Source organism: Microbispora sp. H10836 (genome assembly GCF_012999525.1).
Taxonomy (GTDB): domain Bacteria; phylum Actinomycetota; class Actinomycetes; order Streptosporangiales; family Streptosporangiaceae; genus Microbispora.
In genome coordinates this window covers 1-434,091 of sequence record NZ_JABBWU010000003.1, presented here as the reverse complement: position 1 = coordinate 434,091, position 434,091 = coordinate 1, and the positions used below count along the sequence as shown (strand labels likewise).

Annotated in this window: 439 protein-coding genes, 4 tRNA genes, 3 pseudogenes and 1 riboswitch; of the genes and pseudogenes, 185 read left to right on the top strand and 261 right to left on the bottom strand. The window is 70.7% G+C overall.

All coding sequences use genetic code 11. From position 1 onward, the window contains the following. The first annotated feature begins 233 nt into the window (after window positions 1–233). Window positions 234–1,067 carry an SAM-dependent methyltransferase gene (locus HHX30_RS09540; protein ID WP_169981478.1) on the top strand — a complete coding sequence of 278 codons (834 nt, stop codon included), beginning with the start codon at window positions 234–236 and terminating at the stop codon, window positions 1,065–1,067. Window positions 1,068–1,083: 16 nt separating this feature from the next. Here HHX30_RS09540 and HHX30_RS09535 read toward each other — a convergent pair whose 3' ends face one another. The 4 genes and pseudogenes from HHX30_RS09535 to HHX30_RS09525 all read right to left on the bottom strand — a co-directional run bounded on the left by HHX30_RS09535 (window position 1,084) and on the right by HHX30_RS09525 (window position 3,387). Beyond that, window positions 1,084–1,674, bottom strand: coding sequence for a dihydrofolate reductase family protein (locus HHX30_RS09535; protein WP_169981477.1), 591 nt, complete (start codon window positions 1,672–1,674; stop codon window positions 1,084–1,086). 65 nt (window positions 1,675–1,739) lie between these two features. Continuing rightward, window positions 1,740–1,988 (bottom strand): hypothetical protein, encoded by a 249-nt coding sequence (locus tag HHX30_RS41465; protein WP_249349821.1) that lies wholly within the window; start codon window positions 1,986–1,988, stop codon window positions 1,740–1,742. Between the two features lie 62 nt (window positions 1,989–2,050). Beyond that, a pseudogene (locus HHX30_RS43685) lies at window positions 2,051–2,323 on the bottom strand (NAD(P)H-binding protein); the annotation flags it as partial. Beyond that, window positions 2,320–3,387 carry a patatin-like phospholipase family protein gene (locus HHX30_RS09525; protein ID WP_169981476.1) on the bottom strand — a complete coding sequence of 356 codons (1,068 nt, stop codon included), beginning with the start codon at window positions 3,385–3,387 and terminating at the stop codon, window positions 2,320–2,322. The gene HHX30_RS09525 and the pseudogene HHX30_RS43685, both read right to left, overlap by 4 nt. Before the next feature lie 63 nt (window positions 3,388–3,450). Between HHX30_RS09525 and HHX30_RS09520 the strand changes: the two genes are divergently transcribed. Then, a complete protein-coding gene (locus HHX30_RS09520; protein WP_169981475.1) occupies window positions 3,451–4,197 on the top strand; it encodes an aminoglycoside 3'-phosphotransferase in 747 nt (248 codons plus the stop codon). 4 nt (window positions 4,198–4,201) lie between these two features. Here the strand turns inward: HHX30_RS09520 and HHX30_RS09515 are convergent, their stop codons facing one another. After that, window positions 4,202–4,603: a VOC family protein gene (locus HHX30_RS09515; RefSeq protein WP_249349820.1), complete on the bottom strand. Its 402-nt coding sequence runs from the start codon at window positions 4,601–4,603 to the stop codon at window positions 4,202–4,204. Window positions 4,604–4,738: 135 nt separating this feature from the next. Between HHX30_RS09515 and HHX30_RS09510 the strand changes: the two genes are divergently transcribed. Continuing rightward, entirely contained in the window at window positions 4,739–5,395 is a 657-nt protein-coding gene (locus HHX30_RS09510) for a hypothetical protein (RefSeq protein WP_169981474.1), read from the top strand. 66 nt (window positions 5,396–5,461) lie between these two features. On the opposite strand, the gene HHX30_RS09505 is transcribed toward HHX30_RS09510, so the two are convergent. From HHX30_RS09505 to HHX30_RS42580, 4 genes are all read right to left on the bottom strand, one after another. Beyond that, entirely contained in the window at window positions 5,462–6,055 is a 594-nt protein-coding gene (locus HHX30_RS09505; protein ID WP_169981473.1) for a hypothetical protein, read from the bottom strand. Between the two features lie 119 nt (window positions 6,056–6,174). After that, window positions 6,175–8,715, bottom strand: coding sequence for an FtsX-like permease family protein (locus HHX30_RS09500; protein WP_249349879.1), 2,541 nt, complete (start codon window positions 8,713–8,715; stop codon window positions 6,175–6,177). A gap of 5 nt (window positions 8,716–8,720) precedes the next feature. Next, window positions 8,721–9,506: an ABC transporter ATP-binding protein gene (locus HHX30_RS09495; protein ID WP_169981533.1), complete on the bottom strand. Its 786-nt coding sequence runs from the start codon at window positions 9,504–9,506 to the stop codon at window positions 8,721–8,723. Then, window positions 9,499–9,621: a hypothetical protein gene (locus tag HHX30_RS42580; RefSeq protein ID WP_259401674.1), complete on the bottom strand. Its 123-nt coding sequence runs from the start codon at window positions 9,619–9,621 to the stop codon at window positions 9,499–9,501. Before HHX30_RS42580 ends, HHX30_RS09495 begins: the two co-directional genes overlap by 8 nt. 128 nt (window positions 9,622–9,749) lie before the next feature. On the opposite strand from HHX30_RS42580, the gene HHX30_RS09490 reads away from it, so the two are divergent. Beyond that, window positions 9,750–9,995: a heavy-metal-associated domain-containing protein gene (locus HHX30_RS09490; RefSeq protein ID WP_169981470.1), complete on the top strand. Its 246-nt coding sequence runs from the start codon at window positions 9,750–9,752 to the stop codon at window positions 9,993–9,995. Window positions 9,996–10,023: 28 nt separating this feature from the next. On the opposite strand, the gene HHX30_RS09485 is transcribed toward HHX30_RS09490, so the two are convergent. The 3 genes from HHX30_RS09485 to HHX30_RS09475 are packed head-to-tail and all read right to left on the bottom strand — an operon-like array spanning window position 10,024 to window position 14,249. Further along, the gene (locus tag HHX30_RS09485; RefSeq protein ID WP_169981469.1) at window positions 10,024–12,933 is read right to left on the bottom strand and encodes a BTAD domain-containing putative transcriptional regulator; all 2,910 of its coding nucleotides are present in this window, start codon (window positions 12,931–12,933) and stop codon (window positions 10,024–10,026) included. Window positions 12,934–12,975: 42 nt separating this feature from the next. After that, window positions 12,976–14,052, bottom strand: coding sequence for an NAD(P)/FAD-dependent oxidoreductase (locus tag HHX30_RS09480; RefSeq protein WP_169981468.1), 1,077 nt, complete (start codon window positions 14,050–14,052; stop codon window positions 12,976–12,978). Continuing rightward, window positions 14,049–14,249: a heavy-metal-associated domain-containing protein gene (locus tag HHX30_RS09475; protein ID WP_169981467.1), complete on the bottom strand. Its 201-nt coding sequence runs from the start codon at window positions 14,247–14,249 to the stop codon at window positions 14,049–14,051. The genes HHX30_RS09480 and HHX30_RS09475 overlap by 4 nt, the downstream gene beginning before the upstream one ends. A gap of 173 nt (window positions 14,250–14,422) precedes the next feature. On the opposite strand from HHX30_RS09475, the gene HHX30_RS09470 reads away from it, so the two are divergent. After that, a complete protein-coding gene (locus tag HHX30_RS09470; protein ID WP_169981466.1) occupies window positions 14,423–17,626 on the top strand; it encodes a cation-translocating P-type ATPase in 3,204 nt (1,067 codons plus the stop codon). A 160-nt stretch (window positions 17,627–17,786) separates the two neighbouring features. Here the strand turns inward: HHX30_RS09470 and HHX30_RS09465 are convergent, their stop codons facing one another. The 5 genes from HHX30_RS09465 to HHX30_RS09445 all read right to left on the bottom strand — a co-directional run bounded on the left by HHX30_RS09465 (window position 17,787) and on the right by HHX30_RS09445 (window position 23,605). Then, window positions 17,787–19,577 (bottom strand): HNH endonuclease signature motif containing protein, encoded by a 1,791-nt coding sequence (locus tag HHX30_RS09465; protein ID WP_283246725.1) that lies wholly within the window; start codon window positions 19,575–19,577, stop codon window positions 17,787–17,789. A 297-nt stretch (window positions 19,578–19,874) separates the two neighbouring features. Further along, window positions 19,875–20,549 carry a hypothetical protein gene (locus HHX30_RS09460; protein WP_169981464.1) on the bottom strand — a complete coding sequence of 225 codons (675 nt, stop codon included), beginning with the start codon at window positions 20,547–20,549 and terminating at the stop codon, window positions 19,875–19,877. A gap of 38 nt (window positions 20,550–20,587) precedes the next feature. After that, window positions 20,588–21,802 (bottom strand): AI-2E family transporter, encoded by a 1,215-nt coding sequence (locus tag HHX30_RS09455; RefSeq protein WP_310742098.1) that lies wholly within the window; start codon window positions 21,800–21,802, stop codon window positions 20,588–20,590. A gap of 57 nt (window positions 21,803–21,859) precedes the next feature. Next, window positions 21,860–23,173, bottom strand: coding sequence for an acyltransferase (locus HHX30_RS09450; protein ID WP_169981463.1), 1,314 nt, complete (start codon window positions 23,171–23,173; stop codon window positions 21,860–21,862). Then, on the bottom strand, window positions 23,174–23,605 hold the full coding sequence (locus tag HHX30_RS09445; RefSeq protein ID WP_169981462.1) for a CBS domain-containing protein: 432 nt from the start codon (window positions 23,603–23,605) through the stop codon (window positions 23,174–23,176). A gap of 100 nt (window positions 23,606–23,705) precedes the next feature. On the opposite strand from HHX30_RS09445, the gene fbp reads away from it, so the two are divergent. Together fbp and HHX30_RS09435 are read left to right on the top strand one after the other, a co-directional pair. Continuing rightward, window positions 23,706–24,827 carry a fructose-1,6-bisphosphate aldolase/phosphatase gene (fbp, locus tag HHX30_RS09440; RefSeq protein ID WP_169981461.1) on the top strand — a complete coding sequence of 374 codons (1,122 nt, stop codon included), beginning with the start codon at window positions 23,706–23,708 and terminating at the stop codon, window positions 24,825–24,827. Beyond that, window positions 24,827–25,054 (top strand): DUF1918 domain-containing protein, encoded by a 228-nt coding sequence (locus HHX30_RS09435; protein ID WP_249349818.1) that lies wholly within the window; start codon window positions 24,827–24,829, stop codon window positions 25,052–25,054. The genes fbp and HHX30_RS09435 overlap by 1 nt, the downstream gene beginning before the upstream one ends. Here the strand turns inward: HHX30_RS09435 and HHX30_RS09430 are convergent, their stop codons facing one another. Beyond that, window positions 25,055–25,690 (bottom strand): phosphoribosyltransferase, encoded by a 636-nt coding sequence (locus HHX30_RS09430; RefSeq protein ID WP_182907266.1) that lies wholly within the window; start codon window positions 25,688–25,690, stop codon window positions 25,055–25,057. Window positions 25,691–25,795: 105 nt separating this feature from the next. On the opposite strand from HHX30_RS09430, the gene HHX30_RS09425 reads away from it, so the two are divergent. From HHX30_RS09425 to HHX30_RS09345, 18 genes are all read left to right on the top strand, one after another. Then, window positions 25,796–26,830: a LacI family DNA-binding transcriptional regulator gene (locus tag HHX30_RS09425; RefSeq protein WP_169981457.1), complete on the top strand. Its 1,035-nt coding sequence runs from the start codon at window positions 25,796–25,798 to the stop codon at window positions 26,828–26,830. An 84-nt stretch (window positions 26,831–26,914) separates the two neighbouring features. Continuing rightward, complete coding sequence (locus HHX30_RS09420; protein ID WP_169981455.1) at window positions 26,915–27,187, top strand: GlsB/YeaQ/YmgE family stress response membrane protein; 273 nt, start codon at window positions 26,915–26,917, stop codon at window positions 27,185–27,187. Window positions 27,188–27,359: 172 nt separating this feature from the next. Next, complete coding sequence (locus HHX30_RS09415) at window positions 27,360–27,977, top strand: SIS domain-containing protein (RefSeq protein WP_169981453.1); 618 nt, start codon at window positions 27,360–27,362, stop codon at window positions 27,975–27,977. After that, a complete protein-coding gene (locus HHX30_RS09410) occupies window positions 27,974–28,186 on the top strand; it encodes a HypC/HybG/HupF family hydrogenase formation chaperone (RefSeq protein WP_169981451.1) in 213 nt (70 codons plus the stop codon). Before HHX30_RS09415 ends, HHX30_RS09410 begins: the two co-directional genes overlap by 4 nt. After that, a complete protein-coding gene (locus HHX30_RS09405; RefSeq protein ID WP_311922227.1) occupies window positions 28,183–28,860 on the top strand; it encodes an SIS domain-containing protein in 678 nt (225 codons plus the stop codon). The genes HHX30_RS09410 and HHX30_RS09405 overlap by 4 nt, the downstream gene beginning before the upstream one ends. Further along, a complete protein-coding gene (locus HHX30_RS09400; protein WP_169981449.1) occupies window positions 28,847–29,911 on the top strand; it encodes a hydrogenase expression protein HypE in 1,065 nt (354 codons plus the stop codon). Before HHX30_RS09405 ends, HHX30_RS09400 begins: the two co-directional genes overlap by 14 nt. Before the next feature lie 2 nt (window positions 29,912–29,913). Then, entirely contained in the window at window positions 29,914–31,689 is a 1,776-nt protein-coding gene (locus tag HHX30_RS09395; RefSeq protein WP_169981447.1) for a nickel-dependent hydrogenase large subunit, read from the top strand. Continuing rightward, a complete protein-coding gene (locus HHX30_RS09390; protein WP_169981445.1) occupies window positions 31,686–32,171 on the top strand; it encodes a NifU family protein in 486 nt (161 codons plus the stop codon). The genes HHX30_RS09395 and HHX30_RS09390 overlap by 4 nt, the downstream gene beginning before the upstream one ends. Then, the gene (locus HHX30_RS09385; protein WP_169981443.1) at window positions 32,168–32,800 is read left to right on the top strand and encodes a DUF5947 family protein; all 633 of its coding nucleotides are present in this window, start codon (window positions 32,168–32,170) and stop codon (window positions 32,798–32,800) included. Before HHX30_RS09390 ends, HHX30_RS09385 begins: the two co-directional genes overlap by 4 nt. 2 nt (window positions 32,801–32,802) lie before the next feature. Next, the gene (locus HHX30_RS09380; RefSeq protein WP_169981441.1) at window positions 32,803–33,453 is read left to right on the top strand and encodes a DUF6084 family protein; all 651 of its coding nucleotides are present in this window, start codon (window positions 32,803–32,805) and stop codon (window positions 33,451–33,453) included. Then, on the top strand, window positions 33,450–34,727 hold the full coding sequence (locus tag HHX30_RS09375; RefSeq protein ID WP_311922226.1) for a hypothetical protein: 1,278 nt from the start codon (window positions 33,450–33,452) through the stop codon (window positions 34,725–34,727). The genes HHX30_RS09380 and HHX30_RS09375 overlap by 4 nt, the downstream gene beginning before the upstream one ends. Further along, window positions 34,724–35,209 (top strand): hydrogenase maturation protease, encoded by a 486-nt coding sequence (locus tag HHX30_RS09370; protein ID WP_169981439.1) that lies wholly within the window; start codon window positions 34,724–34,726, stop codon window positions 35,207–35,209. The genes HHX30_RS09375 and HHX30_RS09370 overlap by 4 nt, the downstream gene beginning before the upstream one ends. Next, complete coding sequence (locus HHX30_RS43680; RefSeq protein WP_396703585.1) at window positions 35,203–35,307, top strand: DUF6893 family small protein; 105 nt, start codon at window positions 35,203–35,205, stop codon at window positions 35,305–35,307. The genes HHX30_RS09370 and HHX30_RS43680 overlap by 7 nt, the downstream gene beginning before the upstream one ends. A gap of 5 nt (window positions 35,308–35,312) precedes the next feature. After that, a complete protein-coding gene (locus HHX30_RS09365; protein WP_169981437.1) occupies window positions 35,313–35,720 on the top strand; it encodes a hydrogenase maturation nickel metallochaperone HypA in 408 nt (135 codons plus the stop codon). Continuing rightward, complete coding sequence (locus HHX30_RS09360) at window positions 35,668–35,973, top strand: HypC/HybG/HupF family hydrogenase formation chaperone (RefSeq protein ID WP_169981435.1); 306 nt, start codon at window positions 35,668–35,670, stop codon at window positions 35,971–35,973. Before HHX30_RS09365 ends, HHX30_RS09360 begins: the two co-directional genes overlap by 53 nt. A 7-nt stretch (window positions 35,974–35,980) precedes the next feature. Further along, a complete protein-coding gene (hypD, locus tag HHX30_RS09355) occupies window positions 35,981–37,105 on the top strand; it encodes a hydrogenase formation protein HypD (RefSeq protein ID WP_169981433.1) in 1,125 nt (374 codons plus the stop codon). Further along, on the top strand, window positions 37,102–38,184 hold the full coding sequence (hypE, locus tag HHX30_RS09350) for a hydrogenase expression/formation protein HypE (RefSeq protein ID WP_311922225.1): 1,083 nt from the start codon (window positions 37,102–37,104) through the stop codon (window positions 38,182–38,184). The genes hypD and hypE overlap by 4 nt, the downstream gene beginning before the upstream one ends. Window positions 38,185–38,203: 19 nt before the next feature. After that, window positions 38,204–38,539 carry a hypothetical protein gene (locus HHX30_RS09345; RefSeq protein WP_169981431.1) on the top strand — a complete coding sequence of 112 codons (336 nt, stop codon included), beginning with the start codon at window positions 38,204–38,206 and terminating at the stop codon, window positions 38,537–38,539. A gap of 2 nt (window positions 38,540–38,541) precedes the next feature. Here the strand turns inward: HHX30_RS09345 and hypF are convergent, their stop codons facing one another. From hypF to HHX30_RS09320, 5 genes are all read right to left on the bottom strand, one after another. After that, the gene (gene hypF, locus HHX30_RS09340; RefSeq protein WP_311922224.1) at window positions 38,542–40,824 is read right to left on the bottom strand and encodes a carbamoyltransferase HypF; all 2,283 of its coding nucleotides are present in this window, start codon (window positions 40,822–40,824) and stop codon (window positions 38,542–38,544) included. Between the two features lie 14 nt (window positions 40,825–40,838). Continuing rightward, window positions 40,839–42,008: a patatin-like phospholipase family protein gene (locus HHX30_RS09335; RefSeq protein ID WP_169981427.1), complete on the bottom strand. Its 1,170-nt coding sequence runs from the start codon at window positions 42,006–42,008 to the stop codon at window positions 40,839–40,841. Then, window positions 42,001–43,200, bottom strand: coding sequence for a hypothetical protein (locus tag HHX30_RS09330; RefSeq protein ID WP_169981425.1), 1,200 nt, complete (start codon window positions 43,198–43,200; stop codon window positions 42,001–42,003). Before HHX30_RS09330 ends, HHX30_RS09335 begins: the two co-directional genes overlap by 8 nt. Window positions 43,201–43,203: 3 nt before the next feature. Then, window positions 43,204–44,184, bottom strand: a complete 981-nt coding sequence (locus HHX30_RS09325; RefSeq protein ID WP_169981423.1) for a hypothetical protein — start codon at window positions 44,182–44,184, stop codon at window positions 43,204–43,206. Window positions 44,185–44,253: 69 nt separating this feature from the next. Then, the gene (locus HHX30_RS09320; RefSeq protein WP_169981422.1) at window positions 44,254–45,939 is read right to left on the bottom strand and encodes an Hsp70 family protein; all 1,686 of its coding nucleotides are present in this window, start codon (window positions 45,937–45,939) and stop codon (window positions 44,254–44,256) included. A gap of 365 nt (window positions 45,940–46,304) precedes the next feature. On the opposite strand from HHX30_RS09320, the gene HHX30_RS09315 reads away from it, so the two are divergent. Together HHX30_RS09315 and HHX30_RS09310 are read left to right on the top strand one after the other, a co-directional pair. After that, the gene (locus HHX30_RS09315) at window positions 46,305–47,519 is read left to right on the top strand and encodes a helix-turn-helix transcriptional regulator (protein WP_169981420.1); all 1,215 of its coding nucleotides are present in this window, start codon (window positions 46,305–46,307) and stop codon (window positions 47,517–47,519) included. Further along, window positions 47,516–48,814, top strand: a complete 1,299-nt coding sequence (locus tag HHX30_RS09310) for a hypothetical protein (RefSeq protein ID WP_169981418.1) — start codon at window positions 47,516–47,518, stop codon at window positions 48,812–48,814. Before HHX30_RS09315 ends, HHX30_RS09310 begins: the two co-directional genes overlap by 4 nt. Before the next feature lie 8 nt (window positions 48,815–48,822). Here the strand turns inward: HHX30_RS09310 and HHX30_RS09305 are convergent, their stop codons facing one another. From HHX30_RS09305 to HHX30_RS09290, 4 genes are all read right to left on the bottom strand, one after another. Further along, complete coding sequence (locus HHX30_RS09305; protein WP_169981416.1) at window positions 48,823–49,149, bottom strand: STAS domain-containing protein; 327 nt, start codon at window positions 49,147–49,149, stop codon at window positions 48,823–48,825. Then, window positions 49,149–50,198 carry a B12-binding domain-containing protein gene (locus HHX30_RS09300; RefSeq protein ID WP_169981414.1) on the bottom strand — a complete coding sequence of 350 codons (1,050 nt, stop codon included), beginning with the start codon at window positions 50,196–50,198 and terminating at the stop codon, window positions 49,149–49,151. Before HHX30_RS09300 ends, HHX30_RS09305 begins: the two co-directional genes overlap by 1 nt. Beyond that, window positions 50,195–51,796 carry a SpoIIE family protein phosphatase gene (locus HHX30_RS43190; protein ID WP_169981412.1) on the bottom strand — a complete coding sequence of 534 codons (1,602 nt, stop codon included), beginning with the start codon at window positions 51,794–51,796 and terminating at the stop codon, window positions 50,195–50,197. The genes HHX30_RS09300 and HHX30_RS43190 overlap by 4 nt, the downstream gene beginning before the upstream one ends. Before the next feature lie 161 nt (window positions 51,797–51,957). Further along, window positions 51,958–52,878 (bottom strand): ROK family protein, encoded by a 921-nt coding sequence (locus HHX30_RS09290; RefSeq protein WP_169981410.1) that lies wholly within the window; start codon window positions 52,876–52,878, stop codon window positions 51,958–51,960. A 166-nt stretch (window positions 52,879–53,044) separates the two neighbouring features. Here HHX30_RS09290 and HHX30_RS09285 point away from each other — a divergent pair, with 166 nt between their 5' ends. After that, window positions 53,045–53,986 carry a sulfite exporter TauE/SafE family protein gene (locus tag HHX30_RS09285; protein WP_169981527.1) on the top strand — a complete coding sequence of 314 codons (942 nt, stop codon included), beginning with the start codon at window positions 53,045–53,047 and terminating at the stop codon, window positions 53,984–53,986. Here HHX30_RS09285 and HHX30_RS09280 read toward each other — a convergent pair. Genes HHX30_RS09280 through HHX30_RS09260 form a run of 5 tightly spaced genes read right to left on the bottom strand, consistent with a single transcriptional unit; the run spans window position 53,968 to window position 58,264 of the window. Next, complete coding sequence (locus HHX30_RS09280) at window positions 53,968–54,681, bottom strand: dienelactone hydrolase family protein (protein ID WP_169981408.1); 714 nt, start codon at window positions 54,679–54,681, stop codon at window positions 53,968–53,970. The genes HHX30_RS09285 and HHX30_RS09280 overlap by 19 nt on opposite strands. Window positions 54,682–54,718: 37 nt before the next feature. Continuing rightward, window positions 54,719–55,318 (bottom strand): TetR/AcrR family transcriptional regulator, encoded by a 600-nt coding sequence (locus HHX30_RS09275; protein ID WP_169981406.1) that lies wholly within the window; start codon window positions 55,316–55,318, stop codon window positions 54,719–54,721. Then, window positions 55,315–56,124 carry an SDR family NAD(P)-dependent oxidoreductase gene (locus HHX30_RS09270; RefSeq protein WP_169981404.1) on the bottom strand — a complete coding sequence of 270 codons (810 nt, stop codon included), beginning with the start codon at window positions 56,122–56,124 and terminating at the stop codon, window positions 55,315–55,317. The genes HHX30_RS09275 and HHX30_RS09270 overlap by 4 nt, the downstream gene beginning before the upstream one ends. A gap of 39 nt (window positions 56,125–56,163) precedes the next feature. Next, window positions 56,164–57,138: an LLM class F420-dependent oxidoreductase gene (locus HHX30_RS09265; protein WP_169981403.1), complete on the bottom strand. Its 975-nt coding sequence runs from the start codon at window positions 57,136–57,138 to the stop codon at window positions 56,164–56,166. Window positions 57,139–57,166: 28 nt separating this feature from the next. Next, on the bottom strand, window positions 57,167–58,264 hold the full coding sequence (locus HHX30_RS09260; protein ID WP_169981401.1) for an NADH:flavin oxidoreductase/NADH oxidase: 1,098 nt from the start codon (window positions 58,262–58,264) through the stop codon (window positions 57,167–57,169). 93 nt (window positions 58,265–58,357) lie between these two features. Here HHX30_RS09260 and HHX30_RS09255 point away from each other — a divergent pair, with 93 nt between their 5' ends. The 3 genes from HHX30_RS09255 to HHX30_RS09245 all read left to right on the top strand — a co-directional run bounded on the left by HHX30_RS09255 (window position 58,358) and on the right by HHX30_RS09245 (window position 60,043). Beyond that, window positions 58,358–58,687 (top strand): helix-turn-helix transcriptional regulator, encoded by a 330-nt coding sequence (locus tag HHX30_RS09255; protein ID WP_169981399.1) that lies wholly within the window; start codon window positions 58,358–58,360, stop codon window positions 58,685–58,687. A 94-nt stretch (window positions 58,688–58,781) separates the two neighbouring features. Then, window positions 58,782–58,946: a hypothetical protein gene (locus HHX30_RS09250; protein ID WP_169981397.1), complete on the top strand. Its 165-nt coding sequence runs from the start codon at window positions 58,782–58,784 to the stop codon at window positions 58,944–58,946. A gap of 38 nt (window positions 58,947–58,984) precedes the next feature. Continuing rightward, entirely contained in the window at window positions 58,985–60,043 is a 1,059-nt protein-coding gene (locus tag HHX30_RS09245) for a sulfite oxidase (RefSeq protein ID WP_169981395.1), read from the top strand. Window positions 60,044–60,047: 4 nt separating this feature from the next. Here the strand turns inward: HHX30_RS09245 and HHX30_RS09240 are convergent, their stop codons facing one another. Beyond that, window positions 60,048–61,037, bottom strand: a complete 990-nt coding sequence (locus HHX30_RS09240) for a zinc-binding dehydrogenase (RefSeq protein WP_169981393.1) — start codon at window positions 61,035–61,037, stop codon at window positions 60,048–60,050. Between the two features lie 359 nt (window positions 61,038–61,396). Between HHX30_RS09240 and HHX30_RS09235 the strand changes: the two genes are divergently transcribed. The 3 genes from HHX30_RS09235 to HHX30_RS09225 all read left to right on the top strand — a co-directional run bounded on the left by HHX30_RS09235 (window position 61,397) and on the right by HHX30_RS09225 (window position 63,835). Next, entirely contained in the window at window positions 61,397–62,218 is an 822-nt protein-coding gene (locus tag HHX30_RS09235; RefSeq protein WP_310742090.1) for an SAM-dependent methyltransferase, read from the top strand. A 76-nt stretch (window positions 62,219–62,294) separates the two neighbouring features. Continuing rightward, window positions 62,295–62,570, top strand: a complete 276-nt coding sequence (locus HHX30_RS09230) for an isoamylase early set domain-containing protein (RefSeq protein WP_169981391.1) — start codon at window positions 62,295–62,297, stop codon at window positions 62,568–62,570. An 83-nt stretch (window positions 62,571–62,653) separates the two neighbouring features. After that, window positions 62,654–63,835 carry a zinc-dependent alcohol dehydrogenase gene (locus tag HHX30_RS09225; RefSeq protein WP_169981389.1) on the top strand — a complete coding sequence of 394 codons (1,182 nt, stop codon included), beginning with the start codon at window positions 62,654–62,656 and terminating at the stop codon, window positions 63,833–63,835. Here the strand turns inward: HHX30_RS09225 and HHX30_RS09220 are convergent. The 6 genes from HHX30_RS09220 to glnII all read right to left on the bottom strand — a co-directional run bounded on the left by HHX30_RS09220 (window position 63,825) and on the right by glnII (window position 69,476). Beyond that, window positions 63,825–64,652, bottom strand: coding sequence for a metal ABC transporter permease (locus HHX30_RS09220; protein ID WP_169981387.1), 828 nt, complete (start codon window positions 64,650–64,652; stop codon window positions 63,825–63,827). The genes HHX30_RS09225 and HHX30_RS09220 overlap by 11 nt on opposite strands. Then, the gene (locus tag HHX30_RS09215; RefSeq protein ID WP_169981385.1) at window positions 64,649–65,530 is read right to left on the bottom strand and encodes a metal ABC transporter permease; all 882 of its coding nucleotides are present in this window, start codon (window positions 65,528–65,530) and stop codon (window positions 64,649–64,651) included. Before HHX30_RS09215 ends, HHX30_RS09220 begins: the two co-directional genes overlap by 4 nt. Beyond that, window positions 65,527–66,288 carry a metal ABC transporter ATP-binding protein gene (locus tag HHX30_RS09210; protein ID WP_169981383.1) on the bottom strand — a complete coding sequence of 254 codons (762 nt, stop codon included), beginning with the start codon at window positions 66,286–66,288 and terminating at the stop codon, window positions 65,527–65,529. The genes HHX30_RS09215 and HHX30_RS09210 overlap by 4 nt, the downstream gene beginning before the upstream one ends. Further along, window positions 66,285–67,271, bottom strand: coding sequence for a metal ABC transporter substrate-binding protein (locus HHX30_RS09205; protein WP_169981381.1), 987 nt, complete (start codon window positions 67,269–67,271; stop codon window positions 66,285–66,287). Before HHX30_RS09205 ends, HHX30_RS09210 begins: the two co-directional genes overlap by 4 nt. A gap of 69 nt (window positions 67,272–67,340) precedes the next feature. After that, a complete protein-coding gene (locus tag HHX30_RS09200) occupies window positions 67,341–68,333 on the bottom strand; it encodes a glycerophosphodiester phosphodiesterase (RefSeq protein WP_311922223.1) in 993 nt (330 codons plus the stop codon). 87 nt (window positions 68,334–68,420) lie between these two features. Next, entirely contained in the window at window positions 68,421–69,476 is a 1,056-nt protein-coding gene (gene glnII, locus HHX30_RS09195; RefSeq protein ID WP_311922222.1) for a glutamine synthetase, read from the bottom strand. A gap of 167 nt (window positions 69,477–69,643) precedes the next feature. Here glnII and HHX30_RS09190 point away from each other — a divergent pair, with 167 nt between their 5' ends. Further along, a complete protein-coding gene (locus tag HHX30_RS09190; RefSeq protein ID WP_169981377.1) occupies window positions 69,644–70,189 on the top strand; it encodes a hypothetical protein in 546 nt (181 codons plus the stop codon). A 34-nt stretch (window positions 70,190–70,223) separates the two neighbouring features. Here HHX30_RS09190 and HHX30_RS09185 read toward each other — a convergent pair whose 3' ends face one another. After that, window positions 70,224–70,994 carry a DUF72 domain-containing protein gene (locus HHX30_RS09185; RefSeq protein WP_169981375.1) on the bottom strand — a complete coding sequence of 257 codons (771 nt, stop codon included), beginning with the start codon at window positions 70,992–70,994 and terminating at the stop codon, window positions 70,224–70,226. An 83-nt stretch (window positions 70,995–71,077) separates the two neighbouring features. Between HHX30_RS09185 and HHX30_RS09180 the strand changes: the two genes are divergently transcribed. The 4 genes from HHX30_RS09180 (at window position 71,078) to HHX30_RS09165 (ending at window position 76,579) form a co-directional block, all read left to right on the top strand. Then, window positions 71,078–71,623 (top strand): type 1 glutamine amidotransferase domain-containing protein, encoded by a 546-nt coding sequence (locus tag HHX30_RS09180; RefSeq protein WP_169981373.1) that lies wholly within the window; start codon window positions 71,078–71,080, stop codon window positions 71,621–71,623. Window positions 71,624–71,690: 67 nt separating this feature from the next. Then, window positions 71,691–72,569 (top strand): sugar kinase, encoded by an 879-nt coding sequence (locus tag HHX30_RS09175; RefSeq protein ID WP_169981371.1) that lies wholly within the window; start codon window positions 71,691–71,693, stop codon window positions 72,567–72,569. 197 nt (window positions 72,570–72,766) lie between these two features. Beyond that, window positions 72,767–74,842: a DUF222 domain-containing protein gene (locus tag HHX30_RS09170; RefSeq protein WP_311922221.1), complete on the top strand. Its 2,076-nt coding sequence runs from the start codon at window positions 72,767–72,769 to the stop codon at window positions 74,840–74,842. Between the two features lie 177 nt (window positions 74,843–75,019). Continuing rightward, window positions 75,020–76,579, top strand: a complete 1,560-nt coding sequence (locus HHX30_RS09165; RefSeq protein WP_169981367.1) for an amino acid permease — start codon at window positions 75,020–75,022, stop codon at window positions 76,577–76,579. A gap of 183 nt (window positions 76,580–76,762) precedes the next feature. Here HHX30_RS09165 and lipB read toward each other — a convergent pair whose 3' ends face one another. From lipB to HHX30_RS09135, 6 genes are all read right to left on the bottom strand, one after another. Further along, the gene (gene lipB / locus HHX30_RS09160) at window positions 76,763–77,401 is read right to left on the bottom strand and encodes a lipoyl(octanoyl) transferase LipB (protein WP_169981366.1); all 639 of its coding nucleotides are present in this window, start codon (window positions 77,399–77,401) and stop codon (window positions 76,763–76,765) included. Window positions 77,402–77,456: 55 nt separating this feature from the next. Beyond that, window positions 77,457–77,672, bottom strand: a complete 216-nt coding sequence (locus tag HHX30_RS09155) for a PspC domain-containing protein (RefSeq protein WP_169981364.1) — start codon at window positions 77,670–77,672, stop codon at window positions 77,457–77,459. Window positions 77,673–77,777: 105 nt separating this feature from the next. Beyond that, complete coding sequence (locus HHX30_RS09150; protein ID WP_169981362.1) at window positions 77,778–78,575, bottom strand: ABC transporter ATP-binding protein; 798 nt, start codon at window positions 78,573–78,575, stop codon at window positions 77,778–77,780. Continuing rightward, window positions 78,572–79,621 (bottom strand): iron chelate uptake ABC transporter family permease subunit, encoded by a 1,050-nt coding sequence (locus HHX30_RS09145; RefSeq protein ID WP_169981360.1) that lies wholly within the window; start codon window positions 79,619–79,621, stop codon window positions 78,572–78,574. Before HHX30_RS09145 ends, HHX30_RS09150 begins: the two co-directional genes overlap by 4 nt. Next, on the bottom strand, window positions 79,618–80,640 hold the full coding sequence (locus HHX30_RS09140) for an iron ABC transporter permease (protein ID WP_169981358.1): 1,023 nt from the start codon (window positions 80,638–80,640) through the stop codon (window positions 79,618–79,620). The genes HHX30_RS09145 and HHX30_RS09140 overlap by 4 nt, the downstream gene beginning before the upstream one ends. A gap of 40 nt (window positions 80,641–80,680) precedes the next feature. After that, on the bottom strand, window positions 80,681–81,736 hold the full coding sequence (locus HHX30_RS09135; protein ID WP_169981356.1) for an ABC transporter substrate-binding protein: 1,056 nt from the start codon (window positions 81,734–81,736) through the stop codon (window positions 80,681–80,683). Window positions 81,737–81,922: 186 nt separating this feature from the next. Between HHX30_RS09135 and HHX30_RS09130 the strand changes: the two genes are divergently transcribed. Further along, window positions 81,923–82,501 (top strand): hypothetical protein, encoded by a 579-nt coding sequence (locus tag HHX30_RS09130; RefSeq protein ID WP_169981354.1) that lies wholly within the window; start codon window positions 81,923–81,925, stop codon window positions 82,499–82,501. 268 nt (window positions 82,502–82,769) lie between these two features. Further along, window positions 82,770–83,912, top strand: coding sequence for a transcription termination factor Rho (rho, locus tag HHX30_RS09125; protein WP_169981352.1), 1,143 nt, complete (start codon window positions 82,770–82,772; stop codon window positions 83,910–83,912). On the opposite strand, the gene HHX30_RS09120 is transcribed toward rho, so the two are convergent. From HHX30_RS09120 to deoC, 3 genes are all read right to left on the bottom strand, one after another. Then, window positions 83,909–84,775 (bottom strand): aldehyde dehydrogenase family protein, encoded by an 867-nt coding sequence (locus tag HHX30_RS09120; RefSeq protein WP_169981350.1) that lies wholly within the window; start codon window positions 84,773–84,775, stop codon window positions 83,909–83,911. The genes rho and HHX30_RS09120 overlap by 4 nt on opposite strands. Window positions 84,776–84,987: 212 nt before the next feature. Beyond that, window positions 84,988–86,415 (bottom strand): aldehyde dehydrogenase family protein, encoded by a 1,428-nt coding sequence (locus HHX30_RS09115; RefSeq protein ID WP_169981348.1) that lies wholly within the window; start codon window positions 86,413–86,415, stop codon window positions 84,988–84,990. A gap of 15 nt (window positions 86,416–86,430) precedes the next feature. Beyond that, window positions 86,431–87,369 carry a deoxyribose-phosphate aldolase gene (gene deoC, locus HHX30_RS09110; protein WP_169981346.1) on the bottom strand — a complete coding sequence of 313 codons (939 nt, stop codon included), beginning with the start codon at window positions 87,367–87,369 and terminating at the stop codon, window positions 86,431–86,433. A 206-nt stretch (window positions 87,370–87,575) separates the two neighbouring features. Here deoC and HHX30_RS09105 point away from each other — a divergent pair, with 206 nt between their 5' ends. Together HHX30_RS09105 and HHX30_RS42575 are read left to right on the top strand one after the other, a co-directional pair. Next, window positions 87,576–87,743, top strand: coding sequence for a hypothetical protein (locus tag HHX30_RS09105; protein WP_169980796.1), 168 nt, complete (start codon window positions 87,576–87,578; stop codon window positions 87,741–87,743). 132 nt (window positions 87,744–87,875) lie between these two features. Beyond that, window positions 87,876–90,755, top strand: coding sequence for a helix-turn-helix transcriptional regulator (locus HHX30_RS42575; RefSeq protein WP_283246711.1), 2,880 nt, complete (start codon window positions 87,876–87,878; stop codon window positions 90,753–90,755). Here HHX30_RS42575 and HHX30_RS09095 read toward each other — a convergent pair. From HHX30_RS09095 to HHX30_RS09050, 10 genes are all read right to left on the bottom strand, one after another. Beyond that, a complete protein-coding gene (locus HHX30_RS09095; protein ID WP_310742084.1) occupies window positions 90,752–91,321 on the bottom strand; it encodes a TMEM165/GDT1 family protein in 570 nt (189 codons plus the stop codon). The two genes, HHX30_RS42575 and HHX30_RS09095, sit on opposite strands and share 4 nt — an antisense overlap. A 219-nt stretch (window positions 91,322–91,540) precedes the next feature. Next, a complete protein-coding gene (locus HHX30_RS09090; protein ID WP_169981340.1) occupies window positions 91,541–92,590 on the bottom strand; it encodes a UDP-N-acetylmuramate dehydrogenase in 1,050 nt (349 codons plus the stop codon). A gap of 40 nt (window positions 92,591–92,630) precedes the next feature. Continuing rightward, window positions 92,631–92,957, bottom strand: coding sequence for a hypothetical protein (locus HHX30_RS09085; RefSeq protein ID WP_169981338.1), 327 nt, complete (start codon window positions 92,955–92,957; stop codon window positions 92,631–92,633). Between the two features lie 56 nt (window positions 92,958–93,013). After that, window positions 93,014–93,442, bottom strand: coding sequence for a MaoC family dehydratase (locus tag HHX30_RS09080; RefSeq protein ID WP_169981336.1), 429 nt, complete (start codon window positions 93,440–93,442; stop codon window positions 93,014–93,016). Window position 93,443: 1 nt separating this feature from the next. Beyond that, the gene (locus HHX30_RS09075; RefSeq protein ID WP_169981334.1) at window positions 93,444–93,893 is read right to left on the bottom strand and encodes a MaoC family dehydratase N-terminal domain-containing protein; all 450 of its coding nucleotides are present in this window, start codon (window positions 93,891–93,893) and stop codon (window positions 93,444–93,446) included. 149 nt (window positions 93,894–94,042) lie between these two features. Further along, window positions 94,043–94,207 carry a 50S ribosomal protein L33 gene (gene rpmG, locus HHX30_RS09070; protein ID WP_036325591.1) on the bottom strand — a complete coding sequence of 55 codons (165 nt, stop codon included), beginning with the start codon at window positions 94,205–94,207 and terminating at the stop codon, window positions 94,043–94,045. A 78-nt stretch (window positions 94,208–94,285) separates the two neighbouring features. Further along, window positions 94,286–94,359, bottom strand: a tRNA-Met gene (locus HHX30_RS09065). A 177-nt stretch (window positions 94,360–94,536) separates the two neighbouring features. Then, window positions 94,537–94,609, bottom strand: a tRNA-Thr gene (locus tag HHX30_RS09060). Between the two features lie 93 nt (window positions 94,610–94,702). Further along, the gene (locus HHX30_RS09055; protein WP_169981333.1) at window positions 94,703–95,143 is read right to left on the bottom strand and encodes a hypothetical protein; all 441 of its coding nucleotides are present in this window, start codon (window positions 95,141–95,143) and stop codon (window positions 94,703–94,705) included. A 59-nt stretch (window positions 95,144–95,202) separates the two neighbouring features. Next, window positions 95,203–95,412, bottom strand: a complete 210-nt coding sequence (locus tag HHX30_RS09050; RefSeq protein ID WP_169981331.1) for a transposase — start codon at window positions 95,410–95,412, stop codon at window positions 95,203–95,205. A 145-nt stretch (window positions 95,413–95,557) separates the two neighbouring features. Between HHX30_RS09050 and HHX30_RS09045 the strand changes: the two genes are divergently transcribed. Beyond that, on the top strand, window positions 95,558–96,178 hold the full coding sequence (locus HHX30_RS09045) for a hemerythrin domain-containing protein (protein ID WP_169981330.1): 621 nt from the start codon (window positions 95,558–95,560) through the stop codon (window positions 96,176–96,178). Here the strand turns inward: HHX30_RS09045 and HHX30_RS09040 are convergent. Then, window positions 96,159–99,485: a BTAD domain-containing putative transcriptional regulator gene (locus HHX30_RS09040; protein WP_169981328.1), complete on the bottom strand. Its 3,327-nt coding sequence runs from the start codon at window positions 99,483–99,485 to the stop codon at window positions 96,159–96,161. The two genes, HHX30_RS09045 and HHX30_RS09040, sit on opposite strands and share 20 nt — an antisense overlap. A gap of 19 nt (window positions 99,486–99,504) precedes the next feature. Continuing rightward, on the bottom strand, window positions 99,505–100,029 hold the full coding sequence (locus HHX30_RS09035) for a C40 family peptidase (protein ID WP_169981326.1): 525 nt from the start codon (window positions 100,027–100,029) through the stop codon (window positions 99,505–99,507). 208 nt (window positions 100,030–100,237) lie between these two features. On the opposite strand from HHX30_RS09035, the gene HHX30_RS09030 reads away from it, so the two are divergent. Continuing rightward, the gene (locus HHX30_RS09030; protein ID WP_169981325.1) at window positions 100,238–100,573 is read left to right on the top strand and encodes an STAS domain-containing protein; all 336 of its coding nucleotides are present in this window, start codon (window positions 100,238–100,240) and stop codon (window positions 100,571–100,573) included. Here HHX30_RS09030 and HHX30_RS09025 read toward each other — a convergent pair whose 3' ends face one another. From HHX30_RS09025 to HHX30_RS09000, 6 genes are all read right to left on the bottom strand, one after another. Further along, the gene (locus HHX30_RS09025; protein ID WP_311922220.1) at window positions 100,574–102,739 is read right to left on the bottom strand and encodes a transglycosylase domain-containing protein; all 2,166 of its coding nucleotides are present in this window, start codon (window positions 102,737–102,739) and stop codon (window positions 100,574–100,576) included. Between the two features lie 71 nt (window positions 102,740–102,810). After that, window positions 102,811–103,692, bottom strand: a complete 882-nt coding sequence (gene bla, locus HHX30_RS09020; RefSeq protein ID WP_169981323.1) for a class A beta-lactamase — start codon at window positions 103,690–103,692, stop codon at window positions 102,811–102,813. 121 nt (window positions 103,693–103,813) lie between these two features. After that, window positions 103,814–104,926 carry an AAA family ATPase gene (locus HHX30_RS43185; protein WP_169981322.1) on the bottom strand — a complete coding sequence of 371 codons (1,113 nt, stop codon included), beginning with the start codon at window positions 104,924–104,926 and terminating at the stop codon, window positions 103,814–103,816. Further along, window positions 104,923–105,597 (bottom strand): nicotinamide riboside transporter PnuC, encoded by a 675-nt coding sequence (gene pnuC, locus HHX30_RS09010; RefSeq protein ID WP_169981320.1) that lies wholly within the window; start codon window positions 105,595–105,597, stop codon window positions 104,923–104,925. Before pnuC ends, HHX30_RS43185 begins: the two co-directional genes overlap by 4 nt. A 10-nt stretch (window positions 105,598–105,607) precedes the next feature. Beyond that, entirely contained in the window at window positions 105,608–106,000 is a 393-nt protein-coding gene (locus tag HHX30_RS09005) for a DUF2809 domain-containing protein (RefSeq protein ID WP_169981318.1), read from the bottom strand. A 25-nt stretch (window positions 106,001–106,025) separates the two neighbouring features. Continuing rightward, window positions 106,026–106,601 carry a DUF1707 domain-containing protein gene (locus tag HHX30_RS09000; protein ID WP_169981316.1) on the bottom strand — a complete coding sequence of 192 codons (576 nt, stop codon included), beginning with the start codon at window positions 106,599–106,601 and terminating at the stop codon, window positions 106,026–106,028. Window positions 106,602–107,287: 686 nt separating this feature from the next. Between HHX30_RS09000 and HHX30_RS42570 the strand changes: the two genes are divergently transcribed. Continuing rightward, window positions 107,288–110,617, top strand: a complete 3,330-nt coding sequence (locus HHX30_RS42570; RefSeq protein ID WP_169981314.1) for a S8 family serine peptidase — start codon at window positions 107,288–107,290, stop codon at window positions 110,615–110,617. A 53-nt stretch (window positions 110,618–110,670) separates the two neighbouring features. Here HHX30_RS42570 and HHX30_RS08990 read toward each other — a convergent pair whose 3' ends face one another. Further along, a complete protein-coding gene (locus tag HHX30_RS08990; protein WP_169981312.1) occupies window positions 110,671–112,089 on the bottom strand; it encodes a protein kinase domain-containing protein in 1,419 nt (472 codons plus the stop codon). After that, window positions 112,079–113,467 (bottom strand): DUF4407 domain-containing protein, encoded by a 1,389-nt coding sequence (locus HHX30_RS08985; RefSeq protein WP_169981310.1) that lies wholly within the window; start codon window positions 113,465–113,467, stop codon window positions 112,079–112,081. Before HHX30_RS08985 ends, HHX30_RS08990 begins: the two co-directional genes overlap by 11 nt. Window positions 113,468–113,694: 227 nt before the next feature. On the opposite strand from HHX30_RS08985, the gene HHX30_RS08980 reads away from it, so the two are divergent. The 5 genes from HHX30_RS08980 to HHX30_RS08960 all read left to right on the top strand — a co-directional run bounded on the left by HHX30_RS08980 (window position 113,695) and on the right by HHX30_RS08960 (window position 120,225). After that, entirely contained in the window at window positions 113,695–115,119 is a 1,425-nt protein-coding gene (locus HHX30_RS08980; protein ID WP_169981308.1) for a hypothetical protein, read from the top strand. Window positions 115,120–115,127: 8 nt separating this feature from the next. After that, window positions 115,128–116,114, top strand: a complete 987-nt coding sequence (locus HHX30_RS08975; protein WP_169981306.1) for a hypothetical protein — start codon at window positions 115,128–115,130, stop codon at window positions 116,112–116,114. Further along, window positions 116,111–118,396: a hypothetical protein gene (locus tag HHX30_RS08970; protein ID WP_169981304.1), complete on the top strand. Its 2,286-nt coding sequence runs from the start codon at window positions 116,111–116,113 to the stop codon at window positions 118,394–118,396. The genes HHX30_RS08975 and HHX30_RS08970 overlap by 4 nt, the downstream gene beginning before the upstream one ends. Window positions 118,397–118,483: 87 nt before the next feature. Beyond that, the gene (locus HHX30_RS08965) at window positions 118,484–119,722 is read left to right on the top strand and encodes an erythromycin esterase family protein (protein WP_211591763.1); all 1,239 of its coding nucleotides are present in this window, start codon (window positions 118,484–118,486) and stop codon (window positions 119,720–119,722) included. An 8-nt stretch (window positions 119,723–119,730) separates the two neighbouring features. Continuing rightward, on the top strand, window positions 119,731–120,225 hold the full coding sequence (locus tag HHX30_RS08960) for an AAA family ATPase (protein WP_169981302.1): 495 nt from the start codon (window positions 119,731–119,733) through the stop codon (window positions 120,223–120,225). Window positions 120,226–120,230: 5 nt separating this feature from the next. Here HHX30_RS08960 and HHX30_RS08955 read toward each other — a convergent pair whose 3' ends face one another. Next, a complete protein-coding gene (locus HHX30_RS08955) occupies window positions 120,231–120,599 on the bottom strand; it encodes a VOC family protein (RefSeq protein WP_169981300.1) in 369 nt (122 codons plus the stop codon). Window positions 120,600–120,965: 366 nt separating this feature from the next. Between HHX30_RS08955 and HHX30_RS08950 the strand changes: the two genes are divergently transcribed. After that, window positions 120,966–121,361, top strand: a complete 396-nt coding sequence (locus HHX30_RS08950; protein WP_169981298.1) for an SCO4402 family protein — start codon at window positions 120,966–120,968, stop codon at window positions 121,359–121,361. 231 nt (window positions 121,362–121,592) lie between these two features. Here the strand turns inward: HHX30_RS08950 and HHX30_RS08945 are convergent. Further along, window positions 121,593–121,677: transfer RNA gene (locus HHX30_RS08945), tRNA-Tyr, on the bottom strand. Window positions 121,678–121,834: 157 nt separating this feature from the next. Here HHX30_RS08945 and HHX30_RS08940 point away from each other — a divergent pair. The 9 genes from HHX30_RS08940 (at window position 121,835) to HHX30_RS08900 (ending at window position 130,086) form a co-directional block, all read left to right on the top strand. Then, window positions 121,835–122,314: a GNAT family N-acetyltransferase gene (locus tag HHX30_RS08940; RefSeq protein ID WP_311922219.1), complete on the top strand. Its 480-nt coding sequence runs from the start codon at window positions 121,835–121,837 to the stop codon at window positions 122,312–122,314. A 54-nt stretch (window positions 122,315–122,368) separates the two neighbouring features. Then, on the top strand, window positions 122,369–122,860 hold the full coding sequence (locus tag HHX30_RS08935; protein ID WP_169981296.1) for a YajQ family cyclic di-GMP-binding protein: 492 nt from the start codon (window positions 122,369–122,371) through the stop codon (window positions 122,858–122,860). A gap of 153 nt (window positions 122,861–123,013) precedes the next feature. Continuing rightward, window positions 123,014–125,563: an MFS transporter gene (locus tag HHX30_RS08930; RefSeq protein ID WP_211591762.1), complete on the top strand. Its 2,550-nt coding sequence runs from the start codon at window positions 123,014–123,016 to the stop codon at window positions 125,561–125,563. Continuing rightward, on the top strand, window positions 125,560–126,381 hold the full coding sequence (locus HHX30_RS08925; protein ID WP_169981294.1) for a YceI family protein: 822 nt from the start codon (window positions 125,560–125,562) through the stop codon (window positions 126,379–126,381). The genes HHX30_RS08930 and HHX30_RS08925 overlap by 4 nt, the downstream gene beginning before the upstream one ends. 35 nt (window positions 126,382–126,416) lie before the next feature. Next, window positions 126,417–126,899: a MarR family winged helix-turn-helix transcriptional regulator gene (locus HHX30_RS08920; protein ID WP_169981292.1), complete on the top strand. Its 483-nt coding sequence runs from the start codon at window positions 126,417–126,419 to the stop codon at window positions 126,897–126,899. 111 nt (window positions 126,900–127,010) lie between these two features. Continuing rightward, on the top strand, window positions 127,011–127,916 hold the full coding sequence (locus HHX30_RS08915; RefSeq protein ID WP_169981290.1) for an ABC transporter substrate-binding protein: 906 nt from the start codon (window positions 127,011–127,013) through the stop codon (window positions 127,914–127,916). After that, the gene (locus tag HHX30_RS08910; protein WP_169981288.1) at window positions 127,913–128,752 is read left to right on the top strand and encodes an amino acid ABC transporter permease; all 840 of its coding nucleotides are present in this window, start codon (window positions 127,913–127,915) and stop codon (window positions 128,750–128,752) included. Before HHX30_RS08915 ends, HHX30_RS08910 begins: the two co-directional genes overlap by 4 nt. Then, window positions 128,749–129,489 (top strand): amino acid ABC transporter ATP-binding protein, encoded by a 741-nt coding sequence (locus HHX30_RS08905; RefSeq protein ID WP_169981286.1) that lies wholly within the window; start codon window positions 128,749–128,751, stop codon window positions 129,487–129,489. Before HHX30_RS08910 ends, HHX30_RS08905 begins: the two co-directional genes overlap by 4 nt. Window positions 129,490–129,516: 27 nt before the next feature. Further along, window positions 129,517–130,086 (top strand): helix-turn-helix domain-containing protein, encoded by a 570-nt coding sequence (locus HHX30_RS08900; RefSeq protein ID WP_169981284.1) that lies wholly within the window; start codon window positions 129,517–129,519, stop codon window positions 130,084–130,086. Between the two features lie 4 nt (window positions 130,087–130,090). Here the strand turns inward: HHX30_RS08900 and HHX30_RS08895 are convergent, their stop codons facing one another. From HHX30_RS08895 to HHX30_RS08875, 5 genes are read right to left on the bottom strand one after another with little or no spacing between them, the layout of a single operon-like run. Beyond that, entirely contained in the window at window positions 130,091–131,149 is a 1,059-nt protein-coding gene (locus HHX30_RS08895; RefSeq protein ID WP_169981282.1) for a peptidase C39 family protein, read from the bottom strand. Between the two features lie 8 nt (window positions 131,150–131,157). Further along, window positions 131,158–132,891 (bottom strand): ABC transporter ATP-binding protein, encoded by a 1,734-nt coding sequence (locus HHX30_RS08890; RefSeq protein WP_169981280.1) that lies wholly within the window; start codon window positions 132,889–132,891, stop codon window positions 131,158–131,160. Beyond that, window positions 132,888–133,718, bottom strand: coding sequence for an ABC transporter permease (locus tag HHX30_RS08885; RefSeq protein ID WP_211591761.1), 831 nt, complete (start codon window positions 133,716–133,718; stop codon window positions 132,888–132,890). The genes HHX30_RS08890 and HHX30_RS08885 overlap by 4 nt, the downstream gene beginning before the upstream one ends. A 5-nt stretch (window positions 133,719–133,723) precedes the next feature. Further along, window positions 133,724–134,683 (bottom strand): ABC transporter permease, encoded by a 960-nt coding sequence (locus HHX30_RS08880; RefSeq protein ID WP_169981276.1) that lies wholly within the window; start codon window positions 134,681–134,683, stop codon window positions 133,724–133,726. 10 nt (window positions 134,684–134,693) lie between these two features. Then, entirely contained in the window at window positions 134,694–136,346 is a 1,653-nt protein-coding gene (locus HHX30_RS08875; protein WP_169981274.1) for an ABC transporter substrate-binding protein, read from the bottom strand. Window positions 136,347–136,552: 206 nt separating this feature from the next. Here HHX30_RS08875 and HHX30_RS08870 point away from each other — a divergent pair, with 206 nt between their 5' ends. Next, window positions 136,553–137,581, top strand: a complete 1,029-nt coding sequence (locus HHX30_RS08870) for a hypothetical protein (protein ID WP_169981272.1) — start codon at window positions 136,553–136,555, stop codon at window positions 137,579–137,581. Between the two features lie 19 nt (window positions 137,582–137,600). Then, entirely contained in the window at window positions 137,601–138,176 is a 576-nt protein-coding gene (locus HHX30_RS08865) for a pyridoxamine 5'-phosphate oxidase family protein (RefSeq protein ID WP_169981270.1), read from the top strand. Window positions 138,177–138,191: 15 nt separating this feature from the next. On the opposite strand, the gene HHX30_RS08860 is transcribed toward HHX30_RS08865, so the two are convergent. The 7 genes from HHX30_RS08860 to HHX30_RS08830 form a co-directional block, all read right to left on the bottom strand. Next, window positions 138,192–139,040: a M48 family metalloprotease gene (locus HHX30_RS08860; RefSeq protein WP_169981268.1), complete on the bottom strand. Its 849-nt coding sequence runs from the start codon at window positions 139,038–139,040 to the stop codon at window positions 138,192–138,194. A gap of 75 nt (window positions 139,041–139,115) precedes the next feature. Then, entirely contained in the window at window positions 139,116–140,660 is a 1,545-nt protein-coding gene (locus tag HHX30_RS08855; protein ID WP_211591760.1) for an NADH-quinone oxidoreductase subunit N, read from the bottom strand. Continuing rightward, window positions 140,657–142,372: a NuoM family protein gene (locus HHX30_RS08850; RefSeq protein ID WP_169981267.1), complete on the bottom strand. Its 1,716-nt coding sequence runs from the start codon at window positions 142,370–142,372 to the stop codon at window positions 140,657–140,659. The genes HHX30_RS08855 and HHX30_RS08850 overlap by 4 nt, the downstream gene beginning before the upstream one ends. Window positions 142,373–142,424: 52 nt before the next feature. Next, window positions 142,425–144,341: an NADH-quinone oxidoreductase subunit L gene (locus HHX30_RS08845; RefSeq protein ID WP_169981266.1), complete on the bottom strand. Its 1,917-nt coding sequence runs from the start codon at window positions 144,339–144,341 to the stop codon at window positions 142,425–142,427. After that, window positions 144,338–144,691: an NADH-quinone oxidoreductase subunit NuoK gene (gene nuoK, locus HHX30_RS08840; protein ID WP_169981519.1), complete on the bottom strand. Its 354-nt coding sequence runs from the start codon at window positions 144,689–144,691 to the stop codon at window positions 144,338–144,340. The genes HHX30_RS08845 and nuoK (HHX30_RS08840) overlap by 4 nt, the downstream gene beginning before the upstream one ends. 43 nt (window positions 144,692–144,734) lie before the next feature. Then, entirely contained in the window at window positions 144,735–145,274 is a 540-nt protein-coding gene (locus tag HHX30_RS08835) for an NADH-quinone oxidoreductase subunit J (RefSeq protein ID WP_169981265.1), read from the bottom strand. Beyond that, window positions 145,271–146,077 (bottom strand): 4Fe-4S binding protein, encoded by an 807-nt coding sequence (locus HHX30_RS08830; protein WP_311922218.1) that lies wholly within the window; start codon window positions 146,075–146,077, stop codon window positions 145,271–145,273. Before HHX30_RS08830 ends, HHX30_RS08835 begins: the two co-directional genes overlap by 4 nt. A gap of 441 nt (window positions 146,078–146,518) precedes the next feature. Between HHX30_RS08830 and HHX30_RS08825 the strand changes: the two genes are divergently transcribed. The 3 genes from HHX30_RS08825 (at window position 146,519) to HHX30_RS08815 (ending at window position 149,552) form a co-directional block, all read left to right on the top strand. Continuing rightward, a complete protein-coding gene (locus tag HHX30_RS08825) occupies window positions 146,519–147,172 on the top strand; it encodes a helix-hairpin-helix domain-containing protein (RefSeq protein WP_311922217.1) in 654 nt (217 codons plus the stop codon). Window positions 147,173–147,272: 100 nt separating this feature from the next. Beyond that, a complete protein-coding gene (locus HHX30_RS08820) occupies window positions 147,273–147,533 on the top strand; it encodes a hypothetical protein (protein WP_169981263.1) in 261 nt (86 codons plus the stop codon). A 24-nt stretch (window positions 147,534–147,557) separates the two neighbouring features. Continuing rightward, entirely contained in the window at window positions 147,558–149,552 is a 1,995-nt protein-coding gene (locus tag HHX30_RS08815; protein ID WP_169981262.1) for a hypothetical protein, read from the top strand. Window positions 149,553–150,039: 487 nt separating this feature from the next. Here HHX30_RS08815 and nuoH (HHX30_RS08810) read toward each other — a convergent pair whose 3' ends face one another. From nuoH (HHX30_RS08810) to HHX30_RS08795, 4 genes are all read right to left on the bottom strand, one after another. Next, entirely contained in the window at window positions 150,040–150,993 is a 954-nt protein-coding gene (gene nuoH / locus HHX30_RS08810; protein ID WP_169981261.1) for an NADH-quinone oxidoreductase subunit NuoH, read from the bottom strand. Between the two features lie 10 nt (window positions 150,994–151,003). Further along, on the bottom strand, window positions 151,004–151,537 hold the full coding sequence (locus HHX30_RS08805) for an NADH-quinone oxidoreductase subunit C (RefSeq protein WP_311922216.1): 534 nt from the start codon (window positions 151,535–151,537) through the stop codon (window positions 151,004–151,006). Beyond that, the gene (locus HHX30_RS08800) at window positions 151,534–152,031 is read right to left on the bottom strand and encodes an NADH-quinone oxidoreductase subunit B family protein (protein WP_211591810.1); all 498 of its coding nucleotides are present in this window, start codon (window positions 152,029–152,031) and stop codon (window positions 151,534–151,536) included. The genes HHX30_RS08805 and HHX30_RS08800 overlap by 4 nt, the downstream gene beginning before the upstream one ends. 67 nt (window positions 152,032–152,098) lie before the next feature. Continuing rightward, a complete protein-coding gene (locus tag HHX30_RS08795; RefSeq protein WP_169981257.1) occupies window positions 152,099–152,470 on the bottom strand; it encodes an NADH-quinone oxidoreductase subunit A in 372 nt (123 codons plus the stop codon). Between the two features lie 369 nt (window positions 152,471–152,839). On the opposite strand from HHX30_RS08795, the gene HHX30_RS08790 reads away from it, so the two are divergent. The 5 genes from HHX30_RS08790 (at window position 152,840) to HHX30_RS08770 (ending at window position 158,516) form a co-directional block, all read left to right on the top strand. Then, entirely contained in the window at window positions 152,840–154,699 is a 1,860-nt protein-coding gene (locus HHX30_RS08790; RefSeq protein WP_169981255.1) for a 2-oxoacid:acceptor oxidoreductase subunit alpha, read from the top strand. Further along, the gene (locus tag HHX30_RS08785) at window positions 154,692–155,762 is read left to right on the top strand and encodes a 2-oxoacid:ferredoxin oxidoreductase subunit beta (RefSeq protein WP_311922215.1); all 1,071 of its coding nucleotides are present in this window, start codon (window positions 154,692–154,694) and stop codon (window positions 155,760–155,762) included. The genes HHX30_RS08790 and HHX30_RS08785 overlap by 8 nt, the downstream gene beginning before the upstream one ends. A 205-nt stretch (window positions 155,763–155,967) precedes the next feature. Beyond that, window positions 155,968–156,876 (top strand): NAD(P)-dependent oxidoreductase, encoded by a 909-nt coding sequence (locus tag HHX30_RS08780; protein WP_169981253.1) that lies wholly within the window; start codon window positions 155,968–155,970, stop codon window positions 156,874–156,876. Window positions 156,877–156,907: 31 nt separating this feature from the next. Beyond that, window positions 156,908–157,789: a phytanoyl-CoA dioxygenase family protein gene (locus tag HHX30_RS08775; RefSeq protein ID WP_310742078.1), complete on the top strand. Its 882-nt coding sequence runs from the start codon at window positions 156,908–156,910 to the stop codon at window positions 157,787–157,789. Window positions 157,790–157,856: 67 nt separating this feature from the next. After that, complete coding sequence (locus HHX30_RS08770) at window positions 157,857–158,516, top strand: class I SAM-dependent methyltransferase (protein WP_169981249.1); 660 nt, start codon at window positions 157,857–157,859, stop codon at window positions 158,514–158,516. Window positions 158,517–158,565: 49 nt separating this feature from the next. Here the strand turns inward: HHX30_RS08770 and HHX30_RS08765 are convergent, their stop codons facing one another. Next, a complete protein-coding gene (locus HHX30_RS08765; protein WP_169981247.1) occupies window positions 158,566–159,462 on the bottom strand; it encodes a hypothetical protein in 897 nt (298 codons plus the stop codon). Between HHX30_RS08765 and HHX30_RS08760 the strand changes: the two genes are divergently transcribed. Then, window positions 159,431–160,078 (top strand): hypothetical protein, encoded by a 648-nt coding sequence (locus HHX30_RS08760; protein WP_169981245.1) that lies wholly within the window; start codon window positions 159,431–159,433, stop codon window positions 160,076–160,078. The two genes, HHX30_RS08765 and HHX30_RS08760, sit on opposite strands and share 32 nt — an antisense overlap. Window positions 160,079–160,356: 278 nt before the next feature. On the opposite strand, the gene HHX30_RS08755 is transcribed toward HHX30_RS08760, so the two are convergent. Further along, window positions 160,357–160,980 (bottom strand): right-handed parallel beta-helix repeat-containing protein, encoded by a 624-nt coding sequence (locus HHX30_RS08755; protein ID WP_169981243.1) that lies wholly within the window; start codon window positions 160,978–160,980, stop codon window positions 160,357–160,359. A 46-nt stretch (window positions 160,981–161,026) separates the two neighbouring features. Between HHX30_RS08755 and HHX30_RS08750 the strand changes: the two genes are divergently transcribed. Then, window positions 161,027–161,338 (top strand): hypothetical protein, encoded by a 312-nt coding sequence (locus HHX30_RS08750; protein ID WP_211591758.1) that lies wholly within the window; start codon window positions 161,027–161,029, stop codon window positions 161,336–161,338. A gap of 148 nt (window positions 161,339–161,486) precedes the next feature. Here the strand turns inward: HHX30_RS08750 and HHX30_RS08745 are convergent, their stop codons facing one another. After that, the gene (locus tag HHX30_RS08745) at window positions 161,487–162,296 is read right to left on the bottom strand and encodes a 2OG-Fe(II) oxygenase (RefSeq protein ID WP_169981241.1); all 810 of its coding nucleotides are present in this window, start codon (window positions 162,294–162,296) and stop codon (window positions 161,487–161,489) included. Between the two features lie 223 nt (window positions 162,297–162,519). Here HHX30_RS08745 and HHX30_RS08740 point away from each other — a divergent pair, with 223 nt between their 5' ends. The 4 genes from HHX30_RS08740 (at window position 162,520) to HHX30_RS08725 (ending at window position 165,644) form a co-directional block, all read left to right on the top strand. Further along, window positions 162,520–163,389: a metalloregulator ArsR/SmtB family transcription factor gene (locus tag HHX30_RS08740; protein ID WP_169981240.1), complete on the top strand. Its 870-nt coding sequence runs from the start codon at window positions 162,520–162,522 to the stop codon at window positions 163,387–163,389. Then, window positions 163,386–163,985: a dihydrofolate reductase family protein gene (locus tag HHX30_RS08735; RefSeq protein WP_169981239.1), complete on the top strand. Its 600-nt coding sequence runs from the start codon at window positions 163,386–163,388 to the stop codon at window positions 163,983–163,985. Before HHX30_RS08740 ends, HHX30_RS08735 begins: the two co-directional genes overlap by 4 nt. Window positions 163,986–164,111: 126 nt before the next feature. After that, a complete protein-coding gene (locus HHX30_RS08730; protein ID WP_169981238.1) occupies window positions 164,112–165,035 on the top strand; it encodes a glycosyltransferase family 2 protein in 924 nt (307 codons plus the stop codon). A gap of 69 nt (window positions 165,036–165,104) precedes the next feature. After that, the gene (locus HHX30_RS08725; RefSeq protein WP_310742076.1) at window positions 165,105–165,644 is read left to right on the top strand and encodes a dTDP-4-dehydrorhamnose 3,5-epimerase family protein; all 540 of its coding nucleotides are present in this window, start codon (window positions 165,105–165,107) and stop codon (window positions 165,642–165,644) included. Here HHX30_RS08725 and HHX30_RS08720 read toward each other — a convergent pair. The 3 genes from HHX30_RS08720 to HHX30_RS08710 are packed head-to-tail and all read right to left on the bottom strand — an operon-like array spanning window position 165,600 to window position 168,712. Then, window positions 165,600–167,030, bottom strand: coding sequence for an O-antigen ligase family protein (locus HHX30_RS08720; protein WP_311922214.1), 1,431 nt, complete (start codon window positions 167,028–167,030; stop codon window positions 165,600–165,602). The genes HHX30_RS08725 and HHX30_RS08720 overlap by 45 nt on opposite strands. A 23-nt stretch (window positions 167,031–167,053) precedes the next feature. Next, window positions 167,054–167,797 (bottom strand): hypothetical protein, encoded by a 744-nt coding sequence (locus tag HHX30_RS08715; RefSeq protein ID WP_169981236.1) that lies wholly within the window; start codon window positions 167,795–167,797, stop codon window positions 167,054–167,056. Window positions 167,798–167,800: 3 nt separating this feature from the next. Further along, the gene (locus HHX30_RS08710) at window positions 167,801–168,712 is read right to left on the bottom strand and encodes a hypothetical protein (RefSeq protein ID WP_169981234.1); all 912 of its coding nucleotides are present in this window, start codon (window positions 168,710–168,712) and stop codon (window positions 167,801–167,803) included. A 186-nt stretch (window positions 168,713–168,898) separates the two neighbouring features. Here HHX30_RS08710 and HHX30_RS08705 point away from each other — a divergent pair, with 186 nt between their 5' ends. After that, a complete protein-coding gene (locus HHX30_RS08705) occupies window positions 168,899–170,095 on the top strand; it encodes an acyltransferase (protein WP_169981233.1) in 1,197 nt (398 codons plus the stop codon). 46 nt (window positions 170,096–170,141) lie between these two features. On the opposite strand, the gene HHX30_RS08700 is transcribed toward HHX30_RS08705, so the two are convergent. After that, complete coding sequence (locus HHX30_RS08700) at window positions 170,142–171,191, bottom strand: transposase (RefSeq protein WP_249349815.1); 1,050 nt, start codon at window positions 171,189–171,191, stop codon at window positions 170,142–170,144. Between HHX30_RS08700 and tnpA the strand changes: the two genes are divergently transcribed. After that, window positions 171,166–171,588 (top strand): IS200/IS605 family transposase, encoded by a 423-nt coding sequence (tnpA, locus tag HHX30_RS08695; protein ID WP_169981231.1) that lies wholly within the window; start codon window positions 171,166–171,168, stop codon window positions 171,586–171,588. The two genes, HHX30_RS08700 and tnpA, sit on opposite strands and share 26 nt — an antisense overlap. A 135-nt stretch (window positions 171,589–171,723) precedes the next feature. Here tnpA and HHX30_RS08690 read toward each other — a convergent pair whose 3' ends face one another. From HHX30_RS08690 to HHX30_RS08650, 9 genes are all read right to left on the bottom strand, one after another. Continuing rightward, window positions 171,724–172,542, bottom strand: a complete 819-nt coding sequence (locus HHX30_RS08690) for a hypothetical protein (RefSeq protein ID WP_182907172.1) — start codon at window positions 172,540–172,542, stop codon at window positions 171,724–171,726. A gap of 92 nt (window positions 172,543–172,634) precedes the next feature. Beyond that, window positions 172,635–173,522 (bottom strand): glycosyltransferase family 2 protein, encoded by an 888-nt coding sequence (locus HHX30_RS08685; protein ID WP_169981227.1) that lies wholly within the window; start codon window positions 173,520–173,522, stop codon window positions 172,635–172,637. A 1-nt stretch (window position 173,523) separates the two neighbouring features. Then, window positions 173,524–175,086: an oligosaccharide flippase family protein gene (locus HHX30_RS08680; RefSeq protein WP_169981225.1), complete on the bottom strand. Its 1,563-nt coding sequence runs from the start codon at window positions 175,084–175,086 to the stop codon at window positions 173,524–173,526. Window positions 175,087–175,102: 16 nt separating this feature from the next. Further along, window positions 175,103–176,110: a hypothetical protein gene (locus HHX30_RS08675; protein ID WP_169981223.1), complete on the bottom strand. Its 1,008-nt coding sequence runs from the start codon at window positions 176,108–176,110 to the stop codon at window positions 175,103–175,105. 4 nt (window positions 176,111–176,114) lie between these two features. Continuing rightward, complete coding sequence (locus HHX30_RS08670) at window positions 176,115–177,371, bottom strand: DUF4910 domain-containing protein (protein WP_211591757.1); 1,257 nt, start codon at window positions 177,369–177,371, stop codon at window positions 176,115–176,117. Then, a complete protein-coding gene (locus tag HHX30_RS08665) occupies window positions 177,368–178,387 on the bottom strand; it encodes an NAD(P)-dependent oxidoreductase (protein ID WP_169981221.1) in 1,020 nt (339 codons plus the stop codon). Before HHX30_RS08665 ends, HHX30_RS08670 begins: the two co-directional genes overlap by 4 nt. Further along, window positions 178,387–179,034, bottom strand: coding sequence for a PIG-L deacetylase family protein (locus HHX30_RS08660; RefSeq protein WP_169981219.1), 648 nt, complete (start codon window positions 179,032–179,034; stop codon window positions 178,387–178,389). The genes HHX30_RS08665 and HHX30_RS08660 overlap by 1 nt, the downstream gene beginning before the upstream one ends. Then, a complete protein-coding gene (locus HHX30_RS08655) occupies window positions 179,031–179,810 on the bottom strand; it encodes a glucose-1-phosphate cytidylyltransferase (protein WP_169981217.1) in 780 nt (259 codons plus the stop codon). The genes HHX30_RS08660 and HHX30_RS08655 overlap by 4 nt, the downstream gene beginning before the upstream one ends. Beyond that, window positions 179,807–181,021: a class I SAM-dependent methyltransferase gene (locus HHX30_RS08650; RefSeq protein ID WP_169981215.1), complete on the bottom strand. Its 1,215-nt coding sequence runs from the start codon at window positions 181,019–181,021 to the stop codon at window positions 179,807–179,809. Before HHX30_RS08650 ends, HHX30_RS08655 begins: the two co-directional genes overlap by 4 nt. 177 nt (window positions 181,022–181,198) lie before the next feature. Between HHX30_RS08650 and rfbC the strand changes: the two genes are divergently transcribed. Together rfbC and HHX30_RS08640 are read left to right on the top strand one after the other, a co-directional pair. Next, a complete protein-coding gene (gene rfbC / locus HHX30_RS08645) occupies window positions 181,199–181,765 on the top strand; it encodes a dTDP-4-dehydrorhamnose 3,5-epimerase (protein ID WP_169981213.1) in 567 nt (188 codons plus the stop codon). Window positions 181,766–181,790: 25 nt separating this feature from the next. After that, window positions 181,791–182,636: a glycosyltransferase gene (locus tag HHX30_RS08640; protein ID WP_169981211.1), complete on the top strand. Its 846-nt coding sequence runs from the start codon at window positions 181,791–181,793 to the stop codon at window positions 182,634–182,636. Here HHX30_RS08640 and HHX30_RS08635 read toward each other — a convergent pair. From HHX30_RS08635 to HHX30_RS08595, 9 genes are all read right to left on the bottom strand, one after another. Continuing rightward, window positions 182,631–183,800, bottom strand: coding sequence for a hypothetical protein (locus HHX30_RS08635; protein WP_211591756.1), 1,170 nt, complete (start codon window positions 183,798–183,800; stop codon window positions 182,631–182,633). The genes HHX30_RS08640 and HHX30_RS08635 overlap by 6 nt on opposite strands. A gap of 4 nt (window positions 183,801–183,804) precedes the next feature. After that, window positions 183,805–184,560 carry a WecB/TagA/CpsF family glycosyltransferase gene (locus HHX30_RS08630; RefSeq protein ID WP_211591755.1) on the bottom strand — a complete coding sequence of 252 codons (756 nt, stop codon included), beginning with the start codon at window positions 184,558–184,560 and terminating at the stop codon, window positions 183,805–183,807. A 147-nt stretch (window positions 184,561–184,707) separates the two neighbouring features. After that, window positions 184,708–185,565 carry a dTDP-4-dehydrorhamnose reductase gene (rfbD, locus tag HHX30_RS08625; RefSeq protein WP_169981207.1) on the bottom strand — a complete coding sequence of 286 codons (858 nt, stop codon included), beginning with the start codon at window positions 185,563–185,565 and terminating at the stop codon, window positions 184,708–184,710. 10 nt (window positions 185,566–185,575) lie between these two features. Continuing rightward, entirely contained in the window at window positions 185,576–186,547 is a 972-nt protein-coding gene (gene rfbB, locus HHX30_RS08620) for a dTDP-glucose 4,6-dehydratase (protein ID WP_169981205.1), read from the bottom strand. Window positions 186,548–186,663: 116 nt separating this feature from the next. Then, window positions 186,664–187,728: a glucose-1-phosphate thymidylyltransferase gene (locus HHX30_RS08615; RefSeq protein WP_169981204.1), complete on the bottom strand. Its 1,065-nt coding sequence runs from the start codon at window positions 187,726–187,728 to the stop codon at window positions 186,664–186,666. Window position 187,729: 1 nt separating this feature from the next. Beyond that, window positions 187,730–189,199 (bottom strand): sugar transferase, encoded by a 1,470-nt coding sequence (locus HHX30_RS08610; RefSeq protein ID WP_169981202.1) that lies wholly within the window; start codon window positions 189,197–189,199, stop codon window positions 187,730–187,732. Between the two features lie 518 nt (window positions 189,200–189,717). Then, entirely contained in the window at window positions 189,718–190,089 is a 372-nt protein-coding gene (locus tag HHX30_RS08605; RefSeq protein WP_169981200.1) for a hypothetical protein, read from the bottom strand. 75 nt (window positions 190,090–190,164) lie between these two features. Further along, complete coding sequence (locus HHX30_RS08600) at window positions 190,165–190,779, bottom strand: GntR family transcriptional regulator (protein WP_169981198.1); 615 nt, start codon at window positions 190,777–190,779, stop codon at window positions 190,165–190,167. Between the two features lie 13 nt (window positions 190,780–190,792). Beyond that, window positions 190,793–191,752 carry an EamA family transporter gene (locus tag HHX30_RS08595; RefSeq protein WP_169981196.1) on the bottom strand — a complete coding sequence of 320 codons (960 nt, stop codon included), beginning with the start codon at window positions 191,750–191,752 and terminating at the stop codon, window positions 190,793–190,795. A 225-nt stretch (window positions 191,753–191,977) separates the two neighbouring features. Between HHX30_RS08595 and HHX30_RS08590 the strand changes: the two genes are divergently transcribed. Then, window positions 191,978–194,026 (top strand): nitrate- and nitrite sensing domain-containing protein, encoded by a 2,049-nt coding sequence (locus HHX30_RS08590; protein ID WP_169981194.1) that lies wholly within the window; start codon window positions 191,978–191,980, stop codon window positions 194,024–194,026. Continuing rightward, window positions 194,023–194,376, top strand: coding sequence for a DUF742 domain-containing protein (locus tag HHX30_RS08585; protein WP_169981192.1), 354 nt, complete (start codon window positions 194,023–194,025; stop codon window positions 194,374–194,376). Before HHX30_RS08590 ends, HHX30_RS08585 begins: the two co-directional genes overlap by 4 nt. 87 nt (window positions 194,377–194,463) lie before the next feature. Here HHX30_RS08585 and HHX30_RS08580 read toward each other — a convergent pair whose 3' ends face one another. The 5 genes from HHX30_RS08580 to HHX30_RS08560 all read right to left on the bottom strand — a co-directional run bounded on the left by HHX30_RS08580 (window position 194,464) and on the right by HHX30_RS08560 (window position 198,920). After that, on the bottom strand, window positions 194,464–194,871 hold the full coding sequence (locus HHX30_RS08580) for a hypothetical protein (RefSeq protein WP_169981191.1): 408 nt from the start codon (window positions 194,869–194,871) through the stop codon (window positions 194,464–194,466). 80 nt (window positions 194,872–194,951) lie between these two features. Next, on the bottom strand, window positions 194,952–195,383 hold the full coding sequence (locus HHX30_RS08575; protein ID WP_211591754.1) for a hypothetical protein: 432 nt from the start codon (window positions 195,381–195,383) through the stop codon (window positions 194,952–194,954). Between the two features lie 280 nt (window positions 195,384–195,663). Further along, entirely contained in the window at window positions 195,664–197,295 is a 1,632-nt protein-coding gene (locus HHX30_RS08570; RefSeq protein ID WP_169981189.1) for a hypothetical protein, read from the bottom strand. A 102-nt stretch (window positions 197,296–197,397) separates the two neighbouring features. Then, window positions 197,398–198,210 (bottom strand): Sua5/YciO/YrdC/YwlC family protein, encoded by an 813-nt coding sequence (locus HHX30_RS08565; RefSeq protein WP_169981187.1) that lies wholly within the window; start codon window positions 198,208–198,210, stop codon window positions 197,398–197,400. 62 nt (window positions 198,211–198,272) lie between these two features. After that, window positions 198,273–198,920 carry an NAD(P)H-binding protein gene (locus HHX30_RS08560; RefSeq protein ID WP_169981178.1) on the bottom strand — a complete coding sequence of 216 codons (648 nt, stop codon included), beginning with the start codon at window positions 198,918–198,920 and terminating at the stop codon, window positions 198,273–198,275. 100 nt (window positions 198,921–199,020) lie between these two features. On the opposite strand from HHX30_RS08560, the gene HHX30_RS08555 reads away from it, so the two are divergent. Next, window positions 199,021–199,374 (top strand): helix-turn-helix domain-containing protein, encoded by a 354-nt coding sequence (locus HHX30_RS08555; protein ID WP_169981176.1) that lies wholly within the window; start codon window positions 199,021–199,023, stop codon window positions 199,372–199,374. Window positions 199,375–199,388: 14 nt separating this feature from the next. On the opposite strand, the gene HHX30_RS08550 is transcribed toward HHX30_RS08555, so the two are convergent. Beyond that, window positions 199,389–199,943 carry a TetR/AcrR family transcriptional regulator gene (locus HHX30_RS08550; protein WP_169981174.1) on the bottom strand — a complete coding sequence of 185 codons (555 nt, stop codon included), beginning with the start codon at window positions 199,941–199,943 and terminating at the stop codon, window positions 199,389–199,391. A gap of 87 nt (window positions 199,944–200,030) precedes the next feature. On the opposite strand from HHX30_RS08550, the gene HHX30_RS08545 reads away from it, so the two are divergent. The 3 genes from HHX30_RS08545 to HHX30_RS08535 all read left to right on the top strand — a co-directional run bounded on the left by HHX30_RS08545 (window position 200,031) and on the right by HHX30_RS08535 (window position 202,027). Beyond that, window positions 200,031–200,474, top strand: coding sequence for a nuclear transport factor 2 family protein (locus tag HHX30_RS08545; protein WP_169981171.1), 444 nt, complete (start codon window positions 200,031–200,033; stop codon window positions 200,472–200,474). Window positions 200,475–200,497: 23 nt separating this feature from the next. Then, window positions 200,498–201,013: a GNAT family N-acetyltransferase gene (locus tag HHX30_RS08540; protein WP_211591752.1), complete on the top strand. Its 516-nt coding sequence runs from the start codon at window positions 200,498–200,500 to the stop codon at window positions 201,011–201,013. Window positions 201,014–201,133: 120 nt separating this feature from the next. Beyond that, the gene (locus tag HHX30_RS08535; protein ID WP_169981169.1) at window positions 201,134–202,027 is read left to right on the top strand and encodes an IS982 family transposase; all 894 of its coding nucleotides are present in this window, start codon (window positions 201,134–201,136) and stop codon (window positions 202,025–202,027) included. Between the two features lie 21 nt (window positions 202,028–202,048). On the opposite strand, the gene HHX30_RS08530 is transcribed toward HHX30_RS08535, so the two are convergent. Next, a complete protein-coding gene (locus tag HHX30_RS08530; protein ID WP_169981167.1) occupies window positions 202,049–202,930 on the bottom strand; it encodes a GNAT family N-acetyltransferase in 882 nt (293 codons plus the stop codon). Window positions 202,931–203,303: 373 nt separating this feature from the next. Between HHX30_RS08530 and HHX30_RS08525 the strand changes: the two genes are divergently transcribed. From HHX30_RS08525 to HHX30_RS08510, 4 genes are all read left to right on the top strand, one after another. Further along, window positions 203,304–203,738, top strand: coding sequence for a nuclear transport factor 2 family protein (locus tag HHX30_RS08525; protein WP_169981165.1), 435 nt, complete (start codon window positions 203,304–203,306; stop codon window positions 203,736–203,738). A 92-nt stretch (window positions 203,739–203,830) separates the two neighbouring features. Continuing rightward, window positions 203,831–204,430 carry an RNA polymerase sigma factor gene (locus tag HHX30_RS08520; protein ID WP_311922212.1) on the top strand — a complete coding sequence of 200 codons (600 nt, stop codon included), beginning with the start codon at window positions 203,831–203,833 and terminating at the stop codon, window positions 204,428–204,430. Next, complete coding sequence (locus tag HHX30_RS08515; RefSeq protein WP_169981163.1) at window positions 204,423–205,388, top strand: CU044_5270 family protein; 966 nt, start codon at window positions 204,423–204,425, stop codon at window positions 205,386–205,388. Before HHX30_RS08520 ends, HHX30_RS08515 begins: the two co-directional genes overlap by 8 nt. Window positions 205,389–205,613: 225 nt before the next feature. After that, a complete protein-coding gene (locus tag HHX30_RS08510; RefSeq protein WP_169981150.1) occupies window positions 205,614–207,743 on the top strand; it encodes a glycoside hydrolase family 6 protein in 2,130 nt (709 codons plus the stop codon). Between the two features lie 93 nt (window positions 207,744–207,836). Here the strand turns inward: HHX30_RS08510 and HHX30_RS08505 are convergent, their stop codons facing one another. From HHX30_RS08505 to HHX30_RS08495, 3 genes are all read right to left on the bottom strand, one after another. After that, window positions 207,837–210,389: a DUF6185 family protein gene (locus HHX30_RS08505; protein WP_169981148.1), complete on the bottom strand. Its 2,553-nt coding sequence runs from the start codon at window positions 210,387–210,389 to the stop codon at window positions 207,837–207,839. Window positions 210,390–210,541: 152 nt separating this feature from the next. After that, entirely contained in the window at window positions 210,542–211,507 is a 966-nt protein-coding gene (locus HHX30_RS08500) for a lytic murein transglycosylase (RefSeq protein ID WP_169981146.1), read from the bottom strand. A 251-nt stretch (window positions 211,508–211,758) separates the two neighbouring features. Further along, window positions 211,759–212,772: an RNA polymerase subunit sigma-70 gene (locus HHX30_RS08495; RefSeq protein WP_169981144.1), complete on the bottom strand. Its 1,014-nt coding sequence runs from the start codon at window positions 212,770–212,772 to the stop codon at window positions 211,759–211,761. Between the two features lie 238 nt (window positions 212,773–213,010). On the opposite strand from HHX30_RS08495, the gene HHX30_RS08490 reads away from it, so the two are divergent. The 4 genes from HHX30_RS08490 to HHX30_RS08480 all read left to right on the top strand — a co-directional run bounded on the left by HHX30_RS08490 (window position 213,011) and on the right by HHX30_RS08480 (window position 216,338). Continuing rightward, on the top strand, window positions 213,011–214,144 hold the full coding sequence (locus tag HHX30_RS08490) for a ThiF family adenylyltransferase (RefSeq protein ID WP_211591751.1): 1,134 nt from the start codon (window positions 213,011–213,013) through the stop codon (window positions 214,142–214,144). Between the two features lie 95 nt (window positions 214,145–214,239). Next, entirely contained in the window at window positions 214,240–214,365 is a 126-nt protein-coding gene (locus tag HHX30_RS42565; RefSeq protein WP_259401129.1) for a hypothetical protein, read from the top strand. Window positions 214,366–214,460: 95 nt separating this feature from the next. Continuing rightward, window positions 214,461–215,132 carry a DUF6879 family protein gene (locus HHX30_RS08485; protein ID WP_169981142.1) on the top strand — a complete coding sequence of 224 codons (672 nt, stop codon included), beginning with the start codon at window positions 214,461–214,463 and terminating at the stop codon, window positions 215,130–215,132. Window positions 215,133–215,153: 21 nt separating this feature from the next. Next, window positions 215,154–216,338 (top strand): hypothetical protein, encoded by a 1,185-nt coding sequence (locus HHX30_RS08480; RefSeq protein WP_169981140.1) that lies wholly within the window; start codon window positions 215,154–215,156, stop codon window positions 216,336–216,338. Here HHX30_RS08480 and HHX30_RS08475 read toward each other — a convergent pair whose 3' ends face one another. Further along, window positions 216,339–217,223: an NAD-dependent epimerase/dehydratase family protein gene (locus tag HHX30_RS08475; protein ID WP_169981138.1), complete on the bottom strand. Its 885-nt coding sequence runs from the start codon at window positions 217,221–217,223 to the stop codon at window positions 216,339–216,341. A gap of 161 nt (window positions 217,224–217,384) precedes the next feature. On the opposite strand from HHX30_RS08475, the gene HHX30_RS08470 reads away from it, so the two are divergent. From HHX30_RS08470 to HHX30_RS08440, 7 genes are all read left to right on the top strand, one after another. Then, window positions 217,385–218,239 (top strand): helix-turn-helix transcriptional regulator, encoded by an 855-nt coding sequence (locus HHX30_RS08470; RefSeq protein ID WP_169981136.1) that lies wholly within the window; start codon window positions 217,385–217,387, stop codon window positions 218,237–218,239. A gap of 143 nt (window positions 218,240–218,382) precedes the next feature. Then, entirely contained in the window at window positions 218,383–218,811 is a 429-nt protein-coding gene (locus HHX30_RS08465; protein WP_169981134.1) for a hypothetical protein, read from the top strand. Continuing rightward, on the top strand, window positions 218,805–219,038 hold the full coding sequence (locus HHX30_RS08460; protein ID WP_169981132.1) for a helix-turn-helix transcriptional regulator: 234 nt from the start codon (window positions 218,805–218,807) through the stop codon (window positions 219,036–219,038). Before HHX30_RS08465 ends, HHX30_RS08460 begins: the two co-directional genes overlap by 7 nt. Next, the gene (locus HHX30_RS08455) at window positions 219,035–220,036 is read left to right on the top strand and encodes an NAD(P)-dependent alcohol dehydrogenase (RefSeq protein ID WP_169981130.1); all 1,002 of its coding nucleotides are present in this window, start codon (window positions 219,035–219,037) and stop codon (window positions 220,034–220,036) included. Before HHX30_RS08460 ends, HHX30_RS08455 begins: the two co-directional genes overlap by 4 nt. Window positions 220,037–220,117: 81 nt before the next feature. Next, a complete protein-coding gene (locus HHX30_RS08450) occupies window positions 220,118–221,044 on the top strand; it encodes an SPFH domain-containing protein (RefSeq protein ID WP_169981128.1) in 927 nt (308 codons plus the stop codon). 3 nt (window positions 221,045–221,047) lie between these two features. Further along, window positions 221,048–221,290: a hypothetical protein gene (locus HHX30_RS08445; RefSeq protein WP_169981126.1), complete on the top strand. Its 243-nt coding sequence runs from the start codon at window positions 221,048–221,050 to the stop codon at window positions 221,288–221,290. A gap of 15 nt (window positions 221,291–221,305) precedes the next feature. Continuing rightward, window positions 221,306–221,932 carry a GPP34 family phosphoprotein gene (locus HHX30_RS08440; RefSeq protein WP_169981124.1) on the top strand — a complete coding sequence of 209 codons (627 nt, stop codon included), beginning with the start codon at window positions 221,306–221,308 and terminating at the stop codon, window positions 221,930–221,932. Between the two features lie 27 nt (window positions 221,933–221,959). Here HHX30_RS08440 and HHX30_RS08435 read toward each other — a convergent pair whose 3' ends face one another. The 3 genes from HHX30_RS08435 to HHX30_RS08425 all read right to left on the bottom strand — a co-directional run bounded on the left by HHX30_RS08435 (window position 221,960) and on the right by HHX30_RS08425 (window position 225,528). Next, complete coding sequence (locus HHX30_RS08435) at window positions 221,960–222,595, bottom strand: HNH endonuclease family protein (protein WP_169981122.1); 636 nt, start codon at window positions 222,593–222,595, stop codon at window positions 221,960–221,962. A gap of 55 nt (window positions 222,596–222,650) precedes the next feature. Next, window positions 222,651–224,774: a sensor histidine kinase gene (locus HHX30_RS41430; RefSeq protein WP_169981120.1), complete on the bottom strand. Its 2,124-nt coding sequence runs from the start codon at window positions 224,772–224,774 to the stop codon at window positions 222,651–222,653. Between the two features lie 172 nt (window positions 224,775–224,946). Continuing rightward, entirely contained in the window at window positions 224,947–225,528 is a 582-nt protein-coding gene (locus tag HHX30_RS08425) for a TetR/AcrR family transcriptional regulator (RefSeq protein WP_169981118.1), read from the bottom strand. 84 nt (window positions 225,529–225,612) lie between these two features. Between HHX30_RS08425 and HHX30_RS08420 the strand changes: the two genes are divergently transcribed. From HHX30_RS08420 to HHX30_RS08405, 4 genes are all read left to right on the top strand, one after another. Then, the gene (locus HHX30_RS08420; RefSeq protein WP_169981116.1) at window positions 225,613–226,821 is read left to right on the top strand and encodes an FAD-dependent monooxygenase; all 1,209 of its coding nucleotides are present in this window, start codon (window positions 225,613–225,615) and stop codon (window positions 226,819–226,821) included. A 54-nt stretch (window positions 226,822–226,875) separates the two neighbouring features. Further along, the gene (locus tag HHX30_RS08415; RefSeq protein WP_169981114.1) at window positions 226,876–227,817 is read left to right on the top strand and encodes a hypothetical protein; all 942 of its coding nucleotides are present in this window, start codon (window positions 226,876–226,878) and stop codon (window positions 227,815–227,817) included. Between the two features lie 57 nt (window positions 227,818–227,874). Further along, window positions 227,875–228,963: a hypothetical protein gene (locus tag HHX30_RS08410; RefSeq protein WP_169981112.1), complete on the top strand. Its 1,089-nt coding sequence runs from the start codon at window positions 227,875–227,877 to the stop codon at window positions 228,961–228,963. 401 nt (window positions 228,964–229,364) lie between these two features. After that, window positions 229,365–229,524, top strand: a riboswitch (cyclic di-AMP (ydaO/yuaA leader). Between the two features lie 324 nt (window positions 229,525–229,848). After that, complete coding sequence (locus tag HHX30_RS08405; protein WP_211591750.1) at window positions 229,849–230,184, top strand: C40 family peptidase; 336 nt, start codon at window positions 229,849–229,851, stop codon at window positions 230,182–230,184. Window positions 230,185–230,321: 137 nt separating this feature from the next. Here the strand turns inward: HHX30_RS08405 and HHX30_RS08400 are convergent, their stop codons facing one another. The 3 genes from HHX30_RS08400 to HHX30_RS43180 form a co-directional block, all read right to left on the bottom strand. Then, window positions 230,322–231,797 (bottom strand): non-reducing end alpha-L-arabinofuranosidase family hydrolase, encoded by a 1,476-nt coding sequence (locus tag HHX30_RS08400; RefSeq protein WP_169981110.1) that lies wholly within the window; start codon window positions 231,795–231,797, stop codon window positions 230,322–230,324. Between the two features lie 554 nt (window positions 231,798–232,351). Then, window positions 232,352–233,089, bottom strand: coding sequence for a histidine phosphatase family protein (locus tag HHX30_RS08395; RefSeq protein ID WP_249349813.1), 738 nt, complete (start codon window positions 233,087–233,089; stop codon window positions 232,352–232,354). Window positions 233,090–233,210: 121 nt separating this feature from the next. Beyond that, entirely contained in the window at window positions 233,211–234,461 is a 1,251-nt protein-coding gene (locus HHX30_RS43180; RefSeq protein ID WP_169981108.1) for a PEP/pyruvate-binding domain-containing protein, read from the bottom strand. A gap of 59 nt (window positions 234,462–234,520) precedes the next feature. On the opposite strand from HHX30_RS43180, the gene HHX30_RS08385 reads away from it, so the two are divergent. The 3 genes from HHX30_RS08385 (at window position 234,521) to HHX30_RS08375 (ending at window position 237,641) form a co-directional block, all read left to right on the top strand. Further along, window positions 234,521–234,916: a DNA-binding protein gene (locus tag HHX30_RS08385; RefSeq protein ID WP_169981106.1), complete on the top strand. Its 396-nt coding sequence runs from the start codon at window positions 234,521–234,523 to the stop codon at window positions 234,914–234,916. Next, on the top strand, window positions 234,916–235,548 hold the full coding sequence (locus tag HHX30_RS08380) for a transcriptional regulator (RefSeq protein ID WP_169981104.1): 633 nt from the start codon (window positions 234,916–234,918) through the stop codon (window positions 235,546–235,548). Before HHX30_RS08385 ends, HHX30_RS08380 begins: the two co-directional genes overlap by 1 nt. A 734-nt stretch (window positions 235,549–236,282) precedes the next feature. After that, on the top strand, window positions 236,283–237,641 hold the full coding sequence (locus HHX30_RS08375) for a cellulose binding domain-containing protein (RefSeq protein WP_249349812.1): 1,359 nt from the start codon (window positions 236,283–236,285) through the stop codon (window positions 237,639–237,641). Between the two features lie 116 nt (window positions 237,642–237,757). On the opposite strand, the gene HHX30_RS08370 is transcribed toward HHX30_RS08375, so the two are convergent. The 6 genes from HHX30_RS08370 to HHX30_RS08345 all read right to left on the bottom strand — a co-directional run bounded on the left by HHX30_RS08370 (window position 237,758) and on the right by HHX30_RS08345 (window position 244,205). Next, complete coding sequence (locus HHX30_RS08370) at window positions 237,758–238,789, bottom strand: alpha/beta hydrolase (protein ID WP_169981102.1); 1,032 nt, start codon at window positions 238,787–238,789, stop codon at window positions 237,758–237,760. Then, window positions 238,786–239,946 carry a glycoside hydrolase family 68 protein gene (locus HHX30_RS08365; RefSeq protein WP_169981100.1) on the bottom strand — a complete coding sequence of 387 codons (1,161 nt, stop codon included), beginning with the start codon at window positions 239,944–239,946 and terminating at the stop codon, window positions 238,786–238,788. The genes HHX30_RS08370 and HHX30_RS08365 overlap by 4 nt, the downstream gene beginning before the upstream one ends. A 160-nt stretch (window positions 239,947–240,106) precedes the next feature. Then, on the bottom strand, window positions 240,107–241,036 hold the full coding sequence (locus HHX30_RS08360) for an ROK family protein (protein WP_169981098.1): 930 nt from the start codon (window positions 241,034–241,036) through the stop codon (window positions 240,107–240,109). Window positions 241,037–241,041: 5 nt separating this feature from the next. Continuing rightward, complete coding sequence (locus HHX30_RS08355) at window positions 241,042–241,866, bottom strand: carbohydrate ABC transporter permease (RefSeq protein WP_169981097.1); 825 nt, start codon at window positions 241,864–241,866, stop codon at window positions 241,042–241,044. Then, on the bottom strand, window positions 241,863–242,768 hold the full coding sequence (locus HHX30_RS08350) for a sugar ABC transporter permease (RefSeq protein ID WP_311922211.1): 906 nt from the start codon (window positions 242,766–242,768) through the stop codon (window positions 241,863–241,865). Before HHX30_RS08350 ends, HHX30_RS08355 begins: the two co-directional genes overlap by 4 nt. An 84-nt stretch (window positions 242,769–242,852) precedes the next feature. Further along, the gene (locus HHX30_RS08345) at window positions 242,853–244,205 is read right to left on the bottom strand and encodes an ABC transporter substrate-binding protein (protein ID WP_169981095.1); all 1,353 of its coding nucleotides are present in this window, start codon (window positions 244,203–244,205) and stop codon (window positions 242,853–242,855) included. A 142-nt stretch (window positions 244,206–244,347) separates the two neighbouring features. Between HHX30_RS08345 and HHX30_RS08340 the strand changes: the two genes are divergently transcribed. Then, window positions 244,348–245,409: a LacI family DNA-binding transcriptional regulator gene (locus HHX30_RS08340; RefSeq protein WP_169981094.1), complete on the top strand. Its 1,062-nt coding sequence runs from the start codon at window positions 244,348–244,350 to the stop codon at window positions 245,407–245,409. 75 nt (window positions 245,410–245,484) lie between these two features. Here HHX30_RS08340 and HHX30_RS08335 read toward each other — a convergent pair whose 3' ends face one another. The 4 genes from HHX30_RS08335 to HHX30_RS08320 all read right to left on the bottom strand — a co-directional run bounded on the left by HHX30_RS08335 (window position 245,485) and on the right by HHX30_RS08320 (window position 248,772). Further along, window positions 245,485–246,603, bottom strand: a complete 1,119-nt coding sequence (locus tag HHX30_RS08335) for a hypothetical protein (RefSeq protein ID WP_169981093.1) — start codon at window positions 246,601–246,603, stop codon at window positions 245,485–245,487. Between the two features lie 50 nt (window positions 246,604–246,653). Further along, a complete protein-coding gene (locus HHX30_RS08330; RefSeq protein ID WP_169981092.1) occupies window positions 246,654–247,133 on the bottom strand; it encodes a SigE family RNA polymerase sigma factor in 480 nt (159 codons plus the stop codon). Between the two features lie 173 nt (window positions 247,134–247,306). Then, window positions 247,307–248,119, bottom strand: coding sequence for a GNAT family N-acetyltransferase (locus tag HHX30_RS08325; RefSeq protein WP_211591749.1), 813 nt, complete (start codon window positions 248,117–248,119; stop codon window positions 247,307–247,309). Window positions 248,120–248,208: 89 nt separating this feature from the next. Further along, entirely contained in the window at window positions 248,209–248,772 is a 564-nt protein-coding gene (locus HHX30_RS08320) for a TetR/AcrR family transcriptional regulator (RefSeq protein WP_169981091.1), read from the bottom strand. Window positions 248,773–248,853: 81 nt separating this feature from the next. Here HHX30_RS08320 and HHX30_RS08315 point away from each other — a divergent pair, with 81 nt between their 5' ends. Continuing rightward, window positions 248,854–249,390 (top strand): NAD(P)H-binding protein, encoded by a 537-nt coding sequence (locus HHX30_RS08315; RefSeq protein WP_169981090.1) that lies wholly within the window; start codon window positions 248,854–248,856, stop codon window positions 249,388–249,390. 152 nt (window positions 249,391–249,542) lie between these two features. Here HHX30_RS08315 and HHX30_RS08310 read toward each other — a convergent pair whose 3' ends face one another. Beyond that, a complete protein-coding gene (locus tag HHX30_RS08310) occupies window positions 249,543–250,274 on the bottom strand; it encodes a LysR family substrate-binding domain-containing protein (protein ID WP_311922210.1) in 732 nt (243 codons plus the stop codon). A 55-nt stretch (window positions 250,275–250,329) separates the two neighbouring features. Between HHX30_RS08310 and HHX30_RS08305 the strand changes: the two genes are divergently transcribed. Further along, window positions 250,330–250,701 (top strand): DUF5997 family protein, encoded by a 372-nt coding sequence (locus tag HHX30_RS08305; RefSeq protein ID WP_169981088.1) that lies wholly within the window; start codon window positions 250,330–250,332, stop codon window positions 250,699–250,701. Between the two features lie 570 nt (window positions 250,702–251,271). Here the strand turns inward: HHX30_RS08305 and HHX30_RS08300 are convergent. The 4 genes from HHX30_RS08300 to HHX30_RS08285 form a co-directional block, all read right to left on the bottom strand. After that, window positions 251,272–251,688 (bottom strand): PIN domain-containing protein, encoded by a 417-nt coding sequence (locus HHX30_RS08300; RefSeq protein ID WP_169981086.1) that lies wholly within the window; start codon window positions 251,686–251,688, stop codon window positions 251,272–251,274. Next, a complete protein-coding gene (locus tag HHX30_RS08295) occupies window positions 251,664–251,975 on the bottom strand; it encodes a hypothetical protein (protein WP_169981085.1) in 312 nt (103 codons plus the stop codon). The genes HHX30_RS08300 and HHX30_RS08295 overlap by 25 nt, the downstream gene beginning before the upstream one ends. 281 nt (window positions 251,976–252,256) lie before the next feature. Further along, window positions 252,257–253,228 (bottom strand): NAD(P)-dependent alcohol dehydrogenase, encoded by a 972-nt coding sequence (locus tag HHX30_RS08290; protein ID WP_169981084.1) that lies wholly within the window; start codon window positions 253,226–253,228, stop codon window positions 252,257–252,259. A 308-nt stretch (window positions 253,229–253,536) separates the two neighbouring features. After that, window positions 253,537–254,556: a YafY family protein gene (locus HHX30_RS08285; protein ID WP_311922209.1), complete on the bottom strand. Its 1,020-nt coding sequence runs from the start codon at window positions 254,554–254,556 to the stop codon at window positions 253,537–253,539. A 113-nt stretch (window positions 254,557–254,669) separates the two neighbouring features. Here HHX30_RS08285 and HHX30_RS08280 point away from each other — a divergent pair, with 113 nt between their 5' ends. Then, entirely contained in the window at window positions 254,670–255,068 is a 399-nt protein-coding gene (locus HHX30_RS08280; protein WP_169981082.1) for a VOC family protein, read from the top strand. Window positions 255,069–255,424: 356 nt separating this feature from the next. Here HHX30_RS08280 and HHX30_RS08275 read toward each other — a convergent pair whose 3' ends face one another. Further along, the gene (locus HHX30_RS08275; RefSeq protein ID WP_169981081.1) at window positions 255,425–256,144 is read right to left on the bottom strand and encodes a DUF2306 domain-containing protein; all 720 of its coding nucleotides are present in this window, start codon (window positions 256,142–256,144) and stop codon (window positions 255,425–255,427) included. A 100-nt stretch (window positions 256,145–256,244) separates the two neighbouring features. Here HHX30_RS08275 and HHX30_RS08270 point away from each other — a divergent pair, with 100 nt between their 5' ends. Further along, entirely contained in the window at window positions 256,245–256,985 is a 741-nt protein-coding gene (locus tag HHX30_RS08270; protein ID WP_169981080.1) for a TetR/AcrR family transcriptional regulator, read from the top strand. A gap of 108 nt (window positions 256,986–257,093) precedes the next feature. Here the strand turns inward: HHX30_RS08270 and HHX30_RS08265 are convergent, their stop codons facing one another. Continuing rightward, window positions 257,094–258,071, bottom strand: coding sequence for an SDR family NAD(P)-dependent oxidoreductase (locus HHX30_RS08265; protein ID WP_169981079.1), 978 nt, complete (start codon window positions 258,069–258,071; stop codon window positions 257,094–257,096). Window positions 258,072–258,176: 105 nt separating this feature from the next. On the opposite strand from HHX30_RS08265, the gene HHX30_RS08260 reads away from it, so the two are divergent. Next, window positions 258,177–258,842 carry a TetR/AcrR family transcriptional regulator gene (locus tag HHX30_RS08260; protein ID WP_169981078.1) on the top strand — a complete coding sequence of 222 codons (666 nt, stop codon included), beginning with the start codon at window positions 258,177–258,179 and terminating at the stop codon, window positions 258,840–258,842. 164 nt (window positions 258,843–259,006) lie between these two features. Here the strand turns inward: HHX30_RS08260 and HHX30_RS08255 are convergent, their stop codons facing one another. After that, the gene (locus tag HHX30_RS08255) at window positions 259,007–260,863 is read right to left on the bottom strand and encodes a serine hydrolase (RefSeq protein WP_169981077.1); all 1,857 of its coding nucleotides are present in this window, start codon (window positions 260,861–260,863) and stop codon (window positions 259,007–259,009) included. Window positions 260,864–261,030: 167 nt separating this feature from the next. Between HHX30_RS08255 and HHX30_RS08250 the strand changes: the two genes are divergently transcribed. The 8 genes from HHX30_RS08250 (at window position 261,031) to HHX30_RS08220 (ending at window position 267,883) form a co-directional block, all read left to right on the top strand. Continuing rightward, on the top strand, window positions 261,031–262,182 hold the full coding sequence (locus HHX30_RS08250; protein WP_169981075.1) for a sensor histidine kinase: 1,152 nt from the start codon (window positions 261,031–261,033) through the stop codon (window positions 262,180–262,182). Beyond that, a complete protein-coding gene (locus HHX30_RS08245; RefSeq protein ID WP_169981074.1) occupies window positions 262,160–262,813 on the top strand; it encodes a response regulator transcription factor in 654 nt (217 codons plus the stop codon). Before HHX30_RS08250 ends, HHX30_RS08245 begins: the two co-directional genes overlap by 23 nt. A gap of 201 nt (window positions 262,814–263,014) precedes the next feature. Then, window positions 263,015–263,626 carry a DUF4240 domain-containing protein gene (locus HHX30_RS08240; protein ID WP_169981072.1) on the top strand — a complete coding sequence of 204 codons (612 nt, stop codon included), beginning with the start codon at window positions 263,015–263,017 and terminating at the stop codon, window positions 263,624–263,626. A 554-nt stretch (window positions 263,627–264,180) separates the two neighbouring features. Further along, complete coding sequence (locus HHX30_RS08235; RefSeq protein ID WP_169981071.1) at window positions 264,181–264,486, top strand: hypothetical protein; 306 nt, start codon at window positions 264,181–264,183, stop codon at window positions 264,484–264,486. Window positions 264,487–265,015: 529 nt separating this feature from the next. Next, on the top strand, window positions 265,016–265,168 hold the full coding sequence (locus HHX30_RS40545; RefSeq protein ID WP_211591748.1) for a hypothetical protein: 153 nt from the start codon (window positions 265,016–265,018) through the stop codon (window positions 265,166–265,168). Next, a complete protein-coding gene (locus HHX30_RS08230) occupies window positions 265,165–265,851 on the top strand; it encodes a siderophore-interacting protein (protein ID WP_211591747.1) in 687 nt (228 codons plus the stop codon). Before HHX30_RS40545 ends, HHX30_RS08230 begins: the two co-directional genes overlap by 4 nt. A 234-nt stretch (window positions 265,852–266,085) precedes the next feature. Continuing rightward, entirely contained in the window at window positions 266,086–267,435 is a 1,350-nt protein-coding gene (locus tag HHX30_RS08225; RefSeq protein ID WP_169981062.1) for an NAD(P)/FAD-dependent oxidoreductase, read from the top strand. 43 nt (window positions 267,436–267,478) lie between these two features. Further along, window positions 267,479–267,883 (top strand): hypothetical protein, encoded by a 405-nt coding sequence (locus HHX30_RS08220; RefSeq protein ID WP_211591746.1) that lies wholly within the window; start codon window positions 267,479–267,481, stop codon window positions 267,881–267,883. 73 nt (window positions 267,884–267,956) lie between these two features. Here the strand turns inward: HHX30_RS08220 and HHX30_RS08215 are convergent, their stop codons facing one another. Then, window positions 267,957–268,367, bottom strand: a complete 411-nt coding sequence (locus HHX30_RS08215) for a DoxX family protein (protein ID WP_169981060.1) — start codon at window positions 268,365–268,367, stop codon at window positions 267,957–267,959. A 444-nt stretch (window positions 268,368–268,811) separates the two neighbouring features. Between HHX30_RS08215 and HHX30_RS08210 the strand changes: the two genes are divergently transcribed. Next, window positions 268,812–270,269, top strand: coding sequence for an MFS transporter (locus HHX30_RS08210; protein WP_311922208.1), 1,458 nt, complete (start codon window positions 268,812–268,814; stop codon window positions 270,267–270,269). A gap of 469 nt (window positions 270,270–270,738) precedes the next feature. Here the strand turns inward: HHX30_RS08210 and HHX30_RS08205 are convergent, their stop codons facing one another. The 3 genes from HHX30_RS08205 to HHX30_RS08195 form a co-directional block, all read right to left on the bottom strand. Beyond that, on the bottom strand, window positions 270,739–271,155 hold the full coding sequence (locus HHX30_RS08205; protein ID WP_169981058.1) for a PIN domain-containing protein: 417 nt from the start codon (window positions 271,153–271,155) through the stop codon (window positions 270,739–270,741). Next, the gene (locus HHX30_RS08200; protein WP_211591745.1) at window positions 271,131–271,304 is read right to left on the bottom strand and encodes a hypothetical protein; all 174 of its coding nucleotides are present in this window, start codon (window positions 271,302–271,304) and stop codon (window positions 271,131–271,133) included. Before HHX30_RS08200 ends, HHX30_RS08205 begins: the two co-directional genes overlap by 25 nt. A 257-nt stretch (window positions 271,305–271,561) precedes the next feature. Next, window positions 271,562–271,981 (bottom strand): hypothetical protein, encoded by a 420-nt coding sequence (locus HHX30_RS08195; RefSeq protein WP_169981056.1) that lies wholly within the window; start codon window positions 271,979–271,981, stop codon window positions 271,562–271,564. A 190-nt stretch (window positions 271,982–272,171) separates the two neighbouring features. Between HHX30_RS08195 and HHX30_RS08190 the strand changes: the two genes are divergently transcribed. Then, window positions 272,172–274,859 carry an AAA family ATPase gene (locus tag HHX30_RS08190; protein ID WP_169981055.1) on the top strand — a complete coding sequence of 896 codons (2,688 nt, stop codon included), beginning with the start codon at window positions 272,172–272,174 and terminating at the stop codon, window positions 274,857–274,859. Here HHX30_RS08190 and HHX30_RS08185 read toward each other — a convergent pair. From HHX30_RS08185 to HHX30_RS08170, 4 genes are all read right to left on the bottom strand, one after another. Continuing rightward, window positions 274,852–275,868, bottom strand: coding sequence for a nuclear transport factor 2 family protein (locus tag HHX30_RS08185; protein WP_169981053.1), 1,017 nt, complete (start codon window positions 275,866–275,868; stop codon window positions 274,852–274,854). The genes HHX30_RS08190 and HHX30_RS08185 overlap by 8 nt on opposite strands. Window positions 275,869–276,268: 400 nt before the next feature. Continuing rightward, window positions 276,269–277,063 (bottom strand): ABC transporter permease, encoded by a 795-nt coding sequence (locus HHX30_RS08180; protein WP_169981051.1) that lies wholly within the window; start codon window positions 277,061–277,063, stop codon window positions 276,269–276,271. Continuing rightward, complete coding sequence (locus tag HHX30_RS08175) at window positions 277,060–277,998, bottom strand: ABC transporter ATP-binding protein (protein WP_169981049.1); 939 nt, start codon at window positions 277,996–277,998, stop codon at window positions 277,060–277,062. The genes HHX30_RS08180 and HHX30_RS08175 overlap by 4 nt, the downstream gene beginning before the upstream one ends. Next, window positions 277,995–278,351, bottom strand: a complete 357-nt coding sequence (locus HHX30_RS08170; protein ID WP_169981047.1) for a hypothetical protein — start codon at window positions 278,349–278,351, stop codon at window positions 277,995–277,997. The genes HHX30_RS08175 and HHX30_RS08170 overlap by 4 nt, the downstream gene beginning before the upstream one ends. Window positions 278,352–278,418: 67 nt before the next feature. On the opposite strand from HHX30_RS08170, the gene HHX30_RS08165 reads away from it, so the two are divergent. Beyond that, the gene (locus tag HHX30_RS08165; RefSeq protein ID WP_169981045.1) at window positions 278,419–278,808 is read left to right on the top strand and encodes a GntR family transcriptional regulator; all 390 of its coding nucleotides are present in this window, start codon (window positions 278,419–278,421) and stop codon (window positions 278,806–278,808) included. Beyond that, window positions 278,808–279,941, top strand: a complete 1,134-nt coding sequence (locus HHX30_RS08160; protein ID WP_169981043.1) for a DUF1648 domain-containing protein — start codon at window positions 278,808–278,810, stop codon at window positions 279,939–279,941. The genes HHX30_RS08165 and HHX30_RS08160 overlap by 1 nt, the downstream gene beginning before the upstream one ends. Window positions 279,942–280,201: 260 nt before the next feature. Here the strand turns inward: HHX30_RS08160 and HHX30_RS08155 are convergent, their stop codons facing one another. Beyond that, window positions 280,202–280,591, bottom strand: coding sequence for a hypothetical protein (locus HHX30_RS08155; RefSeq protein ID WP_169981041.1), 390 nt, complete (start codon window positions 280,589–280,591; stop codon window positions 280,202–280,204). Between the two features lie 144 nt (window positions 280,592–280,735). Here HHX30_RS08155 and HHX30_RS08150 point away from each other — a divergent pair, with 144 nt between their 5' ends. The 3 genes from HHX30_RS08150 to HHX30_RS08140 all read left to right on the top strand — a co-directional run bounded on the left by HHX30_RS08150 (window position 280,736) and on the right by HHX30_RS08140 (window position 284,075). Continuing rightward, on the top strand, window positions 280,736–281,884 hold the full coding sequence (locus HHX30_RS08150; protein ID WP_169981039.1) for a sensor histidine kinase: 1,149 nt from the start codon (window positions 280,736–280,738) through the stop codon (window positions 281,882–281,884). Continuing rightward, the gene (locus HHX30_RS08145) at window positions 281,881–282,552 is read left to right on the top strand and encodes a response regulator transcription factor (RefSeq protein WP_169981037.1); all 672 of its coding nucleotides are present in this window, start codon (window positions 281,881–281,883) and stop codon (window positions 282,550–282,552) included. Before HHX30_RS08150 ends, HHX30_RS08145 begins: the two co-directional genes overlap by 4 nt. A 572-nt stretch (window positions 282,553–283,124) precedes the next feature. After that, window positions 283,125–284,075 carry a MerR family transcriptional regulator gene (locus HHX30_RS08140; protein WP_169981035.1) on the top strand — a complete coding sequence of 317 codons (951 nt, stop codon included), beginning with the start codon at window positions 283,125–283,127 and terminating at the stop codon, window positions 284,073–284,075. Here HHX30_RS08140 and HHX30_RS08135 read toward each other — a convergent pair. From HHX30_RS08135 to HHX30_RS08105, 8 genes and pseudogenes are all read right to left on the bottom strand, one after another. Next, window positions 284,072–284,653, bottom strand: a complete 582-nt coding sequence (locus tag HHX30_RS08135; RefSeq protein WP_169981033.1) for a hypothetical protein — start codon at window positions 284,651–284,653, stop codon at window positions 284,072–284,074. The two genes, HHX30_RS08140 and HHX30_RS08135, sit on opposite strands and share 4 nt — an antisense overlap. Before the next feature lie 341 nt (window positions 284,654–284,994). Then, window positions 284,995–285,411: a PIN domain-containing protein gene (locus HHX30_RS08130; protein WP_169981031.1), complete on the bottom strand. Its 417-nt coding sequence runs from the start codon at window positions 285,409–285,411 to the stop codon at window positions 284,995–284,997. After that, window positions 285,408–285,614, bottom strand: coding sequence for a hypothetical protein (locus tag HHX30_RS08125; RefSeq protein WP_139579074.1), 207 nt, complete (start codon window positions 285,612–285,614; stop codon window positions 285,408–285,410). The genes HHX30_RS08130 and HHX30_RS08125 overlap by 4 nt, the downstream gene beginning before the upstream one ends. Window positions 285,615–285,740: 126 nt before the next feature. Then, window positions 285,741–285,839, bottom strand: a pseudogene (locus HHX30_RS41425) (peptide-methionine (S)-S-oxide reductase); the annotation flags it as partial. Between the two features lie 87 nt (window positions 285,840–285,926). Continuing rightward, complete coding sequence (locus HHX30_RS08120; protein WP_169981022.1) at window positions 285,927–286,361, bottom strand: type II toxin-antitoxin system VapC family toxin; 435 nt, start codon at window positions 286,359–286,361, stop codon at window positions 285,927–285,929. Further along, complete coding sequence (locus tag HHX30_RS08115) at window positions 286,358–286,564, bottom strand: CopG family transcriptional regulator (RefSeq protein WP_249349810.1); 207 nt, start codon at window positions 286,562–286,564, stop codon at window positions 286,358–286,360. Before HHX30_RS08115 ends, HHX30_RS08120 begins: the two co-directional genes overlap by 4 nt. Window positions 286,565–286,823: 259 nt before the next feature. After that, complete coding sequence (locus HHX30_RS08110; RefSeq protein ID WP_169981018.1) at window positions 286,824–287,213, bottom strand: hypothetical protein; 390 nt, start codon at window positions 287,211–287,213, stop codon at window positions 286,824–286,826. 569 nt (window positions 287,214–287,782) lie between these two features. Further along, window positions 287,783–288,943, bottom strand: coding sequence for a hypothetical protein (locus HHX30_RS08105; protein ID WP_169981016.1), 1,161 nt, complete (start codon window positions 288,941–288,943; stop codon window positions 287,783–287,785). A gap of 131 nt (window positions 288,944–289,074) precedes the next feature. On the opposite strand from HHX30_RS08105, the gene HHX30_RS08100 reads away from it, so the two are divergent. Together HHX30_RS08100 and HHX30_RS08095 are read left to right on the top strand one after the other, a co-directional pair. Then, a complete protein-coding gene (locus HHX30_RS08100; protein WP_211591743.1) occupies window positions 289,075–290,652 on the top strand; it encodes a recombinase family protein in 1,578 nt (525 codons plus the stop codon). A gap of 740 nt (window positions 290,653–291,392) precedes the next feature. Continuing rightward, a complete protein-coding gene (locus tag HHX30_RS08095) occupies window positions 291,393–292,733 on the top strand; it encodes a replication initiator (protein ID WP_169981012.1) in 1,341 nt (446 codons plus the stop codon). Between the two features lie 306 nt (window positions 292,734–293,039). On the opposite strand, the gene HHX30_RS08090 is transcribed toward HHX30_RS08095, so the two are convergent. The 3 genes from HHX30_RS08090 to HHX30_RS08085 are packed head-to-tail and all read right to left on the bottom strand — an operon-like array spanning window position 293,040 to window position 294,781. Further along, a complete protein-coding gene (locus HHX30_RS08090) occupies window positions 293,040–293,516 on the bottom strand; it encodes a hypothetical protein (RefSeq protein WP_169981010.1) in 477 nt (158 codons plus the stop codon). 11 nt (window positions 293,517–293,527) lie between these two features. Further along, complete coding sequence (locus HHX30_RS41420; protein WP_249349809.1) at window positions 293,528–293,824, bottom strand: hypothetical protein; 297 nt, start codon at window positions 293,822–293,824, stop codon at window positions 293,528–293,530. A gap of 24 nt (window positions 293,825–293,848) precedes the next feature. Then, window positions 293,849–294,781 (bottom strand): helix-turn-helix transcriptional regulator, encoded by a 933-nt coding sequence (locus HHX30_RS08085; protein WP_249349808.1) that lies wholly within the window; start codon window positions 294,779–294,781, stop codon window positions 293,849–293,851. A 103-nt stretch (window positions 294,782–294,884) separates the two neighbouring features. Here HHX30_RS08085 and HHX30_RS08080 point away from each other — a divergent pair, with 103 nt between their 5' ends. Both HHX30_RS08080 and HHX30_RS08075 read left to right on the top strand, forming a co-directional pair. After that, window positions 294,885–295,223: a hypothetical protein gene (locus HHX30_RS08080; protein ID WP_169981008.1), complete on the top strand. Its 339-nt coding sequence runs from the start codon at window positions 294,885–294,887 to the stop codon at window positions 295,221–295,223. 575 nt (window positions 295,224–295,798) lie between these two features. Next, window positions 295,799–296,584 carry an SMI1/KNR4 family protein gene (locus HHX30_RS08075; RefSeq protein ID WP_169981006.1) on the top strand — a complete coding sequence of 262 codons (786 nt, stop codon included), beginning with the start codon at window positions 295,799–295,801 and terminating at the stop codon, window positions 296,582–296,584. A 241-nt stretch (window positions 296,585–296,825) separates the two neighbouring features. Here HHX30_RS08075 and msrA read toward each other — a convergent pair whose 3' ends face one another. Beyond that, window positions 296,826–297,488: a peptide-methionine (S)-S-oxide reductase MsrA gene (msrA, locus tag HHX30_RS08070; RefSeq protein WP_169981004.1), complete on the bottom strand. Its 663-nt coding sequence runs from the start codon at window positions 297,486–297,488 to the stop codon at window positions 296,826–296,828. A gap of 135 nt (window positions 297,489–297,623) precedes the next feature. Between msrA and rarD the strand changes: the two genes are divergently transcribed. Then, on the top strand, window positions 297,624–298,529 hold the full coding sequence (rarD, locus tag HHX30_RS08065) for an EamA family transporter RarD (protein WP_169981002.1): 906 nt from the start codon (window positions 297,624–297,626) through the stop codon (window positions 298,527–298,529). A gap of 75 nt (window positions 298,530–298,604) precedes the next feature. Next, a complete protein-coding gene (locus HHX30_RS08060; RefSeq protein ID WP_169981000.1) occupies window positions 298,605–299,432 on the top strand; it encodes an LLM class flavin-dependent oxidoreductase in 828 nt (275 codons plus the stop codon). Between the two features lie 2 nt (window positions 299,433–299,434). On the opposite strand, the gene HHX30_RS08055 is transcribed toward HHX30_RS08060, so the two are convergent. After that, window positions 299,435–299,908: an Rrf2 family transcriptional regulator gene (locus HHX30_RS08055; protein WP_169980998.1), complete on the bottom strand. Its 474-nt coding sequence runs from the start codon at window positions 299,906–299,908 to the stop codon at window positions 299,435–299,437. Between the two features lie 77 nt (window positions 299,909–299,985). On the opposite strand from HHX30_RS08055, the gene HHX30_RS08050 reads away from it, so the two are divergent. Then, window positions 299,986–300,729 (top strand): SDR family oxidoreductase, encoded by a 744-nt coding sequence (locus HHX30_RS08050; protein ID WP_169980996.1) that lies wholly within the window; start codon window positions 299,986–299,988, stop codon window positions 300,727–300,729. A 55-nt stretch (window positions 300,730–300,784) separates the two neighbouring features. On the opposite strand, the gene HHX30_RS08045 is transcribed toward HHX30_RS08050, so the two are convergent. From HHX30_RS08045 to HHX30_RS07960, 18 genes are all read right to left on the bottom strand, one after another. Then, entirely contained in the window at window positions 300,785–301,780 is a 996-nt protein-coding gene (locus HHX30_RS08045) for a polyprenyl synthetase family protein (RefSeq protein WP_169980994.1), read from the bottom strand. 11 nt (window positions 301,781–301,791) lie between these two features. Then, complete coding sequence (gene nuoN, locus HHX30_RS08040) at window positions 301,792–303,345, bottom strand: NADH-quinone oxidoreductase subunit NuoN (protein ID WP_169980992.1); 1,554 nt, start codon at window positions 303,343–303,345, stop codon at window positions 301,792–301,794. Continuing rightward, on the bottom strand, window positions 303,345–304,850 hold the full coding sequence (locus HHX30_RS08035) for an NADH-quinone oxidoreductase subunit M (protein WP_169980990.1): 1,506 nt from the start codon (window positions 304,848–304,850) through the stop codon (window positions 303,345–303,347). The genes nuoN and HHX30_RS08035 overlap by 1 nt, the downstream gene beginning before the upstream one ends. Further along, window positions 304,850–306,691 carry an NADH-quinone oxidoreductase subunit L gene (gene nuoL / locus HHX30_RS08030; protein ID WP_169980988.1) on the bottom strand — a complete coding sequence of 614 codons (1,842 nt, stop codon included), beginning with the start codon at window positions 306,689–306,691 and terminating at the stop codon, window positions 304,850–304,852. Before nuoL ends, HHX30_RS08035 begins: the two co-directional genes overlap by 1 nt. Window positions 306,692–306,757: 66 nt before the next feature. After that, window positions 306,758–307,054, bottom strand: a complete 297-nt coding sequence (gene nuoK, locus HHX30_RS08025) for an NADH-quinone oxidoreductase subunit NuoK (protein ID WP_169980986.1) — start codon at window positions 307,052–307,054, stop codon at window positions 306,758–306,760. Next, a complete protein-coding gene (locus HHX30_RS08020) occupies window positions 307,051–307,968 on the bottom strand; it encodes an NADH-quinone oxidoreductase subunit J (RefSeq protein WP_169980984.1) in 918 nt (305 codons plus the stop codon). The genes nuoK (HHX30_RS08025) and HHX30_RS08020 overlap by 4 nt, the downstream gene beginning before the upstream one ends. Next, window positions 307,961–308,476: an NADH-quinone oxidoreductase subunit NuoI gene (gene nuoI / locus HHX30_RS08015; protein WP_139574090.1), complete on the bottom strand. Its 516-nt coding sequence runs from the start codon at window positions 308,474–308,476 to the stop codon at window positions 307,961–307,963. Before nuoI ends, HHX30_RS08020 begins: the two co-directional genes overlap by 8 nt. Continuing rightward, window positions 308,463–309,824, bottom strand: coding sequence for an NADH-quinone oxidoreductase subunit NuoH (gene nuoH, locus HHX30_RS08010; protein ID WP_169980982.1), 1,362 nt, complete (start codon window positions 309,822–309,824; stop codon window positions 308,463–308,465). Before nuoH (HHX30_RS08010) ends, nuoI begins: the two co-directional genes overlap by 14 nt. Then, entirely contained in the window at window positions 309,821–312,175 is a 2,355-nt protein-coding gene (locus tag HHX30_RS08005) for an NADH-quinone oxidoreductase subunit G (protein ID WP_211591788.1), read from the bottom strand. The genes nuoH (HHX30_RS08010) and HHX30_RS08005 overlap by 4 nt, the downstream gene beginning before the upstream one ends. Before the next feature lie 38 nt (window positions 312,176–312,213). Next, window positions 312,214–313,500, bottom strand: coding sequence for an NADH-quinone oxidoreductase subunit NuoF (gene nuoF / locus HHX30_RS08000; protein ID WP_169980978.1), 1,287 nt, complete (start codon window positions 313,498–313,500; stop codon window positions 312,214–312,216). Window positions 313,501–313,588: 88 nt separating this feature from the next. Beyond that, a complete protein-coding gene (gene nuoE, locus HHX30_RS07995; RefSeq protein WP_169980976.1) occupies window positions 313,589–314,326 on the bottom strand; it encodes an NADH-quinone oxidoreductase subunit NuoE in 738 nt (245 codons plus the stop codon). Continuing rightward, window positions 314,323–315,639: an NADH-quinone oxidoreductase subunit D gene (locus tag HHX30_RS07990; RefSeq protein ID WP_169980974.1), complete on the bottom strand. Its 1,317-nt coding sequence runs from the start codon at window positions 315,637–315,639 to the stop codon at window positions 314,323–314,325. The genes nuoE and HHX30_RS07990 overlap by 4 nt, the downstream gene beginning before the upstream one ends. 43 nt (window positions 315,640–315,682) lie before the next feature. After that, complete coding sequence (locus HHX30_RS07985; protein WP_169980972.1) at window positions 315,683–316,348, bottom strand: NADH-quinone oxidoreductase subunit C; 666 nt, start codon at window positions 316,346–316,348, stop codon at window positions 315,683–315,685. Continuing rightward, window positions 316,345–316,896, bottom strand: a complete 552-nt coding sequence (locus HHX30_RS07980; RefSeq protein ID WP_169980970.1) for an NADH-quinone oxidoreductase subunit B family protein — start codon at window positions 316,894–316,896, stop codon at window positions 316,345–316,347. Before HHX30_RS07980 ends, HHX30_RS07985 begins: the two co-directional genes overlap by 4 nt. Window positions 316,897–316,898: 2 nt before the next feature. Next, window positions 316,899–317,258, bottom strand: a complete 360-nt coding sequence (locus HHX30_RS07975; RefSeq protein WP_079315519.1) for an NADH-quinone oxidoreductase subunit A — start codon at window positions 317,256–317,258, stop codon at window positions 316,899–316,901. Window positions 317,259–317,260: 2 nt separating this feature from the next. Next, window positions 317,261–317,422 (bottom strand): hypothetical protein, encoded by a 162-nt coding sequence (locus tag HHX30_RS07970; protein ID WP_169980968.1) that lies wholly within the window; start codon window positions 317,420–317,422, stop codon window positions 317,261–317,263. Continuing rightward, window positions 317,419–318,672, bottom strand: coding sequence for a geranylgeranyl reductase family protein (locus tag HHX30_RS07965; RefSeq protein ID WP_310742066.1), 1,254 nt, complete (start codon window positions 318,670–318,672; stop codon window positions 317,419–317,421). The genes HHX30_RS07970 and HHX30_RS07965 overlap by 4 nt, the downstream gene beginning before the upstream one ends. Window positions 318,673–318,835: 163 nt before the next feature. After that, window positions 318,836–319,558, bottom strand: a complete 723-nt coding sequence (locus HHX30_RS07960) for a demethylmenaquinone methyltransferase (protein WP_169980966.1) — start codon at window positions 319,556–319,558, stop codon at window positions 318,836–318,838. Window positions 319,559–319,776: 218 nt separating this feature from the next. Here HHX30_RS07960 and HHX30_RS07955 point away from each other — a divergent pair, with 218 nt between their 5' ends. Then, window positions 319,777–320,907: a hypothetical protein gene (locus tag HHX30_RS07955; protein ID WP_311922207.1), complete on the top strand. Its 1,131-nt coding sequence runs from the start codon at window positions 319,777–319,779 to the stop codon at window positions 320,905–320,907. Here HHX30_RS07955 and HHX30_RS07950 read toward each other — a convergent pair. Beyond that, window positions 320,904–321,113, bottom strand: coding sequence for a DUF4229 domain-containing protein (locus tag HHX30_RS07950; protein WP_169980964.1), 210 nt, complete (start codon window positions 321,111–321,113; stop codon window positions 320,904–320,906). The genes HHX30_RS07955 and HHX30_RS07950 overlap by 4 nt on opposite strands. Window positions 321,114–321,372: 259 nt before the next feature. Between HHX30_RS07950 and HHX30_RS07945 the strand changes: the two genes are divergently transcribed. After that, the gene (locus HHX30_RS07945) at window positions 321,373–321,594 is read left to right on the top strand and encodes a BldC family transcriptional regulator (RefSeq protein ID WP_079315524.1); all 222 of its coding nucleotides are present in this window, start codon (window positions 321,373–321,375) and stop codon (window positions 321,592–321,594) included. Window positions 321,595–321,707: 113 nt separating this feature from the next. Here HHX30_RS07945 and HHX30_RS07940 read toward each other — a convergent pair whose 3' ends face one another. Together HHX30_RS07940 and HHX30_RS07935 are read right to left on the bottom strand one after the other, a co-directional pair. Next, complete coding sequence (locus HHX30_RS07940) at window positions 321,708–321,944, bottom strand: hypothetical protein (RefSeq protein ID WP_030506849.1); 237 nt, start codon at window positions 321,942–321,944, stop codon at window positions 321,708–321,710. Window positions 321,945–321,953: 9 nt separating this feature from the next. Continuing rightward, complete coding sequence (locus HHX30_RS07935; protein WP_169980963.1) at window positions 321,954–322,679, bottom strand: hypothetical protein; 726 nt, start codon at window positions 322,677–322,679, stop codon at window positions 321,954–321,956. A 395-nt stretch (window positions 322,680–323,074) separates the two neighbouring features. Here HHX30_RS07935 and HHX30_RS07930 point away from each other — a divergent pair, with 395 nt between their 5' ends. Then, window positions 323,075–323,377 carry a PLD nuclease N-terminal domain-containing protein gene (locus tag HHX30_RS07930; protein ID WP_169980962.1) on the top strand — a complete coding sequence of 101 codons (303 nt, stop codon included), beginning with the start codon at window positions 323,075–323,077 and terminating at the stop codon, window positions 323,375–323,377. 103 nt (window positions 323,378–323,480) lie between these two features. Here the strand turns inward: HHX30_RS07930 and ccsB are convergent, their stop codons facing one another. The 6 genes and pseudogenes from ccsB to HHX30_RS07900 form a co-directional block, all read right to left on the bottom strand. After that, on the bottom strand, window positions 323,481–324,464 hold the full coding sequence (gene ccsB / locus HHX30_RS07925) for a c-type cytochrome biogenesis protein CcsB (RefSeq protein ID WP_169980961.1): 984 nt from the start codon (window positions 324,462–324,464) through the stop codon (window positions 323,481–323,483). A 3-nt stretch (window positions 324,465–324,467) separates the two neighbouring features. Further along, a complete protein-coding gene (locus HHX30_RS07920) occupies window positions 324,468–326,213 on the bottom strand; it encodes a cytochrome c biogenesis protein ResB (RefSeq protein WP_169980959.1) in 1,746 nt (581 codons plus the stop codon). After that, complete coding sequence (locus tag HHX30_RS07915) at window positions 326,213–326,944, bottom strand: cytochrome c biogenesis CcdA family protein (protein ID WP_169980957.1); 732 nt, start codon at window positions 326,942–326,944, stop codon at window positions 326,213–326,215. The genes HHX30_RS07920 and HHX30_RS07915 overlap by 1 nt, the downstream gene beginning before the upstream one ends. Continuing rightward, on the bottom strand, window positions 326,937–327,539 hold the full coding sequence (locus HHX30_RS07910; protein WP_396703499.1) for a TlpA family protein disulfide reductase: 603 nt from the start codon (window positions 327,537–327,539) through the stop codon (window positions 326,937–326,939). The genes HHX30_RS07915 and HHX30_RS07910 overlap by 8 nt, the downstream gene beginning before the upstream one ends. 217 nt (window positions 327,540–327,756) lie before the next feature. After that, window positions 327,757–328,359 (bottom strand): annotated as a pseudogene (locus HHX30_RS07905) (histidine phosphatase family protein); the annotation flags it as partial. Window positions 328,360–328,371: 12 nt separating this feature from the next. Further along, window positions 328,372–329,280: a LysR family transcriptional regulator gene (locus tag HHX30_RS07900; protein WP_169980953.1), complete on the bottom strand. Its 909-nt coding sequence runs from the start codon at window positions 329,278–329,280 to the stop codon at window positions 328,372–328,374. Window positions 329,281–329,484: 204 nt separating this feature from the next. On the opposite strand from HHX30_RS07900, the gene HHX30_RS07895 reads away from it, so the two are divergent. Next, entirely contained in the window at window positions 329,485–330,372 is an 888-nt protein-coding gene (locus HHX30_RS07895; RefSeq protein ID WP_169980951.1) for an EamA family transporter, read from the top strand. A 15-nt stretch (window positions 330,373–330,387) separates the two neighbouring features. Beyond that, the gene (locus HHX30_RS07890) at window positions 330,388–330,984 is read left to right on the top strand and encodes a Uma2 family endonuclease (protein ID WP_169980950.1); all 597 of its coding nucleotides are present in this window, start codon (window positions 330,388–330,390) and stop codon (window positions 330,982–330,984) included. A 29-nt stretch (window positions 330,985–331,013) separates the two neighbouring features. Here the strand turns inward: HHX30_RS07890 and HHX30_RS07885 are convergent, their stop codons facing one another. Then, window positions 331,014–331,253, bottom strand: coding sequence for a LysR substrate-binding domain-containing protein (locus HHX30_RS07885; RefSeq protein ID WP_311922206.1), 240 nt, complete (start codon window positions 331,251–331,253; stop codon window positions 331,014–331,016). A gap of 48 nt (window positions 331,254–331,301) precedes the next feature. Between HHX30_RS07885 and HHX30_RS07880 the strand changes: the two genes are divergently transcribed. After that, window positions 331,302–331,478 (top strand): hypothetical protein, encoded by a 177-nt coding sequence (locus tag HHX30_RS07880; protein WP_249349806.1) that lies wholly within the window; start codon window positions 331,302–331,304, stop codon window positions 331,476–331,478. A gap of 1 nt (window position 331,479) precedes the next feature. Here the strand turns inward: HHX30_RS07880 and hemL are convergent, their stop codons facing one another. The 7 genes from hemL to HHX30_RS07845 form a co-directional block, all read right to left on the bottom strand. Then, complete coding sequence (hemL, locus tag HHX30_RS07875; RefSeq protein ID WP_169980948.1) at window positions 331,480–332,796, bottom strand: glutamate-1-semialdehyde 2,1-aminomutase; 1,317 nt, start codon at window positions 332,794–332,796, stop codon at window positions 331,480–331,482. Window positions 332,797–332,820: 24 nt separating this feature from the next. Further along, window positions 332,821–333,465: a bifunctional DNA primase/polymerase gene (locus tag HHX30_RS07870; protein WP_169980947.1), complete on the bottom strand. Its 645-nt coding sequence runs from the start codon at window positions 333,463–333,465 to the stop codon at window positions 332,821–332,823. A gap of 119 nt (window positions 333,466–333,584) precedes the next feature. Continuing rightward, on the bottom strand, window positions 333,585–334,571 hold the full coding sequence (hemB, locus tag HHX30_RS07865; RefSeq protein WP_311922236.1) for a porphobilinogen synthase: 987 nt from the start codon (window positions 334,569–334,571) through the stop codon (window positions 333,585–333,587). A 68-nt stretch (window positions 334,572–334,639) separates the two neighbouring features. Beyond that, window positions 334,640–336,229, bottom strand: coding sequence for a uroporphyrinogen-III synthase (locus HHX30_RS07860; RefSeq protein ID WP_169980945.1), 1,590 nt, complete (start codon window positions 336,227–336,229; stop codon window positions 334,640–334,642). Further along, window positions 336,226–337,098, bottom strand: coding sequence for a hydroxymethylbilane synthase (hemC, locus tag HHX30_RS07855; RefSeq protein ID WP_211591782.1), 873 nt, complete (start codon window positions 337,096–337,098; stop codon window positions 336,226–336,228). Before hemC ends, HHX30_RS07860 begins: the two co-directional genes overlap by 4 nt. Window positions 337,099–337,133: 35 nt before the next feature. Further along, window positions 337,134–338,429, bottom strand: a complete 1,296-nt coding sequence (locus HHX30_RS07850; protein WP_169980942.1) for a glutamyl-tRNA reductase — start codon at window positions 338,427–338,429, stop codon at window positions 337,134–337,136. 25 nt (window positions 338,430–338,454) lie between these two features. Then, the gene (locus HHX30_RS07845) at window positions 338,455–339,153 is read right to left on the bottom strand and encodes a redox-sensing transcriptional repressor Rex (RefSeq protein ID WP_169980940.1); all 699 of its coding nucleotides are present in this window, start codon (window positions 339,151–339,153) and stop codon (window positions 338,455–338,457) included. Between the two features lie 192 nt (window positions 339,154–339,345). Between HHX30_RS07845 and HHX30_RS07840 the strand changes: the two genes are divergently transcribed. Next, on the top strand, window positions 339,346–339,594 hold the full coding sequence (locus tag HHX30_RS07840) for a glutaredoxin family protein (RefSeq protein ID WP_169980938.1): 249 nt from the start codon (window positions 339,346–339,348) through the stop codon (window positions 339,592–339,594). A gap of 16 nt (window positions 339,595–339,610) precedes the next feature. Here HHX30_RS07840 and HHX30_RS07835 read toward each other — a convergent pair whose 3' ends face one another. Further along, a complete protein-coding gene (locus HHX30_RS07835) occupies window positions 339,611–341,236 on the bottom strand; it encodes a hypothetical protein (protein WP_169980936.1) in 1,626 nt (541 codons plus the stop codon). Between the two features lie 181 nt (window positions 341,237–341,417). Here HHX30_RS07835 and HHX30_RS07830 point away from each other — a divergent pair, with 181 nt between their 5' ends. The 3 genes from HHX30_RS07830 (at window position 341,418) to HHX30_RS07820 (ending at window position 343,908) form a co-directional block, all read left to right on the top strand. Further along, window positions 341,418–342,065, top strand: a complete 648-nt coding sequence (locus HHX30_RS07830; RefSeq protein ID WP_169980934.1) for a sigma-70 family RNA polymerase sigma factor — start codon at window positions 341,418–341,420, stop codon at window positions 342,063–342,065. Window positions 342,066–342,222: 157 nt separating this feature from the next. Further along, window positions 342,223–342,972, top strand: a complete 750-nt coding sequence (locus tag HHX30_RS07825) for a DUF5667 domain-containing protein (RefSeq protein WP_169980932.1) — start codon at window positions 342,223–342,225, stop codon at window positions 342,970–342,972. A gap of 66 nt (window positions 342,973–343,038) precedes the next feature. After that, window positions 343,039–343,908: an HAD family phosphatase gene (locus tag HHX30_RS07820; RefSeq protein WP_169980930.1), complete on the top strand. Its 870-nt coding sequence runs from the start codon at window positions 343,039–343,041 to the stop codon at window positions 343,906–343,908. A 63-nt stretch (window positions 343,909–343,971) separates the two neighbouring features. Here the strand turns inward: HHX30_RS07820 and HHX30_RS07815 are convergent, their stop codons facing one another. From HHX30_RS07815 to HHX30_RS07755, 13 genes are all read right to left on the bottom strand, one after another. After that, window positions 343,972–344,994, bottom strand: coding sequence for an alpha/beta fold hydrolase (locus HHX30_RS07815; protein WP_169980927.1), 1,023 nt, complete (start codon window positions 344,992–344,994; stop codon window positions 343,972–343,974). 115 nt (window positions 344,995–345,109) lie between these two features. Next, window positions 345,110–346,000 carry a lysophospholipid acyltransferase family protein gene (locus tag HHX30_RS07810; RefSeq protein WP_169980925.1) on the bottom strand — a complete coding sequence of 297 codons (891 nt, stop codon included), beginning with the start codon at window positions 345,998–346,000 and terminating at the stop codon, window positions 345,110–345,112. Further along, window positions 346,000–347,043, bottom strand: coding sequence for an NAD-dependent epimerase/dehydratase family protein (locus tag HHX30_RS07805; RefSeq protein ID WP_169980923.1), 1,044 nt, complete (start codon window positions 347,041–347,043; stop codon window positions 346,000–346,002). Before HHX30_RS07805 ends, HHX30_RS07810 begins: the two co-directional genes overlap by 1 nt. A 71-nt stretch (window positions 347,044–347,114) precedes the next feature. Continuing rightward, entirely contained in the window at window positions 347,115–347,213 is a 99-nt protein-coding gene (locus HHX30_RS07800; RefSeq protein ID WP_018654693.1) for a 30S ribosomal protein bS22, read from the bottom strand. Between the two features lie 155 nt (window positions 347,214–347,368). Beyond that, on the bottom strand, window positions 347,369–347,572 hold the full coding sequence (locus tag HHX30_RS07795) for a helix-turn-helix domain-containing protein (RefSeq protein ID WP_030456159.1): 204 nt from the start codon (window positions 347,570–347,572) through the stop codon (window positions 347,369–347,371). A gap of 312 nt (window positions 347,573–347,884) precedes the next feature. Then, window positions 347,885–348,664 carry a phosphatase gene (locus tag HHX30_RS07790; RefSeq protein WP_169980921.1) on the bottom strand — a complete coding sequence of 260 codons (780 nt, stop codon included), beginning with the start codon at window positions 348,662–348,664 and terminating at the stop codon, window positions 347,885–347,887. Between the two features lie 45 nt (window positions 348,665–348,709). Next, window positions 348,710–349,873, bottom strand: a complete 1,164-nt coding sequence (locus HHX30_RS07785) for an acetoin utilization protein AcuC (RefSeq protein WP_169980919.1) — start codon at window positions 349,871–349,873, stop codon at window positions 348,710–348,712. Between the two features lie 113 nt (window positions 349,874–349,986). Continuing rightward, window positions 349,987–351,171 (bottom strand): ABC transporter permease, encoded by a 1,185-nt coding sequence (locus tag HHX30_RS07780; RefSeq protein WP_169980917.1) that lies wholly within the window; start codon window positions 351,169–351,171, stop codon window positions 349,987–349,989. Further along, window positions 351,168–351,911: an ABC transporter ATP-binding protein gene (locus HHX30_RS07775; RefSeq protein WP_169980915.1), complete on the bottom strand. Its 744-nt coding sequence runs from the start codon at window positions 351,909–351,911 to the stop codon at window positions 351,168–351,170. The genes HHX30_RS07780 and HHX30_RS07775 overlap by 4 nt, the downstream gene beginning before the upstream one ends. Then, window positions 351,908–353,302: an efflux RND transporter periplasmic adaptor subunit gene (locus tag HHX30_RS07770; protein WP_249349832.1), complete on the bottom strand. Its 1,395-nt coding sequence runs from the start codon at window positions 353,300–353,302 to the stop codon at window positions 351,908–351,910. Before HHX30_RS07770 ends, HHX30_RS07775 begins: the two co-directional genes overlap by 4 nt. Window positions 353,303–353,372: 70 nt before the next feature. Next, complete coding sequence (gene proC / locus HHX30_RS07765; protein WP_169980911.1) at window positions 353,373–354,167, bottom strand: pyrroline-5-carboxylate reductase; 795 nt, start codon at window positions 354,165–354,167, stop codon at window positions 353,373–353,375. A gap of 98 nt (window positions 354,168–354,265) precedes the next feature. Further along, the gene (locus HHX30_RS07760; RefSeq protein WP_169980909.1) at window positions 354,266–355,000 is read right to left on the bottom strand and encodes an ABC transporter permease; all 735 of its coding nucleotides are present in this window, start codon (window positions 354,998–355,000) and stop codon (window positions 354,266–354,268) included. Then, entirely contained in the window at window positions 354,997–355,725 is a 729-nt protein-coding gene (locus HHX30_RS07755) for an ABC transporter ATP-binding protein (protein WP_249349805.1), read from the bottom strand. Before HHX30_RS07755 ends, HHX30_RS07760 begins: the two co-directional genes overlap by 4 nt. Window positions 355,726–355,845: 120 nt before the next feature. Between HHX30_RS07755 and HHX30_RS07750 the strand changes: the two genes are divergently transcribed. The 8 genes from HHX30_RS07750 to HHX30_RS07715 all read left to right on the top strand — a co-directional run bounded on the left by HHX30_RS07750 (window position 355,846) and on the right by HHX30_RS07715 (window position 365,235). Next, a complete protein-coding gene (locus tag HHX30_RS07750; RefSeq protein ID WP_169980907.1) occupies window positions 355,846–356,355 on the top strand; it encodes a GNAT family N-acetyltransferase in 510 nt (169 codons plus the stop codon). Between the two features lie 71 nt (window positions 356,356–356,426). Then, window positions 356,427–356,894, top strand: coding sequence for a hypothetical protein (locus HHX30_RS07745; RefSeq protein ID WP_169980905.1), 468 nt, complete (start codon window positions 356,427–356,429; stop codon window positions 356,892–356,894). Window positions 356,895–357,087: 193 nt separating this feature from the next. Further along, entirely contained in the window at window positions 357,088–358,959 is a 1,872-nt protein-coding gene (dnaK, locus tag HHX30_RS07740; protein ID WP_169980903.1) for a molecular chaperone DnaK, read from the top strand. Beyond that, window positions 358,956–359,594: a nucleotide exchange factor GrpE gene (gene grpE / locus HHX30_RS07735; protein ID WP_169980901.1), complete on the top strand. Its 639-nt coding sequence runs from the start codon at window positions 358,956–358,958 to the stop codon at window positions 359,592–359,594. Before dnaK ends, grpE begins: the two co-directional genes overlap by 4 nt. Window positions 359,595–359,720: 126 nt before the next feature. Then, window positions 359,721–360,899, top strand: coding sequence for a molecular chaperone DnaJ (gene dnaJ / locus HHX30_RS07730; protein WP_169980900.1), 1,179 nt, complete (start codon window positions 359,721–359,723; stop codon window positions 360,897–360,899). Between the two features lie 4 nt (window positions 360,900–360,903). Further along, a complete protein-coding gene (locus tag HHX30_RS07725; RefSeq protein ID WP_142563365.1) occupies window positions 360,904–361,251 on the top strand; it encodes a heat shock protein transcriptional repressor HspR in 348 nt (115 codons plus the stop codon). A gap of 23 nt (window positions 361,252–361,274) precedes the next feature. Next, complete coding sequence (clpB, locus tag HHX30_RS07720) at window positions 361,275–363,866, top strand: ATP-dependent chaperone ClpB (RefSeq protein WP_169980898.1); 2,592 nt, start codon at window positions 361,275–361,277, stop codon at window positions 363,864–363,866. A gap of 160 nt (window positions 363,867–364,026) precedes the next feature. Continuing rightward, window positions 364,027–365,235, top strand: a complete 1,209-nt coding sequence (locus tag HHX30_RS07715) for a hypothetical protein (protein ID WP_211591740.1) — start codon at window positions 364,027–364,029, stop codon at window positions 365,233–365,235. Between the two features lie 267 nt (window positions 365,236–365,502). On the opposite strand, the gene HHX30_RS07710 is transcribed toward HHX30_RS07715, so the two are convergent. Beyond that, entirely contained in the window at window positions 365,503–366,042 is a 540-nt protein-coding gene (locus HHX30_RS07710; protein WP_311922205.1) for a hypothetical protein, read from the bottom strand. A gap of 163 nt (window positions 366,043–366,205) precedes the next feature. Here HHX30_RS07710 and HHX30_RS07705 point away from each other — a divergent pair, with 163 nt between their 5' ends. Next, window positions 366,206–366,598: a hypothetical protein gene (locus tag HHX30_RS07705; RefSeq protein ID WP_169980895.1), complete on the top strand. Its 393-nt coding sequence runs from the start codon at window positions 366,206–366,208 to the stop codon at window positions 366,596–366,598. A 58-nt stretch (window positions 366,599–366,656) separates the two neighbouring features. Here the strand turns inward: HHX30_RS07705 and HHX30_RS07700 are convergent, their stop codons facing one another. Next, a complete protein-coding gene (locus HHX30_RS07700; protein ID WP_169981498.1) occupies window positions 366,657–367,307 on the bottom strand; it encodes a TetR family transcriptional regulator in 651 nt (216 codons plus the stop codon). Between the two features lie 197 nt (window positions 367,308–367,504). Then, complete coding sequence (locus HHX30_RS07695; RefSeq protein ID WP_311922204.1) at window positions 367,505–368,596, bottom strand: CapA family protein; 1,092 nt, start codon at window positions 368,594–368,596, stop codon at window positions 367,505–367,507. 118 nt (window positions 368,597–368,714) lie between these two features. Here HHX30_RS07695 and HHX30_RS07690 point away from each other — a divergent pair, with 118 nt between their 5' ends. Next, complete coding sequence (locus HHX30_RS07690) at window positions 368,715–369,158, top strand: Fur family transcriptional regulator (protein ID WP_169980891.1); 444 nt, start codon at window positions 368,715–368,717, stop codon at window positions 369,156–369,158. A 110-nt stretch (window positions 369,159–369,268) separates the two neighbouring features. Then, window positions 369,269–370,717: a catalase gene (locus HHX30_RS07685; RefSeq protein WP_169980889.1), complete on the top strand. Its 1,449-nt coding sequence runs from the start codon at window positions 369,269–369,271 to the stop codon at window positions 370,715–370,717. Window positions 370,718–370,872: 155 nt separating this feature from the next. Here HHX30_RS07685 and HHX30_RS07680 read toward each other — a convergent pair whose 3' ends face one another. Together HHX30_RS07680 and HHX30_RS07675 are read right to left on the bottom strand one after the other, a co-directional pair. Next, a complete protein-coding gene (locus HHX30_RS07680) occupies window positions 370,873–371,079 on the bottom strand; it encodes a DUF397 domain-containing protein (RefSeq protein ID WP_030506801.1) in 207 nt (68 codons plus the stop codon). Window positions 371,080–371,142: 63 nt separating this feature from the next. Further along, on the bottom strand, window positions 371,143–372,000 hold the full coding sequence (locus HHX30_RS07675) for a helix-turn-helix transcriptional regulator (protein ID WP_169980887.1): 858 nt from the start codon (window positions 371,998–372,000) through the stop codon (window positions 371,143–371,145). A gap of 539 nt (window positions 372,001–372,539) precedes the next feature. On the opposite strand from HHX30_RS07675, the gene HHX30_RS07670 reads away from it, so the two are divergent. The 3 genes from HHX30_RS07670 (at window position 372,540) to HHX30_RS07660 (ending at window position 374,480) form a co-directional block, all read left to right on the top strand. Continuing rightward, window positions 372,540–372,746, top strand: coding sequence for a hypothetical protein (locus HHX30_RS07670; RefSeq protein ID WP_169980885.1), 207 nt, complete (start codon window positions 372,540–372,542; stop codon window positions 372,744–372,746). 149 nt (window positions 372,747–372,895) lie between these two features. After that, a complete protein-coding gene (locus HHX30_RS07665; RefSeq protein ID WP_169981496.1) occupies window positions 372,896–373,447 on the top strand; it encodes an HD family hydrolase in 552 nt (183 codons plus the stop codon). 124 nt (window positions 373,448–373,571) lie between these two features. Beyond that, window positions 373,572–374,480 (top strand): Rieske (2Fe-2S) protein, encoded by a 909-nt coding sequence (locus tag HHX30_RS07660; protein ID WP_169980883.1) that lies wholly within the window; start codon window positions 373,572–373,574, stop codon window positions 374,478–374,480. An 83-nt stretch (window positions 374,481–374,563) separates the two neighbouring features. Here the strand turns inward: HHX30_RS07660 and HHX30_RS07655 are convergent, their stop codons facing one another. Genes HHX30_RS07655 through HHX30_RS07645 form a run of 3 tightly spaced genes read right to left on the bottom strand, consistent with a single transcriptional unit; the run spans window position 374,564 to window position 376,413 of the window. Further along, window positions 374,564–374,809 (bottom strand): hypothetical protein, encoded by a 246-nt coding sequence (locus HHX30_RS07655; protein ID WP_211591737.1) that lies wholly within the window; start codon window positions 374,807–374,809, stop codon window positions 374,564–374,566. 6 nt (window positions 374,810–374,815) lie between these two features. Next, window positions 374,816–375,565, bottom strand: a complete 750-nt coding sequence (locus HHX30_RS07650) for a sulfite exporter TauE/SafE family protein (RefSeq protein ID WP_169980881.1) — start codon at window positions 375,563–375,565, stop codon at window positions 374,816–374,818. A gap of 59 nt (window positions 375,566–375,624) precedes the next feature. Continuing rightward, window positions 375,625–376,413: an ABC transporter ATP-binding protein gene (locus tag HHX30_RS07645; RefSeq protein ID WP_169980879.1), complete on the bottom strand. Its 789-nt coding sequence runs from the start codon at window positions 376,411–376,413 to the stop codon at window positions 375,625–375,627. A gap of 64 nt (window positions 376,414–376,477) precedes the next feature. Between HHX30_RS07645 and HHX30_RS07640 the strand changes: the two genes are divergently transcribed. Further along, on the top strand, window positions 376,478–377,209 hold the full coding sequence (locus HHX30_RS07640) for a hypothetical protein (RefSeq protein WP_310741822.1): 732 nt from the start codon (window positions 376,478–376,480) through the stop codon (window positions 377,207–377,209). Window positions 377,210–377,331: 122 nt separating this feature from the next. Here HHX30_RS07640 and HHX30_RS07635 read toward each other — a convergent pair whose 3' ends face one another. Next, window positions 377,332–377,802, bottom strand: coding sequence for a MarR family winged helix-turn-helix transcriptional regulator (locus HHX30_RS07635; RefSeq protein ID WP_169980875.1), 471 nt, complete (start codon window positions 377,800–377,802; stop codon window positions 377,332–377,334). A gap of 178 nt (window positions 377,803–377,980) precedes the next feature. On the opposite strand from HHX30_RS07635, the gene HHX30_RS07630 reads away from it, so the two are divergent. Continuing rightward, on the top strand, window positions 377,981–379,246 hold the full coding sequence (locus HHX30_RS07630) for an amidohydrolase family protein (protein ID WP_169980873.1): 1,266 nt from the start codon (window positions 377,981–377,983) through the stop codon (window positions 379,244–379,246). A 21-nt stretch (window positions 379,247–379,267) separates the two neighbouring features. On the opposite strand, the gene HHX30_RS07625 is transcribed toward HHX30_RS07630, so the two are convergent. Continuing rightward, window positions 379,268–379,888, bottom strand: a complete 621-nt coding sequence (locus HHX30_RS07625) for a response regulator transcription factor (RefSeq protein ID WP_310741821.1) — start codon at window positions 379,886–379,888, stop codon at window positions 379,268–379,270. After that, the gene (locus HHX30_RS07620; protein WP_169980871.1) at window positions 379,885–381,036 is read right to left on the bottom strand and encodes a GAF domain-containing sensor histidine kinase; all 1,152 of its coding nucleotides are present in this window, start codon (window positions 381,034–381,036) and stop codon (window positions 379,885–379,887) included. The genes HHX30_RS07625 and HHX30_RS07620 overlap by 4 nt, the downstream gene beginning before the upstream one ends. Before the next feature lie 199 nt (window positions 381,037–381,235). Between HHX30_RS07620 and HHX30_RS07615 the strand changes: the two genes are divergently transcribed. The 3 genes from HHX30_RS07615 to HHX30_RS07605 are packed head-to-tail and all read left to right on the top strand — an operon-like array spanning window position 381,236 to window position 383,774. Next, complete coding sequence (locus HHX30_RS07615; RefSeq protein ID WP_169980869.1) at window positions 381,236–381,898, top strand: SDR family oxidoreductase; 663 nt, start codon at window positions 381,236–381,238, stop codon at window positions 381,896–381,898. Next, window positions 381,895–383,145: an S-adenosylmethionine:tRNA ribosyltransferase-isomerase gene (locus HHX30_RS07610; RefSeq protein ID WP_249349804.1), complete on the top strand. Its 1,251-nt coding sequence runs from the start codon at window positions 381,895–381,897 to the stop codon at window positions 383,143–383,145. The genes HHX30_RS07615 and HHX30_RS07610 overlap by 4 nt, the downstream gene beginning before the upstream one ends. Then, window positions 383,145–383,774, top strand: a complete 630-nt coding sequence (locus HHX30_RS07605) for an alpha-2-macroglobulin family protein (protein WP_169980867.1) — start codon at window positions 383,145–383,147, stop codon at window positions 383,772–383,774. The genes HHX30_RS07610 and HHX30_RS07605 overlap by 1 nt, the downstream gene beginning before the upstream one ends. A 157-nt stretch (window positions 383,775–383,931) precedes the next feature. Here the strand turns inward: HHX30_RS07605 and HHX30_RS07600 are convergent, their stop codons facing one another. Continuing rightward, entirely contained in the window at window positions 383,932–384,858 is a 927-nt protein-coding gene (locus HHX30_RS07600; RefSeq protein WP_211591735.1) for a lysophospholipid acyltransferase family protein, read from the bottom strand. Further along, window positions 384,855–385,589, bottom strand: coding sequence for a GNAT family N-acetyltransferase (locus tag HHX30_RS07595; RefSeq protein WP_169980865.1), 735 nt, complete (start codon window positions 385,587–385,589; stop codon window positions 384,855–384,857). Before HHX30_RS07595 ends, HHX30_RS07600 begins: the two co-directional genes overlap by 4 nt. Before the next feature lie 188 nt (window positions 385,590–385,777). On the opposite strand from HHX30_RS07595, the gene serB reads away from it, so the two are divergent. Then, the gene (serB, locus tag HHX30_RS07590) at window positions 385,778–387,001 is read left to right on the top strand and encodes a phosphoserine phosphatase SerB (RefSeq protein ID WP_310741819.1); all 1,224 of its coding nucleotides are present in this window, start codon (window positions 385,778–385,780) and stop codon (window positions 386,999–387,001) included. Between the two features lie 32 nt (window positions 387,002–387,033). Here serB and HHX30_RS43175 read toward each other — a convergent pair whose 3' ends face one another. The 5 genes from HHX30_RS43175 to HHX30_RS07565 all read right to left on the bottom strand — a co-directional run bounded on the left by HHX30_RS43175 (window position 387,034) and on the right by HHX30_RS07565 (window position 393,428). Continuing rightward, window positions 387,034–389,157, bottom strand: a complete 2,124-nt coding sequence (locus HHX30_RS43175) for an FUSC family protein (protein WP_169980861.1) — start codon at window positions 389,155–389,157, stop codon at window positions 387,034–387,036. A 51-nt stretch (window positions 389,158–389,208) separates the two neighbouring features. Next, window positions 389,209–389,682: a histidine phosphatase family protein gene (locus HHX30_RS07580; RefSeq protein WP_169980859.1), complete on the bottom strand. Its 474-nt coding sequence runs from the start codon at window positions 389,680–389,682 to the stop codon at window positions 389,209–389,211. Between the two features lie 168 nt (window positions 389,683–389,850). Continuing rightward, entirely contained in the window at window positions 389,851–392,190 is a 2,340-nt protein-coding gene (locus tag HHX30_RS07575; protein ID WP_169980857.1) for a sodium-translocating pyrophosphatase, read from the bottom strand. 439 nt (window positions 392,191–392,629) lie between these two features. Continuing rightward, window positions 392,630–393,058 carry an ATP-binding protein gene (locus tag HHX30_RS07570; RefSeq protein WP_169980855.1) on the bottom strand — a complete coding sequence of 143 codons (429 nt, stop codon included), beginning with the start codon at window positions 393,056–393,058 and terminating at the stop codon, window positions 392,630–392,632. Window positions 393,059–393,077: 19 nt separating this feature from the next. Next, window positions 393,078–393,428 (bottom strand): STAS domain-containing protein, encoded by a 351-nt coding sequence (locus HHX30_RS07565; RefSeq protein ID WP_030506779.1) that lies wholly within the window; start codon window positions 393,426–393,428, stop codon window positions 393,078–393,080. 403 nt (window positions 393,429–393,831) lie between these two features. Between HHX30_RS07565 and HHX30_RS07560 the strand changes: the two genes are divergently transcribed. Then, complete coding sequence (locus HHX30_RS07560; protein WP_311922203.1) at window positions 393,832–396,318, top strand: DEAD/DEAH box helicase; 2,487 nt, start codon at window positions 393,832–393,834, stop codon at window positions 396,316–396,318. An 86-nt stretch (window positions 396,319–396,404) separates the two neighbouring features. Here the strand turns inward: HHX30_RS07560 and HHX30_RS07555 are convergent, their stop codons facing one another. From HHX30_RS07555 to HHX30_RS07510, 10 genes are all read right to left on the bottom strand, one after another. Further along, window positions 396,405–398,288, bottom strand: coding sequence for a hypothetical protein (locus tag HHX30_RS07555; protein ID WP_169980851.1), 1,884 nt, complete (start codon window positions 398,286–398,288; stop codon window positions 396,405–396,407). 191 nt (window positions 398,289–398,479) lie between these two features. Next, window positions 398,480–398,737 carry a hypothetical protein gene (locus tag HHX30_RS07550; RefSeq protein ID WP_169980849.1) on the bottom strand — a complete coding sequence of 86 codons (258 nt, stop codon included), beginning with the start codon at window positions 398,735–398,737 and terminating at the stop codon, window positions 398,480–398,482. 72 nt (window positions 398,738–398,809) lie between these two features. Beyond that, a complete protein-coding gene (locus tag HHX30_RS07545; protein ID WP_169980847.1) occupies window positions 398,810–399,199 on the bottom strand; it encodes an Rv3654c family TadE-like protein in 390 nt (129 codons plus the stop codon). Window positions 399,200–399,341: 142 nt separating this feature from the next. Then, complete coding sequence (locus tag HHX30_RS07540; protein ID WP_311922202.1) at window positions 399,342–399,755, bottom strand: TadE family type IV pilus minor pilin; 414 nt, start codon at window positions 399,753–399,755, stop codon at window positions 399,342–399,344. Window positions 399,756–399,835: 80 nt separating this feature from the next. Continuing rightward, a complete protein-coding gene (locus HHX30_RS41410; protein WP_249349803.1) occupies window positions 399,836–400,390 on the bottom strand; it encodes a DUF4244 domain-containing protein in 555 nt (184 codons plus the stop codon). 234 nt (window positions 400,391–400,624) lie between these two features. Next, on the bottom strand, window positions 400,625–401,383 hold the full coding sequence (locus HHX30_RS07530; protein WP_169980843.1) for a type II secretion system F family protein: 759 nt from the start codon (window positions 401,381–401,383) through the stop codon (window positions 400,625–400,627). Window positions 401,384–401,407: 24 nt separating this feature from the next. Then, on the bottom strand, window positions 401,408–402,157 hold the full coding sequence (locus HHX30_RS07525; protein ID WP_249349826.1) for a type II secretion system F family protein: 750 nt from the start codon (window positions 402,155–402,157) through the stop codon (window positions 401,408–401,410). Next, a complete protein-coding gene (locus tag HHX30_RS07520; protein WP_169980841.1) occupies window positions 402,154–403,332 on the bottom strand; it encodes a TadA family conjugal transfer-associated ATPase in 1,179 nt (392 codons plus the stop codon). Before HHX30_RS07520 ends, HHX30_RS07525 begins: the two co-directional genes overlap by 4 nt. Continuing rightward, window positions 403,329–404,414 carry a septum site-determining protein Ssd gene (gene ssd, locus HHX30_RS07515; RefSeq protein ID WP_169980839.1) on the bottom strand — a complete coding sequence of 362 codons (1,086 nt, stop codon included), beginning with the start codon at window positions 404,412–404,414 and terminating at the stop codon, window positions 403,329–403,331. Before ssd ends, HHX30_RS07520 begins: the two co-directional genes overlap by 4 nt. Window positions 404,415–405,338: 924 nt before the next feature. After that, window positions 405,339–406,115 (bottom strand): Fic family protein, encoded by a 777-nt coding sequence (locus HHX30_RS07510; RefSeq protein WP_169980837.1) that lies wholly within the window; start codon window positions 406,113–406,115, stop codon window positions 405,339–405,341. 260 nt (window positions 406,116–406,375) lie between these two features. On the opposite strand from HHX30_RS07510, the gene acs reads away from it, so the two are divergent. The 4 genes from acs to HHX30_RS07490 all read left to right on the top strand — a co-directional run bounded on the left by acs (window position 406,376) and on the right by HHX30_RS07490 (window position 410,722). Beyond that, on the top strand, window positions 406,376–408,352 hold the full coding sequence (acs, locus tag HHX30_RS07505; protein WP_169980835.1) for an acetate--CoA ligase: 1,977 nt from the start codon (window positions 406,376–406,378) through the stop codon (window positions 408,350–408,352). 254 nt (window positions 408,353–408,606) lie between these two features. Beyond that, entirely contained in the window at window positions 408,607–409,104 is a 498-nt protein-coding gene (locus tag HHX30_RS07500; protein WP_169980833.1) for a phage holin family protein, read from the top strand. Further along, on the top strand, window positions 409,094–410,014 hold the full coding sequence (locus HHX30_RS07495; RefSeq protein ID WP_169980831.1) for an alpha/beta fold hydrolase: 921 nt from the start codon (window positions 409,094–409,096) through the stop codon (window positions 410,012–410,014). The genes HHX30_RS07500 and HHX30_RS07495 overlap by 11 nt, the downstream gene beginning before the upstream one ends. Before the next feature lie 225 nt (window positions 410,015–410,239). Then, the gene (locus HHX30_RS07490; protein WP_169980829.1) at window positions 410,240–410,722 is read left to right on the top strand and encodes a DUF309 domain-containing protein; all 483 of its coding nucleotides are present in this window, start codon (window positions 410,240–410,242) and stop codon (window positions 410,720–410,722) included. A gap of 11 nt (window positions 410,723–410,733) precedes the next feature. Here the strand turns inward: HHX30_RS07490 and HHX30_RS07485 are convergent, their stop codons facing one another. The 3 genes from HHX30_RS07485 to nth all read right to left on the bottom strand — a co-directional run bounded on the left by HHX30_RS07485 (window position 410,734) and on the right by nth (window position 413,503). Then, window positions 410,734–411,924, bottom strand: a complete 1,191-nt coding sequence (locus HHX30_RS07485) for a MarP family serine protease (RefSeq protein ID WP_169980827.1) — start codon at window positions 411,922–411,924, stop codon at window positions 410,734–410,736. A gap of 88 nt (window positions 411,925–412,012) precedes the next feature. Then, window positions 412,013–412,687, bottom strand: coding sequence for a CoA pyrophosphatase (locus tag HHX30_RS07480; protein WP_169981489.1), 675 nt, complete (start codon window positions 412,685–412,687; stop codon window positions 412,013–412,015). A 78-nt stretch (window positions 412,688–412,765) separates the two neighbouring features. Beyond that, complete coding sequence (gene nth, locus HHX30_RS07475; RefSeq protein ID WP_169980825.1) at window positions 412,766–413,503, bottom strand: endonuclease III; 738 nt, start codon at window positions 413,501–413,503, stop codon at window positions 412,766–412,768. A gap of 352 nt (window positions 413,504–413,855) precedes the next feature. Here nth and HHX30_RS07470 point away from each other — a divergent pair, with 352 nt between their 5' ends. Next, a complete protein-coding gene (locus HHX30_RS07470; RefSeq protein WP_169980823.1) occupies window positions 413,856–414,536 on the top strand; it encodes a Crp/Fnr family transcriptional regulator in 681 nt (226 codons plus the stop codon). Window positions 414,537–414,564: 28 nt separating this feature from the next. On the opposite strand, the gene HHX30_RS07465 is transcribed toward HHX30_RS07470, so the two are convergent. From HHX30_RS07465 to HHX30_RS07450, 4 genes are all read right to left on the bottom strand, one after another. Beyond that, complete coding sequence (locus HHX30_RS07465; protein WP_311922198.1) at window positions 414,565–415,356, bottom strand: MBL fold metallo-hydrolase; 792 nt, start codon at window positions 415,354–415,356, stop codon at window positions 414,565–414,567. After that, a complete protein-coding gene (locus HHX30_RS07460; protein WP_169980821.1) occupies window positions 415,353–416,177 on the bottom strand; it encodes an NUDIX domain-containing protein in 825 nt (274 codons plus the stop codon). The genes HHX30_RS07465 and HHX30_RS07460 overlap by 4 nt, the downstream gene beginning before the upstream one ends. 94 nt (window positions 416,178–416,271) lie before the next feature. Continuing rightward, on the bottom strand, window positions 416,272–416,733 hold the full coding sequence (locus HHX30_RS07455; RefSeq protein ID WP_169980816.1) for a RidA family protein: 462 nt from the start codon (window positions 416,731–416,733) through the stop codon (window positions 416,272–416,274). Then, window positions 416,733–416,885: a DUF4177 domain-containing protein gene (locus HHX30_RS07450; protein ID WP_143737071.1), complete on the bottom strand. Its 153-nt coding sequence runs from the start codon at window positions 416,883–416,885 to the stop codon at window positions 416,733–416,735. Before HHX30_RS07450 ends, HHX30_RS07455 begins: the two co-directional genes overlap by 1 nt. 187 nt (window positions 416,886–417,072) lie before the next feature. Here HHX30_RS07450 and HHX30_RS07445 point away from each other — a divergent pair, with 187 nt between their 5' ends. Next, window positions 417,073–418,113 carry an ArsA-related P-loop ATPase gene (locus HHX30_RS07445; RefSeq protein ID WP_311922195.1) on the top strand — a complete coding sequence of 347 codons (1,041 nt, stop codon included), beginning with the start codon at window positions 417,073–417,075 and terminating at the stop codon, window positions 418,111–418,113. A gap of 36 nt (window positions 418,114–418,149) precedes the next feature. Next, window positions 418,150–419,289 (top strand): ArsA family ATPase, encoded by a 1,140-nt coding sequence (locus tag HHX30_RS07440; RefSeq protein WP_169980815.1) that lies wholly within the window; start codon window positions 418,150–418,152, stop codon window positions 419,287–419,289. A 47-nt stretch (window positions 419,290–419,336) separates the two neighbouring features. On the opposite strand, the gene HHX30_RS07435 is transcribed toward HHX30_RS07440, so the two are convergent. After that, window positions 419,337–419,633 carry a WhiB family transcriptional regulator gene (locus HHX30_RS07435; protein ID WP_030506755.1) on the bottom strand — a complete coding sequence of 99 codons (297 nt, stop codon included), beginning with the start codon at window positions 419,631–419,633 and terminating at the stop codon, window positions 419,337–419,339. A 258-nt stretch (window positions 419,634–419,891) separates the two neighbouring features. On the opposite strand from HHX30_RS07435, the gene HHX30_RS07430 reads away from it, so the two are divergent. After that, window positions 419,892–422,141, top strand: coding sequence for a transglycosylase domain-containing protein (locus tag HHX30_RS07430; protein ID WP_311922190.1), 2,250 nt, complete (start codon window positions 419,892–419,894; stop codon window positions 422,139–422,141). A gap of 87 nt (window positions 422,142–422,228) precedes the next feature. Here the strand turns inward: HHX30_RS07430 and HHX30_RS07425 are convergent, their stop codons facing one another. Further along, on the bottom strand, window positions 422,229–422,684 hold the full coding sequence (locus tag HHX30_RS07425; RefSeq protein ID WP_169980813.1) for a GatB/YqeY domain-containing protein: 456 nt from the start codon (window positions 422,682–422,684) through the stop codon (window positions 422,229–422,231). An 80-nt stretch (window positions 422,685–422,764) separates the two neighbouring features. On the opposite strand from HHX30_RS07425, the gene HHX30_RS07420 reads away from it, so the two are divergent. Both HHX30_RS07420 and HHX30_RS07415 read left to right on the top strand, forming a co-directional pair. Then, entirely contained in the window at window positions 422,765–423,697 is a 933-nt protein-coding gene (locus tag HHX30_RS07420) for a metallophosphoesterase (RefSeq protein WP_169980811.1), read from the top strand. A 35-nt stretch (window positions 423,698–423,732) separates the two neighbouring features. Beyond that, window positions 423,733–423,809: transfer RNA gene (locus HHX30_RS07415), tRNA-Pro, on the top strand. A gap of 315 nt (window positions 423,810–424,124) precedes the next feature. On the opposite strand, the gene HHX30_RS07410 is transcribed toward HHX30_RS07415, so the two are convergent. Together HHX30_RS07410 and HHX30_RS07405 are read right to left on the bottom strand one after the other, a co-directional pair. Then, window positions 424,125–424,754, bottom strand: a complete 630-nt coding sequence (locus HHX30_RS07410) for a DUF2218 domain-containing protein (RefSeq protein ID WP_169980809.1) — start codon at window positions 424,752–424,754, stop codon at window positions 424,125–424,127. Between the two features lie 56 nt (window positions 424,755–424,810). Next, window positions 424,811–425,455: a bifunctional 2-polyprenyl-6-hydroxyphenol methylase/3-demethylubiquinol 3-O-methyltransferase UbiG gene (locus HHX30_RS07405; protein ID WP_249349802.1), complete on the bottom strand. Its 645-nt coding sequence runs from the start codon at window positions 425,453–425,455 to the stop codon at window positions 424,811–424,813. Between the two features lie 137 nt (window positions 425,456–425,592). Here HHX30_RS07405 and HHX30_RS07400 point away from each other — a divergent pair, with 137 nt between their 5' ends. Beyond that, the gene (locus HHX30_RS07400; protein ID WP_169980808.1) at window positions 425,593–426,180 is read left to right on the top strand and encodes a TetR/AcrR family transcriptional regulator; all 588 of its coding nucleotides are present in this window, start codon (window positions 425,593–425,595) and stop codon (window positions 426,178–426,180) included. A gap of 37 nt (window positions 426,181–426,217) precedes the next feature. Here the strand turns inward: HHX30_RS07400 and HHX30_RS07395 are convergent, their stop codons facing one another. Further along, window positions 426,218–426,745 (bottom strand): class I SAM-dependent methyltransferase, encoded by a 528-nt coding sequence (locus HHX30_RS07395; RefSeq protein ID WP_169980805.1) that lies wholly within the window; start codon window positions 426,743–426,745, stop codon window positions 426,218–426,220. Window positions 426,746–426,782: 37 nt separating this feature from the next. Between HHX30_RS07395 and HHX30_RS07390 the strand changes: the two genes are divergently transcribed. From HHX30_RS07390 to HHX30_RS07370, 5 genes are all read left to right on the top strand, one after another. Then, a complete protein-coding gene (locus HHX30_RS07390; RefSeq protein WP_249349801.1) occupies window positions 426,783–427,355 on the top strand; it encodes a MerR family transcriptional regulator in 573 nt (190 codons plus the stop codon). Between the two features lie 115 nt (window positions 427,356–427,470). Further along, complete coding sequence (locus HHX30_RS07385) at window positions 427,471–427,632, top strand: hypothetical protein (protein WP_169980803.1); 162 nt, start codon at window positions 427,471–427,473, stop codon at window positions 427,630–427,632. 504 nt (window positions 427,633–428,136) lie between these two features. Further along, on the top strand, window positions 428,137–428,448 hold the full coding sequence (locus HHX30_RS07380; RefSeq protein WP_211591733.1) for an SHOCT domain-containing protein: 312 nt from the start codon (window positions 428,137–428,139) through the stop codon (window positions 428,446–428,448). A gap of 904 nt (window positions 428,449–429,352) precedes the next feature. Continuing rightward, window positions 429,353–429,757: a hypothetical protein gene (locus HHX30_RS07375; RefSeq protein ID WP_169980802.1), complete on the top strand. Its 405-nt coding sequence runs from the start codon at window positions 429,353–429,355 to the stop codon at window positions 429,755–429,757. Continuing rightward, window positions 429,757–431,382, top strand: coding sequence for a multicopper oxidase family protein (locus HHX30_RS07370; protein WP_311922182.1), 1,626 nt, complete (start codon window positions 429,757–429,759; stop codon window positions 431,380–431,382). The genes HHX30_RS07375 and HHX30_RS07370 overlap by 1 nt, the downstream gene beginning before the upstream one ends. A 203-nt stretch (window positions 431,383–431,585) precedes the next feature. Here the strand turns inward: HHX30_RS07370 and HHX30_RS07365 are convergent, their stop codons facing one another. The 3 genes from HHX30_RS07365 to HHX30_RS07355 form a co-directional block, all read right to left on the bottom strand. Beyond that, complete coding sequence (locus tag HHX30_RS07365) at window positions 431,586–432,479, bottom strand: F510_1955 family glycosylhydrolase (RefSeq protein WP_169980801.1); 894 nt, start codon at window positions 432,477–432,479, stop codon at window positions 431,586–431,588. Window positions 432,480–432,821: 342 nt separating this feature from the next. Beyond that, window positions 432,822–433,007 (bottom strand): hypothetical protein, encoded by a 186-nt coding sequence (locus HHX30_RS07360; RefSeq protein ID WP_211591732.1) that lies wholly within the window; start codon window positions 433,005–433,007, stop codon window positions 432,822–432,824. Window positions 433,008–433,269: 262 nt separating this feature from the next. Then, entirely contained in the window at window positions 433,270–433,485 is a 216-nt protein-coding gene (locus HHX30_RS07355; protein ID WP_169980798.1) for a DUF2933 domain-containing protein, read from the bottom strand. 171 nt (window positions 433,486–433,656) lie between these two features. On the opposite strand from HHX30_RS07355, the gene HHX30_RS07350 reads away from it, so the two are divergent. After that, the gene (locus HHX30_RS07350) at window positions 433,657–433,962 is read left to right on the top strand and encodes a cation transporter (RefSeq protein ID WP_211591731.1); all 306 of its coding nucleotides are present in this window, start codon (window positions 433,657–433,659) and stop codon (window positions 433,960–433,962) included. Window positions 433,963–434,091: the final 129 nt, after the last annotated feature.

The following is a 434,091-nucleotide window of genomic DNA, read 5'->3' as shown; positions in this document are numbered from 1 at the left end:
GCCCGGCTTCACCATGGGCAACGCCTGGCAGTTCTTCATGGGCTACCGATTCGCCGTCTTCAACTACGCCACCCAGTCCCTGGGCGGCGCGGTCACCGTCAACCGATTCGACCTGACCACCCCCTGATGACGACCCTGTGCCCGTAGTCTGATCAATGAACCCGGTACTCCCGATTTCCCCGGGAGTGCCGGGTCTGATCGCGCCTCCCCGGCAACGAGAAACAGGAGCACCAATGCCCGACGTGACGGGTCCCGAGCATTCCGAGCAGGTCCTGAAGCGAATCAACACCAAGGTCCCGCACCCCGCTCGGATCTACGACTACCTGCTCGGCGGCAAGGACAACTACGCGGCCGACCGCGAGGCGGCCGAGCAACTCGTCAAGGTCTCGCCGGGCACGCGCGAGGGCGTCCGCGCCCACCGCGCCTTCCTCCGCCGGGCGGTGCGCCATCTCGCCGCCGAAGCGGGGATGACGCAGTTCCTCGATCTCGGCACCGGCATCCCCACCCAGGGCAACACCCACGAGATCGCGCAGCAGGCCAACCCCGAGGCCCGGGTGGCGTACGTGGACAACGACCCCATCGTCCTGGTGCACGGCCGCGCCCTGCTGGCCGGCACCGGGGTGACCACCGTGCTCGAGGCCGACATCCGGGAACCGGAGACGATCCTCACCCATCCCGAGGTGCTGTCCGTGATCGACTTCACCCGCCCGGTGGCCGTCATCCTGGCGGGTGTCATGCACTTCATCACCGACCAGGAGGATCCGTACGGCCTGGTCGAGCGGTTCAAGGCCGCCGTGCCCTCGGGCAGCCACCTGCTGCTGTCGCACATCACGTCCGACTTCGCTCCCCAGTCGCGCGAGGAGTTGACCAAGCCGTACGACAAGAGCACGGCGCCCATGGTGCCGCGCAGCCACGCCGAGGTGTCGAAGTTCTTCGAGGGCTGGGAGCCGGTAGCCCCGGGCATCGTCGAGGTGGTGCGGTGGCGCCCGGACGAGACCGAGCGTCAGGAGCACATCCCGGGCGGGGGCCACGCCTGGGCGTACGGCGGCATCGCGGTCAAGCCCTGACCGAGGAGCCCTGCGCTCATCCCTCCGCGACCGGCCGGTACGTGCACACCTGAGCGCCGGTGCCGCCGCTGGTCGCGGAGACCAGTTCGAGTCCGTGCCGCAGGCCGTCGCCGGGGAAGATCGACTTCCCGCCGCCGAGGATGACCGGCATGACGATCAGCCGGAGCTCGTCGACCAGGCCCTCGTGCAGGAGGGTGCGTACGAGGCTCGGGCTCCCCATGACGACCAGGTCGCCCTCGCCGGCCTCACGCAGCTTCCGGATGCGGGCGACGGCCCCGTCCCCGGGGATCCGCGTGGTGTTCCAGGTGAGCTCGTCGCCCAGCGTGTCCGACACCACGTACTTCGGCAACGCGTTCATCCGGTCGGCGAACGGGTCGCCGGCGCGCTCCGGCCACGCCGCCGCCATGTTCTGCCAGGTGCGGCGGCCGTAGAGCAGTCCTTCCGCCTTCTCCACCGTGTCGTCGAATGCGGCGCCGACGGTTTCGGCGTCGAAGAACGGGCCCACCCACCCGCCGTGGGCGAAGCCGCCGTCGGTGTCCTCTTCGGGACCGCCCGGCGCCTGCACGACGCCGTCCAGGCTCATGAACTCGATGACCACGATGCGCATGGCGCTCTCCTCCGCTGGTCTCCTCTATCGTCCAGCCATACGGTAGTCACCGACAAATTTATTTGTCAATGGCGAGAGCCCCGAGCACGTGAGACGACCGTCTCGGCGGGCCGGCCGAGCACCCGTTCGAGGTCGTCGGTCCGCTGCTCCAGCATCCCCGCGCGGATCTGGGCGTTGATCCAGCTCATCGGGCCCGGCCCGGCGTCGGGCACCTCGCGATAGGGCACGCCGAGCGCCTCGGCCACCTCGGGATAGCTCCACAGGGGCCCGGTGAAGTCGTACGCCCGGCCCAGATGTCCCTCACCGGTCGACACGTTGGCCGCCGCCTCGGCGAGATCCGACCGGAATTCAGGAAGCTGGTGAAGACGACCGCCCCGACGCCGGCCTCCTTGGCCGCGGTCACCGCGTTCAGGTGCTGCCCGATCCTGCGGGCCGTGTCGAGCTCCGGAGAGGAGATCAGGAGCAGACGGGCGGCTCCGTCGAACGCCTCGCGCAGACTCGCCGGGTCGTCGTAGTCACCGCGGCGCACCGGCACGCCCTCGGGCGCGCGGCCGGGGTCGCGAACCGCGGCCACCACGTCCGTACGGGTGCGTAGATGCTGGATGACGAGGCGGCCGAGCGCGCCGGAGGCGGCCGATATAACGATCATGAACCAAGTGAACTCCCGGCCATCGCGACCCTGCCACTGCTTTTCGGGCGGTAGCGGGCGCGGTAGTCGTCCCAGTCCCAGGTGGACAGGAAGGCCGCGGCGGCCGTCCGGCCGTTGCGGTAGAGGTGCAGCTTCCGCCGCTCGTCGAGGTCGAAGTCGACCACCCCGACGCCCTCGGTGTCGACCTGGATGGTCCTTGCACTCACCCAGGGCTGGTTCAGATACGTCTGGTCGTGGCCGACGATCGCGGTCCCGACCAGGGACGTCAGCAGTCGCAGGGCGGGCAGATGGGGAGTCCCGACGAACGGCAGCCTGAGCGTGTCCTCCCGGACCGCGGGGAGCAGCTTCACCCCGAACGTGGGCCAGCGCGGCTGCTCCCCGTCGGGCCGGTCGAGCGTGTCGATGGGGAAGTTGGACAGCACTCCGCCGTCCACGAGTGTCGACACCAGGCCGGTCTCCGGATTGGCGATCGTGACGGGCTCGAAGAAGAAGGGGATCGACATCGAGGCGCGGACCGCGTCGGCCACCAGCTGCCTGCCCGGCTCCGCCACGCCGTAGACGCTCCGGTAGTCCCACGGCAGGCGCACCAGCCGGCCCAGCGTGACGTCCGTGGCCGTCACCACCAGGCTGTAGCGCTGGTCCTCGCCCATCCAGGGCGCCGGGTCGTCGAGCGCCAGGTCGTCGAACGTCTCGACGCCGAGGCCGGCCAGCTCGTTCCCCAGCCACTCCCGCAGGTAGTCGCCCTCGAACACGCCCCGTTCGAACAGCAGGGACAGCAGTGAGAACCCCCTGCCGACCAGCGGGAGGCGCTCCGCGGCGGACCCGTCCCTGAACCTGCGGTAGTCGACGCCGAACAGGAGCTCGCGCATGCGCTCCGGCGGCATCCCGGCCGCGGCCAGCGCCCCCACCACCGCCCCCGCGGACGTTCCCGCGACACGGGTGCCGGCGGCCCGCCCGAACCGGTAACCGCCCGCGTGCAGTTCGGCCAGCGCGCCGACCAGGCCCACGCCCTTGACGCCGCCACCCTCCAGCACCAGGTCGGCCCGCATGTCTCCCCCGGCCATCGGCCCCGCCTTTCTTCCATCCGTCCCCGCTGTTCGTGCCCGCGGGCGGGGAAAATGGTGGTCATGAGCCGTCCCGTACTCGCCTCGGTTCCGGCCGGGCCGGTGGAGGTGCCCGGTGTCGTCGCCGAACTCGCCGGGGGCGACGCCCTCACACCGGTCTGGCGCAATGAGCTCGGTGGCCTGACATTCCGGCTGGAGGACGCGAACGGCCGCACGAGGTACGTCAAGTGGGTCGCCGCCGGCACCCCGGAGATCGACCTGCCGGGCGAGGCGGAGCGCCTGGAATGGGCCGGGCGGTGGGCAGCCGTCCCCCGGGCGCTGGCATGGGGCTCGGACGCGGAGGGCGCCTGGCTCGTCACGGCGGCGCTTCCCGGCCGCTCGGCGGTGGACCCGCGCTGGACCGCCGACCCCGCCACCGCCGCGGCGGCGATCGGCCGGGGGCTGCGCCTGCTGCACGAGACCCTGCCCGCACAGCAGTGCCCGTACGACTGGAGCGCCGAACGGCGGCTCCGCGACCGCGACGAGGCCCGGCGGCGCCTCGGCGAGCCGCCCGCCGCCGACCGCCTCGTCGTCTGCCACGGCGACGCCTGCGCGCCCAACACCCTGCTGCACGACGACGGGGCGTTCGCCGGGCACGTCGACCTCGGCTCGCTCGGCGTGGCCGACCCGTGGGCCGACCTCGCGGTCGCCGCGTGGAGCACGGAGTGGAACTACGGCCCGGGGTACGACGCCGTCGTGTACGACGCGTACGGCGTCGCCCCCGACCCGGAACGCATCGCCTACTACCGGCTGCTGTGGGACGCCACGTGAACCTCTAGTCCTCCTGGTCCTGGGGATACCAGCGCAGCTCGATGACGTTGCCGTCGGGGTCCTTGACGTAGACCGAGGTGGCGACCCCGCGCGCCCCGAACCGGCGGCCGGGTCCGTCGATGACGGTGAGGACGCCGGCGTCGATGACCTCCTGCCAGTCCAGCGGGTCGACGACCAGGCAGAAGTGGTCGACGTTCGGCTCTCCGCGGGTGCCGCGCAGCAGATCGATGATCGCGTCCGGCGACACCCGCACCGAGGGGAACGGCGCCTCGCCGGCCCGCCACTCGTCGACGCGCACCGGCTCCAGGCCGAGGACGTCGCAGTAGAACGCCAGCGAGCGCTCGACGTCCTCCACGGTGAGCACCAGATGGTCGAAGCCCTTCACGCGCATGTTCGCTTTGCTCATGGGCTCCACGATGCCAGGACCGGCCGACAATCAGCGGCCCTCCGCGCGTGACCTATTCGGTATGGGCCCTTCTGCAACACGTTGCGATTGCGATAGAAGATCACTCGTACCATTTCTCCTCTTCTCGAGGTACATGTGAGAAAGATCCTGCGAGTTGCCGCGGCCCCGATGTTCGCCGCGGCCTTCCTCCTCGCCGCCCTGTCCGCTCCCGCGAACGCCGACACGACCGCCGCTACGACCGAGAGCGACGCCGAGATCGCCCAGGAGTGGCAGACCGCCTGGGACACCTACAAGTTCTCCGACACCACGCCGCCCGCGCCCGGCTCGGGACGCAGCCGGGCCACCAACAGCATCTCCGTCGACATCGACGCGCCGATGCCGGGCACCTTCTACAAGTACTCGGACTTCAACAACCACCTGGGCAGGAACCCGTTCCTGAAGCGGGTCGTCACCCACAAGCAGTGGGGCGAGCCCCCGGCGCTCTATCGCAACCTCACGGCCATCGAGGAGATCCCGTACGAGGGCATGCTCGTGGTCAGCAAGACGCACGCGCAGCAGCGTCTGCACGCGGACGGGTTCTACTACGAGACCGACAGCTGGTCGGAGCCCAACGTGGTGACGCACCAGAAGATCACCTTCACGCCGCTGCCCGGCGGGAAGACCCGCGTCACGGAGAACCTCACCTTCGAGGCGGACAGCTCGCTGATCGACTTCGTCGCCGCGAACGGCACCGCCGCGCACCAGCAGCTGCAGGGTGCTCTCAAGCAGGCGATCGAGAGCGGCGAGCTCTGATCCCGATCCGGCAGTGAGAAGGGCGTCCTCCCGGTGGGAGGACGCCCTTTTCAGTGCCGCCGGGCTCTACCGCCCGATGCCGCCTCTGCTCTCTGCGGCCCGCAGGTTCTGGTTGATCGAGCAGTTCTTGATCCCGTTCTGGCAGTTGCCGCTGAGGGAGTCGGTGAAGACGCTGACGCTCGACACCTGCTGGGTGCCGGCGAAGTCGACGGCGCTGTTGCCCGCGGGGGCGTTCACGTTGCGCTTGCCGGTGGACAGCTGGAAGGGCGGGCTGCTGATCGTCGGCGCGTTGGCGGTGTTGATTCCGGTCGTGCGCTGGGTGCCGCCACCGTCGTCGCCGTCACCGAAACCACCGCCGAACCCGCCACCGAACCTGCCACCGAAACCGGCCAGACGGGCACCGAGGCGGGCGCCGTGACCACGGCCCTTCTTCCCCTTGCCCTTCTTACCTTTCTTGCCCTTGTTGCCCTGGCCGCCCTGGCTGTGCGCGCCCGGCGCGTGACCTTGCCCGTGCGGGCCGTGGCCGACCGCGGGGGCCGGCGCCGCCAGTGCCGGCGACGCCGCCGCGACGTTCGACATCGCGATGAGGATCGCGGCGACGGCCAGACGCCGGGCGGACGCCGTCACGACGGGGGAAGTGCCTGCTTTGTTGTCGCCCATCCGATCCACACCTGCTCTATCGTTCGCCCTGCCATTCGCCTCCTGCGCGTCCGCTTCGGGACACAAGCGGCGCATCCGGCTCATACCCCTCGCTCCGCCTCTCTTTTCCCCCCGGAAAGTCAGGACGTGGCGATGGCGGTGAGCACGTCGAGCCTGGCCGCGCGGCGGGCGGGCAGCAGCCCGGCCAGCAGGCCGGCGACGGCGGCCACCGCGACGACGAGCAGGAGCTGACCGACCGGCAGCGTGAGCGTGGCCTCGGTGGTGCGGCCCAGCGCGGTGACCGTGCCCGCGGCGAAGGCGACGCCCAGGCCGACCCCCGCGACGATCGCCAGGGCCGCGACGAGGACCGCCTCACCACGGATCATCCAGCGCATCTGGGCGCCGGTCATCCCGACCGCCCGCAGCAGCCCGAGCTCCCGGGTGCGCTCGATGATCGAAAGGGCGAGGGTGTTGGTGATGCCCATCAGCGCGATGAGGACCGTGAGCATCAGCAGCGCGGTCACCAGCCCGAGGACCTGGTCGATCATCGCGTTCCGCCCTGCGACGGCCGCGGCCTGGTCGCGCACCTGCGCGGCCGGGGCGTCGGCGAGGGCCCGTTCGATGGCCCTCTTGGCGTCCGCGCCGCTCACTCCGCCGGCCACCTTGACGAAGACGCTCGCGTCGACGTGCTCGCGGTAGTTCCGTTCGAAGGTGTCCAGCGAGATGACGTAGCCGGTCGACAGCGCCTGGGCGTCGCGGTCACGCAACAGGCCGACCACCGGGAGACGCTGCACGCCGGTGCGGGAGAACGTCATCGCCAGAGTGTCGCCGATCTTGAGGTTCCGCTCCTTGGCGACGTTCGCGGCCAGGACGATCCCGCCGTTCGCGACGGCGTCCAGGCGGCCGGCCACCATGTGGAGCGAGGTGACGCGGGGCAGCGTGACCGGGTCGACCGCGGTGAGCGCCTCGGTCGACTGGCCGTCCTTCCAGTGGCCGTAGCGCAGCCGGGAGGCCACGGCGACCTGCGGCAGCTCGCTGACGTGGTGGTAGGCGTGCGCGGGCAGGCCGCCCAGCATCTCGTTGCGGGCGCTCTCCACCACGTAGTCGGCGGTGATCGCCTCGGTGTACGACCGCGCGGTCGAGTCCTTGATCGAGGTCCCCAGCACGGTCATGAAGCTGATCAGCGCGAGGCCGAAGGCCAGCGCCAGTGCGGTCGCGGAGGTACGCCGGGGCGCCCGCGCGGCGGACTCGCGGGCCAGCCGTCCGGGGACGCCGGCCGCACCGAGCGGCCGTCCGAGCAGCCGGATCAGAGCCGGGGTGACCGCGGGCCCGAGCAGGGCAAGCCCCACGACGGTGCAGACCGCCGCCTCGCCGAGCACGACGACCGACCCCGGCCCGGCCAGGACGATCGACAGCCCGGCCGCGCCGAGCGCGGTGAGAACCGCTCCGACGACGGTACGGCCCCAGCCGGCCCGCCCGGGGACGTCGTCGGCCGACGAACGCCGCATCGCCTCGACCGGCGCCACCGAGGCGGCGCGGCGGGCCGGCCCGAGCGCCGACAGGACCGTGACGCCGACCCCGACCGCGAACGCGACGACCAGGGTCCGGGGCGTGACGACGAGCCCGCCGTCGGGCAGCGTCATCCCGAAGGCCCCGGCGAGGTCGCGCAGCCCCGCCGCGCAGGCGACGCCGAGGCCCGCGCCCGCCGCGGAGGCGGCCAGCCCCACCAGCAGGGCCTCGCCGAGCACCGAGCGCATGATCTGGGCGCCGGTGGCCCCGGCCGCGCGCAGGACGGCCAGCTCACGCGTGCGCTGGGTGACGACGATCGAGAAGGTGTTGGCGATGAGGAACGCGCCGACGAGCAGGGCCGCCGCGGCCAGGGCGAACAGCATCACCTGCAGGTAGGAGATCTGCGTCTTGGCCGCCGCCGCGCTGGACGCCGCGACGTCCCGTCTGGAGGAGACCTCGTACTCGGCGCCGATCGCGGCCGACACCGCGGACCGCAGCCGCTGGACGTCCGCTCCGTCCGCGGCGACGACGGCGACCTCCGAGGCGTTGTCGCCGAGTGCGAGCAGACGTTGCGCCGCGGGGCGCGTGACCAGGGCGACCGTGGTCTCGGGCAGCCCCTCGCCCGACCCGAACCCGGCCAGCCCCACCACGCGCAGCCGCTCCGTGCGCTCGGCCCGTACGGTCACCTCGGAGCCGAGGCCGATGCGGTGCCGCCGGGCGGTCGCCGCGTCGACCACGACCTCGCCCTCGGCGGCCGGGGCGCGCCCGGCGCGCAGAGTGAACGCGCCGACCGGGGCGGGCTCCCACGACAGCAACAACGACGGGCCCGCCGGGACGATGGTCTTCCCGCCGACGCCGATCAGTCCCTGCCCCCGGACGACGGGGGTGGCGGCGGCCACGCCCGGCACCGCGCGGACACGGTCCACGACCTCGGCGGGCAGCGGGTCGCGCTCGACCTCGACGCCCATGGCCGAGTCGAACGCGGCGGCGTCGCGGACGGTCAGGTCGACCCCCGCGGTGGCCGTACGGAACTGGTCGTCGAGCAGCCGCTGGGAGGTGTCGGTGAGCACCAGGCTGCCGGTGACGAAGGTGACACCGAGCAGGACGGCGAGCAGGGTCAGCGCCAGCCTGCCCCGGCGGGCGACGGTGTTGCGGACGATCAGGTGCCACATCGCGATCACTTCTCCCTCGCGCCGAGACCCGCCATGCGGGCCAGGATGTCCGGGACCTCGGGGTTGTACAGCTCGCCGGCCACCCGGCCGTCGGCGAGGAACGCCACCTGGTCGGCGTACGCCGCGGCGTTCGCGTCGTGGGTGACCATGACGATGGTCTGGCCCAGCTCGTGGGCGGCGTGGCGGAGGAAGCCGAGCACCGCCTCCCCCGCCCGGGAGTCGAGGTTGCCGGTCGGCTCGTCCGCGAAGACGATCCGCGGGCGGGCGGCCAGCGCCCGGGCCACGGCGACCCGCTGCTGCTGCCCGCCGGACAGTTCGGCGGGCCGGTGCCGCAGCCGGTCGGCCAGCCCGAGCATCGCGACGATCTCGTCGATCCACGCCTGGTCGGCGCGCCGCCCGGCGAGGGTCAGCGGCAGCACGATGTTCTCGGCGGCGGTCAGCGTCGGGACCAGGTTGAAGCTCTGGAAGACGAAGCCCACGTGCTCGCGGCGCAGCAGCGTGCGCCGCCGCTCGCTCAGCCGGCCGAGGTCGGTGTCCCCGATGAGCACCTGCCCTTCGTCCACGGTGTCGAGGCCGGCCAGGGCGTGCATCAGCGTGGACTTCCCGGACCCGGACGGTCCCATGACGGCGGTGAACCGCCCGGCGGGGATCGACAGGGTCGCGCCGTCGAGGGCCCGGACCGCGGTGTCACCGCGCCCGTAGATCTTCACGACGTCGCGGGCCAGCGCGGCGACGTCGGTACGCGGGAGTGTCCCTGTGGTGGTCGTCCCAGTGGTGGTCGTATCAGTCATGGTCATGGCGGGCTCCTGAAATGTCGCGAATCTGCCGGTGCTGCTCGGCCTGCTGCAGCAACTCGTGATGCCTCAGATGGATCAGCTCGGGGAGGACGGGGAGGATGAGGTGCATGACAGGAGCGTCGCGGTCCGGGCTGTCCGAGGGCTGGCCGCCGGCTTTGCCCGCTCCTGGCGGTCTCCTGCGGGCTCGGACAGCGGACGGACAGCGGGCCGCCAGACCGGGACGGCACGCTGGACGGCATGGCAGACCAGAGCCGTCAGGGGGCGGCGGAGGAGACGACCGTGTGTGTGCCGGCACTGCTGTGCCGCCGGTGCGTCCGCCTCCTGAGCAGGCACGTACGAGACGTAACCGGCGTCACCTCGTTCGAGGTCGACGCCGCCCGGGGCCTGCTGCGCGTACGCGGAGACGTGGACGCCGGGCACCTGCGGGCGGCGCTGGCGTCGGCGGGGTTCGCGGGCGACCGGTGCGAGCACCGGCGCGCCTGAGCTGGGTCTGTGAGCTGGGTCTGTGAGCTCAGTCCGTGAGCGCCGCGGCCGTCTCGCGGGCGCGGGCGGCCTCGTCGGGCAGGCCCGCGTCGGCGGCGCAGTCGGCCAGGAACGACCACAGGCGGGCCCTGGCCCACGGGAACTCGCCCTCCCTCAACAGGGCGACCGCGTCCCGGCACTCTTCGGCGGCGAGGTCGGCCTTCCCGCGCACACGCGCCATGCGGGCGCGGCCCCACGCGGCCCACGCCTGGCAGCGGGGGTTGCGCGCCCGCCGTGCGACCTCGTCCGCCTCGGCGAGCAGCGCCGTGACGTCGTCGCCCTCGTCCAGGTCCAGCCGGGTGTGGGCCATGTGCACGAGGGCGAAGGTCAGCCCGTGGAAAGAGTTGCGGCCGCGCACCTCGTCCACGGACTCCCGCAGGACGGCGAGGGCCTCCTCCCGCCGCCCGGACTCGCGCAGGGCGATGCCGAGATGCGCGAGGATCGCGCTGCCGATGATGCGGTCGCCGACGGCCCGGGCGAGGTCGAGGGCGCGCCGCCACTCGACGGCCGCGGTCGCGAAGTCGCCCAGGCGAAGGGCCAGCAGGGCCTCCAGATACTGGCTCATGCCCAGCCACCAGCCGCCGTCGGAGTCGCCCAGGTCGCGGCGGCTCCGCTCGATCATCGCCCGGTAGCGCCCGGCGTCTCCGCCGTACTGGCCGGCCCAGGCCACGACGAGCCGGGAGATCGCGGCGTTGCGCACGTCGCCGATCTCCTCGAGGATCGCGAGGCTCTCCTCGGCGGCGGCGACGGACTGCGGGGTCGGGTAGTAGACGTGCAGGAACCCGATCCCCTGCAGCGCGCGGGCCCGTGCGACGGTTGAGCCGCCGCCGGTCTCCAGCAGCATGGTCAGCGCCCGCGTGCCCTCGTAGCGGATCCCGTAGTTCCAGAACCACACGAGCGCGCAGGCCAGCCGGAAGCCGTTCTCGACGTCGCCGCCGTTCACCGCGTGGTCCACGGCGGCGCGGAAGTTGTCATGGTCGTCGTTCAGCCGGGCGAAGACGGCGGGGTCGCGGACGCCCAGCCCGTGCTCCTCGGCGAGGCGGACGAAGTGGGCCAGGTGGCGGTCGCGGCACTCCGCGACCTCCCCGGCCTCCTCCAGCCGGGTCCACGCGTAGTCGCGGACGGTGACGAGCAGCCGGAATCGCCCGGTGGCCGGTTCCGGCACCACGAGGGACCGGTCGACCAGCCGGAACAGCAGGTCGAGCACCTCCCCGCGGCTGACGCCGCCGAAGGCGCACACCTCCTCCGCGGCGGCCGGGGTCCAGCCGCCGCGGAACGCCGCGAGGCGGCGCAGCAGCCGCCGCTCGGCCTCCGGCAGCAGATCGTGGCTCCAGTCGAGGGTGGCGCGCAGCGTGCGGTGGCGGGCCTCACCGGTGCGGGGTCCCGCCGTCAGCAGCGAGAACCTGTCCGCGAGCCGGGCCTCGATGTCGGCCGGAGACAGCGCCTTGACCCGGGCGGCGGCGAGTTCGATGGCGAGCGGCATGCCGTCGAGCCTGCGGCAGATGGACGCCACCACGGGAGCGGTCTCGGCGTCGAGCGTGAACGAGGGCCGTACGGCGCGGGCCCGCTCGGCGAAGAGCCGGACGGCGGGATCGTCTCCGAGCGGGCCGACCGCGACCTGCACCTCGCCGGGTATCGCCAGCGCCTCCCTGCTGGTGGCCAGCACGCGCAGACGCGGGCAGGCCGCGGCCAGCCGCTCCACGAGAACGGCCACGTCGTCCACCACGTGCTCGCAGTTGTCGACCACGAGCAGCGTGCGGCCGTCCCGCAGGTGCTCCTCGACCGCGTCGGCCGCTCCGGCGCCCTGCGTCACCACGCCCAGCTCGGCGGCGAAGACGCCGGCGACGTCGGTCCCCGGCTGTAGGGCCGCCAGACGGACCAGCAGCACGCGGTCGACCGGGGTCTCGTCCGGCGTCTCGTTCACGCGGCGGGCGATCTCGAACGCGAGCGTCGTCTTGCCCATCCCGCCCGGGCCGGTGAGCGTCACCACCCGTGCCTCCGCGAGCCGCTCCAGCGCCGTCGTCACGTCGTCCTGGCGGCCGATAACCGACGTCAGCCGCCGCGGCAGCCGGTCGGCGTTCTCCGGTGCCCGTTCCCTGGCGGGTACGGCGGGCGGCCCGCCGGCGGACGGGACCTGCTGACGGAGGATCGCCTCGGCGAGCGCCTGCAGCTCCGGCGACGGGTCGATGCCGAGCTCGTCGGCGAGACCGCGGCGCAGCGCCTGGTAGGCGGCCAGCGCCTCCGCCTGCCGTCCGCCGCGGTACAGCGCGAGCATCAGCAGGCGGTGCAGCCGCTCCCGCAGCGGGTGTCGCGCCACCAGGCGTTCGATGTCGGCGACCGCCTCGTTGTGCCCTCCGGACTCCAGCAGGAGCTCGATCCGGTCCTCGACCGCGCCCAGCCGCAGCTCCTCCAGCCGGGCGCTTTCCGTCGTCGCCCACGTCGTCTGGCCGACGTCCGCCAGTGCGGGCCCCCGCCACAGCCGCAGCGCCTCGTCCAGGCAGCCGATGGCGGCGGTGACGTTGCCGGCGGCCGTCTCCTCGCGGGCGCGGACGAGCAGCCGCTCGAACACGTGCGCGTCGACGGCCTCGGCGGGCGCGGCGAGCCGGTATCCGGGGGCCTGCGTGACCAGGACGTCCGCGCCGAGCCCGGCGGCGGCGAGGGCGCGGCGCAGCTTGGACACCCGGATCTGCAGGGCGTTCGCCGCGTCGGCCGGCAGGTCGTCGCCCTCGTCGCCCCACAACGCGTCCGTCAGGGCGTCCATCGGCACCACGCGGCCGCAGGACAGCGCCAGCCGGGCCAGCAGCGCTCGCACGGACGGCGGCAGCGCCGCCGGAGAGCCGTCGGACCCCCGCACCTCGGTGGGCCCGAGAACCGCGAACGTCACGGCGGTGTTCGGCATGTCACTCCTCGTCATCCCCGGCTACGCCGGGACTGCCCAATATTAAGGGGCAATGAGTGATTTGCCGGGATCATTTGCGGTGGCTGTCAGCCGCTCGGCCAGGGCGTGCGCGTCGCGCCCCACCCACCCCAGCACGGACGAGCCGCGGGCCCGCTGCCAGGGCAGACCGAGGAAGTACAGCCCCGGCCAGGCCGTGACGCCCTCGCGGTGCACCGGCGCCCCCTGCTCGTCCAGCACCGGCACGTGCAGCCAGGGATAGTGCGCGCGGAAACCGGTCGCCCAGACGACGCCGTCCGGGCGCACGCGGCGGCCGTCCGCGAGGACGACGTCCCGCCCCTCGGCGTCCACGGCGCGGTCCACCCGCTCCACCCGCCGCAGCAGCCGCTTCACGTCGGTCCCGATGATCAGCTCCCGGCTTCTGACGCGGCGCCCGATCCGGCTGTCCCCGGGGATGTCCATGAAGCCCAGGTGGGAGAACCACCAGAACAGGTCACGGCCCAGCACGCGCTGGGGCAGCACGCGGCCCATCGACGAGACCGACAGCCGGACCCGCCGTCCGCTGCCGGCGAGCTCCTCGGCGATCTGCACACCGGTGTTGCCCGCGCCGACGACCAGGATCTCGCCCATGGGGAGCTGCTCCGGACGGCGGTACACAGTGCTGTGCAGCTGGGGGACGCCCGGGTCGAGGCCCGACGCGAAGGCGGGCGTCCGCGGCGTGTGGAACGCCCCCGCCGCGACCACGACCCGCGCCGCCGTGTAGGCCCCTGCCGAGGTCTCGACCAGGAACCGCTCCCCCTCGGGCCGTACGGCCGTGACGTGGCGGCCGAGGTGCACGGGGAGGGCGAACCGCTCCGCGTACGTCTCCAGGTAGTCGGCCACCTCGTCCTTGTCCGGGTGGCCGTCCGGGTCTCCCGGGAACGGCAGGCCCGGCAGCCCGTCGTACCGGCGGGGAGTGAACAGCGTGAGCGAGTCCCACCGGTGGCGCCATGCGTCTCCGACCCGTTCGTGCGCGTCGAGGATGGCGAACCGCACACCCGCGCGGCGAAGGAGGTATCCCAACGCCAGCCCGGCCTGCCCGCCACCGACGACCAGCGTGTCGTAGTCGGTGTGGCCGGTCACGCCGCCACCTCGTAGCCGGCCTCGGCGATGGCCGCGCAGACGGCGTCGCGGCCGGCGGAGCCGGTGACCACGACGGTCTTGGCGGTGAAGTCGACGGCCACCGAGCCGACGCCGGGCACCTCGCCGACGGACTCCGCGATCGCCTTGACGCAGTGGCCGCAGCTGATGGCCGGGACGGACAGCACGAGCTGGTTCATCGTTCGTTCCTTCGCGTCGCGGGCCGCTCCGTACGGCCCGGATGAGAAGACCATGCCGGGCGGCGCTGTCCGTCCCCTGTCGCCGGGTCGACAGGGCCGACAGGAGACGGGCAGCGGGGGGAAAGCGCCGGGCGGGACCGTCACCTCGAAGCATTCAACCAGGAGGTGAAGCGATGACGGTCATGACGACCGTGCGCACGCTGGACATCGGCGGCATGACCTGCGCGTCCTGCGTCCGCAGGGTGGAGAAGGCCCTCACCCGTGTCGACGGGGTGGAGACGGCCGAGGTGAACCTCGCCACCGAGGTCGCCACCGTCACCTACGATCCCGCCCGCGTCACCGTCGAGACGCTCGCCGAGTCGGTCGTACGAGCCGGGTACACCGCCGGGATTCCCCAGCCTGAGCCGCAGCCGGGGCCGGCGCAGGAGCCCGGCAGCGAACCGGACGGCGAACCGGACAGGGAGGTCGTCCGGCTGAAGCGCACCTGGCAGGTCACCCTCGCCGCCGGGCTGTCGATGATGGTGCTGATGTATCTGCCGCTGCCCATCGACGCGATGGACTGGCTGATGCCGCTGCTGCTGGTCGTCGCGACGGTCGCGCAGTTCTGGGCGGGCCGTCCCTTCTACCGCGCCGCCTGGGCGGCCGGCCGGCACGGTGCGGTCAACATGCACACGCTCGTCGCCCTGGGCACGACGGTGGCGTACGGCTACAGCGCGTTCGTCACCCTGTGGCCGGCCGCGGCGGAGCGGCTGGGGCTGCCGCTGCACGTCTACTTCGAGATCTCCGTCGTCGTCATCGCGCTCGTCCTCATGGGCCGGTGGATGGAGGCGAGGGCCAAGAAGCGGACGACCTCGGCCATCAGGGAGCTGCTCGGACTGCGGCCGAAGACGGCCCGCGTCCTGCGCGGGGACGCCGAGATCGAGGTCCCGGTCGAGGACGTCGCCGTCGGCGACCTCGTCCGGATCCGCCCGGGCGAGAAGATCCCCGTGGACGGCGTCGTCACCGCCGGCGTCTCCACCGTGGACGAGAGCATGATCACCGGCGAGAGCATGCCGGTGCGCAGGGGCGAGGGCGACCCGCTGATCGGCTCCACGATCAACCGGACCGGCTCGGTCGTGATGCGAGCCACCGCCGTCGGGCAGGACACGACGCTGGCGCAGATCGTACGACTGGTCGAGCGGGCGCAGGGGTCGAAGGCGCCCCTGCAGCGCCTGGCCGACACGGTGTCCGGGTGGTTCGTGCCCGCCGTCATCGGCATCGCCGTGCTCACCTTCGCCGTCTGGGCGATCTTCGGGCCGGACCAGGGACGGCTCACCTTCGGCATCGGCACCGCCATCGCCGTACTGATCATCGCCTGCCCGTGCGCGCTCGGCCTGGCCACCCCCACGGCGATCATGGTCGGCACCGGGAAGGCGGCCGAGCTGGGCATCCTGATCTCCGGTGGCGACGCGCTCGAACAGGCCCGCCGCCTCACCACGGTCGTCCTGGACAAGACCGGCACGATCACCCGGGGCCGCCCCGATGTGACCCACCTCGTCACCGTCGCGGGCGGGGACGCCGACGAGCTCCTCACGTACGCCGCCGCGGCCGAGACGGGCTCCGAGCACCCCCTCGGTGAGGCGATCGTGACACGCGCCCGGGACCGCGGGCTCCGCCTGCCCGGGGTGGAGAATTTCGACGCCGTACCCGGTCACGGCGTCGAGGCCCGGGTGGCCGGCCGCGCCGTGCTCATCGGCAACGCCGCGCTCATGCGCCGCCACGACGTGAGCATCGGCGAACTGGAGCAGGTGTCCGCCGAGGCGGCGGCCGAGGGAGCGACCCCCGTGTACGTCGCCCTCGACGGCCGCCTCGCCGGACTGATCGGGGTGGCCGACACGATCCGGCCCGAGTCGCGTGAGGCCGTCGACCGGCTGCGCGCGCTCGGCCTGGAGGTGTGGATGCTGACCGGCGACAACCGGGTCACCGCCGACGTCGTCGCCCGGCAGGTCGGCATCGACCACGTCATCGCCGACGTACGGCCCGAGGACAAGGCGGCCCGCGTGGCCGCCCTGCGCGAGACCGGCGCGGTCGTCGCCATGGTCGGCGACGGGATCAACGACGCTCCCGCACTGGCGACGGCCGACCTCGGTATCGCCATCGGCACCGGAACCGACGTCGCCATCGCGGCATCCGACATCACCCTCGTGGGCGGCGACCTGCGCGGCATCGTCTCGGCCATCGACCTGTCCCGGCGCACCGTGACCACCATCAAGCAGGGGTTGGCCTGGGCGTTCGCGTACAACGTGCTGCTGATCCCGGTCGCCGCCGGTGTGCTGTATCCCTTCAACGGCGTGCTCCTCGACCCCTCCCTCGCCGCCGCCGCGATGGCGATGAGCTCGGTCAGCGTCGTCACCAACGCGCTGCGCCTGCGCCGCTTCCGGCCCGGCTCCGCCGTTTCCCGGCTCGCCGACTGGGGCTACCTCGCCGGCATCGCCTGCCTCGCGCTGGCCGTGGGCGCCGGATTCACCGCGCTCAGCCGTACGGAGGCGGCGCAGCGCGGGATGAACGGCGTGCTCGCCTGGGCGCAGGACACCGGCATGCCCATGCGGCCCGCCATGAGCGTGATGATGACGGCCGAGACCGAACCCGTTCCCGCCGAGGACGCCGGCGTCCGGATGGACATCCAGGTCCCCCGGGACGTCACCCCCGGTGTCCCCGCCACCGTCCGCATCCAGCTGACCGATCCCGCGACCCGTCGTCCCGTCGACGACGTCGTACGCAGCCACGAGGCGTGGATGCACTTCATCACCACCCGCTCGGACCTGGGCACCTTCGCCCACGCCCACCCCGAGCCCACGGGCCGGCCCGGCGAGTTCTCCGTCCGGCTGACCTTCCCCACCGCCGGCCGCTACCTCGTCAACGCCGAGTTCCGGCGGCGCGGGGAGATGACCGACGTGCTCGACCACCAGGAGATCACGATCGGCCGCCCGGAGGCTTACGTCACCTCCGAAACGACGGCTCCGTCTCCCCGCGAGCAGGTCGTCGGCGGCCTCCGGGTCACCCTCGGCGGCGAGGCCGAAGCAGGCGGCAGGAGCGACCTCACCTTCCGCTTCGCGGACGCCTCGACCGGCAGGCCCGTCTCCGGCCTGCGCCCCTACCTGGCCACCGCCGGGCACGTGGTGATCATGCCGCTCGACGGCGAGGGATTCGCCCACGAGCACGCGGAGGTCGAGGACGACCAGGGCCGCCCCGTCTTCGCCCTCCCGGGTCAGACCTTCGGGCCCGAACTCGGCCTGCACGCCCGATTCCCCCGCCCCGGCCTGTACCGCCTGTGGGGACAGTTCCGCGACGCACAGGGCCGGGTCCTCACCACGACGTTCACCGTCGAGGCCCGCTAGGAACATGCACGGCACGTGCCGGCACGTGCCGGCACGGCCCGCCGGCTCTGCACATCCGTACGGCACCCTCCTCGGAGGAGCGCTCGGATGTGCAGAGCCTCAGCGTGTGCCGGGATCAGCGTGTGCCGGGATCAGCGTCACGCTCACCGCCCACGGGCCGCTATACCCGCAGCCGTCTCGTTCGGGCTGGGTGGTAGGTGAAGGCCCAGCGGTCTTTGCCGGTCTTGTGGCGGGTGTAGCGGTCGGGGTGCTGGTAGCGGTCGCGGTTGTGGAACTGGCAGGCCGGGCCCAGCAGTTTGAGGTCGGTCAGGCCGCCGGTGCTCCAGTTGTCGGCGTGGTCGATCTGGCACCGGGTGGCCGGGAGCGGGCAGCCGTCGATCCAGCAGGTGGCGTAGCGGGCGTAGATCGCCCGCCGCTGGGCGGGGGTGGCCAATCTGACCTTGCGGCCCATGTCCAGGACCTGCCCGTCGGCGTCCATCACCAGGCGCACCAGGGTGGAGGTGCGGGCCAGCCGGTGCACGCCGGAGACGGGCAGCACCTGCCCCGTCGCCAGCAACAACCCCGGCGCCATCCCCAACACCGCCCCCAGCAGCACCCCCGCCAGCCCTCCGGCCGACGCTCCCGGTCGCGACCCCGGCTCTGCTCCCGATGACGCCTCCGGTTCTGGTCCCAGCACGCCCTGCGGAGTCCCCGGCTCTGGTCCCGGTGGCGACCCCGGCTCTGGTCCCCTCGCGCCGGGCGCCTCCCGCGTCTCCGCTCTCGGCCCTCCGGGTCCTCCCGATCTGTCCGGTCCCGTCCTCGGCGCTGCGGACGAGCACCGCGCCCTACTGCCGCACCCGCACGCGCCCTCGCCATGCCGCTGGTGCTCGTGGCCGTCGCCCTCACGCGTGGCCTGCGCATCGCGGCAGTCCCCCGCAGGCAGGTCGGCGCTGTTGATGGCGCTCTCGGCGGTGCTCTCAACGGCGGCCTCTGCGGCTACATCGGCACCGGCGCCTACTCCGGAAACGGCTTCCTCGGCCGCCTCGGCGTCCTGAGTGTTCTCGGGCTCTTCGGTGTCCTCAGGGCCTTCCGGGCCTTCGAAGGTCTCGGGGTGGTCGGGGTGGTCGGGGTCGGGGGTGGGGTCGGCAGGGAGGGATTCGGCGTTGACCAGGACCAGGAGCTCGGCGGCGATCTTCTCCTCCAGCAACGCCATGAACGCATCCGCCTGACGCACCCTCAATGCCCGGTCATCACCCTCCGCCTTCGGCCTGGCATACGCATCCAGCAACGCCTGCAACCGGGCGGCATGCTCACGCGGCAGATAAAACTCCCCCTCCAGCCCGCCGCCCTTACCGGGGCGGACCCGAAGGAACCGCCGACCGTAGTCGGCCCGCTCATCGCGGTCCTCACCGTCGGGGTCGAGCACGGCCCGCAGGTAGCGGCCCGCCTTGGCCACCTCCGCCGCGCCCGCCTTGCCCGCCAGCTCCAGCAGAATCGGCTCAGCCAAGGCGGCCTGCTCATCGGACAGGCCAGAGATCGCCGCGCAGATGGCCTCCACCACCCCCGCCGCCAACCCTCCGGCGGCGAACTTCTCCCGCACCTTCGGCAGGCGGGCCAGCTCGATCCCCAGGGTCAGTAGGCGGCCCGCCCCGGCGATGGTCATCCCTCCGGCGGTGCGCAGCCAACTGCGGGTGGAGGCATGCCCATGCCGCCTGGCCTGCCCCGCCCGATGCACCCGCCCCACCCGATCCGCCAACGCCGAGATGATCCGATCCCGCGCGAACACCAACTCCTCAGCCTCGGCCAGACAGACATCCACATCGTCCGGAACCGGCGCCAACGCCAACGCCCGCGCCGACTCACGAACAGAACCGATCAGCACCCACGACGACCGACCCCGGCGATCACCCGCGCCAGCGGCATCCGCCCCGGCACAACCCGCCCCCGCATCATCGGCGGCCTCACTGCCCATGCTCCCGGTGTCAGCGGCCCCGTCGTTTTCCACACTGCCGTCCCGGGCGAGCGAACCCTCCGTCGACCACAAAGGAGAATCGGCAGTCAGGCGGTCCCACCAGCCGCCGTCGGTATTGTTCGAACGACGAGGGCGATCGGGATCACAGTCGAACAGATCCATCACACCCCCTCAGTGAATTCGAAAACCTGTATGAATTTTCTCCCAGCCGACTCACCTTGAGCAACCTCACCAGGCGATTTGTTGGAACCACAGGCTCGCGTTGTTGGAGCTACAGGCTCGCGCGCCGTCGGAGTCTCATGGAGCAGACGGCAGGAGATCGAGCAGGGCGTGGAACACGTAAGAGAGCCCGACCGCGACAAGGACGGGGATCACCACGCTGAGACAGACAGCCAGAAAGCAGCCGCGACCTCCGCTCATGGGGTTGGGAACCGGTTCCTGCGGCTCCAGTCCGTGCCACAGGGATCGGGGTTCGAGGAGGAGGAACAGCATCGCGCCCACCTCACCGACCGTGAACAGCCAGAACCAGGCCCATGTGTTCCCCAGCCTGGGCCGTCCCGTACCGAGCATGACGAGGAGCGCGGCGATCCAGGCCCCGCCGACCGGCCAGGCCGCACCGGGGACCGGCACATGGAACGGCCAGCCTGAGAAGAACGCCCAGCGAGACTGAGCCGGCACGGCCTCCGGGCGGGGGGCGGTGGGGTCGAGATCGCGGAGGAGGTCACGGCGGGTGTAGGCCTCGGACTGGTCCACGTGGTACCAGAACAGGGGGCCCGTCGACCAGCGCAGGTCCACCGGTTTCCCTCTGTAGATCACGTACGTGACCTGCCCGGCCCGCAGCGCCGCGTGGAAGTCCGCGAGGGCGCGCTCGCGCGGCGTCAGGCTGAGCACGCTCACCAGAGCGCCCCACAGCAGCACGACGAGCAACACGACACGCACCCACAGCCCCGCGATCCGGTACGGCAGCCGCATGATCCGAGCTTCACACAACGACGCTCTCGGGAGAACCGCTACAGCCGGTCCTGGCGGGGCAACACCACCTCGCGGGCCAGGAGGAGCAGGGCCGCCGCCAGCGGGATGCCGAGCAGGGCTCCGACGATGCCGAGCAGCGCCCCGCCGAGAAGCGCCCCGACGATGGTCGCCACGGGCGGTACGTCGACCGACGACTTGAACACCTTCGGGGAGATCCAGTAGTTCTCGACCTGCTGGTAGACGACGAAGAAGACCACGCAGGCGATGCCGACCTGCACCGAGGAGAGGAAGCCCACGCCCGAGGCCACGACCGCGCCGATGACCGCGCCCACCAGCGGGATCAGGTCCGTGACCGCGACGAAGATGGCCAGCGCGAGCGCGTACGGCACCTTCATCATGGACAGGAACAGGAAGGTCACCACTCCGGCGATCAGCGAGATGATCAGGTTGCCCGCGACGTAGCCGCCGATCTGGTTGATGATCTCGTCCCCGAGCAGGCGGACCCGCGTACGGCGTGAGCGGGGCACGAACCGGTAGGCCGTCTCCTTGATGGAGTTGAGCGACCCGAGGAAGTAAAGCGTGAGCACGAGCAGGGTGAAGGCGCTGAACAGCGCGCTGATCACAATGCTGGCCACGCCGAGGAGACCGCCGAACATCTGGGTGGCGAGCCCGCCGCCCGCGACGTACTGCTGGATCTTGTCGAGGACCTGGTAGCGCTCGTCCACCGAGCGGATTACCGGATGGTTCTGGAGCTGCTGCACGTAGTCGGGCAACTGCCGGACGAACCCGGTGGTCTGCTCCGTGAGCGGCGGCACGACCGCGAGCCCGAAGACCACGAAGAACGCGATGACCGACCCGAACACGATCGTGATCGAGAGGCGGCGGGACAGGTTGCGCCGCTGGAGCGCCTCGACCGCGGGGTTGAGGCCGATGGCCAGGAAGAGGGAGACCACGATCAGCACCATCGCCGAGCCCGCGCTGGCGATCGCCTGGACCAGGAGCCAGGCGGTGAGCACGCCCAGGGCGCCGGTCAGGCCGAACATGAACGGGTTGCCGCGCAGCGGGCGTCCCGGCAGGCCGAACGGCCGGTCGGGAGGCATGCCGTGGTCATGGTCCTGCGGGTTCGCGCCGTCCCGGGACCGGTCGGGGGCCGCCGGAGAGCCGGCCGGCTCCGGCGTCGTCTCGCCCTGGCCGGGGAGCGAGGGGAACACGCTGGAGATGCCGCTTCCTGGGGAGAGACCGCTGTCGGACACGCCCCCACTGCTGCCCAACCAAGGTCACTTGACACGGATTTATCCGGACAAGTCGCCCTACCCGGCTGGCGAAGTCGGCCCGTACGGCGATCGCGCGGCCCGCAGCAGCGCGGCTCCGGTGAGGTAGACCGGGAGCATCGGCGCGGGCAGCCCGTCCGAGCCGGTGAGCGCCGCGCCGAGGAGGCCCCCGACGACCAGGCCGGCGCCCACGACAGTGACGGCCGCGGCGCCCACGCCGACAGGCCGGCCGGGCGCCGGGCAGGGACCCGCGCGCCTTTCGAACCGGCCGAACACGGCGACGAGGACCACGAGGGCCGCCGTCAGGAACGCGAGCCAGGGCACGCGCAGGAGCAGCCAGGCGGCCGATCCTGGCGGCGGCTGCGGCAACAGGCCGGTGATGTAGAGGGCGGGCACCGCGATCACGACCGCGGTCATGTGCCAGAGGAACACCGTCATGATCACGGAGTTGGTCGCGACGACGGCCGTCCACGGGCGCGTACGGCGCAGCATGCGCCCGCCGCGCTCGTGCAGCAGCAGGGCGACGCCCGTCTGCGCGACCGCCAGGGCGAGCAGCGCGAGCGTGGGCGGCGAGGTGTTCTGCAGGCGGTCGCCGGGATCGGCCACCATGCTCACCGGGTACGGCCCCGGAACGGTGAGCAGCACGAGCGCCGCCAGGCCGCCCGCGGCCATGGGCGCCGCGACCCGGGGACGGGCGGGCAGCGCCCCCTCCCGCCAGGCGATGCCGAGCTGGTAGACCGCCGCCCAGGCCAGCAGGTAGCCGGCGGCGCCGAGCACGGCCGGGCCGCCGAGCAGCCGGGCCGCGTCTCCGAGCGCCACCGGCACCGCGAACACGACGGGCACCGCGAGCCCCGCCCTGCGGTGCAGCGCGAGCAGGACCGGCGTGAGCAGGACGACCGTGACGTACGCGGCGAGGAACCACAGCGGCAGGCAGGCGAGCCAGACTCCCCGGCCGGCCGTGACGGGGTCCGTCCCCAGGAGGACCGCGAGCAGGGCCGCGCCGCTCAGCGTGAGCACGAACGCCGTCGTCGGGCGGATCAGCCGGTCGGTGCGGCCGAGGAACCACCCGATCGCGCCGCCGCCGCGGCGCCGGTAGGAGTCGAGCGAGGCGGCGTTGGCGAAGCCGCCCACCAGGAAGAACACCGGCATGACCTGGAACAGCCAGGTGAGCGGCCGGGCCCAGGGGGCGAACGCGAGGACCGTGCCGCCGCCGACGCGATCGCCGTACGTCACCACGACGGCCAGCCAGTGCCCGAGCACCACCAGGGCGATCGCGACGGCGCGCAGCAGGTCGACGTGACGGTCACGGCCGGGCGGCGTGCGCTCCGCCGTACGCCGCAGGGTCGTGAACATCTAGTCGCTCTGGTGCTGCGGTTCGCTGATCTCCTTCACCACCGGCGTGAGCAGGTCGGCGGTGAGCTGGTGGATCTGGAGGAGCAGGTCGTCGATCGTCAGCATGCCGACCACACCCGCCTCGTCGGCCACGGGCAGCCTGCGGAACGCGTGGTGGCGGAACACGTCGAAGGCCACCTCGACCTCGTCCTCCGGCCGCACCACCACGGGATCCTCCGACATCACCTGGCCCACCGGCGTGTCCCCGTCCCCGCCCTGGGCGAGCACGCGCACGGCGAGGTCCCGGTCGGTCACGACCCCCGCGACGCCCCGCCCTTCGGAGACGACGACACAACCGACCCCCGAGTAGTCCATGTGCCGCGCGACGTCCCGCACCGGCGTGATCGGCGGCACGACGACCACCGGCGTGGACATCAGATCTTTGACTCTCATGGCGGGCCCTCCCCTCGTACGGAAGTCCGCCCTGCTTTGTGACCTAATGCCCTATTTATCCCCCTAAGTCCGAATAAACGTGGAGATGGAGGTGATCCCTATGATCACGTTGAGCATCATCAAGGCCGACACGGGGGGATTCGTCGGCCACACCGCCGTCCATCCCCGGCTGATGGCCGAGGCCAGGCGGGAGATCGAGCGGGCCAAGTCCTCCGGGCTCCTCATCGACGGCCACGTGGACAGCTGCGGCGACGACATCTCGCTCATCATGACCCACACCTACGGCCAGGAGGCGGGGCTGATCCACTCCTTCGCCTGGGACACCTTCCAGGCGACCACGCACCTCGCCAAGGAGCTCGGCCTGTACGGCGCCGGCCAGGACCTGCTGTCGGACGCCTTCTCCGGCAACCTGCGCGGCATGGGCCCGGGCTACGCCGAGATGGAGTTCGAGGAGCGGCCGTCCGAACCGGTGCTGTGCTTCCTCGCGGACAAGACCGAGCCGGGTGCCTGGAACCTGCCGCTGTACAAGATGTTCGCCGACCCGTCCAACACCGCCGGACTGGTGATCGACGAGAAGATGCACGCCGGGTTCGCCTTCGAGGTGTACGACCTGTACGAGGACCGGCGCATCGTCTTCGACTGCCCGGCGGACCTCTACGACATGCTCATGTACATCGGCGCCCCGGCGCGCTACGTGATCCACAGCGTGCGTTCCAAGACGCTGGGCACGACCGCGGCGGCCACCAGCACCCAGCGGCTGTCGCTGATCGCCGGCAAGTACGTCGGCAAGGACGATCCGGTGCTGATCGTGCGCTGCCAGTCGGGCCTGCCGGCCGTGGGCGAGGCGCTGGAGCCGTTCGCCTTCGCGTACTCGGTGGCGGGGTGCATGCGCGGCTCGCACCACGCGCCGTTCATGCCGGTGTCCGTCGGGCAGGCGCACCCGTCGCGGTTCGACGGCCCGCCGCGGGTGGTCGCGCTCGGCTTCCAGATCAAGGACGGCAAACTGATCGGCCCGCGGGACATGTTCGACGACCCGGCGTTCGACGGAGCCCGGCGGCAGGCCGGCGAGGTGATGGACTACCTGCGCCGACACGGGCCGTTCGAGCCGCACCGGCTGCCGCTGGAGGACCTGGAATACACCACCATGGCCTCCCTCACCAAGCGCCTCGCGCACCGCTGGACGCCGATCACGACCGAGGTCGCGACACCGGTGAGTCTGTGATGAACGGGTCGGTGATGAGGGCGTCGGTCGGCGACCGTCTGATCGTCGAGAGCATCACCCGGGGCAGGGCGGGCCGCGTCGGGATCGTCGTGGCGCTCTACCACACGGACGGCTCGCCCCCATACCTGGTGCGATGGCTCGACGAGGAACAGGAGACGCCGTGCTACTACCCCGGGCCCGACGCCCGGGTCGAGCACAACTGGATGCGGCGGCCCGAGAGTCCCTGATCAGCCTGCGGCCTGCCGCAGGCACTCGATCACGTCCTCGTCGCGCGTCTGGGTGAAGTCGTCGTACCAGGCGCCGATCGCGTAGAAGTGATCGGGCGTGTCGAGGCAGACGACCTCGTCGGCGTCCCCGCGCAGGCTCGCGATCGTCTCGGGGGCTCCGACCGGCACCGCGAGCACCACCCGGGAGGCTCCGTGGGCCCGGGCCACCTGGCATGCGGCGCGGGCCGTCCCGCCCGTCGCGATGCCGTCGTCCACCACGATCACGGTACGGCCGGCCAGGTCCACGGGCGTGCGATCGCCCCGGAAACGTCGCGCCCGGCGCTCCAGTTCGGCCCGCTCACGCCGCTCCACCCCGGCTATCTCGTCGCGGGTGATGTTGGCGAGCCGCAGGACGTCGGGGTTCAGCACCCGCACCCCGCCCTCGCCGATGGCGCCGAAGCCCAGCTCCGGTTGGTACGGCACGCCCAGCTTGCGTACGACGATCACGTCCAGAGGGGCGCCGAGTGCCCTGGCGACCTCGAACGCGACCGGCACACCCCCTCGTGGCAGCCCGACGACGACCGCGTCCTCCGCCCCCGGGAGTCCGCGCAACCGCTCGCCCAGGCGCAGCCCGGCGTCCCGACGATCGACGAACACGACAGTCCCCCTACCTTCGCCCTTGCTTCTCACGGTCCGTCCCCGCCGCCGTCCGCGGTAGGGCCGAAGGGCCCGGGGAAACAGCCCGGGAAATAGACTGTCGCCGTGACCTCGACCGACCCGGCCCTCGACGGGGAGCTTCCGCGTCAGAGGCTGACCGTGGCCGAGATCGCCCACCTGGCCGGAGTCTCCGCGCCGACCGTGTCCCGGGTGCTCAACGGCCATGCGGGAGTCGCCCTGACCACCCGGCAGCGGGTTGAGGCGGTGCTGCGGGAGCACGGCTACCGGCGGCGCGACAGCGAACCCGCGGCGATCCTCGAACTCGTCTTCCACGCCCTGGAGAGCCTGTGGGCACTGGAGATCATCCAGGGCGTCGAGCAGGTCGCGCGGGAGCACGAGCTGGCCGTGGTGCTGACCGAGATGGAGGGCAGGCTGACCCCGGGCAGGGCGTGGACCGAGCAGGTGCTCGCCCGCCGTCCCACCGGGGTCGTCGCGGTCTTCTCCGAGCTCACCGTGCAGCAGCAGTCGCAGCTGGCCACCCGCTCGATCCCCCTGGTCGTGCTCGACCCGACCGGCGAGCCGCTGCACCAGACCCCGTCGGTCGGCGCGACCAACTGGAGCGGCGGGATGGCCGCCACCCGCCATCTGCTCGACCTCGGCCACCGCCGCATCGCGATGCTGAGCGGGCCCACCCAGTGGCCGTGCTGCCGGGCGCGGCTCGACGGCTACCGCGCCGCGATGGACGCGGCCGGCGTGCCGGTGGACCCCGCGCTCGTGCGCGTCAGCACGCTGTACGTGGAAGGCGGCCTGCATGACGGGGCCGAACTGCTGCGCCTGCCCGATCCCCCGACCGCCGTCTTCGCCGCCAACGACCTGCAGGCGCTCGGCGTGTACGAGGCGGCCAGGCGGGCCGGGTTGCGCATTCCGGAGGACCTGAGCGTCGTCGGGTTCGACGACCTGTCGTTCACGCAATGGACCGGGCCGCCCATGACGACCGTGAGGCAGCCGCTCGTGCAGATGGGGGCCGCCGCCGCGCGGATGGTCCTGGCCCTCGCGGACGGCGGGCACCTCGAACAGCACCGGGTCGAGCTCGCGACCACCCTCGTCGTCCGGGACAGCACCGCGCCGCCGCGCTCCTGAGCGGCCCTCTCTACCGATTTGTCGGGTTTTGTCCGGTTTTGGCTGGGCAGAAGGGAGGCACCGAACACTAGGGAGGGTGGCAGCATGGCCGTCAGCGGCATCATCTCCGCCATAATCATCGGACTCATCATCGGCGCTCTCGGCCGGCTCGTCGTCCCCGGACGCCAGGCCATCCCGATCTGGCTGACCATAGTCATCGGTATCATCGCCGCCTTCATCGGCACGGCGATCGCCGGAGCGCTCGGAGTCGCCCCCGCGGGCGGGTTCGGCTGGATCCAGCTGATCATCCAGGTGGTGCTCGCCGCGATCGGCGTCATGGGCGCCGTCGCGTTGTACCGCCGCAAGAGCGTCGGATAGGCCGTGTCCCGCCGACGGCCCCGGCCCGGCCGGGGCCGTCGGCGTGTTCGGACTGTAGTGATCTTTACGAAATCACCGACATCTGTTGATTCCCCCCGTCACGGCTCGGCGTACGGTCGTTAACCAGGGGTTTTCCCTGAGGGATGACGCGATCCGGGGGAAGTGGTCCGGTATGGACCAGGCGGTCCTTGCACGTGTTCCGGAGGTCTTCGCGCGCCGCGTGGGCCCGGCGCTCGGCCTGGCCGACGAGGCCGACGCGGTGGCCAGGGCCTGCCACGCGATGGCGATGCGCTTCCACGGCGGCGGGCGGCTCATCGTCTTCGGCAACGGCGAGGCCGCGACCGACGCCCAGCACATCTCGGTGGAGTTCGTCCATCCGGTGATCGTGGGCAAACGGGCGCTCCCGTCGTTCTCGCTCACCAGCGACGTGGCGACGATCACGGGAGTGGCCGCGACGGCGGGCCTGGAGGAGGTCTTCGCGCACCAGCTTCGCCGTCTCGCCGCACCGCGGGACATCGCCCTCGGCGTCTCGCCCGACGGCGGCTGCGTGAACGTGCTCCGGGGCCTGGAGACGGCACACCGGCTCGGCCTGCTCACGCTGGCGCTGACCGGCGGCGACGACGGCGGGCCGATCGGCCGCAGCCCGGCCGTCGACCACGTCCTGATCGCCCGCTCCGCCGATCCCCGTGTGGTCAAGGAGGTGCACGTCACCACCTACCACATCCTCTGGGAGCTGGTGCACGTGTTCTTCGAGCAGCCGGGTGTGCTCGACCCACGGGTGATCTCGTGAACTGCCCCGGCGAGACGTGCGTCACCTGCTCCGACGAGGCGGTCGCGGTGACCGTCGTACGGCTCCTGGAGCAGGACTTCGCGCTCGTCGACACCGGCCGGGGCCGGGAGGTGGTCAGCGTCGCCCTGGTGGACGCCGGGGCCGGCGACACGGTCCTGGTCCACGCCAAGGAGGCCATCGCGGTCGTGCGGGAGGTGGGGCGGCCGTGACCGACGACATGGAGGCGCTCTACCCCTTCCTCTACTCGGAGTCCACCGACCTCGACGCCGTCATGACCTCCGTACGTCAGTCGACGGTGGAGAAGGTCGACGAGATCGTCACCCTGCGCCGGACGGTGCTGGAGCGCGACGGGGACCGGATCGCCGTCTGCGCGCAGGCCTTGGCGGAGTCGTTCGCGGCGGGAGGCCGGCTGTTCGCCTTCGGCAACGGGGGCAGCTCGACCGACGCCCAGGACGTGGCCACGCTCTTCATGAACCCCGGCGGTCGTGCCCGCCCTCTTCCCGCGTTCGCCCTCACGGCGGACATCGCGGTCGTGACGGCGCTGGCCAACGACATCGGCTTCGAGGTGGTCTTCGCCCGGCAGCTCGCCGCGTCCGCCTTCGCGGGGGACATCGCGCTCGGCCTGTCGACCAGCGGGAACTCCCGCAACCTCATCGCCGCGTTCGAGGAGGCGGGCCGGCGCGGCATGCTCACGGTCGGGCTGGCCGGTTACGGCGGCGGCCAGATGGCCGAGCTCGGCACGATCGACCACCTGTTCGTGGTGCCCTCGGCCTCGGTCCACCGGATCCAGGAGGCCCAGACGACCGTCTACCACGCGCTCTGGGAGCTCACCCAGCAGGCCTTGACCCGTATGAGAGCCGGTGACAGCGATGACGGCGCCTGACGGACAGCCAGACGGACAGAACGAGCCTGTCATCCACATCCTGTGGATAAACGCCGGGCTGAGCTGCGACGGCGACTCGGTCGCGCTCACCGCCGCGACCCAGCCGAGCATCGAGGAGATCGTGCTCGGCGCGCTGCCCGGCCTGCCCAAGGTCGCGGTCCACTGGCCGCTGATCGACTTCGAGTGCGGCCCGATGCAGGGCGCGGACACCTTCATCGAGTGGTACTTCAAGGCCGACCGGGGCGAGCTCGACCCGTTCGTGCTGGTCATCGAGGGCTCGATTCCCAACGAGTCGATCAAGCGTGAGGGCTACTGGTGCGGGTTCGGCAACAACCCCGACACCGGCCAGCCGATGACGACCAGCGAGTGGCTCGACCGGCTCGCGCCGAAGGCGACCGCCGTGCTCGCCGCCGGCACCTGCGCGACGTACGGCGGCATCCACGCGATGGCGGGCAACCCGACCGGGGCGATGGGCGTGGCCGACTACCTGGGCTGGGACTGGCGATCGAAGGCCGGGCTGCCCATCGTCAACGTGCCCGGCTGCCCGATCCACCCGGACAACCTGTCGGAGACGATCCTCTACCTGCTCTACCAGCTCGCCGGGCAGGCGCCGATGATCCCGCTGGACCACGCGCTGCGCCCCACCTGGCTGTTCGGCATGACCGTCCACGAGGGCTGCGACCGGGCCGGCTACTACGAGCAGGGCCAGTTCGCCACCGAGTACGGCTCGCCGAAGTGCCTGGTGAAGATCGGCTGCTGGGGGCCGGTCGTCAAGTGCAACGTGCCCAAGCGCGGCTGGATCAACGGCGTCGGCGGCTGCCCCAACGTGGGCGGCATCTGCATCGCCTGCACGATGCCCGGCTTCCCCGACAAGTTCATGCCGTTCATGGACGAACCGCCTGGCGCCCGCGTCTCGTCGACCGCGAGCGCGGCGTACGGCACGGTGATCCGCACGCTGCGGAGCATCACGTTCAAGACGGTCGACAAGGAGCCGAAGTGGCGCGCGAAGGGCCGCGAACTGCTCACCGGTTACAAGGCCCCCTGGAGCTGACGATGACCCGGGAACGCGAACTCGTCGAGATGGCCTGGGACCCGATCACCAGGATCGTCGGCAGTCTCGGCATCTACGCGAAGGTCGACTTCGCCAACCGCGAGGTCGCGGAGTGCTACAGCACCTCGTCGGTGTTCCGGGGCTACAGCATCTTCATGAAGGGCAAGGACCCGCGCGACGCCCACTTCATCACCAGCCGGATCTGCGGAATCTGCGGCGACAACCACGCCACCTGCTCGGTCTACGCCCAGAACATGGCGTACGGCGTGCGCCCGCCGCACATCGGCGAGTGGATCATCAACCTCGGCGAGGCGGCCGAGTACATGTTCGACCACAACATCTTCCAGGAGAACCTGGTCGGGGTCGACTACTGCGAGAAGATGGTCCGCGAGACGAACCCGGGCGTGCTGGCTCGGGCCGAGCGGACCGAGGCACCGCACGCGGCCGACCACGGCTACCGCACGATCGCCGACATCATGCGCTCGCTGAACCCGCTCGAGGGCGCGTTCTACCGCGAGGCGCTGGCGATGAGCCGCACCACCCGGGAGATGTTCTGCCTGATGGAGGGCAGGCACGTGCACCCCTCCACGCTCTACCCCGGCGGGGTGGGCACGGTCGCGACCGTGCAGGTGTTCACCGACTACCTCACCCGGCTGATGCGGTACGTCGAGTTCATGAAGCGGGTCGTCCCCATGCACGACGACCTGTTCGACTTCGTCTACGACGCGATGCCCGGCTACGAGCAGGTGGGCCGCCGGCGGGTGATGCTCGGCTGCTGGGGCAGCTTCCAGGACCCCGGGCACTGCGACTTCGACTACCGCAACATGAACGACTGGGGCCGGAAGATGTTCGTCAGCCCGGGCATCGTGGTGGACGGGAAACTCGTCACCAACGACCTGGTGGACATCAACCTCGGCATCCGCATCCTGCTCGGCAGTTCCTACTACGACGACTGGGCCGACCAGGAGCCGTTCGTCACCGAGGACCCGCTGGGCAACCCGGTGGACATCCGCCATCCGTGGAACCAGCACACGATCCCGCATCCGCAGAAGCGGGACTTCACCGACAAGTACAGCTGGGTGATGTCGCCCCGCTGGTTCGACGGGCGGGACCTGCTCGCGCTCGACACCGGCGGCGGGCCGCTCGCCCGCCTGTGGGTCACCGCGCTGTCGGGCCTGGTGGACATCGGCTACGTCAGGTCCACCGGGCACAGTGTGGAGATCAACCTGCCGAGGACGGCGAGCCTGCCGGACAAGACGTTCGAGTGGCGGATTCCCCGGCGGAACGGGGAGCTGCTGTCCAACGCCGTCGAGCGCAACCGGGCCAGGACGTACTTCCAGGCGTACGCCGCCGCGTGCGCGCTGCACTTCGTGGAGCAGGCGCTGGGCGAGGTCCGTCAGGGGCACACCCAGACGTGGTCGCCGTTCACCGTGCCCGACGAGGCGATCTCCTGCGGTTTCACCGAGGCCGTGCGGGGCGTCCTGTCCCACCACATGGTGATCAGGAACGGGAAGATCGCCAACTACCACCCGTACCCGCCGACCCCGTGGAACGCCAGCGTGCGCGACTTCAACGGCACGCCGGGGCCGTACGAGGACGCGGTGCAGAACACGCCGATCTTCGAGGAGAACCCGCCGGAGACCTTCAAGGGCATCGACATCATGCGCACGGTGCGCAGCTTCGACCCCTGCCTGCCCTGCGGCGTCCACATGTACCTGGGCCGGGGCAGGCAGCTGCGCGTGGTGCACAGCCCGCACGCCTTCACGGGGACGCCATGACCCACGACGTCGCCGCCACCGGTGAGCGGATCGAGCGGCTCATCGCGGAGCTGACCGGCGAAGGAGCCCGGGCCAGGGCCGAGGAGCTCGTGCGGGAGGTCGTCGGCCTGTACGGCGCCGGCCTCGAACGGGTCATGGCGATCGTCACCGAGGCCGGGGCGGCCGGCGCGCTGCGCGGGCTGGTGGAGGATCCACTGGTCTCGGGCCTGCTCGTGCTGCACGACCTGCACCCGCTGACCACGGCCGAGCGGGTGCGGGCCGCGCTCGACGGCCACCCCAATGGTCACGGGGCCGAGCTGCTGAGCGTGGAGGGCGGCGTCGTGCGGCTGCGCCTGGAGGAAGCCTTCGGCGGCTGCCCCTCGTCGCGGAGCACCGTCACCGAGTCGATCGAGCGGGCCATCGCCCGGGTGGCCCCCGAGGTGACGCGGGTGGACGTCGAGAGTGCCGTGACTCTGCTGCAGATCGGCAGGCGCCCCTCATGAGCACCGGCCTGCGCCGCTTCCGCGAACGCGAACGCGAACCGGCCCCGGTCGAGGGGGCGGAACGGGCGGAACAGTGCGAGATGTGCGCCGAGCCCCTGGACGGGGAGCACGGGCACGTCGTCGACCTGGAGACCCGGGCGCTGATGTGCGCCTGCCGAGGGTGCCGCCTGCTGTTCGTCCGGCCGGGCCAGGGGCGGTACCACGCCGTGCCCGACCGCTTCCTCTACGCGCCGTCCTTCCACATCTCCCCCGCCGACTGGGACGAGCTGGGCATCCCCGTGCGTACGGCGTTCTTCTTCCGCAACTCCTCACTCGGCCGGACCGTGGCCTTCTATCCCAGCCCGGCCGGGGCGACCGAGTCGCTGCTCCCGCTCGCGACCTGGGAGCGCGTGCTCGCGGCCAACCCGGCGCTGGCGGACGCCGAGCCCGACGTCGAGGCGCTGCTGGTGGACCGGGCTCCGGACGGGTCGTTCTCCTGCCATCTCGTGCCGATCGACGCCTGCTACCGGCTCGTCGGCCTCGTACGGCTGCACTGGAAGGGCTTCGACGGCGGACGGGAGGCGTGGGAGGCCATCGACGGCTTCTTCACCGCCCTGCGCCGGCGGGCCCGCGTTCCGAAGGAGGTTTGACCTTGGACGATGGTCTCCGCTTCGAATGCCTGGACGCCCGGCCCGAGCCGTACGCGGCCTCGCCCACGCTCGTCTTCCGCCTGCGCGTCACCGACCCCTCTCCCGAGGGCGTCCACGCCATCGCGCTGCGCTGCCAGATCAGGATCGAGCCGCGCCGCAGGCCGTACGGCCCGGAGGAGGCGGCGCTGCTCGCGGACCTGTTCGGCGAGCCGGCCCGGTGGGGCGACACGTTGCGGCCGGTGCAGTTCGCCATGGCACAGACGATGGTGCCCGGCTTCACCGGGAGCACGGTGATCGACCTGCCCGTGCCATGCGGCTACGACCTGGAGGTGGCCGCGGGCCGCTACTTCGCCTCCCTGGACGACGGCGAGATCCCGTTGCTGCTGCTGTTCAGCGGGAGCGTGCTCGCACGCTCCGGCGGGGGCGTGAGCATGCGGCAGGTCCCCTGGCACTGCGAGACCCGCCACCGCCTGCCTGTCGCGGTGTGGCGGGAGACGATCGACACCGCCTTCCCCGGCTCCGGCTGGCTGCGGCTGCGCCGCGACACCGTACGCGAAATCCTCCGTTTCAAGTCCGAACGGGTGCTCGCCACCGTCGACGAAGCCGTGGAAGCCCTGCTGAAAGAGGCGAGCCTGAAGGAGGGATCGCGGTGACCGTGCCGATGGAGGCGGCCCGCCGCGTTGCGGACGCCGTGCTGTACGAGGGCTACCTGCTCTACCCCTACCGCGCCTCGGCGGCCAAGAACCGCATGCGCTGGCAGTTCGGCGTGCTCGTGCCGCCGAACTACCCCGGCGAGCCGTCCGCCAGCGTGACCGAGTGCCTGCTCGAGGCCCCCGACGAGGCCCGGCTCGACGTGCGCCTGCGGTTCCTGCACGTCAGGGGCAAGACGGTCGAGCGCAGGGAGGATGACGGCTACTGGCCCGTGCCGCGGCTGACCGTCGGCGGGCACGACTACCTCAGCTTCGACGAGGCCGGCGAGCGGGAGGCCCGCGCCACGCTGTCCCTGGCCCAGGTGGTCGGCGGGCGGCGCACCATCGAGGTCCGGGTGCCCGGCGAGCGGGTCATCGAGCCCATCGCCGGTCCCGGCGGCGAGCGGACGGGCCGGGTCGTCTGCGAGCACCAGCCGCTCGACGCGGAGATGCGGATCTCCGCCGAACGGCTGCCCGGGCCGTACGGGCTGGTGCGGCTGCGGGTCGAGGTGGAGAACACCGCCCACTGGGAGCGGGCGGACGCGCCGCGCGAGGAGGCCCTGCGCCGCTCGCTGGTCGCCGCCCACCTGCTGATCGGGGTGAGCGGAGGCGCCTTCGTCTCGCTGCTCGACCCGCCGCTGTGGGCCGAGGCGGCGGCGCGGCAGTGCCACAACGAGAACACCTGGCCGGTCCTGGTGGGCGAGCCCGGCCGCCGCGACGTCGTGCTGTCCTCGCCGATCATCCTGTACGACCACCCGGCCATCGCCCCGGAGAGCCCCGGCGACCTGTTCGACTCGACCGAGATCGACGAGCTGCTCACGCTGCGCACGCAGACGCTGACCGAGGAGGAGAAGCGGGAGGCCAGGGTCACCGACCCGCGTGCCGCCGAGATCCTCGAACGGGCCGCCGACCTGCCGCCGGAGCTGCTCGAACGCCTCCACGGCGCCATCCGTCACCTGGAGGTGCCCGCCAGGACGGCGCCGGAGGACGACGCGGTGACCGTGTCCGGGGTGCGGATCGGCAAGGGGAGCCGGGTGCGGCTGCGCCCCGGCGCCCGGCGCGCCGACGCGCACGACATGTTCCTGACCGGGCGGATCGCCCGGGTCGAGGCGGTGTTCCTCGACGTGGACGGGGTGCACCACCTGGCCGTGACGCTGGAGGACGACGCCGGCTCCGATCTCCAGCGCGAGCAGGGACGCTTCCTCTACTTCGCGCCGGACGAGGTCGAACCCGCATGAGAACCCTGGTGGCCGGTGTGGGCAACGTCTTCCTCGGCGACGACGGTTTCGGCGTGGCGGTGGCCCGCCACCTCGCCGCCACCGGCGTTCCCGACGGCGTGGCGGTCGGCGACTTCGGCATCCGGGGCATCCACCTCGCCTACGAGCTGACCTCGGGATACGACCTCGCGATCCTCGTGGACGCGGTCCCGGCGGGTCGGGCTCCCGGCACGCTGTGCGTCCTGGAACCCACGTCTCCCGAGCCGGCGGATCTCGTGGACGCGCACGCGATGACCCCCGGCGCGGTGCTCACGCTGGCCTCCGGCCTCGATCTCCCCCGGGGAGGCAGAGTCCTGCTGGTCGGCTGCGAACCCGCCGACGTGTCGCCGGGGATGGATCTGAGCCCGCCGGTCGCGGCCGCCGTCCCCGAGGCGGCCGGTCTGGTGCTCGAACTGATCGCGAAGGAGTTCGCGGAGTTCGCGGAAGGGGAGCGGCGATGCTGAAACGCGTGGTCCTCGTGCTGCTGGTGGCCGGGGTGGCCGTCCTGGTCGTCCAGTCGCTGCCCGACATCCGACGTTATCTGCGGATCAGAAGGATGTGACCCCGATGCACGAGTTCGGGATCGCCGAGGCGGTGCTGGAGACCGTCGAGCACCGGGCGGACGGCAGACGGGTGCGCCGGGCCCGGGTGCGGGCCGGCGCCCTGCTGCGCATCGCGCCCGCGGCCCTGAACCAGGCCTTCTGCCTGGCCGCCGCCGGGACGGTCGCCGAAGGAGCGACGCTCGACCTGGTCATCGAGCCCGCCCGGCTCATCTGCCGGGGGTGCGGCCACTCCGCGCTGTGCGCGGACCCGCTCACGATCTGCGGACTGTGCGGGGGGATCGACGTCGACACGGAGGGCGGGGACAGCCTCGTCCTCGAATCCATCCAGCTCGACCCCGACACCACTGCGGAGGTGTCCCATGTGCCTGGGCATTCCCGGCGAGATCGTGGAGATCCCGCCGGACCAGACTGACCTCGCCAAGGTCGACGTGAGCGGGGTGCGGCGGGCCGTCAACATCGGCCTGCTCGACGGCCAGCCCCTGGGGCCCGGCGACTGGGTCCTGATCCACGTCGGTTTCGCGCTGTCGAAGATCGACGAGGCCGAGGCCCGGGCCGCGCTGGAGTTCCTCGAAGGCATCGGCCAGGCGTACGAGGACGAGCTGGCCGCGCTGCGTGACTCGTCCATCGGTGACTCGTCCATCGGCGACTCGTCCACAGAGAGGTGAAGGACCCATGCGCTTCGTCGACGAGTACCGCGACGCGGACAAGGCGCGGGCGCTGTCCGCCAGGATCGCGAGCCTGTGCGAGCCGGGCCGGTCGTACAAGTTCATGGAGGTGTGCGGCGGCCACACCCACACCATCTACAAGCACGGGCTGGAGGACTACCTGCCCGAGACGATCACGCTGGTGCACGGCCCCGGCTGCCCGGTCTGCGTGATCCCGATGGGCCGCGTGGACGACGCCGTCCACATCGCGGAGCAGCCGGACGTGATCATGACGTCGTTCGGCGACATGATGCGGGTGCCCGGCGGGCGCGGGTCGTTCTTCGACTCCACCGCGCAGGGCGCCGACATCCGCATGGTCTACTCGCCGCTGGACGCCCTGAAGATCGCCCGCCGCAACCCGGAGCGCCGGGTGGTCTTCATGGCCATCGGGTTCGAGACCACCGCGCCGTCGACCGCCATGACCGTGCTGCGGGCGGCGGCCGAGGGCGTGCGCAACTTCTCGGTCTTCTGCAACCACGTGACGATCATCCCCGCGATCAAGGCCATCCTGGACTCGCCCGACCTGCGCCTCGACGGCTTCATCGGCCCCGGTCACGTGTCCACGATCATCGGCTGCCGGCCGTACGAGTTCATCGCCCGCGGGTACGGCAAACCGCTGGTGGTGGCGGGCTTCGAGCCGCTGGACATCCTGCAGTCGGTCTACATGCTGCTGCTCCAGCTCGCCGAGGGCCGCTCGGAGGTCGAGAACCAGTACGCCCGGGTCGTGCCGTGGGCGGGCAACGTCAAGGCCCTGCGGGCGATCAACGAGGTGATGGAGCTCCGGCCGTACTTCGAGTGGCGCGGCCTCGGGTTCATCTCCCACTCCGCCCTGCGGATGCGGGAGAAGTACGCGGCGTACGACGCGGAGCGCCTGTTCGCGATCCCCGGCGGCCGGGTGGCCGACCCGAAGGCGTGCCAGTGCGGCGAGGTGCTCAAGGGCGTGCTCAAGCCGTGGGAGTGCAAGGTCTTCGGCACGGCCTGCACGCCGGAGACGCCGATCGGCACCTGCATGGTGTCGTCCGAGGGCGCCTGCGCGGCCTACTACAACTTCGGCCGCTTCTCGCGGCAGCGGGTGAGGGAGGCGACGCGGTGACCGAGACGACCCGTGAGCGGCAGGTCCTCGAACGCATCGACCGCGCGCGGCAGCGGAAGGCCCGTGTGCGCGAGGAGCACATCACGATGGCCCACGGCGCGGGCGGCAAGGCCACCCAGACCCTGATCGAGGCGGTCTTCCTCGACGCCTTCCGCAACCCGCTGCTCGAGCCGCTGGAGGACGGGGCGGTGTTCGGCGCGGGCGGCGCGCGGCTCGCGTTCACCACCGACTCCTACGTGGTCTCCCCGCTGTTCTTCCCCGGCGGCGACATCGGCGACCTCGCCGTCAACGGGACCGTCAACGACCTGTCGGTGTGCGGGGCCCGGCCGCTGTACCTGTCGGCCGGCTTCGTCCTGGAGGAGGGTTTCCCGGTCGAGGACCTGCGGCGGATCGCGGCGTCGATGGCGAGGGCCGCGGCGGCGGCGGAGGTGTCGATCGTCACCGGGGACACCAAGGTGGTGCAGCGCGGCAAGGCCGACGGCTGCTACGTCACCACCGCGGGTGTGGGACTGCTGGAGCGGGACGCGCGTCTCGGCGTCGCGACCGCCCGTCCCGGCGACGCCGTCCTCGTGTCCGGCCCGATCGGCGAGCACGGCGTCACGATCATGCTGGCCCGGGGCGAGCTGGACATCGAGGCCGACGTGACCTCGGACACCGCCCCGCTGAACGGTCTGATCGCCGCCCTCCGGGCCGCCGCCGGCGAGGAAGTGCGGTGCCTGCGGGACGCGACGCGCGGCGGGGTCGCGACGATACTCAACGAGATCGCCCGGGCCTCCGGCGTCGCCGTCGTGGTCGAGGAGGACGCGGTGCCCGTACGACCCGCCGTACGCGGAGCGTGCGAGCTGCTGGGCATCGACCCGCTCTACGTCGCCTGCGAGGGCCGGATGGTCGCGGTCGTGGACGGGGAGGCGGCCGGGGCCGCGCTCGCCGCCCTGCGGGGCCACCCGCTCGGCGAGGGCGCCGCGATCGTCGGCCGTATCGGGGACGATCCCCCGGGCCTGGTGCTGCTCAAGACCGCCTTCGGCGGCACCCGGATCATCGACGTGCTGGTCGGCGACCCGCTGCCGCGGATCTGCTGACCGGGGAGGTGACTTCAAGATGAGCGAGACCGAGCGGGCGGGCGATCTGGCGTTCCGGCCGGAGGCCGCGGGCGAGCCCGGGCCCGGGCGGAAGCCGTCCGCCGAGGAGGAGTCGGGCGTGCCCGCCACGGACACCGAGGCGAAATCCCCTCTCGGCGCGGGCGAGAGCCTCAGCCGGGGAGGCGAGGAGACCGCCCAGCGAGAGCGGGAGCCCGGGCGGGACCAGGAGGGCGTGCGGGGCGAGGCCGACCGGCCGCACGGCCGCTCCACGCTCGAGGACTCCACCGGCATCGAACCGGAGGGGCCCATCGACGAGGAGAGTCCTCCACTGCCCGCGGGCGACCAGGGCGGCTGAGGTCAGGCGCGGTCGAGCGCGGCGGCGACGGCGGCCTGCCCGAGGCTGACGCCGCCGTCGTTCGGAGGGACGCGGTGGTGGGTGAGCACCGTGAAGCCACGCTCCTCCAGCAGGGTGACGGCCCGGCCGAGCAGCAGCAGGTTCTGGAACACGCCGCCGGACAACGCGACCGTGGACAGGCCGCGGGCCTGCCTGATCAGGGCGCAGCCGTCGGCGACGACGCGGGCCACCGCGTTGTGGAAGCGCGCGGCGACGACGTCGCGCGGCACCCGCGCGCGCAGGTCCTCGGCGACCGCGCGGACCAGTGCCACGCCCGGCACGGTGAACCGCGTGCCCGTTCCGGCGAGGTCGCAGGGATAGGCCTCGTCCACCGCGGGGTCGGCCAGCTGCTCGAACTCGACCGCGGCCTGGCCCTCGTAGGTGATCGCGTCGCGCACGCCCGCGACCGCCGCCACCGCGTCGAACAGGCGGCCCATGCTGGAGGTGGGAGGCGCGTTCCCGCCCCGGCGGGCCAGCGCGACGACGGCCGCCCACCGTCCGGCGTTGCGCCGTACGACGTCCAGGTCCTCCGGGACGTCCCCGTCGTAGGCGAGATCGAGATAGGCCGCCGCCATGCGCCAGGGCTGCCGGATCGCGGTCGCGCCCCCGGGCATCGGCACCGGCGCCAGGTGGCCCACCCGTTCGAACCCGGCCAGGTCGGCCACGAGGAACTCGCCGCCCCACAGCGTGCCGTCCGTGCCGTACCCGAGGCCGTCGAAGGCGACCCCCGCGACCGGCCCGGCCGCGCCGTTGTCGGCCAGGCAGGAGGCGATGTGGGCGTGGTGGTGCTGCACGCCGACCAGGTCCGCGTCCTGGTCGAGGGCCCACTTCGTGGACAGGTATTCGGGGTGCAGGTCGTGCGCGACCACCTCGGGCGTGATGTCGAACAGCCGCCGGAAGTGCTCGACGCCCTCGGTGAACGACCGCAGGGTCTCGTAGTTCTCCAGGTCGCCGATGTGATGGGAGACGAACGCGCGGTCGTCCTTGACCAGGCAGAACGTGTGCTTCAGCTCGGCGCCGCAGGCGAGCACGGGCCGGGGGGCCGCCCGGGCGAGCGCCAGCGGATGCGGCACGTATCCCCGCGACCGCCTGATCGGCAGATCGCGGCCCCGGAAGACCCGTACGACCGAGTCGTCCGTGCGGATGTGGATAGGGCGGTCGTGGGTGAGGAAGGCGTCGGCGATGCCGCCGAGCCGTTCCATAGCGTCCTCGTCGCGGTAGGCGATCGGCTCGTCGGACACGTTTCCACTGGTCAACACGGTGGGCCCGCCCAGCGCCCGGAGCAGCAGGTGGTGCAGCGGGGTGTAGGGCAGCAGCACGCCCAGCCACCGGTTCCCCGGTGCCACGGACGGTGCGACGGACAGTGCGGCGGAGGCGTCCGGCAGCCGCCGCAGCAGCACGACGGGGCGGGCGGGCCCGGTCAGCAGGCGCTCCTCGGCCGGGTCCACCACGCACAGCCGCCGTGCCTCGTCCAGGTCGCCCGCCATCACCGCGAACGGCTTGTCCTCGCGGTGCTTGCGCGACCGCAGCGCCGCCACGGCGGGCTCGTCCGCCGCGAGCGCCGCCAGGTGGTAGCCGCCGAGCCCCTTGACCGCCAGCACCCCGCCCGCCCGCAGCAGCCGTACGGCCCGCGCGAGTGGGTCGCCTGCCGGGTCGCCGGCGCTCCCGGAACCGACGAAGCGCAGCCGGGGCCCGCAGGCGGGGCAGCACACGGGCTGGGCGTGGAAGCGCCGGTCGGCGGGGTCGTGGTACTCCCGGGCACAGTCCGCGCACATGCGGAAGCCGGTCATCGTCGTGTTCGCCCGGTCGTAGGGCACGTCGCGGACGATGGTGAAGCGCGGCCCGCAGCCGGTGCAGTTGATGAAGGCGTAGCCGTGCCTGCGGTCGGCGGGGTCGGTCAGCTCGCGCAGGCAGGCGTCGCAAGTCGCCACGTCCGGCGAGACGAGCGCGCGCCGGTCCCCGCAGGCCGTGCTGGGCGCGATCACGAAGGTCCCACGGCCGGTGACCGGCGCCGGGCCCGTGCTGATCCGCTCGATCACCGCCAGCGGCGGCGGATCGCCGGCCAGCGCGGCGAGGAACTCCTCGACCGGCGCGCTGCCGCCCTCGACCTCGATGAAGACCCCGCGCTCGTCGTTGCCGACGACCCCGGCGAGGCCGAGCCGCGTGGCGAGGCCGTACACGAAGGGCCGGAAGCCGACCCCCTGCACGATCCCCTCGACCCGGACGGCGACGGCACGCCTGCTCACCAGCACATTGTCCATCAGGACTCTCGCCGCTCCGGTGCCGGTCCCCGGCGGGCACGATTGTCCAGGACCCGCTGGACCTGGCCGCTCATGAAGCGCTCGGCCTCCCGCAACCGGCGCGCGGACATGACGAGCCGGGTCGTATCAGTCAGCAGCCGTTCCATGTCGTCGTAGCCGCGCCCCCTCAGCCGTTGGCAGGTGCCGGGAGAGAAGTCGAGCAGGCCGCTGACCGAACCGAGCGCCCCGCCGGGCACCAGGCCGTCCCGCGGGCGCACCTGCAGCAACGTGAGTCCCTCGTGCTCGACGTGCTTGACCGGTTCTCCGGGCGAGAGGTGGACGACGATCACTATGTCGCAGTGGTCGAGATCGGCGAGGGCCCGGATCGGCGTGTTGTCCCTGCCCAGCATGCCGTCCCGGTAGTACCTGCCCGCGACCTGCCGGGGCCGGAACAGGAAGGGCAGCGCGGCGCTCGCGAGGACCGCCTCCTTGATCTCGGCGTGGTTCAGCCCGTTGAGGGTGATGATGTGCGAGCGCACTCCGAGCACGCCACCGATCCAGTCCGTGGCGGTCTGCACGAGCTTCAGGTGCCTCAGGTGCCGCAGGTCCGCCGGCGGGAGGATGGGGTACGCGGCGACCCGCATCGTGGTGCCCGTACGCAGGGCCTCCGCGTCGATCGCCTGATCGGCGAGCCTCTCCAGATCGCCCTTCGAGCCGAGCAGACGGGCCACCCTGGGGGCGAGATTGCCGAAGCGCTGCACCAGGGACTCGTGGGCGGGGCCCTTCTCCCCGAACGGCGCGTCGCCGAACGCCTCGCTGAAGGCGGACCACAAGTCCACCAGGCGTGCGGCGCCCTCCTCGGGCGTGGGCGCCCCCGCGAGGACCACGCCGTTCAGTGCGCCGATGCTCGTGCCGGCGATCGCGGTGATCCGTACGCCGGCTCGGGCCAGGCACTCGATCGCGCCCACCTGGTAGGCGCCCTTCGCCGCCCCACCCGCCAGCACCAGCCCGAAGCGGTGCTCGAGCGGGTCGTCCGGCTGCCCGTGCGCGAGCGGCGCCGGAAGAGCCTCGCGCGCAGGGAGGGCCTGACGTGACGGCGGCATCGGGCGCGCGCCGAGCGCGAGCGCACGCTTCCGGGCGGCGGCGAACGGATCGCCCGAGGATCCGCCGGCTTGCTGCCCCTCACCCATCGGCCGAATCCCGTCCCGCCTGGTCCTGCTGCGCCTTCTCCCTGCGCAGCCGTTCCTCGCGCAGGTCGGCCCGCGCCTGGCGGGCGGCTTCGGCCTGCTCGTCGATCGTCCGCCGGACAAACTGCCCGAAAGTGACATCGGACAGGTGCCCGTAGTCACGCCGGGCCTCGTCCACCGCCGTACGGGACGGATCCTCGGGACGGGTGCCGGGATCGCGGGCGCTCAGCTCCAGGGCACGGGCCAGGGCGAACCCCATCGGCCGGTGCGGCGGCCGCAGATTCGCGGGGAGCCCGACGCCGAGCAGCTCCGCAACGAGCCGTCGTTCGTCGGGATCGCGCAGCTCCTCAGTCGCCCGCTCGACGATCCTGCGCATCGTCCTGGTTCCGTCCCAGCCGAGGTCGCGGCGCGCGACGGCTGCGCGCGGATCGGACAGGATGTCGTCGGCCAGCCGCTCCCGCCAGCTCCGCTCTCCCGTGATGAACTCGTGGAGACCCGCTTCGGCCATGGCGACCTCCCGCGCCAGCAGCGTCACCTGTGCAGCCCAGGGCAGACCCGAGTAGGCGTCCTGGTTCCGCCAGCGCCGTACGGCCATGTCCGCTCCCGCCCAGGCCGTCCGCCACAGATCGAGCTCCAGGGCACGACGGTCGAGGTCCAGCAGAGCCCTGGCGTGCGCGTCGAGGACCTCGGTGTGCGCGACGAGTAGTTCGCCGTGCTCCCCCAGGACCTGCTCGTGGAATGCCAGCCGACGGTCGATCTCCGCGATCTTCCGGTCGATCTGAGCGAACCGCAGATCGACCGCGTCGATGAACTCCGCCATGATGCCCGCGAGCTCGCGGACCTCGGCCATGGCCTCGTGGGCGAGCCACTCGGCGTGTGCTACCTCGTGCTGGAGTTCCTCGATTTCCATGGCTAGCAGGCCCACGTTGATGTCCGTGAACCGCAGGTGCTCGCTGAGCTCGCGCGTCCAGGCCACCATGCTGCGCTGAACCGTAGCGGACGCCCGGCCCCGCTCCAGGCCGCGCCTGCGATGCACGCCCGTGAAACGGGAGACGCAGCGGCGCAGGAACCCCTCCTTCTCCCCCGCCGCCACCATGTCGTCCATCGTGTTGAGCGCGTTGACGACCTCCGCGAGCGCCCGGTCGCCGATCAGCGGGAAGCGGGGGGCCAGACGCCACACCTCGAGCGGCTGCACCGATCACTCTCCCCGCTCTCGACGGGTGAACACGGACGGGGGCAGGATCTTCCGCCCCTGCGCGTAGTAGGCGGGCGTGACGACAAAGTCGACCTCCTCACCCGGCGCGCACGCCGTCCAGATCTCGTGCTCCTCCGGGTCGGCGACGGTGCCGAACGGCAGGTCGAAGTCGAACCGTACGCGGTGTCCCGTCCCCGCCAGCCCGCGGCGCACGTCGTCGGCCTCTGCGCACACACGGGCCAGTAACTGCTCCTGCCGCGGCGGCAGCCGCAGCCGCCCGTGGTCGGTCGCCACCGCGGTCAGCCACGACTCCATCCGGTCGCCCGGCTCGGTGAGGGCCCGGCTCATCTCGCGCACCAGCTCGGCCTCCCTGCGCAGCACGTCGGTGGGTTTCTCGTCGTCCACCCGCGTCTCCGTCAGTTCCGGCAGCCGCTGTGTCAGCAGGGCCTTCATCCGCGCGCCGAACCCGAAATGCACGAGGAAGTCGTCTCGGGTGAGGTCGTCGCGTTCCCTCACCCGCCGCTCCCTGACCAGGTCCACCGTCTCGGCCAGCCGGTGCACGGTCTCCTGCAGAGGGACCAGGGCGGCGAGCGTGTCGCGTACGCCGGACAGGTCGCTCTCCTGCGCCTCGACACGCGTGTGCAGCCCGTCGGTCCGCGCGACCACGTTCTCGACCCGTCGGCTGATGTCGTCCGCCCGGTTCGCGGCGTCGCGTGCCAGGCCGTACGCCCAGTCCGCGCGCGACGCGACCGCCGCATGGCGGGCCGCCCCCTGCTCGACCGCGGCGACCCTGGCCCCGAGTTCGTCGACCTGCCTTTCCAGCCGCCGGACGTCCGCCGCGAGGTCCCTGGCGAGCTTGTCGACCTCCTGACGCAGGACCTGCCACTCGGCCTCGGCCCCGGGGTCCGCCGGCCGTCCCTCCGCGTGCCGGCCGGGATTCCGTGCCGGGCCGTCCGGGGACCGCGGTAGGGTCTCGTACCCCATGCCCGTGTCCTTTCTCTCCTTCAGCGGCTCCTTCGGCCGGCGTGAGAACCAGCACACCGTGCGCTCCTCTCAGTTCATGCGCTCGAAGTCGACGGCGGCCTCGGTCTTCTGCATCGTGGCCAGGTTGACCGCCTCAACCTGGATGTTCGAGCGGCCGAAGTACAGCAGCAGGCCGATGGGGCGCTCGTCGACGTCGCGGCCGACCGAGTCGCTGATGTCAACGTCGAACGCGCCGATCTCCTCGCAGCCCTCCTCGTCGACGTAGCGGGGATCGAGCTTGCGGGTGCGGAAAAGGCGCACCTGCGCCGCCGTCTGCTCCCGGCTCGTCGGAGCCACCCCGAAGGGGAACGGCTCGTCCACCGCCACGCTCTCCCCGCGGCGTACCGCGATCTTGAAGCGGCCGACGCAGAGCATCTCGCCCTCGCTACCGCGGATCTTGCGCATGGGGGAGTCGACCCCTCTCTCCCACGGCTCGGCGATCTCGAAGCCGTACGTGTACTTCGAGCGGCGCGACAGCAGCACCCGCGGGTTGTAGGCGTAGTGCAGGGCGCCCTCGAACACGGCCATCGCAGGGTTCGGCGGCACGAGGATGCGGTGGCGGTCCCCGAACCTGCGCCGGATCCGCTCCTTGAGGTAGGTGGACATGGAGAAACCGCCCACCAGCAGCAGCGTCTCGGGCTCGCGGCCCGCTTCGTCCCCTCTGCGGATCTCAGCGAGCTGCTCCTCGATCTTCTCGAGGATCCTGCTGACCACGCCGTCGTCGAACAGCGCCTCCACCTCCTCGGGACCGACTATGACGCGGTACGGCTTTCCGCCGGCCTGCGCGGTCAGCCGTGCCCTGGCCTCGGTGTCGAGGAGGTCCCACACCCCCGCGGGCAGGTCCAGCCGCACGGTGTCGACGAAGTGGACCTCGCCGTCGGCTCCGCACTCGACCTCCGCGGTGGTCTTCCACCGCTCCCACTGCTCCTCCAGGGCGAGGAGTTCCTCGGCGTGCTCGTCCCGCAGGCGCCGCATCACCTCGGAGCCAAGCCGCCGCGGCAGGATTTCGGCCCTGAACGCGTGGTTGACGTACTCGGAACCGAGCTTGCCGCCGGTGGCGACGCCGATCTCCTTCAGCGCGATATTCTCGCCCGACGTGCTCGAGGTCTCGTAAGCGGTGATGTCGACCGTCCCGCCGCCGCAGTCGACCACCATGAAGCGCAGCCCGTCGATCTCCAGGCCGATGCGTTCGCCACGGGAGCCGTCCGCCAGTTCGGCCATCCTCAAGTAGCAGAACAGGGCCGCCGCCTCCGGCTCGATGGACAGCAGCAGCCGGTCCTCGTCGTCGGGAAGCCCCGCGTCGACGGCGGCCTGGCGCATCAACTGCTTGTCCTTCTCCTCCCAGATCGCCGGAACGGTGATGCACCAGCGGATCTCCCGTTCCGTATAGCCCGCCCCGCGGATCTCGACCACAGCCACCGTGTAGATCTCCTTGAGGTAGGCGACCACCAGGCGCCGCACCTGGTCGCGATCGGCGAGGTCGAGGAAGCCGCCAGCCGTGGGCATGCCGCCGTCCTTCGCCTCGGGCTTGAGGGCCATCTTGAAGGCGTAGGCATATCCCAGGTTCTCGGTCTCGCCGCGGTCCATCGCCTGGTTCCACTGCTTACGCGCCTGATGTCCCCATGCAAGCGTTTCGCCGTTTTTATCGACGAGGATGGCGGTCAGGTTCTTTGGATAGTCCACCCGCGCACCCGGGTACTGGGTGTAGTACTGCACCTTCCGGGTTTCCGGATCGTCGTTGAGCGGGGAAACGACCGTCCACGCGAATCCCGTCCCGTGAGTGCCAAAATCAATCGCTGCGACCACTTTGTGCTGATTCATTCCCGGCAAACCCCTCCCGTGGCCGTACGAGCTCTCGCCCTTCCGGATCCTTCTTCCGACAGGGTCATCCGCCCACGGAGGCAACGGAAGGCATCTGGCGTTGCCAACTAAACCGGCAACGAGGCAACATCCCACCGAAACCAGTGCGATCTCCAGCAACGCCCTAATACCGAAATCTCTCCTTACCAGGTAGATTCAGGAACCGCGCTGGCACGTTCCACAGGTGTACGGACAGGTGCCATTGAGAATGGAGAGACCAGATGAACAACAGTCGGTCTTTCGGGGAGGAACTACACCACGCACGCCAGGCCGCCGGCTGGTCATTGCGAATTCTGTCCCAGTACGTCCACTACAGTCCGAGTTACCTCAGCAGAATCGAGAACGGGTTGCGGCCGCCCACCTACGATCTCGCGCTGATCTGCGACGAAGCTCTCGACGCGCACGGCGATCTGGCCGCGCTCGTACCGCGCCCCCTCATCGGCCCCCTCCGCTCGCTCTCCCTCCGGGACGGGGACGGCCGCCCGCCGCGTGTCCCGTCGGCGAACGCCACGACGGACCGCGTGAGCAGCGCGATCCGCGGCGACGACCACCTGGTCGCGACGCTGGAGGCCATCTTCGACCACCTGCGGCACCTCGGTAAACAGACGCATCCGGAGGTCGTGCTCGCGCAACTCGACGTGTTCATGGAGACCGTGCTGAACGCGGCCGCCGGACCCGGCCCGGTGGTCGGCGAGCTGACCGCACTGGCGGCGCGCTGCGCCGAGTTCACCGGATGGATGACCCAGGAGACCGGCGATCTGTCCGGGGCCGCCCGGTGGACCGCGAAGGCCGAGGAACTCGCCGTACGGGCGGGAGACCTCGACCTCGCCGCCTACACCCTGGTACGGCGGGCGGAGCTCGCGCTGTACCAGCGCGATCCGGTGCGCGTGGCCGGACTGATCACGTCGGTCGGCGCGGCGCCCGAAGTCTCGGCCAGGACCAGAGGCCTGGCCGCCCACCGTGAGGCGCAGGGACACGCCCTCCTCGGCGAAGCCGACGCCTGCCAGGCGGCGCTGGACCGGGCGTCGGTGCTGCTGTCGGGAGCCGGGGTGCGGTCGGGCATCCACGGGCCCTCGAGCGTCGCTGATCCGACCACACTGGTGACCGGCTGGTGCTATCACGCCCTCGGGCGCTTCGGCAAGGCCGCCGCGCTCCTGGAGGACGCGGTGCGCGACATTCCCGATCAGGGCCGCCGCGTCAGGGGGCTGTTCGGCGCCCGCCTCGCCCGCGCGCACGTCGCCGCCGGAGACCTGGACCGTGCCTGCGAGACCGGGGACCTGGCGCTCGGCTTGGCCACGCGGACGGGTTCGGCGAGCACGTACGGCGAACTGCGCGCCCTCGCCCAGGCGCTCGGACGGCGGACGGGCCATCCGCCCGCCCGCCTGCTTCACGGTGAGATCGTCAACGCGCTGCACCGAGCCGGCAGGGCGGCATGACGGACGTCCTGACCTTCTTCACACTCCCCACGGAGGCAGGACACGACCTGCTGGACAACTGGGTGGAGCCGATCTGCCGCAAGTACGGCCTGCGCCTGCGCCTCGCTCCCGCCCGCGCGAACCGGGCGACCGCGCTGGTGGCGCAGCGGACGTCCGCGTTCGTCCTGTGGGACGGCTCGGTTGAGGGACCGGAGGACGTCTACCGGGCCTTCTCGATGCACGCCAAGCTGAGGGCGCACAACCTCCTGGTGAGCCGGACACCGCTGCCCCGCAATGTGCTGACCCGCAACCAGAGGGCACCGGTGCACGGCGCGACGATGGACAACGCGGTGCTGGCGGAGTGGCTGGACCGGCACCTCCACACCCACCTGCGCGGAGTGCGGGCGCCGCGACGCCCACCGAGCAGGTCGGCCCACTACTGGATGTTCGAGAATCCGGCGGACTACTTCCTCAGCTTCCGCGGCAGTCACCAGGAGGCCGCGGAGCGCTGGCGGGCGGCCTTCGAGGAGGAGCACGGCGTGCGGGTGCGCATGGTGCCCGCCTGCGAATACTCCTATCCCACGGAGGTGGTGACCCGGCAGCAGATGTGGGAGGGGGCCGCCCGGCTGATGTACGAGATCACCGCCACCGGCCGGGTCCTCGTCCACCTGAGCCCGGACTACTTCGACTCGTTCTGGACCGCGAGCGAGCTGCTCGCGACCCTGTGGCTGCTGCCGCGCGGCTCCACGCCGCCGACGATCCGGTCGGCCCACGTGCTCGACGGGCGCGGGACTCTGGTCGCGTTCGGCTACCGCGGAGCGGGCCGGGCGCTCGACGTGCCGCATCTTACGGCCGCCCTCGCTGACCGGTTCGCGAAGCTGATCAACAACACCGACCCGGTCACCACGGCCCCCGAGACGCGCGTGCCGCCCAGGGGACCGGCGAGGGTCCTCGCCCGCCTCGTGCGGAGCCTCGGCTACTACGACCCCGAGTTCACCGCCTGCGGTTTCTGGGAGGACGTCCGCGTCCCCTGCCCCGCCTGCAAGCCGAGGGGCCGCGCGGCGGACGAGGTGGACTGGGGGCGGCACATGGCACGGGCGGATGAGGACCCGTCGGTGGACTATTACGGATACTTCACCGCCCATCGCGGACACCTGGCGCGGGGCCGCATCCGCTGTCCCGGCTGCGGGGGTGAGCTCACACTCGTGAACGACCGGGGCGTGCGCACGCTGTGGGTGCCGGTCATGACCACTGAGAAGGACCAAGACCGGCCGGTCATACAGAGCCACCCGGTGTGGGAGGTCGTTACCGGCTGAGCGGCCGCCTACCCAGGCAGGTCGAGCACGTCGTCGAGGGCGACGACCTCGATCAGGTGGCGCAGATAGGGGGTGAGCGCGACGATCCGGAAGCCGGCCCCGCACTCCCCCGCCCCCATGTAGGCGTTCATCAGGACGGCCATGCCCGAGGAGTCGATGAACTCCAGCCCGGACAGGTCGAGTTCGAGCAGGCGGAGGTCTTCGGCGAGCGCCTTGTCCACCGCGGCGGACGCCTCGTCCGCCGCGCCGAAATCGAGCTCACCGGTCATCACGAGGCGTACGGCACCGGGCTCGGAGACAAGCGACTCCACCTGGAACGGGGGCGTGTCCTGCATCAACCGCTCGTCTCTGTTCGCCGGACCGCGCAACACGTCCGTGCCGCGGTGACGCCCTCGGTCAGCAGCGCCCGGGCGCGGGGGCAGTCCGTCAGTACATCATGGAAGACGCCCAGGCCGAGCACGACGGACTCCGCCGGCACGTTCCGGGCCACCAGCACCCGGCAGGTCCAGGTGACGAAATCGGTGAACAGCGAAGCGTCGTGGACGTACATCGCGGCGATCAGGAAATCGGCGAGGTGACCGAGGTCCTCGCCGGTGTGCTCCAGTTGCCGCGCGCTGTAGCCGCCCATCGGGGCGTACGACTCCCTGAGCGTGTCCATGACGCGGGACAGCAGTTCGGCGCGGTGCCGGGTCAGGTACGTGTACTCCTCGTCGCCCAGATGGGCCGCGCCGTTATAGGCGGCGGGGAAGGACGGCAGCCCGGCGGCGAGCCGGTCGGCCGCCGCGTCGGCGGTGGGCGCCCACGCGTCCGCGCCGAGCAGCCGGGCGTAGCGGCCGTCGGCGCCGAACCCGGCCCCACCGGCCAGCACGGGGATGCCCACGGCCTGGCAGGCCGCGATGGTGGCGTGGGCCCGGGGCAGCCGGGTCGGCAGCGTGCAGCCGAGCGCGACCACGTCGGGCCCCGTCTGGTGCAGATGGGTGATCAAGTGCGGCCCGGGCACGCTGGCGCCCAGGAAGTCGACGTCCCACCCCCGCAGGCGCAGCACCTCCGCCATGATGCGGGTGGGCAGCGCGTGATACTCGCCGTCGGCGCAGGCCACGGCCACCCGGCCGCGTGTCGGCGCCGGCCGGACGTGCCCGCTGACGGCGGCCACCGCGCGCTCGCTGACCGCGGTCGCGCCGTGCTCGCGCGCCACCGACCACTCGTTCGACGCCCACAGCTCGCCCACCCGGCGCTGCCCCGGTGCGATGACCCTCAGCAGCACGTCCTCGGCGGGGACGCCCCCGTCGATCAGGCCCACGACCAGGTCGACCGCGCCGTACTCGTCGGCCCGGCCGATCAGCTCCAGGTAGCGCTCGGTGGCGGCCTCCAGGTCCGGCGTCATCGCGACGTCCCCCTCCCCGCGCGCACGGCGAGCAGTGCGCGGTCGTCCTGCTGCCCGCCCCGCAACCACTCGGTGCTGAGCTGCTCCAGCCGCTCCACCAGCGCGTCGACCGGCATACCGGCGCAGGTCGCCAGCGCCCGCTTCAGCCGCTCTTCGCCGAACATCTCCCGGCCGCTCGGACCGCCGAACGCCTCGGTGATCCCGTCGCTGTACAGCAGGCACACCTCGCCGGGCGCCAAGTCGAGTGTGACGGGCCACAGGCTGATCTTCTTCAGCGCGCCGAGGAGCGAACCACGGACGGCGACCTCCTCAACCGTGCCGTCCCGGCGCAGGACCAGCGGCGGCGGGTGCCCGGCGACGGCCAGGTCCACCAGCACGTGGTCGCCGGGGGCGCTCCGCAACGCCGCGAGGATCAGCGTGACGTAGGAGTTCGGCGACGGGGACGCGAGCAACGACCGGTTGAGCAGTTCGAGCAGCCGCTCGGGACGGCTTTCCAGCAGCAGCAGCGTACGCAGGCTGTGGCGGACCTGACCGGCCAGGACCGCCGCGCGGGCGCCCTTGCCGCAGACGTCGCCCAGGATGACCAGCGGAGGCCGATGCACGATCCCGCTCTCCGGCGCGGCCTCGGGCAGGTAGACGTCGTAGAAGTCGCCGCCGATGGCGCCCGCCTGCTGCGAGGCCCGCAGCCGGCCGGCCAGCCGCATGCCCTCGATCTCCGGCAGGTCGGGCGGCAGCAGGTCGCCGGTCAGGATGGCGTTGACCGTGCTCTGCTCCCGGAACAGGGAGGCCGCCGAGATCGCGGCGCCGGCCCGGGTCGCGAGGTCGCACGCCATCACCTGGTCGTCCTCGCCGAACGGCGGCCGCCCGGCGCGGCGGGCGAGCACGATCGCACCGGCCGGCACGGCGTTGCCGGGCAGCGGGAGCACCAGCAGGTGGCCGACCGGGCCGAATCCCTCCGGCAGCAGCCAGTCCGGCGTGCCGGCCGGGTCCTGCCGTCCCGCGGCGTCCTCCCGCAGGCCCGCGAGCGCGTCGGTCAGGCCGGGCACCTCGGCCGCGGCGGCGGCCGGCACGACGCCCTCGTCCGGGCCGGAGCTGCCGGAGACGGCGCGCACCCACTCCGTCCGGCGGCGGGCGGTGGGCGGCAGCAGCACGATCGCCGCGTCGCACAGGAAGTCGGTGCCCAGCTCCGTCGCGGCCCGAGCGCACCGGTGCGGGTTGAGCGAGGCGGACAGGCGCCGCGCGGCCTCCAGCAGGAACTTCGTACGCAGCGTCTGCTGCGGTTCTCGGGGCGTTTCCGCGGTCAGATACCAGGCGGTTCGGCCTTCGCCCAACTCCTCCGCGCGGACCCGGATCTCCCGGCCGCCGTACGTCACGGTCCGGCCCTCGGGGGCGGACGGGACGACGTCGAGCAGCGCGGGCAGGGGCAGCCCCGGCTCGAGCCGCGGCACCAGGCGGATCGCCGCCGGGTTGGCCAGCGTCACGACGCCGTCGGCGTCGCACAGCACGACGCCCTCACCGCCGCGTTCGAGCAGCGCCGCCATGAGGTCGGGGGACGCGGCTCTGTGGCGCGGGTCCGCCGAGCCGGTGGCCCATTTCACCTGTGCGTTCCCGTCATGGCCGCGTTCCCCCGATGTCGATTCAGTCCTCCAGCCTACCTTTGCCCCATAAATGGAGATATCGCGCCAATTAGGGTCAATTTGGTGGGATTGAGCGGCCGTGGTGCCCCTCGGCGCTCCTTGTGTCGGGAGGCCCGGACAGGTCAGGTGCCCGGGTTGCCCTGGATCAGGACGAGGGCGGCGGCGCCGAACAGCCCGGCGTCGCGGCCCAGAGAGGTCGGGTCCACCCGCAGGCGCCGCAGGAAGCCGAGCCCGGCGTTCCTCTCGATCGCCTGCTTGAGCGGGTCGAAGAGAATCGGCCCCGCCGCGGCCACGCCTCCTCCGATGACGACGTGGTCGAGGTCGAACAGGGCGGACGCCGTGAGCACGGCGGTGGCCAGCGCGCCGGCGGCGCGCCGGAAGGCGAGTACGGCGGTGGGGTGCCCGGCCCGGGCGTCGGCGGCCAGCGCCCGCGCGTCCGCGCCGGACCAGCCGTTCGCGGCGGCCCACCGGACCATGCCGGGCCCGCTCGCGATGGTCTCCACGCACCCGGCCCCGCCGCAGGGGCACGGCTCGCCATCGGGGTCGACCGTGATGTGCCCGATGTGCCCGGCGTTGCCGGTCGGGCCGACGTACGGCACGCCGTCGAGGACGAAGCCCCCGCCGACGCCGGTGGAGACCACCATGCCGAGCATGGCCCGGCTCCGCGCCGCGAGGTCCTCGCCCAGGCCGCGCCACCACTCTCCGAGCGCCATGCACTGACCGTCGCCCGCGAGCCGTACGGGCCGGCCGGGAAGCACCTCGCCCAGGGCGTCCACCAGCGGGAACTCCCGCCAGGTGGGGATGTTCACCGGGCTGACCGTGCCCCGGCGGGGGTCGAGCGGCCCGGCCGAGCCCACCCCGATCCCGTCCAGGCGGGCGGGCGCGACGCGCTCGGTGATCCGGCCCACGACCTCCGACAGCGTCTCGTCGGCCGAAGCAGGGCCGCGCAGCGGCACCTCGGCGCGGGCCAGCATCTCGCCGTCGGGCGCGACGGCCGCGGCGGCGAACTTCGTGCCGCCGATGTCCACCGCGAGCACGGTCATCGCCGCATCCCCGGCCCTTCGACCACTGGCACTCCCGCCACTTAACCGGATAAGCCCGGGCAACCGTATTCGTTCGACGACCATCACGTCAACGGTCGCCCACCCCAGGGGGTATCCGTATTTCCGATGGGTTTGGTAGGGTAAGCGAGTGGATTTCGACTACACCATGGCGATCGGTTCCTTCCTGGTCGCCGTCGTCGTCGGCCTGACCGGGATGGGCGGCGGCGCCCTGATGACGCCCATGCTCGTGACGTTCTTCGGCGTGCCGCCCCTCGCCGCCGTCTCGAGCGACCTCGTCGCCGCCGCCGTGATGAAACCGGTGGGGAGCTTCGTGCACCTGCGCCGGGGGACGGTCAACCTGCGGCTCGTCGCCTGGTTGTGCGCCGGCTCGGTCCCCGCGGCGTTCTGCGGCGTGCTCCTCGCCCGCGCGCTCGGCGACGGCGAGGGCGTGCAGAACGTGATCCAGAAGGGCCTCGGCATCGCGCTGCTCATCGCGGCGGCGGGCCTGGCCGTACGCGGCTATCTCGCGATGCGCGACCGCGCCGAGGGCCGCACCCCCGAGACCGGCCGCCGTACCGCCGCCCCCGGTGAACCGGCCGCGACCGAGATGCCCGCCGTCACCGTACGACCGCTGCCGACCGCGCTGGTGGGGGCCGTGGGCGGGCTGGTGGTCGGCATCACCTCGGTCGGCTCCGGCTCACTGATCATCGTGGCCCTTCTGGCGCTCTACCCCGCGTTGAAGGCCAACCAGCTCGTCGGGACCGATCTCGTCCAGGCCGTGCCGCTGGTCATGTCGGCCGCGCTCGGTCATCTGATGTTCGGCGAGTTCACGCTGTCGGTCACGGTCGCGCTGCTGGCCGGCTCGATCCCGGGCGTCTACCTCGGCTCGCGGATCTCCTCACGCGCCCCCGGCGGGCTGATCCGCCGCGTCCTCGCGTTCGTGCTGCTCGCCTCGGCGCTGAAGATGTTCGGCGTCGGCAACACCGAGACCGTCTGGATGCTGCTCGCCGTGCTGCTGCTCGCCCCGGCCTTCTGGATGCTCCTGCGCGTGCGGTGCGGCCTGCCCGCGCTCCCCTGGAAGCGGGAGGCTCAGACCGCCGGGAGGTGACGGCGCAGGAAGTCCACGGCCAGCGCCCACGCCGTACGGCCCGCCTCGGGGTTGTGGAACATCGGCGCGTAGAAGTTGTGGAAGGCGTGACCGGCCTCCTCCTGCACGTGGACCTCCACGCCCGGCCGCCCGGCCGCCGCCTCCTCCACGATCGTCACCCGGTCCCGGGGGATGTAGGGGTCCCGCCCGCCGAAGTGGAACTGGATCGGGCAGCGGATGTCGTCCAGCAGCTGCGGCGCGTCCGGAACGGCCGAGCCGTAGAAGGACAGCACCGCCGACAGGCCGCTTTCGTCACTGCGGGCCGCCACCGCGTAGGCCAGCGAGCCGCCGAGGCAGAAGCCGAGCGCGCCGGTCCGGCCCGTCACCTCGGGCCGCGCGGCGAGCGCGCCGAGCGCGGCGGCGCAGTCGTCCGCGGCCTTGCCGGGGTCGAGGTCCGCCACCTGCTCCAGCGAGGCGCGCAGCCCCTCCTCGTCGTGCGCGGCCGCCCAGCCGGGGTTCAGCCGCCAGAACAGGTCCGGGACGCCCACGACGTAGCCGAGCTCGGCGAGGTCGGCGGCGACGGCCCGGATATAGTCGCTCACGCCGAAGATCTCCGGGATCAGCAGCAGCCCCGGGCCGCTCCCCCGCTGTGGAATCCACAGGCGCAGGTCGAACCCGCCGTCCGCGACCGTCACCGTCTGCGTGCGCTCGGACATCCGTTCCTCCCCATCCGCGGTGCCGAGCGCGATCATCTCACGCGCCGTACGGGCCTCCGCTCAGGGACCGCCAGATGGGCTCGGGCAGCAGCCGGGCGGCCTCGTCGAGGTCCACCCCCGGCTCGCCGGCGACCCAGCGGCGGGCGACCTCCGCGACCGGGCCGATCAGCAGCATCTCGATCATCGATACCGGCAGGTCCGCGACCGCTCCGGACGCGATGTGCGGGCGCAGCCACGCCACCAGCGCGTCGAGGCGGGGTTCCTTGGCCACGGCGGCCGTCTTCTGCTCCAGGTGCCCGAGGTACGGCGAGGCGTGGATGAACCGCGCCTTGACCGGGCTCGCCCGCACGAACCCGAGATAGGCCTCGACCAGCGCGTGCACCCCGGAGCGGGGGTCGTCCACGCCCTCCAGCGCCGCGATCAGCACGTCGAGCAGATCGGCCATGCATTCGGAGTAGAGCGCGGTCGCCAGGCCGTCGAAACTGCCGAAGTGATGGTAGAGGCTGCCGACGCTGACCCCGCTGCGTGCCGTGACCGCCCGCATCGTGAAGCCCTGCGGCCCGTCGTCGGTGTAGACGGCGAGCGCGGCGTCGAGCAGCCGCCGCACCGTCTCCTCGCCGCGCCGCTGGCGGGTCACGCCGTCTCTGTCAGCGCAGCGGCCTGCCGCCACAGCGCCTGCGCGATCTCGGGATCGCGCGCGACGGGGGCGAGCGGGGTCTCGTCGCCGATCTCGAAGTAGCGCCCGGTGCCGCCGGAGCCGTCGAGGGCGAGCCGTACGACGGGTTCGGCGCCGTCGTCCGGGGTGCCCCAGGTGCGCTTGACCGCCTTCAGCACGAGCCCGAGCACGCCGCCGCGAGCTCCGAGATCGGTCCGGATCACCCCCGGGTGGACCGCGTCGATCGTCACCCCGGCATCCTGCCATCGCCGGGCGAACAGCGGCACCATCATCAGGTTGCACAGCTTGGTGTCGGCGTACGTCCTGACGGGGTGGAAGTCCAGTCCGGTCACCGTCCGGCCGGGGTCGGGCCGGCCCTTGACGTACAGGCCCGCGCTGACCTGCACCACCCGCGTGCCGCTCGCCCGCAGCCGCTCCTCCAGCAGGTGGTTCAGCAGGAACGGCGCCAGATGGTTGACCGCGAACGCCCGCTCGACGCCGTCCCCGGTGATCTCACGCCGGGCCGGCCAGATTCCCGCGTTGTGCACCAGCACGTCGATCCGCGGACAGGCCTCCAGCAGCGCGGCGGCCGCCGCGCGCACCGACGCCGTCTCGGCCAGATCGGCGGTCACGAGCACCGCGTCGACCGGCAGGGCCGCCCGCGCCGCCTCCCCGCGCACGGGATCGCGGGCCACGATCACCACCCGGAACCCCTCGCGGGCGAGACGGGCCGCGACCGCCTGCCCGATGCCGCGCGAGCCGCCCGTCACCACAGCGGTGGATGTCATGCGCCGACTCTAATTAGAGCAACTCTCTAGATCAAGTCTCTAATTCTTTGCCAGGTCGCGCAGCGCGGGGAGGAGCTCCTTCTCCGACCACTCGAAGAACTCCCGCTGCCGCTCCCGCCCGACCTGCACGAGCGCGAGGTGGGTGAAGCCGGCGTCGGTGTACTGCCGCACGGCCTCGACCACGGCGTCCACGTCGGCGCCGCAGGGCACCTTCTCCGCCACGTCCTGCGGCCGCACGGTCTCGGTCGCGGCGGCGAAGTTGACCGGCGCGGGCAGCTCCGACATGACCTTCCAGCCGGTCACCGCCCAGCGCCACATGCGGTGCGCCCGCTCGATCGCGGCGTCCCTGTCGGGGTCGTAGCAGACGGCGAGCTGGCCGTAGACGGGCTTGCCCTCGCCGCCGGACGCGGCGAACTTCTCCACCAGCGACCCGTCCGGGTCGGTCGCGACGAGGCCGTCGCCGAGCTCGGCCGCGATGTCCACCGACTGCTCGCCGGACGCGGCCACCGCGATGGGCACCGGCCGCTCGGGCAGGTCGAACAGCCGGGCCGAGTCGATGTCGAAGTACTCGCCGCGGTAGTTGCGGTAGCCGCCCTGGAAGAGCTCCTTGATGACCTCGATGGCCTCACGGAACATCTCGTGCCGGGTGTTGACCGGCGGCCAGCCGTGCCCGACCACGTGCTCGTTCAGGTTCTCGCCCGCGCCCACGCCGAGGGTGAACCTGCCGTCGCTGAGCACGCCCACCGTGGCCGCCTTCTGCGCCACCACGGCCGGGTGATACCGCATGATCGGGCAGGTCACGTACGTCATCAGCGGCAGCCGTTCCGTGGCCTGCGCCACCGCGCCCAGCACCGACCAGGCGTACGGAGAGTGGCCCATCTCCTCCAGCCACGGGAAGTAGTGGTCGGAGATGACGGCGTAGTCGAAACCGGTCCGTTCGGCCGCGACCGCGTCCTCCACCAGCTCCTTCGCGGGCGTCTGCTCGCACATAAGAGTGAAACCGATCTCTGCCATACGGCCACCCCTACCCACGTTCGGGCGTTCAGACCGCCCAGTCGTACTGGTCGGGCAGGCGCCCGGCCGCCCCCAGCTCGCGCGCCGCGTTGTGCGGCCAGTAGGGATCGCGCAGCAGCTCACGGCCCAGCATCACCGCGTCGGCCCGCCCGGAGGCGACGATCTCCTCGGCCTGGCGCGGCTCGGTGATGAGGCCGACGGCCGACGTGGGCAGGTCGGTCTCCGCCTTCACCCGCGCCGCGAACGGCACCTGGTATCCCGGCTCCACGGGGATCCGGGCCTTCGGCGCGTTGCCGCCCGTCGAGACGTCGAGCAGGTCCACCCCGTGGGCGAGCAGCTCCTTGGCCAGCCGTACGGTGTCGTCGGCGGTCCAGCCCTCGCGGGGGTCCCCGGGGTTCTCGCTCAGCCACTCGGTGGCCGAAACCCGGAAGAACACCGGCAGCTCGTCCGGCCACTCGGCGCGCACCGCGTCGACCACTTCCAGCGCGAAGCGGGCGCGGTTGGCGAAGGACCCGCCGTACCCGTCGGTGCGCCGGTTGCTGAACGGCGACAGGAACTCGTGGATCAGGTAACCGTGGGCGCCGTGGATCTCCACCACCTTGAAACCGGCCGCGAGCGCGCGGCGCGCGGCCGCCGCGAAGCTCTCCACCAGCCGCCGGATGTCCGCCTCGCTCAGCTCGTCCGGCACCGGGTGGCCCTCGGCGAACGGGATCGGGCTGGGCGCGACCGGCCGCCAGCCGTGCTCCTCGTGGCCGACCGGCGCGCCGCCCCGCCACGGGCGGTCGGCGGACGCCTTGCGCCCCGCGTGCGCGAGCTGGATGCCGGGCACCGTGCCGTGCTCGGCGAGGAACCGGGCGATGCGGCCGAACCGCGCTTCCTGGCGCTCGTTCCACAGGCCGAGATCCGCGGGACTGATCCGGCCCTCGGGGGACACGGCGGTGGCCTCGACCACGATCAGACCGGCCCCGCCCACCGCGCGGGAGCCCAGGTGAGCGAGATGCCAGTCGGTGGGGACGCCCTGCTCCGGCCCCTCCACCGCCGCGCTGTACTGGCACATGGGCGACATCCAGACGCGGTTGGGGATGGTCAGGTTCCGCAGGGTCAGGGGCTCGAACAACGCGCTCACGCCGCGCTCCTCTCGTCGTCGGGACTCTTGTACGATAGCTCTCGTAGTACGCAATCTGTCAAACTACGAAGACCGTCGTACAAAGGAGGCCCGATGACCCCTCGGACGCTCGACCATCCGGACCGGTCCGAGATCCGGCTGGAGGACGTGCTGCACGCGCTGTCCGATCCCGTACGCCTCCAGGTGGTGGGTTATCTCGCCGGCAGCGGCGAGTCGTCGTGTTCGGCGATCGACCTCGCGGTCAGCAAGTCGACGACCACCCACCACTTCCGGGTGCTCCGCGAGGCGGGCGTGATCAGGCAGGTCTACCGGGGCACCGCGAAGATGAGCTCCCTGCGCCGCGAGGACCTCGACGCACTCTTCCCCGGCCTGCTCGACACCGTGATCCGGGCGTATGACACACAGCGAGCAACCACACCGTAACTGTCCAAATTGGCTTGACCAGTTACACTCCTTTGCCGTACCTTTGTAACTGACTAAGGCAATTAGGACAGTTACAACGACCACCGGGACGGCAATGATGTTCTACGACTACTCCGTAGCCACCGAGCGCATCACCGAGTTGCACCGCGAGGCCGACAACGCGCGCGTCGCGAGCCGCCTGGTCGCGGCCCGGCGCTGGTCACGTCTCGCGTCCTGGGCCGAGCGACAGGCCCGGAGAGCGAGCCACGACCTGGGCTGACGGGCCCGTCACCGCGCCGGCCCGGAAGGGGAGGGCCGATGCGTACGACACCCGGCATCCGCACGGCGGTGGTGAAGCCGACGACCGCCGATCTCATGGAGGACGCGGGCACCGGCCTCGACTACGGCACCCGGCCCGACCGTCTGCCCGGCCTGCTCACTCCCACCGACCGGTTCTTCGTCCGCAACCACGCCCCGACCCCCTGTCTCGACGCGCGATCCTGGACGCTGCGCGTCGAGGGCGGCGGCGTACGCCGGACCGTCCGCTACACCTACGACGACCTGTGGCGCCGCTTCCCGCTCGTGTCCGTCGTCCGGACCCTTGAGTGCGCGGGCAACCGGCGCGCCCTCTTCGGCGCCGAGCACGGCCACCGCTTCGGCGGGGTGCAGTGGGGCCGCGGCGCGGTCGGCACCGCCGAGTGGACCGGGATCCCGCTGCGCGACCTGCTCGAACCGGCGGGGCTCACGGACGCCGCCGTCGAGGTCATGCCCGAAGGGCTCGACGGGGCGCGCGCACGCCGCCCGATGCCCCTCGCCAAGGCCCTGGCGTCCGACACCCTGCTCGCGCTCGCCATGAACGGCGAGATCCTGCCGCCCGACCACGGATTCCCCGCCCGCGTGGTCGTCTCCGGCTGGCTCGGCGCGGCGAGCATCAAGTGGGTGGGCCGCATCGAGGTGTCCGACCGGCCGCTGCGCGTGCCGTGGAACACCGACGACTACGTGCTCACCGCGCCGGGCCGACCGACCGTGCCGATCACCTCCACGCCGGTCGCGTGCCTGGTCGAGCTGCCCTGGCCCGCGCGCCTGAGCCCCGTTCCGCAGACGATCCGCGGCCGCGCGTACGCCGGAGAGGACCGCGTCACGGCCGTCGGCTACCGGATCGACGACGGCCCCTGGCGATCGGCCGCCCTCGACGGACCGGACCTCCCCGGCGTCTGGACCCGCTGGCGGTTCCCCTGGAGTCCTGACCCTGGCGCGCACGTGGTGCGGGTCCGGGCCACCGACGAGCACGGCCGCTCCCAGCCGGACGCCACCCCGTGGAACGACCTCGGCTACTGCCACAACTCGGTGCTCCCCCACCCCGTGCTCGTGGCCTGAAGGGTCAGGGCACGAGGACGACCTTGCCCGTGGTCGCGCGGTCCTCCAGCGCGGCGTGCGCGGCGGCGGCGTCCTTGAGCGGGAAACTCTGCACCAGCGGGACCAGTGCGCCCGACCCCGCGGCCGCCAGCGCCCGCTCCTCCAGGCCCCGCAGGCCGCCCGGCCGCTTCAGCACCCGGGGGCCGACCGCCACCGCCGCCGTGATGCCTCGGGCGTACAGGTCCTCGGTGGTCAGCGCGGTCGGGCCGCCCCGCGCGTCCGCCCAGCCGAACAGCACGATCCTGCCGCCGACGCCGAGCAACTCCAGGGTGCTGCGCCCGAGGTCCCCGCCGACGCCGTCGAGCGCCAGCGTGACCTCCCGGTCGCCGAGGAGCGCCCGCACCTGGTCGGGCCAGCCGGGAGCGGTGTAGTCCACGGCGTGGTGCGCGCCCAGCGCGCGGACCCGGCTCGCCTTGGCCGCGCCGCCGGCGAGCCCGACGACCGTGGCGCCGGCCCGCACCGCCGCCTGCACGAGCAGGTTGCCCACGCCTCCGGCCGCCGCCGTCACCAGGGCGACGTCGTCCGCCCGGATCTCCGCGACGTCGAGGATGCCGATCGTGGTCCGGCCCGTGCCGATCATCGCCACCGCCTCGCCGTACCCGAGGCCGTCCGGGATCTCGTGGATCGCCGGCGCGTCCCGTACGGCCAGCTCGGCGTAGCCGCCGGGGGCCATGCCGAGATGGGTCACCACCCGCCTGCCGACCAGGCCGGGATCGACCTCGGGACCGACCGCGTCGACGACCCCGGCGACCTCCCGGCCGGGGATCGTGGGCAGGTCGGGGACGGGGATCGGGCCGCCCGCGTACTTCCCGGCCCGCAACGTGGTGTCGACCAGGTGCACCCCGGCCGCCCGTACGGCGACGCGGACCTGGCCCGGCCCGGGCTCGGGATCCTCGACCTCCTCGTAGACGAGATTCTCGGCGGGACCGAAGGCATGCAATCTGACGGCGTACATATGCCCGTTATAGATCTCCGTGGACCCCGCGCGATATCGGACGATGGTCCTAGGACGTACGGGTGAACCGATCGGGGCGCGCGGGCCGCGCTCGGGGCCTGGGGGACGACTCTCGCCCTGATCGTCGCCTTCCTGCCTCAGGGCTCCCCGCTGCTCACCGGCGATCTGGCGCTGGAGGCCGCCACCTGCGTGCTCACCGGGCTGTCCGGCGCCGCCGTCGCCGTACGGCTGCGGTGGCGAACGGGAATCCCGCGACAAGATGGAGTCACAGAGTTATGGCGTTCTTCGTTGGGTTTCTCCCGGGCGGCCCTTATGCTCGCAGCAAGTCCTCTTTACTGCTGTGAGTGAGGAGATATTACGTGGCCGATGACGCGCCGCCACCACCCGGTATCGATGCGCGCGTCCCCAATCCCGCGCGCATGTACAACTACTTTCTCGGCGGAAAGGACAACTTCGCGGCTGACCGGGAGGCCGCGGAGCGGGTTCTGGAGGTCGCGCCCGAGGCCCGTGCGCTGGCCCGCCGCAACCGGGCCTTTATGCGCCGGGCCGTCCGCCACCTGGTGGCCGAGGCCGGGATCCGGCAGTTCGTGGACATCGGCACCGGGCTGCCGGCCGAGGGCAGCGTCCACGAGGTGGCGCACGAGATGGACCCCGGCGTCCGGGTGGCGTACGTCGACAACGACCCGGTGGTGCTCGCGCACTCCCGGGCCCTGCTGTCGGGCACCGCCGCCGCCACCGTGACCGTGCAGGGGGACCTGCGGCGGCCCGAGGAGATCCTGGACCACCCGGAGCTGCGGTCGCTGATCGATCCCGCCGAGCCGGTCGCGATCCTGCTCGTGGCCGTGCTGCACTTCCTCACCGACGACGACAAGCCGGCCGAGCTCGTGGCCCGGCTCAGGGAGTCCGTGGCCCCCGGCAGCCATCTCGTGCTGTCCCATGTCACCGACGAGGAGCGGTCCGGCGACGCCCACGACGGGGCGGCCGTCTACAGGCAGGCCAGCAGCGGCGTCACCCTGCGCAGCCGCGAGCAGATCCACGAGCTGTTCGACGGCTTCCGCCTCGTCGAACCGGGCCTGGTCCCGCTGGACGACTGGCGGCCCGACGACGAGAACCTGCTCGCCCGGCAGGCCCGGCGGCACCTGCCCACCTGGTTCCTCTGCGGGGTGGGACACGCGCCCTGAAAAGGGCGTGAATATTGTGTTACGTCCTGCGTGTACTGGTTTCTTCCTTTAGATGCCGTACGCCAGGCTATGCGGCATGCTCAAGCGCACCCGGCTGTTCGGGCAGAAGACCCGAGTCACCTTCACCCTGCCCGTTGACGACCCCTCGGGGACGGTCAGCGTGGTCGGCGACTTCAACGACTGGCTGCCCGGCAGCCACGAACTGCTGCGGCGCAGGAACGGCACCCGCACCGTGTCGGTGATCCTTCCGCCCGGCGCGCACCGGTTCCGCTACCTCGCGACGGGCGGCGTCTGGTTCGACGACGACAGCGCCGACCACGTGGACGAGCAGGGCAGCGTACTGCACCTCTGACCCCCGGAAGGGCCGTTTCTCCCACCAGAAGTAGGGCATACGGGAACGATCGCGACACCCCGGCCCTTTTCTGGAGGGGAAACATGAAGGCAGTTACCTGGCACGGCAAGCGCGACGTACGGGTGGACGAGGTCCCGGACCCGGCCATCAAGGAACCCACCGACGCGATCATCCGAGTCACCACGACCGCGATCTGCGGGTCCGACCTGCACCTGTACGAGGTGCTCGGCCCGTTCATCGGCGAGGGCGACATCCTTGGCCACGAGCCGATGGGCATCGTCGAGGAGGTCGGCGCGGAGGTCACCCACATCAAGCCGGGCGACCGTGTGGTGATCCCGTTCAACATCTCGTGCGGCCACTGCTACATGTGCGACCGCGCGTTGTACGCCCAGTGCGAGACCACCCAGGTCCGCGAGTACGACACGGGCGCCGCCCTGTTCGGCTACACCAAGCTGTACGGCGAGGTGCCCGGCGGCCAGGCGGAGTACCTGCGCGTCCCGCAGGCGCAGTTCGGGCCGATCAAGGTACCGGACGGGCCGCCGGACGAGAGGTTCGTCTACCTCTCCGACGTGCTGCCCACCTCCTGGCAGGCCGTCGAATGGGCCGAGGTGCCCGACGGCGGCAGCGTCACCGTCTTCGGTCTCGGCCCGATCGGGCAGATGTCGGCCCGCATCGCGCGCCACCGCGGCTACCGGGTCATCGGCGTGGACATCGTCCACGAGCGCCTGGAGATGGCCCGCAGGCACGGCATCGAGGTGCTCGACGGCAACGAGATCGATGACGTGCCCGAGGCGGTCCGCTCGATGACCGGAGGCCGGGGCACCGACTCGGTCGTCGACGCCGTGGGCATGGAGGCGCACGGCTACACCGTCGGCAAGTTCGCCCAGACGGTCACCGGGATGTTGCCCGACAAGGCCGCCGCCGCCATGATGACCCGCGCCGGCCTCGACCGGCTCGCCGCGCTGCAGGACGCCATCGAGACCGTACGCCGCGGCGGCACGATCTCGATCAGCGGCGTCTACGGCGGGATGACCGACCCCATGCCCATGCTGCGGATGTTCGACAAGGGCATCGCGCTCAGGATGGGCCAGGCCCACGTCAAGCGGTGGGTGGACGACATCATGCCGCTCCTGACCGGCGACGGCGACCCCCTGGGGGTCGGCGACCTGGCGACCCACCGCCTGCCGCTCGACCAGGCCCCGCACGGCTACGAGATCTTCCAGAAGAAGGAGGACGGCGCGATCAAGGTCCTGCTCAAGCCCTGACGGCCGCGGCCCGCCTGACCCGGCCGCGTACGGCGGTCCCGAGGAAGACCGTCCCGAACACCAGGCCCACGAACAGAGCGATGGAGGCCCCGGTCGCGACGTTCCACTGCGTGGAGACCCACACGCCCGCCAGTGCGCAGGCGACCCCGATCGCCGCGGCGGCCGGGAACAGCGCCGCGAGCCTGTCGGTGAGCAGGCGGGCGGTCGCGGCCGGGCCCACGATCAGCGCGACGGCGAGGATCGTCCCCAGCGCGGGCACGGTGGCGACGACGGTCACCTCGACGATCGCGAGCAGGGCGAAGTCCAGCAGCAGGGTGGGCAGTCCGAGCGCCGCCGCCCCCACCGGGTCGAACGCCGCGAGCAGCAGTTCCTTGCCCACCAGGGCCAGCAGGAGCAGCACCCCCACGGTGACGGCGGCGGTCGCCACCAGGTCACCCGTGCCCACGGCCAGGACGTCGCCCACGGTGTACGCCGCCAGGTCCTTGGTGAAGCCGTCCTGCGCCGACACCAGCACCACACCGAGCGCGAACCCGCCCGACAGCGCGATGCCGGTGGCCGTGCCGAAGTCCCGCCCGCGGCCCCGGCCGAACAGGAGCACCGCGGCGACCACCAGCAGCCCGAACAACCCGCCGCCGAGGTAGAGGTTCACCCCGAGCAGGGCGGCGACGACGATGCCGGGGAACGTCGCGTGCGTGAGGGCCATCGTGAAGAACGGCAGCCGCCGCGCGACCACGAACACCCCGACGACCCCGCCGAGCACGCCGACCAGGACGGCCTCGACCAGGGCCCGGTTGACGGTCGAGTCGAGCCAGTTCACGCCGCCTCCAGGACCGAGCGACGGCGGGCGCGGCTCAGGCCCACCTTCCTGCGTACGGCCCCGGCGGCGTGGGCCAAGCCGTACAACGCGACCAGGACGAGCACGACGGTCGCGCCGGAGGCGAGCCGCACCCCGTGCTCCACCGACGCCTCGTAGCTCACGACGAGCCCGAGCCATCCGCCGGCCGCGCCGACGAGGCAGGCCAGCGGCACGATGACCGCGAGCCGGTCGGACAGGCTCCGGGCCGCCGCGGCCGGCACGATGAGCAGCGCGATCACGAGGATCGTGCCGACCGCCTTCACGGCGGCCACGACGACCAGCGCGACCGCGACGTTCAGCACGAGGTCGAGCAGGCCCACGCGGACGCCGGCCGCGCGGGCGCCCTCGGGGTCGAAGGCCCGCAGCAGCAGCGGCCGCCGCAGCACCGCCAGCAACGCCACGACCACGACCGTCACGACGGCGGTCTGGGCGAGTTGCTCCTCGTTGACCGTCAGCACCCGCCCGAACAGGAACGCCGTGAGGTCGGAGGTGAAGCCCGTCTGCCGCGACACCACCACGACGCCGACGGCGAACAACGTGGTCAGCAGCATGGCGAGCGCGGCGTCCTCGCTCACGCGGCGGCGATGCGTCAGCAGCGTGAGCAGGACGGCCGTGAGGACCCCGGCGGCCAGCGCCCCCCAGAAGATGCCGCCGTCCCCGCCCATGAGGTGGCCGATGACCACGCCGGGGAAGACGGTGTGCGTCAGGGTGTCGCTGACGAAGGCGAGCCGGCGCAGCAGCACCAGCACGCCGACCGTGCCCGCGAGCGCACCGAGGATGACCAGTTCGACCAGCGCCCGCGCCATGAAGGGCAACTGGAACGGCTCGAAGAACATCATGTCTGGGTCACGATCACCCGGTCGCCGCGCAGTTCGAGGGCGTGCCCGCCGTACGTCGCGCGCAGCCGCTCGGGCGTCAGCACGTCGCCGGTCGGGCCGAAGCCGAACTGGTGCCGGTTGAGCAGGCACACCTCGTCGCAGGCCAGATGCGCGATGGCGAGGTCATGGGTGCTGACCACGACGGAGGCGCCCTGCTCCTTCAGCGAGCCGATCGCCTCGAGCAGCGCGTGCTGGCTGACCGCGTCCACGCCGTTGAACGGCTCGTCGAGCAGCAGCATCCGGGGCTTGGCGGCGATGGCACGGGCCAGCAGCACCCGCTGGCGCTGCCCGCCCGACAGCGTGCCGAACCGCTCACGCGCGCGGTGGGCCAGCCCGACCCGCTCCAGTGCCTCCGCGGTCTCGGCCCGGTCGGCGGCGGAGGGGCGGCGCAGCCACCCGATCCGCCGGTAGCGGCCCATCATCACCACCTGCTCGACCGACACCGGGAAGTCGGGATCGAGCGTGTCGGCCTGCGGCACGTAGGCGACGTCGCGGCGGGCCTGCGCCGGGGGCCTGCCCAGCACCTCGATCCGGCCGCGCACCACCGGCACCAGGCCGAGCAACGCCTTGATCAGCGTCGACTTGCCCGCGCCGTTCGGGCCGATCAGCGCCACGGCCTCGCCCTCGTGGACGACGCCGTGCAGTTCCTCGAGGACCGGGACGTCGCCGTAGGCCACGCTCGCCCGGTCGAGCACCAGGGTGGGCGTGCGCTCGCTCATGCGGCGGTCCCCCTCAACGCGTTGACGATGGTGTCGGTATTGTGCTCCTCCATTTGGAGGTAGGTCGCACCGGCCGAGCCCTCGGGGCCGAGCGAGTCGCCGTACAGCGCGTCCTCGCCGGCCACGACCGTCACCCCGGCCTCGCGGCCGATCGCCTCGGCCGTCTTGGGCGGCAGCGACGCCTCCGAGAAGATGGCCGCCACCCCGGCCGCCCTGATCTCGGCGACGAGATCGGACACCTGCTTGGCGGACAGCTCGGCGGAGGTGTCGAAGCTCGGGATGATCGATCCGACGAACGTCAGCTTGTATCGGTCGAGGTAGTAGCCGAACGCGTCGTGGTTGGTCACGAGCTTGCGCCGGTCGGCGGGCACGGACTCGATCTTCCTCGCGATGTCGGCGTCGAGCGCGTCCAGCTTCGCGTCGTACGCCACCCGGTTGGCCTGGTAGGCCGCGGCGTCGCGCGGATCGGCGGCGGCGAAGGCCGTCTCGATCGTGGCGGCCATCGCTTTGACGTTGAGCGGGTTGTGCCAGATGTGCGGATCGCCCTCGGACTCGTCGTGATCGTGCCCCTCCTCGCCGTGCCCCTCCTCGTGCCCCTCCTCGGAGCCCATGCGGATCTGGACGCCCTGGGAGGCGTCGACGACAGTCCCGTCGAACCCGGCGGCCGCGATCGTCTCGTCCAGCCACTTCTCCAGGCCCACGCCGTTCTTGACCAGCACGTCGGCCTCACCGATGGCCCGCATGTCGGCCGGAGACGGCTCGTAGTCGTGGGGATCGACGTTCGGCTTCAGCAACTGGTGGACCGTGACCCGGTCGCCGCCGACGTTGCGGGCGAAGTCGGCGACCTGCGTGGTGGTCGCCACCACCTTCAACGGCCGCGCCGGATCGGAGGAATCAGACGGCTTCTGCGCGCCGCCGCACCCGGCTGCGAACAGCACCAGCAGCGCGGCGGACGAGAGCGTACGGGCAAGCGGCGAGAGCACGACGGCTCCTCAAGTCGGCGTTATCAGGGGAAACATCCCTTCCAAATGTCCCGCAAATGAAAATCATTGTCAACTTGCGGCGATCCGCCGGGAACGCCCCGCGAGCACGGCACGAGCCGTGCCGGGGTTGTCGGCGAAGACGCCGTCCACGCCGAGGTCGTAGAGCATCGCCAGCCAGCCCATCACGTCTCCCGTCGCCCGCGCGTACGCCGGACCGGCCGGGTCGCCGCGCCGGAAGTCGACCGGGAGCTGGGCGTTCTCGTCGCGAACGGTCCACACGTGCACGTCGAGCCCCACCCTGTGGGCGTCCCGCACCAGTGTCGTGGGGGCGAGGAGGCGACCGCCGGGACCGGTGGGCACGACCCGCGAGGTCGCCACGCCGATGCCGTCCGCATACGTCGCGATCTCCTCGAGCCCGGCGGGCGTGACCATCCGGTCGTACGCCGCGCCCGAGCCGCCGACCAGCTGGATCAGCGGCAGCCGGGTCTTCCCGCGCAGCTCGCGCAGGTTGGCCGCCTCGAACGACTGGATGAAGACCGGGTCGTGCCGGTCGCGCCGGCCGTGCCGGCCCAGCACGTCGAGCAGCGGCTCCTCCAGCGACAGGCCGATGGAGTCGAAGTAGGAAGGGTGCTTGGTCTCGGGGTAGACGCCCACGCCGTGCCGTACGGCCAGCTCCACGACCTCGTCGAACGTCGGGATCGGAGCCAGGCCGTCGAAGGCGGCGTTGCCCGGGCGCAGGTCCGGGATGCGCTCGGTGGCCCGCAGCGTGCGCAGCTCGGCCAGCGTGAAGTCCTCGGTGAACCAGCCGGTGACCGCCACGCCGTCGATGGTCTTGGTGGTGCGGCGGGCCGCGAACTCGGGGTGGGCCGCCACGTCCGTGGTCCCCGAGATCTCGTTCTCGTGGCGGGCCACCAGGACGTGGTCACGGGTGGAGACCAGGTCGGGCTCGATGTAGTCGGCCCCGAGCGCGATCGCCGTCTCATATGACGGCAGCGTGTGCTCGGGCCGCAGGGCGCTGGCGCCCCGGTGGCCGATGACGAGGGGTTCTGGCTGGTGCGGCACAGCGGCCACCGTACATGCACGACATACGCGTACGGCTCCCGCGCCGGACGCGGGAGCCGTACGAGGACGGGGGAACCGTCAGACCTGTCAGACCTGGCCGGCCTTCTCCAGAGCGGCGCAGCAGGTGTCGACCATCAGGCGGGTGACGACGTAGGGGTCGACGTTGGCGTTGGGGCGCCGGTCCTCGATGTAGCCCTTCTTGTCCACCTCGACCTGCCACGGGATGCGGACGGAGGCGCCGCGGTCGGAGACGCCGTAGCTGAACTTGTCCCACCGGGCGGTCTCGTGGTGGCCGGTGAGGCGGTCCTCGATGCCGTGGCCGTAGTTCTTGACGTGCTCCATGGCGTTGTCGGCCAGTGCCTCGCAGGCGGTGATGATCGGGTCGTAGCCCTCACGCATCGCCTTCGTGGAGAAGTTGGTGTGCGCGCCGGCGCCGTTCCAGTCGCCCTTCACCGGCTTGGGGTCGAGCGTGGCGGCCACGTCGAACTCCTCGGCGGTGCGGTAGAGCAGCCAGCGGGCGACCCACATGTGGTCGGAGACCTCCAGCGGACCGGCGGGACCAATCTGGAACTCCCACTGGCCGGGCATGACCTCGGCGTTGATGCCGGAGACCTTGAGGCCGGCGGCCAGGCAGCGGTCGAGGTGCAGCTCGACGATGTCACGGCCGAACACCTCGTCGGCGCCGACACCGCAGTAGTAGCCGCCCTGCGGAGCGGGGAAGCCGCCCAGCGGGAAGCCGAGCGGACGGCTGTCCTTGAAGAAGGTGTACTCCTGCTCGATGCCGAACCACGACTCCTGGTCGGCGAACCGCTCGGCCACCTCCGCGAGCGGGGAGCGGGTGTTGCTGGCGTGCGGCGTCATGTCGGTGTGCAGGACCTCGCACAGGACCAGCACGTTGTCGCCACCCCGGATCGGGTCGGGGCAGATGAACGCCGGCTTGAGCACCAGGTCGGAGGCGTGACCGGTGGCCTGGTTGGTGCTGGACCCGTCGAAGCCCCACAGCGGCGGCTCGGCGCCGTCGGCAAGGACCTTGGTCTTGGAGCGGAGCTTCGCGGTCGGCTCCGTGCCGTCGATCCAGATGTACTCGGCCTTGTAGGTCACGTCGATCCCTTCGAACGAGGCGGCCTGGCGTTCGTCCGCCACGCCCTACAGTGCCGATTCGGCATTTCGTAGCTTTTGCCCGTTTGTAACCAGAGTGTTAACGCGCATTCTTTGCCTTGGCGGTGCTGTGACCCGCGGCACATGATCTCCGCTCTCCTGGGCAGTCAGAGGGCGTCAACCAATCGCAACCGCACTGGGAGTGAGGACAGATGGTCTTGTTGGGCCTGCTTCTGGTCCTGATCGCGGCGGCGGCTGTGATCGAGGTGTCGGTGAACGACACCGCGAACACCCTGCCGATCACGGTCCTGGACCGCACGTTCAACCTCAGCCCGTTCGAGCTGTTCATCGCCGGTGTCGTGACCACCGCCGTCTTCGTCGCCGGCCTGCTGCTCATCACGGCCGGCATGCGCCGCGCCGCGGTGAAGCGCCGCCGGCTGCGTGAGGCGCGCCTGGCGGAGCGGGACCGCGTGTCCCGCCTGGAGGCGGAGAAGCGCGACCTGGAGCGCCGCCTGGAGACGACCTCGACGACCTCGACGACGGCCTCGACGACGGCCTCGACGACAGCCTCCACGACAGCCTCCACGCCGGCCGAGCGCCCGAAGGTCGACCGGGACCGCGACGGTGTCGACGACCGGGCCGAGCGCGCCGAGCGTCCCACCGCGCCGCACAACCGCGTGTCGGTGCCCGCCCAGCAGTCGTCCCCCGACCAGCTGGTGGCGGGCGGGCGTCACGCGGCCGACGAGCGCCGCGTCTGATCCGTCATGCCGGGGGTGACACTCGCCCGTCCGGTCATGGCCGGACGGGCTCGGGGGACCGCTCGGGAAGCCGCGCCCTGCTCACGTCCCTCCCCTGCGCGCGTGCCAGCTCCGCGAAGGTGATCGCGTTGCGTACGGCCGCGCCGCCGGGATCGTTGTTGAAGTAGACGTAGGCGTCCGGCGCCTCGCCCAGGCGGCCCACCCAGCTGCGCAACGCGTGTGAGCCGTAGCTGGGCCAGGGCTCGGCCCGCCCTTCGTGGAAGCGCAGGTAGACCCAGTCGGCCGTACGCCACAGGGGCCCGGCCGGCCGGCCGAGACGGTCCGCCCAGCACAACGCGGCCCCGAACTCCGTCAGCAGGGCGCGGATCTCGTCGGTCCACCACGAGGCGTGCCGCGGCTCGACCGCGACCCGTACGGCACGCGGGAACCGCGCCAGGCAGGCCCGCAGTCGGCCGGCGTCCACCTGCAGGGTCGGCGGCAATTGCAGCAGGATGGGACCCAGCTTCGGGCCGAGGCCCTCGGCCACGCCCATCAGCCGCTCGACCGGCTCCTCCGGGTCCTTCAGCCGCTTGATGTGCGTGAGGAAGCGGCTGGCCTTGACCGCCATGACGAAGTCGGGCGGCGTACGCTCCCGCCACGACTCGAACGTCTCCCGCTTCGGCAACCGGTAGAAGGCGTTGTTGTTCTCGACGGTGGCGAAGATCTCGCCGTAGCTCTCCAGCCACAGCCTCTGGGGCACGCCCCCGTAGACGAGATCGCGCCAGTCGGCGTACTGCCAGCCGGAGGTCCCCACGCGCACGGGCATGTCCGTCCCCTACCCAGCGGACGGCATAGATCGCATCCTTCCGGGCACGCGACGTCAAGAACGAGCAAAAGAGGGGAGCAACGATGATCCAGGGCAGGACGATCGCATTCCTCGTCGCCCCCGAGGGGGTCGAGCAGGTCGAGCTCACCGAGCCGTGGAAGTCCGTCGAGCAGGCGGGTGGCACACCGAGGCTGGTCTCGGTGGAACGCGGGGAGATCCAGGCGTTCCACCACCTCGACAAGGCCGGCACCTTCCCGGTGGACGCCGTGGCGGGAGAGGTCTCCGCGGCCGACTTCGACGGGCTGGTCCTCCCCGGCGGGGTCGCCAACCCGGACTTCCTGCGGATGCGGCCGGAGGCCGTACGGTTCGTCAAGGGGTTCTTCGACGCGGGCAAGCCGGTCGCGGCGATCTGCCACGCGCCGTGGACCCTCGTGGAGGCCGACGTGGTGCGCGGGCGCACGCTGACCTCGTGGCCCAGCCTGCAGACCGACCTGCGCAACGCGGGAGCGACCTGGGTGGACCAGGAGGTCATGGTCTGCACGGGCGGCCCGAACACGCTGGTGACCAGCCGGAAGCCGGACGACCTGAAGGCCTTCTGCCAGGCCGCCGTGGACGCGTTCGGCGCCTGAGCGAGGGCTTTCCCCGGCGGATCAGGGTCTGTCATGCTTTCCGGGTGCAATTCCGCGGACTCACGGCATGACCGAAGTTTTCACGCTCGGAGAGGCATTGGGCGTCGTCTCCGGCGACCGGCTGCGGCATGACACGACCATCCGCCTCGACGTGGAGGGGCCCGAGCTGACGACGGCGGTCGGCCTGGCCCGGCTCGGCCACACGGTGAGCTGGCTGGGCCGGGTCAGCGCCGACGAACTCGGCATCCGTACGCTGACCGTCCTGCGCGGCGAGGGTGTGGACGTCTCCCACGTACGGGTGGACGACACGGCGGCGACCGGGCTGATCCTCCGCCAGCGGCGCATCGGCCGCTCGTCGCACGCCGTCCACTACCGGGAGGGCTCGGCCGGGTCCCACCTGTCGACCGGCGACGTGCCCGGTGAGGCGGTGCAGTCGGCGCGGATCCTGCACGTCACCGGCGTCACCCTCGGCCTGAGCGGCCTCGCGTGGAGCGCCGTCCACCACGCCGTCAAGCTCGCCAGGGACGCCGGGGTGCTCGTCTCGGTGGACGTCAACCACCGCGCGAACCTCTGGCAGAGCGCGGAGGAGGCCCGCCAGGGGCTCACCGAACTCGCCGCGTCGGCCGACGTGCTGTTCGCGACCCAGGACGAGCTCATGCTCGTGGAGCCCGTGCTCGCGTCCACGCCCGAACTGGTCGTGACCCGGGGCGCCAAGGGAGCCAGCGCCACCGTCGAGGGCCTGCGCTACGACACCCAGGCCGCCCCCGTGACCGCGGTCGACCCCGCCGAGGTCGGCGGCGCGTTCGTCGCGGGCTACCTCAGCGCGATCCTCGACGGGTTGCACCCGGCGGACCGCCTCAAGCGCGGCATCTCGGTGGCCGCCTTCGCGGTCGCCAGCCACAGCTCCTGGCAGGGCCTGCCCACCCGCGGCGAACTGCCTCCGTGACGCCTGGCACTCCAGCATCGGCGATCGTGACGTACCTCCGGCGGCTCGGGCCGTGGAGGTCGGGGATCTGCTCGCGATAGTCGTCGGCTTTCTCAACTCCATCTGTGACCCCAGGAGTTTCTCTCGTCAGCTTGAACAGCCCCTCCGGACCCTGAAGAATTAGTACAGGATTTCGAATCAAGCGACGAGGGGGTGCGATGGATCTGTTCGACCTCGATCCTGAGCGCCGCCGTCGTTCGAACATCCCTGCTGACTGGTGGGATCGCCTGACTGCCGATTCTCCTTTGTGGCCGACGGAGGGTTCGCTCGCCCGGGACGGCAGTGTGGAAAACGACGCGGCCGCTGACACCGGGAGCATGGGCAGTGAGGCCGCCGGTGATGCGGGGGCGGGTTGTGCCGGGGCGGATGCCGCTGGCGCGGGTGATCGCCGGGGTCGGTCGTCGTGGGTGCTGATCGGTTCTGTTCGTGAGTCGGCGCAGGCGTTGGCGTTGGCGCCGGTTCCGGACGATGTGGATATCTGTCTGGCCGAGGCTGAGGAGTTGGTGTTCGCGCGGGATCGGATCACGTGTGCTCTGGCGGATCGGGTGGGGCGGGTACATCGGGCGGGGCAGGCCCGGCGGCATGGGCATGCCTCCACCCGCAGTTGGCTGCGCACCGCCGGAGGAATGAGCGTCGCCGGGGCGGGCCGCCTGCTGACCCTGGGGATCGAGTTGGCCCGCCTGCCGAAGGTGCGGGAGAAGTTCGCCGCCGGAGGGTTGGCGGCGGGGGTGGTGGAGGCCATCTGCGCGGCGATCTCTGGCCTGTCCGATGAGCACGCTGCGGTGGCTGAGCCGATCCTGCTGGAGCTGGCGGGCAAGGCGGGCGCGGCGGAGGTGGCCAGGGCGGGCCGCTACCTGCGGGCGGTGCTGGACCCCGATGGTGAGGACCGCGATGAGCGGGCCGACTACGGTCGGCGGTTCCTGCGGATCCGCCCCGGCAAAGGCGGCGGGCTTGAGGGGGAGTTCTACCTCCCGCGTGAGCATGCCGCCCGGTTGCAGGCGCTGCTGGACGCCTATGCCAGGCCGAAGGCGGAGGGCGATGACCGGCCGCTGGCGGTGCGTCAGGCGGATGCGTTCATGGCGTTGCTGGAGGAGAAGATCGCCGCCGAGCTTCTGGTCCTGGTCAACGCCGAGTCCCTCCCCACCGACCCCACCCCCAACCCCGACCACCCCGAGACCCCCGAGACCTTCGAAGGCCCGGAAGGCCCTGAGGACACCGAAGAGCCCGAGAACACTCAGGACGCCGAGGGGGCTGAGGACAGCCGGGACAGCGAGGACACCAGCGCCCCCGCCGAGGGGGACACGACTGACGTCGCCAGCACCGACCCTGTCGACCTTGCCGAGACCGGTGATGCCGGGGAGGCCGCTTCTGCGGTAGGTGCCGGGGCCGATGAGGCCGCAGAGGCCGACGTCGAGAGCACCGTCGAGAGCACCGGCGGGAGCGCCGTTAACAGCGCCGACCTTGCGACCGGCCCCCATGAAGTGCCGTCCGGCGATGACACGACCGGACGCGCGCAGGCGAAGAGCAGCCGGCAGAGCACGCCGCAGCGGCAGGGGTCGCAATCGGCGGAGTCGCGGTGGGGCGAGTGGCAGTCGCCTGATCCGCCCGGAGACGCCCCTGCTCATCACCCCCACGCCGGGCATCAGCCTGCGGGGGAGGTCCGGCATGGGCCGGGAGGAACGGAGACGCCACCCGGCACGCTGGGACCAGAGCCGGAGGCGTCATCGGGAGCAGAGCCGGGGTCGCCACCGGGAGCAGAGCCCGGAGCAGCGGCCGGAGGGCTGCCGGGGGCACTGGCGGGGGCGCTGGGCACGGCGTTGGGGATGGCGCCGGGGTTGCTGCTGGCGACCGGGCAGGTGCTGCCCGTCTCCAGCGTGCACCGGCTGGCCCGCACCTCCACCCTGGTGCGCCTGGTGATGGACGCCGAGGGGCAGGTCCTGGACATGGGCCGCAAGGTCAGATTGGCCACCCCGGCCCAGCGGCGGGCGATCTACGCCCGCTACGCGACCTGCTGGGTCGACGGCTGCCCGCTGCCGGCCACCAGGTGCCAGATCGACCACGCCGACAACTGGAGCAGCGGCGGCCTGACCGATCTCAAACTGCTGGGCCCGGCCTGCCAGTTCCACAACCGCGACCGCTACCAGCACCCCGACCGCTACACCCGCCGCAAGACCGGCACAGACCGCTGGGCCTTCACCTACCACCCAGCCCGGACCAGGCGGGTGGGGGTATAGCGGCCGCGCGTAGAGCTCCCAGCCGAGCCTGTACCGCCGTGTAACACCCGACCCAGAAAATCGGATCAATGGTCTGAAGGTAGACCAAAGGAGCCGGGCATGCCAGATCCCGTCGCAGACGACGCGATCGGCGGCTGGATACCCCGCACCAGTTAGAGCCGGTTAGAGGAGGCCTCAGTGGCGCAAGCCCTCGACGACGACGCCAAACGACTAGCGGAACTCGGCTACAAGCAGGAACTGGCCCGCACCTGGAGCGGGTTCTCCAACTTCGCCATCTCCTTCTCCATCATCTCGATCCTGGCCGGCTGCTTCACGACCTTCGGCCAGGCATGGAACAACGGCGGACCGCTGGCGATCTCCGTCGGCTGGCCGCTGATCTCGGCGTTCATCCTGATCATCGGCTTCTGCATGGCGGAGCTGGTCTCCGCGTTCCCCACGGCGGGCGGCATCTACTGGTGGGCCGCCAAGCTGGGCCGGCCCGTGCACGGCTGGTTCACAGGCTGGCTGAACCTGATCGGGCTGATCGCCGTCACCGCGTCCGTCGACTACGGCTGCGCGACGTTCCTCAACATCACGATCGGGCGCTTCAGCGACTCCTGGGCGAACGGCAACGCGCTGCACCAGACCTTCCTGCTGTTCGCCGTGGTCCTGGTGCTGCACGCGCTGATCAATATCTTCAGTCACCGGCTGATCTCGCTGTTGCAGAACGTCTCGGTGTGGTGGCACGTGTTCGGCGCGGCGGCCGTCGTGCTGATCCTGATCCTCGGTCCGGCGGAGCACCAGAGCGTGGGTTTCCTGTTCGAGACGTTCAACAACTCCGGTTTCGGCGACGGCGACTCGGGCCCGGCGTTCTGGCTGTACGTGCTGCCGCTGGGCTTCCTGCTCACGCAGTACACGATCACCGGCTTCGACGCCTGCGCGCACGTGTCGGAGGAGACCCACGGCGCGGCCCGCACGGCGGCCAAGGGCCTGTGGCAGTCGATCTTCTACTCCGCGATCGGCGGCTGGATCCTGCTGCTCGCGTTCCTGTTCGCGGCCACGAACGTGGACGCCGTCAACGCCGAGGGCGGCTTCGTCGGGGCCATCTTCACCTCGTCGCTGTCGTCCACGCTCGCCACCGTCGTCTTCGGGATCTCCACGATCGGGCAGTTCTTCTGCGGCATGAGCTGCGTGACCTCGATGTCGCGGATGACGTACGCGTTCTCCCGGGACGGCGCGGTGCCGGGCTGGCGGCTGTGGTCGAAGGTGGACCGCAACCGCACGCCGGTCAACGCGATCATCGCCGGCTGCGGGGTCGCGCTGCTGATCACGCTGCCCGCGCTCTACGCACCTGAGGGCACGACGACCCCCGTCGCGTTCCTCGCCGTGGTGTCCATCGCGGTGATCGGGCTCTACCTCGCGTTCCTCATCCCGATCTGGCTGCGCCTGCGTGCCGGGGACTCCTTCCAGCCGGGGCCGTGGACCCTCGGCCGCAAGTACAAGGCGCTGTCCTGGATCGCCGTGATCGAAATCGCGATCATCTCGGTCTACTTCGTCCTGCCCATCGCCCCGGCGGGCGTCCCGGGCAACGCGGACTTCACCTGGACCTCGGTGAACTACGCCCCCATCGCGGTCGGCGCCGTGCTCATCGGCATCGCCCTGTGGTGGCACCTGTCCGCCAAGCACTGGTTCACCGGTCCCCGCCGAACCGTCGACGACATCGGCGACGACGTCGACGAGCCGGAGCCGGTCGCCTGATTCCCCGCGTACGGCCCGCCTCCCCGGCGGGCCGTACGCTCGTCTGATGATCGACGACACCGGGCGCACGCGCCGCCTGGCCGCAACGCGGCGAGGTCCGCGCCATCGATGTTCCGCGACGACTGGCGGGACCGGGTGACCCGCGGCCTGGAGAACGCGGCCCGGGCCCTGTGACCGCCTGCGTCAGGAGGCCTCGAACGCCTCCGCGACGACCGGGCGGGTCTCCTCCATGGAGGCCCGTCCGAGTTCGTGGGCGATCGAGGTCATCTCCACGTCGGGCATGCCGCACGGGATCGCGAGGTTCCACGGCGTGAGGTCGCCGTCCACGTTGAGCGCGAAGCCGTGGCTGGTGACCGACCGGCTCGACCGCATGCCGATCGAGACGATCTTCCGCCCGGTGTCCCGCGTCCACACGCCGGTCAGCAGCTCCGACCCGGGCGGGGTGTCGCGGCGCTCGGCCGGGACGCCGATCCGGGCCAGCGCCTCGACCAGCCGCAGCTCCACCTCGCGGATGTAGTCGACCACGCCCTCGCCGGCCCGCAGCTTCACGATGAGATAGCCCACCAGCTGCCCGGGGCCGTGATAGGTGAGCTGCCCGCCGCGGCCGGTCGGCACCACGGGGATGCCGGCCGACGGGTCGGGCAGATGGGTCTCCAGCGTCCGCTTGCCGACCGTGAAGACCGGCGGGTGGCTGAGCAGCCACAACGTGTCGGGCCGCGCGTCGTCCTGCCGCTCCTCGACCAGCGCGGCCATCCGCTCCATGGCCTTCTCGTAGTCGACCAGCTCGTCCTGGATCAGCGTCAGGGGCCGTTGCCGCATCATCGCTCACCTCTTCCGATGTGAGCATAGACGCGGCCGCGCCGTGCGACGCAGCCGCCTACCTGCGCCCGTACGAGTAGTCGTAGCCCGCCGACGTGGGGGCCGGGGCCTTGGGGAAGAGCACCCACATGATGAGGTAGGCCACGAACTGCGGACCCGGCAAGATACACGACAGCAGGAACAGCAGACGGACGACCGTCGGCGACATGCCGTACCGGTCCGCGATCCCCCCGCAGACGCCAGCGATGATCTTGTGCTGCCTCGATCGGTACATCGATCGGCTCCTTTCGTCATCCTGTTCAACGGACCGCCCCACAAGTCACGTTCCGCGAGGAACCCTGAGAAAACCCCGACCCCCTGACCCTGAGGTGACAGGGACCTATCCGCGCTGCCAGGGTGCGCCCGGTACGACCAGCGGGCCGCCCGTGACCGGGTCCGGTACGACGACGGAGGTGAGCCCGAAGACCTCGTGAACCAGATCGGCGGTGATGATGTCGCTCGGCGCGCCCTGCGCGACGATTCGTCCCGCCTTCATGGCGATGAGGTGGTCGGCGTAGCGGGCGGCCTGGTTGAGGTCGTGCAGGACGGCGACGACGGTTCGGCCACGCTCCCGGTTGAGCTGTCTCACCAGGTCGAGGACCTCGACCTGGTGTGCGATGTCGAGGTATGTCGTCGGCTCGTCCAGCAGCAGGAGGTCGGTGTCCTGGGCGAGGGCCATCGCGATCCAGGCCCGCTGCCGCTGGCCGCCGGACAGCTCGTCGATCAGCCGCTCGGCGAGGTCGGCGGTCGCGGTGCGGTCCATGGCCTCGCCGACGGCCTTCTCGTCCGCCTCCGTCCACTGCTGCCACCACCTGTGGTGGGGCTGCCGCCCGCGCGTGACCAGTTCCGAGACCGTGATCCCCTCCGGCGGCACCGGGGTCTGCGGCAGCAGCCCGATCTTCTGGGCGACCCGCCTGGTGGGGATGCGGGACAGCTCGGCGCCGTCCAGCAGGACCGCGCCGCGCCGCGGCTTGAGCAGCCGGCCCAGCGCGCGCAGGAGCGTGGACTTGCCGCACGCGTTGGGCCCGATGACGACGGTCACCTGCCCGTCCGGGATCTCCAGGTCGAGGCCGTCGACGACCGTACGGTCCTCGTAGGTGAGCACGAGCCCTTCGGCCCTCAGGCGGTTGCCGGTCATGCGGCGCCTCCGGAACGGCTGCGAGTGCGGACGATGAGCCACATCAAATACGGAGCGCCCACCGCCGCGGTGAACACGCCGACCGGCAGCTCGATCGGAGAGAACAGCTTTCGGGCCAGCAGATCCGCGACGGCCATGATCAGGGCGCCGGTCAGCGCGGAGCCGACCAGCGGGATCTGTGCGGTGCGGGTGAGGCGGCGGGCGATCTGCGGGGCCAGCAGCGCGACGAAGTCGACCGGACCCGTCGCGCCCGTCGCCACCGACGCCAGGACGACGCCGAGGACGATCAGGCACAGACGGACCCGGCCGAGCCGTACGCCGAGAGCGGTCGCCGTGTCGTCGTCGAACGACACGGTGCGCTGCGCCCGGGCCGCCCAGAACAGCGCCGGCATGAGCACGAGCGAAATCACGGCGAGCGGTACGGCGTGGTCGTAGCCGCGGCCGTTGAGGGATCCGGTGAGCCAGACCTTGGCCTGCTGGGCCACCAGGTAGTCGCCCTTGGTGACGAACAGCTGCGTCAGGGAGCCGAGGGCGACCGAGACACCGATGCCGATGAGCACGAAGCGGGCGGCGTGCAGGCCCCTGCGCCAGGCGAAGACGTAGACCAGCGCGGCGGCGGCCGTCCCGCCGAGGATCGCGACGTACGGCAGGGCGGTGTGCGCCGTGACGCCGAAGGTCATCGCGGCGACGGTCGCCGCGCCCGCGCCGTGTGTCACACCGATCACGTCCGGGCTGGCGAGCGGGTTGCGGGCCACGGTCTGGATGAAGGCTCCGGCGAGGCCGAAGGCGGCGCCGGCCAGAAGACCGACCACGAGGCGGGGCATCCGCAGGGTGCCGACCACGAACTCGTCGGGGCTCGGCCGCCCCGCGAGCACACGGACGACCTCCGTGGGACCGACGAAGGACTCGCCGACGCACAGATAGACGACGGCGGTCACCGCGAGCGCCGCGCCGAGCACGGTGGCGACGAGGGCCGCCCTGCGGTGCAGCAGGAAGCTGCCCCGCCCCGCGCGCAGGACGGAGAAGCCGCTGGGGCGGATCGTCACGCCGCCACCGTCCCCTTCCTGCGTACCAGTGCGATCAGGAACGGCACGCCGAGCAGTGCGGTCATGACGGCCACCGGTACCTCCGAGGGCGGGAAGACGACGCGGCCGAGGACGTCCGCGACCAGGATCATCACGGGGCCGAGCAGGGCCGCCGCGGGAAGGACCCAGCGGTGGTCGGTGCCCATGAGCGCTCGCGCGATGTGCGGGACGGCCAGGCCGGTGAAGGCGATCGGACCGGCGGCGGCGACCGCGACGCCGGTCAGGACGGTGGCGCCGAGACCTCCGAGGATCCGCAGCAGGGGGACGTTGTGGCCGAGCCCCCTGGCCACGTCCTCACCGAGCGCGAGCGCGTCGAGTCCCCGGGCCACCGCGGCGACCAGCAGCAGTCCGGCGAGCAGGAACGGCCAGGTCTGACCGGCGATCTCAACGCTCCGGCCGCTGATCGAGCCGACATGCCAGAACCGGAACTCGTCCAGGGCCCTGGCGTCGGTCGTCACGATGCCGGAGACCACGGAGGCGAGCAGGGCGTTCATCGCGGTGCCGGCCAGGGCGAGCTTGACCGGGGTGGCGCCACCGCGCCCGCCGGCGGCGATGACGTGGACCGCGACCGCCGCGATCCCCGCGCCCGCGAAGGCGAACCACACGTAGCCGCTGAGCGAGTGCACTCCGAGAAACGCGATCGCGCACACGACGCCCACCGAGGCGCCCTGGCTGACGCCCAGGATGCCGGGCTCGGCGATGGGGTTACGGGTGATGCCCTGCATGACCGTCCCGGCCACGGCGAGGGCGACGCCGACCATCACGCCGATGAGGGTGCGAGGCGCCCGCAACGACCGTACGACCTGGGCGTCGTCGCCGGCGCCGCCGTGCAGCAGGGCGTCCACCACGTCGCCCGGCGCGATCTGCCGGCTGCCCACCGCGAGGCTGAGCAGCACGGCGAGGACCAGCAGTCCGGCGAGAAGCAGCAGGAGCGCACCCCCAGCCGTCCGGCCGACGCGCCGTCGGGTGGCACGGGACATTCGTTTCGCTTTCTGGGAGCCGGTACGGGACCACGTGCGCCTATCGGGTGAGGTACCGGTCCAGATCCGCGACGACCTCCATGGCGGCGGTGACGCCGAGGCCGAGGTACCAGGTCTCGTCCGGGACCTCGTAGGCGTGGCCGGCCTTGACCGCCTTGAGGTTCTTCCACAGCGGGTTGCCCTGGACCGCCGACTTGTCGGTGGCCTTCGGATCGCCGTAGACACCGGTGAAGATGACGTCCGCGTCCGCCTGGTCGATGTTCTCCGCGCTCACCTCCGCGGCGAGGTCGGGGATGTTCTGGTTGTCCGGGCGCGGGACGCCGGCGTCGTCGAGGATGGTGCCGATGAAGGACGCCTTGGCGTAGAGGCGGATCAGGCCGTCGGGCAGGAAACGCACCATCGAGACGACGGGCTTGTCGTCGCCGAGCTTCGCGCCGAGGTCCTTCACCGCGCGGTCGTAGTCGGCGAGTTTCGCCCTGGCCTCCTCGGTCTTGTCGAGGGCGGCCGCGTTGAGGAGGTAGTTCTCCTTCCAGGTGAAGCCGGGACGGATGGAGAACACGGTCGGGGCGATCTTCGACAGCTCGTCGTACTGGTCGGCGGCGCGCAACTGGCTGCCGAGGATGAGGTCCGGGCGCAGCCCGGCGATCGCCTCCAGGTTGAGGCTGTTGATGGTGCCCACGTGCTTCGGGGTGCCGGCGTCCTGCTTCAGGTAGGACGGCAGTTCGGGCGACCCCTCGCTGGGCGCGAAGCCGACCGGCTGGACGCCCAGGGACACGACGTTGTCGAGCTCTCCGACGTCCAGGACGACGACCCGCTTGGGCGGGGCCTTGATCTCGGTCGTGCCCATGGCGTGGGTGAGGGTGCGCGGCCACTCGCCGGGCTTGGCGCCGGTGCCCATCGCAGCGGTCTTCGCGGCGGCGGTGGTGAAGTCCGCACCACCCTGGGCGACGGCCTTCTTGGCGGCCTCCCCCGCGGGCTTGCCCGCGTCCGCGCTCGTGCCGGAGCTCGTGCCGGAGGAGGTGCCGCAGGCGGCCAGGGAGAGTGCGACTGCGACGGCGCCGATACCGAGCCCGATACCGCGGTGCCGGAGAAACATACAGGGGCCCCCTGCCAGGACAGTAAAGATTAGGTAAGGCTTACCTTATAGGCATTCTCCCGGGTTCCATCAAGGCCGAAAAGTGTGGTTATGGTCACCGGCGCGTCGATTGAGGGGTGTCCGGCTGGTGATCTTCTTCGAGAAGAGGGCATATAGGGAGGCAACAGACCGTTCTTGGAGACTCATATGGATATAGCGACCCTGCAGGCGCAGACCCGCCTGTACCTGCGCCAGAAGATCACCATGATGGTGAACAGGTACGTCGTCCATGTGGCTCTCCCCGACGGTTCCGAGGGCGAGGCCGTGGCGTTCGCCGAGCAGAAGCGGATGGCCCTCAAGGAGCAGGTCACGCTCTACACGGACGAGTCCCGGCAGGCGACACTGGCCGGTTTCAAAGCGCGCAAGGTCCTCGACGTCGCCGGCGAGTACGACGTCGTCGACCACACGGGGGCGCCGATCGGCACGTTCCGCAAGGACTTCGGCCGGTCGCTGCTCCGCTCGACCTGGCATGTCCAGCAGCCGGGGCTGCCGACGCTGACCGGCCAGGAGCGGAACCTGGCGGTCGCCCTGCTGCGCCGGTTCTCCGACTCGCTGGAGTGGCTGCCGTACCACTTCGACTTCAGCATCGGCGCCTCGATCGCGTTCTCCGTCGACCGCAGGTGGGGGCTGCGCGACCGGTACGCCATCGAGATCCGCGACCCGCGGATCGACCGCCGCCTGGTCATCGCCATGGCCGTGGCGCTCGACGCCCTTCAGTCCCGATAGATCTCAAGGAATCACCGCGACAGGTGAGCCTGTTATAGTCGAGGACAGCCGTATGGTTCTGGCTCCATCTCGAGCCCATACGCGCACCGCATGCCTGGTCAGCAATCGTCGTCCATCTGTACGAGACGCTGCGCCGGGAGGAAACTCCGGTTCTCGCGAAGCCCGCTTGCGGGCCTCCGCTGCGGTTCTCGTTCCCTCCCGCTCCGCTCCGGCCGGATGAACCCGCCACGCGAACTCCCCCAGACGTTTTCTCAGCCCTAGGAGTCCCATGACCACCACCACTCTCAGCGTTCCCAGGCCGCGCGGCGTCTCCCGCGCCACGCCGGCCCGTACCAAGAACACCCGAACCACCGAGGTCACCGGCCTGCTCGACCGGTCGGGCCGGAACACGGTCATCCGTACCAACGGCTACCTGCCCGGCCCCAAGGACGTGACCGTCCCGGCCGCCCTCGCGGACGCGCTCGACCTGCGCCGCGGCGACCACGTCCGCGGCATCGCCCAGAACGGCACGCTCACCTCCGTCACGACCGTCAACGGCGGGCCGGCGGATCCGGCGCGGCCGGACTTCGCCGACCTCGTGCCGATCCACCCCGATGAGCGGCTGCGCCTGGAAACGGCGCGGGGCGTCCTGGCCACGCGCGTCATCGACCTGTTCGCCCCGGTCGGCAAGGGCCAGCGCGGCCTCATCGTCGCCCCGCCGAAGGCCGGCAAGACCACGCTGCTCAAGGCCGTCGCGAACGCGATCGCTACCAACCACCCCGAATGCCACCTCATGGTCGTCCTGGTGGACGAACGGCCCGAGGAGGTCACCGACATGCGCGAGTCGGTCCAGGCCGAGGTGATCGCCTCGACCTTCGACCGGGCGCCGCAGGACCACATCACCGCGGCCGAACTGGCCGTCGAGCGGGCCAAGCGGCTGGTGGAGACGGGCCGTGACGTGGTCGTGCTCATGGACTCGATCACCCGCCTCGGCCGGGCGTACAACATGGCCGCGCCGAGCGGCGGACGCGTGCTCACGGGCGGCATGGACGCCCGGGCCCTGCACCTGCCCAAGAAGGTGCTCGGCGCCGCCCGCAACATCTCCGGCGGCGGCTCGCTCACGATCCTCGCCACCGCGCTGGTCGAGACCGGCTCGAAGATGGACGACATCGCCTTCGAGGAGTTCAAGAGCACCGGCAACATGGAGCTGAAGCTGAGCCGGAGCCTGGCCGACCGCCGTGTCTTCCCCGCCGTCGACGTCGTCGCCTCCGGCACCCGCCGCGAGGAACTGCTGCTCCACCCCGCCGAACTGCCGCTGGTGTGGCGGCTGCGCCGGGCGCTGCAGGACCAGGAGGCGTTCGACCGCTTCCTCACCACGCTGAAGAACACGGGCACGAACGCCGAACTCCTCCTGGCCCTGGCGAAGGGCTAAACCCCGATCGGATGCCAGACGGTCTTGGTCTCCAGGAACGTCGTCATCCGCGCGATGCCGGGGTCGGCGAGCCAGTTCACGGGACCGGCCGGCGGCCGGAGCACCCGCTTGAGGTTCTCCGCGGCCAGTTCCTCACATGTGACGGCCAGCTCGGCGTCGGCGCCGGTCAGGTCGATGCCGTTGACGTCCATGTGGCCCGCCAGCCAGGGGGCGATCTCGGCGGCCGAGCCGGTGAGGACGTTCACCACCCCGCCCGGCAGGTCGGAGGTCGCCAGCACCTCGGCCAGCGTGATCGCCGGCAGCGGCGCCCGCTCGGAGGCGACCACCACACAGGTGTTGCCCGTCGCGATCACCGGGGCGATCACACTGACCAGCCCGAGCAGCGGTCCCACCTGCGGGGCGACCACGGCCACCACGCCGGTCGGCTCCGGGCTCGACAGGTTGAAGTACGGCCCGGCCACCGGGTTGGCCGACCCGAGCACCGCCCCGATCTTGTCGGACCAGCCCGCGTACCAGACCAGCCGGTCGACCGCCGCGTCCACCATCTCGCCGGCCTGCTTGACCCCGACGCCGCCGAAGGCGGTGATCTCCGCGACGAACTGCGCGCGGCGGCCCTCCAGCATCTCGGCGATCCGGTACAGGATCTGGCCCCTGTTGTACGCCGTGGCGCCCGACCAGCCGGGGAACGCCTTCCGCGCGGCCGCGACCGCGTCCCTGGCGTCCTTGCGCGAGGCCCTGGCCGCGTTGGCGAGGAAGTCGCCCTTGGAGGAGGTCACCGCATACGACCTTCCGCTCTCCGAACGCGGGAACGCGCCCCCGATGAACAGCTTGTACGTCTTGCGCACGGACAGCCGCTCACTCATCGAAACTTCCAATCTCCAGTGGACGGGCCGGCTGATAGGTCTGGCCGCACCGGCACACGCCGCCGCGGTGGGCGAACCAGCCGTGCCGTACGGCGAAGCGGCCGGAGCGGCGGCCCCGGGAGAAGCCCTCGCCCGCCCCCGCGCGGGCCCGGCGGACGAGACGGCGGCGACGCCCGGAGTCGCACCTGCCGGACGGACGGCCGGAGGAATGATCACACCGCAAGGTAGGCCTCCAGACCGTGCCGCCCGCCCTCGCGGCCGTAGCCCGACTCCTTGTAGCCGCCGAACGGCGACGTGGGGTCGAACCGGTTGAACGTGTTGGACCAGACGACGCCGGCCCGCAGCCGGGACGCCATCCACAGCATGAGCGAGCCCTTCTCGGTCCACACGCCCGCCGACAGCCCGTACGGCGTGTTGTTGGCCTTCTCCACCGCCTCGGCGGGGGTGCGGAAGGTCAGCACCGACAGCACCGGCCCGAAGATCTCCTCCCGGGCGATGCGGTGCGACTGGGCCACGCCGGTGAAGAGCGTGGGCGGGAACCAGTAGCCGCGGTCGGGGATCGGGCAGGCGGGCGACCACCGTTCGGCGCCCTCGGCCTCCCCGGCCTCCGACAACTCGCGGATCTTGGCGAGCTGCTCGGCCGAGTTGATCGCGCCGATGTCGGTGTTCTTGTCCAGCGGGTCGCCGAGCCGCAGCGTGCCGAGGCGCCGCTTGAGCGCCTCCAGCAGGTCGGCCGCGACCGACTCCTGCACCAGCAGCCGGGATCCGGCGCAGCACACGTGACCCTGGTTGAAGAAGATCCCGTTGACGATGCCCTCGACGGCCTGGTCCAGCGGCGCGTCCTCGAACACGATGTTGGCGGCCTTGCCGCCGAGCTCCAGCGTGAGCTTCTTGCGGGTGCCCGCGAGGCCGCGGGCGATGAGGCGGCCGACCTCGGTCGAGCCGGTGAAGGCGACCTTGTCCACGCCGGGGTGGTTCACGAGCGCGGCGCCCGTCTCGCCGGCGCCGGTGACGATGTTGACGACCCCCGGCGGCAGGTCGGCCTGGCGGCAGATGTCGGCGAACGCCAGCGCGGTCAGCGGCGTGGTCTCGGCCGGCTTGAGCACGACCGTGTTGCCGCAGGCCAGCGCGGGGGCGATCTTCCAGGCCAGCATGAGCAGCGGGAAGTTCCACGGGATGACCTGCCCGGCCACGCCCAGCGGACGGGGATCTTGTCCGAACCCCGCGTAGGAGAGCTTGTCGGCCCAGCCGGCGTAGTAGAAGAAGTGGGCGGCGACCAGCGGGAGGTCCACGTCACGGGACTCCCTGATCGGCTTGCCGTTGTCGAGCGTCTCCAGGACGGCCAGCTCACGCGAGCGTTCCTGGATGAGCCGGGCGATCCGGAACAGGTACTTGGCCCGCTCCGCGCCCGGCATGGCCGACCACACGGGGAACGCCTTGGCCGCGGCCTGGACCGCGCGGTCGACGTCGGCCTCCCCCGCCCACGCGACCTCCGCGAGCACCTCCTCGGTGGCCGGGTTGACGGTCTTGTGGCGATCCTCGCCCTGCGGCTCGACCCACTCGCCGTTGATGAACAGGCCGTACGACGGCCGGATGTCGACGATGTCCCGCGACTCGGGCGCGGGTGCGTATTCGAACATGCCTCAGTCCAGCCCTCAGTCCAGCGTGAAGTAGTCGGGACCGGCGTACCGGCCGGTGGCCATCTTCTGCCGCTGCATGAGCAGGTCGTTCAGCAGCGAGGATGCGCCGAGGCGGAACCAGTCGGGGTCCAGCCAGTCCGGCCCGGCCGTCTCGTTGACCAGCACCAGGTATTTGATCGCGTCCTTGGTGGTGCGGATGCCGCCCGCGGGCTTCACGCCCACCTTGTGGCCGGTCGCGGCGAGGAAGTCGCGCACGGCCTCCAGCATGACGAGCGTCACCGGGAGGGTCGCGGCCGGCGACACCTTGCCGGTCGAGGTCTTGATGAAGTCCGCTCCGGCGATCATCGCCAGCCAGGAGGCCCGCCGCACGTTGTCGTACGTCGCGAGCTCGCCGGTCTCCAGGATCACCTTCAGATGGCTGCCGCCGCAGGCCTGTTTGGTGGCGACGATCTCCTCGTACACCTTGAGGTAGTCGCCCGCGAGGAACGCGCCGCGGTCGATGACCATGTCGATCTCGGCGGCTCCGGCGGCCACGGCGAGGCGGGTCTCGGCGACCTTCACCTCCAGCGAGGACCGGCCGCTGGGGAACGACGTGGCGACGGACGCCACCTTCACACCCGACCCGGTCAGCGCCTCGACGGCGGTCGCGACCAGGTCGGGGTACACGCAGACAGCGGCGACGGGCGGCACGGAGGAGTCGGCGGGGTCGGGCCGCACCGCCTTGGCGCACATCGCCCTGACCTTGCCGTGGGTGTCCGCGCCTTCGAGGGTGGTGAGGTCGACCATCCGAATGGCCAAGTCGATGGCCTGCTTCTTGGCGGTCGTCTTGATGGATCGCGTGCCCAGCATCGCGGCCCGGGCGTCCGCACCGACCCGGTCGACCCCGGGAAGGCCGTGCAGGAACGCCCGCAACGTCGAGGGTGAGGAGGCGACCTCCGCGAGCGGAGTAGTCATAGTTGGCACGGAACCAGCATCCCCGACCACTCGGATTGATTCCAAACCCGGGGACTCCGGCGCTCCTAAGGCTTCGCCTTACCCGCCTTAGAAGTCCTACGCCGCCGGCCCATGCCAGAGATAGGGCATCCGCCCGATGTGCCGCACCACGCCTTAGACCGAACCTTGAGGAGTACGGAAAGAGGCCCGAACAAGGAGACGCAGTGATGGGTCCGGAACTGCAGTACCAGGTAATGATCAACCGTGCCGCCGAGCTTCAGGAGGAGGCCGCCGGCCACCGGCGCGCCCGCGAGGCGCAGGCGGCTCTGAAGGGCCGGCAGCGCTCCGGCCAGCGCCGGCTGCGCGCGGCCTTCGGCAAGCTCCGCACCTCATGAGACGCGTACGAAGGCCCGGCCGGACCCTCCCTCCCGGCCGGGCCTTTCAGCCGCCGTGAGCCCCGCCAGTCAGTCAGATCTGACCGTAAAACCAGGCGAACCGACTCAAAGGGTCATGACATGCTTGACGACATGACACGCCGGGCGGTGAGCCCCGTTTTCGTCGGGCGGGGCGCGGAGTTGGAGACCCTGGGCGAGGCCTACGACCAGGCCCGTAAGCAGGCCACCGCGGCGGTGCTCGTCGGCGGCGAGGCGGGCGTGGGGAAGACCCGCCTCGCCCTCCGGTTCGCCGAGCAGGCCGCGCAGGACGGCGCCCACGTGCTCGTCGGGGGCTGCGTGGAGCTGTCGGCCGAGGGCCTGGCGTACGCGCCGTTCACCGCCGCGCTGCGGCAGCTCGTCCGGGAGTCCGGCGCGGCCGAGGTCGCGGGCCTGCTGCCCGACGGCGCCGCCCGCGACCTGGCGAGGCTGCTGCCCGAGTTCGGCGAGCCGAGCGGCGACGGGGAGACCGAGTCGGCCCGCGCCCGGCTGTTCGAGCTGATCCTCGCCCTGCTGGAGCGCCTCGCCGAGCGGCGGCCGGTGGTGCTCGTCATCGAGGACGTCCACTGGGCCGACCGCTCCAGCCGGGACCTCATCGCCTTCCTCAGCCGCAATCTCAAGTCGGCTCCCGTCCTGATGGTCATGACGTACCGCGCGGACGAGCTGCACCGCACCCATCCCCTGCGGCCGGTGCTGGCCGAGCTGGGGCGGGTGGACGGCGTGGTCCGGGTGGACCTGCCCCGCTTCACGCAGGACGAGGTCGCCGCGCAGATGGCGGGGATCCTCGGGGTGACGCCCGAGTTCGCCAGGGTGGACCGGGTCTTCGAGCGCAGCGGCGGCATCCCGCTGTTCGTGGAGGCGCTGCTCGACTGCGGCGACGAGTGCTCGTTCCCCGACTCCCTGCACGACCTGATCATCGGCTCGGTGGAGCGGCTGCCCGAGGAGACCCAGCGGGTGCTCCGGATCGCCGCCGCGGGCGGCGTGCGCGTCGGGCACGACCTGCTGGCGGCGGTCAGCGGGGTGTCCGACGTGGACCTGGAGAACGCGCTGCGGCCGGCCATCGCGGCCAACGTGCTGCAGGTGGCCGACGGCGGGGCGTACGCGTTCCGGCACGCCCTGATCCGCGAGGCGGTCCACGACGAACTGCTGCCCGGCGAGCACGCGCGGATGCACGCGCGGTACGCCGAGGAGATCGACCGCGACCGCACCCTCGTGCCCCCGGGCCGGGCGGCCATCGAGATCGCCCACCACTGGTACTCCGCCCGCGACGACCTGTGGGCCCTGATCTCTGCGTGGGAGGCGGCGGAGAAGGCGGCCAAGTCGTTCGCCTACACCGAGCAGATCCAGCTCCTCGACCGCGTGCTGACGCTGTGGGACAAGGTCCCCGACGCCGCCGAGCGGATCGGACACGACCACTGCACCGTGCTCGAGCGGGCCTCCGAGGCGGCGTACGTCGGCGGCGACATGGAGCAGGGCATCAAGTACGTGCGCGGCGCCCTGGCCGAGCTGGACGAGCGGACCGCCCCGGAGCGGGTGGCCGAGCTGCTGGTCCGCATGGCGAACATCAAGATGCAGAAGGGCAAGCCCGGCGGGCTGGAGGAGCTGCGGCGCGCGGAACGACTGGTCCCGCTGCCCGGCGACATCCGCACGCTCGTGCTGACCCGGCTCGGCACGGTGCTGATCAACTCCGACGAGATCGTCGAGGGCACCGCGCTCACCCAGGAGGCGTTGCGCATAGCCCGCGAGACGGGCGACGAGGTCCAGGAGGCCGACCTCCTGATCAACCTCGCGCTCGGACATTCGATCAACGGCGACCTGGAGACGGCGTTCGCCATGAACGAGCGCGCCCTGGCCATCGGAACCCGGCTCGACTCGCCGCGCATCATCCTGCGCGCCCTGGCGAACAACGTCGACGCCCTCGACAACCTCGGCCGCTCCGCGGAGGCCGTGGCGCTCGCGCTGGAGGGCGAGAAGCTCGCCCGGCGGTACGGCAGGTTCCGCCACCAGGGGGTGTTCATCGCCAACAACCGGGCGGAGGCGCTGGAGTCGCTCGGCCGCTGGGACGAGGCCGTCGAGGTCGTCGAGCGGTCCATGACGATGGGACCGACCCTGCGCAACCGGTGGCACATGCTGCGGGTGCGGGCGGACATCGCGATCGCGCGCGGCGAGGAGGACCTGGCGCAGGACATCCTCGCCGAGGTCGGCGCCTTCTCCCCGCACCGGGACGAGCAGACGCAGGAGTGGACGAACAACACCCGCCTGGTCCTCGCGTGGCACCTGCTGCGCGGCGAGCCGCTGCAGGCCCTGGCCGCCCTGGAGACGGCGCTGGACGACCCGCCGCTGTCGCGCAAGGCGATGCTCGCCGGCCGGCTGCTCGCCTCGGTCCGGTACGTCTGCGACGCCGCGGCGCCGGTCGCTCCCGAGCCGGTGGCGCGTGTGCGGGAGATGGGCGACCGCCTGGCCGTCAACCTGGGCGACGGGCCCGTGAACGAGGCGTTCGGCCTGGTCTACCGGGGTGAGTTCGACGCCGCGGCCGAGGCGTGGCGGCGGCTGGGCCGTCCGTACGTCCGGGCCAAGGCGCTGCTGCACGGAGCGATGGCCGCCGCCGCGAGCGGCGACCGCGACGGGGCCTCGGCGCGTCTGCGCGAGGCCTGCCCGCTCGCGGCCGCGCTGGGCGCCACCCCGCTGGTGGCGCAGATCGAGACGCTGGCCCGCCGCGTCGGCGCCCCCCTCTCCCGTCCCGCACCGTCCGGTCCCACACCGCCGGAACCCGTACGGCAGGCCGAGCTGACCCCCCGCGAGCTGGAGGTGCTGCGCCTGGTGGCGGCCGGGCGCAGCAACCGGGACATCGCGGCCGAGCTGTTCATCTCGGCCAAGACCGTCAGCGTCCACGTGTCGAACATCCTGCCCAAGCTGGGAGTGTCGACCCGGGGCGAGGCCGCCGCCGCGGCCCACCGCCTGTCGCTCCTCGATTAGGCGAACAGGGGCTCGATCAGCAGCAGCACGCCGAAGACGGCGAACGCGGCGGCCGCGCCATACTTGATCCACTTCTCCGGCAGCCGGGTGCCGAGGAACCGGCCGACCAGGATGGCCAGCGCGTCGGCGGCGACCATGCCCACGGTGGAGCCGACCCACGTGCCGAACCAGCCGTGCTGGGTGGCCAGCGTGATCGTGGCGAGCATGGTCTTGTCGCCCAGCTCGCTGAGGAAGAAGGCCACGGCGACGGCGATGAACGCGTTGCGGGTGGTCTTGGCCGCCTTGCCCTTCTCCTCCTCGGTGAGTTCGTCGCCGCGCAGGGTCCAGGCGGCGAAGGCGAGGAACGCGATACCGGCGATGATCGAGATGGCGGTGGTGGGGAGGGCGTCGCCGACGAGCCGGCCGAGGCCGACGCTGAAGAGGTGGACGAGCGCGGTGGCGGCGGTGATGCCGGCCAGCACCGGCCCCGTCTTGAACCGGGTCGCGAAGGTCAGGGCCATGAGCTGGCTCTTGTCACCCAGCTCGGCTACGAAGATGACGACGAGGGAGATCCAGAGGGCTTGCACGGGTCGCCTTTCGTCCCTTTCGGGGGGATTTGCGACCGGGCCGCCGTACGACACCCGGGGAGTTCGGGCACGACTTCGGCCCGGCAGCATGCGGTCATGACTGTCGGGCCGAAGGTCTCGTCCGCCACGAGGGCTCCACGACCGGGCGAACGAACCGCCAGTGTGTCGATCAGTGGATTTCGGACTACTCCCCTTCGGTGTTGCCCCAGTCTAACCGTGCTAAAGACTTACTCCCACCAGCACGGGCTCGTTGACGAGCCACACCCCGAACTTCTCGTGCACGCCGTCGCGCACCTCTCGGGCCAGCGCCAGCAGTTCGTCCGCGCCGGCCTCGCCGGTCGGGTTGGTGAGGGCCAGCGTGTGCTTGGTCGAGATGCGGGCCCGCCCCTTCTCGTAGCCCTTGGGGAAGCCGGCGTTCTCGATCAGCCACGCCGCCGGGACCTTGACCGTGCCGTCGGGCATGTCCCAGCGCGGGTGTCCGGGGGCCCGCAGCGCCAGGGCCGCCGCCTCGTCCGGGCCGAGCACGGGGTTGGTGAAGAATGACCCGGCGCTGCGCGTGTCCGGGTCGCCGGGGTCGAGGACCATGCCCTTGCCCCGGCGCAGCCCCAGCACCGCCTCGCGCGCGTCGGACAGCGGCACCCGCTCGCCGATCTCCGCGCCGAGCCGGACGGCCAGTTCCCGGTACGCCACGGGCCCCGACAGCGGCGAGCGCTCCAGGGCGTAGGTGACGGCCAGCACCACGTGCCGGCCGGGATCCTGCTTGAACGCACTGTGCCGGTAGGCGAAGCCGCACTCGGCCGCCGTGAGGTCCCGCACCTGGCCGGTGGTCCGGTCGTACACGCGGACGCCGGTGACGGTCTGCGAGACGTCCTGGCCGTACGCGCCGACGTTCTGGATCGGGGTGGATCCCACCAGCCCGGGGACGCCCGACAGGCACTCGACCCCCGACCAGCCCTCGGCCGCGCAGCGGGCGGCCAGAGCGTCCCAGTCCTCCCCCGCCTGCACGGTGACCAGCGCGCGCCCGTCCTCGACCGTCACGTGGACGCCCCGCGTGGCGACACGCACCACGAGCCCGTCGAACCCGTCGTCGGACACCACGAGGTTGCTGCCGCCGCCGAGCACCAGCACGGGCTCGTCCGCGCGGTCGGCCTCGGCCACGGTCGCGACCAGCTCGTCCTGCGTCTCCGCCTGTGTGAACGCCCGGGCCGGTCCGCCCGTCCGCAACGTGGTGTACGGGGCGAGCGGCACCCCTGCCAGCCGGTCAGCCATCGGTCTCCTCGCACCCCGGAACGTCCGACGAACAGGATAGCTATCCGCGGTCCTCGCGCTCCGCCTCGGCTATCGACTCGTCGATCCTCGACGTGGCCGAGCTGCCGTCCCACAGGAGCTGGGAGGCGACCACCGACGCCTCACCCGAAGGGGTCAGCGCGGTCTCGATCGTCCCGCCGGGCGCGACGTCCTGCTCCACCTCGTCGATCTCGGGGCCCGTGGCTTCGGCGGCCTGCCTGGCGTTGTCCGCCCGCGGCCGCGGCAGCCCGCCGCCGTGGGCGTCGCCCGCCTTGCCGGGGTCCTGGGTCTGTGCGGCGACGCCTGCGACGTCACCGGTGCGGTCCGCTGCGTTGTCTCGATCGCTCACGATCCGACCGCTACCCAGCACCACCGCGGCCAATCGGCCGGTCAGGAGAGGCACGCTCAGGAGAGCTGGACCACCGCACGGGCCTTGGACAGGACGCGGGAGTCGCCGGACTTCGCGGTCAGCGCGACGACGACACGCTTGTCCTCGCGCTTCTCCTCGACGATCCCGCTGATCGTGATCGTCGCGCCGTTGTCGTCGTCCGGCACCACGACCATGGACGAGAAGCGGACGCCGTACTCCACCACCGCGCCGGGGTCGCCCGCCCAGTCCGTCACGAACCGGCCGCCCTGGGCCATCGTGTACATGCCGTGCGCGATGACGTCGGGCAGGCCGACCGCCTTCGCGTACCGCTCGTTCCAGTGGATGGGGTTGAAGTCGCCGGAGGCGCCGGCGTACCTCACCAGGTCCACCCGGCGGACCCGGTACTCGACGGCCGGGATCTGCTGGCCGGCCTCCACCTCGTCGTACTTGACCGTCGCCGCCATGTCAGGCCGCCCCTCCCCGCTCCACGATGACGTTGTAGGTCCGGCAGACCAGCTCGCCGGAGGTGGTGGAGACGTCGCTGCGCAGGGTCAGGAACTCGTTGCGCCCGACGCTGCGGATCTCCGCGATGGTCGAGGCGCACACCAGCTCGTCGCCCGCGTGGATGGGCCTCTCGTACTCGAACCGCTGCTCGCCGTGCACGACCATCGAGAAGTCGAGCCCGAGCTCGGGGTCGGCGAGCGCGTCACCGGTCCCGAGAAGGCTGAACACGATGGGGAACGTGGGCGGCGCGACGACGTCCGGATGCCCGGCCGCCACGGCGGCCTGCCTGTCGTGGTAGATCGGGTTGGGGTCGCCGATCGCGGTGGCGAACTCGCTGATCTTCACGCGGCTGACCTCGTAGGGCGCGGACGACGCGTACGTCCGCCCGACGAAATCACGGTTCAAAGCCATCGGGCCGGGCTCCTTCTGCTGAGCGGGTAGGCCGTACCGTAACAGAACCCGGACACGACAAACCGGCGTCCCCGCAGGGGAACGCCGGTGTCGGAAGTGCGATGGGGTTCCGAAGTGATGCCTGCGCGGGACCGTGCCGCGTGCCGGAACTAGCGGGTCTCGCGGTGCGCCCGGTGCGTCTTGCAGTTGGGGCAGTACTTCTTCAGCTCAAGCCGATCCGGGTCGTTGCGCCGGTTCTTCCGCGTGATGTAGTTGCGGTGCTTGCACTCCTGGCAGGCCAGCGTGATCTTCGGCCTAACGTCTGTGGCAGCCACGTGGGAGTGCCTTTCTGCGTTCGGGACTACGGACAACCCACGCCGGGGCCGCCTTGTGCAGGTGGCCCGGGAGGGTAGTAGCGGAGGCCGGACTTGAACCGGCGACACAGCGATTATGAGCCGCTTGCTCTGCCTGACTGAGCTACTCCGCCTTGGCCGGAACTGGATCCGGCCACGCAAGGATACCCGACCTGTACGGCTATTCGCGCATCGGGATCAGCCATGATCGAGGTCGGTCTTCCCCTGAGGAAGAGGCATCCCCACCAAGCCGAAAGCCCCACCCGGCAGCATCAGTCAGAGACACTGCTTGGATAGGACTTCTCGACTAGAGCCCCCAAACGGAATCGAACCGTTGACCTTCTCCTTACCATGGAGACGCTCTGCCGACTGAGCTATAGGGGCGGGTCCGCCTGCCACTCTCGCGTTGCGGACAGGTGTAACCATACACGGCCACGGCGACCTACGCGAATTCGGATCACCCGCGTCGCGGGCCGCTCAGGGCGTCGGCAGGACTCCGGACAGGTCGGCCTCGGGACGGTGCCGGACGGGCACATCGGCCGTGACCGCGTAGCGGCTGAAGTAGCCCTTGCCCTTGACCGGGATCACGCTGCTCAACGTCACCGTGGCGTCGTACGGCGCGTCCGCGCACTCGGGCAGGCACCAGGTGCCGCTGAGCTTGCCCGCGCCGGTCGCCCGGGTCGGTCCCCAGGTCCGCCAGGTGACCGCGCTCATCGTGCTGAACTCCGAGAGCACGAGGTTCGCCGGCCGCTGGTCGGGCCTGCCCCGCTCGGAGTCCCGCAGGTTGAGCACGTACACCGGCGTCTCGGGCGGGGGATCCGTGGGCGCCGACCCGCAGCCGCCGATGGCGGCGGCGAGCGCGCTGGCGGTGACGAACAGGCGGACGGGCAGGCGGACGGGCAGGGCAGGCAGGCGCATCGATTCCCCCTCGGCACTGTGAGTGCCCAGGGCCCGCGGCTGTTACGCCTGTGACCTGGCTACTTGACGGCCGTACGGGCCTCGCCGGCCCGGGCGGGCAGCGGGATCACCTCGCACAGGTCGGCGAGGTCGACATACCGGGCGACCTCCTCGACCGACAGGCAGTCGGCGACCACCTGGCCGTGGCGCCGTACCCGCAGCACCTGGCGGTCACGGCGGTACGCGGGAACGATCTCGTAACCGTCCGGTCCCACCCATCGGCTGTCCATGACGGAACAAACTATCGGGTTTTCCCCAGGCCTATCTCCCGTCCCATGGGAATCGGCCTTAAGTGGGGTCTTAACCGACCCCAAGTGCCCGGCCGCACAGTGAGCGTGACATACCGCCGTTCCCCCGCTCACGAAGGGTCCTCCGATGTCCGACACCCCCAACCTGCTGGGCTTCCGCATCACGCACCGGGCGATGCGGGCCGACTCCCGGCGCCTCGCCGACGTCACCGCCGAGATCGCCGCGGGCCGGCAGCCGTGCGGGCCGGACCGCGCCAACGCCATCCGCGAGTACGTCACCAAGCTCTGCCGCGGCATCCACCACCACCACAAGGCGGAGGACGACCGTCTGTGGCCCCTGCTCGTCCGGTCCGCGGGCGCCGAGGTCGACCTGAGCGAGCTGAGCGAGGACCACTCCGAGCTCGACCCGCTGCTGGAGGAGATCCAGTCCGTCGCGGGCGACCCGGCCGAGCTGGCCAAGCCGCTGCGCCGGCTGGCGGACCTGCTCGACGAGCACATCGAGGAGGAGGAGCGCACGATCTTCCCGATCATCATGCGGCACGTGTCCGGCAAGGACTGGGAGGAGCTGGAGCAGTACGTCCGCAAGGGCGGCGACGCGCGCTTCGAGCTGCCGAGGATCGAGCAGCACGCGCGGCCGGAGGAGATGGCGGAGCTGCGCGCGCTGGCCGGGCCCGTCCTGGTCGTCATGCTGGCGGTGCTGCGCCGCGCCCACCGGCGCCGCGAGCGCCTCATCTTCGGCGCCGCGTGAGCGCCCGGCGGGCGGCCTCCTCCCAGTGCGGGGAGCCGACCTGCCGGGCGACCTCGGCGGCCCGCAGGTAGTGGGCCTCGGCGTCGCCGGGACGCCCCAGGAACGCCGCCAGATCGCCGAGCGTGTGCGCCACCGGCCCCAGCGTGACCGAGCCCGAGTGCAGGCCGGCCAGCTCGCCGTCGTACGGCAGGAGCAGCCGGTAACACTCCCCGGCCACCTCCGGGTCGCCCTGCTCGATCGCGTTGTCCGAGCGGAGAGCCATGAACACGAGCCAGTAGTAGTCCCGGCGAGGGGCGCGTACGGGAGCCCAGACCGCGCGGGCCTCCTCCGGGCGGCCGGCGCCGGCGAGCGCCCGCGCGTACAACTCGCCCACGTCCTGCGGCAGGCGTTCCCACAGGGCGGCGAGCTCCTCGACCGAGTCGTGGACCCGTCCCGCCGCCAGCTTGACCACGAAGCGGCCGACCACTCCCACCATCGCGCCGTTGGCGTCACCGGTGCTGGCCAGCTGCTCCCCGAGTTGCGAGTAGACGCTCTCGGCCCGCTCGAACTCCCCCCTGACCAGCAGGTGCAGGGCGTCGAGGAAGCCGAGGATGCCGAGGGCCAGGCCGAGCTGGCCGCTCGTCGACAGCTCCATGGCCTTGTCGGCGTGCCGGCGCGCCGTGGTCCAGTCGTTGCGGCCCAGCGCGGCCATGAGCAGCGAGAAGTGGCCGAGCGTCTGATAGCCGAGGAGCCCGGCGGCGGCCGAGGCGGCCAGCAGATCGTGCCCGAGCCTCTCCAGGTCGTCCCGCCTGTCGGGGGTCAGGCAGACCCAGTAGCGGCCGTTGAGCGCCATGCACCGCAGGCGGGGGTCGCCGAGGGCGTCCGCGATCGCCAGCGCCTCCCCGCTGGCCGCCTCGATGCGCTCCGCGTCGTGTCCTTCGAGGGCGTGGCAGAGGGCGACGAGCATCCGGCAGCGCAGTTCCCCGGCCTCCGCGGGCAGCGACTCCTCGATCGCCCGGACGAGATCGGTGTCGAGCACGCGGTCCGGCTGGATGGTCCAGATGACCGGCGCGTCGAGCGAGGACACCGCCCGCGCCACCGCGTCCCGGCCGCCCATCCGGCGGGCCACCGCCAGCGCCCTCGTGCGGTTCCGCACCGCCGTGATGACGTCGCCCGCGTGCGCCTGCGCGGACACCAGACGGCACAGGAGGTCGAGGCGGACGTCCCGATGCGCGTCGTCCGTCCCCTCGCTCAGCAGGTCGAGCGCGCCCAGCGCGCCCTCCAGCAGCGCGGCCGCATCCCTGTGGGCGTAGAGCGCGGCCGCCTGCCCGGCGGCTCGCGCCGCGTACTCGGCGGCCGTGAGGGCGGTCGCGGTCGTCGCGGCGGCGAGCGCGTGGTGCCCGAGCGCCCCCACGTCGCCGGGGCGCACCCGCTCCAGCGCCGTCAGGACCTTGCCGTGCATCCGCGCCCGGCGCAGCCGCGGGATGTCCTCGTACAACGTCTCGCGGACGAGCACGTGGGCGAACCGGACACGGCCGGGGCGCGGCTCCTCCAGCAGCCCGGACAGCACGCCCGCCTCCAGGCCGTCGAGCACCGTGTCCTCGTCCGCCCCGGGCAGGGCGATCAGCACGTCCGCGTCGGCCTCGCGGCCGAGGACGGCGGCGGTGCGCAGCGTGGTCTGCGCCGTCGCGGGCAGCCGGGCGAGGCGGCGGCGGATGAGGTCGCGCACGCCGGGCGGCAGCGCGTGGGCCGCCGACGGGCCGTCCACCGCCAGCAGCCGGGCCGTCTCGGTCACGAACAGCGGGTTGCCGCCGGTCCGCTCGGTGACCGTGCGCACCGTGTCCTCGTCGACCTCCGTGCCGGAGCGTGCCACGAGCAGGCGGGCCACCTCCGGCTCGCCCAGGCCGCCCAGGGTGATGTGCTCCACCGTCTGCACGGCGAGCGCCGCGGCGGTGGCGGTGAGGTCGTCGCCCGCCTCGGCCGGCCGATGCGTCAGCAGGACGAGGACCGGCGTCCGGGTCAGGCGGCCCGCCAGGTGACGCAGGAGCTGGAGGCTCTCCTCGTCGGCCCGGTGCACGTCCTCCAGCACGATCAGCAGCGGTCCCGGCACGCCCTCCAGGTAGTCGCCGGCCGCCCGCGCCAGCCAGAACTGGCCCACGGGCGCCGCGTCGTCGGTCAGCAGGGGCGCCAGCCGGGCCGCGGTCTCGGGCTCGGGCGGGCAGGTCGCGGACAGCTCCCGCAGCACCTCGCTCCACGCCCAGGCGGGCGGCACGCCGCCGGTCGTCTCGGGGCAGCGGCCCACCACGGTCTGCCAGCCGTCCGCGGCCAGGCGCCGCACGAGCGCGTCGGCCAGGGTGCTCTTGCCCGAGCCCGCCTCACCGCCGAGCCACACGATGCGGAACCCGGCTCCGGCCTGCTCGGCCGCGGCGGCCAGCCGGGACAGCTCCGCCGTACGGCCGACCATGCGGGGGAGGACGGGGTCCGGGGCGGGCGCGGGAGCCGGGATCACGAGCTCCGGAACCACGGGCTCCGAAACCACGAGCTCCGGAACCACGGGGGGCACGTCGAGCGACTCGGCCTGCGCGAGGATGTCCGACTCCAGCGCGCGCAGGGCGGGCCCGGGGTCGACGCCGAGTTGCTCGGCGAGCAGGGCGCGCGTCCGGCGCAGGGCCGCGAGCGCCTCCCCCTGCCGCCCGGCCCGGTAGTAGGCGAGCGCGAGCAGCCGTACGGCGTTCTCACGCAGGGGATGCGCGGTGAGGTGACGCTCCAGCTCCGGGACGACCTCGGCGTGGCGGCCGAGCGCGAGCCCGGCCTCGGCGCGGTACTCCACCGCGACCGCCCGCAGTTCGTCCAGGTGGACCACCTCGGGGATGGCCCACTCCTCCTCGGTGAACTCCGCGTACGCCGGGCCGGTCCACAGCGCCAGGGCCTCGTCCACGATTTCGAGCGCGTTCGCGGGCCGCCCCTCGCCGAGCAGGCCGGCGGCGGCCTCGACCAGCCGGGGGAAGCGCCAGGCGTCCACGTCGCCGGGCTCCAGCGCCAGGCGGTATCCGGGGGGAGCGCTGACCAGCACGCGGGCGGCGGCGCGGGGGGCGCGGTCCGGCTCCAGGGCCCGCCGCAGGTTCGAGACGTAGACCTGGAGCGCGGCCAGCGCGCGCGGCGGCGGCTGCCCCCGCCACAGGTCGTCGACGAACCGGTCGGTCGACACCACGTGGCCCTGGGCACCCACCAGCCGGGCCAGCACGGCGCGCTGGAGCGAGGTCCCGAGGTCCGCGGGACGCCCGCCCACCTCCGCCGCGATTCGGCCCAGAACCCGCAATTTCACCATGACGGAGCAAGCATAGGGATCAGGCCGGATAGTGGTAGTAACCGAGCAGGTCGTCGAGAACGCTCACGTCGTCCATGCGGATCCGCGTCCCGGTGGCGAACGCGTTGATCATCTTTCCTCCGCCCACGTACACCCCGACGTGGTGGGTCCTGCCCGGCCTGCCGTAGAAGACCAGGTCGCCCGGGCGCGGCACGCCGACCCGGCGCAGTCTGCCGAGGTGGTCGTCGGTGTTGCCGGGGCCGAGCACGTCGCCGCCGAAGGCCAGGCCGTACACCCAGCGGGTGAACCCCGAGCAGTCGAAACCACGCGTCCGGCTCGCCGGGCAGGGCTTGATCGAGCCGCTGTAGCCCCGGCACGTCCCCTTCGACGGTCCCGGCCGCGCCGCGTGCCCCCCGCCCCACGAGTACGGAAGGGAGCCCTGCGCGGCGTACGCGACGGCGACGGCCCGGGACAGCTCCTCGTCGAGCGGCGCCGATCCCGCGGCGGCCAGCGCGACGATCCCTCCGATCAGCAGCCGACGCTTCAGCGCCCGCGAAACCCCCATGGATCGGGACAATAGCCACCCGTCTTTTTATTGACCATAGAAGCTTTACCCCACTCGATCGACGCGCCGGAGGGGGATTGTTACTCTGAGTACGGCTCAGCTCGTACGTTCATCGACGTGTCGGTCGAAGCGCTTCGTCGGTCGCCCCGGACCTCCCCGTCCCGCTCCCCGGTGGTCCCCGGCGCCAAGGAGAGCGAAGGGAACCACCGTGGAGACGTGGACGGCACAACCCTCATCCCCCACCCGCTGGTGGGTGCTCGGGCTGCGCGGAGAGCTGGATCTCCACGCGGTGCGGCACCTGCGCGAGCCGCTGCGCACGCAGATCGAGGCCCGCGGCCCGTGGCTGGCCATAGACCTGAGCGAGGTGCGGTTCATCGACACCACGGGCGTGGGGCTGCTCGTGCGCCTGGTGCACAACCTGCGCGAGAGGGACGGCGACCTGGCGCTCATCGCGCCGGGCGGCCAGGTGCTGCGCATCCTGCGCTGGACCAACCTGACCCGGCTGTTCCGCGTCCTCGACACCGCCGACGCGCTGGACGACTGACTAGTCCGGCAGGATCTGCACCGGCGTGTCGCCGCCTCCCGTCGAACCGCCGCCTCCCGTCGGACCGTTGCCCCCCGTCGGCGGCGTCACGGACACCAGGCCCCGGCAGCTCCCGCCGCAGCCGCCGAACCGCTCGGTGTCGATCGGCGTGAACTCCGCAGCGGGCACGCCCCGCAGCGCCCGCAGCATCGTGTCCTTCCAGATCGGGCCGGGGATGCTGGCGCCGAACACCGACCCGTAGTAACGACCGCCGATCGTGACGCCGTTCAGCTTGTACTTCTGGGCGCCGCGCGGATCACCGACGCTGACCGCGCCCGCCAGGTCCGGGGTGAACCCGGCGAACCAGGCGGAGGAGGAGTTGTCGTTGGTTCCGGTCTTGCCCGCCGCGTCGCGGCCGATGCCGCCCACCGCCGACATCGTGCCCTTGGTGAACACGCCCGACAGGATGTGCGCCGCCGCGTCGGCCACCTCGGGCTCGAGGGCCTGACGGCACTTCGGCTTGTAGTCGGTGCTCTTGCCGGTGCTGTCGGTGATCCCAGTGATCGCCATCGGCGCGCAGTACTTGCCGCGCGCGCCGATCGCGGCGTACGCGGTGGCGACGGTCACCGGGTCCATCTCGTTGATGCCGAGCGTGAACGTCTCGTACTCCTGGAGCTTGTCGCCGTCGGCGCGGCGGATGCCCAGCGACTTGGCCGTCTTGACCACCTCGCAGAGCCCGACCCGCCGCTCGAGCTCCATGAAGAAGGTGTTGACCGAGTGCCAGGTGCCGGTCTGCAGGGTCAGCCAGCCGGGCGAGCCCTCGTCGTTGGTGACGGTGTGATTGACGTCGCCGATGCCCTCGCCCGAGCAGGTGGTGAACGTCGACAGGCTCGGGGCGCGGTAGCCGGCGCCCGCGCTGAAGCCGTCGTTGATCTTCATGCCCTGCTTCAACGCGGTGAGCAGGGTGAACGTCTTGAACGTCGAACCGGCCTGGAAGCCCATGCCGCCGCCGTGCGCGACGTCGGCCACAAGGTTGTAGGACACCTGGTTCTTGCTCTTGCGCGTGCCGTACGGGCGGCTCGCGGCCATCGCCTTGATCGCCCCGGTGCCGGGCTGGACCAGCGCCTCGGCGGCGACGGGATTGTCCGACGGGTGAACCCACTTCCCGATCGCCCTGTCGGCGGCGGCCTGCATCGTGGGGTCGATCGTGGTCCTGATGGTGAGCCCGCCGCGGTTGAGGAACGCCAGGCGCTGCTTGGCCGTCTTGCCGAAGTCGGAGTTGTTGAGGATCTCGTTGCGCACGTAGACGCAGAAGTACGGATATTTGCTCGACTCGCAGCCGCCGGGCAGCGGGGTCCCCTTGTAGCCGAGCCTGGCCTTCTTCGCCTCGGCCGCCTGCTCCTTGGTGATCTTGCCGAGCTCGGCCATCCGGTCGAGCACGACGTTGCGCCGCTTGAGCAGCCGGTCGCGGCTGGTCTTGCCCAGGTTGGGGTCGGTGGCGTTGGGGTCCTGCACGGCCCCCGCCAGCGTCGCCGCCTGCGGCAGCGTCAGCTCGCTCGCGCTGATCCCGAAGAACCGCTTGGCCGCCGCCTCGACGCCGTACGCGCCCGCGCCGAAGTAGGCGATGTTGAGGTACTTCTCCAGGATCTGGTCCTTGGTGTACTTCTTCTCCACGCCCATCGCGTAGCGCAGCTCGTTGAGCTTGCGGGCGTAGCTGGCCTCCAGGGCCTTGTTCTTCTCCGCCTCGGTGTCGGCGGCGTTGAGCAGCACCTGCTTGACGTACTGCTGGGTGATCGAGGAGCCGCCCTGGGCCACCCCGCCCGACTGCAGGTTCGTGGCCAGGGCGCGGAGGGTGCCTTCGAGGTCGATCGGGCCGTGCTGGTAGAACCGGTAGTCCTCGATCGAGATGATGGCCGTCTTCATGATGTCGGCGATCCGGTCGGACGGGACGACCTCGCGGTACTGCTCGTAGAACCGCGCGATCTCGCGACCCTTCACGTCCTGGATCACCGAAACCTGCGCCAGCGGGGGCTCGGCGAGGTCCCGGGGCGCGATGCCCACGTCCTCGACGGCCGACACCAGCCCGACGCCCGCGCCTCCCACCGCCGGCAGCGCGATGCCCGCGACCAGCACGCCCGCCGCCGCTCCCATGGCGGCGAGACGCAGCACCTTCCCCGTGGCGTTCACTAGATCCTCCCCCAAATTGCTATAGACAAGGTTATGGGGCCGTAAAGCGCGATCGGCCCCATAAACGGGTGTTACGGCAGCCGGCCGAGGCCGCGCGCGAGCACGGTCGCCGTCTTGGCGACGACCTTGTCGTCACCGGATCCGTCGGCCGCCAGGCGGTTGGTGTAGATCGCCATGATGATCGGGGCGGCGCCCTTCTCCGGCCAGACGACGGCGATGTCGTTGGCGGTGCCGTACGTGCCGCCGGTGCCGGTCTTGTCGCCGACGATCCACGTCTTGGGCAGCCCGGCGCGGATGCGCGCGTCCCCGGTCGTGTTGTCGCGCAGCCACCCGAGCAGCCGTGAGCGGTCCTTCGCGCCGAGCGCGTCGCCGGCGGTGAGCGCGCGCAGGTCGCGGGCGATCGACGCGGGCGTGGTCGTGTCCCGCCTCTCCTTGGGCGACCACTCGTTGAGCTCGGTCTCCCATCGGTCAAGCCGCGAGATCGGGTCCTTCAGCGTACGGAAGTAGCGGGTGAGCCCCTCCGGCCCGCCGATGCGCTTCAGCAGCATGTTGCCGGCGGTGTTGTCGCTGTAGATGATCGCCGCCCGGCACAGCTCGGCGAGCGTCATGCCGTCCTTCACGTGCTTGCCGGTCTCCGGCGAGTACGGCTTCACCTCGTCGGCCGTCCAGTGGACGACCTTCTTCGTCAGCTCCCTGTCGGTGGTGCGGGCCAGCACCGCCGCGGCGGCCACCGCCTTGAAGGTGGACGCCAGCGCGAACCGTTCGCCCGCCCGGTAGCCGATCGTCTTCCCGGTCGCCGTGTCGATGGCGTACGCGCCGATGCGGCCCTTGAAGGACGTCTCCAGCGCGCGCAGCGCGGCGGCCGGGGTCGCTTCCGCGGCCGCCGGCGGGGCGGCGCCGACCAGGACGAATACCGTCATCGCGGCGGCTTTCACCGTCACCGGGTGTCCCATGGCATGTCCTCGCTCTCGTGCGCCGGTGATCTGTCAGACGCAGGAGCAAACCAGAGGGTTCGGAACAAGTCCAATATTCATATGGACATCCGGCCGATATCGGTTCACATATGAGCCGAGCTCAGAGCGGCGGGGCGAAGTGGCGGCCGGCCGCGACGAGATCGTCCACCGCCCGCGCCGCGGCGGCAAGCCGCTCCCCCGGCGGCCCGGAGACGACGACGTGCGGGAGGCCGCGCCCGGCCAGCTCGGCGCGCAGCCGCCGGTCCATCTCGTGCCTCACGTGCTCGCCGTCGCGCCAGCCGTCCTGCTCGAAGGGCACGCCGTCCACGGACGTGTGGATCCACAGGTCGTGCCGGGCCCGCTCGTGGACGCGCAGGACGTCCGCGCTCACCGTGCCGAGGTAGCGCTCGTGCCACAGGGCGGTGGCGAGCGCGTCGGTGTCGCAGAACAGCACGGGCGAGCCGGCCCGCGCCGCCGCCTCCTCCCAGCCGAGCTGCCGGTGCGCGATCAGCGTGAACTCCTCCGGCTCCCACTCCAGGTCGTCGAGCCAGGGCTCGGGCGCTCCCGCCTGTTTGGCGGCCCGGCGGGCCAGGGCGAGTTTCTCCTCGCAGTAGGTCCTGCCGTACTCGGGCACCCACCGGGTCGCGGACCAGACACCGCCGCGTGCGGCGTAGTGGGCGGCCAGGGCGCGGGCGAGCGTGGTGGTGCCGGTGGACTCGGCTCCGACGACGACCACCCGCCAGGCGAGGTGGGCGCGTACGGCGGGGCTCAGCCAGGGCCACGCGGCGACCGGGTCGTCGCGGACCATCGTCCCGCTGACCGGATGGCGGTTCCGGTCCGGGTCGACCGCCACGTGCGCGCCGCCGAACCTGCGGGCCAGCTCCGGCCCGTACGCCTCGGAGGAGAAGACGGCGTCCACGTCGGGCGCGCCGCCGCCGTGGGCGAGCGCCAGCGCGTGCCGGAACGCCTCGACGTGCGCGGCCCAGACGTCCGGGTCGTCGTAGTCGATCTCGACGTCGTCCACCACCGGCGCCACCACCACGTGCGGCTGCGGATGGGCCTCGCGCAGCCACGCCGTACGCAGGGCGAGCGGGATGCTCTCCACGCTCGAGGCGGCCACGACCACCGTGACCAGCGCGCAGTGCTCGGCGGCCGTGTCGACGAGGTGGTGGTGGCCGGCGTGCGGCGGATAGAACTTGCCGATCACAAGTCCGTGCGCGTAGCGGGCGCTCACCGTGCCACCGCCGCGTCGCCGTCGCGTTCATCACCGGGGACGGGAACGGGCCGGGCGGCCAGGTCGCGCCGCCAGGCGACCAGCCCGGCCACGCACAGCGCGAGGAACAGCACGTAGAGGACGCTGGTGAGGTAGAGGTCCTTGTACGCGTAGAGGGGGATGTAGATCAGGTCGGCCGCGATCCACAGCCACCACGACTCCACCCGCTTGCGGCACTGGCCGTAGGTCGCCATGAGCGACAGGGCGGTCGTCAGGGCGTCCCAGAACGGGACGGCCGAGTTGGTCCAGGAGGCGAGCGCGGCGGTGAGCAGCCCGGTGACCCCTGCGCCGGCGAGGGCGAGCCACACCCATTCGGCGCGGCCGGTCCTGGTGACCGTGAGCGTGGTCCGCCCGGCCCCGCCGTAGAGCCACTGCCACCAGCCGTACAGGCCGAGGACCACGTAGACGATCTGCAGGCCCGCGTCGGCGTACAGTCCCACGGCCAGGAAGACGAGGCCCAGGAGGACGACGTTCGCAACGCCGATCGGCCAGTTCCAGATGTTCTGGCGGGCCACCAGCCAGACGGTGAGCGCTCCCGTCACGAAGCCGAGCAGCTCGGCCCAGCTCGTCGACACGCCGCCCAGGGTGATGGCGGGCTCCAGGAGGGGCCCCAGCAGATCGGTCAGTGCCACCACGACCTCCTTAATCGTCAGTGTGACGATAACAAGGGATCGCGATCAGGGAAACATGGACGACGTATCCGGCGGCGGCGCCCACGGCGTACCAGAACAGGTCGGGGGCGTTGAAGGTCGTGCCGAGCACCAACCGGGCCAGCATGCTGTGCGCCGACAGCTCGGCCGGCACGCCGGTGAGCTGGGCGAACTCGACCAGCCAGCTCAGGCAGAGCGCCACGACCGCCACCACGACCGGCCGGGCGCGCGGCACGGCCACGACGACCAGCGCGTACACGAGGAGGGTGTAGAGGAGGTCGCCCGCGTACTTGGCGACCGCGCCCGGCAGCAGCGCCCGGACCGCCAGGCCCGCGGCCACGACCACCACGGCGGCGGCCAGGGCGGCGAGTCGGCGATGCGGCATCCGGGCACCCTATCGGGCCCGGTCGTCAGGGGATCCGGTGGTAGCGCACCCAGATGTCGCCGCCGATGTGCCCGGACAGCCGCAGCACGACGCCGTCGGGGTCGGGCGGCACGGGAGAGGTGTTGTGCACGCGTTTGTGCCTGATCCATCCGCCGGAGGTCACCTCGTCGGCGACGACGCGCCAGCCGATCGGGACCCGGACGACGATGTCTCCGAACATCGAGTCGCAGCGGACGGTCATGTCTATCTCCCGGTGCGGGCAGTCCGCGTACCGGAAGTCGACCACCGCCGTCCGCCAGGTGCAGTCGAGCGTGATGCGCGGCGGCACCCTCCAGCGCCCGGTCCTCCTGACGGCGCGCGTGCCGCGGGTGAACAGCAGCAGGTCGTCGGCCGGCTCCGATCGCACCTCCGGGGCCCGCGTCCCGGGCAGGTCCGCGACCAGGGCCTCCAACTCGCCGTAGGTGCGCGCGGCGTACAGACGGTCGAGCCGATCGGTCATTTCGTCCAGGGTGATGCGGCCCTCGCCGACGGCGGCGCGCAGCCTTTCCGCGGTCCGGTCCCTGTCCCGGTCTCCGGCGCGTAATTCCGCCTGGTCGCCCACGGCCGAGCAGTTTAGTAATCGGCATTCCAGGGCCGCCAGGTGCACATATCCGAAATATCAGTGCTCGTACGCCCGAAAACGGCGCCGGGTGGCCGGCACACGCCCCGGCATGGGGCGGCCCGCGGCATCTTATGCCGACCTGCCATGGACGGCATCCCCGCCATGCTCGGCACCGCCTGTGCGGTCTTCGCGGGTACCAACGTCGACGACATCGTCATCCTGACCGTGCTGTTCCTGTCGGCGCGCGCCCGGGGCCGGCCCCGCCCCTGGCAGATCGTCGCCGGCCAGTACGCCGGCATCGCGGCGCTCGTCCTCGTGTCGGGCGCGGGTCCTGGCTCGGCTCGCACAAGAAGATCATTGAGCTCATCGAGCGGTTCGGGCACTGGCTCGTCCCCGTCGTCTTCATCGCGATCGGCACGGCGATCGTGCTCGAATCCGGCGCCATCGGCCGCCTCTTCTCGCAGTAGGCCGTGTCATCAGCAAAGAGCGCCAAATATCCCTTCATGGAACGATCTAGCCGGAAAAACGATCGCTAGTTAAACTCCGAGTCAGCTTCGGCCGCCCGTCTCGGGTGGCCGTTCGCCCGTCGCCCAACGGGGAGGGCCCGTGCCCTCCCATGCCCGGGGGGCGGCGCGGCTCCTCCACGCCCTGGGCGGCGGGGCCTCACAGGTCTCCATGGAGGTGTCGTGTCGAGGAAGCCCCCACCTGCCTACTTACGGACCACAGCGGTCGTCGCCGGCCTCGGCCTCGTGACGGCGATCATCCCGGCGGCCTCCGCCGCCGCCGACCCCAGCCCCACCCCGTCGCGGTCGTGGAGTGCCACCGCCGTGACGGGCGCCGAGCGCGTCCAGGGCGCCAAGTCCCCCAGCGGCCGGCTCGCCAAGAGCGACCCCGCGCTGCTCGCCTCGCAGTCGCCGGAGCGGACGAGCGTCGTCGTCAAGCTCGACTACGACTCGCTCGCGGCCTACAAGGGCGGCCTGCCGGGCCTGCCCGGCACCAGCCCGTCGGTCACCGGCAGAGCGCTCAACCTGAAGAGCGGTGACGCGGCGAAATACCAGAAGCACATCGAGAGCGTCGAGAACACCTTCCTCAGCGAACTCGGCGACAAGATCCCCGGCGCCAGGGCCGGGCAGAAGCTCCGCACGGTCTACGGCGGCGTCGCCCTGACGCTTCCCGCCAACAAGGCCGCCGACCTGCTGAAGCTGCCCGGTGTGGCCGCCGTGCAGGAGGACAGGCGGGAGCAGCCCCTCACCGACTCCAGCCCGGAGTTCATCGGCGCGACCACCGTCTACAACCGGCTCGGCGGCGCGAAGTCGTCGGGCAAGGGCGTCATCGTCGGCATCCTCGACACCGGCGCGTGGCCGGAGCATCCGTCGTTCGCCGACCCCGGAACGCTTCCGGCTCCCCCGCCGAGGGCGGACGGCACCGCGCGTACGTGCGACTTCGGCGACAACCCGCTGACGCCGGCGGCCGACCCCTTCCGGTGCAACAACAAGCTGATCTCCGGCCAGCCGTTCCTGGAGACGTACAACGCGATCGTGGGCGGGGAGGTGTACGGGGACAGCGCCCGTGACTCCAACGGCCACGGGACGCACACCGCCACCACGTCGGCGGGCGGGCCGGTCGACCACGCCGACCCGCTCGGCATCGACCGCGGCGCGATCCACGGCATCGCGCCCGCGGCGCACGTCGCGGTCTACAAGGTCTGCGGCGCGGAGGGCTGCTACCAGTCCGACTCGGCGGCCGCGGTCGCGCAGGCCATCGCCGACGGCGTGCGGGTCATCAACTTCTCGGTCGGCGGCGGCTCCGACCCCTACAGCGACCCGGTCGAGCTCGCGTTCCTCGACGCGTACGCCGCAGGCGTGTTCGTGTCGGCCTCGGCGGGCAACTCGGGGCCGGGCGCGGCGACGACGGACCACCGCGGACCGTGGGTGACCACCGTGGCGGCCTCGACGCAGAGCCGCACCTTCCAGTCGACGATCACGCTGACCGGCGGGCCGTCGATCAAGGGTGCGTCGATCACAGCGGGCGTCTCCTCGCCGCTGCCCGTGGTGCTCGCGTCGGCCCCGCCGTACAACGACCCGTTGTGCGTCAACCCGGCGCCTCCGGGGCTGTTCGCCGGGAAGATCGTCGCCTGCGAGCGCGGCCCGAACCGGGTGCTCAAGGGATTCGCCGTCAAGCAGGGTGGCGCCGCGGGAATGATCCTGTACAACTCCACCCCGCTCGACGTCATGACCGACAACCACTGGCTGCCGACGGTCCACATCGACAAGCCGGAGACCGACGTGCTGCTGGCCTGGCTGAGCTCGCACCCGGGCGGCACGGCGAGCTTCACCCAGGGTGAGAAGGCCACCTGGCAGGGCGACGCGATGACGACGTTCTCCTCGCGCGGCCCGGGCGGCGACTTCCTCAAGCCCGACGTCACCGCGCCCGGCCTGCACATCCTGGCGGGCACCACCCCGACCCCCGAGTCGCCGCTGGAAGGTCCCCCGGGCAACCTGTACCAGGTGATCGCCGGCACCTCGATGTCGTCGCCGCACGTCGCGGGCGCGGGAGCGCTCGTGTTCGCGCTGCACCCCGACTGGACGCCCGGCCAGGTCAAGTCGGCCCTGGAGACCACCGCGACGACGAAGGTCACCAAGCAGGACCGCAGCACCCCGGCCGACCCGTTCGACTACGGCGGCGGCCGCATCGACCTGAGCAAGGCGGGCGACGCGGGCCTGACCCTCGACGAGACCGCGGCCAACTACGCCGCCTCGGCCGCCGACCCGCTGAACCGCATCGACCTCAACCTGCCGTCGGTCAACGCGCCCGTCATGCCGGGCGTAATCACCGCCAAGCGCACCCTCGTCAACGCCACCGGCAAGACGCTGATCTACACCGCGTCGGGCACCACCGTCAGCGGGGCGAACATCACGGTGCTGCCGCCGCTGTTCACGGTGAAGCCGGGCAAGAGCCAGAAGATCACCGTTGTGATCACCGCGCCCGACCTGCCCGACGGGCAGTACTTCGGCCAGGTGAACCTCAAGCAGGTCGGCGGCAACCGGGAGCAGCACCTGCCGGTGGCCTTCTACCGGCAGGAGGGCGCCGTGCCGATCGACCAGACCTGCACGCCGAGCACCATCGCCAGGAACACCGGCGAGTCCACCTGCACGGTCACGGTCCAGAACAACACCCTGGAGAACACCGACGTCACCGCGCTGAGCACGCTGGACGCGAAGCTGCGGCTCACCGGTGTGACCGGCGCGACCAAGGTCGGCACCCAGATCGTGACGGCCAGGAGCACGCTCGCGGGCAGGCAGCCGGACAAGCCGACCATCGCACCCGGCGTGGGCCCGGCGGGCTACCTGCCGCTGTCGGCCTTCGGCATCGCCCCGACCCCCATCGGCGACGAGGAGGCGCTGAACTTCACCGTCCCGGCGTTCACCTACGCCGGCCGTACGTTCAACAGGATCGGCGTCGTCTCCAACGGCTACACGGTCGCGGGCGGCACGAACGGCGCGGCGGACATCCAGTTCGCACCGCAGACGCTGCCCGACACGGCCCCGCCGAACGGCGTGCTCGCGTCGTACTGGACCGACCTGAACGGCACAGGGGCGCCGGGCGTCTACGTCGCCACCCTGACCGACGGCGTGAACAGGTGGCTCGTCGTCGAATGGCAGGTCAACCTGTACGGCACGAACAGCCGCAAGGTCTTCCAGCAGTGGATCGGGCTGGGCGGCGCCGAGGACATCTCGTACGCCTACGACCCGGCCAACCTACCGGGTGACCCGGGGGCGGACTACGGCCTGACCGTCGGCGCCGAGAACGCGGAAGGCAACGCCGGCAGCCAGATCAGCGGCCCGCCGACGCAGGACTACCGGATCACCAGCACGCCGGGCGCCCCCGGCGGCACGCTCAGCTACTCCTTCACGGTCAAGGGCGTGTCCTCGGGCACCGGCACCGTCACGACCGGCACCTCCACCCCCCAGGTGAAGGGCATCACGGTCGAAGTCGACAAGATCACCGTTCAGTAGGGATTCCCGGGGCCCGGCGGACAGCGAAGTCCGCCGGGCCCTCGTCCGCGGGTTCAGCCGGCGGTGGCGATCTGGGCGCGTACGGCGGGGCTGAGCCCGGCCAGAAGGCGCTCGGCGCGGCCGTCCGTGGTCGCCCGGAGCAGGGCCGCGGTGACAGGCGGGGGCACGTACTCCAGCACCTGCCGGGCCCGCCGGGTCGTCATCGCCTCGACCAGCCGGACCGCGGCGGGCGTGACGCCGAGCGCGTTGAGGATGTCCGCGGCGACCCGATCGGCCACGTCCGCCAGGATGCTCGCGCCCCGGCTCGCCGGCATCTGCCGCAGCAGCGCGGCCGCTCCCGCCGCGGTCATGTGACCGATCACCCGCCCTGCCTGGCCGGGCGGCAGCAGGGCCAGCACCTCGGCCGCCCGGGAGGGATCGTCCGCCATGGCGTCCAACGCCTGTCCGGCCGCACCGGGCGGCATCGCGGCCAGCGCCGCGGCGGCGCTGTGCGGAGAAAAGCTGTGCGGAGAAGAGCTGCGCGGAGAAGAGCTGCGCGGCGGCACGCGCGGTGACGACGGCGGCGGCTGCTGCGGTGTCTGTGGCGATGAGTGTGGCGATGAGTGTGGCGGTGAGTGTGGCGGCCGCCTCGGCGGCGTGGACCGCGGCGGCGCGAGGATCGCCGCCAACCGGCGGTCGAGTTCGGCCGCCCCCATCCGGAGGCCGGGGTCCTTCCTGAGCAGCCCGGCGATCACGTCGTACAACGGCCCGGGGCGGCGAGGCCGCGGAAGTCCTTCGCTGCAGACGGCGTGCACGGTCGCGTAGGGGTTGTCCCGCCGGAAGGGCGAGTAGCCTTCCAGCGCGCAGAAGAACGTGACTCCGAGCGACCACAGATCGGCGGCCGGTCCCACCGCTCGCCCGTCGACCCGCTCCGGCGCCATGAACTCCGTGGTGCCGAGCAGGGTGCTGCGCGAGGTGAGCCCGCTCTCGCCGACGATGTGGGCGATGCCGAAGTCGACCAGAACCGCCCGGCCGTCATGCCCCACGACGATGTTGGCCGGCTTGACGTCGCGGTGCAGCACGTGCGCGGCGTGCGCGGCCGTCAGCCCGGCCAGCACCTCGCGTCCCATGGTGGCGATCTCACCCTCGGACAACCGCCGCCGCCGCATCAAGTCGTCCAGGGAGCCGCCCTCGACGTAGACCATGACGATCCACGGCGAGCCGCCCTCCTCGAAGACGTCGTAGATCCCGGCGATCGCGGGATGCCTGATCCGGGCCAGGGATCGAGCCTCCCGCAGAGCCCTCGCCCGCTGGACCTCGATCCCCTCCCCGTACGGCGTCAGGGCGATTTCCTTGAGCGCGACGAGCCGGCCGAGCATCCTGTCCTTCGCGAGCCAGACCGTGCCCATGCCGCCACGGCCAAGCTGGGACCTCAGCTCGTAACGGTCTCTGATCATCCGCCCGGGGCTCGCCATGGGAGCGTCAGTCGTCATCGGGCAGCAGCTCGACTCCCCCGTGGCGCTCGACGCCGGTCCGCGGCACCCGCATGGTCCTGTCGTCCGGCATCCGTCTCAGCTCCTGGTCCTCCAGCGAGTCGTACACGTCGGTCTCGCCGACGGTCTCCGCGCGGGTGCCGGTCGGGCCCGCCGGGTACGGCGCGCCGCCCTCGGGAATGGTCACGACCGGCTGGGGGCCCGTTTCGCCCGTACGGGACCAGATGCGCCAGACGTCCTGGGAGCGGGCCGAGGGCGGGACGGAGGTCCCCGGACCGGACGTGCCGGACGAGGCGAAAGTGCCCCGCGCGTCCCGGAACTCGTGCTTCTCGGCCAGCGCGAGGACCTTCTCGTAGTTGCCCGGCCGCTGCATCAGCTTGACCGCGATCGGCAGGCACTCGATGAGCAGGAACAACAGGAACAGCAGCAGGCGGGTGACGCTGAGGCTGGCGTCCTTGCCGGTCACCTCGTTGAGCGCCTGGATGCGGATGAGCAGGCCGTTGGTCGCCATGTTCTCCGCGTCGAAGGACGCCTGGAGGTCCGCCTGCCGTTTGATCCCCGCGTCGAGCTGCGCCTTCGCCTTGGGCAGGGCCTCCTGCGCGCTGGCGAGGCGGGCCTGCTTGGCCTCCTCGCTACTCGCGCTCAACTCCCGCTTGCGGTTCTCGATCTGCCGGTTGATCAGGTCGATCCGCCGCTTGTCCTTCTCGTACGCGCGCCGGCTGTCCTGTGCGAGAGGCCCGTCGCCCTTCTTCGGGCACGAGGGCCCTCCGTACAACTGGCACTGCCACTCGTCGTAGTGCTTGTCGGCCAGTTTCTGCTGTCTGGCGCGCTCGACGGTCAACGCCTTGACGCCAGGGTCCTGCTCGGTGTCGATGGGCACGTCGCCACCGGAGGAAATGACCTTCTCCAGATCCGCCACCTCCTTGCGGAGTTGGCCGACGTCCTTGCCGACGTTGCCCTGCTGCTGCTGCGCGACGAACACGTCCGCACGTCGCTGCTTGATTTGCACGATTTGAGCATCTATCTCGGACCGGAAAATCTGCAGCACCAATGGCGTGGAGATGACGAAACCGAGCAGGAGTGCCATGAGAACGCGCGGTACGGCCAGCGGCCAGCGGCGCGGGGCGTCCGCCCGCATCGTGGTGACCAGCCAGCGGTCGAGGCTCAGGATCATCAGGCCCCAGACAAGCGCCGCGATGACCGCCAGGACGACGTTGACGCCCAGGGCGCTGTTCAGGGCGAACGTCATCGAGACGACCGCGAGGACGGCCGTCGTGAGCACGGCGCCACCGATGCCCTCGAACTTCCCGTACTCCGTCGGGCACCGTTCGAGCACCTCCGGCCGCGCTCCGGACAGCGCAATCAGAAACCGTCTCATGTTTCTCCTCGCCTACGCGGCCCCACCTGGAGCGCCATATTGCGACGTGGCATAACGCACGCGACGCGGGCTATCGTAGATCCCGGTCGTGAGATTGCGGGAAACTGACAATGATTCGACGCAACGACACAACAAGAAGCCTAGCGTTATGACAAGTCGTCTCTTCGTAGTTGTGGACTTGACATAAAGGGACGTGGGCGACGAATAGGACGATAACCGGAGGATTCGTGCCAGAGCCCGACAAGGCTCTGCTTCGCAAGGCCGTCGCCCGGGCCGTTGCGGGGCTCACCGCCACCGGCCGCCTCACGATCGTCGAGGTCGCAGCCGACGCGATGACCGTCTTCCGGATCCACCGGGACGACAACGGCAGGCCTCGCTGCCACTACTGGTCGCTGTCGTGGGGCGACCTGACCTCCGAGCACGGGTGGGGGGACGAGTCCCCTCGGCAGGCAGTGCTCCGGGCCGCCGACCTGCCGTCCGCCGACGAGGTCGTCCTCGTCTGCTCGTTTCCGGACGGCGCGGAGGCGAGCCGGGTGCTCGGCTGGCTGAGCGAGGAGCGGCCCGCCGCCGTCCACCCCGTCGACGGGCCGGTCACCGCGATCGTCGAGGACGTCCTGGCCTCCGACCCGCTGTCTCGGTCGTACGACCTGGTCGTGATGCGTGCCGACCACCCGAGCGGGCGACTGCGGCTGGGGAGCAAGCAGCTGTTCCCGATCGGCGCCGTCCCCGGCACCCGGGCCGAGGTGACCGTCCGCTGCGAGCCCGGCGACGAGTACGGCACCGCGTTCGCCGTGGTCACCTGGCAGGGCCGGGAGCCCCGGCTGCTGTCGGTGCACAGCGCCAGGCTCGCCCCCGGGCGTTACCTGCTGACGGCCGAGCTGATGCGGCCGGGAAAGGTGCGGTTCACCGGCCTGGGCGAGCTGACCCGTGACCCGCGCGACTGGAGCGACCTCGTCGCCGCGGCGCCGTCACAGCTGCCGCCCCGGACCGGGCCGGCGCATCTGATCTGCGCGGTGGAGGTGTGCGGGCCCGACGCCAAGGTGGAGGAGCGACTGAGCCGGGTGCGCCAGGTGGTCAGTTTCCTGTCCGCCGAGCTCGCCGGCCTCCTACGGGTCTCCCTCGTGGCGTACGGCGCGCACTCCTACGACGACCGGTCGCAAGGAGAGCATCCGGTGGAGGTCGCCGCCTGGCAGGTCGCGCCCGAGCACGCCCTGGCCGCTCTGGAGCCGCTGGAGGAGCGCGGCGCGATCACCGAGGGCTATCCCTACTACCCGCACGCCGCCCAGCTGGAGGACATGCTGGACGCCGTGGCCCGTCGGCTCTCGACGTCGGAGCACATGCGCACGGTCCTGCTCACAGTCGGCGACCGCCCGCCGCATCCGGTGCGCGCGAACCGGTCGTTGATCCTGCCCTGCCCGCACCCGCATGACTGGCAGTCACTCCTGAGTCGCGTCCAGCGCCGGCCGGACACCCTGCTCGCCGCGATCTGCGACCGCCGGGACGCCTCCGCGCACCCGGCCTGGCGTCAGCTCGGCGCGGACGCCGTCGCGCATCTCGACGCCCTCGACATCCGGGGGCTGGCCACCGATCTGGGGCTGAGTGCGCCCGCCGCCCTCCCCATCCCGTTCCCCCTCCTCGACGAGACGGAGTGAGACCAGGCATGCAGTCCGATCCGGCGCCGGGACCACCGGCACACGACATCGCCATGTGGGGCGCCCCCGGCAGTGGCAAGACCACGCTTCTGGCCGCCCTGAACATCGCGCTGATGCGACGGAGGGACGACTGGAAGATCATCGGCTCCGACGCCGCCTCGTCCGACTACCTCATCGAGAGAACGAACGCGCTGTCGAGCGGGAGAGTCTTTCCCGAGGCGAGCCAGAGCCTGGAGCACTACCGCTGGACGCTGGTCGGGCCGACCGAGCGGCACAAGCGCCGATGGTGGCGCAGGCTCCGGCCCGCCCCGCCGCTGAAGATCGGCATCAGCATGGTCGACGCGCCCGGGGGTCTGTTCAGCGCGGCCCCCCTCCGTACGGGGAACGGCTCGGGGGGCGTCGACGACCCGCGACGACGCCTGATGGACAACCTGGTGAAGAGCCGGGGCCTGGTCTTCCTTTTCGACCCCATCCGGGAGTTCGAGCTCGGTGACGCCTTCAATCACCTGCACCCGCCGCTCACCCGCCTGGCCGAGAAGATGCTGGAGACCGGCGAACTCCGGGACGGGAAGCTTCCCCATCACGTCGCCGTCTGCATCACCAAGTTCGACGACCCCCGCGTGCTCGAGACCGCGGAGAAACTGAACCTGCTCGACCCCGCGCCGGACGACGAGTACGGATTTCCCCGCGTGAGCAGCGAGGACGCCCGGGACCTGTTCCGGGCACTGTGCGAGGTGTCCGCGAGCGGCAACGCGGACATGGTCGTCAACGCCCTGGACCAGTTCTTCGACCGCACCCGCGTCGAATTCTTCGTCACCTCGTCGATCGGCTTCTTCGTACGGCCGCAGACCAAGACGTTCGACTGGCACGACTACCAGAACCTGCTGCCCGAGGCGGGCAAGGACCTGCGCATCCGAGGACAGGTCCATCCCATCAACGTCGTCGAGCCCATGCTGTGGCTCGGGCAGCGCCTCGCCTCCGGCGGCTCCCGGTGATCGGATTCGAGTGGGCGCTGGAGGGCAAGCGACCCGGCAGCTATGACGAATACGGTCTACTGAACTGGAGCGATGGACGACTCGATCACGAGGTGTTCGAGAAGCTCAGGGACCGTTACACCGCGGGCACCGCCGTCGACCTGCCGCAGGTGACGATCGGGACCGCGAAGATCAGCGAGAACGGGGAAATTTCCCACTATGTGGTCCTGGCGATCCGGGAATGGTCCGGTCACCACGACTTCGCCAACCGCAGGATCGCCTACACCCGCTGGTTCTACGTGCCGTACGAGCAGCTCGTCGATCGGCCCGTGTCGTACACGGCGCTCTACACGGCCTTCGCCGCGTTGCCGCTGGAGCCGCGGCCTCCGCTGACCGTCGACGTGCCCCCGTACGACCCGGAGGCGGTCTCTCCCGGGCCGGACGCGCTCTCGGCGGCGGCGCTGCTGCTGAACGGCCGGCCGGTGTGCGTGGTGGGCGCCGACGCCGTCCCCATGATCGACCGGCTGCGGTTCGTGGACACCGTCGCGGCGCTGCTGCCGTACGGGACGCGGACCAGGTTCACCGCCGCCACCTGGACCAGCAGCACGAGCGAGCACACCATCAAGCTGTCGTTCGCGCGGTACGCCCCCGAGGGAGGGCAGACGGTGGTCTGGGGACACGCGGCCGAGAGCCTCCGCGACCAGACGGCCTCGAAACTCTGCTACCAGTTCTACACACGGTCCGACGTCCCCATGGCGACGATGGTCGCACGGCTCGCCCGCGACACCGAGCCGCTGTCGATCGAGAAGGACCGGCCCAAGGTGCTCCAACTGGTCGAACTGTCCGGCAGCGCGGTGCCCGAGATCGAACCCGTGCCGGATCACTCCCCGCCTGGCGCCCTTCCCGCCCTGTCCGCGGGTCCCGCGGACACGACGGTGGCGTACCGAAACGGCGCGGGGAACCCCTTCACCGAGGCGCTGGCCGACGCGCTCATGTACGCCAAGGACGTCCGTGGCGCGGTCGAGGAACTGGCTCGCACGGGCACGAACCCCACGGCGCGGCAGCACCTCCAGCGGGCCCTGCTCCAGCGCAACTGCTTCCGCAGCGTGATCGATGCCCGTAGTGACGCGAGCGTCCTCTACGCACGGCTCGTGGACGCGGCCTTTCCTCCCGAGGACATGGGGAGGCAGTCCACCCAGGACGTCGCCGACGCCCTCGTCTGCTCACCCAGCACACCCGAGATCGTCCGGCGGATGCTCACCTCTCTCATGGGCGAGCCACCGGCCGAGCGCCGGTGGACCTGGCGGACTCTGAACCGGCGAGCGCGTCTGGCGGTGACCCTGGGGGGAACGGCCGTGCTCGTCGTGGTGTCCGTCGTGGCCGTCTTCCTGACTCTGGGCGACGCCGGCGGATCCTCCCCGGAGAAGTCCTCCCCTCCGCCGGTGGCGGTGGTCGTTCAGGCGCCCGCGGACCAGCAGTACGCCGCCGAGGCCTTCGCCGAGATGCTCCGCCGCGACGGCTACGCCCCGGCCGTCGAGACCCTCGATCCCGCGACCTTCACGCCGCGCGCCGACGTGCCGGCCGTGACGATCGCCTACGACCTCGACGTCCTCCGGGCGATCAGCGGCGGCCGGTACTCCGGCGGGGACGTGCGGGGGGAACTGCAGGCGTTGGGCCTCAGCGAACTGGCGGACCTGGGGGTGACCGACCCCGACGTCCTGCTCGTCAGGGACGACATCAAGCCCTCGAGGTTCCTCGACCATCCCGCGAAGGGCGACGAGATCCTCATTCGCGACACCCTCGGCGCGGAGCAGCTGAGTGCGCTGCATGATCACGGCGTCCTGCTGCGCCCCGAGTCTGCCCAGGACATCACGCGTCGGCTCGCGGAGCACTCCGCCGACGCCGCGATCGTTCCCGAGAGCGTGAGCGCTTTCGAGGGCTACCAGCGCCTTGATCCAGGGCAGCTGCCGCTGCCGCGGCGCAGGCTGGTCGTGCTCGTCAACAACGCGGCGGGCGATGGGATGCGGCAGGACCTGCTCCAGGTCACCCAGAGAGCGGACCTCGTGCATGCCCCCCAGGGCGACCTCAGGGCGGCCGCGAAGACCCTCATCGACACGATCGCTCCGGTGGTGGAACCGGCGACCCTCGAAGAGCCGGCGGAAGGCAGCCGGTCCTTCCCGTACGCCCTCTTCTTCGTGGTGGTCGCCATCGCCTTCGTGGGGGTGGTGCTGTGGATGTGGCGCCCCGCCCGGCTCGGCGGCCACCCCCTCAGCTCGAAGCCGTCCAGGAGAGGCAGCAGATGACCGACCGCGATGGGCCCGCAGGCTACGGCATCCGGGGTATGCGGGAGGACGACGCCGCGCAGGTCTCTGACCATCCTCCAACCGACCGTGGGGAGGCTTCAGATCATCGATGACGAGGTGGCGGAGTGGCTCTCGTCGCGAGCGATACCGCTGAACGGCCTGAAACCGGGCGTCGGGACCGCCGACCTGGCGCCGTTCCGCGCCGCACTGGACGGGGTACGGGTGGTGGGAGTCGGCGAGGCCACCCATGGCAGCCGGGAGTTCTTCCTGATCAGGCACCGACTGCTGGAGTTCCTGGTCGAGGAGCTGGGCTTCACGACACTCGCGGTGGAGGCCAGCGCCTCGGCGTCCCGAGCCGTGGACGACTACGTGCGGGGCGGCTCCGGTGATCCCGTTGAAGCGCTCGCAGGCCTGGGCTTCTGGACGTTGCACACCGAGGAGATGCTGGCGGTCGTCCAGTGGCTGCGCGACCACAACCGCACCGCTGCGAAAAAGGTACGGTTCGTGGGGATCGACCCGCAGTATCCGGCGGTCTCGCTGGAGGCCCTGCGTACCCACCTCGGCGACGACGCGCCGGACCTGTTGGACCCCCTCGCTCCCCTCGCCGGCAAGCGCCTGGGTGTCGGCCCACCGCTGGACCGGCGAATCGAAGCCGGCGCCCGCCGTGTGGAGGACTTCCTGACCGGCCGGGCCGCCGGCCCCGAATGGAATGAGGCGCTGGCGCACGCGCGAATCGTGCGGCAGAGTGCCGATCTCGCGAGCCGGCCGTTCCGGCATCCGGACCCCGCCGAGACCGTGAGCGTCGCCCGCGACCGCTACCTCGCCGACAACCTCGACCTGCTCCTGGCCGACCCGAACGCCAAGATCGCTCTCCTGGCGCACAACGGCCACATCATGAAGGGCAGCCACAGCGGCGGGTCGGTGCCCACCATGGGCCGGCACCTCGCGCAGCGCCATGGTGAGGCGTACTACGCACTCGGCGTGCTCTTCAGCGAGGGCGAGTTCCGGGCCCGGCGGCCACGATTCGGAAAGGTGGACCCGGCCAGGCCTCCGGTCACCTTCCGCGTTCCACTCGTCCGCAGACCCATGATCGTGGAGAGCTACCTGGCCACCGCCTCCCCGGGCGAGTACGTGATCGACCTGCGGAGCGGGCCACGGCCCGGGGCTGTGGCGAGGTGGCTCGCTGAGCCCCTCCGCATGCGCAGCTACGGCGGCGCGGTGGCGAGGCGCTTCACCTACAAACTCAGCTACATGCCCACCGTGCTCGCCGAGCACTTCGACAGCATCGCCTTCGTGCCCGAGACCACCGCCTCCACGGCTCTGTAAATCCCGACATGAAGACGGCCAAGATATTGATCACCGGAATGTCGGGGACCGGTAAATCGACCGCTCTACAGATCTTGGGCTCGCGAGGGCACCGGGTCGTGGACACGGACTACGGCCATTGGAGCCACTGGGTCACTCTCCCGGACGGGTCGCCGGACTGGGTGTGGCGCGAGGAGGCGATGACTGATCTGCTCGTCGGCCACACGGAGGGCGCCTTGTTCGTGGCCGGCTGTAAGAGTAACCAGGGCAGGTTCTATCCGCTGTTCGACCACGTCGTGTTGCTGAGCGCACCCGCCGAGGTGCTGTTGGCGCGAGTCATGGAGCGGACCAACAATCCGTACGGCAAGCGGCCGGAGGAACGAGACGCGATCCTGGAGAATCTGCGCGTCGTCGAGCCGCTGCTGCGCGCTACCGCGACCATGGAGATCGACGCCAGCGCTCCGATGGAGCATGTCGTCCGGCAGCTCGAGGAGCTGGCCGCGGTGCGGGGGCCACTCGCGTGATCGAATCACCGCGTGGGCGAGCCGACGCGATGCAGAGTTCCGTCAGGGTCGACGTAGGCGAACTCCCGGAGTCCGTATGGAGTGTCGTGAGGCTCGCCGAGGCGGCCGGCGACGTCCGCCGCGGCCCATTCGGCGTACACGGCATCGGCGTCTGAGACATAGATATACACGGCAGCAGCAGTGCGGGCAGGATCGTGCTCATTCCACTCGGTCAGATGGAGCGAGACCGACCCCCGAGCGACGAAGCCATACCTAGGGTCCTCTTCGGATTTCCGCACCGAAAACCCCAGGTGACGGTAACGCTCGAGTGCAGCAGCCAGATCAAGGACGGGGATCACGGGCGCCACCGTCTCGAAGAGAACCCTGCTGTCCATGGCCACCCCTACGGCTGTCGCTATGAGAAGTCGATGCGAGGCTATGCGGTGGCCCTGACAGTTTCACGGATGCGAGGTAATTCCTGGCGCCGCCGGCCGAGGCGGGAGCCGGCGGATCATCCCGCCCACCACACCCAGGCAAGTCCATTGCGCAGCGGAGCGTTCAGTCGTTGTCTCCCTGATCGGAGAAGAGGTGCCGGTGGTCGTAGCCGACGTTGGCGAAAGCCGCACTTAGCCATTGGCGCTTCGCGGGACCTGCCGTCTTCCAGGTCCACTCCAATGCGTGCGAGATCCGCTCAGGGATGTGTCTTGGCATATTTCTCCAGGCTTTCCCTACCAAGTACCGGCTCTCAGTAGCGTGGCGTCGTGCACGAACACGCCTCCGCGGCACGGCGGGTCCAGTGGCCAGAGCGACGTGGAGACGTCCTGAACGCGTTACAAGCCCTCGCCGACCGCGAATATCAAGAGCAACACTGGCGGTCAGGACACGGGTGGCCAGACCTCACTGCCGCCGTTCACTGGCTGATCGACGACACGTTCATCGACCAAGCCGGCGCACGATCACTGATCCCTCAACTCTTCCGGGACGAGCAAGAAGCCGACCGCGTGCAGCTCGTGGTTGACGCCCTCCTTCGCATTCTCGATGACCTTGGACCCACCGCTCCAGACCACGCCTACCTCGACCACCCCGCATGGATCAGCGTCCCGCACGCGGCCGGCGCCGCTCTCCAGGTTCTGTCGCCAGCGAAGGAGAACCCATAACGGCATCCCCGAACGCACCACAAGCAACGACGAGGTGTCGCCCTACCAAACCCCTTGCACATGGGAGCGTCAGGGGGGCGAGGCGTGCGCGTCCGCGCAGGAGCACCCCCGATCGCGTGCCCCGAGATTGCCCTAAGCCGGAGCCGATCACGGGAATCGGGGGTACTCAGGGATCAAGAAACGAAGAAGCCCCCGACCGGCATCTCTGCTGGTCAGGGGCTCTTTTCCTGCTGGTGGCAGGTCCAGGGTTCGAACCTGGGTAGGCTGAGCCGACGGTTTTACAGACCGCTCCCTTTGGCCACTCGGGCAACCTGCCTTGTCTTCCGCTCGCTGCGGCGACAGGTAGAAGAATAGCGGACTTCCCGGGTGCACGTGACATGGGTTCCGGCACGGCCTCCTCACGTGATCACAGCGAGCAGACGGCTCCAGAAAACCGGGAGCGGGCGCGGCAGGCAGGCGGCCATAGTGGGACGGTGATCAGAGAGACTGAGCCGGCCGATCTCGCGGCCCTGGCGGAGATCGAGGCAGCGGCGGACGGGATGTTCGTGCCGCTCGGCATCGTCTTCCCGCCGGGCACCACGGTCATCGAGAGGTGCGACGACCCCGGGCGTGTCATCGTGGCGGGCCGGCCGCCGGTGGGGTTCGCCCTGGTCGGGATGGTCGACGGGCTGACCCACCTCGAACAGATCGCCGTACATCCCGACCACGGCAACCGGGGGATCGGGACCCGGCTCCTCGACGCCGTCTGCGCGGCGGCCACGCGGGCCGGCACCTCCGCGGTGACGCTGACGACGTTCCGCGACGTGCCGTGGAACGCCCCCTGGTACGCCCGGCGCGGCTTCCATGTCGTACGACCTCACGAGTGGGGGCCGGAACTCACCGGGCTCGTCGAGCACGAACGGTCCCTCGGCATAGAGGTGGCGCCCCGCGTCGTCATGCGGAAGGACCTCTGATCACATCCGCGCCCACTAATCTCGAAGGGCAACGGAGAGAGGACACGGACACCGATGGCCGACAGCAGTTTCGACGTGGTGAGCAAGATCGACCGGCAGGAGGTCGACAACGCCCTGAACCAGACGGTCAAGGAGGTCGGGCACCGCTTCGACTTCAAGGGCACCGGCGCGAGCATCTCCTGGTCGGGGCAGAAGGACATCGAGATCAAGGCGAACAGCGAGGAGCGGGCCAACGCGGTCCTCGACGTCTTCAAGGACAAGGTCGTCAAGCGCAACCTGTCCCTCAAGATCCTGGACGCGGGCGAGCCGAAGCTGTCCGGCAAGGAGTACCGCCTGGTGGTGTCCCTCAAGGAGGGCATCGACCAGGAGAACGCCAAGAAGATCTCCAAGCTCATCCGGGACGAGGGCCCGAAGGGCGTGAAGGCGCAGATCCAGGGCGAGGAGCTCCGGGTCAGCTCCAAGAAGAAGGACGACCTCCAGGAGGTGATCTCCTTGCTCAAGGGCAAGGACCTCGACATCGCCCTTCAGTTCGTCAACTACCGGTGATACGCATCACAGCCTGACACGTCGATCAAGGCCCTGACCTGCGGGTTCAGGGCCTTTGTCAGCTCCACCCCATGACCATTTGGTTGCCCGAAGCAACGATCACTCTATGATTGCTTAGGGAAACTAAGTTTGATCGTACGGGGAAGGACTGCGATGGCGAACGCGATGACCAAGGAGACGCCGCCAGGAACGGCGGCCCCGGGAATGACGCACCGGGAGATCCTGGAGGCGCTCTCGGGGCTGCTGCTCGGAATGTTCGTCGCGATCCTGTCGTCGACCGTCGTGGCGAACGCGCTTCCCACCATCATGGTGGAGCTGAAGGCGGACGAGACGACCTACACCTGGGTGATCACCGCGACCCTGCTCGCGGCGACGGTCTCGACGCCGATCTGGGGCAAGCTGGCCGACCTGACGAGCAAGAAGGCGCTCATCCAGATCGGCCTGACCGTGTACGTGATCGGGTCCGTCATCGCCGGCCTGTCGCAGAACCCCACGATGCTGATCTCGGCGCGGGTGGTGCAGGGCCTGGGGGTCGGCGGCCTCACCGCGCTCTCCCAGGTCATCATGGCGGCGATGATCCCGCCGCGGGAGCGGGGGCGCTACTCGGGCTACCTGGGGGCGGTGTTCGCGGTCGCCACGATCGGCGGCCCGCTGATCGGCGGCCTCATCGTGGACACCGACTGGCTCGGCTGGCGCTGGTGCTTCTACGTCGGCGTGCCGTTCGCGATCATCTCGCTCATCGTGCTGCAGAAGACCCTGCACCTGCCCGTGGTCAAGCGCGAGGTGCGCATCGACTGGGGCGGCGCGGTCCTCATCGCCGCCTCGGTCTCGCTGCTGCTGATCTGGGTGTCCTTCGCGGGCAACAAGTACGACTGGCTGTCGTGGCAGACCGGCGCGATGGTCGGCGGGGCCGTCGTGCTCGCGGCGCTGTTCCTCCTGGTCGAGACGAAGGCCAGTGAGCCCATCGTCCCGCTGCGCCTGTTCCGGATGCGGACGGTCAGCCTCTCCGTGGTCGCCAGCGTGCTGGTCGGCGTGGCCATGTTCGGCGCGACGACCTTCCTCAGCCAGTACTTCCAACTCGCCCGCGGTGAGACGCCCACGGTGGCCGGCCTCATGACGCTGCCGATGATCCTCGGCCTGGCGCTCTCCTCGACCGTCTCCGGGCAGATCATCACCCGCAGCGGCCGCTGGAAGGTCTTCCTGGTCTCCGGCACGTTCTTCCTCACCGCCGGCTTCGCGCTCATGGGCACGCTGCGGTACGACACCGACTACTGGATCGTGGCCGTCTTCATGTTCCTCGTCGGCGTGGGCGTGGGCATGAGCCAGCAGAACCTCGTGCTCGCCGTGCAGAACGAGTTGCGGGCGGAGGACCTCGGCGCGGGCAGCTCCGTGGTCGCGTTCTTCCGTTCCCTCGGTGGCGCGATCGGCGTGTCGGCGCTGGGCGCCGTGATGGTCCACCGCGTCAAGAACTACCTGGAGGAGGGCCTGTCGGCGCTGGGCGTCAGCGGGACCGGCGGCGACAGCGGCGCGATCCCCGACCTCGCCGCGATGCCCGCCCCGATCCGCGCCGTCGTCGAGAGCGCGTACGGCCACGGCGTCGGCGACCTGTTCCTCTACGCCGCGCCGGCCGCCTTCCTGGCGCTGATCGCCGTGCTGTTCATCAAGGAGATCCCGCTGCGGACCAGCGCGATCACCGTCCGCGCCGACGCGCGGGAACCCGACGAGACCCTCACCCCCGAGATCTCCCACCAGCGCAACGGCGCCGCGCCCGGACGTCACGCGCAGCGCGACAGGCAGGGGCCGATCACAGCCGGCGCCGAGGTCGCCTCGCCGAACGGCCACGCCCTCACGCAACCCCTGAACGCGCAGCCCTTGAACGCGCAGGTTCTCACCGCCACGCAGGCCCAGCCGTACGCCGCCGTCGCCATGGACACGCACGGCCCTGCCGGCGTGGAGATCCGCGGGTTCGTCAAGGGCCAGGACGGCGTGCCCGTGGGCCGCGCCACGCTCACGCTGATCGACGTGCGCGGCCACCAGCTCGGCCGTACGGTCACCCGGGACGACGGGGGCTACGCGCTCCAGACGCCGGGCGGCGGGACGTACGTGCTGATCGCGTCGGCGGGCGACCGGGAGCCGCAGGTCGCGACGCTGGTCGTGGGCGACCGGCCGGTGGGCTTCGACATGGTGCTCGCGGCCTCGGGCCGGCTCGTCGGCACCGTGCGCGGGACGGACGGTGCGCCGGTCGCCGAGGCGGTGGTCGTCGTGACCGACGTACGCGGCGAGGTCGTGGCCACGAGCGCGACCGACGCCGAGGGCGGCTTCTCCTTCTCCGGCGTCGTGGCCGGCACCTACACGCTCACGGTCAGCGGCGCGGCGTACCGTCCGGCCGCCGTCCCCGTCGAGGTGCTGGGCACCGGCCAGACCCGGCACGACGTCGTGCTGCTGCCCGGCGCGCGGGTGCGCGGCACGGTCCGCGTCAAGGACGGCGTGCCGCTGGCCGAGGCCAGGGTCACGCTGCTCGACGCCGCGGGCAACGTGGTGGGCGTGGCGACCACCGCCGAGGACGGCGAGTACGCCTTCACCGACCTCACCGGCGGGCAGTACACCATCGTCGCCAGCGGCTACCCGCCCGTGGCGAGCACGCTGAACCTGGGCGGCCAGGGCGACGAGCCGTACGACGTGTGGCTGGGACACGAGCGATGAGCATCTCGGAGACGGTCCCCGGGGGGCTGCACGCCATGGTCCGCAGCAAGGACGGCTGGGCCGTCCAGCACGCGGTCGTCACGGTGACGGACACGACCGGCCGCCAGGTGGCGCGGGCGGAGGCGGACGCCGACGGGCAGGTCGCCACCGCCCCGCTGCGGCCGGGCGTGTACACGGTGGTCGCGACCGCGATCGGGTACGCGCCGGCCGCGTCCACCGCGATCGCGACCGCCTCGGGCGCCGCCGAGGCCGGCACGCTGGTGCTGGCCCGGCAGGGCGGCACCGAGCTCCCGCCGCCCGGCGTGTGGACGATCGACGTGGAACACTCGAAGATCTCGGCCACGGCCCGGCATCTCGGTCTCAGCAGCGTGCAGGGGCGGTTCACCGAGTTCTCCGGCCGGATCGACATGGGCGCCGCCCCGGAGGAGTCGTCGGTGGTCGCCGAGATCGTCGCGGCGTCCATCGACACCGGCAGCCGGATGCGCGATGATCACCTGCGGTCCGCGGACTTCCTCGACGTCCCGGTGCACCCGGTGATCACCTACCGGAGCACCGGGCTGTCGCCGGCGGGCCCGGACCGGTGGACGGTACACGGCGTGCTGACGCTGAGCGGCGTCAGCCGCCCGGTCGATCTCGACATGACGTACCTGGGCGCCGGCCCGGACCTGTGGGGCGGGCTGCGGGCGGCCTTCCACGCGGTCACCGAGTTGCGCCGCGAGGACTTCGCGATGACCTACAACCAGGTCGTCCAGGCCGGGATCTCGCTCATCGGCGCGACACTGAAAGTAGAGCTGGACATCCAGGCGGTGCGCGGCTGAACGCCCTGCCCACCGCAGGCAGAAGGAGGCAGGCCATGACGCAGGCGGAGATCGCTCCCCGACCGCCGACGGCCGGCGAGCGCGAGGCGTACTGCGCGGTCGAGCGGCAGCTCGCCATCCTGCTCCGGCGCGCCAAGGCGTTCTCCGCCGGCATGGGGCGCAAGGTGCATCCCGAGCTCGACCCCGGCGCGTACGGCCTGCTGGTCCGCATCGACCAGAGCTCGCCGATGCGGTCCAGCGACCTGGCCGCCTACCTTCGGGTCGGCCGGGCGACGATCAGCCGCCAGCTCAAGGTGCTGGAGGAGCTGGGGCTGATCAGCCGGAGCCCCGACCCGGAGGACGGCCGGGCCCATCTGCTGGCTCTCACCCCCGAGGGCCGCAGACGGCTCGACGACGCGCGGGCCGCCCGCGAGGGCCAGCTGCGCACGCTGCTGGCCGCCTGGCCGGAGGAGGACGTCCGGCTGCTCGCGCGGATGCTCGAACGGTTCAACATGCTCACGGAAGGCCTGAACCCCTGACACCAGGTTTCACAGACGTTACTGCCTCCGGCCCATGCAGTGGCCAATCCGTCATAAGGGACGCTTAAACTGCGCCTCAGACTGTTTTCGCACCACAACAAGGAGGCCGGTGTGGCTCCCTGGTCCACCTATCGGAAAGCGGCGAGCATCGGCGCGGCGGTGCTGGCGACGGCGCTCGCCGTGTCCGCCTGCGGGAGCGACTCCGCCGATTCGGGCACGGCGACGGCCTCGGCCGCCCCGGGTGGCGTCGCTCTCGTGAACGCCGGAAAGATCACGACCTGTACGAACGTCCCGTACGAGCCGTTCCAGTTCAACCAGGGCGACAAGGTCGTCGGGTTCGACGTGGACATCGTCGACCTGGTCGCGAAGAAGCTGGGCGTGACCCAGGACATCGTGGACATCGACTTTGCGGCGATCAAGAGCGGCGCCGCACTGAACGCCCGCAAGTGCGACGTGGCCGCCGCCGGTATGACGATCACGCCGGAGCGGCAGCAGAACCTGCTCTTCTCCGAGCCGTACTTCGACGCCACCCAGGCGCTGATGGCCAAGAAGGGCAGCGGGATCACCTCGCTGGACGACGTCAAGGCCAAGAACCTCAAGCTCGGCGCGCAGGCGTCCACGACCGGCCTCGACTACGTCAAGAAGCAGGGCTTCGAGCCGATCGAGTTCGCCGACTCGCCCAAGGAGCTGCTCGGCCTGCAGACCGGCCAGGCGGACGTGATCGTGCAGGACCTCCCGGTCGTGCTGACCTGGCTGAAGAAGGGCGACGTCGGCGACAAGTTCGAGCACGTCGCGAGCCTCGACACCGGTGAGCAGTACGGCATCGGCATGAAGAAGGACAACACGGAGCTCAAGAAGGTCGTCGACGAGGTCCTCGCCGCCGCGAAGTCCGACGGCACCTACAACGAGATCTACAAGAAGTGGTTCGGCACCGAGCCCGGCGCCACGGCCGGTGACGGTTCGGGCGCCGAGAGCCCGGCCGAGACCGGAACCGAGTCGCCCGCCGCCGGATCATGAGTGCTGTGAGCGAACAGCAGGACACCTCCCCCGCTGAGCCCCGCAAGGGGCTCAGCCCGCGGAAGAAGCAGCGCATCAGCCGGGGCGTCCAGTACGCCGTGCTGGTGGTGGTCCTCGTCGTCCTGGCCGCCCTGGCCGACTGGGCGGCGATCCGCCAGTCGTTCTTCAACCTGGACGTCGCCCGCCAGGGCCTGCCCGACCTGTTCACGGTGGCGCTTCGCAACACCGTCATCTACACGGTGTCGGGCTTCGTCCTCGGCTTCGTCCTGGGTCTGGTGCTGGCCCTGATGCGCCTGTCCTCGGTCGCGCCGTACCGGTGGGTGTCGGCGATCTACATCGAGATCTTCCGCGGCCTGCCGATGCTGCTCATCTTCCTGCTGATCGGCAGCCTGCCGCTGGCGTTCCCCGGCTTCGAACTGCCCGGCGGAGTGTACGGCAGCGCCGCGCTGGGGCTCGGCGTCGTCTCGGCGGCGTACATGGCCGAGAACTTCCGGGCGGGCATCCAGGCGGTGCCGAAGGGGCAGATGGAGGCGGCGCGTTCGCTCGGCATGCCGCACATGCGGGCGATGGTGTCGATCGTCATCCCGCAGGCCATCCGGATCGTGCTGCCGCCGCTCACCAACCAGCTCGTCACGCTGCTGAAGGACTCGTCGCTCGTGCTGATCCTCGGGGTCACGGCCGCGCAGGTCGAGCTGGCGAAGTTCGGCAACGACCAGTCCTCCACCCACGCCAACCCCACGCCGATCCTCGCGACCGGCCTGACGTACCTGCTGATCACGATCCCCCTCGGGTACGTCGCGAGGCGGCTGGAAGCACGTCAGGGAGCGCACCGATGAGCGCCGTCGAGATCAGGAACCTGCACAAGTCGTTCGGCAGCCTGGAAGTGCTGCGCGGCATCGACTTCACGGTCGAGGGCGGCCAGGTCGTCTGCGTCATCGGGCCGTCCGGCTCGGGCAAGTCCACCCTGCTGCGGTGCGTGAACCTGCTGGAGCAGCCGACCTCCGGCACGGTGGTCGTCGGCGGCGTCGACCTGACCGACCCGGACGTGGACATCGACGCCGCCCGGCGGCGCATCGGCATGGTGTTCCAGCAGTTCAACCTGTTCCCCCACCTGACCGTGCGGCGCAACGTCACGATCGCCCAGGAGCGGGTGCTCAAGCGGCGCAAGGACGAGTGCGAGCGCGTCGCCCGGGAGAACCTGGAGAAGGTCGGCCTCATCGAGAAGATCGACGCCTACCCGCCCCAGCTGTCCGGCGGCCAGCAGCAGCGGGTGGCGATCGCCCGCGCGCTCGCCATGAACCCCTCGCTGATGCTGTTCGACGAGCCGACCTCGGCGCTCGACCCCGAGCTGGTCGGTGACGTGCTGTCGGTCATGCGGCAGCTCGCGGAGGACGGCATGACGATGCTGGTCGTCACCCACGAGATGGGATTCGCCCGCGAGGTCGCCGACCGCGTGGTGTTCATGGACGGCGGTGTCATCGTCGAGGACGGGCCGCCCGAGCAGGTCATCGCGGACCCGCAGCACGAGCGGACCCGCGGATTCCTGAGCCGCGTGCTGCACCCCGGCGTCTGACGCCCAGCGTGCCCCCTTCGTGGAACAATGGCGTACTTCGAGGGGGGTGATGGGCGGGTGGGCGCGCTCTCGGAGCAGGTGCGGGCGGCGATCGCGAGCAACGTGCGGCACGCGCGGCACACGCGGGGTCTCAGCATCCGCGATCTGGCGGACCGCTCCGGCTTCAGCAAGGCGCTGCTGTCGCAGATCGAGCGCGGCCTGGCCAACCCCACGGTCGAGGTGCTGGCGGGGCTGGCCGAGGCGCTCGACCTGTCGTTCGCCGACCTCACCCGGACGCCGCTGTACGAGCCGCAGGTGATGCGCCGCGCCGGCGACGGCGCGGCGCGCACCCTGCTGAGCTCCCTGGACCGGCGCCGCTTCGAGCTGTACGAGACGCCGCTGCCGCCGGAGCACGCCCACGAAAGCGCCCCCCACGGGCGGGGGTCGGAGGAGTTCGCCTACGTCCTGTCCGGCGCGGTGACCCTGGAGGTCGCGACGTACGAGGTGCGTCTCGGGGCGGGGGACGTCGTGCGGTTCTCCGCCGAGACCGAGCACGGCTACCGGACCGGCGCGGAGCCGGCCCGGCTGCTGACACTCGTCTCGATGCCCTCCGACTGAACGGTCAGTTGAGCGCGATCATGCTCCGGTAACTCGGTCGGCCGTACCACGCGAGCCGGTCGAGCGTCGCGGCGGGCAGCGGCAGGTCGAGCGCGTCGAGATAGGTCTCCCCCAGGTGGGTGTCCGTCCACGGGTCGTTGACGTGGAAGACGTCCCCGTCCACCCCGTGAACGGCGATCCAGTGCGGGCAGCTCTCGTCGTGCATGCCGAACTGCTCGATCAGCACGAGCGCCACCCCGCCGCCCTCGACGACCGCGCGGAGCCGGTCGAGGTCGAAGGCGACGGTCTCCACGCCGACGCCCCTGCGGGACAGCTCGGCCCGGAACCCCGTCTGGATGAAGCGCCGCAGCTCGCGCTCCTCGTCCGTACGGCACAGCTCCAGCAGGGTCGGCGCCTCGGTGGACAGCAGCACCTCGGGACTGGCGCCCCGGCCCGCGGCGGCGAGCGCAAGGCCCAGCGGGTCGCAGCCGGCCACGGTGGTCGCCTCGCGCCACAGCCGAAGTTCCTCCTCACGGGAGGGCTCGCCCCCCAGCCCCACCCCGGCCAGGGCCATCTGCAGCGCCACGGGCCCGCAGGTGAAGTCGGTCGTCTGGCGCATGTACGGCAGCGCCCGCGCGGGCGGCCGCCCGCGCCAGCGCACCTGCCCGTGGCCGATCTCCGGGCCGTCCACGACCGGGCCCGCCCAGGTGGGCACCGGCACCTCCCGGTAGCCGCGGCCGAGAGAGCGCTCCCACGCCGCGTCGCGCGCCGCGAACCACCGCTTGACCGCCACCGCGCCCTCCCGCCAGGCGCGCTCCTCGATGGTGCGCACGAGCACGTCGGCGACCGCGTCGTCGGGCGCCCACACGTCCACGATCTTCCGGTACGCGGTGAGCGGCCTGTGCACCTCGAAGGCGGCCCCGGCCAGCCTCCCCTCCGTACGGGCCGTGACAAGCGTGCGCACCTGCACGCCGCCCGCGAGCCGCCAGCGGCGCAGCAGGTCGCCGGGCACGGCGTCGAGTCCGTCGGCGACGCAGGCCACGTCCTGCGTGACGGGCAGCACGTCGACGCGTAGTTCGGTCATCAGGATCTTCACTCCGCTCGGGTCGCCGCCGGCACGGACGCCAGCAGCCGTTGGGTGTACTCGTGCGCCGGGGCGCCCAGCACGCCGCCGACCGGTCCGGTCTCGACGACCCGGCCGCGACGCATCACGTACACGCGGTCGGCGACCTGCCGGGCGACGGCCAGGTCATGGGTGATGAACAGCAGGGTCAGCCCCAGCTCGCGGCGCAGGTCCGACAGCAGGTTGAGCACCTGCGCCTGCACCGAGACGTCGAGCGCGGAGACGGGCTCGTCGCAGACCAGCAGTTCGGCGCCCGGGGCGAGGGCCCGCGCGATCGCCACGCGCTGGCGCTCGCCGCCCGACAGCGCTGCGGGCCTGCGCCGGGCGTACGCCGCGGGCAGGCCGACGAGGTCGAGCAGGCCGGGCACGTCCGACCGCGCCTCCGACCGTGGGCGGCCTGCGGCCTTGAGCGCCTCGGCCAGCGAGGCGCCGACGGTGAGACCGGGGTTCAGCGCGGAGTACGGGTCCTGGAACACGTACTGCACCCGCCTCGGCCCGGTGGCCCCGCCGCCGAACTCGACGCTCCCGCCGTCGGGCCGTTCCAGGCCGACCACGCACCGAGCGAGCGTGGTCTTGCCGGAGCCCGACTCGCCGACCACCGCGACCGCCTCCCCCGCCGCGATCCGCAGGTCGACGGCGTCGAGCGCCTGCGCGGACGCCCCGGGGAACCTCTTGGTCAGTCCGCGTACGGTCAGCAGGGCGGGCGCCGGGCCCGCCTCCGGGGCGACGGCCGCGGCAGGGGGAACAGCGAGAGGGGGAACGGCTACCGGTCGCACGTCCGAGGGGCGCACGCACGCCGCCCGGTGTCCGCGCGCGACCTCGGCGAGGGCGGGCTCGGCCGTACGGCACGCCTCGACCGCGAGTTCGCACCGGTCCGCGAAGGCACAGGCGCCCCCTACCTCGTAGGGCCGGGGCACCGCACCGGGGATCGTCGGAAGCGCCGGCAGGCGGTGGGTGACGGGCGGGTCGCAGGCGGCCAGCCGGGCCGTGTAGGGGTGGGCGGGATGGTCCATCACCTGGGCCGCCGGGCCCTCCTCGACGAGCCGCCCGGCGTACATCACCATGATCCGGTCGGCCCTGGCCCGTGCGAGCCGCAGGTCATGAGTGATCAGGATCAGGCCCATGTGACGCGCCCGCTGCAGCCCGGCGACGAGTTCGAGGACCTCGTGCTGGGTCGTCACGTCCAGCGCCGTGGTCGGCTCGTCCGCGATCAGCAGATCGGGCCCGGCGGCCAGCGCCGCGGCGATCGCCACTCGCTGGCGCATGCCGCCGGAGAGCTGGAAGGGATACCGCCCCGCGACCTCGGCGGGCAGCCCCACCTCGTCCAGCAGCCGGGCGATCCCCGCGGCGCGGCCGGCGCGCGGCAGCGCCCAGCCGATCTGCTCGCCGCAGCGGTGCACCGGCGACAGCGAGGTGAACGGGTCCTGGAGCAGCAGCGCGATCCGCGAACCGCGGATGTGCTGCCAGGGCGTGCGTGCGGCGGCCAGGTCGTACGCCTGCCCGGACAGCTCCAGCCGCCCGGTGGCGCGCACGCCCTCGGGCAGCAGGCCGGTCAGCGCCCTCGCGGTCATCGACTTGCCCGATCCGGACTCGCCGACGACGGCCACGGTCTCCCCCGGCGCGACCGTCAGGCCGGCGCCCGAGACGAGGACGCCGGCCGCCGAGGTCACCCGTACGTCCCGGGCCTGGAGCAAGGGCGTCATCGGGCTGTCACCTTCCGGTCGAGCGTCTCCGACAGCCAGTCGCCGAGCAGGTTCACCACGGTGGCCGTGAGGATGATCAGCACGCCGGGCACGACGGCCGCCAGCGGGTTGTCGCCCAGCAGCGCGCGCCCGTCGGCGAGCTGGCGCCCCCAGTCCGGCGCCCCGGGCGGCACACCGAGCCCGAGGTATGACAGCGAGGACAGCGCGACCAGCGCGAACGCCACGTTGAGCAGGAGGTTGGCGACCACGATCGGGACGATGTTGGGGGCGATGTGCCGGAACATGATCCGCATCGGCCGGATGCCCAGGAGCCGGGCCGACTCGATGTAGGGCCGGGGCGTCTGCTCCATCACCGCCCCCCGCACGAGCCGCACGTCGGACGGCGAGAACAGCACGATCAGCACGGCGACCGTGATCCAGTAACCGCGCCCCACCAGCCCGGCGACCACGATGGCCAGCAGTACGGACGGCAGCGCCAGCAGCAGGTCGGCGTAACGGCCGACCAGCATGTCCACGATCCCGCCCCGGTAGCCCGCGAAGGTCCCGAGCAGGAACCCGATCACCATCGACCCCAGGGCGACCACGATCGGACCGGCCAGCGCGGAGCGGGCGCCCGCGAGCGAGAGCTGCAGGATGTCGCGGCCGAGCTGGTCGGTGCCGAACAGGTGGCCCTCGATGCCCGCACCGACCACGCCCAGGTAGACGTCCTGGTCGAGGGCGTGCGGCGCGACCAGTTCCCGGCCCACCGCGCAGACTCCGACGGCCGCGAGCACGACGGCGGACAGGATCGCGACGACCGGCGGCCGCGTATTCGTCCTCCGCTTCATCGATTTCATCGGCGCACCGCCCTGGTCCGTACGCGCGGGTCGATCGCGAGGTACGACAGGTCCACGGCGAGCGCGGTCACCGACACGACCAGCGCGACGACGAGCGTCAGCGCCTGCACCACCGGGATGTCCTTGAACAGCACCGACTCCTCCACCAGCGACCCGAGCCCGGGCAGCGCGAAGGTGACCTCGATCAGCACGGTCCCGCCGAACAGGTAGGCGACCATCAGGCCGAGGCTGGTCACTATGGGGATCGCCGCGTTGCGCAGCACGAGGCGCAGCACCCGCCGCTCGGACAGGCCGCGGCCCCGGGCGAACGTCACGTAGTCCTGGTCCAGCTCCCGGATGACCGCCGCCCGGGTCAGCTTCACGACGAAGGCGCCGAGCCCGAAGGCGAGCGCCACCGCCGGCAGGACGAGATGCCACAGCGCGTCGAGGAACCCCTCGCCGGTGCCGTAGACGGGAAACCAGCCCAGTCCCAGCGCGAAGACGTACAACAGGATCAGTCCTACCGCGAAGCCGGGCGCGCTGACCCCGGCGACCGAGGCCGCCACGATCGCCCGGTCGAGCGGCCGGCCGCGCCGTACGGCGGTGGCGATCCCGGCCGGGACGCCGGCCAGGACCGACAGCAGGAACGCCAGCCCGGCCGTGGCCGCCGTGACGCCGGTCCGGTCGAGCAGCAGCGGCCCGACCTGCCCTCCGGCGCGGATGGACGTGCCGAAGTCGCCGGTGACCGCGTGGGACAGCCACCACCAGTACTGCGCGAGGAACGGCTCGTCCAGGTGATACAGCTCGCGGATCCGGGCCAGGGCCTCCGGCGTCACGTTGCGGGTGCCCAGCAGGTTGCGGGCGACGTCGCCGGGGGCGAGGTAGAGCAACGCGAAGACGAGCAGCGACAGGGCGAACAACAGCGCGAGCGTGGCGGCGGCCCGGCGCAGCGCGAAGGCGAGGACGGCGCGGCTCACTGTGCCGCCCTCATCGGGCCGCGTAGACCTGACCGGGCCAGTCGGCCAGCAGGGTGTAGGAGGTGTAGTCCCTGACCCCGATCGCGCTGCCGAAGGCGGTCGCCGCCTGGCCCCACCACAGGGGCAGGTACGCGAGGTCGGCGGCCTGCGCCGTCTGGGCCTCGATCAGCAGGCCGGCCCTCTTCGCCGGGTCGGCCTCGGCGGTGGCCTTGGCCATCGTCGCGGTGATGTTCTCGTTCGCGTACTTGGCGGGGTTGCCCTCGCCCAGGAACCAGCTCGCCAGCTCGCCCGGATCGCCGGTGGTGTTGAAGTACCACATGTAGCTCAGCGGCGGGAACTCGTTCAGCTCGGCCAGCCACTGCTCGATCGGCAGCTCCTTCACGTCGAGCGTGATGCCGATCTTCTGCAGGTCGGCGGCGAACGCCTGCGCGGCCGTCCCCAGGTGCGGGCCGGTGTTCGGGTAGGACAGGTTCGCGCTGAACCCGTTCGGCACCTTCGACTGCGCCAGCTCCTGCTTCGCCTTCTCCAGGTCGTACGCGTACTGGGGGACGGCGGCGAGCTTCCGCGTCGCCTCCTGCGGCGTCCACAGGCCGCCGAACTGCTCGGGCGTGGACAGCGCGGTGGCGACCTGGCCCCGGCCGCGCAGGATCTTGTCGACGATCGCCTGGCGGTTCACCGCGTGGGCGACCGCCCTGCGGACGTGCACGTCGTCGAACGGCGCGGCCTTCGTGTTGAAGGTCAGCCCGGCGTAGGAGCGGTCGGGCGCGTACACCACCCGGGTGCCGGAGGCGCCCTCCCACTGGCGCGACTGGGCCAGCGGCACGTTGAGCGCCATGTCGGCCTTCCCGGCCTGCCACGCCAGCAGGCGGGTGTTCTCGTCGGGCACGAACTCGAACCGGATCTTCGCGATCTTCGGCCGGGCGCCGTGCCAGGTGTCCACGCGGGTGAACTCGACGTAGGAGTCGGGGACGAATCCTGTGACCTTGTACGGCCCGGTGCCGACGGGGAGCGACTGCGGAGTGCCGAATCCGCTCTTCGCGCTCTCCCATGCGGCCTTGGGGGCGATCCACAGGGCGTTGACGTTCGACGGAAGCCAGGCGAACGCCACGTCGGCGGTCGTGGCGGTCAGGGTGATCTCGGCGTCCCCGGTCTTCTCGGCCTTCTTCAGATTCGCCCAGTAGGAGGCCGTGGCGGGTGAGACCTTCTCGTCCCTGGCCATCTCGATCGAGTGCAGCACGTCGTCGGCGGTGACCGGGGTGCCGTCGTGGAACCGGGCGTCCGGGCGCAGCCGGTAGACGAATGTGGTCGGCGACGTGCGCTCGACGCTCGACGCAAGGGCGGGGACGATCTTCCCCGTGGTGTCGACGCCGACGAGCCCCTCCATGCAGATCCCGGCGACGTAGTAGTTGAGGATGCCGGACTCCTGCCCGGGGTAGAGGTTCGACAGCGATCCGGGCAGCGACACCCGGAGCACGCCGATCTCCTTGCCGGTGTCCGTGCCGCCGGCGGCGCTTCCGCCCGGCGCCTTCGAACCGGCCGGTGACGACGGCGCCGCGCCGCAGGCCTCCAGCAGCGCCGCGGCCGACAGCACGGTGATCCCGGTGACCGCCGTCCTCAGGAATCCCCGGCGGGTGTGGACGCCGCGCTCGTCCCTGTCTGCCATGCCACACCTTCCCTGTGACCTGGCTTGTCTACCAAGCCACCCCAAATGGATAGGAGCAGTAAACACCATGGAAGGCGGGATCTTCCATCCCTTTCCCCACCAAATGTGTAGAGATCTTGCCGTGGCTGATTCGTGACAGAACCTTCCGTCCTCGCACCGCGTCTATCCAGGCGACATCCGATCCCGGCGGGACGAAAGGAACTCCGATGAGAAAGCCCGCGATCCTCGCCCTCTCGGCGGCGGCCACCATGGCGCTGACCACCCTCGCCGGCGCCGCGCAGGCGGAGGCGCGTACGGGAGCCGCCTCCGCCACGGCATCCTCCGCGTCCCCCGTCCGGTACGCCTGGCTGAAGTCCTGCCACAAGAAGGACAACTACTTCCCCTGCGGCTCGTGGCACCTGCTGCTCCGCAACGGCCGTGACAGCGTGCTCAAGGACGTCCAGGTGAACCCGCGCACAGCCAAGGGGAAGATCGACAAGCAGTCGAGCACGCCCTTGACGGTGAGCGGCGACGGGCGGCACGTGTCGTACTTCCGGAAGAAGGACGGCCTGCTCGTCGTCCGCGACGTGACCACGAACAAGGTCCGCGTGCTTCCCCGCTCGGTGTCGAAGCCGCCCAAGGGCATCGGCACGGGCGACCTCGCCATGACCCTGTCGCGGGACGGCGGCCTGCTCACGATCGACTACTACGACGAGGACGACAAAGCGCCGTCCCTCCTCGTGAACGTGCGTACGGGGAAGGCGCGCAAGATCCCGGCCGGTGCCGCGATCCTGGGCTTCAGTCCCGACGGGAAGCACCTGCTCGTCTCCCGGGGGACAGCCGAGAACACCAGCCGGTTCAGCGTGTACGACCAGGACGGGCGGCAGACGAACACCCAGGTCGTGCCGCAGGTGGTGGCCAACAACAGCCCGACGGCGCTCGCCGACGACGGCTCCTCCGTGGCGGTGCTGATCACCACCACCTCCGGCAGGCAGCGGCTGCGGGTGTACGACCTCGCGAACGACACCGTGGGCGAGGCCGTCGACGTCCGCGTCCCCAAGAACGAGTCGGCCAGGCGCCTGGAGTGGACCCCTGACGGCGGCCTCAAGCTCTGGGAGACCCTGGACTCGGCGAAGACCGGCGAGACGACCGGAGTCGTGGTCCACGGCCTCGACGCCGGCACCGGCGCCACCACCAAGCTGGACTCCTTCCGGGTGAAGTCCAGCCTGTGGACGTGGTGGCTGCCCGGGGAGTGATGCGGGTTATCGTCCCGGTATGGGCAAGATTTACGAGAAGCTCACCGACCGGCTGCGCGAGTTCGTCACCACGCAGCCGGTCTTCTTCGTCGCGACCGCTCCCGAGCGGGGCGGCCACGTCAACGTGTCCCCGAAGGGGTACTCCGACACCTTCGCCGTCATCGACGACACGACGGTGGCCTACCTCGACCTCGACGGCAGCGGCGTGGAGACCATCGCCCACATCCGTGAGAACGGCCGCGTCACGCTGATGTTCTGCGCCTTCAGCGGGCCACCGAAGATCGTCCGTCTCTTCGGCACCGGCCGCGTGGTGACCCCCGGGGACGCCGGCTTCGCGGACCTGCTCACGCTCTTCGGGCCGCATCCGGGGGTGCGCTCGGTCATCGTCGTGAGCTGCGACCGCATCGCCGACTCGTGCGGCTACTCGGTGCCCTTCATGGCGTACGAGCAGGACCGCACGCTGCTCGACGAGTGGGCGGGACGCAAGGACGTCCAGCAGCGGCGGGACTACCGCGCCAAGCACAACCGGGAGAGCATCGACGGGCTGCCCGCCCTCGGCGCCGCGGAGACCGACCCGGTCGCCCAGCACTCCTGAACGGGTCCCTGCGCGTCACCGCCGGTAGCCGGCCATCCGCTCCAGACGGGCGATCCGCGCGGCGACCGGCGGGTGCGTCGCGAACAACCTGCTGATCCGGGTGCCCCGGAAAGGGTTGACGATCATCATGTGGCCGGCCGAGGCGAGCCTGCCGTTCTCCGGGAGCGGCAGCCTGCGGACCTCCATCTCGATCTTGCGCAGCGCGGAGGCGAGGGCCAGCGGGTCGCCCGTCAGCCGTACGCCCGCGTCGTCGGCCGCGAACTCCCGCGAGCGCGCGATCGACACCTGGATCATCGTGGCCGCGACCGGCCCGAGGATCACCACCAGCACGGCGCCGAGGACCCCCGGGCCCTCGTCGTCGTCGGAGCCGAAGAGCACGCCCGCGTACCCGAAGTACGTGATCATCGTGGCGAGCGCGCCCGTGACCGAGGAGATCAAAATGTCCCGGTTGTGGATGTGCGACAGCTCATGGCCGAGCACACCCTTGAGTTCGCGTTCGTCCAGCAGCCCGAGGAGGCCGTGCGTGACGCACACCACCCCGTCACGCGGGTTGCGGCCGGTCGCGAACGCGTTGGGCTGCATGGTCGGGGACACGTACAGACGGGGCATCGGCCCGCGGGCCTCGGTGCACAGCTCCCGGACGACGCGGTAGAGGACCGGCTGCTCCACCTCGGCCACGGGCCGGGCCCGCATGGCGGACAGCGCGATCCTGTCGGCGCAGAAGTAGGCGACGCCGCTGACCACGAGTGCGGCCACGACGGCGATCCGGGCACCCGTGCCACCCCCCAGCCAGGCCCCGGCCACCAGGAGCGACGCGGACAGCGCCCCCAGCAGGGCCGCGGTGCGCAGGCGGTTGTGGTGCACGCCTCCTCCTCACGGCTCGGTGCGTCCAGCCCTACCAACGCGCATGGCCTGGACGAACGTTCCCCGTGACGCGCCTCACCCTGTCATGGACAGCACCACCTGCGGGGCGACGGAGAAGACCACGGTGACGGCGACCGTGACGGCGACGGCGGCCCCGGCCGCCGCTCTCGCCTGGACCGTACGGCTCTCGCCCGCCGCGGGCGGCGCGAACAGCCGGGCGGTCCAGGCGATGTAGTAGTAGAGCCCTGCCACCGTGTTGGCCGCCATGACCACGGCCAGCCAGCCGAGCCCGCCGTCCACGACGGCCCGGAAGACGACGATCTTCGCGAACAGCCCGGCGAGCCCCGGCGGCAGCCCGGCCAGGCAGACGAGGGCGAAGGCGAGGGACAGCCCGGCGGCCGGGCTCCGCGACGCCAGCCCCCGGTACGCCTCCAGGTCGCCGCCCTCGCGCTGCGACACCAGCATGACCACCGCGAAGGCGATCAGGTTCATCGCGGCGTAGAAGACGAGGTAGGCGATCGACGCCCCGACGGCCACGCGGGGTCCGGCGGCATAGGCGGCCAGCGGCGCGAGGATGTAGCCCGACTGCGCGACCGACGACCAGGCCAGGAGCCGTACGGCGGCACGCTGCCGCATGGCGAGGACGTTGCCCGCCGTCATCGTCAGCGCGGCGACGACCGCCACCCCGGGAGCCCACAGCGCCGCCCTCTCCGGCAGCGCGGACGTCAGCAGCAGGATCAGCCCGGCGAAGCCCGACGCCTTGGACACCACCGACAGCAACGCCGCGACCGGGATCGGGGCGCCGTGGTAGACGTCCGCCGCCCAGAAGTGGAACGGCACCGCGGCGATCTTGAACGCGAAGCCCGCCACCACCAGCACGGTGGCCACCGCCGTGACCTGGGCCATGTCCCCGGCCGTGCCGCCCACCGTGCCGCCGACCGTGTCCCCGGTCGTCCGCAGGGCGGCGTCGATCCGGTCGAGGTGGACCGAGCCGGTCACGCCGTAGAGCAGCGACACGCCGAACAACGTGATCGCGGTGGAGACCACGGAGACCAGGAAGAGCTTGAGGGCCGCCTCCGACGCGCGGCCGTCATGACGTCTGAGCGCGGTCAGCGCGAAGACCGGCAGCGACACGAGTTCCAGCGACACGACCAGCATGACGAGATCGCGGGAGGCCGGCAGCAGGACGGCCCCGGCCAGCGTTGCCAGCAGCAGGAAGTACCACTCCCCGGCCGGGATCCGGCCGCGCTCTCCCGGCCCGGTACCGGCGATCTCCGTCATCGACAGCAGCACGACGACCAGCCCGGCGGCCAGCACAATCGCCGCGACGACCAGGGTGAAGCGGTCCGCGACGAACGAGCACGACGCCGCGGCGGACTCTCCTGCCAGGGAGGCGGGGACGCAGAACGTGCGCCGGGTCTCGCCGCTCGCGGCCTGGACGGCCACCACGGCCAGGGCCGCGGCCAGGCCGCCGAGCGTGACGAGGCCGAGCGCCCGCGCGCCGCCGGGCCGGGCGGGCAGGAACGCGTCCAGCAGCAGCACGAGCCCGGCCACCAGCACGAGGACCAGCGGCGCCGCCACGGCGGCGAAGTCGATGGACTGGATCACCCCGCCCGTCATGGCGCCACCCCCGGTCCGAGGAGCGCCTGTACGGCGGGCGTGGTGACGGCGAGCAGGGCCTTCGGCCACAGGCCGAACAGCACGATCAGCGCCACCAGCGGAAGCCAGGCCACCAGCTCGTGGGCGGTGACGTCCCGGAAAGGCCGCTTCCCCTGGCCCGTCTCCGCGGCATCGGCGGCGCCTGCCCCCAGAGCCCTGGCGGCGCCCGTCGCACCAGCCTCTCCGCCGTCCACCACGGCTTCGGGCTCCCGCTCCAGGGCGGCCACCGCGGCTGCTGCCGCGACCGGTTCGACCGGTTCGGCGCCCTCCCCCGCCTCGCTCAGCACCGCGCGTACGCCTTCGGCGGTGGCAAGCGGCGGTCCCGGCGGGATCGTCTCGACCGGCCGGCCGTGCGTCACCCGGGAGAGCATGCGCAGGAAGTAGGCCGCCGTGAGCACCGTGCCGAGCCCGCCGACGGCCATGAACACGAGGAACAGCGGCCGGGAGACGACGGCGGCCGGGCGGAACGCGCCGAGCAGCGCGAGCATCTCCCCCCAGAACCCGGCGAGGCCGGGCAGGCCCAGCGAGGCGACGCAGGCGAAGGTCAGCAGCGACGCGACGTACGGCAGGCGGCGCAGCATGCCGCCGCCCAGCCGCCTCATGTCGGCCGTGCCGTACCGCTCCTTGACGGCTCCGGCGAGGAAGAACAGCAGCCCGGTGATGAGCCCGTGGGCGACGTTGGCGAACAGGGCGCCGTTCAGGCCCACCGGCGTGAGCGAGGCGAACCCGAGCAGCACGAAGCCCATGTGGCCGACGGACGAGTAGGCGATCATCCGTTTGAGGTCGCGCTGGGCGAGGCAGGCGAGCGAGCCGTACACGATGCCCACGACGGCGAGCGCGCCGAGCCAGGGGGCCAGGGCCGCGGCGCCCTCGGGGAGCACCGGGATCGCGATCCTGGCGAAGCCGTACGAGCCCATCTTGAGCAGCACGCCCGCGAGGAGGACCGAGCCGACGGTCGGCGCCTCGGTGTGCGCGTCGGGCAGCCAGGTGTGGAGCGGCCACATGGGCGTCTTCACCGCCAGGCCGAGCCCGATGGCGAGGAACGCGACGATCTGCGCCGACCGGGCGATTCCCGAGCCGTGCCGCCCGGCCAGCGCGACCATGTCGAGCGTGCCGGCCTCCGTCCAGACCACGAGCAGGCCGATGAGGAGGACGGCCGAGCCGAGCAGCGTGTAGAGGATGAACTTCAGAGACGCCGCCCGCCTGCCCGCGCCGCCCCACAGGGCGATCACGAAGTACATCGGCACGAGCACGACCTCGAAGAACACGAAGAACAGCAGCAGGTCGAGGGCGAGGAACGTGCCGATCATGCCGACCTCGAGCACGAGCAGCGTGACGACCAGCGCGCCCGTGCGGCCCCCCGCGGGCGGGTGCCCCGCGAGGTGGACGAAGCACAGGAACGTCAGCAACGCGGTCAGCACGACGAGCGGCAGCGAGACGCCGTCCACCCCCAGGTGGAACCGCAGGCCGAGGCCGGGGATCCACGGCCGGTCGGTCCGCAGCTGCATGGCGGCGGGGCGCGCGTGGTCGAAGACCGCGGCGAGCGTGACGGCGAGGGCCAGCACCACGGCGGAGACCGCGATCCCCCAGGTCACCGCCCTGTCCCGGGTGGCGGGGGCGATGAGCGCTCCCAGCAGCGGCGCGGCGACGAGCGCGATCGGCAGCCAGCTCATGTCGTCACCACCGCCACGCGAAGCCGCGTGCCGCCGCTGTGAGCCCGCCGCGTCATGTGAGCACCACCGCCGCGACCGCGATCAGCACGATCCCGGCCAGCAGGCCGGTGACGTAGAGCTGCGCGTTGCCGTTCTGGGCGCGCCGCACCAGGGCGGACAGGCCGAGCGTCGCCCGGCCCGAACCCCGGACCGCGCCGTCCACCAGCCGCGCGTCCGTGCGGACCACCCCCCGAGCCAGGCGCAGGACGGGCCGGGCGACCAGCGCGGCGTACGCGGCGTCGACGTAGAAGGCCCGCTCGCACGGCACCCGGAACGGGCCGAGCAGCCGGGCGGGGTCCTGCTCGGGCGCCGCCCGCCACAGGGCGTACACGATCCCGGCGCCGAGCAGCGCCACGGCGAGGCTGACGGCCGCCGACCCCCACTCGATCTCCACCCCGGTCATCGGGCCGGCCAGGCCGAGCAGCAGGGCGGGCACGGCCAGCACTCCGGCGGGCCACAGCATCGACGCGGGCGCCTCCCTGCCGTCGAAGACATGGGCGACACCGGGCGGCGGCTCCGCGAGCAGCTCGATCCGGGTGGGACCGAAGAACGTGCGCAGCCAGGCGCGGGCGGCGTACGCCCCGGTCACCCCCACGGTCAGCAGCGCCGACGCCTGCACGAACGGCTGGGCCGGTCCCGTCCCGTGCTCGATCGCCGCGATCACCGCGTCCTTGCTGAAGAAGCCGCTCGCCGGCGGCAGTCCCGCGAGCGCGGCGAAGCCGACGGTCATCGTCCAGAACGTCACGGGAAGGGCGGTGCGCAACCCGCCCATGTGACTGATCAGGTTCGACCCGACGTGGTGGATGACCAGGCCCGCGCAGAGGAACAGCAGCGCCTTGAACGCGCCGTGCGACACCAGGTGGAACATCGCCGCCCGGTCGGACCCGGCCGCCAGCGCGGCGGCCATGTAGGCGAGCTGGCTGATCGTCGAGTAGGCCAGCACGCGTTTGAGGTCGCTTTGCGCCAGGGCGGCCAGCGCGGCGCCCAGCATGCCGACGGCCGCGACCACGCCCAGCACGTCGAGCGTGGGCGGCGCCGCGAGGAAGGCGGGATAGAGCCGGGCGACGACGAAGATCCCCGCGGCCACCATCGTGGCCGCGTGGATGAGCGCGCTGATCGGGGTGGGCCCGGCCATCGCGTCGGGCAGCCAGGTCTGCAGCGGCACCTGCGCGCTCTTGCCCGCGACCCCGGCGAGCAGCAGGAGCGTCGCGGCGATCAGCGTGCCCCTGTTTTCGGCGTGCTGAAGGATGTCGGCGCGCAGCACGTCGTCGATCCGGAAGCTGCCCGCGGCCGTGCCGAGGATGAAGATCCCGAACAGGAAGCCGACGTCGCCGAGCCGGGTGACCAGGAACGCCTTGACCGCCGCCCGGGAGTTGGCCCGGTCCTCCCACCAGTGCCCGATGAGCAGGTAGGAGCACAGGCCCATGATCTCCCAGCCGACGTAGAGGACGATCAGGTCCCCCGCGTAGACCACCAGCAGCATGGCGCTGGTGAACAGGCTGACGAACGCGCTGTAGGACGGGTAGCGGGGCTCGTCCCGCATGTACCCGACCGAGTAGACCTGCACCGCCAGCGCGACCACGACGACCAGGATGCCGGCGAGCACTGACAATCCGTCGGCGCGCAGAGTCAGGGAGATCGGCGCCGCTCCCGTCTCGACCAGCGTCAGCGTGCCCTCGGCCCGTCCGGGGAGCAGCTCCGACCAGAAGCGCCCGCCCGCCGGGGCCGTACCACGCGCGAGGGCCGCGGCGAGCCACACCGTGAGCGCCGCCGACACCGCGCCCGGGACGATCGCGAACCACGCCGCCCGCCGATACGCCGCCGGTCCGCTACGAGCGCCCAGATTCCGGGTGCCCAGGCGGGTCGCGAGCAGCCCGGCCACGGCGGCGGCGAACGGCAACAGGACGATCAGGGCCACCACGGCGATCACGAGGCGTCCTCCCCCTCCGGGCGCCCCGGATCGGGTGTCCGTACGACTTCGGCGAGCGCGCGCAGCCGGTCGACGTCGACGGTCCGCCGAGTGCGGAAGACCGCCAGCACGATCGCCAGCCCCAGGCCGACCTCGGCCGCGGCGATCACGATGACGAACAGCGTCAGCACCTGACCGCCATGCAGACGGTCCCCGAGCCAGACGTCGAAGGCCACCAGGTTGAGGTTGACCGCGTTGAGCATCAACTCGACCGACATCAGCACGAGGATCGCGTTGCGCCGGGCCAGCACGCCGTACACACCGATGGAGAACAGCAGGGCGGAGACCACCACCGGGTAGACGACGTGCATCGCGCTCACCGCCTCCGGGCCGCGGGTCTGGCCGATAACGAGGTCATTCCCGCCCCCTGATGTCGGTGCGGGACAGGACGATCGCGCCGACCAGCGCGGCGAGCAGGAGCACCGACAGCGCCTCGAACGGCAGCACCCAGGTGCGGAAGACGCTCGCCCCCAGGGATCCGGCCGACCCCTGCCCGGGCCGGAGCGGCGCGTACGCCGTGCGGAAGCCGGTGACGACCACGGTGACGAGCACGCCGGCGGTCGCGACGGCGACCAGCGCGGCGGCCCACCGGTTGCCCGAGTCGAGGCCGGCGGAGGGCCCGATGGGCGCGCGGGTCAGCATGATGCCGAACAGCAGCAGCACCACGACCGCGCCCACGTAGATCAGCACCTGCACCCAGGCGACGAACTCGGCCGTCAGCACCAGGTAGCCGCCCGCGAGCGCGCCGAAGCAGACGACCAGCCACAGCGCCGCGTGGACGAGTTGCCTGGTCGTGACGACCAGCAGCGCCGAGCCGACGGCGACGGCGCCGAGCAGCAGGAAGACGACCTCAGGCCCCGAGGGCGGCCACAACCCCGGCGCCTGGGAGGTCATCGCTCCCCCTCGGGCCCGTCCTTCTTCTCCGGCGACGATCCGTTCTTCCTGGGCAGCGAGCCCGGCGGCCGGATGGAGCGGATGTCCCGCATGGCTCTCGGCGGCTCACGCCGCGTTTGGCTCTCCGGGGCCTTCACGGGTTCGGCCGCCGGTCGCGCGGTCTCCCGCGCTGTTTCCCGCGTGGTTTCCCGCGCGGCCTCCTGAGCCGTCTCCTGGGCCGTCTCCTGGGCCGTCTCCTGAGCCGCGGACGCGCCCTCGGCCGGTCCCTTCACCCGCGCCGGCGGCGCCGTACGGCCGGCCGGCGCCGGGCGGGAACCGGCCGACAGTTCCTTCGGCGGTTCGGCGCCGACCTCGTGCGCCGGCGGCGGGGGCACGGTCGCGGCCCACTCGCCCAGCCTGTCCTTCTCGTGCAGGAGGTCACGGATGTCGTACTCGGCGTACTCGAACTCCGGTGACCAGAACAGCGCGTCGAAGGGGCACACCTCGATGCAGATGCCGCAGTACATGCACAGCGAGAAGTCGATCGCGAAGCGGTCGAGTACGTTGCGGGCGCGCGGACGGCCGCCCTCGGGCGCGGGCAGGGTCTCCTTGTGGGAGTCGATGTAGATGCACCAGTCGGGACACTCCCGGGCGCACAGCATGCAGACGGTGCAGTTCTCCTCGACCAGGGCGATGACGCCCCGGCTGCGGGCGGGCAGGTCGGGGTGGACCTCCGGGTACTGCTGCGTCTCCGACTTACGCAGCATGTGCCGCATGGTCACGGCCAGGCCCTTGGCCAGCCCTTCTCCTGGAATGCGCGCCACACGCTCATCATCGCGCACTATCGGCGGCGAGTGAACGTGTGACTCCATCCCGACGGTTTTCCACATCATCCACACGGTCATCCCCAAGGTTGTCCACAGGGGTGTGGGGAGAAGGGGCAGCGCAAACACCGACATATCCGTATCGTCTGGACCATGAACGGCTATGGGGGGCCGGGAGGTTACCCGCCCGGACCGCAACGACCGCAGGGACCACAAGGGCACGGACCGCAGGGACCACAAGGGCCGCGCGGACAGGGACCACAGGGGCACGGGCAGCAGGGACCGCAGGGACCACAGGGGCAGGGACCACAGAATCCGTACCGGCACCGGGGGGGACCGTACGGGCAGCAGTGGCCGGGCCCTTACGGCGCCCATCCGGCTTCGCCCGCACAGCCACCCGTGCCACCGCCCCCTCCCCCGCCGATGCCCCCACCGCCACCCGTGCAGCGGCCTTCCAGCGCGCCCAGCTACCTGTGGGCGCTCGCCCCGCTGTACACCTGCGGCTTCGGGACCCCCCTCACCATGCTGTACGCCGCTCTGCGCAGGCGCAGCGCGTGGTACGGGGCCGCTTCCGCCGGGTACGCCACGGCCATCGGCACGTGGATCTATCTGGCCGAGGCGTACGACGAAGCCGAAGCACCGTTCCTCGTGTCCCTCGCCATGGTCCTCGGCATGCTCGGCCCCTGGCTCGTCGGCACCGTGCACTCGCTCACGGTCAGGAAGCAGGTCTTCGACGACCTCCTGCCGGATTCGTCCGCGAACGAGCAGGCGGTCGCGTTCGTGCAGCACCGCCGCGCCCTGCGGGAACAGGCCAGGGAACTCGCGCAGCGCGATCCCGTGCTGGCACGCGAGCTGCGGATAGGGCGGCCCGACCTGCCGAGGCAGTACGACGACGGCGGTTTGGTCGACGTCAACCGCGCCCCCGCTTCGGTCATCGCCGGCTTGCCGGGACTGACGCCCGCGCTCGCCGAGCAGATCGTGCGCGTACGCGACCAGGTCGGCGGCTTCGTCTCGGCCGAGGACGTCTCGGCCGCCGCGTCCCTGCCTCCGAACCTCACCGCCGATCTCGCCGAATACGGCATTTACCTCCCATAGTCATTCGGTAATCCCGGTTGTCGTCGCACATATCCCTGGCTGAGCGATCGGTGTTTCCTTAGGCTCTACGGTGCGTCAGCCGTGAGAAACGGGAGGGCCAGTGACGTCATCCGAGATCGCCGAATGCAGGGCGGACATGGCCGCGGCCGCCATCGCCGTGCGGGAGATCCTCCAGGCGCTCACCGCCGTCCCCGCCATGTTCGGTGAACACACCTGGCAGGGCCCGGCGGCCGACCGCTGGGCGACCGGCTGGAACGCCAGAAGGACCCAGCTCACCAGGCTGTTCGACGCCGTGCTCGCCGAGCAGCCGCACCTGATCGCCCGTGTGGAGGAGGCGGAGCGCCGCAAAGCCGCCTCGTAGGCCGCCGCACCGGGAAGGATCGCCGTGGGGGAGTTCGTCGGAGTCGATCCCGAAAATCTCAAGGAGCTGACCAAACGACTGGAACAGCTTCATGAGCTGCTGGCCCGGCACAGTCCGCTCATACAGCAGAAAATGCAGAAATGGGGGAGCGAAGTCGCGGTAACCTCGCTGCCCGGCCTCATCGCCGCCGCGCTCGACGACGTCCGCGACATGGACGCCCGCACGACCAGGGCGTACGAACTGGCGAGGCAGCAGGGCTGGAGCGCGCTGGGCCGGGCGCCCGGCGTCCTCGGCCTCACCTCCAATCGACCGCCCAACGTACGGCTGGACTGGGAGGCGACGGGGCAGAGCGGATACCAGGGCGAGCGCGATGCGGAGACGCTGTCCGCCGCCCTCGCGGCCAAGGACCCCGAGAACGCACGCATCGCTCTCTTGGGACTGCCGGAGAGTCTGCGGCGGCACCTCGCCGACAAGGACTACCAGGCGGCCTTCTGGGCGGGGGCGGGCCCGCTCGCGCTACGCGCGGCCCGCGCGCTGTACGAACGAGCGGGTAGCGCGCTGTTCAGCGCGGAGAGCGTGAGCGTACTGCGGGCGCTCGGGGCGTCCCTGGCCGCCGCCAGCCAGATGCGCGTCGGCACGGGCAAGGACCGCCGCCCGTTGCTGCCCGCCGCGACCCGCGCCACCCTCACCGGAAGTTCCGACCCCTGGTCGGTCGGAATGCTCGTGAAGTACGGCCCCGAGGGCAGGTCGTGGGACTCCCGCCTGCTCGCCGACCTGACTCGCGCCATGCTCGACGCCCGCGCCGCCGGCAAGACCATCTGGCCGCCCGCCCGCGGCAAGCTGGAGACCGACGTCGACGCCTCACGTCATCAGCGGCTCATGGCGGAGTACGACGCCGTGGGGGCCGTCCTCCAACGGGCCGCGGAAAACGGGATGGCCGCCCGGCACGTGCTGGGCGATCCGGCCACCGGCCTCAAGTACGCCCGCATGCTCGTCAGCAACTCCTGGCACACCCCCGGCTACGACGCGAGCCTGTACTCCAGCGCCTATCTCGACCCAGTCAGCAGGGATGCAGCCCCCGGCTACCTCGAACCCCCCGGGCAAATCGACACCTCTTCCTCCACGGCCGCCTTCCTCAAGGCCGCCGTCTCGGCGGAGCGGGGCACGTCAACGGACGCCAAGGAGTCGGCCTGGTCCGTCGTTCACATCGTCCAAGCCACCGCCGACTTCTCCAAGCTTCACCCGCAGACGGTGCTGCCCAGAGAGATCCGGCACGCGCTGATCTACACCGCCGACCGCTACCTTCCCGATTTCGCCGCCTCCGTCAACGGTTACGGCAACAAGGCCCGTCCGCACGGCGATCAGCCGGGCGCTCCATGGGTCTCCTACGTCGACAGCGCTGCACTGGCCGAACTCCTCAGGCAAGCCTTGCACGACCCCAAGGACCTCGGCGCCTTCGAAGGGAGGATGGACGCTCGAATCAGCGCAAGCGTGGCCGCGTCCATCCGGGACCCGAATCAGAACTATCTTGCCCAGATGAGTGGGCTCAACGGCATGATCGCCAGGATCAAGAAGGACTTCAAATTCAACGAAGCTCAGCAGTTGGACGAGAAAGCACAGCACTTCCAAACCTTCTTGTCCATCGTATCCGGCGGATGGGGCGCGCTCAGTTTCAGCAGAGCACTGGGCGCAGGCACCGTTTCCCAAGTATTCGTCGCCGTTGCGCAACCCCCTACGAGCGAGCTCATCAACACCGATCACAAGATAGAAGCTTATAAGATCAATGAGGACGAGTTCCGAGCACGCCTGCTCCACGTCAAGATTCCTGTGATCCAAGGACTTCTGATCGCCGATGCGATCGATCTGCCCGCGAACACCTCCTGGTACCAGGATGGAGCGATCAGCCCGAACGCGGATTTCACCGACTGGTACAGCACACATGAAGGAGTCGTATACGGTGGCCGCAGATTGGAGGAATGGGTGAGAAACGCAGAGCACGCCATGGACATGCAACGATGACGGGGCGGTTCGCACTCCGCCTGCCCGCCCTGGCGATTCTCATCGCCCTGGGAGTGACGGCATGCGATGGTGGCGCCGCCTCAGAACAGAAGACCGATCCGGCACGCCAACGGAAGGCGGCGATAGAGAAGGCGGTTCAGTGTCTACTAGATCGCGGCGCCATTCCTGACGAGCAATTGCGGTCCGCGACGTGGCTGAGAGAGGGAAAAGTGCTTCCCAACGCCGACTTCACCGATTGGTACACGACGCACGATAACGTCAAGTACCGGGGACAGACTCTGCTTGAGTGGACCGAGCAGGCCGAGAAGGCCGGGAACACATGGAGATGCCCCCCTTGATGGTCGCTCCCTCTCCGGAGATCGGCATCGCCAAATGAACGCAGGCGAGAAGCCACGCGGAAACCAGCTTCAGTGGGAAGGCACTGCAGGTGTGGGAGGACGAGGCGACGGCGGGGTGGCCGGGGTGGAGGTGCCCGCTGTGAGGCCGCTCAGGCGGTGAGAACCCTGACGACGCCGGTGAGGGCGAGCTGGAGGAGGGCGAGGGGCACCAGGACGGTCCAGGCGAACTTCTGCAACTGGTCCTCGCGCATCCGGGGATAGCTCACCCGGACCCAGATGACGACGAAGGCCAGGGCGAAGACCTTGATGAGCGTCCAGACCGGTCCGGGCAGGAGCGGGCCCTGCCAGCCGCCGAGGAACAGCACGGTCGTCAGGGCGGACAGGACGACGATCCCGGCGTACTCGGCGAGCATGAACAGGGCGAAGCGGAACCCGGTGTACTCGGTCATCGGGCCCATGATGAGCTCGGATTCGGCGATCGGCATGTCGAACGGTGGCCGCCGCAGCTCGGCCAGCCCGGCGACGAAGAAGACGAAGGCGCCGATCGCCTGCCAGGGAAGCCACCACCAGCGCCACTGCTCGGCGATGCCCTGAAGGGACAACGTGCCCGCGGCCATCGCCACGCTGGAGGCCGCGAGCACCAGTGGCAGCTCGTACGACATGAGCTGGGCGGCGGCCCGGATGCCGCCGAGGGCGCTGTACTTGTTGGCCGAGGCCCAGCCGGCCATGATCGCGCCGAGTACGCCGACGCCCATCACCGCCAGCACGAAGAACAGCCCCACGTCGAGGTCCACGGCCGCCAGCCCGGGGCCGACCGGAATCACGACCATCACGACCAGGTACGGCACGAGCGCCACCGCCGGGGCGATCGCGAACACCCGCCGGTCGGCGGCGGCCGGAATCACGTCCTCCTTCTGGGCGAACTTGACGCCGTCCGCGAGGAGCTGGGCCCAGCCGTGGAAACCGCCGGCGTACATCGGCCCGAGGCGGGACTGCATGTGGGCCATGGCCTTGTGCTCCATCTGCCCGACGATCAGCGGCAGCAGCAGGAACGCCGCCACCACGACGACCAGCCGGACCGCGACGTCGAGCACCTCGGCCATGGCACCCCTCTCAGCCGGAGGCCCAGTCGGGCGGCACGCCCGGGGGCGACATCCTTCGGCGGCTCGGCGAGCCGTGGCCGGACTCCCCCGGTTCCTTGGCTCCGGGCCAGGCCTTGGCGACGCGGGCGGCCAGCACGAAGTCCTTGCGCAGCGGGTGGCCTTCGAAACCGTCCGGCAGCAGCAGCGGGCGCAGGTCGGGATGGCCGTCGAAGACCACGCCGAACATCTCGTACGTCTCCCGCTCGTGCCAGTTCGCCCCGCGAAAGACACCGGTGGCGGTCGGCAGGCGGGGGTCGGCGCGCGGGACCCGGGTGCGCACGAGCAGGTGCGCGAACGCGACCGGGTCGAACACGTGGGCCACGACGGCGAACGCCTCGGGCGGTTCGTCCACGGCGGTCAGCCAGTCGAAGAACTCGAATCCGGCCGACCGCGCGAACGCCAGCGCCTCGACCCACTCGCCGGGGTCCACGTCGAGCACGTCCTGGCCGAAGGAGTCGGTGACGCGTGAGCCGTACCGCTCGCGCAGAACCTCGATGGCGCTCACGACTCCGCCTCCGGCAGGTAGCGGTCCTCCAGCGTCTCGGCCGCGATCTTCTCCTGGAGCTTCATGATGCCGTGCAGCAGCGCCTCGGGGCGGGGCGGGCAGCCGGGGACGTACACGTCCACCGGGATGATCTGGTCGACGCCCTTGGTGACGCAGTAGGAGTCCCAGTACGGCCCGCCCGAGTTGGAGCAGGCGCCGAACGAGATGACGTACTTGGGATCGGGCATCTGCTCGTACAGCCGGCGTACGGCCGGGGCCATCTTGTCCGTCACCGTGCCCGACACGATCATGAGGTCGGCCTGCCGGGGGCCGTTGGCGAACGGGATGACCCCGAAGCGGATGAAGTCGTGCCTGCTCATCGACGTGGCGATGAACTCGATGGCGCAGCAGGCCAGCCCGAAGTTGAAGACCCACAGTGAGTAGCGACGGCCCCAGTTCAGCACGAACTTCATCGGTTTGGGCGCCAGCCGGGACACCGGCCCCACCGTGGGCATCGGGAGATCGTTCACGGGCATGCGGTCACCGCCATGCCGTCCATTGTCCTCCCCGTAGCCGGTCGGGTCACGTCCAGCCCAGCACCCTCTTGCGCCAGGCGTACAGGATGCCGAGCGCGATGAACGCGAGGAAGACGAACATCTCCACCAGCGTCGTCATGCCGTATCCGGGCGCGGCGAAGACGGTGGCCCAGGGGAAGAGGAACACGGCGTCGACGGCGAAGACCACGTAGAGATACGTGAAGACGTAGTAGCGGATCTGCGACTGCGCCCAGCCCTCGCCGACCGGGTCGACTCCGCACTCGTACGTCGTGAGCTTCTCGGGGGTCGGCCGGCTCGGTCGTAACATGCGGTTCACGAACAGGCCGCCGGCGAAGATCGCTACGCCGACGAGGAAGAGGGCGACGACCACGGCATATGAGCCGAAATATCCACTCATACCGCCTCCAGACTTCGAGGATAACCCCGGCACGATCTCAAGGGCTGAACACTTGGCGGTCACACGGGAGTCCCGCGCATATAGTTGAGGATCGTGACCCGAATCAAGCTCGTCGCCCGCTTGCACCTAGACCTGTGCCGGCTCGCGTCGGGCCTGTGTCGCCCGGAAGGTTCGCGAGGCTGACGGTGCGCCGCCCCCCCGGCGGCCAGGCACCGAACGGGAACGCGCCACAGGCGTGGAAAGTCCCGGTAGACCGCACCTCAAGTGCGCATCTACGAAAAACCAGCGTGACCCCGATGGATCTAGCATGGATATGACAACGTGCCACAAGCAGGCTGGCCTGGGCGCGTCAAGGAGGACTGAGGAGCTGTGACCAAGCAGGTTCAGCAACTCGACCGTGTGATCATCCGGTTCGCGGGTGACTCGGGCGACGGAATGCAGCTCACCGGTGATCGGTTCACGGCGGAGACGGCCCAGTTCGGCAACGACCTGTCGACGCTCCCCAACTTCCCGGCGGAGATCCGCGCCCCCGCGGGCACCCTGCCCGGGGTGTCGAGTTTCCAGTTGCACTTCGCCGACCACGACATCCTGACCCCCGGCGACGCCCCCAACGTGCTGGTGGCGATGAACCCGGCCGCGTTGAAGGCGAACCTGGGCGACCTGCCCAAGGGCGCCGACATCATCGCCAACACCGACGAGTTCACCAAGCGCAACCTGTCCAAGGTCGGCTACGACGGCAACCCGCTCGAAGACGACTCCCTGGCCGAGTGGCGGCTGCACGCGGTGCCGCTGACCTCGCTGACGGTCAAGGCGCTCGAGGGTTTCGACATCTCCAAGAAGGACGCCGAGCGGGCCAAGAACATGTTCGCGCTCGGGCTGTTGTCGTGGCTGTACCACCGGCCGACAGAGGGCACGATCGCGTTCCTGGAGGCCAAGTTCGCCCGCAAGCCCGAGATCGCCAAGGCGAACATCGCGGCGTTCCAGGCGGGCTGGAACTACGGCGAGACGACCGAGTCGTTCTCGGTCTCCTATGAGATCAAGCCGGCCACCCTGCGGCCGGGGACCTACCGCAACATCTCCGGCAACCAGGCCCTGGCCTACGGGCTGATCGCGGCGGCGGTACAGGCCAAGCTGCCGCTGTTCCTCGGCTCCTACCCGATCACCCCGGCCTCTGACATCCTGCACGAGCTGTCCAAGCACAAGCACTTCGGCATCCGCACCTTCCAGGCCGAAGACGAGATCGCCGGCGTCGGCGCCGCCCTGGGAGCCGCGTTCGGCGGGTCGCTGGGCGTGACCACCACCTCCGGGCCCGGTGTCGCGCTGAAGGCCGAGACCGTCGGTCTGGCCGTGACCACGGAGCTGCCGCTGATCATCGTGGACGTGCAGCGGGCCGGCCCGTCCACCGGCATGCCGACCAAGACCGAGCAGACCGACCTGCTGATGGCGATGTTCGGCCGCAACGGCGAGTCGCCGGTGCCGGTGCTGGCCCCGGCCACCCCCTCCGACTGCTTCACCATGGCCGTCGAGGCGGCGCGGATCGCCCTTGCGTACCGCACGCCGGTCATGCTGCTGTCGGATGGGTACCTGGCCAACGGCTCGGAGCCGTGGCGCATCCCCGAGATCGATGAGCTGCCCGACATCTCGGTGCAGTTCACCACGCAGCCGAACGGCGAGGACGGCACCACCTACCTGCCGTTCAAACGAGACCCGCAGACGCTGGCCCGGCCGTGGGCGGTGCCCGGCACCCCCGGGCTGGAGCACCGGATCGGCGGCATCGAGAAGGCCGACGGCACCGGGAACATCTCCTACGACCCGGACAACCACGACCGGATGGTCCGGCTGCGCCAGGCCAAGATCGACGGCATCGACGTGCCCGACCTGACCGTGGACGACCCCGACGGGGACGCCCGGGTGCTCGTGCTCGGCTGGGGCTCCACCTACGGGCCGATCGCGGCCGCCGCCCGCCGGGTCCGCGCCGCCGGGCACAAGGTGGCCCAGGCGCACCTGCGGCACCTGAACCCGCTGCCGGCCAACACCGGCGAGGTCCTGCGCGCCTATGACAAGGTGCTGCTGCCCGAGATCAACCTCGGCCAGCTGGCCATGCTGCTGCGGGCCCGTTTCCTGGTCGACGTGATCAGCTACAACCGGGTGCGCGGGCTCCCGTTCAAGGCCGCCGAGCTCGCCGCCGTCATCCAGGACGTCATCGGGGACGTGATCGAAAGTGACTGACACCCTCAACGGGAGCCTCAACGGCAAGGGCCTGGCCCTGATCCCCCGCACCGACGCCAAGCAGACCATGAAGGACTTCAAGTCCGACCAGGAGGTGCGCTGGTGCCCCGGCTGCGGTGACTACGCGATCCTGGCCGCGGTGCAGTCCTTCCTGCCCGACCTGGGCCTGCGCCGGGAGAACATCGTGTTCGTCTCCGGCATCGGCTGCTCCTCGCGCTTCCCGTACTACCTCGACACCTACGGCTTCCACTCCATCCACGGGCGGGCCCCGGCCATCGCCACCGGGCTGGCCGCCTCCCGGCCGGACCTGTCGGTGTGGGTCATCACCGGCGACGGGGACGCTTTGTCGATCGGCGGCAACCACCTGATCCACGCGCTGCGCCGCAACGTCAACCTGAACATCCTGCTGTTCAACAACAGGATCTACGGCCTGACCAAGGGGCAGTACTCCCCGACCAGCGAGATCGGGAAGATCACCAAGTCGACGCCGATGGGGTCGCTGGACAAGCCGTTCAACCCGATCAGCCTCGCGATCGGCGCCGAGGCCGGGTTCGTCGCCCGGACCATCGACTCCGACCGCAAGCACCTGCAGGGTGTGCTGCGCCAGGCCGCCGAGCACCGGGGCGCGTCGCTGGTGGAGATCTACCAGAACTGCAACATCTTCAACGACGGCGCCTTCGACACGCTCAAGGACCCGGCCACCCGCGACGAGATCACCGTCAAGCTGGAGCACGGCCGGCCGATCGTCTTCGGCACCGGCGACAACGAGCAGGCCGTACGGCTGTCGCCCACCGGCGGCCTCCAGGTCGTGCCCCGCGCGCAGGTGGCCGACAGCGAGATCCTCGTCCACGACGCCCACAACCCCGACCCGTCGCTGGCGTTCGCGCTGTCCAGGCTCGACGAACCGGCCTTCAAGCACGTCCCGATCGGCGTCTTCCGCTCGGTCGACCGGCCGTCCTACGACCACCTCCTGAACGAGCAGGTCCAGGCGGCCACGGCCGACAAGGGCACCGGCAGCCTCGCCGACCTCCTCCACGGTGGCGACACCTGGACCATCGGCTGACCGAACCACAAGAGAAGGGGCCCGTCTTCGGACGGGTCCCTTTTGTATTAGCGGGCCCGAACATTGTTCTCGCCGTCAACCCGGGTCTCGACCGGACCGTCTCCCTTGCCGAGACGCAGCATGATCCAGCACCTAGGGAGAGCGCATGGCCCGGGCCCCTTCCTCCGGACCGCCGTCACCCGCACGGCCGGAAGAACCACCATGGGTGGGCAGGAAGGTCCTGGTCACGGGAGCGTCGGGATTCATCGGCAGCCGTCTCGCTCTCCGGCTCGCCGGCATGGGCGCCGAGGTGCACACCCTCAGCCGAGGTCCCGTGCACCGGCAGGACCCAGGCCTGGGTGAACAAGCGATCTGGCACGCGGCCGACCTCCGCGACCGGGAGACGACCGGGGCACTGCTCCAGAAGATCAGCCCGGACGTCGTCTTCCATCTGGCCGGTGAGGTCGACGGAGCGAGGGACGCCGACCTCGTGCTGCCCACGCTGGAGAGCAATCTCCTCGCCACGGTGAACCTGCTGCATCACGCCGCGGCCCTCCCCGGGGTCCGGGTGATCCTCTGTGGCTCCAGTGAGGAACCCCGGCCCGCGAACGAGCAGTCGCCGCCCCCGTCGCCGTACGCGATGGCCAAATGGGCGGCCACCGGCTACGCACAGCTGTTCCACCGGTTGTGGGGCGTCCCGGTCACCGTGCTGCGACCGACCATGGTCTACGGTCCCGGCCAGCGGGACGCCCGGAAGCTGGTGCCGTACCTCGCACTGTCTCTTCTGCGCGGCGAGGAGCCACGTCTCACCAGCGGGAGCAAGCGGGCCGACTGGGTGTACGTGGACGACGTGGTCGACGCGTTCGTCCTGGCCGGTGAGACCGACCGGGCCGCCGGGCAGGTGCTGGACGTCGGCACGGGGGTTCTCACCTCCGTCAGGGAGACCGTGGAGTTGCTCTTCCGTGTCTCCGGCACCCCACTGCGGCCGCGGTTCGGCGCGGTCGCCGACCGCCCCCTGGACGTGGCCCAGACCGCCGACGTCGGGCCGGCGGCCGAAATCCTCGGCTGGAAGGCGGCCGTCGGCCTGGAAGAAGGGCTGCGACGGACGCTCGCCTGGTATGCCGAGCGCAGGTAACAGAAGACTCCAGAAAGGCGATAGCCGTACCGTGACCGTTATCTTCTCAGGTCCCCTTCTGACGGACGAAGAGCGCCGCACACGCCTCTACGAGGGGCAGGTCTTCCTGTATCCGGCCCGCCCCGAGTCCCAGGCGCTGATCGAGTTCGCGCGGGAGTTGATCGGTGACGCGTTCGGCGGGTTGGACCCGGAAACGGCCCAGTACGAACTGCCCGTGGAGAAGTTCGCCGCGATCCTCGCCGAGCTCAAGCCGAAGTTCATCCACCACCCGCGCGCGAAGGAACTGCTGCGGGCGCTGCTGCTCTCCTTCGGCTGCGACGCCGACCGGACGTATTTCGACGTGCCGAGGATGCGGTCGTCCACCTCCGACGACTACCTCACCACAGGGATCGCCTACGCGTTCCACCCCCACCGGGACACCTGGTATTCGGCGCCTCTGAGCCAGGTCAACTGGTGGATCCCGATCTACGAGGTCGTCCCCGAGAACGTGATGACGTTCCATCCGCGTTACTGGAGCACCCCGGTCAAGAACGGGTCCGCCCGCTACGACTATTACGAGTGGAACCGGACCAGCCGGTTCAACGCGGCGCAGCACATCGGCACCGACACCCGGGAGCAGCCCAAGCCCGAGGAGCCGATCGAGCTGGAACCCCGGGTGACGCTCGTGCCCGAGCCGGGCGGCGTCATGATCTTCTCCGGCAACCAGTTGCACTCGTCGGTGCCGAACACGTCGGGCAAGACCCGCTTCAGCATCGATTTCCGTACGGTCAACGTGGACGACGTCATCGCGCGGCGTGAGGCGCCCAACGTCGACTGCGCGTGCACCGGCACCACACTCCGCGACTTCCTGCGCGTCTCCGATCTGGAGCGGCTGCCGGAGGATGTCGCGCTCGCCTACGAGGGCAAGGGCTGATGATCGTTTCGACATCGGAAGGTCTCCGCACGCCCCCAGGAGCCCCCGCATCAGAGAGGCCCCGCCCATGAGCCGTCTGAACGCCCTGCGCAGCCGCTTCGTCGACGCGCCCGACTCGCTGGGCGCGAAGGCCCGGGCGCGGCGGTGGAGCTGGTTCGCCGAGTGCTTCCCGGACCTCGACCGGATGAACGTGATCGACCTCGGGGGGACGGCCGGGGCCTGGCTGCGCGCCCCGGTCAGACCGGCCCACGTGCACATCGTCAACCTGGAGCAGCCGCCGCCTGACCTGCCGTCCTGGCTGCGCGCCGACGTCGCGGACGCCTGCGACCTGCCGGCCGCGATCCGGAGCGGCACCTACGATTTGGTCTTCTCCAACGCGGTGATCGAGCACGTGGGTGGTCACCAGCGCCGGCAGATCTTCGCCGACACCGTGAACGCACTGGCCGACCGTCACTGGGTGCAGACGCCCTACCGCTACTTCCCGGTCGAGCCGCATTTCCTGTTCCCGGGCTTCCAGTTCCTCCCGCTGACGGCCCGGACGGAGATCCTCCGCCGCTGGCCGCTCATCCACACGCCGACCTCCGATCGGGAGGCCGCACGGCGCATCGTGATGGACGTCGAACTGCTCAGCGTGACGGAGATGCGACACTACTTCCCCGGCTCGCGGATCCGGTTCGAACGGCTGGCCGGCCTGGTGAAGTCGGTGATCGCCTACAGGCGCGCCTGACGCCGGACGAGCGGCCGGGCCCCGCCGAGGGCCCGGCCGCTCGTCGTCGTCACGACTTGTCGGGGTTCACGGCCCCGCCGTCCTCCCAGGTGTTGCCCTGCCAGACGTTGCCGGAGCCCTCGTGGTCCCAGTAGGCCACCGGGCCGGCGTGCCCGCCCTTGGGCCACACCTGACGGCTGAAGACGTTGCCGATGACCTTGACGTTCGACGAGGTGCCCTTGGTGCCCGCCCCGGCGTACAACGCCCAGCCGCCGCCCGCCAGCAGGTTGCCCTCCACCGTCACGTCGCGGATCACGCCGAAGTCCTGGAACAACGCGATGGCGCCGGTCTGGTCGAGCGTGTTGATGACCGTGTTGCGCCGGATGATCAGCTGCGTGCCCTTGGCCGGCGCGCTGGTGCTCATGATCATGTCCGTGTGGTCGCCCGAGTAGTACTTGGGGTCGTGGAGGTAGGAGTCCTCCACAACGCCCTGCTCGGTGCAGATGCCGTTCGAGATCGTGTGGATGTCCACGCGCCGGATCGTGATCATCCTCCCCTGGTTGAGGATGCCGAACTGGGTGCGCACCTTGCCGTTGCCGAAGACCTCGACGTCCTCGACCGTCAGCCCCGAGTGGCCCTCACGCTGGAGGATCCCCCAGTAGTCCCGCTGCCCGCGGACCCGCGTGTTGCGGATGGTCACGTTGTCCGCGTCCACCGTGATGTCGCCGTAGACGTCCAGGCCGTCGATGACCGTGCCGTCCTTGGTGATGACGAGCGAGTCGGACCTCTTGAGCGTGACACCCGCGGGGACTCCCGTGTTGCCCGGGCCCGGCCAGGCTCCCGTACGCGGCGGCGTCGGCTCGTTCGAAGGTGCCGGGGAAGGGCGGGCGGACGCGGACCTCGACGGCGTCGGCGAGGGCCGGTCCGGGGAGGGGGTGCGCGACGGGCTGTACGCCGGACTGTGCACCGGGCTGTGTGTCGCGCTGGGTGAGGGCGTCAGGTCGGGTGAGGGACGCGCGCTACGCGAAGGGGTCGCGCTACGCGAAGGAACGACGCTGGGAGAGGGGCTGCGCGTGGGGGCGGCGCTGGAAGAAGGGCTGCGCGTGGGGGCGGCGCTGGAAGAAGGGCTGCGCGTGGGGACGGCGCTGGAAGAAGGGCTGCGCGTGGGACGGACTGTCGGCCGGTGGGTCGGCCAGAAGGTCGGGCGAGTCGTCGGGCGGGTGGTCGGCGACGCCTCCGGCGGGGGGCCGGCCGAGATGCCCGGACGCGGAGAGGCCGACGGTCTCGCCGTCCAGGACACCCTCGGAGTGGGCCGCACAGTGGGTCGCTGGGGTCGCGCTGTGGGCCGGTGTCCCCTCCGCGGTGGCAGGGTGGTCCACCAGGTGACCGCCGGATACGGGTTCCGCCGCCCCGTGGGAGCCGGCGTCGCCCCTGCGCGGCCGCGGCGGGAGGATGTCGAGGCCCTGACCGCCTCGGCGCCGGCCGCCTGCGGTTTCGCCCGCGCGTCCTGCTCCGCGCCGTCTCGCGTGCCGTCTCGCGTGCCGGCGCCCGTCAGCGTGACCGTTCCGTCGGACGCGTCCTGACCACTGACGCCGCATCCGCCGCCGGCGAGGACGACGAGGGCGGACAGACCCGCCACGACCAGCAGCCCGCTTTTCCGGGTGTCCTTATATACCCGCACAGTCGACTCCTTCCGGTCCACGGTTATGCCGACTGTCCGCCTCTATAGGGGGAGGCTCCTTCGGGAGGGTAGCCACACCTGACACACAATGTGGGCTGTTTTCGCAAAAGGAACCATTTTTCAGCGCAATCTACATGCGTCCCAATCCGCATATAAATCGCATTCAGGCGCCAAAGGGTGTTATTCGGGCGTTACCTTCCCGCCGCCCTCCCAGACGTTGTCCCGCCAGACGTTCCCACGGCCATGGGCGTCCCAGTACGCCACCGGACCCGCGAATCCGCCCTTGGGCCACACCCTGCGGCTGAAGACGTTGCCGATGACCTTGACGTGCGACGAGGTGCCCTTGACGCCCGCCCCGGCGTACAACGCCCAGCCGCCGCCCGCCAGCAGGTTGCCCTCCACCGTCACGTCGCGGATCACGCCGAAATCCTGGAACAACGCGATGGCGCTGGTCTGGTCGAGCGTATTGACCGCCGTATTGTGGCGAATGATCAATTCGGTTCCCCGGGCGGGCGGTCCGGACGACATGATCATATCGACGTGATCGTCTTTGTAGAGCTTCGGATCATGGACGTAGTTGTCCTCGATCAGGCCCTGCTCGGTGCTGATGCCGTTGGAAATCGTGTGGATATTCGCCCGCCGCACGGTGATCATTACGCCCTGGTTCAGAACGCCGAACTGCGTGCGTTCCCTGCCGTTGCCGAAGATCTCGACGTCCTCGACCGTCAGCCCCGAGTGCCCCTGCCGCTGGAGGATCCCCCACCAGCCCGGCGTACCGCGGACCCTGGTGTTGCGGATGGTCACGTCGTCGGCCTCGACCGTGATCGCGCCGTGTACCTCCAGGCCGTCGATGACCGTGCCGTCCCTGGTCACGATGATCGACCCGGACGGGCGCAGCTTCGTCCCCTTCGGCACTCCGGTGTTGTCCGGTCCCGGCCAGGCCGCCGGCCGCGACGGTGAGGGCGCGGGGCTCGGCGTGGTTCGCGCCGACGGCGTCGCCGAGGGGGTCGGACGCTTCGGGCCGCCGTCCGTGGTCGCCTGGCACGCGGTCTGCGAGGTCACCAGTACGGCTCCCGCGAGCAGGACCGCCGTACGCCTCGTCACCGCCCGGCGCACGCCGGGCCGATTCCGCGGGCGATGCGGACGCACCGGCGTGACGTGATGCGGCTCACCGCGCTCTCCCCCCTGCGCCCGTCGTGCGGGCATGTCGGCGCCGTGCATCCGGGCGGATCTCCGGCCGCCATCACCGTACCGGGCGGGTCCGTCCCACGCGGGGAATACCGGCGGCGAGCCTCCCGCGCCCCGTCCGGCTACGCCTTGCCGTCGCGGCTGAGCAGGTCCACCAGCGCCGGGGGCGTCCAGCGCTTCACCGTCTGACGGAAGCTGCTCTTCCACTGCTCACCGGGCCGCTGCTTGAAGACGGTCGTGTGGTCCGCGCCCGCCTCCTCCTCCGGGCGGCCGTTCGAGTAGTAGTACAGCGCCATCGAACGGCGGGCCCGGTCGTCCGGGCACGTCAGCGGATCGGGGTGCCCGTGGTTCGCGTCGTCGGTCGTGGCGAAGACGACGAAGCGGTTGAAGACCGGCAGGATCTTGTGCTCGCAGTGGGCCATGTCCTTGTCCCAGAGCTGCAGGTGACCGCCGTAGTCCTCTTTCCAGTCCTTGTTCAGGTAGAGCAGCCCGTTGAGCCGGCGGTCGAGGTTGAGCCTGCGGTGCCGGTTGAAGTCGGCGTGCACCTTCAGGAACCCGCCGGGCTTGATCTGGTGCAGGCCGCCGCCCTCCAGGTGCGGATCGGACACGAGCTGCGTGATCCCCGTCAGCCGTTCGAGGAACTCGACGAACACCTGGCCGTTGAACTCGGCGAGCAGGTGGCGGGTGGCGGGGCCCATCCGCTCGGTGTCCGCCAGCGCGAGCTTGATCTCGCGCGAGCTGTCGAACTGCTGCCAGCTCGCGTCCCGCGGCTCCGGGAACTCCTCGAGGATCGGCTCCAGCACGCCGGGCGGCAGGAAATCGTCGATCACCACGTGCCGGAACGGCGAGGCGCCGAGGAAGTCCTCGCGCCGGCTGTCGGCCAGCGGGAACAGGTCCTCCCGACGGAAGGTGAACGCCTGGGTCTCCTGCATCGATCTCTCCCTCGCCGCCGGCTGAAAGGTGTCTGTCTCGATCCGTCGCGCCCGCGCTCGCCACCGCACGATCCGCCGGACGCTTTCCCTGCGGCTCGGAACGGCGAGGCTCCGACATGAATATCGTGCGGCGAATCCGCCCGTGTTACAGCGCCGCGTACGGCCAGGCACTCCTCCATATATTCCTTGACACGAATATTCTCCACGAGGAATACTCGCCTCCATGGAGGCACTCCTCACCGCACTGGCCGACCCGGCCCGCTGGCGGCTTGTGAGCCTGTTGGCCGAGCGGCCCCGGCCGGTCGGCGTCCTCGCCCAGCTCTCCGGGGCGCGCCAGCCGCAGACCACCAAGCACCTGCAGACCCTCGAACGCGCCGGCATCGTCACCTCACAGCGCGCCGGCCAGCGCCGCGTCTACGCGCTGCGGCCCGAACCCCTGCGGGAGCTGGCGGCCGCGCTCGGCCGGCTCGCCGACACCGCGGACCAGGCCGGCGGCGCGCGCGAGACCTACGACCGCTACGGGCTCAGCCTCCACGCGGAGCGACTCGCCGCGGAGGAGCCGGGATGGGCCGACGGCCGCACGTTCAGGTTCCACCGCTCTCTGATGGGGCATCCGGAGCTGGTCTGGCGCCACCTGACCGACACCTCCCTGCTCGCCCGCTGGTGGACGCCCGACGACCTGCGCGTCTCCGAGCTCGTATTCGAGGCACGGCCGGGTGGGCGGATCGTCCAGCAGTATCGTGACGCCGACGACGCCGACGGCTCCGACCTGGTCGCCGGGCACGCGGAGGGAACCGTCGAGGAGGTGCGCCTCCATGAACACCTCGCGTACCGGCTCTCCCCGCTGCTTCCCGACGGCAGCCTCGCCTTCACCGCCCACGTCGACCTCGGCCTCCGGCCCACCGGCACCGGCACCGGCACCGGCACCGACCTCGACGTCCTCTTCCGCGTCAGCGACAGCACCGTCGAATCCGCGGACTTCATCGCGGGTATCGAGATCGGCTTCGGCCAGAGCATCGACAGACTCGCGGCGATTCTCGCCGCCGGCCCCCACGACACCGAGCACCACACGGATACGAGGAGCACGAAATGACCCACTCGACCGGCCGCAGGGTGACCGCGAACCTGAGCCTCACCCTCGACGGGCGTTACCACGGTCCCGGCGGGCCCGGCGATTTCGCCGCGTTCGTTCCCTACGTGACCACCGAGGTCGCACGAGACCACATGAACCGCATCTGGGAGGACGCGACGACGGCGCTGCTCGGCCGGATCAACGCCGAGGGATTCATGGGCTACTGGCCGCCGGTCGCCGAGGACGAGAACGCCGACCCGCGTGATCGCGGATACGCCAAGTGGCTGGTCGACACGGAGAAGGTGGTCCTCTCGACCACCTTGACCGAAGCGCCGTGGGAACGCACCCGCGTGGTGAACGCCCCCGCCGCCGAGGTCGTCACCGGCCTCAAAGCCACCGGCGAGGGCGACATCCTCGTCAACAGCAGTGCCAGTGTCATCAAGCCGCTCCTGTCGGCGGACCTGCTCGACCGGCTGTACCTCATGATCCTCCCTGAGATCGCCGGGGGCGGGTGGCGGCTGTTCGACGACGGCCTGCCGGCGACGAAGTGGACGCTCACGCATCAGCGGACCGGCGAGCTGGGCGAGATCGCCATGGTCTACGACCGAGTCCGCTGAGCGGGGACGCCCGCGTGGCCGCGTTCGACCGGCGACACCAGGGCGAGACCGCGGAATGCGTTGCCTCCCGGGTGCACCGCCTCTAGCATGCGCCTGGCGGGCAGTTCCCGACCCCCGGAGGACCGCATGTCCGAGACCCCGCGGATCGCGGTCGTCGTCGTGACCTACAACAGCGCGCGCGTGCTGGCGGACTGCCTGCAGTCGCTCGCCGCGGGCGCGCGAGGCGCCGACCTCGTGCAGGTGGTCGTCGCCGACAACGCGTCACGGGACGAGTCCGTGCCGCTCGCCGAGCGGGCCGGGGCGACGGTGGTGCCGGTGGGCCGCAACGCCGGCTACGCGGCGGCCATCAACGCGGGCATCGCCGCCCTCGACCGCGAGGGACACCTCGACCGCGTCGACGCGGTCGCCATCCTCAACCCCGACTGCCGCACCCGGGAAGGGGCGCTCACCCGTCTCGCGGCCGCGCTGCGCGCCCCCGGCCGCGGCATCGCCGTACCCCGGCTGGTCAGCCCGGACGGCCACACGCATCCCTCCCTGCGCCGCGCCCCCACGGTGCGCGGCGCGCTGGCCGAGGCGGTGATCGGCGGACGGCTCGCGGACCGCGTCGGGCGGCTCGGCGAGGTGATCACCGATCCCCGCCGGTACCGGACGCCCGGCACCGCCGCGTGGGCCACCGGTGCCGCCCTGCTCGTCTCCGTGGCGGCCGTACGCGACCTCGGGCCGTGGGACGAGTCCTTCCTGCTCTACAGCGAGGAGACCGAGTTCGCACTGCGGGCGGCCGACCGGGGCTGGACGCTCTGGTACGAACCCGAGGCCGTGGTCGAGCACATCGGCGGCGAGGCGAACGTCAACCCCGTGCTGGCCGCGCTGCTCACGACGAACCGGGTGCGGCTGTTCCGGCGGCGGCGCGGGCCCGTCTCCTCCCTCGCCTTCTATCTGGCCGTGGTTCTCGGCGAGGCGCTGCGCGCGCTCACCGGCCGGCGTACGGCGCGGGCCTCGCTGGTGGCCCTGCTGCGGCCCTCCAGGCGCATGCGGGTGCTGCCGCAGTGAGCGGGCAGGGCGGTTCGGCGGAAGCGGCGTAACGGCCGGCCCGTCCGTCGCGACTACAGACATGTGAAAGTGACGCGACTCGCCCTGGAGGGCGTGCTGCTGTTCGTCCCCACGCCCCACCACGACGAGCGCGGCTTCTTCACCCGGACCTTCGACGCCGCCGTCGCCGCCGAGCACGGGCTCGACCCCGCCGTCTTCATCCAGGACAGCCAGTCACGCTCCCGCAAGGGCACCGTCCGCGGCATGCACGGCCGTTCGGGGCGTGGCGAGGCCAAGCTCGTCCGATGCGCCCGCGGCGCCGTCCTGGACGTACTGGTGGACGCCAGGCCCGGTTCGCCGACCTTCGGCCGCCACCTGTCGGTGCTGCTCGACGACGAGACGTTCGCGCATCTGTACGTGCCCCCGGGCCTCCTGCACGGCTACCAGGCGCTGACCGAGGCCGACGTGTGCTACCGCATCGACCGGGAGCACGACCCGTCGGAGGATCTCGCCGTGAGGTACGACGACCCGGATCTCGCGCTTCCGTGGCCGCTGCCGGTCGGCGCGATCAGCGGCCGGGACCTGTCAGCCGGGTCCTGGGCCGAGCTGCGCGACCGCCTCGGGGCGTAGCCCGGCACCCGCCGCCACCGCCGCCGTCGGCGGGGCGGGGGCCGCGGCGGCGTTCTCGGCCTTCAGCGCGCGCAGCAGCGCGCCGGCGGCCCCGATCAGCAGGAACATCAGGCTGGTGACGCCGGGATAGGACAGCAGGTCGAAGGTGGCCGCGCCGACGAGCGGAACCAGCAGGCAGGCGGCGATGGTCAGGGCCAGGTTGCGGACGTTGGGATCGCCGCTGAGCCGCCGCGCGCGCAGCGCGACGACCACCCCGCAGACGATGACGCCGACGAAGGCCACCACGCCGACCACGCCGGTCTCCACCAGCGAGAGCAGGTACTGGTTGTCGAACACCTGGTGCTTGTAGGGATACCAGGTCCCGATGCCCCGGCCGAACAGCGGATGCTTGGTGACCTCGGTCAGCGCGAACGGGTAGTCGTGCGTGCGGTAGAGGATGCTGTCGTCGGAGCCGGCGTTCGCGAACAGGTTGTAGAAGGTGCCGAGCAGTCCGGGGGCCGCCACCTTCATCAGGCCGAGGAACACGGCGAGCGCCCCCAGGCTCACCAGGCAGCGCCTGAGCGGCCAGCCGGTGAACAGCACCGCGCCGACCACGACCATCCCGAGCACGGCCGACCTGGAGACCGAGAACATCAGCCCGGCCGCGATGAGGGCCGCGCACAGCCACCAGCGCCGCCACGGCTCGCCCCGGTCCCGCGCCTGCAGGGCGAAGTGCGCCGCGAACGGCAGGACCATCGAGCAGAAGACGCCGAACTCGATCGGGTGGCCCAGCGTCGCGGCCACCCGGCGCAGGTCCGCCCGCGACATCACGGTCTCGGTGCCCTCGACGGAGGTGTGCCGGAACCCGGGAAGGGACATGTAGGTCGTGGGGTCGAACTCCAGCAGGTACTGGCACGTGGCGACGACCGACACGATCGCCCCGGCCACCACGACCGTCTTGAGCACGAAGTCGAGCCGGTCCCGTCCCCTGACGCCGTCACACATCACGAGCACGAGCCCGACGTACCCGGCGAACAGCACCAGGGAGTGGTCCGCCAGGTTGAGCTCGTCCGAGGGCAGGTATCCGAGGCTGGCGAAGCCGTAGCAGGTCAGGAACGCCATCCCGTACGCGAAGATCGCGGTACGGACGGGGTTGGCGCCCTTGGCGGCTCCGAGGGTGGTGGTGAACTGCGCCAGGAGCCACACGAGGAGGAGCAGGAGGGCGAGGACGTCCGCGAGCGTCAGCGACATCGGCAGCCCGCGCAGGACCAGCCGGGCCGGGATGAGCAGCAGGGCGAGCACGAACAGGCAGACGAGCGTCGCGCCGTCGGCGCGCCGGCGCGGCCCGGGCAGCGGCCCGGGCAGTGGGCTGTGCAGCGGGCTGTGCAGCGGGCTGTCGATCCTCACGGGACTCCCGATGGTCACGGCTGTCAGTGCCGGAGCAGCGGCGCCGACTTCGTCCGCGCGCCGGCCGGATAGGCGGATCCGTTGAGGGACGCCTGCGGCTTCGCGGCACCGGAGCGGCGGGCGCGACGGGACCGCGCCCAGCTCTCGACGGCGAAGGCGGCGGCCATGCTCAGGAACAGGCCCATCGCCAGCGCGACGCACGCCGCCCGCAGCCTGCTCCCCGTCTTCTCCTCGGGGGTGGTCGGCGGCACGACCTCGAACGCCCTGAGGTAGGTGGCCCGTGGCGCGCCGAGCGCCCGCTGCTGCTCGACCAGCTTCTCCTTGGCGATCCGGCCGAGCCGCGCCACCACGTCATGGGCCTCCTGCGCCGTCGGGGCCTCCGCGGAGATGACGACGAACGGCAGCGTGATCATCAGCTCCGGGTTCGTCGTGCCGTTGCTGACCTTGAACGTGGTCCGTCCGCCGGGCGTCACCCCCACCTGCTGCGCGACCTCGCCCGTGGTGAGGCCCTGGATGAGGATCGAGGCGGAAAGGCCCAGCCCGCTGTCGACGTTGACCAGCGGGTTCGTCACCGGGTTGGGGAACTTGGGGTCCGCGGGCAGGCTGCCCCCGTCGCGGGGGACGGTCAGCACGAGGCTCGAGGAGCATACGAAGGTCTTCGGGAACATGACGTAGACGCCGGCCGCCCCCGCGAGCACGAGCACGAAGACGGGGAAGGTGACGTACCACCGCCGGAACAGGACGAGGACCGTCGCCCAGAAGTCCATGCGTCAGTCCTTGTCGTCGTCCGTGCGCGCGTCTCTGATCACACTCGCGAAGCGACGGTCGTCGTCGGCGCGCAGCGCCTCGGCCGCGTCCTGCCCCTTCACCGGCTCCGTCACGACGACGATCTCCTGGGTGTCCCACAGGACCACGTCCACGTCGTCGTCCTCGTACGCGGAGACGACGGGAGCGACGGAAGCGACGGGAATCGCCGGGAGCGCGGCGGCGGCCGGCGGCGCGGAGCCGCGCGGGGGCGGCGGCGCCTTGCGGCGCAGCGGGCGTTCGCCTCTGCGCGTCAGGGCGTAGACCAGGCCGAGCCCCGCGCAGGCGACCAGGAGGCCGGCGCCTGCCGCTACCTGCCACCGCGTGGACAGCATGGCCTCCGGCTTGGAGGGCGGCACGATGTTGGCGACCGTGAGATAGGTCGAGGGCGGGGCGCCGAGCGTCTGCTGCCACCCCGTCAGCTCGTCGCGGACGCGCCGCTGCGCCTTCGTCAGAACGCTGGAGGCGACCGCCGGGGACGGCGCCACGACGCGGATGTAGATGTAGGGCCCGCTGATGTCCAGAACCCTTGGGTTGCTGCGCCCGTCGTCGATCGTGATCGTCGTGGGCCCGTCCTTGGGCGCGCCGAGCTGCGTCCACACGTCCTGCGTGTTCATGGACTGGATGACGATGCTCGCGGCCGTCTTCAGCGCGTCGTTGAACTGCAGGAGCGGGTTGCCCCGGGGCAGCGGGCGGTTCGGGTCCCTGGAGTAGACGCCGCCGTTGACAGGCGTGGCCAGCACCAGCGAGGTGTCCGCCTCGTAACGGGTCGGGGCGACGATGAAGGTGACCGTGCCGGCCAGGATCGAGATCGCCAGCAGGGGGAGTCCGATCGACCATTTCCGCAGGAGACCGGCGATCGTCGTCCAGAACTCCACGTATCCCCCCGGCCTGTCCAGTGCCGTCGGCCTGCCAGCAGGCGTCCGGACCCTGCTTGGATACATCGTCACGCGCGGCTGTCACGTTACAACGTTCCGGTGTCCCGCGCCGGGTGGTTACGTTCGGCGAACTTCCGCCGATATACGTTGCGGCGACCGGTCCGGGCGACGACGGGAGTGCGGCGGATGGAGTCCACTGCGGACCAGGCGACGGCCCCGTCCACCCGGGCGACACGCGCGCCCGCGCGTCTGCCGGGCCTCGACGGGATCCGCGGGATCGCGGCCCTGTTCGTGGTCCTGCACCACTGCTGGCTGCTGTCCTTCCCGGGCTTCCCCGCCGACACGGGCCCCGCGTGGGCCGGTTGGCTCGTCTACGGGCACCTCGCGGTGGTGATGTTCATCGTCCTGTCGGGGTTCTCGCTCGCGGTCTCGCCGGCGAGGTCGGGCTGGCGGCTGAACGGCCTGCGCCGGTTCGCCTACCGGCGGGCCTGGCGCATCCTCCCGCCCTACTGGGCGGCCCTGCTGTTCAGCCTCGTGGTCGCGTGGACGCTGATCCCGCAGCCCGGGCAAGGCAGCCCGACCGTGAAGTCCGTCGTCGTCTACGGCCTGCTGGTCCAGGACCTGTTCGGCTCGCCGAGCCCCAACGGCGCCTTCTGGTCCATCGCGGTGGAGGCGCAGCTCTACGTCGTGTTCCCGCTGATGCTCCTCGTGCTGCGGCGGGCCGGCGCGGCCGTCCTGCTCGCCGTCCTGACCGTCGTCGTGGCCCTCATGGGGCTGCTCGCGCCGAGCGTCCCCGCGGTGGACCTGTTCATGCGGCTGACCCCGCAGTTCGCGGTGCTCTTCGCGATCGGCGCGGTCGCCGCGGGGGTGGCGGCGCGCATGACCGCGGGTATGACGCCGGGCATGACGGCGCCCGGGAACGCGCACGGGCAGGCGTCGCCGTGGCCGTCGCGCCTCCCCTGGCTGGCCCTGGCCGCCGCCGCACCCGTCGTCCTGCTGATCGTCGTGCGTGGTCCCGAGTGGACGGTCGACCACTACTTCTGGGTCGACCTGGCCGTCGGCCCGGCGGTCGGGCTGCTGCTCGCCTCAGTGGCGGCCGGTAAGCCCCGGCCCCTCGTGCGCCTGCTCGACACGCGGGCGCTGCGCCGGCTCGGCTCGTTCTCCTACAGCCTCTACCTCATCCACGCGCCGATCGTGGTGGTGGTGAACCGCATGGTCCTCGCCCCCCGTCTCGCCCCGGGCGTGACGATGTTCCTGGCCACCCTCGTGCTGACCGTGCCGCTCACGCTGCTCGCGGCGTGGCTGTTCGCGTCGGTCTTCGAGCTGCCGTTCCAGCGCCACCGCGGCTGGGGCGCGCTGCGGGCGGCGGTCCTCCGGCGTTGACGCGCTCCCCGGCCTGAAGGCCGGGGATTCAGCCCGTGCCGCGCGGTCACGCGGCACCTCTGAGGCTTCCTGCTTCCTCGCGCTGTGCCAGGCCAGGGCCTGGTCTTACCTGCGCTCCACAGGCGTTTAACCTCTCCGCCCGTCCGGCGGCGAGGATGTTCTTCGCGGCGTTGACGTCCCGGTCGTGGACCGCCCCACATGGGCAAGTCCACTCCCGGACGTTCAGCCGCATCGACTCGGCCACTACCCCGCATTCCGAGCAGAGCTTGGAGGAGGGGAACCACCGGTCGATCCGGTGGAATGTGCGCCCGTACAGGCGAGCTTTGTACTCCAGCATCCCGACGAACGCCGACCAGCCCGCGTCGTGCACGCTCTTGGCCAACCTGGTGCGCGCCAGCCCCTTGACCGCCAGGTCCTCCACGTAGATCGCTTGGTTATCGCGGACTATCCGGGTGGAGAGCTGGTGGTGGAACTCGCGGCGCGCGTCGGCGACCTTCGCGTGCTGGCGGGCAACCGCCAGCCGGGCCTTGGCCCGGTTGTTCGACCCCTTAACTTTGCGGGACAGCGCCCGCTGGAGCCGCTTGAGTTTCCTCTCCGCCCGGCGCAGGAAACGCGGTGCGGTGATCTTCCGGCCGTTGGACACGACCGCGAAGGCCGACAGCCCAAGATCGATCCCGGCCTCGGGCTCGACCGATGGCAGGGGCTGCTCGGCGACCTCGATCACAAAGGATGCCAAGTATCGGCCGGCCGCGTCCTTGACCACCGTCACCGAGGACGGTCCGGCGGGCAGGTCCCGCGACCAGCGAACCGGCACATCGCCGATCTTCGGCAGGCGCAGCTTCCCGCCCGCCGTGACCTGGAACCGGGCGTTGCGGGTGAAGCGGATCGCCTGCCGGTTGTCCTTGCGGGACCGGAACCGGGGCGGGGCGACCTTCGCCCCATGCCGCTTCCCACTCATCGAGTCGAAGAAGTTCCGGTACGCGGTGTTCAGATCGGCAAGCGCCTGCTGTAACACCACGGCTGAGACTTCGCCCAGCCAGGAGCGTTCCGGGGTCTGCTTCGCCTGGGTGATGACCCGCTCCGACCATGGGGACATCAGAACCGGCAGACACTGTGTTTTCGTCCTGCACGCCCACTTGGTTTTCCTCACCAAGTTCCGGCATCGGGTATTCACCGGGGCCCACCTGGAGCGCATGGAACAGATCATGCGGGACGTCTGCGCCGACTTCGAGACCGAACTGGCCGAGTCCAACGGCGAGGCCAGCCACGTTCACCTGCTGGTCCACTTCCCGCCCAAGATCGCCCTGTCCCGGCTCGTCAACAGCCTCAAGGGCGTCTCCTCCCGCCGGATGCGGCAAGAGTTCCCCGAACTGGCCCGCCACTACTACCGGGCGAACAAGCTGTGGTCGGGCTCCTACTTCGCCGGATCGGTGGACGGCGCACCGATCAGCGTCCTGCGCCAATACATCGAACAGCAAAACCGCCCCGTCTGATCTGCTAAGACGCCGATCCGCCTGACGGCGAATCAGCTTTCCCTGCCCCGCTACACGGGCAAGTCCGCTTCACCCCCGGCCTGAAGGCCGGAACACTGCGGACGAATCCGGTAGCCGCCGCCCAAGCTCTCCGATTCAGAGCGGCAGCTCCGTCTGGCTGTCGGGGCGGCCGACGTACCGGCCGTAGTCGGGGTGGTCGAAGCGGTGCAGCGCGACGATGTTGTCGTTCCACGGCGCGGGCACGGCCCGCTTGTGGCGCAGGCCGTTGATCGGGGCGATCTTCAGGGTCTCGTTCGCCTCGTTGAACTCACTGATGGCCCGTAGCTCGCCGACGTAGTCGTTGTGCAGGATCTGGTCGTCGTCGCCGACGGTGTCGTCCAGATAGCAGAAGACGCGGGGCAGGAAATACTTGTGGTCGCCCGTGAAGATCCTCAGCGCGGCGGCCGTGGAGGAGTAGAAGTCCACGTCGACGGAGACGAAGCCGATCGGCGCGGGCCGCCTGTCGTCCAGGAATTCCGCCACGGTGTCCGTGATGTTCCCGAGGACCAGGTGCGCCTCGGGCAGGCGCGCGCGCAGGGCCGCGACGTCCATGCTGAAGTCGCCCTCGCGCCAGATGTAGGGCAGGTCGCGGTAGTCGGTCGGCTTCGGCAGGCCCTCTCCCGTGTCGAAGCCGTACACGTCGATCCGCACGCCGGTGGCGGCGGTGGCCAGCCGCGCCTGGCGGGACATCTCGACCAGGCCCGCGCCGCCCGCGACGCCGAACTCGACCACGCTGATGCGGTCGACGCCGAGCCGCCTGGCCAGCGCGGCCGCCTGCTGGACCCCGTAGGCGTAGTGCGGCCGGGGGTAGAGATCGAGAGCGCAGCGCAGCTCGTACGAGCCGAAGGGCAGGCGGCGCATAACGGCGAGAACCGACCGTCCGGGCTGCATCAGCACCCGGACGAGGCGTATCACGGTCCGGTCGAACCCGCTTCGCGGCGAGGACGTCATAGGGGTCGGCCTTTCTTCTGGTCACGTGGGTGGATTGCGGCCGCCGTGCCCGCGGGTCAGCCTCCCAGGAGGCGGACGGCGAGACCGGTGAGCCTGCGGCCGCGGTGGGCCAGCACCTGGCGCTGGCGGCGCCCGTATATGCGGGCCAGCACGGCCCGGCCCCGGCGGCGCTGCTCGGGGGTGAGGTCCGTGGCGCGCAGCGCCCGGTACATCGCGCGGAACTGGAGCGTGTTGGCGAAGTGCGCGGTCCACACCGGCACGCCGATGGCCCGGGCGATGTGCGGCAGCCGCTTCCAGCGCAGGCTGCGGTGGGCCAGCACCTCGGGGACGTGGCCCCACGGCCCGGTCAGGGCGAGCACGGTGGCGTACACCTCGTCCTCGCGGATCATCACGGGTCTGCGGATGCCCACCACCGCCGCGCGCCGCATCATGCCGTACAACGGGTCGAGGCGCATGTGCTCGGTGGTGACCGCGTCCCACAGCTCCGCCAGCCGGTCGACGGGGTCGGCGGAGAGCATCCCCGTGCCCTGGTAGGCCGGCCGGTGGACCGAGCCGTCCGGGCTGGTGTACGCCGTGTCCGAGGTCACCAGGATGAGCCGCTCGTCGGTCAGGAGCGGCTCGATCGAACGGGACACGCAGTGCGGCTCGAGATGGTCGTCGTCGCCCATCCAGCGGAAGAACTCGCCCCGCGCCAGCCGCTGCACCTCGGTGAAGTTGCCGACAATGCCGATGTTGCGGGGCTGGCGGTGGTAGACGACCCGGGAGTCCTCCCTGGCGAGCCGCCGGCACAGCTCCTCGGTGCCGTCCGTGGACGCGTTGTCCGAGATGACGACCTCGAGCCGTTCGTGGTCCTGGGCGAGGACGGACCGCACGGCCTCCTCCAGCCGGTCGGCGCCGTTGCGGACCGGTATGCCGATGGAGACGAGTCTCCGTGAATCTCCCAACTCAGCGCTCCTTCGCCGTCGCCTCGACCGGCACCGGATGCCGGTGGCCGGCGGGCAGCCGCTCCATCACGTGGCCGCCCACCGTTCTCATCTGGTGCAGCGGCACCACGATCAGCACGTAGACCAGCAGTCCTCCGGCGCCTCCGACGACGAGCTGGAGGAACTGGCTGCCCCCGGTCAGCGCGGCCAGGCCCACGGTGACCGCGAACGACACCGCGGCCCCGGCGAACGGCCGTACCAGCTGGGGCAGGATCGGCCGCAGCCGCACCCCGGTGCGCTGCACGGCGAGCATCGCGAGCGGAAGGGCCACCAGCAGCGCGGCCGCCGCCTGGCCGACGGCCGCGCCCCGGATGCCGTCGAGGTGCGTGCCGACGATCACCGCGGGGATCAGGGCCACGCCGTACCCCAGGTTCATCCAGACGGTCGAGCGGGTGGCGCCCTGCCCGTTGAGGATGTCCAGGGCGAAGGAGGTGAGCATGCGCACCACCATCAGCACCGCGAGGAACCGCAGGACGCCGGCCGCCTGCCCCCACTTGTCGCCGTACAGGAAGTGGATGAGCGGGTGGGCGAGCACCGCCATGGCCACGGCCAGCGGCAGGATCGCGGTGACCAGGATCGGCACCGACTTCTGCACGCCGAGCGACAGCGACTCCTCGTCACGCTCGGCCAGCCGCGAGAAGCCGGCGATGGACACCGAACGGATCGCCGTTCCGATCAGTCCGGGGACCCAGCTCGACACGTTGAAGGCCATCAGGTAGAAGCCGAGCCAGTCGGGCCCCATGATGGCGCCGACGATGATGTAGCCGACGTTGAGCAGCACGACTTCCAGGGCGATGCCCGCCGCGGAGGGGATGCCGAACCACAGCAGCCTCTTGGCGACGCTCCGGTCGAATCCCATCCGCCACGGCAGCCGGGCGTAGACGAGCATGAACACGCCGGTGACCACGGCGCCGGCCACCTGCCCCCAGGCGAAGCTGTACGGCCCGGCGCCGCCGGCGGCGAGCGCGATCGCCACCGGGGCGTTCACCAGGAACCCCGCCAGGATCGCCTTGGCGCTCTTGCCCACGTGGAACCTGCGCAGCAGTGTCGCGCTGCGCACCGCGGTCACGGCCTCGATGAGGATGACCGCGGTGAGGAGCCGGACGACCGGGGTGGCCTCCTCGCTGCCCGCGAGGCTGGAGAAGTACGGCGCGCCCACGTAGAACGCGCCGTACAGGGTGACGGCGGAGATCATCGAGAGGGTGGTGGCGGTCGGCGCGACCTCCTCGAGCCTGCCCCGCCACTGCACGACCGCCGCCATGACGCCGATGTCCTTGACGACCATGACGAACTGGGTCGCGGCCAGCGCGACCGCGTAGATGCCGAAGTCCTCCGGGGACAGCAGACGGGCCAGGACGAGGCCCATGAGGAACGACCCCGCCCGGGTCGCCAGGGTGCCGAGCAGGCTCCAGCCGAGCCCGCGTCCGGCCTTACGGCCGATCTCCCGGAGGTGACCGGCCTCGCCGTCCGGCGGCTCGGCCGGCTCCGCTGACTCCGCTGACTCCGCGTCCTGGCTCTCTCGCATCGGCACTCCCCGACTCCTAGTTCTCCTCGGTGACCCGCTCCAGCCAGATCTCCCGCCAGAACGGCACGAACGCCCGTGGGCAGTTGGCCTTGTACACACCCGCGCAGACGACGCCGTCGAGGATGATGCAGGGATTCTTCATCTGCAGCATGCGCCCGGTCTTCTCGTCGATGCACCGTTCCACGCGCGCGGCGACCCGGGCCACGCGCCCGCAGTACCGCGCCATCTCCTCCTCGAACCCCATCCCGCGGTTGAGCCGCTTCGTGTCGAGCGTGGCGACGATCGCCTCCCGCGACTTGACCCGCACGAGCTCGCCCGGTTGCAGGTCGCTCAGCTCGGTCGGGGTCGTGGTGTTCGGGCCGGGCGGCACGAAGCCCCACGCCATGCCGTCCTTGAACCGCAGCCGTGGGGGCAGCCTGCGGCTCGCCCGTTGTAATCGGTTGAACAGCCCGAAGAAGACCGTGCGGAGGGTGGCCAGGACGCCGGCGTTGCCCACCCGGACGTCCGTGACGTACTGGCCGAGGTCCCTGAAGGGCAGGGGCTCGGGAGCGGCGCGCAGCAGCTCGGTCGCCTGGCAGCGGTACCGCACCTCGCCGTCCGCCGCCGGCTCCCCGCGGGAGTTGATCTCCAGCAGGGGAAGGCCGCGTACGGGCTCGGGTGCGGGCTCGGGCACGGGCGCGCCCGGGTCCACCCGTTTGAGCCAGGCCTCCTTCCAGTACAGCGAGCACGAGGTCTGGCAGCCGCCGTGGGCCGAGCCGTCGCAGCGCGCCCCGGTCAGGTGCACGGCGTCCCGCATCCGCCGCATGCCCGTGCCGCTCAGCGTGTCGCAGAGCTTGTGGGCCACCTTGTGCACCGTCATCCGCCGCCCGCAGAACGACAGCATCTCCGGCATGAAGGGCAGGCCGTCGAGCTCGCCCTTCTCGTCGAGTGTGGTCATGATCTCCTCGACGCTGCGGACCTCCACCACCTCGCCGACCGTGAGGCCGAGGGCCTTCGGTCGTGCGGAGGTCTCGAACTGCGTCATCCGGCTACTCCTTCACGAGTCCCGCGACCGACAGAGCCTGGGCCGCGTCCGCCACCACGTCGAACGGCAGACCAGAACGTTCCGAGATGTCGAGCAGGCTGTGGGCGCCGTCGGACAGGTTCAGCACCCACAACATCGCCATCTGCGCCTGTTTCGTGTCGCTGCGCCCGCCGAGCGACTCGTACAGGCCGCGCCTGCCCAGCTGGGGCTCGCCGTACGGGCTGAGGTTCACGTAGGCGCGGTTGCGCTCCAGCACCCCGAAGGCCCGCACGCAGGCGTCCAGCGTGTCCCGCATCGCCTCCTCGGTGACGAAGTCCGGGTCGTCCGCCGAGGTGTGGTACTCCGGATAGCCGGCGTACGGGGTCCTGGTCAGGCAGCCGACCGGCAGGTCGAACCCGGGCGAGCAGTACTGCCGCTCGTCGTAGCCGTAGGGGGAGAAGTCCACCAAGGTGTGCGGGCGGTCCCGCAGGACGTGGGCGAAGACCCGGTCGATCTCGGCGTCCCCCCGCCGGCTGCGCTTGTAGGTGATCGGTCCCCGGTCCCCCGCGCAGGCCAGCACGATCCCGTGCCTGATCCGGCCGGCCCGGTCCCGGTTGCGCGCCAGCCAGGCGATGGAGCCGATGGTGCCGGGCGCGAACAGGAAGCGGTAGGTGTAGCGCCGCTCCTCCTTCGCCAGCAGCCGCGCCAGCCGGGTCGCCACCGCGACGCCCGCCAGGTTGTCGTTGGCCAGCGAGGGGTGGCAGACGTGGCACGAGACCAGGACCTCCTCCGCGCTGCGGCCCGGGATCACGTGCTCGCCGTACGTCAGGTGCCCGTCGGCGAGCGTCGAGTCGATCCGCACCTCGTACGGCCCCGGCCCCATCCCCGCCAGCGTGTTCTCGCTGAGGCAGAACCCCCACGTCTCGGCGTAGTAACTGGTGCGGTACGGCACCAGGCCGGGCTGGCCGGGAAGCGTGTGCAGGTGGGGGCGGAGCTCCTCCAGGGTCATGGTCGCCGACACCGGCACGCTGTAGCCGACCACGTGCAGGTTGGACGCCGCGAAGTCGACGATCCGGATCCCGGAGGAGTCCTTGATGTAGGCGTCGCGGATGTTCCATTCCTTGGGAATGGTCCAGTCGAGGACCTCGGTGCCCGTGGGCACCTCGCTGATCTCCAGCGGGATCGACTCGCCGATGATCTCCAGGGTGCGCCGCAGGCCGGATCCGGTGATGCTGCGGCACAGCGGGTAGAGCCGCCTGACCAGCGCGTGCATCTCGCTCATGGGCGCAGCGTGGAGTCGACGGCGCCGGCCTCCCGCCGGTCGGACAGGCGGGCCAGCCGGGTGAAGCGGCGCTCGAAGTCCTCCCTGGTCAGCCCGTACTCGCGGTAGGCGTCGACCAGTTCCACCGCGCCGTCCTTGACCGACCAGCGGGCCTCGTACCCGGGGAGGGCGGCCCTGATGCGGGAGAAGTCCACCCGGTAGGAGCGCGGGTCGGCGCCCGCCTCGCCGGTGATCACGAGCGTGGCGCCGGGCACGGCCTCGACGACCTCGGCCGCGATCTCCGCCACGGTCAGGTTGTTGCGCTCGGTGCCCACGTTGAACGCCTTCGCGTGCACCGCCTCCCTGGGCGCGGTCAGCGCGGCGGCGAACGCCTCCGCGATGTCGCGCGCGTGGACCAGCGGGCGCCAGGGCGTGCCGTCCGACAGCACGCGCACCTCCCCCGACAGGCACGCGTGGCCGACCAGGTTGTTGAGCACGATGTCGGCCCGCAACCTCGGCGAGAAGCCGAAGGCCGTCGCGTTGCGCATGAAGACGGGAGTGAAGTCGTCGTCCGCCAGAGCGGTCAGGTCGTCCTCCACCCGGACCTTCGACTCCGCGTACGGGGTCACCGGCCGGAGCGGCGCGTCCTCGTCCAGCAGGTCGTCGCCGCCCGAGGCGCCGTACACCGAGCAGGTGGACGCGTACAGGAACCGGCGCACGCCGGCGTCCCTGGCGAGCCGGGCCAGCCGCGAGGAGGCGTAGTGGTTGATGTCGTAGGTCAGCTCGGGGGCCAGCGAGCCGAGCGGGTCGTTGGACAGCGCGGCGAGGTGGATGACGGCGTCGAACCCCGCCAGGTGCTCGGGCCGGACGTCCCGCAGGTCCACCGCGTACGTCTCGGGGTCGGCGGGCGGAGGGCCGAGCACGCAGTCGGCGAACAGCCCCGAGTCGAGGCCGACCACCTCGTGGCCGGCCTCGGCGAGCACCGGGGCCATGACCGTGCCGAGATAGCCCTGGTGTCCGGTCAGCAGTAGCCGCATCAGTTCTCCAGGTCGAGGGTGAGCTTGTCCACGTAGAAGGCCTCGGCGTACCGCGCGTGGCACTCGATGCCGCGGATGCGGGCGAGGCCGAGGAAGGCTTCCGGGTCGTACCAGGGGCGGTGCCGCTGTGAGGGGTAGTGGCTCTGCAGCAGGGCGACCTTCTCCTTCGCCACGCCGGGGGTGAGCGGCTGGTAGACCGCCGGCCGGCCGAGGTCGCCGTCCCACTTGACGATCTCGTAGCCCAGGACCAGGTGGTCGCGGAACGCGGTCGGCACCAGTTCGGCGAGACCCCGGTGATCCTGGTGCAGGTCGCCCCGGTGGGGGGCGACGACCAGGTCGGGGTCGCCCGCCGCGCGCAGCTCCTCGACGGCGTTCTTCGCCTCGTCCCAGTGGGCGGGCAGCCGCCCGTCGGGCAGTTTCAGCACGGTCAGCCGCAGGTCGGCGCCGGGGCAGAAGGCGGCGAGCGCGGCCCGTTCCTCGTCCTCCCGCCCGGTGCCGCCGCCGGACAGCACCAGGGCGTCCACGCGGACGCCGGGGTGCGCGGCGCAGACGGTCAGCAGCGTGCCGCCCGCCCCGATCGCGATGTCGTCGCAGTGCGCCGCGAGTGCCGCGATCCTGCGCACGCGGCCGGGCCGCAGCCCGATCACACGTGCTCCCACAGCGCCCACGGCCGGTCGCCGCGCGCCCACGCCTGGTCCAGCTCCAGCCGCTGGTTGACGGTGTCGCTCGGCCGCCAGTAGCCGCGGTGGGGGTAGGCGAGCAGCCGGCCGCGTTTGGCGAGCTCGGCGCAGCCGTCGGCCACGAGGTCGCCGTTCTCGGGGATGTGGTCGAAGACCTCCTGGCGGAGCACGAAGAAGCCGCCGTTGACCCACAGCGGCATCTCGCTGACCGGCGTGAGCGAGCCGACCCTGCCGTCCTCGCCCACGTCGACGCAGTGGAAGGTGTTGGACGGCGGGACCACCATCATGGACGCCCCGGCGTCCGCGGCCCGGAACCGCTCGACGATCTCGGACAGCGGCGCGTCGGTGAGCACGTCCGCGTAGTTCGCCAGGAAGATCTCATCGCCCTCAAGATAGGGGCGCACCCGGCGAAGCCGCTCCCCAATGGGCGAATCGACCCCGGTGTCCACAAGAGAGATCGACCAGTCGGAGATGTCGGTGGACAGCAGGTCCACCCGGCCGTTGCGCAGCACGAAATCGTTGGACGCCGTTTCCTGATAGTCCAGGAAGAAATTCTTTATGTGTTGCGCGCCGTATCCGAGACAGAGGACGAAATCCCGATGTCCGAAATACGCGTAATACCGCATCACATGCCAGAGCAGCGGACGGGGGCCGACGAGCTGCATCGGCTTGGGAATGTCCCCACCGGGGAGGTCGCTGCGCATCCTCGTGCCCCGGCCGCCGCAGAAGAGGACGACTTTCACACGATCTCCAGTCTGGGGATCGGGAAGACCAGCCGGCCTCCCCACTCGCGTACGTACGAGAGCTGGGCGGTCAACTCCTCCCGCAGGTTCCACGGGAGCACCAGGACGTAGTCGGGGCGGTCGGCGGCGATCTGTTCCGGCGGGAGGACGGGGATCCGCGCGCCGGGGGTGAACCGTCCGTGCTTGTAGGGGTTGCGGTCGACGGTGTAACGCAGCAGGTCGGGGCGGATGCCGCAGTGGTTGAGCAGGGTGTTGCCCTTGCCCGGGGCGCCGTAGCCCACGACCGTCCTGCCCTGCGCGGCGGCGTCGAGGAGGAAGGTCAGCAGCTCCCGCCGGACCCGCGCCACCCGCTCGGCGAACTGCGCGTAGCCGGACAGCTCGTGCAGTCCGGCGGCCTTCTCCGCCGCCAGCACCTCGGCCACGCGCGGGCTCGGCTCCGCGCCGAGTTCCTCCGGGCGGGCCCACAGCCGGATCGATCCGCCGTGGGTCGGCAGCAGCTCGACGTCCACCAGGGCGAGCCCGCCGCTCGCCAGCGCCCGCTCGGCCGAGGCGACCGTGTAGTACTGGAAGTGCTCGTGGTAGATCGTGTCGTACTGGTTGAGCTCCATGAGGGTGAGCAGGTGCTGCACCTCGATGGAGACCCAGCCCCGGTCGTCCAGGAGCGCGCGCAGCCCCCGGGTGAAGCCGATGACGTCGGGGATGTGCGCGTAGACGTTGTTGGCCACGACGAGGTCGGCGGGCCCGTGCTCGGCCCGTACGGCGGCGCCGGTCTCCGGCCCGAGGAACGCCGTGAGCGTCGGGACCCCGTTGTCCCTGGCCGCCTGGCCGACGTTGACCGACGGTTCGATGCCTAGGCACCGGATGTCGCGTTCCACGACGTGCCGCAGCAAATAGCCGTCGTTGCTCGCCACCTCGACCACGAACCGGGGGCGCAGCCGCTCGGCCGCGTCCGCCACGAACCGCCGCGCGTGATCCACCCACGAGGTGGAGTACGACGAGTAGTAGGCGTACTCGGTGAAGGTGTCCTGCGGCGTGATGAGCGCGGGGATCTGGGCGAGCCAGCAGTCCGTGCACACCCGCAGGTGCAGCGGATAGGTCGTCTCCGGCTCGTCGAGCTGCTCCACGCCGAGGAACCGCTCGCACGGCGGCGTCGCGCCGAGGTCGACCACGCCGACGAGGCTCGCCGACCCGCACAGCCGGCACGTCGTCATCAGGACCTCCTCCGGCCGCGCGGAGAACTTCGCGCCGGCCGTTTTCCGGATGAATTCCGGGCAGGCGTAACCGACAGAAACTGAGTTGGCATTTCCCCCCCAGCACCGGAGTCCGACAGTCATAAGTCGGACGATGGACTGCGAGCGTTACAAGACGCCTGTGTCATGCTTCCGGCCATGGAGCGGATGAGTATCGAGGGGGCGTGGAGCTTCACCCCGCGAATCCACAGCGACACCCGGGGCGACTTCCTCGAATGTTTCAAGGCGGGTGAGTTACGCGAGGCGATCGGGCACGCCATGGAGCTGGCCCAGGCCAACTGCTCGGTTTCCCGTCGCGGTGTGCTCCGCGGCGTCCATTTCGCGGACGTACCGCCCGGCCAGGCCAAATACGTGACCTGCGTCTCCGGGGCCGTGCTCGACGTCGTGGTGGACCTGCGGGTGGGCTCGCCGACCTTCGGCAAGTGGGAGGGGCTCGTGCTCGACGACGTGTCCCGGCGCGCGGTCTACGTGTCGGAGGGCCTCGGCCACGCGTTCGCCGTCCTCAGCGAGCAGGCCACGGTGCTCTACCTGTGCTCCCAGCCGTACGCGCCGGGGCGCGAGCACGGCGTGCACCCGCTCGACCCGGAGATCGGCGTCGACTGGCGGCTCGACGGTGAGCCGATCCTGTCGGACAAGGACGCCGCCGCGCCCACGCTGCGCGAGGCGCTGGATTCCGGGATCCTCCCGAGATATCGGCCCTCCTGACCCGGCGGAGGCCCATACTGCTCGTGTGACGAGCGTCGTGATCCCCGCGCACAACGAGGCTCCGGTCCTCGGCCGTCTGCTGTCCGGGCTGCTGGGCGACGCCCGGCCGGGCGAGTTCGACGTCGTGGTCGTCGCGAACGGGTGCACCGACGAGACCGAGTCGGTCGCGCGGGCACACGGCGTGCGCGTGCTGAGCACGCCGGTGCCCTCCAAACGCGAGGCGCTGCGTCTCGGCGACCGGGCGGCCCGCGGTTTTCCCCGGCTCTACGTGGACGCCGACGTCACCGTGAGCACCGCGGGCGCCCGCGCGCTCGTGGCCCGTCTCGGCGGGCCGGGCACGCCGCTCGCGGCGGCGCCCGAGCGCGATCTGGCGCTCGCCGACCGGCCCTGGAGCGTCCGCGCGTACTACGCGATCTGGACCCGCCTGCCGCACGTGCGCACGGGGCTGTTCGGCCGCGGGGTCATCGCGGTCACCGAGGCGGGCAACGAGCGGATCCGCGCACTCCCGTCGGTCATGGCCGACGACCTGGCCGCCTCCCTGGCGTTCGGCGAGGGCGAGCGGGTGGTCGTGGCGGAGGCGCGGGCCGGGATCCAGACCCCTCGCACGTTCGCCGACCTGCTGCGCCGGCGCGTCCGCGCGGCGACCAGCGTGAGCGAGCTGGAGCGCGAGACCGGTCCGGGCGGTCCGTCCGCGCGCACGAGCCTGGGCGATCTGGTCCGCATCGCCGCCCGGGAGCCGTGGCTGCTCCCGGCGGCGGCCGTCTTCACCTGCGTCACCGTGCTGGCGCGGCGCAGGGCGCGCCACGCCGTACGGGCGGGCGACTACACGACCTGGCTGCGCGACGAGAGCAGCCGGGCGCCGGGGTCATGACGTACGCGGAAGCTCGAACAGCCAGGCGTACAGGAGCCAGCCCAGCTCGTAGGGCCGGCATTCGCGGTCGACGGCGACCGGCGGGTAGAACCGGTCGAGGGTGGCGAGCCGGGCCGCCGGACGGGTGCGGGTGGCCACCGCGCGCAGGCCACGCACCAGCTTCTTCGGGTCCGCCCTGGCCGCCTTCCGCCAGGTGAGGCTCAGCCGTTCGTCGATGAGGGACTCGTCGGACTCGGGCCGCTCGCTCATCCAGCGCACGCCCTCGCCGATCTCGTCGAAGTAGGCCGTGCCCCCGGCGTCGGCGAGGTCGAGCAGGGCCATCGGGGCCATCGCGAGCTGGTGGACGCTGTAGACGGGATACCCCTCGACCACGGCGCCGGTGCGGGCGTCGTAGTGCCACCACCACTGGCCCTCGGCGCCCTGGGCCGCGCAGATCCCCGCGGCCACCTGTTCCGCGGCGGCCAGCGCGTCGGCGTCTCCGACCGCGGCGTGCAGCCGCGCCAGCGCCTGCAGCGGGTACACCTGGTCGGCGAAGCAGCCGACGTGCGCCCGATACCAGGGCACGAGCGACCCGGACGACGGGCCGAGCACGTGCCGGTAGAGGCGGTCGGACGCCAGCCCGCCGAGCAGCCGGGCCCGGGCGCGCTCCAGCCTGCCGTCCAGCTCGGAGCCGGCGCCCATCGTCGTCCTGGCGGCGACGAGCGCGGCGAGCTCCCACGCGGCCTCGACCGTGTACACCTGACCCGAGGATGCGAGCCGGTCGATCCCGGCCAGGTGCCGCAGCGCCTCGTCCAGCCCCGGATGCCCCGTCTCCGCCGCCGCCCAGCAGATCAGGGCCGCGTCGCCGAGCCCGCGCACGCCGGGCAGCCGCTCGACGAGGCGCCCGGCCAGGTCGACGGCGGTGTCGCCGGCGAGCGCGGCGCGCTGCCGCTCCTCCGGGAGCGTGGCCACGCCGAGCGCGACGATCGCCGAATAACGCAGGCTGCGACCCTCCGCGACGGCGTCCCACGTGCCGTCGGGCCGCCGCACGCCCCTGCGGGTGAACACGAACTCCCCGTCCACGTATCCGGGCGGCAGTCCGCGCACCGCCAGGTCCAGCATGGCCGGCAGCAGGACGGCCGGCGCGCCCGGGCCCAGCAGGGCGATTCTGCGGTGCTGCGTCACGTTGTCACTCCAGAGAATCGGCGGAATTCGCGAGACGGCCGCGGTCACGAATCAGTCCCGCGGCCACGAGGAGGAGGAACCTCCCGTTGGTCTTCAGATACCGGGGGCCGAGGCGCGCCGGCTCCTGCAGCAGGCGGTACAACCACTCGAACCCGAGGCGCTGCCAGGCGCGCGGCGCCCGGCGGGTGCGTCCGGACAGCACGTCGAAGGCGCCGCCCACCCCGTGAACGACCTTCGCCCCGGTGGCCTCGCCCCAGTCTCGGACGAAGATCTCCTTCTTCGGCGAGGTCATGCCGAGGAACAGCAGGTCGGCTCCCGACAGCGCGATCTCCTCCGCCACCCGCGCGGACTCCTCGACCGGGAAGTAGCCGTCGCGGTACCCGGCGATCCGCAGGCCCGGGAAGTCGCGCCGCACCCGCTCGACCAGCAGGGCGAGCACCTCCGGCGTGGCCCCCAGGAAGTACGGCCGGTATCCGCGCCGCTCCCCCTCGGCCAGCAGCTCGGTGAACAGGTCGATCCCGGCCACGCGTTCCGGCAGCGGGTGGCCCAGCAGGCGCGCGGCCCACACGACGGACTGCCCGTCGGCGAGGACGAGGTCGCAGTCGAGCACCGACCGCCGCAGCTCGGGGTCCCCGCGCATGGTGACGATCTTCGCGGCGTTCACCACGCCGATGTCGAGCCGGCCGCCGCCGTCCACCGTCTCCACGCAGGCGGCGACGACCTGTCGCATGGTCAGCGCGTCCAGCGTCGTGCCCAGCACCGACCGCCTGTGTGCCCGTCCCCGCGCCGTCATCGGGGGACAGCCCGATCCACGGCGCGCGCCACCGATCCGTCCACGAATCCCCACCGTCCATGAATGCCGCCACGGGATGCCGTCCATGGGTTATCGCGCGGACGCCCGCGAACGTCACAACTCGCCGGAGGCGACGAGCCGGGGCCAGGCGTCGCGCAGTGCCTCGCGCCAGTCCCGCATCGGGGCCAGCCCCGCCCTTCCCCACGCCTCGTGCCCGAGGACGCCGTACGCGGGGCGCCGGGCCGGGCGGGGGAAGTCCCGGCTTCTCGTGGGCCTGACGCGGTCCGGGTCGGCGCCGAGCAGGCGGAAGATCTCCCGGGCGTAGCCGTACCACGTCGTCTGGCCCGCGTTCGTCCCGTGGTAGACGCCGGGGGCCGGGCACGCGCGCACCAGCCGCACGATCTGGGCCGCCAGGTCGGCCGTCCAGGTGGGCTGGCCGTGCTGGTCGTCCACCACGCGCACCGGGTCGCCCCCGGCGGCGAGCCTGATCATCGTCCTGGCGAAGTTCGGCCCGTGCGCGCCGTACAACCAGGCGGTGCGGACGACGTAGCCGCCGTGCCGCAGGGCGGCCCGCTCCCCCGCCGCCTTGGTCCGCCCGTACGCGTTGACCGGGTTGACCGGCTCGTCCTCGGCGTACGGCGTCTGCGCACTGCCGTCGAACACGTAGTCGGTCGACAGGTGGACGAGCGTCACGCCGTGGCCGGCGCACGCGGCGGCGAGCGGGCGCACGGCGTCGCCGTTGACCGCCAGCGCCTCCCGCTCGCGGGTCTCCGCCTCGTCCACGGCCGTCCAGGCCGCGCAGTTCACCACGACGTCCGGTTTCTCCGTACGGACCGCCGCCCGGACGGCCGCCGGGTCGCACAGGTCGAGGTCGCGCCGGGACAGCGCGGCGACGTCCTCGCCCTCGCCGGCCAGCAGCGCGGTGAGATCGGCGCCGAGCATGCCCGCGGCGCCCGTGACCAGCCACCTCATGGCGACGCCGTCACCGGGCCTCCGCCCGCAGCGGTTTCCACCACGACGGGTTGTCGGCGTACCACCGCACGGTCGCCTCCAGGCCGTCGTCGAAGGACACCTGGGGCGCGTAGCCGAGGGCGCGCAGCTTCCGGTCGTCGAGGGAGTAGCGGCGGTCGTGCCCCTTGCGGTCCTCCACCCGTCTGACGAGGTCGGGTGAGGCGCCGAGCAGGTCGAGCAGGCGCCGCGTGAGCTCCAGGTTGGTCAGCTCGGCCGTGCCGGCCACGTGGTAGACCTCCCCCGGCCCGCCCACCTCGGCGACGAGCTGGATGGCCCGGCAGTGGTCGGCCACGTGGATCCAGTCGCGGACGTTGCCGCCGTCGCCGTACAGGGGGACGGGCCTGCCCTCGATCAGGTTCGTGATGAACAGCGGGACGACCTTCTCCGGGTACTGGTACGGCCCGTAGTTGTTGCCGCACCTCGTGATGGAGACCGGCAGCCCGTGGGTGACCGCGTACGCGCGGGCGATCATGTCGCTGCCCGCCTTCGAGGCGGCGTAGGGCGAGCGCGGCGCGAGCGGCGCGTTCTCGTCCCACGACCCCGTCTCGATCGACCCGTACACCTCGTCGGTGGAGACATGGACGACGCGGCCCACCCCGGCGGACAGGCACGCCTCCATGACCGTCTGCGTGCCCAGCACGTTGGTCCGCACGAAGTCCGCCGCGCCGTCGATCGACCGGTCGACGTGGGACTCGGCAGCGAAGTGGATCACCACGTCGTGGCCCGGAACCACCTCGGCGAGCAGGCCCGGGTCGCACACGTCGCCGTGGACGAAGTCGTACCGCCCCTCTACCGGGGTGAGGTTGGCGAGGCTGCCCGCGTACGTGAGCCGGTCGAGCACCGTGACGGACGCCCCGGCGAAGGCCGGGTATCCGCCCGCGAGAACCGTACGGACGTAGTGGGAGCCGATGAACCCGGCGCCGCCGGTGACGAGTAACTTCACGGAAGGTCCACACCTGTCTTCGAGCTCGGACTGGAAAGGGATTGTGCCGGACGGGCCGGGAGAGCGGCAGCGGTCGGAAAACTGTGCGGCAGCGGTCGGAAACTGTGCGGCGGCGGTCAGGAACTGATCTGGACCCTGCTGTGGTCCCCGAGCACCAGCCGGTGGGCCTTCGGCGTGTCCGGGGCCGGCGTGATCTCCACGTCGTGGCCGATCAGCGAGGCCTCGATCCGCCGGACCCCTTCGATGGACGAACGGGCGAGCACGATCGAGTACTCGATCTCGCTGCCGCTCACCACGCAGTCGGCGCCGATCGACGTGAACGGGCCGACGTACGAACGGTCGACGACGGTCCCCGCACCGACGACCACCGGACCGACGATGCGGGAGCGGCGCACCGAGGCCCCGGCTTCGACCACCACCCGCCCGATGAGCTCGCAGTCCTCGGCGTCGCCGTCGACGCGGCGCTCCAGGGATTCCAGCACCAGCCGGTTCACCTCGAGCATGTCGGCGACGTTCCCGGTGTCCTTCCAGTATCCCGAGATGACCGCGGGATCGACCTCGTGGCCGGCGTCGATGAGCCACTGGATGGCGTCGGTGATCTCCAGCTCCCCCCGCCAGGACGGCTTGAGCTCCGCCACGGCGTCGTGGATCGCCCGGGTGAACAGATAGACGCCGACCAGGGCGAGGTCGCTCTTCGGCTCGCGCGGCTTCTCCTCTAGGCCGACGACCCGGCCGTCGCCGGCCAGTTCCGCGACGCCGAACTGGCGGGGATCGGAGACCCGGGTCAGCATGATCTGCGCGCTCGGCCGCCGCTCCCGGAAGCGTCCGACCAGGCTCTCGATGCCGCCCACGATGAAGTTGTCGCCCAGGTACATGACGAAGTCGTCGTCGCCGAGGTAGTCGCGGGCGATCAGGACGGCATGCGCCAGCCCCAGTGGCGCCTCCTGCCTGAGGTAGCTCGCCTGCAGGCCGAACCGGGACCCGTCTCCCACCGCCGCCTCGATCTCGTCCTGGGTGTCGCCCACGACGATGCCGACCTCGCTGATGCCGGCCGCGGCGATCGACTCGAGGCCGTAGAACAGGACGGGCTTGTTGGCCACCGGCACCAGTTGCTTCGCGCGGGTGTGGGTGATGGGCCGCAGCCGGGTGCCGGACCCGCCCGCGAGCACGAGGGCCTTCATGTCAGTAGGCCCCCCTGCCGCCGGTGACCGCGGACCACGTCTTCCACAGGATCTGCAGGTCCAGCAGGAGCGACCAGTTCTCCACGTACCGCAGGTCGAGCCGGACCGACTCCTCCCAGGACAGGTCCGCCCTGCCGCTCACCTGCCACAGCCCGGTCATGCCCGGCCGTACGACCAGGCGCCGGTGCACGTCCGTGCCGTACCGCTCGACCTCCGCGGGCAGCGGCGGGCGCGGCCCGACGAGCGACATCTCACCGCGCAGCACGTTGAGCAGCTGGGGCAACTCGTCCAGGGAGTAACGGCGCAGCAGCATGCCCACGCGGGTGATGCGTGGATCGTTCCGAATCTTGAACAAAACACCGTCCGATTCGTTGGACGCGGCCAGGACCGGCTTGAGCCGCTCGGCGTCCACGACCATGGTCCGGAACTTCAGCATGTGGAACTCGCGGCCGTACCGGCCGATCCTGGTCTGCCGGAACAGGGCGGGGCCGGGGCTGGTGGAGCGCACGACCGCCGCGATGGCCAGCATCGGGAAGAGCAGGATGAGGAGGAACGCGGCCGCCACGATCCTGTCGAAACCGTTCTTGACGAGCCGCCGGGAGCCCTGGAGGTCGGGGTGCTCGACGTGCAGCAGCGGCATCCCCGCGACCGGGCGGACGCTGATGCGCGGTCCCGCGACGTCCATCAGCGCGGGGGCGACGAACAGATCGGTCCCCCGCGACTCGATCCCCCAGGCGAGGCGGCGCAGCGCGGCGCCGTGGAGTTCGGGACACGCGAGGACCGCGACCGCCTCGGCATCGACCTTGTCGACCACGGCGGGCACGTCCCGGAAGTCTCCGAGAACGGGCACGCCGTCGATGTCGGAGCGCTGCCTGCGGTACTGCCCGCTCGGCAGGCAGGCGGCCACCACCCGCATGCCGTGGTACGGCTGCCGCCTTAGTTGCAGCACCAGTTCGTGGATGGACTGCCGGTGCCCCACCGCCACGACCGGCCGCATGTACCGGCCCTTCATGCGCAGCCGGTGCAGCCGCTTGCGCATGCGGTGCCGGATCAGCAGCGTCAGCACCGTGGCGAGCGGCAGCATCGCCATGACGTAGCTACGGGCGACGTTCGTCTGCGTGAGGTACGCCCCGATCGCGACGGCCGCGATGAGGCCCAGGCCCGCCTGGGCGACCGAGCGGAACTCCTCCGTCCCCTCGCCGTGGGTGCGTCTGCGGTAGCCGCCGGCGACGCCCACGACCAGCGGCCAGGAGATCGTCAGGGTCGCGCCGAACGCGAGGTCGTACACCGGGATGAAGGCGCCGAACCACAGCCGCGTGAGCTCGACGCCGGCGAGGGCGACAACAGCGCAGAGCAGGTCTCCCACCAGGAGAATCTTCGAATACGATCTCGTCGACACGCTCACCGGCAGCCGCACATGGACTTTGCGGGGAAACACCCCCGATTCCGCCAACTCCGTTTGCGATTCCATCTCACCGCGCCTAGGTAGCCGGACCGTCCAGGTGGTTGACGCCCCTCGCGTCTCAAAGGTTGACCCACGACTCACCCATTTGAGGGCGTGCCCGCACGAGGATGATGTTAGACAGCGACGGCCCGGTAGGGAACGTAAGCTCCCTGTCCACAATTGGTCGCAATGACCCCAGCTGGAGGACTTGACGGGAACGGTCCAAGATGGCACTACCAGTCCCCAGCACGGCATATACCGCCGATATATGCCGATACACAAAATGCCTATGCGGCCACCTCATACGCCCGCGAAAGGGAGCGGCGGACTCGCGAAATCCAGCGAATACCTGCCCCTCTGCGCCTCGAAAGTACTATCTGGTCGAATCGACTCCGTAATCGAACTCGGCCTTACCCGCCGATTCAAAATGCGATGCCGATTGGACGGCCGGCGCCGCCCGGAACTCACCGAACTGCATCCGGAACAGCGCAGGAGCCCGCCTCGCCGGCGTGAAGCGTTCACGGGGCCGGCAGACGCCGCGGTCTCTAGTCGTATTCGAGGTCGGGCAACGGGGACGGCGGCTCCGGACTGCGCCACACGACGACGTAGTCCGCACGCGCGCTCGCGACCGCGGTGCTCAGCCGGTCGAGGTCGAAGTCCGGCAGGTAGCGCAGCCGGGTCAGGAAGCTCGCGTCGGTCGCCGAGTGGGGGACCACGCAGCCCTCGCCCTCACGGTCCAGCAGGACGATGAAGACGTCCTCCGGATGGCCGGGCGGCTCTCGGTGGCTGTGGCCGCCGACGCGGACCTCGACCACGTCCTCCCAAGCGAGGGCCTCGACGCTGCCGTCGGCGTAGTGACGCGTCACGCCTTCTTCGGTGACGTACACATAGGTGTCCGGCACAGGGTTGCCGTGCATGGGCGCGATTGTGACGACTTGAAGTGGCGCCGTGCAAGGGAATCCGGGTCTCCGGCCGCCTGGAGCCCGCACACCTCAGGGATGCCGCCACCGCAGGTGCTCGCGCACCGCGCGGACCGCCGCGTCCGCGGGCCCCTCGGCGATGACGCGCAGCAGCCCGGCGTGCTCGGCCGCGAGCTCGTGGGGGTCCTCGTACGCGTTCCTGAGCCGGACCAGCCCGAGCCGCGTCTCGGCCGCGAGCGTGGCGTACAGCCGCTCCAGGCGGGGGCTGCCCGCGGCGGCGACGAGCGCCTCGTGCAGGGCCATGTGCTCGGCCACGACGGCCGCCCAGGGCGCGCCGGGCGGCAGTCCGGACAGGCGGTCCAGCGCCTCCTCCGCCGCCGTCACCCGGCGCCCCGCGACGGCCTGCGCCATCAGTTCCTCCAGCGGCCCGCGCACGTACATGAGGTCGTCCAGGTCCGCGGGGGTGATCACCGGGACGTACGCGCTGCGGTTGCGCTCGCGCCGTAGCAGTCCCTCGTGGACGAGCAGCGCCAGCGCCTCCCGCACGGTGGGGCGGGCCACGCCGTAGCGTGCGGACAGCTCCTGCTCGGGCAGCGCGGCCCCCGGCTCGATGTCCCCGGACAGCACCCGCTCGCGCAGCGCGGCGGCGAGCGCCTCGACGGTGGACACGGGTCTCAGGGTGGTCACGGGACCGAGCCTACTAACGAGTCCCGGCCGCCGCCGTGGGCGTTTCCGCCGCGGGGGCGTCCGGCGCGGCCGCCCTGGCGGGCAGCGCCACCACGACCAGTCCCAGGGCGAGCAGCACCAGGCCGGCCCACGAGACGAGGGACAGGTGCTCGCGCAGCGCCACGACGCCCAGCAGGGCCGCGACGGCCGGCTCGGCCAGCGCGAGCGTGGCCGCCGTGGCGACAGGGGTGGTGCGCAGGCCCCGGCCGTACAGGAGATAGGCCAGCGCGGTCGTGGCGCAGCCGAGGTAGAGCGCGGTCAGCAGGCCGGTCGGCCGCGCGAGCCAGGCCGGTCCGGTCAGCACGAGGACCGGCAGCATGAGCACGGCGGCGCCGCCGAACATGACGCCCATCACGGTCCCCGACTCCATGCCCCCGCCGATGGCCCGGGCCGCCACGACCGCGTAGAAGGCGTACAGGAGCCCGCCGAGGAGGGCGAGCGCGATGCCCGCGGCGTCCGCGCCGCCGGCTCCTCCGCCGGCTCCTCCGCCGGTTCCTCCGCCGGTGACGAGCACCGCGCACCCGGCGACGGCGGCGGCCGTGGCGAGCGCCCAGCGCCCGCTCGGCCGCTCCCGTCCGGCCGACCAGGACAGGAGCCCGGTGAAGACGGGGCCGCTGCCGATGGCCACCACCGTGCCGATCGCCACGCCCGTCCTGTCGACCGCGGCGAAGAAGCACAGCTGGTAGGCCGCGACGGCGGCGGCTCCCAGGACCAGTGCCCAGCGCATCGCGTTTCCCGGAGCGTTCCCGTGCGCCGTGCGCCGCGCCCGGCGAGACGCGATCAGCGCCAGGCCGCCCAGCAGGGCCCCCCCGAGCACGAGACGGGCCGCCGCCAGCGAGACGGAGCCGGCGGAGGCGAGGGTTCCCGCGGTGCCCGCGGTCCCCCACAGGACGGCCGCCGCGACCACCGCGAGCGGACCCGATCTGGATTTCATGGGTCGATTGTCTGACAACCAGACATAGTGAGGCAAGAGCTTTCCTCCGGAACGTCGAGACTGTCCCGATATGGGGTGTGGCCCAAGTCGTTAGGAACGATCCCTGGTGGCCCAGCTCACAGATTGCTATGGTTTCGCCACTGTTAACACATGTGTAACCGACGGGCAGGTCTGATGGCTGGTCGGAAACGATCCATCCGATTCAAGATTTTCGCGATCCTGCTGGTGCCTTTGACCGCCCTGGTGGTGATCTGGGGGTTCGCCGCCAAGCTGACCATCGAGCAGGGGCAGCAGCTTCTGCGCATCCAGAAGGTCTACGACAACATCGTCTATCCCGTCAGCGAGGCCATCAACCAGCTGCAGAGCGAGCGGTTCGTGTCGGTGAGCTACCTCGCCTGGCGCACCTCCTCGCTGCGCACCGACCTCCAGGTGCAGCGCCGCAAGACCGACGCCACCGCGGTCCTGCTGACCCGCCTGTCGGCCGAGGCCGAGGACGAGACGCCCCCGGCGATGTGGGACCGCGTCCAGGACCTGCTCCGGCAACTGGACCGGCTCGACGTCCTGCGCGGCCAGATCGACGACCAGCGGCTCACCCGCCTCGACGCGATCGAGGAGTACAGCGCCGCCGTCGAGACCGCCCACCAGGTCTACGACCGGCTGATGATCTCCCCGAACATCGACATCATCGAGCAGACCAAGGCGCTCATCCTCATCACCCGCAGCCGTGAGCTGGTGAGCCAGCAGTCCGCGCTCGTGCTGGGCGCGCAGGCGTCCGGGCGGATGACGCAGGACGAGCGGGACGCCTTCTCCGGCATGGTCGGCAAGCGCCGCCTGCTCTACCAGCTCGGCACGAGCCAGCTCGACGCCGGCCTGATCAAGCAGTACGGCACGCTGAACTCCACCGCCGTCTACACGTCGTTCATCTCGCTGGAGAACGACGTCATCGCCAGGGTGCGGCCGGGCCAGCCGCTCCCGCCGGAGGCGATCGCCTGGCCGACGACGGCCCAGGCCCTGACCCGCCAGCTCACCGAGACGACGGACGCGGCCTCCGACGCCACCGCCGCCCGCGCCGTGCCGCTGGCCGAGGACGTGCTCTGGGACATCGGCGTCGTCGGCGCGCTCGGCCTCGCGGCCGTGCTCGCGACCGCGTTCATCTCCTTCCGGTTCGCCCGTACGGTGACCGGCGAGCTGGGCACCCTGCACCGGGCCGCGTCCGACCTGGCCGGGCGGCGACTGCCCGAGCTCGTACAGCGGCTGCGGCGCGGCGAGGACGTCGACGTGACGGCCGAGACCCCGCCGATGACCCAGGCCAGCGGCACCGTCGAGATCGAGAACCTCGGACGCGCGTTCGCCTCGGCGCAGCACACCGCGATCGAGGCGGCCGTCGGCCAGGCCGAGCTGCACAAGGGCGTCAACAAGGTCTTCCTGAACCTCGCCCGGCGCAGCCAGTCGCTGCTGCAGCGCCAGCTCGGCATGCTGGACGGCCTGGAGAAGGAGATCAGCGACCCCGACCTGCTCGAACGGCTCTTCGGCGTCGACCACCTCACCACCCGCATGCGCCGCCACGCGGAGGGCCTGATCATCCTGTCCGGCGCCGTGCCCGGCCGCGGCTGGCGCAACCCGGTCCCGCTGTACGACGTGGCCCGCGCCGCCACCGAGGAGGTCGAGGACTACCTGCGGGTGGACGTGAACGTGCCGCACGGGTTCTCCCTCGCGGGCGCCGGCGTCACCGACGTCGTCCACCTGCTCGCCGAGCTGATCGAGAACGCCACGGTCTTCTCCCCGCCGCACACCCGCGTACAGGTCAGAGGGGAGATGGTCGCCCGCGGCTTCGCCGTCGAGGTCGAGGATCGCGGGCTCGGCATCCCCCCGGACGAGCTGGCGCACCTCAACGCGCGGCTCGCCGACCCGCCGGAGTTCGACCTGGCCGACAGCGACCGGCTCGGGCTGTTCGTGGTCGGGCTGCTGGCCAGGCGGCACAACATCCGCGTCTCCCTGCGCACCTCGCCGTACGGCGGGACGAGCGCCGTGCTCCTGCTTCCGAAGGAGATCGTGGTGGAGAACGAGACCAGGGAACCGGTGGTCGAACGCCTCGCGCAGCCGGAGGCCGCGCCCCCGGCCCTGGCCCTCACACCGCCGATCGGCGGCGGCGCCGAGGACTCCCTGCCCCGCCGGGTGCGGCAGGCCAACCTCGCTCCGCAACTCAAAGAGGAGCGGGGCGACCTGTTCTCCTCCTTCCAGGCAGGCTGGCAACGCGCTCAGGAGGACTCGTGACCGCGCACGAGGACGGGCCGCTGCTGCGCCCCTACACGATCACCCGTGGCCGTACCCGCCCGACCGGGCCGGAGTTCGACCTGATGAGCATCATCAGGACGTCTCCCTCGGCGTACAGCGGGGTCACCGGGCTGGCCCCCGAGCACTGGCGGATCCTGCAACTGTGCCGGGTTCCCTCCTCCGTGGCCGATCTGGCCTCGGAGCTCGGCCTGTCGCTCAACGTCGTCCGCATCCTGCTGGGCGACCTGCGCGACCAGGGGCTGATCACGGCGCGGCCGCAGGCCACGGTCGCCCAGCTGCCCGAGGAGCGCATCCTCCGCGAGGTGATCCAGGGACTCCAGGCGCTCTGAGCTTCAGGAGTCCCTTCCTCCGTCTCCCCGGAGTCCGCTTCGCAGGACGCGCTTCTCGCTAGGAGTCCGCTTCGCAGGACGCGCTTCTCACTCGGTGTCCGCTTCGCAGGACTCCAGGAGCCGCTGCACGTGCCAGCGGGCCGGTGTCAGCAGTTCGTCGGCGTACCGGTCCAGCAGGTCCGCGCACGCCACCGGATCGGCGATCTCGACGGACGGCAGGACCAGGATCTCCTCCTCGCCGTCGAGCACGAGATCGCCCCGCACACTGAAGGTCCCGTCGCCGACCCCGACCGCGGTCTCGAACACGAGGTCGTGCCCCGGCAGCGCCAGCGCGGCGCCGAGCCGTACGGCGGGCCCGGCCAGATCGGAGACGGGCTCGACGCGGACGTGGGGGAAGAAGTCGCGGGAGACGGAGCGCCCCATCTCGCTGAACCGCGCCGCCGTACGCATCAGCGCCTTCAGGAGTTCGGCGGCACCCTGACTGTTGGCGTCCACCCCCGCAGGGTAGATCACGGAAAGTTGCGTTTTGGCCAAATGATTGGGTTCGGCCGGAAATTCCGCCGAAAAGGGCGGCCTCAGCGGAAGGCGTAGCACTCCACCTCGGCCCGCCGTCGGGTCAGCCCGCCGGCCACGGACTTCTCGACACAGGAGCGCTGCGCGGCGGTGAGTTCGAGCGCGCCGCAGACGCTGACCCCGGAGTACGTACGGCAGTCGAGGTTCGGGTTGAAGGCGCCGACCCTGTACCGTTCGCGCACCTCCACGCGGCAGCGTTTCCGCGCCTCGGAAGTCTTCCGGTAGCGGCACTGGCCGACGAGGACGTCGTACTGGTCCCGGCTCACCTCCTGCCGCTCCACGCCCCCTCTGGGAGCGGGCGCCTGCGGCGCGATCCCCGCCCTCGGACCGGTCCTCGGGTGGCCGCCGGCCCCGGCGTCCACCGAGGCGACCGCGGCGACCGTCCCGAGCATGGTCATCGCAGCGAGCACGGCGACAGCGACGATCTTTGTCATGGCGATCCTCCCGAGCAGGAACGTACCCACACGGGAACCATCACCCCCGGCGCCACGCCACGCCCGCATGGACGGCCGTGACCTCGCGTCACGGCGAAGCCGGTGCTTCCAATACGTCGGGTATGCCCGACATTGCGAAGTGTGCCGGCGGACGACCGAGGGTAGACGCGACCACGTGAACGGCGGGGACGGCGTTCACCCGGACCACCCTCGATCTCTCGGATCGAAATCCGGTCATTCCCGACACGACAGAGCTTTTACGTGCTCTTTGCCCGCTTCCTCATGGTGCGACCGCGGCCTGTTCCCTCCGGCTGCGCGTCCGCTCCCGTACGGCGGCGCGTACGGCGACGACCAGGACCACCGCGCAGAGCAGGACCGCGAGCAGCACCGCGACGCCGTAGTCGTCGGGCAGACCCGCGCTCCAGCCCAGGAACGGCAGGGCGACGGCGGCGAACGCGGCGGGCGCCGCGAGCAGGAGACGGGTCCCCTGCGGCTGCCACCGCAGCCAGACCGTGAGCACACCGGCCACGCCGGCGACGAACATCGGCGCGGCGAGCAGCAGGGACAGGTAGTCCTCAATCCCGTCCGCCGTCACGATCAGCAGGACGCTCGTCCACAGGGCCGCGGCGCAGATCCCGAACCAGACCGGCCACCTGCGTGCCCCCGCCGTCGTGCCGAGGGCCGCCAGCAGCGCCGCGAGAGCCACGAGGACGGCGGCCCCCAGTTCGGGGCCGATCCGCTTCCCGGGGGACGTGAGGGGAGCCGGGGCGCTCTCCGACAGCGGGGCCCCTTCGGGGCTGTGCTCCGGGAAGCCCAGCCGCCGCCACCGTCCCGACACCTCGCGCAGGGCGACCCCGTCGGTCCCGTTCGCCACGGCGACGACGTGGCCGCCGGGCACCTCCTGGACGGCGACGGCCAGGGAGACGGCCGGACCGCTGGGCTCGCCCAGGGAATCGGGATTCTCGTAGACCCGGTCGAGCCAGCCCTGTCTGCCTCTGGAGATCTCCCAGGCGACCGTCCAGGTCGCTCCCCCGTCCGTGGTCTGCTCGACCCTGAGCCGACCCGGTGTGACCCGGTAACACCGCCCCGGGTCGGCGGGCACGCACGCCCGGGTCGCCGGAGACCAGGACGGAGACGGGGACGGAGACGGGGACTGAGCCGGGGACTGAGCCGGGGACTGAGCCGGGGACTGAGCCGGGGACTGAGCCGGGGACTGAGCCGGGGACTGAGCCGGGGACGCGGAAGGAGACGGCGAGCCCTTCCACTCGTGCCACGACCTCCCGCCGTCCCGGCTGGCGATCGTGAACCGGTCCGGCACCACGACCACGATCTCCCCGTCCCGCACCTCGACGGCCCGGGCGGACGGCGAGGCGGGCACCGCGCTGGTCGCCGTCACGGCGAAGACCGCGGCGGGCAGCACCACCAGCACGCGGGCCCGGGCGACGTCCCGGCGCCCGGCACGGGCCGCGCGCCGCCACACCAGCCACGCGACCGCGAGGACAGGAAGCGCGAGCAGGTCCGTGGGGTCGGCCACCACCCGCGAGGACGGCACGAGCATCGCCCACGCCCGGGTCGCCGCCTCCGCGCCGGTCCCGGTCGTCTTCATCCAGGCGAACAGCACCCCGGTCAGCGCGATCGCCCCGGCCGCCGTACGGCCGCCCGGCGGGACGCGGCGCGCGGCCCGGGCCGCGTACGCCACGAGCAGGGCGAGCAGCGGGGGCGCGACGAGCATGCCGGCGAGGTCGCTGAACTTGCCGGTGACCACACCCGGCCACGCGAGTTTCAGCACGCGGTCGTTGACGATCAGCACACCGATCGCCGCCACGGTCACCGGATGGCCGAGCCAGGCCGCCTGCGCCCCAGGCCCGGCTACGCTCGGTCGATTGCGGTCGTGCTGAAGACGATCACGCATCCGTCGATCGTAAACGTGTTTCCACCGGCGCGACAGTGACTCCTCGGACGAGCCGCGCCGCCGTACGGGGAAGGGATCGACCGCCGCGCGGCCCTCCGCGCGCTACGGAGTGCTGATGGGCGACGGCTCCTTGCTGAGGATGACGGGGGAGGCACCGCCCAGCGCCAGGTGGGCGGGCAACCCCGCCATCCGGCTCTGACGTCCCGCACGCGCCAGCCCGCTCACGGTCAGCGTCCCGTCGCACGGCCATTCGTCCGCCCGCTCGCCCGGCCGGTCCCACACGGCCAGTGGGCCGTCCACGTGCGCGGTGAGCAGATACTGCAGCGGAGTGCGCGGCAGGAACAGGTCGACGTCGGGCGTCACGCGCCGTACGGCCCGGGGGAGCACCGGCTCGCGCAGCCGCACCAGCGTGGCGGGCTCGGTCCGCTCGACCAGCGCGCGGATGTCGGTCGGGGACAGGTTCGCCACCTCCCTGGCCGTCGAGACGTTCCGGACCAGCACGCGGACCCGTCCCGACGCGCCGTCCATGCGCGCCAGCGCCTGCTCCGACCTGGCGTCGCAGACGACCTGGTCGGCGAACAGGTCGTGCAGGCCGGCCACTCCCCCGGCTCCGATCGCCGCGACGGCCGCCGCCAGGGCGTCGGGACCCGTGATCCCCTCCCAGCGGAGGCCGGGGCCGCAGGCCGTGCAGCCCGTCGCGGCGGACACGGACCTACGCGCGTCCGGCCCGCGGCACTCCCGTCCGCAGTCCGCGCGCAGGACGGCGGAGGCCACTCCGGCCGGCGGCCGGCAGTCGTCGCAGCAGACGAGCGGGTACATGTACCGGCGGCCGGCCCGGTCGAACAACTCACGGACGCAGGCGGAGCAGAGCCCGTGCTCGCTTCGCCGAGCGCCGGGGGAAGCCGAGATGACCATGGAAGCCGCACTGCCCGCCGCCGGTCGCTCTAATCACACCCGTCACACCGATATCGCGGTGATCAGGCCCGCTCGACGCCGAGGTGGACGCGGTGATGCCGCGGCCGCTCCGCCTCGTCCAGCACGGCGACCGCGAGATCGGGGTAGGAGATCCGGCTCCCGGCGTCGCCCGGCGCGACGCGGTACCCGCCGGTGCGGACCCCGTCGTGGTCGAAGTCGCCGGACGGGCTGATCACCAGCCAGTCCACCGGGGTGACCGCCTCACGCAGGACGGCGTCGCCCGCCTCGTGACCGAGGTAGAACTCGCGGTACTCCTGCGGATAGCCCGGCGTGTCCATGAGCAGCGTGCCCGCGGCGGTCCGCAGCCCGGTGGCCAGGCCGACCGCGATCAGCCGCCGGACGCCGGCCCGCTCCAGCCCGCCGAGCAGCGCACGGGCCGCCGCCGGGAAGAACTCCATCGGCGGGGCGGCCAGATCGGCGGCGGCGTTGACCGCCGCCTGGTGCCCCGCCGCGACCCGGGCGATCGCGTCCGCGTCCGTGACGTCGCCCGCGACGACGTCGTCCGCCTCCAGGCTCGGTCGCCCCTCCCGGTCGGCGTACGCGGCCGGGTCGCGCACGACCGCCGTCACCCGGTGCCCGCGGTCGCGGGCCTCCCGCACCACCGCGCGGCCCGCCCTGCCGCCCGCTCCGAACACCACAATCGCGCTCACGTCCGCCCCTCTCCGCGGGGACCGGCCCCACGGCCGGTCACAGCAGCGGACGGTATCCGGATGGGCGGTTACCTCCGGGTCACCGGTTAGCGTGATCGCCGTGACCGAACCTCTCGACCCGGACATGTTCGATCCGCTCTGCCCGTCCGGCCTGATGCCCATCCGGCTCGGCGACAAGTGGTCGGGCATGATCATTCGCTGCCTGGAGCATGGGCCCCGGCGCTTCTCCGAACTACGCGTCCCCCTGCGCGGCATCTCGGCCAAGGTGCTCACCCAGTCGCTGCGCGCCCTCGAACGCGACGGCTTCGTCCTGCGCACGGCCCACCCCGGGGCCGTCCAGCGGGTCGAGTACGCGCTGACGCCACTCGGCCGGAGCCTGATCGAACCGTTGAACACCATGTGCGCGTGGGCCGAGGAACATTGGGAGGAGCTTCTCGACGCCCGCGAGGCGTAGCCGTACGGGCCTGCTCAGCCGTCGGCGAGGGCGCGCAGGGACGGGCGCAGGGCCTCGGCGATCCGTTCGGGCGACGCGCCGCGCAGAGCGGTGAGGCCGAGCAGCTGGTGGGCGATCGTCACGCCCAGCATCGTGCTGACCATCAGGGCGGCCCGCAGTTCCGCGTCGCCCGTCCCGATCGCGTCCGCGAGATGCGCCACCTGGCCGTCGAGCTTGCCGCGCACCTCCTCGGCGGCGTCGGGGTGGGTGAGCATGGAGCGCATCATCGCCAGCGTCGCCTCGGGCAGCGGCCCCATCTTCATGCCGATCCTGCCCAGCAGTTCCTCGACCGGCTCCAGTTCGCCGTCCAGCGGCGGGATCGACGGGATCCGCACGGCCTGGTCGAACAGGTCCTGCTTCGACCCGAAGTACTGCATGACCAGGGCGGGGTCGACCTCCGCCGCCGCCGCCACGGCCCGGATCGTCGTGCGCTGGAAGCCGCGCTCGGCGAAGATCGCCCGCGCGGCCGACAGGATGCGCTCCTCCGTGCGGCGCCGGCGCTCGGCCCGGCTCGTCGGCGTCCCCTCCACACGACGACTCTACCGGCGTTGACCATGCCGGGCCGTTCGCTCTACAGTCGTTGAGTCAACAGCCGTTGAGTGAATTGGAGTCACCCGATGCCGCTCACCCCACGCGAGGTGCTGGCCCGCTATCACCGGGCGATGGTCGACAGGTCGGCCGACGACCTCGCCGGTCTCTACGCCGCCGACGCCGTCCACACGTTCCCGTTCCGCGTGCCGCTGTTCCCCGCGCGCCTGGAGGGCCGCGAGGAGATCCGCGCCCTCTACCGGGCGACGTGGGGCGCGAGCCCCGTACGGCTCGCCGAGATCCACGACGTCGTCGTGCACGAGGCGGCCGATCCCGAGGTCGTCACCGGGGAGTGGGAGGGCACCGGCAGCGTCGAACCCGACGGCCGGCCCTTCCGTGCCACCGGCCTGCTGACCCTGCGCGTACGGAACGGCGAGATCGTGGAGACGCGCGACTACATGGACGTGTTCGGCACCTACCACGCGATGGGCCGGCTGCGGGACGTCGCGGCCGCCGCGGAAGGCGCCGACTGAGCCACCGGGCCACAATGGGCACCATGACGATCTCGGGGAGGATGGTCCGCCGGGCGGGAACGGCGGACGCCGCGGCCCTCGTCCGCCTGCGCGCCGTGATGCTGGAGGACATGGGCGCGGACACCGGGGACGAGAGCGCGCCCTGGCGGGCGGCGGCCGTGGAGTGGTTCGGGCGGCGGCTGCGCGATCCGGGGGACTTCGCCGCGTTCGTGGTGGACGACCCGGAGCTCGGGGTCGTGAGCTGTGCGGCGGGCACCTGTGACCCCCACGCGCCGGGGCCCACGAACCCGAGCGGCCTGCACGGCCACGTCTTCAACATCTGCACCGACCGGCGCCGCCGCCGCCTCGGCCTCGCGCGGGCCTGCCTCGACGCGCTGCTCGGCTGGTACCGCACCGAGACCGAGGTCCGGACGATCGACCTCAACGCCACGGCGTACGGCATCGAGCTGTACCAGTCCCTCGGCTTCGACGCGCCCCGCTACCCGGCTCTCCAGCTGCGGCTGGGCCCGCCGCTCGGGCACGGCTTCACGAGTGGCTAGTGCCGCGACCGCCGAAGTTTGCCCGGAGCAAAGGTCGGCGGGAGGGGCACTAGACGAGTAAGTCCTAAGTCGCTTTGAGGCGGACTGTGGGGAAGGGCGAAGGGTGTCGATGATCCGTTTGTGACGACAGACATCAACACCCTTCTCACCGCACTGTACGTCAAGATCGATGACTGGCTGGGGCGTCCGGCCCGGACCGGACGCCCACCCAAGCTCACCGACGCCGAGTTGCTCACTCTGGCCATCGCCCAGGCCCTGCTCGGCATCCGCTCCGAAGCCCGATGGCTGCGCTTCCTGCCCAACCACCTGCCCGGAGCCTTCCCTTACCTGCCCGGCCAATCCGGCTACAACAAGCGCCTGCGCGCCGCGCTGCCACTCCTCAAACGCGCCATCCGCGCCCTGGCCCGCGACACCGACCTATGGACCGACACCCTCCTGGTGATCGACTCCACCCCGGTCGAATGCGGCCGCTCCCGGCCCACCGCGCAGCGCTCTGACCTGGCGGGCTGGGCCGGCTACGGCTACTGCCGCTCCCACTCCCGCTACTTCTGGGGCTTGCGCCTGCACCTGATCTGCACCCCGGCCGGCCTGCCGATCACCTGGGCCCTGGCCACCCCCAAGCTCGACGAACGCCAGGTCCTGATGGCCGTACTCGACCACGACCCGCGCCTGCTCGCCGAACGCCCCGGACTGCTCATCGTCGCCGACAAGGGATACGTCTCCGCCGAGCTGGATGCCTACCTGGCCGAACGCGGGGTACGACTGCTGCGCCCGTCCTACCACAACCGAACACCCCGCCCCGGCGAGCAGCACCTCAAACCCATCCGCCAGCTCATCGAGTCGGTCAACGACACCCTCAAAGGCCAACTCGACCTCGAACTGCACGGCGGACGCAGCCCGCTGGGCGTCGCCGCCCGCGTCGCCCAGCGCATCCTCGCGCTGACCGCCGCCATCTGGCACAACCGCGCCACCAACCAGCCCATCACCCGATCACTGATCGCCTACGACCACTGACCGGGCTTAGGACTTACTCGTCTAGAGGTCGAAGCGGTAGTGGACGGTCCGGCGCGTCGGCACGTAGCCGAGTGCGTCGTTGATGCCGCGCATGTAGGTGTTGCCGTCCGCGGTGTCGGCGAGCAGCCCTCCGAGGTCCGGGTGGCGTTCCCGGACCAGCCGGATCGTCTCGGCCTTCATCCAGCGGCCGAGGCCGTGCCCGCGGTGCTCGGGAAGGACGCCGGTGCCGTAGTGCTGCCCGTCACCCCTGCCGTCACCGGGGACCACCAGCTCGGTGAAGCCCGCGATCGTCCCGGCGGCCTCGTCCACGGCCGCGACGGTGTGCAGAAGGTCGCCGCGCCGCGCGATCGCCTCCGCGGCGGCCCGGACCCGGGCGACGTCCCAGGGCGCCGGCCTGTAGTCGAGGCCGTCCATCGGCATGTCGTCCATCGCGCGGCGGGACGCGGCGAAGGTCTCGGCCAGTTCGTCCGGGACCACGCCCTCCCAGGAGACCAGCCGATATCCGGGATGCGGCTCCGCGAGGGCCGCGGCGAGGACGGCGTGGTCGACACCGGCCAGCGCCAGGCGGGTGAACGTCAGGCCCAGCGCCGCGCGGAACCCCCGCGCGGCCAGGAACGCCTCCCCGGGAGCGCCGGCCTCCACCTCCGCGGTGACACACTGCCTGCCCTCCTCGCGCGCCGCCGCCAGGGCCGCGGCGAGCAGGCGCGACCCCACCCCGGCGTGGCGCTCGGCCGGGTGGACGTGCAGGTCGAGCTCGGCGAGATGCTCGTGTCCCGCGGCGGTGGACAGGCGCAGGTACGCCGATCCGGCGGGTACGCCGTCGGACCGGGAGGCCAGCCAGGCCAGCCGCTGACTCGATGCGCCGGGGTGGGGATCGACCAGGTGGGTCAGATGGAAAGACACGGGCGCATACCGTAACCATCGACCTACTCACGGATCAATGGGATTTACCCGCAGTCCTGGGCAGGCGGGGGCCCGCCGCCCGGGCGCCGCTTCACCGGCCGTCACGTCGGCGTACGCCCGTGCCCTGCCCGGCGGCCGATCCTCCGGCGAGCCGCTGCGGATGGTCGTGCCCGGCTGGCCGGACTCCCGCGAACGGGAGCAGCAGACCCCGGTAGAGGGACCACGGAAGGAATCCCTCACCGGCTCACACGGCCCACTAAGAGCCATTTGACCTGAGTTATCGTGAAAATGCCGCCCATGTCCGGACGCTGTCATGCCGGTCACGGTGCGGGCGCATCATACGGCCGCTCTCGTCGGGGGAAGGGAACGTCCGATGTCCGAAGTGCTCCGTGCCGTGGACAGGCTGAGACAGGCCATCAACCGCCATGACCTCGACGCCCTGGCGCAGTGCTTCGACGAGCGGGCCGTTCTCGTGGCCCCGGACGGCATCGCCGAGAGCAGGGAGGAGATCGCCTCCTACTACGGCCAGTGGATGGAGGCGTACCCCAACATGGTGATCACGCCGCAGTCGGTGACCATGTTCGGAGACACCGTGGCGGCGGAGTTCACGATCAGCGGCACGCACAAGGGGCCGCTTCTCGTCCCCGGCGGGGACGTTCTCGAGGGGACCGGGCGGCCCATCCTCGTACGTTCGTGCAGTTTCTCCACGGTGGAGGAAGGGCTGATTCTCAGTCACCGGCTGTTCTACGACCAGTTGGAGATGGCGGCCCAGATCGGCGGCTGCCTCTGTTTCAGCGACCGCCCGTAACCGGCCTTCGCTAGGGAAAGGCTTTCAACCGTCCGCGAACTCTTTTCCCTTCGTCGGGTGAAAGCGGGTAGCCGGATGGATGGAGCCCCCACGTGATCCCCGAAGCACCGCCCGATCGCGTCGACGACGCCGAGCTGATCCAGCGGTCCCGGCGCGACCCCGAGGCCTTCGCGGACCTGTTCGACCGGCACGCCTCCGCTCTGCACCGGTACGTCGCCCGCCGCCTGGGCGCGTCCCTCGCCGACGACGTCGTCTCCGACACGTTCCTGGCCGCTTTCCGCAAGCGCGAGCGCTACGACCCGGCCCAGCCGGACGCGCGCCCGTGGCTGTACGGCATCGCCGCGAACCTCATCGGACGGCACCGCCGTACCGAGATCCGGTTCTACCGGGCACTGGTGAGGACGGGGGTGGACGAGGTCGCCGAGCCGTACGCCGACCGCGTGGACCAGCGGGTGTCCGCGCAGAGCGCGCAGCGCGGCCTGGCGAAGGCGCTGGCCGGGCTGTCGGCGGGCGACCGTGACGTGCTGCTGCTGGTCGCGTGGGCCGACCTCACCTACGAGGAGGTCGCCAGGGCCCTGGACATACCGGTGGGGACCGTGCGATCGCGGTTACACCGGGCGCGGGCGAAGACCCGCGCGGCGCTCGGCGGCGACGACCCCAGCGCGACAAGTGAGGAGCCTCTCCATGGATGACCTGCGACTGCTCCGTGAGATGCGCGCCGAGGTGCCGGACCCGGGCCCCGAATGGCTGGTCCCGGCCAGGGCGCGGCTGCTGCGCCGCGTCCGCGCCTGGCACCTCCCCCGGTTCGGCCGCAGGCTGCTGCTCGCCGGGGCCCTCGGCGGCGCCGCGTCCGTCGTGATCGCGACCCGGCCGCACGAACCCGGCGGCGTCGCACGGCCGGCGACCGTACGGCTCGACTCCGCGACCGTGCTGCGGCAGGCGGCCGAGGTCGCCGAGTCGCGGCCGCGGCGGGCCGTCCCCAGGCCGGACCAGTGGCACTACACCAGGACGCTGGACAGGCAGGCCAACGACGATTCCGGCACGACGCAGGAAGGCTGGATCCGCTACGACGGGAAGCAGACCGCCGGCTACGGAGAGGACGGCCGGATGCACGTCAGCGACGTGCCGCCGGATCCCGGCGACGACGACCTGTCCCCCCAGCAATACGACGCGAAGCTGCGCCGGCTCCCCACGGACCCGGACGACCTGCTGGCCCACGTCAGCGGCGACCGGCACTGGATCGACCTGCCGGTCGAGGAGGGCGTGAAGAAGAACGTCGAGCCCCCGGACGCGCGGGCCTTCCGCGTGATCTTCCTCTACCTCGAACGGCACGTGGTCATGCCGCCGAAGCTGGAGGGCGCGATGTTCCGGGCGCTGATGAGGATCCCCCGTGTCGTGGTCGACAAGGACGTCGCGGACGCGGCCGGACGGCGCGGCCTGGGGATCCGCTTCGACTGGGGTGGTGATCCGGGCACCCTGAGCTACCACATCCTCGATCCCCGCACCTACCGCTACCTCGGCAGCCGCATGGTGTGGGTGCGCGACGAGTACGTCGAGGGTGATTCCACGCCCGCGTTCCGAGCGGGGTCGGTGTGGGCGACCGCCCTGCTCGCCTCCGGCATCGTGGACCGGCCCGGCCGACGGCTCTGAATATTTCACCGCATTCAGGCGCCGCCCCGCGCATCTCGTACGACGTTTCGCGAGGTGCCATACGGTTCCCGCATTTCTGCTATGGAAAGGGACATTTCCACTTCAGCGATTCGTGTACATGAGCCGGGCGATTGCCGAGTCTGGGAGCGTCGGCGCCCCCTGCGTGAACCGGCAACGGGCGCCGGATGCCGGAACCTGTCACCACGCCCCTGGAGACGATCGCCTATGCCCTTCGGCCACCATCGTTTCGTCCGCAGGATCCTGACGGCCGTCGCGGCGGTCGTCCCCGCCGCGGCGCTGGCCGTGGCGGGACCGGTCCTGGGCACGACGTCCGCCGACGCCGCGGTCACGTGCCAGGTGACCTACACGAGCACCCAGTGGGGAACGGGTTCGGGCGGCTTCACGGCCGCCGTCTCCGTGAAGAACAGCGGTGATCCGCTCACGGACTGGACCCTGACCTTCACCTTCCCAGGCTCCCAGCGGGTCACGCAGGGCTGGTCGGCCCAGTGGAGCCAGTCCGGCGCCCGGGTCACGGCCAAGAGCGAGTCGTGGAACCGGCCCGTCGCCTCGGGCGGCTCCTTCCAGATCGGCTTCAACGGCACCTGGACCGGGAGCAACCCGCCGCCCACGGACTTCGCCGTCAACGGCGTGCCCTGCCAGGTGACGGGCACCTCGCCGAGCCCGTCGCCGAGCCCGTCCGCCAGCCCCGATACGAGCCCGTCGCCCGGCCCGCTGCGGATCGTCATCGAGCCCAAGACGGTCACCGTGCCCGAGGGGGGCACGGCGAGCGTCCAGGTGCGGCTCAGCCGCAGGCCCGAGGGAACCGTGCACATCGGCACCGCCAACGTGTCCGGCGACAAGGACCTGACGATCGTCGGCAGCCCGTCCTTCACCCCGGACAACTGGAACGTCCCGCAGCCCCTCACCGTGGCCGCCGCCGAGGACGACGACGCGGTGGACGGCAGCGCCACCTTCGACACGCGCAGCAGCCAGGCCACCGCCCCCAGCGCCGTCCTGTGGACCGCCACCGAGCGGGACAACGACACCGCCGGCCCGTCGCCGAGCCCGAGCCCGGACGTGCCGGTGGACAACCCGTTCGTCGGCGTCAAGGGATACGTCGACCCGGGCTGGGCGGCCGACGTCGAGTCCTCCGCCGTGCGGGTGGACGACGCGACCGCGCAGAGGATTCGCGGCCTGAAGACGACCACCACCGCGGTCTGGCTGGACCGGATCGCGGACGTCACCGGCGGCTCCGGGGTCGCCCGTACGCTGAAGGACCACCTCGACACCGCCGTCGAGCAGGGGGCCGGATACATCACGCTCGTGCTCCACAACCTGCCGGACCGCGACTGCCGGTCGCGGGTCTCCGACGCCGAGCTGCACGAGCAGCAGAACGGCCTCAACCGCTACAAGACCGAGTACGTCGACGCCATCGCCGCCCTCCTGGCCAAGCCCGAGTACCGGAACCTGCGCGTCGCGGCCGTCGTCGAACCGCGGGCCCTGATCGACCTCATCGTGGGTGGCGCGGTGGACACCTACCCGTGCGAGCAGGCGGCGGGGTCGGGCGTCTATGTGATGGGCATCCGGTACGCCCTCGACAAGCTGGCGCCCCTGCCCAACGTCTACACGTATCTGGACGCGGGCAGCGCGGGATGGGCCGGCTGGGACACGAACTTCACGGCGCTCGCGTCCCTCGTCACCGAGACCGTGCGCGACACGGCACGCGGCCTCAACGGCCTCGACGGCATCGCCACGAACGTCGGGGACTACATCCCCCTCGACGAGCCGTTCCTCACCGACCCCTATCAGACCGTGAGCGGCCAGCCGATCATCCAGAGCAGGTTCATCGACTGGAACCCCTACCTGAACGAACGGAGCTACGCCGTCGCGATGCGCGCCGCCCTGATCGCCAAGGGCTTCCCCGGCTCGCTCGGCGTGGTCGTCGACACCTCCCGCAACGGCTGGGGCGGGCCCGCCCGGCCCACGGCCGCGAGCACCTCCGGCGACGTCAACACGTACGTGGACCAGAGCCGCGTCGACCGGCGTCCGTCGCGGGGCGCGGAGTGCAACCAGAACGGCGCGGGGCTGGGGACCCGGCCGGTCGCCGCACCCGTTCCCGGCGTCGACGCCTACCTGTGGATCAAGCGGCCCGGCGAGTCGGACGGCGTCGGCGGACCGCTCCTGCCCGAGGGCTCCGACCGGCTGATCGACTACCGGTGCGACCCCAAGGGCTCCCTCACGCCCTGGTCGGGCGCGCTCCGGCCCACCGGCGCTCTCCCCAACGCGCCGCTGATCGGCGACTGGCACCACGAGCAGTTCGTGATGCTGGTGAACAACGCCTACCCCGCCCTCTGAGTCCGTGCCGCGGCTCCGGCGCCGGGCGCCGGAGCCGCCCTTACTCCGCCCCGGCCTACTCGGCCGGGTGCCGGTACACAACCATGCGGACGGCTAATCGCCCGCACGTCCCTGCAGCAGCTGCGCGTCGGCGGGGAGCGACGCCTGGGTGGAGGTGTCCACCTGTGAGGTGATGTCGATGCCGTTCCTCAGCTGGCTCCACAGGCCGAGGATGGCCGCCGCCTGCGCGACGATGAGCGCGACCCCGCTGCCCGCCGTACCGAGCCGGTAGACGACGGCCACGGGGGTGAGCCGCGACGCGAGACCACCCGGGCGGGTCTGCAGGGTCCGCGCGTCCATGAGGACGGCGACGACGGTGAGCACCAGGAACAGCAGCAGCACCCGCACGAGCGAGCCGCGCACGGGGGCCTGGCCGATGACGTTGTTCAGCACGGCGTGCGCGCCCGTCGCCGCGGCGTACGCGAGGACCGGCACGACGCCCTTGAGGTAGCCGCGTCTGCCGGGCAGGCGACGCCACAGCGCGCCCAGCACGAAGCCCGCCACCGGCCAGATCAGCAGCCCGCCGATCAGGTCGCCGGCCAGGCCGTAGAACCCGTTCGAGTCGCCGAGCCGGTCGAGCCAGCCGTCGCGCCCCCGGCTGTCGGTGCTCCAGGTGGCCCAGATGAGGAACACGGCGGCGGGCGCCCCCACGTAGGACGCGTACCGCGCGGCGAGCCGCGCGTTGGCCCACCACGACACGCCCGGGCCGCGCGACAGCGCCAGGTCGAGCGGGCTGATCCCGTCCTCCCTGTCGGGATCGAGGCCGATCTCCATCCGCAGCCCGCGGATGCGGTCGACGACCGGCCCGTTCTCCCTGTGGTAGGCGTCGTCGTCCATGTCGCCCGCGGCCCAGCGCCGCCGCAGGCCCTTCTCCCGCGCCTCCAGGTCCCGGTACTCCTCGACGATCATCGCCAGCCGTCGCCGCGACACGCCCGGGTCCGCGGCCTCGGCCCGTCGCGTCAGCCGCAGCAGCAGGGGCAGCACCGCCAGGCCGACGAGCGCGGCGAGCGGGACGGGCATCCCCGCGTACGTACCGGGCCACCTGATCGTGCCCACCACGAACAGGAAGACGACGAGCCATGTGGTGAGCGGCCCGACGGTCTCCGTACGCCGCCCGTGCAGGCGCAGCAGCAGGAGAAGCAGGAGCACCACCAGCGGCCACATCAGGTACGCGACGCTTCGCAGCAGGAGGAAGGGCGATTCGACCACGTCCGCCAGGCTTCCCATGCGCGCGACGACCGCATGGGCCTCGAACGCCAGGGTCAGCAGCGCCAGTCCCGGAACACTCCAGCACAGCAGCACGCGGACGGCCCGGGGCGTCCGTCCACCCGGGATCCGGGCGGCCCGGACCGCGACCGCCCACGCCGCCCCGGTGAGCAGCAGCGCCGTCGCGACGGATGACGCGACCCACGCGGGCTCCCCCGGGCCGGGGAAGTACCGCATGGACAGGGGCGCGTAGGCGCAGACGGCGACGAGCACCACTCCCCCGAGCACCACTGCGGCGAACGCGGTGAGCCCCGAACGGGTGGGCGCCGGACGGGTGGGCCCCGAACGGGTGGGCGCTGTGCCGGCGCGCCGGATCCGCGTGCGTGCCGCCCGCCACGCGGCCGCGCAGAGCGGCGCCACCAGGATGGCGACCGCCGCCCCGTCCGTCAGGCCGATCAGGTGGGCCAGGAAGCCCGCCTCGGTGAGCACGAGGACGACCGTGATCGCCTCCACCGTGGTGATCGCCGCCAGGGTGCCGAGGACGAGCCTGACGAGGGCGCGCTCGCCCCGGTCGCCCGAGCCCCGGTCGCCCGAGCCCCGGTCGCCCGAGCCCCGGTCGCTCGATCGCCGGTCGCTCGATCGCCGGTCGCTCGATCGCCGGTGGAGCAGCACGAGCAGCCAGGCCAGCAGCAGGTACGGCAGCGCGAAGCCCAGGTAGGTCGCGACCGTGAGCACGTTCTGCCCCCGCAGGTCCACCCAGCGCTGGAACGTCGCCCGCGCGGACAACGGCACGGCGACCTCGACGCGCGGCGGGGTGGCGGCGTCCCGCCAGACGTAGGTGCCGCCGGGGAGCACCTGCGACGGCAGAGGCGTCACCGTGCGCACCCGGGACTCCGGCATCCTGACGACCACGGTCCGCCAGCGCGCGCCGGCCAGCCCGGGCGGCAGGTCCACGGTCGGCGGCGCGCCCGCGGTCGAGGGCAGCAGCGCGACGAACCAGGTCCCGCCGGACTCGCGGCTCGCCCACAGCCCGGCGGACTCCCCGCTCCAACGGGGGCCGTAGTGCTCCAGGCGGGTCTCCCGCGTGCTCTGGACCACCACCTCGGCGCCGTCGTCCGACGTCGTGACGCTCGGCGTGCCGCCGTCCGGCAGCAGGCAGGCGACCGTGCTCCCGTCGCCGCTGCCGTCGCCGAGCAGAGCGGCGGACCCCGCCCAGTCACGGGGGACGCCGACCCGCGTCGTGCTCGTCAGCACGGGAGTGTCGTGGCCGCGTTCCGCGATGGTCACGGACGTCTCCACCCAGGCCGAGCGGGGAGGCCCGAACCCGCACGCCGCCCCGTCCGCGAGCGCCGGCCCCGAACCCGAAATCAGCAGGCCGAGCGCCGCCACGACGAGCGGCACCACAGCGAGGATCCCGACCGGCTTCGTCCCCGCACCACTCGTCACCCGCCGCACAACCCGCCTCCCGTACGCGATCGATCCCCCAAGGATGAGTCGCGCGGAAAGCGGCATTGGTTACGGACGATTCCCCGAGGACCGTCCCGCCCGCGGCATCACCTGCGGTCAGGGCCGGTCAGGCGGCGCTCCCCCTTCGTGGTGATCACGTAGACCTGCCAGGTGTAGTAGGCGTAGTAGTTCCTGATGTCCTGCTTCATCTGGCGGGCGTGCAGCAGGACGGCGTCCACGTACGCCTGGGAGTGGTTGTAGGCGTACAACGCGCGCCGGTAGTCGCCGGGCGCACCCGAGGCGTGGAGGTAGTTGGCCGCGGCGAACAGGGCGTCGCCGGTGTCGTCGATGTCGCCGCCCATGCCGTACGCCTTCCAGGTGCCCGGCATGAACTGCATCGGCCCCCTGGCGCCCACGTAGCTCGGCGAACGCACCCGGCCGAACTTGGTCTCGACGAGCATCACCGCCGCCAGCACCTCCCACTCGACGCCGAACCGGCGCTCGGCGCGCCGGAAGGCCGCGAGCAGGGCGTCGGCCGGTTCCGCCGGTCTGACCTTGATCTTGATCGGGCCGCTGACGGGGTGGGCGAGGGAGAGCAGGTCGCGGATGGCCGTCACGTTGTCCTTCGTCCGCGCGGCCACCGCCTTGGGCAGTTTCCCGTAGGCGCGGGATGCGACCTGGGGATTGCGGGCGAGGTAGCGGTACACGCGCTGCTCGTACAGGGACAGCAGGACCACGGGCTCGGGCGCCTCCCCCTTCGCGGGGTCGTCCGTACGCCTCCAGTCGTCGATCGCGTCGCGCAGTCGTCCGGCCGTACGGGTGAGGGCCTCGGCCAGCCGCGCGGGGTCCTTCGGCACCGCCTCGTCCGGGGCGGGCAGGTCCCCTACGGACGGCTCCGGCGCCGGGCTCGCGGAGGACGCCGGCGCGGGCGGGGACAGGCGCTCGCGCGGGGCGACCGAGGCGGCCTCCCCCGCCGAGCCGCCGCAGCCCGTCAGCGGGACGACCACGGCGGCGAGCACGGCGGCCAGCACCCGGCGGCGCGGCGGTGAGATCACAGCAGGCTGATCGTTCATCGTCACCAACGTATGCCCAGCGGTGACGATCCATGCCCTCCGGCACGCGTAGGTGCCAGGCCTCAGCCGCGACAGTGCCGTCCACACGAATCGCCCGGCGGGGCGACCGCGGCGGCGAGGGTGGTGGCCGCCATCGCCCCGAGCGTGGCGACAAGACCGGTGCCGCGACACGCGCGCCACCTCGCAGCGCGAGCGTCCGCACCGGGCCTACTCCGCGTCCGCACCGGGCCTACTCCGCGTCCGCACCGGGCCTACTCCGTGCCGTCCGCCGGCAGGCGCTCCGGCAGCCCGAGCCGCGGGAACCGGTCGTCGTGGAACGTGACGATCTCGGTGATCGCCCCGCCGGTGACGCGCAGGACGTCGATCGTCAGCGGCAGGTACGCGCCCTCCCGCTTGCGCCACTGGTAGAAGGCGACGGCGGGCTGCCGGTTCACCGAGGTGGGGACGGCGCGCAGGTGCTTCATGCCCTCGAAGCCGCTCTCGATCCAGTCGTTCACCACCGCGTCGCGGCCGACGCACAGGCCCGGCGTGGGCGGCATCGAGCAGCGGACGTCGTCCCGCAGCAGTGCGGCGAGCCCGCCGACGTCCGTGGCCACGCTGGCGTCGGCGTAGCGGCGCACCAGCTCGCGCGTCCCGGCGTCCTCCTCGCCGCCGGTCCAGTCCTGCCGCTCGGTGGGCAGGTGCTCCCGCATGCCGGCGCGGGCCCGCTGCAGCGCGCTGTTCACGGAGTTGACGGAGTCCCCGAGGAGCTCCGCGACGTCCTTCGCCCGCCAGCCGAGCACGTCCCGCAGGATCAGCACGGCCCGCGGGCGCGGCGCGAGGTGCTGGACCGCGACCAGGTACGCCAGCTCGATCGTCTCCCGCGCGACGGCGACGGTCTCCGGCTCGTCCGCGTCGCCCGCGGGCAGCTCGTCGAGCAGCCGGTCCGGGTAGGGCTGCAGCCACGGCACCTCGCCGCCGGTCGCGGGCTCCGGGCGGCACTTGGCGAGCAGGTCCAGGCAGGCGTTGGTGGCGATCCGGTACAGCCAGGCCCGGAACGTCGACCTCCCCTCGAAGGTCTCCCGCCGCCGCCAGGCACGGAGGAACGTCTCCTGCACGGTGTCCTCGGCGTCCTCGAACGACCCGAGCATCCGGTAGCAGTGCATGTGCAGCTCCCGCCGGTGCCGCTCCGCCAGCCCCGAGAACGCCGGCTCGCCGACCTCGCCCAGACCGCTCACGCCCAGATCGCTCACGCCCAGCTCCTCCAGCCGCGTGTCCGCACTCATCGCGTCATCCTTCCGCCTCGTCGTGTCCCGTCGTAGGTGTGACGGGTGCGGGCGCGACAACTCATCACCACGGTCGGCCGGCATGGCTGATTCAGTGACAGAGTCGGTGACGGATCCGGTGGCGAGCACACGACGATGCGACGCCGGCGATGCGGGAACGTTTTACGGCCGACCCCTTTTTCCGCAACGCGAAAATCGGTGTTGACTCACCTAGTTATCGCCCACTAAACGTCGTCACGTGCGACTGCCCCGCGTGAAATTCGAGCACCGGCCTCACCGGTACGACGACGGCACCATTCGCATCGGCGGTGAGATTTACGGGATCGCCGCCGAAATCGCGGACCCGTACGGCTGGGTGTGGACGGCCCTCACGCTGATGGACGGCACCCGGTCCCGCGACGAGATCGCCGAGCGGCTGCGCCTGTCCCATCCGGAGGTGCCGGACGCCGCGTCGATCGTCGAGCAACTGGTCGCCACCCGATACGTGGAGGACGCCGCGGCCGGGCCGCCCGCCGGGCTGAGCGAGCGCGAGCTCGACCGCTACAGCAGGAACCACGCGTTCTTCCGCGCCGTCGACGTCGCGCCGCGCGGCGACGGCTGGGAGACCCAGCTGCGGCTGAAGTCCGCGCGGGTCGTGGTGCTCGGCCTGGGCGGCACCGGCAGCCACGCGGCGTGGGCGCTCGCCGCCGTCGGCGTCGGCACGATCCACTGTGTGGACCCCGACGTGGTCGAGCTGTCCAACCTCAACCGCCAGGTCCTCTTCGGCGAAGACGACATAGGGCGCCCGAAGGCGGAGGCGGCCGTCGCGCGGCTGCGGACCGTCAACTCCGACATCCGGGTCACGGGCGAGCGCCGCCACATCGGCAGCAGGCGGCAACTGGACGACCTGATCGCGGGCTACGACGCGCTCGCCCTGTGCGCGGACCGGCCCACCGGGCACGGCATCCGGGTGTGGGCCAACCGCGCCTGCGCCGCCGCGAACATCCCCTGGGCCGGCGGCGGATACAACGGGCCACTCGTCACCGTGGGGTGTTTCGCGCCGGGAGCGGGCGCCTGCTACGAGTGCCTGAGCAGCGGCGAGGAGGCGCGGCGCCGCCCCGGCACGCCGGTGAACCTCGGCGGGCCGGGCGTGATCGCCACCTCGGCGGGCGTGTCCGGCCAGCTCGTCGCCCACGCCCTGCTCGGGCTGCTGACCGGGGTGCCCGTGCCGCCGGCCGGCACCATCCAGGGCGTCAACCTGATCGCCGCGGACCACCACGTGTGGGTCAGGCATCCGCCGCGCCCCGGCTGCCCGGTGTGCGGCACGCGGGCCCCGGCCGGCGGGCCGAAGCACAATTCATTCCGGCCGAGGACCGAAATCGATGCCGGTTGAATGAATAGAGAAATCCTTGACTGCCCCCAGTCAAAGGCGAATCATGAACGCGTTCTCGCGAGAACATCCATGTCCCCTCCAGAGAGAGGAACCGGATGAACACGAACGAGCACGAGACCGAACCCGTCGAGGAGACCGCCTCGCCGGCCAAGACGAAGATCACCATCCGGCTGCTCGACAAGATCGAGACCACGACCAGCAGCAACAGCGTCGGCAACTGACGAAGCACCGCCCGAGGCGTGCGGGGGTGCCGCGGGGCCGTCCGCACGCCTCGGCCGACGAGAGCCAGCACCAGGGAGTGCCCAGGGAGGGAAGGGTGGCACACGGCGGGACCATCTTCGACGACGTACGGCAGGCCGAGGCGCGGGTCCTGCCCGCGGACGCGTACCAGGCCGAGTTCACCGAGGAGTTCGAGCGGGCCCCCGACGGGGTGTGGAAGCTCGAACGCGCCCAGGAGTTCTTCGAACCCGACGTGGCGAGCTGGCGGGCGATGATGGCCGGCGACTGGGACGGGTCGCTCGCCATGCTGGAGGAACTGCGGGAGTTCCTCGTCGGCTACTACCGGACCCGGCCCCAGGCCCGCCGGGTCCGCATCGTGGAGACGCCGCTCACCCCCTATCTCCAGTGGGAGCTGCACGTCCTCGCCGTACGGGCGACGGCGGGCGAGCGTCCCCGGGTGCTGCACGCGGACGCCGTGCGGGAGCTGGAGCCCCACGCGCCGCTGCCCGAGATCGTCGTGCTCGGCCCCACGCTGCTCTACGAGGTGCTGTACGACGAGATCGGCGCCCACGTGGGCGCCCGGCGGATCACCGACCCCGGCCTCGTCGGCCCCTGCCTGACCGCGATCAAGGAGCTCTACGGCCGTGGTGAGGACGTGCGGACGTACGTCGAGCGGGAGGTCGCCCCGCTGCCGCCGCCCGTGATCTCCGACAGGACACGCGCCCTCCTGCCCGGCTACTCCCACGACACCGGGACCATCCGCCCCTGACCCCGCGCCTGGAGGCCCGCGTTGGGAGAGGCCACCGTGGTCCGGCTGCGCGAACTGGCGTTCCGGCGGGACGGCTCGCAGTGGATCGTCGGCCGCCCGGACGGGGACGAGTTCGTCGCCGTGCCGTACGAGGGAATGCGGGCCATCGAGCTGCTGTCGGCGGGCGTCACGGTCGAGGAGACGGAACGGCGGCTGCGCGCCGAGACGGGCGTGAATCTCGATGTCGGCGACTTCGTCCGCGCCCTGGGCACGCTGGGCTTCGTGGAGAAGCCGGGCGCCCCGGCCGCCTCCGCCGGGCCGCCGACCTTTCCCCGGTTGCGTCCCCGGCACGTGCGGTGGACGCTGCACCCGCTGCTCCACCTGCTGGTCGCCGGCCTGATCGCCGCCGGGATCGCGACGGCGGTCGTACGGCGGGAGACGCTGCCCGGCTGGCGCGACCTGCTGTGGAGCGAGCGCGGCACGCTCGTGCTCGCGTCGCAGATCGTGGTCGGCTGGGCGCTGATCTTCCTGCACGAGTTGGCCCACCTGTCGGCCGCCAGGGCCGCCGGGGTGCCGGGCAGGATCCGGCTCGGCACCCGGCTGCAGTTCCTGGCCGTCCAGACCGAGGTCTCCGGCGTCTGGCTGGCCGGGCGGCGCGTCCGCCTGACGGTCTACCTCGCCGGGATGGCGACCGACGCCTCGGCCTGTTCGGCCGCGCTCCTCCTGACCGCCGTCGTGGGTCGCCAGCCCGCGCTTTCGCTGGTCGCGCTGACCTCGCTCGGCATGCTGGCCACGCAGTTCCTCGTGTTCATGCGCACCGACGTCTACTTCCTGCTGCAGGACCTGAGCGGGTGCCGCGACATGTACGGCGACGCCTCCGCCTACGTCCGCCATCTGGCGCTGCGGCTGCTCCGCCGTCCCTCCCCCGACCCGCTCGCCGGGCTGCCGCGCCGGGAGCGGCGCGCCCTGCGTACGTACGCGGTGCTGCTGGTCGTGGGCACCGCGGCCTGCCTGGGTGTGGCGTTCGCGGTGACGGCGCCGGCGACGCTGACGCTGCTCGGCCGGGCCGTGGGCGTGCTGGCCGCCCCCGCGGACCCGCTCGCCGGGCTGGACGCCGCGGCGGTGCTGCTGTCCGCGGTCGCGTTCCAGGTGCTCTGGGCGCGGGCCTGGTGGCGCAGGCACGGCCCGCGCGTACGGCGCGCGCTGCGTACGCGGCGGGGGCGTTGATCAGGACCGCGTGTAGGAGCCGGTCGTCAGCTCCTCGATCAGCCCGGGCCGCTCCGGGGCCCATCCGAACAGCCGCCGGGCCCGCGAGGCGTCCATCGGCGACGAACGGGTGAGCGCGGCGGCGGCCGGCCCCATCGCGGCGACCGCCTGCTCCATCGTCAGCGACACGGCCTGGGCGCCGGTCAGGCCGGCGACCGCCTCGGCGATCCGCCGGATCGGGGTCCGCTCGGCCGACGCGGCGTTGACGACGACCCCGGGCTCGCGGCGCTCCAGCGCGGCGACGTACAACTCCGCGAGGTCGTCGACGTGCACCGACGACCACTCGTTGGCGCCGTCGCCGATGTAGGGCACCATCCCGTTCTGCCTGCCGGCGCCGATGAGCCCCTGGAGCAGGCCCGATCCGCCGCGCCCGTAGACCAGCGCCGCCCGGATCACCGTGCCCGCCACGTGGCCGGCCGCCAGGACCCGCCGCTCGCCGAGGACCTTGTACGGCTGCGCCGACGTCTCGGGGGTGACGGGGTGGTCCTCGTCCACGGTCGCGCCCTGCCGGTCCGGGTAGACCAGTCCCGTGCTGGTGTAGACGAACGCGCCGCCGTCGTTGAGGCCGTCCAGCAGCGCCGCGAGGGTGTCGCGCTCGATATCGCCCATGTCCGGATCGGCGTAGTCAACGGCGGTGTGGACCACGGCCTCGGCCGCCGCGGCGGCGCCGCGCAGGACGTCGAGGTCCCGCAGGCTCGCGAGCACCGCCTTGGCGCCCAGCCCTTCGACCCGCTCGCGCGCCTCGTCCGAGCGGGCCAGGGCGACAACTTCGTGGCCGGCCCTGACGAGGTGCTCGGCCACGACTGCGCCGACGTAGCCGCTCGCACCGGTGACGAAGATCCGCATGATCGTGTGCCTTCCATGAGGTCGGGTGACCGCGGCGCGTCCGTGTTCGCCGCCGGTCGGTGCCAACCCCACCGTCGCCCCCGGCGTCCCGCACAGCCAGGGACCAAGAGTCCGTGGCTGAGGGGGTCCGCGCACCCGATGCCCGGCGTACGGTCACAAACATGGACAAGCATGGCCTGGCGCGGTTCCTCCGGAGCAAGCGGGAGAGCATCGACCCCGCCGACGTCGGCCTGCCCCTGGGACGCCGCCGCCGCACCCCCGGACTGCGGCGCGAGGAGGTCGCCCAGCTCGCGTACATCTCGGTGGACCACTACACACGGCTGGAACAGGCGCGGGGCCGTCACCCGTCGCGGCGGGTGCTCGACGGCATCGCCCGCGCCCTGCGCCTGTCGGACCAGGAACGCGCCCACCTGTTCCACCTGGCCGGGGAGCGGGAGGAGAGCCGGTCCACGGAGCCCGCGAGCGAGGTGCGCCCGAGCACGCTGAGCCTGGTCAACCGGCTGACCGACGCCGCCGCGATCGTCGTGGACGACATGTGCCGCGTGCTGGCCTGGAATCCGCTGGCGGCGGCCCTGCTCGAGGGCTTCTCCACCCTGGCCGGCCAGGAGCGCAACGTCATCCGGCACTACTTCCTGCATCCCGACCCGGAGCGGCGGCACTTCGGCATGGGCAGCCCGGAACGGTTCGCCGTCACGGCGGTCGGCTACCTGCGCGTCGCCGTGACCCGCTATCCGGACAGCCGCGAGCTGAAGAGCCTGATCGAGGAACTGCTGGCGGGGAGCGAGGACTTCGCCCGGCTGTGGAACTCCCAGCGGTTCCACATCGACCGTCACCTCCACCAGACCGTGCGGCACCCGCGCGTCGGGCCGATCGAGCTGGACTTCGACGTGCTCACCGTGCCCGACCAGGAGCAGCAGGTGGTCATCTTCACCGCCGAGCCCGGGTCCCCGGCCTACGAGTCCCTGCGGTTCCTCAAGGTCGTCGGCGCCGAGCAGCAGGTGCCCGCCGAAGCCTGACCCTCACCCGCGTACGCCGGTTCTCCCCGCTCGGCAAGCCGGGGCTCCACGAACGGATTCGATGTAAAAATATCTGTACATCAAGTCAAAGACCGGTTACCTTGAGGGTGTCAAAGATTTTGTACACCCGAAGGGAATCGATCATGACCCACGAGGAGAAGCGCGCCTGGATCCGGCTGGTCGTCGCCGTGATCGCCTACGCGGCGTACGTCGTCGCCATCCTCAGGCGGGCGGGCGGAGGCCCGTTACCCGACGTGCCGTACGCCGCCGCCCTGCTCTGGACGATCGGCGGGGCGATCGCCGCGGCGATCCTGGCCGAGATCGGGATGGCGATCGTCAACCCGCGGGCCTCGCGCGTCATCGACGCCCGCGACAGGGAGATCGGGCGGCTCGGCGACTACACCGGTCAGGCGTTCGTGGTCATCGGGGCGATCGCGGCGATGCTCATGGCCCTGGCGGAGTGGGACAGGTTCTGGATCGCCAACGTGATCTACCTCTTCTTCGTCCTGTCGGCGATCCTCGGCGACGTCACCAAGATCGTCCTCTATCGCAGGAGCGTTCCGGAGTGGTGAAGCCCACACGCGTGACGAACCGCATCCGCGTGCTGCGGTTCGCCCACAACGAGATGACCCAGGCCGAACTCGCCGAGCGCATCGGTGTGACCAGACAGACCGTCATCGCCATCGAACAGGGCCGATATTCGCCGTCCCTGGAGATGGCCTTCCGGATCGCCCGGGTGTTCGGCGCCCCGCTCGACGACGTGTTCCAGTATCCCGACCTCCCCGAGGAGACGAAATGAAAGCCATCGTCCAGGACACGTACGGCCCGGCCGACGTGCTCGAACTGCGTGACGTCGACCGCCCCTCGATCGGCGAGGACGAGGTGCTCGTCGAGGTCCGCGCGGCCGCCGTGGATCCCGGGGTGTGGGTCCTGATGACCGGCACGCCGTACCTCGCGCGTGGGGGATTCGGGCTGCGCCGCCCCAAGGTTCCCGTCCGGGGCCGCGACGTCGCCGGGGTGGTGACGGCCGTCGGCGCCAACGTCACCCGCTTCCGGCCCGGGCAGGAGGTGTACGGCACCTGCCCCAACGGCTCGCTCGCCGAGTACGCGAGGGCGCCGCAGGCCCGCCTCGCGCCGAAGCCGGCCAACCTCACGTTCGAACAGGCCGCCGCGGTGCCGGTCTCCGGCATGACGGCGCTGCAGGCCGTGCGCGACGTCGCCGGCGTGCGCCCGGGGCAGCGGGTGCTGGTGATCGGCGCGTCGGGAGGCGTGGGGTCGTTCGCCGTGCAGATCGCCAAGGCGCTCGGCGCGAGCGTCACCGGTGTGTGCGCGGCGGCGAAGGCGGACTTCGTGCGGTCGCTCGGGGCCGACGACGTCATCGACTACACCCGTGAGGAGATCGACCGCGACGGCGCACGCTACGACGTCGTCGTCGACACCGCGGGCAACCGGCCGCTGTCCCTGCTGCGGCGCGCCCTGACCCCGCGCGGCACGCTGGTGATCGTCGGCGGCGGGCACACCGCGTACCGCTTCACCGGTGGCATGGGACGCACGTTCCGGGCGCCGCTGCTGTCGTTGTTCACGGGGTCGATGTTCAGGGGGCAGCGACTGCGCCCGATGTTCTCCCGCGAGCGCGCCGAGCACCTGGAGGAGCTGACCCGGCTCATCGAGTCCGGCGCCATCGTCCCGGCGGTCGACCGTGCCTATCCCCTCGCCGCCGCGCCCGACGCGATCCGGCACCTCATGGAAGGCCACCCCGCCGGCAAGGTCGTCGTCACCGTGGCGGGAACGGCCTGAGCCCCGGGTTCCCGGGCTCCTCGGGTCTGGCGAAAAGTGATATCACTTTGCTAGTGTAATGCTAGACATCGAGGAGAAGACATGACAGACCTGCAGATCGCCGTCGACATGCCGGCCCCCCAGACCCACGAGCGGGCGGCGCGAGCAGCCGCGGGATGGCCCATGCTGATCCTGGCCCTGATGGGCCTGCTGAGCCCGTTCGCGCTGGTCCCGATCGGAGCCGTCCTGGCGGCCGGCGGCAGCGGCGCCGTGGGAGCCGTGCTGATCGCCGCCGGCGTGCTGCTCCTCCTGGCGGCCCTCGTCGTCTTCACCGGGCTCACCGCGGTCGCCCCCGGTGAGGCGCGCGTGATCCAGCTGCTCGGCCGCTACGTGGGCACGGTCCGCACGCCCGGCCTCCGGTTCGTGGCTCCCTTCACCCAGAAGCGCCGCGTGTCCACCCGGATCCGCAACCACGAGACCGACATCGCCAAGGTCAACGACGCCGACGGCAACCCGATCGAGATGGCCGCCGTGGTCGTGTGGCAGGTCGAGGACACGGCGAAGGCCGTCTTCGAGGTCGACGACTTCGTGGAGTTCGTCGCCTTCCAGACCGAGACCGCGGTCCGTCACATCGCCGGCAGCTACCCGTACGACGGGCACGACGACACGCTGTCCCTGCGCCAGAACGCGGACGAGATCACGGGCCGCCTGTCGGTCGAGATCCAGGCGCGGGTGGCCTCGGCCGGAGTCAAGGTCATCGAGTCGCGCATCACCCGACTGGCGTACGCCCCCGAGATCGCGCAGGCGATGCTGCGCCGTCAGCAGGCCGGAGCGGTCGTCGCGGCCCGTCAGCGGATCGTGGAGGGCGCGGTCGGCATGGTCGAGGCAGCCCTGGCCCGCCTCGACGAGCACGACGTGATCGAGCTCGACGAGGAGCGCAAGGCCACCATGGTCAGCAACCTGCTCGTCGTCCTGTGCGGCGACCGCGACGTGCAGCCCGTGGTGAACACCGGCTCCCTGTACCACTAGACCGTGGCGACCGAAAGAAAGAGCATCCTGCTGCGGCTGGACCCCGCGGTGCACGACGCGCTGGCCCGCTGGGCCGGCGACGAACTGCGCAGCACCAACGCCCAGATCGAGTTCCTGCTGCGCCGGGCGCTGTCGGAGGCGGGGCGGCTCCCGGGCGGCGCCGGTCGCATCCCCCGGCGCGGCAGGCCCGCCAAGAAGCAGACGCCGCCTCCGGAAGCCCCCGCCGCCGACCCGTCCGACGACTGAGAGGAGGGCAGTCCCATGAACGTCCCCGGTTCCCTGACGGCCCAGCTCTATCTACTGGCCTACGACCCCCGCAAGGAGCGGGTGGTGACGAACTACCGCTTCCCCTACCTGCTGCGCGCGGCCGCGCTCACCGATCTGCTGCTCATGGGCCGGATCGCCGACGACGACGGCAAGGTGCGCGTGGTGTCGGAGGACCGGCTCGGCGACCCGGTCCTCGACGGCCTGCTCCGCCAGCTCGCGCAGACGGGCCCCCGGCCGTGGCGGCACTGGATCGGTAAGGACGGCCGAGCCACGGTCCGGGCGGTCCGGGACGAACTAGAGGAGGGCCGCTGGGTCAGGGTGGAGCTGCGCCAGCCGTTCCTGATCTTCAACAGGAGTGCCGTCCGCGTACGCGACACGCGGGTGGTGAAGCGCCTCGCGGCACGGTTCGCCGACGCCATCACCGGGCCGGCGTCCCGGGTCGGTGACCGCGAGGCGGCCCTCGTCGGGCTGGCCGCCGCGGCGGAACTCGGCACGGTCCTCCCGCGGGCGAAACGGCGCGCGCACAAGCAGCGCATCGACCAGCTGGCCGAACGCGGCGGCCCGGCGGCGGCGGCCCTCCACAAGGTCATCCAGCAGGCCCGCGGCGCGAGCAGCGGCTGAGCCCGCCCGCCGGCCGCGCGGGCCCGCTCATCGTCCGCAGGTGCGGAGCATGTTGAGCAGGGCCACCTTCTCCTTCCGGGTGACGAAGAGCCGGTAGTGATGCTTCACCGTGATCCACGAGGTCGCGTAGCGGCACCAGTAGCGGCGGCGCGGCGGACGCCAGCTCTGCGGTCCCTGGCCTCCCTTGGCCATGTTGACGGAGTGGCTCACCACGACCAGCTCGGGACGGGTGAGGTCGTTGGCGAACGCGCGCCGTTTCGCCTGGCTCCATCGCTTGGCGCCGGAGCGCCAGGCGTACGCCAGGGGGACGACGTGGTCGACGTCGGTCTGCTTCACGCTCTTCAGCACCTTGCCGTCGTACGGGCTGTGCCAGACGCCCTTCACGGCCTGGCATGCCGCGTTCCTGCGCACGCCCCGCCCGTCGCGGGCGAGAACCGCCTCCCTCGCGTCGCACTCCCCCTTGTGATGCGCCCAGCGCGGCTGGAACCGCCGATGGCTGTACCCGCGGATCGACAGCGGCTTGGCGACCTTCAGCTGGGCCAGCATGCGCCGGGCCGGCGCCCCGGCGTCGGCCGCGGCCTGCGGGGCGAGCGCGACAGCGGTGATGGGGAGGACCAGAAGGGAAAGCGTGGTGACTCGGAGCGTGCGGTGCAAGAAGATCATAGTTACAGCCATACCAAATACTCCCCACTGAGCGTGACGATATGCGCTGCGACGGTCAGCGGATGGTGGAGGCGGTCCGCACGGGGAGGGAGACCTCGATGAGGGCGCCGCCGCCGGGCGGGGAGGAGATCAGGCAGAAGCCGCCCACCTCGGCGGCGCGCTCCCGCATCGAGGCCAGGCCCACCCCGCCGCGCGGCGACTCCGGCAGCCCGACGCCGTCGTCACGCACCCGCAGGGTCAGCGTCCCCGCGCCGTTGTGCAGCGTCACGGACACGGTCGTGGCGTTCGCGTGCCGGAGCACGTTGGTCAGCGCCTCCTGGACGATCCGGTAGACCGCCACCTCCGCGGCGGCGGGAAGATCCGTCAGATCCCCGCTCACCGACACCGTGATCCGCGGGGCATGACCACCGGCCCGGCCCCTCTCGTCCCCGTCCGCCACGGCGACCGCGGTGGCTCGATCGGTTATCGCGCCGTCGCTCCCGCTCACCCGGGCCGCTCGCGGGCCGGGCGGGGTGTCCGGGCCCGCGCCGCCCCCCATCGCCTCGGCGGCGAGCGCACGGACGGCTCCCTCCAGGGCCAGCTGGTCGAGCACGGGCGGACGCAGGCCGTAGACGAGTTCGCGGATCTCGCCGGCCACTCCGTCCATGGCCGTACGCAGGTCGAGCAGGATCCGCTCGGCCTGCTGCGGTGACGTCCGCAGCGTCCGCCGGGCCATGGTGATCGTCATCGCCATGGCGGCGAGCGCCTGGCCGAGACCGTCGTGCAGGTCGCGGCGGAGCCTGCGGCGCTCCTCCTCCCGGGCGCTCAGGATCCGCTCGCGCGAACGCTGCAGATCCGCGGAGAGCCGTACGGCATGGGCGATGTCGGCGACGTACGGCGTCACCGCGTTGATCAACCGGTCGTTGTGGGCGGCGGGGAAGCGGCGCGGGCCGGGTGCGCCGATCAGCAGCCGGCCGACGTCCTCGCCGTGCCACACCAGCGGCACCACGCGCGCGGCGTCGACACAGCCGCTCTCGACGTAGCGCGGCCGCCCGTCGTACACCTCGACGGCCACACCCCGGACGGCCAGGCCCTGACGTACCGCGGCGGCGACGGAGGCGAGCGCGGTGACCGGGTCGGCGGCGTGCACCTCGCGGGTGAGCCGCTGCTTGAGCGCCTCGGGATCCCCGACGGGGCCGTAGAAGACACGGTCGAGCAGCCGCCGCAGCCGGCGCCGCAGCGGCTGGAAGAACGCCCCCGCGAACAGCGCCGCCATCAGTCCCTGGATCTGCCCGTACTCCGAGACGAAGACCCCCCACAACACCCCGACGCCGAAGTAGATCGCGGTGACCGACGCCAGAACTCCGGTGACGACCACGGTCCTGCTGACCAGCGTGTCGATGTCGTACAGCCGGTAGTGCGTGACCGCGACGGCGATCGCGACGGGCACGGCGGCGCTGGTGACGAGCGACAGCGGCGACTGGTGCCACCACACCTCGACGATCAGGTTGGCGGCGGTGGCGTACAGCAGCCAGCCGATCTGCCGCCGCCGCACGGTGTCGCCGGTCAGGAACCTGACGACGAGCGACAGCAGGCACACCGCTTCGATCGGATAGAAGAAGTTGAACGGCAGGTCGCGCAACCATTCGTGCAGTGGAGCGATCCAGGCCACCGCCAGGGGATTAGGCCCGCGCGGTGAGTCCGCGGGGACGACGCGGCAGACGAACGCCACGGACTGGATCAGCGTGACGGCGCTCACCGCGACGGCGACGGGACGCCAGCGCCGCGACGGGAGCCGCCCGTCCGGATACAGCAGCGGCAGCAGTTGGTCCACCGCGAGCATCCCGAGGGCGCCGACGGCGTTGTTGACTATCAGGGGGTAGTACTGGGCCCGCAGGTCGCCGTGGTAGGCGAGCCACTCGTACGCCGCCTGCGAGGGCCCCAGCACGGCGATCGCCAGACCGCCCAGGACCATCAACCACCCGACACGGAGCCTGGGCCGCCGCACGACCAGCAACGCGCCGATGACCGGATAGGCGATGCCCACCACGTCGTCACCCGTCAGCACCGCGGGCCGCACCCGGAACTCGGCGGGTATCGCGTAGCGGCTCGCGGCGGCGGCCACCACCATGACCACGGAAAGGGCGGCCAGTCCCCCGGCGACCAGCCCGGCCGTACGGGCTCCGGTGAGTCGGCGCACCCCGTACTCCTCCTCCGACGCCCACTCGATCAGCGGCGTCGCCGGATCCTAGCGCGGCCGGGACGGCCGCCGTAGCGGCAGAAACCGCCGGACATCGTGACCGGATTTCGTGGAACGCCGCCTGCGGGGACCGTCCGGGCTCTCAGCCGGCCCCGAGCCCGGCGTCCACGTGTCATTCCGTCCCGAGCCCCGCACCGATCGTGCGCAGCGCTTCGAGAAGATCGTCCGCTGACGGGGCCTGATCCGGATCGACGAGCCACTGGGCCGCCATCCCGCCGAGCAGTGCCTGGTAGAAGGAGCCGACAGCCATCGCCTTCCGCTCGTCCGCGCCCGGATCCAGTCGCTCGAAGATCGCCGCGAGTCCCAGCCTCGCCTGCCGGTTGGCGGTCGCGAACGCCTCGCGCAGTTCCGGAAGGCGGTCCATCTGGGCGATGAGCTCGAACTGGATGGCCCAGAGCGGTCTCAGCCTGACGAAGGACTCGATGATCCGTGTCCAGGTCGTCACGAACCGCTGAGCGGGAGTGCCGGACAGTGACGTGTCGGCGGCGAGAGTCCGCTCGATCTCCTTTCCCCACTCCTCCATCGCCTCGATGAGGGCCGCGTTGAGCAGGGCCTTCGTCGACCTGAAGTGATAGCCGATGGCGGCGAGGCTCGTGCCGGCGGCCCCCGCGATGTCCCGCGCGGTGGTGCCGGAATATCCCTTCTCCACCAGGCAGCGCTTGGCTCCCGCGAGCAGATCTTCCCGGTTTCCCATGGCCAGAGCTTAGCCCGCCATCGAGACAAGCGTCTTGTACATTTGTGCTAGACAGATGAGTGAGACATTTGTACAGTTCCTGGCATGAGAAACATCCTGATCTCCGGCGGGAGCGTCGCCGGGCTGACCCTGGCTTTCTGGCTGCGCGGGCACGGGTTCGCGGTGACCGTCGTGGAGCGCTCGCCCTCACTGCGGGACGGCGGCTACAAGATCGACATTCGCGGAGCGGCACTCGACGTCGTCGGCCGCATGGGACTGCTGGACGAGGTGCGACGGCACAGCACGGACATGCGGATCGCGCGCTTCGTCGACGCGCGCGGCAGGCAGGTGGGCACGATGGACGCCCGGTTGTTCGGCGGCCGCGAAGGTGACGACGTCGAGATCATGCGCGGCGACCTCGCCGGGCTGCTGTACGCGGCGGCCGGAGACGACGTCGAGTACGTCTTCGACGACTCCATCACCGCCCTGTGCGAGACCCCTGAAGGGGTGCGCGTCACCTTCGCGAGCGGCCCCCCGCGTACGTTCGACCTGGTGGTGGGTGCCGACGGCCTGCACTCGAACGTGCGCGCGCTGGCCTTCGGCGAGGAGTCCCGGTTCGTCCACGATCTCGGGCACCACATCTCGATCTTCACGGTGCCCAACCACCTCCACCTGGACCGCACCGAGATGATGCACCCCGCTCCGGGCAGGAGCGCGGGGATGTACAGCACCGGGGGCGGCGACGACGCCAAGGCGATGTTCCTCTTCTCCTCGCCGCCGCTCGCCTACGACCGGCGGGACGTCGCCCGGCAGAAGAAGCTGCTCGCCGACGCCTTCTCCGGTCAGGGCTGGGAGGTCCCGCGTCTTCTCGACGCCATGAAGGACGCGCCGGACTTCTACCTGGATTCGATCAGCCAGGTGCGCATGGACCGCTGGTCGTCGGGCCGGGTGGCACTCGTGGGCGATGCCGCCTACGCGGCCTCGCCCGCGTCCGGCCAGGGCACCAGCCTGGCCCTGGTGGGCGCCTACGTTCTCGCCGGCTGCCTCGCCGAGGCGGCGGGAGACCACGCCGCCGGGTTCGCCGCCTACGAGCGCGAGATGCGGCACTTCGTCGAGGAGAACCAGAAGCTCGCCGCGAACAACCTCAAGGGCATGGTGCTGAAGTCGGCGGCGCAGATCCGGTTCCAGATGCTGATGTTGCGGCTGATGCCGCATCTACCCGGGAGAAACCGCGTGATCGAGCGGATCACCGCGCCGATCCGCAGGGCCGCGACCGCGATCACGATCAGGGACTACCGAACACCGGCCTCGTAATAGGCCCACAACATTTCCCGGATTTCCGGCATCTCACAAAGCATGACATTGCGCATGACCCTCGGAGCACTGCTCCTGACCGCCGTACCACTGACCGCCGCGCCCCTGGCCGCCGCACCGGCAGCCGCACGGCCCGCAGCGGCCGCCACGCCGGTCACGATCGCGTACGCGCAGTTAACGCGGACCTGGGAACTGGTGCTCGCCAACGGAGACGTGATGAAGGTGCCGGAAGCGCTCGCCGTGGCACCCGCCGACGCGGTCAACCCCGGCGCGCAGGCACCCTTCCTGATCAGCGGGGACGGCCGGCATTTCTTCTACTTCCGCAAGTCGGATGAGCTGTTCGTCGAACGCACCCTCGACGGCAAGGAAAGAGTGGTGTCGCGGGCGATCCAGGCGTACGCCATCGACGAGGAATGGCCGTTGGTGTCGGACGACGGCAGCTACGTGATCACGACGACCTCGGCGCCCGGGACGGGGGTCTTCGTGGACCTGCGGAAAGGCAAGACCTTGTCCAAGCCCGGCGGGACGGACATGTGGAGCTTCGCGGGATTCAGCCCCGACAGCAAGCGGCTGCTGCTGGAAGGGGACCGGGTGACGGTGTTCGACCGCGGGCTGCGTGCCCGGTCGCGGTTGAAGACGCGGCTGTCGCCGATGGCGCTCGCGAACGACTACCGCACGGCGGCGGTGCCTGTCGGCACCTGGCCGAAGTACCGGAAGATGCGCATGCTCGACCTGCGTACCGGCCGTGCCGGCGGCACAGTGACCGTGCGGCTGCCGCGCGGGCAGTACATCGACGACCTCGACTTCGACCAGGCGGGGCGCGTGGTCGTCCGGTCGAAGACCAAGACCGGCGTGGCGATCTACCGGGTCTCGAAGACGACCGGCAAGGCGACGTTGCTGCGGACGATCACCAGGCCAGACGCGCGGGTCTGGGTGCTCCCGGGAGACAGCACGTACGAGCCGTGGACGGAGAAAACGAGCAAATCGTCCGGGTGACGGAGTGAACTGATCCTCTCCCCCGGACGTCATCCTCATGACGGAAGGGGAGGCGTTGTGCGTACCGTGTTCGTCTCGGGGATGACGGCGCTCGCGCTGGCGTGCGCGCCTGCCGTGGCGGCCTCCGGCGTGACCCACGAGGGCGGCCGGGCCGGGGAGACCGCCGCGTGGCGGCTGGCCAGGGTGAACACCCTGCCCGGTGACGACGTCCTCGACGACGTGGCGGTCCTGGGCGACGGGTCGGTGTGGGCGGCCGGTCACCGGGTCGCGAACGGGAAGCAGCGGGGCCTGGTCCAGTGGTACGACGGCCGGGCGTGGCAGGTGGTCCCCGGCACCCCGTCGTACGAACTGAAGGCCGTGACGGCCACCTCGAACAGGAACGTGTGGGTCTTCGGCCAGGGGAAGGCCGCCCGGTGGAACGGCCGCGCGTGGACCGCTTTCTCGCTGGGCGGCGCGTTCTCGGCAACGGACGCCGACGCGACGGGCGCGAAGGACGTCTGGGCGGTGGCCGGGTCCTCGGCCTCGGCCAGGCACTGGAACGGGTCCTCGTGGAGGAGCGTCCGTCTGCCGGCCCACGCCGCCGCCGTCGACGCGTACAAGGCCCGCGACGTCTGGGCGGCGGGGACCAAGGGCGACCGTCCCGCTGTCATGCGGTGGAACGGGAAGTCCTGGGCGCTGGTGCCCACACCCGCGATCAAGCTGCCCGCTCCCGACGCCGTCGCGTTCCTCGACGACATCGCCGTCGTGAGCCCGGGGAACGTGTGGGCCGTCGGCGGCGTCACCTGGGAGGGCGCGAACGACGAGGGTGACGACGTCACCTACAACCGCACTCTGGTGATGCGCTGGAACGGCACGTCGTGGGCCACCTCGGTCGGCAGCGCCAACGCGCAGCCGTACACGGAGGTGGAGCCCGACGGCAAGGGCGGCGTGTGGGTCGTGCAGGGCAACTGGAACCCCACTCTGTGGCATGTCACGGGCTCGGCGTGGAGGAGCGTCCCCCTCCCGCGGAAGGCGGGCACCGACGCCGTCCTGTTCTCGATCGCGCGCAGGCCGGGGACGGCGGCACTGTGGGGTGCGGGTTTCACCGTGCCGCAGGGCGACCCCGACGACCCCTCGGCCAACGGCACGTTCTGGCGTACGCGCTGACCGGCTCGTCCGCGGACACCGCCGGCTCTCGTTCTCGAGCGCGCCCCGGGCGCCCGGCGTTCTTCCGGGATGCACTCCGGTGGGTCTCCGGAGTCGAACAGCCCGCGCGACGTCGCGGTGATCTTCACGACGCCGAGGGCTTCCCACCGGCCCTCGCGCAGGTGTGACGAGCACCACGTTTCCCCGAGCGCGAGGCCCTGACCTGCAGTTATGCGGGATTGATCCTTTTTATGGGCTTCTTACCCTTTATGTGCCCTTTGCCCCAATATGGGGGAGCTTGGTAGTTTCCTTGCCCTGCGACGGCGGCGTACCCCATGACGCCGCCGTCGCGAACCGGCTCCGCCGTGCTTGAAAACGAAAATCCACAGTCACCGCCGCCATGTCCTCTCCGCCCCCCGATGGCGCCGGTGACGCCGAATCCGTGCAGCAAGGAGGCACGGAGCCGGGGAACCAGTCGACCTTCGTACGAAGGTCCGGGGTGAATCGGCGCGCCGAGCGCCGTAGGGCGACTTCCCTGCCCGAATCCGTCAGCTAACCCGGTAGGCGCAAGCGGAAGACTCTAGGAGAGACCCCCTGTCTACCAACCCCGCCACTCTGTCCCGCATCGCCCGCGTCACGATCGGTGGCGTCGCGCTGACCGCGTCTGTAGCGGCCTTCGGCGCGCTGCCCGCGGCCGCCGCGCCGGGGACGGTCACGGCACCACAGCCCGCCTCGACGCTCATCCCGCCGCAGCCCCCCGCGACGGGAGCCACCCCGGACACCGCCGCGGCGACCACGACGGCGACCACGGCAGCCACCACTGCTGAGGCCACCCCGAACGCCGCCGCGGACAAGAAGCTCAGCAAGTCCGCTCTGCAGCAGGAGAAGGCCAAGCGCGCCATCAAGGTGGCGAAGAAGCAGCTCGGCGATCCCTACGTGTGGGGCGCCACAGGCCCCCGGGCGTTCGACTGCTCCGGGCTGGTCCAGTTCGCCTGGCGCAAGGCCGGGATCAAGCTCCCGCGTACGACGTGGTCGATGCTCAACGCCGTCAAGAAGAAGGTCTCCCTGGCGCACCTCAAGCCTGGCGACCTCGTCTTCACCAGCGGCGGCGGCCACGTGGGCATGTACATCGGGCACAAGAAGGTGATCAACGCCCCGCACAGCGGAGCGGTGGTCCGGGTCGACAGCCTCAAGGGCTACTGGAGGAGCGGCTTCCTCACCGCCGTACGCCCGGGGGTCTGACACCGGGCGCGAGGATGACGATTCCCCGGCGGAGATGTCCCGGCGCGTGCCGTCGCCGCCCGTCTCCGCCGGGGACGCCCGGGAAACCTCCGGTCGGGCGAACCGACCGGAGGTCTCACGAGCCCTTGATCACACCATCAGCGCTGCAGCGTCAGCACGCCCGGCCGGTAGGGCAGGAGGCCGTAGTCGCCGCCGGAGCTGGGGCTGCGACCCTGGTAGAGCAGCTGCAGGTTGCAGGGGTCGACGGTCTTGGTCTGGTCGGGGTTGTTGCGGACCAGGTCGCCGTGACTGATGTCGTTGGTCCAGGTGGCGCCGCTGTTGGCCTTGCCGGCGAACGGGTTGCTCTCGCTCGTGGCCTGCGGGGTCCACGAACCGCCCAGGCTGGTGGCCGTGTAGGAGCGGAAGTAACGGCCCTGCGAGCCGATCGACTCGACGAGCATCAGGTACTTGTTCTGGCCCTGGAGCTTGTAGACCTCGACGCCTTCGAACAGGTTGTTCGTCGTGTCGCTCATGATCGTGGTGTAGTTCGAGCCGAAGTTGCCCGGGAAGTTCCCGATGGGCATGCTCGACCGGTAGATCTTGCCGTTGTCCCCGGCGAAGAACAGGTACATGTTCTGGCCGTCACCGATGAGCGTCTGGTCGATGGGGCCGGTGCCGGAGCCGGTGATGCTCGCGGTGGACAGGGTCTGCTGCGCCGACCAGCCGTTGGGGTTGCTGGGGTCGCTGGAGGTCCGGTAGGAGAAGGCGGTCCCGCCCCACTGGTAGGCCAGCACCCAGATGTTCTTGGGAGCGAAGTAGAACAGCGTGGGCGCGACGGCCGAGAAGTTCATCGTGTTCTGGCTGGCCGAGGCCATGTCGGACCAGTTCGTGAACAGGCCGAAGTTCATCGAACCCCAGCTCGTTCCCGTGTTGTGCGTCGTCGCGTAGACGAGGTGCTTGCCGTTGTAGACGACGTTGGTGAAGTCCTTGAGCGAGACCCAGCCCGACTTCGGGTTCGCCAGCGAGCCCGTCGAGGACCAGCGGTACGACGACGGGAGATCGCACGTGCCGCCGGTCGGCGTCACCGTCGGGGACGGCGTCGAGCTCGGGCCGCCTCCGGAGATGCTCCACTTCTGGTTGGTCTGGCCGTTGCAGGACCACAGCTGGACGGCGGTCCCGTTGGCCGTGCCGACTCCGGTCACGTCCAGGCACAGGCCCGACTGCACTCCCCTGATGGAGCCGTCGGCGTTCTGCTGCCACTTCTGGTTGGTCTGGCCGTTGCAGGACCAGATGACCACCTTGGTGCCGTTCGTGGTGCCCATGTTGTAGGCGTCCACGCACCGGGTGCCGTTGAAGGTCCGCAGCTCACCGGCCGAGGTGAACTCGAAGGCCTGGTTGGCCCCACCGCTGCAGTCCCAGATCTGCAGACCGGTGCCCAGCGCGTCGGTGTTGCCCGCCACGTCGAGGCAGCGGCCCGACCCGGCGCCCACCAGCGGCGCCGGCGCCGCCGACGCCGGCACCGCCCACGTCACAGTGGCCGCCGCCAACGCGGCCAGCACCGCCACGAGGCGTACGCCGACACCGGCCGGCGAACGACGCCGACCGCTCGTCACACGAATGGGGGGTGAATCCATTGTTTCGTTCTCCTCCTTTGGGGGGTGAAAGCGTGGCGAAGCGGGCCACGCCAGGGAAACCGCAGTGGTCTCACGCAGTCGGGCAGGGACGGTCCATCAATCGAGACGAATCCCTGGGCTCTGCCGCCAAGAGGTCGACGGGCCCGCGAATCGTTTCCGTACGGCCCGGTTCGTTGTGGTTCGTGCGTGGAGTTCGAGACCCGCCCCACCCGTCATCAAGGCCTCGCCCCCGGCAGGGCGACGGAAGGGCCGATGGCGACCGCGGGTCTGTTAGCGTTAACATGTTCCGCAATCCGGATTCCTCTCCCTCGGCTACTTGACAGTGGTGGTGCAGCGGGCGAACACGACCGGGCGAGGCGCCGCGTCAAGAACGCGACTCTGGCCCCTGCCGGCCACGCCCGGATTCCGCTGCGGTGGCGCGCAGCCGCGGGCCGTCTCCGATCATGGAGACCCTCCTTTCCGGGGCCGGCGCGTGTTAGCGCTCACATTCCACGACGCGGGGAGCCGCGTCCACAGGTCTCGATGCCGGTGATATTGGCGGAGCAAACTAGGACTCACCGGGGTCCGTCAAGAGGAGACCGAGAGCCCCGGTGGCGTTTCGCGCTTCTGGAGCGCACCCATCTGGCATTACGGGCCCGGCCCGCACCGCGCGCGAAACGGCTCGTGATGAAACTTTCAACCACGCGCGCGCTGACGCAGGCGGCGACCTCGGGGCCTGTCGGGAGCCACCTCACGGTCTGACGCCTTCGGGGAACCCGGTCCAGCGTAGGTCGGGCGGGAGGTGGCTCATGTCGTTGAACATCACGAGCGTGGGCGGCAGGCCACCGCGATGGCGGCGCGTCCAGTGCGTGCCGCACCAGCCACGCGATCTGGTAGGCGTGCGTCACCAACACCTCGCGTGTGTCGGACCGGGTTCCTTTCGTGGTCGTGCCGGGGACCTTCGCGAACCGGGCGACCAGGGCCTCGGCGAGCCTCCGGCCCGAGGCTGCCTCGGTGTCGTCGTAGCCGTCGAAGAAGCCGGCCCAGGACGGGGGCGTTTCGGCCGCGCTGGGGACGTAGGGCACGTGGTCGACGAGTTCGGCGGCCTCGGTCACGGGCACGTTCGGCAGGTGACGGGCGAGTTCGTGCGCGCTCGCGACGGCGCGTGGCAGCGGCGAGTGCCACACGGCGTCGACCGGTACGCCGGCGAGCCGTTCGCCCAGCAGACCTGCCTGCCGACGTCCGATGCCGGTGAGTTCCCCGAACGCGTCGGCCGCGCCGTGACGTGCCAGGTAGAGGCGTCGAGTTGTCATGCGTAGCTGGGGGGAGTCCGTGTGGACCCTTCCCCGCCTCCTTTCGATCGGTACGTGTGAGTGGGGCGGCGGAATGCCGAGCCGGAACCCGTGACACCAAGCCGACCCGGGGCCGCAGAGGTCAGTCGCTCTTTGTCGCCGTGACGGTCCCGGTGGTGCCGTCGATGGTGATGACGGTGCCGTCGCGGAGCCTGCTCGTCGCGTTCGCGAGACCGAGGACGGCGGGAATGGCGTGCTCTCGGGCGACGATCGCGGCGTGGGAGAGCACGCCTCCGGTTTCGGTGACGACGCCGGCGGCGATGCTCAGCAGCGGCGTCCACGCGGGGTCGGTGAAGGGGCAGACGAGGATGTCGCCCGGGCGCACGCGCGCGAAGTCGCCGGGACCACGGACGATCCTCGCGGTGCCGGTCACGGTCCCGTGGCTGCCCGGCGTTGCTTTGAACGCGGCGGCCGGGATGTCCGCGGCGCCGGAAGGCGCTGTCGATGGTGGGGGTGCGGCGGTGACCGGCCGTGCTTGCAGAACCCACGTGCGGCCGCCGGCGATCGCCCATTCGATGTCCTGCGGTCCGCCGAACACGGCAGCAGCCCGTTCGCCCAACTCGGCCAGCCGCACGGCGGTCGCGTCGTCGATCGCCGGCCGGTTCCGGGTGGCGGCGGGCACGTCGCGGATGACGAGCCGCGCGCCGTGCCGGTCGAGGCGCTTCTGTTTGTCCGCGACGGTGCGGGTGACCGACCCGTCCTCGGCGACGCGGTAGGTGTCAGGGGTGACCCTGCCCTCGACGACGCTGGGGCCGAGACCCCAGGACGCCTCGATCCGGGTCGCGTCGTTCCGGTCCGAGGGTGTGAACATGACTCCGGACACCTCGGCGTCCAGATGGCGTTGGACGATGACGGCCATCAGAAGATCGTCGGATGGTCGGTCGTGGCGGCCGGAGACAGCGCGGTAGGCGATGGCACGCGAAGAGAACAGCGACGCCCAGCAGGCACGTACGGCCTTCGCGACCTCACCGGCTCCGCGCACGGCGAGGAAGCTCTCGTGCTGACCGGCCGCCGATGCCTGACCGGTGTCTTCCCCCGCTGCCGATGATCGCACCGCCACGGGCGGATCGCCGAGTCCGCCGAGCGCGCGTCCCAGCGCATCGATGAAGGCGGCGTGGACGGGGCGGGCCTCGATCGCCCGCCGCGTCGCATCGGCGTCGTCCGCCTCGCCGGCGAGCCGCCGGGGGTCCAGGTCGCGGACAGCGGCGAGGTAGGCGGCGAACGGGACGACGAAGCCGTCAGGAACCGGCAGACCGGCGCGGTGCAACGCGCCGAGTGCGCCGGCCTTGCCCCCGCAGGTATCGGCGACAGCCTCCGTGAGGGGTACGATCACCGCTCCACCCCTTCAACAGATGATTGACAACAATTTGTTGATTGTGCATTCTGAGGCACATGGAACGCAAGGACGACATCGGTCGCGGCATGCACGCCGACCACGTCCGGGCCCAGCGTGAGCAGGACGCGCGTGACCGTCTTCTGGACCTGGGCGCGGGCGCGCTCGACGCCCGTCCGTGGCGACCTCCGCCCGTCCCGCCGTCGGCGGTCGACCTCGTGCAGTTCGCCGTCTGGCGCAACGCCGATCTCGGCCCGGACGACATCCTGAGCGCGCTCGCCCTCCTGCCCGCCGCGCGAGCCGAGGTCGAAGGACTCGAGTCCGCCCTGCTGTTCATCGCCCGGAGCGCAGGCCTGACCTGGGCGCAGATGGCGCACGCGATGGGGTTCAACTCCCCGCAGGCGTGCCAGCAGCACTACACCCGCCTGACCGCACGACAGGACGCCGACTCGTGATGTGTGACTCCTCGCCCGGCCTCCTGGTCCTGCACGCCGTGCGCATCACCGGGTTCGCGGACACCCCGGTGATCGCTCGTCGGTACGGGCTCGACCCGGCCGAGACGGAAGAGCTGCTGCTCGACGCCGAGGCCCTCGGCTGGGTCGAGCACACCGCCTTCGCCGGCACCGGAGGCTGGTCGCTGACCGAACCGGGCCGGGCCGAGAACGAGCGCCGACTCGCGGCCGAGCTCACCCGCGTCGGCGGCGCCGGCGAGGTCCGAGACGTCTACCGCGGGTTCCTCCCGCTGAACGCCCTCCTGCTCCAGGCCTGCACCGACTGGCAACTGCGGCCCACCGCCGGCGATCGGCTCGCCGTCAACGACCACTCCGATCCCGCCTGGGACGCCGGAGTCCTCCACGAGCTCGCCTGTGTCGACCGGGCACTCACGCCACTGGCAGACCGGCTTGGCCGCGTCCTCAGACGCTTCCGCGGATATGACACGCGATTCGCCACAGCCCTGGGGCGCGCCCGGGCCGGCGAGGTCGCCTGGGTCGACCGCACCGACGTGGACTCCTGCCATCGTGTCTGGTTCGAGCTGCACGAAGACCTCATCGCCACGCTCGGACTCGACCGGCACGCAGAACCCTGACGCGCCATTCCGGCGCGGAAGGCGTACAACGCCCGACAGCCGCGAGCAGTGGTACCAGTCGTGCGCGTGGGCGCGAAACGGGCGGCGTCGTCGCCGGAGGCGTGAATCCGTCGACGATGAAAATTTCATCTCGGGGTCGACGGCAGGTGCGGTTTCCTCCCTGGTCAAAACCGAAGGAATGAACGGTCACAGGCAAGGGACTCTCGGGGAGCGGGCGTAGTCATTGACACGACTCCTGACTTCATATTTGCTCCCCACCACCACCACCTCCAGTCGACCGGCAGAGAGGAGCACGTGGCCGCCCCCGTCACTGTTAGCGATAACAATTTGTCGTCTCCGCGGCAGACGGAACTGACAGGACCGGCGACACCCGGCAGGCGCATTCATCTGGTATCCGCCAGATGAGAGGTCGCGTCCCGAGATTCCGCCCCGTCCTCCATCAGAACCGCCGGGGAGAGAACACGGCAGGCGCCATGCCGACGCTAACGGGCATCTGACCTCGCCCTGCTCTTCTGCAGCAGGAAAGGGGCGAGCACGCGCAGGCCGACGATGGTCGGTCGCCGCGCAGCTCCGGATCGACTGACGGTGGGCTCACTTAGCGTTCGAATCCGTCCGGGGAGGCCGCTCGGCCGGCATGCACCTGCCGACCGCGGACGCTCCGCCTGGTGAAGGAAACAAGTGACTTCCCTACCGACGCATGTCGATTTTCGAACGACAAAGGGAGTTGTGTGAAGTTGAGACAGAGATCCATCTTCGCCTCTGTCGCGGCCGCCGCGCTTCTCGTCCTGGCTACGGGACGCATGGCACTGAGCGACAGTCTCGGCGCGACCACGCCGTCCTCGGCCGTCGCCGCCGCGGCGGCGACCGCCGGCTGCGGCAAGACCCCGACGCTGAGAAGCGGTTCGCAGACGATCACGACCAGCGGCAAGAGCCGCAGCTGGATCCTGAGGATTCCCGACAACTACGACAACAACCGCCCGTACCGGTTGATCTTCGCGTACCACTGGTTGAACGGCACCGCCCAGATCGTCGACACGGGCGGATCGGACGGATCTGTTTGGGCCTACTACGGGCTCAAGCAACTGTCGAACAACAGCACGATCTTCATCGCACCCCAGGGCATCAACAACGGCTGGGGCAACTCCAACGGTGAAGACCTGACCTTCACCGACGACGTGCTGAGGCTCGTCGAGAGCAACCTGTGTGTCGACACGACGCAGCGCTTCGCCATGGGGTGGAGCTACGGCGGTGCGATGAGCTTCGCGGTCGCGTGCGCCCGTCCGACGATCTTCCGTGCGGTCGCGGTCTACTCCGGCGCGCAACTCAGCGGGTGCAACGGCGGCACTCAGCCGGTCGCGTACATGGGCATTCACGGCACCCATGACTCGGTGCTCAACATCTCCCAGGGACGTTCGCTACGTGACAGGTTCGTCGCGAACAACGGCTGCACTCCCACGACCCCCCGGGAGCCCGCGCAGGGCAGCCTGACGCACATCATCACCGCCTACTCGGGGTGCCGGGCCGGCTACCCGGTCGTGTGGGCGGCGTTCGACGGAGACCACACCCCCTCTCCGAACGACGGATCCACCTCCACCAGCGGTGCCAGGACCTGGACATCGGGAGAGGTCTGGAAGTTCTTCACCCAGTTCCAGTCCGATTCGTCTCCTTCTCCCTCGCCTTCGCCTTCCGCGTCCCCGTCGTCGTCCCCGTCGTCGTCCCCCTCCGCGTCGCCTTCCGCGTCGCCTTCCCCGTCGCCGTCGCCCAGCGGCGGATCGGGCGCCTGTCGCGTCAGCGCCACCGTCAACGCGTGGAACAACGGCCTGACCGAGCAGATCGCCATCACGAACACCGGGTCCTCCGCCCTCAACGGCTGGTCTCTGACCTTCACCCTCCCGAGCGGGCAGACCATCACCAACGGATGGAACGCCACCTACTCGCCCGCCAGCGGACAGGTCACGGCGAAGAACGTCAGCTACAACGGCTCGCTGGCGCCCGGAGGCTCCACCGAGATCGGCTTCCAGGCCACCCACACCGGTAACGCCGGCAAGCCCACCGGGTTCGCCCTCAACGGAAACCCCTGCACCATCGCCTGATCGACGAGAATCACCGGGGGTGGCGCCCGACCGGACGCCGCCCCCGGGCCGTCGGCTCAGCTCCTACACGCGACCTCCGGGCAGCGCGACCGCCGCCCGGAGGTCTCACGATCCGCCTACTCTCCGCCGGGGGTCGTCAGGCCGGCGGGGCAGCGGGCCAGAGCGTCGAGCATGCCCTGGCGGAACGCGCGCATCGACGGCACGGTCGTGTGGTGGTCGAAGTCGGCGCCGTGGTACATGCCGGGCTCGACGGCGAGGTCGACCGGTACGCCGGCCGCCCTGAGCCGTTCGGCGTAGCGCAGGTTCTCCGGGTGGAACAGGTCGAGGTCGCCGACGCCGATCCACGCGGGCGGCAGGCCACGCAGATCCTCCCGGCGGCCCGCCGCGGCGTAGGGGCGGGGTTCGGCGACGCGCGGCCCGCAGCCGAGATAGCAGGTCCAGGCGTACGTGTTGGAGCGCGGCGTCCACCCGATCCTGCCGCGTCCCCGATGGTCGCGCACCAGGGCCGTTCGGTCGTCCAACATGGGATACAGGAGCATCTGGAACGCCACCGGAAGCCCCTGATCGTGCGCCTTCTGCACGACCGAGGCCGCCAGTCCGCCGCCGGCGCTCGCTCCTCCCACGGCGACGCGCGCGCCGTCCACACCGAGCGCGGGTGCGGCGTCGTGCATCCAGCGCAGCGCGGCGAAGCAGTCGTCGAACCCTGCGGGGAAAGGGTGCTCCGGAGCGAGCCGGTATCGTGCGCTCACCACCGTGATCCGCAGGTCACGGGCGATGCGGCTGCACAGTTCGTGGTCGCTCTCGGGGTGGCCGACAATCGTGCCGCCCCCATGGATCCACAGCAGCGCCCCGCCGGGGCGCCGGCGGCCCGGCGACTCGTACACGTAGGCGTCCCGTCCGCCGGGGACGTCGTGCCGCGTGACCGCCACTCCCGTGACCGGCTGCGTCGTGTGGCGCGAGAGCCGCCGGGCGAGGGCCAGGCTCAGCTTGCCGATAATCGGGCGCGGCAGCCACAGCGCCGGTGTCCTCAGGGCCGGCGTCCTCAGGTCCGGCGCGACGGCCGAGAGTGTGTGGTGACGACGCGCCGCGGCGGCAGCGACGGCGGCCGCCGCGAGCACTCCCGCCGCCGCGCCGCGCGACGTGCTCAACGCCCTGCTCCCGTGGACACGGGAACGACCACAGAGGTGGCGTCCTCGTGCAGGGTGAGTTCGAGAACGGGCGCGATCGTCCCGCCGAAGGCGGCCCTCGCCTCGGCGGGCTCGGCCGTCCACGGATCCGGCCCTCCGGTGGAGCGGTAGTTGAGGAAGCTCACGACCTTCAGGTCGGGCAGGACCAGCCAGGCGTACGCCTGGTCGGGCTCCTCCACCGGGTTGCGCAGCACGAGCCCCGAGCCGTTGAGCGGCGTGTACGGCCCGGTGAGGCCGGGTGCGACGAAGCCGTAGAGCCCTGAGGGCGCGCTTCCCGGCGGGTGGAACGAGTGACGATGCGTGCAGAAGAAGAGGTAGTACGACGACCGGTGCACCACGATGTGCGGCCGTTCGATCTCGTGGTTGACTCCGTCGGCCACGAGCAGGGGCGGCCGCAGCGACCAGCCGCCCGGTGTCGCGGCGGCGAGGGCCACCGCGCCCATGAAGGCGTGGTCCGCGTCGGCGGACGCCGTGACGGACGCGGCGACGAGCAGGTACTCACGCCCGTCGGCGGGGTCGCGGAACCAGCCGGGATCGCGGAATGCCTTGATCCGCCCGGGCCCTCCCTCGACCTCGTCGGCCGGCAGGTACGTCACACCGTCCGAGCGGAGCACCTCCCGGTGCTCGGCGGCCTGGTCCAGCTGGATCCGGCCGCCGTCGGTCAGCAGCCGGGCGCGGGCCTCGACGACGGTCTGGGCGAACGTCGGGCGGGCTTCCCCCCGCCGGCCCGCCGCCGTGTAGAACACCGACACCGTGCCGTCCGGTCTGCGGACCGCCGATCCCGACCATTCGCGGCTGCCCGGCGAGGCTCCGTCGGCGAAGGCGTGGCCGAGGTCCGTCCAGCCGTCGGCATCCCTGGCGAGCAGCCGGAGGCGGGCGCGGTCGTGACGCTCCTCGGGGTGGCCGAGGGCGGGCGCGGAGAGCGCGATCCACAACTCGCGGCCCCGCACCACGGACGTCGAGCCGTCCTCCTCCTGGATCGGCCACAGATCCCAGATGTCGTCGTGAGGCAGCACACGCGGCGGTGCAGGAAGGCCGATGACCGGTGCCGTCGTCGCCGCACCGCCGGCCGGTGCCGCGAGGTGCCGCCGCGTCCAGCGCGCGGGCTCGCCGTTCACGCGGTCCCCCCGTCACGTCGCCGTCCGCCGGCGAGGGCCTCGTACGCGCCGGACCGGGTCTCCGGTCCGGGCGTGCCGCCTCGCCGCCCCCATGGAGCCATTCGAAGAACCTCCAACTCGATCGCGCGGGGCGTTTCCCGGCGCGTCACAGAAAGCGTCGTCAGAAACGGGGTGAACTCGGCGCGGGCCCCGCCGCGCGCGCGAGTTCCACGGCTCCGGCCACTCCCGAGCGGTCGCCGAGGGAGGGGCCGACGACGTACTCGTCCATGGCCGCCTGGCCGACGGGCACCGGCGCCCCCGGGTAGCCCGCCGCGAGGGTGAGCAGCCGCGCCCGGACGGCCGGAAGCAGCGCGGGGTGCTTGGCGACGCCCCCGCCCACGACGATCCGCTCGGGCGACAGCGTGTAGGTCAGGTTCACGACGGCGAGGGCGACGTACTCGGCCTCGAGTTCCCAGGCCGAGGGGTCGTCCAGGTGCTCGGCGGGACGCCCCCATCGCCGCCGCATCGCCTCACCCGACGCGAGCCCTTCGAGGCAGTCGCCGTGGAAGGGACAGCTCCCCGTGAACGGGTCCCTGACCGGGTCGCGGGGGATGCGGATGTGGCCGAACTCAGGGTGCAGAAGTCCGTGCAGGAGTCCGTGCACGAGCCCGTCGTTCACCACCGCTCCCACGCCGACACCGGTGCCCACGGTCATGTACGCGAACGTGCCGAGCCCCATGCCCGCTCCCCGCCGCCATTCCCCCAGCGCCGCGGCGTTGACGTCCGTGTCCAGACGGACGGGTACGCCCAGCGCGGCGCGGAAAGGGGAGACGACGTCGGCGTTCGCCCAGCCCTGCTTGGGCGTGGCCAGGATGCGGCCGTACGTCGGCGAGCCCGGCCGCACGTCCACCGGGCCGAAGGTGCCGACGCCGAGCGCGGCGAGCGGCCGATGGCCTTCGAAGAACCGCACCGCCGCGCGGATCGTCGTCTCCGGCGTGGTCGTGGGGATCACCTCGGTCGCCAGAAGGTCACCCCCGGCGTCGGCGACCGCGCACACCCACTTGGTCCCGCCCGCTTCGATCCCCCCGTAGACCCGGGCGGCTCCGTCCATCCGCGTCACCCCTTCAAAGAGCCCTGCAGCAGAGCCGTGACGAAGCGGCGCTGGAAGATGAGGAAGATCACGAGCGTGGGGGCCAGGATCAGCAGCGATCCCGCGCACAGCAGCGGCATGTTCGTCCCCCACTGGCCCTGGAAGGCGCCCAGGGCCCCGGACATCGTCCGTTTCAGCGGGTCGTCGACGAGGACGATCGCCAGGAGGAACTGGTTCCAGGTCCACAGGAACAGCAGGATGGCCAGGGACGACAGCGCCGGCATGGCCAGCGGGACGTGGATGCGCCAGAAGAGCTGCCACACGTTCGCGCCGTCCATCCGCGCGCTCTCCGACAGCTCGTCGGGCATGTTCACGAAGTGCGCCCGCATCCAGAAGACCGCGAACGGCATGTACAACCCGATGAGCGGCAGGATGATGGCCCACCTGGTGTTCAGCAGTCCCATGTCGCGCACCTGGTAGTACAGCGGCGTGATGATGCCCTCGAACGGCAGCGTCAGCCCGAGCACGAACAGCAGGAACACCAGATTCCGCCCCGCCATCCGCAGGTGGCCGATGGCGAAGCCGGCCAGCGTCCCGAGGAGCAGCGCGACGGGAACCACGCCGAGCACGATGAGCGTGCTCGACTTCACCAGCTCGATCATCCGCGCGGCCTCGAACGCCCTGACGAAGTTGCCCCACTGCGGGTCGCGCGGCCACTCCAGGCCCGAGGGGTAGCTGCCGGACGGGTGCAGGGCGGTGACGAACAGGCTGACGAACGGCATGAGCGTGACCGCCATCAGCAGGACGAGCAGCAGCCTTCCGGTCCAGGTCTCCCTACGTCCGACGATCATGAGGACCTGTCCTTGGTGAGCCACTGGATGGGAAGGGCGACGAGGATGACGAGCAGCATGAGCACGACGGCCAGTGCGGACGCCATGCCCACCTGCCGCTCGGAGAACGCCAGGTAGTAGATCTCCAGCCCGGGGACCATGGTCGCGTTCCCCGGTCCGCCCTGAGTGGAGACGTAGACGATGTCGAAGCTCGCGAGAGCCGCGATCACGGTCACCGTGACGCAGACGCCGATCTCCTGCCGCAGGCTGGGCACGGTGATCGAGACGAACTCGCGCAGCGGGCCTGCCCCGTCCATCCGGGCGGCCTCGTACAGCGCCGGATCGATCTTGCTCATGCCGGACAGGAGGAGGATCGTGCACAGGCCGAGCAGCACCCACGCTCCGATCACGCCGACCGCCGGCAGAGCCGTGGAGAAGTCGCCCAGCCACGCGCGGGCCACGTCGCCGAGCCCGGCGTACGTGAGCAGCTGGTTGACCAGGCCGGTCGACGACATCAGCCAGCTCCAGGCGATGCCGGCGGCGACGAGCGGGATGACCTGCGGCAGGAACAGGACGGTCCGCGCCACCAGCGCGAGCCGGCTCGTGGCGATCCGGCGGATCGTCGAAGCGATCGCGAGGCCCAGCACGACCGGGATCGCGCTGAAGAAGACGATCAGCTTGATCGCGTTGAGGATGGAGGCGAACAGGTCGGGGTCGGTGAAGACCCGGACGTAGTTGCCCAGTCCGGCCCAGGTGGAGGGGCCGATGCCGTCCCAGCGGTACATCGAGTACTGGACGGTGAGCGCGATCGGGCGCAGTACGAAGACCGCGTAGACGCCGAGTGCCGGAGCCACGAAGAGCCAGCCCACCCAACTCGGTGTGCGGAGCCCCGCCGCGCGGGCGGGGCCCTGCTTCCTCGACACGGGCTTCCTCGTCACGGCTGCCGGCCCGGGGCGGGTCGCTGGGGACTCGACCGCGCTGTCGGGAGTCGGCCGTGTCATCGGTGCTCAGCTCCCCCCGACCTGGCTCGTGTAGTCGCTCTGCACCGACTTCAGCAGTTCCTCGGGGGTCTGCTGACCGGCGACCAGCTTCTGCAACTGGGGCGTCCAGCTCTTGGCGTAGATCGCGCCGGTGGCGTTGGCGATGAAGTCCATCGCGCCGTTGTCCTCGGCGATCTTCGCGCCTGCCGCCAGGGTGCTCGCGGTGACCGTGTCCTTCGCCACCTCCGGCATGGGGGCGTCCGCCGGGCCCATGGGGTGCGACCCGCCGACCTTCACGCCGATCTCACGCGCCTTCGGGTCGGTGGCCACCCAGTTGAGGAAGAACGCCGCGCAGTCGGCGTTCTTCGCCCTGGAGCTGATCCCGTAGGTGAGGGGCGCCGACATCGCGGCCTGCTTGCCGCCCTGCTGCGCCGGGGGCATCAGGAAGAAGCCCACGTCGCCCGGCATCTGCTTGTCGAGGTTCCCCGACTCCCAGTCGCCGTTGAACATGAACAGGCCCTCGCCCTTGACGAAGCGGCTCATCATCGTCGCGTAGTCGACGGCGTTGACGTCCTTCCAGAAGTACCCGGCCTTGATCCACTTCTCCAGGTGCCGCGTCGCCTCCAGGTTGGAGGGGGTGTCGATCGTGGCGCCCGGCTTCTGGTAGATCCACTCGTTGATCGGTCCCGAGGGACCGTACGAGGCCATGAGGTCCTGCAGCGGGAAGGCGAGACCACCGGTGGCGCCCCCGTTGAACTGGGCGATCGGGGGGATGCCCGCGCTCTTGGCCTTCGCGAGCGCGTCGTCCAGTTCGGCCAGGGTGGCCGGCGGGGACGACATGCCGATCTTGTCGGCGAGCTTCTTGTTGTAGAACACGCCGGTCATGCTGAAGTTCAGCCCCATGGCGTACAGCGACCCATCGCCGCGCGTCTTCCCGCCGGGGCCGAGCCGCATCTGCTCCAGCTGCGACGCCGGCCAGGAGTCCCAGCCGAACGCCTTCGCGTAACCGTCGAGGTTCTTCAGCAGGTTGTTCTTCACCAACTCCGACACCTGCGGGAGGCGCATCAGGTCCGGCGGGTCGTCGGCGAGGACGCGCGGCGCGTTCTGCGTGATCACCGCGAACTGGTCCTCGCGGATGTTCCACTTCACGTTCGGATGCTGCTTGGAGAACTCGGTGCTGAGCTCCTTCGGCAGGGGGAAGCCGGTCTCGATGTAGGCGTTGAGCGTGACCGGCGCCGTGCCGCAGGTCGGCGCGGCCGTCAGGGACGAACTGGTGGCCTCCGGCTGGGGGGCGTCGCCGCCGGGCGCCCCGCAGCCCGCCAGCGTCCCTCCCATCGCGACCGCGAGCGCGGCCCCGCTCCAGCGAATTCGACGCGACATATGCGTCTCCTTGATTGCTCGGGGACTCACCGGCATACACCGGACGCCCCAGGACTCAGGTTTGCTAAATCGGATTAGCAGTGCGATAGTCTCATCACACGTGTCGCGGGGTGTCAACCCCCACATCGCAGGAGGTCACTCGGTGAGCCGACGACGGGTCACGCTGGCCGACGTCGCCAAGATCGCCGGCGTCTCGCCGACCACCGCGTCGCTCGTGTTGTCCGGACGCGGCAGGGAGTTGCGCATCTCGCAGGACGTCGAGCAGCGCGTTCTCAAGGCCGCGGCCGAGTTGCAGTACCGGCCGAACATCGTATCCGTAGGCCTGCGAACTGGGACAACTCGGACTATCGGCTTCATTTCCGACACGGTCGCGACATCGCGGCTCGCCGGCGACATGATCAAAGGAGCACTTGAGGCCGCGCGGGAGCGCGGCTTCATGCTGTTCATCGGTGAGACGGAGGGCGACGCCGAGCTCGAACGCCTCCTGCTGCAGGCCATGCACGACCGTCAGGTGGACGGGATCATCCTGGCCTCGATGTACACGAGAACCATCAGGGTGCCGAAGGGCATGGCGGCCGCCCCCGCCGTCCTGCTCAACGCGCTCCCCAAACAGCCGTCACCGTTGCCCTCGGTCATCCCCGACGAGATCGAGGCCGGACGCGTCGCCGCGAGGGCTCTGCTCGACGCCGGTCATCGCGAGGGCATCCACCTGATCGGCGCCGGCCCCGGACGGCGCAACGTCCCGCCGGGTGGAAGCGTCGCGGCCGTCGAACGGCTCATCGGCATTCGCGAGGTGCTCGCCGAGGCGGGGGTCAAGCCGGCCGGCGGCCACGTCTGCCCTGACTGGCAACCGGAGTACGGCCTCGCCGCGACCCGGGCACTGCTGCAGAAGGAGCGCCCGCGGGCGTTGATCTGCTTCAACGACCGGGTCGCCCTCGGCGCCTACCAGGCGCTCGACGACTGCGGGCTCAAGGTGCCCGCCGACGTCTCCGTCGTGTCCTTCGACGACCACCCGATCGCCGCGTGGATGCGTCCCCAGCTGACGACGGTGGCCCTCCCCCACTACGAGCTCGGCCGCAAGGCCGTCGACGTGCTGTTCACGGAGATCGGCCGTGACCGTGAGGACGACGGCGGGGAGGGCGAGGTGCATCGCGTGCCGATGCCCATCCGCGTGCGGGAGTCGGTCGCATCGCCGGGCGCGTGACCGGCCCGCCGGCCGCTGCCATGCCGCTCGACGCGTCTCTGCACCGCGGCCGGGGCGGACCGCGGGTTTCCTGGGCTAACGGTCCGGGTCGTGAATGACGGCCCACTTGTCACCGCGCTTGAAGTAGAGCATCTCCGTATCGGTGTAGAGGGTGGGGGATGCCTTGCGGTCGTCGCGAATCCACAGCCTGCCGGCCCGTGACGTGGCGAGATCGAAGATCACTGTGGCCTTCCGTCCCTGCTCGTCGACCTGGCTCAGGGTGACGAAGCGATCGGCCACGAGTGACCGTGGGCTGTCGCCCGGCAGGTCCAGAACCTGGCTGCCATCGCGGCGGGTCGCCTGGTCGCCGGTGAGGCACCAGGCCACATCGCACCGCGCCTGCGCTCGATCTTCGAGCCGCTCCCCCGTGCTCAGGTTGAGCAGATTCGTCATGGCCCCCGGACCATCGGCGGGACGCCCCGCCCAGGGCCAGGAGAACAGACGCAGCCCCTTCGTGCCCGGGACGAACGACGGTTCGCCGCCCGCCACCGGAACCTGGTTGACGCCTCCCGACTTGGTCGACGACCAGAAGATCCTGCCGTCGCCGACCGCCAGGTCCACCCCGTAGATGGTGTCCCCGTTCGCCTTGTCCACATCCAGCTCGGCCGGGAACGAGACCACCGTGCGGGGAGTGCCCCCGGTCACCGGAACCGTCATGATGTGAACGTCTCGGTCCACGTACTTGAACCAGACGATCACGCCTTCGCCCACCGCCAGCGAGTCCACCGGCGCGATGGGATAGTCGATGACGGCCAGGCGCTGAAAGGTCTGCGATTCCAGGTGATAAGCCCACAATTGAGGCGCAGGATCGTAGCCCTTCTTCGACACGTACCCGAGCATGGTGCGTGGATCGATGAACAGCTTCGGCGTGAAGGCCTTACCGTTGGGGACCTTCCGGGGGACCTCCGCGATCACCGAAGGCAGTATCTGTTCCAGCGGCGGCGCGATCTCCTCCACGATCCGTGGTTCGTGAATGTGCGGCGCGGGCTTGGCCGTGATGGCGGGTGGCGGCGCGGGAGCCCGCCACGTCACCGCCGACGCCGCCCAGATCACCAGACAGGTGGCCATCGCGGTCGCCACCACCAGGCCACGGCGTCCGCGCCGGGTCTGCCCCACGGTCACCTGACGCAGCAGATCCGGCGGAGTGGCCGGCATCCGCGCCTCCGCGTCGGCGAACGTACGGCGCAGCGCCTCTTCGACGTCGTTCATCGCAGTCTCCTCAGCGGGGTGACGGTGTCGCGCAGTTTGCCGAGAGCGCGGGATGCCTGACTCCGTACGGTTCCGGGAGAAATCCCGAGGATCTCGGCGATCTCGGCATCCGATCGGTCCTCGTAGTAGCGCAGGACCAGTACGGCCCGCTGCCTCTTGGGCAGCTTGACCAGTTCGTCCCAGAGGTCCAGCGGTGGCTCCGCCATCGGTTGCGGCTGTTCGGGCACCTCCCATGCCAGATGTTCGCGCCTGCGCCGTCTCCAGACGGAGATGTGCAGCCGGGTGATCGTGGTTCTCACGTAGCTCTCCGGGTTGTGCTTGTGCCGCACGCGCGGCCATGAGCTGCGCAGCCGTACCATCGCCTCCTGGACGAGGTCGGCGGCGTCGTGCGGGTTGCCGGTGAGCATGTAGGCGTAGCGGAACAACGCATCGATCCGATCGGCGGCGAAGTCCGCGAAATCCGGCACGTCATCCACGGGCGGGAATCCTCTCGTCCATCCCGGCTGAGACGCACCAGAACCCCGAAATGTTGCATCATCGGAAATCCGCTGAGGCGACGCTCAGCGGGGAGTCGCCCCGAGACGGCCGTGCGGGCGCCGACCAGGTGAGGCGGCGTAGATACGGCGACCTTCGTTCCTGAGGAAGCGCCTCATGCGATGGCGTACTCGGTGAACCGGCCGCAGGTTTCGAATCCGAGGCGGCGGTAGACGGGCTCACCGTCCGAAGATGCCTGCAGAACCGCGGTGCGGTAGCCCTCGCGGTACGCGGTGTGCAAGGCGGCCAGGGTGATGGCGCCACCGTAGCCGCGCCGGCGTTCTGTCACGAGGGTCGCGATGTTGTAGATCCCGGCGACTCCCCCGTGGAGGAAGACCTCGGCCGAGCAGACCGGGCGGCCGCTCACGTAGCCGATGAGGTACCGGGCGGGGCAGTCGGGAGCGAGGGCCCACTCGGCGGCGTCGGTGAAGAACCGGCGCACCGTGGCGGCCGGCGGGTCCCAGTTCGCGGCCAGGACCATCGCGTAGTCGGCGAGCCGCTTCGGAGTTGACACCAGGCGGATGTCCAGGTCGTCGGCGTGCGGCTTCGGCAGTGCCGCATGCAGGTCCTTCCACATGCCCGCCTCGGTCTCGGCCGCCTCCAGACCGGCGCCCTTCAGGAGCGAGGCGAGGCCTGGTGGTGTGGAGGCGGGGCCGACCCACCAGGAGAAGGGGCGACCGGTTGCGGCCACTGCACGGACAGTCTCCGCCACCCGCGCGGGGGCGGTGTCCGCGGTGAAACGCGCCGCCGCGACGATATTGAACGTGTCGTCGTCAAGCCCGCTGTCGGCGATCAGGAGGTCGTCCGTCTCCATGACGGTCGAGCGCTCCATGCGGCGGTGCAGGTGGCAGGCATGCTCGGCAAGGTTCTGCTCCATCCTCACCAGCAGGTCGAGATCGCCTGGAACCTGTTGTTCCGTCTCGTTCATGTGGATCATCACACCATGCCTGTTTGTGGCGCGGACGCGATCGGGTGACGCTCGCTCATGTCGTCCCCGTCGCCGGTACGGAGCAGTGATCAGCGTTCGGGGCCGCGAATGCCCTCGAGCACAAGCGTGACGTGCCTGCGCCAGCCACCGGCGCCGGTCATGTTGGCCATGGCGCCACGGGTGACGAGGACGAAGTCATCGGCGCGGAAGTCTTCACGGAGGCGGCCGGCGTCGACGGCGCGCCGCACGATGCGTTCGGTGATCGCCGAGAAATCCGTCTTCTCTGCGGCGATGTCGTTCCAGCTCGGCTCTTCCGGGCCGAGGAGCGCGAAGCGGAACGCGGCGTCGGACTCCGCGGACTCCAGATAGCCGTAGAGCAGCGTCTCGAACGCCACCCAGGGATCCTCGGCCTCGGCGGCGGCGCGGGCGAGGGCGGTCATCGCCTCGAACCGGCGGCCGATGATCGCCGCGAGCAGTGCTCGCTTGTCGGCGAAGTGCCGATAGAGGGTGCCGACACCCAAGCCGGCGCGCTCGGCGATCTCGTCCATCTGTACGGCGTCGCCTCGCTGGGCGAACAGCTCGCCGGCGGCGTCGAGGACGGCCTCGCGGTTGCGCCGGGCGTCGGCGCGCAACAAGCGTTCGGGAGCGGTCATGGTCACTCCACTCTAATTGGCGACGCGCCGGAGCCCGGTATATTCGGAACCGGAGTTCAGGCTCAGGTTAAAGGAGATCTAATGATCGTCGTCACCACACCGACAGGACAGATCGGCAGTCAGCTGGTCCGTCAGTTGCTCGACCAGGACAAGGATGTCCGGGTCGTCGTCCGTGACGCCTCGCGTCTGGATGACACGGTTCGCCGGCGGGTCGAGACCATCGATGGCTCCCACGATGATCCGGCCGTGCTCGACAAGGCACTGCCCGGGGCCGAAGCGCTGTCCTGGCTCGTCCCGCCGAATCCGCGGGCACCGAGCGCCGAGGAGCACTACCTCGGTTTCGCCCGGACCGGCGCCGCTGCCATCGCCCGCCACGACGTCGGTCACGAGGAACTCGGGCGTCCGGTCGCCTACCGTCGCGTGAGCATGGACGACTACGCGTCGCTGCTCCGCGCCCGAGGCGCCGACGACCAGGCGATCAAGGACGTGACCGAGGCGTTCGCCGCACAGGACCACGGCATCTACGACGCGGACTGGGCGACCGCCAAGCCCACGTCGACAGACTTCCGCACCTGGTGCAGGGAAGTGCTCAAGCCCGCCGCGGACGCCCGGGCATGAGGCTTATGGCTTGATGGTCGCGCTCAAGCAATCACATGAGAGTGCCATCGGGCCCGGGAAAGGCGACGAGCCGTTCGCCGCACTGAAGAAGTCGCCGGCCCGGTCGGCATCAAGCCGAAGGGGCGCCTGTGTCGGCAGGTTAAGGGCGCAGGTCACCGAGACCTGTAGCCCCTCCTCTTGCGGCCGGCCGGCACGGCCCGGCGACCGGAGCTGTTCTGCGCGGGTTTCTGCGCCTGCCGCCGTGCTGGTTTCTCCGCCGCGGGGGAGGCAGGGATACGGCCCCGCGAGCTGTTCACCGTCCGGCCGCGGACGATGCCGATGAAATCTTCCACCAGGTCGGTGGTCGCGTCCGTGGGCCAGGTCAGTGCGACCTGAGACTGCGGCGCATCGAGCACCGGCCGATATGTCAGATCCCTACGGTGGTAGAGGCGTGCCAGCGACTGCGGAACCAGGAGAATCCCGGTGCCGGCCGCCACCAGCTCGACCGCGTCCGCCGTTGTGGCCGGGCGGGTGAACGCGGGCCGCCCGGGGCGGACCGTCCACTCGATGGTGTCGTCCAGGGGGTGGAACACCTCGTCGTCGACGAGGTCGGCGATGGTCACCTCGTCAGCGGCGGCCACCGCGTGGTCCTTGGGCACCACGACCACCGTGGTCTCCACGTAGAGAGGAATCACGCTGAGCCCGTCCCGGTCGACCGGCAGCCTGGCGAACCCGGCGTCGGCGCCGCCGTTTCGCAGGAGTCCCACCACCTCGGCGGCGGGAACCGCGACCAGGGTGACCGGCACGTCGGGCATCCTCTCGGTCCAGGTGTTGACCCATTTCGCGGGTGTCACCCCGGGCACGTACGCCAGCCGGAACGCCTTGCCGGTCTCTCCAACAGTCACTTCCTCAGGCTACCGATGTCCTGGGAACCCGTTCCGACTGACTACTCTTGGCGTTATGAGCTCGCCCAAGCCGAAGACCATCCAGACGATGAAGCCCGCGACCGCGGCCAAGAAGCTGGGTGTCCTCCTCTCGGCCACTCCCGCCGAGTTCCAGGCGGGTGTCGTCTCCAGGGACGAGCTGAACGAGTTGCAGTCGACGCCACCCGCCTGGCTCGTCGACCTGCGCCGCAACGGCCCGCACCCCAAGCAGGTCATCGCCGCGAAGCTGAAAATCTCCATTTCCGGCCTGATCAGAGGCGGAATCACCGGACCGCTCACCACCGCTGAGATCGATGCGCTGAAGGCGGAGAACCCGGCGTGGCTGGAGCGCGAGCGGTCCATCCAGGCCGAGGTCCGCAAAGAGGCACTCCGTCTCAAGCAACGCTAGACAGCCGAGATTCCGCACGCCCAGACCCGTCTCCAGGCTGCCGCCACCGCCGGCGACCCTGCTGACCTGGCTGCGCGGGCAGCCGACCGGCGGCTTCACGGCGGCGGTGACCACCGATCGGGGCGGCGAGCAACTCACCCTGCCCGCTCGCGCCGTCTTACGAGCCGTCGTTCCGCCTTCCACAGACGTGGTCCACGCCGGGCAGGACCTGTTCGGCTGGTTACACCGCCACCACTCGACCATCACCGGCCCTACCGTCGAAGAACACCTCGTCGACGCCGACGGCGCCCCCGCCGTCGTCCTTGAAGTATCCGTACACCCACAACGACACACCCCCCTGGCCTGACAGAACCGGGCCGGACAGCCGGACGGCTCACGCCCAGGAGTTGAGAGGATCCGTCCGGCGAGATCTGTGCAGCTGCTCCTCGGTCGAGGCCAGACCCGTCTGGCAGGCGCCCACCTCGATGAGTCACTAGCTTGACGTTGGCGCCGCCGAGGCCGCAGTAGCCTTTGGCCAACTTGAAAGGTATTGCTGGTGGTAGTCCTATCGCTGGGGCAATAATTCAGCACCTACACGCGTACGAGGCGGACTGCCTTGCCGCAGAGTTTGCTCATGTCATCCTCGTCCGAGGTGAGGATGATGACGGGGCGAGTGGAGCGTAGAGCCGTGGCGGCCACGACAGCGTCGATCGCGTGTTTATGGCCGTGAAGACGGCTCTCACGGAGCAGGTCCAGCGCGTGGACGGAAACCTCCTCGGTCACCGGTTCGACACGCATCCGGGACAGGTGCCAGCGCAACCGATCGTCTGTCACCCGGCCGTCGAAGGCCTCGATAGGCGTCAGGGCACTGACGGCAACGCGGAAGTCGTTGTTCTGCGCCTCACGGACGATCGCTGTGACGCGCTGGTCGGCTGCGCACCACTTCGAAAGTCCCTCGGAGTCCAGGATGACCGTCCCCGCACTCAGCTTGCTTCGTGCGCGTGCCATCCACGCTTCTCCTGCAGCTCCGGAGCGGACTTCACGCTACGGAACAACTGCTCGGCCTCGTCCCGAAGGGACTGCGGGATGGGACCGCTCTCGTTCTCGTTCGCCTGCAGGGCCTCCTCCAACAGGTCCCGCTCGATCTGCCGCTCCACAGCGGCATCCACATAGGCGGAGAACCCGCGCGCACCGACACGCTCCTTGATCGCGCGGATGTTGCCGGCCCGCAGGGAAACGCTGACCTTGGCCGCGGGCCCTTCTCCTGGTGGGAAGGCTCCTTCAGGCGCACTCATAGCGGCAGTTTACTACTTCAAGTAGCAAAATCACGCCCCGCAAACACGAAACCTCCGAGCAGCGCGACGCCACCCGGAGGCCTCACGATCCCGCTCCTCTCCGCTAGAGGTCGTCAGGCCGACGGGACAGGAGACGCCGGTGCCCACGAGCGTGTATCTATGTGACCCCTGCGCAGAGCTGCGATCTACTGCCGGATCAGCCAGAGGCTCACGAGGACGCCCGATACTCCTTGCCGCCGCTGGCCGCCTGGTACCAGGGGGACGGTCCCTCCCGGAAAGGTTCAGCTCGAATGCTCGATGGTGATCACGACGTTTCCCGTTTTCTGGCCCGTCTCGACGTACCGGTGGGCTTCGAGGATATCGTCCAATGGGTACCGCCGGTCGATGACCGGCTTAAACCGCCCGGACTCGATCAGTCCCTTGAAATACCGTGCCGTCGCCGAGTCGTGTTTCGGCAGGGGGAACTTGACCTTCTTTCCGCCGAGCAGCGGAGTGGTGAGCGCCAGGATCGGATTCTGGAGCCATGGGCCCAGGTCAGTCGCGAGAAAGACTCCGCGTGGTTTCAGCAGCCGTCTGCATCGCCAGAACGTGCTCTTGCCGACCGCGTCGATGACGACGTCGTATTTCTGCTCGTCCTTCGTGAAGTCCTCGGTCGTGTAGTCGACCACCTTGTCGGCGCCCAGGGTCCTGACGAGTTCCATGTTCTTCGTGCCGCAGACCGCGGTGACGCTGGCGCCGACGCTCTTCAGGAGCTGGACCGCCGCCGAGCCGATGGCCCCGGTCGCGCCGTAGACCAGGACGTCGTGGCCGCGCTCGGTCTTCGCCGCCCTGATCACCGAGAGGGCATAGTGCGATCCCTCCGTGCTGGGGGCGGCCTCCTCGAAGGTCAGGCCCTCCGGCATCGTCGCGAGGGTGCCGTCGTGCGGAACCGTCATATATTCGGCATGGGCCCCGAATCCGCTGTCGTTGTAGCCGAATACCTTATCGCCGGCCTTGAAGGACGTGACACCGGCGCCCACCGCCTCAACTTCTCCCGCGAACTCGTTTCCGAGAATCGTCACTCTCGGCCTGATGAGCCCGGTGAAGAATCGCCAGATGAACGGCTTGGCCGCCCTTAGCGCACAGTCGGTGCGATTAACCGTCGCCGCGTGGACTTTGACGAGAAGTTCACCGTCCTTGGGCGAAGGCTTCTCCACTTCTGTGACTGTAACCACTTCCGGTGGACCGTACCTTGTGCGGAACGCGGCCTTCATGGCTGCATTGTAGCACCGCACGAATATCGGATTATGTTCCATGAACAGCCGCCATCGATCTGAAACATGTACGAGTCGAATTCGCGAGCCGGGCCGTGCCTTGCAGGCAATGTCGCGAGCCGGAGACCTGTGGCCCAAAGAACGAGACCTCCCAGCAGGCCTAATCGCCGCCCGAAGGTTTCAGCGATCCCGGCTACTTCTCCGCAGCCCAGTCGGGCGACTGATTAGGCTTCGCGGCGGTCAGGCCGACGGGACAGGAGACGCCGGTGCCGCCGAGGCCGCAGTAGCCGTTGGGCAACTTGAACAAATCATCGCTGGTGAAAGCCCTCCGCTTCACGCGACAACTGTGCCCGGGCAGGAGGGACCCTGTGGGCGGAGGCCGCGAGCCGGTCAGCCAGCGCGGCGACAAGGCCGCGGAGTTCGTCTGGTCGCTCGATGACGAACGGCCGGTCGAGCGACGCGAGCACCGGAGGCAACCAGTCGAGCCGCTCCGCTCGCAACTCGACGCGGAACCAGCCCTCGGTGTCGCGATCTGTGTCGTGCGCGGATGCGGGCTCCTCCACAGTCGCGACGCTGGCGGGAAGTCGGGCGCGGATCTGCTCGACTGTCCCCTGGATGAGCAGGACCACTTCATGCCGGTACGGAGCCTTGGCGAGGGCGGACAGAACGCGCTGCGCCGGATCAAGCCCGGCGGGCGGCTCAAACGAACCCGGCAGGGTCCTCGCGTCCGCGATGCGATCCAGCCGGAAGGTCCGCTCCTCACCGATCTTGGGATCAGCGCCCGTGACGTACCACCGGCCCGAATGGGCGACGAGCCCGTAGGGATGCAGCGTCCGTTCGCTGCGCCGGCCGTCGGCGGCGGTGTACCTGATCGAGATCGGCCGGTGATGGCGCACCGCATCCGCGATGGAGAGCAGGACCGCGGTCTCCGGGGTGACGGACTCGCCGGGTGGAGCTGTGAAGGCGAGGGATTCGATCACCGTGTCGAGCCTGCGGGCGAGCCGCCCGGGCAGGACCCGCCGAATCTTGGCCGCCGCCGTCTCACTCGCCGCGCCCATCGTCGTCACCAACCCTGACCGGCGACCGGCGACCAGGCCAAGCAGCACGGCGAGCGCCTCGTCGTCGCTCAGCATGAGCGGAGGCAGGCGGTATCCGGGGGCGAGCCGGTACCCGCCGTAGCGGCCGCGCACCGACTCGACGGGCACGTCGAGGTCGACCAGGTGGTCCACGTACCGCCGTACGGTGCGCTCGTCGACGCCGAGCCGGTCGGCGAGTTCGGCCATCGTCCGGGTGCCGCCCGACTGCAGGAGCTCTAACAGCGTGAGCACGCGGTGAGTAGGTCGAGCCACGACATACAAGTTAGTGGAGATACTGGGCGGTTTCTGTCCGGTATTCGTCCTAGCCTGCGGTCGAAAAACAGCCCATAAGCAGGGAGACCACCATGGACTTCGTATCGATCCGCATCATCACGGGCGACGTCGCGCGCCTCGTCGACTTCTACGAGCGAGCCACGGATGTACGCGCCACCCGATACAGCGAGGACTTCGCCGAGCTCAGAACCACCTCCGGGACCCTGGCGATCGGCAGCACCCGGACCGTCTCGCTCATCGCGCCTGGCGCTGCCCGGCCAGCCGACAACCGCACTGTGATCATCGAGTTCCTCGTCGACGACGTGGACGGCGTGCATCGGAATCTGTCCGGCTTCGTCGAGGAGTTCGTCAACGAGCCCACCACGATGCCCTGGGGCAACCGCTCACTCCTGTTGCGTGACCCCGACGGCAACCTCGTCAACTTCTTCACCCCCGTCACCCCAGCCGCCCGCGATAAGTTCGCGCGCTGACGACGCGGCAGGGGCCTGCCGGCGGAGCTCCGCGACTCCAACCATCCCGGAGCTCCTGCTGAACACGATGCCGAGGCCACCCTCGCCCCACAGCGTCCTCCCCTCGCCGCATACGCCGCCTCCCTTCGCACTCCCCTCTACCGATGAACAAGATCAAGGGTGCAGCCAGTAGCAAGGTCAAGGAGACCACCCGATGGGACGTCGTCAGACGTTCTAGAAATGGCGAGACGACGAGCCGTCACAGACAGCGCCGTACACAGTTCAGGTCCTCCGCGGACGCGAACGCCCCGGCACCTGCGGCGGTGGTTCCGGGGCGGGCGGTCGTTCCGGGGTCGGCCTGAGACCGGCCTCCGGGATCAGGTCGCGAGGGCGGTGCGGCGGCCGCGGCGGGCCACCTCTCGCTCCAGGTACCACTCCACGACCAGCAGCGGGATCGTCCAGCCGAGCCAGCCGGACAGGCCGGAGATCGTCCACGCCATCAGGTCGGGATCGCCGCGGAAGACGGTGTCCTGCAGCGGGGGCAGGGCGGTGATCAGGATCCCGGTCCACACCCGGTTGGTGATGATGGAGTAGGTCAGCACGGCGCTGCGCAGCATCCAGCGCCGGTGGTCGGCGTACCGGCGGGCGCGGGCGGCGCGCCAGCCCGCCAGGGTGAAGGCGAGCCACAGCAGGGCGAGGAGCACGTCGCTGACCGCGAGGAACAGCCCGAACGGGGAACGCGCCCCGATGACCAGACCGGTCAGCCCGGCAGGCAGCACCCCGGCGAACACGTAGACCCGCCCGGCACGCCGGTGCCACACCCGGTGCCGCCGCCGAAACCACGGCCACACCTGGAAGAACGCGGTGACCATGGCGACCGAGGCGAACAGTACGTGCGCCACGAGCAGCGGGTAGTGCAGGCCGAACCCCTCTGGCTGCGGCACCCGGGACAGCGACGGGTCCCCGGTCAGGTACGGCGGCAGCGAGAACGCGAGGAACCCGGCCGTGACCAGGCCGAGCGGCACCGTCCAGCGGCGCCGCCACCACGGACGCCGGCGGGCCGATACCGGCGGAGGACTGTCGATCGTCGTGTGCATGACGGCTCCAAGAAGACGGTCGAGGATGCGTATCCCATACGCTCAATGCGTACCATATACGCAAGGCGTAGGCCATACGCAAACTGGTAAGCTCACTGGAATGCCGGACGACATCGGGAACGAGCTGCCGCACGCGCTGAACGTGCTGTGGGGACGGGCCAAGCCGAAGGGGCGGGGACGCACGCCCGCGCTCAGCCTGGAGCGGATCGTGGCGGCGGCCATCGCCCTCGCCGACGAGGAGGGCCTGGCCGCGCTGTCCATGGCCCGGCTCGCCGAACGGCTCGGCTGCGCGCCCATGTCGCTGTACCGGCACGTGGCCGGCAAGGACGACCTGCAACTGTTCATGCTGGCCGCCGCACCCGGCCCGCCGCCGGAGTTCGACACGGCGCCGGCCGACTGGCGCGGCTCACTCACCCGATGGGCCGTCGAACTGTTCGACGTCTACCTGCGGCATCCGTGGATCGCCCAGCTGGCGAACTCCCCGCCGATGGACCCCGGCCAGCTCGCCTGGCTGGACGCCGCGCTGCGCTCCCTCGGCGGCACGCCCCTGGACCCGCGGGCCCGGTTCTCTGTGGTCATGCTGGTGCTGCACTACGTGCGCGGCGCCGCCCAACTCCTGACGTCCATCCCCGCCGAACCAGAGGAAAGGGCCGACGAGACGTACGCCGCCCTGCTCACCGAGCTCGCCGACCCCGCCCGGTTCCCGGCGCTGGCCCACGCCGTCGAGGCCGGGGTGTTCGACCCCCGCGCGGGGGCCGCTCCGGACGACGACTTCCGCTCCGGCCTTGACCACCTGCTCGACGGCGTGGGAGTGGCGATCGAACGCGCCGCCCGGGCCTGAGCCGGGTCAGCGGGCCGGCGCTGCGCCAGCCGTCCCCATGATCGTCGACCGGACGGGCACGCGAGCTCCTTTCGGTCTCCTGATGAGCCGGCACTCGTGGGGACGCTCCTACCTGGCACGGAACTGTGCGCTTGGATTTCCGGACAGGCTGCCGCGCGGCGAGGGAAACGAGTTCTGCTTGGACTGAACGACGGGAAACTTCACGCCGGTGAGGTCTTCGGAGACGGCCCACAGCCGCTGCTGGACGGCTACCTTGTACGACTCCGGGCTGGAGGTGACCAGCCGGGGGTGGCCCATGACCTCGAAGCGTCCGCCGGGACCGTAGTACTGGCCGCCGAGCACGGCGGGGTCGGTGGCGGCGCGCAGGGTCGGCAACGCGCCCATCGCCGGCGTCTGGGTGATCAGCGGCGCGAGCCAGGTGAGCGGAAGCCGGAAGGCCGCGGGGGTGTTGCGGGCGAGTTCGGTGCTGGACATGCCGGGGTGGGCGGCCACCGCGACGGTGGTGCCGTACGTGGCGAGCCGGCGCTGCAGCTCGTACGTGAACATCAGGTTGGCCAGCTTCGACTGACCGTAGGCGGCGACCCGGCTGTACGACCGCTCCCACTGCAGGTCGTCGAAGTGGATCGCGGCCCGGATGCGGTGGCCGGTGCTGCTGACCGTCACCACGCGCGAGCCGGGCACCGGCAGCATCAGGTCCAGCAGCAGCCCGGTGAGCGCGAAGTGGCCGAGGTGGTTGGTGCCGAACTGCATCTCGAAGCCGTCCCGGGTGGTCTGCTTCGGGGTGTACATCACGCCGGCGTTGTTGATCAGCAGGTCGATGCGGTCGAGCCGGGACCGCAGCGCCGCCGCCGCGGCCCGGACGGAGTCGAGCGAGGTCAGGTCCAGCGCCTGCACGGTCACGTCGCCGGTCATGCGGGCCGCGGCCTGCTCGCCCTTCTCGACGTTGCGCACGGCGAGGATCACGGACGCCCCACGCTCGGCGAGCGCCTTGGCGGTCTCGTATCCCAGTCCGGTGTTGGCTCCGGTCACCACGGCCACCCGCCCGCGTTGGTCCGGAATGTTCGCCGTCGTCCACTTCTTGCCCATGCCGGACTCCCACCTAAAGTACCGAAGGTATCTTCTGCCCGTAACGCTAAAGTACCTTCGGTACGCTGTCAACGTACCGGAGGTACTTAAGTTAGGGTGGCGGTCGTGAGCTTCCAGCGGGCGCGAACCGAAGAGCAGCGGGAGATCCGCCGGCGGGCGATCCTCGACATGGCGTCGGCGATGCTCCACGAGATGCCCGTGGCCGCGGTCACCCTGAACGAGCTCAGCCGCCGGGTAGGCCTGGCGAAGCCGAACGTGCTGCGCTACTTCGAGTCTCGCGAGGCGGTGCTGCTAGAACTGCTGGACCGCTTCCTGCAGGAGTGGCTGACGGAACTGGCGGGCGAGTTGGCCGCCGGCATCGACGAAGATCTACCCATGGCCGAGCGAGCGGCAGCGGTGGCAGAGATCCTCAGCCGCTCGCTCTCCAGCCGAATGGTGCTGTGCGACCTCTTCGGCGCACAGGGCAGCGTCCTGGAACACAACGTCTCCGTCGAGGTCGTTGCACGCTACAAGCGCGCCTCCCTGGACCGCCTGACAACCATGACCGCCCTGATTCAGAACTACCTGCCGGAGCTGGGCGAGAACGCAACACTGTTCAGCCTGCAAACCATGGTCATGGCCGGCGCGCTGTCGGCGTACAGCACACCCCCACCCAGCCTGCAGGCGGCCTACCAGGCCGAGCCCGACCTCGCCCGCTTCCACCTGGAGCTGAAGGACTCCTTGAAGCTGGCCCTGACCGCAACCCTCCTGGGCGTGCTACCCCGCCGCTGACCTGCCTTGCACTGGACAGGCCCTGGAGCCTCGATCCTCGGTCGGGACCAGCCCCGTTGGGCAGGCGGCCCACCCGGATGGGCCACCTGGCTTGACGTTGGTGCCGCCGAAGCCGCAGTAGCCGTTGGCTACCTTGAAAGCCAGGCGGTCGAGTGCTCAAGTGATCACAGGTGCCAGCCGAGCAGGTTCCAGTGCTGGCAGAACCAGAGGAGGGCGAGCAGGCCCGCCAGCACGACCACCTGGTGGCCGCGGGCCAGGACGCCCGCGCGCCGCCAGGCCGTCACGGTGGTGGCGATCGCGGCGACGGTGAGTGCGAGGACCAGCAGCGGCAGCACCAGGAGGACCTGGACGTTGGCCGGCACGCCGTACAGGATGCTCGTGTCGCCGGTCAGGACCAGCGTGAACAGCACCACGAACACCAGTCCGACCGCGGCGGCGAGCCCGGTCAGGACACGCCCGGCGCGCCAGACACGCGGGACGGGACGCTTCTTGGCCCGGCGGACCACAGCGGCCACCGGCAGGCCGAGCACGGCGGTCAGGGCGGTGACGGCGAACAGCAGGACGATGACGACATTGACCGGCGGGGTGTCCCACCAGGGGACGCGTTGGTAGGCGGGGCCGTCCGTGGCCACGTACGCGACACCGCTCCCGCCGGTCACCAGCGCCAGCCGCCGCGTGCCCCCGTTCTGCTGATACAGCCCGGGCCCCAGCGGGCTCCACGTCGAGCCCCTGAAGGTGAGCTTCCCGCCCTCCACCCGCAGCCGGGTGGAACTGGTCAGGGCGACCACCTTCTCGATGCTGGACTCGGCGGACCGGGTGAGCTTGTAGAAGCCTTCAACAGGCACGACGGAAGCACCGCCGTCGGGCACGGCGCGCTTTCCGGGCAGGAAGCGGTCGAAGAAGGCAGGAACGATCTTGGTGGCGGCGTCGGCCCCGCCCAGACTGTTCATGGAGACGAACAGGCCGAGGTCGGCGTCGGGCACCAGCAGCAACGCGCTCTGGAAGCCCTCCCAGCCGCCGTCGTGCATGATCACGCGATGCCCGTTGAGCGTCTGCTCCTTGAAGCCGTGGGCGTACCCGTCGATGCGCGGATCGGCCGCGAACGTCCGCCGGTGCATGAGCCGGGCCGTCGGCTCGTCGAGGATGCGCCGGTCGCCGAAGCGTCCGTCCAGCAGGTGGGCGATCATGAAGTGGGCCATGTCGTTCGCGGTGGCGCTGATCGACCCGTCGGGGGCGAGGTTGTCGAAGACGAACGGCTTGCGCCGATACGCCCCGCCCTCGTAGTCGTAGCTGCGCGCCAGATCCGCGGCCAAGGGGGCGGGGACGGGCTCGGCGGCCGTGCTGTGCCGCATCGCGAGCGGGTCGAGGATGTGGTCGCGCACGTACTCGTCATACGGCTGCCCGCTCACCCGCGACACGATGTATCCGGCCAGCGCCGCCCCATAGTTCGAGTACGCCGACACCTCGCCGGGCGGGCGCACCCGCGCGGGCATGTTGCCGGCGAGATAGTCCGCCAGGGGCGGCACGTCGTCCTTGCTCCGCGACCCCACGCCGATGGTGCGGTCCTCGAACCCGGCCGTGTGGTCCATCAGGTCCTGCAGCGTGATCGGCCGGGGGTAGGTCGCGGGGATCCGGAACGCGGTGAGGTAGCCGTTCACGTCCGCCTTCAGGTCCAGCTTGCCCCGCTGAACCTGCTGCATCACCGCGGTCCAGGTGAACAGCTTGGTGATCGAGGCGATCCGGACCATTGAGGTGTCCGGGTCGAAGGGCCTGCGGTTCTCGACGTCGGCCAGTCCGTACCCCTTGCTGAAGAGCAACTTCCCACCGGCCACCACCGAGACGACCGCGCCCGGCACGTGGTTGGCCGCCAACCCGTCCGCCATCGCGGCCTCGAAGAAGTCTGCCAGAGCACGTTCGTCCGGAACATCGGTAGCCGCCGCGGCAGGGGAGGCGACGCAGGGCGGCACGAGGATCATCAACGCCGCGCACACCGCGACGAGCATCGAACGGAAGACATACACGGGACGACTCCTGACCTTGTCGAGGCCATCCACGATGCGGCCGGCGAGGGTGCGGCCGCATCGCCATCGCGGCCATAGGCGTCTGCGACGAAAGTCGGAGACCGCCCGGCGTCCGGCACCGACCCCGGTATGAGGTGGCGCGCCGCCGCCCTGGCTACGCTGAAGCGATGCTGTCGTACCGCGCGGCGCTGCGGCGGGTGGCCGCGCTCGGGCCCCACGCGATCAGCGCGGCCTTCGTGGCGCTCTGCCTGTTCCTCACCGTCCTGGCAGTCAAGACGCCGTGGGCGCCGCTGCCGCGACCCGTCATCGCCGCCGCCGGGCTGGCAGGCACGGGTACGGTGTGGTTCCGGGGCCGGTGGCCGGTCGCGGTGGCCGTCGCCGGGGCGGGCGCGTACGTGCTGTCGGGCAATCCGGGGCCGCTGCTGATCAGCCTGTTCTCCGGCGCGAGCACGCGTTTCCTGGCACTGGCGGCGATCGGCATGGCGGGGTTCCTGGCCCAGCAGTGGGTGGACGGCGGCCGGTTGGGCACGGACGCGCTGATCTCGGCGGTGACCGCCACCGGGGTCACGCTGGCGGCAGGGGCGTACGCCACCACCCGCCGCGAGCTGACCCGATCGCTGCGCGAGCGCGCCGAACGCGCCGAGACCGAGCAGCGTCTGCGCGACGAGCAGGCGAGGTCCGCTGAACGCGGCCGGATCGCCCGGGAGATGCACGACGTGCTCGCGCACAAGGTAACGCTCATCTCGCTGCACGCCGGCGGCCTGGAGGTGAACGCGAGCGCGGGACCGGAGCGCGTCGAGCGGGAGGCGGCGCTGATCAGGGTCAGCGCGCGGGAGGCGCTCGAAGAGCTGCGCAAGATCCTCGGCGTGCTGCGCGCCGGGCCCGACGATGACGACGACGGCTTCCCCGACCTGCGACGGCTGGTGGACTCCTGGGTATCGGCTGGCGGGACCGTCACCCTGCACGGCGATATCGGCACGTGGCCACCGGAAACGGCCAGGGCCGCGCATCGCCTCGTCCAGGAGGGCCTGACCAATGCGCACAAGCACGCCCACGGGGCCCCGGTCACGGTCACGGCGACCGGGAGCAGGGAAGACGGCGTCACGATCGTGGTCGCCAACGGACGATCGTCCCAGCCGAGTCTGGAGACCGGCGCCGGGGTCGGTCTGGTGGGCCTGGCGGAGCGTTTCCGGCTGATCGGCGGAACGGTGCGCGGCGGGCCGGACGATGCGGGAGGCTGGCGTCTTGAGGGCCGGCTGCCGTGGCACGCCGCGGACGCATCCCCAAGGGAATCACATGATCAGGACACTGCTGGTTGACGACGAGCCACTGATCCGTGCGGGGCTGCGGTTCATCATCGAGTCCGCACCCGACGTGGAGGTCGTGGGCGAGGCCGAGGACGGCAACCAGGCCGTCGACGCGGTCCGCCGCCTGGGGCCCGACGTCGTCCTGATGGACGTCAGGATGCCCCGGTACGACGGCCTGACCGCCACCGGGGCCATCCGCCGGCTCGCCCGGGCACCCGCGGTGATCATCCTGACCACGTTCGACAGCGACGAGCACATCTTCACCGCCCTGGAGGCGGGAGCCTGCGGGTTCCTGCTCAAGGACACCTCGCCGCACGACCTGATCCGGGCGATCCGTCTCGCGCACGGCGGCGACTCGATGCTGTCCCCGCGGGTCACTCGGCGGCTGATCCACCGGCTCACCACCGACCAGCCCATTCGGCGCCGCCGTGACGCGCTCGCCCGGTTGGAGGCCCTGACCGGCCGCGAGCGCGAGGTGCTCACCGAGGTCGGGCTCGGCCACTCCAACACCGAGATCGCAGCCCGCCTGAACATGAGCGAGGCCACGGTCAAGAGCCACATCTCCCACCTGTTCGACAAGCTCGCCGTCACGAACCGCGTACAGGTGGCCATCGCCGCCTACCGCGCCGGCCTGGTCGACTGACTCAGCCCAGCCCCGCCCCGATCTCGCGACCGGGACAATGCCCACGTCGTTCGGCGACGGCGATCACGGACACCGAACTGCGCCAGATGGGCGGCTTGCGTACACCCGCAGGTGAACTGCTCAGGATGACTGCCTCCGCCGATCAATCGCGTGAACGCGGCAATAGGATTCATAGTCTTCGGCGTGCCATCATCGCTTCTCATGGATGAGGACCGGTTCTGGGAACTGATCGACCTTTCCGGCAGGGAGACCGTCAGCAGAAAGGAGCGCCTGGCCTGGCTGATGACCCAGCTCTGCCGACTTTCCGCCGCAGAAATCATCGATTACCACATGTGGTGGAAGCTCAATGCGAACCGCGGCTGCACATGTGACATGTACGCGCTGAGCTGTCACCTGTTACGACGCGAATCGACGGACGGATTCGAGTATTTCGTCTACTGGCTCATGAGCTTGGGCCGAGAGGCGTACGACCAAGTCGCCGATTGCCCGGATCGCGTCATGGAACTGCCGCAGGTCGTGCACCTCCTCGACCTGAAGCGACGCTGGTTCGCCGAACGTCGTCGCGGCTTGCCGTGGTCCGACGAGGAGTACCCGGGTTTCGAACTCCTTGCCTACGTGGCGCTGGACGCCTATGAGCAGGTCACCGGCGCGAATGTGGACGCTCTCTACGCCGCCGTCAAAGCTCGAGGAGTCCGCAGTAGGTTCCCGCTTCTGGCTGCCGAATTCGGCGAGCAAGACTGGGATATCGCCGATGACGGGGAGATCGCCCGTAGACTCCCCCGGCTGGCCCGCCACCTGACCATGTCTGACTGACCTCCGTGCTCCCCGCCACTACTGATCGCAGATATGCCCGCCGAACGAGATGGATGCGGGCGCGGCGAGCGATGTGAAGACCCCTCCGGGCGTCACTGGATCCCCACCACATTGCGCCGCCGGTGATGATCGCCTTGACGGGGTCGCTGATCTGCTCGGCGGGGATCCACCGCCGCGAGCCGATCAGCGCGGCTTGTAACCGGGGCTCGACCCTGACGAACTCCGACGCCAGTGCGCTCATCAGTTCCTCGAGGTTCCGCCGCATCCACGCTGCCTCGACGATGAGGGCGGCAGCCGCTCCCAATCTTGTAATTTTCACACACATGATCACGAATGGCCGCTTTCGTTGTGCCGCATTCCCGTCACAAGATCGATCAGAGTGGGGCGCATCGTCCCAGCTCACCCTGCAAATGGCGGCTGCCGTATTAGCCATGTTCTCCGCCAGGAGGACAACGGTCGCCAGATTCTTGTGGCCAATTGGTCAATACCGCGCTGTATCGATCCGGGCTAAATCAATGTTGATCGACACCTGCCCGTCCCGCATAAGGAGAAGCATGCGAAAAGTCACTTGGCCCCGCCGGCTCGGCCTCGTCTCAGCGGTGGTGGCGGTCGGCCTGACCACCGCGCCCGTGGCCGCGCACGCCGACGGCTATGACACTCCCCGCAGCGCCACCGCCGACGGAGCAGGCAACACCCAAGCAGCCGGGATCGCATCCGCCGAACAGCGGGCCCGGCAGGCCGTCCTCGCGGTCGGCCACGACTGCACCCCCGGGAGGTATAACACGTATCCGACCTTTATTTCTCCGGGTGGCGGCACATGGGTCTACCGGTCCACCCATGACGCGATGTGCGTCGACTGATCAAGGTTCAGCAGATCGGCCCCCGCCGGGGTTGCCCGCCATCGTGGAGCCCAGCGCCAGCAGGCCCCCAGATCGAGCCCCAGGCTCAGCGCCATGGTCATTTGCACCCTGCGAGTGATCCCGCCCATGTCACCTCCTCTCGCTGCAGGCCGGCGTACAAGACCCGACGAACGACCTTGCTGACACGGGCACGCGAACAGGCGCGTGCCCATGTGGCGTGGGACCCAGATCGGGCAACCACGCTGGAGTACTCCGCATGCGCTGCGTCGGCCGCATGCTCGAGCAAGCAATCGCCGTTACCCGCGTGGTCAACTCATGTGCTCGAACTGGACGGCCACGCGGTGCTCACCGACCCGTGGTCTCACCGAACGATGGTTCCTGCGCCGCGGCGAGCCACTCGGGCTGCGGGTCGCCGAGTTGCCACCACTCGCCGCGATCGTCGTCACCAATCTGGCCACCAATCACTGGGACCTGCGCGGGTTCCGTCCCCGCCCAGGCCGTGGCCGGGGCGTCCGTACTTGGCGCGAAGGTGCTGATTCCGCTGCACGACGCCCACGGATACGATCCGCTCTCAAAGCTGTTCCGCACCACCGGCACCGCCTCAGACGCGATCGCCCTGGCTGGAACGGATCTGACGGTGGTGGACCTGCCCACGGGCGAGCGCTGGGAGTTGGCACAGTGAGTGTGTTCCTGTACGGAACCGTCCAAGAAATCGAGCCGATCGCCAAGCGCATGCGCCGCGTCCGGATCACCGGCCCTGACCTGTGCAACCTGACCTGGCTGCCAGGCATGCACACCCGTCTACGAGTCGGCGACCCCCGCTCGCCCCGCTCGTGGCTGCGCGGATTCCTCCGCACCTACTCGATCTGGGACTACTCCCCCACCGGCCACCTCGACCTGTGCATACTTGACCATCCGTCCGCCGGGCCCGGAGCGCAGTGGTCGCGGCAGGTGCGCGTCGGTGACCCGGCGGCTCTCACCCCACCGGAAGGCAGGCTCGTCCTCCGCGAGGGTGCGGGGTACCACCTGCTTGTCGGCGACGAAACCGCAACCGTCGCCTTCGGAGCGATGTTGCGCGCGTTGCCGCCGTCCGCGATCGCGCATGGCGCGATTTCGGTAGAGGGCCCCGACGACCGTCTCCCACTGGAACATGCGGATCGCCTGACGTGGAGGTATCGACCGACCGATCTTGCTGACGTGGTCCGCTCCCTGGAACTCCCCCACACGCCGGGCATCGCTTACGTCGCCGGAGAGGCCCGTAGTTGCCAAGCCGTGCGTGCTCACCTCGTCCGGGAACGCGGCTGGCCTCGCAGGGCCGTCATCGTGAAACCGTTCTGGACTCCCGGACGGCGCGGCATGGACTGACCGCCCCCTGAAGCCGCCCTTCGGATGAGGGCCGGCTCGTACTAGGCCGACGGGGCAGGGGACGCCGGTGCCGCTCGAGCATCCGAGTCGACGGGTGTGTCGAGCCTCTGGACCCGGGTATGGCACAGCACGGTCACGGAAAGTCAGCGCGCGAGCACATTCGCGCAGCAGCGTCGGGCAATTGGTGCCGTCAGCGAAAACACCCGATCGAACAGATAGCCAGAGGGATGGATCATGAAGAAGTCCTTTGACGTCGTCGTGATCGGAACGGGGGAAGCCGGTGCAGCGGTGGCCATGCAATGCCGGGCGGCTGACCGGAACGTGGCGATCGTCGATTCCCGGCCCTTTGGCGGTACCTGTGGGCTGCGTGGCTGTGACCCCAAGAAGGTGTTGGTGGGAGCGGCCGAGATCATCGATCGGAAACGTCGCATGGAGGGTCAAGGCGTTGCTGGGGACCTGCGCATCGACTGGCCTGAGCTGATCCGTTTCAAGGCCACGTTCACAGACCCCTTTCCCCGGCAGCGAGAGGACGGCTTCGTCCAGGCAGGGGTGGAACCCTTCCACGGGCGTGCACGCTTTCTTGACCAGCGTTCGATCGAGGTTGGCCAGGATGTGCTCGACGGCGCTCACCTAGTCGTAGCAGTTGGCGCGTGGCCGGCCAGGCTGGGCATCCAGGGCGAGCACCACCTCACCCGCAGCGATCAATTTCTCGACCTGCAGGAGTTGCCTCGGCGGATCGCGTTCATCGGAGGCGGCTACATCGGCTTCGAGTTCGGGCACATCGCGGCCAGAGCCGGGGCAGCAGTCACGATCTTGCACCAAGGCGCCCGGCCGCTCAAACACTTTGACCAAGACCTCGTGGCGCGGCTATTGGAGCGCACCCGCGACGTGGGCATCGACGTTCGGACTGGTACGAAGGTCACGGGCGTCGAGGGAGCACCGGGAAGCTTCAAGGTCACGACCTTGACGGATTCGGGACCTGAGAGGTTCGAGGCGGACATGGTTGTCCATGCGGCTGGTCGCGCACCCGAGGTGGACGATCTCGACCTGTCCGCCGCTGGGATCGAGTTCGATCGCAATGGGATCCGGGTCAACGGCCACCTGCAGAGCGTCTCGAACCCGGCGGTCTACGCGGCGGGTGATGCGGCCAACAGTGGAGGTCTGCCCGAGACGCCCCTCGCTCAGTACGAGGGCGGCCTCGTTGCTGAGAACATCGTGGAGGGCAACCAGCGTACGGCGGACTACCTCGGCATGGCGAGTGTGGTCTATTCGATTCCCGCACTGGGCGCGGTGGGGATGACCGAGGAGGAAGCCCACGCCAAGGGCCTGACGTTTACCGTCAACCAGGCGGATACCTCTGGCTGGTACTCGGCGCGGCGGGTCGCCGAGCCGGCGTCGATGTACAAGATCCTGATTGAGAAGGACAGCGGTAAGATTCTCGGAGCTCACCTCTTAGGCCCGGAGGCTGACGAGTTCGCGAACGTCTTCGCTCTTGCCATCCGAGCGGACATCCGCGCTGACGCGCTGAAGCACGCGCTATTCATCTACCCGACCCAGGCCTCCAACATGGCATGGATGCTGTAGTGCCTGATTCTCAGGCGGGCTGGTACTTCCCGCGATCACCTGCGTGTTCGGCACCCCGCTCGTGGACTCCCTGATCGCCGCCCTCCTTCCCGACGTCGACGCGGAGGCCGTCGTGGACGTGCGTACCACGCCGGGCAGCCGGCGCCTCCGCGACGTGGGCAGTTCTCCGCCTGACGGCGGCCTGTCCAGCGAGGCCGTCTGGTGGCGCTGCCATCGGCGGATCACCGTCGATTACGCCGTACTACACCTGGCCCGTGACGGGCGGCTCACAGAACAGCGGCCGACCGCGGGCACACGCCTACTCGACGACGGACTCCTCGTCCATGACGCCGCCCGAGCCGCTCCGCCGTACGGCGATAACTCCGACCAACAACACCAACTGGATCAGCAGACGGAGGCCACCATGAACCGCGCTCTATGGCCAGTAGCGACGGCAGAACTCGGTTAACTGGCCGGATCGTGGTCGTGCCATCGGCGCAGTTCGGTCGAGGGCGCAACATCCCTCCTCCCGGTGGGGAGTGTCATCGTCGGGCCTCGCGCCCCCGCCGCCACAGGCTGTCCACAGCGAGGGCTCCTCCCCCGCTAAAGGCGATGGCGATGCTGGCAGCCGCGAGCGCCAGAACGAACTCGTAACCGCCTTGGGATACCCAGAAGCCTTTGCTTGCGTGAACGAAGACGATCGCCAACAGCATGTCGAGCACAAGTAGCGTGCCGAACACCGGCAGCAGCAGCCCGAGCACAAGAGCCACGCCTCCGACCAGTTCGAGAGCCGCGGCCGCCAGGGTCGACACCCCAGGCAGGGGTACACCGGCCGACTTGAAGAACGCGGTCGTAGCGTCGATACTCGTGAATTTCTCCCACCCGTGCGCGATGAAGATGATGCCCACGATGACCCGAGTGATCAGCAGCGCGACCGGCTGAACCTTCTCCATAACAAAAGTATCCCCCTTGTTAAACGCTCGTAGCGGTCCAGGGGCAATGGCCCACATGGCTACTTCGCAAGCGGAGGGTCCGCAACGACAACACAACTTCACGTTATGCCCGGCTCAACAGCCGCACAACCAGCCCGGTTAATGATCCATCCAAGATCACAAGCTTGCCTGCGCATGCCGTCCAGCAATCAAGTGGAAATTTTCGCCGATCGCCTATGGGGAGATCCATTGAGCGTCATCACGCCTCATCGCTCGCGGCAACAGCCACGACGGTGGTGCGGGAAGTCCCGTTGATGCCGGGTCACCTAAGGATTTTGGGTTCGCAAGGAAAGGTTTGGCTCGGTGCGGTTTCGTGGGGGCAACTCGGTACGATTTTATGGGTGGCAGTAGTAAGCGGCACTGTACGGTGCCGTCGCGAGATGGGTGTGATGGTGCGTTGCTCCGGTGCCTGATCAGATGAGTGGCGTCGCCCCTGCAGGCGGGGCGCCCGGCGAGCATGGGCAAGATCCTTCGGACCCCCGCCGATGGAAAGCCCTGGCCGTCTGCCTGATCGCCGGTTTCATCACATGGTTGGACATCAGCATCGTTAACGTGGCGCTACCCTCTATCCGCATCGCGTTACACGCCTCGCCGAGTGACCTCCAGTGGGTCGTTTCTGGATACGCGTTCGCCTTCGGGTTGCTGCTGATACCCGCCGGGCGGTTCGGCGACGCACATGGCCGGCACAACGTATTCGTCTTCGGCATGCTCCTTTTCGCATTGGCCAGCGCCGCGGCGGGAGCAGCCTCGGGACCGGCTTGGCTGATCGTGGCACGGGTCGCACAGGGGGCTGCTGCAGGTGTGACTGCTCCGCAGATCACCGGGCTGATCGAGCAGCTTTTCTGGGGCGCGGAACGGGGGCGGGCGTTCGGACTGCTAGGCGCCACGATGAGCTTCTCCACGGCAATCGGCCCACTGCTGGGCGGCCTGCTTATTCAATTTACCGGCCAAGAGGCGGGCTGGCGCCATGTCTTGCACGTCAGTATACCGATCAGCGTCATCGCCATGATCTTGGCGTACCGATACGTGCCCAGGAAGGAGGTTATAAAACGACAACGAGAGAGCATGGATCCTGTTGGCGTTTTAATTCTCGCCGCCGGCATATTGCTGCTGCTAATGCCGCTCGTGGAAGGACGGGAGTGGCAGGGACAGGCCAAGTGGCTCTTTGCGTTGGCCGCGTCCGTCGTACTGGCCGGGTTCGTACGCTGGGAGCGTTGGCACGGTCAGCGACACACTCCGATAGTTGATCTTTCCCTGTTCCGTAGAGGCTCATATGCCATGGGTGTATTGCTCGCGGCACTGTATTTTGGCGGATTCACCGCAATCTTCTACATCGTCACTCAATATCTACAAGAAGGCCTGCATTATTCCGCTCTGCGCGCGGGTTTGTTGAGTGCGGCGTTCGCGCTGGGATCAACATTCAGCGCCGCACTGAGCGGTCGACTCGTCGACCGATCGGGCCGACTGCTCGTCGCATTCGGACTGGTGCTGGTCACAGTTGGATTGGGCGCCACGGAACCCGCCATCCTGCTGGCTTCCGGCGAAAACGTGGCCTGGCTGATCGCAGCACCACTGTTTCTCGCAGGGCTGGGCAACGGCCTGATCGTCTCGCCGAACCAGACACTCACCTTGTCAGCGGTGCCGGCTGCCGAGGCCGGCCTTGCCGCCGGCGTGCTTCAGACAGGACAGCGAATCGGCGCCTCCGTCGGTCTTGCGGCGGTGGGTTCGGCTCAAGGGATCTATGCGACGGCGTTCCAGCACGCCCTACTGGTTAACGTCACGTTCGTGCTGGCCGCGCTAGCTGTGGCTCTTGTTGACGTATTCGTGAAGCGCCGAGCCAACCGACGATCGGGCTATCGCTGAGCGAGGGACCACGTGGGGGCGGAGCCACGCGACTGGTCCTGCCAGTCCAGACGTTTCCGGCTCCGTAGCGCCATGCCCGGGTGGACGGCGATTCCCGGACGGTCCAATTCTGGGGACTCCAGTCGCGGGTCAGCCGACAGCTTCTATGCCTCAACTGGAGCTACTACCTGCAGTTGCCGAATGATCGACTACAGCCCGGCGCGACCCAAGTGGGTGCAGATCTACGAGGTCGTACGCGCACGCATCGAGTCGGGCGAGTAGCCGCCCCGTCACCTCATCTCCAAGGTGCAGGTGGAGGGCGAGTTCGTGGCCCAGGACAAAACGAGACCTCCGAGCAGGCATGCCGCCCCGGAGGTCTCAGCAATCCCGGCTACTCCTCCGAAGAGGTCGTCAGCCCGGTCGGGCACCCGGCCGAAGGGTCACCTGCGATGACACCGGTGCCGCCGAGGCCGCAGTAGCCGTTCGGCACCTACACGCGTACGAGGCGGACTGCCTTGCCGCAGAGTTTGCTCATGTCATCCTCGTCCGAGGTGAGGATGACGACGGGCTTGGTGGAGCGAAGAGCAGTAGCGGCCACGACAGCGTCGATCGCGTGTTTATGGCCGTGAAGACCGCTCTCACGGAGCAGGTCCAGCGCGTGGACGGAAACCACCTCGGTCACCGGTTCGACACGCATCCGGGACAGGTGCCAGCGCAACCGATCGTCTGTCACCCGGCCGTCGAAGGCCTCGATAGGCGTCAGGGCACTGACGGCAACGCGGAAGTCGTTGTTCTGCGCCTCACGCACAATCGCTGTGACGCGCTGGTCGGCTGCGCACCACTTCGAAAGCCCCTCGGAGTCCAGGATGACCGTCCCCGCACTCAGCTTGCTTCGTGCGCGTGCCATCCACGCTCCTCCTGCAGCTCCGGAGCGGACTTCACGCTACGGAACAACTGCTCGGCCTCGTCCCGAAGGGACTGCGGGATGGGACCGCTCTCGTTCTCGTTCGCCTGCAGGGCCTCCTCCAACAGGTCCCGCTCGATCTGCCGCTCCACAGCGGCATCCACATAGGCGGAGAACCCGCGCGCACCGACACGCTCCTTGATCGCGCGGATGTTGCCGGCCCGCAGGGAAACGCTGACCTTGGCCGCGGGCCCTTCTGCGGCAGTTTACTACTTCAAGTAGCAAAATCACGCCCCGCAAACACGAAACCTCCGAGCAGCGCGGTGCTGCCCGGAGGTCTCACAGTCCGGCTACTCCCTGTGGACACATCGCAAGCGCGCGAGCCGGCGTGCCTTGCCACGCAGCTCGCTCAGGCCTTACGGAGCCCGGTGAACTGCAGGCCGGTGAAACCCGCCACCACTGCCGCCTGGACGACCACGAAGGCCGTGCCCAGACCGGACACCGGGAACCATCCGGCGATCAGCATCTCCGCGCTGGCCGCCACCCAGGCCACGTTGACCACCATCACCGCGATCACCGCCCCCCTGTTCACCACCGGACGGGCGGCAAGGTAGAGGAGGGTCGCGGCGTAGGCGACCAGGAACGCGCCGACCGGCATGAGGAAGGCGGCGGGCAGGCCGAACATCGAGCCGAAGATCGCTGCGACGGCCAGGAAGACGAGGCCGTTGGCGCCCGACCCGATGGCGTCCTGCTTGAGCGCGAACCGCAGCAGTTTGGCCTCGGCGTTGGAGTTGGCGGCAGTGGTGGGCGCGGTGGCGATGGCAGCCATGATCAGATCCTTTCGAGCGGGATGCTGTCGTCCCTGTGCCAACGAAATTACGCAGGTCGACGCCGCGCCGAATCCGTCATCATGACGGTAGTGCCGGTCACGGTCACCCGCTCGCACGCTGGGCGGGCACCTGGCCTTCGCCGCCGCTGCCAGCCCGGAGGTAGGATCCGTGTTCCGCTAGATTTCGGCCATGTTGTACGGGCGGGCTGCGGAGCAGGCTCAGGTGGATCGGCTGCTGGCGAACGCGCGGTCCGGGCGCAGTGGTGTGTTGGTGGTACGCGGCCAGCCGGGTATCGGGAAGACCGCGTTGCTCGGCCACCTGACGGAGCGGGCCGCGGGGGTGCGGGTGCTCCACGGGGTCGGCATCGAGTCCGAGGCGGAACTGCCGTATGCCGCCCTGCATCTGCTCCTGCGTTCCGAACTTGACCGGATCGCCGTGCTGCCCGAGGCCCAGGCGGCAGCGCTGCAGGGCGCGCTGGGGCTGGGGGCGGCGGCTCCGGAGAACCGGTTCCTCGTCGGGCTGGCCGTGCTCAGCCTGCTGGCCGAGGTCGCAGGCGACGGGGCGCTGCTCTGCCTGGTCGATGACGCTCAGTGGTTCGATCGGGCGTCCATCGACGCGCTGGTGTTCGTGGCGCGGCGGCTGGACGCGGAAGGCATCGCGCTGGTGTTCGCGGGCAGGGAGGAGTTCCACCCACAGGGGCTGCCCGAGCTGTGGCTGGACGGTGTGGACCGCGACGCCGCCGTCACGCTGCTGGCCGAGTCGGCCAGGGATCTGGCGCCGAAGGTGCGTGACCGTGTCCTGGACGAGGCGGGCGGCAATCCCCTCGCGCTCATCGAGCTGCCGTCCACGCTCACCGCGGAGCAGCAGGCTGGGCAGCTGAACCCGTTCACCACGATTCCGGTCGCCAACCGGGTGCAGCAGGCCTTCCAGCAGCAGATCAGGGCGCTGCCCGACACGGCTCAGGCCCTGCTCGCGGTGCTCGCCGCCGACGACACAGGCGATCTTGGCATCGTGCTGCGCGCCGCGGAGTCCTTCTCCGCCGGGCTGGCGGACCTGGAAGCGGCGGAGCAAACCAAGCTGGTCACGGTGAACGGGGCCGTGGTGGCCTTCAGGCACCCGCTCATCAGGGCCGCCGCCTACCAGAACATGCCGTTGACGTCGCGGCTGGCCGTACGGCGTGCGCTCGCCGAGGTGCTCGACGGCGGCGAGCACGCCGACCGCCGGGCCTGGCATCTGGCCGCGGCGACGACCACGCCTGACGAGGGCGTGGCGCGCGAGCTGGAGCTGGCCGCGGAGCGGGCGCGCACCCGTTCCGGCTATGCGGCCATGGCCGCGGCCTACGAGCGGGCCGCCGAACTCACCCCCGACACCGCCAAGCGGTCGGTACGGCTGGCCGCGGCGGCCGTGGCGGCCAGCGACGCGGGCCAGCCGACCCGCGCGGGCTCGCTGGCCGACCGGGCCAGCGAGGAGATCCAGGACCCGCTGGCCCTCGCTCACCTGATCCAGGTGCGCGCCCATCGGGAGTTTGAGCAGGGCAGCCAGGCCGCGGCCGGCGAGCTCATCATCACCGGCGCGGAGCGGGTCGCCAGGCTGGACGCCGAGCGGGCGGCCTACCTGATCGTGGAGGCGGTGCGCTGCGGATGGTACGCCAGTGACCCGGGCCTGGCGGAGCAGGCGGCAAGGCTGCTCAGGGCCCTGCCCAAGATCGGCTCTCCGCTGGTGAGCGGCGCGCTCGGGCTGGCCGCACTGGTCAACGGCGACCTGAAGGATGCGGTCACGCTCATGCAGGAGCTGGTACTCGCTCCGGATCTGTCCGGGCTCCAGGTGCCAGGCATGCTCTTCATGGCCCAGCTGTGCGCGCCCATCGGGCGATACGGCGAGGGCGAGGCCGCTGCGGCGCGCGTCGAGGCCGAGTGCAGGGCCCACGACATGGGCGGCTGGCTGACCACCGCCGTGGAGACCCGGCTGCAGGCGCAGATGCTGCTCGGCAGGTATCGCGAGGCGGCAACCAAGCTGGAGGAGATCATCCCTGTGATCGGCGACCTGGGGCAGCGGAACGGAGCGGTCGCGCTCACCGCGCTGCTCGCCCTGGCGTGCGGCGAGCTGGGCGACGAGCAGGGTTGCCGGACGGCGGCCGCGGCCGTCTTCGAACAGGCGGGAATGCGCGGGCTCCGCGCGGCCGAGGCGGTCGCGGTGGCCGGGCTCGGGCGGCTGGAGCTCGCGCTGGGCCGCCCAAAGGCCTCGCTAGGGATCCTGGAGAGGATTTCGGCCGCCAACGCGCCGGTGTCCGTCTTCTTCGCCCCTGACCGGATCGAGGCCGCCGTCAAGGCCAGGGAGCCCGAGCGGGCGCGCGAGCCCCTGTCGTACTACCTGAACTGGGCGGCCGGCGTCGGCGTGCCGTCCGCCGACGCGGTCGTACTGCGCTGCCGCGCCCTCGTCGAGAACGACGAGGACCTGTACGAGGAGGCTATGCGGGCGCACGAGCAGGGCGAGCAGCCACACGAGCAGGCCCGCACACGGCTGCTCTACGGCGAGTGGCTACGGCGGGCGCGCAAGCGTGCCGCCGCCCGCGCTCAACTGCGCGCCGCCCTGGAGACCTTCGACCGGCTCGGCATGGCGCTGTGGGCCGAGCGCGCCCGCGCGGAGCTGCGCGCCACCGGCGACGTCCCCGCGGCCCCGCGCCAGGCGGACGATCCGCTCAGCGTCCTCACCGCGCAGGAGAGGCAGGTGGTACGGCTGGCCGCCGCGGGCGCGTCCAACCGCGACATCGCGGCCCAGCTGTACCTCAGCCCACGCACCGTCGGCTACCACCTCTACAAGGCCTTCCCCAAGCTCGGGATCTCCTCACGGGCGGAGCTGGCCGCGATCGCTACCTGAGCCTGCCGTACAGCTCGGTGATCTTGGCTTCGTCGGCGACGAGCGGCAGCTGGTCGAAGGTCAAGGCCCAGTCGCTCGAGATGCCACCGGTGTCGCCGACGCGCTCGATGATGCCGAAGCTGACCGGGTCGGTCTGGCCCTTGGGCAGGAGCGTGCCGTGCCATTCCAAGTACGTCGCGCCGTTGACCTTGACGGCCTGGCCCGGCTGCAGCTGGACATCGCTGACCTGGTCGAAGAACCTCTTCAGGTAGGCGAGCTTGCCCTGTCTGGTGCGCAGCGTGCCGCCGTTCAGGCCAGGGGCGGACAGCGGTGCGCCGGTGAGCCGTTCCACCAGGGCCGCCGCGTCCTCGTCGTTCCATGCCTCGGCACGGGCGACGAGCTCATCGGGGTCGAGGACTGGCTTACGGCCCTGATCGGGGGTGCTGCCGTCGGCGACGTCGGCGAACAGGTCGGGCAACTCGGGGTCGAGCGGCTTGAACCAGGTGTGCCGGTCGTAGTAGCGACGGCCCTGGTCGACCTTGCCACCGTCGGTCAGCTGGACCCGGTAGACCGCAGGGTAGGCGACCTCGTGTCCCTTGAACGTGGCCTCGTTGTACGCTTCGAACATCACGGCGGGACCGTTCACAGCGATGCGCGTGCCACGGAAGCGGAAGTCGGGGACCAGGCTGAGCGATCCGCTGATCGCCTTTCTGATGGCCTCCTCACCCTGGAGCAGTGGCGTGCTCGCCTTCGCCGGCTCCCACAGCGTCGCGTCCTTGGACCACATGTCGACGTAGGCACCCACCCGGTCGGGGGTGGTGACCTTGCCGAACTTGATCTGCCGCTTGATGAAGGTGCAGGCGTTGGGCGACACCCAGCCGCTGATGGAGGTGACCTCCGGCCGCGCCTCCGCGCAGCCCGCCGCTCTGTCCCGGCTTTCCCCGGTCGCCTGCGCCCGCCCCGTGATCGTGCAAAGCGCCAGCACTGCCCCGACTGCGAGGCCCATCCCCGCAACCCGCGTGGCCTTCATGACCTGCCCCTTTCGATGTTCTTTCAGGTGCCACCGAAATTAGGCCGATCCTCTTCGCGGCGAATCTGTCAACGTGGCGGTAGTCAGACGCACCGCACCAGGCAGGTCACGGGAAGCGCCATCGGGTCTGGCTGTATTCGCCCTTGCGAAAGCCTCTCGCGGGAAGGAGAGTCGGCGGCGGGCGATGAGGCCGGGCCGGGGAGATGGCCCTTGCCCTCGGGGTGTTCGAAGCCGCACTCGCCGACTACGAAGCGCCGTCGGCAAGGTGGTGGTCGCGTACTCCTCCGAAGAGGTCGTCAGCCCCGTCGGGCACCAGGCAACTCGCCACGATGTCACCTCCCGGCAGGACCTGATGCAGCGGTTATTGTGGTGTTGCGCTCGCGCCCCCTCGCGGCGCTGGTCAGGCGATGTCTCGCCGTAGTGGGGCCGCGACGGCGACCGCGCCGGCGATCAGGGCGTAGCCGAGCAGTACGGCACCGCCGACCGGCGCGGGAAGCAGTTGGGCGGCCGCCGTGCCGGTCTGGTCGGCGACGGCTTCGGCCAGATAGGTGGATCCGGTCAGCGCGGCGGTGGCACCGCCAGGCAGATAGGGATAGAGCGCCTGGATCCCTGGGATGAGCAGCAGAGCGGTCTCGATCATGTAGAAGTAACCGCCGACCACCACGAGCGCGGTCACCTGGTTACGAAGAAGAGCGCCCACCGCCACCCCCAGCAGGGTGTAGACGGCCATGGTCAGCGCGATGCGGCCGAGCAACGCCAGGACGGTGGTCGCGGGCAGGCCCAGGGTGACCCCCTTGATGGCGGCCGCCGCGAAGAGGGCGGCTGCCGCGGTCGCTGCCGTGAGCAGGCCGTAGACGAGTCCGCCTCCGGCATAGGCCACTAACTTGGCGGCGAGCCAGGTCCAGCGTCTCGGGGCGAACAGCGCCGTGGTGGTGATGGTCCTGTGCCGGTATTCCGAGGCCACGGCGGCGGTCCCGAGCAGGGCGGGGGCGAACGTAGTGAGCCCCAGCAGGCCGATCAGCACGAGGGTGCCCTGCGCGGTGTCCAGGCCCGGAAGCGGCGGGGTGAAGTTCTCCGGGCCGACGATCGCGAGCAGGCCGACGAGCCCTCCGCTGCCGAGCGCGGCCAGCGAGCCCCACAGCCACAGCCTCGTCGTGGTCAGGCGCAGCCACTCCGCCGAGATGAGCGCGGTCATCGGGCCCGTCCTGTGAGGTGCAGGAACGCCCGCTCAAGAGTGGGACGTTCAAGGGTGATCTCATGCAGCGGGATACCGCGGGACGCCGCGACAGCGGCGACCTGGGCGGTGGTCAGGCCGTGGATGCGCAGGGCGCCGGGTTGCGTGGTCTCCACGCGGACCTCGCCTCCGGCCTCTCGCGGGGACTCCCCGCGTCCCGCGCCTCCGGTCTCGTCCCCCAGCAGCCATGCCTTGAGCAGGTCCGCCTGTGGTGAGCGCACCAACACCGCAGCCGTGCCGCACAGCTCGACGATGGGCCCAGCGGTGACCAGCCGCCCGTCGTGGATCACCACGACGTGGTCAGCCATCTGCTCGACCTCTCCGAGTACGTGGCTGGAGACCAGGATGGTGCGCCCCTCGGCGGCCAGGTCACGCAGGAAGTGGCGTAGCCAGGCGATGCCCTCGGGGTCGAGGCCGTTGCTCGGCTCGTCCAGCAGCAGGACCCGCGGATCGCCGAGCAGCGCGGTAGCCAGGTTGAGGCGCTGCCGCATCCCGGTAGACAGGGTGCGCGTCGTACGCCCGGCGAATGCCGACACGCCGGTCAGGTCGGCGACCCGCGCGACGCGAGCTGGGCCGTACCGACCCATGCGGGCGTAGACGCGCAGGTGGTCCAGGGCGGTGTGGCTGGGGTGAAAGCCCGAGCTGTCCAGCACGGCGCCGACGGTCGCCGACGGCCTGGGCAGGTCGGCATAACGCTTGCCGCCGATGGTGGCCGTGCCGGAGGTCGGCGTGATCAGGCCCAGCATCATCCGCATGGTGGTGGTCTTGCCCGCGCCGTTCGAGCCCAGGAAACCGGTCACCGTGCCGGGTTCGGCACCGAAGCTGAGATCGCTGACGGCGGTCACGGGCCCGAAGGTCTTCGTCAGGCCGCGCACCGCGATGTCCCAGTCGCTCATGCCGGCACCGCCCTCAGGTGGCGCCGGATCTCCTCGGCGTTCTCGACGCTCAGTATCAGCTCGTCGTAGCCCGACAGCCTGCCGTTCAGGACGATCCGCAGACCGGCGACGCCCCTGCGAGCGGCGACCAACCGTTTGACGCCGGTCATGGACGTCCAGGTGCCGACCTTGGCGAAGCCGCTGACGAGCAGACCGGAGTGCAGTCCCGTGGCCGCCGCGAGCGGCCGGTCGAGGTTGTGCACCTCACGGATCGCCGCCACGGGCACGCTCACCCCACCCGTCCTGGTGAACAGCCGCGCCCACGGGGCGAAGAACACGGTCAGGGCCCCCTCGCGGATCTCTACCTGGATCACGATGCCGCCCCTTTCCAATGGCGAGCTCTATCTGTTCTATAAGTTGTATAGCAGATACTCTGGTGGTGTGCACTTGACCCTTGACCTCGACAGCGAGGTCCCGATCTACCAGCAGATCAGGGATCGCATCGTGGAGGCGATCGCCCGGGGGGAAGCGCGGGAAGGCGACCCGCTCCCCTCGACCCGGCAGCTGGCCGCTGACTTCGGCATCAATTTCCACACCGTGAACAAGGCCTACGACCTGCTGCGACAGCAGGGAGTCATCCGTATCAACCGCAAGAGCGGCGCGGTTGTGCGACGAGACGCCGCCAGCGGGCCGCCCGAGGCGGGATTCACCGACGACTGGGAGGAACGAATGCGCGTGCTGTTGGCGGAAGCCACCGTCCACGGCCTTGACCGAGGGTCCGTGATACGCCGGTGCGAAGCGATGCTGACCGGGTTCACGGAGGTGCTGTGATGCTGCTCATCGCGGCCGACCTGGCCACCGTCGCGCTGGTCACCTGCCTCATGCTGGCCCTGCCGGTGCTTGCCAGACCGACCCTGCCGTTCGGCGTACGCGTGGCCTCCGAGCGAGTGGCCGATCCCGCCATCGTCGCCCAACGACGGACCTTCGCCCGCCTGGTCGGCCTGGTCGCCGCGATCGCCGTGATCACCTCGATCCCCGCGCTGCTCGCCGCGGATCACCCGGCCGTGCTCGGCGCCGTCGCGACCGCTCTGACCATGGCGGACCTGCTGCTGTACTACCGCGCTCATCGCAAGGTCCGCGCCGCCAAGGACGCTGGAGGGTGGACGGCCGAACGGCGTCAGGGCATCACCGTCGACACCACCTTCCGCACCGACCCTGTCCGGGTGCCGTGCGCCTGGGGTCTGCCCGCCCTGGCAACCCTGCTGCTCACTGCGGGCATCGGGTGGTCACGGTACGGCGGGCCGCCCGACACGGTGCCACTGTTCCTCGGATACGGCGTGGCCCCCGCGCAGCGTGAGCCCGCCACTTTGTTGAACGTCTTCGAGCCGGTGGTGTATCAAACTGCGCTCACCCTGCTCATCCTCCCTGTGGTCCTGATCGTGTTGCGTGCCCGCCCCGACCTCGACGCGGCAAGGCCCAAGGGATCGGCCCGTCGCTATCGCGTCTACCTGCACGGCGTCGCCGCACTCTCGCTGCTGTCGGCCGCCTGCCTGAACCTGGGCCTGCTCGTCTCGGCGCTGCAACTGTGGGAGGTCATCACACCCGCGGTCGTGTGGCAGGTGGCCGCCTGTCTGCCGCTCGTCGCACTGCTCGCCGGATGGATGGTCTGGGAGATGAAGGTGGGTCAGGCAGGGCATCGCCTGACCGCCCTGCCCGGAGAGGAGGCGGAGGACTCCGGGGTCGCGCAACGTGATGACGACAGGCACTGGTTCCTCGCGGGGACGGTTTACGTCAACCGCCGTGACTCCGCGCTCCTCATCCATGCCCGCATAGGCACCAGCTGGACGCTGAACCTCGGCCATCCGATCGCCTGGCTCCTCGTCGCCGTCCTTGCCGGGTTCGGCCTGCTCGCCCTCTTCGGTGTGATCGATCTGCCCGAGAAGCGGAGCCTCTTGATGCCATAGGTCCAAGGCAATGGCCTCCGCCGCGCTACGACTCGTCGGCACTCAAGCCGACGGGGCAACTAAGGCCGGTGCCGCCGAGGCCGCAGCGCCGTTCGGCACCTTGAAAAGGTATTGCATAGTGGTTCATCTGAGGCAAAAAATCTGCCACCCCTCTCCAGAGCCGGCCAGGTAGCCGTCGCTCTTGGCCTGAAGTGCCGGGAGGGCACGGCTCATTTCCGCCTACGTCGATGCCGCTCCCAGCGTATGGTTCGGACTGTGGGCTATCGGCGCTTTCCCAGCGCGAGCAGCACCAGGAGAAGCGCATCGACGGCGATAACGGGCAGGACCATCTCGTCGTACCAGACGATTTTGATCACGCTGAACACCATCTGCGCGATCACGAACACGAAGGCGGCGGTGCGCAGTCCGGGGTTCGCTCCGATGCGGACGGCGACCCACAGGTAGCCGACGCCAATCGTGTACGACCATGCGGCGAGCGCCCAGTCGATCGGAGTCGTTACACCCCCGTCCTCCGGCGCGGCGAAGAACGTGAAATAGGACGTAGCGGCGAGCCCGAACAGCCCGAGCAGCAGGAGCAGGACTCGTCCGGCCCACCAGGCGATCACTGAGGCCTGACTGGGGCGAGGCGGAGTGGTGGTTTCGGGAGACATGCGAAAGCTCCTCAGGGACCGTGAACGACGCCGCAGACGCTACGCCCGAGCTGGACATTTGACATCGCACCGCAGGCGGCTTTTCAATCAGCCCTGGGGCTGATGATCAGGTTTGCCCACTTCTCATCCTGTTAGTCTTGATCCATGTCGCTACGGTCTGCGCCCCGCGCCCTGACCAGAAGCCCTCAGCGCATTGACGCCATCCTCGCGGCCCTGTTTTGCGGCGCCTCCCTCGCGCAGGTGGTCGTCGCACCTATTGCCAGCCTTCCCGTGTCCGTGCTCGTCGCCGTCGGCTCCACGGTGCCGCTGGCATGGCGACGCCGGCATCCGGTCATCGCCGCACTCGCCGGCTCCTTCATATGGCTCGTCCCCACCAATGGCTTCCTGTTCCTGGGTTACGTGATCACCGTTCTGCTCTACTACTCCGTCGGGACACGGGTCGCCGCGCTTGGAGTCACCGTCGCGACAGCCGTGACCGGCTCGATCACGGGCGCCGTGGCGACATTGCTCGGACCGGAGCCCTTCGGTGCGGTCTTCGGCGCGATGCTCGCGGTCGCCGCGCCCACGGCTATCGGGCGCCTGGTCGCCCACCAGCGAGCGCAGACCGCACGCATGAAGGAACTCGCCGAAGACCTGCGACGCGAGAGGGCGGGGGCCGAACGGGTCGCGGTGGCCGAGGAGCGGGCGCGCATCGCCCGGGAGCTGCACGACGTCATAGGACATGACGTCAGCGTCATCGCCCTGCAGGCGGATGCAGCGGAGGCGGCCATCGAAAAGGCACCGCAGCTCGCGAGGGCACCGATCGCCGCCATCCGCGAATCCGCGGGCGAGGCGTTGAGTGAGATGCGGCGGGTGCTCGGCGCGCTCCGCCAGGACGGCGACGAGCATGGGTCGTATCCGCAGCCTGGGGTGCAGGACTTGATTAGGTTGGTCGACCGGGCGCGCGCGTCCGGCATGCAGGTGGACATGGTGGTACGTGGCACCCCCCGCCCCACGCCGCCGAGCGTCCAGCTCGCCGCCTACCGCCTGAGCCAGGAGGCGCTGACCAACGCGCGTAAGCACGCAGCCGGCGCGCCCGTGCTGCTCGAAGTCCTCTGGGGGAAAGAAACCCTGAGGCTGCGGGTGACCGATAGCGGTCCTGGGCCGGTGTCCCAGGCAGGTGCCGGCTACGGCCTGATCGGGATACGCGAGCGGACGCGCCTGCTCGGAGGTCACCTGCGCACAGGACCGGCGCCGGGCGGGGGCTTCGAGGTGATGGCCGAGTTGCCACTCGACCCGCTGTCGGTGACATGACCTCCGTCGTCATCGCCGATGACCAGGCGCTGGTTCGTGATGGGCTACGACTCATTCTCGAGCTGGCGGACATCGAGATCCTGGGTGAGGCGGCCGACGGCGCCGCGGCGGTTGAGCTCGTCCGGCGGACGCGGCCGGACGTCGTTCTGATGGACCTCCGCATGCCGAGCCTCGACGGGATCGAGGCGACCCGGCGCATCGCCTCGATGGACGTCCCGACCCGTGTCCTGGTGCTGACGACCTTCGGCCTCGACCAGTACGTCTACGAGTCGCTACGGGCCGGTGCCGCCGGCTTCCTGCTCAAGGATGCAGGGCGTGAGCGGCTCGTGGAGGCGGTGCGTACGACGGCTGCGGGAGAGACCCCGCTAGCGCCAGAGGTGCTCGAACGGATCGTGAATCACTACGTGCGGCGCCCCCCGCTCGGCCTGGTCAAGCCACCGCGGCTCGAAGCGCTCAGCAACCGCGAGATCCAAGTGCTCAGGCTCGTCGCCGCAGGCCGCTCCAACCCCGAGATCGCACAAGAGCTGTTCATCTCGCTCGCGACGGTCAAAAGCCACGTGCGGCACATCCTGTCAAAGCTTGGACTACGCGACCGTGTACAGGCCGTGGTCACCGCCTACGAAGCCGGACTCACTACGGCAGGGGGCGATGCCGGCTCCACACCGTAAATCCCCCGGATAAGGTTCCGGTCGACGCACTCGGCACGGGCCTCGGGCACGACACGGAACCGCTCCGGCTTCCATGGAAGGCTCCATCAGAGCCGGCCACCCATGCCTTGGAGATTGGGGCAGGAATGAGCGCTGTCCGAGCGAAGCGACAATCATTTCCGGGGCTCTCGCCGCGTCAGGCTTCGTCGGACGTCAGGCCGGCGGGGCAGGAGACGCCGAGGCCGCAGTAGCCGTTGGGCACCTTGAAGAGGTATTACACGAGGACGAGCTACGCATCGGTGTTCTTGGAATGCCGTCGGGATGCATGGACGAGCCACACTGTTCGCGCTTCGTCATCGAATGATGTAGCGGACACGACCTCCACTCGTGATCTCGAACTCCGAGATCGACTCGAAGGCGACGCCGCCGTTCGACATTCGCTCGCGAGCGTGGATCTGCGCGCAGAGCTTCAAGATATCGCCATGTATTCGCCAGGGCGTGCCTGAAGAGCTCCTCCCACCTCTCAACGGCATCACCGGTCGTGCTCCCCCACAGGCCCACCGAAAGGGCGGCTGATAAGCCAGGCTGGACGTGTGAAGGACGACGGGCTCTACACGATCGGCCAGGTGGCGCGGCTCGCCGGGGTGCCGGTGCCGACGGTCCGGTACTACTCCGACGAAGGGCTGGTACCTCCAGCTGGCCGGTCGGCCGGCGGCTACCGGCTCTACGATCACGACGCCCTGGACCGGCTGGAACTCGTCCGTACGCTGCGAGATCTCGGCGTCGAGATCGCGACGATCACACGAGTGCTCGCCGACGCGCAGACTCTGAACGAGATCGCCGACGGGCAGATCGCGGCCATGGAGGACCAGATCCAGACCTTGCGGGTACGCCAGGCGGTGTTGCGCTACGTCACCACCCGCCGTACCGGCACGGCCGGAATCGCCCACGTGAACCGGCTCGCCCGGCTACCGGCGGAGCAGCGCCGGCAGCTGGTGGCCGATCTCGTGGCCGAAGCGACTCGCGGGCTCGATATGGAGCCCGCGTTCGCCGCGCACCTGCGCTCGATGCTGCCCGACCTGCCCGACGACCCATCGGTCGAGCAGCTCGACGCGTGGCTGGAGCTGGCGCACCTGGTCGGCGACCCCCACTTCCGGGAGAGCGTACGCGAGGCGTTCGAGCGGCACGCGACGGACCGCTCCTCCGGCGCCGAGCACGGCGACCACGAGAGCTGGGCGCGAGCCGAGCAGGCCACGCTGGACCTCGTCGGCCGCGCCCTGGCGGACGGGATTCCGCCGGTCTCCGCCCTGGCCCGGCCCATCGTGAACGAGCTGGTCGCCGTCTTCGCCCAGGCCCACCGGCGGTCCGACGACGCCGGGTTCCGGCTCTGGCTCGCCGAGCGGATCCGCATCGGGGCCGACCCTCGGGTCTCCCGATACTGGCAACTGCTGGCCATGATCAACGGTACGCCCCCGAAACCCGATCCGGTCCCTGCGGCCCGCTGGCTCCTCGCCGCACTCGACCCCCACGTACCCGACCTTTAGGGAACGGGATGGTGCCGGAGCGCCTGAGTGAACCAGTCGAACGCCGGCGCCAGGCTCGGCGGCGCCGGCCAGCCGTTGATCGTGGACAGCAGGGCGAAGTACCGCTCCGTACGGGGATCATTGGCGATCTCCAGCCGAGTCAGCAGCTTCCGGCGGTACTCGGCACTGTCGAGATGGCCGAATGTCGCGGTGTATCCGGCGATCAGCTCGACCAGCACCATTCGCGCCTGCTGCGAACCCGGCTCGACCCCGTCCGCCTGCGCCTGCCGCACCCGTTCCCGGACCAGCTCGGTCACCTCGTGGTGCAGGCCGGTCTGATCCCCGGCCGCCCTCTCGGCCGCCTGATGCTCGGCCATCCTGCGGGCCCTGGCCTTGAAGTCGGCATCACGGACCAACTCGGACAGCTCCGTCCAGGCGCCCAACTGCTCAGGGCTGGGAGCGGCGGGCATCTCAGGCACCACCGTACGCAGCATGGCGACGAAGTCCGGGTTGGCGTCCAGATCACCGAAAGTCTCGTCGATGAAGTCGTTGATGAGGCGCTTGCCATCCTCAGCGGACGGCGTCACGTATCGCGGCATGGAATGCGCTCTCCCGGAGTCGGATCGGATGGGTCGCGGACGGCGGAAACGAGCACGTGCCGCCCACGGCATCGATCCTGGAGTCTCCGGTTACTTGAGACTCAAGTGCCGGTCCAAACAAAGGCTCAGCCCACAACGCGATCAGGCGCCGGGAATCTGGCTGTCCGGGCCGCCGTCGACAAGCTCATGGACCACGTGAGCCCGCTCTCAAACTCCAATGGCCCGCAATTACGGACCATCGGTTCGAAGGGTTACGCCTCGCCGGCGGTGAGGCCGACGGGCTCGCGCCCGTGCCGTTCGATCAACAGATCACTGCTCAGGACCGCGGAGCGGGACGGCGCTCAGAGCTGTTCCGGTAGCAGCATGAACGCACCAGTGTGGTGAGGACGGACGACGGTGAAGTGGCGGCGGTCAAGTGTTGCCACTTCCGTGACGCCGAGTCGCTCAGCAATGGCGATCACAGAGGCGTCAACCGCCCCGAGTGGGAGACTTGCGTACGTCTCCACCAGGTCGCTCATACGCTGCAGATCACGTTCTGTGAGATCCACCAAGGTCAGACCTGCTCCAAAGGAGCGCAGAAACGCCGCCTCCGCTTTGCTCCCCTGCCGCTTCTCGACGAGTTGGCATACCTCGGTGACCACGCTCGCGGGGACGAGCAAGGGCCCTGGATGGGTCCGCAGAAGTCGGGCACAGGCCTGATGATGGCGGTCCCGGACGTTCACGGCCGCAACCAACGGACCCGAGTCGATGACGATCACAAAGAGTGATTGTCCTCCGCGCGGAGAATCTCCTCCGAGCGTTCCGCGAAATCCGGCTCCGCTTCGAGCATGCCGATGAACGGCAGGTCGCGTACCACAGGCGGCTCTTCGAGCTGATCGCGGACGAGCCTGAGCAGAGGAGCCACCTTCTCCTCTGGCAGCCGATCAACCAGGTGGTGGAGTTCCTCGCGCATCACGCTCATGTATCGAGTGTAATCAGCGGGACCGCCCCGGACAGCCGCGCGGCGCGGCAGCTGATCGCAACCCGCTGAGAGCGGCTGTGCCGGCCCGGGGCAGCCCGGGCTCCGGGCCGACTGGTTCCTGCGAGATCAAGCGTCACCCGCGGTCAGGCCGACGGGGCAGGAGACGCCGGTGCCGCCGATGCCGCAGTAACCGTTTGGCACTTTAAAAAGGTATTGCTGGTGGTAGCAGTTCACTTAGGGCAATAAATCACCGCGGATGTGACCTGATCAGGTACGCGGGTTCACGCAGGCGGCCTCGACGCGACGGTGCTATCAGCCGATCTTGTCGACATGGACGACCTGTATCCGCTCGTGACCCGCCGTCAGGGCAGTCAGGTGCGGCACGTCGGATGTGACGATCACGACAGGACCCTCTTGAGCCAATGCCGTAGCCGCGACCATGGCGTCGACAGCTTGATCAGTTGACATTCCCGCCGCCCCGATCAGCTTGCCGGCCTGTTCCCCGACCTCGCGAGTGACCGGTTCGACCACCACACCACCGAGTACGCGATGTACCCCCGCGTCACGCGGGGTACCTCTCATCGCTTCGGCCAGAATGGCAGCGGACGTGAGGACACGCCGTCCATCGAGGTGCGCGGCATGGAGCCGGACGTACATCGCTCTGTCGGTCGCCGCCCGCGAAAGCCCTTCGTTGTCGAGAACAAGGGCGCCGTGCTCGCGCGGGCGTATCCGCTTCCGCTGCTTCACACGCTCGGCCACTCTGCCCGTGCCGCCGCCAACTCCTCGTCGGTCACCGGACCATGGATTTCTCGAAGGTCTGCCACCAGATCCCCCAGGCGATCATGCTCCAGCTGACGGACCAGCGCATGGGTGACGTACGCCGAGACGTTGCCCTGTCCGGCCCGGGCCCGCAGTTCAGCGGCAACGTCCGCAGGCACGGTGATGCTCATCTTGTCAGTCCTCAATGGCTCACCCATACGCCAATCCTACCAATGGGAGGATCGCACTGCCCACGAGTCGCCAGGTCTCACTACCCGCGTAAACGAGGTCGGCCAACACGGGCGACCTACTGCGGCAGGCCGGCTGGCGAGGGCTGAGAACCGGTAGGAGAACGTCACCAGGCGCCCCGGCGGATCGCAAGGTGGACCGACAGCGCACCCGACATCAGATCGAAGACGCTGTCGGCCGAGACCGCCCGGCGGCGTAGGCCTACGTTCCTCGCGCCCGCTGATGCGCATCCAGGGGAGTGACGTTCCCCGGCAGTTGATCATCGCCCCCTCGCTTGGCCATCTGCTCAAAGATCACACGGGCATCTCTGCCGACGGAGTCACTCTCTCGCGACTCCAAGGAGAGGATCTTCTCCGCCAGGAGGACGGCACCCCGGAGGTTCTCCTCCACTGCATCTGGCCGCCGCTCGTAGATCTTGCTGATCCAGATGTTGTTCCAACTGCCCCTCTTGTGGCCCTGCTCTACGTAGGAGAGGAGCAGCCGCCCCACCTCTTCCTCCTGGGTCCGTCCTCGTGCGGGGGCACGGTGCTCACGGAGGGTCTCCTCGACCCTCCTCACCGCCCCCTCTATCCGCGCGATCGCCTTCTGCATCTCGGTGACCTGACGCTTGATTTCCTCGGCCGCCCTCCGCGCTTCATGAGAGGCATCTCGGGCCGCCTCTGCGGCATGTCTAGTCCGACCTAGCATCGGGCCCTTCGCACTCCCTTGCTCCGTCATACATCCCTCGCCTGGGTTGATGGAGACATCACCCGGAAGGTACGAAAATAGAGGACCACCAACCAGGCACGATTCCCTGCCCAGCTGGAAAGCGAGCGGTGGCCAACAAGGGCATATCAGCGACTCCCAGCCAGCCGAGGAGGACCAGGTCGGCGATTCGGATCAGGCGCGCAACACAAGTACGCCTTTCCTCTCAGCGCAGATGTGACAGAAGCACCCGCAGATCGCCGGCACGCTCCCTCGCGAGACGGAGTTAATTCGCTCCCAACGCTCCCCGCTGACTTCCTACATAGCTGATCAGAGGGCCTGCACAGGAGTCGAGGTTACCGGGGGCTAGTGGGAGCTCCGCGCGGGGTTGAGCCTGTGCGGAGGTCTCGTTCCGAAGCAAGCACCAAGTCCCTACCTAAGGATGGCGCATCGATGCTCCCAGGGGGAAGGGAGGCTTAGATCCTCATCCTTCTACACGCCCTCTTGTACTCCTTCATGCAAGCTTCAATCGCCGCATCGTCCACAGAAAGCTCCAGGGTCAGATTTATTTCTAGCCTGCCCCTATTTGGCATCTCTAACCACTGCGGTATCCTGCCGTACTCTTCCACTACCCGATCAACAAAATCCCGTATATCTCTAGCCGGCCTATCCGCCACTCGGGCAGCAAGCTCCGCGGCATGGCGCATCTCCTCTGGATATACAGTGCCGCGAATATCACTTGCCCAATCTAGGAGATCTTCATAAGTGGAGATTATCCGCCCGGCAAAGTGGACAATCTTCCCGGGATCCCCAGGCACTCCAGGAGGACCGAAAGCCTCCTCCTGAGCTCTTTCATCGAAGATAGGCTTGATCCCGTTACCGACAACAAGGGCGTCACCAAAGACGCCGCCGAGGCGAGCTACTGCAGACTTATCGTCGAGATATACGCCGTTGCGCCGACCATATCCCATCTGAAAGTCGCGCCATTTTCCCTCGAGTCGCTCTTTCCCCTGCAGGAGTGACCCAGCAAAGAGGAGGTACTCCCAGGCTGGCGGAGCTTGCGAAATCAACAGCTGCTGCTCTTCGGGATTTCGCGGAACCCAAGTAACTACTGGATCCCTTTGATCTACTCTAAGAGATTCTATTTGCTCAGTTATCTCCTCAAGCTTCCACATGATGTCATTCGCAAGAAGATTCGGGAAGAGCTCTCTAACACTCTTGAAGCGCTGCAGCACTCCAGCAAAGTAATCCGGCCCTCGCCAGCTAACTTCAATACCAGCATCACGCCCCGCCTTCAATATGCGGGAAGCGATGGCTTCCGGTATCGGATAGTTCGAAAGAAACGTCCAGTGACGAACCTCCCAATTCCCATCACCTTTGAGGGCGATAGCCTTTTTCAGATCACTGCTCATCTTGGCATATATTTCACTATCTAGACCGCGATTTTGGATCCTTTTAAAACAGTGGGCTGCAAATATCCGTTTCTCAGACTTGAGGTAGCCATCATTTCCTCTATCCGGCCTATCGTCATCAATTGGAAGAAAATCATCTCCGTACTCAGCTCGAAGGACAGCGTTACAGAGACGTGTGAAATCCTGAGGAACCGTTATTAGTTCTATCTGGGCTTGAAGGTTCACTCATCCACACTACATCGGCAGCCATACACTGCGATTCGATTCCACGCATTTCGGACACGGTAACGGCCTGATTTATGCGGTCCCTTATACGTCATACCTGCCCAAAATATCCATAGCGGGATGAATTTCGGATGGAAACCGCTGGAGACAGTCCTGAGACTCGGGCAATAATTGCTGCAGAGGTCGCCTTGGCAACGCACACGCCCCCCATTCCCGTCGTCTCCTACGCTCGTATCTCCGCCGACACCAAGCGTGACGAGCACGGAGTCCAGGACCAGCACAAGCTCAACCGGGAGACCGCAGCCCGGTACGGCTGGACCGTCGTCCACGAGTTCACGGACAACGACAAGTCCGCTGCCAAGGCCGATGTCGTCCGCGACGAGTTCGAGGCCATGTTGAAGGCGCTCCGCTCGGGCGAGCTTCCGGACGGCGCGGAGGTGCGAGGCGTCGTCATCCTGGCTGAAGATCGCCTCGCTCGGCGTCCGGGTGACTACGAACGCTTCGTGGAAGCGATCACTTACCAGGACGGCCGCGTCTTCGCGGATGCACGGGGTCAGAAGGATCTCTACAGCGAAGACACCGAGAGCATGGGCCTGTTCGGCGCGGTCATCTCCAAGATGGAGGTGCGGAAGATGCAGCGCCGCATGCGTCGCTCGCACCGGGCACGGGCCGAGCAGGGACTACCCGTTGGCGGAACGCGTCCCTTCGGCTGGCTGCCCGATCGCTTGACCCTCGACCCGAAGGAGGCGCCTCTCGTACGTCAGGCGATCCTCGACCTCGTCGCCGGCCGATCCCTCAACTCCATCGTGAACCAGTGGCAGCGGGACGGCGTGAAGACCTCCCTGGGCAACCTCTGGACTCCCCGGTCGCTGAAAATCACGGTCACCAACCCTCGGGTCTGTGGCTGGCGCGAGATGAACGGCGAGTTGATCCGGGACTCCGAGGGCAACCCGGTGGTCGGGCAGTGGCAACCGATCGTGACGCCGGAACAGTGGATGGCGGTCAAGTCCATCTTCGACGCGAGCAAGGGTCACTTCGTCTACCGGGACGGCCGACTCGGCCCGATCCTTCCGCGAGACTTCAAAGAGCCCCGCCACCTGCTCACCGGGTTCCTCCGGTGCGGCCGGACCCAACCAGACGGCGCTCTGTGCAACGCGTCCCTCCGGGTCACGCACCAGAAGCACTGCGTGCAGCACATCTACATCTGTCCCGCCAAGACGGTGGGCGGCTGTGGCGGTCTCGGCAGACGTGGGGACATGGTTGACCTCTACGTCTCGGAAGCGGTCCTCGCGAAACTCGAAGAGGTGCAGTTGGCCTCTTCTACAGGTCCTACCGAATGGCCTGGCCAACAGGATTACGAAGACGCGAAGGCCCGGCTCGAAGAGCTACGCGCCCAATGGACGGCAGGGAATATCAGCAATGAGTTGTTCTTCTCGGCGGCTCCCGAATTGGAGAAGCAGATTTCCCGCCTCCGCGCCGACGCGCAGAACTTCGCGGCGACGGCCCAACGACGCCAGGCCCGCTCGACTACCGACGTGGCCGAGATACGGCGGCGGTGGTTCCTGTCGGAGGGCGAGGGCGGTCTACCGCTCTCGTTGAAGCGGGCCTACATCCGAGAGGCGCTTCACGCCGTGATCATCTATCCGAGCGGCAAGGGGCGCAGGCGCTTCGACCCCGATCTTCTTGAGCTGATCTGGCGTGAGGACTGAGAACACGAGGATGTCCAAGACGTCCAGGACGTCTTGCGGTCGGCGGTAGCTCCTCCGGCCTTACTGTCAGGGGACAACTCGCTCACCGACCTCCCGTAGCAGCCGGACGTCTACGGACGCCGCTGGACGCCAGCGGACGCCATGGGACGCCGTCAAGAACGCGACATGAATTCTGGCTTCGGAACTGCCCGGTACGCATACGCGTCCTACTGGGGTAGAACAGAACCGTAAGAAGTCACCGTCTCCCTGACGGAATGACAGAGGCGAGAAGCTACGCGACCCATTTTCCGGCGTGCATGAGATCCGGGCGGCAAACAAAACAACTAACGCCGTACCGCTGGAGGGACCCGGCCCAGCGGCAGGCGTCACGCCCTTTCATTTTCTGGTCGCACACTCCCAGGCTCTCTCGCTGACGTGCCCGTGTTCGGCCGTTCGGCTGCTGGCTCACGGTGCACGGCGTCTGTTCCGCATGCGCGGCGGTGGCTCCACCCACGAGGAAAGGAGCCCACCTGACCACACCGACCCCCATGTCTGCCCAGGAGTGGGGCAGACGCAAAGCCGCCGAGTCTCCTCGTTGGTCTGCCGACAAGTGGCACCGGGTGGCCACCGTTCTCGGTGCCGTGCTGGCCGACGAACCTGGCCGCACCGAGCCCGGCGATGAGGAGAACGGGAGGGATGCCGCGTGAGCGAGCTTCCTCCCCTCTCCCCCCGATGTCCTCGCCGCTGCTCAGCGCGCCGCCATGCCGGACTTCACCCGGTGGCAGGAGATGGTGCGCGCGACGGGTGGTTGTGCCCAGCCGATCCGGCTGCAAGGCCGCCGGATCACCTTCGATGCAGGGTTGGAAGTGCTCGACGTCTACCGGACGGCCGACGAACCGACCGGGTATCTGCTGACGGCGTGCGGCAACCGGCGCGCATCGCGATGCCCGGCCTGCTCGGAGGTCTACCGAGACGACACCTACCACCTGATCTTGTCCGGCCTGCGTGGCGGCAAGGGCGTCCCCGAGGACGTGAGCGCCCATCCCCGCGTGTTCGCCACGTTCACCGCCCCCTCGTTCGGCGCGGTCCACGCTCGCCGACAGAAGGGGGACAAGGTGCTGCCGTGCCGTCCCCGGCGGGACAACCCGGTGTGCGAGCACGGCAGGCCGGAAGGCTGCGGGGTCCGCCATGCCGACGATGACCCCCAGGTCGGGCAGCCGATCTGCGTGGACTGCTACGACTACCAGGGCGCGGCGCTGTGGAACGCGCACGCAGGCGAGCTGTGGCGGCGCTTTACGCAGGCGCTACCGGTGACGTTCGCCCGGCATCTCGGTGTTTCGCGGGCCGAGCTTCGTCGGCGGCTGCGGCTGTCGTACGCCAAGGTGGCCGAGTACCAGGCGCGGGGCCTGGTCCACTTCCACGCGGTGATCCGCCTCGACGGACCGGACGGCCCGTCAGACCGTCCGCCGGATTGGGCGACCGTGCCCGTGCTCCAGGCGGCGATTCGGGAAACCGCGGCTGCGGTCTCGGTTCCGGTGCCGGACGATGCCCCGTCGTTCGTCGGCCGGTGGGGAACGCAACTCGACGTAGACCCCATCTACGTCGCGACCGCACTGGAAGGGCTCGCGGACCATCGGGTGGCGGCCTACATCGCGAAGTACGCGACGAAGGGGGCCGAGTCAGCCGGGACCGTGGACCGGCCCATCCGGGAGGCGTCCGATGTTGCGCGCCTGGACGTGACCGAGCATGCGCGGCGCATGATCTACACCTGCTTCGCCTTGGCGAACGATCCGGCCTACCGGCTGATCCCGTTGCGGCAGTGGGCGCACATGCTCGGCTACCGGGGCCACTTCTCGACCAAGAGCCGCCACTACTCCACCACGCTCGGCGCGCTACGCCAGGTGCGGGCCGATCACCAGGCCGAGCGGGCGCGCGAACGGCACGGCCTGCCTCCTCATGGTGAGCGGGAGACGGTCACAGTCGGCCAATGGCGTTACGCCGGCAGCGGATACCGGCACGGCGAACACCTGTGGGCCGAGCTGATCCGGCAACGCATCGCCACCACCCGAAAGATCACGCGGGAGCGGAACCGGCAGGAGTAGACGACATGACTTGCGACAGGCAGGCTGATTTCACGACCGATGAGGGAGAAGCCATGTATTCACTCGGCACTTCTGGCGGAATGAGCCTACTTGTCACACTTCTTGGCGCTCTTGTCCTATTTCTGATTATCTACTTCGCTGTACGCCTCGCTCTCAAGCACGATCGCGAACGTTCCCAGCGCGGCGGCTGGCCGCAGAGATAGCCCACCCCATGCGGTGCGGCCGGCGCATTGTGAAGTACCCGAAGGGCCGCGAAGTGGTTGGGCCAGCGGCGCCAAGGCCTGCTGCACTGGGCTCGCCCGATGCTCAATCCCGCTCTACTCCCTCGGGCCACACGATGCGTACGGGTATGCCTCGGGTCCTGGCCTCGGCGACCACATCGGCCGTTCCGCCGAACCCTCGCGCGGGCTTGCCATCCCACACGGCCAAGAGCTCGTCGGCGTGGTCGAGCATGAACACGCTGGCGGCCATGTGCGCCTCGGACGTTGATTCGATGAAGTCGAGCCGGTGGACGCGGTCGGCCATGCTCATGAGGGCGTCATACTCGTCCCATGCCTTGGCGGGGAGGTTGTCGCGGTACTGCTCGGCCGGGATGACCACCTCCAGCCTTCCCCCGGCCTGCAATACGGCTCGGGCGAAGATCTGATCCGCTCCGTCTGCCAGGCAGGACAGCCCGACAACGTCAGGTGCGTGTTCCGCGAGAGCTTCCCTGATGCCCGCTTCAACCAGGGCGGTCGTTTCAGAAGACAGCCCCCGGTGCCCGGAGACGGCGACACGCAGCATGATTACCTCATTCATAGGAGGGTGGCGCGGAGCCGGTCGTCAAAGGTACGGACCGCATGGGTGACCGGCCCGGCGTAGCTCCTGCGGAAACGGCGCACTCGATGGATGACACGGTCGGACGCGTAGTTCACGCCGACCGCGAGGGCATCGCCCGCCAGGTGGAACGCTTCGTCGATCTCGCCTGCCATGCTCTTGGCCGTGGCGATCTCCGTCATCAGCACACCGCGCTGCTTCACTGCCGGCTGCGTCGACGCCAGCGACTCGCCGAACGCGCTGACGGCTTCCTCGGGGCGTTCCAGCCGCACCATGACCAGCGCGCGGTAGCCCGCAAGCTACGCATGGTCGAAGGGGAACACCCACGGCCAGGGCGGCGCGGCGGCGCGCTCGCTGGCGGTTACCGCCTTCTCGGCTTCGCGCAGAGCAGTCATGGCGGCCGGAGCGTTGCGAGCAGTGGCATGTCCGAGGGCTTCGATACTCGACAGCCATGCTCGGGCGGTTGCCGGGGGTCGGTCCCCGAGTTGCCGGGCCGCCTCGGACAGCAGCGCCAGGCCGAGAGCGGCGTCGTCGGCCTCGACCTCGAATGATGCCAGACTGCCGATCATATAGCTGGCCAGGAGATTGTGCTCGGCCCGGCGGGCGGTGTCGATGGCCAGCCTGTAGTAGGTGCGTGCCGTACCGGCGTCGTGCATGTCCGCGTGCAGCCAGGCCGCGAACCCCGCGGCCTCACTGACGGCGGCACAGATATCCGTGGCATGGGTAGATCGGGCGGCACGGCCGAGAGTGCGGCTCGCCATCTCTACGTGGGCAACCGCTCCGCGTGCCAACTCGCGGGCAGGGGTGGTCGCTTCGAGACGGCGCTGTGCGCCGGTGATCGCGGTCAGTGTGGGTGCCGTGGTCTCGTCGGCCTCGGCGCGCTTGGGAATCGGCGCGACGGTGAGGGCCGCGAGGGCTACCGCCTTGCCGAAGTCTCGCCGTTTCGTCGGATCGTCATCTCCCCGATGGCCGAAGCGGAGCAGGTGAAGGGGGACTCCGAGTCGGCCCGATATTTCTCGTACTTGATCGATGGTGAGCGGCTGGCGGCGCCGGAGCACCTTGGACACCCAGCTTTGGGAGTATCCGACCGCCTCGGCGAGCTGGCCTTGTGTCCATCCGTGCGCTCGCATGGCTTCGGCAAGGATGGTGGGAATGTCGCACTCGGCGAGTGCGGACGCCACGAGGGACGATGACCAGAACTGAGGCGGCAGGGTGCCGCTCATCCGATTCATGACGCTAGGTTAGGCGGAATCTCAGAGCAGGGCCGTATTCGTGACACGAATAAGGCCATTACCGCCAGTGTTCAGGCATTCATCGTCCGTCTCGCTCTTCGCCATGATCGCGCCACTTCGGACAGCCGAACGGCTGGTGCTCGCGCTGGAAGACCTGGGCGTCGCGGCCGACGTCAACGAGGGCTACGGGATCGCGCTGGTGTCAGTCTGGATCGACCTCGTCGTCTGGACCGACGGCACGTGCTACTCCTGGTGGTCGGGCCGGATCTCAGAGCGGACCCGACGAAAGCTGTACGCGTACAGCCCTGCCGACGATCCGGTGACGGCCGCTCGTCGTGTCGCTGAGCGTTATGCGGAGTTGCGGGACACGCACCCGCTCTCGGCGCTGATTCGAGAGGTCCTGGCGGACCCTGCGGGGGTCTGGGCGGTGGTGCCCGTATGAGTACAGTGACCCTTCAGCATCTCCGGGGGAAGTACGGCAGGCAGTGGGTGATCAACGACGGTGCCGGCGGCGGCTGGTACGCCGTTCGACGTTTGAACGTCTCTACTCATGCCGTCGCTCGCGGGTTGTCCAACGTCAGATGCGGGGCCAGCCTGGACGAACTCGCAAAGAACCTGGCGAGTGAGACCCGGCTCGAAGAACAGCTCCACACCCGCGCAACGGCCCGGACGGCATAAGCGCTGACCTCGGCCCACATTCCTCCCCGCCCCCGATAGCTGCCGACATCAGTGGCCCGACCGAGGTGTCAATGCCGTCTTCGCGTGTCCGTCCACCAGCGATGTACACCGCAACCCGGCACCCAACCCGCACAGACGGCGTTGACACCGACCAAGGGCCACGAACAATCGGGCAGCGGGGGTGGGGATCAGAGTGACGGTGAATCGGTTCTTTCCAGGGAGTAGGGCGGGTAATCCCTCTGATCATCGAGTCCGTAATGACATCCGAGCGGCTGCGCCCTTGCACCTGGCAGGCAGCCATCGCTGCGTCCTCAGCGCCGCGCTGGCATTCTGTCGCCCATGTCGCACGATGATCTGATCCAGCGCATTCGACAGCGGGCCTGGGATCCCGCACGTCGGCACGACACGGTTTACCTCCCCTTGAATTGGCTAAAACGTGAATACGGTGACGACATCACAAGCCGCATTCACCACTACCGGCTGCGTCAACCGCCCGGCGAAGGCGCCAACCTGACCCGGCTCTACTGGGGCTCAGATCCTCAGGACCACCTCATGGACGCCGCGCTGGACTCCGGCGCTCCCGAAGCCGTGAGGTACTTCAGCGATGCTCCGCACGAGCCTCCCTACCGGCCGATCTCCCACGCGGACCTGCTGGCCTGCGAGAAGCGCATCGGCCATGAGCTACCCGAACTCCTGCGCAGGGTCTACACCGAAGTAAGCAACGGCGGCTTCGGTCCCTCCTACGATCTACTCGGCCTCCCGCCAGACGGCCACCGGGCATACGAGGGCGGCCCCGACGCGCTCGAAACTTACGAAAAAGACCCAGAAGTCAGCAATGTACTGGGGTTTCCTCTGGTGTCCGCCGGGTGCGCCATGCATTGGTACATGTCGCTCATCGAACCGGGCAACCCCGTCTACCTTTGGGACCCCAACTTGTGGGACTACCCCGAGGAGCAGTCGCCCGAGGCCGGAATCGTGACCATCGCCCCATCCCTAGCCGAGTGGTTCGACGGCTGGGTCAACGGATACAACTGGTTCGACCATCCTCCTGTACCGAGGAACGACACCGAAGGGGATGTCTCGGTCTGGCTTGACGGGGATGCGCTGGACCAGATGCCGTACTGACCTAGCGGTGGCCGTCAATCGTCTCGGCTTCCGTCTCAGTGGCAGTACGCGGGCGGGCGGCGCGGGCCGGGACCGGCCGGAGAGCCGCACGCCCGGCCCGTGGCCGCCCGGCGCGCCGCGAGCCGCCGCAGGCGGCTCGCCTTGACCATGTAGTGAAGATTCTCGCCGAAACGACTCTGGCCCTCGATCGGCACCGGGTTAGCCGGGCGACCAAGGGCCAGGATCAGTCAGTTACCGCAGGTCACGCCTCTCCGGACGTGAGGCCGATGGGACACGCGACGCCCGTGCCGCCGATCCCGCAGTACCCGTTAATGTTGCGGAAAAGGTACTGCTGGTGATAATCCTCCGCAAAGTAGAACTCGCCGGCGGGGGCGATTTCGGTGGTGATCTCGCCGTACCCGGCCTTCGTGAGCACCTCTTGGTACGCCTCCCTGGAGGCCGCAGCCGCCTTGGCCTGCTCGGGGCCGTGGGTGTAGATGGCCGATCGATACTGGGTGCCGACGTCGTTGCCCTGGCGCATGCCCTGCGTCGGATCGTGGGCCTCCCAGAACACCTTCAGGAGCTCCTCGTACGACACCTCGGCCGGGTCGAAGACCACCCGGACGGCCTCGGTGTGCCCGGTCAGTCCGGTGCAGACCTCCTCGTACGTAGGGTTCGGCGTGTAGCCGCCCGCGTAGCCCGCGGCGGTCGAGACGACCCCGGGGGTCTGCCAGAACTTGCGCTCGGCACCCCAGAAGCAGCCCAGCCCGAACTCGGCGATCTCCGTGCCCTCGGGGTACGGCGGAGCCAACGGCGCGCCGAGGACCTGGTGGCGGGTGGCCACCGGCATGACCTCGGCCCGGCCCGGCAGCGCGTCCGCGGGGTCCACCATCGTCGTCTTGTCTGTGCCGAACAGCCAGCCCATCGCGTAGCCTTCCTTCCGCTCTGCCAACCCCAACCAGGCACCGGGCGGCCTTGTTCCTCACGTAAGCGCCTCTAAATCTCAAACGTAGAGACCCTTATTTGTGCTGAATCCAGGTAAGCAGCAAAGATGGGGGTCATGCCTGATACGCGCCGTGGTGTCCTGTATGGCGTCACCGCCTACACGATGTGGGGTCTGTTCCCTCTCTACTGGCCCCTGCTCAAGCCGTCCGGCGCCGTGGAGATCCTCGCCCACCGGATGGTCTGGTCTCTGGTCGTGGTGGTCGCGGTCCTCGCCGTACGCCGCCACTGGTCGTGGATCCGCACCATGACCCGCCGCCAGTTCCTCCTCCTCGCCCTCGCGGCCCTCACGGTCTCGGTCAACTGGGGCGTCTACATCTACGCTGTCAACGCCGGTCACGTGGTGGAGAGCGCGCTCGGCTACTTCATCAACCCCCTGGTCAGCGTGTTGTTCGGCGTTCTGGTCTTCCGCGAGCGGCTGCGCAGGTGGCAGTGGATCGCCGTAGGGCTGGGCGCGCTCGCGGTCCTCATCCTGACGCTCGACTACGGACGTCTCCCCTGGATCGCCCTCGTGCTCGCCTTCAGCTTCGGCACGTACGGCCTGATCAAGAAGGCGGCGGGGGTGGGCAGCGCGGAGAGCCTGACCATCGAGACGCTCGTGCTGCTGGTGCCGGCCCTGGGCTACCTGCTCGTCCTGCAGGCGGACGGCACGGGGACCTTCGCCAATCACGGTGTCGGCCACGCGCTGCTGCTGGTGACGGCCGGTCTCATCACCGCGGTGCCGCTGATGCTCTTCACGGCCGCCGCGCTGCGGGTTCCGCTCACCGTCATCGGCCTGCTCCAGTACATCGCCCCCGTGCTGCAGTTCCTGTGCGGGGTGCTGATCGCCCACGAGACGATGCCCGCCAGCCGGTGGGCCGGGTTCGTGGTCGTCTGGCTCGCGCTGAGCGTGTTCACCTGGGACAGCATCCGCGCCGCCCGTACGTCCCGGCAGGAACGCACGGCGGCGCTCGAGACCGTCTGATACGCCTCCCGGAGTACGGGGTCCGCCTCCGGCGGGGTGACGACGGCACAGGCCGCAACGGCGAGGATCGGCGGCATGAGCAAGGAATTCCGTTTCGGGATCGTCGCCGGCCTGGCCCCCGACGCCGCCGCGTGGACGGCGACGGCCCGCCAGGCCGAGGACCTCGGCTACTCGACCCTGCTCGTCCCCGACACGCTGGGGACGCTGCCGCCGCTGCTCGCGATGACCGCCGCCGCCACCGTCACGACGACGCTGCGCGTGGGGACGTTCGTGCTCGCCGCGCCCCACCGCAATCCCCCGCAGCTCGCGCACGAGCTCGCCGGGCTCGACTTCCTGTCCGGCGGACGGCTGGAGGTCGGCGTGGGAGCCGGCCGCGCCGCCGCCGAGGAGGAGGCCCGGGCGCTCGGCATGCCGTACGGCACGGTGGGCGAGCGCGTCGCGCTGGTCCGTTCGGTGATCGGCGAGGTGCGGGCGGCCTTCGCCGGGAGCAGGACCACCGTGCAGCGCCAGGGGCCGCCCATCCTCGTGGCGGGGGCCGGTCCCCGCATGCTGGCGCTGGCCGCGCAGGAGGCGGACATCGTCGCGCTCGCCGTACCGGCCGACACTCCGGAGGAGGGCCTGCGCGGGCCCGCCGGCACGCTGCGGGAGATGGCCGGGGCGAGGTTCGACGACATCGAGCTGAGCATGAACCTGTTCCAGGTGGGCGACGAGTCGCCTCCGTGGATGCCCGGCGGGCTGACAACCCCGGCGCCGGACGCCGCCGCCGTGCTGCGCGGCTCGCCCCGCGAGATGGCCGACACGCTGCTGCGCCGCCGCGACGAGCTGGGCCTCTCCTACATCACCGTCAACGGCTTCTTCGCCGACGCCCTCGCCCCCGTCGTCGAACTCCTCGCGGGCCGTTGACGTCAGCGTGTGGCCGACAGCCGTGACCGGGTGCGAGCAGGCGCCCACTCGGGCAGCTCGGCGAGGATGTCGGCGAGCGTCACCCCGGCGAGGCTGGTCCGCCACGCGCGGTGCGCCTCGGTCATCTTCTCGGCGATGACGCAGATGCGCCGGCAGTCCTCGGGAGGCAGCGCCCCCCGTCCCTGCTGGCGGATCTCGCGGCACTCGTACGGCGATGAGGCGCCGTCGACCGCCTCGACGATCTGCAGCAACGTGATGTCGGAAGCCGCCCGCGCGAGCCGGAACCCACCGCGGGGGCCCGTCATCGCGGCCAGCACACCGGCCTTGACGAGCGCCTGCAACTGCTTGGCCAGGTAGGGCGCGGGAACGTCGTAGTACTCCGCCAGTTGCGCCGCCGACGCGGTGGCTCCCGGCTCGAGCTGCGCCAGCGCTGTGGCGCAGTGCAACACCCACTCGGTGCTCGCAGGCAGCTTCATGTCCGACAGTGTATCGAAGACATTGCAGATCTATTTTGTCCGAGATAGCATCCGTGGCGTCTAGCGAAGGAGAGACCATGAGAATCGCAGTCGCCGGCGCCACCGGGAACATCGGGAAGCTCACCGTCGCCGCCCTCGAACGGGACGGGCACGACGTCGTCCGCGTCAGCCGCTCGCTCGGTGTGGACCTCCTGACGGGCGAGGGGCTCGACAAGGCCCTGGACGGCGTCGAGGCGGTCGTCGACGCGATCAGCTCAGCGGCGGCCGACCGGGACGAGTCGGTGACGTACTTCGGCACGACCACCGCGAACCTGCTCGCCGCCGAGGAGCGGGCGGGCGTCCGCCACCACGTGCTGCTCTCGATCATCGGCATCCACGGTGTGGAGGGCAACGCCCACTACGCCGGCAAGCGCGAGCAGGAGCGCCGGGTCTCCGCCGGTCCGGTGCCGTGGACGATCGTGCCGGTCGCGCAGTTCCACGACTTCGCCGAGATGGTGGCGGGGTGGACCGAGCAGGACGGGGTCGCCACGATCGCGCCGCTGCTGGTGCAGCCGATCGCGCCCGCCGACGTGGCCGACGTCCTCGCGGAGGTCGCGGTGGGCGACCCGCAGGGGCGCTACGCCGACGTGGCCGGTCCCGAGCCGCAGGACCTCGTCGACATGGCCAGGCGCACCCTCGCGGCACGCGGCCGGACGGTCAAGCTCGTGCCGACCTGGTCGGGACTGTTCGGGACGGAGATGGCCGGCGACGTGCTGCTGCCCGGAGAAGGCGCCCGCATCGCGCCGACCACCTTCGACGAATGGCTCGCCGCCCAGCGCTAGAGACTCCATGCCACGGCGGCCGAGCAGGACCCCGGCGTCCGGGCGGCCGGTCTGGTCAGCCGGTGCGCTCGACGACGTAGTCGCACAGGGCGACGAGAGCCGTACGAGCGGGGATGTCGGGCAGGCCGGCGAGGGCGGTCTTGGCCCGGCCGATCCAGCGGGTGAGCTCCTCGCGGGCCTGGTCCATGGCCCGGTGGGCCCGCAGCAGCCTCAGCGTCTCCTCGACGTCCTCCTCGGCCACCGGCCCGGACAGCAGGGCGCGCAGCCGCTCGTCCGCGGGGTCGCCGGAGGTCAGGGCGTACAGCACGGGGAGCGTGCGGACGCCCTCGCGCAGGTCGGTGCCCGGGGTCTTGCCCGAGTCGGCCGTGGGCGCGGCCACGTCGATGAGGTCGTCGCCGAGCTGCCAGGCCACGCCGATCGCCTCGCAGGCGTCGGTCAGACGATCGACCACCTCCGCGGGGGCGCCGGCGAGCATGGCGCCGAAGCGGCCCGAGGTGGCGATCAGGGAGCCGGTCTTGTCGGCCAGCACGCCGATGTAGTGGGCGATCGCGTCGGAGCCCTCGGCGGGCCCGATCGTCTCGCGGATCTGACCGCGCACCAGGCGGGAGAACGTACGCGCCTGGATCCGGATGAGCTCGGCGCCGAGGTCGGCGAGGATCTCGGACGCCTGGGCGAACAGGTAGTCGCCGGTGAGGATGGCCACGGTGTTGTCCCACCGGGCGTTGGCGGACGGGGAGCCCCGGCGCACCGGGGCCTCGTCCATCACGTCGTCGTGGTAGAGCGTGGCCAGGTGGGTCAGCTCGATGACGACGGCCCCGGGCACGATGCCCGGGGCGTCCGGGTTGCCGAACTGGGCCGCCAGCAGCACGAGCATCGCCCGGAACCGCTTGCCGCCCGCCTCGATGAGGTGCCTGGACGTCTGGGTGACGAAGGCGTCCTCGCTCTCGACCGACGAGCGCAGCAGCTTCTCCACCGCAGCGAGCCCGCCTGCGAGGTCGTCGGCCAGCCGCTCGTCTACGAGAGGAATGTCCACAACGGGCGGCGCGGCCATACGGAGATCTCCTATCGGACGAACAAGGACTGTGCTGCCGTGTGCGCGAGGTCCAGCACGGGCTGGGGATAGACCCCGAGAACTACCGTAGCCAATGCCGCGATACCCACGACCGCCGCGGTCGCCCGCGAGGGCAGCACGACGGACGGCCCGTCGGCGGCCGGATCGCTGAAGAACATCAGCACGATCACACGGACGTAGAAGAACGCGGCGACGGCCGAGGCGACCACACCGATGATGACCAGCGGCGTGGCGCCGTTGGCGACGGCCGCCTGGAAGACCGCGTACTTCCCGAAGAACCCGCTGGTCAGCGGGATACCGGCGAAGGCCAGCAGGAAGAACGCGAAGACCCCGGCCAGCAGCGGCGAGCGCTTGCCGAGCCCGGCCCAGCGGGACAGGTGCCACGCCTCGCCGCCCGCGTCGCGCACCATCGTGACGACCGCGAACGCGCCCACCGTGGTGAAGCCGTACGCCACGAGGTAGAACAGCAGGCCGGACAGGGCCGAGGTGTTCTCGGCCTGGGTGTGACCGGTCGCGATCACGCCGATGAGCAGGAAGCCGCCGTGCGCGATGGAGGAGTAGGCGAGCATCCGCTTGATGTCGGTCTGCGTGATCGCGAGGACCGCGCCGACCACCATCGTGAGAATCGCCACACCGTACAGCACCGGGCGCCAGTCCCAGTCGAGACCGCCGAGACCGACCCAGAACACCCGCAGCAGCGCGCCGAAGGCGGCCACCAGGGTGCCGGAGGCCATCAGCGCGGTGATGGGCGTGGGCGAGCCCTGGTAGACGTCCGGCTTCCACGCCTGGAACGGCGCCGCGCCGATCTTGAACAGCAGCCCGACGCCGAGCATGGCCGCGCCGATGTAGAGCAGCGTGTCCTGGCCGCCGACCGAGCCGAGCGCCTGGTTGATCTTCACGAGGTCGACCGACCCGGCGAAGCCGTAGAGCAGGGCCGTGCCGTACAGGAAGAACGCCGAGGAGAACGCGCCGAGCAGGAAGTACTTGACCGCGGCCTCCTGCGACAGCAGGCGGCGACGCCGGGCCAGGCCGCACAGCAGGTACAGCGGCAGCGACATGACCTCGAGGGCGACGAACGCCACGAGCAGGTCGTTGGCCGCCGGGAACAGCAGCATGCCGCCGACCGCGAACAGCAGCAGCGGGTAGACCTCGGTGTGCGCGGCCCGCTCGACCAGCGACTGCTCCTCCTCGGCCGAGCCCGGCACGGCCGCGGCGGAGCCGACGAAGTGCTCCTCGTCCTTGATGAGCAGCACGCTCACGAAGGCGAGGATGAGGATCGTGCCCCAGATGAACAGGGCCGGGCCGTCCACGGCGACGGCGCCCATCGCGGCGGGCTGGGTGGGCACGCCCTTGACCGCCTGCCACACGGCCAGCGCGAACGCGCCGGCCAGCGACAGCAGCGTGAGCGGCAGGTGGATCGCCGAGCGCAGGTAGCGCGGGGCGAACGCCTCCACAAGCACGCCGACGATCGCCGCGCCGAAGACGACGAGTAGCGGCGCCAGCAGGGCGTACTCGATCGTGGGCGCCTCAATGGTGCCGTTCACTACTGGCCCTCCTGAGCAACGGGTACGGCCGGCTGCGGGTCCGTGACCGACACGCTGGACAGCGTGTCCTTCACGGCGGGATTGATCACGTCGAGCAGCGGCTTCGGATAGAAGCCGAACACGAGCAGCAGCGCGACGAGCGGCGCCACCACCCACTTCTCCCGGGCGTTCAGGTCGGGCAGCGACTTGACCGACTCGGCCGTCGGGCCGTTCATCATCCGCTGGTACATCCACAGGATGTAGATCGCGGCGAGGATGACGCCGACCGTCGCGATCACCGCCGGGACGACGTACCGCTGGTAGGTGCCGGTCAGCACCATGAACTCGCTGACGAACGTGCTGAGGCCGGGCAGCGAGAGGCTGGACAGGCCGGCCACCAGGAACGTCCCGGCGAGGATCGGGGCGACCTTCTGCACACCGCCGTAATCGGCGATGAACTGCGAACCCCTGCGGTAGATGAGGAAGCCCGCGATCAGGAACAGCGCGCCGGTCGAGAAGCCGTGGTTGACCATGTAGAGCGTGGCGCCCGCGCCCGCGCTGGTGGTCATCGCGAACACGCCCATCGCGATGAAGCCGAAGTGCGACACCGAGGTGTAGGCGATGAGCCGCTTCATGTCCGTCTGCCCGATGGCCACGATCGCGCCGTACACGATGCCGATCACCGACAGCGTGATGACCAGCGGCGTGAAGAACTTCGCGGCGTCGGGGAACAGCTCCAGGCAGAAGCGCAGCATGCCGTACGTGCCGACCTTGTCCAGCACACCGACCAGCAGGACGGCCGCGCCGGCCGGGGCCTGGGCGGCGGCGTCCGGCAGCCAGGTGTGGAACGGCCACAGCGGCGCCTTGATCGCGAAGGCGATGAAGAAGCCGAGGAACAGCCACTTCTGCGTCGTCACGTCCTGGATGGTCCCGACCAGGTCGGTGAACATGAACGTGCCCTTGCCGGCGATCGAGTAGAGCGCGATCACCGCCACCAGCATCAGAAGCCCGCCGAACAGCGAGTACAGCAGGAACTTCACGGCCGCGTACGACCGCTGCGCCCCGCCGTACGACCCGATCATGAAGTACATCGGGATCAGCATGGCTTCGAAGAAGACGTAGAAGAGGAAGACGTCGGTCGCCGCGAAGACGCCGATCATCATGGCCTCGAGCACGAGCAGCAGCGAGAAGTACGTCCGCACCGAGCGCTTGCCGGCCTCGGCGTCGTGCCACGAGGCGAGCACCACGATCGGCACGAGGATCACCGACAGCAGGATCAGCACCAGGGCGATGCCGTCCACGGCGACGCCGTAGTGGACGCCGAACGCGGGAATCCAGTCGTACGTCTCGGCGAACTGGAACTTGTCGCCGTTCGGGCTGAACTGGACCGCCATGGCGACGGTCAGCGCCAGCACGATCAGCGACACCACGAGGGTGAACTGCTTGGCGAGCTTGTCGTTGCGGACAAGGGTCACGCCCAGCGCGCCGAGCACGGACACGCCCATCAGGGTTGAAAGCCAGGGCATCACAGGTTCCCTACGACGAGCCAGGCACCGGCCAGGAGGGCGGCACCCAGGAATATCGACAGCGCGTACGAGCGGACGAACCCGGTCTGGACCCGGCGCAGGCGCCCGGACGTGCCGCCGATGCCCGCGGCCAGGCCGTTCACGAGGCCGTCGACACCGCGGTTGTCGAAGAACACGGCCAGGCGGGTCAGCCACTGGCCGGGACGCATGAACAGCGCCTCGTTCAGGGCGTCGCCGTACAGGTCACGACGGGCGAAGGTGGTGAGGAACGAACCGCGCGGGGCGACCACGGGCACCTCGGCCCTGCCGTACTTCATCCAGGCGAGGGCCGCGCCGACCGCGACGAGCGCGAGCGTGACCAGACCGGTGAGGCTGAACGGGTGGAACGACGGCATCTCCTCCGGCGCGCCGACGGCCGGCGCGAGGAAGGTCATGAACCGGTTGCCCAGGATCAGGAACGCGCCCAGCCCGATCGCGCCGATCGACAGGATGATCAGCGGCACCGTCATGACGGCGGGCGACTCGTGCGGGTGGGCCGTGGGCTCCCAGCGCTTGGTGCCGAAGAACGTCATGAACACCAGGCGCGACATGTAGAAGCCGGTGATGCCCGCGCCGAGCACGGCCAGCCAGCCGAGGACGGCGTTGTGCTCCATCGCGGTCTCGATGATGCCGTCCTTGGTGAAGTAGCCGGACAGCAGCGGGAACCCGATGATCGCCAGGTAGCCGATGAGGAACGTCACGAACGTCACCGGCATGACCTTGCGCAGCGCGCCGTACTTGCGCATGTCGACCTCGTCGTTCATGGCGTGCATGACCGAGCCCGCGCCGAGGAACATGTCGGCCTTGAAGAAGCCGTGCGTGATCAGGTGCGCGATCGCGAAGGCGTAGCCCGCCGGGCCGATGCCCGCGGCGAGCACCATGTAGCCGATCTGCGACATCGTCGAACCGGCCAGCGCCTTCTTGATGTCGTCCTTGGCCGTACCGATGATCGCACCGGCGAGCAGCGTCGCGACGCCGACGATCGTCACCACGAGCTGCGCGGTCTCGGTGCCCAGGAAGATCGGGCCGGACCGGACGATCAGGTAGACGCCGGCGGTGACCATGGTCGCCGCGTGGATGAGGGCCGAGACCGGGGTCGGGCCCTCCATGGCGTCGAGGAGCCAGGACTGCAGCGGGAGCTGGGCCGACTTGCCGCAGGCGCCGACCAGCAGCAGCAGGCCGATCGCGGTGAGCGTGCCGGAGGACGCCTTGTCGGCGTTCGCCAGGACGCCGTCGAAGGCCAGCGTGTGGAACGTCGCGAAGATCGTGAAGATACCGATCAGCAGGCCGAAGTCGCCGACGCGGTTGACGATGAACGCCTTCTTGGCCGCAGTCGCCGCCGTCGGCTTGTGCTGCCAGAACCCGATCAGCAGGTACGACGCGAGGCCGACGCCCTCCCAGCCGACGAACAGGGCCACGTAGTTGTCGGCCAGCACCAGCAGGAGCATCGCCGCGACGAACAGGTTGAGGTAGGCGAAGAACCGCCGCCTGTTCGGGTCGTGCGCCATGTAGCCGATCGAGTAGATGTGGATCAGTGAGCCCACAAAGGTGATCAGCAGGCAGAACGAGATCGACAGCGGGTCGACCAGCAGGCCCACCTTCGCCAGGCCCGGGATGAAGTCGTACAGCTCGATACCACGGCGGCGCTCGCCGGGGGCGAGGCCGAGGAGCTGTACGAACGACAGCGCCGCCACCACGAAGGACGCGACGGCCATGAGCACGCCCAGCAGATGGCCGAACTTGTCGGTCCTCCGGCCGCCCAGCAGGAGGACCGCCGCTCCCACCAGGGGCAGAGCGATCATGAGCCAGGCTGCTCCGATCGCTCCGCCGGAGTGCTGGATGATCTCAGCGGGTTCCACGGCCACCTCTTAGTACTTCAGCAGGCTGACGTCGTCGACCGACGCGGACCTGCGGGTTCGGAAGATCGTCACGATGATGGCCAGGCCGATGACCACCTCGGCGGCGGCCACGATCATCACGAAGAACGCGATGAGCTGGCCGTCGAGGTTGCCGTTCTGCCGGGCGAAGGTGACGAACGCCAGGTTGCAGGCGTTGAGCATGAGCTCGACGCACATGAACACCACGATGGCGTTGCGCCGTACGAGCACGCCGACGCCGCCGATCGAGAACAGCAGCGCGGAGAGCACCAGGTAGTGCGTGGTCACTTGCCGTCCTCCTCGCTCCGGGCGTCAGCGCGGGCGCTGACGACCCGGCCGGCCACGACGCCCTCTTCCACCGGGCCCTCTTCGGCCATGGGCTCGGTGTCGGGACCGCCGTCCCTGGCCTCGTCGGCGACCGTCGGGGTGCTGTGCCCGTTGGCCCGCTGGGCGGCCTCCTCCTGCTCCAGCACGCGGGCGACCTCCGGGGGCAGGATGCCCTGGGACTCCTCGTACCGGGCGATGTACCGGTTGACCGACAGCGGCGAGACGGACCCGTCGGGCAGCAGCGCCGGCATGTCGATGGCGTTGTGCCGGGCGTAGGTGCCGGGGCCGGGCAGCGGCGCCGGGTTCTTGCCCGTCCTGCCGAAGGCGACGAAGCGCTGCCGGGACAGGTCCTTCTGGGTCGGCTTGGGCTCGCTGCGCTCCCGGTGCGCGAGCACCATCGCGCCGAGCGCGGCCGTGATCAGCAGCGCCGAGGTCACCTCGAAGGCGAACACGTGGCGCGTGAAGATCAGCTCGGCCAGGGAGGGCACGTTGCCCGCCTGGGTGGCGGCGGTCAGGCCCTTGGGGGCGCCGACGACCGCGTTGCCGATGCCGGCCGCGAGCAGGACGGCGAAGCCGAGCCCGCCCACGATGGCCCAGAACCGCTGGCCCCTGATCGTCTCCACGAGGGAGTCGGACGAGTCCACGCCCACGAGCATGAGCACGAACAGGAACAGCATCATGACCGCGCCGGTGTAGACGATGATCTGCACCGCCGCCAGGAACGGAGCGTCCTGAACCGCGTACAGCACCGCCAGCGAGAGCATGACGACGCCGAGCATGAGGGCCGAGTAGACGGCCCTGCGGCTGAAGACGAGTCCGAGCGCGGCGATCACCGAGACGACCGCGAGCACCCAGAACGTGATGGACTCACCCATTGCTTCGACCCAACCGGTAGTAGTCCTCCTCGGTCTCGCCGAGGCGCATCGGGTGGGGCGGCTGCTCCATGCCCGGCCCCAGCGGCGCGAGGAGCATCTCCTTGGTGTAGATCAGCGACTCGCGGCTGGAGTCGGCGAGCTCGTACTCGTTGGTCATCGTGAGCGCCCGGGTGGGACACGCCTCGATGCACAGCCCGCAGAGGATGCAGCGCAAATAGTTGATCTGGTAGACGCGGCCGTACCGCTCACCCGGCGAGAAACGCTCCTCGTCGGTGTTGTCGCCGCCCTCCACGTAGATGGCATCGGCCGGGCAGGCCCAGGCGCACAGCTCGCAGCCGACGCACTTCTCCAGCCCGTCGGGCCACCGGTTCAGCTGGTGCCTCCCGTGGAAGCGCGGCGCGGTGGGCCGCTTCTCCTCGGGATAGTTGACGGTCACCGGCTTCTTGAACATGTGGTGGAAGGTGACGCCGAATCCCTTGATCGGGTTCAGCCAATCAGTTGCTCCCACTGGTCACCTCCTTGGCGGCGTCGGAATTGAGACGCGCGGCGGGCACGACTCCGTGATAGTGCGGGGCGTCGAGCGGCGGCACGGGGAACCCGCCCGCGACCGGCTCCTCCCGCAGCTGCTCGAACTCCTCCTCGATCTGGGCGGCCTTCGCCTCCTTGCGGCGCTGGTTGACCGTGTCGAACCGGAGCCAGATCGCGAGGGCGCCGACGATGACGACCGCGCCGATGGTCATGACGACCGCACGGTTGCTGTCCGGCAGGCGCAGCGCCTTGAACGTGGCGGCCATCAGGATCCAGGCCAGGTTGACCGGGATGAGCACCTTCCAGCCGAAGGCCATGAGCTGGTCGTACCGGACACGCGGCAGCGAGGCGCGGACCCAGACGAAGAAGCCGAAGGCGATCACCAGCTTGATGAAGAACCACAGCAGCGGCCACCAGCCGGAGTTCGCGCCGTCCCACATGGAGATCGGCCACGGGGCCCGCCAGCCGCCGAAGAACAGCGTGATCGCCATCGCCGAGACCGTGAAGATGTTCACGTACTCGGCGAGCATGAACATCGCGAACTTCAGCGAGGAGGAGTACTCGGTGTGGAAGCCGCCGACCAGCTCGCCCTCACCCTCGGGGAGGTCGAAGGGCACGCGGTTCGTCTCACCCAGCATCGTGATCGCGTAGATCAGGAAGGACGGGACCAGCGAGACCACGTACCAGGACGGCATGGGGATGGACAGCGCGCCGATGTCCCAGGTGCCGCCGCTCGCCTGCTTCGCCACGATCTCGTGGGTGGACAGCGTGCCCGCCTGGAGGAACACCGCGACGAACGACAGGCCCATCGCGATCTCGTACGACACGACCTGGGCGGCCGAGCGCAGCCCGCCCAGCACGGCGTACGGCGAGCGGGAGCCCCACCCGGCGAGCACGATGCCGTAGACCCCGATCGAGGCGGTGGCCAGGACCAGCAGCACCGCGACCGGCAGGTCGGTGAGCTGCAGCGGCGTCCGGTGGCCGAACATCGAGACCACCGGCCCGAACGGCACCACCGAGAAGGCCAGGAAGGCGGGCACGGCGATGATGACCGGGGCGAGAAGGTAGATCACCTTGTCCACGGTGCGTGGCATGATGTCTTCCTTCAGGCCCATCTTCAGGCCGTCGGCCACCGACTGCAGCAGGCCGAACTTTCCGGCCCGGTTGGGGCCGTAACGGTGCTGCATGCGCGAGATGAGCTTGCGCTCGGTCCACACGCCGAACAGCACGCCCAGCATCAGGAACACGAAGATCGCGACGGCCTTGATGATGATGATCCACAGGGGATCGTGGCCGAAGTCGCTCCAGGTGGGTCCGGGGTTGTTCACGAGACGCTCCCGATCTTTACGACGTCTCCGGCGACCGCGCGCAGGTCGCGCGTGACCGACAGGCCGGCGGAGTTGGACGGCACCCACACGACACGGTCGGGCAGGTCCGCGACGCGCACCGGCACGACCACGTCGTCACCGATGGTGATCTTTCCGCCGTCGACCGCGCCGATCTCGGCGGCCGTCGCCTCCGACAGCAGCGCCGCCACCGAGCGGGCGGTCCCCGCCAGGTAGGGCTCGCCGTCCTGCAGCCGGCCGTCGTCGAGCAGCAGGTGCCAGGTCGCCAGCACGGCCTCGCCCGCCTGCGGCTCCCTGGCCGCGCGGCCCGTCACCGCGGGCGCGGCCGGGCGGGAGCCCTTCCAGGAGCCGAGCGCGGCCATCTCCCGCCGGGCGGCGGCGGGGTCGGGCAGGCCGAGGTGGACGTCCATCTGGTCGGCGATCGAGGCGATGGCGCGCAGGTCGCTCATCAGCCCGGGGACGGCCGTGGCCACACCGAACGAGCGGCCCCTGCCCTCCCAGTCGACGAACGTGCCGGACTTCTCGGCCACCGCGGCGACCGGCAGGACCACGTCGGCCCGGTCGGTGACCGCGCTGGCGCGGATCTCCAGGCTGACGATGAACGGCGTGTTCTCCAGCGCCGCCAGGGCCCGGGCCGGGTCGGGCAGGTCGTAGGGGTCCACACCCGCCACGACCAGCGCGTCGACCTCGTCGTTGAGCGCGGCCTCGATGATGCCCGCCGTGTCGCGGCCCGGCGCGTCCGGCAGCGAGCCGACGCCCCACACCCTGGCGACCTCCGCGCGGGCGGCCTCGTCGGAGGCCGGGCGGCCGATCGGCAGCAGGCCCGGCAGCGCGCCCGCCTCCAGCGCGCCGCGCTCACCGGCCCGGCGCGGCACCCAGGCGAGCCGCGCGCCGGTGGCCTGCGTGAGCCGTACGAGCGCGGACAGGGCGCCGGGGGCGGTGGCGAGCCGCTCGCCGGCGAGGACGATCGAGCCGGCGGGCAGCACGTCGCCGCCGACGAGGTCGCCGAGCGCCTCCGCCTCGGCGCCGGGCGCGGTGCGGATCAGCGTGCCCTGCATCTTGGCCAGGCCCGGCGTGGCGAACGGCGCGAGCGAGTAGACCTTCAGGCCCCGCTTGCGCGCCGCCTTGCGCAGGCGCAGGAAGACGATCGGCGACTCCTCCTCGGGCTCGAACCCGGCCAGGAGCACGGCCGGGGCCGTCTCCAGGTCGGCGTAGGAGACCTCGATGCCCTTGCCGGCGACGGCGTGGGCGAGGAAGCGCGCCTCCTCCTCGGAGTGCGGGCGGGCCCGGAAGTCGATGTCGTTGGTGCCGAGGGCGATCCGGGCGAACTTGCTGTAGGCGTAGGCGTCCTCGACCGTGAGCCGCCCGCCGACCAGCACCCCGGCCTTGCCGCGAGCCCGCAGCAGGCCCTCGGCCGCGACGGCCAGCGCGTCCGGCCAGGAGGTCGGGACGAGCTTGCCGCTCTCGTCACGGACCAGCGGCGACCGCAGGCGGTCGGGCGCGGTGGCGTACGTGAAGGCCCAGCGGCCCTTGTCGCAGTTCCACTCCTCGTTGACCTGCGGGTCGTCCCCGGCCAGGCGGCGGGTGACCTTGCCCCGGCGGTGGTCGGTGCGCAGCGAGCAGCCCGACGCGCAGTGCTCGCACGCGCTCGGCGTGGAGACCAGGTCGAACGGGCGGGAGCGGAACCGGTAGGCCGCGCCGGTCAGCGCGCCCACCGGGCAGATCTGGATGGTGTTGCCCGAGAAGTAGGACTGGAACGGCTCGCCGTCGGCGACGCCCACCTGCTCCTTGGCCCCGCGCTCGAAGAAGTCGATGAGCGGGTCACCGGCGATCTGCTCGGAGAAGCGGATGCAGCGCGCGCACTGGATGCAGCGCTCGCGGTCGAGCAGCACCTCGCTCGACAGCGGGATGGGCTTCTCGAACGTCCGCTTCTGCTCGACGAACCGGCTCTCGCCCTGGCCGTTCGACATGGCCTGGTTCTGCAGGGGGCACTCGCCGCCCTTGTCGCAGACCGGGCAGTCGAGCGGGTGGTTCAGCAGCAGCATCTCCATCACGCCGCGCTGGGCCTTCTCGGCCACCGGCGAGGTGAGCTGCGTCTTGACCACCATGCCATCGGCGACCTCGATCGCGCAGGACGGCTGCGGCTTGGGGAAGCCGCGGCCGTTGCCCGCGTCGGGGATGTCGACCAGGCACTGGCGGCAGTTGGCCGCCGGCGAGAGCAGCGGGTGGTCGCAGAACCGGGGGATCTGGATCCCCAGCAGCTCCGCGGCCCGGATGATCAGGGTGCCCTTCGGGACGCTGATCTGGAAGCCGTCGATGGTCAGGGTGACCATGTCCACGACCGGCTGCTCCGGCTGCGTCGTCTGAACTGTCACTTGGACCCCCACACCGTGGAAGCGGCGGGATCGAACGGGCAGCCGCCGATCTCGAAGTGCTTGAGGTATTCGTCGCGGAAGTGCTTCACCGACGAGTGGATCGGGCTCGTCGCGCCGTCGCCGAGGGCGCAGAACGAACGGCCGAGGATGTTGTCGGCGATGTCGGTGATGGTGGCCAGGTCGTCCTCGGTGCCCTGGCCCTTCTCCAGCCGCTTGAGCACCTGCTTGAGCCAGTAGGTGCCCTCACGGCAGGGCGTGCACTTGCCGCAGGACTCGTGCGCGTAGAACTCGGTCCACCGCATCACCGCGCGGACCACGCAGGTCGTCTCGTCGAAGATCTGCAGGGCGCGGGTGCCCAGCATCGAGCCCTTGGCCCCGACCGACTCGAAGTCGAGCGGCACGTCGAGGTGCTCGGCCGTGAAGATCGGCGTCGAGGAGCCTCCCGGCGTCCAGAACTTCAGCTCGTGGCCCTCGCGGATGCCGCCCGCCATGTCGAGCAGCTCGCGCAGCGTGATGCCCAGCGGGGCCTCGTACTGGCCCGGCCGGGTCACGTGGCCCGACAGCGAGAAGATGCCGAAGCCCTTGGACTTCTCGGTGCCCATCCCGGCGAACCAGTCGGCGCCGTTGGCGATGATGCTCGGCACGCTCGCGATCGACTCGACGTTGTTGACCACCGTCGGGGAGGCGTACAGGCCGGCGACCGCCGGGAACGGCGGCTTGAGCCGGGGCTGGCCGCGGTAGCCCTCCAGCGAGTCGAGCAGCGCGGTCTCCTCGCCGCAGATGTACGCCCCGGCGCCGCTGTGCACGACGAGTTCGAGGTCGTAGCCCGAGCCGAAGATGTCCGTCCCGAGGTAACCCTTCTCGTACGCCTCACGAACCGCGGCCTGCACCCGGCGGATGACGTGGACCACCTCACCGCGGATGTAGATAAACGCGTGGTTGGCCCGGATGGCGTAGGACGCGATGATCACGCCTTCGACCAGCGCGTGCGGGTTGGCCATCATGAGCGGGATGTCCTTGCAGGTCCCCGGCTCCGACTCGTCGGCGTTGACGACGAGGTAGTGGGCCTTGCCGTCGCCCTGCGGGATGAAGCCCCACTTCATGCCGGTGGGGAAGCCCGCGCCGCCGCGGCCGCGCAGGCCCGAGTCCTTCACCGCCTGGATGACGGCGTCGGGGTCCATGCCCAGGGCCTTCTTGGCGGCCGCGTACTCGCCGTACCCGTCGAGGGTGAACGAGTCGTCCTGGTCCCAGTTCCTCGTCAGGATCGGCGTAAGCTGTGTCATTTGGTCGCTCACCGCTCCTCGTTCGCTGCGCGGGCCGCTCGTACCTCGCGGACCGCTCCGCTCACTGCGTCGGGTTCTCTCCGCGTTGTCATTCCGAGCTCCCCTCGGCCTTGGGGGCCTCCCAGCCGTTGGCCTTGGCGACCTTCAGGCCCTCCAGCGACGGGCCGGCGGCCGACGGGCCCTCGGCGGCCTGGCCGTCGGGGAAGCCGGCGAGGACCCGGGACGCCTCCTTGAACGTGCACAGCCGGCGCGGGCCGCGCGTGGGCGCGACCTCCTTGCCGGCGCGCAGGTCGTCGACGAGCTGCCTGGCCGACTCCGGGGTCTGGTTGTCGAAGAACTCCCAGTTGACCATCATGACCGGCGCGAAGTCGCAGGCGGCGTTGCACTCCAGCCGCTCCAGCGTGATCTTGCCGTCCTCGGTGGTCTCGTCGTGGCCGACGCCCACGTGCTCGCTGAGCTCTTCCCAGATCTGGTCGCCGCCCATGACCGCGCACAGCGTGTTGATGCAGACGCCGACGTTGTACTCGCCGGCCGGCTTGCGCTTGTACATGGTGTAGAAGGTCGCGACGCCGACGACCTCGGCCTTGGACAGGCCCAGCATCTCGGCGCAGAACTCCTGCCCGGCGTCGGAGATGTAGCCGTCCTCCGACTGCACCAGGTGCAGCAGCGGCAGCAGCGCCGAACGCGGCCGGGGGTAGCGGCCGATGATCTCCTTGGCGTCCGTCTCCAGACGCTCGCGGACCTCGGGCGCGTAACCCGTGCTCATGGTCGCGCTCCCCTCCTCATTCGCAACGCGGGCGGCCTGAACCGGCGGCTTGCCGCTCATCGGTCCACACCTCCCATGACCGGGTCGATCGAGGCGACCGCGGAGATGACGTCGGCGACCATGCCGCCCTCGCACGTCGCGGGCACCGCCTGCAGGTTCGTGAACGACGGGTCGCGGAAGTGGACCCGGTAGGGCCGGGTGCCGCCGTCGCTGACCACGTGCGCGCCCAGCTCGCCACGCGGCGACTCGACCGAGGCGTACGCCTGCCCGGCCGGCACCCGGAAGCCCTCGGTCACCAGCTTGAAGTGGTGGATCAGGGCCTCCATCGAACTGCCCATGATGTGGGCGATGTGGTCGGGCGAGTTGCCGAGGCCGTCGGGGCCGAGCGCGAGCTGCGACGGCCAGCCGATCTTCTTGTCCTCGATCATCACCGGGCCGCCCTTGAGCGGGCCGGACAACCGGTCGAGCGCCTGCTCGACGATCTTGAGGGACTCCTCCATCTCGGCCATGCGCACGAGATAACGGCCGTACACGTCGCAGGTGTTCTGTGTCGCCACCTCGAACTCGTACGTCTCGTAGCCACAGTAGGGCTGAGACTTGCGCAGGTCCCACGGCAGGCCGGCGGCGCGCAGCATGGGCCCGGTGATCCCGAGCGCCATGCACCCGGTCAGGTCGAGGTAGGCCACGTCCTTGGTGCGCCGGGTGTAGACCGGGTTGGCGTCGAGGAGCTTGCGCATCTCCTTGATCCGCCCCGGCATGATCTTGAGGAACTCGCCGATCTTGTCGACGGCGCCGGCCGGCAGGTCGACGCTGACGCCGCCCGGCCGGACGTACGCCATGTTCATCCGCAGACCGGTGATGTACTCCATCAGGTCGAGCACCATCTCGCGCTCGCGGAAGCCGAACAGCATCGGCGTCGTCGCGCCCAGCTCCAACCCGAACGTCGCGATCGCGACGAGGTGGGAGGAGATCCGGGTGAGCTCCATCGTCAGGACCCGGAGGGCCTGCGCCCGATCCGGGATCCTGTCGGTGATCCCGAGAAGCTTCTCGACCCCCATGCAGTAGGCGGTCTCGTTGAAGATCGGCGCGAGATAGTCCATGCGGGTGACGAACGTGACCCCCTGGGTCCACGTCCGGTACTCCATGTTCTTCTCGATGCCGGTGTGCAGGTAGCCGATCACCGTGCGGGCCTCGGTCACGGTCTCGCCGTCGAGGGTCAGCACGAGCCGGAGCACACCGTGCGTCGACGGGTGCTGCGGGCCCATGTTGACGACGAGGCGTTCCTCGGCCGACTCACTGACGGTCTTGACCAGTTCGTCCCAGTCCTGACCGGCGACGTCGTAGATCCGGCCCTCGGTCTCGGTGGTGCTCACGACGCTCTCCTCGCTGCCCTCGTCCAGTCGTGCAGGTCGACGCTCACGAGTACGACCTCCTCCGGTCCGGCGCGGGGACCTCGGCGCCGCGGTACTCCACCGGAATGCCGCCGAGCGGGTAGTCCTTGCGCTGCGGGTGCCCCTCCCAGTCGTCCGGCATCTCGATCCGGGTCAGCGCCGGGTGGCCGTCGAAGACGATTCCGAAGAAGTCGTACGTCTCGCGCTCGTGCCAGTCGTGCGTGGGGTAGACCTGAACCGTGGAGGGGATGTGCGGGTCGGCGTCGGGGCAGGAGACCTCCACCCGGACGCGCCGGTTGTGCGTGATGGAGCACAGGTGGTAGACGGCGCGCAGCTCCGCACCGGTCTCCTCGGGGTAGTGGACCCCCGAGACGCCGAGCGACAGCTCGAACCGCAGCGCCGGGTCGTCACGCAGGTGCTTCATCACCTCGGGCAGCCGCTCGCGCCGCACGTGGAAGGTGATCTCCCCGCGGTCGACGACCACGCGCTCGATCGCGTCGGCGAACGCCGGCTCCAGCGCGTCGGCCACCTCGTCGAAGTACGACCCGTACGGCCGGCTGCTGGACAGCTTCGGCGGACGGCGGACGACCAGACGGTTGTAGCCGGAGGTGTCGCCGGTGTCCTTGACGCCGAACATGCCCCTGCGGGCGACGGGCTCCTCGGGCAGCCCGGGCAGGTTCTCGGTGGTCACTTCCCGGCCCCCTGGTCGATCAGCGGCAACGTGCGCAGCGCCTGGAGCTCGAGCTCCTCGATCTGCTTCTCGCGGTGCGCGCCGAACTTCATGTTCTGGATCTTGTCGTGTAGCTTCACGATGGCGTCGATCAGCATCTCCGGGCGCGGCGGGCAGCCGGGCAGGTAGATGTCGACCGGCACCACGTGGTCCACGCCCTGGACGATGGCGTAGTTGTTGAACATGCCGCCGCTGGACGCGCAGACGCCCATCGCGATGACCCACTTGGGCTCGGCCATCTGGTCGTAGATCTGGCGGAGGACGGGCGCCATCTTCTGCGACAGCCGGCCGGCCACGATCATGAGGTCGGCCTGCCGCGGGGAGGCGGAGGCACGCTCCATGCCGAAGCGGGCCAGGTCGTGCTTCGGGCCGCCGGTGGCCATCAGCTCGATGGCGCAGCACGCGAGACCGAAGGTCGCCGGCCAGACGGAGTTCTTCCGGGCCCAGCCCGCCACCTGCTCGACGGTGGTGAGGATGAACCCGCTCGGGAGTTTCTCTTCAAGACCCATGGCTAATCCCAATCGAGGCCGCGACGCCGCCAGACGTAGGCGTACGCCACGAGAACGGTGACGATGAACAGCACCATCTCGACCAGCCCGAACACGCCGAGTTTGTCGAAGGCCACCGCCCACGGATAGAGGAAGATGATCTCGATGTCGAACACGATGAACAACATCGCGGTGATCATGTACTTCAGCGGGAATCGGCCGCCGCCGACCGGCTGCGGAGTGGGCTCGATGCCGCACTCGTAGGCGTCCAGCTTCGCGCGGTTCCAGCGCTTCGGCCCGGTGAATGGCGCGATGCTCACGGAGAACACGGCGAATCCCGCCGCGAGGACCGCGAGCACCACGATCGGCACATACAGCTCCATGGCTACATGTCCTCGCTTACTCGATGAATTTGGGCGATCACGAGAATGCCGGAGAGCGCGGCCGGCCGGGCGGCCACCTGCGGGGCCGGGGGCGACGTGCGCATCGTCTCGGTCATGCGGGCTTCAGTCATGCGGGCTTCAGTCATGCTGGCTTCGGCGATCATGATGGCGGAGCCACCTTGGACAGGGCGTTGATTATGCGGTCGGAGACGTCGCCCCGCCGGTCTGTGAGATTAGCGAGCAGCTTGAAGGCGAATCTCATCAGGGTGGGATGGGGCATCCCGTGCCGGGTGGCGAAGCTCATCACACCCGGCCTCCCGATCGCCTCCACGAACAGGCGGCCGAGGGTGAAGTATCCGCCATGGGCGTCTTTGAGCATACGGGGATACGCGAGTAATACGCGCTCACGCTGGGCGGGCGTCGGCCGGGACAGCGCCTGGACGATCACTTCGGCCGCGGTCCTGCCGGTCTCCATGGCGTACGCGATGCCCTCGCCGTTGAACGGGTTGATCGAGCCGCCCGCGTCGCCGACGAGAACCAGCCCGCGGGCGTAGTGCGGCTGCCGGTTGAAGCCCATCGGCAGCGCGGCGCCCCTGATCGGGCCCGTCATGTTCTCCTCGGTGAAGCCCCACTCCTCCGGAGTGTTCTTCATCCACCGCCGCAGCAGGTCGCGGTAGTCGATGTTCTTGAACGCCTCGCTGGTGTTCAGCAGGCCGAGGCCGACGTTGGAGGTACCGTCGCCGACGGGGAAGATCCAGCCGTAGCCGGGCAGCAGCCGGTCGCCGTCCCAGAGCTCGAGCCACGTCTCCAGGTAGTCGTCGTCGTGGCGGGGGCTCTTGTAGTAGGTGCGCACCGCCACGCCCATCGGGCGGTCCTCACGCTTGTGCAGGCCCAACGCGATCGACAGCCGGGTCGAGTTGCCGTCGGCCGCCACCACGAGCCGCGAGCGGTAGGACACCTCCTCGCCGTCCGCCTTGGCCGTCACGCCCACGACGTGGCCGCTGCGCTCGTCGAGCAGTGGGCCTGTAACGTTCACGCCCTCGCGCAGCCGGACGCCCGCGCGCTCGGCGTGCCTGGCGAGGATCTGGTCGAAGTCGGCGCGGGTGCGCACGAGGCCGAAGTCGGGGTAGCTCGACAGCTCGGGCCAGTCGAGTTCGAGGCGCACGCCGCCGCCGTAGACGCGCAGCCCCTTGTTCCTGATCCAGCCGGGCGCGTCGATGTCGACGCCCATGGCGACGAGTTCCTTCACCGCCCGCGGGGTCAGTCCGTCACCGCAGACCTTCTCCCTGGGGAAGCGCGTCTTCTCCAGGAGCAGCACGTCGAGACCGGCGCGGGCGAGGTGAAAGGCCGTCGTGGCGCCCGCGGGGCCCGCGCCGACGACGATGACGTCGGCGTCGACCTCTCTCCGCGTCACGCGGGTTCGCTCACTCACGGGGGACCTGTCCGTTCCAGGGAAGGAAGGCCTCGAAATTGGTTTAGACCTTCGTGCCTTTGTGAACAACTTCACAAACTGTCGCGCCGCAGTCTAACCCCTATCCGGGGCGAAGTGTCAGAGGGGTATGGCCAAGCTCGTCTCATCACGCTTTGACCGCCCGGTGCAGGGCCACGACGCCGAGCGTGAGGTTGCGCCAGGCCACCTTCCGCCAGCCCGCTCCCTGGATGATCCGCGCCAGCGCCTCCTGGTCCGGCCAGGCCCGGATCGACTCGGCGAGGTACTCGTAGGACTCGGGATTCGAGCTGACCATCCGGGCCACCGGTGGCAGCAGCTTCATCAGGTACTGCGAGTAGACGAGGTCGAACGACTTCGGCGTCGGCCGGGAGAACTCGCAGATCACCAGCCGGCCGCCCGGGCGGGTCACCCGCAGCATCTCGCCCAGCGCCTGTTCGGTGTCGGCCACGTTGCGCAGGCCGAAGGAGATCGTCACTGCGTCGAACGTCTCGTCGCGGAACGGCAGGCGCAGCGCGTCGCCCGCGACGAACGTCACCCCGCGCACGCCCCCGCCGTACAGACCGGAACCGCCGCGCCGCTCGACGCCGGTGCGGAGCATGCCGAGCGAGAAGTCGCACGCGATCGCCCGCGCCCCGAGCGCGGTGAACGCGTCGGTCGAGGTGCCGGTGCCCGCGGCGAGGTCGAGAACCAGCTCGCCGGGCCCCGCGTCGATCGCCGCCGCGGTGGCCTTCCGCCACAGGCGGTCCTGGCCCAGCGAGAGGACGTCGTTGACCAGGTCGTAGCGCCGGGCCGTGCGATCGAACATCGCGGCGACCTCGTGCGGCTGCTTGTCCAGCGATGCGCGCGTCATGCAGGCAAGCCTAGGACGCGACGGGCGTGCCCCCTCACCACCGCCACCGGATGAGCGGAACGTAGTTCTCCGATTACGTTGAGTCTGCTAGAAATTGGGGAATGCGCGTCACCACCGCACTGCTTCCGGTCGCATCGCTCGTCACATGCGCCGCCCTTCTCCCAGCCGCCACGGCGTCCGCCGGCATCCGGCAGCCCCGTGCGGTGTCGGAGAATCCGGTGGACATCACACCGCACGTGCTCGACGGCGTCGTGACCGCGTTCGCGCTGGTCGGCCGCACCGTCGTGGTGGGTGGCGAGTTCAGCGCGGTCCGCGAGGCCCGGGGCGGGGAGGACCTGCCGCGGGCGAACGTCTTCGCCTTCGACCTCTACACCGGGCGCGTCCTGCGCGACTTCGCGCCGGACCTCGACGGGCCGGTGGCCGCGCTGGCCGCCGGTCCCGGCGACACGGTCTTCGTGGGCGGCGCCTTCAACGTGCCCTCCCGGGCCCTGGTCCGCCTCCGCTTGTCCGACGGCGCCGTCGACGACGATTTCTCCGCCCCTGTCTACGGCGGGGACGTCACCAGCCTGGTACGGCTGGGCGGCGCGCTCTACGTGGGCGGCGACTTCGGCAGGATCGGCCGGAGCCCGCGCACCGCGCTGGCCCGGGTGGACGCCGAAACCGGCGCGGTCGACCCCCGGTTCACCGTCACGCCCGGCGACGGGCGCCGCGGCGATCCGCGGATCTACGCGATGGCCGCCGTCCGCGACCGCTTAGTGGTGGACGGCTCGTTCACCACGCTCGACGGCCTGCGCCGCCCGCAGCTCGGCGTGATCGACCTGACGACCGGGCGGGTGGCCGACTGGCACACCGAGGCGTACGCCCCGGCGTGCAAGCCGGACTTCCCGTCGTACGTGCGCGGGCTCGACCTGTCCCCGGACGGGCGCTACTTCGTGGTCGTCACGACCGGCGGGGCGGCGCGCGGCACCTCGAAGCTGTGCGACTCGGCCGCCAGGTTCGAGACGTACGCGAAGGGCGAGGCGATCCGCCCGACCTGGGTGAACCTGACCGGAGGCGACTCCCTGTACGCGGTCGCGGTCACGGGGTCCGCCGTCTACGTGGGCGGACACCAGCGCTGGCTGGACAACCCGCGCGGCGCCGACACGGCGGGCCGGGGGGCGGTCCACCGGCCCGGCATCGGGGCGATCGACCCGGTCAGGGGCAGGGCGCTGCGCTGGAACCCGACGAGGGAAAGGGGAATCGGGGTAAAGGCCTTCCTGACCGTAAAGACAGGTCTTTTGGTGGGAAGCGACACGACGGAGCTCGGGCATGAGTACCATGCCCGCGTCGGCATGTTCCCGGCGACCTAGTTCTTCCCCGTCTCCCGCCGTTTCCCGGCGATGCGCTCGCTCACCGCGTCGCGCTGTTTGGACAGCAGCACATAGCTGGCCAGACCGCTGACCAGGACGGCGAGCAGGAGAAGCGGGAACGACCGCAGGCCGACGAGATACAGGACGCCGAGAGCGACGGCGAACAGCCCGAGGCGTGAAAGGGTGTAAACGACAACCGGATGCACAGCGTCGAGGTTACGTCACCCTCCCGGCCCGCCCGTCTCTCTTCGCATCTGCTGCGGGCACTGCTAGTGTTCACAACAAGGCGCTTTTGTAAAGAAACACCCATGAGCGCCCCAAAGAGGCTCTATCATATAACAATCGGGCACTGAGCCGGTAACAACCCGTGATCTTCTCCGAAAACCACGGATAAATCAGGCTTCGCTCGGCACACTGGTTACCTGTCCGCCCGCTGCAGGACGCGGGACGCGAGGGGGAGAGATTGTGGAGAGTAGCAGCGAGCGACTGCTGACTCCTGGAGAGGTTGCCGCTCTCTTCAGGGTCGACCCGAAGACCGTGACCCGTTGGGCCGCGGCCGGGCGCATCAGCAGCATCCGTACCCCCGGGGGGCACAGGCGGTTCCGTGAATCGGAAGTGCACGCCCTCCTTCGCGGTGAGGACGTCCTCACGGCCGAAAGGCCGAACGGCGACTCCCCGCGAGTCTGACGCAGTACCAGCACCAGGTGATCCTGCGCGCTACCCGGACGCCGCAGGGTCACCGGAGTCAGTCCCACATCGAGTCTGCGTTCCCGGCCTGTCCTGCTCCCTTGCCGGGTACGTCAGTCCTGCTCCGCCTTGAAGGCCAGGAACGCCTGCTCGAGCGCGTCGTCGCCCTCACGCCAGCGGCGCCGGCGCTCGGCGTCCTCCTCCTCGGTGATCGACTCGGCCAGCCAGCGTTCGTAGTCGGGCTCGCCCGGCGCGACCTCCACGTACGCGTTGCCGATCAGGCGCCCGTCATCGGTGGTCAGTGACCGGGGCACGCGCAGCGTCCCGTCGCCGAGCCGGATCACGTACATCCGAATCACCTAGATTCCGTAACGCCGGTTGAAGAAGAGCATGACGTTGAGGGCCGTCCGCGTGTCGCCGCCCAGCATGTCGACCAGGGCCGGACGCTGCCGGGACGCGATCGCCGCGAACGCGTCGGCGAAGAACTCCTTGCGCCCCAGGCCGCCGGGCTGCCGGTGGAACGACGACGCGAACAGCGGCAGGCACTCCTCGTAGAGCGCCGCGAACTCCGGGGAGTCCGACACCCACTCTCCCGGACCCGCGTCCACGTCGTCCAGCGCATGCCCGACTTCGTGCATCATCACGTCGGGCGTCGGCGACGGCCGGTCCCCCACCACGATCTTGCGGTCGCCGTACGCGCCGGCGCAGATGTCCCAGGTGGCCCGTCCCGACGGCAGCGGCGCGCCGCGCAGGTAGCCCATGTCGTCCAGATCGGGCACCCCTCCGCGCCCGACGTAGATGCCTTCGAGCCCGATGGCGAGCTTGGTCTTGAGCTGCTCGGGCAGCCTCGCCAGGCTGTCCACGGCCCGTACGGCGTCGGCGGACGGAGGCCCTTCGGCGGCGTCCCACTCGCGGTACAGGATGCGTTCCAGGGGCCCGCAGTGCCGTCTGCCGTCGCGCAGGTCGGGTGCGTCGGGCGGGTGGGGCGCGGCCCGCGTCGGCAGGTCGTCGAGCTCGAAGTCCTGCCAGGTGTACTGCGGCCGGTCGTCCACCACGGGTGCGGTGACCGTGTGGACCCGGTCCACCGGCCGCTCCGGCGGCCAGCCGGCCGCCCATTCGCCGCCCCGCTGCGCATCCCACTGGGTGTCCCGCTCCGCGCGGCGGCCCTGCGGTCGCTCCGTGGGCCGGTCCCGGTCGCGTTCCGCCGCCCACTCAGAGGTTCGGTCGGAAGCACGATCGGCAGCACGATCGCGAGGGCGTTCGGGGGCGTCCGTCCGGCGGTGGGAGGACAAATAGGGCCCTCGCTGCCACCACCGCGACCCCCGCCGGTGGCGGCCTCTGTCGCCCGGCTCCGCCATCGCACCCCTCAGTCAGGCTCCGCGTCCTCGTGCCGCGTACCGGTCCACCGTACGATGCCGGGCTGCCCCCGTCACCCCGAAGCCCGACCCGATCAGTGGCCGGCATGGCTTACCGTGTGGGCATGCCTAGCGTGATTATCGGCCTGGCGCTGCTTGCCCTCTGGCTCTACTGCCTCTTCGATGTGATCACGACCCCCGAGCAGGACGTGCGCAATCTCCCGAAGTTCCTGTGGGTCCTCATCGTGATCCTCCTGGCGGACATCGGTGCGCTGACCTGGCTCCTCGTGGGTCGCCCCCGCCGTCAGCACGCCGTGTACGCGGCGGGAAGCGGCGGGTGGGCCCAGAGCGGCGACGTGCCCCGCGGACCCGACGACGACCCCGAGTTCCTGCGCAGCCTCGATCGGCGCCTGCGCGACGAGGACTGACCCCGCACGAGACCGCACATGAGACCCCGCGCGACCCCCCCGCGCACCCCCTCGAACCTCCCGCCGGGAGTCCCCGCGTGAGACCTCCGCCGCGAACGGCCCCTTACTTGGGCACGTCGGCGTAGGAGTGCAGTCCCGAGAAGAAGATGTTGACGCCGACCAGGTTGAACAGCAGGCAACCGAAGGCGACCAGCGAGATGATCATCACGGCCTTACCGCGCCACCCGGCCGTCGCCCGGGCGTGGAGATAGGCGGCGTACACGACCCACGTGATGAACGCCCACACCTCCTTCGGGTCCCAGCCCCAGTAACGGCCCCACGCGCGGTCGGCCCACAGGGCGCCGGCGATGACGGCGAACGTCCAGATCGGGAAGGAGATGACGATCGCGCGGTGCGCGACGCGCTCCAGGCTCTCCCTGCTCGGCAGCACCGACGGGCGCCCGTCCCTGCGGATCAGGTAGAGGATCGCGCACACGCCCGCCACGATGAACAGCCCGCTCGCCACGATCGCCGCCGTGACGTGGATCGCGATCCAGTACGAGTGCAGCGCGGGCATCACCGGGCCCGCCTGGACGTGCAGGAACAGCACGGCGAAGCCCAGCCCGAGCGCCGCCGTCACGGTCACGAACGCGCCGAGGAAGCGGATCGGCTGACGGATCAGCAGCGCGAGGAACGCGGTCACGGCGGCGAAGCAGATGGCCACCACGAACTCGTACATGTTGGCCCACGGCCACCGGTCGACCGCGATGCCCCGGGTGATGATGCCGGCGAGGTTGCCGGCCCACGCGATCCAGGTGAGGACCACGCCGACGGTCCCCGCACGGACGGCCCACGCCGCCGGCTGCGAGCCTGAATCCTCCGTCGTGTCCCCGGTCGCGTCGCCGGTCGTGTCATCGGGCACCGCCGGACCGCCCGCGCCGACGAGCTCCCGCCGCCGGGCGGACACGACCGTGCGGGCCCGGCCGAAGGCGAGATCCAGCGCGAAGCAGATCATCGCGGCGAGATACAGCAGGACGGTGACCAGGATCAGCTGGTCGCTCAGCGTGGCGAGACTCTGGTTGACCGCTTGGGTTACCGGGGCGGGCATCACTCACTCCTCGTCCGGGCGGCCGCCCGGCGCAGCGTTTCCGGTGGGCGCGTCCGGCGTGGACGCCCCGGGCTCGGTCGTGGCGGGCTTGTCCTGCGTGGACGCTCCGCGCTCGGTCGTGGCGGGCTTGTCCGGCCCGGTCGCCTCCGGCCGCTCGGCCGGGGACCCGTCGGGCCCGCCGCGCAGGGCCGCGACGATCTGGGCGAACTCCTCGGCGAAGGCCGCGCCGCCGCCTTCGGTGCGGGTCAATCCTCCCACCGTGACCGTCCCGTCCTTCACCCGGACCCAGACGCGGCGACGGCGGACCGTGAGGGACAGCACGAGCCCGATCACCGCGGCGGCCGCGGCCAGCAGGGCGGGCTCCCGGCCGGGGTCGTAGGTGATCTGGAGGCTGATCCACTCCTTCACGCCGGTGAACTCGATCTTCCCGGCGCCGTCGGCGAGCTCCTTGGTCTCGCCCACGTTGAGCGGGGTCGGCTGGGCCGACATCTTCCCGAGTGGCTTCAGGTTCGTGGTGTCGAGCTGGTAGACCGACTGCGGCTGCCCCGACTTGAGGCCGAGGTCGCCGGCGAACGGGAAGATCTGCACGGTCGGGTTCGCGGCGCCGGGGAAGACCGACACCCACGTGTCGCCGTTCGGCACGGTCGTGGGCAGGAAGCGCGCCAGGAACCCGAGCTGGGTCGGCTGCGCGTCCGGCACCTTGATCACGCACTCGGACGTGTAGGTGGCCTGGTCGTCGGCCAGGCACGGCACCGGGCCGTCGTAGGCCACCTGGCCCTTGCCGTCGGTCACCCGGAACGTGGGCGCGTAGCCGTGCCCGATCAGGTAGGTCAGCGTGCCGTCCACGTCCAGCGGGTCGTTGACCTTGAGGTCCGCCTCGCGCGGCGCGGACGTCGGCGAGTCCTGGACGGTCAGCCTGGCGTGGTAGTCCAGCGGCTGGCCCTGCTTGTCCCCCGCGGCCACGTAGGTCGCCTGGAAGTCCTTGAGCGTGAAGGAGAACGGCTCCAGCGACTCGGCGTTGACCCGGCTGCCGGGCATGAAGCGGTCGTAGGCCGCCACCGCGTTGGAGAAGCCGTCGCCCTCCACGACCAGCACGTTGCCGCGGTAGCCGTACAGGCCTCCGGCGCCGACGGCGAACAGCAGCGCGAGCAGCGCGACGTGGAACAGGAGGTTGCCGGTCTCCCGGAGGTAGCCCTTCTCGGCCGCCACCCAGCCGTCGCCGGTGACCACGCGGAACCGCCTGCGTCTGAGCGTGGCGGCGGCCTGCTCCAGGGTGAGGCCGCCGTCGAGCGTCTCGCTGTGCGGCAGGCGCAGGAGGTTGCGCGGCGCGGCGGGCGGGCGGCGCCGGATCTCCTTCACGTGCGCCAGCGCGCGCGGGAACACGCATCCGGCCAGTGAGACGAACAGCAGCAGGTAGATCGCGGCGAACCAGGGCGAACTGAAGACGTCGAACAGCCAGAACCGGTCGAGCCACTCGGCCTGGGTGGGGTTGTCCTTGAAGTACTGCGCGACCCTGGCCGGGTCGACTCCCCGCTGCGGGTAGATGGAACCGGGGACCGAGCCGAGCGCGAACAGGAACAGCAGGATCAGCGCCGTGCGCATCGAGGTGAGCGTGCGCCAGGCCCAGCGCAGCCAGCCGACCGGTCCCAGGCCGACCGGCTTCGTCCGCTCCTGCGCCTGCTGCTCGGCCTGCTCCTGTGCCGCGGACTCGTCCCGTACGGCGGACGCGAGGTCGTCGGGGGCGCTCATCAGATCACCGGCCTGAAGCCGCCGACCCATACCTGCAGGTGGACGATGATCTCCGACCACTGCCCGGTCACGAGCAGCAGGCCGACCGCCACGAGCATGCCGCCGCCGACCCTGGTGATCAGCGGGGTGTGGCGGCGCACCGCCTTGAACGTGTGCAGCGCCTTGCGGTAGGCCAGCCCCGCCAGCACGAACGGCAGGCCGAGACCCAGCGCGTACGCGAAGGCGAGGGCGGCGCCGCGCAGCGCGCTGCCCTGGTTCACCGAGAGCGTCATCACCACCGCCAGCGTCGGGCCGATACACGGCGTCCAGCCGAGGCCGAAGACGACCCCGAGCAGTGGGGCCGTCGCGATCCCGGCCGCCGGAAGTTTGTGGATGCGCACGTCACGCTGGAGACCGGGGATCACTCCCACGAAGGCCAGCCCGAGGACGATCGTCACCACCCCGAGGACCCTGGTGATCACGTCGGCGTTGCCGTGCAGCGCCGCGCCGAGGCCGCCGAACAGCGCGCCTCCCAGCACGAACACGGCCGCGAACCCGAGCACGAAAAGCGCGCTGCCGAGCACCATCCGGCCGCGCTTCGGGTCGCCGCTCATGCCCGTGACGTACGACAGGTAGCCGGGGACCAGCGGCAGCACGCAGGGCGAGACGAACGACACGAGCCCGGCGACCGCGGCGATCGGCGCGGCCAGCAGCAGCGACCCGGTCGCGACGGTGCTGCCGAGGTCACTCATCGGTCACCTTGGTGACGGCCGAGAGCAGGTCGTCGTACTTGACCGCGCCGAGCGCGCGGGCGGCGATGCGGCCCTGGGCGTCGATGATCAGCGTGGAGGGGATGGCGGCGGGCGGCACCGTGCCCTGGAACTGCAGCAGCACCTTGCCGCTCTGGTCGTAGATGCTCGGGTAGCCGGGCTCGACCGAGCGGTCGTACGCCTGGGCGGAGGCCTTGAGGTCCTTGAAGTTGACCCCGAGGAACTCCACGCCCTTGGTCTTCGTGGTCGCCGCGATGTCCTTGAGCACGGGCGCCTCGGCACGGCAGGGCGCGCACCAGGAGGCCCAGAAGTTCAGCACGTGGACCTTGCCCGCGGTCAGCGTGGCCGTGCCGCCGTCGAGGGTCTGCCCCTCGACCACGGGAGCCTTGTGGCGCTGGGCGGCGGCGAAGAACTCGACGCGGCCGTCCCCCGCGATGAAGCGCGTGTCACCGGAGCGGGGCTGGGCCGCCTGGCCGCCCGCGCAGCCGGCGAGGGCCGTCGCGGCCGCGGCCGCGGCGGCGAGCGCGGTCAGACGCTTGACGGTCACGCGCGTGGCGGAAGGGCGCTTGGCGGACACGGGAGGAGATTCTCCTTGCACTACAACCGGTAGAGCTGTAAGCCTACCGAGCGATGCGGGTGCCCCGTTCGCCGGGTCACACGCCGGGGACGGATCGCGGGCCGGGCGTCTCCTCGTCCTCCGGACCCGCCTGCAGGACCTCCGGGAGCGCCTCGCCGGCCTTGTCGAACAGCGCGGCCTCGCCCTGCGGCTGCGTGCCGGACGCCCTGAGCAGCGCCCCGGCGGGTTCGCTGTAGCCGACGCTGATGAGCCGGTCGCCCTCGAAGGTCAGGCTGGTGAGGCTGGCGAGCGCGCACTGGCGGCGGCGCGGGTCGTGCCACAGCCGCCTGCCCTCGGCCGCCAGCCGGATGATCCAGATGGGCAGCTGGTGGCTGACCAGCAGGGCCTCGTGGCCGCGCGCCGCCGCCCGCGCGTCGTCCACGACGGCCTTCATGCGTGCCACGACGTCCCGGTACGGCTCGCCCCACGACGGACGGAACGGGTTCCTGAAGTGGCGGTAGGACCGCGGATCGCGGAAGACGTTGTCGCTGCCGGCCATCCGCAGGCCCTCGAAGACGTTGCCCGCCTCGATCAGCCGCTCGTCGGTGGCCACCTCCAGGCCGAGCGCCTTGGCGGACGGCGCCGCGGTCTCCTGGGCGCGCTCCATGGGCGAGCTCCACACCGTGACGATGTCCCTGCCCTCGACGGCCTTGGCGACCACCTCGGCCATCCGCAGGCCGGTCTCGGACAGGTGGTAGCCCGGCAGCCTGCCGTACAGGACCCCACGGGGATTGTGAACCTCACCGTGCCGGAGCAGGTGAACGATGGTCATCTCTGTCATGACCTGGACAGCCTACCCGCCGGGCAGCTCGGAGCACGCGGAGCGCAGCGCGTCGACGGCGGCGCGGATCGCGGGACGACGGGCGGCGTCGGTCCGCCAGACCGCGTAGATCCGCCGCACCGGCGGCGGCTGGACGGCCAGGACGGCGACGCCCTCGGGCAGCGGTCCCCGGCCCAGCCGGGGGATCAGCGCGCAGCCGTGGCCCTCGGCGACCAGCGCGAGCTGGGTGGGGTACTCGTCGGCCATGCAGACGATCCGCGGTTCCCGCTCCTCGGAGCGCAGCAGGAACACCAGGAAGTCGTGACACACCGTGCCGGGGGTCGAGCTGATCCAGCTGTCGCCCGCGAGGTCGCTCAGCCGCACCCGGTCGGCGCGCACCAGGGGGTGGTCGGCCGGCACGACGACGTCGGCCACGTCGTCGAGCAGCGTCGTACGCGACAGCCCCTCGGGCAGCGCCATCGGCCGGTTGAGCCAGTCCTGCAGGACGGCGAGGTCGAGGTCGCCGCGCACCAGCTCGCGGGTCTGCCGCTCCGGTTCCCTCTCGTAGACGAGCAGGTCGAGATCGGGGTGCTGTCTCTTGAGCGCGGTCAGGGCGCGCGGCACGATGCCACGGGCCGCGGTGGGGAAGGCGGCCATGTTCAGTTTGCCGACCACCGCCCCGCGCAGCGCCTCGAAGTCGGCCTCCGCCGTCTCCACGAGCGCGAGGATGCGCTCGGCGTGGTCGGCGAGCAGCCCGGCGGCGTCGGTCAGCTTCACCCCGCGCCCGTTGCGCTCGATGAGGACGGCGCCGGTCTCCCGTTCGAGCTTGGCGAGCTGCTGGGAGATCGCCGAGGGGGTGACCATGAGCGCTTCGGCCGCGGCGCCGACGGAGCCGTACACCGCGACGGCGTGCAGGGCCTTCAACCGGTTGAGGTCCAACATGTAGCCAGTCTAAACCGTTCTGCTTAGAAAAACTTGTTTGCGCTCAACTGTTTAGCGATGCAACGATATAGGCATGCGAATCTTCAACCGACTCTTCACGAAGCCCGTCCGTTCCGAGCAGACGTCCTATCTCGAGACCCTGGCCAGGCAGGCCAGGCAGAGCCGCGACCGCCACCCCTCGCGCTGATCGCCGCATCCTGATCCATGCGGCCCCGCCACCTGGCTCTCGCCGTCGCGCTCGCCGCCGTCTGGGGCTTCAACTTCGTCGTCATGCAGACGGGCCTGAAGCACTATCCGCCGCTGACGTACGCCGCCCTCCGGTTTCTGCTGGCCGCCTTCCCCGCCGTGCTGGTCGCCGGAGGGCCGCGCGTGCCCTGGCGGTGGGTGCTGGCCACCGGCGCGTCGCTCGGCGTCGCCCAGTACGGCCTGCTGCTGCTCGGCATGCGCGCCGGCATGCCCGCCGGGCTGACCTCCCTGGTCCTCCAGGTGCAGGCGGTCTTCACCGCGCTGTTCGCGACCGCCCTGCTGGGCGAGCGGCTCGGGCGGCGCCGGATCGCCGGGACGGCGGTGGCCTTCGGCGGCCTGGGCCTGATCGCGGCCGACGTGGTCGCGAGGTCGGGGGCGATCCCCTTCGGCGCGTTCCTGCTGTGCGTCGGCGCGGCGGCCGGGTGGGGGCTCGGCAACGTCGCCACCCGCAGGGCCGCACCGCCCGACTCCCTGCGGTTCATGGTCTGGGTGAGCGCGGTGTCGGCGCCGCCCCTGCTGGCGCTGGCCCTGGCGACCGAGGGGCCGTCCTCGCTGGGGTCGTTCACGGCCGAGGGCGTGGGCGCCGTGCTCTACACCGCGTTCCTGTCCACCCTGGGCGGCTTCGCCGTCTGGGGGTGGCTGCTGGCCCGCTACGACGCCTCGGTCGTCGCGCCGTACAGCCTGCTCGTGCCGGTCTTCGGCATCGCCGCCGCCGCACTGTTCACCGGCGAGCCGGTCTCTCTCCTCACGGTCGCCGCGGGCGCCCTCATCCTCGCCGGCCTCCTGTTCGCCAACTCCCGCCCCCGTACGGCTCTCGCGAGACCCCCCGTCCCCGCCTCCCGCTGACCTACAGTCCGTAGCGTGAGCACCGTTTTCGAGTACTGGCCGGCGCCGCCCCCCTCTGGGTGGACCGCGGACGACCTCGATCACCTGCCTGCGGAGGGCCCGAACGGCGAGCCGGGATTCTTCGAGCACGTCGAACTGCTGGATGGCGCGCTCGTCTTCATGGCCCCACAGCAGCGGTTGCACCAGCGTTTGGTCCAAGCGTTCACCGAACGTCTCGACGCCCAGGCTCCCAGCCATCTGGCGGCGGTCCATCGCATGGACGTCAAGCTGGGGGAACGGACGCGGCCCTGCCCGGATGTGATGGTCATCGACGCCGAGGCCACAGCGGACAATGCACGCACTTTTTACCGGGCGCGAGAGGTCCATCTCGTGATCGAGATCGTCTCCCCGGAGTCGGTGGAACGCGATCGCAAGCTCAAGCCGCTGCGGTACGCCGAGGCGGGCATCCCGCACTTCTGGCGGGTGGAGGAGAACGACGAGCGTCCCGTCGTCTACGTGTACGAACGGGACCCCGCCACGGGCGCGTACACGCCGACCGGGATCCACCACGGGCGCCTGGCGGTACAGGTGCCCTTCCCCGTCGAGGTGGATCTCGATCAGCTGGTGAAGTGAGGCCCGGAAGGCGGCGCCCTTCGGGAGGCTCAGCCGCTTTCCGCGTGATCGGCGCGTAGCAGCTCGAGGAAGGCCGTGGCCGCCGGCGACGGCAGGTCGCCCCAGACCAGGTGCTCCACCCGCGTCGGAGCGTCGCGAAGACGGATCACACGCAGGTCGGGAAAGCGCGGCGCGTACGCGGCCGGCAGCATGCCCACGCCGAGCCCCTGACGCACCAGATCGACCATGAACCCGGCGGACGACACCTCGAAGGGCATCTCACGCCGCACGCCCGCCACATCACCCAGGCCGCCGCGCCCGGCACCTTCGGAGCCGCGATGTCGCTCAACACCATGGCCTACAACACGTCCATCGCGCTCGGGGCGCTCTTCGGCGGGCTGTTCGTCGACCACCTGGGCGTCACGAGTGTCGTCTGGTACGGCCTGGCGCTGACGGCGGCTTCGCTGCTCCTCGTGCTCGGCGCCCGTCGGGCGCCGAGCACGAGCGTGAAGTGACTCAGACGCCGGCGGCCTGAGCGGCGGCCTTGGCGGCCAGGGGCAGGGCCTCGGCCACCTGCGTGAGCGCCGCGTCGTCGTGGGCGGCCGACAGGAACCACGCCTCGTACGCCGACGGCGGCAGATAGACGCCCTGGTCGAGCATGCTGTGGAAGAACGCGCGGTACGCGTCGGCGTTCTGGGTGCGCGCGGAGTCGAAGTCGGTGACCGGGGTGTCGGTGAAGAAGATCGAGAAGAGGTTCCCGGCCCGCTGGAGGCGGTGCGGGACCCCGGCGGCGGCCAGCGCGTCGGAGGCGGCCCGGCCGATGACCAGGGCGGACGCGTCGATCCGGTCGTACGCGTCGTCGTCGCAGGCGCGCAGCGTGGCCAGCCCGGCCGCGCAGGCGAGCGGGTTGCCCGACAGCGTGCCGGCCTGGTAGACGGGCCCTTCGGGGGCGAGCGCGGCCATGACCTCCGCCCGGCCGCCGAACGCGGCGGCGGGCAGCCCGCCACCCATGACCTTGCCGAACGTCATGAGGTCGGCCTCGACGGGGTCGATGCCGTACCAGCCGGAGGCGGACACGCGGAACCCGGTCAGCACCTCGTCGATGATCAGCAGCGCGCCGTGCTCGGTGCACAGCTCGCGCAGGCGACGGTTGAAGCCCTCGGCGGGCGGCACCACGCCCATGTTGGCCGGGCACGCCTCGGTGATCACGCAGGCGATCTCGAAACCGCGGAACGCCTCCTCGACCGCCTCCACCGAGTTGTACGGCAGGACGATCGTGTCGGCGGCCGAGGCGCCGGTGACGCCGGGGGTGTCGGGCAGGCCGAAGGTGACGACCCCGGACCCGGCCGAGGCCAGCAGCGCGTCCACGTGCCCGTGGTAGCAGCCGGCGAACTTCACGACCTTCGCCCGCCCGGTGAACCCGCGGGCCAGCCGTACGGCGGACATGGTCGCCTCGGTGCCGGAGCTGACCAGGCGGACCTTCTCGACGGGGGTCACCCGGGAGACGATCTCCTCGGCGAGCAGGACCTCTCCCTCGGTCGCGGTGCCGAACGAGAAGCCGCGCGCGACGGCCTCCTCCAGCGCCTCCACGACGGCGGGGTGGCGGTGGCCGAGGATCATCGGGCCCCAGGAGCACACGAGGTCGACGTAGCGGTTGCCGTCCACGTCGGTGATGTACGGCCCCTCGCCGGAGGCCATGAAGCGGGGCGTGCCGCCCACGGCGCCGAAGGCGCGCACCGGCGAGTTGACGCCGCCGGGAACGATCCGGCGGGCGCGGTCGAACAGGTCCTCGGAGGTCTGCGTGCGAGTCACGCCCTCCAGATTACGGGCCATCCGGTCCGGGGCCCGTACCGGGAACTACTCGCAGAAGTCGGCGAGCAGGTCGAGCACGCGCAGCGGGTCGGGCAGCGGACGGCCGTCAGGGGGCCTGATCCAGCTCACGACCCCGCCCACGGGCGTGGTGGACGGCGGCGCGAGCACGTAGCTGTCCCGGCAGTGCCAGCGCAGTCCCGGCGTGCTGTCGATCGTCTCGGGTCCCGCGTCCAGGCTGCAGGACCACCACTCGTCCTCGTCCTCGGGCGCCCCTCGCGTGGCCACGAAAAAAAGCACCCGGTCGCCGTTCTCGGCGACCGGGCCCGTGTCGAAGCCTGCGGCGTCCATCGCGGCCAGGGCGGGACGGCCCGCCGAGGCCGGTACGTCGAACACGTCGAACACCCTGCCGGTGGGCAGGATCACGTTCGCGTCCGGATCCTGCTTCCACCACCGCGTGAGCAGCGCGGTGTCCGTCGTGGCCTGCATCTGCCACGCGGGCGACAGCGGGTGCATCCCGGGGTCGGGACAGCCGACCCGGTCACAGGAGCACGCCCTGCCCCCCTCGCTCAGCGGATGCGCGCCCATACAGCTCGCCCAGCCCAGTTGTGCGTATTCGAGCACCGACGTCAACTTCCGCGGCGCGTGATGCGCACGCCGTTTCGCACGTCGGGCCAGCGGTACCCCCACCATGGCGCTCCTCCCCACAAGCGTCCCCGCCGCCCTCCTGCGGATACGCAAGATGCACGCGGTACGTACCTGATAATGCCTTCTGGCCGGTCGCGGCGCGGCAGGACCCCCCTGATGAGGTGTCAGGATAGTCCGCGGGCGACCTCGGTGGCCCAGTAGGTGAGGATCATGCCGGCTCCGGCGCGGCGGATCGCGATCAGCGATTCCATGATCACTCGCTCCCGGTCGATCCAGCCGTTGGCCGCGGCCGCCTCGACCATCGCGTACTCGCCACTGACCTGGTAGGCCGCGACCGGCACCTCCACGATGTCGCGCACCTGCCGCAGGATGTCCAGATATGCCAGGGCCGGCTTGACCATGACGACGTCCGCGCCCTCGGCCAGGTCGAGGCGCACCTCGCGCAGCGCCTCGCCGATCGGGCCGGCCGGGTCCTGCTGGTAGGCGCTCCGGTCGCCGAACTGCGGCGCGCACTCCGCGGCGTCGCGGAAGGGCCCGTAGAACCCGGAGGCGTACTTGGCGGCGTACGCCATGATCGGGACCTCGGCGAAGCCCTCGGCGTCGAGGGCCGCGCGGATGGCGCCCACTTGGCCGTCCATCATGCCGCTCGGCGCGATCATCCTGCTGCCGGCCGCCGCCTGCGCGACCGCGGCCGACGCGTACCGCTCCAGCGTCGCGTCGTTGTCCACCTCGCCGTCGGCCGTCAGCAGGCCGCAGTGGCCGTGGTCGGTGTACTCGTCCAGGCAGGTGTCGGTCATCAGCACGAGCGCGTCGCCCAGGTCGGAGGCGAGGTCGCGCAGCGCCACCTGGACGATGCCGTCGGGGTCGTCGGCGCCGGAGCCCCGGGCGTCCTTGTGCGCCGGAATCCCGAACAGCATGATCCCGCCCACGCCGGCCTCGGCCGCCTCGTGGGCCGCCTTACGCAGCGACTCGCGGGTGTGCTGGACGACCCCGGGCATGGAGCTCACCGGCTGCGGCTCGGCGATGCCCTCCTTGACGAACATCGGCAGGATGAGCTCGGCCGGGTGCAGCCGCGTCCCCGCGACCATCCGGCGCATCGCGGCGGTACGGCGCAGCCGCCGGGGCCGTGCCACCGGGTATTGGGCGTTCACAATGGTCTCCCCGCTCGTGATCGCGCCGGCCCGCGGGATCGTCTCCCGCGGGCCGTATGCGATCTGGTTCATTTCACGCGCCGTCGTGCGCCCCTGCGCATCTGGGACGGCCGGCGGGGCACCTCGCCCGCCGAGACCGCGGCGTGCCGCATCTTCGCACCGTAGTCCGCCAGCGCGGCCGCGAGAGCCGAAGCGGACGGGTGGTCGGCCATCACGTCGACCCGCAGGCCGAACTCCTCGGCCGTCTTGGCCGTCTGCGGCCCGATGACCGCGATCACCGTGACGTTGTGCGGCTTGCCGGCGATGCCGACGAGGTTCCGCACGGTCGAGGACGAGGTGAACAGCACGGCGTCGAACCCGCCGCCCTTGATCGCCTCGCGAATCGGGGCCGGCGGCGGCGCGGCGCGCACGGTCCGGTAGGCCGTCACGTCGTCGCACTCCCAGCCGAGCTGGGTCAGGCCCGCCACCAGCGTCTCGGTCGCGATGTCGGCCCGCGGCAGCAGCACCCGGTTGATCGGGTCGAGCATCGAGTCGTACGGCGGCCACTCGGCCAGCAGGCCCTCGGACGACTGCTCGCCCGTCGGCATGAGGTCGGGCTTCACGCCGAACTCCACCAGCGCCCGCGAGGTGGCCTCGCCCACGGCGGCGACCTTGAGCCCGGCGAAGGCCCTGGCGTCCAGGCCGTACTCCTCGAACTTCTCGCGCACCGCCTTGACCGCGTTGGCGCTGGTGAAGGCGACCCACTCGTAGCGGCCCGTGACCAGGCCCTTGATGGCGCGGTCCATCTGCTGCGGCGTGCGCGGCGGCTCGACGGAGATCGTCGGCACCTCCTCGGGCACCGCGCCGTACGAGCGCAGCTGCTCCGACAGGCCCTTGGACTGCTCCTTGGTGCGCGGCACGAGGACCCGCCAGCCGAACAGCGACTTGGTCTCGAACCAGGACAGGCGCTCGCGCATGCCGACCGCGTCGCCGACCACGATCAGCGCGGGCTCGGTCATCCCGGCGTGCTTGAGGTCGGGACCGAGCCGCCCGAGCGTGGAGACCACCGTGTACTGCTCGGTGGTCGTACCGTCGCTGGTCACCGCCACCGGTGTCGAGTCGGGCTTGCCGCCGGCGATCAGCGCCTTGCCGATCGGGACGGCGTCCGCGACGCCGTTGTAGATCACCAGCGTGCCCTCGCACGCGGCGTGCTTCGCCCAGTCGTCCACCTGCGCGGCGTCCACGATCCGGAACTCCGGCACCGACGCCGCCGGCGGGATGCCGGCGTAGGTCAGCACGGCAGTGGCGGGCGGCACGCCCGGCACGATCTCGAAGTCCACGTCCGCCTTGGCGCAGGCGGCCACCTCGTCGGTGACCGAGGAGAAGAAGGACGGGTCGCCCGAGCACAGCCGCACGACCGTGCGGCCCGCCTTGGCGGCCTGGATGGTCTTCAGCGACACCGAGTTCTCCGCCGCGTCGGCGGAGATGTCGACGACCTCCGCGTCCTCGCGGCAGTGGCGCAGCAGCGCGCCGTACGCCTGCCGGTCGAGCACGACGACGTCCGCTCTGCCCAGCAGGTCGGCGCCGCGCAACGTGAGCAGGTTCTCGTCACCGGGGCCGGCGCCGACGAAGGCGACGAACCCGGACCGGGTCTGAGTGCTGTGATTCGCGGGGCTCAACGGGCCTGCTCCCCCATCAACGTGTCGGCCCCCTCGGCGATCATGGCTGCCGCGAGATCGCGGCCCATCTCCACGGCCGTCGAAGTGGGTCCGGAGGTGGACTTGCGCACCGACCGTGCGCCGTCGACGCCGACGACGGTGGCGGTCAGATTGAGAATGTGCCCGTCACCGGAGGCGAAAGCACCTACCGGGGCCGCGCAACCGGCCTCGAGGGCGGCGAGCACCGAGCGCTCGGCGTCCACCGCGGCCCGCGTCGGCGGGTCGTCGACGGCGTTCAGCAGCTCGATGAGGTCGTCGCGGTCGGACAGGCACTCGACGGCGAGGGCGCCCTGCCCGGGAGCGGGCAGCATCTCGTCGACCTCGAACACCTGGGCGATCTCCCCGTCGCGGCGGATCCTGACCAGCCCCGCGGCGGCCAGCACGATGGCGTCGAGCTCGCCCGACGTCACCTTGCCGATGCGGGTCTCCGCGTTGCCCCTGATGGGGACGTACTCGAGATCCGGCCGGAGCAGCCGCAGCTGGGCCACCCGGCGCGGCGAGCCGGTGCCGATGCGGGCCCCGGCGGGCAGGTCGTGCAGCTTGACCGGGCCGACGAGCGCGTCGCGCGGGTCGTCCCGCCGCGTGATCGCCGCCATCGCGATCCGCTCGTCCGGCTTGGTCGGCAGGTCCTTCAGCGAGTGGACCGCGAAGTCGACCTCGCCCGCGAGCAGCCTGCCGCGCAGGTCGTTCACGAACACGCCGGTGCCGCCGAGCTGGGTCAGGTGGGCCCGGGACACGTCGCCGAACGTGGTGACCCCGACCAGCTCCACCTCCCGGCCGGTCAGCGCGGTCAGCCGGTCGGCGACGATCTGCGACTGCGAGGTCGCCATCAGGCTCTTGCGGGTGCCGAGCCGCAGGGGGACGGTCACTGTTCCACCTCCAGGCTCGCAACGGCATCGGGCGTCTTCGGGTCGAGGCCGAACAGCTCGCGCAGCGCCTCCGCGTACTGGTCGCCGCCCGGTGAGGCGGCCAGCCGCTTGACCCGTACGGTCGGTTCGTGGAGCAGCTTGTCCACGACCCGCCGCACAGTCTGGGTGATCTCGTCGCGCATCCGCCCGTCGATGTCCGGCAGGCGGGACAGCAGCCGGCCCATCTCGGCCTCGACGACCCCGGCGGCCTTGCTGCGCAGGGCCACGACCGTCGGGGTGACGAGCGCGGCGCGCGCCGCGTCGAGGTAGGCGGTGACCTCCTCGGCCACGATGCGCCTGACCTCGCAGATCGCCTCGGCCCGGCCGCCGTCGGAGACGTCGCCCACGCCGTCCTGCTGCATCGACTTCAGGTCGACCAGCGTCACGCCGGGCAGGGCCCGTACGCCGGGGTCCACGTCGTGCGGCAGCGCGAGGTCGAGGAGGAACAGCGGGCGCTCGCGGTCCCCGATCATCTCGGGGGTGACGGTGCGGGTCCCGGCGCCGATGCAGGAGATGACCAGGTCGGCCTCCGCCAGCTCGGCGGGGACGTCGGCCAGGTCCGCGGCCCGGCCGCCGACCGTCTCGGCGAGCCGTTCTGCCCGCTCGCGGGTGCGGTTGGCGATGACGACGTCGGTCACGCCCGCGCGGGACAGCGTCGCGGTGGACAGCGAGCTCATCGAGCCCGCGCCCACGACCAGGGCGCGCCGGCCGGTGATCGGGCCGAGCACCCGCTCGGCGAGCGTCAGCCCCACGCCGACCAGGGACGCGCCGGCGCGGTCGATGCTTGTGTCGGCGTGCGCGCGCTTGCCCACGCGCAGCGCGTGCTGGGCCAGCTCGTTGAGCGTGGTCCCGGCCGTGCCCTCCTCCTGCGCCAGGCGCAGCGCGCCGCGGATCTGGCCGAGGATCTGCCCCTCGCCGATCACCATGGAGTCGAGCCCGCAGGCGACGGTGAACAAATGCTGGACCGCGCGGTCCTCGTAGTGCACGTACAGGTGCCGCGCGAGCATCTCCTGCGGGAGGCCCGAGTGCGCGGCGAGCATGTTCGTCACCGCGGTGACGCCGCCGTGGAAACGGTCGACGACGGCGTAGACCTCGACGCGGTTGCACGTCGAGACGACCAGCGCCTCGGACACGTTCTCGTCCGCCTGCACGTCGTGCAGCAGCTTGACGAGCGCGTCCCCGCTGACCGTGACACGTTCGAGCAGCGCGACCGGTGTGGTCCGGTGGCTCAGGCCGACGACGAGGACACTCATGAGCTCGCTCCGATCGATGGCTCACTCACATGACCACCCCGTCCGGCCACTCCTCGGCCATGATGGGCCCTCCATTAGCCTTGCGCTGCTCGTGGAACGCAAGTATCTGCAGTTCGATGGATAAATCGACTTTACGGACGTCCACGCCGTCAGGCACAGCCAGGACGACGGGGGCGAAGTTCAAAATACTGGTGACACCGGCCGCGATGACACGGTCGCAAACCTGCTGCGCCGCCGTGGCGGGGGTGGCGATCACCACGATCGACACCCCGCGCTTCTGGATCACCGACTCCAGCTCGTCCGTGTGCTCGACGACGAGACCGGCGATCCGGTCGCCCACGACGTGCGGATCCGCGTCGAGCAGGCCGGCGATCCGGAACCCGCGGGAGGCGAACCCGCCGTAGTTGGCCAGCGCCCGGCCGAGGTTTCCCACGCCCACGATGGCCACTGCCCAGTCCTGAGTGAGACCAAGCTCACGCGATATCTGGTAGATGAGGTACTGCACGTCGTACCCCACGCCCCGGGTGCCGTACGACCCGAGGTGCGACAGGTCCTTGCGGAGCTTGGCGGAGTTCACCCCGGCGGCGAGCGCCAGGTCCTCCGAGCTCACCGTCGCCGTGCCGCGCTCGGCCATCCCGTTGAGCGCGCGCAGATAGAGCGGCAACCTCGCCACCGTGGCGTCGGGAATGCCGCGGTCGCGGGCCTGCGGGATACGGCGGATCACTTGCCGGGGCTCCAGGGGGACGGTCGGCCGGTTACGCCCCCGGCCGCACAGCGGATGCGACGGATGAATACCAGGTTAGTGCCTTTGTGAAGCGATGCACAAAGTGATCGTGCGCTGCTCCCACGTTCCAAGGGTCGCAGGAGGGGACGCCGGTCTCCATTCCGGGCCACGAGGATCGCAATAATCGAGAGCATGGCTCCTCGAGATCACCGGATCACACTGCTCGGCAAGCCCGGCTGCCATCTGTGCGACGACGCCCGCGCGGTGATCGAGCGCGTGGCCGCGGAGCTGGGCGTTCCCTGGGAGGAACGCGACATCACCGCCTCGCCCGAGGACCAGGCGGAGTACTGGGAGATGATCCCCGTCGTGCTGATCGACGGCGTGCAGCACGACTACTGGCGGGTGAACGAGAACCGGCTCCGCGAGGCCCTCACCCGCTGACCCCGTCCGGGAGGGGTCACAGGATCTGGCGGGTGGGGAGGGGGACCACCTTGGCGGCGTTCACGCTGAGCTCGATGACGTTGGCCGCCAGCACGTACCTCACCCGCTCGGTCGCGAACCGCTCCATGTGCGGCTGGCGCTGGTGCTCGCCGTAGCCCACCTCGTCCCGGTAGAGCTCGTAGACGATGCGCTGGAGCGGCGCCGACTTGACGCCGTGGCAGACGAACAGCAGCGTGTCGGGTTCGTTGCGCTGGACGGCCTCCACCGTCTCCTCGGCCAGTTTGTCGAACGCCTCGCCCGAGCCGTCGAGCAGCGTGAAGACGGTCAGCAGGCCGTAGATGCCGGGGGCCGGCTTCACCGAGCCCCCCTGACCGGCGGGCCGGCCCGCCGGCCGGTCCCCCTGCCCGTCGCCCGGGCGGTTCATGGGCGGCCGGGACCTGCCGCCGAACCCCACGCCGAAGCTCGCCGCGAGGTCGGCCGGGTCGGGGACCTCCGCCCCGGGGTAGAGGGCCCCCGTGGCGGGCATCGCCCGGTCGGGCTCGGCCGGAGACGCCGCTGGCATGCCGTACTCGGGCCGGTGGGGCTGGCCGTACTGGTCGGCGGCGAGAAGCTGGCCGGTCGCGGGCCCGCCGAAGTCGTCGGCGGACGGGCGGCCGTCGGAGGGCCGCATGCGGGCGGCGTAGTCGACCTCGCCCTGCTCCCCCGCCCGGTATTCGGCCACCAGGTCGCCGAGCCCGGATCGGCGCGGCGCTCCCGGCCCCCCGGCCGCTCCCGGCACACCCGGCGCTCCGGGAACCCCTGGCGGAACCGCGCCGGGCCCTGCGGAGCGGCCTCCAGCCCCGCGCGGCGGCCCGGGCGGCCCGGAGGGCGCGGAGGGCACACGGGTCTCGGCGCGCAGGGCGTTGTCGGCCCGGCCGCCGCGCCGTCCCTGCCACTCCTCCTCGGGAGCCTCGTCGTCCTCGTCCTCGTCGTCGTACGGCGCGAGCGGACGGGCCACGGCGTACCAGACGCCGCCGGCGGAGGCGGCCAGCACCACGACGACGACCAGCCCCGGGAGCCCGAATTCGAGTACGCCCGAGATCGCCATGCCCGCCGGGGCGAGCACGACGGTCGCGTTCATGTTGTCGACGTCGTAGTCGTCGCCGTCACGCCAGGCCAGCAGCGCCATGGCGAGGCAGAGCAGGAGCAGGAAGACCACCAGGCCGTGGACGCCCCGCAGCAGCCACTCCGGCCACAGGTCCCAGTGGGCCGGCCCGTCGGGCAGCGACTTGCCGAACCCGGCGGTGACGACGGGGTCGAGCACCATGATGACCGTGCCCACGACGGTGAGCGCGGCGCCGAGGAGCCAGCCGGCGAAGCGGGCGCCGCCCTTCTCCGACAGGAGCTGGATGACGCCGATCGTCAGCCACAGCGGCGCCAGCAGCGACCCGGTGATCTGGTACGCCCGGAACGTCACGGGTCCGAAACCGGTGAGGTGACCGACGGCGATGGCGCCGAGCGACAACGCCAGCGCGCCCGTGGCGATGCTCCACGCGATCAGCCAACCGGCCGGCTCGTCACGGAGACGCCCGACGAGGACGCCGGTGGTGATGCCGGCGAGCAGGGCGCCGGCGAACGCGAGGAGTGCGACGAGGACTTCCATGGTGGCACCCATGCTGCCGGACATCGGCTCATCACCGGTAGCCGGTCGCCCTGTACGGGAATGTCACCACCCGCGTCTCCTCACCCGAACGCGATTCCTCCACCCGAACGGATTGTGTTATCTCCCGTTGATTTCTAGAGTGTTCGAGCACGCCGACTCCCCTTCCCCCATGGGATAACGGATGCCGAATACGTGGCCGTTGGCCGGGCTGTCCCCTCCGGCCGCCGCAGGAGCAGCGCAATCCGCGCGCTCCGCCGGTCTCTCCGACCGCGAGCACGAGTACGACGAGATGCGAAGCCTCGTGCTGCGCGCCAAGACCGGCGACAGCGAGGCGTTCGGCATGCTCTACGACCACTACCTGGAGCTGGTCTACCGGTACGTCTACTTCCGGGTCGGCAGCCACGCGCTGGCCGAGGACCTGACGAGCGAGACGTTCCTGCGGGCGCTGCGGGGCATCGCCGAGTTCACCTGGCAGGGCCGCGACTTCGGCGCCTGGCTGGTCACGATCGCCCGCAACCTCGTCACCGACCACTTCAAGTCGGGCCGCAACCGTCTTGAGGTGACCACCGCCGAGATACTCGACACGCCCCTGGACGGCCCGCACATCCCCGAGAATGCGGTCGTCGCGAACATGGTCAACGAGCGGGTCATGCAGGCGATCAAGCAACTCGGCGCGGAGCAGCAGGAATGCGTGATCCTGCGCTTCCTGCACGGGATGTCGCTCGCCGAGACGGCGAAGATCATGGGCAAGAAGTCCGGGGCGATCAAGGCGCTGCAGTTCCGGGCGATCAAGGCGCTCGCCCGGGCGCTTCCCGACGATCTCGGCTGAGATCCCCGTAACCATTACCCATACCCCATCGTTGGGCATGTGGCAGGTCGGATCTTCAGGTGGGGTCCGCGGGCCGGCCGGGAGGCGGCGAACGCCTCCCAGCGGCTCAGCGCGCGGATCTCCGCCGGGCGTCAAGCGGGGGATGGCGGGAGCGGTGATGGGCTGGTGGCGACCCTCGCGCCGGGCGGGCGGCGGGTCGAAGGGCCGCACCCGCGGCGTCCCCGGCCACCGCGGTCCGTTCCGCCGTAAGCCGCCGGCCCGCACCCGGGGGGCCGTCGCGCGCATGGCGGGCCTGCGCTCCCGGCTGAGCGGCGACCCGAGGCCGGAGTTCCGCGAGAGGCTGCGTGCCGAGCTGATGCGCGCCCACGCCGCCGAGCGCGCCGCGGGCAGGCACGCGGCGCCGCCCGCCGGCGGGCCCCCGCGGCCGCGGCCCCGCCGGTCCGCGCTCGTACGGCTGCGCCCCCTGCTGGTGTTCTGCGTGCTGCTGGCGGGGATGTTCGGCACCGGTGTGCGGACCTACCACTCGGTGCCCGGCGAGGTGCTGTACCCGCTGAAGAGGCTGGCGGAGTCGACGGTGCTCGACCTCGCGTACAGCGAGGAGGAGCTGGCGAAACGGGAGATGGTGGCGGCACGGCAGCGGGCGGCCGAGACCGCCTCTCTGGTGGGCACGTCCGCCCCCGACAGCCGCCGCCTGATCGCGCAGACTCTCGACGACATGGAGACGACCACCAGGTCCGCGCTCAGCCGCGTGGCCCGGCGGGGACAGACCTCCGGCGATGCCCGCAAGTTCGCCCGTGAACAGCACAATCTGGTGGAGCCGCTGCTGCCGAAGCTCGACCAGGAAAATCGCGATAAAGCGAACCAGTATCTAAGTTATATCGACTCGTTCACGGGTTCCGGACGTTGACACGTCATGTCCCGCTCACACCCTGGTCCCGTTCCCGGCACCGTCCGGCGGTTAAGCTGATGAGCCATGAGGCGGCTATTGCGACGGCGGGAAGCGGCGGAAATCGCCGGTGAGGTGGCGGCCGCCGCGGCGGTGTCCGCCCCCGAGGTCGTCCCCGACCTCACGGCTGCGGCGTTCTTCGACGTGGACAACACGATGATGCGCGGCGCCTCGATCTACCACTTCGCCCGGGGACTGGCGGCGCGCGGCCTGTTCACCAGCCGTGACCTCATGAAGTTCGCGCTCGGGCAGGCGTGGTTTCGCGTACGGGGCAACGAGAACCCCGAGCACATCGCGAAGGCCAAGGAGATGGCCCTCGCCTTCGTCGCCGGGCTGAAGGTGGACGAGGTCGTCCGGCTGGGCGAGGAGATCTACGACGACGTGATGGCCGACCGCGTGTGGCAGGGCACCCGCGCGCTGGCCCAGGCGCACCTCGACGCCGGGCAGCGCGTGTGGCTGGTCACCGCCACACCGGTCGAGCTGGCCCGGGTCATCGCGCAGCGGCTCGGGCTCACCGGCGCCCTCGGCACCGTCGCCGAGACCGCCGACGGCGCCTACACCGGCAGGCTCGTCGGCGACCTGCTGCACGGCCCTGCCAAGGCCGAGGCCGTCCGGGCGCTGGCGCGCCGTGAGGGCCTCGACCTCGCGCGCTGCTCGGCCTACAGCGACTCGGCCAACGACCTGCCCATGCTCTCCCTGGTCGGGCATGCGCACGCGATCAACCCGGACAGCGAACTGCGCGAGCACGCCAGGGAGAACGGCTGGGACATCCGCGACTTCCGCACGGGCCGGAAGGCGACGATGATCGGCCTGCCGATCGCCGCGACCGCGGGGGCCATCGCGGGCGGCGTCGCCGCCGGCATCGCGCTGCGCCGCCACTACCGCTCCGTCGTCTGACCACGCGCCCGGCGTGCCCCGCGGGGATCCTCCCACGCCCCTCAGGGCGGCCGTGAGCGGTGGTCAGGCCACGGGCCGGTCCGCCACGGCCCGCATGATCAGGGCGGTCAGCTCCCGGTTCACCAGCTCGGGGCGTTCGTAGCCGATCATGTGCCCGGTGCCGGGGATGCGGACGAACCGGGCGCCCGGCAGCGCCTCGGCGATCCTGCGGCTGTGGGCGAGCGGAGTGAGCCGGTCCCGCTCGCCCACCATGACGAGCGTCTTCACGGTCTCCAGCGCCTTCAGCGCGGCGTGCTTGTCGTGCACCCGGAAGTCCCGGAAGAACCCGACCATGACCTCCGTGGGCGTCGCCGTGGCCATCGCGTTCACCACTCGGATGTGCCGGCGGCTCGCTCCCCTGCCGAAGGCGACGTATCGGGTCACCGGCAGGTTCGTCCAGCCCTTCAACCGGGGACGCGCGTCGATGACCGCGGCACGGGCCATCATGTTCTCGAACACCGATGTCGCGACGCGGGGAGCCAGCCGCCCGAACGGCCCCGGGAGACCGAAGGTGCTGGTGTCGAGCCCGCCGGACGAGGTGCTGAGCAGCGCCGCGCCCACCACCCGCGACTCGGTCAGGCCGGGATGCCGGCCCGCGAGCGCCATGATCGTCATGCCGCCCATCGAGTGGCCGACGAGGACGACGGGCAGCCCCTCCGGCACGGCGGCCTCGATGACGGCGGCCAGGTCGTCGCCCAGCCGGTCGATCGTGTACGTCTCCAGCGCCCCGGCCGAGGAGTCGCCGTGCCCGCGCTGGTCGTAGAAGACGAGCGTGCCCAGGCCCGCCAGGGCCTCGCGCTGGAGCTGCCAGCAGTGCCGGTTCATCAGCCAGCCGTGCGCGAAGACGACGGCGCACCGGGGATCGGGGTGGTCGTCGATCTCGACGGCCAGACGTACCCCGTCGTCGGTCGTGACCGTCGTCCGGCGCGCGGACGCGCCGTCCGGAGCCTGTGCGGCCTTCGCCCGTCTGGTCTGGACGCGTCGCGCGGTGCCGATCGCCAGGCCGAGGGCGAGCCCGGCGAGGGCGGCCTTCCGCCCCTTGTTCATGGTGCTCCTCCGGGGATGAGGGTGAGCACACCATACCGACCAGTAGGTCGCTTTGTTAGACCCGGTCCCTATGCGATGTCAGACGCCCTTGCCGAAGCAGCAGGAGCCTCTGTTGTCACATCACCATCGGGGGGAACGCCGGTCCCCGGCGCAGCCGCAGGGCGTCGAGCTGCCCCTGCATGATCTCCCGGACGTGGTCGGTCAGGTCGAAGACCAGCATGGGGTCGTCGGCCTCCTCCGGGGCGTACTCGTCGGTCCGGATCGGCTCGCCGAACTCGATCAGCCACTTCGACGGCAGCGGGAGCAGGCCGAGCGGCCCGAGCCAGGGGAACAGCGGCGTGATCGGCAGGTACGGCAGGCCGAGCAGCCGGGCGAGCGACGGGAGGTCACCGATCTTGGGGTAGATCTCCTCCGCCCCCACGATGGCACACGGCACGATCGGCACCCCGGCTCTGATCGCCGACGCCACGAACCCGCCCCGGCCGAACCGCTGGAGCCGGTAGCGCTCGGAGAACGGCTTGCCGATGCCCTTGAATCCCTCGGGAAAGACGCCGACGACCTCGCCCTTGCGCAGCAGCCGGTCGGCGTCCTCGGGGCACGCGAGCGTGTGCCCGGACTTGCGGGCCAGGTGCCCGAGCACGGGCAGCTGGTAGACCAGGTGGGCGCCGAGCAGACGCAGCGGCCTGCCCAGCTCGTCGTGCATCGCGACCTGCAGCATCAGCGCGTCCACGGGCAACGTGCCGGAATGGTTGGCCACGATCAGCGCGCCGCTGTCGGCCGGCACGTTGCCCAGGCCGAGGGCCTCGGTCCTGAACCAGTGCCGGTAGAGCGGGCGCAACGCCTCCAGCAGCACCCTCTCGTTGAGCTCGGGGTCGTAGCCGAACTCGTCGACCTCGTACTCGCCGGTGATCCTGCGCCGCAGGAAGGCGAACAGCTCGGCGAGCCGCCCGTCGGCCGCGCCTCCAGCCGCGCCCTCCGCCGTGTGCCGGTCCCGGAAGTCGTCCATCAGCGTCCCGTCAGGAGATCGGCCAGCCAGTCGACCACGGCGCGCGGCAGCTCGCCGGGGCCGCCGCGGGAGCGGAGGAAGTCGTCGAACGCCGCCGCGGTGCTGTACTTCGGCCGCCAGCCGAGTTCGGCGGCGAGCCTGGTGGTGTCCACCGCGCGGCCGTGGCTCATGAGCGACAGCTGCTCGGGCGAGAAGTCCACCAGCCGTGCGCCCCTGGCGACCCCGCTGACGAGGCGGAAGGCGGGAGACGGCATCGGGACCACCGGCCGGCCCGTGCGCCGCGCGCACTGCGACAGCAGCAGGACGCCGTCGCCCGAGACGTTGAACACACCGGCGTGGTCGGCCCGCGCCGTACGGCACAGCACCTCGACCGCGTCGTCCTCGTGGACGAACTGCAGCCGGGGGTCGAACCCGAGCACGGTGGGCAGCACGGGCTGGGAGAAGTACCGCGTCAGCGGCGAGTCCACGCCCGGTCCCATGAGGTTGGCGAACCGCAGCGTGGTCGTCGTCACGTCGGGCCGGCGCCGGGCGAAGCCCCGCACGTACGTCTCCACCTCTGTGGCGTCCCTGGCGTAGCCGTGATGGGACACCTCCACCGGCATGGTGTCCTCGGTGAACACGGCCGGAGCGTGCGGCGAGGAGCCGTACACGGCCGTGGTGGACCGCACGACCACCCGGCGCACCGTGGCGGAGCGCTGACACGCCGCGAGCAGCTGCATCGTCCCGATGACGTTGTGCTCCTTCATGGCCGACCGGCCGCCGGTGTCACCGGCCCGGCCGCCGCCGGGGCCGCTGACCAGGCTGAGGTGCACGACGGTGTCGACGTCGGCGTCCCTGATGACCTTGACCAGGTCGGGACTGCGCAACGCGACCCGGACGAACTCGGTGCGGCCGAGCACCGCGCCGTCCTCCCCGGCAGGGGATGGCGGCGGTGCCGTGTCCACGCCGATGACCCGGTCGATCTCCGGGTCGGCCGCGAGCGCGATCGCCACACGAGCGCCGACGTGACCGGAGACGCCGGTGACCAGCACAGTACGAGTCATCGAGGCCTCGCCGGGGGTGTGCGTGTTCACGGTCGCCCGGTCCCTGAGGACCGGTGCGCGCTCCGTCTCGGCTACTTCTTGTTACGCCGCTGGATACGGGTCTTCTTCAGCAGCTTGCGGTGCTTCTTCTTGGCCATGCGCTTGCGGCGCTTCTTGATCACAGAGCCCACGGGACCCCCAGGTGAAGGTGTGACTGTCCAACCGGCGCGCGAGCGCACACCGGCTCAACAGACTACCGGCGATCCGTGGTAGATCGCTCCCCCGGGGGACCCCGCATCGGCCGGGAGTCGGCCACGCCACCGTCAAGCGCGGCCTCCCGGGCGGTTCACCCTGCTTCGATGAACGCGTCCCGCAAGTAGTCGTGGACCGCCTGCTCGGGCACCCTGAAGGACCGGCCGACACGGATGGCCGGTAACTCACCGGAGTGCACAAGCCGGTACACGGTCATCTTGGACACCCGCATGACGGTCGCCACCTCGGCCACCGTCAAGAACTTCACCTCGCTGAGAGGTCTTTCGCCTGCACCCATCGGACGCCTCTTCCGCACGTGTTTCCGGGTTATCCCCACTGGTGCCATTGCTCACGCACGTGTACTGCCGTCAGCGTAAGTCCGGACTCCGACTAGGCAAACCCCTCATTCCATCAGTCATCAGAGCCGTATGCCGTCAAAACCAGGAAAGTCGCTGGCAGCAGCCGGACCGTGCCCCTCGCCTCAACCTTGGAACGGACCAACTTCTCTCCCATTAGAGTCGCCCAGGCACAGAAAAAAGTTGGCAAACGGTCGGCACAGAGGCGCAAAAGCGGGCGCGAAATGCCCGGTTTGGGAGGTCCGGAAGGGGAGTCAGAGGCTGCGGGCGACCCGGGCGAGCAGGTACGCCGTCAACGGAGCGTAGAAGCGGGGTAGCACGTTGTCGTCCAGGGGAACGGTGACCGCGATCTTCCCCTCGGCCTCGCCCACGAACAGCGCCGGGTCGTTGCTGTCGGCGAAACCCACGGTCTCGACCCCGGCCTCGCCCGCGGCCCCGGCCCAGCCGTGATCGGCGATCACGAAGTCGGGCCGCTCCTCGGCCAGCATCGCCTCCATCGGCACCGCCTCGTGGGTGTGGACGAACGTGCCCCGGTCCTCCAGCATCGCCACGCCGTCCAGGTAGCGGATCCGCCTGCGGCGGCCCAGGCCGCCGATGTGCGTCCACCCCTCGGCCGGGAAGAGCAGGGTCGCCCCGTTCTCCGCGAGGAACCGCGCCAGCGCGAGGTGGATGGTGAGCAGACCGGTCGGGTGACCGGTGGCGAGCACGATCCGGGGCGAGGCGCGCCGCAGCACCTTCGCGATCCGCTCGCCCATCTCCTCGACGGCGTCGATGGTCCGCTCGGGGTCGATGGTGTCGGGACCCTCGCGGTGCCCGGGATCCGCGACCACCCCTGCCTTCTCGGCCATCAGCGCGAGCACCTCGTGGTAGGACCACTCGCCCTCGAAGCTGAGCCCGAAGAGGTAGTGCGGGTCGCGCAGCGCGAGCGACCGGTAGTGATCGAGGTTGTTCTCGCGGCTGGTCGCCACGTCACCGGCGATGGCGGTCCTGACGAGGTGTTCGCGCAGTTCGGCTCGGGAGGGTGGAAGGGTCACGACAGGTACAGCGCTCCTCGACTCGGCGTGATTCCGGCGCCACGGCTACGGCATGGGGTCCAGCCCGTGGAAGGGGAACACCGCCTTCCTGGTCGCGATGACGGCCCGGTCGACGGCGTCGGCTGGATCGTACCCCTCCGAAATGTCACGCCATTGCGGATGCCGTCCGTCCGTCATCCGCAGCGGCGGGATCTCCCCCGTGTGCTCCCGCACGAAGGTCCGCCAGGTCGCCGGGGTCTCGGTCGACGGATCGACGGGGCGTCCCACCGCCTCGGCGATCAGGTGGGTCCACGCCCGCGGCACGACCTGGACCAGCTCGTATCCCCCGCCGCCCACCGCGATCCACCGGCCCCCCGCGGTCTCGTGGGCCAGCCGGTGCAGCGCGGCGTACGCCGTGCGCTGCCCGTCGAGGCTGAGCATCAGGTGGGCCAGCGGGTCGAGGGCGTGGCTGTCGCAGCCCTGCTGGGTGACCAGGATCTGCGGCTGGAAATGCCGCAGCAGCGGCGGGACCACCGCGTGGAAGGCGCGCAGCCACCCGGTGTCGCCGCACCCGGCCGGCAGCGCGACGTTGACCGCCGTGCCCTCCGCGCCGGTTTCCTGCGGGAAGCCGGTGCCGGGGAACAGCGTGCGCGGGCTCTCGTGCAGGCTGATCGTGAGCACCCTCGGGTCGTCGTAGAACGCCGTCTGCACGCCGTCGCCGTGGTGCACGTCCACGTCCACGTACGCGATCCTGGTCGCGCCCTGCGACAGCAGCCACGCGATGGCGACGGCCGGGTCGTTGTAGACGCAGAAGCCGCTGGCGGCGCCGGGCATGGCGTGGTGCAGCCCGCCTGCGACGTTGACCGCGTGCTCGGCCTCACCCGTCCACACCGCCCTGGCGGCGGCCAGCGTCGCCCCCGTGACCAGGGCGGAGGCCTCGTGGACGCCCACGAAGGCGGGATTGTCCTCGGTGCCGAGCCCGTAGCGCAGGTCCGGGCGGCCGTCCTTGGAGACGTTCTTGACCGCCTCGATGTAGTCCCGGTTGTGCACCAGCGCGATCTCGTCCTCGGTCGCGGGGACGCAGCGGGTCATCTCCGCGGCGTCGAGCACGCCCAGGTCGCGGGCGAGTGCCATGGTGAGCTCGACGCGTACGGGCGCGAGCGGATGGCCGGGCCCGAAATCGTAGGAAACCAGAGCGTCGTCCCAAACCACCCGCACCGCCTGACTCATGCCGCGACGCTACCGCACGGCTGGTCGCGGACGTCGATACGGGCGTCGCGGGCCGTGACGACGCCAGTCCGTGCCAGCCGGCATCATTCGGCATCATTCGGCATCAGCCGGCATCAGTCGGCGCGGAGGGCGACGACGGGGTCGAGCCTGGCCGCGCGCCGGGCGGGGGCCACGCCGAAGAAGACGCCCACGGCCGCGGAAACCCCGAAGGCGAGCGCGATCGACCACCAAGTGATCGACGCGGGCACCGGCGAGACCGTCCGGATCAGCAGCGCTCCGCCGACGCCGGTCAGGATGCCGATCACGCCGCCGATCGTGGTCAGCAGCACGGCCTCGATCAGGAACTGACCGAGGATGTCGCGGCCGCGGGCGCCGAGCGCCTTGCGCAGGCCGATCTCCTTGGTCCGCTCTCTGACGCTGACCAGCATGATGTTGGACACGCCGACGCCGCCGACCAGCAGCGAGATCCCCGCGATGGCCGCCAGCACGCCGGTCAGCATGCCGAGGACCGTGCCGATCGTGCCGAGAAGCTGCGTCTGCGTGACGGCCGAGAACTTCTCACCCGGGTAGCGGGCGTCCAGGGCGGCCACGACCCGCTGCCGCAGCGGTTCGATCTCGTCCGGGCCGGAGGCGCCGACGGCGATGCCGTTGATCCTCGGCAGTCCGATCAGCCGCTGGGCGGTGGTGACCGGCAGGTGCACCTCCTGGTCCCGCGCCACCCCGAACGTCGACCCGACGGTCTCGTAGACGCCGATCACCCGGAACCGCACCCCGGCGATCGTGACCTGGCGGCCGATCGGGTCGACGTCGCCGAACAGCTTGGCCGCGACCTCCGCGCCGAGGATCGCCACCCGCCGCCGCGTGTCCACGTCGGTCTCGGTGAGGTAGCGGCCCCGGCGCAGCGGGCGGTCGAACACGTGCGGCATGTTCTCGTCGGTCCCGGTGAGCGTGGCGAACACCTCCACGCGCCCCACCCGGACCGGCTCGCCGGAGTTCACCGCCACTGTCACCTTGGACGGGTCGCCGACCACGCGCCGCACGTACGCGACGTCCGCCAGGTCGAGACGGCTCTGGGTGGGGGCCGCGCCCAGCCCCACCTGTCCGGGGACCACGAGGATGATGTTGCTGCCCAGCCCCGCGATCTCGCTTTCGACGGCGTTCTTTGCCCCGGTGCCGACGGCGACGAGGATCACGACCGAGAGCACGCCGATGATCACGCCGAGCATGGTCAGCATGCTGCGCAGCCGGTTGACCCGCAGTGCCTCCACCGCCATCCGCAGCGCCTCAGCGGTTCTCATGTGTCCGTCTCCACCGCGTCCGCCTGCTCGTCCGCCTCCGCTGTGTCCATCTCCACCCTGCCGTCCCGTACGCGGATCTGACGGCGGGCCCGGGCGGCGACCTCGGCGTCGTGGGTGACGAGGACGACGGCCACGCCGCCCTCGTTGAGCCGTTCGAGCAGGCCCATCACCTCCTCGCCGTTGCGGGTGTCGAGGTTGCCGGTCGGCTCGTCGGCGAGCACCACCCGTGGGTCGCCCACCAGCGCGCGGGCGAGCGCCACCCGCTGCTGCTCGCCACCGGACATCTGGGACGGCCGGTGCGTGAGCCGGTGACCGAGCCCGACCGCCTCCAGCGCCGCCCGGGCCCGCTCCCTGCGCTCGGCCCTGGGCACGCCCCGGTAGACCAGCGGCAGCGCCACGTTGTCGAGGGCGGACGTGCGGGCCAGCAGGTGGAAGGACTGGAACACGAAGCCGATCGTGCGGTTGCGCAGGCCGGCCAGCCCGGCGTCGTCGAGCGTCGCCACGTCGACTCCGTCCACCCGCAACGTGCCCGAGGTCGGCCGGTCGAGGCAGCCGAGCAGGTGCATGAGTGTCGACTTGCCCGACCCCGACGGGCCCACGATCGCCGCGAACTCCCCCTGCCCGATGCGCAGGTCCACTCCGCGCAGCGCGTCGACCAGCACTCCTCCGTCCAGCCGGTAGGAGCGGGTGAGGCCGATCGCCTCGAACGCCGGCGCTCCCGCGCCGTCGTCGCGGCTCACGACAGGGACTGGCCGGGGCGTACGGCGTCGGCGCCCCTGACCACCACCTGCTCGCCCGGAGACACCCCGCTCAGGATCTCCACGACCGCGTCGCCCTGCGCGCCCAGCCGTACGACCCGCCGTTCCGCCCTGCCGCCGCGCACCGCCCACACGATCGTCTCCCGGCCGCTCGTCACGATCGCCGACGCGGGCACGGCCGTGGCGTTCTCCGACCGGCGTACGGCCAGCCGCACGACCGCGCTCATCCCCGGCTTGGGCGCGGGGGCCGCGCCGCCGTCGTCGTAGGAGCCCCGGCCCAGGCGCAGCCGTACGGGATAGCTGACGCCGCCCGTCGCGCCCTCCTTGGGCGTGACCCCGACGCCCGTCACGGTGGCGGTGTACGTCGCGCCGGTCACCGCGTCGAACTCGGCCTCGGCCCGCGTGCCCTCGCGGACCAGCAGCACGTCGGTCTCGTCGACGTCGGCGGACAACGTGAGCACGGACACGTCGGTCACCGTGGCGATCGGGTCTCCGGCGGCCACCGGGACGCCGGTGGCGATCGTCCCGCCGGAACGGCCCGCGGGAGCGGCCGCCGCGGCTCCCGCCTGGCCCGCCAGCCCGGCCGGCAGTTGCGAGACCAGCGCGCCGAGGCCGGCCGCGCTCCCGGCGGAGGACGCGCCGCCGAGCGTGACCACCCCGCCGAAGGGGGCCCTGACGACCAGGGCGTCCACGGTCTGCTCGGCCGCGCGCACGGCCGCCCTGGTCTGGGACCTCGACGCCGCCCGCAGCGACGCCATCGACGCGCTCAGCCCGCTCATCCCCGCGCTGACCTGGCCGCTCACCTGCGACAGGCTCTGGTCGATCGATCGGGTGAGCCCGTCGAGCACCTCACCCAGCGCCCGGCGCTGGGCTCGCTGACGCTGCTCGGCGGCGTCGATGGCGGCCAGCAGCCGGGCCCGGGTCGTGCGGTCGCCGATCGACCTGGCGGCCTTCCTCGCCCGGGCGAAGGACTGGGAGACGTGGGCGTCGAGCGAGGCCGGCAGTCGCAGGCGCGGCAGCCGTACGCTCGCCGGAGCGCCGCCCGCGCCGCCGAAGGAGACCGGACGGGAGGCCTGCCGGTCGGCCTTCCGGGCGGCGGAAAGCTGCTGCCTGGCCTGGGGAGAGCTGATCCTGGCGAGGATCTGGCCCTTCTTCACCGTGTCGCCGTCCTGGACGTACAGGCGGGCGACCGTGCCCGGGGCTGGGGCGGTCAGAGTGGCCGTCGCACGCGCGCCCACCGTCGCCGGGGCCTCGACGACCTCGCTGACGGTGGTCCTGGTGACCATCGCCACCTGGGTTCTCCGGGGTTCCGGCGACGAGCACCCGGCGGCGAGCAGGACGGCGAGAAGCGGGATGATCCCGCCACGGGACATCACCGGCCAATCGTAAAGCGATGGTCAACATCCGTCCCGGAGATGCCGATCCGGCGCGAAACCCGGTATGTCAGCCGGCGGCGAGACGGCGGCTGCGCTCGCAGGCGGCCTCGATCGCGTCGAGGAACGCGGCCCGCACCTTGTGGCGCTCCAGTTCGGCGATGGCGGCGATCGTGGTGCCTCCGGGCGAGGTCACGGCCTCGCGCAGGATCACCGGGTGCTCCCCGGAGTCGCGCAGCATGATCGCGGCGCCGACGATCGACTGGGTGACCATGTCGAGAGCGGCGGCGCGCGGCATGCCCAGCAGGATCCCGGCGTCGACCATGGCCTCGACCAGGTAGAAGAAGTACGCCGGGCCGCTGCCGGACAGCGCGGTGGCCGCGTCCTGCTGCTTCTCGGGGATGCGCAGCACCTTGCCCACCGGGCTGAGCAGCGCCTCGGTGCGCTTGAGGTGCTCCTCGGAGGCGTGGGCCCCGGCCGAGATGACGCTCATGGCCTCGTCCACCAGGACGGGCGTGTTGGACATGACCCGCACGACCGCGACGCCGTCGCCGAGCCTCTCCTCCACGAACGCGGTCGTGATGCCGGCGGCCACCGAGATCACCAGCCGGTCGGCGGCCACGTGCGGGGCGATCTCGGTCAGCAGCGCGTCCATGTCCTGCGGCTTGACCGCGAGGATCAGCGTCTCGGCCAGCTTGGCGGCTTCGGCGTTGCCCGCGACCCGCACGCCGTACCGCTCGCGCAGCGCATCGGCCCGCTCGGGCCTGCGGGCCGTCGCCACGATCTCCTCGGGTCGCAGACCGGCGCGTACCAGCCCGGAGAGCAGGGCCTCGCCCATCTTTCCGGTCCCGAGAATCGCGATCATTCCTGCACCTCTTCTGGGCTTCGCCGGGATCTCCACGCAGCTTACCGACCTCGCGGGACGGAGCCGAACTCGCCGACCGCCGACCCCTCCGCCCGCGCTCAGGGGGTCCGGCGGCGCAGCGTGGCGGCGCCGAGCAGGAGGGCGAGCACGGCCGACCCCGCCACCACCAGGACGTCGCGCCAGAACTCGCCGCCCGGATCGGCGTCCGCGACCGCGTGCGCCATCGCCTCGATCGCGTACGACATGGGCAGCACGTTGGAGATCCATTCGAGCACGGTCGCCATCTGCCCGCGCGGCACGAGGATCCCCCCGAGCAGGATCTGGGGGAGCATGACGATCGGCATGAACTGCACGGCCTGGAACTCCGTACGGGCGAACGCGCTGCACAGCAGGCCAAGCGCGGTGCCGAGCAGGGCGTTGAGCAGCGCGACGAGCACCAGCGGCCACAGGGCGCCCGGCAGGTCCAGGCCCAGCCAGGTGAGGGAGACGGCCAGCGCCAGCGCCACCTGGGCGCACGCCGCCAGCCCGAACGCGAGGCCGTACCCGAGGAGGAGGTCGAGCCGGCCGAGCGGCATCGCCATGAGCCGCTCCAGCGTGCCCGACGTGCGCTCGCGCAGGGTGGCGATCGAGGTGATGAGGAACATCACCAGGAAGGGGAAGACGCACAGCAGGATCGGCGCCCAGCGGCCGAACGCCCGCTCATCGTCCATCACGTAGTAGAGCAGGATCATCACCAGCGTCGGCACGAGCACCATCAGCGCGACCGTGCGCCTGTCGTGGCGGAGCTGCGTCGTGATCCGCCGTGCCGTGGCGAGGGTGATCGCGACGTTCATGCCGCCGCCCTCTCCTCGATCAGGCGCAGGAACGCCTCCTCCAGGTCCGTCGTTCGCGTGTGCGCGCGCAGTCCGCCGGGGGTGTCGTCGGCGAGGATCTCCCCCTGGCGCAGCACGATCAGCCGCTCGCACCGCGCGGCCTCGTCCATGACATGGCTGGAGACCAGGATCGTGGTGCCGCCCCCGGCCAGGCGGTGGAAGAGCGTCCACAGCTCCTGCCTCAGCACGGGGTCGAGCCCGACCGTCGGCTCGTCGAGCACGAGCAGTTGCGGACGGCCGAGCAGCGCGACGGCGAGCCCGGCCCGGCCCAGCTGGCCGCCCGAGAGCGTGGACCCGAGCTGGTGGGCGGCGCCGGCGAGCCCGACCTCCGTCAGGACCCGCTCGGGGTCGTCCTTCGGGGCGCCGAGCACGGCCGCGAAGTAGCGCAGGTTCTCCAGCACGGTCAGGTCCCGGTAGACGGCCGGGCTCTGGGTGGAGTAGCCGATCCTGCGCCGCAGGCCCGCGCTTCCGGCCGGCTCGCCGAGCACGCGTACCTCGCCGCCGCCGACGATCTGGACGCCCACGATCGCCCGCATGAGCGTCGTCTTGCCGCAGCCACTCGGCCCGAGCAGGCCGGTGACCTGCCCCCGGGGCACTTCGAAGGTGAGGCCGTGCAGGACCTCCACCCCGCCCCTGGACACCCGCAGATCCCGTACGGCGATCGCGGGATCCGATAAATTCATCATGCGTTGAAATTAGCCCCCGGCGGGACGGCGCGTCAATGGCGGCCGGTTGAGGACCGCATTCCCTGCCACTGGCGAAAGTGAATTGTCCGGAAGAGCAGCACATGGGTAACTTCGCGCCCTATGACCCCGACTCTGCGTACCGAGCGCCTGCTGCTGGAGCCGTACACCCCCGAAGACGAGGAAGACTTCGTCACCCTGTTCCAGGACCGGAGGGTTTCGCAGTGGATGGGCGACGGCCCCGCCGCCGAGGCGGAGTACCGCGCCCTGTTCGGACGGATCTTCACAAAGGTCTATGCCCAGGAGTCGTTCGACGTCTGGGCCGTTCGCCGGAACGGCCGCTTCGCCGGGCACGCCGAGATCAAGCCGACGGACGTGGCGGAAGGCTACGAGATCATCTACGCGCTGGCCCCCGACACGTGGGGATCGGGCCTGGGGAGAGAACTGGCCGGGGCGATCGTCGCCTACGGCTTCGACGTCCTGGGGCTCACGGAGGTTTACGCCACCGTGGCGGCGCCGAACACCGCCTCGCTGGCCGTGCTGGACAGGATCGGCTTCGAGCACGTCCGGGACATCGCCGAAGACGACGGGAGCGTCACCCGCGTGCTGACGCGCCGCCGGGACGCGTTGTGAGGGCGCCTCGGGCGATGCCCGGGGCGATGACGGCGGGTGAACCGGAGGCTCTTTACAGCCGTGTAAGGGGCATGAGAAAGCTCTGGCTCGTGGCCCTCCTGTTCCTGGCGGTCGCCTGCGGGGGGACCTCCTCCACCTCGGCCTCACCCGAACAGCCGGACGGTTCCCCCACCGGTGCCGAGGCCGGCCACGGCTCGCCCGCGCCCGCCTCGCCGTCCGGCGCCCCGAGCGGCGCCCCCTCTCCCGTGACCCCGGCAGGGCCCACCCTGAACCCGCGCAAGGTGCCGTGGGAGAGCGCCACTCCCGCCGCCGACGGCCGGTCCCTCGACGTGGTGTGGTGGTCGGGCGTGGAGCCCTGCAACGTGCTCGACCACGTCGAGGTGACCGAGACGGCGCGCGAGGTCACCGTGACGCTGTACGAGGGGCAGGACCGGCGCTCGCCCGACGCCATGTGCATCGCGATCGCGATACTCAAGACCACGAAGGTGCAGCTCAAGGCACCCCTCGACGGCCGGAAGGTCGTGGACGGCGCCAAATAGGCCTGGCGACGGGCAACCTGAGCGCCGCCTGCCGCGAAGCAGCGCGGACGCCTCGCGCTGCGTTCGCGATGATGGGAAGAAATCCGCGCGTCCCAGGGTTGAGCCTCATAGACTCAAGCTGTTTGACAGAACCCCGACCGGGGGCCCAGTATTTGAGTCTGACCGACTCAACTTTGACTACAAGGACGTACTCATGGCACGTGCGGTAGGTATCGACCTGGGGACGACCAACTCCGTCGTCTCGATCCTCGAGGGCGGCGAGCCCACGGTCATCGCGAACGCCCAGGGCTCGCGGACCACGCCGTCCGTGGTCGCGTTCGCGAAGAACGGGGAGGTTCTCGTCGGCGAGGTCGCCAAGCGGCAGGCGGTGACGAACGTCGACAGGACCATCCGCTCGGTCAAGCGCCACATGGGCACGAACTGGTCGATCGAGATCGACGGCAAGAAGTTCACGCCCCAGCAGATCAGCGCGTTCGTCCTGCAGAAGCTCAAGCAGGACGCGGAGGCGTACCTGGGCGAGAAGATCACCGACGCGGTGATCACCGTCCCGGCGTACTTCAACGACGCCCAGCGGCAGGCCACCAAGGAGGCCGGCCAGATCGCGGGCCTCAACGTGCTGCGCATCATCAACGAGCCCACCTCCGCGGCCCTGGCCTACGGCCTGGACAAGGATAAGGACCAGACCATCCTGGTCTTCGACCTCGGCGGCGGCACCTTCGACGTGTCCCTGCTCGACGTCGGCCAGGAGGACGGGCACGGGTTCGTCGAGGTCAAGGCCACCAGCGGTGACAACCACCTGGGCGGCGACGACTGGGACCAGAGGGTCGTCGACGAGCTGGTGACCCGCTTCAAGAACGCGCACGGCGTGGACCTGTCCAAGGACAAGATGGCCCTCCAGCGCCTGCGCGAGGCGGCCGAGAAGGCCAAGATCGAGCTGTCGGCCCAGACCGAGACCACGATCAACCTGCCCTACATCACCGCCTCCTCCGAGGGCCCGCTGCACCTGGAGGAGAAGCTCACCCGGGCGGAGTTCCAGCGGATCACCGCCGACCTGCTCGAGCGCTGCAAGGGCCCGTTCAACCAGGTCATCAAGGACGCGGGGATCAAGGTCGCCGACATCGCCCACGTGGTCATGGTCGGCGGCTCCACCCGCATGCCGGCCGTGTCCGACCTGGTCAAGGAGCTGACCGGCGGCAAGGAGCCCAACAAGGGCGTGAACCCGGACGAGGTCGTCGCCATCGGCGCCGCGCTCCAGGCCGGCGTCCTCAAGGGCGAGGTCAAGGACGTCCTGCTGCTCGACGTCACCCCGCTGAGCCTCGGCATCGAGACCAAGGGCGGGATCTTCACCAAGATCATCGAGCGCAACACGACGATCCCGACCAAGCGCTCGGAGGTCTTCACCACGGCTGAGGACAACCAGCCGTCGGTGCAGATCCAGGTCTACCAGGGCGAGCGTGAGATCGCGGCGTACAACAAGAAGCTGGCCACCTTCGAGCTGACCGGCATCGCCCCGGCCCCGCGCGGCATCCCGCAGATCGAGGTCACCTTCGACATCGACGCCAACGGCATCGTGAACGTGTCGGCGAAGGACCTCGGCACGGGCAAGGAGCAGTCGATGACCATCACCGGCGGCTCGGCTCTGGGCAAGGACGACATCGAGCGCATGATGCGCGAGGCGGATTCCTACGCCGAGGAGGACAAGCAGCGCCGCGAGGAGGCCGAGGTCCGCAACAACGCGGACGCCCTGGCCTACCAGACGGAGAAGTTCCTCCGCGAGAACGACGAGAAGGTCCCGGCCGACGTCAAGACCGAGGTCAACGACTCGCTCGCCGAGCTGAAGAAGGCGCTGGAGGGCACCGACGTCCCCGCCATCCGCACCGCCGCCGAGAAGCTCGCGACCGTCAGCCAGAAGATGGGCTCGGCCATCTACGCCCAGTCGCAGGCCGGCGCCGAGGGCGCCGCGGCCGGCGCGGGCGCGGGCGCGGAGGGCGCCCAGGCGAAGGCCGACGAGGACGTGGTCGAGGCGGAGATCGTCGACGACGAGCGGGAGGGCGGCCGCAAGTGAGCCCGCGTGAGAACGGCGCCCAGGAGGAGCCGGTGATCCGCGACAACCGCAAGATCGACCCGGAGACCGGCAAGGCCCGCGACTCCGCCGGGGACGCCGAGGCGGCCCCCGGGGACCAGGGGACGGAGACGGCGACGGCGCCCGCCGAGGGGTCCGCCAGGGACCTGCTCGCCGAGCGCACCGCCGACCTCCAGCGGCTCCAGGCGGAGTACAGCAACTACCGCAAGCGGGTCGATCGCGACCGGATCGCCGTCAAGGAGCAGGCCGTCGCGAGCGTGCTCACCGAATTGCTGCCGGTGCTCGACGACATCGGTCGCGCACGCGACCACGGCGAGCTGACCGGCGGCTTCGCGAAGGTGAGCGAATCGCTGGAGGCGACTCTCGGCAAGCTGGGCCTGACCGCGTACGGCGCGAAGGGCGACCCCTTCGACCCGACCGTGCACGAGGCGCTGATGCACAGCTACTCGGCGGAGGTGAGCGAGCCGACGTGCGTCGAGATCCTCCAGCCGGGCTACCGGGTCAACGACCGGATCCTGCGGGCCGCCCGCGTGGCCGTCGCCGAGCCGAGCGAGGAGGCGGCGCCGGAGGAGACGGCGGCCGGCTCCGGTGAGTCCGGCGGGCCGGACGAGAACTGAAACCGCGGAGGTCTCTCCCGATCGGCGAAGATCGGGAGAGACCCGCGAGGGCACCCGCGACGACAGCCGCGGGATCGCCCGCGGGACCACTGATTGACTCCCCCTTTCGTGCGAAGGAAGCGATAGATGAGCACCAAGGACTACTTGGAAAAGGACTACTACGCCGTCCTTGGTGTGCCCAAGACCGCGAGCGCCGAGGAGATCAAGAAGGCGTACCGCAAGCTCGCCCGGCAGTACCACCCCGACGCCAACCCGGGGAACAAGGAGGCCGAGGAGAAGTTCAAGGCGGTCTCCGAGGCGTACGACGTGCTGTCCGACGTCAAGCGGCGCAAGGAGTACGACGAGGCGCGCACCCTGTTCGGATCGGGTGTGGGCGGCTTCGCGGGGGCGGGCGGACCGCGCGGTGCCGGGGGCGGCTTCAACTTCGACCTCGGCGACCTGTTCGGCGGCTCGGGGTCGGGCGAGCGGATCGGGGACCTGTTCGGGGGGCTGTTCAACCGGGGCGGCGCGGGCACGGGCACGCGCACGACCAATGCCCGGCCCCGGCGCGGCCAGGACGTCGAATCGGAGGTGACGCTCGCCTTCGGCGAGGCGGTCGACGGCACGACCGTGTCACTCCGGCTCACCAGTTCGGCCGCCTGCACCGCCTGTGGCGGCACGGGGGCGAAGGCGGGCACCACGCCACGGGTCTGCCCGACCTGCGAGGGAACCGGGGCGGCCAGCCGCAACCTCGGCAACTTCGCCTTCTCCGAGCCGTGCCGCGACTGCCGCGGCCGGGGCCTGGTCGTCGACGACCCCTGCCCCGTCTGCGACGGCAGCGGGCGCGGCAAGAGCACCCGTACGATTCAGGCCCGCATCCCGGCGGGGGTCGGCGACGGCCAGCGCATCAGGATCAAGGGCAAGGGCGCGCCCGGTGAGAACGGCGGCCCGGCCGGCGACCTCTACGTGCTGGTCCACGTCAAGCCGCACCCCGTGTTCGGGCGCAGCGGGGAGAACCTGACCGTCACGGTCCCCGTCACCTTCCCCGAGGCCGCGCTCGGCGCCGAGATCAAGGTGCCGACCCTCCGGGGGATGCCGGTGACCCTGCGCATTCCCGAGGGGACGCCCAACGGGCGGACGTTCCGCGTGCGCGGCAGGGGGGCCTCCCGCAAGGACGGCACGAAGGGCGACCTGCTGGTCACCGTGCAGGTCGCGGTGCCCCAGAACCTCGACGACAAGGCTCGCGCGGCCCTCGAGGAGTTCAGGAACGCCACGGAGGGCCCGGACCTTCGCGAAGAGCTCATCAAGCAGGCCAGAAGCGAGTGAGCCGATGGATGCCAGGTTTTTCGACATCTCCGACGACACACCTGTTTATGTGATCTCCGTAGCCGCCCAGCTGTCCGGGCTGCACCCGCAGACGCTCCGCCAGTACGACCGGCTCGGGCTCGTCAGCCCCGGTCGTACGGCCGGGCGGGGGCGGCTGTACTCGACAAGGGACATCGTGCTCCTGCGCGAGGTCCAGCGGCTCTCCCAGGAGCACGGCATCAACCTCGCCGGAATCAAGCGCATCCTCGAACTCGAAACCGAGAACATGCGCCTGCGCGAGGAGGTCACCCGGCTCAGGGGTGAGCTCACGATGTTGCGGGCACTGGTCCGCTACGAACTGCCACCTGCCTGACCGGCGAATCGAGGCATTCACATATGGACTACAAGTTCACGCAGAAGAGCCAGGAGGCCCTGTCCGCGGCCGTCCGGCGCGCCGCGGCGGACGGCAACCCCGAGGTCGCGCCCGCCCACCTGCTGACGACCCTGCTGGCGCAGAACGGCGGCATCGCCGGGTCGCTGCTGCAGGCCGTGGGGGCGGACCCCCGGCGGCTGCGCACCCAGGCGGAGGAGCTGCTCGACCGGCTGCCCAAGGCGCAGGGCTCCACCGTGAGCGCGCCGTCCAGCTCCCGTCAGCTGCACAGCGTGATCAACACCGCCGCCCAGCGGGCCAAGCAACTCGAGGACGAGTACGTCTCGACCGAGCACCTGCTGGTCGGGCTCGCCACCGACGGCGGGCCGGTCGCCGATCTGCTGAAGGCCACGGGCGCCACCCCCGACGCGCTGCTCGAGGCGTTCGAGAAGGTCCGCGGGCACGCCAGGGTGACCAGCGAGACCCCCGAAGACACCTTCCAGGCGCTGGAGAAGTACGGCGTCGACCTCACCGAGCGGGCGCGGTCCGGCAAGCTCGACCCGGTGATCGGCCGCGACAGCGAGATCCGCCGGGTCATCCAGGTGCTGTCGCGCCGCACCAAGAACAACCCCGTGCTGATCGGCGAGCCCGGTGTCGGCAAGACCGCCGTGGTCGAGGGCCTCGCCCAGCGGATCGTCGCCGGCGACGTGCCCGAGAGCCTGCGCAACAAGCGCCTGGTCGCGCTCGACCTCGGCGCGATGGTCGCGGGCGCGAAGTATCGCGGCGAGTTCGAGGAACGCCTCAAGGCCGTGCTCAACGAGATCAAGGAGAGCAACGGCCAGGTCGTGACGTTCATCGACGAGCTGCACACGATGGTCGGCGCGGGCGCCGCCGAGGGCGCGATGGACGCCGGCAACATGCTCAAGCCCATGCTGGCCCGCGGCGAGTTGCGCATGATCGGCGCCACCACGCTCGACGAGTACCGCGAGCGCATCGAGAAGGACCCGGCCCTGGAGCGGCGGTTCCAGCAGGTCTACGTGGGCGAGCCGACGGTCGAGGACACGATCGCGATCCTGCGCGGGCTCAAGGGCCGCTACGAGGCGCATCACCAGGTGCAGATCTCCGACAGCGCCCTGGTCGCCGCCGCCACGCTCTCCGACCGGTACATCACGGCGCGGTTCCTTCCCGACAAGGCGATCGACCTGGTGGACGAGTCGATGTCGCGGCTGCGCATGGAGATCGACTCGCGGCCGGTGGAGATCGACCAGCTCCAGCGGAGCGTGGACCGCCTCAAGATGGAGGAGCTCGCGCTCGCCAAGGAGACCGACGAGGCCAGCCGCCAGCGCCTGGAGAAGCTCCGCGAGGAACTGGCCAACCGGCAGGAGGACCTCAACGCCCTGGTCAGCCGGTGGGAGCGGGAGAAGGCCGGTCTCAACAAGGTCGGCGAGCTGAAGAAGCAGCTCGACGAGGCGCGCGGCGCGGCCGAGCGGGCCCAGCGCGACGGCGACTTCGAGGCCGCGTCCCGGCTCATGTACGGCGACGTCCCGCGTCTGGAGAAGGAGCTCGCGGAGGCCACCAAGGCCGCCGAGACGGCGGAGGCCGAGGCCGAGCCCATGGTGAAGGAGGAGGTCGGCCCCGACGACATCGCCGAGGTCATCTCCTCGTGGACCGGCATTCCCGCGGGACGGCTGCTGGAGGGCGAGACCGCCAAGCTGCTGCGGATGGAGGACGAACTGGGCAGGCGCCTGATCGGCCAGAGCGAGGCGGTCCAGGCCGTCTCCGACGCCGTACGGCGGGCCCGGGCCGGCATCTCCGACCCCGACCGGCCGACCGGCTCGTTCCTGTTCCTCGGCCCCACCGGCGTCGGCAAGACCGAGCTGGCCAAGGCGCTCGCCGAGTTCCTGTTCGACGACGAGCGGGCCATGACCCGCATCGACATGAGCGAGTACGGCGAGAAGCACAGCGTGGCCCGCCTGGTCGGCGCGCCGCCCGGATACGTCGGCTACGAGGAGGGCGGCCAGCTCACCGAGGCCGTGCGGCGCAGGCCCTACACCGTGGTGCTGCTCGACGAGATCGAGAAGGCCCACCCGGAGGTCTTCGACATCCTGCTCCAGGTGCTCGACGACGGCCGGCTCACCGACGGGCAGGGCCGGACGGTCGACTTCCGCAACACGATCCTGATTCTCACCTCGAACATCGGCTCGCAGTTCCTCGTGGATCCCACGATGGAGAACCATGCCAAGCGCGACGCCGTGATGAACGCGGTGCGGGCCTCGTTCAAGCCCGAGTTCCTCAACCGGCTCGACGACATCATCGTGTTCGACGCGCTGGGCACCGAGGAGCTGTCGCAGATCGTGGACCTGCAGGTCACCCGGCTCGCCCGGCGCCTGTCCGACCGGCGGCTCACGCTGACCGTCACGCCCGCGGCCCGCGACTGGCTCGCGCTGACCGGCTACGACCCGTTGTACGGTGCGCGTCCGCTGCGCCGTCTGATCCAGTCGGCGATCGGCGACCGGCTCGCCAAGGAGCTGCTGTCGGGGACCATCCGGGACGGCGACGAGGTAATCGTCGACTTCGACGAGGCAGGAGACACGCTGACGATCCGGCCCGTTCGGTAAGGTCTTCCCCACCATTGGGGCAAGCGCGCCCCGCCCTTCTCCCTCGCTGCTACGTTCGGCGTTCGTCGGACTACCGTACGCGATCAGGGGGACGTGGATGTCCAGGACATCACGAAGTATTCGAGGGCGGTGCGTCGCGCTTGCGGCGGTCACGGCCGGAGTGAGCTGGCTGACCGGGGGCGCGGCGATGGCGAAGGACGGCGCGCTGGCCGACGCCTGCCGGACTCAAAGCCGCGACGTCACAGGCCGCGATGTCACGGACCGTGACGTCCCAGGCCGTGACGTCACGGGCGGGCTGACCTCCCTCGCTCCGGCGGCCGGCGTGCTGAGCATCGCCGACGCTGCCGGAGCGGCCGCCGGTCAGGGGCGCAACTCCCTGCCTACCGGTCCCGCGACGACCACGCGGCCCGTCCCGGCGGCGCTGCCGGCCGTGCCCGGCCCCCGTACTCTGCCGGCCGTGCCGGGTCCCCGTACGCTGCCGGGTGCGATGACCGGCGCGGCCCCCGCGGCGGCCAAGGCCGCGCCTGCCGTCCCCGCTGCGGACGCCAAGACCCTGTTCCCGGCCAGGAGCACCGTGCCCCTCCTCGCCGTCGCACCGGCCAGGCCGAGCGCCGCGAACGCCTGCGCGCCCCAGGCGCTGCGGACCGCGCCGGCCGCCCACGAGCGGGAGCACCCCGTCACGCAGGGGCATCCGAAGAAGGGCCACCGGCATCCGAAGCCGGAGGGCGACCCGGCGGGCGCCGCGTCCCGCGGCGACTCGGCCCGCGGCACGCTGCCGCAGAACCCGGGGGCGCAGAACCAGGGGGCGCAGAACCAGGGGGCGCAGAACACCTCGCCGCACAGGCCGGAGGCACGTAAGCCGGGAGCGCAGAAGCCAGGAGCGCAGAACCAGGGCACGCAGGGCGCTCCGGCGCCCGAGGGCGTCTCCACCAGCAACAGTTCGCAGAGCGCCGCCTCGGGCCAGGAGCAGAGCACGCAGACCTTCCCGGCGCGGGACCGCCGCCACCGCAAGGCACACCATCCCCACAAGCCAGGGCTCGTACCGCCGGCGCAGGCCGCGAACCAGGCGGGTCAGACCGGCCGGCCGGTGGCCGGCACGCGCAACGCCTCCCTGCCGGAGGGCGAGCGCAAGAAGGGCGCCAAGGACAGGCGGCAACGGCACGACGGCGCGCAGGGGACCGCTCCGGTCGTGCGGCCCGACGCGGCGGACGGCCGGCACGTGCCGCGGATGCAGCCGCGCGAGTACCCCAAGGCGGCCGCGGCCCGGCAGAACGGCGACATCACCGCACCGGCCGCCCTCACCAAGGCGACGGGCACACGCGCGGTGACCGACCTGGCCGCCGCGACCGGCAAGAAGCTCCTGCCCTAACCCGCCGTACGTCCCGGACGGGCGTGCGAAGACGGCGGCCGGCGGCCCGGGTTCGACGGCCGGGCCGTACGAGGAACGAGTTCGCCGGGACGGGAGACGAGCACCTGCCGGAGGGGCGCACACCGGCCGCGCTGAGCCGCGCCGCCCCGCCCCCACGCGGCTCCCACCCGGCACCGACCCGCCGGAATACCGAAGACAGCGAGACCCAAGACAGCGAGACTCGAGGGGCCGTGGTTCACGGCCCCTTTTCGCATGGTGCCGAGGGGCTCAGCGGGAGACGTCGAGGAGGGCGTCGAGGTCGTCCTCGGGCAGGCCGAGGTCGACCCGGATGCGGTAGCGGGTGCGCAGCAGGGAGTCGCGAATGCCCGATCCCGCGCCCCCACAGGCCCGGATCCCGTCGGTGGCCCACTCGTGCGCCGCGTCGAGGTCGCCGTACGCCACGAGCGTCTCGGCCACGGTCAGCGCGGTGGCCGGGCTACAGCCACCCGCCCGGATCACGGCGATGACGGCTCTGGCCTCCTCCGGCCGGTCGAGCTCGAACAGCGTGTCGGCGATCCCGGCACGCGGGTCCACCGGCACCTCCCCGCCGTCCTCCATGGCGCTCTGGTAGCGGTCGAGGGCGGTGGCGGGCTGACCGGCCTGGCGCCACTCCTCCGCGGCGAGCACGAGGATCGCCGCCCTCGACATCTCTCCGGACTCGTACCCCTGGGCCAGCGCGTCGAGGCGGCGGGCGAGGGCACCGTGGTCATCGAGCAGCAGGGCCTGTTCGAGCAGTCGATCCACCTGCTCATTTGTCACATGTGCCACAGTGCCGAGGCTACCGATCCCGGCCTGTTTTCGCAGGGCAACATCAGGCATTGCCGAAGCAACAATTAGTACACGTTTGGCTACTATGCGCTTTTCTCGGCAGATAGTCGGGCATATCGCACCCTGCCTGTGCCAATCGAAGCTCGGCGAGGAGCGCTACAGCATGTCCAAGCGGGTGATACTGACTCTCGCCTCCACAACGGTGCTCGCCGCCGTGGTCCCGGGTTTCGCCGGCTTCGTCACGGCGCAGTACGAGGCGCTCGACCATGCCCGCGCCGAGCTGGCCCGGCTGCAGGCCAAGCTGCAGATGATGGAACTCAGGATGGAGCCCGCGGCGGCGCTGGGGTGCCGTACCGACAAGACGGAGAAGGGGCCGAGCCAGACGGACGAGGACGACCAGCGGGAGCTGACGATACCGCCGCGCACCCACACCAGGTCGTGGCAGAACACCGCCTACGTGCAGGGCGGCTCGCCGGGACTGTGGCCCTCGATCGACGTCCCCCGCGGCGTACCCGGCCCCCAGGCACCGGCCGAGCCGCGCCATTCCCGCGACTGAGTCCCCGAGCCGGGCGGCGCCGCGCCCGCGCGTGGCGTCACCCGCGTCACCTGCCGCGTCACCCGCGTCGCGAGACGGCGGAGGCGAGCTGGCGGGACAGGTATCCGCGGACCAGTTGCTTGGCTTCGGCCACGATTCCCGGGTCGCCGTTCGGGTCGTGCCGGAAGGCGAGCTTCAGCACCGCGTCCCCTGCCTCCACGGCGACGGGAATGGCACGGTCCAATTCTTCACTGTCCGCCAGTCCGAATTCGGCGAGGAGAAGCGCGCGGAGCCGCCCGGCGATCACGGTGTTGTTGTCGGCCACGGAGTCGAGGAGGCCGAGATCGAAGACCTCGCCGAAGTGCAGCGAGCGGAATCCGGGCACGCTGCGGTGCATCTCGACGTACTCGTCGATGACGGCGTCGACGGCCTCCCACCAGCCGGCGTAGTCCTCGACCATGAACCGGCGCCCGACCCGCGCCACGAACGACTCGACGTTGCGCCGGGTCAGGGCCTGGCTGAGCGCCCGCTTGTCGGGGAAGAACTGGTAGACCGAACCGATGGCCACCCCGGCCCGCTCGGCCACCCTGGTGGTCGTCAGCGCGTCGTACCCGCCCTCGTCGAGCAACTCGGCGCAGGCGTCGAGCATCCGCTCCACTCTGCGGGCACTGCGACGCTGCGAAGGACGCCGCCGCAGCGGCTCATCGGGATGCGACGAGCGCGGCGACATCCCCTCACCACCCTCACGGCTCCGTTGCTCGACGACGTCACAGTGCTCGACGACACAGTGCTCGACGGCGACGGCGGGACCGCCTGCTTCCCTCACGAACCGGCTGGACACCCACCCATCTTGCCTGTTTCACGCGCGACGGTCAGCGCTAATCGGCCAGTCGTCTGAAATGCGGCAAGAATCCGGTGACTCAGCCGTCAGGAGTCGGCAGGCGCCGCCGACAGACCGGTGCAGCCGCGCAGCGCGCGGTAGGCGCCGAGTGCCTGCTGCTTGGCGCCGCCCGTCGCGGGAATCGGCACGCCGCCGTTGATCCGGGCAGGGGTCCACTGGTCCTTGAGCACCTTCCTGCCGTTGATCGTCAAAGTGAGCACGCCGGTCGCCCCGGTGTCCGGGCCCCAGTTGTAGAAGGCGAAGTTGCCGAGGCCGTACTGCACGTACGCCTGACCGGAGTAGCCGCCGCCCAGCAGGATGTGCGCGTGGCTGCCCACGATCACGTCGGCCCCCGCGGCCACGAGCTTGTCCGCCAGGCTCCGCTGCACCGGCGTCGGGCACTTGACCAGCTCCGTGCCCCAGTGCAGGAACACGATGACGGTGTCGGAGTTCTTGCGGGCCTGCCGTACGGCCCGGATGAGGCGGGGCTCGTTCTTGGCGGAGGCGAGCCCGCCCTTGTCGCCGGCGGCCGTCCAGGACTGGATGAACTGCGAGTCGAGCACCTGGGTGGCGCCGATGATCGACACCCGGTTGCCGTTGACCGTCCTGCGGTAGGGCCGGTATGCCTCGGTCTCGTTCGCGCCGATGCCGATGACGGGGAACTTCGAGGACTTGATCGCCTTGAGCGTGTCGGCCAGGCCGCTCTCCATGTAGTCCATGCCGTGGTTGTTGGCCATCGTGACGACGTCCACCCCGGCGGCCTTGAGCGCGGTGAACGCCGTGGCCGGGGCCCGGAAGGTGAACTGCTTGCCCGGTGCGGGCGTGCCGCCGGTGGTGATGGCCGTCTCGAGGTTGAGCGCCGTGAGGTTGGACCTGCGCAGGACGGCCGCGATCGGGCCGAGCGCCGTACGCGGGTCGGCGTTGAGCCGGTTGCGCAGGACCCCCTCGAAGTGCACGTCGCCGGCGAAGGAGATGGTGAAGGGCCGCCGCTGCGGCGGTTTGGGAGATGGCGTGGAGGTCTCCGTCTCCGGTTGCGGCGCTTCGGGGACGGGCTCGCTCTCGGCCGGGCTGCATCCCGCGACGAGGAGGGGAGCCGCGAGGAGTGCGAGCAGGGACAGGGCGAGGGGCTGACGTCTCACGGCACCTGAGCATGCCATCTTCCGCCGGCATCCGGGGAACCCATGGGAGATCGTGGGGCAAGTAACTGGGATACTTCCTTTACTTGAATCATTCAACTTTGCTGCTAGCGTGGGGGCTGTGGACGATGCCGGGCGCCTTCGCGAGGCCGGACTGCGGGTGACCGCCGCCCGGCTGGCGATCATGCAGACCGTGAGCGACGGCGACCACCTCGACGTGGACGCCATCCATCGCGGTGTGTGCGCACGCGTCGGGCAGGTGTCCCTGCAAGCCGTCTACGACTCGCTGAACGCGTTGCAGCGCGGCGGACTGCTCCGCCGCATCGAGCCCGCGGGCAGCCCGACGCGGTACGAGGCGCGGGTGGGCGACAACCACCACCACCTCGTCTGCCGCCAATGCGGACGAGTCAGGGACGTCGACTGCGCGGTGGGGCACGCGCCGTGCCTGGAGCCGGCGTCGGACGCCGGTTACCTGGTGGACGAGGCGGATGTCATCTACTGGGGTCTGTGCCCGCCGTGCCGGGCCGAGGCCGGCGACGCCCGGCCCGACTCCGCTCACGTCTGAGCTCTCGTGTCCCTGCTTTCCGTTGCCGAAATGACCGCAGCAGAAGTGACCGCAACAGAAGTGGCCGTTCTCGAATGGCCCCGATGAAAGCGACCCCGGAGGACAGCCCCATGACCGACAGGCCCATCACCACCGATGACGCCGGGATCCCGGCCCCCAGTGACGAGTTCTCGCTGTCCGTCGGCCCCAACGGCCCTCTGCTGCTGCAGGACCACTACCTGATCCAGAAGATGGCCCACTTCAACCGGGAGCGGGTCCCCGAGCGCGTGGTGCACGCCAAGGGCGGCGGCGCGTACGGCGTGCTGAAGATCACCGAGGACGTCAGCCAGTACACCAAGGCCACGCTGTTCCAGAAGGGCAGGGAGACCGAGCTGCTCCTGCGGTTCTCCACGGTGGCCGGCGAGCTGGGCAGCGCCGACACGGCGCGCGACCCCCGCGGCTTCGCGCTCAAGTTCTACACCGAGGACGGCAACTACGACCTCGTCGGCAACAACACACCGATCTTCTTCATCCGCGACCCCTCGAAGTTCTCCGACTTCATCCACACCCAGAAGCGCCGCGCCGACAACCACCTGCACGACCACAACATGCAGTGGGACTTCTGGACGCTGTCGCCCGAGTCGGCCCACCAGGTGTCGTTCCTCATGACCGACCGGGGCACGCCGCGCACCTGGCGGCACATGCACGGCTTCGGCTCGCACACCTTCCTCTGGTACAACGCCGCGGGCGAGAAGTTCTGGGTCAAGTACCACTTCAAGACCGAGCAGGGCATCGAGAACTTCACCGACGCCGAGGCCAAGGCGCTGACGGCGGAGGACCCGGACTTCCACATCCGCGACCTCCACACGGCGATCAAAAACGGCGACCACCCGGCGTGGAAGGTCAACGTCCAGATCATGCCGTTCGAGGACGCGGCGGACTACCGGTTCAACCCGTTCGACCTGACCAAGGTCTGGCCGCACTCCGACTACCCGGAGATCACGATCGGCCGGTTCGTGCTGAACCGCAACCCGGAGAACTACTTCGCGGAGATCGAGCAGGCCGCTTTCGAACCCGCCAACCTGGTGCCGGGCATCGCCGCGTCCCCGGACAAGATGCTCCAGGGCCGGCTGTTCTCCTACCCGGACACCCACCGCTACCGCATCGGCGCCAACTACCTGCAGCTCCCGGTGAACCGTCCCAAGTCGCCCGTCCACAGCTACAACAAGGACGGCGCGATGGCGTTCGCCAGCCCGAGCGACCCGCTGTACGCGCCGAACTCCTTCGGCGGCCCGGCCGCCGACCCCTCGCTCTACCGGGGCGAGAACTACCAGATCGCCGGTGAGATCATCCGGAGCGCCTACGTCAGGCACCGCGACGACGACGACTTCGTCCAGCCGCGCGCGCTGTGGGAGAACGTGCTCTCGGACGTCGACCGCGACCACATGGTGGGCAACATCGTCGGCCACGCCTCGGCTCCCGAGGTCACCGCCGACATGAAGAAGCGCGTGGTCGAGTACTGGACCAACGTCCACAAGGACCTCGGCCAGCGCGTCGCCCAGGGGCTCGGCGTCGCCTGACCCCCTTCCCCTCGCGTACGGCTCGCGCCTTCCCGGCGCGGGCCGTATGCGCGTATCCGCCCCTCCCGACGAGGTCGAACGCCTTCGCGTTACGCGTGAGAGCAGCGCCGGGAAAGGCAAGCCTGGCCGCCGAGATGGCCGGCCAGGCCCGAGGACTAAAGGTCGAACTCGCCGTCCTTCACGCCGCCGATGAACGCGTCCCATTCCGCGGAGGTGAAGACGAGGGCGGGACCGTCCTGGTTCTTGCTGTCGCGAACACCCACATGGCCGTCGGGGAGAACGGCGACTTCGACGCACTGGCAGTTGTTAGAGCTCCGGCTGCTCTTCCACCAGGCGGCACCGGACAGGTCAATCGAGTTCATGGACAATGTTTTTCTCCCCCCGGAAATCATGTCGCGCGGGTCTCCGGGGCGGTCTAGAGCTGGCTATCGCCAGTGACGGACAGTTTTCTCCAAGAACCGGCGGGATTCGTCCACGTCGAGGGCCTTCGTCTCCAGATAGTCGAATGCCACCTCGTACCGGTAGACGATCGTCTCGTCCTCGACCAGACGCCCGCCCAGAAGCGCTTCCAAATACACCACGTCGTGGAACTCCGGCAGCTTGAGGTGGCAGAACGCCCCGGTGTTGATCGGGTGGTCCGCGTCGAGCGGAAGGATCCGCAACTCGACGTTCGGCAGTTCCGACACCTCGACCAGCCGCCTGAGCTGTTCCCGCATCACCTCGTGGTCACCGAACCGGCGCAGCAGGACCGACTCCTCCAGGACGGCCGAGATGGCCAGCGGGCTCTCCGCCCTGAGAACCGCCTGCTGGCGCGCCATCCGGACCTCGATCCGGCTGCGGACGTTGCCCGGCGCCTCAAGGGTGCTCCGCTGTCCGCTCTCCATCATGGCTCGGACGTAGGCCTCTGTCTGGAACAGGCCCGGCACCACCTGGGGTTCCCAGTCGCGTGCCGTCGTGGCTTCGGCCTCCAGGCCAAGGAACGTCGTGTATTCCTTGGGCAGGGAGTCGCGGTAATCCTCCCACCAGCCCTTCCGGGTCGCGTCCCGGTGCAGGGCGAGAAGCTCTTGGCGTTGGCCGGAATCTACCATGTAGATCACGAGTAGCGCTTCAACGTCGGCCGTTCTTGGCGAGGTCCGCGCCGTCTCTATTCTGCTGATCTTCGCTGCCGACCAGCCGAGCCGGGCGGCGACCTGGTCGCCCGTCAGATCGGCGCGCTCACGCAACCGGCGTAGTTCCTGCCCCAGGCGCCGTCGGCGGACGGTGGGACTGCCGTGCTCGGGCATCCCCTGCCGACCTCCTTCATCCGGTAAGTCCGGTAAGTCCGGTATTCCGGTGTTCCGGTGGACGCGCGGATGGTGGGCGCGTCCCGGCGGATCGGGCGCACGGGTGAGGAGCGCCCTGTCCGAAGATTACAACGCCCGCTCGTGCAAGTTGCACCGTGATTTGCAGCGCATGCGCACAAGATTCTTGCGGAATTCTTTTCGTCAAGTATTGCAGGGGAATGCGTCCTGAGCCACGATCGATACGGGAAGGGTCTTCCGGATTGTGGGGGCGCCGGCGGTCGCCGGCGAAATACTCCGAGACCCGATTCCCCATCCGGGGCACGCGCCCGGCGAGGGGCGCCGGCCGCTTCGGATGCGCGTGACAACGGGAGGCATCCGGGCCAGTGGGATTTCGACATCCGGCCGGCGTCGCCGGCGCTCGCGTCTGCTGAACAGCGATCACCCGATGGGCCGTTCCCGCGAAGGGGCCGCGCCCTCCGTACGACGAATTCGGAGAACGACGAGATCTCCACTTGGCACCCGTCCGAAAGGAGGGCTCCATGAATCCCCCCGGTGCCGCCTGGTTATCGCTGATCAGAAGCCGGATGACGATGGCCGACCTGGCACTGTGCGCCGACCAGGACAGGTGGGCACGCGAACTGAGGTGGACCGTCAGCCGCACCGGCTTCGGCGCCCGGCACTACCGCGACCCCCGCTTCGACCTCGTACGCGAACTGGAGGAGGTCGGCCGCCTGTTCACCGTCTGACGCGCGGCCGGCGCTCACGGAGCGGCCGCCGACGCGTCCGCGCGGCACGCGCCCGTGAATCAGGCGGAAGGTGATCGTGACCGGTTAGGCTTGCGCGGGTGACGACCGCGCTCATCCACGAACGGCTGCAGTCTCAGCTCGCCTTCCACATGGAGATCGACAAGCTGAAGCGCGTCATCCGCCGGAACTCGCTGATCGACGGCTCGCGCCGGGAGAACGACGCGGAGCACTCATGGCATCTGGCCATGATGGCGATGACCCTGGCGGAGCACGCGCCCCCGGGCACCGACATGTCCAAAGTGGTCGCGATGCTGCTCGTCCACGACATCGTGGAGATCGACGCCGGTGACACCTTCATCTACGACCCCGCCGCCGTCGAGGGGCAGGCCGCCCTCGAACTCGCGGCGGCCGATCGCATCTTCGGGCTGCTCCCGGAGGACCAGGGGACGCGGTTGCGGACGCTGTGGGACGAGTTCGAGGAGCGGCGCACACCGGAGGCGAGGTTCGCCAGGGCGCTCGACCGGCTCGCTCCGATCATCGCGAACCACCACAACGACGGTGGCACCTGGTCTCTCTTCAAGGTGACGGCCGCCCAGGTCATGGAGAAGGTGCGGCTCATCGAGGAGGGGTCGCCCACGCTCGGCGAGTACGCCGCGGGGCTGGTCGCCGCCTCGGTCGCCCAGGGTCATCTGGCGCCCTGATCGGGGTGACGACGCCGAGGGCCGCCGCACGCTCTTCAGCCCGAAACTCGCACATACCGTCTCATGCCTGTCCATGTTCACACCCGTGACGCGGGGGTACGTGATCCCGTGTTAGGGGGCGAACATGGAAGAGACGACCAGGCCGCGTGCGGGCAAGACGGCACGGAGGGTCCCTTCGGCGGAGCTCCTCGACGGGCTCGAGCGGGCCACCGCGCTCGACCGGCCGATCGCCGTCATCTCGAAGAAGGTCCGCCGCAGGCTCGGCCCCGGCAAGCTGCGGGACGTCCTGCACGGCGTGCCCATGGGACACCCGCTGCACCCGGCGCTCGCCGTGACGACCTTCGGCTGTCTGCTGTCGGCCAGCGTGGTGGACATGACCAAGAGCGGCCCACGCGCGGCGCGGACGCTGATCCTCGCGGGACTGGCCAGCGCCGTCCCCACGGTGGCGGCGGGGCTCACCGACTGGTCCACGCTCCACCGGGAGCAGCAGCGCGTGGGTTTCGTGCACGCGATGACCAACGCCACGGCGGCGCTCTGTTACGCCGGCTCTCTCCTCTTACGGTTGAGCGGACGCGAACGGGCCGGGCGCACCCTGGGATACGCGGGCCTCGCGGCGGCCTCGGCGGGCGCGCACCTCGGCAGCCACATGTCCTACCGCCAGGCGGCCGGGGCCAACCACGCGGAGTCGGTCAGCCACCTGATGCCGCTCGGCTGGCACGACCTGTGCGCACTCAAGGACCTGCCCAACGGACGGCCGGTCCGGCGGCGGCTCGGCTACATCGACCTGTTCGTGCTGCGCCTCGGCGACGACGTGAGCGTGCTCGCGGACAACTGCTCCCACCTCGCCGGTCCTCTCCACCAGGGCCGGGTCGCGATGGAGGAGGGCGAGGCCTGCATCGTCTGCCCATGGCACGGCAGCGCCTTCCGCATCTCCGACGGCCGGGTCATGCACGGTCCCGCGACGTCGCGCCAGCCCGCCTTCCAGACCCGGCTGCGGCAGGACGGCGTCATCCAGGTCCGCCCCGCGGAGTGACCGTGCGCCACTGACTTCGCGCCACTCACCCCGCACCGCGCCGACCGTGCGCCGACCATGCCCCGACCATGCCCGGACGCGGCTCAGCCGGTGTCCGGGCCGCGGTCGTCGGCGGGATGTTCCACCAGCGCCAGGACGCGGTTGGACATGAACCTCGCGGTGCGGACGGGAGTGCCCGCCCGCGTGACCTCGCTGACCTCGACCACTCCACGGCCCGTCGTGATCTCGATCCGGCGGCCCGCCCTGGTCGCGACCACCTCGTAGGTGCGCGGGGTTCCGCCCGCATCGATGACGATCTCCACCCGGTCGCCCTTCACAAGGGCAGACATACCCTTTCAGGACACCAGCTTCACTATCGCCACGACACCGACGACAACAATGAATCCCCGCAGCAAGGGCGCGGGCAGCCGACGGCCCACCCGGGCGCCGAGGAATCCGCCGACGGCCGAGCCGAGCGCGACCATCAGCACGGCGGCCCAGTCCACCGGCGCGATGAACGTGAACAGCACCGCCGCGGTGCCGTTCACCAGCAGCGACAGCAGGTTCTTGGCCGCGTTCACCCGTTGCAGGTCCTCGTCGAGGAAGCTGCCGAGCAGGCCGATCAGCACGATCCCCTGGGCGGCGCCGAAGTAGCCGCCGTACATGCCGGCGCCGAGCACGCCCAGCCACAGCCACGGCCCGCCGTGGGGGTGCGGCCTGCGCCGTACGGCGAGCCACTCGTTGATCCTCGGCTGGAACACCACGAGGAGGCAGGCGACCGCGATGAGCACCGGGACGATGACCTTGAACGCCTCCGCGGGCAGCCACAACAGGAGCAGGCCGCCGGCGAACGAACCGATCACCGACGCGACGCCGAGCCGCAGCAGCCGCTCGCGCTGACCCTTGAGCTCGGCGCGGTAGCCGAGCACCCCGGTCACGCCGCCGGGGACGAGCCCGACGTTGTTGGACACGTTAGCGACGATCGGCGGGAAGCCCACGGCCAGCATCGTGGGGAACGTGATGAGCGATCCCGATCCCACGACGGCGTTGATGGCCCCGGCCCCGACACCGGCCGCGAAGACCGCGGCCGCCTCCCACGGCGTCACTCGCACTACTCCCTCGTACGGCTATCCGCCAAGGGTAGGCGGCGGGTTCCGCGAGGAGGTCAGAGGGGACGGGCGTACCAGCGGCCCTCCTGGCCGCGGTCGAGGTGCAACCGCACACCGAACGTCGCGGACAGGTTCTCCGGCGTCATGACCGAGTCGATCGGCCCCTGGGCGACCACCGAGCCGTGCTTGAGCAGCAGCACGTGGGTGAACCCGGGCGGGATTTCCTCGACGTGGTGGGTGACCAGCACCATCGTGGGCGACTTCGGGTCCGTGGCCAGCGCGCCGAGTCGGCGGACCAGATCCTCGCGGCCCGCCACGTCGAGCCCGGCGGCGGGCTCGTCGAGCAGGAGCAGCTCGGGGTCCGGCATGAGCGCCCGGGCGATCTGCACCCGCTTGCGCTCGCCCTCCGACAGCGTCGCGAAGCGCCGCCGGATCAGGTGGGCGCAGCCGAGCTGGTCGATCAGCTCGACCGCCCGGGTGACGTCGTGGGAGTCGTACTCCTCCGTCCACCGGCCGAGGATCGCGTACGACGCGGTGAGCACCAGGTCGATGACCTTCTCGTCCGGCGGGATGCGCTCCGACAGGGCCGCGCTGGCCAGGCCGATCCGGGGCCGCAGGTCGAACACGTCCGCCTGGCCGAGCCGCTCGCCGAGGATCTCGACCGAGCCCTCGGACGGGAACAGCAGCGATGCGGCCACCTGAAGCAACGTCGTCTTCCCCGCGCCGTTGGGCCCGATCACCACCCAGCGCTCGTCCTCCCTGACGCTCCAGTCGATGCCGCGCAGCAGGGCGGCACCGTCCCTGCGGACGGCCACGTCCTGAAGCTGAAGCACCTGACCGCCCATGTGGTCCCCCTCCGTGGTTCGCTGAGATAAAACTATGGCAGTCCGACCACATATCGTGGATCGGGTGCGCACCGATTCACCGATCTCCGCCACGCTCGTCGCCTGGGGCAACGCCTGGCTGGGGGGACACGTGAGCCTGGAGGACGCCCTCGACCGCGTCGAGCGCGAGGCCGGGCCGCAGGTGGTGGCGGCGGACAGCGTCGAGACTCCGCTGCTGGCCTTCCTCGTGGACCGGCGGATCGAGGGGCTCCGCGCGTTCCGGCTGGCCCTGCCCGTTCCCGGCGACCCGCTCGGGCTCACCGGCCCGCCCGTCTTCAACGGCGCCGCCATCGACGCGGGCCAGGCCGCCGTGGCCGTCCTGTCCGGCCGGTGCCTCGGCCTCGTGCCGTCCGACGACCGGCGTGGCTCGTCGTACTCCGGGGTCCGCTGGACGGTGACCGAGACGTCGGCCGCCCCACCCGACGTGCCGTCGCTGGCCGAGGCGGAGCAGGCGCTACGGACCACCATGATGGCCGCCACGGAGGCGCTGCTGGGCGTGGGCGGGCCCGCGCAGGGTTTCCCCGCGCCGGATGCCCTCGACCGCGCCGGCGAGGCCCTCGCGCCCGGCTACCCGGGCAGGGCCCATCGGGTCGGCGCCCTCGCCTCCCGGCTGTCGCTCGCGCTCCGCCTCGCCGACGAGCGGGGGCTCACCTCGGGGCAGGTCGGCGCCCGCGGCCAGGCCCTGCGCGACCTCGACCGGGCCGTACGCCGGGCCCGGGTGGCCGCCCACAACGCCGTCGTCGAGTCACAGGTCTGACCCCCACGCCCGGACCGTGCTCACCGCTTCGCGATCGCCTCGCGAACGGCCGGCACGACGGTCACCGTACGCGCCGGCATGGGCGCGGCCCGGGCCGGCGGGTCGGCGGCCGCGGGCGGCGGCTATCGGGGCGGCTGGAGCGGAGCGGCGGCGCGGTCCACGTTGTCGGCCACGCGCCGGAGCAGCCGGATCAGCTGCTCCGCCTCCTCCTCCGTGAGACCGGCCAGCACGTCCCGTTCTCCCTGCAGCAGCGCCTCGCGCACCAGATCGAGATGGCCCCGCGCCATGTCGGTGACGGAGAAAAGGCTGCCCCGCCGGTCGCGGGGATTGCGCTGCCGGCACACCAGGCCATCGCGCTCCATCCGTGACAGCATCTCGGCCATCGTCGGCTGTTCGACCCGCGCCAGCCGGATCAGGTCCTTCTGCGACAGCGGGCCGCCCTCGGCCAGCATCAGGAGCACGGCGGCGTTGGCCATGCTCAGCCCCAGGGGACGCAGCCGAAGCTCATGGAGGCGGATCACCTTCCTCGACGAGTGGTTGATCCAGAACGCCACATAGCGCTCCGGGGACCACCGCTCCCCCTCGCCCTCCATCGGCGCCTCTTTCCTGCTCGACCGGCCGTCCGGCATGGGACACGACGGCGTCCCACGCGGGACCCCCGTCGGCGCCCGTGCAGAAGGCTACCGACACCGTACGGCGCCAGTTGCATAGGCACCTATGCAAATGTTTACATAGGGCCCTATGCATCGGCCCGACAGACTGGACCCCACCATGAAGAGAACAGTCATCGCCAACGCCCGGGTGTTCGACGGCGAGAGGCCGATCGGCCGGGCGGGGGTGCTCGTCGGCGACGGACGGATCCTCGCCGTGGGCGGGGACACGCCCTCCGACGCCGAGGTCGTCGACGCCACCGGGGCGACCCTTCTCCCCGGCCTGATCGACGCCCACGTCCACACCAGCGAGGACTCCCTCGCGCTCGCCCTGACGTTCGGTGTGACGACGGAACTCGAGATGCAGGGTGGGCACACCCGGCACGGCCGCGTTCACATCGAGGACGACGACACGCTCGCCGACGTCCGGTCCGCCGGCTTCGGTCTCACACCCCCGGGCGGGCATCCCAGCGAACTGTTCCCCGAGGACTTCGACATCCGCCCCTTCGTCGAAGGCGGCCGCCGGGCCTCCGCGCGCAACGGCGGGCCGGGTGACCGGCGGCAGGCGGGCCCTCCCCCGATGCCGCAGGTGACCACCCCCGAGGAGGCGGTGGCCTGGATCCCCCGCCTCGTGGCCTCCGGCTCGGACTACATCAAGTTCATGGTCGACGACGGGACCGTCGAAGGACACCCGGGCCTGCCCATGCTCGACCAGGCGACACTGAACGCCGGCGTCGCCGAGGCCCACCGGCACGGGATGCTCGCCATCGCCCACGCCCTCACCGTCGACGCCACCCGCATGGCCATCGAGGCGGGCGTGGACGGCCTCGCCCACCTGTTCATGGACCGCCCGCACACTCCCGAGATCATCCGGATGATCGCCGCCTCCGGTGCCTTCGTCGTCGCGTGCGTCTGCCTGAACGCCTCGCTGATGGGAATGACGGGCGAGGAACTGGCCGACGACCCGCGGGTGCGCGGCCGTCTCGACGACCGCTGGGACAAGACACTGCGCGGCAGCTTCGACCGCTACCCGCAGGGCAGGCTCGACGACGTGCTGGCGTCCGTCGCGGCCCTGCACGAGGCCGGTGTCGACGTCCTCGCCGGCACCGACACCTCCATCCCCGTGCCGTTCCTCGGCGGGCTGGCCCACGGCGCGAGCGTGCACCACGAACTGCGGTACCTCGTGCGCGCCGGTCTCACCCCGTCCGCGGCGCTCAACGCGGCGACCGCCGCCACCGCGCGGCGGTTCCGGCTGGACGACCGCGGGCGCATCGCCCCGGGGCTGCGCGCCGACCTTCTCCTCGTCGACGGCGATCCCACCACCGACATCGGCGACACCCTGAACATCCGGGCCGTCTGGCGGCGCGGCGCCCGGCTGGCCGGCTGAGCCGGGTGAGCCGGCGCGCGCTCAGGCGAAGCCGTGGCGTACGGCGTAGAGCGCGGCCTGGGTGCGGTCCTGCACGCCGAGCTTCATGAGCACGTTGGAGACGTGGGTCTTGACGGTCTTCTCCGCCACCACCAGCTCGCGGGCGATCTCGCGGTTCGAGCGGCCCGCGGCGAGCAGCCGCAGCACCTCACGCTCCCGGTCGGTCAGCGCGACCGCCGCCCCGCTCTGCTCGCGGCCCGGGCCGGACAGCATCGCCTCGGCGGCCTCCGGTGCGAGCAGGACCTGCCCGCCGTGCACGGCGCGGATCGCCTGGACGAGGGCGCCGGGGTCCACGTCCTTGTAGAGGAAGCCGGCCGCGCCCGCCCGCATGGCGGGGGCCACGTCGCCGCGGTCGCTCACCGACGTGAGGACGATCACGCGCACGTCCCGGCCGGACAGCTCCGTGAGCGCGCCGAGGCCGTCGAGCACCGGCATCTTCAGGTCGAGCAGCAGGACGTCGGGGGCGAGCTCGCCGGTCATCGTCACGGCCTCGGCGCCGTCGGCCGCCTCCCCCACGACGCTGATGTCCTCCTGGATCTCCAGGAACGTGCGCAGGCCCTGCCGTACGACGGGGTGGTCGTCGGCGATGAGCACGCGGATCACGCGGGCACCTCCAGTCGTACGGTCGTGCCGCGGCCGGGCGCGGAGGAGACCGACAACCTGCCGCCGACGGCCTGCGCCCGGTCGCTCATGGACGGCAGGCCGAGGCCGTGCACTCCCGCACCGTCGAGCCCGGTGCTGTCGAACCCCGCGCCGTCGTCGCTCACCTCCAGCACGAGCCCGGCCTCCTCGTGCGCGAGCCGTACGTCGATGCGGGCGGCCCGGGCGTGCCGTACGGCGTTGTGCAGCGCCTCCTGGGCGACCCGGAGCACGGCGACCTCGATCTCCGGCGCCGAATCGGAGCCGGAGTCGCCGGGCGGCTCGCCCTCGGCCGTGAAGGCGACCGTCATGGGGTGCAGCCGGTCGAGGAGGGCCACCTGCTTGCGCAGGCTCTCCACCAGGCCGTGCCGGTCCAGCTCGGGCGGGCGCAGCTCCACGATCACCGCGCGCAGCTCGGTCAGGGCCTCTCCCGCCATCCGCTCGACCCGGTCGATCGCCTCGGCCGCCCGCTCGGGGTCCGTACGGGCGAGCGCGGCGGCGGCCCGCGCGGTCAGCCGCAGCGAGAACAGCTTCTGGCTGACGGCGTCGTGCAGTTCGCGGGCCATGCGGGTGCGTTCCTCGATCACCGTGAGCTCGCGCCCCCGCTCGTAGAGCCGGGCATTGGTGATCGCGATGGCGGCGTGCGCCGCGAACAACGTCAGCAGTTCCTCGTCGGCCTCGCCGAACCCGCCGGGCGTCCGCTTGTTGGACAGGAAGATGATCCCGAGGACCGTGCCGCCATCCATGATCGGTACGCCCAGGAAGTCCTTGAGGATCGGATGGGCCTTCGGCCACCACTCGAACCTGGGGTCCTTGCGGATGTCGGCCAGCCGGACCGGTGCCCCCTCACGCAGCATCGCGCCCAGCATGCCGTGCTGGCGCGGGGTCGGGCCGATGGCCTTCCACTGCTCGTCGGAGATGCCCTCGGCCACGAACTCGGCGAACGCGCCGTCGTCGTCGGGCACGCCGAGCGCGGCGTACTTCGCGTCGAGCAGCCGCGCCGCCGACCGCACGATCACCTGGAGGACCTCCCGGACCGACAGGTGCCGGGTTACGGCGAGCACGGCCGAGCTGACCGCGTGCAGCACCGCGTCGCGGTCCCGTGCGGACACGGCAGCAGGGTCGGCAGCGGGGCCGGCGGCAGGGTCGGCAGCGAGGTCGGCAGCGGGGTCGGCGGGCTGGGGCACGGACACAGACTAGGCCGCGAATCGGGCGTCCCGCGTCGGCCGCGGGTCCTAGTCCCAAATGCCGAGCGGCGGCCGGACCTCCGTCCGATGTGTGCCTGACGTGCCGATTTCTAGCGTGAAGCGCATGAAGCACGCACTCATCACCGGAGCGTCCCGCGGGCTGGGACTCGCTCTCGCCAAGGCGCTCGCCGCCGACGGCTGGTCGCTCCTGCTCACCGCCCGGGGCGAGGAGGACCTGATGTCCGCGGCCTTCGACCTCGGCGCCCGGGCCTTCCCGGGTGACGTCGCCGACCCGGCGCACGTGGCCAGGCTCGCCGAGGCCGTGCCCGAGCTCGACCTCCTGGTCAACAACGCCAGCGGGCTCGGGCCCGCCCCGATGCCCAGGCTCGCCGACTACCCGCTGGACGCGCTGCGCGCGCTGTTCGAGACCAACGTGATCGCGCCGCTCGCGCTGGCGCAGGCGACGCTGCCCGCGCTGCGCAAGCGACGGGGCGCGATTCTCAACGTCTCGTCCGACGCCGCCGTCGAGGCGTACGAGGGCTGGGGCGGCTACGGCGCGACCAAGGCCGCTCTCGACCAGGTCTCCAACGTCCTCGCCGCCGAGGAGCCCGACGTCGCGGTCTGGTGGGTGGATCCCGGCGAGATGCGCACCCGCATGCTGGCCGACGCCGTCGGCCCGGAGGAGGCCGGGGCCGCGCCGCCGCCCGAGAGCGTGGTCCCGGCGCTGCTGCGCCTCGTGCGCGACCGCCCCGCGCCCGGCCGCTTCACCCGGGGAGAGCTGCAATGACCACCCCCGGCCCCCACGTCGTCCGCCGGGGCGACGCCGGTCCTCACGCCGCCCGCCGGGACGAGGCCGGTCCTCACGCCGCCCGCCGGGGCGAGGCCGGCCCCGGTCCTCACGCCGCCGCCCGGAGCCGGGCCGATTCCCCCGCGACCGCCGGCCCCGGCCCGGCGAGCGAGGCCGGCCCGGCGCCCGCGTGGACCGAAGCCCTCCCCCGTGGAATCCGGCCGTACGGGCCGGGGGGATCGTTCGAGTTCGCGCTGACGGCGCCGCTGGAGGCGCACGAGCCGCCGGAGGCCCGCGGGCTGCGCCGCGACGAGGTCAGGCTGCTGGTGTCCCGCCGCGACACCGGCGAGGCCACCCACCACGTCTTCGCCGACCTGCCGTCGCTGCTGATCCCCGGCGACCTGCTGGTGGTCAACAACTCCGCCACCCTGCCCGCGGCGGTGCGGCTCGACCGGCTCGCCGTCCACTTCTCCGGCCGGCTCGCGTCCGGCGAGTGGCTGGTCGAGCTGCGCCGCCGTACGGCGACGGCGACGGAGCCCTACTCCGGCGCCGCGCCCGGAGAGTGGCTGCCGTTGCCGGGAGGCGCCACGCTGCGCCTGCTGGCGCAGGAGACGCCGCGCCTGTGGCGCGCCCGGCTGGACCGCGACGTGCTCTCCTACCTCGCCGCACACGGCGTGCCCATCCGGTACGGCTACGTGGGGCGCGACTGGCCGCTCGCCGACTACCAGACGGTCTTCGGGGTCGAGCCGGGCAGCGCGGAGATGCCCAGCGCGGGCCGGCCCTTCACCCCGGAACTCGTCACCGCGCTGGTCAGCCGGGGGATCGGTGTCGCGCCGATCACGCTGCACACCGGGGTCGCGTCTCCCGAGAAGGACGAACCGCCCTATCCCGAGTGGTTCTCGGTCTCCCCGCGGACGGCACGGCAGGTGAACATCACCCGCGAGCACGGGGGCCGGGTGATCGCCGTCGGCACGACCGTCGTACGGGCTCTGGAGACCGCCGCCCTCGACGCCGCCGTCCCGGGAACGGTGCGGGCGGCGACGGGCTGGACCTCTCACGTCGTCACGCCGGAGGGAGGCGTGCGAGCGGTGGACGGCCTGGTCACGGGCCTGCACGAGCCCCGCTCCAGCCATCTGATGATGCTGTCGGCGATCACCGGGACCGGCGTCCTTGCCCGCGCGTACGAAGCGGCGATCGACGAGGGCTACCTCTGGCACGAGTTCGGCGACAGCCATCTCATCCTGTGATGCGTGATCGAACCGTGATCTCGATCGTCAAGGCTTTCCGCATGCGTACCCCCATCGGCAAGCCGACCGCGCTGCTGGCCGTGCCACTGGCCGCGGGCGCGCTGGTCGCCTCCGGCCTGCCCGCCTCCGCCGCGTCCACCGCGACCACCGCGGTCACCGCGTCCACGGCGTCCACGGCGTCCACGGCGTCCGCCTCGGCCAAGGCGGCGTCGGCGCCCGTCCGCATCCAGGTCAGCTATCCCTACAGCGTCCGTCGCGGACGCGTGGTGTCCTTCAAGGTCACGCTCGTCAACAAGCTCAAGACGAGAACCGACGAGATCTTCCTTGCGGTCAAGTTCCCCAAGAACGTCACCAAGACCCGGATCTACGTCCCGCGCGGCACCAACTACAACGAGCACTGCACGCGGGAGCGGACCCGCGCGCTGTGCGTGCTGCCCGGTCTGAAGAAGGGCAGGAGCTACACGTTCTGGGCGAAGGCCCAGGTGAGCGGGTCGGCCAGCGGCAAGCTCTACGGTTACTTCGGCGGGGCGGTCACCGACACGTCGCTGAACACCGACCCGAAGGAACTGCTCAGCGAGTTCGGCGACAGCATCGGCTGGGTGAAGACGAAGAGCTCGATCACCCGCTGAGCCCCCGCGCGACGCGGAAAGTCCCCCTGTCCATGGCGCCCGTCCGGCCTCGCCGGGCGGGCGCGAGCCTTTTCCGGGCCTCGCCGGGCGGGCGCGAGCCTTTTCCGGGCCTCGCCAGTCGGGCGCGAGCCGTTTCCGGGGGGCCGCTCCTGCCGTCTCAGGCCGCCAGGGCCTGCCCCTCCGGTTCCGTGAGCCCGGTCCTGACCTGAGCCTCGGCGATGCGCGCCAGCGCCGCACGTGCCTCCCCCCGGCGGGCGCGCTCGCCGTACACGGCCGGACGGTCGAGCCGTACGGCGGGGAAGAGCGTCACCGCCGCGACGAGGTCCCTGGTCGCGACGATCCGCAGGACGGACGCGAGCAGCGTGTCGTCCCCGACGTACGACGGCCGGGTGGACAGGGCCGCGCGGTCGCCCGTCCCCTCCACGAACCGCAGCGCCACCGGCCGTACGGGCACCCCCGCGTCGAGCGCCGCCTGGAACACCGCGGGCCGGAAGCCGCCCATCTCCCGTCCGCACCACGTGGTGCCCTCCGGGAACGCGGCCACGCTCTCGCCGCTCCGCAGCGCGGCGGTCATGTCCGCGACGACCCCCGGCAGGGCGGACATCCTGTCCCTGTCGATGAACAGCGCGCCGCCTCCGGCGGCGAGCGTGCGGACGATCGGCCACCTGCCCACCTCGGCCTTGGCCAGCGGGCGGCAGGCGACGGTCGCCGTGATGACCAGGGGATCGAGCCAGGAGACGTGGTTGCCGACGAGCAGGGCGGGCCCGTCCTCCTCGGGCACGGCCCGCGCCCGCGCCGACCCCCCGATGAAGGAGAACCCCCGGCGCGTCACGAGCCGCACGCCGAGGGCCCGCAGCAGCAGCCGCGACCACAGCATGGTGACCGCCCCACGCCGTGCCGTACGCCCCAGCGTGAGCGCGATCGGCAGGCCGGCGATCAGCACGGCGACCGCGCCCGTCAGGCGGGCTGCACGGCGCAGGGGGCCGGCCGTACGCGCCTGCGCGCGCAGGCAGGCGCCGGGCGCGCAGGGAGAGACCGGCAGCCAGGCGGAGGAGGCCGCCGGCTGGTGCGTGACGGCGCTCACCGCGCCTGTCCCAGGAAGCGCCGCAGGTAGCGGGGGTCGGCGTCGGCCACCGAGAGCAGCACGAAGAAGTCGGCGGTGCCGAACGCCGGATCGTGCGCGGGGGCGCCGCAGACCCACGCGCCGAGACGCAGGTAGCCGCGCAGCAGCGGCGGCAGCACGAACCGGTCGGAACGCGGCACCCCCGCGTCGCGCCAGGGCGTGTGCGGCGTCACGCGGCGCTCCTCGGGCCCCAGCGGCACCCGGTCGACGATCCCGGCCGCGATCACGCCGCCGTCGTCCAGGGGCACCGAGCAGCAGCCCGCCAGCCAGGCGTGCCCGCGGCTGGTCATGTACTGGGCGATCCCGGCCCACATCAGGGCGACGACCGTCCCGCCGCGGTGGTCCGGGTGCACGCACGTGCGCCCGGCCTCGACCAGGTCGCCGCGCAGGCCCTCCAGCGCGCCGAGGTCGAACTCGGAGTCGGAGTAGAGCCGGTCGCTGCGGCGGGGCGGCAGCAGGCGGTAGGTGCCGACCACCGTGTCCCCCTCGCGGACGAGGAGGTGGTCGCAGTACGCGTCGAGCGGCTCGACGTCGAGCCCGTTCAGCGGGGAGTCGAGCCGGGCCCCCATCTCCTCGGCGAACACCTCGTACCGCAGGCGCTGGGCGGCACGCAGGTCGGCGGCGCTCTCCGCGAGCCCGACGGTGTAGCGGCCGGAGCCAAGGGAGTGCTGGGACTGCAGAGAGATCGTCATGCGCGTCGCGTCCTTCCTCGGGGGTGCCGGCCACGGTGAGGCGTCCCGTCTCTCCCGGCCCGCTCCGCGGCCCACCACCATGACGACATGCGGAAATGACAGCGGTCCCTCAGGGCGGGGGCATGAAGGCGTCCGCATCGTGAACCTCGTGCGCGCTCATGACAAGCGGCGCAGTAACCTCAAACAACGTGAACCAGCGCACGCTCCTGATCACGCTGACCGGTCCTGATCGCCCGGGCGTCACCTCGCGGCTGTTCGCCGTGCTGGCCGGGTTCCCGGTCGTCGTGGCCGACGTGGAGCAGGTCGTCATCCGTGGCCGCCTCACTTTGGGCGTACTCGTCGCCTACGCCGGGGGACCGCCCTCCGGCACCGGAAGCACCATCGGCGGCCTGTGGACGGCCGTCGAGCAGGTCGCCGCCGACCTCGACATGGACCTGGAGATCGCCACCGGCACGACCTCCAAAGAGAAGCGACGGCGCGGACGGCTGCACGTCACCGTCCTGGGCGCGCCGCTGCTGCCCGCCGCCATGGCCGGGATCGCCGGCCGCATCGCGGCGAGCGGCGCCAACATCGACAGGATCGAACGGCTGTCGAGCTATCCGGTGACGTGCATCGAGCTCGCCGTGTCCGGCGCCGACCCCCAGGCGATGCGGGCGGAACTCGCCGCCGAGGCGGCGGCCCAGCAGGTGGACGTCGCCGTGCAGCGCACCGGCCTGCACCGCCGCGCCAAGCGCCTCATCGTGATGGACGTCGACTCGACCCTGATCCAGAACGAGGTCATCGAGCTGCTGGCGCGGCACGCCGGCTGCCTCGACGAGGTCGCCAGGGTCACCGACGAGGCCATGCGGGGCGAGCTCGACTTCGCCGAGTCGCTGGTCAGGCGGGTCGCGCTGCTCGAGGGGCTGTCGGAGGAGGTCTTCGAGAAGGTCGTCAAGGAGGTCGTCCTCACCCCCGGCGCGCGCACGCTGGTGCGCACCCTCAAGCGGCTGGACTACCGCTTCGCGATCGTCAGCGGCGGCTTCACCCAGATCACCGACTCCCTGGTGGCCGACCTCGGCATCGACTACTCGGCCGCCAACACCCTGGAGGTCGTGGACGGCCGGCTCACCGGCCGGGTGGTCGGCGAGATCGTGGACCGGCCGGGCAAGGCCCGCGCGCTGGAGCGCTTCGCCGCCGAGGCGGGCATCCCTCTGAGCCAGACCGTCGCGATCGGCGACGGCGCGAACGACCTCGACATGTTCGCGGCCGCCGGGCTCGGCATCGCCTTCAACGCCAAGCCGATCGTGCGGCAGGCCGCCGACACCGCGGTCAACGTGCCGTACCTCGACTCGATCCTCTACCTGCTCGGCATCTCCCGCGAGGAGGTCGAGGCGGCCGACGCCGAGGACGGCATGCCGCCCGCCCTGACCTGAGGAGGGGCCGCCCGTGCCGGCGGCGGGATTGGTCACGGCGGGGCCGCGAACGCCCCGGCCGACGCCGCGCACAGCCGTACGGCGTCGGCGTCCAGCGAGCGCAGCGCCTGGTCGACCGCGGCGGTGCGCAGCAGCGCCCGCCCCGAACCCGGCTCGCTCGCGGCCGGCCGGGGACCCGGCTCGGTCGCGCTCGTCTCCAGTTCCGTGAGCCGGCGCTCGGCCTGGACGCCGACCCACGCGGCGTCGTCCGCGAGCCCCCTGCCCACGTCCGCCGCCGGTTCCTCGTACGGCTCCCGCCCCCGCACGGCCTCCGCGGCGGCCCGCAGGTGTCCGGCCACGGCGTCCAGGACATCGGGGACCGGCCCGGCGCCGGTCGGCTCGTCACGGAACACCGAGATCAGCGTCAGGAGGTCGTCGCGGACCCGCTGGGCGGCCTCCAGGGCCTCGTCGACGGCGCCGGGGGCCGCGCCCCCGGGCTCCTTCGCGATGTAGTCGAGCGCCGCGGCGACCATCTCGGCGTCCACCGCGGCCTTCCTGATCCGTTCCTCGGCCCGCTCGGCGTCCGCCCTCCCCCGCGCCAGCTGCGCGAGCGCCCGGGCGACCACCGCGTGCGAGTCGAGCATCCGGCCGACCCGCTCGGCCAGCCGGTCCGTCTCCCCCCGCGGCCACAGCAGCCGCGTGCACGCGATGGCGATGACGCCGCCGATGACGGTCAGCACCACCCGCGACTCGGCGATCTTCTCGGTCTGCGGCACCTGGAAGTCGAGCAGCAGCAGCACGCACATCGTCATGAACGTCGCCCAATAGGCGTGGTGCGTCGGGGCCAGGCCGAACGCCAGCGCGGCCGACACCCCGATCAGCGCGACCAGCGGCCAATGACCGGGCGCGACGTGCAGGATCGCGGCGGAGACCAGCCCGCCGGCCGTGCTGCCGCCCACCCGCCACCACACCCTGGCCCGCGTCTCTCCGTAGGTCGGCTGGATGGTGACCAGCACCGCGATCACCAGCCAGTGCGGGAACGCGGGCTTGAACAGCACGATGCCGATCGAGGCGAAGGCGGTGCCGAGCACGACCCGCAGGGCGTGCCGCACGCGCGGGTCGTCGAAGGCGAGCGGCGGGGGAACCGCCAGGGTGGCCATGTCGAGAGCGGGGGCGAGGCCGGGCGCGCACAGGCGGCGGGCCGCCTCGGCGGAGCCGTCGAGCGCCGTCTGGATCCGTCCGGCACTGTGCGCGATCTGCCGCAGGAGGACGAGCACGACCATCTCGCGCTTGCCGCACGTGCCCCGCTCGCGCAGCCGGTCCACCCGGTCGCCGAAGTCCACGACCGGCACCTGCTCGGGCGGGCACTCGGCCAGATAGGCCCGCAGCGACGCGGACAGCGAGTCCACGAGGTCGCCGAGCCCCACCTCGTCCGCCGCCCCGGGCGCCCGCCGCGCCAGCGTGTCGCACAGCCCGCGCAGCGCGATGATCTCGTGGAACACCCGGCGCAGCGCGAACGCGACGTCCTCGGCCGCCCGCGACCGCTCCCACCGCAGGCGGCGGGCGCGGGCCGTACGGATCTCGGCGATCGCGTCGGAGGCCGTCCTGCGGCGCCCGTCCCACTCGTCCTGACCCACCGCGGGGTCGGCCACCGCCTCGGCCAGCCCGGCCAGGGTGTCGGCCGCCTCGCCCAGCATCGTGACGATCGGGCGGGTGCGCCGCCACGGCCAGGGCAGGGTGAGCAGGACGGCGGCCAGCAGCCCGCCGAGCAGTTGCAGGCCCGTGTGCGGCGCGGGGTCGAGCGGCAGGGGGTTGGCCGCGGTCAGCAGCAGTGTGAGTGCCGGGGTGACGCCGATCGGGCGCACCAGGCCGCCCAGCCCGGCCAGGGCCGAGGCGACGGCGACCATGAGCCAGCCGCTGCCCGCCAGCAGGACCCCCAGCGACGTCCCCACGCCGACCGACAGCACGACCCCGAGCAGGTACGGCGTGCGCACGCCCGCGGGATTCGCGATGGCCCGCCCCGCGACCAGCCACGCGCCGAGGCCGACGGTCGCGCCGCCCGCCGGGTGTCCGGTGAGCAGGCCCGTGAGCAGCGGGATCGCCAGGCAGGCGGCCCCGGTCAGGCCGAAGCCGAGCGCGAGGCGCGGATCCTCCAGCCTCGGCGCCCTGGCGAGCACGACGTTCCTGAGCGGCAGGCGGTTCTTCCTACCCGGATTCCCCGGGCGCTATCAGGGGCGGCTCGTCCGCACCAGGCGTCCGGTGCCGGGAGCGGCGTCCTCCCACGACACGTCCAGCTCGATCACCGCGTACGCGCCGGGCGGGAAGCCGTCGAGCCTGACGTCCGTCAGGGCGGCGACGAGCTCGTACACGCCCGGGTTGTGGCCGACGAGCACGACCGACGCGGTCTCGCCGTCCGTGCGGCGCAGCACGCCGAGCAGGTCGTCCGGGTACGCCTCGTAGATGTCGCGTTCGATCTCGACGGGGACGTCGAGGCCGAGCAACTCCGCGGTCCTGCGGGTACGCACCGAGGGCGAGCACAGGACGAGTCCGGGGGAGAGCACAGGGCCGAGCCGCCTGATCTCCTCCCCGATCGCCCGAGCGTCCCGCTCGCCGCCGGAGGTCAGCGGACGTTCGCTGTCCGGAAGCCCGGGCGCGTGGCCGGCCGCGGCGTGCCTGACCACCACGAGCGTCCGGACGCTCATGGCATGGCCCAGATGGCGAGGCCCACGATCACGGCGATCATCGCCGTCATGGTCAGCAGGATCAGCGCCAGCGTCCTGCCCCCGTTCGGCTTGTCCATAAGTGCTCAGTGTATGGAGAAGGTCCCCCGCTCCAGGAGCAGGGGACCTTCGGGCCGCGTGGGTGCCGCGTCAGTGGGCGACGGGCTCCGTGGCGCGGGAGGCCTGGTCGGCCTCGCCGGTCGGGGCGATGCCCGAGGCGCGGCGCTTGGAGACGACCACGGCGCCGACGACGACCGCCACGGCGACGACCGTCGCGGTGACGCGGACCGCGACGTTGTCGGCGTACGCGACGACGGCCGGGGCGATCAGCAGCGCGACCAGGTTCATCACCTTGATCAGCGGGTTGATGGCCGGGCCGGCGGTGTCCTTGAACGGGTCGCCGACGGTGTCGCCGATCACGGTGGCGGCGTGCGCGTCCGACCCCTTGCCGCCGTGGTGGCCGTCCTCGACGAGCTTCTTGGCGTTGTCCCAGGCGCCACCGGAGTTGGCGAGGAACACCGCCATCAGCGTTCCCGCCGCGATGGCGCCGGCCAGGTAGGCGCCGAGCGGCGCGTAGCCGAGCGCGAAGCCGACCGCGATCGGGGTCAGCACGGCGAGCAGGCCGGGGGTCGCGAGCTCGCGCAGTGAGTCGCGGGTGCAGATGTCGACCACGCGGCCGTAGTCCGGCACCTCGCTGCCGTCCATGATCCCCGGCTTGGTGCGGAACTGCTCGCGCACCTCGTACACGACCCGGCCCGCCGCGCGGCCGACGGCGCTGATCGCGAGGCCGGAGAAGAGGAACACCACGGCCGCGCCGACGATGAGGCCGACCAGCACGTTCGGGGCGTCCACCGACAGGCTGAAGTTCGCGAACGACCCGAGTGCGTCCTTCACGCCCTGCGAGGCCTTCGCTAGCTCGCTCTCGACCGCGGTGCGGAACGAGCCGAACAGCGCGGTCGCCGCGAGCACGGCGGTCGCGATCGCGATGCCCTTGGTGATGGCCTTGGTGGTGTTGCCGACCGCGTCCAGGGAGGTGAGCACGCGGGCGCCCTCGCCCTCGACGTCGCCCGACATCTCGGCGATGCCCTGGGCGTTGTCGGAGACCGGGCCGAAGGTGTCCATCGACACGATCACGCCGACCGTTGTCAGCAGGCCGGTGCCGGCGAGGGCCACGGCGAACAGCGCCACGGTCACGTTGCCGAAGCCGAGCAGGAAGGCGCCGTAGACCGCGCCGCCGATCAGCAGCGCCGAGTAGACCGCGGACTCCAGGCCGACCGAGATGCCGGACAGGATGACGGTGGCGGGACCGGTGAGCGAACTCTCGCCGATCTCCCGGACCGGGCGCCGGTTGGTCTCGGTGAAGTAGCCGGTGAGAATCTGGATGGCGCTGGCCAGGACCAGTCCCACGAGCACCGCGCCGATGGCGATCAGGCGCGGGTCGGCGGTCAGCGCGGCGACGTCCGCGGACGCGCCGGACAGCTGGGCGAAGCTCGACGGGAGGTAGGCGAACGCCGCGACGGCCACCAGCACGGCGGAGATGGCGGCGGAGATGAAGAAGCCGCGGTTGATGGCGGCCATGCCGGAACGGTCCCGCCCGCGAGGCGCGGTGGTGAAGATGCCGATGACCGCGGTGATCACACCGATCATCGGGACGATCAGCGGGAAGACCAGGCCCTCGGTGCCGAAGGCGGCCTTGCCCAGGATCAGGCTCGCGACCAGGGTGACGGCGTACGACTCGAACAGGTCGGCCGCCATGCCGGCGCAGTCGCCGACGTTGTCGCCCACGTTGTCGGCGATGGTGGCGGCGTTGCGCGGGTCGTCCTCGGGGATGCCCTGCTCGACCTTGCCCACCAGGTCGGCGCCGACGTCGGCGGCCTTGGTGAAGATGCCGCCACCGACACGCATGAACATCGCGAGCAGCGCGGCGCCGAAGCCGAACCCCTCGAGGACGTTCGGCGCGTCGCCCTTGTAGACGAGCACGACGATCGCGGCGCCCAGCAGGCCGAGGCCGACCGTGAACATGCCGGCGACGCCGCCCGTGCGGAACGCGATGCGCATCGCGGTCTTCTCGCCCGATTCACGGGCGGCGGACGCGACGCGGACGTTCCCGCGTACGGCGAGCCACATGCCGATGAAACCCGTCAGCGCGGAGAACACCGCCCCGACGACGAAGAAGACCGACCTGCCGATTCTCTCGCCGGTCGAGCCGGCCGGGAGAAGCAGCAGCAGGAACGGAATGATGACGACGAATATCGCGAGCGTCCGGAACTGCCGCGCGAGATAGGCGGCGGCGCCCTGTTGCACGGCCCTCGCGATGTTCTGCATTCGCTCGGTGCCCTGCCCCGCGGCGAGCACCTCCCGCACCAGTCCGCCCGCGACGGCCAGAGCGAGCAGCGCCACGACGGCGACGACTATGACAAGGGTGAGATGGGAACCGTTCAGAGCTACCGCTGCGCCTTCGTCAGCGGCAGCGGCGTAATAGGCAGACATCCGTCCTCCTCGGCCAGACGGGTTTCGGTCCTCCTGCCCGGGCGGCGCTGAACGAACCCACTGGCCGTGCGGCGCACTTCCGGGCGGTTGGCAAGTGCCGCTTCCGGTTGCATCCGCAATACCTTGGCCGGTGCCGGGAGTCTACGCAGCGATGCCGCGGATATGAAGGCCCTCGTGCCCCGCAATCGAGGCGGCGCCCGGTAATGGACGAACATTTGCACCGCTATCAAGGTGCTTTGACCAGCGGAGTCAGGAGTGCGGCGACAGGGGTCGCCCGAGTTACGGTACTCCCCGATAGTAGGTTTCGGTCATCCGATATCCCGATGGACATAGCAAAAGATCGAGTGTCACGCCGGGGGCGACACTCGATCTGATCGAAGGTCTTCGAGGTCTCCGAAGGCCCGCGGGGGCCCCGGAGGTCCGCCGGAGGTCCCGGCGGTCAGAGGGCGGCGACGCCGTTGGACGACGCGGGCCAGCTCATGCGGATGCGCATGCCCTTCGGCCCGGGAAGCACCTCGACGTCGTCGGCCAGCCCCGCGATGACCGCGATGCCCAGATTGTCGATCTCGGGCATGAGGCTGCCGCTCGCCTCCAGCACCTGGGGCGTCACATCCTCGCTCGGGGCGGCGTCGGTGACCGTCACCTCGAAACGCCCCGCGTCATCGCGTAACTCGATGCGTACCGGCTCCCCCGGGCAGTGGAGGCGGTGTGCCTCCACAGCCCGCGAGCACGCCTCTCCGACGGCGAGCCGCACCTCGTCCAAGATCGCCTCCGCCACTCCCGTACGCCGGGCGATGGCCGTGGCGACCAGCCGGGCCGTGCGCACGTGGGCGGGCAGAGCGCTGAACGTCAGCTCGACGGTGGCCATGTTGCTGAATCCCCGGCCGTCACTTGTCCCGGCCGTGGGCTTCCTTGGCCTCCTCGACGGAGGCGTAGATCCCGAAGACCTTCGTCAAGCCGGTGATCCGGAAGATCTTCAGAATGCGCTCCTGCGTGCAGACGAGCTCCAGGGAGCCGTCGTGCGCCCGCACCCGCTTGAGGCCGCCGACCAGCACGCCAAGGCCCGTCGAGTCGAGGAAGTCCACCTTCTCCATGTTCACGAGCAGGTGGAAGTTGCCCTTGTTGACCAGGTCGATCAGCAGCTCACGCAGTCTGGGCGCGGTGTAGACGTCGATCTCACCCTCGACATCGACGATGGTGAGATTGTCCTCGGAATGGTGGTCCAACTTCAGATCCACAGATCCTCCAGCGCCTTACTTGCGTAGGTCTCGATACAGGTCATGCATCCTGGTAGTCCAGAGGCACGACCCGATGCGCGGCATTCAACCACGCTACGACTCCGTGTCTATACGAAATCACGACTCCGGGCGACTCTCCCCGCAGATGCCAAACTGGAAACCAGTGACTCCGACTTCTTCGTCCTCTGCCCGAACAGGCGACCTTCTCACCCGTCTGCTCGCGGTTCCCGCACGCCGGGGGCGCGTGACGCATGTGGAGCATGTTCCAGCACGTCAGGCGAGTGCGGCGAGATGGCCGGAATGGGCCCCTGAGCTGCTGGTCTCGCGACTGCGTCTGCAGGGGGTCACCGGCCTGTGGGAACACCAGCTTGAGGCCGCCGAGCTGGTTAAACGTGGCCAAAACGTGATCATTGCCACAGGGACCGCGTCCGGAAAATCGCTGGCCTACCTGGTCCCGGCCGTCGCGGAGATCTTCACCGGCGGGACGGTGCTGTACCTCACCCCGACCAAGGCGCTCGCCGCCGACCAGCTCAGAGCGCTGCGGAAGCTGCGGCTGACGCAGGTGCGCGCGGCGACGTACGACGGGGACACACCGCACGAGGAACGCCGGTGGATCCGCCAGAACGCCAACTACGTGCTGACCAACCCGGACATGCTGCACAGGTCGATTCTGCCTCGCCACTCGTCGTGGTCGTCCTTCTGGCGACGGCTGCGGCTGGTGGTCGTCGACGAGTGCCACGGCTACCGGGGTGTCTTCGGCTCCCACGTCGCCCAGATCCTGCGCCGGCTGCGCCGGGTCTGCGCCAGGTACGGCTCCTCCCCCGTGTTCCTGCTGGCGTCGGCCACCGCCAGCGACCCCGCAGCCGCGGGAATGCGCCTGACCGGCCTTGAGATGGCCGAGGTGACCGCGGACGCCTCTCCCAGGGGTTCGACCACCTTCGCGCTGTGGGAGCCGCCTCTGACCGATTTACGCGGGGAGAGCGGGGCCCCGGTCCGCCGCACCGCCACGGCGGAGGCGGCCGACCTTCTGGCGGACCTCGTGATCGAGGATGTGCGCACTCTCGCGTTCGTCCGCTCCCGCCGGGCCGCGGAGACCGTGGCCCTCACCGCCCGCCGCACGCTGGAGGAGGTCGAGGCCCTCCTCGACGCGGGGCCCGCGCCGTACGGCGAGGACGCCGGGGACCTGCCGGACGAGATGAGCGGCCCGAACGGCGACGGGCCTCACGGAGCGGCTGCCGGAGGGATCCTCGGAGAGACCTCCAGTGGAGCCCTCGGTGAGCTGTCCGGCGAGGCGCTCGGCGAGCCTTCCGGCGGAGGTCCCGGTGAACCTTCCGGCGGAGGTTTCGGTGAACCTTCCGGCGGAGGTTTCGGTGAACCTTCCGGCGGCGCCCATGGTGTTCCGTCCGGCGGCGCCCATGGTGTTCCGTCCGGCGGAGCCCTCGGTGAGCCTTTCGGCGGAGGTCTCGACGGATCGCGCGGGCCGTCTCCCGCGGAAGCCGCCGGAAGCGCGGACGCGGCCGCGACCGGCGTGGGAGGCCGGACCGGTCGTGAGAGAAACCGGCTGGCGGATCGGGTGGCGGCTTACCGGGCCGGCTACCTGGCCGACGACCGGCGGGTGCTCGAAAAGGCCCTCCGGTCGGGCGAGCTGACCTGCCTGGCCACCACCAACGCGCTCGAACTCGGCGTCGACGTCTCGGGGCTCGACGCGGTCCTCATCGCCGGGTGGCCCGGCACCCGCGCCTCACTGTGGCAGCAGGCGGGCCGGGCCGGCCGCGCGGGCCAGGACGCGCTGGCCGTGCTGATCGCCCGCGACGACCCGCTGGACACCTACATCGTCCATCACCCGGAAGCCGTGTTCGGGCAGCCGGTGGAGGCCATCGTCCTCGATCCCGACAACCCCTACGTGCTGGCGCCCCACCTGTGCGCGGCCGCCGCGGAGATCCCGCTGACCGAGGACGACCTGGAGATCTTCGGCCCGGCGGCGCGGGACGCGCTCGACGACCTCGTGAGCCGCGGACTACTGCGCAGGCGGCCCGCCGGGTGGTTCTGGACGAGCCGCGACCACGCGGCCGACCTGGCGGACATCCGCGGATCGGGCGGCGCGCCCGTCCAGGTCGTCGAGGCGTCGACCGGCCGCCTGCTGGGCACGGTCGACGAGCCGTCGGCGCACACCATGGTCCATCCGGGAGCCGTCTACCTGCACCAGAGCGAGACGTTCGTGGTCGACGTGCTCGATCTGGACGCGGGGGTCGCCCTGGTCGCGGCCGCCGAACCGGACTACGCGACCTTCGCGCGGGACGTCACCGACATCCGGGTGATGGAGTCGCTGCGTTCGCGGCCCTTCGGGCCCGGCACCCTCCACTTCGGCTCGGTGGAGGTCACCCGCCAGGTCGTCTCGTACCTCAAACGGCGCACCCAGACCGGCGAGGTCGTCGGCGAGGAGCCGCTCGACCTGCCGCCGCGCACTCTGTGCACGCGCGCGGTGTGGTGGACCCTGCCCGCACCCGCCCTCGCCTGCCTGGCACAGCCGGGGGACGCGGTGGATCTCGGCGGGGCCGCCCACGCGGCCGAACACGCCTCGATCGGCCTGCTGCCGCTGTTCGCGACCTGCGACCGCTGGGACATCGGGGGCGTGTCCACCGAACTCCACCCCGACACGGGCCTGCTCACGGTCTTCGTCTACGACGGCCACGACGGCGGCGCGGGCTTCGCCGAGCGCGGGTACAGCCGGGCGCCGGACTGGCTGACGGCGACGCGGGAGGCGATCGCCTCGTGCGAATGCGAGCGCGGCTGCCCGTCCTGCATCCAGTCGCCCAAGTGCGGCAACGGCAACGAACCCCTCGACAAGGCCGGGGCGATCCGCCTCCTCGACATCCTCCTGGGCGCCTGAGCCGGGGGTGCGCGTCAGGTCAGGCCCCGGCGGCGGCTCCCGCTTCCGCCGTGGCCGGAGAGGCGGGAACAGGGACTGGGCGACCGTCAGGGATCGCAATGGCGGCCCGAGTAGAGGCTGTCGTCGTCCTCCGTCCAGACGTCCGGCTCGGGCTGGCGGAGAGGCCGTTCCGGCATCTGGCCGCTGACCGCCGCGCCCGCGGGCACCGCCGGCGCCGGGACCATCGGCATCTGGCCGGGCCGCCCGGCCGAGGACAGCGGCACGTGGGCGGAGGCCGCCTGACCGGCACCGCCCAGCGAGGCCGTCAACGGAGGAAGCGATGCCAGCCGGCCCAGCGCGGACCGCACGGGCGGTTCGCCTTCGGCGAGGACGGCCGATGCCGGAAGGTCCCCGGACAGCGGTCCGGGGAAGACCACACCCGCTGCGGCGGAGTGGGCGCCGTCGGCCGAGGGGCCGGAGGTCTGGTCCTCGGCTGTGGGAGTGGCCGAAGTCGCCTCGGCCGCGGCTGGTTCACCGGCGATGACCTCGGTAGTAGCCGGCAGCGGCTCCTGCTGGTCCGGCCGGGCGAGAGGGTGGGCCGACTCCTGATCGGACAGCGTGGCCTCCTGGCCCGCGTCCGTGCCCGTGTTCACGGTCGCGCTCGCGGTCGTGCTCGCGATCGTCGAGGCGACGTCGCCCGCTCCGGCCCCGGTGTCGATCTCCGTCTCCGGGGAATTCTCCCGGGCCTTGGGTCTGGCCAGGATGACGGAGGGGCGTCGTACGGGCGTGGTCCCCCGGGCCTTCGCCGCGGCGGTGCCGCCGAGCGCGGCCGCGCCGCCGACGACCGTGGCGGCCTCCGGCGAGGCGCCCGTCTCTCCGGTCATCGGATGTGCCCCCGAATCTCCGGGCCGCCCGTTGCCAGCGGTGTCCCCGGTCAGGCCCTTGCGCCGCAGCCAGGCGCCTAGGTTCGCACCCGTGAGCAGCAGGACGACGGCCAGCGCGACGTACACGCCGAAATTGAGCCCGCCGAGCGGCAGGAAGGATGACTGGGCCGTCATCTTCGGATCGTCGGTCTTCTCCGGGACGACCACCGGCTCGGTCTGGTCGCTGCCGCCGTTCGCCTCCGGCAGCGTGAGCTCGGTGTCCTTCGGCAGTTCCGTGTCCTCGGGCAGCGTGGTGTCCTCGGGCAGTGCCGGTTCCGGCTTCGGCGCCGCCGTGGGCCGGTGCGCCTTCGGGGTCGTGGCGACGGGCGGCCTGGCGGCCGACTGGTCCGGCTTCTTCGACGGCGTCGGCGAGGGGCTCGGGGAGGCCTTCGGGGCGGGAACGGACACCTCAGGCGCCGAGGAGCGCTGAGATCCGACCGTGCCGCCGAGGCCGTCCGATCGGAACGCCCGGACGGAGACGTCCACCTTCCGCCCGCCCAGACCGGCCGGGAGCGCGAGGCTCGCCTGACAGGTCGAACCCGAGCAGGCGGAGTCGGCGGAGACGGAGCCGGACTTGCCGGCCTTGACCGAGGTGATCTCGTAGGACCGCAGATCCGGTTCGGCGCCCTTCGCCCAGCTGATCTGTATCGTCGAGGGGCCTTTGAGCTGTGCTTCGACCCCGGACGGCGCCTCCGGCGGACGGCTGAGCACGAAGGTCGAAGTGGCGTAGGTCTTGTGCGTGACCTCACCGAACAGGCTGACCGTGAACATGCCGTTGGGGGCATCGCCGGGATCGAAGGATCCGCTGATCGTCTGGTTCGCGCCACCGGAGGCGATCTTCTGCCGGGACACGGACGGACCCTCGACGTACAGGGACATGCTGACCTGGTACCAGTCCGTCTTCGCGGACACGGTCACCGGCCGGGACGACTTGAGGACCTCCCCGTCTCCGGGCGACAGGATCTCGGCGTCGGCCGCGTACGCCGGTGCGGCACCGACCACCAGCGCGGATGCCAGAGCCGTCGAAACGATCACCGCCGTTGTGCCCAGCCTGCGAACCCTGGTCACGACGCATCCCTTCGTGGAGAACCGTCCGCTCCCGGCCGCCTGTGCCGATGGGTAGGGCGACTGAGAAGTACGCGGCACTTTATGCCAACCGTCCACTCTTGGACCGTATGTCTAAGAAGTCGTGATTCTATTGCGACACAAGTGGTGTGACATTACGGAAGCTCCAAAATGCCTTTCCTGCTGGTAGCGCCTCACCACCGCTCTACGGGTGTCAGCGGCGGGACAGCGGCTTCGACGACGGCCGCCGTGAGGCAGAAATCCTCGCGGATTCGGGAACCGATGGTGTGCACCGTCTGCGGCACCCAACCCGCCCCACAGGTCGGCACGGCCACCGCGGGCAGCCCCGGCAGGTTCGCGGCCACGCCCATCCGCATGGACGCCGGCCGGTCCGCGAGCCAGGCCGGAACGAGGTCGGCTTCCACGAGCTCGTGCACCAGCCGGGCGCCCACGAGCTCATGCGCCGGCGGGCTGGTGCACCGGCGGCTGTTCGTCGTGCGATCGCCCCCTCATGCCACCGCCCCTCATGCCACCGCACCGGCCGGACCGGCCTTGGCGGAAGCGGCGGCCGTCGCGGGACCGAGGAGGGGGACCGCGAATCGCACCCTCACCATGACCTCGGCGACGCCGTCCGACAGCGAGCACGACCGCAACGACGCACCGTTGACCGCCGCGATCGCCTCCGCCCGATCACACGCCTCGTCCGGCGTCGCCAGTGCCACGCGAGCGGCCCCGAGCGCGCCGAGATCGGCCGCGCTCTGCGCCCGGTGCCGCGCTACACGGGCCACGCCCACCTGCACGACGACCACCGTCACCGCCCAGACGGCGGTCATGAGCGCGATTGTCCAGATGGTCGCCGAGCCGCGCTCCCGTAGGCAGCGCGCACCGTTCTCGAAGGTCCCAAATCTCCTCATTCGCGTGCCCCCATGTCCGCGACGCGTCCGTCATCCACGCGTCCTCGCTGTCCGGAGTGATCCGCCATCCGCGCTCCTACGGCCCAAGGCCGCCCGCACCCACACGCTCCCGCCGGCCCGGGGACCGACCGATGCGCGTCCCTCATTCGTGGTCGGCCGGTTTCGGAGCCACGAGGTCTCCTGTGCGACTCGGAGACCGGGCCGGCTGCGCGGCCGATGAGAGCGGCGCAAGGACGCCGGGTTCGGTGGCGGAGACGGCCGCGACCCGGAGGCGAACCGGCGGGAGCGGCGACCTGAACGGCGGGCTGACGGTGACGACAACCTCCACCCGGGTGGTGTCGGCTCCCGTGCGAATGGACACCGTGGCGCCCTCGGGAGCCAACCGCAGGACCACCGTCCTCACCTCCTCGGCGGCCTCGCCCCGTGCCGCCGCGCGTGCGCCGGCCCGGGCCGCGTCGACGCATCGCAGCTGGGCGCCCGTGATCGTCACCGCCCACAGAGCGGCGGTCAGCACCAGCACGAGGGCGGGAAGGGCGACGGCGGTCTCCGCGGTCACTGACCCTCGGTCTCGCGGGCGCCACAGGTCGATCACGCGACGTCGCGGCACCCGGGCACATCGGCGCACCATCGGTGGCCTCAGGCGGCCAGTTTCAGGGCCTTCTGAATGAGCGCGGCGAGCATCGACCTGACCTCGGCGCTCGTGACCACCTTCCAGAGCAGCGCGGCGAACCCGCAGGCGGCGATCGTGCCGACGGCGTACTCCGCGGTGGACATGCCCGCCTCGGCCCTCGTCCCCGCCCGCACCGTCCACTGGATGCTCAGCTCCTGGGCACGGCACGAGATGCGGGCGGCGGAACGCCGCAGCGCGGCACACGATCGCCGCGGACCGTGGCAGACCATCTGCACGACGGACGCCACCCGCACGGCACCGCGGATCAACCGCATCGACGACCTCCGGCCCTGCGAGCCGCCTGACCCTGCCCACCGGCAGGAGCGGGCGAACACGGACACGCGTCCGGAGCGGCTGGACAGCGCCCTCCGCACGGCACGCGCGAGCGCCGCCCATCGCGCCGGACGCGCCCTGTGCCGGCCCCCGGCGCCTCCGGCGCGCCGCTGGAGGACGGTGCCCGTCGAGGTGCCCGCCTGGGTGCCCGTCTGCTTCCTCCGGCCGGTCGCGGCGTGCTTGCTCATCGGTCCTCCTGACCCGCTCGGGGCGGCCCGTCCGCCCGCGCTGGGGCCAGGTTGCGGGATCGCGGACGGCAGGAATCGAGCCGAGCGCGGTTCTGTGGACGAGAGTCCTGCCGACGAGGTTGTCCACAGCCACCTCGCTCCCGCCTGTGGATCATCGACCTGCGATATGGGAGCTTGCAGGTCATTCATCCTGCCTGCTGTCCACAGGTGTGGATGACACTGTCCACAGGTTGTTCACGGCAGGAGGATCTGGCCCGCCAGTCCTGCGACCATGGGAATGATCCCAAGGAAGACGAAGGCAGGCAGGAAGCAGAGCCCAAGCGGCGCGACGGCGTGCACGCCCACCCTTCGCGCCGCGGCCGAGGCAGTCGCCCGAGCCGTACGCCGGGCGTCATCGGCGAGTCGCGTGAGGACGTCGGCCACGGGCGCACCGCTCTGAGCGGCCCGGACCATCGTTCTGGCCAGGGCGGCGAGCGCGGGCTCGTCGGCCAGGGCGGCCCAGGCCTCCTCCGGAGGAGCACCCAAACGCATCTGAGCACCGGCCCACGAGAGGCGGTCGCCGACAGGGCCCGCGATGGCGACCGCGGTTGTTTCGACGGCCCCGCTCATCGGCTGCCCGGCCCGCAGACAGGCGACGATCAGGTCGACGGCGAACGGAAGGTCGGCCCCGATACGTTCGCGGCGACGCCTGACTTCGGCGGGCTCCCGCCTGCGCACGGCGACGAAGACGCCGACGGCCGTCGCCGTCCCCGCAAGCGCTCCCACCGGCCCTCCCACAAGGAGGAGGACCGCGAGTCCCACGGGTGCCGCGATGGCCGCTCCCCGACGCGACGCGCTCGCGCCCACCGGCGTGTGGCCCGGCGGTCCCTGCGACGGCGCTTGCGGGGACGGCACCGACGACGCGATGGCGTTCAGGCGCGCGGCCGGCGAACGGGCGGCCGGCCATGTCAGCACCGCCAGCGTGGTCAGGACCCCGGCCAGCACGGTGATCATGTCTCGCACCCCTTCCCGGCATGCTCATCGGGTGGCGGATCCCGGCAGCTCCTCCGCCCGGGCGACGAGCCTGTGTGTCCAGCAGACGCCGGCGGCGTCGAGGGCGAGCCCGACGACCAGGCAGGCGAACCCCGCCGGGCCGCCGAGCAGGAACGCCAGCGGATTCATCCCGAGTCCGGCGGCCATCAGCAGGCCGAGCACGGGCAGGCCCGCGAGCATCCGGGCGGTCGCCCGAGGTCCGGAAAGCTGTGCGGCCACCTCCTCCCGGTGGGCCTGCGCCTCCCGCAGGGACACGCACACCCGCTCCACCAGCGCGGTCAGGCCGCCGCCCACGGCTACGCTCACGCGCCAGCACGCGGCCAGCCGGACCAGGCCCTCACCACCACGGGCGGGTGCGGCGTTCGACAGGGCCGCGGCGACGTCGCCGCCGTCCCGGGCGGCGGCGACCACCGGGGCGAGCGCGGCGGGGTCCGGCAGGCTGACCGAGGAGATCGCCCGCACGAGGGCGTCGCCGGGAGGCCTGCCCGCCGACAGCTCGGCGGCCAGGATCTGGCACAGCTCGATGGACGCCACACGCCAGGCCGCCGCTGTCGCCCCGGGCCGTGGACGGCGGGTGAGCGCCGCCAAGAACCTGCGCAGATCCCTTGCCCGCCTCGTTCCGGTGAGCGATGCGAGCCGTGTCGTCCCGGAATCCGGCCCGGCCCACACCCAGGCGGCGAGGGCGGCGGCGAGCACCGCGACCAGCCCCATGACAGGCCCGCCCGGCGGCGTCATGAGGGCCACGACCCCGCGCACCGTTCCCGCAGCACGTCGAAGGACGGGCCCCGCCTCGCCCGGCCGTGCGGGTCGAAGGTCAGGGCCGGAAGCGCCGTCACCAGACCGGACGGGCCGCGTTCGAGCACGCAGATCTCCGCCACACGACGACGTCCACCGCCGGCCTCCCGCACGAGGTGGATGACGAGGTCGAGCGCGGCGGCGATCTGGCTGTGCACCGCCTCCCGCGACAGGCCCGCGGCGCAGGCCAGGGCCTCCAGCCGCGCGGGCACATCGGCGGCGTTGTTGGCGTGCAGCGTCCCGCAGCCCCCCTCGTGGCCCGTGTTGAGCGCGGCCAGGAGGTCGACGACCTCCGCTCCCCGCACTTCGCCCACCACCAGGCGGTCGGGCCGCATCCGAAGGGCCTGCCGTACGAGATCACGCAGCCCGACCCCGCCCGCGCCCTCCAGGTTCGGCGGCCGGGCCTCGAGCCGTACGACGTGAGGGTGCGGGGGGTGCAGCTCGGCGGAGTCCTCGACCAGCAGCAGGCGCTCCGCCGGGCCCGCGAGGGAGAGCATGGCGCTCAACATGGTCGTCTTGCCGGTGCCCGTTCCTCCGGTGACCAGGAACGCCAGCCGTGCCGCCATGATCGCGCGGAGCACGGCGGCTCCGTCCCCCGCGGCGAGCTCCTCCACCGTGAACGCCCGGCGCGAGGGCAGCCGCAGGGACAGGCAGGTCCCCTCCGCGGCGATGGGCGGGAGCACCGCATGCAGGCGCACGCCGCCGGCGAGCCGGGCGTCCACATAGGGGCAGGCGTCGTCGAGGCGACGTCCGGCCGACGCGGCCAGACGCTGGGCGAGCCTGCGGACCTCGTCGTCACCCGGGAATGTCACGTTCGTCCTGCGCAGACCGTCCCCGTCGTCCACCCACACCTCGCGCGGCCCGTTGACCAGGACGTCCGTGACGCCCGGCTCGGCCAGCAGGGTCTCGAGGGGGCCCGCGCCGATGAGATGGGCGCGCAGCGTGCGTGCGACGGCCAGGATCTCGGCGTCGCCGAGCACGGCACGCTCCGCGCGCAGGGCCGCCGCCACCTGGGCCGCGGTGGGAGCGGTGCCGGTCTGCGACAGCCGTACCCGGACCGCCTCGACCAGGTCCGCGCCGACGCCGGAAACGGTCACCGGGCCTACGTGGGTCATGAGCCGTCCGCCCTCATGGATGGCCGGCCCGTCAGGCCGGTCGAGAAGCCGCCCAGCAGGGCCTCGAGCAGTTCCCCGCAGAAGCGGCCCAGCGGGGAGCGGCGCAGCGGCGGCGGATCTCCCCGGTCCAGCGTCTCCACGAGGCCGCGCACCTCCGGGAGCACGCCCGCGCACGGGACCGACAAAGAGGCCGCGACGACCTCCGGATCGAGCGTTCCCGCGCGCATCACCAGGCGCAGGTCGCCGGTCCCCGGCCGGAGCAGCGTCACCGTCTGGGCCGCCGCGAGCGCTCCTCGCAGGTCTGCGGGAACGACGACGATCGTCGCGGCGGCCCTGGCGAGGGCCTCCGCCTCGCCTTCGCCGACATGCCTCGGCAGGTCGACCACGACCAGGTCGCAGCCGCGCCGTGCGGCGTCGAGCACGACGCGCATCGCCTCCCGGGGTATCCGCACCGGCTCGCCGCGATGCGCCGACAGCACGGTCAGTTCGCCAAAGGTGGGCAGCGCCTCCTGCAGGGCGGCGAAGCTCACCCTGCCCTCCCTTCCGACGACGTCGGGCCAGCGGGCACCCAGGGCCTCCTCCTGGCCGAGCAGCACGTCGATGCCTCCGCCGAGCGGATCGGCGTCGACGAGGAGCGTTCGCAGCCCGGCGCGGGACGCCGTCAGCGCCAGGGACGCCGCGAGGACGCTGGCACCGGCGCCTCCTTTCCCCGCGGCGACGCACAGGACCGTGCCCGCCCTGGTGGCGGGTTCGGCCGCGTCGCCGAACTCCTCCACGAGAAGCCGCTCGGCCTCGGGCAACTCCAGTACGGTGTGCGCCCCGACGGCGACGCACCTGCGCCACATGTCGGGGTCGTCGGCCGTCCGCGTCACGACGACCACGTTCCGCCGGGCCGGCGGACCCGTGGCGGCGAGCTCGTCCGCCAGGTCGCTGCCGACCACGACCAGCGGCGCCCGTGTCCAGTACGGCCGGGCGTGGGCGGCCGCGTGGGCCACGTCGAGTTCGACGCCCGCGGCGGCGGCGATGCGGAGCAGATCGTCGAGGAGTTCCTGGTCGTCGGTTATGGCCAGTGGGCGTGGCATCGGTGTCTCCCTGTCGTCCGGGACGACTCGGCGTTCGGGAGGACCACAATGCGAGCGACCGCCACCGGCCCGGGGCGGCGAACCACGTTCTGTGGACGGAACCCCGCCTGTGGACAAGACCGAGCGGCTCGCTCTGATCGTCGAAGCCCGCCGTGAAGATCAGGGAAAAGGGGCGACCCCCGCCGGGGGGGATAGCGGGGGTCGCCGTAGCGGTCCGGCTCTGGGGGGGTAGAGCCGGTCCCGTATTACAAGAAAGCTTTAAACAAGAGACCAGGGCATGGCAAGGGTCAGATACCCCCGGGGACGCTCGCCGTTCCGAATCAGAGACACACCGTATGCTGCCTGATCACGAGAGGGACGTCGAGAACCCCGCCCAATCTGAGTAAAACTTTTTCCAAAAGTCAGTCTGACATGTCGACAGGCGCGGTCGCAACGGGTGAAGACGACTGCCACGGGGAGTCACCCACCGCATCCTTCATGCCGACATACAGCATCACTGGGGACAGAAGTACAGGAATGACGCAGGTGACCCGTTAAAGCTCTTGGAACCGGGGGTTTCCATCCCGGGGGAACGGACGTAAAAAGGGATTACGGACCTGCGGGTCCGCGTACGGCATCGGGTACCCACGCGCGACCAGCCGCGGGAGGCGTGTCGAGACGGGCTTGACCCGCTCCGACAAATTCAGGTGCACGCTTGGTAACCCGGTGACACGTACTGGCGGCGGCGTCCCACACCAGGGACGCCGTCTGCTTTGTCCGCCGCACACCCGCGCAGCCGCACGCGCGCACCCACAGAGCCTGCGCGTCACCGCCGCCGCCCACGCTGTCCGTCCACAGGCAGCGCCTCCGACGCCGCCCACGGTTGTCCCAGCAGCGCGCACAGCTGTCCACGCCCTGCGGCAGCCGGCGGCCGGCGTGGGTGCGTCAGCGGGACATGGCCTCGCAGATCGCCGTCGTCTCGCGCACGCCCAGGACGACCGCCGAGGCGCAGTGCCGCACCCACGTCCCGACGCCCTCGCCCGTGCCCTTGAGGTACGCCCTGAGGCTCTCGGCGTACGCGTCGCCGAGGTCGGCGTGGCCCACCTCGACGGCGGCCAGCGACTTGGGGTCCAGACCGAGGTCCACCAGCGTGAGCCGCTCGGCGGCACGGGCGACCAGGCCGTCCGCCACACCGAAGGGACGCAGCACCGCCAGCTCCGCGTGCACGATCGCGGCGAGCACGAGGGCGGGCGCCGCGGCGGAGGCCGTGACCAGCCCGGCGAGGGCCGACATACGCGCCGCGGTCTCCTCCGGTCCGGGCGCCGGGCCGAGTCCGAGCGGATCGGCGGTCGTGGGCGCGGTGCGCGGCCTGCCGGGCTCGGCGGTCAGGCCCGCCGCCGCGAGCGCGTGCAGCCGGGCGAGCACCTGGCGTGGCGCCGACCGCCACGTCGGGGCCAGCCGGCCGAGTTCGGCCGAGGCGCGCAGCGCGCCCTGCACGACGGGGTCGGTCACCTCGCCCATGCGCAGCGGCTCGAGCGGCACGTCCACGCCCTCGATCGCGGCGGAGGCACGCGCGCCACGCAGGGCCGACTCGGCCGACACCTCGGGACTGCGCCGGCGCAGCACCCGGTGACGATAGAGCCGGTCGACGGCCTCGCGGGCCTCCTGTACGGCCTCGGGCACGCCGGGCAGCCCGGCGATCACGGCCAGGGGATCGCTCACAGCCCCCGACCATACCCGCCGGTAGAACGTCGTTCGCCGAGGAGGTGCGGCCGTTCACCGCACAACGGCGACTCCGGTCTCGGCGGGCTCATCGCCTACGGCTAAGTTTGCAGGCCAAAGGCCGGTAACCGGACAAAACGCCCCCACCCCGATTACTTGTACTTGACACCGCTCGCCTGGTGAAGTGGGACACGCATACCCCTGCTTGGCCGAGGCGGCCGAACGAGAGACAACCTTTTTAGACGCTGAAGGAGCACGGAGTGGCCACCGAGACCCCCGGTCAGGAAACCCAGGAGACGCTGTCGAACCTGCTGAGCGAGACGCGTCGGTTCGAGCCCCCGGCGGACCTGGCGTCGGCCGCGAACATCACGGCGGACGCCTACGAGGAGGCCGCCCGGGACCAGCTCGCCTTCTGGGAGCGCGCCGCGGAGCGGCTCACGTGGGCGGAGCGCTGGGACACCACGCTGGAGTGGGAGCCGCCCTTCGCCAAGTGGTTCATCGGCGGCAAGCTCAACGTCGCCTACAACTGCGTCGACCGCCACGTGGAGGCCGGCCGGGGCGACAAGGTCGCCTACTACTGGGAGGGCGAGCCCGAGGGCGACAGCCGTACGATCACCTACGCCGACCTGCAGAAGGAGGTCGCGAAGGCGGCCCACGCGCTGCAGGAGCTGGGGGTGCGCAAGGGCGACCGGGTCGCGGTCTACATGCCGATGATCCCCGAGCTGCCCATCACCCTGCTGGCCTGCGCCCGGATCGGGGCGATCCACTCGGTGGTCTTCGGCGGTTTCTCCGCCTCCGCCCTGAAGAGCCGCATCCTCGACGCGGACGCCAAGGTCGTCGTCACGGCCGACGGCGGCTTCCGCCGCGGCGCGCCGAGCGCGCTCAAGCCGACGGTCGACGAGGCGGTCGCCGAGTGCCCCGGCGTCGAGCATGTCCTCGTGGTGCGCAGGACCGGCCAGGACATCGCGTGGAGCGACCGGGACGTCTGGTGGCACGACCTCGTGGACCGCCAGCCGGCCGAGCACGAGCCGGTGCCGCACGACGCCGAGGACCCGCTGTACATCCTCTACACCAGCGGCACGACCGGGAAGCCCAAGGGCATCCTGCACACCACCGGCGGCTACCTCACCCAGGTCGCCTGGACCCACCACGCGGTCTTCGACCTCAAGCCCGAGACCGACATCTACTGGTGCACCGCCGACATCGGCTGGGTCACCGGGCACTCCTACATCGTGTACGGCCCGCTCGCCAACGGCGCGACCAGTGTGATCTACGAGGGCACCCCGGACACGCCGCACCGCGGCCGCTTCTGGGAGATCGTGCAGAAGTACAAGGTCACGATCCTCTACACCGCCCCCACCGCGATCCGTACGTTCATGAAGTGGGGCGACGACATCCCGGCGAAGTACGACATGTCGTCCCTGCGGGTGCTCGGGTCGGTCGGCGAGCCCATCAACCCCGAGGCGTACGTCTGGTACCGCGAGCACATCGGCGCCAACCGCTGCCCCGTCGTGGACACGTGGTGGCAGACGGAGACGGGCGGCATCATGATCAGCCCGCTTCCCGGCGTCACGGCCGCCAAGCCCGGCGCCGCCATGCAGCCGCTGCCCGGCATCTCGGCCGACGTGGTCGACGACCAGGGCAACTCGGTGCCGAACGGCGGCGGCGGGTTCCTCGTGGTCCGCGAGCCTTGGCCGGCCATGCTCCGGACGATCTGGGGCGACGACAAGCGCTACGTCGACACCTACTGGTCGCGGTTCGAGGGGATGTACTTCCCCGGCGACGGCGCCAAGCGCGACGAGGACGGCGACCTGTGGCTGCTCGGCCGGGTGGACGACGTCATGCTCGTCTCCGGGCACAACATCTCCACCACCGAGGTCGAGAGCGCGCTGGTCAGCCACCCGAAGGTGGCCGAGGCGGCCGTCGTGGGCGCCACCGACCCGCTCACCGGCCAGGCCATCGTGGCCTTCGTGATCCTGCGCGGCAGCGCGGAGGAGAGCGACGACATCGCCGCCGAACTGCGCGCCCACGTGGCCAAGACGCTCGGCCCGATCGCCAAGCCGCGGCAGATCCTGGTCGTGCCCGAGCTGCCGAAGACCCGCTCGGGCAAGATCATGCGCCGGCTGCTGCGCGACGTGGCGGAGAACCGCTCCCTCGGCGACGTCACCACGCTGACCGACAGCTCGGTCATGAACCTGATCGCGGACAAGCTGCCCAGCGCCAAGAGCGACGACTGATCGCGAGCCGCCCGATCTCCTGAGGAAGGCGTGGACGTACGGCGTCCGCGCCTTCCTCGTCTCCGCGCCCGCCGCGGGTTCGGGCGCGACGGGGAGCGGGCAGATCGCCTGGGGCGTCATATTCCGGCCGTCTGTGGGCAGGTCCCCGCCTGTGCGGCCTCCGGACTGCGGTCATCCACAGGCGAGGGGCTTCGCGTGCACATGCGCGGACGGGCACGAGATGATGTTTGATAGTCGCAGATAGGAGATCGCTCATGCCCGAGGACGAATCGCTCGGTGCGCTGGTCGCCCAGGCGAGCCATCACATCTCGACCCTCGTACGGTCGGAGATCGAGCTGGCGAAGGCCGAGCTCAAGTTCGACGCGAAGCGGGTCGGCATGGCCGCCGGGCTTTTCGGCGCCGCGGCCTTCATCGGGCACCTGTGCCTGATCCTGGCCTCCTTCGCGATCGCGTACGCCCTCGTGGCCGTGGGGCTGGCCACATGGCTCGCGTTCACGATCGTCACCGTGTTCTACCTCCTGACGGCCGGGTTGCTGGTCTTCATCGGCTACCGGCGGCTCAAGGGGCTGACCGGCATGAAGCGCACCAGGCGGAGCCTGCGCGGCCTCGGGGGCCCGGAGGAGGCCGAGGTGCTGCCGGAGACGATTCCGGGCCCCACGGCGCGGCCCGCGGCCCCGGCGCCGCCGCCGTACACCGGCCCGACCGCCGGGCAGGTGGGCGCCCACCGGGAGTCCGTGAGCGATGCCGGTTGACGAGACGCTGATCGAGGTCGACGGCCCCTGGACGCACCGGACGGTGCACGCGGGCGGTGTGCGGTTCCACGTGGCCGAGGTCGGGGACGGGCCGCTGGTCCTGCTGCTGCACGGATTCCCCCAGTTCTGGTGGACCTGGCGGCACCAGCTTCCGGCGCTGGCCGCGGCCGGCTACCGGGCCGTCGCCGTCGACCTGCGCGGATACGGCGCCAGCGACAAGCCTCCGCGCGGATACGACCTGCCCACGCTGGCCGTGGACGCGGCGGGCCTGGTGCGCGCGCTCGGCGAGACGAGCGCCGTCGTGGTCGGCCACGACTGGGGTGGTCTGCTGGGCTGGACGATGGGCGTCCTCGACCCGAAGGTGGTGCGACGACTGGTCGTGGTGTCGGCGCCGCACCCGCTGCGCCTGCGCGCCGCGCTGTTCACCGACCCGCTGGGGCAGCTCAAGGCCGGCCGCTACGCCCTGGGATTCCAGCTGCCCTTCCTGCCGGAGCGGAAGCTGACCCGCAAGGGCGGCGCGGCGGTGGGCCGGCTCGTCGAGAAGTGGGCCGGGCCTCGGTGGCCGGGCGACGGCGTGACACACGTGTACCGGGAGGCGATGCGGATCCCGACGGTCGCCCACTGTGCGCTGGAGTACTACCGCTGGTTCGCCCGATCCCAGATCCGCCCGGACGGCTTCCGCTATGCCCGGCAGATGCGCGCCGAGATCGAGGCGCCGACGCTGCAACTGCACGGCGCGCTCGACCCGTGCGTCCTGCCCCGGACCGCCCAGGGCTCCAGCAGGTTCGTGGCCGCGCCGTACCGATGGCGGCTGATCGAGGGCGCCGGGCATTTCCCGCACGAGGAGCGCCCCGAGCAGTTCAACGCCGAGATCATCTCCTGGCTCTCCGACCCCGAACCCGACCGCTGAGGCGCCGTCCGGCGCCCGCCCTCCGGTAGCCGGCCTCCCCGCTGACACGACCGGCCGCCACGACCGGCCGGCGCGACCGTGCTCCGCGATCGACGCCCGTGATCTTGAAGAAGATAGTAGAAATGTGCCCTGAAGTGGCCCAACTTCCTGGTTGATCTATGGTCCTCCAGGAGATCGCCGGCGCTTCGGCCGCCCTGAACCGCCCACGCGCACTGCGGAGAGATCATGCGTGACCGTGACGAAGCGGGCCGCCCCCGCAATGCACGTCCTCGCGACGAGTACGGCAGGCCGCTCCCCAGAGGCACCGAGGGAGTGCCCCGGGTGCCGGACGACTACGCCCCCACCGCCGGGGAGGCGCTGGAGGAGGCCAGGAAGCTGCTCGCGGCGGGCCGGCCGTTCCACGCCCACGAGGTGCTGGAGGCCCGTTGGAAGACCGGCCCGGCCGAGGAACGCGAGCTGTGGCAGGGGCTCGCGCAGATATGCGTCGGCCTCACGCACATCCAGCGCGGCAACCTCGCCGGCGCCGCCGCCCTGCTGACCCGTGGATCCGCCCGGCTCGGCGCGTACGGCTCGACCCGGCCATACGGACTCGACCTGCGGGCCCTGGCCGTGGAGGCCGACGCGATCACGGCCGCCATCGACGAAGGGAACGCCGACGCCGTCTCCGCCGTCTCCGCCATCCTCGCCCGCCTGACCCCCGGCGAGTAGCCGGGCGCGCGTCAGTCGCAGTCCTGCGTGCCCACACGGGCGACGGCGCCGCTGCCGTCGGTGGCGTCGCGCATGACCTCCTCCGCCGTGAGGGCGAAGCCCGTCTCCGGCTGGTCCGTCGCGGCGGCGAAGATCACTCCAAGCACGCGGCCCTCCGGGCTCAGCAGCGGCCCACCCGAGTTGCCCGGCTGGACCTTGCCGCGGATCGCGTAGACCTCACGCTCCACCTTGCGCTTGTTGTAGATGTCGTACGACTCGGCGCGCTGCTTGACCCTGACGCGCGCGGCGAGCGGCGTGAAGGGGTGTCCCTTCGGGTAACCGGCGATGATCGCGCTGTCGCCCTTCTCGGCGGTCATGTCGAAGCGCAGCGCGCCGATCGGCAGGTCCGGGACGAACAGGACCGCGATGTCCCGCTCGGGGTTGTACAGGACCACCCGGGCGTCGTACTGGTTGCCGTCGTAGTCGGTCACGTGCAGCCCCTCGGTGACCCCGGCGACGACGTGGGCGTTGGTCATGATCCGCTGTCGTGCGTAGACGAACCCGGTCCCCTCGATGCGCTTGCGGCAGCTCGGGGCCGTGCCCTGCACCTTGACGATCGCCCTGCGGGCCCGGACGAGGGCAGGGCTTCCGTTGATCAGGCTCTGGTCCGGCGGCGGCACGTTCTGGCCGCCGATCGAGGTGATGACCTGCGGCCACTCCGAGGTGCTGACGAAGTCCCTGAACTGCTTCTGCAGCGCTCCCACGCCGTCCGGGATGGCGTCGTCGACGCTCTGCCAGATCACCGAGCCGTTGATCTGGTCCTTGATCAGCGGCTGGCCGATGCTCATCGAGACCATCAGGGAGCCGATCAGCCAGGCGATGGCCAGAACCGACAGGCCGCTGGCGACCGAGCCGCCGAAGGCGTCGACCGCCTTGGCGGGCTCCCACGTGACGTGGCTACGGGCCATGGCGCCGATGGTGGAGGACGCGAACTGCCCGACGGTGGCCGTCAGGAAGACGATGACGATGGCTAACAGGGCCCGCTCGATGTCGCCGCTGACGATCGCTCCCGCCAGGGGTGGCGCGATGAACAACCCCAGGATGGCGCCGCCGACGAATCCGAAGAAGCTGAAGGCCCCGATGATGAAGCCCTGCCGGTAGCCCGACACCGCGAAGGCCACCACCAGGCCGATCAGGATGAGATCCAGAAGATCGCCGCGCACAGTTTCCACGGTATAGGCACGCCCGTCGTCGTGTGCGGGCGTCTGCCGGGTCTCGTCGCCGTACGCGGCGTACGAGCACCCCGCCGGCTCAGCCCCGCGCGGCCAGGTTGACGACCTCGGGAGGAAGATCTTCGACCCGCGAGCGGTCCCAGGGGCGCTCGAAGCCCGCCGCCGTCAGCACGCCGTCCAGCACCCCGGCGGTGAAGCCCCACACGAGCAGGCCGCGTACGCGGAACGCCACGGAGGGGACGATGCCGCGCGGGTGGCGCAGCCGCAGCCGGTTGGCCGGGTCCACCAGCTCCGCGACCGGGACCCGCTCGACGGCCTCGACCTCGTCGGGAGACGCGGCGTGCACGGCGCAGGGCGTGTGCCACCAGGCGAGCACGGGCGTCACCCGGTTGTCGCTGCGCCACACGTAGAGCTCCGGCATGGTCCCGACGACCTCGACGCCCGCGGGGTCGAGCCCGGTCTCCTCCTGCGCCTCCCGCAGCGCGGCGCCGATCGGGCCGTCGTCACCGGGATCGACGCCGCCGCCGGGGAACGCGGGCTGGCCGGCGTGCACACGGCCCTTCGAACTGCGCTGGATGAGCAGGATGTCGGGCCCTTCCGGGCCCTCGCCGAACAGCAACAGCACCGCGGCCGAGCGGCCGGAGCCGTTGGCGGGCGGCCGCAAGCCGGTGGGGACAGGACTGTGCGCGGCCTTCGCGGCCAGCTCCGTCAACCAGGCGGGAGCCACGACCACCTCCACATCGTCACACCGCATCGTCACGCTGGGCACGCTCGGGCCCAGGCGTGCCGTACAACCACGGAAGAACGCCCGAGCTTCCCGATCACCGTGGATTCACGAGAACGGGCCCGGACGCACCAGCTTGCGCGCCTCGTCCGGGTCCGTGGGGCCGGTGCCGTACGACGGGCAGAGGGCGGCGAGGGGGCACACGCCGCAGGCGGGCTTGCGCGCGTGGCAGATGCGGCGGCCGTGCCAGATCAGCCGATGCGACAGCATCGTCCACTCGGACTTGGGGATCAGCTCGCCGACCTCGTGCTCGATCTTCACCGGATCGGTCTCGGCCGTCCAGCCGAAGCGCCTGGTCAGCCGCTGGAAGTGCGTGTCCACGGTGATGCCGGGGACGTCGAAGGCGTTGCCGAGCACGACGTTCGCGGTCTTGCGGCCCACGCCGGGGAGCTTGACCAGATCGGCCAGCTTGCCCGGAACCTCCCCCTTGTGGTGCTCACAAAGGGCCTGCGCCATCCCGATGATGCTGTTGGCCTTCGCCCGGAAGAACCCGGTCGATTTGATGATCTCCTCGAGTTCGGCGCGATCGGCTCCGGCGTAGTCGGCCGCGGTCCGGTACTTCGCGAAGAGCACCGGAGTGACCATGTTGACTCTCTTGTCCGTACACTGCGCCGAGAGGATCGTGGCGACCAGCAACTCCAGAGGGTTGCCGAAGTCGAGTTCGCAATGGGCGTCGGGGTAGGTCTCGGCCAGAATCCGGTTGATCCGCCGCGCCCGCCGCACGAGCCCCAGGCGGCTCTCGGCCTGGCGCTGACGCCGTCGGGGAGCGGCCGTGTTCGTCGCCATGCCGCAAGCGTAGGGCCTCGGACGACCGCCCACCTCCCCGTCCACCGCGACGAGAGCCTTGTCATACATGCCACATATGCGGCCTGTATTTGCCAATTTGTCCCTACGCTGCGCAATACACTGAGCCCGTAGGGGGACGGCCGGCCGCCCGAGCCGGTCGAGCGCGCAACGGGCGTAAGGATAGGTTTCCGCCAAGATTGTGTTGTTTCGCCAGGCACCACGCACACGGCTGCGAGCCGGGACCGACACCCATGCCACGTAACGGGACACCCCGTAATGCGTCGCGGAAGGTGTGGGTCACAATGGCTAGCACGGAGCCGGCGACCGAGCGCGCCCGCAGCAAGGAGGCACCGTGAGCACCGAGGAAGTACTGAGCAAGGCGCCGCTGTTCTCCGCGCTCGACCGCGAGAGCGCCGCGGCTCTGCGTGCGAGCATCACCGAGGTGGAGTTGCCCAAGGGCCGCACCCTCTTCAGTGAGAACGAGACGGGCGACCGGCTCTACGTGGTGCTCGAGGGCAAGATCAAGCTGGCGCGCACCGCTCCCGACGGCCGGGAGAACCTGCTGAGCGTGCTCGGCCCGGGCGAGATGTTCGGCGAGCTGTCGCTGTTCGACCCGCGCCCGCGCACGGCCTCGGCGATCGCGCTGACCGAAGTGCGCCTGGCGGGGCTGGGCCATGACGACCTTCGGCCGTGGCTGACCGGCCGGCCCGAGGTCGCCCTCCACCTGCTGCGCGCCCTGGCCCAGCGGCTGCGCCGTACGAACGACGTGCTCGCGGACCTCGTCTTCACCGACGTCCCGGGGCGTGTCGCCAAGCAGCTCCTCGACCTGGCCGACCGTTTCGGGCAGAAGACCGACGACGGCATCCGGGTGCACCACGACCTCACCCAGGAGGAGCTCGCCCAGCTCGTGGGCGCCTCACGGGAGACGGTCAACAAGGCCCTGGCCGACTTCGCCCAGCGCGGCTGGCTGCGCATCGAGGCCAAGGCCGTGGTGATCATGGACAGGGAGCGGCTCTACAACCGCTCCCGCTGAGCGACGGCTGAGCGACGGCTGGGCGAGGCTAGAGCGTCTTGAGATAGTCGAGCTGGGCCGCCACCGACATCTCGGCGGCCGGCCACAGCGACCGGTCCACCTCGGCGTAGACCAACTCGACGATCTCGCGGGCGTCCCTGGCGCCCCCGCGGATCGCCTCGCGGATCTGCTCCAGTCGCTCACGCCGGTGGGCGATGTACGCGTCGAGCACCCCGGACGGGTCGGGCAGCACGGGCCCGTGGCCGGGCAGCAGCGCCGCGGCCTCCAGCATCTCGGCGCCCTGCCGCAGCCTGTCGAGGCTGCGCAGGTAGTCGCCGAGGTTCCCGTCGGGGGCGATCACGGTCGTGCCCCGGCCGAGGATGGTGTCGCCGGTGAGCATCGCCCGGTCGCCGGGCAGCCAGAAGCACAGCGAGTCGAACGAGTGCCCGGGCGTGCCGACGACCCGCACGTCCACGTCGCCCGCCGTGACGACGTCGCCGTCGACCAGGCCCTCGTCGCCCAGGCGGTGCCGGGGGTCGAGCGCCCGCACCGGCGCGCCGAGCATCCGCGCGAGCGTCCCCGCGCCCTCGCTGTGGTCGGGATGGCCATGCGTCAGCAGAACGGCGGTCACCCGGCGCCCGTCCACCCGCTCGGCGACCCGCCGCAGGTGGGCCTCGTCGTCCGGGCCGGGGTCGACGACCAGCACGGCCCGCTCCCCGCCGACGATCCACGTGTTCGTGCCGTCGAGGGTCATCGGCGACGGATTGGGCGCCAGCACGTTCACGGCGCTCGCCGTGCCGGAGCCGTCCGGTCCCTCCACCGGGATGCGCAGACCGCTCACTCGCCCGTCTCTCCTGTCTCGGGGAACATCAGCACCATCCGCCCGTCCACCTCGGCGGGCTCCGGCAGGACGGTCGTGATCGACCGGGGACAGGCGAGCACGTCGCCGACCGACTCGAACGCCGCCACCTCGGCCAGCGTCCGGAAGGTGGGCGGCAGCATGTGCGCCGTTCCCGCCCTCGCGGCGGCCAGCGCGTCCCGCGGCCGCATCCAGGCGACCCCCGACGCCTCCCCGCCCACGTCACGCGTACGCTGCCCGGGCGGCAGGGCCGCCACGAAGAAGCGGGTGTCGAAGCGCCGGGGCTCCACGACCGGCGTGATCCAGTGCGCCCACGCCTTGAGCAGGTCGGACCTGAGCACGAGACCGCGCCGGTCGAGGAACTCGGCGAACGACAGCGTGCGCGCGATCAGCGCGAGGCGGTCGGCCTCCCAGTCGGGTCCGGTCGTGTCCGTCACCACCGCGTCCGGGCCCGGCCCGGCCAGGAGCACGCCCGACTCCTCGAACGTCTCGCGCACGGCGGCGCAGACGAGGCCCCGGGCCGTGCTCTCGTCGGCCCGGAAGACCTCGCCCCACTCGGCGGGCGAGGGCCCCGCCCAGGCCACGGCGTGGTCGGCGTCCCGCGGATCGACCGATCCGCCGGGGAACACGTAGGCACCGGCCGCGAAGGCCATCGTGGCCGTGCGCCTGAGGAGGTACGCCTCCAGGGGATCGTCACGCAGCAACACCACCGTGGCCGCGTCCCGGGCGGGGACGGGGGCCCGGCGGCCGGCGAGGATCTCCCGCGCCCGCTCGCCGACCTCGCCGGGCAGCGGAAACCCCATGAGGCCCTCCAGAACAACCATCGGTTCGACCGGCCCCATGCTCCCCCACGCCTTCGCGAGACCGCAAACCCCGGTTCCGGTGAGCCGGACCCCGTCAGCGGACCTCCGCGATGACCTCCACCTCGACCGCGGCGTCGAGCGGGAGGACCGCCACGCCGACCGCGCTCCTCGCGTGCCTGCCCGCCTCGCCGAACACCTCGCCGAGCAGTTCGCTGGCGCCGTTGAGGACCTGCGGCTGCCCGGTGAAGCCGGGAGCGCTCGCGACGAACCCGGCCACCTTCACGATCCGCACGACCTGCGACAGGTCGCCCACCAGGGCCTTGATGGCCGCCAGGGCGTTGACGGCGCAGATGCGCGCCTGTTCCTTGGCCTCCTCGGCCGACACCTCCGCGCCGACCTTGCCGGCGACGCCCAGCTCGCCATTCACGAGCGGGAGCTGGCCGGAGGTGTAGACGTAGTCGCCCGTCCGTACGGCGGGCACGTACGCGGCCAGCGGAGGCACGACCTCTGGCAGCGTGAGCCCGAGCTCGGCGAGCCGCTCCTCCGGGGTCGCCATCACTTGGCCCGCTTCATGTAGGCGACCAACTGCTCCGGGTTGGGCCCCGGGATGACCGAGACGAGCTCCCACCCGTCTTCGCCCCAATTGTCCAGAATTTGCTTCGTCGCGTGCGTGAGCAGCGGCACGGTGACGTATTCCCACTTGGTCATGGCCAAAGGCTATCGAGGCGGGGCGCGCCCGGGGCGCCCAGGAACGCGGTTCGGGCGGGAGCCCGTTGGCAAACCCTTACCCGACCGGTCGCGACGGGGGACGACCGCCGCGTATCGGCAGGTAACCCTTGGGTAGCCTTCCTCACGTGGGCGAGTGGAGCAGGCACGCCGACGCGGAGGAGGCACGGTGAGTCAGCCGACCGGCGGTCGCGCCGGAAGCAACGGGGAGGCCCGTGACACCGACTGGGACGGCGTGCGCCTGCACGTGGTGAGCGGCAAGGGTGGCACCGGGAAGACCACGGTGGCCGCCGCGCTCGCGCTTGCCCTGGCGGCGGGCGGGCGCAAGGTGCTGCTCGTCGAGGTCGAGGGACGGCAGGGCATCGCGCAGGCGTTCGACCTGCCGCCGCTGCCGTACGAGGAGCGCAAGGTCGCCGTGGCGCCCGGCGGCGGCGACGTGTACGCGCTGGCCATCGACCCCGAAGAGGCGATGCTCGAATACCTCGAGATGTTCTACGGCATCAAGCGCGTGGGCAAGGCGCTGACCCGCATGGGCGTGGTCGACTTCGCCACGACCATCGCTCCCGGCCTGCGGGACGTCCTGGTCACCGGCAAGACCAGCGAGGCCGTACGGCGCCGCGACAAGCTGGGCCGGAGGGTGTACGACGCGGTCGTCATGGACGCGCCCCCGACCGGCCGGATCTCCCGCTTCCTCAACGTGACGCAGGAGGTCGCCGGGCTGGCCCGGGTCGGACCCATCAAGAACCACGCCGATCTGGTGCGGGGCGTCCTCGCCTCCCCGGAGACGGCCGTCCACTTCGTGACGCTCCTGGAGGAGATGCCCGTCCAGGAGACGCTGGACGGCATCGAGGAGCTGCGCACGACCGGGCTTCCTGTCGGCGGCGTGTTCGTCAACATGGTGCGCCCCGCCGGGCTGCCCGAGGGCGTGCTTGCGGCGGCCTGCGGGGGCGGGTTCGACTCCGCCGAGCTCGCGCTCGGCCTCAAGGCGGCCGGGCTGACGGACGCCAGGGCCGACGCCTCCGCGGTCGCCGAGGCGCTCGCCCGGGAGGTGTGCGAGCACGCCCTGCGGACCGAGCTGGAGAAGCGGGAGCGCGGCGCGCTGGAGGAGGCCGACGTGCCGCGGTACGACCTGCCGCTGCTGCCCGACGGCGCCGACCTGGCCGGGCTCTACGAGCTGGCCGACGCGCTGCGGGCCCAGGGCGCGGCGTGACCTGCTGATCGAGTGCATCGAGTGAGAGGCTGAGCTGTGACGAGGACGGCGCCCGCGCTGGACATCGACGCGATCTTGGATGATCCGGACACCCGGATCATCGTGTGCTGCGGCTCGGGCGGTGTCGGCAAGACCACGACGGCCGCGGCCCTCGGGCTGCGCGCCGCCGAGCGGGGCCGCTCGGTGGTCGTCCTGACCGTGGACCCCGCCAGGCGGCTCGCCCAGGCGATGGGCCTGACCGAGCTCGACAACACCCCACGGCGGGTCCACGGCGTCGACGGCGCCGGGGAGGCCGGCGGCGAGCTGCACGCGATGATGCTCGACATGAAGCGGACCTTCGACGAGATCATCGAGGCCCACGCCGACCCCGAGCGGGCCCGGCAGATCCTGACGAACCCCTTCTACCAGTCGTTGTCGTCCAGCTTCTCCGGCACGCAGGAGTACATGGCCATGGAGAAGCTGGGCCAACTGCGCCGCTCGGACGAGTGGGACCTGATCGTGGTGGACACCCCGCCGTCGCGGTCGGCGCTCGACTTCCTCGACGCCCCCGAGCGCCTCGGCCGGTTCCTCGACGGCAGGTTGATCCGCATCCTCACGGCACCGGCCAAGGTCGGCGGGCGCAGCGCGTTCAAGCTGCTCAACGCCGGCTTCGGGATGGTCGCCGGCATCCTGACCAAGGTGATCGGGGCCCAGGTGCTGCGGGACATCCAGATGTTCGTCACCGCGCTCGACGCGGTGTTCGGCGGCTTCCGGCAGCGCGCCGAACAGACGTACCGGCTGCTCCAGGCACCCGGCACCGCGTTCGTCGTCGTCGCCGCGCCGGAGCGCGACGCGATGCGCGAGGCGTCCTACTTCGTGGAGCGGCTGGCCGACGAGCGCATGCCGCTGGCCGGGCTCGTCGTCAACCGCGTGCACCGTCCGCTGGCGCCGTCGCTGTCGGCGGCGCGCAGCTCCGCCGCCGCCGAGGATCTCGACGCCAGGGGCGAGCACGAGCTGACCGCCGCCGTGCTGCGGCTGCACGCCGGAAGAATGCAGCTCGCCGCCCGGGAGCAGCGCCAGCAGGAGCACTTCACCTCGGCCCATCCGACGGTGCCCATCGCACAGGTGCCCGCGATGCCCGAGGACGTGCACGATCTGGCGGGACTGCGCCAGATCGGGCAACTCCTCGCGTCCTGAAGACGTGTCGTCCGGCGTCCCGCTCCACAGCGGGACGCCGCGCCGGCTCAGCCGGCGATCAGCTCGTTCGTCCGCTCGTACTCTTCCTTGGCGGACTCCAGCAGGTCTCGCCAGGACTCCACGTCCGGCCTGCGCCTGAGCAGCGCGCGCCGTTCCCTCTCCGTCATACCGCCCCACACCCCGAACTCGATGCGGTTGTCCAGCGCATCGGCGAGGCATTCGGTACGGACGGGGCATCCACGACAGATGAGCTTGGCCCGGTTCTGGGCGGCGCCTTGCACGAAGAGTGCGTCAGGATCCGCACCTCGGCAGGCGGCACGGGAGGTCCAATCCGTGATCCACATGTTCGACCCCACTCCCCTTAGGTGGTCAGTCGTCGTTTCGGCCGACGGGCGCGGGCGTCGGGCCTCCTGGTTGCAGTAGCCGCAGAGGAGAAAGTACGCAAGGAAACGATCGAACCGACATACCCCGGGGGGACCAAATTCGTGCATGGTCAAGTCAGGCCATGTGGCCGGGAATGACTAGTCCCCCCCTCGCGGGGGTAATGCCGTTCCGTGAGGTCGATGCCGGGAGAGCCGCCAAACGGACGTACCCTTGGTTCCGTGCAAGCTCACGGCAAAACTCTGGCATCCCGGACAGGTGCGGCCCTGCGTCTTGTCGGCGCCTCGGGCGTCGCGGGAGTGCTGGCGGCGGCGATTGCACTACCCGCCGTCGGCGGGGCCGGCGTCACGGTCAAATCGAGCATCGAGACCCTGAGCCTCAAGCCGGCGGACCTCGACGAACCGCCGCTGCCCGAGAAGACGGTCCTGCTCGACGCGGACGGCAAGCAGATCGCCCAGTTCTACTTCGAGAACCGGGAATCGGTCTCGATGGACCGCATCGCGCCGATCATGCGTCAGGCGATCGTGGCGATCGAGGACTTCCGCTTCTACGAGCACGGCCCGCTCGACGTCGAGGGCACCACCCGCGCGCTGGTCAAGAACCTCACGACCGGCGGGGTGACCCAGGGCGGCTCGTCCATCACCCAGCAGTACGTGAAGCAGGTCCTGTTCAACAAGGCGGAGACCGACGAGGAGAAGGCCGCCGCCGTCGCGCCGACCGTGGGGCGCAAGCTCAACGAGATCCGCTACGCGATGTCGATGGAGCAGAAGTACAGCAAGGACGAGATCCTCAACCGGTATCTCAACATCGCCTACTTCGGCGCCAGCGCGTACGGCATCGAGGCGGCGTCCAAGCGGTTCTTCGGCAAGCACGCCTCGGAGCTGAACCTGGCCGAGTCCGCGACGCTGGCGGGAGCCGTCCAGGACCCGAACGCCACCGACCCCAACCGGGGCAAGACGTTCCGGGACCGGCTGCTGGCCCGGCGCAACGTCGTGCTCGACCGCATGGCCCAGCTGGACATCATCACCGACGCCGAGCGCGACGCGGCCAAGAAGAAGAAGCTGGGGTGGAAGGACAAGGAGATCCCCGGCGGCTGCGAGGAGAGCGACTACCCGTACTTCTGCCTGTACGTGCGCAACGAGATCCTCAACGACACGCAGTTCGGCAAGACCAAGAAGGCCCGTCAGGACTTCCTGGCCCGCGGCGGCCTGACGATCCGCACCACGCTGAACCGGAAGATGCAGAAGGCCGCCGAGACGGCGATCAAGAAGTACGTCCACCCGGCCGACAAGCCGGTCGCCTCCGAGGCTCTGGTCGAACCGGGCACGGGTGCCATCAGAGCGATGGCCGCCAGCCGGAAGTTCGGCACCAGCAAGAAGAAGAACGAGATGTCGATCAACGTCGTGGCCGACGCGCAGCACGGCGGCGGCGCGGGCTTCCAGGCAGGATCGACCTTCAAGGTGTTCACGCTGATCACCGCCTTGAAGGAGGGATGGAAGATCAACGACGGCATCGGCACCGGCGCGACCTTCCAGGCCAGCGGTCCCTCGGCCTTCAAGGACTGCGACGGCAACCTGGTCGGTGACCCCCGGGGCGTCCAGCACAACTCCGAGGGCGGCAGCGGCGGGTTCCTGACCCTGCAGACCGGCACCTTGAAGTCGGTGAACACCTTCTTCATGGCCCTGGAGCAGAGGGTGGGGCTCTGCGACGTCGTGAAGACCGCCAAGGACCTCGGCATCAAGCGGGCCGACGGCGCGAAACTGCGCGAGTTCCAGACGTTCACGCTCGGCTTCAACGAGATGGATCCGGTGACCGTGGCCAGCGCGTACGCGGCCATCGGGGCACGCGGGAAGTACTGCAAGCCTATGGCGATCACGGAGATCACCGACCGCTACAACAAGGTGACCTCGTTCAAGCCGTCCTGCAAGCAGGTCATCGAGGCCGAGATCGCGGACGCCGCCACCTACATCATGTCGGGCGTGTTCACCAAGGGCACCATGTCGGGCGTCGGCGGCATCGGCCGGGACGCCGCCGGCAAGACCGGTACCGGCGACCAGTCTCGCACCGTCTGGTTCGCCGGGTTCACTCCCGACCTCGCGGGCGCGGTCAGCCTCGGCGACCCGCGCGGCCCGATGCGGTACCCGCTCCCTGGACAGGTGATGGCAGGCCGGACGTACGGCTCGGTCTTCGGCGCCACCGTCCCCGGTCCGATCTGGAAGGCCACCTTCCTGGCGGCGCTCAAGGGCGTCGATCCCACGTCGTTCGTGAAGCCGGACATGTCGAGGTTCGGCGGCTGCGCCCACCAGTGCGCGCCCCCGCCGAAGCCGAAGTCCGACCGGGGCGACGGCGACGGCCGTGGCGACGGTGGCGGTGGTCCCGGTGGCGGGCGCGGTGGCGACGGTCCCGGTGGCGGGCGCGGCGGCGGCCGCGGTCCGGGTGGCGGCGGCTCGCCGTTCGACCCCTTCGGCTGATTCCCTCCGACGGGCCGCTCCCTCACCGGGGAGCGGCCCTTCGGCGTCTCAGCGCCCGGACCCGCTACTGTCTCAGCGTCCGGACGGCTACGCGGACAGACGGGCGCGTACGGCCTGGGCGACGCGGCCGCCCTCGGCGCGGCCCGCGACCTTCGGGTTCAGGATCTTCATGACCTGACCCATGGCCTTGGGGCCCTGCGCGCCGCTCTCGGCGACCGCCTCGTCGACGAGCGCGTTCAGCTCGTCGTCGCTCAACTGGGCGGGGAGGTACTCATCGAGGACCGCCTGCTCGTCCAGCTCCGCCTGGGCCTGCTCGGTCCGCCCGGCGCCCGCGAACGCCTCGGAGGCCTCCCGGCGCTTCTTGGCCTCGCGGGTCAGCACCTTGATCACCTCGTCGTCGGAGAGCTCGCGTGCCTCCTTGCCCGCGACCTCCTCGACGTTGACGGCGGCCAGGGCCATCCGGATCGTCCGGACCCGTACCTCGTCACGGGCCTTCATCGAGACCGCGAGGTCGGCCTTCAGCTTGTCCTTCAACGCACTCATGCGTCCATCTTGCCGTGCCCGGGCTCCGGTCTTCGCCAGGTTATGCGGGAGGCGGGCCGTACGTCGGGCATCATTGCTGTGTGAGGAAAGCAGCCGCGGTTCCCCTGTCCGTCCTCGGCCTCGGCGTCGCCGGTGTCGGTTACGCCGCCGTACTCGAGCGGAACTGGTTCCGGCTGCGCCGCTTCGACGTCCCCGTCCTGGCGCCGGGCCAGCGGCCGGTCCGTATCCTGCAGATCTCCGACCTGCATCTCACGCCCCGCCGCCACCGGCTGATCAAGTGGGTGCGGTCGCTGGCCGCGCTCAACCCCGACCTCGTCGTGAACACCGGCGACACGCTGGCGCACCCCGACGCCGTCGAGTCGTACATGTACGCCGTGGAGCCGTTGCTCGAGCGGCCGGGCCTGTTCGTCTACGGCTCCAACGACCTCTACGCCCCCCGGCCGAAGAACCCCGCCCGCTACCTGTGGCGCACCTCCAAGGGGGACTCACGGCAGCACATGCCGAACCTGCCGTGGGAGGAGCTGGGCGCCGCGATGCGGGAGGCCGGCTGGCTGGACATGAACAACGCGACGGCCCGCCTCAAGGTGGCCGACCTCGACGTCCACGTGGGCGGCATCCACGACTCCCACATCGACCGGGACCGGTACGACGAGATCGCCGGCCAGGCACCCGCAGACGCCGACCTGCGCCTCGGCGTCATGCACTCGCCCGAACCACGCAACATGTCGCGGTTCGCCGAGGACGGGTACCAACTGCTGCTGGCCGGGCACACCCACGGCGGGCAGCTGTGCATCCCCTTTTACGGCGCCCTGGTGACCAACTGCGGCATCGACCGCGCCCGGGTCAAGGGGCTGAGCAGGCACGAGAGCGCCTGGCTGCACGTCTCCGCCGGCCTCGGCACCTCGCCCTACGCGCCCGCGCGCTTCGCCTGCCCGCCCGAGGCGACCCTGCTGACGCTCGTTCCTCGCCGCCCCGTCGCGCCAGATGGCACAAGCAGCCGCAAAGTCCGCTAGACTTGCCGAGGCGCAGGACGAAAAGTCCAAGCGACCGGGGTGTAGCGCAGCTTGGCAGCGCGCTTCGTTCGGGACGAAGAGGCCGTGGGTTCAAATCCCGCCACCCCGACCAGGTAGTTGCAGGTCAAGGGCCTGATCGCTGGAGACAGCGGTCAGGCCCTTGATCGTTCGTTAGCGTGGCGTTAGTGGTTTGAACCCGATCACATGGCCGTTAGCAACCCCAGGCAGCCCTAAAAATCACCCCGCTTAGCGTCCGGTTGAACCTTCGACCCCGAGGTCCAGGGAGCGATCGGCCTCGGAGCTGGACCGTCGCCAGCGGCCGAAGGCGGCCAGCGACAAGGGCACGGGCGCTGTGGCCGCCGCTCAGCCAGGTTGCGCGAGCGATGCCTTAACGGTGGCACCGCCGGCAGAGCTACTGGCAGCTGTCTCAGGTTCGATCGGGGGTTCTGGCGACCTTCCGGCGGCGGAGCCGGAGGCGAGCTAACGTGATCAGCGCGATTTTCACCACGATGAGCACGATGACGATGTCGCCGGCAGCGGCGGTCCAGCGTGATTCCGCTATGACCGTACCGGCCACGCCGACGTGCAGGCCGATGACCAGGAGGATGGCCAGCGCCAGGAGGATGGTCTGGAGTCTCGGGCGTGAAAGCCCCCACCGTGGCGTGGCTGGGGTTGCGCCGGTGGGCACGACGGGGGCGTCCGGGGTTTCCTGCCGCTGCCAGGTCACGGTCAGCGGCTCGCGGCGGCTGAACCGCTCGAGGTCGCGGGTGACGACGTCGCGTATCCGGGCCAGGCCCTCCTCTTCGGGTGCGTCGATGCGGACTGTGAGGGTGCCGGCGTCGGCGGTGAGCGTGCATTCGCCCCATGGGGTGAAGGCGACGGTTCCGCTGGTGTCCGACCACTCGGCGGTCACCCGCACGCCGCGGCGGGCTGCCGGTCCGTGCGGGTGTAACCGGGCGGTGTGGCCGCCGCCGCCCATGGCGGCCGCGTGCTTGCAGAACTGGGCGAGGTAGCGCCCGGCCCGTTCGGTCTGGATGCGAGCATGCAGGATTGGCATCGGGGAGCTTTCTTGCTCGTCTGTGGTGGAGGGATCCGGCGTCGCGATGGCCCAGATCAGATCCGCGTGAGGGCGATGAGCCACGCCGGGATGCCGTCCTCGTCCGTCAGGCTGTCGAGGGCGGTCTTCTCGGTCGCGTCCACGCGCCAGCCTTCGGTGAAGCAGGCGGTGACGTCCTCGCGCACCAGGTGCTGTGGCCCCGGGCCGCTCTGGGGGCCGCGGAAGCACAAGACGAAGTAGCGGCCACCGGGCGGCACCACCGCCCGCAACCCCTGCAGGTAGGCGACGCGGTCCTGTTCGTCGTTGACGACGTGGACCAGCAGCCCGCTGTCCAGCACGGTGTCGAAGGACTCCCCGAGGTCGGCCAGCCGCCTCACATCGCGACGGAGGAACCTGGCGTTCATGCCCCGCTCGTGCGCCTTGCGTTCCGCGGCGTCGATCGCGGCGCCCGCGATGTCGACTCCGGTGGCGTCGAGGCCGAGGGCCGCGCACATCAGCACGTGTTCGCCGGTTCCGCAGCCGACGTCCAGGACTCGCCCGGAGATGGCGCCGGACGCGGCGAGAGCGAGGAACGCCGGCTGGGGGCGGCCGATGTCCCATCGCGGCCCACGGGCGTAGATCTCTTCCCAGTTCGGGTGCTCGGTGTCCATGCCGTGTGGGGCGGCGGCGCCATGGTGCCGGCCGGTGGTCGCGTTCTGCATGAGAGGTGTCCGTTCTTTCTCTTCGAGACGACCACCCGCGGTGTCCGGGAGGTCGCAGCGAGATCGTATTTATCGATACATAGTGTCTACGCCAACGTCACTATGTCGCACAAGAGGACAGCCTGTATGATCTGGACGTGCCCAAGCTGTGGACCGAGACGATCGACGCGCATCGCGCAGCGGTTCGGAATGCCGCCTTGAACGCCATGGCGGCGCTGGTGGCCGAGCGCGGGCTGGTCTCGCTGACGATGTCGCAGATCGCCGAACGCGCCGGTGTCGGGCGCGCGACGCTGTACAAGTACTTCCCCGACACCCAGGCCGTCCTCACCGCGTGGCACGAACGCCAGATCAACGCACATCTCGACCGGCTCACCGCGGCGGCCGAGCCGACCGAGCCGGCCGTCGTACGCCTGCGGGCCGCACTGCGGACCTTCGCGGAGATCCAGTACCACTCGGCGCGCCACCATGGCGGTGAGCTCGCCGCACTGCTGCATCGCAGTGAGCACGTCGACCGCGCGCGGCATCGGTTGCGGGAGTTCGTGGAGAACCTGATCGCCGAGGCCGCACAGGACGGGGATCTTCGTGACGACGTGGCGGCCGGGGAGCTGGCCGGCTACTGCCTGCACGCCCTCACCGCGGCCGGCACGGTCGACGGCCATGACGCGGTCCACCGCCTGGTCACGGTCACCCTGGCCGGGCTGGGCACCCCGCCTCCTCCGCCGTAATTCATAGCCTCGGGGGTAGGAACGGCAGGTGCGCCTTTCAGGCACTCCGCTGGGCGGTGAAGACAGTGACCTTCGTCAGCTCCTGGCGCTCTACCAGCGGGAAGACCCGCTCCAGCGCGTAGCGAATTCGATTGAGTTTCTGTGAGGGCAGGGAGTTCTTCCTGGCGATCGCAGAAGGCGCCCTTCCACCGTGCCAGGCGATCAGCAGGATGCCGCCCGGCCGGAGGATCCGGTGGAGCTCACGTACACCCGCGTCGAGGTCCGGCCACATGGCGACATTGTTGACGGACACGACCCGGTCGAAGCTCTGGTCGACTTGGGTGGTGTCATCCGCCGTGCCGGGCTCCAGCCGCACCCGGCCGCTCGAGACGGCTGCCGCGTTATGCCGCGACGCCATGGCCAGCATGTCGGCGGACGGATCGACACCGCAGATCGCCTGCGCCGAGGTCTCCAGGTCCAGCGCGCGGATCAGCGCGCCCGGTCCGCAGCCGACCTCGCAGACTTGATCGCCTTCCTGCACGTCGAGGAGTCCGAGCAGTTCCCCCGGATCGTTCAGCCGCAGCATCAGCCACCCCGCCATCCGCCCTGGAAGACCGGTGGGCATGGCGAACGAAGACCGAACCGGGCCGTCGAAGGCCCAGGACGAAATCGATGGCGTCCTCATGCCGACCAGGTTCTCGGTTCAAGCCGCCTTGAAGTCAAATGGAGTCATGGAGTCCATCCCCATCGGTGAGGCCGCCGGGCGCTTCGGCCTCAACCCCTCCACACTTCGCTACTACGAAGAACGCGGTCTGGTATGGCCGAGCGGGCGCGAACGCGGGCGTCGGATGTACGGGCCGGAGGAACTGCGCCGCCTTGCCTTCGTGCACATGGTCAAGCGGCTGGACATCCCCCTGGATGTGGCGGCCGCGGTACTCGATCAGCCTCGGGAACGATGGCGGCACGACACGAGCCGGCAGATACACCAGCTGGACGACCTGATCGCACGGGCTCGGGCGGCGCGCGAGTTCCTTACGTACGCGCTCGACTGCCCTGCCGAGCATCCCGCCCGTGACTGCCCCCACCTGCTCGCGGTGTTGGACGAGCTGGTCGGGGGCGCCCCCTTCGACCGCCTCGTGGCGAGCCTGTCCGAAGGGTCGGTAGCAGCCCAGGACTCTGGCCGAGAGCGGGCTTGACGCACCGGCCGATCCCGTCTCGAGCTCAACCAGCTGACGTAGGTGGAGACCGGAATTATGTCGTGTCTGAGCATTACCATGGCCGATAGTGCTTCCAGTCGGAAAGAGGCTATGGATGCTCGTCACCGCTGTCTTCATCCGCTTCTTCCGCTCGTTCAACTTCGACTACCTCGATCAGGGAAGGGATGAGCCGCAGCACAACAGACGAAAACCACAGGCAAGCAATCAGGAACAAATCAAGAACAGCAAGGAACTTTCACCGAAAGGAATGAACTGAAATGGCCTGATAGAAAGAATGCGGCCAGGCCGAATTCAAGAACTTGCGATCAGGACTAATCCAGCGAACATCGCCCCTACCTCGCCTTCGATCATGGCGTTGCCCATAGAGTCGGGCCAGCAAGAGGCCGTTCGACAAGCTGCCTACCAGCGGCAATCCAAATCTGATCATGACCAGTCATAAGTGGCGAACCAGTGGTCAGGAATTGGCCATGCGATTGGCCACCCTACGAGACGCACCCAGCGCTATGGGGTGATCAAGACATCTCAGAGCATGAACGCATGCCCCGGCTCGCGAAAGTCGCATATTCCTGCCCTGGGCCCTCACCCGAAAAGGGCCCAGGAGGTGGGACTTGGGGCCTCGCTGAAAGGGGTCTGGGAGGTGCCGGCGGGCCAAGGCCGCCGGGTGCTTCGGTTGCCATTGTGATCACGGTTCGCCCGGTGGATGACCTATGACGGGCTGATGGGGGACCTTTGACCTCTCCTCGACGGTGCCGGGAGGTCCATGCTCGAAGAGCCGGCTGTCACCGCAGCCGGCTACCGATCAAAGCAGGTGATCGAAATGATGTACTGGAACGGAATGAACGGCTGGGGTTACGCCGTGATGATGGCCGGAAACGTGATCTTCTGGGCTGCACTGATCACCGGCGTTGTGCTGCTTGCCCGTCACCTTGGCCGGGCATCTCGCCCTCCCGTGAGGACTGATCTCCCGTCCGCTGAAGAGTTTCTGGCACAACGCTACGCCCGCGGCGAAATCGACACCGAGGAGTATCAGGCCCGTCTCGACACGCTGCGACGTGCTCGGGTGGATGCTTGAAACGTAGGGGCGCAGGACCACACAGCCCCACCCCGCAGCGGGGAATCTGGGACGCAGAAATTCGATCGGGGCTCCGCCGAACTACGGCTCGCCGGAGCCCTTCTCGAAACCTTCAAGAGTGCCATCTCCGGCGCCGAAAAGGCTCATTCAAAGGTCGTCCAGACTTGCGGCACTAGTCGCCGCACTGGCAGTCACCGCACTGACAGTCGATGCACTTGCAGCTCCCCGAGTAGGGGTAGCTGAAGCTTCCGGCATCCTGAGTAGTCCCGGCGTTTGCACAGGTGCAGGCACCCAGGGCGGCGGCACCGGCGGCCAGGGCCGTGGAGATTGCCAGCTTGGCGATTTTCCCCTGGAGAATTGACATTAGTTTCCCCCTTGGTTTGCGAGATCAGAGATTTCTCCTGCGGTCACAGGAACTGTCTCTCGATGGCGCTAACGGGCCATCTCGCGTGGGGTCTTGATTTCCTGCGCCACAACCACTCAAACGGACATTTGGCGCAATTGGCAATATACGGGAAATGCCATCAATCCAAACGGGAGACTTTTATGATGATTGAACCCGTATGAGTCTGCCGTCCGTAATATCCCGATAATTGCGATATCTGTACACTTGTCCGGTCGTTCGCCGCAGGGTGATCGCCAGATGCTCGCACGGGTACCAGCTCGTAGTGATCGCACCTGCTCCTGGGGTTACTTCACAGGCGATCGCCGCGGACATCCAGTGCTCCTCGGGTGAACGACGAAGGAGCCCATACATGTCGGCGGGATGTCGGCGCTCTGGACCTGGCCGAGTGCTGCCGCCTGGGCATGGGGACTCGCGGTGGACGGCTCACCTCAGCCACTACTATGGCCGATAAGAGATACGACTCAGCGTCTGGGGGCGATGATGGCAGCCCGAGGACCGGTGGCAGCGCTTCTCCGCGTGTTGCTGCTGGCGATCCTCGTGGCGGGTATCGCATTCATGCACACCCTGGGGCATGAGCACGACGACCATGCCGAGATGTTGATGCCGTCGACGGTGTCAGTGCATACGGTCGGCGAAATGCCCGGCACCGCTCATCACAGCTCCGTGATCAGTGAGTTTTCTCCATCCACCGCCGGTGGTTCCCACGTGCCACTCGACCCGAGCGCGGTGTGCCTCGCGATCCTGGTAGCGCTGGGCCTGGCCCTTGGGCTGCCGCTGCTTCTGCACCGCATCTCCGCCGAGGAGTCGACCAGGCTCCTGCGGCTGCCAAGCCACAGGCGGGCTGCCCCCAACGTGCCTTCACTGTCCGTCATCCTCACTGGTGTGGTCGTGCTTCGGAACTGATGGATGCCACGCGGGTGCCCGGCACTCCGCGTTCCGCTCAATCCATCAGTACGACCCAAATGAGGTTTCGCATGTCTACGTTCGATCGGCGTTCCTTCCTGCGTGGCGGCCTGCTGATCGCCGCCGGGACCGCCGTCTCCGCCTGCAGCGGCAACACGGCGGCCGACACGACTGGTAATGCTCCGGCCTTCATCGGGCCCTCGGCGGAGCAGGTGCGGGCCGCGGAAGCGGAACGCCACCCGGGCGCGGTCCGAGACTTCGTCCTGACCCCGCAGCGGGGGAAGGTCGACCTGGGTGGGAAGGTGGTCGACACCTGGTCGTATGACGGCCGCATTCCCGGCGCACAGATCCGCGTGAAAGCGGGGGAGGTCGTCAGGGCCCGGGTGGTCAACCGGCTTCCGGCCGACACCAGCGTGCACTGGCACGGCCTGGCTCTGCGCAACGACGTCGACGGTGTCCCCGGCGTCACGCAGCCGCCCATCGGGGCCGGCGCGGAGTTCACCTATAAGTTCACCGCGCCCACCCCCGGCACCTACTGGTTCCACCCGCATTCCGGGCCGCAGCTCGACCGCGGCCTGTATGCACCGCTGATCGTCGAGGATCCCCACGAGCCGCTGTCGTACGACGAGGAGTGGGTGGTCGTCCTCGACGACTGGCTGGACGGCGTGACCGGCACCCCCGACCAGGTCCTCGCGGAACTTCGCAAGGGCATGATGGGCGGGATGAACCATTCCGCCGGCGGCCAGGACGGGATGGGCGGCATGGACATGAGCACGCCCAGCCCCGGGGGCGGCTCCCACATGCTCATGGGCGCCACCAGCGAACTACTCGGCGGGGACGCCGGCGACGTGGCCTACCCCTACTTCCTCCTCAACGGCCGCCTGCCGACCGCGCCGGAGACCTTCCGCGCCAAGCCCGGCACCCGGGTGCGCATCCGATTCATCAACGCCGGTGCCGACACCGCCGTCCGGGTGGCTCTCGGCGAGCACAAGATGACCGTTACCCACACCGACGGCTTCCCCATCGAGCCCGTGTCGACGGATGCGCTACTGATCGGCATGGGAGAGCGCTACGACGTACTGGTGACGCTTAAGGACGGCGTGTTCCCGCTGGTCGCCCTCGCCGAGGGCAAGAAGGGCTCAGCCCGTGCGTTGGTCCGTACCAGTGCGACCCGCCGGGCGCCGGGCATGAACGCGCAACCGGCACAGCTCAAGGGGAAAATCGTCCACTATGACGGGCTTCGCCCAGCGCAGGACGTGAGGTTGCCGTCGAAGGCGGGCGACCGCACGATCAGGTTGGAGCTGACCGGCAGCATGATGGCCTACAACTGGGCCATCGACGGCAAGCCGTACGATCCGAAGACCATTCATGCCGTAAGAACCGGTGAGCGGGTCCGGCTGTCGTTCGTCAACCGAACAACCATGTGGCATCCCATGCACCTGCACGGTCACACCTTCGCGCTGGCAGACAGCGGAATCCGTAAGGACACCGCGATCGTGCTGCCGAACACCACCTTGGATGTCGATTTCGACGCCGACAACCCAGGCATGTGGATGATTCACTGTCACAACATCTATCACGCTGAGAGCGGCATGATGACCACGCTGGGCTACCTCCAGGCTTGATCACCCCGGGCGCTGCCGCCCGCCGCTGATTCTCGTACGGCCGGTGACTCCTGGATCCCCCTTGGAGGCGCCGGCCGTCAGGTTCCCCGTCCTCGTCGTGATGTACGCCCGAATCGCCGGCCGGCATGGGTGAACGACGCGGCGTTCCCTCGTCGGGCTGTCCACCTTCTTCGGCGCCGACGACGCTTGGAGCCGCATGGCGATCAGGCGGGAGGGGGCTTGTACGCCGTCGAGAAGGTCCGGCCTCCGTCCCGGGACTGGTAGACGGTGCCGTCCTCTGTCGCCATGAGAAGTCGGCGCCCGTCGGTAGTGGAGAACGCTGCGGCGGGGCCAGGGAGGTTCCCCTGGGTCTTCCAGGTCTTCCCGCCGTCCTCGCTCCTACGAACCGTTCCGTCGGTCGCGGTCCCGACGAGCAGCCCCTTGCCCAGCGTGTCCAGGAAGGTGAGCGGCGGTGCACCCGTCAGTGCGGTGAACGTCTTTCCGCCGTCCTGGCTCACCATCGGGCCCTCGGACGTGGTCGCGTAGAGGAGATCGGGCTGGTCGGCGGAGCCTGCCAGATCGGCCACCTCCAGGTGCGCGCCGTCCGTCCAGGTGACGCCGTTGTCGACGCTGCGGCGGATCCGCCCGCTCTGGCTGTCGTAGGCGTACAGGCTGGCGCCTGCGGGTTGCAGGGCGTGGAAGTCGGCAGTTCCTGCCTCCGACACCGTCTTCCAGGTGAGGCCGGCGTCGGTGGTGCGGATCAGCCCGAGGTGGGCGGGCGCTCCCGCCGCCACGTCGACAGCCGAAGGGTGGCCGCTGGCCAGGAAGGTCTTGGGTCCTACGACCGTGAAGCCCATGTGGTCCTGAACCCGGTCGGCGATTCTGACCGCGGTGTTCGTCGCCCTGACCTGGAACAGGCCGAAGTGTCCGGCGATGTAGATCGAGCCGTCTGCCGGATCGGTGCCGAGGCCATGGATGTGGCCTACGCCCGGGTCCATGGAATCGGTTCTCTGCGCCCGGGTCTGGTCGACCTGATCGGCCTGGCCGGCTGCGCACCCGGTCAGCAACACGGCCAGCAGGGCGACGATGCCAGGGAGGCGACGCCGGGTCGGGAGCATGGCAATCCTCGTCTCGCGGAGCATCCGGTTATCTCGCCACGAATCCTACTAATGGTAGTAGTAGGTCGGTCGGTCTCACTAATCGCCCCACCGTTCACCGTCCCGGCGACAGCCCGGCAGATGCAGCGGGGCCGGATCGACCTGCCCGGGGCGCTGCTGGTCACCGGCGCTACCGTCGCTCTCATCTACGGCCCGGTCAAGGCGGGCGATGGTCGGCGGCTCCTGGCTGCTCACCGGCATGCCGGCGGAGGCGAACGTCTGGGCGACCCTGGTCCCCGGCTTTGCCGTAGCCACCGCCAGCCTCGGCACTGTGTTCGTCGCAGCCACCACGACAGCACTCGGCTACGTCTCTCGCCAGGAGGCCGGGCTTGCCTCGGGCATGGTCAACACCTTCCACGAGGTCGGCGGATCGGTCGGCGTCGCCGCCCTCTCCACCGTCGCGGCCACCGGTATCGAGACCGGCGCGAACACCGGCTTCAGCACCGCCTTCATGGTGTGCGCCGTGAGTGCCGCTCTGGCGGCCCTCATCCCTAGCTCCGACTGGGCACCCTTGGGCAAGCGGAGCGGCGATCGCCCGTACGTGCCGGCGGTGGACATGCGGGGCCGCCGCTCGCAACGCGGCTTCAGGGGCGAGCAGTTGCATCAGGATCGCATCGCAGGGACGTCCGTTCGGCGATGCGGTCGATGCCTTGGACCTATCCGGCTACTCGCCGGAGCCGCCTTCGGAGAGGCTCTGCCTCCATCTCATGAGCTCCCACCTCTCGAAGACGGCTCGGTCCAGGCAGTCATGTCAGCGACGGGCCGTCTGGTCATTCGTGCTGCTTTCAGGGTGATCGCGCCGCCCGCCCTCGTCCCCGTGCATCCCCTTCATCATGACCATCATCATGATCGGGCATACGAGGACGATACCGAGCAGGAGCAAGGTGCTGAGAGGCATTCCCAGCCAGAGCGCTCCCACGACGAGGACGGCTACCGCGATGGCGACCAGGCCATAGTTCACCTTCATTGCGGGCCTCCCTTCCAATCCGCGGCAGCTTCACTCTCCTCCTGCGCCACTAGATGTGCCCAAGGGCGAAGGTCCTGCCCGTGTATGAAGAGGTCCTCCCAGCGCATGGCCAAGGCCCTACGCATACCGGGCATCTACTATCTCAAATAGCAGCCATCGTTCGCTGTAGGCATGGGAGGCATAGCCGTGGTAGGGGAGCCGGGAACTCGTTACGAGGGCAAGGACCGTAGCACGGCGGTTCTGGACGTCAGCGGACTGCACTGGGCCTCCGAACAGAACGTCGTCGCCTCACGGCTGGGCCGGCAGCCCGGTGTGCTGAAGGTCGAGGTCAACCCGGTGGCCCAGACGGCCACAGTGGTGTTCGACCTCTCTCGAACCTCGCTGGCCGAACTGCGAGACTGGGTCCGCGAATGCGGATACCACTGCGCCGGCCAGTCCGTTCCCTCCCACATCTGTGACCCCATGGCGGAACCCTGATCGGTGACGTCCCCTCGGGTGGTGTAACTCCAAGCTGTTGATGCAAGCCCCGGACACGGGGCGAGCCATCGTGTGACGGTCAGCGAGTTCCCGACCAAAGGTTCTCGCGGAGGACACCACACGATGGCT

What these genes read in the sequence shown, in the direction of transcription:
- HHX30_RS09540 (WP_169981478.1), top strand. Translation starts at nt 234, where the DNA reads ATGCCCGACGTGACGGGTCCCGAGCATTCCGAGCAGGTCCTGAAGCGA.
- HHX30_RS09535 (WP_169981477.1), bottom strand. Translation starts at nt 1,674, where the DNA reads ATGCGCATCGTGGTCATCGAGTTCATGAGCCTGGACGGCGTCGTGCAG.
- HHX30_RS09525 (WP_169981476.1), bottom strand. Translation starts at nt 3,387, where the DNA reads ATGGCCGGGGGAGACATGCGGGCCGACCTGGTGCTGGAGGGTGGCGGC.
- HHX30_RS09520 (WP_169981475.1), top strand. Translation starts at nt 3,451, where the DNA reads ATGAGCCGTCCCGTACTCGCCTCGGTTCCGGCCGGGCCGGTGGAGGTG.
- HHX30_RS09515 (WP_249349820.1), bottom strand. Translation starts at nt 4,603, where the DNA reads ATGAGCAAAGCGAACATGCGCGTGAAGGGCTTCGACCATCTGGTGCTC.
- HHX30_RS09505 (WP_169981473.1), bottom strand. Translation starts at nt 6,055, where the DNA reads ATGGGCGACAACAAAGCAGGCACTTCCCCCGTCGTGACGGCGTCCGCC.
- HHX30_RS09500 (WP_249349879.1), bottom strand. Translation starts at nt 8,715, where the DNA reads ATGTGGCACCTGATCGTCCGCAACACCGTCGCCCGCCGGGGCAGGCTG.
- HHX30_RS09495 (WP_169981533.1), bottom strand. Translation starts at nt 9,506, where the DNA reads ATGACTGATACGACCACCACTGGGACGACCACCACAGGGACACTCCCG.
- HHX30_RS42580 (WP_259401674.1), bottom strand. Translation starts at nt 9,621, where the DNA reads ATGCACCTCATCCTCCCCGTCCTCCCCGAGCTGATCCATCTGAGGCAT.
- HHX30_RS09490 (WP_169981470.1), top strand. Translation starts at nt 9,750, where the DNA reads ATGGCAGACCAGAGCCGTCAGGGGGCGGCGGAGGAGACGACCGTGTGT.
- HHX30_RS09485 (WP_169981469.1), bottom strand. Translation starts at nt 12,933, where the DNA reads ATGCCGAACACCGCCGTGACGTTCGCGGTTCTCGGGCCCACCGAGGTG.
- HHX30_RS09475 (WP_169981467.1), bottom strand. Translation starts at nt 14,249, where the DNA reads ATGAACCAGCTCGTGCTGTCCGTCCCGGCCATCAGCTGCGGCCACTGC.
- HHX30_RS09470 (WP_169981466.1), top strand. Translation starts at nt 14,423, where the DNA reads ATGACGGTCATGACGACCGTGCGCACGCTGGACATCGGCGGCATGACC.
- HHX30_RS09465 (WP_283246725.1), bottom strand. Translation starts at nt 19,577, where the DNA reads ATGGGCAGTGAGGCCGCCGATGATGCGGGGGCGGGTTGTGCCGGGGCG.
- HHX30_RS09460 (WP_169981464.1), bottom strand. Translation starts at nt 20,549, where the DNA reads ATGCGGCTGCCGTACCGGATCGCGGGGCTGTGGGTGCGTGTCGTGTTG.
- HHX30_RS09450 (WP_169981463.1), bottom strand. Translation starts at nt 23,173, where the DNA reads ATGTTCACGACCCTGCGGCGTACGGCGGAGCGCACGCCGCCCGGCCGT.
- HHX30_RS09445 (WP_169981462.1), bottom strand. Translation starts at nt 23,605, where the DNA reads ATGAGAGTCAAAGATCTGATGTCCACGCCGGTGGTCGTCGTGCCGCCG.
- fbp (WP_169981461.1), top strand. Translation starts at nt 23,706, where the DNA reads ATGATCACGTTGAGCATCATCAAGGCCGACACGGGGGGATTCGTCGGC.
- HHX30_RS09435 (WP_249349818.1), top strand. Translation starts at nt 24,827, where the DNA reads ATGAACGGGTCGGTGATGAGGGCGTCGGTCGGCGACCGTCTGATCGTC.
- HHX30_RS09420 (WP_169981455.1), top strand. Translation starts at nt 26,915, where the DNA reads ATGGCCGTCAGCGGCATCATCTCCGCCATAATCATCGGACTCATCATC.
- HHX30_RS09415 (WP_169981453.1), top strand. Translation starts at nt 27,360, where the DNA reads ATGGACCAGGCGGTCCTTGCACGTGTTCCGGAGGTCTTCGCGCGCCGC.
- HHX30_RS09400 (WP_169981449.1), top strand. Translation starts at nt 28,847, where the DNA reads ATGACGGCGCCTGACGGACAGCCAGACGGACAGAACGAGCCTGTCATC.
- HHX30_RS09395 (WP_169981447.1), top strand. Translation starts at nt 29,914, where the DNA reads ATGACCCGGGAACGCGAACTCGTCGAGATGGCCTGGGACCCGATCACC.
- HHX30_RS09390 (WP_169981445.1), top strand. Translation starts at nt 31,686, where the DNA reads ATGACCCACGACGTCGCCGCCACCGGTGAGCGGATCGAGCGGCTCATC.
- HHX30_RS09385 (WP_169981443.1), top strand. Translation starts at nt 32,168, where the DNA reads ATGAGCACCGGCCTGCGCCGCTTCCGCGAACGCGAACGCGAACCGGCC.
- HHX30_RS09370 (WP_169981439.1), top strand. Translation starts at nt 34,724, where the DNA reads ATGAGAACCCTGGTGGCCGGTGTGGGCAACGTCTTCCTCGGCGACGAC.
- HHX30_RS43680 (WP_396703585.1), top strand. Translation starts at nt 35,203, where the DNA reads ATGCTGAAACGCGTGGTCCTCGTGCTGCTGGTGGCCGGGGTGGCCGTC.
- HHX30_RS09365 (WP_169981437.1), top strand. Translation starts at nt 35,313, where the DNA reads ATGCACGAGTTCGGGATCGCCGAGGCGGTGCTGGAGACCGTCGAGCAC.
- HHX30_RS09360 (WP_169981435.1), top strand. Translation starts at nt 35,668, where the DNA reads ATGTGCCTGGGCATTCCCGGCGAGATCGTGGAGATCCCGCCGGACCAG.
- hypD (WP_169981433.1), top strand. Translation starts at nt 35,981, where the DNA reads ATGCGCTTCGTCGACGAGTACCGCGACGCGGACAAGGCGCGGGCGCTG.
- HHX30_RS09345 (WP_169981431.1), top strand. Translation starts at nt 38,204, where the DNA reads ATGAGCGAGACCGAGCGGGCGGGCGATCTGGCGTTCCGGCCGGAGGCC.
- HHX30_RS09335 (WP_169981427.1), bottom strand. Translation starts at nt 42,008, where the DNA reads ATGGGTGAGGGGCAGCAAGCCGGCGGATCCTCGGGCGATCCGTTCGCC.
- HHX30_RS09325 (WP_169981423.1), bottom strand. Translation starts at nt 44,184, where the DNA reads ATGGGGTACGAGACCCTACCGCGGTCCCCGGACGGCCCGGCACGGAAT.
- HHX30_RS09315 (WP_169981420.1), top strand. Translation starts at nt 46,305, where the DNA reads ATGAACAACAGTCGGTCTTTCGGGGAGGAACTACACCACGCACGCCAG.
- HHX30_RS09310 (WP_169981418.1), top strand. Translation starts at nt 47,516, where the DNA reads ATGACGGACGTCCTGACCTTCTTCACACTCCCCACGGAGGCAGGACAC.
- HHX30_RS09305 (WP_169981416.1), bottom strand. Translation starts at nt 49,149, where the DNA reads ATGCAGGACACGCCCCCGTTCCAGGTGGAGTCGCTTGTCTCCGAGCCC.
- HHX30_RS09300 (WP_169981414.1), bottom strand. Translation starts at nt 50,198, where the DNA reads ATGACGCCGGACCTGGAGGCCGCCACCGAGCGCTACCTGGAGCTGATC.
- HHX30_RS09290 (WP_169981410.1), bottom strand. Translation starts at nt 52,878, where the DNA reads ATGACCGTGCTCGCGGTGGACATCGGCGGCACGAAGTTCGCCGCCGCG.
- HHX30_RS09285 (WP_169981527.1), top strand. Translation starts at nt 53,045, where the DNA reads ATGGCGATCGGTTCCTTCCTGGTCGCCGTCGTCGTCGGCCTGACCGGG.
- HHX30_RS09280 (WP_169981408.1), bottom strand. Translation starts at nt 54,681, where the DNA reads ATGTCCGAGCGCACGCAGACGGTGACGGTCGCGGACGGCGGGTTCGAC.
- HHX30_RS09270 (WP_169981404.1), bottom strand. Translation starts at nt 56,124, where the DNA reads ATGACATCCACCGCTGTGGTGACGGGCGGCTCGCGCGGCATCGGGCAG.
- HHX30_RS09265 (WP_169981403.1), bottom strand. Translation starts at nt 57,138, where the DNA reads ATGGCAGAGATCGGTTTCACTCTTATGTGCGAGCAGACGCCCGCGAAG.
- HHX30_RS09255 (WP_169981399.1), top strand. Translation starts at nt 58,358, where the DNA reads ATGACCCCTCGGACGCTCGACCATCCGGACCGGTCCGAGATCCGGCTG.
- HHX30_RS09250 (WP_169981397.1), top strand. Translation starts at nt 58,782, where the DNA reads ATGATGTTCTACGACTACTCCGTAGCCACCGAGCGCATCACCGAGTTG.
- HHX30_RS09245 (WP_169981395.1), top strand. Translation starts at nt 58,985, where the DNA reads ATGCGTACGACACCCGGCATCCGCACGGCGGTGGTGAAGCCGACGACC.
- HHX30_RS09240 (WP_169981393.1), bottom strand. Translation starts at nt 61,037, where the DNA reads ATGTACGCCGTCAGATTGCATGCCTTCGGTCCCGCCGAGAATCTCGTC.
- HHX30_RS09230 (WP_169981391.1), top strand. Translation starts at nt 62,295, where the DNA reads ATGCTCAAGCGCACCCGGCTGTTCGGGCAGAAGACCCGAGTCACCTTC.
- HHX30_RS09225 (WP_169981389.1), top strand. Translation starts at nt 62,654, where the DNA reads ATGAAGGCAGTTACCTGGCACGGCAAGCGCGACGTACGGGTGGACGAG.
- HHX30_RS09215 (WP_169981385.1), bottom strand. Translation starts at nt 65,530, where the DNA reads ATGATGTTCTTCGAGCCGTTCCAGTTGCCCTTCATGGCGCGGGCGCTG.
- HHX30_RS09210 (WP_169981383.1), bottom strand. Translation starts at nt 66,288, where the DNA reads ATGAGCGAGCGCACGCCCACCCTGGTGCTCGACCGGGCGAGCGTGGCC.
- HHX30_RS09190 (WP_169981377.1), top strand. Translation starts at nt 69,644, where the DNA reads ATGGTCTTGTTGGGCCTGCTTCTGGTCCTGATCGCGGCGGCGGCTGTG.
- HHX30_RS09185 (WP_169981375.1), bottom strand. Translation starts at nt 70,994, where the DNA reads ATGCCCGTGCGCGTGGGGACCTCCGGCTGGCAGTACGCCGACTGGCGC.
- HHX30_RS09180 (WP_169981373.1), top strand. Translation starts at nt 71,078, where the DNA reads ATGATCCAGGGCAGGACGATCGCATTCCTCGTCGCCCCCGAGGGGGTC.
- HHX30_RS09175 (WP_169981371.1), top strand. Translation starts at nt 71,691, where the DNA reads ATGACCGAAGTTTTCACGCTCGGAGAGGCATTGGGCGTCGTCTCCGGC.
- HHX30_RS09170 (WP_311922221.1), top strand. Translation starts at nt 72,767, where the DNA reads ATGGATCTGTTCGACCTCGATCCTGAGCGCCGCCGTCGTTCGAACATC.
- lipB (WP_169981366.1), bottom strand. Translation starts at nt 77,401, where the DNA reads ATGATGCGGCAACGGCCCCTGACGCTGATCCAGGACGAGCTGGTCGAC.
- HHX30_RS09155 (WP_169981364.1), bottom strand. Translation starts at nt 77,672, where the DNA reads ATGTACCGATCGAGGCAGCACAAGATCATCGCTGGCGTCTGCGGGGGG.
- HHX30_RS09150 (WP_169981362.1), bottom strand. Translation starts at nt 78,575, where the DNA reads ATGACCGGCAACCGCCTGAGGGCCGAAGGGCTCGTGCTCACCTACGAG.
- HHX30_RS09140 (WP_169981358.1), bottom strand. Translation starts at nt 80,640, where the DNA reads ATGTCCCGTGCCACCCGACGGCGCGTCGGCCGGACGGCTGGGGGTGCG.
- HHX30_RS09135 (WP_169981356.1), bottom strand. Translation starts at nt 81,736, where the DNA reads ATGTTTCTCCGGCACCGCGGTATCGGGCTCGGTATCGGCGCCGTCGCA.
- HHX30_RS09130 (WP_169981354.1), top strand. Translation starts at nt 81,923, where the DNA reads ATGGATATAGCGACCCTGCAGGCGCAGACCCGCCTGTACCTGCGCCAG.
- rho (WP_169981352.1), top strand. Translation starts at nt 82,770, where the DNA reads ATGACCACCACCACTCTCAGCGTTCCCAGGCCGCGCGGCGTCTCCCGC.
- HHX30_RS09120 (WP_169981350.1), bottom strand. Translation starts at nt 84,775, where the DNA reads ATGAGTGAGCGGCTGTCCGTGCGCAAGACGTACAAGCTGTTCATCGGG.
- HHX30_RS09115 (WP_169981348.1), bottom strand. Translation starts at nt 86,415, where the DNA reads ATGTTCGAATACGCACCCGCGCCCGAGTCGCGGGACATCGTCGACATC.
- deoC (WP_169981346.1), bottom strand. Translation starts at nt 87,369, where the DNA reads ATGACTACTCCGCTCGCGGAGGTCGCCTCCTCACCCTCGACGTTGCGG.
- HHX30_RS09105 (WP_169980796.1), top strand. Translation starts at nt 87,576, where the DNA reads ATGGGTCCGGAACTGCAGTACCAGGTAATGATCAACCGTGCCGCCGAG.
- HHX30_RS42575 (WP_283246711.1), top strand. Translation starts at nt 87,876, where the DNA reads ATGACACGCCGGGCGGTGAGCCCCGTTTTCGTCGGGCGGGGCGCGGAG.
- HHX30_RS09090 (WP_169981340.1), bottom strand. Translation starts at nt 92,590, where the DNA reads ATGGCTGACCGGCTGGCAGGGGTGCCGCTCGCCCCGTACACCACGTTG.
- HHX30_RS09080 (WP_169981336.1), bottom strand. Translation starts at nt 93,442, where the DNA reads ATGGCGGCGACGGTCAAGTACGACGAGGTGGAGGCCGGCCAGCAGATC.
- HHX30_RS09075 (WP_169981334.1), bottom strand. Translation starts at nt 93,893, where the DNA reads ATGGCTTTGAACCGTGATTTCGTCGGGCGGACGTACGCGTCGTCCGCG.
- HHX30_RS09055 (WP_169981333.1), bottom strand. Translation starts at nt 95,143, where the DNA reads ATGCGCCTGCCTGCCCTGCCCGTCCGCCTGCCCGTCCGCCTGTTCGTC.
- HHX30_RS09050 (WP_169981331.1), bottom strand. Translation starts at nt 95,412, where the DNA reads ATGGACAGCCGATGGGTGGGACCGGACGGTTACGAGATCGTTCCCGCG.
- HHX30_RS09045 (WP_169981330.1), top strand. Translation starts at nt 95,558, where the DNA reads ATGTCCGACACCCCCAACCTGCTGGGCTTCCGCATCACGCACCGGGCG.
- HHX30_RS09040 (WP_169981328.1), bottom strand. Translation starts at nt 99,485, where the DNA reads ATGGTGAAATTGCGGGTTCTGGGCCGAATCGCGGCGGAGGTGGGCGGG.
- HHX30_RS09035 (WP_169981326.1), bottom strand. Translation starts at nt 100,029, where the DNA reads ATGGGGGTTTCGCGGGCGCTGAAGCGTCGGCTGCTGATCGGAGGGATC.
- bla (WP_169981323.1), bottom strand. Translation starts at nt 103,692, where the DNA reads ATGGGACACCCGGTGACGGTGAAAGCCGCCGCGATGACGGTATTCGTC.
- HHX30_RS09005 (WP_169981318.1), bottom strand. Translation starts at nt 106,000, where the DNA reads ATGCCGCATCGCCGACTCGCCGCCCTGGCCGCCGCCGTGGTGGTCGTG.
- HHX30_RS08990 (WP_169981312.1), bottom strand. Translation starts at nt 112,089, where the DNA reads ATGACGACTGACGCTCCCATGGCGAGCCCCGGGCGGATGATCAGAGAC.
- HHX30_RS08985 (WP_169981310.1), bottom strand. Translation starts at nt 113,467, where the DNA reads ATGAGACGGTTTCTGATTGCGCTGTCCGGAGCGCGGCCGGAGGTGCTC.
- HHX30_RS08975 (WP_169981306.1), top strand. Translation starts at nt 115,128, where the DNA reads ATGCAGTCCGATCCGGCGCCGGGACCACCGGCACACGACATCGCCATG.
- HHX30_RS08960 (WP_169981302.1), top strand. Translation starts at nt 119,731, where the DNA reads ATGAAGACGGCCAAGATATTGATCACCGGAATGTCGGGGACCGGTAAA.
- HHX30_RS08955 (WP_169981300.1), bottom strand. Translation starts at nt 120,599, where the DNA reads ATGGACAGCAGGGTTCTCTTCGAGACGGTGGCGCCCGTGATCCCCGTC.
- HHX30_RS08935 (WP_169981296.1), top strand. Translation starts at nt 122,369, where the DNA reads ATGGCCGACAGCAGTTTCGACGTGGTGAGCAAGATCGACCGGCAGGAG.
- HHX30_RS08930 (WP_211591762.1), top strand. Translation starts at nt 123,014, where the DNA reads ATGGCGAACGCGATGACCAAGGAGACGCCGCCAGGAACGGCGGCCCCG.
- HHX30_RS08925 (WP_169981294.1), top strand. Translation starts at nt 125,560, where the DNA reads ATGAGCATCTCGGAGACGGTCCCCGGGGGGCTGCACGCCATGGTCCGC.
- HHX30_RS08920 (WP_169981292.1), top strand. Translation starts at nt 126,417, where the DNA reads ATGACGCAGGCGGAGATCGCTCCCCGACCGCCGACGGCCGGCGAGCGC.
- HHX30_RS08910 (WP_169981288.1), top strand. Translation starts at nt 127,913, where the DNA reads ATGAGTGCTGTGAGCGAACAGCAGGACACCTCCCCCGCTGAGCCCCGC.
- HHX30_RS08905 (WP_169981286.1), top strand. Translation starts at nt 128,749, where the DNA reads ATGAGCGCCGTCGAGATCAGGAACCTGCACAAGTCGTTCGGCAGCCTG.
- HHX30_RS08900 (WP_169981284.1), top strand. Translation starts at nt 129,517, where the DNA reads ATGGCGTACTTCGAGGGGGGTGATGGGCGGGTGGGCGCGCTCTCGGAG.
- HHX30_RS08895 (WP_169981282.1), bottom strand. Translation starts at nt 131,149, where the DNA reads ATGACCGAACTACGCGTCGACGTGCTGCCCGTCACGCAGGACGTGGCC.
- HHX30_RS08890 (WP_169981280.1), bottom strand. Translation starts at nt 132,891, where the DNA reads ATGACGCCCTTGCTCCAGGCCCGGGACGTACGGGTGACCTCGGCGGCC.
- HHX30_RS08885 (WP_211591761.1), bottom strand. Translation starts at nt 133,718, where the DNA reads ATGAAGCGGAGGACGAATACGCGGCCGCCGGTCGTCGCGATCCTGTCC.
- HHX30_RS08875 (WP_169981274.1), bottom strand. Translation starts at nt 136,346, where the DNA reads ATGGCAGACAGGGACGAGCGCGGCGTCCACACCCGCCGGGGATTCCTG.
- HHX30_RS08870 (WP_169981272.1), top strand. Translation starts at nt 136,553, where the DNA reads ATGAGAAAGCCCGCGATCCTCGCCCTCTCGGCGGCGGCCACCATGGCG.
- HHX30_RS08865 (WP_169981270.1), top strand. Translation starts at nt 137,601, where the DNA reads ATGGGCAAGATTTACGAGAAGCTCACCGACCGGCTGCGCGAGTTCGTC.
- HHX30_RS08855 (WP_211591760.1), bottom strand. Translation starts at nt 140,660, where the DNA reads ATGACGGGCGGGGTGATCCAGTCCATCGACTTCGCCGCCGTGGCGGCG.
- HHX30_RS08850 (WP_169981267.1), bottom strand. Translation starts at nt 142,372, where the DNA reads ATGAGCTGGCTGCCGATCGCGCTCGTCGCCGCGCCGCTGCTGGGAGCG.
- nuoK (WP_169981519.1), bottom strand. Translation starts at nt 144,691, where the DNA reads ATGCACGTCGTCTACCCGGTGGTGGTCTCCGCCCTGCTGTTCTCCATC.
- HHX30_RS08835 (WP_169981265.1), bottom strand. Translation starts at nt 145,274, where the DNA reads ATGACCTCCCAGGCGCCGGGGTTGTGGCCGCCCTCGGGGCCTGAGGTC.
- nuoH (WP_169981261.1), bottom strand. Translation starts at nt 150,993, where the DNA reads ATGGCCGAGGTGCTCGACGTCGCGGTCCGGCTGGTCGTCGTGGTGGCG.
- HHX30_RS08800 (WP_211591810.1), bottom strand. Translation starts at nt 152,031, where the DNA reads ATGCCCACGGTGGGGCCGGTGTCCCGGCTGGCGCCCAAACCGATGAAG.
- HHX30_RS08795 (WP_169981257.1), bottom strand. Translation starts at nt 152,470, where the DNA reads ATGAGTGGATATTTCGGCTCATATGCCGTGGTCGTCGCCCTCTTCCTC.
- HHX30_RS08770 (WP_169981249.1), top strand. Translation starts at nt 157,857, where the DNA reads ATGAGCCGTCTGAACGCCCTGCGCAGCCGCTTCGTCGACGCGCCCGAC.
- HHX30_RS08750 (WP_211591758.1), top strand. Translation starts at nt 161,027, where the DNA reads ATGACCGTGCCGTCCCTGGTCACGATGATCGACCCGGACGGGCGCAGC.
- HHX30_RS08745 (WP_169981241.1), bottom strand. Translation starts at nt 162,296, where the DNA reads ATGCAGGAGACCCAGGCGTTCACCTTCCGTCGGGAGGACCTGTTCCCG.
- HHX30_RS08740 (WP_169981240.1), top strand. Translation starts at nt 162,520, where the DNA reads ATGGAGGCACTCCTCACCGCACTGGCCGACCCGGCCCGCTGGCGGCTT.
- HHX30_RS08735 (WP_169981239.1), top strand. Translation starts at nt 163,386, where the DNA reads ATGACCCACTCGACCGGCCGCAGGGTGACCGCGAACCTGAGCCTCACC.
- HHX30_RS08730 (WP_169981238.1), top strand. Translation starts at nt 164,112, where the DNA reads ATGTCCGAGACCCCGCGGATCGCGGTCGTCGTCGTGACCTACAACAGC.
- HHX30_RS08715 (WP_169981236.1), bottom strand. Translation starts at nt 167,797, where the DNA reads ATGGACTTCTGGGCGACGGTCCTCGTCCTGTTCCGGCGGTGGTACGTC.
- HHX30_RS08705 (WP_169981233.1), top strand. Translation starts at nt 168,899, where the DNA reads ATGGAGTCCACTGCGGACCAGGCGACGGCCCCGTCCACCCGGGCGACA.
- tnpA (WP_169981231.1), top strand. Translation starts at nt 171,166, where the DNA reads ATGACCCGCTCCGACCATGGGGACATCAGAACCGGCAGACACTGTGTT.
- HHX30_RS08700 (WP_249349815.1), bottom strand. Translation starts at nt 171,191, where the DNA reads ATGTCCCCATGGTCGGAGCGGGTCATCACCCAGGCGAAGCAGACCCCG.
- HHX30_RS08680 (WP_169981225.1), bottom strand. Translation starts at nt 175,086, where the DNA reads ATGCGAGAGAGCCAGGACGCGGAGTCAGCGGAGTCAGCGGAGCCGGCC.
- HHX30_RS08675 (WP_169981223.1), bottom strand. Translation starts at nt 176,110, where the DNA reads ATGACGCAGTTCGAGACCTCCGCACGACCGAAGGCCCTCGGCCTCACG.
- HHX30_RS08670 (WP_211591757.1), bottom strand. Translation starts at nt 177,371, where the DNA reads ATGAGCGAGATGCACGCGCTGGTCAGGCGGCTCTACCCGCTGTGCCGC.
- HHX30_RS08665 (WP_169981221.1), bottom strand. Translation starts at nt 178,387, where the DNA reads ATGCGGCTACTGCTGACCGGACACCAGGGCTATCTCGGCACGGTCATG.
- HHX30_RS08650 (WP_169981215.1), bottom strand. Translation starts at nt 181,021, where the DNA reads ATGACGACGTGCCGGCTGTGCGGGTCGGCGAGCCTCGTCGGCGTGGTC.
- rfbC (WP_169981213.1), top strand. Translation starts at nt 181,199, where the DNA reads ATGGAGCGGATGAGTATCGAGGGGGCGTGGAGCTTCACCCCGCGAATC.
- rfbD (WP_169981207.1), bottom strand. Translation starts at nt 185,565, where the DNA reads ATGAGGTGGCTGGTCACGGGCGCCGCGGGCATGCTCGGCGCCGATCTC.
- HHX30_RS08615 (WP_169981204.1), bottom strand. Translation starts at nt 187,728, where the DNA reads ATGAAGGCCCTCGTGCTCGCGGGCGGGTCCGGCACCCGGCTGCGGCCC.
- HHX30_RS08610 (WP_169981202.1), bottom strand. Translation starts at nt 189,199, where the DNA reads ATGGAATCGCAAACGGAGTTGGCGGAATCGGGGGTGTTTCCCCGCAAA.
- HHX30_RS08605 (WP_169981200.1), bottom strand. Translation starts at nt 190,089, where the DNA reads ATGCACGGCAACCCTGTGCCGGACACCTATGTGTACGTCACCGAAGAA.
- HHX30_RS08595 (WP_169981196.1), bottom strand. Translation starts at nt 191,752, where the DNA reads ATGAAATCCAGATCGGGTCCGCTCGCGGTGGTCGCGGCGGCCGTCCTG.
- HHX30_RS08575 (WP_211591754.1), bottom strand. Translation starts at nt 195,383, where the DNA reads ATGACAAAGATCGTCGCTGTCGCCGTGCTCGCTGCGATGACCATGCTC.
- HHX30_RS08570 (WP_169981189.1), bottom strand. Translation starts at nt 197,295, where the DNA reads ATGCGTGATCGTCTTCAGCACGACCGCAATCGACCGAGCGTAGCCGGG.
- HHX30_RS08565 (WP_169981187.1), bottom strand. Translation starts at nt 198,210, where the DNA reads ATGGTCATCTCGGCTTCCCCCGGCGCTCGGCGAAGCGAGCACGGGCTC.
- HHX30_RS08545 (WP_169981171.1), top strand. Translation starts at nt 200,031, where the DNA reads ATGCCGCTCACCCCACGCGAGGTGCTGGCCCGCTATCACCGGGCGATG.
- HHX30_RS08540 (WP_211591752.1), top strand. Translation starts at nt 200,498, where the DNA reads ATGACGATCTCGGGGAGGATGGTCCGCCGGGCGGGAACGGCGGACGCC.
- HHX30_RS08525 (WP_169981165.1), top strand. Translation starts at nt 203,304, where the DNA reads ATGTCCGAAGTGCTCCGTGCCGTGGACAGGCTGAGACAGGCCATCAAC.
- HHX30_RS08515 (WP_169981163.1), top strand. Translation starts at nt 204,423, where the DNA reads ATGGATGACCTGCGACTGCTCCGTGAGATGCGCGCCGAGGTGCCGGAC.
- HHX30_RS08510 (WP_169981150.1), top strand. Translation starts at nt 205,614, where the DNA reads ATGCCCTTCGGCCACCATCGTTTCGTCCGCAGGATCCTGACGGCCGTC.
- HHX30_RS08500 (WP_169981146.1), bottom strand. Translation starts at nt 211,507, where the DNA reads ATGAACGATCAGCCTGCTGTGATCTCACCGCCGCGCCGCCGGGTGCTG.
- HHX30_RS08495 (WP_169981144.1), bottom strand. Translation starts at nt 212,772, where the DNA reads ATGAGTGCGGACACGCGGCTGGAGGAGCTGGGCGTGAGCGATCTGGGC.
- HHX30_RS42565 (WP_259401129.1), top strand. Translation starts at nt 214,240, where the DNA reads ATGAACACGAACGAGCACGAGACCGAACCCGTCGAGGAGACCGCCTCG.
- HHX30_RS08475 (WP_169981138.1), bottom strand. Translation starts at nt 217,223, where the DNA reads ATGCGGATCTTCGTCACCGGTGCGAGCGGCTACGTCGGCGCAGTCGTG.
- HHX30_RS08470 (WP_169981136.1), top strand. Translation starts at nt 217,385, where the DNA reads ATGGACAAGCATGGCCTGGCGCGGTTCCTCCGGAGCAAGCGGGAGAGC.
- HHX30_RS08465 (WP_169981134.1), top strand. Translation starts at nt 218,383, where the DNA reads ATGACCCACGAGGAGAAGCGCGCCTGGATCCGGCTGGTCGTCGCCGTG.
- HHX30_RS08455 (WP_169981130.1), top strand. Translation starts at nt 219,035, where the DNA reads ATGAAAGCCATCGTCCAGGACACGTACGGCCCGGCCGACGTGCTCGAA.
- HHX30_RS08450 (WP_169981128.1), top strand. Translation starts at nt 220,118, where the DNA reads ATGACAGACCTGCAGATCGCCGTCGACATGCCGGCCCCCCAGACCCAC.
- HHX30_RS08440 (WP_169981124.1), top strand. Translation starts at nt 221,306, where the DNA reads ATGAACGTCCCCGGTTCCCTGACGGCCCAGCTCTATCTACTGGCCTAC.
- HHX30_RS08435 (WP_169981122.1), bottom strand. Translation starts at nt 222,595, where the DNA reads ATGATCTTCTTGCACCGCACGCTCCGAGTCACCACGCTTTCCCTTCTG.
- HHX30_RS08425 (WP_169981118.1), bottom strand. Translation starts at nt 225,528, where the DNA reads ATGGGAAACCGGGAAGATCTGCTCGCGGGAGCCAAGCGCTGCCTGGTG.
- HHX30_RS08420 (WP_169981116.1), top strand. Translation starts at nt 225,613, where the DNA reads ATGAGAAACATCCTGATCTCCGGCGGGAGCGTCGCCGGGCTGACCCTG.
- HHX30_RS08415 (WP_169981114.1), top strand. Translation starts at nt 226,876, where the DNA reads ATGACCCTCGGAGCACTGCTCCTGACCGCCGTACCACTGACCGCCGCG.
- HHX30_RS08400 (WP_169981110.1), bottom strand. Translation starts at nt 231,797, where the DNA reads ATGGATTCACCCCCCATTCGTGTGACGAGCGGTCGGCGTCGTTCGCCG.
- HHX30_RS08395 (WP_249349813.1), bottom strand. Translation starts at nt 233,089, where the DNA reads ATGACAACTCGACGCCTCTACCTGGCACGTCACGGCGCGGCCGACGCG.
- HHX30_RS08385 (WP_169981106.1), top strand. Translation starts at nt 234,521, where the DNA reads ATGGAACGCAAGGACGACATCGGTCGCGGCATGCACGCCGACCACGTC.
- HHX30_RS08380 (WP_169981104.1), top strand. Translation starts at nt 234,916, where the DNA reads ATGTGTGACTCCTCGCCCGGCCTCCTGGTCCTGCACGCCGTGCGCATC.
- HHX30_RS08360 (WP_169981098.1), bottom strand. Translation starts at nt 241,036, where the DNA reads ATGGACGGAGCCGCCCGGGTCTACGGGGGGATCGAAGCGGGCGGGACC.
- HHX30_RS08355 (WP_169981097.1), bottom strand. Translation starts at nt 241,866, where the DNA reads ATGATCGTCGGACGTAGGGAGACCTGGACCGGAAGGCTGCTGCTCGTC.
- HHX30_RS08345 (WP_169981095.1), bottom strand. Translation starts at nt 244,205, where the DNA reads ATGTCGCGTCGAATTCGCTGGAGCGGGGCCGCGCTCGCGGTCGCGATG.
- HHX30_RS08335 (WP_169981093.1), bottom strand. Translation starts at nt 246,603, where the DNA reads ATGCCGGCCACTCCGCCGGATCTGCTGCGTCAGGTGACCGTGGGGCAG.
- HHX30_RS08325 (WP_211591749.1), bottom strand. Translation starts at nt 248,119, where the DNA reads ATGAACGAGACGGAACAACAGGTTCCAGGCGATCTCGACCTGCTGGTG.
- HHX30_RS08320 (WP_169981091.1), bottom strand. Translation starts at nt 248,772, where the DNA reads ATGACCGCTCCCGAACGCTTGTTGCGCGCCGACGCCCGGCGCAACCGC.
- HHX30_RS08315 (WP_169981090.1), top strand. Translation starts at nt 248,854, where the DNA reads ATGATCGTCGTCACCACACCGACAGGACAGATCGGCAGTCAGCTGGTC.
- HHX30_RS08305 (WP_169981088.1), top strand. Translation starts at nt 250,330, where the DNA reads ATGAGCTCGCCCAAGCCGAAGACCATCCAGACGATGAAGCCCGCGACC.
- HHX30_RS08300 (WP_169981086.1), bottom strand. Translation starts at nt 251,688, where the DNA reads ATGGCACGCGCACGAAGCAAGCTGAGTGCGGGGACGGTCATCCTGGAC.
- HHX30_RS08295 (WP_169981085.1), bottom strand. Translation starts at nt 251,975, where the DNA reads ATGAGTGCGCCTGAAGGAGCCTTCCCACCAGGAGAAGGGCCCGCGGCC.
- HHX30_RS08290 (WP_169981084.1), bottom strand. Translation starts at nt 253,228, where the DNA reads ATGAAGGCCGCGTTCCGCACAAGGTACGGTCCACCGGAAGTGGTTACA.
- HHX30_RS08280 (WP_169981082.1), top strand. Translation starts at nt 254,670, where the DNA reads ATGGACTTCGTATCGATCCGCATCATCACGGGCGACGTCGCGCGCCTC.
- HHX30_RS08275 (WP_169981081.1), bottom strand. Translation starts at nt 256,144, where the DNA reads ATGCACACGACGATCGACAGTCCTCCGCCGGTATCGGCCCGCCGGCGT.
- HHX30_RS08270 (WP_169981080.1), top strand. Translation starts at nt 256,245, where the DNA reads ATGCCGGACGACATCGGGAACGAGCTGCCGCACGCGCTGAACGTGCTG.
- HHX30_RS08265 (WP_169981079.1), bottom strand. Translation starts at nt 258,071, where the DNA reads ATGGGCAAGAAGTGGACGACGGCGAACATTCCGGACCAACGCGGGCGG.
- HHX30_RS08250 (WP_169981075.1), top strand. Translation starts at nt 261,031, where the DNA reads ATGCTGTCGTACCGCGCGGCGCTGCGGCGGGTGGCCGCGCTCGGGCCC.
- HHX30_RS08245 (WP_169981074.1), top strand. Translation starts at nt 262,160, where the DNA reads ATGATCAGGACACTGCTGGTTGACGACGAGCCACTGATCCGTGCGGGG.
- HHX30_RS08240 (WP_169981072.1), top strand. Translation starts at nt 263,015, where the DNA reads ATGGATGAGGACCGGTTCTGGGAACTGATCGACCTTTCCGGCAGGGAG.
- HHX30_RS08235 (WP_169981071.1), top strand. Translation starts at nt 264,181, where the DNA reads ATGCGAAAAGTCACTTGGCCCCGCCGGCTCGGCCTCGTCTCAGCGGTG.
- HHX30_RS08225 (WP_169981062.1), top strand. Translation starts at nt 266,086, where the DNA reads ATGAAGAAGTCCTTTGACGTCGTCGTGATCGGAACGGGGGAAGCCGGT.
- HHX30_RS08215 (WP_169981060.1), bottom strand. Translation starts at nt 268,367, where the DNA reads ATGGAGAAGGTTCAGCCGGTCGCGCTGCTGATCACTCGGGTCATCGTG.
- HHX30_RS08205 (WP_169981058.1), bottom strand. Translation starts at nt 271,155, where the DNA reads ATGGCACGCGCACGAAGCAAGCTGAGTGCGGGGACGGTCATCCTGGAC.
- HHX30_RS08195 (WP_169981056.1), bottom strand. Translation starts at nt 271,981, where the DNA reads ATGGCTGCCATCGCCACCGCGCCCACCACTGCCGCCAACTCCAACGCC.
- HHX30_RS08190 (WP_169981055.1), top strand. Translation starts at nt 272,172, where the DNA reads ATGTTGTACGGGCGGGCTGCGGAGCAGGCTCAGGTGGATCGGCTGCTG.
- HHX30_RS08185 (WP_169981053.1), bottom strand. Translation starts at nt 275,868, where the DNA reads ATGAAGGCCACGCGGGTTGCGGGGATGGGCCTCGCAGTCGGGGCAGTG.
- HHX30_RS08180 (WP_169981051.1), bottom strand. Translation starts at nt 277,063, where the DNA reads ATGACCGCGCTCATCTCGGCGGAGTGGCTGCGCCTGACCACGACGAGG.
- HHX30_RS08175 (WP_169981049.1), bottom strand. Translation starts at nt 277,998, where the DNA reads ATGAGCGACTGGGACATCGCGGTGCGCGGCCTGACGAAGACCTTCGGG.
- HHX30_RS08160 (WP_169981043.1), top strand. Translation starts at nt 278,808, where the DNA reads ATGCTGCTCATCGCGGCCGACCTGGCCACCGTCGCGCTGGTCACCTGC.
- HHX30_RS08155 (WP_169981041.1), bottom strand. Translation starts at nt 280,591, where the DNA reads ATGTCTCCCGAAACCACCACTCCGCCTCGCCCCAGTCAGGCCTCAGTG.
- HHX30_RS08150 (WP_169981039.1), top strand. Translation starts at nt 280,736, where the DNA reads ATGTCGCTACGGTCTGCGCCCCGCGCCCTGACCAGAAGCCCTCAGCGC.
- HHX30_RS08145 (WP_169981037.1), top strand. Translation starts at nt 281,881, where the DNA reads ATGACCTCCGTCGTCATCGCCGATGACCAGGCGCTGGTTCGTGATGGG.
- HHX30_RS08135 (WP_169981033.1), bottom strand. Translation starts at nt 284,653, where the DNA reads ATGCCGCGATACGTGACGCCGTCCGCTGAGGATGGCAAGCGCCTCATC.
- HHX30_RS08125 (WP_139579074.1), bottom strand. Translation starts at nt 285,614, where the DNA reads ATGAGCGTGATGCGCGAGGAACTCCACCACCTGGTTGATCGGCTGCCA.
- HHX30_RS08115 (WP_249349810.1), bottom strand. Translation starts at nt 286,564, where the DNA reads ATGAGCATCACCGTGCCTGCGGACGTTGCCGCTGAACTGCGGGCCCGG.
- HHX30_RS08110 (WP_169981018.1), bottom strand. Translation starts at nt 287,213, where the DNA reads ATGCAGAAGGCGATCGCGCGGATAGAGGGGGCGGTGAGGAGGGTCGAG.
- HHX30_RS08100 (WP_211591743.1), top strand. Translation starts at nt 289,075, where the DNA reads ATGGAAACCGCTGGAGACAGTCCTGAGACTCGGGCAATAATTGCTGCA.
- HHX30_RS08095 (WP_169981012.1), top strand. Translation starts at nt 291,393, where the DNA reads ATGCCGGACTTCACCCGGTGGCAGGAGATGGTGCGCGCGACGGGTGGT.
- HHX30_RS08090 (WP_169981010.1), bottom strand. Translation starts at nt 293,516, where the DNA reads ATGCTGCGTGTCGCCGTCTCCGGGCACCGGGGGCTGTCTTCTGAAACG.
- HHX30_RS41420 (WP_249349809.1), bottom strand. Translation starts at nt 293,824, where the DNA reads ATGGTGCGGCTGGAACGCCCCGAGGAAGCCGTCAGCGCGTTCGGCGAG.
- HHX30_RS08085 (WP_249349808.1), bottom strand. Translation starts at nt 294,781, where the DNA reads ATGAATCGGATGAGCGGCACCCTGCCGCCTCAGTTCTGGTCATCGTCC.
- HHX30_RS08080 (WP_169981008.1), top strand. Translation starts at nt 294,885, where the DNA reads ATGATCGCGCCACTTCGGACAGCCGAACGGCTGGTGCTCGCGCTGGAA.
- HHX30_RS08075 (WP_169981006.1), top strand. Translation starts at nt 295,799, where the DNA reads ATGTCGCACGATGATCTGATCCAGCGCATTCGACAGCGGGCCTGGGAT.
- msrA (WP_169981004.1), bottom strand. Translation starts at nt 297,488, where the DNA reads ATGGGCTGGCTGTTCGGCACAGACAAGACGACGATGGTGGACCCCGCG.
- rarD (WP_169981002.1), top strand. Translation starts at nt 297,624, where the DNA reads ATGCCTGATACGCGCCGTGGTGTCCTGTATGGCGTCACCGCCTACACG.
- HHX30_RS08060 (WP_169981000.1), top strand. Translation starts at nt 298,605, where the DNA reads ATGAGCAAGGAATTCCGTTTCGGGATCGTCGCCGGCCTGGCCCCCGAC.
- HHX30_RS08055 (WP_169980998.1), bottom strand. Translation starts at nt 299,908, where the DNA reads ATGAAGCTGCCTGCGAGCACCGAGTGGGTGTTGCACTGCGCCACAGCG.
- HHX30_RS08050 (WP_169980996.1), top strand. Translation starts at nt 299,986, where the DNA reads ATGAGAATCGCAGTCGCCGGCGCCACCGGGAACATCGGGAAGCTCACC.
- HHX30_RS08045 (WP_169980994.1), bottom strand. Translation starts at nt 301,780, where the DNA reads ATGGCCGCGCCGCCCGTTGTGGACATTCCTCTCGTAGACGAGCGGCTG.
- HHX30_RS08035 (WP_169980990.1), bottom strand. Translation starts at nt 304,850, where the DNA reads ATGCCCTGGCTTTCAACCCTGATGGGCGTGTCCGTGCTCGGCGCGCTG.
- nuoL (WP_169980988.1), bottom strand. Translation starts at nt 306,691, where the DNA reads ATGATCGCTCTGCCCCTGGTGGGAGCGGCGGTCCTCCTGCTGGGCGGC.
- HHX30_RS08020 (WP_169980984.1), bottom strand. Translation starts at nt 307,968, where the DNA reads ATGGGTGAGTCCATCACGTTCTGGGTGCTCGCGGTCGTCTCGGTGATC.
- HHX30_RS08005 (WP_211591788.1), bottom strand. Translation starts at nt 312,175, where the DNA reads ATGGTCACCCTGACCATCGACGGCTTCCAGATCAGCGTCCCGAAGGGC.
- nuoF (WP_169980978.1), bottom strand. Translation starts at nt 313,500, where the DNA reads ATGACACAGCTTACGCCGATCCTGACGAGGAACTGGGACCAGGACGAC.
- nuoE (WP_169980976.1), bottom strand. Translation starts at nt 314,326, where the DNA reads ATGAGCGGCAAGCCGCCGGTTCAGGCCGCCCGCGTTGCGAATGAGGAG.
- HHX30_RS07980 (WP_169980970.1), bottom strand. Translation starts at nt 316,896, where the DNA reads ATGGGTCTTGAAGAGAAACTCCCGAGCGGGTTCATCCTCACCACCGTC.
- HHX30_RS07975 (WP_079315519.1), bottom strand. Translation starts at nt 317,258, where the DNA reads ATGGAGCTGTATGTGCCGATCGTGGTGCTCGCGGTCCTCGCGGCGGGA.
- HHX30_RS07970 (WP_169980968.1), bottom strand. Translation starts at nt 317,422, where the DNA reads ATGATCGCCGAAGCCAGCATGACTGAAGCCCGCATGACTGAAGCCCGC.
- HHX30_RS07960 (WP_169980966.1), bottom strand. Translation starts at nt 319,558, where the DNA reads ATGACGCGCGCATCGCTGGACAAGCAGCCGCACGAGGTCGCCGCGATG.
- HHX30_RS07940 (WP_030506849.1), bottom strand. Translation starts at nt 321,944, where the DNA reads ATGTACGTGATCCGGCTCGGCGACGGGACGCTGCGCGTGCCCCGGTCA.
- HHX30_RS07930 (WP_169980962.1), top strand. Translation starts at nt 323,075, where the DNA reads ATGCCTAGCGTGATTATCGGCCTGGCGCTGCTTGCCCTCTGGCTCTAC.
- ccsB (WP_169980961.1), bottom strand. Translation starts at nt 324,464, where the DNA reads ATGCCCGCCCCGGTAACCCAAGCGGTCAACCAGAGTCTCGCCACGCTG.
- HHX30_RS07920 (WP_169980959.1), bottom strand. Translation starts at nt 326,213, where the DNA reads ATGAGCGCCCCCGACGACCTCGCGTCCGCCGTACGGGACGAGTCCGCG.
- HHX30_RS07915 (WP_169980957.1), bottom strand. Translation starts at nt 326,944, where the DNA reads ATGAGTGACCTCGGCAGCACCGTCGCGACCGGGTCGCTGCTGCTGGCC.
- HHX30_RS07900 (WP_169980953.1), bottom strand. Translation starts at nt 329,280, where the DNA reads ATGTTGGACCTCAACCGGTTGAAGGCCCTGCACGCCGTCGCGGTGTAC.
- HHX30_RS07895 (WP_169980951.1), top strand. Translation starts at nt 329,485, where the DNA reads ATGCGGCCCCGCCACCTGGCTCTCGCCGTCGCGCTCGCCGCCGTCTGG.
- HHX30_RS07880 (WP_249349806.1), top strand. Translation starts at nt 331,302, where the DNA reads ATGTCGCTCAACACCATGGCCTACAACACGTCCATCGCGCTCGGGGCG.
- hemL (WP_169980948.1), bottom strand. Translation starts at nt 332,796, where the DNA reads ATGGCCCGTAATCTGGAGGGCGTGACTCGCACGCAGACCTCCGAGGAC.
- HHX30_RS07870 (WP_169980947.1), bottom strand. Translation starts at nt 333,465, where the DNA reads ATGGTGGGGGTACCGCTGGCCCGACGTGCGAAACGGCGTGCGCATCAC.
- hemC (WP_211591782.1), bottom strand. Translation starts at nt 337,098, where the DNA reads ATGGCGACCTCGCAGTCGCAGATCGTCGCCGACCGGCTGACCGCGCTG.
- HHX30_RS07850 (WP_169980942.1), bottom strand. Translation starts at nt 338,429, where the DNA reads ATGAGTGTCCTCGTCGTCGGCCTGAGCCACCGGACCACACCGGTCGCG.
- HHX30_RS07840 (WP_169980938.1), top strand. Translation starts at nt 339,346, where the DNA reads ATGGCTCCTCGAGATCACCGGATCACACTGCTCGGCAAGCCCGGCTGC.
- HHX30_RS07835 (WP_169980936.1), bottom strand. Translation starts at nt 341,236, where the DNA reads ATGGAAGTCCTCGTCGCACTCCTCGCGTTCGCCGGCGCCCTGCTCGCC.
- HHX30_RS07830 (WP_169980934.1), top strand. Translation starts at nt 341,418, where the DNA reads ATGCCGAATACGTGGCCGTTGGCCGGGCTGTCCCCTCCGGCCGCCGCA.
- HHX30_RS07825 (WP_169980932.1), top strand. Translation starts at nt 342,223, where the DNA reads ATGGGCTGGTGGCGACCCTCGCGCCGGGCGGGCGGCGGGTCGAAGGGC.
- HHX30_RS07820 (WP_169980930.1), top strand. Translation starts at nt 343,039, where the DNA reads ATGAGGCGGCTATTGCGACGGCGGGAAGCGGCGGAAATCGCCGGTGAG.
- HHX30_RS07815 (WP_169980927.1), bottom strand. Translation starts at nt 344,994, where the DNA reads ATGAACAAGGGGCGGAAGGCCGCCCTCGCCGGGCTCGCCCTCGGCCTG.
- HHX30_RS07810 (WP_169980925.1), bottom strand. Translation starts at nt 346,000, where the DNA reads ATGGACGACTTCCGGGACCGGCACACGGCGGAGGGCGCGGCTGGAGGC.
- HHX30_RS07805 (WP_169980923.1), bottom strand. Translation starts at nt 347,043, where the DNA reads ATGACTCGTACTGTGCTGGTCACCGGCGTCTCCGGTCACGTCGGCGCT.
- HHX30_RS07795 (WP_030456159.1), bottom strand. Translation starts at nt 347,572, where the DNA reads ATGGGTGCAGGCGAAAGACCTCTCAGCGAGGTGAAGTTCTTGACGGTG.
- HHX30_RS07785 (WP_169980919.1), bottom strand. Translation starts at nt 349,873, where the DNA reads ATGAGTCAGGCGGTGCGGGTGGTTTGGGACGACGCTCTGGTTTCCTAC.
- HHX30_RS07780 (WP_169980917.1), bottom strand. Translation starts at nt 351,171, where the DNA reads ATGAGAACCGCTGAGGCGCTGCGGATGGCGGTGGAGGCACTGCGGGTC.
- HHX30_RS07770 (WP_249349832.1), bottom strand. Translation starts at nt 353,302, where the DNA reads ATGTCCCGTGGCGGGATCATCCCGCTTCTCGCCGTCCTGCTCGCCGCC.
- proC (WP_169980911.1), bottom strand. Translation starts at nt 354,167, where the DNA reads ATGATCGCGATTCTCGGGACCGGAAAGATGGGCGAGGCCCTGCTCTCC.
- HHX30_RS07760 (WP_169980909.1), bottom strand. Translation starts at nt 355,000, where the DNA reads ATGAACGTCGCGATCACCCTCGCCACGGCACGGCGGATCACGACGCAG.
- HHX30_RS07755 (WP_249349805.1), bottom strand. Translation starts at nt 355,725, where the DNA reads ATGATGAATTTATCGGATCCCGCGATCGCCGTACGGGATCTGCGGGTG.
- HHX30_RS07750 (WP_169980907.1), top strand. Translation starts at nt 355,846, where the DNA reads ATGACCCCGACTCTGCGTACCGAGCGCCTGCTGCTGGAGCCGTACACC.
- HHX30_RS07745 (WP_169980905.1), top strand. Translation starts at nt 356,427, where the DNA reads ATGAGAAAGCTCTGGCTCGTGGCCCTCCTGTTCCTGGCGGTCGCCTGC.
- dnaK (WP_169980903.1), top strand. Translation starts at nt 357,088, where the DNA reads ATGGCACGTGCGGTAGGTATCGACCTGGGGACGACCAACTCCGTCGTC.
- dnaJ (WP_169980900.1), top strand. Translation starts at nt 359,721, where the DNA reads ATGAGCACCAAGGACTACTTGGAAAAGGACTACTACGCCGTCCTTGGT.
- HHX30_RS07725 (WP_142563365.1), top strand. Translation starts at nt 360,904, where the DNA reads ATGGATGCCAGGTTTTTCGACATCTCCGACGACACACCTGTTTATGTG.
- clpB (WP_169980898.1), top strand. Translation starts at nt 361,275, where the DNA reads ATGGACTACAAGTTCACGCAGAAGAGCCAGGAGGCCCTGTCCGCGGCC.
- HHX30_RS07705 (WP_169980895.1), top strand. Translation starts at nt 366,206, where the DNA reads ATGTCCAAGCGGGTGATACTGACTCTCGCCTCCACAACGGTGCTCGCC.
- HHX30_RS07700 (WP_169981498.1), bottom strand. Translation starts at nt 367,307, where the DNA reads ATGTCGCCGCGCTCGTCGCATCCCGATGAGCCGCTGCGGCGGCGTCCT.
- HHX30_RS07685 (WP_169980889.1), top strand. Translation starts at nt 369,269, where the DNA reads ATGACCGACAGGCCCATCACCACCGATGACGCCGGGATCCCGGCCCCC.
- HHX30_RS07680 (WP_030506801.1), bottom strand. Translation starts at nt 371,079, where the DNA reads ATGAACTCGATTGACCTGTCCGGTGCCGCCTGGTGGAAGAGCAGCCGG.
- HHX30_RS07675 (WP_169980887.1), bottom strand. Translation starts at nt 372,000, where the DNA reads ATGCCCGAGCACGGCAGTCCCACCGTCCGCCGACGGCGCCTGGGGCAG.
- HHX30_RS07670 (WP_169980885.1), top strand. Translation starts at nt 372,540, where the DNA reads ATGAATCCCCCCGGTGCCGCCTGGTTATCGCTGATCAGAAGCCGGATG.
- HHX30_RS07665 (WP_169981496.1), top strand. Translation starts at nt 372,896, where the DNA reads ATGGAGATCGACAAGCTGAAGCGCGTCATCCGCCGGAACTCGCTGATC.
- HHX30_RS07660 (WP_169980883.1), top strand. Translation starts at nt 373,572, where the DNA reads ATGGAAGAGACGACCAGGCCGCGTGCGGGCAAGACGGCACGGAGGGTC.
- HHX30_RS07655 (WP_211591737.1), bottom strand. Translation starts at nt 374,809, where the DNA reads ATGTCTGCCCTTGTGAAGGGCGACCGGGTGGAGATCGTCATCGATGCG.
- HHX30_RS07645 (WP_169980879.1), bottom strand. Translation starts at nt 376,413, where the DNA reads ATGGGCGGTCAGGTGCTTCAGCTTCAGGACGTGGCCGTCCGCAGGGAC.
- HHX30_RS07635 (WP_169980875.1), bottom strand. Translation starts at nt 377,802, where the DNA reads ATGGAGGGCGAGGGGGAGCGGTGGTCCCCGGAGCGCTATGTGGCGTTC.
- HHX30_RS07630 (WP_169980873.1), top strand. Translation starts at nt 377,981, where the DNA reads ATGAAGAGAACAGTCATCGCCAACGCCCGGGTGTTCGACGGCGAGAGG.
- HHX30_RS07615 (WP_169980869.1), top strand. Translation starts at nt 381,236, where the DNA reads ATGAAGCACGCACTCATCACCGGAGCGTCCCGCGGGCTGGGACTCGCT.
- HHX30_RS07610 (WP_249349804.1), top strand. Translation starts at nt 381,895, where the DNA reads ATGACCACCCCCGGCCCCCACGTCGTCCGCCGGGGCGACGCCGGTCCT.
- HHX30_RS07605 (WP_169980867.1), top strand. Translation starts at nt 383,145, where the DNA reads ATGCGTGATCGAACCGTGATCTCGATCGTCAAGGCTTTCCGCATGCGT.
- HHX30_RS07595 (WP_169980865.1), bottom strand. Translation starts at nt 385,589, where the DNA reads ATGACGATCTCTCTGCAGTCCCAGCACTCCCTTGGCTCCGGCCGCTAC.
- HHX30_RS07580 (WP_169980859.1), bottom strand. Translation starts at nt 389,682, where the DNA reads ATGAGCGTCCGGACGCTCGTGGTGGTCAGGCACGCCGCGGCCGGCCAC.
- HHX30_RS07575 (WP_169980857.1), bottom strand. Translation starts at nt 392,190, where the DNA reads ATGTCTGCCTATTACGCCGCTGCCGCTGACGAAGGCGCAGCGGTAGCT.
- HHX30_RS07570 (WP_169980855.1), bottom strand. Translation starts at nt 393,058, where the DNA reads ATGGCCACCGTCGAGCTGACGTTCAGCGCTCTGCCCGCCCACGTGCGC.
- HHX30_RS07545 (WP_169980847.1), bottom strand. Translation starts at nt 399,199, where the DNA reads ATGAGGAGATTTGGGACCTTCGAGAACGGTGCGCGCTGCCTACGGGAG.
- HHX30_RS41410 (WP_249349803.1), bottom strand. Translation starts at nt 400,390, where the DNA reads ATGAGCAAGCACGCCGCGACCGGCCGGAGGAAGCAGACGGGCACCCAG.
- HHX30_RS07530 (WP_169980843.1), bottom strand. Translation starts at nt 401,383, where the DNA reads ATGATCACCGTGCTGGCCGGGGTCCTGACCACGCTGGCGGTGCTGACA.
- HHX30_RS07525 (WP_249349826.1), bottom strand. Translation starts at nt 402,157, where the DNA reads ATGACGCCGCCGGGCGGGCCTGTCATGGGGCTGGTCGCGGTGCTCGCC.
- HHX30_RS07520 (WP_169980841.1), bottom strand. Translation starts at nt 403,332, where the DNA reads ATGACCCACGTAGGCCCGGTGACCGTTTCCGGCGTCGGCGCGGACCTG.
- ssd (WP_169980839.1), bottom strand. Translation starts at nt 404,414, where the DNA reads ATGCCACGCCCACTGGCCATAACCGACGACCAGGAACTCCTCGACGAT.
- HHX30_RS07500 (WP_169980833.1), top strand. Translation starts at nt 408,607, where the DNA reads ATGCCCGAGGACGAATCGCTCGGTGCGCTGGTCGCCCAGGCGAGCCAT.
- HHX30_RS07495 (WP_169980831.1), top strand. Translation starts at nt 409,094, where the DNA reads ATGCCGGTTGACGAGACGCTGATCGAGGTCGACGGCCCCTGGACGCAC.
- HHX30_RS07490 (WP_169980829.1), top strand. Translation starts at nt 410,240, where the DNA reads ATGCGTGACCGTGACGAAGCGGGCCGCCCCCGCAATGCACGTCCTCGC.
- HHX30_RS07480 (WP_169981489.1), bottom strand. Translation starts at nt 412,687, where the DNA reads ATGCGGTGTGACGATGTGGAGGTGGTCGTGGCTCCCGCCTGGTTGACG.
- nth (WP_169980825.1), bottom strand. Translation starts at nt 413,503, where the DNA reads ATGGCGACGAACACGGCCGCTCCCCGACGGCGTCAGCGCCAGGCCGAG.
- HHX30_RS07460 (WP_169980821.1), bottom strand. Translation starts at nt 416,177, where the DNA reads ATGGGGTTTCCGCTGCCCGGCGAGGTCGGCGAGCGGGCGCGGGAGATC.
- HHX30_RS07455 (WP_169980816.1), bottom strand. Translation starts at nt 416,733, where the DNA reads ATGGCGACCCCGGAGGAGCGGCTCGCCGAGCTCGGGCTCACGCTGCCA.
- HHX30_RS07450 (WP_143737071.1), bottom strand. Translation starts at nt 416,885, where the DNA reads ATGACCAAGTGGGAATACGTCACCGTGCCGCTGCTCACGCACGCGACG.
- HHX30_RS07435 (WP_030506755.1), bottom strand. Translation starts at nt 419,633, where the DNA reads ATGTGGATCACGGATTGGACCTCCCGTGCCGCCTGCCGAGGTGCGGAT.
- HHX30_RS07425 (WP_169980813.1), bottom strand. Translation starts at nt 422,684, where the DNA reads ATGAGTGCGTTGAAGGACAAGCTGAAGGCCGACCTCGCGGTCTCGATG.
- HHX30_RS07410 (WP_169980809.1), bottom strand. Translation starts at nt 424,754, where the DNA reads ATGCCAATCCTGCATGCTCGCATCCAGACCGAACGGGCCGGGCGCTAC.
- HHX30_RS07405 (WP_249349802.1), bottom strand. Translation starts at nt 425,455, where the DNA reads ATGCAGAACGCGACCACCGGCCGGCACCATGGCGCCGCCGCCCCACAC.
- HHX30_RS07395 (WP_169980805.1), bottom strand. Translation starts at nt 426,745, where the DNA reads ATGCTGCGGCTGAACGATCCGGGGGAACTGCTCGGACTCCTCGACGTG.
- HHX30_RS07390 (WP_249349801.1), top strand. Translation starts at nt 426,783, where the DNA reads ATGGCGAACGAAGACCGAACCGGGCCGTCGAAGGCCCAGGACGAAATC.
- HHX30_RS07385 (WP_169980803.1), top strand. Translation starts at nt 427,471, where the DNA reads ATGCTCGTCACCGCTGTCTTCATCCGCTTCTTCCGCTCGTTCAACTTC.
- HHX30_RS07380 (WP_211591733.1), top strand. Translation starts at nt 428,137, where the DNA reads ATGCTCGAAGAGCCGGCTGTCACCGCAGCCGGCTACCGATCAAAGCAG.
- HHX30_RS07370 (WP_311922182.1), top strand. Translation starts at nt 429,757, where the DNA reads ATGGATGCCACGCGGGTGCCCGGCACTCCGCGTTCCGCTCAATCCATC.
- HHX30_RS07365 (WP_169980801.1), bottom strand. Translation starts at nt 432,479, where the DNA reads ATGCTCCCGACCCGGCGTCGCCTCCCTGGCATCGTCGCCCTGCTGGCC.
- HHX30_RS07360 (WP_211591732.1), bottom strand. Translation starts at nt 433,007, where the DNA reads ATGAGGGCCGCCAGAGCGGCACTCACGGCGCACACCATGAAGGCGGTG.
- HHX30_RS07355 (WP_169980798.1), bottom strand. Translation starts at nt 433,485, where the DNA reads ATGAAGGTGAACTATGGCCTGGTCGCCATCGCGGTAGCCGTCCTCGTC.
- HHX30_RS07350 (WP_211591731.1), top strand. Translation starts at nt 433,657, where the DNA reads ATGGGAGGCATAGCCGTGGTAGGGGAGCCGGGAACTCGTTACGAGGGC.